442 protein-coding genes, 7 tRNA genes, 1 other RNA gene, 18 pseudogenes and 1 riboswitch (2 of these 469 cut by a window edge) are annotated in these 447,130 nt (G+C 67.5%); of the genes and pseudogenes, 242 read left to right on the top strand and 226 right to left on the bottom strand.

The features are described 5' to 3' along the window. Positions 1-850: the 5' portion of a GNAT family N-acetyltransferase gene (locus tag F1D05_RS21190; RefSeq protein ID WP_185441893.1), read on the bottom strand. The gene continues 164 nt to the left of window position 1, outside the view; 850 of the gene's 1,014 nt are visible here — the first part of the coding sequence; the start codon lies at positions 848-850; the stop codon falls past the left edge of the window. A 58-nt stretch (positions 851-908) separates the two neighbouring features. On the opposite strand from F1D05_RS21190, the gene F1D05_RS21195 reads away from it, so the two are divergent. Beyond that, positions 909-1,784: a proline dehydrogenase family protein gene (locus F1D05_RS21195; RefSeq protein ID WP_185441894.1), complete on the top strand. Its 876-nt coding sequence runs from the start codon at positions 909-911 to the stop codon at positions 1,782-1,784. Between the two features lie 90 nt (positions 1,785-1,874). Here F1D05_RS21195 and F1D05_RS21200 read toward each other — a convergent pair whose 3' ends face one another. Next, entirely contained in the window at positions 1,875-3,326 is a 1,452-nt protein-coding gene (locus F1D05_RS21200; RefSeq protein WP_185441895.1) for an MDR family MFS transporter, read from the bottom strand. A 106-nt stretch (positions 3,327-3,432) separates the two neighbouring features. On the opposite strand from F1D05_RS21200, the gene F1D05_RS21205 reads away from it, so the two are divergent. Further along, positions 3,433-5,757, top strand: coding sequence for an NACHT domain-containing protein (locus F1D05_RS21205; RefSeq protein WP_246485827.1), 2,325 nt, complete (start codon positions 3,433-3,435; stop codon positions 5,755-5,757). Positions 5,758-5,884: 127 nt separating this feature from the next. Here F1D05_RS21205 and F1D05_RS21210 read toward each other — a convergent pair whose 3' ends face one another. The 9 genes and pseudogenes from F1D05_RS21210 to F1D05_RS21245 all read right to left on the bottom strand — a co-directional run bounded on the left by F1D05_RS21210 (position 5,885) and on the right by F1D05_RS21245 (position 16,728). After that, complete coding sequence (locus tag F1D05_RS21210) at positions 5,885-6,490, bottom strand: TetR family transcriptional regulator (protein ID WP_185441896.1); 606 nt, start codon at positions 6,488-6,490, stop codon at positions 5,885-5,887. Between the two features lie 12 nt (positions 6,491-6,502). Then, entirely contained in the window at positions 6,503-8,068 is a 1,566-nt protein-coding gene (locus tag F1D05_RS21215) for an AMP-binding protein (RefSeq protein ID WP_185441897.1), read from the bottom strand. A gap of 45 nt (positions 8,069-8,113) precedes the next feature. Further along, entirely contained in the window at positions 8,114-9,271 is a 1,158-nt protein-coding gene (locus F1D05_RS21220) for an acyl-CoA dehydrogenase family protein (RefSeq protein ID WP_185441898.1), read from the bottom strand. Continuing rightward, complete coding sequence (locus F1D05_RS21225) at positions 9,268-11,316, bottom strand: biotin carboxylase N-terminal domain-containing protein (RefSeq protein WP_428995035.1); 2,049 nt, start codon at positions 11,314-11,316, stop codon at positions 9,268-9,270. Before F1D05_RS21225 ends, F1D05_RS21220 begins: the two co-directional genes overlap by 4 nt. An 80-nt stretch (positions 11,317-11,396) precedes the next feature. Continuing rightward, entirely contained in the window at positions 11,397-13,028 is a 1,632-nt protein-coding gene (locus F1D05_RS21230) for an acyl-CoA carboxylase subunit beta (protein ID WP_185441900.1), read from the bottom strand. Then, positions 13,025-14,212, bottom strand: coding sequence for an acyl-CoA dehydrogenase family protein (locus tag F1D05_RS21235; protein ID WP_281388700.1), 1,188 nt, complete (start codon positions 14,210-14,212; stop codon positions 13,025-13,027). Before F1D05_RS21235 ends, F1D05_RS21230 begins: the two co-directional genes overlap by 4 nt. After that, entirely contained in the window at positions 14,209-15,720 is a 1,512-nt protein-coding gene (locus F1D05_RS21240; protein ID WP_246485829.1) for an acyclic terpene utilization AtuA family protein, read from the bottom strand. The genes F1D05_RS21235 and F1D05_RS21240 overlap by 4 nt, the downstream gene beginning before the upstream one ends. Beyond that, positions 15,713-15,943, bottom strand: a pseudogene (locus F1D05_RS42600) (acyclic terpene utilization AtuA family protein); the annotation flags it as partial. The pseudogene F1D05_RS42600 and the gene F1D05_RS21240, both read right to left, overlap by 8 nt. Beyond that, complete coding sequence (locus tag F1D05_RS21245; protein WP_185441902.1) at positions 15,940-16,728, bottom strand: TIGR03084 family metal-binding protein; 789 nt, start codon at positions 16,726-16,728, stop codon at positions 15,940-15,942. The pseudogene F1D05_RS42600 and the gene F1D05_RS21245, both read right to left, overlap by 4 nt. Before the next feature lie 94 nt (positions 16,729-16,822). Here F1D05_RS21245 and F1D05_RS21250 point away from each other — a divergent pair, with 94 nt between their 5' ends. Together F1D05_RS21250 and F1D05_RS40575 are read left to right on the top strand one after the other, a co-directional pair. After that, positions 16,823-17,140, top strand: a complete 318-nt coding sequence (locus F1D05_RS21250) for a hypothetical protein (protein WP_185441903.1) — start codon at positions 16,823-16,825, stop codon at positions 17,138-17,140. A 54-nt stretch (positions 17,141-17,194) separates the two neighbouring features. Further along, the gene (locus F1D05_RS40575) at positions 17,195-17,938 is read left to right on the top strand and encodes a hypothetical protein (protein WP_246486968.1); all 744 of its coding nucleotides are present in this window, start codon (positions 17,195-17,197) and stop codon (positions 17,936-17,938) included. Positions 17,939-18,440: 502 nt separating this feature from the next. Here the strand turns inward: F1D05_RS40575 and F1D05_RS21260 are convergent. From F1D05_RS21260 to F1D05_RS21270, 3 genes are all read right to left on the bottom strand, one after another. Further along, positions 18,441-18,881 carry an SRPBCC family protein gene (locus F1D05_RS21260; protein ID WP_185441904.1) on the bottom strand — a complete coding sequence of 147 codons (441 nt, stop codon included), beginning with the start codon at positions 18,879-18,881 and terminating at the stop codon, positions 18,441-18,443. Between the two features lie 72 nt (positions 18,882-18,953). Beyond that, the gene (locus F1D05_RS21265) at positions 18,954-20,378 is read right to left on the bottom strand and encodes an NAD(P)/FAD-dependent oxidoreductase (RefSeq protein WP_185441905.1); all 1,425 of its coding nucleotides are present in this window, start codon (positions 20,376-20,378) and stop codon (positions 18,954-18,956) included. A 12-nt stretch (positions 20,379-20,390) separates the two neighbouring features. Next, on the bottom strand, positions 20,391-20,873 hold the full coding sequence (locus F1D05_RS21270) for an Lrp/AsnC family transcriptional regulator (RefSeq protein WP_206685784.1): 483 nt from the start codon (positions 20,871-20,873) through the stop codon (positions 20,391-20,393). A gap of 142 nt (positions 20,874-21,015) precedes the next feature. Here F1D05_RS21270 and F1D05_RS21275 point away from each other — a divergent pair, with 142 nt between their 5' ends. The 5 genes from F1D05_RS21275 to F1D05_RS21295 are packed head-to-tail and all read left to right on the top strand — an operon-like array spanning position 21,016 to position 26,420. After that, positions 21,016-22,212, top strand: a complete 1,197-nt coding sequence (locus tag F1D05_RS21275) for a polyamine ABC transporter substrate-binding protein (RefSeq protein WP_185441906.1) — start codon at positions 21,016-21,018, stop codon at positions 22,210-22,212. A gap of 3 nt (positions 22,213-22,215) precedes the next feature. Beyond that, entirely contained in the window at positions 22,216-23,340 is a 1,125-nt protein-coding gene (locus F1D05_RS21280; protein WP_185441907.1) for an ABC transporter ATP-binding protein, read from the top strand. After that, entirely contained in the window at positions 23,340-24,245 is a 906-nt protein-coding gene (locus F1D05_RS21285) for an ABC transporter permease (protein ID WP_185441908.1), read from the top strand. The genes F1D05_RS21280 and F1D05_RS21285 overlap by 1 nt, the downstream gene beginning before the upstream one ends. Further along, complete coding sequence (locus F1D05_RS21290) at positions 24,242-25,051, top strand: ABC transporter permease (RefSeq protein ID WP_185441909.1); 810 nt, start codon at positions 24,242-24,244, stop codon at positions 25,049-25,051. The genes F1D05_RS21285 and F1D05_RS21290 overlap by 4 nt, the downstream gene beginning before the upstream one ends. Beyond that, entirely contained in the window at positions 25,041-26,420 is a 1,380-nt protein-coding gene (locus F1D05_RS21295; protein ID WP_185441910.1) for an NAD(P)/FAD-dependent oxidoreductase, read from the top strand. The genes F1D05_RS21290 and F1D05_RS21295 overlap by 11 nt, the downstream gene beginning before the upstream one ends. Positions 26,421-26,482: 62 nt before the next feature. Here the strand turns inward: F1D05_RS21295 and F1D05_RS21300 are convergent, their stop codons facing one another. After that, entirely contained in the window at positions 26,483-27,865 is a 1,383-nt protein-coding gene (locus tag F1D05_RS21300; protein ID WP_185441911.1) for an aspartate aminotransferase family protein, read from the bottom strand. Positions 27,866-28,070: 205 nt separating this feature from the next. On the opposite strand from F1D05_RS21300, the gene F1D05_RS21305 reads away from it, so the two are divergent. Further along, positions 28,071-29,504: a gamma-aminobutyraldehyde dehydrogenase gene (locus tag F1D05_RS21305; protein ID WP_185441912.1), complete on the top strand. Its 1,434-nt coding sequence runs from the start codon at positions 28,071-28,073 to the stop codon at positions 29,502-29,504. A 355-nt stretch (positions 29,505-29,859) separates the two neighbouring features. On the opposite strand, the gene F1D05_RS21310 is transcribed toward F1D05_RS21305, so the two are convergent. Beyond that, positions 29,860-30,594 (bottom strand): LLM class flavin-dependent oxidoreductase, encoded by a 735-nt coding sequence (locus tag F1D05_RS21310; RefSeq protein ID WP_185441913.1) that lies wholly within the window; start codon positions 30,592-30,594, stop codon positions 29,860-29,862. Positions 30,595-30,847: 253 nt separating this feature from the next. Here F1D05_RS21310 and F1D05_RS21315 point away from each other — a divergent pair, with 253 nt between their 5' ends. Together F1D05_RS21315 and F1D05_RS40580 are read left to right on the top strand one after the other, a co-directional pair. Then, entirely contained in the window at positions 30,848-31,537 is a 690-nt protein-coding gene (locus F1D05_RS21315) for a sigma factor (RefSeq protein WP_246485830.1), read from the top strand. Beyond that, entirely contained in the window at positions 31,492-31,812 is a 321-nt protein-coding gene (locus F1D05_RS40580; protein WP_246485831.1) for a hypothetical protein, read from the top strand. The genes F1D05_RS21315 and F1D05_RS40580 overlap by 46 nt, the downstream gene beginning before the upstream one ends. A gap of 6 nt (positions 31,813-31,818) precedes the next feature. On the opposite strand, the gene F1D05_RS21320 is transcribed toward F1D05_RS40580, so the two are convergent. The 3 genes from F1D05_RS21320 to F1D05_RS40590 are packed head-to-tail and all read right to left on the bottom strand — an operon-like array spanning position 31,819 to position 34,809. Then, positions 31,819-33,882, bottom strand: coding sequence for a YhgE/Pip domain-containing protein (locus F1D05_RS21320; RefSeq protein ID WP_185441914.1), 2,064 nt, complete (start codon positions 33,880-33,882; stop codon positions 31,819-31,821). Beyond that, the gene (locus tag F1D05_RS40585; protein ID WP_246485832.1) at positions 33,879-34,634 is read right to left on the bottom strand and encodes a hypothetical protein; all 756 of its coding nucleotides are present in this window, start codon (positions 34,632-34,634) and stop codon (positions 33,879-33,881) included. Before F1D05_RS40585 ends, F1D05_RS21320 begins: the two co-directional genes overlap by 4 nt. Before the next feature lies 1 nt (position 34,635). Continuing rightward, a complete protein-coding gene (locus F1D05_RS40590; RefSeq protein ID WP_246485833.1) occupies positions 34,636-34,809 on the bottom strand; it encodes a hypothetical protein in 174 nt (57 codons plus the stop codon). A 67-nt stretch (positions 34,810-34,876) separates the two neighbouring features. Here F1D05_RS40590 and F1D05_RS21330 point away from each other — a divergent pair, with 67 nt between their 5' ends. Together F1D05_RS21330 and F1D05_RS21335 are read left to right on the top strand one after the other, a co-directional pair. Then, the gene (locus F1D05_RS21330) at positions 34,877-35,485 is read left to right on the top strand and encodes a TetR/AcrR family transcriptional regulator (RefSeq protein WP_185441915.1); all 609 of its coding nucleotides are present in this window, start codon (positions 34,877-34,879) and stop codon (positions 35,483-35,485) included. A gap of 220 nt (positions 35,486-35,705) precedes the next feature. Then, complete coding sequence (locus tag F1D05_RS21335; protein ID WP_185441916.1) at positions 35,706-36,026, top strand: hypothetical protein; 321 nt, start codon at positions 35,706-35,708, stop codon at positions 36,024-36,026. Position 36,027: 1 nt separating this feature from the next. On the opposite strand, the gene F1D05_RS21340 is transcribed toward F1D05_RS21335, so the two are convergent. Continuing rightward, positions 36,028-37,590 carry a molybdopterin-dependent oxidoreductase gene (locus F1D05_RS21340; RefSeq protein WP_185441917.1) on the bottom strand — a complete coding sequence of 521 codons (1,563 nt, stop codon included), beginning with the start codon at positions 37,588-37,590 and terminating at the stop codon, positions 36,028-36,030. 77 nt (positions 37,591-37,667) lie between these two features. Next, the gene (locus F1D05_RS21345; protein WP_246485834.1) at positions 37,668-38,216 is read right to left on the bottom strand and encodes a MarR family winged helix-turn-helix transcriptional regulator; all 549 of its coding nucleotides are present in this window, start codon (positions 38,214-38,216) and stop codon (positions 37,668-37,670) included. A gap of 185 nt (positions 38,217-38,401) precedes the next feature. Here F1D05_RS21345 and F1D05_RS21350 point away from each other — a divergent pair, with 185 nt between their 5' ends. The 3 genes from F1D05_RS21350 (at position 38,402) to F1D05_RS21360 (ending at position 41,503) form a co-directional block, all read left to right on the top strand. Beyond that, complete coding sequence (locus F1D05_RS21350; protein ID WP_185441918.1) at positions 38,402-39,328, top strand: hypothetical protein; 927 nt, start codon at positions 38,402-38,404, stop codon at positions 39,326-39,328. Beyond that, positions 39,328-40,617, top strand: coding sequence for a hypothetical protein (locus tag F1D05_RS21355; RefSeq protein WP_185441919.1), 1,290 nt, complete (start codon positions 39,328-39,330; stop codon positions 40,615-40,617). Before F1D05_RS21350 ends, F1D05_RS21355 begins: the two co-directional genes overlap by 1 nt. Positions 40,618-40,696: 79 nt before the next feature. Then, entirely contained in the window at positions 40,697-41,503 is an 807-nt protein-coding gene (locus tag F1D05_RS21360; protein WP_185441920.1) for a metallophosphoesterase family protein, read from the top strand. Between the two features lie 265 nt (positions 41,504-41,768). Here the strand turns inward: F1D05_RS21360 and F1D05_RS21365 are convergent, their stop codons facing one another. Continuing rightward, complete coding sequence (locus F1D05_RS21365; protein WP_185441921.1) at positions 41,769-42,413, bottom strand: GNAT family N-acetyltransferase; 645 nt, start codon at positions 42,411-42,413, stop codon at positions 41,769-41,771. A gap of 78 nt (positions 42,414-42,491) precedes the next feature. On the opposite strand from F1D05_RS21365, the gene F1D05_RS21370 reads away from it, so the two are divergent. Beyond that, positions 42,492-43,418, top strand: coding sequence for a hydroxymethylglutaryl-CoA lyase (locus F1D05_RS21370; protein WP_185441922.1), 927 nt, complete (start codon positions 42,492-42,494; stop codon positions 43,416-43,418). A gap of 111 nt (positions 43,419-43,529) precedes the next feature. Here the strand turns inward: F1D05_RS21370 and F1D05_RS21375 are convergent, their stop codons facing one another. The 5 genes from F1D05_RS21375 to F1D05_RS21395 all read right to left on the bottom strand — a co-directional run bounded on the left by F1D05_RS21375 (position 43,530) and on the right by F1D05_RS21395 (position 47,829). Continuing rightward, positions 43,530-44,366, bottom strand: coding sequence for a helix-turn-helix transcriptional regulator (locus tag F1D05_RS21375; protein ID WP_206685785.1), 837 nt, complete (start codon positions 44,364-44,366; stop codon positions 43,530-43,532). 31 nt (positions 44,367-44,397) lie between these two features. Then, positions 44,398-44,799, bottom strand: coding sequence for a VOC family protein (locus F1D05_RS21380; RefSeq protein WP_246485835.1), 402 nt, complete (start codon positions 44,797-44,799; stop codon positions 44,398-44,400). Beyond that, on the bottom strand, positions 44,796-45,491 hold the full coding sequence (locus F1D05_RS21385; RefSeq protein WP_185441923.1) for an EcsC family protein: 696 nt from the start codon (positions 45,489-45,491) through the stop codon (positions 44,796-44,798). Before F1D05_RS21385 ends, F1D05_RS21380 begins: the two co-directional genes overlap by 4 nt. A gap of 117 nt (positions 45,492-45,608) precedes the next feature. After that, entirely contained in the window at positions 45,609-46,811 is a 1,203-nt protein-coding gene (locus F1D05_RS21390) for a GDSL-type esterase/lipase family protein (RefSeq protein ID WP_185441924.1), read from the bottom strand. A 46-nt stretch (positions 46,812-46,857) separates the two neighbouring features. Continuing rightward, entirely contained in the window at positions 46,858-47,829 is a 972-nt protein-coding gene (locus tag F1D05_RS21395) for a class I SAM-dependent methyltransferase (RefSeq protein WP_219732956.1), read from the bottom strand. Positions 47,830-47,924: 95 nt separating this feature from the next. Here F1D05_RS21395 and aat point away from each other — a divergent pair, with 95 nt between their 5' ends. Further along, a complete protein-coding gene (gene aat / locus F1D05_RS21400) occupies positions 47,925-48,590 on the top strand; it encodes a leucyl/phenylalanyl-tRNA--protein transferase (RefSeq protein ID WP_185441925.1) in 666 nt (221 codons plus the stop codon). A gap of 9 nt (positions 48,591-48,599) precedes the next feature. Here the strand turns inward: aat and F1D05_RS21405 are convergent, their stop codons facing one another. Beyond that, entirely contained in the window at positions 48,600-49,301 is a 702-nt protein-coding gene (locus F1D05_RS21405; protein WP_185441926.1) for a TetR/AcrR family transcriptional regulator, read from the bottom strand. A gap of 123 nt (positions 49,302-49,424) precedes the next feature. On the opposite strand from F1D05_RS21405, the gene F1D05_RS21410 reads away from it, so the two are divergent. Further along, the gene (locus F1D05_RS21410) at positions 49,425-49,886 is read left to right on the top strand and encodes a nitroreductase family deazaflavin-dependent oxidoreductase (RefSeq protein ID WP_185441927.1); all 462 of its coding nucleotides are present in this window, start codon (positions 49,425-49,427) and stop codon (positions 49,884-49,886) included. A gap of 1 nt (position 49,887) precedes the next feature. On the opposite strand, the gene F1D05_RS21415 is transcribed toward F1D05_RS21410, so the two are convergent. The 3 genes from F1D05_RS21415 to F1D05_RS21425 form a co-directional block, all read right to left on the bottom strand. Continuing rightward, on the bottom strand, positions 49,888-50,958 hold the full coding sequence (locus tag F1D05_RS21415; RefSeq protein WP_185441928.1) for a PDDEXK nuclease domain-containing protein: 1,071 nt from the start codon (positions 50,956-50,958) through the stop codon (positions 49,888-49,890). 81 nt (positions 50,959-51,039) lie between these two features. After that, positions 51,040-52,827, bottom strand: coding sequence for an ABC transporter ATP-binding protein (locus tag F1D05_RS21420; protein WP_185441929.1), 1,788 nt, complete (start codon positions 52,825-52,827; stop codon positions 51,040-51,042). Further along, positions 52,814-54,607, bottom strand: coding sequence for an ABC transporter ATP-binding protein (locus F1D05_RS21425; protein ID WP_185441930.1), 1,794 nt, complete (start codon positions 54,605-54,607; stop codon positions 52,814-52,816). The genes F1D05_RS21420 and F1D05_RS21425 overlap by 14 nt, the downstream gene beginning before the upstream one ends. A gap of 92 nt (positions 54,608-54,699) precedes the next feature. Between F1D05_RS21425 and F1D05_RS21430 the strand changes: the two genes are divergently transcribed. The 5 genes from F1D05_RS21430 to F1D05_RS21450 all read left to right on the top strand — a co-directional run bounded on the left by F1D05_RS21430 (position 54,700) and on the right by F1D05_RS21450 (position 59,126). Then, positions 54,700-55,779 (top strand): adenosine deaminase, encoded by a 1,080-nt coding sequence (locus F1D05_RS21430; protein WP_185441931.1) that lies wholly within the window; start codon positions 54,700-54,702, stop codon positions 55,777-55,779. Between the two features lie 42 nt (positions 55,780-55,821). Beyond that, complete coding sequence (locus F1D05_RS21435; protein WP_185441932.1) at positions 55,822-56,379, top strand: GNAT family N-acetyltransferase; 558 nt, start codon at positions 55,822-55,824, stop codon at positions 56,377-56,379. A 67-nt stretch (positions 56,380-56,446) separates the two neighbouring features. After that, positions 56,447-57,142 carry a PadR family transcriptional regulator gene (locus tag F1D05_RS21440; protein WP_185441933.1) on the top strand — a complete coding sequence of 232 codons (696 nt, stop codon included), beginning with the start codon at positions 56,447-56,449 and terminating at the stop codon, positions 57,140-57,142. A gap of 155 nt (positions 57,143-57,297) precedes the next feature. Beyond that, positions 57,298-58,305: an ATP-binding cassette domain-containing protein gene (locus F1D05_RS21445; RefSeq protein ID WP_185441934.1), complete on the top strand. Its 1,008-nt coding sequence runs from the start codon at positions 57,298-57,300 to the stop codon at positions 58,303-58,305. Next, on the top strand, positions 58,305-59,126 hold the full coding sequence (locus F1D05_RS21450; RefSeq protein WP_185441935.1) for an ABC transporter permease: 822 nt from the start codon (positions 58,305-58,307) through the stop codon (positions 59,124-59,126). The genes F1D05_RS21445 and F1D05_RS21450 overlap by 1 nt, the downstream gene beginning before the upstream one ends. Positions 59,127-59,167: 41 nt before the next feature. On the opposite strand, the gene F1D05_RS21455 is transcribed toward F1D05_RS21450, so the two are convergent. Further along, positions 59,168-60,121, bottom strand: a complete 954-nt coding sequence (locus F1D05_RS21455) for a GlxA family transcriptional regulator (protein WP_185441936.1) — start codon at positions 60,119-60,121, stop codon at positions 59,168-59,170. Between the two features lie 83 nt (positions 60,122-60,204). On the opposite strand from F1D05_RS21455, the gene F1D05_RS21460 reads away from it, so the two are divergent. Next, positions 60,205-60,480 (top strand): hypothetical protein, encoded by a 276-nt coding sequence (locus tag F1D05_RS21460; RefSeq protein ID WP_185441937.1) that lies wholly within the window; start codon positions 60,205-60,207, stop codon positions 60,478-60,480. On the opposite strand, the gene F1D05_RS21465 is transcribed toward F1D05_RS21460, so the two are convergent. Both F1D05_RS21465 and F1D05_RS21470 read right to left on the bottom strand, forming a co-directional pair. Continuing rightward, positions 60,481-61,032 carry a hypothetical protein gene (locus tag F1D05_RS21465; protein WP_185441938.1) on the bottom strand — a complete coding sequence of 184 codons (552 nt, stop codon included), beginning with the start codon at positions 61,030-61,032 and terminating at the stop codon, positions 60,481-60,483. Beyond that, positions 61,029-61,586 carry a hypothetical protein gene (locus F1D05_RS21470; RefSeq protein ID WP_185441939.1) on the bottom strand — a complete coding sequence of 186 codons (558 nt, stop codon included), beginning with the start codon at positions 61,584-61,586 and terminating at the stop codon, positions 61,029-61,031. The genes F1D05_RS21465 and F1D05_RS21470 overlap by 4 nt, the downstream gene beginning before the upstream one ends. 143 nt (positions 61,587-61,729) lie before the next feature. On the opposite strand from F1D05_RS21470, the gene F1D05_RS21475 reads away from it, so the two are divergent. From F1D05_RS21475 to F1D05_RS21490, 4 genes are all read left to right on the top strand, one after another. Further along, entirely contained in the window at positions 61,730-62,260 is a 531-nt protein-coding gene (locus F1D05_RS21475; RefSeq protein WP_185441940.1) for an RNA polymerase sigma factor, read from the top strand. Further along, positions 62,257-62,877, top strand: a complete 621-nt coding sequence (locus F1D05_RS21480) for a hypothetical protein (RefSeq protein ID WP_185441941.1) — start codon at positions 62,257-62,259, stop codon at positions 62,875-62,877. Before F1D05_RS21475 ends, F1D05_RS21480 begins: the two co-directional genes overlap by 4 nt. 140 nt (positions 62,878-63,017) lie before the next feature. Beyond that, on the top strand, positions 63,018-63,560 hold the full coding sequence (locus tag F1D05_RS21485) for a hypothetical protein (RefSeq protein ID WP_206685787.1): 543 nt from the start codon (positions 63,018-63,020) through the stop codon (positions 63,558-63,560). Positions 63,561-63,653: 93 nt separating this feature from the next. Then, positions 63,654-64,481 carry a class I SAM-dependent methyltransferase gene (locus tag F1D05_RS21490; protein ID WP_185441942.1) on the top strand — a complete coding sequence of 276 codons (828 nt, stop codon included), beginning with the start codon at positions 63,654-63,656 and terminating at the stop codon, positions 64,479-64,481. 111 nt (positions 64,482-64,592) lie between these two features. On the opposite strand, the gene F1D05_RS21495 is transcribed toward F1D05_RS21490, so the two are convergent. After that, on the bottom strand, positions 64,593-64,736 hold the full coding sequence (locus tag F1D05_RS21495; RefSeq protein ID WP_185441943.1) for a hypothetical protein: 144 nt from the start codon (positions 64,734-64,736) through the stop codon (positions 64,593-64,595). Positions 64,737-64,863: 127 nt separating this feature from the next. On the opposite strand from F1D05_RS21495, the gene F1D05_RS21500 reads away from it, so the two are divergent. Further along, positions 64,864-65,721 carry a DNA-formamidopyrimidine glycosylase family protein gene (locus F1D05_RS21500; protein WP_185441944.1) on the top strand — a complete coding sequence of 286 codons (858 nt, stop codon included), beginning with the start codon at positions 64,864-64,866 and terminating at the stop codon, positions 65,719-65,721. 64 nt (positions 65,722-65,785) lie between these two features. Here the strand turns inward: F1D05_RS21500 and F1D05_RS21505 are convergent, their stop codons facing one another. After that, on the bottom strand, positions 65,786-66,766 hold the full coding sequence (locus F1D05_RS21505; RefSeq protein WP_185441945.1) for a trypsin-like serine peptidase: 981 nt from the start codon (positions 66,764-66,766) through the stop codon (positions 65,786-65,788). 146 nt (positions 66,767-66,912) lie between these two features. Continuing rightward, positions 66,913-67,536, bottom strand: a complete 624-nt coding sequence (locus tag F1D05_RS21510) for a TetR/AcrR family transcriptional regulator (protein WP_185441946.1) — start codon at positions 67,534-67,536, stop codon at positions 66,913-66,915. A 102-nt stretch (positions 67,537-67,638) separates the two neighbouring features. Between F1D05_RS21510 and F1D05_RS21515 the strand changes: the two genes are divergently transcribed. The 4 genes from F1D05_RS21515 to F1D05_RS21530 all read left to right on the top strand — a co-directional run bounded on the left by F1D05_RS21515 (position 67,639) and on the right by F1D05_RS21530 (position 74,083). Continuing rightward, complete coding sequence (locus F1D05_RS21515) at positions 67,639-69,111, top strand: MFS transporter (protein WP_185441947.1); 1,473 nt, start codon at positions 67,639-67,641, stop codon at positions 69,109-69,111. Between the two features lie 51 nt (positions 69,112-69,162). Continuing rightward, positions 69,163-69,486, top strand: coding sequence for a rhodanese-like domain-containing protein (locus F1D05_RS21520; RefSeq protein WP_185441948.1), 324 nt, complete (start codon positions 69,163-69,165; stop codon positions 69,484-69,486). Between the two features lie 205 nt (positions 69,487-69,691). Further along, positions 69,692-73,135, top strand: coding sequence for a phosphodiester glycosidase family protein (locus F1D05_RS21525; RefSeq protein ID WP_246485836.1), 3,444 nt, complete (start codon positions 69,692-69,694; stop codon positions 73,133-73,135). Positions 73,136-73,171: 36 nt separating this feature from the next. Beyond that, on the top strand, positions 73,172-74,083 hold the full coding sequence (locus F1D05_RS21530) for a S66 peptidase family protein (protein ID WP_246485837.1): 912 nt from the start codon (positions 73,172-73,174) through the stop codon (positions 74,081-74,083). Here the strand turns inward: F1D05_RS21530 and F1D05_RS21535 are convergent. The 3 genes from F1D05_RS21535 to F1D05_RS21545 form a co-directional block, all read right to left on the bottom strand. Next, complete coding sequence (locus tag F1D05_RS21535; RefSeq protein WP_185441950.1) at positions 74,080-75,879, bottom strand: S9 family peptidase; 1,800 nt, start codon at positions 75,877-75,879, stop codon at positions 74,080-74,082. The genes F1D05_RS21530 and F1D05_RS21535 overlap by 4 nt on opposite strands. 61 nt (positions 75,880-75,940) lie before the next feature. After that, on the bottom strand, positions 75,941-77,719 hold the full coding sequence (locus F1D05_RS21540; protein WP_185441951.1) for an ABC transporter ATP-binding protein: 1,779 nt from the start codon (positions 77,717-77,719) through the stop codon (positions 75,941-75,943). Continuing rightward, a complete protein-coding gene (locus F1D05_RS21545) occupies positions 77,716-79,479 on the bottom strand; it encodes an ABC transporter transmembrane domain-containing protein (protein ID WP_185441952.1) in 1,764 nt (587 codons plus the stop codon). The genes F1D05_RS21540 and F1D05_RS21545 overlap by 4 nt, the downstream gene beginning before the upstream one ends. Positions 79,480-80,066: 587 nt before the next feature. Between F1D05_RS21545 and F1D05_RS21550 the strand changes: the two genes are divergently transcribed. Continuing rightward, the gene (locus tag F1D05_RS21550; protein ID WP_185441953.1) at positions 80,067-81,044 is read left to right on the top strand and encodes an ArsR/SmtB family transcription factor; all 978 of its coding nucleotides are present in this window, start codon (positions 80,067-80,069) and stop codon (positions 81,042-81,044) included. Between the two features lie 40 nt (positions 81,045-81,084). Here F1D05_RS21550 and F1D05_RS40595 read toward each other — a convergent pair whose 3' ends face one another. Then, the gene (locus tag F1D05_RS40595) at positions 81,085-81,222 is read right to left on the bottom strand and encodes a hypothetical protein (RefSeq protein WP_246485838.1); all 138 of its coding nucleotides are present in this window, start codon (positions 81,220-81,222) and stop codon (positions 81,085-81,087) included. Next, complete coding sequence (locus tag F1D05_RS21555; RefSeq protein ID WP_246485839.1) at positions 81,203-82,114, bottom strand: GTP pyrophosphokinase; 912 nt, start codon at positions 82,112-82,114, stop codon at positions 81,203-81,205. The genes F1D05_RS40595 and F1D05_RS21555 overlap by 20 nt, the downstream gene beginning before the upstream one ends. 244 nt (positions 82,115-82,358) lie before the next feature. Here F1D05_RS21555 and F1D05_RS21560 point away from each other — a divergent pair, with 244 nt between their 5' ends. Then, a complete protein-coding gene (locus F1D05_RS21560; RefSeq protein ID WP_185441954.1) occupies positions 82,359-83,552 on the top strand; it encodes an ATP-binding protein in 1,194 nt (397 codons plus the stop codon). A gap of 224 nt (positions 83,553-83,776) precedes the next feature. Here F1D05_RS21560 and F1D05_RS21565 read toward each other — a convergent pair whose 3' ends face one another. Together F1D05_RS21565 and F1D05_RS21570 are read right to left on the bottom strand one after the other, a co-directional pair. Then, positions 83,777-83,929 carry a hypothetical protein gene (locus F1D05_RS21565; RefSeq protein ID WP_185441955.1) on the bottom strand — a complete coding sequence of 51 codons (153 nt, stop codon included), beginning with the start codon at positions 83,927-83,929 and terminating at the stop codon, positions 83,777-83,779. Between the two features lie 181 nt (positions 83,930-84,110). Continuing rightward, positions 84,111-84,458, bottom strand: a complete 348-nt coding sequence (locus tag F1D05_RS21570) for a hypothetical protein (protein ID WP_185441956.1) — start codon at positions 84,456-84,458, stop codon at positions 84,111-84,113. A gap of 52 nt (positions 84,459-84,510) precedes the next feature. Here F1D05_RS21570 and F1D05_RS21575 point away from each other — a divergent pair, with 52 nt between their 5' ends. After that, complete coding sequence (locus F1D05_RS21575; protein WP_185441957.1) at positions 84,511-85,755, top strand: IS256 family transposase; 1,245 nt, start codon at positions 84,511-84,513, stop codon at positions 85,753-85,755. 235 nt (positions 85,756-85,990) lie between these two features. Here F1D05_RS21575 and F1D05_RS43065 read toward each other — a convergent pair. After that, positions 85,991-86,185 (bottom strand): annotated as a pseudogene (locus F1D05_RS43065) (DarT ssDNA thymidine ADP-ribosyltransferase family protein); the annotation flags it as partial. Positions 86,186-86,631: 446 nt separating this feature from the next. On the opposite strand from F1D05_RS43065, the gene F1D05_RS21585 reads away from it, so the two are divergent. The 5 genes from F1D05_RS21585 (at position 86,632) to F1D05_RS21605 (ending at position 91,193) form a co-directional block, all read left to right on the top strand. After that, a complete protein-coding gene (locus F1D05_RS21585; protein WP_185441959.1) occupies positions 86,632-87,483 on the top strand; it encodes a DUF3152 domain-containing protein in 852 nt (283 codons plus the stop codon). A gap of 59 nt (positions 87,484-87,542) precedes the next feature. Next, a complete protein-coding gene (locus F1D05_RS21590) occupies positions 87,543-88,343 on the top strand; it encodes a hypothetical protein (protein ID WP_185441960.1) in 801 nt (266 codons plus the stop codon). Next, on the top strand, positions 88,340-88,996 hold the full coding sequence (locus F1D05_RS21595; protein WP_185441961.1) for an alpha/beta fold hydrolase: 657 nt from the start codon (positions 88,340-88,342) through the stop codon (positions 88,994-88,996). Before F1D05_RS21590 ends, F1D05_RS21595 begins: the two co-directional genes overlap by 4 nt. A 21-nt stretch (positions 88,997-89,017) precedes the next feature. Then, positions 89,018-89,133, top strand: a riboswitch (TPP riboswitch). Then, the gene (locus F1D05_RS21600; RefSeq protein WP_185441962.1) at positions 89,126-90,475 is read left to right on the top strand and encodes a purine-cytosine permease family protein; all 1,350 of its coding nucleotides are present in this window, start codon (positions 89,126-89,128) and stop codon (positions 90,473-90,475) included. Its footprint overlaps the riboswitch before it by 8 nt. 37 nt (positions 90,476-90,512) lie before the next feature. Then, positions 90,513-91,193 carry a class I SAM-dependent methyltransferase gene (locus F1D05_RS21605; protein ID WP_185441963.1) on the top strand — a complete coding sequence of 227 codons (681 nt, stop codon included), beginning with the start codon at positions 90,513-90,515 and terminating at the stop codon, positions 91,191-91,193. Between the two features lie 80 nt (positions 91,194-91,273). Here the strand turns inward: F1D05_RS21605 and F1D05_RS21610 are convergent, their stop codons facing one another. Then, positions 91,274-91,729 carry a hypothetical protein gene (locus F1D05_RS21610; RefSeq protein ID WP_185441964.1) on the bottom strand — a complete coding sequence of 152 codons (456 nt, stop codon included), beginning with the start codon at positions 91,727-91,729 and terminating at the stop codon, positions 91,274-91,276. Positions 91,730-91,971: 242 nt separating this feature from the next. Here F1D05_RS21610 and F1D05_RS21615 point away from each other — a divergent pair, with 242 nt between their 5' ends. Continuing rightward, a complete protein-coding gene (locus tag F1D05_RS21615; RefSeq protein ID WP_185441965.1) occupies positions 91,972-92,265 on the top strand; it encodes a hypothetical protein in 294 nt (97 codons plus the stop codon). A 132-nt stretch (positions 92,266-92,397) separates the two neighbouring features. Here F1D05_RS21615 and F1D05_RS21620 read toward each other — a convergent pair whose 3' ends face one another. Beyond that, positions 92,398-92,967, bottom strand: a complete 570-nt coding sequence (locus tag F1D05_RS21620; protein WP_185441966.1) for a methylated-DNA--[protein]-cysteine S-methyltransferase — start codon at positions 92,965-92,967, stop codon at positions 92,398-92,400. Continuing rightward, positions 92,960-93,454 carry an RNA polymerase sigma factor gene (locus tag F1D05_RS21625; protein ID WP_185441967.1) on the bottom strand — a complete coding sequence of 165 codons (495 nt, stop codon included), beginning with the start codon at positions 93,452-93,454 and terminating at the stop codon, positions 92,960-92,962. The genes F1D05_RS21620 and F1D05_RS21625 overlap by 8 nt, the downstream gene beginning before the upstream one ends. 221 nt (positions 93,455-93,675) lie before the next feature. On the opposite strand from F1D05_RS21625, the gene F1D05_RS21630 reads away from it, so the two are divergent. Beyond that, complete coding sequence (locus F1D05_RS21630; protein WP_246485840.1) at positions 93,676-94,164, top strand: hypothetical protein; 489 nt, start codon at positions 93,676-93,678, stop codon at positions 94,162-94,164. On the opposite strand, the gene F1D05_RS21635 is transcribed toward F1D05_RS21630, so the two are convergent. After that, positions 94,110-95,087, bottom strand: a complete 978-nt coding sequence (locus tag F1D05_RS21635) for a zinc-binding alcohol dehydrogenase family protein (RefSeq protein ID WP_206685788.1) — start codon at positions 95,085-95,087, stop codon at positions 94,110-94,112. The two genes, F1D05_RS21630 and F1D05_RS21635, sit on opposite strands and share 55 nt — an antisense overlap. A gap of 149 nt (positions 95,088-95,236) precedes the next feature. Here F1D05_RS21635 and F1D05_RS21640 point away from each other — a divergent pair, with 149 nt between their 5' ends. The 3 genes from F1D05_RS21640 to F1D05_RS21650 all read left to right on the top strand — a co-directional run bounded on the left by F1D05_RS21640 (position 95,237) and on the right by F1D05_RS21650 (position 97,785). Continuing rightward, the gene (locus F1D05_RS21640) at positions 95,237-96,106 is read left to right on the top strand and encodes a glycerophosphodiester phosphodiesterase (protein WP_246485841.1); all 870 of its coding nucleotides are present in this window, start codon (positions 95,237-95,239) and stop codon (positions 96,104-96,106) included. Positions 96,107-96,331: 225 nt separating this feature from the next. After that, the gene (locus tag F1D05_RS21645) at positions 96,332-96,748 is read left to right on the top strand and encodes an ATP-binding protein (RefSeq protein ID WP_185441968.1); all 417 of its coding nucleotides are present in this window, start codon (positions 96,332-96,334) and stop codon (positions 96,746-96,748) included. Between the two features lie 68 nt (positions 96,749-96,816). Continuing rightward, entirely contained in the window at positions 96,817-97,785 is a 969-nt protein-coding gene (locus F1D05_RS21650) for a DUF5926 family protein (protein ID WP_185441969.1), read from the top strand. A gap of 222 nt (positions 97,786-98,007) precedes the next feature. On the opposite strand, the gene F1D05_RS21655 is transcribed toward F1D05_RS21650, so the two are convergent. Continuing rightward, positions 98,008-99,207, bottom strand: coding sequence for an arginine deiminase (locus F1D05_RS21655; protein WP_185441970.1), 1,200 nt, complete (start codon positions 99,205-99,207; stop codon positions 98,008-98,010). A 233-nt stretch (positions 99,208-99,440) separates the two neighbouring features. Here F1D05_RS21655 and F1D05_RS21660 point away from each other — a divergent pair, with 233 nt between their 5' ends. The 4 genes from F1D05_RS21660 (at position 99,441) to F1D05_RS21675 (ending at position 102,828) form a co-directional block, all read left to right on the top strand. Next, positions 99,441-100,040, top strand: coding sequence for a dihydrofolate reductase family protein (locus F1D05_RS21660; protein ID WP_185441971.1), 600 nt, complete (start codon positions 99,441-99,443; stop codon positions 100,038-100,040). A gap of 145 nt (positions 100,041-100,185) precedes the next feature. Then, the gene (locus tag F1D05_RS21665; RefSeq protein WP_185441972.1) at positions 100,186-100,944 is read left to right on the top strand and encodes a glycosyltransferase; all 759 of its coding nucleotides are present in this window, start codon (positions 100,186-100,188) and stop codon (positions 100,942-100,944) included. Then, positions 100,941-102,500, top strand: a complete 1,560-nt coding sequence (locus F1D05_RS21670; protein ID WP_185441973.1) for a DUF2029 domain-containing protein — start codon at positions 100,941-100,943, stop codon at positions 102,498-102,500. The genes F1D05_RS21665 and F1D05_RS21670 overlap by 4 nt, the downstream gene beginning before the upstream one ends. 10 nt (positions 102,501-102,510) lie before the next feature. After that, positions 102,511-102,828 (top strand): cupin domain-containing protein, encoded by a 318-nt coding sequence (locus F1D05_RS21675; RefSeq protein ID WP_185441974.1) that lies wholly within the window; start codon positions 102,511-102,513, stop codon positions 102,826-102,828. A gap of 14 nt (positions 102,829-102,842) precedes the next feature. Here F1D05_RS21675 and larC read toward each other — a convergent pair whose 3' ends face one another. Then, the gene (larC, locus tag F1D05_RS21680) at positions 102,843-104,114 is read right to left on the bottom strand and encodes a nickel pincer cofactor biosynthesis protein LarC (protein WP_185441975.1); all 1,272 of its coding nucleotides are present in this window, start codon (positions 104,112-104,114) and stop codon (positions 102,843-102,845) included. Beyond that, positions 104,111-104,827, bottom strand: coding sequence for a nickel pincer cofactor biosynthesis protein LarB (gene larB / locus F1D05_RS21685; protein WP_185441976.1), 717 nt, complete (start codon positions 104,825-104,827; stop codon positions 104,111-104,113). The genes larC and larB overlap by 4 nt, the downstream gene beginning before the upstream one ends. Positions 104,828-104,925: 98 nt before the next feature. Here larB and F1D05_RS21690 point away from each other — a divergent pair, with 98 nt between their 5' ends. Next, positions 104,926-105,468 carry a DUF4446 family protein gene (locus F1D05_RS21690; protein ID WP_246485842.1) on the top strand — a complete coding sequence of 181 codons (543 nt, stop codon included), beginning with the start codon at positions 104,926-104,928 and terminating at the stop codon, positions 105,466-105,468. Here the strand turns inward: F1D05_RS21690 and F1D05_RS21695 are convergent. Then, the gene (locus F1D05_RS21695; protein ID WP_246485843.1) at positions 105,436-106,986 is read right to left on the bottom strand and encodes a diacylglycerol kinase family protein; all 1,551 of its coding nucleotides are present in this window, start codon (positions 106,984-106,986) and stop codon (positions 105,436-105,438) included. The two genes, F1D05_RS21690 and F1D05_RS21695, sit on opposite strands and share 33 nt — an antisense overlap. 165 nt (positions 106,987-107,151) lie before the next feature. Between F1D05_RS21695 and serS the strand changes: the two genes are divergently transcribed. After that, positions 107,152-108,426 carry a serine--tRNA ligase gene (gene serS, locus F1D05_RS21700; protein WP_185441978.1) on the top strand — a complete coding sequence of 425 codons (1,275 nt, stop codon included), beginning with the start codon at positions 107,152-107,154 and terminating at the stop codon, positions 108,424-108,426. Next, a complete protein-coding gene (locus F1D05_RS21705) occupies positions 108,423-109,223 on the top strand; it encodes an HAD family hydrolase (protein WP_185441979.1) in 801 nt (266 codons plus the stop codon). The genes serS and F1D05_RS21705 overlap by 4 nt, the downstream gene beginning before the upstream one ends. A gap of 125 nt (positions 109,224-109,348) precedes the next feature. Here F1D05_RS21705 and F1D05_RS21710 read toward each other — a convergent pair whose 3' ends face one another. Beyond that, a complete protein-coding gene (locus tag F1D05_RS21710; protein WP_185441980.1) occupies positions 109,349-109,903 on the bottom strand; it encodes a WhiB family transcriptional regulator in 555 nt (184 codons plus the stop codon). A gap of 557 nt (positions 109,904-110,460) precedes the next feature. On the opposite strand from F1D05_RS21710, the gene F1D05_RS21715 reads away from it, so the two are divergent. Beyond that, positions 110,461-111,273: an HAD family hydrolase gene (locus F1D05_RS21715; RefSeq protein WP_246485844.1), complete on the top strand. Its 813-nt coding sequence runs from the start codon at positions 110,461-110,463 to the stop codon at positions 111,271-111,273. Between the two features lie 57 nt (positions 111,274-111,330). On the opposite strand, the gene F1D05_RS21720 is transcribed toward F1D05_RS21715, so the two are convergent. Both F1D05_RS21720 and F1D05_RS21725 read right to left on the bottom strand, forming a co-directional pair. Beyond that, positions 111,331-111,939 (bottom strand): bacterial proteasome activator family protein, encoded by a 609-nt coding sequence (locus F1D05_RS21720; RefSeq protein ID WP_185441981.1) that lies wholly within the window; start codon positions 111,937-111,939, stop codon positions 111,331-111,333. A gap of 38 nt (positions 111,940-111,977) precedes the next feature. Continuing rightward, positions 111,978-112,505 carry a CGNR zinc finger domain-containing protein gene (locus tag F1D05_RS21725; protein WP_185441982.1) on the bottom strand — a complete coding sequence of 176 codons (528 nt, stop codon included), beginning with the start codon at positions 112,503-112,505 and terminating at the stop codon, positions 111,978-111,980. A gap of 25 nt (positions 112,506-112,530) precedes the next feature. Between F1D05_RS21725 and F1D05_RS21730 the strand changes: the two genes are divergently transcribed. Continuing rightward, positions 112,531-112,710, top strand: coding sequence for a hypothetical protein (locus F1D05_RS21730; RefSeq protein ID WP_206685789.1), 180 nt, complete (start codon positions 112,531-112,533; stop codon positions 112,708-112,710). Between the two features lie 30 nt (positions 112,711-112,740). Here the strand turns inward: F1D05_RS21730 and F1D05_RS21735 are convergent, their stop codons facing one another. Genes F1D05_RS21735 through F1D05_RS21750 form a run of 4 tightly spaced genes read right to left on the bottom strand, consistent with a single transcriptional unit; the run spans position 112,741 to position 117,334 of the window. Further along, positions 112,741-115,410 carry an FtsX-like permease family protein gene (locus tag F1D05_RS21735; RefSeq protein WP_185441984.1) on the bottom strand — a complete coding sequence of 890 codons (2,670 nt, stop codon included), beginning with the start codon at positions 115,408-115,410 and terminating at the stop codon, positions 112,741-112,743. After that, the gene (locus tag F1D05_RS21740) at positions 115,410-116,129 is read right to left on the bottom strand and encodes an ABC transporter ATP-binding protein (RefSeq protein WP_185441985.1); all 720 of its coding nucleotides are present in this window, start codon (positions 116,127-116,129) and stop codon (positions 115,410-115,412) included. Before F1D05_RS21740 ends, F1D05_RS21735 begins: the two co-directional genes overlap by 1 nt. Next, positions 116,126-116,707, bottom strand: a complete 582-nt coding sequence (locus F1D05_RS21745) for a PadR family transcriptional regulator (protein ID WP_185441986.1) — start codon at positions 116,705-116,707, stop codon at positions 116,126-116,128. The genes F1D05_RS21740 and F1D05_RS21745 overlap by 4 nt, the downstream gene beginning before the upstream one ends. Before the next feature lie 54 nt (positions 116,708-116,761). Further along, the gene (locus F1D05_RS21750; protein WP_185441987.1) at positions 116,762-117,334 is read right to left on the bottom strand and encodes a TetR/AcrR family transcriptional regulator; all 573 of its coding nucleotides are present in this window, start codon (positions 117,332-117,334) and stop codon (positions 116,762-116,764) included. Between the two features lie 73 nt (positions 117,335-117,407). Between F1D05_RS21750 and F1D05_RS21755 the strand changes: the two genes are divergently transcribed. Beyond that, a complete protein-coding gene (locus F1D05_RS21755; protein WP_185441988.1) occupies positions 117,408-117,824 on the top strand; it encodes a VOC family protein in 417 nt (138 codons plus the stop codon). A 28-nt stretch (positions 117,825-117,852) separates the two neighbouring features. Here the strand turns inward: F1D05_RS21755 and F1D05_RS21760 are convergent, their stop codons facing one another. The 3 genes from F1D05_RS21760 to F1D05_RS21770 form a co-directional block, all read right to left on the bottom strand. Continuing rightward, positions 117,853-118,830, bottom strand: coding sequence for an NAD(P)H-quinone oxidoreductase (locus tag F1D05_RS21760; protein WP_185441989.1), 978 nt, complete (start codon positions 118,828-118,830; stop codon positions 117,853-117,855). Positions 118,831-118,946: 116 nt separating this feature from the next. Next, the gene (gene mobA, locus F1D05_RS21765; RefSeq protein WP_343066499.1) at positions 118,947-119,516 is read right to left on the bottom strand and encodes a molybdenum cofactor guanylyltransferase; all 570 of its coding nucleotides are present in this window, start codon (positions 119,514-119,516) and stop codon (positions 118,947-118,949) included. Between the two features lie 248 nt (positions 119,517-119,764). Further along, the gene (locus F1D05_RS21770; RefSeq protein WP_185441990.1) at positions 119,765-120,136 is read right to left on the bottom strand and encodes a MerR family transcriptional regulator; all 372 of its coding nucleotides are present in this window, start codon (positions 120,134-120,136) and stop codon (positions 119,765-119,767) included. 47 nt (positions 120,137-120,183) lie between these two features. Here F1D05_RS21770 and F1D05_RS42055 point away from each other — a divergent pair. The 6 genes and pseudogenes from F1D05_RS42055 to F1D05_RS21795 form a co-directional block, all read left to right on the top strand. After that, a pseudogene (locus tag F1D05_RS42055) lies at positions 120,184-120,705 on the top strand (nitrilase-related carbon-nitrogen hydrolase); the annotation flags it as partial. Then, positions 120,689-120,994: a nitrilase-related carbon-nitrogen hydrolase gene (locus tag F1D05_RS42060; RefSeq protein ID WP_281388703.1), complete on the top strand. Its 306-nt coding sequence runs from the start codon at positions 120,689-120,691 to the stop codon at positions 120,992-120,994. The pseudogene F1D05_RS42055 and the gene F1D05_RS42060, both read left to right, overlap by 17 nt. 129 nt (positions 120,995-121,123) lie before the next feature. Further along, complete coding sequence (gene cobC, locus F1D05_RS21780) at positions 121,124-122,152, top strand: Rv2231c family pyridoxal phosphate-dependent protein CobC (RefSeq protein WP_185441991.1); 1,029 nt, start codon at positions 121,124-121,126, stop codon at positions 122,150-122,152. A 105-nt stretch (positions 122,153-122,257) separates the two neighbouring features. Further along, a complete protein-coding gene (locus F1D05_RS21785) occupies positions 122,258-122,794 on the top strand; it encodes a BatC protein (RefSeq protein WP_185441992.1) in 537 nt (178 codons plus the stop codon). Next, positions 122,791-124,059, top strand: a complete 1,269-nt coding sequence (locus tag F1D05_RS21790; protein ID WP_246485845.1) for a cupin domain-containing protein — start codon at positions 122,791-122,793, stop codon at positions 124,057-124,059. Before F1D05_RS21785 ends, F1D05_RS21790 begins: the two co-directional genes overlap by 4 nt. A 15-nt stretch (positions 124,060-124,074) precedes the next feature. Next, positions 124,075-124,980 (top strand): sucrase ferredoxin, encoded by a 906-nt coding sequence (locus F1D05_RS21795; protein ID WP_185441993.1) that lies wholly within the window; start codon positions 124,075-124,077, stop codon positions 124,978-124,980. Here F1D05_RS21795 and F1D05_RS21800 read toward each other — a convergent pair. From F1D05_RS21800 to F1D05_RS21815, 5 genes and pseudogenes are all read right to left on the bottom strand, one after another. After that, positions 124,966-125,247, bottom strand: a complete 282-nt coding sequence (locus F1D05_RS21800) for a gamma carbonic anhydrase family protein (protein WP_246485846.1) — start codon at positions 125,245-125,247, stop codon at positions 124,966-124,968. The two genes, F1D05_RS21795 and F1D05_RS21800, sit on opposite strands and share 15 nt — an antisense overlap. A 322-nt stretch (positions 125,248-125,569) precedes the next feature. After that, the gene (locus tag F1D05_RS21805) at positions 125,570-126,817 is read right to left on the bottom strand and encodes an MFS transporter (RefSeq protein WP_246485847.1); all 1,248 of its coding nucleotides are present in this window, start codon (positions 126,815-126,817) and stop codon (positions 125,570-125,572) included. Between the two features lie 14 nt (positions 126,818-126,831). Beyond that, a complete protein-coding gene (locus tag F1D05_RS42065; protein ID WP_206685790.1) occupies positions 126,832-127,437 on the bottom strand; it encodes an MFS transporter in 606 nt (201 codons plus the stop codon). A gap of 121 nt (positions 127,438-127,558) precedes the next feature. Further along, a pseudogene (locus F1D05_RS43070) lies at positions 127,559-128,062 on the bottom strand (MFS transporter); the annotation flags it as partial. Positions 128,063-128,309: 247 nt separating this feature from the next. After that, positions 128,310-129,230, bottom strand: a complete 921-nt coding sequence (locus F1D05_RS21815; RefSeq protein WP_185441994.1) for an AEC family transporter — start codon at positions 129,228-129,230, stop codon at positions 128,310-128,312. Positions 129,231-129,411: 181 nt separating this feature from the next. On the opposite strand from F1D05_RS21815, the gene F1D05_RS21820 reads away from it, so the two are divergent. Continuing rightward, a tRNA-Ser gene (locus F1D05_RS21820) sits at positions 129,412-129,503 on the top strand. Between the two features lie 133 nt (positions 129,504-129,636). On the opposite strand, the gene F1D05_RS21825 is transcribed toward F1D05_RS21820, so the two are convergent. The 4 genes from F1D05_RS21825 to argG form a co-directional block, all read right to left on the bottom strand. Then, positions 129,637-130,047 carry a VOC family protein gene (locus F1D05_RS21825; RefSeq protein WP_185441995.1) on the bottom strand — a complete coding sequence of 137 codons (411 nt, stop codon included), beginning with the start codon at positions 130,045-130,047 and terminating at the stop codon, positions 129,637-129,639. Positions 130,048-130,052: 5 nt separating this feature from the next. Next, positions 130,053-130,481, bottom strand: a complete 429-nt coding sequence (locus F1D05_RS21830) for a helix-turn-helix transcriptional regulator (RefSeq protein WP_246485848.1) — start codon at positions 130,479-130,481, stop codon at positions 130,053-130,055. A gap of 26 nt (positions 130,482-130,507) precedes the next feature. Then, on the bottom strand, positions 130,508-130,717 hold the full coding sequence (locus tag F1D05_RS21835) for an HTH domain-containing protein (protein WP_185441996.1): 210 nt from the start codon (positions 130,715-130,717) through the stop codon (positions 130,508-130,510). A gap of 63 nt (positions 130,718-130,780) precedes the next feature. Continuing rightward, on the bottom strand, positions 130,781-132,220 hold the full coding sequence (gene argG, locus F1D05_RS21840) for an argininosuccinate synthase (protein ID WP_185441997.1): 1,440 nt from the start codon (positions 132,218-132,220) through the stop codon (positions 130,781-130,783). A 116-nt stretch (positions 132,221-132,336) separates the two neighbouring features. Between argG and F1D05_RS21845 the strand changes: the two genes are divergently transcribed. Beyond that, on the top strand, positions 132,337-132,888 hold the full coding sequence (locus F1D05_RS21845) for a dihydrofolate reductase family protein (protein WP_185441998.1): 552 nt from the start codon (positions 132,337-132,339) through the stop codon (positions 132,886-132,888). A gap of 173 nt (positions 132,889-133,061) precedes the next feature. Here the strand turns inward: F1D05_RS21845 and trpD are convergent, their stop codons facing one another. After that, a complete protein-coding gene (gene trpD, locus F1D05_RS21850) occupies positions 133,062-134,117 on the bottom strand; it encodes an anthranilate phosphoribosyltransferase (RefSeq protein ID WP_185441999.1) in 1,056 nt (351 codons plus the stop codon). A 135-nt stretch (positions 134,118-134,252) separates the two neighbouring features. Further along, complete coding sequence (locus F1D05_RS21855; RefSeq protein WP_185442000.1) at positions 134,253-135,017, bottom strand: glycoside hydrolase family 16 protein; 765 nt, start codon at positions 135,015-135,017, stop codon at positions 134,253-134,255. Positions 135,018-135,109: 92 nt separating this feature from the next. Between F1D05_RS21855 and sigJ the strand changes: the two genes are divergently transcribed. Further along, the gene (gene sigJ, locus F1D05_RS21860; RefSeq protein ID WP_185442001.1) at positions 135,110-135,982 is read left to right on the top strand and encodes an RNA polymerase sigma factor SigJ; all 873 of its coding nucleotides are present in this window, start codon (positions 135,110-135,112) and stop codon (positions 135,980-135,982) included. Positions 135,983-135,984: 2 nt separating this feature from the next. On the opposite strand, the gene F1D05_RS21865 is transcribed toward sigJ, so the two are convergent. After that, entirely contained in the window at positions 135,985-136,767 is a 783-nt protein-coding gene (locus F1D05_RS21865) for a phosphotransferase (protein WP_185442002.1), read from the bottom strand. A 114-nt stretch (positions 136,768-136,881) separates the two neighbouring features. Here F1D05_RS21865 and F1D05_RS21870 point away from each other — a divergent pair, with 114 nt between their 5' ends. Next, the gene (locus F1D05_RS21870) at positions 136,882-138,195 is read left to right on the top strand and encodes an FAD-binding oxidoreductase (protein WP_185442003.1); all 1,314 of its coding nucleotides are present in this window, start codon (positions 136,882-136,884) and stop codon (positions 138,193-138,195) included. Positions 138,196-138,218: 23 nt separating this feature from the next. Here the strand turns inward: F1D05_RS21870 and F1D05_RS40605 are convergent, their stop codons facing one another. Together F1D05_RS40605 and F1D05_RS43075 are read right to left on the bottom strand one after the other, a co-directional pair. After that, positions 138,219-138,431 carry a hypothetical protein gene (locus F1D05_RS40605; RefSeq protein ID WP_246485849.1) on the bottom strand — a complete coding sequence of 71 codons (213 nt, stop codon included), beginning with the start codon at positions 138,429-138,431 and terminating at the stop codon, positions 138,219-138,221. Between the two features lie 271 nt (positions 138,432-138,702). After that, positions 138,703-138,879, bottom strand: a pseudogene (locus F1D05_RS43075) (SH3 domain-containing protein); the annotation flags it as partial. Between F1D05_RS43075 and F1D05_RS40610 the strand changes: the two are divergent. The 3 genes from F1D05_RS40610 to F1D05_RS21885 all read left to right on the top strand — a co-directional run bounded on the left by F1D05_RS40610 (position 138,797) and on the right by F1D05_RS21885 (position 140,104). Further along, positions 138,797-139,123, top strand: coding sequence for a hypothetical protein (locus F1D05_RS40610; RefSeq protein ID WP_246485850.1), 327 nt, complete (start codon positions 138,797-138,799; stop codon positions 139,121-139,123). The pseudogene F1D05_RS43075 and the gene F1D05_RS40610 sit on opposite strands and share 83 nt — an antisense overlap. Positions 139,124-139,524: 401 nt before the next feature. Continuing rightward, positions 139,525-139,680, top strand: coding sequence for a DUF6131 family protein (locus F1D05_RS21880; protein WP_185442004.1), 156 nt, complete (start codon positions 139,525-139,527; stop codon positions 139,678-139,680). An 88-nt stretch (positions 139,681-139,768) separates the two neighbouring features. Continuing rightward, complete coding sequence (locus F1D05_RS21885; RefSeq protein WP_185442005.1) at positions 139,769-140,104, top strand: YciI family protein; 336 nt, start codon at positions 139,769-139,771, stop codon at positions 140,102-140,104. Positions 140,105-140,119: 15 nt separating this feature from the next. Here F1D05_RS21885 and F1D05_RS21890 read toward each other — a convergent pair whose 3' ends face one another. Then, complete coding sequence (locus F1D05_RS21890; protein WP_185442006.1) at positions 140,120-141,517, bottom strand: MFS transporter; 1,398 nt, start codon at positions 141,515-141,517, stop codon at positions 140,120-140,122. Positions 141,518-141,680: 163 nt separating this feature from the next. Here F1D05_RS21890 and F1D05_RS21895 point away from each other — a divergent pair, with 163 nt between their 5' ends. From F1D05_RS21895 to F1D05_RS21915, 5 genes are all read left to right on the top strand, one after another. Continuing rightward, positions 141,681-142,049 carry a YciI family protein gene (locus tag F1D05_RS21895; RefSeq protein ID WP_246485851.1) on the top strand — a complete coding sequence of 123 codons (369 nt, stop codon included), beginning with the start codon at positions 141,681-141,683 and terminating at the stop codon, positions 142,047-142,049. Then, positions 142,046-143,281, top strand: coding sequence for an RNA polymerase sigma factor (locus tag F1D05_RS21900; protein WP_185442008.1), 1,236 nt, complete (start codon positions 142,046-142,048; stop codon positions 143,279-143,281). Before F1D05_RS21895 ends, F1D05_RS21900 begins: the two co-directional genes overlap by 4 nt. Positions 143,282-143,330: 49 nt before the next feature. After that, positions 143,331-144,044 carry a hypothetical protein gene (locus F1D05_RS21905; RefSeq protein WP_185442009.1) on the top strand — a complete coding sequence of 238 codons (714 nt, stop codon included), beginning with the start codon at positions 143,331-143,333 and terminating at the stop codon, positions 144,042-144,044. A gap of 130 nt (positions 144,045-144,174) precedes the next feature. After that, entirely contained in the window at positions 144,175-144,753 is a 579-nt protein-coding gene (locus tag F1D05_RS21910; RefSeq protein ID WP_185442010.1) for a hypothetical protein, read from the top strand. Between the two features lie 22 nt (positions 144,754-144,775). Further along, on the top strand, positions 144,776-145,801 hold the full coding sequence (locus F1D05_RS21915; protein WP_185442012.1) for a hypothetical protein: 1,026 nt from the start codon (positions 144,776-144,778) through the stop codon (positions 145,799-145,801). Positions 145,802-145,822: 21 nt separating this feature from the next. On the opposite strand, the gene F1D05_RS21920 is transcribed toward F1D05_RS21915, so the two are convergent. Genes F1D05_RS21920 through F1D05_RS21930 form a run of 3 tightly spaced genes read right to left on the bottom strand, consistent with a single transcriptional unit; the run spans position 145,823 to position 148,463 of the window. Continuing rightward, on the bottom strand, positions 145,823-146,365 hold the full coding sequence (locus F1D05_RS21920; RefSeq protein WP_185442014.1) for a DUF4240 domain-containing protein: 543 nt from the start codon (positions 146,363-146,365) through the stop codon (positions 145,823-145,825). 50 nt (positions 146,366-146,415) lie between these two features. After that, positions 146,416-147,363 carry an aldo/keto reductase gene (locus F1D05_RS21925; RefSeq protein WP_185442016.1) on the bottom strand — a complete coding sequence of 316 codons (948 nt, stop codon included), beginning with the start codon at positions 147,361-147,363 and terminating at the stop codon, positions 146,416-146,418. A gap of 41 nt (positions 147,364-147,404) precedes the next feature. Beyond that, positions 147,405-148,463 carry a LacI family DNA-binding transcriptional regulator gene (locus F1D05_RS21930; protein WP_185442018.1) on the bottom strand — a complete coding sequence of 353 codons (1,059 nt, stop codon included), beginning with the start codon at positions 148,461-148,463 and terminating at the stop codon, positions 147,405-147,407. Between the two features lie 198 nt (positions 148,464-148,661). Here F1D05_RS21930 and F1D05_RS40615 point away from each other — a divergent pair. The 12 genes and pseudogenes from F1D05_RS40615 to F1D05_RS21985 all read left to right on the top strand — a co-directional run. Then, positions 148,662-148,979, top strand: a pseudogene (locus F1D05_RS40615) (ATP-binding cassette domain-containing protein); the annotation flags it as partial. Positions 148,980-149,031: 52 nt separating this feature from the next. After that, the gene (locus F1D05_RS21935) at positions 149,032-150,141 is read left to right on the top strand and encodes a sugar ABC transporter ATP-binding protein (protein WP_246485852.1); all 1,110 of its coding nucleotides are present in this window, start codon (positions 149,032-149,034) and stop codon (positions 150,139-150,141) included. Further along, a complete protein-coding gene (locus tag F1D05_RS21940; RefSeq protein ID WP_185442020.1) occupies positions 150,138-151,166 on the top strand; it encodes an ABC transporter permease in 1,029 nt (342 codons plus the stop codon). Before F1D05_RS21935 ends, F1D05_RS21940 begins: the two co-directional genes overlap by 4 nt. Continuing rightward, a complete protein-coding gene (locus F1D05_RS21945; protein WP_185442022.1) occupies positions 151,156-152,133 on the top strand; it encodes an ABC transporter permease in 978 nt (325 codons plus the stop codon). The genes F1D05_RS21940 and F1D05_RS21945 overlap by 11 nt, the downstream gene beginning before the upstream one ends. Before the next feature lie 27 nt (positions 152,134-152,160). Next, a complete protein-coding gene (gene rhaS / locus F1D05_RS21950; protein ID WP_185442023.1) occupies positions 152,161-153,249 on the top strand; it encodes a rhamnose ABC transporter substrate-binding protein in 1,089 nt (362 codons plus the stop codon). Positions 153,250-153,260: 11 nt separating this feature from the next. Beyond that, positions 153,261-153,596 carry an L-rhamnose mutarotase gene (locus F1D05_RS21955; RefSeq protein WP_185442025.1) on the top strand — a complete coding sequence of 112 codons (336 nt, stop codon included), beginning with the start codon at positions 153,261-153,263 and terminating at the stop codon, positions 153,594-153,596. A 2-nt stretch (positions 153,597-153,598) separates the two neighbouring features. After that, positions 153,599-154,756 (top strand): L-rhamnose isomerase, encoded by a 1,158-nt coding sequence (gene rhaI, locus F1D05_RS21960; protein ID WP_185442027.1) that lies wholly within the window; start codon positions 153,599-153,601, stop codon positions 154,754-154,756. Positions 154,757-154,760: 4 nt separating this feature from the next. Continuing rightward, entirely contained in the window at positions 154,761-156,794 is a 2,034-nt protein-coding gene (locus F1D05_RS21965) for a bifunctional aldolase/short-chain dehydrogenase (RefSeq protein ID WP_185442029.1), read from the top strand. A gap of 12 nt (positions 156,795-156,806) precedes the next feature. Beyond that, positions 156,807-158,249, top strand: a complete 1,443-nt coding sequence (locus F1D05_RS21970; RefSeq protein ID WP_185442031.1) for an L-fucose/L-arabinose isomerase family protein — start codon at positions 156,807-156,809, stop codon at positions 158,247-158,249. Further along, a complete protein-coding gene (locus F1D05_RS21975; protein ID WP_185442033.1) occupies positions 158,246-159,691 on the top strand; it encodes a rhamnulokinase in 1,446 nt (481 codons plus the stop codon). The genes F1D05_RS21970 and F1D05_RS21975 overlap by 4 nt, the downstream gene beginning before the upstream one ends. Then, positions 159,688-159,918, top strand: a complete 231-nt coding sequence (locus F1D05_RS21980; protein ID WP_185442035.1) for a LuxR C-terminal-related transcriptional regulator — start codon at positions 159,688-159,690, stop codon at positions 159,916-159,918. The genes F1D05_RS21975 and F1D05_RS21980 overlap by 4 nt, the downstream gene beginning before the upstream one ends. Before the next feature lie 64 nt (positions 159,919-159,982). After that, a complete protein-coding gene (locus F1D05_RS21985) occupies positions 159,983-164,029 on the top strand; it encodes a family 78 glycoside hydrolase catalytic domain (protein ID WP_206685791.1) in 4,047 nt (1,348 codons plus the stop codon). Here F1D05_RS21985 and ilvA read toward each other — a convergent pair. After that, positions 163,992-165,287: a threonine ammonia-lyase IlvA gene (ilvA, locus tag F1D05_RS21990; protein ID WP_185442036.1), complete on the bottom strand. Its 1,296-nt coding sequence runs from the start codon at positions 165,285-165,287 to the stop codon at positions 163,992-163,994. The two genes, F1D05_RS21985 and ilvA, sit on opposite strands and share 38 nt — an antisense overlap. A 229-nt stretch (positions 165,288-165,516) precedes the next feature. Between ilvA and F1D05_RS21995 the strand changes: the two genes are divergently transcribed. Continuing rightward, positions 165,517-166,380: an HIRAN domain-containing protein gene (locus F1D05_RS21995; protein ID WP_185442038.1), complete on the top strand. Its 864-nt coding sequence runs from the start codon at positions 165,517-165,519 to the stop codon at positions 166,378-166,380. A 56-nt stretch (positions 166,381-166,436) separates the two neighbouring features. On the opposite strand, the gene F1D05_RS22000 is transcribed toward F1D05_RS21995, so the two are convergent. The 4 genes from F1D05_RS22000 to F1D05_RS22015 are packed head-to-tail and all read right to left on the bottom strand — an operon-like array spanning position 166,437 to position 170,240. Continuing rightward, positions 166,437-167,183, bottom strand: coding sequence for an MBL fold metallo-hydrolase (locus F1D05_RS22000; RefSeq protein ID WP_185449306.1), 747 nt, complete (start codon positions 167,181-167,183; stop codon positions 166,437-166,439). After that, positions 167,180-168,139, bottom strand: coding sequence for an acetylxylan esterase (locus tag F1D05_RS22005; RefSeq protein WP_185442040.1), 960 nt, complete (start codon positions 168,137-168,139; stop codon positions 167,180-167,182). The genes F1D05_RS22000 and F1D05_RS22005 overlap by 4 nt, the downstream gene beginning before the upstream one ends. 40 nt (positions 168,140-168,179) lie before the next feature. Then, complete coding sequence (locus F1D05_RS22010) at positions 168,180-168,638, bottom strand: hypothetical protein (protein WP_185442042.1); 459 nt, start codon at positions 168,636-168,638, stop codon at positions 168,180-168,182. 48 nt (positions 168,639-168,686) lie between these two features. Then, the gene (locus F1D05_RS22015) at positions 168,687-170,240 is read right to left on the bottom strand and encodes an LCP family protein (protein WP_185442044.1); all 1,554 of its coding nucleotides are present in this window, start codon (positions 170,238-170,240) and stop codon (positions 168,687-168,689) included. Positions 170,241-170,469: 229 nt separating this feature from the next. Here F1D05_RS22015 and F1D05_RS22020 point away from each other — a divergent pair. Then, positions 170,470-170,559 (top strand) — tRNA-Ser (locus tag F1D05_RS22020). A gap of 161 nt (positions 170,560-170,720) precedes the next feature. On the opposite strand, the gene F1D05_RS22025 is transcribed toward F1D05_RS22020, so the two are convergent. From F1D05_RS22025 to F1D05_RS40620, 3 genes are all read right to left on the bottom strand, one after another. Beyond that, positions 170,721-171,617 (bottom strand): LLM class flavin-dependent oxidoreductase, encoded by an 897-nt coding sequence (locus F1D05_RS22025; protein WP_185442046.1) that lies wholly within the window; start codon positions 171,615-171,617, stop codon positions 170,721-170,723. After that, complete coding sequence (locus F1D05_RS22030; protein WP_185442048.1) at positions 171,614-172,033, bottom strand: PPOX class F420-dependent oxidoreductase; 420 nt, start codon at positions 172,031-172,033, stop codon at positions 171,614-171,616. Before F1D05_RS22030 ends, F1D05_RS22025 begins: the two co-directional genes overlap by 4 nt. 72 nt (positions 172,034-172,105) lie before the next feature. Further along, positions 172,106-174,709, bottom strand: coding sequence for a beta-L-arabinofuranosidase domain-containing protein (locus F1D05_RS40620; RefSeq protein WP_246485854.1), 2,604 nt, complete (start codon positions 174,707-174,709; stop codon positions 172,106-172,108). A gap of 192 nt (positions 174,710-174,901) precedes the next feature. Between F1D05_RS40620 and F1D05_RS22040 the strand changes: the two genes are divergently transcribed. After that, positions 174,902-175,912, top strand: coding sequence for a LacI family DNA-binding transcriptional regulator (locus F1D05_RS22040; protein WP_185442050.1), 1,011 nt, complete (start codon positions 174,902-174,904; stop codon positions 175,910-175,912). A gap of 145 nt (positions 175,913-176,057) precedes the next feature. On the opposite strand, the gene F1D05_RS22045 is transcribed toward F1D05_RS22040, so the two are convergent. Continuing rightward, positions 176,058-177,557, bottom strand: coding sequence for a phosphoenolpyruvate carboxykinase (GTP) (locus F1D05_RS22045; RefSeq protein ID WP_246485855.1), 1,500 nt, complete (start codon positions 177,555-177,557; stop codon positions 176,058-176,060). Positions 177,558-177,618: 61 nt separating this feature from the next. Then, positions 177,619-177,933: pseudogene (locus F1D05_RS43080) on the bottom strand (phosphoenolpyruvate carboxykinase (GTP)); the annotation flags it as partial. 338 nt (positions 177,934-178,271) lie between these two features. Here F1D05_RS43080 and F1D05_RS22050 point away from each other — a divergent pair. After that, positions 178,272-178,643, top strand: coding sequence for a hypothetical protein (locus F1D05_RS22050; RefSeq protein WP_185442052.1), 372 nt, complete (start codon positions 178,272-178,274; stop codon positions 178,641-178,643). A gap of 199 nt (positions 178,644-178,842) precedes the next feature. Here the strand turns inward: F1D05_RS22050 and F1D05_RS22055 are convergent, their stop codons facing one another. The 4 genes from F1D05_RS22055 to F1D05_RS22070 form a co-directional block, all read right to left on the bottom strand. Beyond that, positions 178,843-179,067 (bottom strand): hypothetical protein, encoded by a 225-nt coding sequence (locus tag F1D05_RS22055; protein WP_185442054.1) that lies wholly within the window; start codon positions 179,065-179,067, stop codon positions 178,843-178,845. Between the two features lie 47 nt (positions 179,068-179,114). Next, entirely contained in the window at positions 179,115-179,648 is a 534-nt protein-coding gene (locus F1D05_RS22060) for a YciI family protein (protein WP_185442055.1), read from the bottom strand. A 136-nt stretch (positions 179,649-179,784) separates the two neighbouring features. Continuing rightward, on the bottom strand, positions 179,785-180,336 hold the full coding sequence (locus F1D05_RS22065) for an AAA family ATPase (RefSeq protein ID WP_185442057.1): 552 nt from the start codon (positions 180,334-180,336) through the stop codon (positions 179,785-179,787). Between the two features lie 10 nt (positions 180,337-180,346). Continuing rightward, positions 180,347-180,655, bottom strand: a complete 309-nt coding sequence (locus F1D05_RS22070; RefSeq protein WP_206685792.1) for a putative quinol monooxygenase — start codon at positions 180,653-180,655, stop codon at positions 180,347-180,349. A gap of 147 nt (positions 180,656-180,802) precedes the next feature. On the opposite strand from F1D05_RS22070, the gene F1D05_RS22075 reads away from it, so the two are divergent. From F1D05_RS22075 to F1D05_RS22090, 4 genes are all read left to right on the top strand, one after another. Beyond that, complete coding sequence (locus tag F1D05_RS22075) at positions 180,803-181,333, top strand: GNAT family N-acetyltransferase (protein WP_185442061.1); 531 nt, start codon at positions 180,803-180,805, stop codon at positions 181,331-181,333. 346 nt (positions 181,334-181,679) lie between these two features. Beyond that, positions 181,680-182,012: a hypothetical protein gene (locus tag F1D05_RS22080; protein WP_185442063.1), complete on the top strand. Its 333-nt coding sequence runs from the start codon at positions 181,680-181,682 to the stop codon at positions 182,010-182,012. 316 nt (positions 182,013-182,328) lie between these two features. Beyond that, the gene (locus F1D05_RS40630) at positions 182,329-182,499 is read left to right on the top strand and encodes a YciI family protein (RefSeq protein WP_246485856.1); all 171 of its coding nucleotides are present in this window, start codon (positions 182,329-182,331) and stop codon (positions 182,497-182,499) included. A 251-nt stretch (positions 182,500-182,750) separates the two neighbouring features. Next, positions 182,751-183,002, top strand: a complete 252-nt coding sequence (locus tag F1D05_RS22090) for a helix-turn-helix domain-containing protein (RefSeq protein ID WP_185442065.1) — start codon at positions 182,751-182,753, stop codon at positions 183,000-183,002. 151 nt (positions 183,003-183,153) lie between these two features. On the opposite strand, the gene F1D05_RS40635 is transcribed toward F1D05_RS22090, so the two are convergent. Next, the gene (locus F1D05_RS40635; RefSeq protein ID WP_246485857.1) at positions 183,154-183,930 is read right to left on the bottom strand and encodes a GNAT family N-acetyltransferase; all 777 of its coding nucleotides are present in this window, start codon (positions 183,928-183,930) and stop codon (positions 183,154-183,156) included. A gap of 639 nt (positions 183,931-184,569) precedes the next feature. Between F1D05_RS40635 and F1D05_RS22100 the strand changes: the two genes are divergently transcribed. Continuing rightward, positions 184,570-185,709: a hypothetical protein gene (locus F1D05_RS22100; RefSeq protein ID WP_185442067.1), complete on the top strand. Its 1,140-nt coding sequence runs from the start codon at positions 184,570-184,572 to the stop codon at positions 185,707-185,709. Between the two features lie 414 nt (positions 185,710-186,123). Here F1D05_RS22100 and F1D05_RS22105 read toward each other — a convergent pair whose 3' ends face one another. Then, the gene (locus F1D05_RS22105) at positions 186,124-187,398 is read right to left on the bottom strand and encodes a GTP pyrophosphokinase (RefSeq protein WP_185442068.1); all 1,275 of its coding nucleotides are present in this window, start codon (positions 187,396-187,398) and stop codon (positions 186,124-186,126) included. A 425-nt stretch (positions 187,399-187,823) separates the two neighbouring features. Beyond that, positions 187,824-187,946: a hypothetical protein gene (locus F1D05_RS42075; RefSeq protein ID WP_281388709.1), complete on the bottom strand. Its 123-nt coding sequence runs from the start codon at positions 187,944-187,946 to the stop codon at positions 187,824-187,826. 474 nt (positions 187,947-188,420) lie between these two features. Between F1D05_RS42075 and F1D05_RS22110 the strand changes: the two genes are divergently transcribed. Together F1D05_RS22110 and folK are read left to right on the top strand one after the other, a co-directional pair. Beyond that, the gene (locus F1D05_RS22110) at positions 188,421-189,671 is read left to right on the top strand and encodes a helix-turn-helix domain-containing protein (protein ID WP_185442070.1); all 1,251 of its coding nucleotides are present in this window, start codon (positions 188,421-188,423) and stop codon (positions 189,669-189,671) included. Continuing rightward, positions 189,668-190,198, top strand: coding sequence for a 2-amino-4-hydroxy-6-hydroxymethyldihydropteridine diphosphokinase (gene folK / locus F1D05_RS22115; protein WP_185442072.1), 531 nt, complete (start codon positions 189,668-189,670; stop codon positions 190,196-190,198). Before F1D05_RS22110 ends, folK begins: the two co-directional genes overlap by 4 nt. 201 nt (positions 190,199-190,399) lie before the next feature. On the opposite strand, the gene F1D05_RS22120 is transcribed toward folK, so the two are convergent. The 3 genes from F1D05_RS22120 to F1D05_RS43085 all read right to left on the bottom strand — a co-directional run bounded on the left by F1D05_RS22120 (position 190,400) and on the right by F1D05_RS43085 (position 192,077). Further along, entirely contained in the window at positions 190,400-191,053 is a 654-nt protein-coding gene (locus F1D05_RS22120; RefSeq protein ID WP_185442074.1) for a hypothetical protein, read from the bottom strand. Between the two features lie 142 nt (positions 191,054-191,195). Then, positions 191,196-191,747, bottom strand: a complete 552-nt coding sequence (locus F1D05_RS22125; RefSeq protein ID WP_185442076.1) for a hypothetical protein — start codon at positions 191,745-191,747, stop codon at positions 191,196-191,198. A 9-nt stretch (positions 191,748-191,756) separates the two neighbouring features. Further along, positions 191,757-192,077, bottom strand: a complete 321-nt coding sequence (locus F1D05_RS43085; RefSeq protein WP_185442078.1) for a NucA/NucB deoxyribonuclease domain-containing protein — start codon at positions 192,075-192,077, stop codon at positions 191,757-191,759. 50 nt (positions 192,078-192,127) lie between these two features. Here F1D05_RS43085 and F1D05_RS22135 point away from each other — a divergent pair. The 4 genes and pseudogenes from F1D05_RS22135 (at position 192,128) to F1D05_RS22150 (ending at position 195,371) form a co-directional block, all read left to right on the top strand. Beyond that, positions 192,128-193,767, top strand: a pseudogene (locus tag F1D05_RS22135) (replication initiator). Positions 193,768-193,784: 17 nt separating this feature from the next. Further along, positions 193,785-193,970 carry a helix-turn-helix domain-containing protein gene (locus F1D05_RS22140; protein ID WP_185442080.1) on the top strand — a complete coding sequence of 62 codons (186 nt, stop codon included), beginning with the start codon at positions 193,785-193,787 and terminating at the stop codon, positions 193,968-193,970. After that, positions 193,970-194,797 carry an N-terminal phage integrase SAM-like domain-containing protein gene (locus tag F1D05_RS22145; RefSeq protein ID WP_185442081.1) on the top strand — a complete coding sequence of 276 codons (828 nt, stop codon included), beginning with the start codon at positions 193,970-193,972 and terminating at the stop codon, positions 194,795-194,797. Before F1D05_RS22140 ends, F1D05_RS22145 begins: the two co-directional genes overlap by 1 nt. A gap of 25 nt (positions 194,798-194,822) precedes the next feature. Beyond that, complete coding sequence (locus F1D05_RS22150) at positions 194,823-195,371, top strand: site-specific integrase (protein ID WP_185449859.1); 549 nt, start codon at positions 194,823-194,825, stop codon at positions 195,369-195,371. Between the two features lie 118 nt (positions 195,372-195,489). Here F1D05_RS22150 and F1D05_RS22155 read toward each other — a convergent pair. Next, positions 195,490-195,562 (bottom strand) — tRNA-Arg (locus tag F1D05_RS22155). Positions 195,563-195,764: 202 nt separating this feature from the next. Here F1D05_RS22155 and F1D05_RS22160 point away from each other — a divergent pair. Next, entirely contained in the window at positions 195,765-196,319 is a 555-nt protein-coding gene (locus tag F1D05_RS22160) for a hypothetical protein (RefSeq protein ID WP_185442083.1), read from the top strand. Between the two features lie 385 nt (positions 196,320-196,704). Here the strand turns inward: F1D05_RS22160 and F1D05_RS22165 are convergent, their stop codons facing one another. Next, entirely contained in the window at positions 196,705-197,163 is a 459-nt protein-coding gene (locus F1D05_RS22165; RefSeq protein ID WP_185442085.1) for a cupin domain-containing protein, read from the bottom strand. 136 nt (positions 197,164-197,299) lie between these two features. Between F1D05_RS22165 and F1D05_RS22170 the strand changes: the two genes are divergently transcribed. Together F1D05_RS22170 and F1D05_RS22175 are read left to right on the top strand one after the other, a co-directional pair. Beyond that, positions 197,300-197,884, top strand: coding sequence for a hypothetical protein (locus tag F1D05_RS22170; RefSeq protein ID WP_246485858.1), 585 nt, complete (start codon positions 197,300-197,302; stop codon positions 197,882-197,884). Continuing rightward, positions 197,881-199,104, top strand: a complete 1,224-nt coding sequence (locus F1D05_RS22175; RefSeq protein WP_185442088.1) for a hypothetical protein — start codon at positions 197,881-197,883, stop codon at positions 199,102-199,104. The genes F1D05_RS22170 and F1D05_RS22175 overlap by 4 nt, the downstream gene beginning before the upstream one ends. A 15-nt stretch (positions 199,105-199,119) precedes the next feature. Here the strand turns inward: F1D05_RS22175 and F1D05_RS42080 are convergent, their stop codons facing one another. Beyond that, positions 199,120-199,251: a hypothetical protein gene (locus F1D05_RS42080; RefSeq protein ID WP_281388712.1), complete on the bottom strand. Its 132-nt coding sequence runs from the start codon at positions 199,249-199,251 to the stop codon at positions 199,120-199,122. 82 nt (positions 199,252-199,333) lie between these two features. Here F1D05_RS42080 and fgd point away from each other — a divergent pair, with 82 nt between their 5' ends. After that, positions 199,334-200,338, top strand: coding sequence for a glucose-6-phosphate dehydrogenase (coenzyme-F420) (gene fgd, locus F1D05_RS22180; RefSeq protein WP_185442090.1), 1,005 nt, complete (start codon positions 199,334-199,336; stop codon positions 200,336-200,338). Positions 200,339-200,504: 166 nt separating this feature from the next. Here fgd and F1D05_RS22185 read toward each other — a convergent pair whose 3' ends face one another. Further along, the gene (locus F1D05_RS22185) at positions 200,505-201,032 is read right to left on the bottom strand and encodes a methylated-DNA--[protein]-cysteine S-methyltransferase (RefSeq protein WP_246485859.1); all 528 of its coding nucleotides are present in this window, start codon (positions 201,030-201,032) and stop codon (positions 200,505-200,507) included. Between the two features lie 61 nt (positions 201,033-201,093). Between F1D05_RS22185 and F1D05_RS22190 the strand changes: the two genes are divergently transcribed. Then, positions 201,094-201,648 carry an MOSC domain-containing protein gene (locus F1D05_RS22190; protein ID WP_185442092.1) on the top strand — a complete coding sequence of 185 codons (555 nt, stop codon included), beginning with the start codon at positions 201,094-201,096 and terminating at the stop codon, positions 201,646-201,648. Here the strand turns inward: F1D05_RS22190 and F1D05_RS40640 are convergent. Beyond that, entirely contained in the window at positions 201,645-202,346 is a 702-nt protein-coding gene (locus tag F1D05_RS40640) for a GNAT family N-acetyltransferase (RefSeq protein WP_246485860.1), read from the bottom strand. The two genes, F1D05_RS22190 and F1D05_RS40640, sit on opposite strands and share 4 nt — an antisense overlap. A gap of 134 nt (positions 202,347-202,480) precedes the next feature. Here F1D05_RS40640 and F1D05_RS22200 point away from each other — a divergent pair, with 134 nt between their 5' ends. Continuing rightward, positions 202,481-203,248 carry an SDR family NAD(P)-dependent oxidoreductase gene (locus tag F1D05_RS22200; protein WP_185442093.1) on the top strand — a complete coding sequence of 256 codons (768 nt, stop codon included), beginning with the start codon at positions 202,481-202,483 and terminating at the stop codon, positions 203,246-203,248. Positions 203,249-203,266: 18 nt separating this feature from the next. Here the strand turns inward: F1D05_RS22200 and F1D05_RS22205 are convergent, their stop codons facing one another. The 4 genes from F1D05_RS22205 to F1D05_RS22220 form a co-directional block, all read right to left on the bottom strand. Next, complete coding sequence (locus F1D05_RS22205) at positions 203,267-203,872, bottom strand: hypothetical protein (RefSeq protein WP_185442095.1); 606 nt, start codon at positions 203,870-203,872, stop codon at positions 203,267-203,269. A 678-nt stretch (positions 203,873-204,550) separates the two neighbouring features. After that, entirely contained in the window at positions 204,551-204,784 is a 234-nt protein-coding gene (locus F1D05_RS22210) for a DUF664 domain-containing protein (protein WP_281388987.1), read from the bottom strand. 66 nt (positions 204,785-204,850) lie between these two features. Then, positions 204,851-205,456, bottom strand: a complete 606-nt coding sequence (locus F1D05_RS22215) for an FMN reductase (protein WP_185442096.1) — start codon at positions 205,454-205,456, stop codon at positions 204,851-204,853. Continuing rightward, positions 205,456-206,586 carry an LLM class flavin-dependent oxidoreductase gene (locus F1D05_RS22220; RefSeq protein ID WP_185442098.1) on the bottom strand — a complete coding sequence of 377 codons (1,131 nt, stop codon included), beginning with the start codon at positions 206,584-206,586 and terminating at the stop codon, positions 205,456-205,458. The genes F1D05_RS22215 and F1D05_RS22220 overlap by 1 nt, the downstream gene beginning before the upstream one ends. Positions 206,587-207,115: 529 nt before the next feature. On the opposite strand from F1D05_RS22220, the gene F1D05_RS22225 reads away from it, so the two are divergent. Then, entirely contained in the window at positions 207,116-207,406 is a 291-nt protein-coding gene (locus F1D05_RS22225; RefSeq protein WP_185442100.1) for a hypothetical protein, read from the top strand. 4 nt (positions 207,407-207,410) lie between these two features. Here F1D05_RS22225 and F1D05_RS22230 read toward each other — a convergent pair whose 3' ends face one another. Beyond that, positions 207,411-208,286: an aldo/keto reductase gene (locus tag F1D05_RS22230; protein WP_185442102.1), complete on the bottom strand. Its 876-nt coding sequence runs from the start codon at positions 208,284-208,286 to the stop codon at positions 207,411-207,413. Positions 208,287-208,397: 111 nt separating this feature from the next. Between F1D05_RS22230 and F1D05_RS22235 the strand changes: the two genes are divergently transcribed. Then, the gene (locus tag F1D05_RS22235; protein WP_185442103.1) at positions 208,398-209,099 is read left to right on the top strand and encodes a helix-turn-helix transcriptional regulator; all 702 of its coding nucleotides are present in this window, start codon (positions 208,398-208,400) and stop codon (positions 209,097-209,099) included. On the opposite strand, the gene F1D05_RS22240 is transcribed toward F1D05_RS22235, so the two are convergent. Further along, positions 209,077-209,469, bottom strand: coding sequence for a VOC family protein (locus F1D05_RS22240; RefSeq protein ID WP_185442105.1), 393 nt, complete (start codon positions 209,467-209,469; stop codon positions 209,077-209,079). The two genes, F1D05_RS22235 and F1D05_RS22240, sit on opposite strands and share 23 nt — an antisense overlap. A gap of 114 nt (positions 209,470-209,583) precedes the next feature. Here F1D05_RS22240 and F1D05_RS22245 point away from each other — a divergent pair, with 114 nt between their 5' ends. From F1D05_RS22245 to F1D05_RS22255, 3 genes are all read left to right on the top strand, one after another. Beyond that, positions 209,584-210,066, top strand: a complete 483-nt coding sequence (locus F1D05_RS22245) for a GNAT family N-acetyltransferase (RefSeq protein WP_185442107.1) — start codon at positions 209,584-209,586, stop codon at positions 210,064-210,066. An 81-nt stretch (positions 210,067-210,147) separates the two neighbouring features. Further along, the gene (locus F1D05_RS22250; RefSeq protein WP_185442109.1) at positions 210,148-210,651 is read left to right on the top strand and encodes a hypothetical protein; all 504 of its coding nucleotides are present in this window, start codon (positions 210,148-210,150) and stop codon (positions 210,649-210,651) included. Between the two features lie 110 nt (positions 210,652-210,761). Next, positions 210,762-211,193 carry a hypothetical protein gene (locus F1D05_RS22255; RefSeq protein WP_185442111.1) on the top strand — a complete coding sequence of 144 codons (432 nt, stop codon included), beginning with the start codon at positions 210,762-210,764 and terminating at the stop codon, positions 211,191-211,193. Here the strand turns inward: F1D05_RS22255 and F1D05_RS22260 are convergent. From F1D05_RS22260 to F1D05_RS43090, 6 genes and pseudogenes are all read right to left on the bottom strand, one after another. Further along, positions 211,190-212,638: a diguanylate cyclase domain-containing protein gene (locus tag F1D05_RS22260; RefSeq protein ID WP_246485861.1), complete on the bottom strand. Its 1,449-nt coding sequence runs from the start codon at positions 212,636-212,638 to the stop codon at positions 211,190-211,192. The genes F1D05_RS22255 and F1D05_RS22260 overlap by 4 nt on opposite strands. Before the next feature lie 181 nt (positions 212,639-212,819). Beyond that, complete coding sequence (locus F1D05_RS22265; RefSeq protein ID WP_246485862.1) at positions 212,820-213,614, bottom strand: sugar phosphate isomerase/epimerase family protein; 795 nt, start codon at positions 213,612-213,614, stop codon at positions 212,820-212,822. Between the two features lie 36 nt (positions 213,615-213,650). Then, positions 213,651-214,466, bottom strand: a complete 816-nt coding sequence (locus F1D05_RS22270) for a sugar phosphate isomerase/epimerase family protein (protein ID WP_185442113.1) — start codon at positions 214,464-214,466, stop codon at positions 213,651-213,653. After that, positions 214,463-215,707 (bottom strand): dihydrodipicolinate synthase family protein, encoded by a 1,245-nt coding sequence (locus F1D05_RS22275; RefSeq protein WP_185442115.1) that lies wholly within the window; start codon positions 215,705-215,707, stop codon positions 214,463-214,465. Before F1D05_RS22275 ends, F1D05_RS22270 begins: the two co-directional genes overlap by 4 nt. Beyond that, positions 215,704-216,108, bottom strand: a pseudogene (locus F1D05_RS40645) (Gfo/Idh/MocA family protein); the annotation flags it as partial. The pseudogene F1D05_RS40645 and the gene F1D05_RS22275, both read right to left, overlap by 4 nt. 91 nt (positions 216,109-216,199) lie before the next feature. Next, positions 216,200-216,841: pseudogene (locus F1D05_RS43090) on the bottom strand (Gfo/Idh/MocA family protein); the annotation flags it as partial. A gap of 264 nt (positions 216,842-217,105) precedes the next feature. Here F1D05_RS43090 and F1D05_RS22285 point away from each other — a divergent pair. Together F1D05_RS22285 and F1D05_RS42085 are read left to right on the top strand one after the other, a co-directional pair. After that, positions 217,106-218,662, top strand: coding sequence for a threonine/serine ThrE exporter family protein (locus tag F1D05_RS22285; RefSeq protein WP_246485863.1), 1,557 nt, complete (start codon positions 217,106-217,108; stop codon positions 218,660-218,662). 153 nt (positions 218,663-218,815) lie between these two features. Beyond that, the gene (locus F1D05_RS42085; RefSeq protein WP_281388716.1) at positions 218,816-218,950 is read left to right on the top strand and encodes a hypothetical protein; all 135 of its coding nucleotides are present in this window, start codon (positions 218,816-218,818) and stop codon (positions 218,948-218,950) included. A gap of 115 nt (positions 218,951-219,065) precedes the next feature. Here F1D05_RS42085 and F1D05_RS22295 read toward each other — a convergent pair whose 3' ends face one another. Then, a complete protein-coding gene (locus F1D05_RS22295) occupies positions 219,066-220,307 on the bottom strand; it encodes a glycosyltransferase (protein WP_185442119.1) in 1,242 nt (413 codons plus the stop codon). Between the two features lie 233 nt (positions 220,308-220,540). On the opposite strand from F1D05_RS22295, the gene F1D05_RS22300 reads away from it, so the two are divergent. Next, the gene (locus tag F1D05_RS22300; RefSeq protein WP_246485864.1) at positions 220,541-221,344 is read left to right on the top strand and encodes an LLM class flavin-dependent oxidoreductase; all 804 of its coding nucleotides are present in this window, start codon (positions 220,541-220,543) and stop codon (positions 221,342-221,344) included. A 224-nt stretch (positions 221,345-221,568) separates the two neighbouring features. Here the strand turns inward: F1D05_RS22300 and F1D05_RS43095 are convergent. Beyond that, positions 221,569-222,213, bottom strand: a pseudogene (locus F1D05_RS43095) (phosphotransferase family protein); the annotation flags it as partial. Positions 222,214-222,375: 162 nt separating this feature from the next. Between F1D05_RS43095 and F1D05_RS22310 the strand changes: the two are divergent. The 6 genes from F1D05_RS22310 to F1D05_RS22335 all read left to right on the top strand — a co-directional run bounded on the left by F1D05_RS22310 (position 222,376) and on the right by F1D05_RS22335 (position 229,549). Continuing rightward, the gene (locus tag F1D05_RS22310) at positions 222,376-222,945 is read left to right on the top strand and encodes a hypothetical protein (RefSeq protein ID WP_185442123.1); all 570 of its coding nucleotides are present in this window, start codon (positions 222,376-222,378) and stop codon (positions 222,943-222,945) included. After that, a complete protein-coding gene (locus tag F1D05_RS22315; RefSeq protein ID WP_246485866.1) occupies positions 222,836-223,930 on the top strand; it encodes an HNH endonuclease signature motif containing protein in 1,095 nt (364 codons plus the stop codon). Before F1D05_RS22310 ends, F1D05_RS22315 begins: the two co-directional genes overlap by 110 nt. An 85-nt stretch (positions 223,931-224,015) precedes the next feature. Next, positions 224,016-225,572, top strand: a complete 1,557-nt coding sequence (gene istA, locus F1D05_RS22320; RefSeq protein WP_185442125.1) for an IS21 family transposase — start codon at positions 224,016-224,018, stop codon at positions 225,570-225,572. Further along, positions 225,569-226,396 carry an IS21-like element helper ATPase IstB gene (gene istB / locus F1D05_RS22325; RefSeq protein ID WP_185442126.1) on the top strand — a complete coding sequence of 276 codons (828 nt, stop codon included), beginning with the start codon at positions 225,569-225,571 and terminating at the stop codon, positions 226,394-226,396. Before istA ends, istB begins: the two co-directional genes overlap by 4 nt. Positions 226,397-228,025: 1,629 nt before the next feature. Then, positions 228,026-228,433: a cyclic nucleotide-binding domain-containing protein gene (locus F1D05_RS22330; protein ID WP_185442128.1), complete on the top strand. Its 408-nt coding sequence runs from the start codon at positions 228,026-228,028 to the stop codon at positions 228,431-228,433. A 51-nt stretch (positions 228,434-228,484) separates the two neighbouring features. Next, the gene (locus F1D05_RS22335) at positions 228,485-229,549 is read left to right on the top strand and encodes an adenylate/guanylate cyclase domain-containing protein (RefSeq protein ID WP_246485867.1); all 1,065 of its coding nucleotides are present in this window, start codon (positions 228,485-228,487) and stop codon (positions 229,547-229,549) included. On the opposite strand, the gene F1D05_RS22340 is transcribed toward F1D05_RS22335, so the two are convergent. Next, positions 229,546-230,310, bottom strand: a complete 765-nt coding sequence (locus tag F1D05_RS22340; RefSeq protein WP_185442129.1) for a helix-turn-helix domain-containing protein — start codon at positions 230,308-230,310, stop codon at positions 229,546-229,548. The genes F1D05_RS22335 and F1D05_RS22340 overlap by 4 nt on opposite strands. A gap of 88 nt (positions 230,311-230,398) precedes the next feature. On the opposite strand from F1D05_RS22340, the gene F1D05_RS22345 reads away from it, so the two are divergent. Further along, positions 230,399-230,797, top strand: a complete 399-nt coding sequence (locus F1D05_RS22345) for a nuclear transport factor 2 family protein (protein WP_185442131.1) — start codon at positions 230,399-230,401, stop codon at positions 230,795-230,797. Here the strand turns inward: F1D05_RS22345 and F1D05_RS22350 are convergent. After that, the gene (locus F1D05_RS22350) at positions 230,786-231,229 is read right to left on the bottom strand and encodes a MarR family winged helix-turn-helix transcriptional regulator (protein ID WP_246485868.1); all 444 of its coding nucleotides are present in this window, start codon (positions 231,227-231,229) and stop codon (positions 230,786-230,788) included. The two genes, F1D05_RS22345 and F1D05_RS22350, sit on opposite strands and share 12 nt — an antisense overlap. A gap of 53 nt (positions 231,230-231,282) precedes the next feature. Between F1D05_RS22350 and F1D05_RS22355 the strand changes: the two genes are divergently transcribed. Then, on the top strand, positions 231,283-232,308 hold the full coding sequence (locus tag F1D05_RS22355) for a bifunctional NAD(P)H-dependent oxidoreductase/GNAT family N-acetyltransferase (RefSeq protein ID WP_185442133.1): 1,026 nt from the start codon (positions 231,283-231,285) through the stop codon (positions 232,306-232,308). Between the two features lie 9 nt (positions 232,309-232,317). Then, the gene (locus F1D05_RS22360) at positions 232,318-233,037 is read left to right on the top strand and encodes a GNAT family N-acetyltransferase (RefSeq protein ID WP_246485869.1); all 720 of its coding nucleotides are present in this window, start codon (positions 232,318-232,320) and stop codon (positions 233,035-233,037) included. Between the two features lie 12 nt (positions 233,038-233,049). On the opposite strand, the gene F1D05_RS22365 is transcribed toward F1D05_RS22360, so the two are convergent. Both F1D05_RS22365 and F1D05_RS22370 read right to left on the bottom strand, forming a co-directional pair. Continuing rightward, positions 233,050-234,303, bottom strand: coding sequence for a DUF1700 domain-containing protein (locus tag F1D05_RS22365; protein WP_185442135.1), 1,254 nt, complete (start codon positions 234,301-234,303; stop codon positions 233,050-233,052). After that, entirely contained in the window at positions 234,300-234,626 is a 327-nt protein-coding gene (locus F1D05_RS22370) for a PadR family transcriptional regulator (protein WP_185442137.1), read from the bottom strand. The genes F1D05_RS22365 and F1D05_RS22370 overlap by 4 nt, the downstream gene beginning before the upstream one ends. Positions 234,627-234,813: 187 nt before the next feature. On the opposite strand from F1D05_RS22370, the gene F1D05_RS39010 reads away from it, so the two are divergent. After that, a complete protein-coding gene (locus tag F1D05_RS39010; RefSeq protein WP_206685796.1) occupies positions 234,814-234,960 on the top strand; it encodes a hypothetical protein in 147 nt (48 codons plus the stop codon). A 25-nt stretch (positions 234,961-234,985) separates the two neighbouring features. Further along, positions 234,986-235,735, top strand: coding sequence for a helix-turn-helix domain-containing protein (locus tag F1D05_RS22375; protein ID WP_206685797.1), 750 nt, complete (start codon positions 234,986-234,988; stop codon positions 235,733-235,735). 1 nt (position 235,736) lies between these two features. Here the strand turns inward: F1D05_RS22375 and F1D05_RS43100 are convergent, their stop codons facing one another. From F1D05_RS43100 to F1D05_RS22395, 4 genes and pseudogenes are all read right to left on the bottom strand, one after another. Beyond that, positions 235,737-236,054 carry a glycoside hydrolase family 95-like protein gene (locus F1D05_RS43100; protein WP_428995036.1) on the bottom strand — a complete coding sequence of 106 codons (318 nt, stop codon included), beginning with the start codon at positions 236,052-236,054 and terminating at the stop codon, positions 235,737-235,739. After that, positions 235,999-237,039 (bottom strand): annotated as a pseudogene (locus tag F1D05_RS43105) (glycosyl hydrolase family 95 catalytic domain-containing protein); the annotation flags it as partial. The pseudogene F1D05_RS43105 and the gene F1D05_RS43100, both read right to left, overlap by 56 nt. Positions 237,040-237,044: 5 nt before the next feature. Next, positions 237,045-238,031, bottom strand: a complete 987-nt coding sequence (locus F1D05_RS22390) for a glycoside hydrolase family 95 protein (RefSeq protein ID WP_185442143.1) — start codon at positions 238,029-238,031, stop codon at positions 237,045-237,047. Positions 238,032-238,103: 72 nt separating this feature from the next. Beyond that, positions 238,104-239,081: an ArsR/SmtB family transcription factor gene (locus F1D05_RS22395; protein WP_185442145.1), complete on the bottom strand. Its 978-nt coding sequence runs from the start codon at positions 239,079-239,081 to the stop codon at positions 238,104-238,106. Between the two features lie 73 nt (positions 239,082-239,154). On the opposite strand from F1D05_RS22395, the gene F1D05_RS22400 reads away from it, so the two are divergent. Next, positions 239,155-240,432 (top strand): MFS transporter, encoded by a 1,278-nt coding sequence (locus tag F1D05_RS22400; protein WP_185442146.1) that lies wholly within the window; start codon positions 239,155-239,157, stop codon positions 240,430-240,432. Here F1D05_RS22400 and F1D05_RS22405 read toward each other — a convergent pair. Then, positions 240,386-242,332 (bottom strand): Xaa-Pro dipeptidyl-peptidase, encoded by a 1,947-nt coding sequence (locus F1D05_RS22405; RefSeq protein ID WP_185442148.1) that lies wholly within the window; start codon positions 242,330-242,332, stop codon positions 240,386-240,388. The genes F1D05_RS22400 and F1D05_RS22405 overlap by 47 nt on opposite strands. 148 nt (positions 242,333-242,480) lie before the next feature. Here F1D05_RS22405 and F1D05_RS22410 point away from each other — a divergent pair, with 148 nt between their 5' ends. The 4 genes from F1D05_RS22410 to F1D05_RS22425 all read left to right on the top strand — a co-directional run bounded on the left by F1D05_RS22410 (position 242,481) and on the right by F1D05_RS22425 (position 245,705). Next, positions 242,481-243,494, top strand: coding sequence for a LacI family DNA-binding transcriptional regulator (locus F1D05_RS22410; RefSeq protein ID WP_185442150.1), 1,014 nt, complete (start codon positions 242,481-242,483; stop codon positions 243,492-243,494). A 15-nt stretch (positions 243,495-243,509) separates the two neighbouring features. Then, positions 243,510-244,424, top strand: coding sequence for a 1,4-dihydroxy-2-naphthoyl-CoA synthase (locus tag F1D05_RS22415; protein ID WP_185442151.1), 915 nt, complete (start codon positions 243,510-243,512; stop codon positions 244,422-244,424). Continuing rightward, positions 244,318-244,665: a hypothetical protein gene (locus F1D05_RS42090; protein ID WP_185442153.1), complete on the top strand. Its 348-nt coding sequence runs from the start codon at positions 244,318-244,320 to the stop codon at positions 244,663-244,665. Before F1D05_RS22415 ends, F1D05_RS42090 begins: the two co-directional genes overlap by 107 nt. 62 nt (positions 244,666-244,727) lie before the next feature. Next, complete coding sequence (locus F1D05_RS22425) at positions 244,728-245,705, top strand: teichoic acid biosynthesis protein C (protein WP_185442155.1); 978 nt, start codon at positions 244,728-244,730, stop codon at positions 245,703-245,705. A 57-nt stretch (positions 245,706-245,762) separates the two neighbouring features. Here F1D05_RS22425 and upp read toward each other — a convergent pair whose 3' ends face one another. Next, on the bottom strand, positions 245,763-246,404 hold the full coding sequence (gene upp / locus F1D05_RS22430; protein ID WP_185442157.1) for a uracil phosphoribosyltransferase: 642 nt from the start codon (positions 246,402-246,404) through the stop codon (positions 245,763-245,765). 146 nt (positions 246,405-246,550) lie between these two features. On the opposite strand from upp, the gene F1D05_RS22435 reads away from it, so the two are divergent. From F1D05_RS22435 to F1D05_RS22455, 5 genes are all read left to right on the top strand, one after another. Then, complete coding sequence (locus tag F1D05_RS22435) at positions 246,551-246,721, top strand: hypothetical protein (protein ID WP_185442159.1); 171 nt, start codon at positions 246,551-246,553, stop codon at positions 246,719-246,721. A gap of 145 nt (positions 246,722-246,866) precedes the next feature. After that, positions 246,867-247,367: a tRNA adenosine deaminase-associated protein gene (locus F1D05_RS22440; protein WP_343066502.1), complete on the top strand. Its 501-nt coding sequence runs from the start codon at positions 246,867-246,869 to the stop codon at positions 247,365-247,367. Between the two features lie 31 nt (positions 247,368-247,398). Then, complete coding sequence (locus tag F1D05_RS22445) at positions 247,399-247,827, top strand: nucleoside deaminase (RefSeq protein ID WP_185449314.1); 429 nt, start codon at positions 247,399-247,401, stop codon at positions 247,825-247,827. Positions 247,828-247,840: 13 nt separating this feature from the next. Next, positions 247,841-247,931: transfer RNA gene (locus tag F1D05_RS22450), tRNA-Ser, on the top strand. Positions 247,932-248,100: 169 nt separating this feature from the next. Continuing rightward, the gene (locus F1D05_RS22455; protein ID WP_185442161.1) at positions 248,101-249,609 is read left to right on the top strand and encodes a potassium/proton antiporter; all 1,509 of its coding nucleotides are present in this window, start codon (positions 248,101-248,103) and stop codon (positions 249,607-249,609) included. A gap of 15 nt (positions 249,610-249,624) precedes the next feature. Here F1D05_RS22455 and F1D05_RS22460 read toward each other — a convergent pair whose 3' ends face one another. Both F1D05_RS22460 and F1D05_RS22465 read right to left on the bottom strand, forming a co-directional pair. Then, complete coding sequence (locus F1D05_RS22460) at positions 249,625-250,185, bottom strand: LytR C-terminal domain-containing protein (RefSeq protein ID WP_185442163.1); 561 nt, start codon at positions 250,183-250,185, stop codon at positions 249,625-249,627. A gap of 24 nt (positions 250,186-250,209) precedes the next feature. Continuing rightward, on the bottom strand, positions 250,210-250,503 hold the full coding sequence (locus tag F1D05_RS22465; protein WP_132288237.1) for a type II toxin-antitoxin system VapB family antitoxin: 294 nt from the start codon (positions 250,501-250,503) through the stop codon (positions 250,210-250,212). A 133-nt stretch (positions 250,504-250,636) separates the two neighbouring features. On the opposite strand from F1D05_RS22465, the gene F1D05_RS22470 reads away from it, so the two are divergent. From F1D05_RS22470 to F1D05_RS22495, 6 genes are all read left to right on the top strand, one after another. Further along, on the top strand, positions 250,637-251,341 hold the full coding sequence (locus F1D05_RS22470; RefSeq protein WP_185442165.1) for a L,D-transpeptidase family protein: 705 nt from the start codon (positions 250,637-250,639) through the stop codon (positions 251,339-251,341). Between the two features lie 76 nt (positions 251,342-251,417). After that, the gene (locus F1D05_RS22475; protein ID WP_185442166.1) at positions 251,418-252,959 is read left to right on the top strand and encodes a helicase HerA-like domain-containing protein; all 1,542 of its coding nucleotides are present in this window, start codon (positions 251,418-251,420) and stop codon (positions 252,957-252,959) included. Positions 252,960-253,137: 178 nt separating this feature from the next. Then, positions 253,138-254,460: a GGDEF domain-containing protein gene (locus F1D05_RS22480; protein WP_185442168.1), complete on the top strand. Its 1,323-nt coding sequence runs from the start codon at positions 253,138-253,140 to the stop codon at positions 254,458-254,460. 82 nt (positions 254,461-254,542) lie between these two features. Beyond that, positions 254,543-255,076, top strand: a complete 534-nt coding sequence (locus F1D05_RS22485) for a SigE family RNA polymerase sigma factor (protein ID WP_185442170.1) — start codon at positions 254,543-254,545, stop codon at positions 255,074-255,076. A gap of 165 nt (positions 255,077-255,241) precedes the next feature. Then, a complete protein-coding gene (locus tag F1D05_RS22490; protein ID WP_185442172.1) occupies positions 255,242-255,820 on the top strand; it encodes a hypothetical protein in 579 nt (192 codons plus the stop codon). A 154-nt stretch (positions 255,821-255,974) separates the two neighbouring features. After that, positions 255,975-256,658, top strand: coding sequence for a hypothetical protein (locus F1D05_RS22495; RefSeq protein WP_185442174.1), 684 nt, complete (start codon positions 255,975-255,977; stop codon positions 256,656-256,658). Between the two features lie 55 nt (positions 256,659-256,713). Here F1D05_RS22495 and F1D05_RS22500 read toward each other — a convergent pair whose 3' ends face one another. Then, entirely contained in the window at positions 256,714-257,928 is a 1,215-nt protein-coding gene (locus F1D05_RS22500) for a hypothetical protein (protein WP_185442175.1), read from the bottom strand. A 187-nt stretch (positions 257,929-258,115) separates the two neighbouring features. On the opposite strand from F1D05_RS22500, the gene F1D05_RS22505 reads away from it, so the two are divergent. Then, positions 258,116-258,634 (top strand): SigE family RNA polymerase sigma factor, encoded by a 519-nt coding sequence (locus F1D05_RS22505; RefSeq protein WP_185442177.1) that lies wholly within the window; start codon positions 258,116-258,118, stop codon positions 258,632-258,634. Further along, on the top strand, positions 258,631-259,650 hold the full coding sequence (locus F1D05_RS22510; protein WP_185442179.1) for a hypothetical protein: 1,020 nt from the start codon (positions 258,631-258,633) through the stop codon (positions 259,648-259,650). Before F1D05_RS22505 ends, F1D05_RS22510 begins: the two co-directional genes overlap by 4 nt. Positions 259,651-259,660: 10 nt before the next feature. Here F1D05_RS22510 and F1D05_RS22515 read toward each other — a convergent pair whose 3' ends face one another. Then, complete coding sequence (locus F1D05_RS22515) at positions 259,661-260,173, bottom strand: DinB family protein (RefSeq protein WP_185442181.1); 513 nt, start codon at positions 260,171-260,173, stop codon at positions 259,661-259,663. Next, entirely contained in the window at positions 260,173-260,967 is a 795-nt protein-coding gene (locus F1D05_RS22520; protein ID WP_185442183.1) for a helix-turn-helix domain-containing protein, read from the bottom strand. The genes F1D05_RS22515 and F1D05_RS22520 overlap by 1 nt, the downstream gene beginning before the upstream one ends. Before the next feature lie 117 nt (positions 260,968-261,084). Between F1D05_RS22520 and F1D05_RS22525 the strand changes: the two genes are divergently transcribed. The 3 genes from F1D05_RS22525 to F1D05_RS22535 all read left to right on the top strand — a co-directional run bounded on the left by F1D05_RS22525 (position 261,085) and on the right by F1D05_RS22535 (position 263,943). After that, the gene (locus F1D05_RS22525) at positions 261,085-261,450 is read left to right on the top strand and encodes a nuclear transport factor 2 family protein (protein ID WP_185442185.1); all 366 of its coding nucleotides are present in this window, start codon (positions 261,085-261,087) and stop codon (positions 261,448-261,450) included. A gap of 146 nt (positions 261,451-261,596) precedes the next feature. Then, positions 261,597-263,048: an alpha/beta hydrolase gene (locus tag F1D05_RS22530; RefSeq protein WP_185442186.1), complete on the top strand. Its 1,452-nt coding sequence runs from the start codon at positions 261,597-261,599 to the stop codon at positions 263,046-263,048. Between the two features lie 112 nt (positions 263,049-263,160). After that, positions 263,161-263,943: a methyltransferase domain-containing protein gene (locus F1D05_RS22535; RefSeq protein ID WP_185442188.1), complete on the top strand. Its 783-nt coding sequence runs from the start codon at positions 263,161-263,163 to the stop codon at positions 263,941-263,943. On the opposite strand, the gene F1D05_RS39015 is transcribed toward F1D05_RS22535, so the two are convergent. Then, the gene (locus F1D05_RS39015; RefSeq protein WP_206685798.1) at positions 263,932-264,426 is read right to left on the bottom strand and encodes a TetR/AcrR family transcriptional regulator; all 495 of its coding nucleotides are present in this window, start codon (positions 264,424-264,426) and stop codon (positions 263,932-263,934) included. The two genes, F1D05_RS22535 and F1D05_RS39015, sit on opposite strands and share 12 nt — an antisense overlap. Between F1D05_RS39015 and F1D05_RS22540 the strand changes: the two genes are divergently transcribed. After that, on the top strand, positions 264,370-265,014 hold the full coding sequence (locus F1D05_RS22540; RefSeq protein ID WP_206685799.1) for an SDR family oxidoreductase: 645 nt from the start codon (positions 264,370-264,372) through the stop codon (positions 265,012-265,014). The genes F1D05_RS39015 and F1D05_RS22540 overlap by 57 nt on opposite strands. A gap of 481 nt (positions 265,015-265,495) precedes the next feature. Beyond that, a complete protein-coding gene (locus tag F1D05_RS22545) occupies positions 265,496-266,266 on the top strand; it encodes a hypothetical protein (protein ID WP_185442189.1) in 771 nt (256 codons plus the stop codon). 159 nt (positions 266,267-266,425) lie between these two features. On the opposite strand, the gene F1D05_RS22550 is transcribed toward F1D05_RS22545, so the two are convergent. The 3 genes from F1D05_RS22550 to F1D05_RS22560 form a co-directional block, all read right to left on the bottom strand. After that, entirely contained in the window at positions 266,426-266,740 is a 315-nt protein-coding gene (locus F1D05_RS22550; protein ID WP_185442190.1) for a hypothetical protein, read from the bottom strand. Continuing rightward, on the bottom strand, positions 266,737-266,937 hold the full coding sequence (locus F1D05_RS22555; protein ID WP_185442191.1) for a hypothetical protein: 201 nt from the start codon (positions 266,935-266,937) through the stop codon (positions 266,737-266,739). The genes F1D05_RS22550 and F1D05_RS22555 overlap by 4 nt, the downstream gene beginning before the upstream one ends. 317 nt (positions 266,938-267,254) lie before the next feature. Further along, a complete protein-coding gene (locus F1D05_RS22560) occupies positions 267,255-268,460 on the bottom strand; it encodes an MFS transporter (protein WP_185442192.1) in 1,206 nt (401 codons plus the stop codon). Between the two features lie 66 nt (positions 268,461-268,526). Between F1D05_RS22560 and F1D05_RS22565 the strand changes: the two genes are divergently transcribed. Continuing rightward, entirely contained in the window at positions 268,527-268,949 is a 423-nt protein-coding gene (locus F1D05_RS22565) for a helix-turn-helix domain-containing protein (protein ID WP_185442193.1), read from the top strand. A gap of 36 nt (positions 268,950-268,985) precedes the next feature. After that, positions 268,986-269,762, top strand: a complete 777-nt coding sequence (locus tag F1D05_RS22570) for a GNAT family N-acetyltransferase (protein WP_185442194.1) — start codon at positions 268,986-268,988, stop codon at positions 269,760-269,762. A gap of 228 nt (positions 269,763-269,990) precedes the next feature. Here the strand turns inward: F1D05_RS22570 and F1D05_RS22575 are convergent, their stop codons facing one another. The 3 genes from F1D05_RS22575 to F1D05_RS22585 form a co-directional block, all read right to left on the bottom strand. After that, the gene (locus F1D05_RS22575) at positions 269,991-272,459 is read right to left on the bottom strand and encodes a Tex family protein (protein ID WP_185442195.1); all 2,469 of its coding nucleotides are present in this window, start codon (positions 272,457-272,459) and stop codon (positions 269,991-269,993) included. Positions 272,460-272,644: 185 nt separating this feature from the next. Further along, positions 272,645-274,132 (bottom strand): DHA2 family efflux MFS transporter permease subunit, encoded by a 1,488-nt coding sequence (locus tag F1D05_RS22580; protein WP_185442196.1) that lies wholly within the window; start codon positions 274,130-274,132, stop codon positions 272,645-272,647. Positions 274,133-274,189: 57 nt separating this feature from the next. After that, positions 274,190-274,825, bottom strand: coding sequence for a YesL family protein (locus F1D05_RS22585; protein WP_246485871.1), 636 nt, complete (start codon positions 274,823-274,825; stop codon positions 274,190-274,192). Between the two features lie 96 nt (positions 274,826-274,921). Between F1D05_RS22585 and F1D05_RS22590 the strand changes: the two genes are divergently transcribed. The 4 genes from F1D05_RS22590 (at position 274,922) to F1D05_RS22605 (ending at position 279,323) form a co-directional block, all read left to right on the top strand. Further along, positions 274,922-276,007, top strand: coding sequence for a LacI family DNA-binding transcriptional regulator (locus F1D05_RS22590; RefSeq protein ID WP_185442198.1), 1,086 nt, complete (start codon positions 274,922-274,924; stop codon positions 276,005-276,007). Positions 276,008-276,209: 202 nt separating this feature from the next. Continuing rightward, positions 276,210-277,487 carry an extracellular solute-binding protein gene (locus F1D05_RS22595; RefSeq protein ID WP_246485872.1) on the top strand — a complete coding sequence of 426 codons (1,278 nt, stop codon included), beginning with the start codon at positions 276,210-276,212 and terminating at the stop codon, positions 277,485-277,487. Then, positions 277,484-278,425 (top strand): carbohydrate ABC transporter permease, encoded by a 942-nt coding sequence (locus tag F1D05_RS22600; protein WP_185442200.1) that lies wholly within the window; start codon positions 277,484-277,486, stop codon positions 278,423-278,425. Before F1D05_RS22595 ends, F1D05_RS22600 begins: the two co-directional genes overlap by 4 nt. Beyond that, positions 278,418-279,323: a carbohydrate ABC transporter permease gene (locus tag F1D05_RS22605; RefSeq protein WP_185442202.1), complete on the top strand. Its 906-nt coding sequence runs from the start codon at positions 278,418-278,420 to the stop codon at positions 279,321-279,323. Before F1D05_RS22600 ends, F1D05_RS22605 begins: the two co-directional genes overlap by 8 nt. 291 nt (positions 279,324-279,614) lie before the next feature. On the opposite strand, the gene F1D05_RS22610 is transcribed toward F1D05_RS22605, so the two are convergent. Further along, entirely contained in the window at positions 279,615-279,800 is a 186-nt protein-coding gene (locus tag F1D05_RS22610; protein WP_185442204.1) for a hypothetical protein, read from the bottom strand. A gap of 97 nt (positions 279,801-279,897) precedes the next feature. Here F1D05_RS22610 and F1D05_RS22615 point away from each other — a divergent pair, with 97 nt between their 5' ends. The 3 genes from F1D05_RS22615 (at position 279,898) to F1D05_RS22625 (ending at position 283,080) form a co-directional block, all read left to right on the top strand. Further along, entirely contained in the window at positions 279,898-281,373 is a 1,476-nt protein-coding gene (locus F1D05_RS22615; protein ID WP_185442206.1) for an ATP-binding protein, read from the top strand. A 257-nt stretch (positions 281,374-281,630) separates the two neighbouring features. Further along, a complete protein-coding gene (locus F1D05_RS22620; protein WP_246485873.1) occupies positions 281,631-282,392 on the top strand; it encodes a nitroreductase/quinone reductase family protein in 762 nt (253 codons plus the stop codon). A gap of 157 nt (positions 282,393-282,549) precedes the next feature. After that, positions 282,550-283,080, top strand: a complete 531-nt coding sequence (locus F1D05_RS22625; protein WP_185442208.1) for a hypothetical protein — start codon at positions 282,550-282,552, stop codon at positions 283,078-283,080. Positions 283,081-283,135: 55 nt separating this feature from the next. Here F1D05_RS22625 and F1D05_RS22630 read toward each other — a convergent pair whose 3' ends face one another. From F1D05_RS22630 to F1D05_RS22645, 4 genes are all read right to left on the bottom strand, one after another. Then, on the bottom strand, positions 283,136-283,321 hold the full coding sequence (locus F1D05_RS22630; RefSeq protein WP_185442210.1) for a hypothetical protein: 186 nt from the start codon (positions 283,319-283,321) through the stop codon (positions 283,136-283,138). A 9-nt stretch (positions 283,322-283,330) separates the two neighbouring features. Next, positions 283,331-283,732, bottom strand: coding sequence for a DUF6069 family protein (locus F1D05_RS22635; RefSeq protein WP_185442212.1), 402 nt, complete (start codon positions 283,730-283,732; stop codon positions 283,331-283,333). A gap of 135 nt (positions 283,733-283,867) precedes the next feature. Beyond that, positions 283,868-286,033, bottom strand: a complete 2,166-nt coding sequence (helR, locus tag F1D05_RS22640; protein ID WP_185442213.1) for an RNA polymerase recycling motor ATPase HelR — start codon at positions 286,031-286,033, stop codon at positions 283,868-283,870. Between the two features lies 1 nt (position 286,034). Continuing rightward, positions 286,035-287,231, bottom strand: a complete 1,197-nt coding sequence (locus F1D05_RS22645) for a glycosyltransferase (RefSeq protein ID WP_185442215.1) — start codon at positions 287,229-287,231, stop codon at positions 286,035-286,037. A 204-nt stretch (positions 287,232-287,435) separates the two neighbouring features. Here F1D05_RS22645 and F1D05_RS22650 point away from each other — a divergent pair, with 204 nt between their 5' ends. Together F1D05_RS22650 and F1D05_RS22655 are read left to right on the top strand one after the other, a co-directional pair. Further along, on the top strand, positions 287,436-288,353 hold the full coding sequence (locus F1D05_RS22650; RefSeq protein WP_185442217.1) for an aminoglycoside phosphotransferase family protein: 918 nt from the start codon (positions 287,436-287,438) through the stop codon (positions 288,351-288,353). Positions 288,354-288,753: 400 nt separating this feature from the next. Continuing rightward, a complete protein-coding gene (locus tag F1D05_RS22655) occupies positions 288,754-289,311 on the top strand; it encodes a dihydrofolate reductase family protein (protein WP_185442219.1) in 558 nt (185 codons plus the stop codon). A gap of 536 nt (positions 289,312-289,847) precedes the next feature. On the opposite strand, the gene F1D05_RS22660 is transcribed toward F1D05_RS22655, so the two are convergent. After that, the gene (locus F1D05_RS22660) at positions 289,848-291,239 is read right to left on the bottom strand and encodes an MFS transporter (protein ID WP_185442221.1); all 1,392 of its coding nucleotides are present in this window, start codon (positions 291,237-291,239) and stop codon (positions 289,848-289,850) included. 77 nt (positions 291,240-291,316) lie between these two features. Between F1D05_RS22660 and F1D05_RS22665 the strand changes: the two genes are divergently transcribed. Both F1D05_RS22665 and F1D05_RS22670 read left to right on the top strand, forming a co-directional pair. After that, positions 291,317-291,748, top strand: a complete 432-nt coding sequence (locus F1D05_RS22665) for a winged helix-turn-helix transcriptional regulator (RefSeq protein ID WP_185442223.1) — start codon at positions 291,317-291,319, stop codon at positions 291,746-291,748. A gap of 422 nt (positions 291,749-292,170) precedes the next feature. Then, positions 292,171-292,305 carry an ArsR family transcriptional regulator gene (locus F1D05_RS22670; RefSeq protein WP_246486888.1) on the top strand — a complete coding sequence of 45 codons (135 nt, stop codon included), beginning with the start codon at positions 292,171-292,173 and terminating at the stop codon, positions 292,303-292,305. Positions 292,306-292,500: 195 nt separating this feature from the next. Here the strand turns inward: F1D05_RS22670 and F1D05_RS22675 are convergent, their stop codons facing one another. Next, complete coding sequence (locus tag F1D05_RS22675; RefSeq protein ID WP_206685800.1) at positions 292,501-293,172, bottom strand: DUF402 domain-containing protein; 672 nt, start codon at positions 293,170-293,172, stop codon at positions 292,501-292,503. Positions 293,173-293,423: 251 nt separating this feature from the next. Next, positions 293,424-293,485: transfer RNA gene (locus tag F1D05_RS22680), tRNA-OTHER, on the bottom strand. Positions 293,486-293,871: 386 nt separating this feature from the next. Here F1D05_RS22680 and F1D05_RS22685 point away from each other — a divergent pair. The 3 genes and pseudogenes from F1D05_RS22685 to F1D05_RS22695 all read left to right on the top strand — a co-directional run bounded on the left by F1D05_RS22685 (position 293,872) and on the right by F1D05_RS22695 (position 296,583). Continuing rightward, positions 293,872-294,958 (top strand): annotated as a pseudogene (locus F1D05_RS22685) (IS630 family transposase). Between the two features lie 209 nt (positions 294,959-295,167). Further along, positions 295,168-295,785 (top strand): hypothetical protein, encoded by a 618-nt coding sequence (locus F1D05_RS22690; RefSeq protein ID WP_185442225.1) that lies wholly within the window; start codon positions 295,168-295,170, stop codon positions 295,783-295,785. Positions 295,786-296,127: 342 nt separating this feature from the next. Further along, complete coding sequence (locus F1D05_RS22695; RefSeq protein WP_185442227.1) at positions 296,128-296,583, top strand: hypothetical protein; 456 nt, start codon at positions 296,128-296,130, stop codon at positions 296,581-296,583. 1,139 nt (positions 296,584-297,722) lie between these two features. Here F1D05_RS22695 and F1D05_RS22700 read toward each other — a convergent pair. Both F1D05_RS22700 and F1D05_RS22705 read right to left on the bottom strand, forming a co-directional pair. Further along, complete coding sequence (locus F1D05_RS22700) at positions 297,723-298,409, bottom strand: hypothetical protein (RefSeq protein WP_185442228.1); 687 nt, start codon at positions 298,407-298,409, stop codon at positions 297,723-297,725. Between the two features lie 137 nt (positions 298,410-298,546). Beyond that, on the bottom strand, positions 298,547-298,705 hold the full coding sequence (locus F1D05_RS22705) for a hypothetical protein (protein ID WP_185442230.1): 159 nt from the start codon (positions 298,703-298,705) through the stop codon (positions 298,547-298,549). An 81-nt stretch (positions 298,706-298,786) separates the two neighbouring features. Here F1D05_RS22705 and F1D05_RS43110 point away from each other — a divergent pair, with 81 nt between their 5' ends. Together F1D05_RS43110 and F1D05_RS39020 are read left to right on the top strand one after the other, a co-directional pair. Continuing rightward, complete coding sequence (locus tag F1D05_RS43110) at positions 298,787-299,593, top strand: helix-turn-helix domain-containing protein (RefSeq protein WP_428995037.1); 807 nt, start codon at positions 298,787-298,789, stop codon at positions 299,591-299,593. Continuing rightward, positions 299,478-299,966 (top strand): hypothetical protein, encoded by a 489-nt coding sequence (locus F1D05_RS39020; protein WP_206686460.1) that lies wholly within the window; start codon positions 299,478-299,480, stop codon positions 299,964-299,966. The genes F1D05_RS43110 and F1D05_RS39020 overlap by 116 nt, the downstream gene beginning before the upstream one ends. Positions 299,967-300,053: 87 nt before the next feature. Here the strand turns inward: F1D05_RS39020 and F1D05_RS22715 are convergent, their stop codons facing one another. The 3 genes from F1D05_RS22715 to F1D05_RS22725 are packed head-to-tail and all read right to left on the bottom strand — an operon-like array spanning position 300,054 to position 302,052. Then, a complete protein-coding gene (locus F1D05_RS22715; protein WP_185442232.1) occupies positions 300,054-300,788 on the bottom strand; it encodes a DUF5677 domain-containing protein in 735 nt (244 codons plus the stop codon). Between the two features lie 41 nt (positions 300,789-300,829). Continuing rightward, complete coding sequence (locus F1D05_RS22720) at positions 300,830-301,321, bottom strand: GNAT family N-acetyltransferase (RefSeq protein WP_185442234.1); 492 nt, start codon at positions 301,319-301,321, stop codon at positions 300,830-300,832. Then, positions 301,321-302,052, bottom strand: coding sequence for a GntR family transcriptional regulator (locus F1D05_RS22725; RefSeq protein WP_185442236.1), 732 nt, complete (start codon positions 302,050-302,052; stop codon positions 301,321-301,323). The genes F1D05_RS22720 and F1D05_RS22725 overlap by 1 nt, the downstream gene beginning before the upstream one ends. Before the next feature lie 189 nt (positions 302,053-302,241). Between F1D05_RS22725 and F1D05_RS22730 the strand changes: the two genes are divergently transcribed. From F1D05_RS22730 to F1D05_RS22770, 9 genes are all read left to right on the top strand, one after another. Further along, positions 302,242-302,493, top strand: a complete 252-nt coding sequence (locus tag F1D05_RS22730; RefSeq protein WP_185442237.1) for a DUF6284 family protein — start codon at positions 302,242-302,244, stop codon at positions 302,491-302,493. Then, on the top strand, positions 302,493-303,344 hold the full coding sequence (locus F1D05_RS22735; RefSeq protein WP_185442239.1) for an ABC transporter permease: 852 nt from the start codon (positions 302,493-302,495) through the stop codon (positions 303,342-303,344). The genes F1D05_RS22730 and F1D05_RS22735 overlap by 1 nt, the downstream gene beginning before the upstream one ends. 2 nt (positions 303,345-303,346) lie before the next feature. Continuing rightward, entirely contained in the window at positions 303,347-303,604 is a 258-nt protein-coding gene (locus F1D05_RS22740; protein ID WP_185442241.1) for a hypothetical protein, read from the top strand. Between the two features lie 2 nt (positions 303,605-303,606). Next, the gene (locus F1D05_RS22745; protein ID WP_185442243.1) at positions 303,607-305,805 is read left to right on the top strand and encodes a cell division protein FtsK; all 2,199 of its coding nucleotides are present in this window, start codon (positions 303,607-303,609) and stop codon (positions 305,803-305,805) included. Between the two features lie 196 nt (positions 305,806-306,001). Beyond that, positions 306,002-306,334: a hypothetical protein gene (locus F1D05_RS22750; RefSeq protein ID WP_185442245.1), complete on the top strand. Its 333-nt coding sequence runs from the start codon at positions 306,002-306,004 to the stop codon at positions 306,332-306,334. Positions 306,335-306,386: 52 nt separating this feature from the next. Beyond that, the gene (locus F1D05_RS22755; RefSeq protein WP_185442247.1) at positions 306,387-307,265 is read left to right on the top strand and encodes a bifunctional DNA primase/polymerase; all 879 of its coding nucleotides are present in this window, start codon (positions 306,387-306,389) and stop codon (positions 307,263-307,265) included. Further along, positions 307,262-308,578, top strand: coding sequence for a DUF3631 domain-containing protein (locus F1D05_RS22760; RefSeq protein ID WP_185442249.1), 1,317 nt, complete (start codon positions 307,262-307,264; stop codon positions 308,576-308,578). Before F1D05_RS22755 ends, F1D05_RS22760 begins: the two co-directional genes overlap by 4 nt. A gap of 53 nt (positions 308,579-308,631) precedes the next feature. Continuing rightward, positions 308,632-308,859, top strand: a complete 228-nt coding sequence (locus F1D05_RS22765) for a helix-turn-helix domain-containing protein (RefSeq protein WP_185442251.1) — start codon at positions 308,632-308,634, stop codon at positions 308,857-308,859. Positions 308,860-308,869: 10 nt separating this feature from the next. Then, positions 308,870-310,198: a tyrosine-type recombinase/integrase gene (locus F1D05_RS22770; RefSeq protein ID WP_185442252.1), complete on the top strand. Its 1,329-nt coding sequence runs from the start codon at positions 308,870-308,872 to the stop codon at positions 310,196-310,198. Positions 310,199-310,343: 145 nt separating this feature from the next. Here the strand turns inward: F1D05_RS22770 and F1D05_RS22775 are convergent. After that, positions 310,344-310,431 (bottom strand) — tRNA-Ser (locus tag F1D05_RS22775). Between the two features lie 394 nt (positions 310,432-310,825). Between F1D05_RS22775 and F1D05_RS22780 the strand changes: the two are divergent. Together F1D05_RS22780 and F1D05_RS22785 are read left to right on the top strand one after the other, a co-directional pair. Beyond that, a pseudogene (locus F1D05_RS22780) lies at positions 310,826-311,423 on the top strand (CatB-related O-acetyltransferase). 125 nt (positions 311,424-311,548) lie between these two features. Continuing rightward, positions 311,549-312,400 (top strand): GNAT family N-acetyltransferase, encoded by an 852-nt coding sequence (locus tag F1D05_RS22785; protein WP_246486889.1) that lies wholly within the window; start codon positions 311,549-311,551, stop codon positions 312,398-312,400. A gap of 141 nt (positions 312,401-312,541) precedes the next feature. Here the strand turns inward: F1D05_RS22785 and F1D05_RS22790 are convergent, their stop codons facing one another. Then, positions 312,542-313,363, bottom strand: coding sequence for a TIGR03620 family F420-dependent LLM class oxidoreductase (locus F1D05_RS22790; RefSeq protein ID WP_185442256.1), 822 nt, complete (start codon positions 313,361-313,363; stop codon positions 312,542-312,544). A gap of 272 nt (positions 313,364-313,635) precedes the next feature. On the opposite strand from F1D05_RS22790, the gene ffs reads away from it, so the two are divergent. Together ffs and nadE are read left to right on the top strand one after the other, a co-directional pair. Further along, positions 313,636-313,732: signal recognition particle sRNA small type (ffs, locus tag F1D05_RS22795), an RNA gene on the top strand. Between the two features lie 189 nt (positions 313,733-313,921). After that, a complete protein-coding gene (gene nadE, locus F1D05_RS22800; RefSeq protein ID WP_185442258.1) occupies positions 313,922-314,737 on the top strand; it encodes an ammonia-dependent NAD(+) synthetase in 816 nt (271 codons plus the stop codon). Positions 314,738-314,750: 13 nt separating this feature from the next. On the opposite strand, the pseudogene F1D05_RS43115 reads toward nadE, so the two are convergent. From F1D05_RS43115 to F1D05_RS43120, 3 genes and pseudogenes are all read right to left on the bottom strand, one after another. Further along, positions 314,751-315,328, bottom strand: a pseudogene (locus F1D05_RS43115) (chloramphenicol phosphotransferase CPT family protein). A 67-nt stretch (positions 315,329-315,395) separates the two neighbouring features. Continuing rightward, a complete protein-coding gene (locus tag F1D05_RS22810; RefSeq protein ID WP_219732958.1) occupies positions 315,396-316,004 on the bottom strand; it encodes an alpha/beta hydrolase in 609 nt (202 codons plus the stop codon). Between the two features lie 22 nt (positions 316,005-316,026). Beyond that, positions 316,027-316,266 (bottom strand): annotated as a pseudogene (locus F1D05_RS43120) (alpha/beta fold hydrolase); the annotation flags it as partial. A 55-nt stretch (positions 316,267-316,321) separates the two neighbouring features. On the opposite strand from F1D05_RS43120, the gene F1D05_RS22815 reads away from it, so the two are divergent. Continuing rightward, positions 316,322-317,494, top strand: a complete 1,173-nt coding sequence (locus F1D05_RS22815; protein ID WP_185442262.1) for an acyl-CoA dehydrogenase family protein — start codon at positions 316,322-316,324, stop codon at positions 317,492-317,494. A gap of 113 nt (positions 317,495-317,607) precedes the next feature. Here the strand turns inward: F1D05_RS22815 and F1D05_RS22820 are convergent, their stop codons facing one another. Together F1D05_RS22820 and F1D05_RS22825 are read right to left on the bottom strand one after the other, a co-directional pair. Then, positions 317,608-318,006: an SRPBCC family protein gene (locus tag F1D05_RS22820; protein WP_185442264.1), complete on the bottom strand. Its 399-nt coding sequence runs from the start codon at positions 318,004-318,006 to the stop codon at positions 317,608-317,610. Positions 318,007-318,008: 2 nt separating this feature from the next. Continuing rightward, the gene (locus tag F1D05_RS22825) at positions 318,009-318,476 is read right to left on the bottom strand and encodes a MarR family winged helix-turn-helix transcriptional regulator (RefSeq protein WP_185442266.1); all 468 of its coding nucleotides are present in this window, start codon (positions 318,474-318,476) and stop codon (positions 318,009-318,011) included. Positions 318,477-318,750: 274 nt separating this feature from the next. Here F1D05_RS22825 and F1D05_RS22830 point away from each other — a divergent pair, with 274 nt between their 5' ends. From F1D05_RS22830 to F1D05_RS22860, 7 genes and pseudogenes are all read left to right on the top strand, one after another. Next, positions 318,751-320,376 (top strand): long-chain fatty acid--CoA ligase, encoded by a 1,626-nt coding sequence (locus F1D05_RS22830; RefSeq protein WP_185442268.1) that lies wholly within the window; start codon positions 318,751-318,753, stop codon positions 320,374-320,376. A gap of 38 nt (positions 320,377-320,414) precedes the next feature. Further along, the gene (gene rfbA / locus F1D05_RS22835; protein ID WP_185442270.1) at positions 320,415-321,293 is read left to right on the top strand and encodes a glucose-1-phosphate thymidylyltransferase RfbA; all 879 of its coding nucleotides are present in this window, start codon (positions 320,415-320,417) and stop codon (positions 321,291-321,293) included. Positions 321,294-321,379: 86 nt separating this feature from the next. Next, a pseudogene (locus F1D05_RS39025) lies at positions 321,380-322,882 on the top strand (DNA polymerase III subunit gamma and tau); the annotation flags it as partial. Between the two features lie 2,839 nt (positions 322,883-325,721). Continuing rightward, positions 325,722-326,108 carry a YbaB/EbfC family nucleoid-associated protein gene (locus tag F1D05_RS22845; RefSeq protein WP_185449323.1) on the top strand — a complete coding sequence of 129 codons (387 nt, stop codon included), beginning with the start codon at positions 325,722-325,724 and terminating at the stop codon, positions 326,106-326,108. A 1-nt stretch (position 326,109) separates the two neighbouring features. Next, positions 326,110-326,709 (top strand): recombination mediator RecR, encoded by a 600-nt coding sequence (gene recR / locus F1D05_RS22850; protein ID WP_185442274.1) that lies wholly within the window; start codon positions 326,110-326,112, stop codon positions 326,707-326,709. Continuing rightward, complete coding sequence (locus F1D05_RS22855) at positions 326,702-327,346, top strand: DUF5063 domain-containing protein (RefSeq protein ID WP_185442276.1); 645 nt, start codon at positions 326,702-326,704, stop codon at positions 327,344-327,346. The genes recR and F1D05_RS22855 overlap by 8 nt, the downstream gene beginning before the upstream one ends. 20 nt (positions 327,347-327,366) lie before the next feature. After that, entirely contained in the window at positions 327,367-328,023 is a 657-nt protein-coding gene (locus F1D05_RS22860) for a hypothetical protein (protein WP_185442278.1), read from the top strand. Between the two features lie 149 nt (positions 328,024-328,172). Here F1D05_RS22860 and add read toward each other — a convergent pair whose 3' ends face one another. Both add and dinB read right to left on the bottom strand, forming a co-directional pair. Further along, positions 328,173-329,171, bottom strand: coding sequence for an adenosine deaminase (add, locus tag F1D05_RS22865; RefSeq protein ID WP_185442279.1), 999 nt, complete (start codon positions 329,169-329,171; stop codon positions 328,173-328,175). A 57-nt stretch (positions 329,172-329,228) separates the two neighbouring features. Next, the gene (gene dinB, locus F1D05_RS22870) at positions 329,229-330,431 is read right to left on the bottom strand and encodes a DNA polymerase IV (protein WP_185442281.1); all 1,203 of its coding nucleotides are present in this window, start codon (positions 330,429-330,431) and stop codon (positions 329,229-329,231) included. A gap of 102 nt (positions 330,432-330,533) precedes the next feature. Between dinB and F1D05_RS22875 the strand changes: the two genes are divergently transcribed. After that, positions 330,534-331,745 carry an MFS transporter gene (locus F1D05_RS22875; RefSeq protein ID WP_246485876.1) on the top strand — a complete coding sequence of 404 codons (1,212 nt, stop codon included), beginning with the start codon at positions 330,534-330,536 and terminating at the stop codon, positions 331,743-331,745. Between the two features lie 24 nt (positions 331,746-331,769). Here the strand turns inward: F1D05_RS22875 and F1D05_RS22880 are convergent, their stop codons facing one another. After that, on the bottom strand, positions 331,770-332,312 hold the full coding sequence (locus F1D05_RS22880; RefSeq protein ID WP_185442285.1) for a dihydrofolate reductase family protein: 543 nt from the start codon (positions 332,310-332,312) through the stop codon (positions 331,770-331,772). Positions 332,313-332,390: 78 nt separating this feature from the next. Next, the gene (locus F1D05_RS22885) at positions 332,391-332,714 is read right to left on the bottom strand and encodes an ArsR/SmtB family transcription factor (protein WP_185442287.1); all 324 of its coding nucleotides are present in this window, start codon (positions 332,712-332,714) and stop codon (positions 332,391-332,393) included. 258 nt (positions 332,715-332,972) lie between these two features. Here F1D05_RS22885 and F1D05_RS22890 point away from each other — a divergent pair, with 258 nt between their 5' ends. Together F1D05_RS22890 and F1D05_RS22895 are read left to right on the top strand one after the other, a co-directional pair. Beyond that, positions 332,973-334,241, top strand: a complete 1,269-nt coding sequence (locus F1D05_RS22890) for an aspartate kinase (RefSeq protein ID WP_185442289.1) — start codon at positions 332,973-332,975, stop codon at positions 334,239-334,241. A 5-nt stretch (positions 334,242-334,246) separates the two neighbouring features. Further along, the gene (locus F1D05_RS22895; RefSeq protein ID WP_246485877.1) at positions 334,247-335,341 is read left to right on the top strand and encodes an aspartate-semialdehyde dehydrogenase; all 1,095 of its coding nucleotides are present in this window, start codon (positions 334,247-334,249) and stop codon (positions 335,339-335,341) included. A 95-nt stretch (positions 335,342-335,436) separates the two neighbouring features. Here the strand turns inward: F1D05_RS22895 and F1D05_RS22900 are convergent, their stop codons facing one another. Then, on the bottom strand, positions 335,437-336,429 hold the full coding sequence (locus F1D05_RS22900; RefSeq protein ID WP_185442292.1) for a helix-turn-helix domain-containing protein: 993 nt from the start codon (positions 336,427-336,429) through the stop codon (positions 335,437-335,439). Positions 336,430-336,827: 398 nt separating this feature from the next. Here F1D05_RS22900 and F1D05_RS22905 point away from each other — a divergent pair, with 398 nt between their 5' ends. After that, the gene (locus tag F1D05_RS22905; protein ID WP_219732959.1) at positions 336,828-338,021 is read left to right on the top strand and encodes a trypsin-like serine protease; all 1,194 of its coding nucleotides are present in this window, start codon (positions 336,828-336,830) and stop codon (positions 338,019-338,021) included. Between the two features lie 563 nt (positions 338,022-338,584). Here the strand turns inward: F1D05_RS22905 and F1D05_RS22910 are convergent. The 3 genes from F1D05_RS22910 to F1D05_RS22920 all read right to left on the bottom strand — a co-directional run bounded on the left by F1D05_RS22910 (position 338,585) and on the right by F1D05_RS22920 (position 340,981). Further along, positions 338,585-338,809, bottom strand: coding sequence for an AAC(3) family N-acetyltransferase (locus F1D05_RS22910; protein WP_185442294.1), 225 nt, complete (start codon positions 338,807-338,809; stop codon positions 338,585-338,587). Between the two features lie 92 nt (positions 338,810-338,901). After that, positions 338,902-340,416 carry a nitrilase-related carbon-nitrogen hydrolase gene (locus F1D05_RS22915; protein WP_185442296.1) on the bottom strand — a complete coding sequence of 505 codons (1,515 nt, stop codon included), beginning with the start codon at positions 340,414-340,416 and terminating at the stop codon, positions 338,902-338,904. Further along, positions 340,400-340,981, bottom strand: coding sequence for a TetR/AcrR family transcriptional regulator (locus tag F1D05_RS22920; RefSeq protein WP_185442298.1), 582 nt, complete (start codon positions 340,979-340,981; stop codon positions 340,400-340,402). Before F1D05_RS22920 ends, F1D05_RS22915 begins: the two co-directional genes overlap by 17 nt. Positions 340,982-341,212: 231 nt before the next feature. On the opposite strand from F1D05_RS22920, the gene F1D05_RS22925 reads away from it, so the two are divergent. Next, positions 341,213-341,842 carry a LysE family translocator gene (locus F1D05_RS22925; protein ID WP_185442300.1) on the top strand — a complete coding sequence of 210 codons (630 nt, stop codon included), beginning with the start codon at positions 341,213-341,215 and terminating at the stop codon, positions 341,840-341,842. A 4-nt stretch (positions 341,843-341,846) separates the two neighbouring features. Here the strand turns inward: F1D05_RS22925 and F1D05_RS22930 are convergent, their stop codons facing one another. Both F1D05_RS22930 and F1D05_RS22935 read right to left on the bottom strand, forming a co-directional pair. Beyond that, positions 341,847-342,722 (bottom strand): NAD(+)/NADH kinase, encoded by an 876-nt coding sequence (locus F1D05_RS22930; protein WP_185442302.1) that lies wholly within the window; start codon positions 342,720-342,722, stop codon positions 341,847-341,849. Further along, on the bottom strand, positions 342,719-343,711 hold the full coding sequence (locus tag F1D05_RS22935; RefSeq protein ID WP_185442304.1) for an SPFH domain-containing protein: 993 nt from the start codon (positions 343,709-343,711) through the stop codon (positions 342,719-342,721). The genes F1D05_RS22930 and F1D05_RS22935 overlap by 4 nt, the downstream gene beginning before the upstream one ends. Before the next feature lie 82 nt (positions 343,712-343,793). Between F1D05_RS22935 and F1D05_RS22940 the strand changes: the two genes are divergently transcribed. After that, entirely contained in the window at positions 343,794-344,477 is a 684-nt protein-coding gene (locus tag F1D05_RS22940; protein ID WP_185442306.1) for an NUDIX hydrolase, read from the top strand. 57 nt (positions 344,478-344,534) lie between these two features. On the opposite strand, the gene F1D05_RS22945 is transcribed toward F1D05_RS22940, so the two are convergent. From F1D05_RS22945 to F1D05_RS22975, 7 genes are all read right to left on the bottom strand, one after another. Next, complete coding sequence (locus F1D05_RS22945; RefSeq protein ID WP_246485878.1) at positions 344,535-345,437, bottom strand: carbohydrate kinase family protein; 903 nt, start codon at positions 345,435-345,437, stop codon at positions 344,535-344,537. A gap of 155 nt (positions 345,438-345,592) precedes the next feature. Continuing rightward, positions 345,593-346,222, bottom strand: coding sequence for a CoA transferase subunit B (locus F1D05_RS22950; RefSeq protein ID WP_185442308.1), 630 nt, complete (start codon positions 346,220-346,222; stop codon positions 345,593-345,595). 1 nt (position 346,223) lies between these two features. Next, a complete protein-coding gene (locus F1D05_RS22955; RefSeq protein ID WP_185449329.1) occupies positions 346,224-347,012 on the bottom strand; it encodes a CoA transferase subunit A in 789 nt (262 codons plus the stop codon). 154 nt (positions 347,013-347,166) lie between these two features. Further along, positions 347,167-347,868, bottom strand: coding sequence for a carbohydrate-binding family 9-like protein (locus tag F1D05_RS22960; protein WP_185442310.1), 702 nt, complete (start codon positions 347,866-347,868; stop codon positions 347,167-347,169). Beyond that, positions 347,861-348,364: a hypothetical protein gene (locus tag F1D05_RS22965; RefSeq protein ID WP_185442311.1), complete on the bottom strand. Its 504-nt coding sequence runs from the start codon at positions 348,362-348,364 to the stop codon at positions 347,861-347,863. The genes F1D05_RS22960 and F1D05_RS22965 overlap by 8 nt, the downstream gene beginning before the upstream one ends. 108 nt (positions 348,365-348,472) lie before the next feature. Beyond that, positions 348,473-348,546: transfer RNA gene (locus F1D05_RS22970), tRNA-Pro, on the bottom strand. 24 nt (positions 348,547-348,570) lie between these two features. Beyond that, positions 348,571-349,515, bottom strand: a complete 945-nt coding sequence (locus tag F1D05_RS22975; protein WP_185442313.1) for a metallophosphoesterase — start codon at positions 349,513-349,515, stop codon at positions 348,571-348,573. Positions 349,516-349,541: 26 nt separating this feature from the next. Between F1D05_RS22975 and F1D05_RS22980 the strand changes: the two genes are divergently transcribed. After that, positions 349,542-350,009, top strand: a complete 468-nt coding sequence (locus tag F1D05_RS22980) for a GatB/YqeY domain-containing protein (protein ID WP_185442315.1) — start codon at positions 349,542-349,544, stop codon at positions 350,007-350,009. A 60-nt stretch (positions 350,010-350,069) separates the two neighbouring features. Here F1D05_RS22980 and F1D05_RS22985 read toward each other — a convergent pair whose 3' ends face one another. The 7 genes from F1D05_RS22985 to F1D05_RS23015 all read right to left on the bottom strand — a co-directional run bounded on the left by F1D05_RS22985 (position 350,070) and on the right by F1D05_RS23015 (position 359,452). Then, complete coding sequence (locus F1D05_RS22985; protein WP_185442317.1) at positions 350,070-352,457, bottom strand: penicillin-binding protein; 2,388 nt, start codon at positions 352,455-352,457, stop codon at positions 350,070-350,072. Between the two features lie 216 nt (positions 352,458-352,673). Continuing rightward, positions 352,674-355,025 carry an endopeptidase La gene (gene lon / locus F1D05_RS22990; RefSeq protein WP_185442318.1) on the bottom strand — a complete coding sequence of 784 codons (2,352 nt, stop codon included), beginning with the start codon at positions 355,023-355,025 and terminating at the stop codon, positions 352,674-352,676. A gap of 509 nt (positions 355,026-355,534) precedes the next feature. Beyond that, positions 355,535-356,503 (bottom strand): type IV toxin-antitoxin system AbiEi family antitoxin domain-containing protein, encoded by a 969-nt coding sequence (locus F1D05_RS22995; RefSeq protein WP_185442320.1) that lies wholly within the window; start codon positions 356,501-356,503, stop codon positions 355,535-355,537. A gap of 643 nt (positions 356,504-357,146) precedes the next feature. Further along, on the bottom strand, positions 357,147-357,929 hold the full coding sequence (locus F1D05_RS23000) for an MBL fold metallo-hydrolase (RefSeq protein ID WP_185442322.1): 783 nt from the start codon (positions 357,927-357,929) through the stop codon (positions 357,147-357,149). Further along, positions 357,926-358,756 carry an NUDIX hydrolase gene (locus tag F1D05_RS23005; protein WP_185442324.1) on the bottom strand — a complete coding sequence of 277 codons (831 nt, stop codon included), beginning with the start codon at positions 358,754-358,756 and terminating at the stop codon, positions 357,926-357,928. The genes F1D05_RS23000 and F1D05_RS23005 overlap by 4 nt, the downstream gene beginning before the upstream one ends. A gap of 76 nt (positions 358,757-358,832) precedes the next feature. Beyond that, complete coding sequence (locus F1D05_RS23010) at positions 358,833-359,294, bottom strand: RidA family protein (RefSeq protein WP_185442326.1); 462 nt, start codon at positions 359,292-359,294, stop codon at positions 358,833-358,835. Next, complete coding sequence (locus tag F1D05_RS23015) at positions 359,291-359,452, bottom strand: DUF4177 domain-containing protein (protein WP_185442327.1); 162 nt, start codon at positions 359,450-359,452, stop codon at positions 359,291-359,293. The genes F1D05_RS23010 and F1D05_RS23015 overlap by 4 nt, the downstream gene beginning before the upstream one ends. An 82-nt stretch (positions 359,453-359,534) precedes the next feature. Between F1D05_RS23015 and F1D05_RS23020 the strand changes: the two genes are divergently transcribed. Together F1D05_RS23020 and F1D05_RS23025 are read left to right on the top strand one after the other, a co-directional pair. Beyond that, positions 359,535-360,485: an ArsA-related P-loop ATPase gene (locus tag F1D05_RS23020; RefSeq protein WP_185442329.1), complete on the top strand. Its 951-nt coding sequence runs from the start codon at positions 359,535-359,537 to the stop codon at positions 360,483-360,485. A gap of 22 nt (positions 360,486-360,507) precedes the next feature. Further along, on the top strand, positions 360,508-361,629 hold the full coding sequence (locus F1D05_RS23025) for an ArsA family ATPase (protein ID WP_185442331.1): 1,122 nt from the start codon (positions 360,508-360,510) through the stop codon (positions 361,627-361,629). A 25-nt stretch (positions 361,630-361,654) separates the two neighbouring features. Here F1D05_RS23025 and F1D05_RS23030 read toward each other — a convergent pair whose 3' ends face one another. The 4 genes from F1D05_RS23030 to F1D05_RS23045 form a co-directional block, all read right to left on the bottom strand. Then, the gene (locus F1D05_RS23030; RefSeq protein WP_185442333.1) at positions 361,655-362,332 is read right to left on the bottom strand and encodes a Crp/Fnr family transcriptional regulator; all 678 of its coding nucleotides are present in this window, start codon (positions 362,330-362,332) and stop codon (positions 361,655-361,657) included. A gap of 217 nt (positions 362,333-362,549) precedes the next feature. After that, positions 362,550-363,020 carry a pyridoxamine 5'-phosphate oxidase family protein gene (locus F1D05_RS23035; protein ID WP_185442335.1) on the bottom strand — a complete coding sequence of 157 codons (471 nt, stop codon included), beginning with the start codon at positions 363,018-363,020 and terminating at the stop codon, positions 362,550-362,552. Further along, the gene (locus tag F1D05_RS23040; protein WP_185442337.1) at positions 363,017-364,366 is read right to left on the bottom strand and encodes a carotenoid oxygenase family protein; all 1,350 of its coding nucleotides are present in this window, start codon (positions 364,364-364,366) and stop codon (positions 363,017-363,019) included. The genes F1D05_RS23035 and F1D05_RS23040 overlap by 4 nt, the downstream gene beginning before the upstream one ends. Before the next feature lie 19 nt (positions 364,367-364,385). Continuing rightward, a complete protein-coding gene (locus tag F1D05_RS23045) occupies positions 364,386-364,940 on the bottom strand; it encodes a hypothetical protein (RefSeq protein ID WP_185442338.1) in 555 nt (184 codons plus the stop codon). Between the two features lie 103 nt (positions 364,941-365,043). On the opposite strand from F1D05_RS23045, the gene F1D05_RS23050 reads away from it, so the two are divergent. Continuing rightward, entirely contained in the window at positions 365,044-365,559 is a 516-nt protein-coding gene (locus F1D05_RS23050; protein ID WP_185442340.1) for a PadR family transcriptional regulator, read from the top strand. A gap of 13 nt (positions 365,560-365,572) precedes the next feature. On the opposite strand, the gene F1D05_RS23055 is transcribed toward F1D05_RS23050, so the two are convergent. Genes F1D05_RS23055 through F1D05_RS23065 form a run of 3 tightly spaced genes read right to left on the bottom strand, consistent with a single transcriptional unit; the run spans position 365,573 to position 368,300 of the window. After that, positions 365,573-366,016, bottom strand: a complete 444-nt coding sequence (locus F1D05_RS23055) for a hypothetical protein (RefSeq protein ID WP_185442342.1) — start codon at positions 366,014-366,016, stop codon at positions 365,573-365,575. A 28-nt stretch (positions 366,017-366,044) separates the two neighbouring features. Then, positions 366,045-366,881, bottom strand: a complete 837-nt coding sequence (locus tag F1D05_RS23060) for an NAD(P)H-binding protein (RefSeq protein WP_185442344.1) — start codon at positions 366,879-366,881, stop codon at positions 366,045-366,047. 15 nt (positions 366,882-366,896) lie between these two features. After that, positions 366,897-368,300, bottom strand: coding sequence for an MFS transporter (locus tag F1D05_RS23065; RefSeq protein ID WP_185442346.1), 1,404 nt, complete (start codon positions 368,298-368,300; stop codon positions 366,897-366,899). Positions 368,301-368,612: 312 nt separating this feature from the next. Between F1D05_RS23065 and F1D05_RS23070 the strand changes: the two genes are divergently transcribed. The 8 genes from F1D05_RS23070 to F1D05_RS23105 all read left to right on the top strand — a co-directional run bounded on the left by F1D05_RS23070 (position 368,613) and on the right by F1D05_RS23105 (position 375,789). Continuing rightward, positions 368,613-369,218: a response regulator gene (locus F1D05_RS23070; RefSeq protein WP_185442348.1), complete on the top strand. Its 606-nt coding sequence runs from the start codon at positions 368,613-368,615 to the stop codon at positions 369,216-369,218. Between the two features lie 233 nt (positions 369,219-369,451). Next, positions 369,452-371,101: a sensor histidine kinase gene (locus F1D05_RS23075; RefSeq protein ID WP_185442350.1), complete on the top strand. Its 1,650-nt coding sequence runs from the start codon at positions 369,452-369,454 to the stop codon at positions 371,099-371,101. Positions 371,102-371,111: 10 nt separating this feature from the next. Next, positions 371,112-371,891, top strand: a complete 780-nt coding sequence (nth, locus tag F1D05_RS23080; RefSeq protein ID WP_246485879.1) for an endonuclease III — start codon at positions 371,112-371,114, stop codon at positions 371,889-371,891. Then, positions 371,888-372,505, top strand: coding sequence for a TlpA family protein disulfide reductase (locus F1D05_RS23085; protein WP_246485880.1), 618 nt, complete (start codon positions 371,888-371,890; stop codon positions 372,503-372,505). Before nth ends, F1D05_RS23085 begins: the two co-directional genes overlap by 4 nt. Further along, positions 372,502-373,284 carry an NUDIX hydrolase gene (locus F1D05_RS23090; RefSeq protein WP_185442351.1) on the top strand — a complete coding sequence of 261 codons (783 nt, stop codon included), beginning with the start codon at positions 372,502-372,504 and terminating at the stop codon, positions 373,282-373,284. The genes F1D05_RS23085 and F1D05_RS23090 overlap by 4 nt, the downstream gene beginning before the upstream one ends. After that, positions 373,281-374,453: a MarP family serine protease gene (locus tag F1D05_RS23095; protein WP_185442353.1), complete on the top strand. Its 1,173-nt coding sequence runs from the start codon at positions 373,281-373,283 to the stop codon at positions 374,451-374,453. Before F1D05_RS23090 ends, F1D05_RS23095 begins: the two co-directional genes overlap by 4 nt. A gap of 96 nt (positions 374,454-374,549) precedes the next feature. Beyond that, positions 374,550-375,059, top strand: a complete 510-nt coding sequence (locus tag F1D05_RS23100) for a SigE family RNA polymerase sigma factor (RefSeq protein WP_185442355.1) — start codon at positions 374,550-374,552, stop codon at positions 375,057-375,059. Position 375,060: 1 nt separating this feature from the next. Continuing rightward, positions 375,061-375,789: a hypothetical protein gene (locus F1D05_RS23105; protein ID WP_185442357.1), complete on the top strand. Its 729-nt coding sequence runs from the start codon at positions 375,061-375,063 to the stop codon at positions 375,787-375,789. Here F1D05_RS23105 and F1D05_RS23110 read toward each other — a convergent pair. From F1D05_RS23110 to nhaA, 4 genes are all read right to left on the bottom strand, one after another. After that, the gene (locus tag F1D05_RS23110; protein ID WP_185442359.1) at positions 375,786-376,355 is read right to left on the bottom strand and encodes a YbhB/YbcL family Raf kinase inhibitor-like protein; all 570 of its coding nucleotides are present in this window, start codon (positions 376,353-376,355) and stop codon (positions 375,786-375,788) included. The genes F1D05_RS23105 and F1D05_RS23110 overlap by 4 nt on opposite strands. A gap of 35 nt (positions 376,356-376,390) precedes the next feature. Then, positions 376,391-377,185: an alpha/beta fold hydrolase gene (locus F1D05_RS23115; RefSeq protein ID WP_246485881.1), complete on the bottom strand. Its 795-nt coding sequence runs from the start codon at positions 377,183-377,185 to the stop codon at positions 376,391-376,393. 113 nt (positions 377,186-377,298) lie between these two features. Continuing rightward, positions 377,299-377,697: a phage holin family protein gene (locus F1D05_RS23120; RefSeq protein ID WP_246485882.1), complete on the bottom strand. Its 399-nt coding sequence runs from the start codon at positions 377,695-377,697 to the stop codon at positions 377,299-377,301. 57 nt (positions 377,698-377,754) lie between these two features. Further along, positions 377,755-378,960 carry a Na+/H+ antiporter NhaA gene (gene nhaA, locus F1D05_RS23125; protein ID WP_185442362.1) on the bottom strand — a complete coding sequence of 402 codons (1,206 nt, stop codon included), beginning with the start codon at positions 378,958-378,960 and terminating at the stop codon, positions 377,755-377,757. Positions 378,961-379,248: 288 nt separating this feature from the next. Between nhaA and F1D05_RS23130 the strand changes: the two genes are divergently transcribed. Then, on the top strand, positions 379,249-380,007 hold the full coding sequence (locus F1D05_RS23130; RefSeq protein WP_185442364.1) for a GntR family transcriptional regulator: 759 nt from the start codon (positions 379,249-379,251) through the stop codon (positions 380,005-380,007). A 46-nt stretch (positions 380,008-380,053) separates the two neighbouring features. On the opposite strand, the gene F1D05_RS23135 is transcribed toward F1D05_RS23130, so the two are convergent. Beyond that, entirely contained in the window at positions 380,054-380,494 is a 441-nt protein-coding gene (locus tag F1D05_RS23135; RefSeq protein WP_185442365.1) for a hypothetical protein, read from the bottom strand. A gap of 143 nt (positions 380,495-380,637) precedes the next feature. On the opposite strand from F1D05_RS23135, the gene F1D05_RS23140 reads away from it, so the two are divergent. The 3 genes from F1D05_RS23140 to acs all read left to right on the top strand — a co-directional run bounded on the left by F1D05_RS23140 (position 380,638) and on the right by acs (position 385,067). Beyond that, the gene (locus F1D05_RS23140) at positions 380,638-382,056 is read left to right on the top strand and encodes a hypothetical protein (protein WP_246485883.1); all 1,419 of its coding nucleotides are present in this window, start codon (positions 380,638-380,640) and stop codon (positions 382,054-382,056) included. A 10-nt stretch (positions 382,057-382,066) separates the two neighbouring features. Beyond that, entirely contained in the window at positions 382,067-383,032 is a 966-nt protein-coding gene (locus F1D05_RS23145; protein ID WP_185442366.1) for a hypothetical protein, read from the top strand. A 100-nt stretch (positions 383,033-383,132) separates the two neighbouring features. Next, positions 383,133-385,067, top strand: a complete 1,935-nt coding sequence (gene acs / locus F1D05_RS23150; protein ID WP_185449340.1) for an acetate--CoA ligase — start codon at positions 383,133-383,135, stop codon at positions 385,065-385,067. A 301-nt stretch (positions 385,068-385,368) separates the two neighbouring features. On the opposite strand, the gene F1D05_RS39030 is transcribed toward acs, so the two are convergent. The 3 genes from F1D05_RS39030 to F1D05_RS23160 all read right to left on the bottom strand — a co-directional run bounded on the left by F1D05_RS39030 (position 385,369) and on the right by F1D05_RS23160 (position 386,574). Next, positions 385,369-385,623 (bottom strand): hypothetical protein, encoded by a 255-nt coding sequence (locus tag F1D05_RS39030; RefSeq protein WP_206685802.1) that lies wholly within the window; start codon positions 385,621-385,623, stop codon positions 385,369-385,371. Further along, complete coding sequence (locus tag F1D05_RS42095; protein WP_206685803.1) at positions 385,620-386,048, bottom strand: Fic family protein; 429 nt, start codon at positions 386,046-386,048, stop codon at positions 385,620-385,622. Before F1D05_RS42095 ends, F1D05_RS39030 begins: the two co-directional genes overlap by 4 nt. Positions 386,049-386,205: 157 nt before the next feature. Continuing rightward, complete coding sequence (locus tag F1D05_RS23160; RefSeq protein ID WP_185442368.1) at positions 386,206-386,574, bottom strand: winged helix-turn-helix transcriptional regulator; 369 nt, start codon at positions 386,572-386,574, stop codon at positions 386,206-386,208. Positions 386,575-386,654: 80 nt separating this feature from the next. Between F1D05_RS23160 and F1D05_RS23165 the strand changes: the two genes are divergently transcribed. Next, positions 386,655-387,275, top strand: coding sequence for an NAD(P)-dependent oxidoreductase (locus F1D05_RS23165; RefSeq protein ID WP_185442370.1), 621 nt, complete (start codon positions 386,655-386,657; stop codon positions 387,273-387,275). Between the two features lie 3 nt (positions 387,276-387,278). On the opposite strand, the gene F1D05_RS23170 is transcribed toward F1D05_RS23165, so the two are convergent. Beyond that, positions 387,279-388,268 (bottom strand): superoxide dismutase, encoded by a 990-nt coding sequence (locus tag F1D05_RS23170; protein WP_185442372.1) that lies wholly within the window; start codon positions 388,266-388,268, stop codon positions 387,279-387,281. 115 nt (positions 388,269-388,383) lie between these two features. Here F1D05_RS23170 and F1D05_RS23175 point away from each other — a divergent pair, with 115 nt between their 5' ends. Both F1D05_RS23175 and F1D05_RS23180 read left to right on the top strand, forming a co-directional pair. Continuing rightward, positions 388,384-389,370, top strand: coding sequence for a winged helix-turn-helix domain-containing protein (locus tag F1D05_RS23175; protein WP_185442374.1), 987 nt, complete (start codon positions 388,384-388,386; stop codon positions 389,368-389,370). 436 nt (positions 389,371-389,806) lie between these two features. Further along, a complete protein-coding gene (locus F1D05_RS23180; protein ID WP_185442376.1) occupies positions 389,807-390,880 on the top strand; it encodes an AI-2E family transporter in 1,074 nt (357 codons plus the stop codon). A gap of 206 nt (positions 390,881-391,086) precedes the next feature. Here the strand turns inward: F1D05_RS23180 and F1D05_RS23185 are convergent, their stop codons facing one another. The 3 genes from F1D05_RS23185 to F1D05_RS23195 form a co-directional block, all read right to left on the bottom strand. Then, entirely contained in the window at positions 391,087-391,422 is a 336-nt protein-coding gene (locus F1D05_RS23185; protein ID WP_185442378.1) for a hypothetical protein, read from the bottom strand. 225 nt (positions 391,423-391,647) lie between these two features. Further along, positions 391,648-395,127: a discoidin domain-containing protein gene (locus F1D05_RS23190; RefSeq protein ID WP_185449342.1), complete on the bottom strand. Its 3,480-nt coding sequence runs from the start codon at positions 395,125-395,127 to the stop codon at positions 391,648-391,650. A gap of 359 nt (positions 395,128-395,486) precedes the next feature. Then, positions 395,487-395,924 carry a pyridoxamine 5-phosphate oxidase gene (locus F1D05_RS23195; protein WP_185442380.1) on the bottom strand — a complete coding sequence of 146 codons (438 nt, stop codon included), beginning with the start codon at positions 395,922-395,924 and terminating at the stop codon, positions 395,487-395,489. Positions 395,925-396,004: 80 nt separating this feature from the next. Here F1D05_RS23195 and F1D05_RS23200 point away from each other — a divergent pair, with 80 nt between their 5' ends. Then, positions 396,005-396,661 carry a winged helix-turn-helix transcriptional regulator gene (locus tag F1D05_RS23200; protein WP_185442381.1) on the top strand — a complete coding sequence of 219 codons (657 nt, stop codon included), beginning with the start codon at positions 396,005-396,007 and terminating at the stop codon, positions 396,659-396,661. Between the two features lie 191 nt (positions 396,662-396,852). Here the strand turns inward: F1D05_RS23200 and F1D05_RS23205 are convergent, their stop codons facing one another. The 10 genes from F1D05_RS23205 to F1D05_RS23250 all read right to left on the bottom strand — a co-directional run bounded on the left by F1D05_RS23205 (position 396,853) and on the right by F1D05_RS23250 (position 405,781). Next, positions 396,853-398,508: a solute symporter family protein gene (locus F1D05_RS23205; protein WP_185442383.1), complete on the bottom strand. Its 1,656-nt coding sequence runs from the start codon at positions 398,506-398,508 to the stop codon at positions 396,853-396,855. After that, positions 398,505-398,849 (bottom strand): DUF485 domain-containing protein, encoded by a 345-nt coding sequence (locus F1D05_RS23210; protein ID WP_343066507.1) that lies wholly within the window; start codon positions 398,847-398,849, stop codon positions 398,505-398,507. Before F1D05_RS23210 ends, F1D05_RS23205 begins: the two co-directional genes overlap by 4 nt. A gap of 108 nt (positions 398,850-398,957) precedes the next feature. Then, complete coding sequence (locus tag F1D05_RS23215) at positions 398,958-399,767, bottom strand: class I SAM-dependent methyltransferase (RefSeq protein ID WP_185442385.1); 810 nt, start codon at positions 399,765-399,767, stop codon at positions 398,958-398,960. Positions 399,768-399,805: 38 nt separating this feature from the next. After that, positions 399,806-400,543 (bottom strand): cytidylyltransferase domain-containing protein, encoded by a 738-nt coding sequence (locus F1D05_RS23220; RefSeq protein ID WP_185442387.1) that lies wholly within the window; start codon positions 400,541-400,543, stop codon positions 399,806-399,808. Continuing rightward, positions 400,540-401,376 carry a hypothetical protein gene (locus tag F1D05_RS23225; protein ID WP_185442389.1) on the bottom strand — a complete coding sequence of 279 codons (837 nt, stop codon included), beginning with the start codon at positions 401,374-401,376 and terminating at the stop codon, positions 400,540-400,542. Before F1D05_RS23225 ends, F1D05_RS23220 begins: the two co-directional genes overlap by 4 nt. Further along, positions 401,376-402,842 (bottom strand): hypothetical protein, encoded by a 1,467-nt coding sequence (locus F1D05_RS23230; RefSeq protein WP_246485884.1) that lies wholly within the window; start codon positions 402,840-402,842, stop codon positions 401,376-401,378. Before F1D05_RS23230 ends, F1D05_RS23225 begins: the two co-directional genes overlap by 1 nt. Positions 402,843-402,879: 37 nt before the next feature. Continuing rightward, a complete protein-coding gene (pseC, locus tag F1D05_RS23235) occupies positions 402,880-404,004 on the bottom strand; it encodes a UDP-4-amino-4,6-dideoxy-N-acetyl-beta-L-altrosamine transaminase (protein WP_185442391.1) in 1,125 nt (374 codons plus the stop codon). A 5-nt stretch (positions 404,005-404,009) separates the two neighbouring features. Next, the gene (pseB, locus tag F1D05_RS23240; protein WP_185442392.1) at positions 404,010-404,993 is read right to left on the bottom strand and encodes a UDP-N-acetylglucosamine 4,6-dehydratase (inverting); all 984 of its coding nucleotides are present in this window, start codon (positions 404,991-404,993) and stop codon (positions 404,010-404,012) included. Positions 404,994-405,120: 127 nt separating this feature from the next. Further along, positions 405,121-405,561: a type II toxin-antitoxin system VapC family toxin gene (locus tag F1D05_RS23245; RefSeq protein WP_185442394.1), complete on the bottom strand. Its 441-nt coding sequence runs from the start codon at positions 405,559-405,561 to the stop codon at positions 405,121-405,123. Beyond that, a complete protein-coding gene (locus tag F1D05_RS23250; protein ID WP_185442396.1) occupies positions 405,551-405,781 on the bottom strand; it encodes an AbrB/MazE/SpoVT family DNA-binding domain-containing protein in 231 nt (76 codons plus the stop codon). The genes F1D05_RS23245 and F1D05_RS23250 overlap by 11 nt, the downstream gene beginning before the upstream one ends. Positions 405,782-405,850: 69 nt before the next feature. Here F1D05_RS23250 and F1D05_RS23255 point away from each other — a divergent pair, with 69 nt between their 5' ends. Beyond that, positions 405,851-406,879 (top strand): PseG/SpsG family protein, encoded by a 1,029-nt coding sequence (locus tag F1D05_RS23255; protein WP_185442397.1) that lies wholly within the window; start codon positions 405,851-405,853, stop codon positions 406,877-406,879. On the opposite strand, the gene F1D05_RS23260 is transcribed toward F1D05_RS23255, so the two are convergent. Continuing rightward, positions 406,864-409,134: a hypothetical protein gene (locus F1D05_RS23260; RefSeq protein WP_246485885.1), complete on the bottom strand. Its 2,271-nt coding sequence runs from the start codon at positions 409,132-409,134 to the stop codon at positions 406,864-406,866. The genes F1D05_RS23255 and F1D05_RS23260 overlap by 16 nt on opposite strands. A gap of 135 nt (positions 409,135-409,269) precedes the next feature. On the opposite strand from F1D05_RS23260, the gene F1D05_RS23265 reads away from it, so the two are divergent. The 4 genes from F1D05_RS23265 to F1D05_RS23280 all read left to right on the top strand — a co-directional run bounded on the left by F1D05_RS23265 (position 409,270) and on the right by F1D05_RS23280 (position 415,566). Beyond that, positions 409,270-411,588, top strand: coding sequence for a hypothetical protein (locus tag F1D05_RS23265; protein WP_246485886.1), 2,319 nt, complete (start codon positions 409,270-409,272; stop codon positions 411,586-411,588). Between the two features lie 485 nt (positions 411,589-412,073). Then, a complete protein-coding gene (locus F1D05_RS23270; protein ID WP_206685804.1) occupies positions 412,074-413,348 on the top strand; it encodes a hypothetical protein in 1,275 nt (424 codons plus the stop codon). Then, positions 413,345-414,586, top strand: coding sequence for a hypothetical protein (locus F1D05_RS23275; protein ID WP_185442399.1), 1,242 nt, complete (start codon positions 413,345-413,347; stop codon positions 414,584-414,586). Before F1D05_RS23270 ends, F1D05_RS23275 begins: the two co-directional genes overlap by 4 nt. Before the next feature lie 92 nt (positions 414,587-414,678). Beyond that, positions 414,679-415,566: a hypothetical protein gene (locus F1D05_RS23280; RefSeq protein ID WP_185442401.1), complete on the top strand. Its 888-nt coding sequence runs from the start codon at positions 414,679-414,681 to the stop codon at positions 415,564-415,566. A gap of 3 nt (positions 415,567-415,569) precedes the next feature. Here the strand turns inward: F1D05_RS23280 and F1D05_RS23285 are convergent, their stop codons facing one another. Beyond that, the gene (locus F1D05_RS23285; RefSeq protein ID WP_185442403.1) at positions 415,570-417,834 is read right to left on the bottom strand and encodes a hypothetical protein; all 2,265 of its coding nucleotides are present in this window, start codon (positions 417,832-417,834) and stop codon (positions 415,570-415,572) included. A gap of 27 nt (positions 417,835-417,861) precedes the next feature. Further along, the gene (locus F1D05_RS23290; RefSeq protein WP_246485887.1) at positions 417,862-420,219 is read right to left on the bottom strand and encodes a hypothetical protein; all 2,358 of its coding nucleotides are present in this window, start codon (positions 420,217-420,219) and stop codon (positions 417,862-417,864) included. A gap of 66 nt (positions 420,220-420,285) precedes the next feature. On the opposite strand from F1D05_RS23290, the gene F1D05_RS42100 reads away from it, so the two are divergent. The 5 genes and pseudogenes from F1D05_RS42100 to F1D05_RS43125 all read left to right on the top strand — a co-directional run. Beyond that, complete coding sequence (locus tag F1D05_RS42100; protein ID WP_281388724.1) at positions 420,286-420,558, top strand: glycosyltransferase; 273 nt, start codon at positions 420,286-420,288, stop codon at positions 420,556-420,558. Next, positions 420,488-421,294, top strand: a complete 807-nt coding sequence (locus tag F1D05_RS23295; RefSeq protein WP_281388725.1) for a glycosyltransferase — start codon at positions 420,488-420,490, stop codon at positions 421,292-421,294. The genes F1D05_RS42100 and F1D05_RS23295 overlap by 71 nt, the downstream gene beginning before the upstream one ends. Positions 421,295-421,305: 11 nt before the next feature. Beyond that, the gene (gene rffA, locus F1D05_RS40680) at positions 421,306-423,243 is read left to right on the top strand and encodes a dTDP-4-amino-4,6-dideoxygalactose transaminase (RefSeq protein WP_246485888.1); all 1,938 of its coding nucleotides are present in this window, start codon (positions 421,306-421,308) and stop codon (positions 423,241-423,243) included. A 35-nt stretch (positions 423,244-423,278) separates the two neighbouring features. Beyond that, complete coding sequence (locus tag F1D05_RS23310; RefSeq protein WP_185442407.1) at positions 423,279-423,422, top strand: hypothetical protein; 144 nt, start codon at positions 423,279-423,281, stop codon at positions 423,420-423,422. Positions 423,423-423,442: 20 nt separating this feature from the next. Continuing rightward, a pseudogene (locus tag F1D05_RS43125) lies at positions 423,443-423,868 on the top strand (glycosyltransferase family 2 protein); the annotation flags it as partial. A 164-nt stretch (positions 423,869-424,032) separates the two neighbouring features. Here the strand turns inward: F1D05_RS43125 and F1D05_RS40690 are convergent. Then, a complete protein-coding gene (locus F1D05_RS40690; RefSeq protein ID WP_246485890.1) occupies positions 424,033-424,197 on the bottom strand; it encodes a hypothetical protein in 165 nt (54 codons plus the stop codon). Positions 424,198-424,349: 152 nt separating this feature from the next. On the opposite strand from F1D05_RS40690, the gene F1D05_RS40695 reads away from it, so the two are divergent. The 6 genes from F1D05_RS40695 (at position 424,350) to F1D05_RS23335 (ending at position 429,744) form a co-directional block, all read left to right on the top strand. Next, entirely contained in the window at positions 424,350-425,747 is a 1,398-nt protein-coding gene (locus F1D05_RS40695) for a hypothetical protein (RefSeq protein WP_246485891.1), read from the top strand. Further along, the gene (locus F1D05_RS40700; RefSeq protein ID WP_246485892.1) at positions 425,747-426,577 is read left to right on the top strand and encodes a hypothetical protein; all 831 of its coding nucleotides are present in this window, start codon (positions 425,747-425,749) and stop codon (positions 426,575-426,577) included. Before F1D05_RS40695 ends, F1D05_RS40700 begins: the two co-directional genes overlap by 1 nt. Next, positions 426,570-428,345 (top strand): hypothetical protein, encoded by a 1,776-nt coding sequence (locus F1D05_RS23320; protein WP_185442411.1) that lies wholly within the window; start codon positions 426,570-426,572, stop codon positions 428,343-428,345. The genes F1D05_RS40700 and F1D05_RS23320 overlap by 8 nt, the downstream gene beginning before the upstream one ends. Positions 428,346-428,393: 48 nt before the next feature. Beyond that, complete coding sequence (locus F1D05_RS23325) at positions 428,394-428,732, top strand: hypothetical protein (RefSeq protein WP_185442413.1); 339 nt, start codon at positions 428,394-428,396, stop codon at positions 428,730-428,732. Positions 428,733-428,891: 159 nt separating this feature from the next. Then, positions 428,892-429,473, top strand: a complete 582-nt coding sequence (locus F1D05_RS23330) for a hypothetical protein (RefSeq protein WP_185442415.1) — start codon at positions 428,892-428,894, stop codon at positions 429,471-429,473. A gap of 55 nt (positions 429,474-429,528) precedes the next feature. Then, positions 429,529-429,744 (top strand): hypothetical protein, encoded by a 216-nt coding sequence (locus F1D05_RS23335; protein ID WP_185442417.1) that lies wholly within the window; start codon positions 429,529-429,531, stop codon positions 429,742-429,744. A 144-nt stretch (positions 429,745-429,888) separates the two neighbouring features. Here F1D05_RS23335 and F1D05_RS23340 read toward each other — a convergent pair whose 3' ends face one another. After that, positions 429,889-430,833, bottom strand: a complete 945-nt coding sequence (locus F1D05_RS23340; RefSeq protein ID WP_246485893.1) for a glycosyltransferase family 2 protein — start codon at positions 430,831-430,833, stop codon at positions 429,889-429,891. A gap of 126 nt (positions 430,834-430,959) precedes the next feature. On the opposite strand from F1D05_RS23340, the gene F1D05_RS23345 reads away from it, so the two are divergent. After that, complete coding sequence (locus F1D05_RS23345; protein ID WP_185442418.1) at positions 430,960-431,373, top strand: GtrA family protein; 414 nt, start codon at positions 430,960-430,962, stop codon at positions 431,371-431,373. Positions 431,374-431,509: 136 nt separating this feature from the next. Further along, on the top strand, positions 431,510-432,109 hold the full coding sequence (locus tag F1D05_RS23350; RefSeq protein ID WP_185442420.1) for a hypothetical protein: 600 nt from the start codon (positions 431,510-431,512) through the stop codon (positions 432,107-432,109). A 430-nt stretch (positions 432,110-432,539) separates the two neighbouring features. On the opposite strand, the gene pseI is transcribed toward F1D05_RS23350, so the two are convergent. Together pseI and F1D05_RS23360 are read right to left on the bottom strand one after the other, a co-directional pair. Beyond that, positions 432,540-433,598: a pseudaminic acid synthase gene (gene pseI, locus F1D05_RS23355; RefSeq protein ID WP_185442422.1), complete on the bottom strand. Its 1,059-nt coding sequence runs from the start codon at positions 433,596-433,598 to the stop codon at positions 432,540-432,542. A gap of 5 nt (positions 433,599-433,603) precedes the next feature. Continuing rightward, positions 433,604-434,224: a GNAT family N-acetyltransferase gene (locus F1D05_RS23360; RefSeq protein WP_246485894.1), complete on the bottom strand. Its 621-nt coding sequence runs from the start codon at positions 434,222-434,224 to the stop codon at positions 433,604-433,606. A 91-nt stretch (positions 434,225-434,315) separates the two neighbouring features. On the opposite strand from F1D05_RS23360, the gene F1D05_RS23365 reads away from it, so the two are divergent. After that, positions 434,316-435,896 carry a glycoside hydrolase family 10 protein gene (locus tag F1D05_RS23365; RefSeq protein WP_185442424.1) on the top strand — a complete coding sequence of 527 codons (1,581 nt, stop codon included), beginning with the start codon at positions 434,316-434,318 and terminating at the stop codon, positions 435,894-435,896. Here F1D05_RS23365 and F1D05_RS23370 read toward each other — a convergent pair. After that, the gene (locus F1D05_RS23370) at positions 435,893-437,221 is read right to left on the bottom strand and encodes a hypothetical protein (RefSeq protein ID WP_246485895.1); all 1,329 of its coding nucleotides are present in this window, start codon (positions 437,219-437,221) and stop codon (positions 435,893-435,895) included. The genes F1D05_RS23365 and F1D05_RS23370 overlap by 4 nt on opposite strands. Positions 437,222-437,323: 102 nt before the next feature. After that, positions 437,324-439,630 carry a hypothetical protein gene (locus tag F1D05_RS23375; RefSeq protein ID WP_185442426.1) on the bottom strand — a complete coding sequence of 769 codons (2,307 nt, stop codon included), beginning with the start codon at positions 439,628-439,630 and terminating at the stop codon, positions 437,324-437,326. A 188-nt stretch (positions 439,631-439,818) separates the two neighbouring features. On the opposite strand from F1D05_RS23375, the gene F1D05_RS23380 reads away from it, so the two are divergent. The 4 genes from F1D05_RS23380 to F1D05_RS23395 are packed head-to-tail and all read left to right on the top strand — an operon-like array spanning position 439,819 to position 442,441. Next, positions 439,819-440,070, top strand: a complete 252-nt coding sequence (locus F1D05_RS23380; RefSeq protein WP_185442428.1) for an acyl carrier protein — start codon at positions 439,819-439,821, stop codon at positions 440,068-440,070. Next, a complete protein-coding gene (locus F1D05_RS23385; RefSeq protein WP_185442430.1) occupies positions 440,067-441,323 on the top strand; it encodes an AMP-binding protein in 1,257 nt (418 codons plus the stop codon). The genes F1D05_RS23380 and F1D05_RS23385 overlap by 4 nt, the downstream gene beginning before the upstream one ends. Beyond that, positions 441,316-442,065, top strand: a complete 750-nt coding sequence (locus F1D05_RS23390; RefSeq protein ID WP_185442432.1) for an SDR family NAD(P)-dependent oxidoreductase — start codon at positions 441,316-441,318, stop codon at positions 442,063-442,065. The genes F1D05_RS23385 and F1D05_RS23390 overlap by 8 nt, the downstream gene beginning before the upstream one ends. After that, complete coding sequence (locus tag F1D05_RS23395) at positions 442,046-442,441, top strand: hypothetical protein (protein WP_185442434.1); 396 nt, start codon at positions 442,046-442,048, stop codon at positions 442,439-442,441. Before F1D05_RS23390 ends, F1D05_RS23395 begins: the two co-directional genes overlap by 20 nt. Here F1D05_RS23395 and F1D05_RS23400 read toward each other — a convergent pair. Together F1D05_RS23400 and F1D05_RS23405 are read right to left on the bottom strand one after the other, a co-directional pair. Continuing rightward, positions 442,428-443,822 carry an FAD-binding oxidoreductase gene (locus F1D05_RS23400; RefSeq protein ID WP_185442436.1) on the bottom strand — a complete coding sequence of 465 codons (1,395 nt, stop codon included), beginning with the start codon at positions 443,820-443,822 and terminating at the stop codon, positions 442,428-442,430. The genes F1D05_RS23395 and F1D05_RS23400 overlap by 14 nt on opposite strands. Before the next feature lie 188 nt (positions 443,823-444,010). Beyond that, positions 444,011-444,508, bottom strand: coding sequence for an SRPBCC family protein (locus tag F1D05_RS23405; protein ID WP_185442438.1), 498 nt, complete (start codon positions 444,506-444,508; stop codon positions 444,011-444,013). A 91-nt stretch (positions 444,509-444,599) separates the two neighbouring features. Here F1D05_RS23405 and F1D05_RS23410 point away from each other — a divergent pair, with 91 nt between their 5' ends. The 3 genes from F1D05_RS23410 to F1D05_RS23420 form a co-directional block, all read left to right on the top strand. Then, positions 444,600-445,235 carry a TetR/AcrR family transcriptional regulator gene (locus tag F1D05_RS23410; RefSeq protein WP_206685805.1) on the top strand — a complete coding sequence of 212 codons (636 nt, stop codon included), beginning with the start codon at positions 444,600-444,602 and terminating at the stop codon, positions 445,233-445,235. A gap of 87 nt (positions 445,236-445,322) precedes the next feature. Next, positions 445,323-446,750 carry an MFS transporter gene (locus F1D05_RS23415; RefSeq protein ID WP_185442442.1) on the top strand — a complete coding sequence of 476 codons (1,428 nt, stop codon included), beginning with the start codon at positions 445,323-445,325 and terminating at the stop codon, positions 446,748-446,750. Then, positions 446,747-447,130: the start of a sigma-70 family RNA polymerase sigma factor gene (locus tag F1D05_RS23420; RefSeq protein WP_185442444.1), read on the top strand. 570 nt of this gene lie beyond the right edge of the window; only the first 384 of its 954 coding nucleotides appear in the window; its start codon is at positions 446,747-446,749; its stop codon lies off the right edge, out of view. The genes F1D05_RS23415 and F1D05_RS23420 overlap by 4 nt, the downstream gene beginning before the upstream one ends.

The raw sequence follows: 447,130 nt of genomic DNA on the forward strand, positions 1-447,130 counted from the left end.
GTGCGGCCAGCGCTCCGAAGGCGAAGTCCAGCCCGGCCCGGCCGATCTCGGCCGCGAGGCCCTGACCGCGGAACTCGGTCCGCAGGGCCCAGCCGAGTTCGAGCCGCTCGGCCGCCCAGGCGCCGCCGTCGTCCAGCACCTCCGCGATCTGGCGGACCCACTCGTGGTCCGGGTCCAGCCGATCCATCCCGCCCCGGCCGACCAGCGCCCCGCTCGCCCGGTCATAGGCCATCCACTTGCTCACGCCGTTGCTCTCCCAGCGCGCCTGGAACGCGGCAGCCCGGCGTACGGCTTCCGCTGTGGACCACGTCCCGGCGTACCACTCTGCTACCCACGGATCCCCGTGCAGCCGCTCCAGGTCCGCTACATGTCCGGTCAGGACCGGTGTCGGTCCGCTGATCGGCTCAAGCCGCAACCGCGCGGTGAACCTGATCCGGTTCGCGAGCGCCACGATGTCCCGCAGCCGCCGATCACCGTCGGTCCGGTTCACCATCAACAGGTCCAGGTCGTCCGGCCCCACCCAGGCACTCGCGTCGTGCTTGCCGTCCTCGAGCCGCGGTTGCCGCAGATCCCCATCGATGGTGACCAGGTAATCGACCTCCCGGCGTACGCGGCCCTCGTACTCCCACTCCCAGTCGGCAACCGTGGCGTCGATCGAGCGCACCCGCCACCCGGTCTCTTCCTCGACCTCCCGGGCCAGCGCCTGCTCCGGACTCTCGCCGGCTTCGAGGTGCCCACCGACGATGTCCCAAATCCCCGGCAACAACCGCCGCTGCGCCGTACGCCGCTGCACGTACACCCGCTGCCGCTCGTCACGAATCAAAGCCCCGACACAATCCACCGCGCGCATACGAAGCACGCTAGTGCTCCCTATGGGCCAAGAACCCGGCGGCTGGCAGACTGCGAGCATGCGTTTAGACCGGGCGGTGCTCTTCAAGCTGGCGACCAACGAACGGCTCGAGCAAGTGGTGAAGGGCCTGCCGGGTGGCGAGGAGAACGCCTGGCGGGCAGCCTCGCGGTATGTCGCCGGCCGGACCCGGGACGAAGCTCTCACCGTTGCCGATGAGCAGTTGGCTCTCGGTCACGGCATCAGCGTCGACCTGTTCGGTGAGCTGTCCGAGGATTCGGCAGACGCGGACCGCGTGGTCGACGAGTACCTGGAGCTGGCCGAACTCCTTCCGGCTCCGCCCGCCGACGTCTGGTTGTCCCTCGACCTCTCGCACCTCGCCGTGGATGTCGATCCCCAAGGTGCGGCCGACCGAGTCGCCAGGATCGCCGAAGCACTACCGTCGGGCCGACGGCTCCAGATCGGTGCGGAGGACACAGCAAGGACCGACAAGATCCAGCAATGCGTTCTGGACGTAGCGAGCCGCGGACTCAGCGACCGCATCGGCGCGACCGTGCAGGCCAACCTCCTGCGCTCTCCCGACGACATCGACGCCTTGGTAGCGGCCGGAGTGCAAGTACGGCTGGTCAAGGGCGCGTACGTCGAGCCGACCGGCGCACACCCGTACGGCGAACCGACGGACATCGCGTACCTCCAGTTGGCGCACCGCCTTGCGGCCAGTGGCGCCAACTGGTCGATGGCAACGCACGACGGCCGCCTGCGGGAAGCGATCCAGCTCGGCGTCGGCACAGTCCCGGTGGAGCACCTCTTGGGCATCCGCCCCGAAGTACTGGCTCAACTGCGCGACAGGGACATCCCCACTCGCGTCTACATCCCGTACGGCCCCGCCTGGTTCCGCTACTGGCTCCGCCGCGTCGCAGAGTCCCGCGGCGCCTAGGGCGTGTTTCCAACCCCTGTGCGTACTGCGCGGCACTCGGCACGGCACCTCGGCACCTGCTCGCGACTGCACAGGGTTTGGAGACACGCCCTAGTCGCGAGGCTGCTCGGCGACCCTGTTCGGCATGAACATCACGGCGAAGACGAGCAGTACCGCGGCCGCGGCAGCGCCGTAGTACACGTCGTGGATCGCAGGGGCGAGCACGTTGCTGGGGAGCTTCTCCAGGTCGCCGTGTTCGGAGCCGAGTCGACGTGCGACCACACCGTTCGCGACTGCACCGAACACAGCGACACCAACAGCGCTGCCGACCGACCGCGCGAACATGTTGGCCCCCGTCACCACACCGCGGCTCTTCCAGTTGACCGATGACTGTGCAGCGACCACTGAAGGCGAGGCGGTGAAGCCCAGTCCGACACCGATCACGAAGCAGGCCAATGCGAGGTAGAGCACGGAGCTACCGGAATTCACCGTGAGCAGCAGAGCTGCGCCGATCACCACGATCACCGCACCGAACATCATCGTGGTCCGGTACCCGAGCCGCAGATAGATCCGCCCCGCGAGCGACGCCGCGATCGGCCAGCCGAGCGTCATCGCCGCCAGCGCGAACCCGGCCACCAGCGCCGAGGTCCCGAGCACTCCCTGTGCGAACAGCGGCACGTACGTCGACAGCCCGATCATCAGTACGCCGACCAGCAGCGCGGCCGCGTTCGCCGAGTTCAGCACGCGTTGACCCAGCACCCACAACGGCAGCACCGGCTCCGGAGCGCGCCGCTCGACGAAGACGAAGGCGGTCAGCAGCAGTACGGCGATGGCCAGGATCGCGATGCTCGTGGCGGAATCCCACGACCACATCACACCGCCTTCGAGCAGACCTAGCAGCAACAGCGAGCCACCGACCGCGAGCAGGATCGTGCCCGCGTAGTCGATCTGGTGCCGCGTCTTGGCCGCGACCTTCTCCTCGAACCGGCGCAGCAGCACCCAGGCGGCCGCGAGCCCGAGCGGGATGTTCACGAAGAAGATCCAGCGCCAGGAGATGTAGTCGGAGAAGACGCCGCCCAGGGTCGGCCCCACGAACGAGGCGATGCCCCAGACGCTGGCGATGTACCCCTGCACCTTGGCCCGCTCGGCGACGCTGTAGATGTCGCCGACGATCGTCATCCCGATCGGCTGGATCGCGCCGGCGCCGAGGCCCTGGATCAGCCGGAAGGCGATCAGAGCCGGCATGCTCCAGGCGAAACCGCAGAGCACCGAGCCGAGCACGAACAACGCGACGCCGAACAGCATGATCGGTTTGCGGCCGCGCTGGTCGGCGAGCTTGCCGTAGACCGGGACCGAGACAGCCTGGGCCAGCAGATAGATCGAGAACAGCCACGGGAACTGACTGAAGCCGCCGAGGTCCTCGACCACCGACGGCACCGCCGTCGCCAGGATGGTCGCGTCGATCGCCACCAGCCCGATGCTCAGCATCACGGCGAGCAGGATCGGCCCACGCTCCGACCGCAACCCCACGCCGCTGGAGTCGACCCGCTCAGTAGATGTCATGACCTAAAGCAACCTACGTGACTGGACAACGATTCCCGAAGGCAGGACCGGCAGGTGAAACGCGGACAGGAGCACGGGCGAACCGCTGGCTCGATACGCTCCGTGGGTGAGGATCCACGGGCTGCTGAGGGCCATCGTGATTGTCCTGACCATTTCGCTCACCCTGGTCCTGCTGCCGATCGCGATCAACGTTGCCACCGGCGGTACCGTGCCCGTCATCCTCGAGCGGTACGTCGGGTGGGCGTGGCCGGCCATCGGCCTGTTGTGGGTGATCGCGATCGTCACCGGCCTGGTGGAGGTCCGGAGTCGCCGTACGGGCGCGCAGTGGGCGCGGTCCGCCGACCAGCCCAGGAATCGCCCGAACGCGTTGGACCGTGTGGAGCGGTACCTCGATGGCCGGTTCGCCGGCTCGCTGGCCTCCCGGACCAGGCTCGCTCTCGACCTGGACGAGCGGGTGGGTGCGGGGCTCCACCCGTACGACCTGCTGGTGCGGCCCCTCGGTGGCATCGATTCCCAGGTCAGGGAGGGCGGCGAGATCGGGACGGTGTTCGACGAGCTGCAGGATTCGATGCTGATCCTCGGAGCTCCCGGCGCCGGCAAGACCACGCTCCTGCTGGATCTCGCCCGCTCGCTGGTCGCGCACGCTCGCAACGATCGGGAGCGACCGATCCCCGTGCTGGTCGATCTGGCCGGCTGGGCCGGGTCGGGTGCGTCTCAAGCAGGGCGGCCGGAGGATGACGATCCAGCTGACAGCACCCAGCTCGCCGTGTTCGTCCACTGGTTACTCGGCGAACTGACCAGCAGGTACCAGATTCCGGCCCCCGTCGGCAGGGTCTGGCTCCGCAACGGGCAGCTGGCCTTGCTGCTGGACGGCTTGGACGAGGTTGCGATCGGCCACCGTGATCGGCTGGCTCCGGTGCTTGAGGAGCTCCGTCGGCGCTACATGATCACGCAGCTGGCAGTCACCTGCCGGACCCAGGACTACGAACGGTTGCCGCAACAGCTCAGGCTGTACGGCACTGTCGGCATTCGGCCGTTGAGCCGCCGGCGGGTGCTGGACTACTTCGCAGCCGTCGGGCCGGAACTCGCCGGCGCCCGGGCCGCGATCGAGCAGGACGAGGACCTGTGGGGTCTGGTCGACTCACCGCTGATGCTCAACGTGATGGCCCTCGCCTACCAGGGCCGCGACGCCCGCGACATCGTCGCGGGCGACGTCGCGGACCACCGGCGCGAACTGTTCGACACCTATGTCTCCGAGGTGCTGGCGCGGCGTCGCCCGGCCACCGGGCGGTACAGCTCACGAACCACCATGCGGTCGCTCTGGTGCCTGGCCCGGTGGACCCGGATGGGCGAGGGCGACCGGATCGCGCTGCCACGCCGGCTTCCTCCCGGCGGCTGGTACGGGATGTCGCTGCCCGAGGTCAGCCAGTTGGGCCACATGATCTGCCTGCCGGCTCTGCTCGCGGGATTCGTCGGCGGAGTCACGCTGGCCGTGGCTGCGCTGTTCGGCGTACCGGCTGGTTTCGGGTTCGGCCTGATCGGGCTGATTCTCGTCCATCTGCCGCCGCGGACCTGGCGGGTGTTCCGGCGCCGGCCGGAGCAGCCGCGGGCGCTGATCGCGGCGCTGGTGATCAGCCTCGGCGCCATCGTGGGGCTCGTCTTCGGCCTGGCAGCGGTCGGGACCGTGACGTTGCTGCCGACCTGGCTGGGACTCGGCCTCTTGGCGGTCGGCGCCGGCGTGGCCTATCTGAAGGAGCTCGCGGAAATGACGCGGCCGACGCAGAGATGGCGACGCCGGCTACTCGGCCTGCGACTCGTGGTGGTCGGCCTGGTCGGTGCACTGGCGGCCTCCCGGGCACCGTCACCGGACTCGTTCGTCCAGGCGTGCGTGCTCGGTCTGATCGGTGTCGAGGGCGTCCGGTTGATCAAGCGTCTCCCGATGGACCAACTGGAGCGTCGCGACAGCAGCCGCGAGTACGTCGACGGTCCGCGGTTCCGCTGGCGGATGGACCCATGGGTCGGCGCCACCGCGCTGGGTTCGTTGCTAATAGCAACTGTTCTTGGGGCGAGTGCCGGTGTGACCGGACCTGAGCAGCTGCTCGGCCTGTTGCTCGGAGTGATGGCTGGCCAAGGCTGGGATTCCCGGGGTCACCGGATTGCCGAAACCGTCTCGCGTCTGCTGCACGGTCTGATGCTGCGATGGACGAGCTACCTGCCCTGGCGCCGCCGCGCCTTTCTCCAGTACGCCGCCGATCGGCATGTGCTGGCCCGGACCGGGCAAGGTCGCCGGTTCGAGGGTGAGCAGTACGCCTTCATCCACCTCCTGGTGCGCGACCACCTGGCCGAGTGCGACCCGGACACCCTGGCAGCCAAGGTGGACCGGCGAAAAGCAGCCCGCGGATCCCGCGCCGGGCTAACGCGCAGCCACTGACCGGCAGGTGAAACGCTGACGAGCAGCTCGCACCGGCCGCGGCGAGTACGCCTTCATCCACCTACTGGTCCGCGACCACCTAGCCGACTGTGACCCAGATGCCCTTGCAGCAAAGGTCGATGAGCGACTAGCGAAGCGCTAGCGCCTGATCGAGGATGCGCGCCCACTGCCGTACTACGCCCTGTCGGCGAGCCGAGTCGTCAGTAAGCAGGTCGGCGAGCCCCAGCCCCCGGGACATGTCCAGCACCCCCTGCACCGTCTCGCGGACACCCGGAGTGCGCTCACTGACCTCCAGTACGTCTAGTAGCGCGCGGTGAGCCTGCCGCCCGACATTGGCCTCCAACCGCACGATCTGCTGCCGCAACGGCTCCTCAGTAGAAGCAGCGACCCACAGGTGCAACGCAGCACGGAACAGCGGCCCTGTGTAGACGTCCGCGAGCATCCCGACGATCGCCTCGGTCCGCCCCTCGCCGCTGGGCAGGCCAGAAGCCTGTTCACGGATCTCGGCCAACCGCACCTCGGACATGTACTCCACTGCAGCCGCGAACAGGTCAGCGCGCGTCGGGAAGTGATGCTGTGCCGCCCCACGGGACACCCCCGCCCGGGCGGCCACCACCGCGACCGTCGTAGCCGAGTAGCCCACTTCGGCCAGCGACTCCAGCGCAGCCGCCAGCAACTTCTGCCGGGTCGCCCGGCTTCTGTCCTGCTGCGGCTCGCGAAGCGCCTCGCTCACAGCGAATCGCCTTCACTCACGTGCTGCCTCCCGTGCTCGCAGCTCGCGCCGCAGGATCTTGCCCGAAGCAGCCTTCGGGACGGCGTCGATGAACTCGACCTGCCGGACCTTCTTGTACGGCGCGACGCGCTCGGCGACGTACTCCATCACGTCCTCGGCGCTCAGCGCGACGCCCGGCATCGGCACCACGAACGCCTTCGGGATCTCGTTGCCATCGGCCTGTACTCCGATCACCGCGGCATCCGCGATCCGGTCGTCGGTCAACAGCACCGCCTCGAGCTCGGCCGGCGGCACCTGGTACCCGTGGTACTTGATCAGCTCCTTCACCCGGTCCACGACGTACAGGAATCCCCGCTCGTCGACCCGGCCGATGTCGCCGGTGTGCAGCCAGCCCTCGGGGTCGACCGTCGCGTCGGTCTCCGCCGGCCGGCCGAGATATCCCTTCATCACCTGCGGTCCGCGGATCCAGATCTCGCCCGGATCGCCCTCGCCGACATCCTCGCCATCCGCACCGACCAGCCGCATCTCGGTCGACGGGAACAGCTTGCCCACGGCACCTGCCGGTGGATCCAGCTCGTCCTGCGGTACGGCGTGTGTCCCCGGCGACAGCTCGGTCATCCCGTAGCACTGCATGACGGCGTGCAGCCCGAGCCGCTTCGCGCAGGCATCGGCGAGCTCTCCATCGAGCGGTGCTGCAGCAGACGTCACGTACTTCAGAGTCGACAGGTCGACCCCGTCGACGGCCGGGTGCTTGGCCAGCGCGAGCACCACCGGCGGCGCCACGAACGCCCGGGTGATCCTCTGCTCGGCCAGCGTGGTGAGGAACTGCTGCAGGTCGAACTTCGGCAGCACCACCACGGTCGCGCCCATCCGGAGCGGCAGGTTCATCAGGACGGCCTGACCGTAGATGTGGAAGAACGGCAGGATCGCGATGATCCGCTCGTTCTCGTCCATGGTGAAGGTCGACTCGGCCTGCAGCAGGTTCGTCGCGATGTTGCGGTGCGTCAGCATCACGCCCTTGGCGATGCCGGTCGTCCCGCTCGAGTACGGCAGTACGGCGACGTCCTCGGCCGGGTCGATCTCGACCACCGGCTCAGGTCCGGTCGAAGCCAGCAGCTCGGTCACCGACCGGAACCCCTCGGCCTGGTCGCAGACGAAGATCTCCTCGACGCTGGTCCCGTCCACGGCCGCGGTCGCGATCGGCAGGAAGAGCGAGATCGTCACCAGCAGTCTCGCCTTGGAGTCGAGCAACTGCTTCTTCAGCTCGTCCGCGGTGTAGAGCGCGTTGACCGTCGTCACGGTGGCGCCGGCCCGCATCGCGCCGTAGAACACGGCCGGATAGAGGATCGTGTTCGGGCTGTGCAGCGCGATCACGTCGCCGTGCTTGATCCCCAGCTCGGCGAGCCCGGCCGCGATCCGGCGGGTCATCTGGTCGAGCTGCGCGTAGCTGAGCTCCTTGCCGGTGACGCCGTCGACCAACGCCGTCCGGTCGCCGTACTCCTGCGCCCGGCCGAGGACGGCGTCGTAAAGCGGCAGGTCAAGGTTCTCGACCGGCGGGAACTGGCTCTGGATGACCATGGCGGCGGTCCTTTCAGATAGCGGGAGGCACGACTCTGACCTGACTCAGTACGACTTGGGTAGACCCAATGAATGCTGGGCGACGAAGTTGAGGATCATCTCCCGGCTGACCGGTGCGATCCGGGACGCGCGGGCCGCCGCGACCAGCGAGGCGACGCCGTACTCGACCGTCATCCCGTTGCCGCCGAGCGACTGGACTGCCTGGTCCGTGGCGCGTACGGCGGCCTCGCCGGCGGCGTACTTGGCCATGTTCGCGGCCTCACCCGCGCCGAGGTCGTCGCCCGCGTCGTACAGGGCGGCCGCCTTCTGCATCATCAACCGGGCCAGCTCGACCTCGATCTTGATCTGTGCCAGCGGATGGGCGATGCCCTGGTGGGCGCCGATCGGGGTCTTCCACACCTGGCGTTCCTTGACGTAGGCAACGGCCTTGTCCAGCGCGTGCCGGGCGATCCCGAGCGCGAACGCCGACGCCATGATCCGCTCCGGGTTGAGACCCGCGAACAGCTGCATCAGCGCCGCGTCCTCGGAGCCGACGAGCGCTTCGGCGGGGAGTTGCACGTCGTCGAGAAACAGCGAGAACTGCTTGTCCGGGCTGATCAGGTCCATCTCGATCTTGCTGAACTCGACCCCGGCCGCGTCGATCGGCACGATGAACAACGCGGGCTTGAGCTTGCCGGTCTTCGCGTCCTCGGTCCGCCCGACCACCAGCACGGCCTGCGCGACGTCGAGCCCGGAGATGTACACCTTCCGGCCCGACAGCGACCAGCCGTCCGGCGTACGGCGGGCTGTCGTGGTGATGTTGTGCGAGTTCGATCCCGCGTCCGGCTCGGTGATCGCGAATGCCATCGTGGTCGAGCCGTCCGCGAGTCCCGGCAGCCAGCGCTGCTTCTGCTCGCCGGTGCCGAAGCGGGTGATGACCGTGCCGCAGATCGACGGTGAGACGACCATCATCAGCAGCGGGCAGCCGGCCGCGCCGAGCTCCTCCAGCACGATCGACAGGTCGCCCATCCCGCCGCCTCCGCCGCCGTACTCCTCGGGCAGGTTGACGCCGAGGTAGCCGAGCTTGCCCGCTTCCTCCCACAGCTCGGTGGTCTGGCCGCCGGATCGGGCCCGCTCGGTGAACCAGGCGTAGCCATATTTCCGGCCGAGCTCGCGCACCGCCGCCCGCAGCGCGCGGCGTTCCTCACTCTCGACGAAGCTCATGCGTTCTCCTCCACTTGTCCTACGGCCTCTTGTACTGCGGGCTCCACCTGTACGACTGCAAGGACGACCCCGACCTCGACCTGTTGCCCGGCGGCGACGGCGAGCTCGGTCAGAATTCCGTCGGCCGGTGCGGAGATGGTGTGTTCCATCTTCATCGCCTCCAGCCAGAGCAGCGGCTGCCCCTGCTTCACCTGGTCGCCGACCGAGACCCCGACCCGGATCACCGTGCCCGGCATCGGCGCGAGCAGCGACCCGGCCGCGACCTGCTGCGACGGATCCGGGAACCGGTCGACCGGCGTCAATGCCACCGACCCCGAAGCCGAATCCACGCAAACCAGCCCGTCGTACGCCGCCACCGCGAACCGCCGCCGCACGCCGCCGACCTCCAGCACCACCTGATCCGGCGAGGCCTCGACCAGCGTCACATCGCCGTCGGCAAGCAGCCCGTCCCGGGTCAGCCGATACGACACCTCGTACGTCGAGTCACCCGCCGCGAACGTCTTCCGCTGCGGCTGCGACGCCAGATTCCGCCACCCACTAGGCAGCCGCCCCTGCACCTTCGCAGTAGTCCGCCTATGAGCCGCATCCGCCAGCGCCGCCGCGAGCGCCGCCAACTCCTCCGTCGACTTGTCCGCCAACGGCTCCGCCAGCACCTCGAGCCCATGCCGCTCGAAGAACGCCGTATCGGTCTCCCCATCCAAAAACGCCCGATGCCGCAAAACCCGAACCAGCAGATCCCGATTGGTCCGCACCCCATGAATCTCAGCGCGCCCCAACTCGGCCGCGAGCCGAGCCGCGGCGACCTCCCGCGTCGCCCCCCAGACGATCACCTTGGCGAGCATCGCGTCGTAGTACGGCGAAACCTCCGACCCGCTCTCCACCCCCGAGTCGACTCGAACCCACGGCGCGCTCTCTTGCGTCCGAAGAAGCGGAGGGACGTCATCACCACTTCTTCGGACGTAAGCGCGGTGCACGGGGGAGGCGAAGGAGGTGGTGGGGGTGGGGAAATGGAAGCGGTGGAGGGTGCCGGTTTGGGGTTGCCAGTTGTTGGCGGGGTCTTCGGCGTAGAGCCGGACCTCGATTGAATGCCCAACAGCAGCAGGCGGTTCGGCGGGAAGCTCGTGCCCGCGCGCGATCTCGAACTGCAGTTGCACCAGGTCCAGTCCAGTCACCGACTCCGTGACCGGGTGCTCGACCTGGAGGCGCGTGTTCATCTCCAGGAAGTAGAACCGTCCGCTGTCGTCAGCGAGGAACTCCACCGTCCCCGCCCCGAGATACCTGATCGCGGCAGCCGCCTTGCGCGCCGCCTCGAACAACTCGTCCCGCATCCACGGCAGCCGCTCGACCAACGGCGACGGCGCCTCTTCGACCACCTTCTGATGCCGCCGCTGGATCGAGCACTCCCGCTCACCGACAGCCCAGATCGTCCCGTGCTGATCAGCCAGCACCTGAACCTCGATGTGCCGCCCGGTCGCGAGATACGGCTCGCAGAAAACGGTCCCATCCCCAAAAGCCGACAACGCCTCCGCCGACGCCGCCTCGATCTCGCCGGCCAGCTCTTCCAGGTAGTGAACGACCCGCATCCCCCGCCCACCACCGCCCGCGGACGCCTTCACCAGCACGGGAAGCTCGGCCTCAGTCACCTCATCAGGCACCAACTGCGACAACACCGGTACGCCGGCCGCCGCCATCAGCTTCTTCGATTCGATCTTCGACCCCATCGTTTCGATCGCCTCGGCCGGCGGCCCGATCCACGCCAGCCCAGCCGCCTCGACCGCCCGCGCGAACGCCGCATTCTCGGACAGAAACCCATAGCCCGGATGGACCGCATCGGCCCCAGCCTTCAACGCCGCCTCGATCACCAACTCGCCGCGCAGATAGGTGTCACCAGGCGCAGTACCAGGCAGATGCACCGCCACGTCCGCCTCCGCGACGTACGGCGCCAACGCATCAGCCGTCGAATGCACCGCCACACACGACATCCCAAGGGATCGCGCGGTCCGGAAGACCCGCCGCGCGATCTCGCCCCGATTCGCCACCAGCACCGACGTGATCGGCGGTGCGCTGACAAGCTTCAGGACGGAGGTGTAGGCCCCCTGGTCGACACTCTCGGAAGACAACGCCATCACATCCGGAAGACGCCGAAGTTGGCGCCGTCGAAGTCGGTGCCCTTGACCGGGGCCGAGTGGATCGCGGACAAGGACAGACCGAGCACGGTCCGGGTGTCGCGCGGGTCGATCACGCCGTCGTCGTACAGGCGTCCGGACAGGAACATCGGCAGCGACTCCGCCTCGATCTGGCCCTCCACATAGGCGCGCATCTTGGCGTCGCCGTCCTCGTCGTACGGAAGGTTCTTCGCGGCGGTCGCGGCGCGAGCCACGATCGACAGCACCCCGGCCAACTGCTGCGGACCCATCACGGCAGACTTCGCCGACGGCCATGCGAACAGGAACCGCGGATCGAAGGCCCGCCCGCACATCCCGTAGTGCCCGGCCCCGTACGAGGCGCCCATCAGCACCGAGACGTGCGGGACGCGAGAGTTCGACACCGCGTTGATCATCTGCGCGCCGTGCTTGATGATCCCGCCCTGCTCGTACTCCTGCCCGACCATGTAGCCGGTCGTGTTGTGCAGGAAGATCAACGGCACCGCGGCCCGGTTCGCGAGCTGGATGAACTGCGCGGCCTTCTGCGCCTCTTCGCTGAACAGCACCCCGCGCGCGTTCGCCAGGATGCCGACCGGATACCCGTGGATCGACGCCCATCCGGTCGCCAGCGACGATCCGTACAGCGGCTTGAACTCGTCGAACACCGACCCGTCCACCACCCGGGCGATCACGTCTCGCGGATCGAACGGAATCTTCAGGTCCCCCGGCACGATCCCGAGCAACTCGTCGGCGTCGTACAAAGGCTCTTCGTACTGCGCGGCAGCCGGCGGGCCGAGCTTCTTCCAGTTCAGCCGCGACACGATCTGCCGGCCGAGCCGGATCGCGTCCCGTTCGTCGACGGCGAAGTAGTCCGCGAGCCCCGACGTACGGGCGTGCATCGCTGCCCCGCCGAGGGATTCGTCGTCCGCGTCCTCGCCGGTCGCCATCTTCACCAGCGGCGGCCCGGCCAGGAACACCTTCGCGCCGCCGTCGACCATCACCACGTAGTCGCTCATGCCGGGGATGTAGGCGCCGCCCGCGGTCGAGTTGCCGAACACCAGCGCGATCGTCGGGATCCCCTCGGCCGACAGCCGGGTGAGGTTCCGGAACATCGCGCCGCCGGGGATGAAGATCTCCTTCTGGGTAGGCAGATCCGCGCCGCCCGACTCGACCAGACTGATCACCGGCAGCCGGTTGGCGCGCGCGATCTCGTCGGACCGTAACGCCTTCCGGAACGTCCACGGGTTGCTCGCGCCACCCTTGACGGTCGGGTCGTTCGCCGTGATCAGGCACTCGACGCCTTCCACCACGCCGATCCCGGTGACCAGGCTCGCGCCGACGGTGAAGTCCGAACCCCAACCGGCCAGCGGCGACAGCTCCAGGAACGCAGTGTCAGGATCGAGCAGCAACTCGATCCGCTCCCGCGCGAGCAACTTCCCCCGCTTGTGGTGCCGCTCGACGTACTTCTCCCCACCACCCGCCAGCGCCTTCGCATGCTCGGCGTCCAACGCGGCCAGCTTCGCCAGCATCTCCTGCCGATTCTCCTGAGCCCTTGCGTCCGAAGAGGTGGAGGTCCCGCCCCTCGCTGCTTCGGACGTAACGGAGTTTGTCATGCGGTGAGCCCCAGTCGTTTGGCTGCAAGGGAGGTGAGGATCTCGGTGGTGCCGCCGCCGATGGCGAGGATCTTCTGGTCGCGGTACTGGCGTTCCACCTCGGCCTCGCGCATGTACCCGAGCCCGCCGTGCAACTGCAGCGCCTGGTCGCACACCCACGCGCCGGCCTCGACCGCCGTGTTCTTCGCGAAGCACACCTCCGCGATCACGTCGTCGCCCTGCTCATGGCGCCTGACCACTTCGTGCACATAGACCCGGGCGACGTCGATCCGCCGCGTCATCTCGGTCAGCGTGTGCTGCACGGTCTGCCGCGAGATCAACGGCCGCCCGAACGTCTCCCGCGCCCTGCACCACTCCACCGTGAGATCCAGCGCCCGCTGCGCACCGGCATACGCCTGTACTGCGAGGGTGAGCCGTTCTGCCACGAAGTTCTGCGCAAGTTGGATGAAGCCCGTCCCCGGTCCGCCGACCAGATTCGCGAGCGGAACCCGTACGTCGGTGAACGAGAGTTCGGCCGTGTCCGAACAGAGCCAGCCCATCTTCTCCAGCTTGCGCGACACCTCGAATCCGGGCGTATCGCGCTCGATCACCAGCAGCGAGATCCCGTGCGCGCCGGGGCCGTCCGTCCGGACCGCGGTGGTGACGAAGTCCGCGCGTACCCCGGAGGTGATGAAGGTCTTGGCCCCGTTGACGACGAAGTGATCGCCGTCGCGACGGGCCGTAGTACGGAGTGAGGCGACGTCGGACCCACCATCGGGTTCGGTGATCGCCAGCGAGCCGATCAGTGCGCCCTCCAGCGTCGGTCGCACCCAGCGGTCGATCTGGTCCTGGTTGCCTGCAGCAACGATATGTGGAAGCGCGATCCCACAGGTCAGCAATGACGCAACCAATCCGCCCGATCCGCCTGCGTAGTGGATCTCCTCGACCACCGCTACCGCGTTCGCTAACGTCCCGCCGCTCCCGCCCACCTCCGTGGGGAACGCGACGCCGAGCAGTCCGAGGTCGCCCGCCTTCTTGTGCAGCTCGCGCGGCAGCTCGCCATCGCGCTCCCACTGGTCGAGCCCTGGCAGCACCTCGCCCACCATGAACCGCCGTACGGTCGCTCGCAGCGCCTTCTCCTCGTCGCTTGCGTCCGAATACCTGTGGGGCAGGCCCCTCGCCTCTTCGGACGCAACCTCGCTCACAGCAGGACTTCCGGTACGTCGAGGTAGCGCGAACGCAGCCATTCGCCGACGGCCTTGGCCTGCGGGTCGAACCGCGCCTGCGAGGCCACCCCTTCGCCCAGCAACCTCTCGACCACGAAGTTCAGCGCCCACAGATTCGGCAGCACGTGCCTGGTGACCCGGAACGCGGCGGTCTCCGGCAGCAGCTCCTGGAACTTCTCGACCGTCAACGTGTGCGCGAACCACCGCCACGCCGTCTCGTTCCGCACCCAGACCCCGACATTCGCGTCCCCGCCCTTGTCCCCACTCCGCGCGCCGGCGATCCGCCCCAGCGGGACTTCGCGCGTCAGCGACCGAGCCGGTCGACCGGCCGCGACGAGCTGCGGCAACGGCATCGGCAGCGGTGCCCCTTCCGCGGGCTCCAGCGCCAAGGTCTCGGCCGACGGCGCGATCGCCTTACGCGTGCCGTCCGGAAGGACAACGACATGCTCGACCTCGCCGGCATCGACGAACCCAGCCGTGAACACGCCGTACGGCGATGCGTCCTCCGGCGGCGCGGTGACGTGGAAGCCCGGGTAGCTTGCCAGCGCCAGCTCAACGGCCGCACCGGAGAACGAGCGGCCGACCACCTTCTGATCAGGGTCCTTGACCGTGCACCGCAACAGCACACTCGCCAGCTCTTCGCTCTCGGCGTTCGCCTGTTCGGTCCACGCGACCGACCACTTCAGCTCGGCCGGCTTCCGTCGCAGCCCGCGTTCGAGCTGCCGCTGAACCAATTCCGCCTTCGCCTCCAGATCAAGCCCGGTCAGTACGAAGTTCACTTCGTTCCGGAACCCGCCGATCGTGTTCAGCGACACCTTGTACTTCGGGGGAGGTGGCTCGCCTTCGACACCGGTGATCCGGACCCGGTCGGGCCCGTCGGCGCTGAGCTGGATCGAATCCATCCGCGCGGTGACATCCGGTCCGGCGTACCGGGCCCCGGTGATCTCGTAGAGCAGTTGCGCCTTGACGGTGTCGATCGTGACGGCGCCACCGGTGCCGTCGTGCTTGGTGATCACGCTGCTGCCGTCCGCGAAGATCTCCGCGATCGGGAAACCCGGCCGGCCGAAGTCGCGGATCTCGTGGAAGAACGCGTAGTTGCCGCCGGTCGCCTGACAGCCGCACTCGATCACGTGACCGGCGACGACCGCGCCCGCGAGTTCGTCGTACTGGTCCCGCCGCCAGCCGTGATCGGCGGCGGCCGGGCCGACGATCACCGAGGCATCGGTGACCCGGCCGGTGACGACGACATCGGCGCCCGCGTCCAGTGCCTCGGCGATGCCCCAGGCGCCGAGGTAGGCGTTGGCGGTGAGGGGCCGGCCGAGGCCGAGCCGCTTCGCGCGGGGCAGCAGGTCGTCGCCTTCGACGTACGCGATCTTGGGGTGCAGGCCGAGCTTGTCCGCCAGCTCCTGGATCGCGGTGGCGAGCCCGGGCCGGGTTGAGGCCGCCGGCGTTGCTGACGATCCGCACGCCCCGGTCGAGGGCTTCACCGAGCCCGGTCTCGAGCTGCCTGAGGAAGGTCTTCGCGTAGCCGAGCGAGGGGTCCTTCAGTCGGTCCCGGCCGAGGATGAGCATGGTCAGCTCGGCCAGATAGTCACCGGTGAGATAGTCCAGCTCGCCACCCGTCAGCATCTCCTCGAACGCGCTGAACCGGTCACCGTAGAACCCCGACGCATTTCCGATCCGTACGCTGACCGCTTCTTCGGATGTCATGCGAACTGACCTCGTTCGCGGCCCTTGCCCGGCATTCCGGCGAACGCCTGGATGATGCCGAGCCACTCGTCCGCCGCGGCGCCGACAGCCTGTACGTCGAGGTCGTCGCGATGCCGCCGCTGCGTCGCCAGCAGGCAGAAGTCCAGCGCCGCTCCACTCACCCGCTGCTCAGCGTCCTCCGGTCCCCAGCTCCAGCGGTCACCGTCAGGACCGCGAAGTTCCACGTGGAACTCTTCCGGCGGCGGCGGCCGGTCGTTCAGCAGGTAGGCGAAGTTCCTGGTCCGCACCGCCAGATGGGCGACGTGCTTCAGCCGGCTGGTCGGCTGCCGCTGGACGCCGAGCGCGTCCGCCACGTCCTGCCCGTGCGCCCACGTCTCCATCAACCGCGCGGTCGCCATCGAGGTCGGGCTCATCGGCGGCCCGAACCACAGCACCTTCTCGCCGGCCGGCACGGCTCGCAGCGCGGCGGGCAGCTCGCCGCGGGTCTCCCGCCAGTACGCCAGCAGCTCGCCCGGCGGCAGGGTGGCGAGCTCGGTCGCCCCGTCCTCGACGAACCCGGCCGGATTGGCCATCGCCTTCTGCGACTCGGCCTCGAACTCGGCGGGGTCGGTCGCGGCCAGCCGCGACGCCTCGTCGGTCCAGGCGAGATGCGCGATCTGATGGGCGATCGTCCAGCCCTCGGCCGGCGTCGGCGTCGCCCAGTCGTCGGCTCGCAGGCCGCCGACCAGCAGGTCCAGCTCGGCGTTCTCGGCACTCAGATCAGCAAGTACATCGTCCAGTTGCACCCGGGACTCCCTTGCGCGGCGGATCGTCAGCCGAGCGTCCCACTCCAGGCAAAAAGAATCAAGCCTGCTTGTTTTTTTCCTCCGCCTATCTTCGGTGCTGGTCCGCCGGCACGGCAGCGGCACCTACACGGCCCGCCCGAAGGTGGCCAAGTGGCTCGGGATGATGGGCTTCACCGAGGACATCCGCCGGCGCGGCATGCAGCCGGGCAGCAAGATGCTGGAGTTCCGCCGGCAGAAGGCCCGAGCCCGAGCCGACTCCAAGGCCTTTAGCGCTCGCCGGGTGAGGTATAGATCTGGGCCACTCGCCTTCGCTCGGGCCCAGCCGGTGACCGGGGCGGGCCCTGCTCTTCCAGCGCTACATCGTCAGCGGTCTGACGGCGGGTTCGGCGGAGGGCTGAAGGTGCCTGTGTAGCTGACCGATCACGGTGATTAGAAAAGCGGGCCTTAGGCCACTATTTTCAGTTTCGTGGATCTCAGCCGGCCGATCAGCACTGCAATTCCTTCGCTCGACGGGCCTGTCCTGCAGGTCCTGGCGGCTGCGGACCGGGAACTGTCGGGCCGCCAGATCCACAGCCTCGCCGGTTCGGGCAGTGTCGCCGGGGTCCGCCTCGTCCTGCAACGACTGGCCACGACCGGCCTGGTCCACGTCCACGAGTCCGGCAACTCCCTGCTCTACACCCTGAACCGCAAACACCTGGCAGCCCAGGCCGTCGAGATGCTCGCCGACCTACGCACCACCTTCGCCGCCAACCTCGCCGCCGAGTTCGCGACCTGGACGATCGCCCCCATCCACGCCAGCCTCTTCGGCCCCATCGCCCGCGCGGACTCCCCGATCGCCCGCGCCGACGGCACTACCACCCGCACGGACGACGCCACCACCCGCGCCGACGCCACCACCCGCGCCGACGCCACCACCCGCGCCGACGCCACCACCCGCGCCGAGGGCGACCTGGACAGCGAGGTCGACCTCCTCCTGGTCCGCCCCGACGAAGTTGCCCCCGACAACCTTCTTTGGGTCGAACAAACCACCCGCCTGCTCGAGCAGATCGTCGCCCAGACCGGCAACCCCGCCAACCTCTACGACCTGACCCACACCGAACTCACCACAGCCACCCCCACCCCCACCACCTGGCCAGACCCAGCCATTCCCCTCACAGGTCCGCCGCTGGCCGCGTTGCTCCAACCTCTCACCCTGGCAGAAACCAGCTGAGCCACTGCCGACTTGCTTGTACTACGTACCCCCGCACGCCAACGCGTTCCGCACCTCCGCACCTCCACCCCCTCGGCCCAACTCGCTCGCCCCCACGCCCCCCGGGCAGGGACACCCTCCATGACGGTTCACCCCCTGCTGTTGGGGTTAGCCCACTGGCACAACAGTGGGCTAACCCCAACAGCAGGGGGAAAGCACACCGACGGGGTCCGAAGACCGCCTTCGTCGAGTTGGCTAAGGGCGTCTGGCTGTAAAGCGCCTTACTGATCGGTCGGTGGGCGTCTGAGTCGGGTCGGCTGTTCGCCGGGTAGCGCGAAAATAGCTCGTCAGCGGCCGAAGAACGCGCCGGCGGCGGGCCAACCGGCTCTGTGCATGAGGTCAGCGGATCGGCGCGCGGAAGTACTCAAGTCGCGCACAAGGAGCTCGCCAACCGGGCCCCGAATCCGGTCGCTGTGGTGAGAAGCGGTCTGGTTCAGCCGCAAGGGCTCTCAGCGCAAGCTGACTACTGTGGTTCGAGTAAGGATTTGAGGCGGAGCAGGTCCTTTTGATTGGCTCGGCGCATCGCGGCTGCCATCAAGGGGGCGGCGATGCCGGCGAAGCCGGATGGTTCGCCGCGGTTTCTTAGGGTCATCCGGGTTGACTGCTCAGTCTCGGCGGTCCATTGGTAGCTGGTCTCCATCGGGAATGGACCTTGAGCGGTGCGCATCACCAACTGACTCAGTGGGACCAGGTTGGTGACTTCGTAGGTGTAGGCGAGGCGTCGGCCGAGGAAATGGGCGACGAAGTCCAGGCGGGAGCCGAGCGCGACGGGTGGTGGGGTTTGCCAGTGGACCGACTCGATGTTGGAGTACCACTGCGGTGCGTTGGACGGATCGCCGGCGTACTCCGCGACGACAGCCAGGGGCCGGGCGATCACTATTTCGGTGCGTACGTCGACGGCCATTCTCTGAGGCTAGTCCCAGCTCAGGAGAGTTTGGCGGCCAGTTCGGTCAGGACCGCTCTCACGCCGGCGGTCTCAACCACCTAGCAGCGGTGCCATCAATCGAGCGATGCGACTCTCCCGCTTGGTCAGCCTTTCCTCGGCGTCGGCAAACGTCATCGCCCGCAGACCGGCGTTGATTCCCAACCAGCGAAGGGGTTCCGGCTCCCACTGCCGGGACTGATGGCCGACCCACGGCAGCCGAGTGAGGTCGGTATCGCGCCGCAGGATCAGATCCGTGAGTGTGCGCCCGGCCAGGTTCGTGGTCGAAACGCCGTCGCCGACATAGCCGCCCGCCCACGCGAGGCCGGTCGCACGATCCAGCCCGACCGACGCACACCAGTCCCGCGGTACGCCGAGAGGCCCGCCCCACGCGTGCGTGAACTCCACGTCGCCGAGCCCGTCGAACAAATCCCGCAGCGTCGCCCGTAGTGCCGCGAACACCCGCGGCTCCTCGTCGTACGAAGGCCGGATCCGCGACCGGAAATGGTACGGCGCACCGCGTCCTCCGAAGGCGAGCCGCCCGTCGGCCGTCCGCTGGCCGTAGATCACCAGATGCCGATGATCGCTGAACGTCGGCCGCCCAGCCAGCCCGATGCGGTCCCAGGTCGCGTCGTCCAACGGCTCGGTCGCCACCATCAGCGAGTACACCGGCGCCACCGTCCGCGCCTGCCCGGCCAACCGAGGCGTGAATCCTTCGGTCGCCCGGACGACCACATCAGCCCGCACCACGCCGTACTGCGTGATCGCGCGTCCGGGCTCGATCGCGGTCACCGGCGTGCCTTCGTGAATCACCGCACCCAATCGCTCGACTGCTGAAGCGAGACCGCGAACCAGTCGCCCTGGATGGAGCACGGCACAGTGTGGCGTGAATGTTGCCCCGAGCACCTTTGTCGCGTGGACCTGTGCGGCGACCTCATCCGGTTCGAGGAAGCGCAGGTCGCCCGGACCCCACTCGTGCGCCTCGGCCACTTCGGCGCGAGCCCGGGCCAGCTGGACCGGTGTTCGCGCGAGCACGATCGTGCCGCCCTTGTGGTAATCGCAGTCGATGTGTTCGGCGGCGCTCGCCAACCCGACCTCGTTGACGCTCGCCTGCATCGCCCAGTGCATCGCCTGAGCAGCCTCGCGGCTCGACCCAGGCAGCGACGCGAGACGCCGGGAGGAGACCGGGAACAGCGCCGAACACCAGCCGCCGTTCCGTCCGGACGCTCCGAACCCAGCCGTCTCCGCCTCCAGCACGACCACCCGCAACGCCGGATCGGCCTTCAGCAGGTAGTACGCCGTCCAGAGTCCGGTGAAGCCGGCGCCGACGATCGCGACATCGGCCTCCCGGTCCCCCGGCAACGCGGGACGGACCGGTACCGCTGGAACAGAATCGCCGGCGGCAAGGATCGAAGCATCACCGGCAGCCCAGAGCGGGACACCGGTATCGGATTGTCGCCGGCTCAGCGAACGCCCCATGAGCGGTTCATCTCAGCGCACACCCCATGAATAGGTCTGTTTCACCAGCTTGAGGTACACGAACGTCTCGGTCACCTTGACCCCGTCGATCTGCCGGATCCGGTCCGACAGCACCCGGAGCAGGTGTTCGTCGCTCTCGCAGAGCACCTCGGCGAGCAGGTCGAACGAGCCGGCCGTGATCACGACGTACTCGATCTCCTCCATCGCGGCGAGCTTGTCGGCGATCGGTTCGAGCGAGCCCTCGGCCTTGATCCCGATCATCGCCTGCCGGGCGAAGCCGAGTTCGAGCGGATCGGTGACCGCGACCACCTGCATCACGCCGGCGTCGGTGAGCCGCTGGACGCGCTGGCGGACGGCGGCCTCGGACAGCCCGACGGCTTTGCCGATCGCGGCGTACGACTTGCGTCCGTCCACCTGGAGTTCGCGGATGATCGCCTTGGCGGTGTCGTCGAGCAGGCCCTGGGCCTTCTCCGGGGTCGGGTTGCGTCCGGTCACTTGGCTGATCCTGTCAGCGGGACCGGGGGTAGGCAAGTCAGGATTCCGGATTCCGTCGCGAAATAGCTATTCACCTACGGAATCCCTTGTCTTGGGTCAACTGTTTTGACAGTATCGCCCGCGAAGCCAAGTAGGAGGCCCGATGCGCACGAGCCCTCAGACCGTCGTCAGACGCCGGACCCTCCTTCGCGGCCTGGGGCTGTCCGCGCTCGGGCTGAGCGCCGGCGGGACGTTGGCCGGCTGCGGGATCCCCGCCGCCAAGCAGTCCGCCGACAGTTGCGTCAGTACGGACAAGTCGCCCGGCGAGAAGACGCTGATCTTCTCCAACTGGCCCAGCTATATGGACGAGTCCGACGAGAAGGTGAACGGGCAGACCGTCCTGCCGACGCTGGCGGAGTTCGAGAAGAAGAGCGGCGTCCAGGTCACCTACACGCCGGACATCAACGACAACGCCGAGTTCTACGCGAAGATCCGCGACCAGCTCGGCGCCTGTCAGCCGTGCGGCCGGGACCTCATCGTGCTGACCGACTGGATGGCCGCCCGGACCGTCGGACTGGGCTGGATCCAGAAGCTCGACCACACCAAGATCCCGAACGTCGACCAGCACCTGATCAAGCAGCTCAAGGCTCCGGGCTGGGACCCGAACCGCGACTACAGCGTGCCCTGGCAGACCGGCCTGACCGGCATCGCCTACAACGCGAAGTTCACCAAGGGGGTCGGCAGCTTCGCCGATCTGCTCAGCCGGCCGGATCTGAAGGGCAAGGTGACGATGCTCTCGGAGATGCCGGACACGATGTCGTTCATGCTCAAGCTGACCGGCGCCGACCCGTCGAAGTTCAACGACGCCGAGTGGAGCAAGGCGCTGGAGAAGATGCAGGACTACGTCGGCACGGGGCACATCCGGCGCTTCACCGGCAACGACTACGTGCAGGACCTGAACGCCGGCAACATCGTCGCCTGCGAAGCCTGGTCCGGCGACGTCCTGGCGCTGCAGGCGGACAACCCGGACATCAAGTTCGTCGTTCCCGAGGAAGGTCTGGGGATCTGGTCGGACAACATGCTGGTGCCGAACAAAGCGACCCACAAGGGAAACGCCGAGGCGCTGATGAACTACTACTACGACCCGGAGGTGGCCGCGACGCTGGCGGCCTGGGTGAACTACATCTGTCCGGTCGAGGGCGCGAAAGAAGCGATGGAGAAGATCGACCCCGAGCTGGTCGACAGCCCGCTGATCTTCCCGGACGCCGCGACGCTGGAGAAGGCCTCGGCGTTCATGGCCCTGGACACGGCCAAGGCGAAGCTCTACGAAACCGACTTCAACCTCGCGATCGGCGGCTGACCAATGGCATCCAGCGATCTTGTGCTGACCGGACTGGGCAAGCAGTTCGGCACCTTCCACGCCGTTCGCGACCTGGACCTGACCGTGCCGGAGGGTGCGTTCTTCGCGTTGCTCGGACCGTCCGGTTGCGGCAAGACCACCACCTTGCGAATGGTCGCGGGGCTGGAGGAACCGACCCGCGGCACGGTCAGCCTGGGTGAGCAGGACATCACCCGGCTCCGTCCGTACAAGCGGCCGGTCAACACGGTCTTCCAGAACTACGCGCTCTTCCCGCATCTCGACATCTTCGAGAATGTCGCCTTCGGCCTCCGCCGCCGCAAGGTCAAAGAGGTCAAGCAGAAGGTCGAGGAGATACTCGAGCTGGTCGAGCTGGGTGCCTTCGGCAAGCGTCGGCCGCCGCAGCTGTCCGGCGGCCAGCAGCAACGGGTCGCGTTGGCCAGGGCGTTGATCAACCGGCCGCAGGTGCTGCTCCTCGACGAGCCGCTGGGTGCGCTCGACCTCAAGCTCCGCCGGCAGATGCAGATCGAGCTGAAGCGGATCCAGACCGAGGTCGGGATCACCTTCGTGCACGTCACGCACGACCAGGAAGAGGCCATGACGATGGCCGACACGATCGCGGTGATGAACGGCGGTGTGATCGAGCAGCTCGGCACCCCGACCGAGCTGTACGACCTGCCGGCCACCACCTTCGTGGCGAACTTCCTCGGCCAGTCCAACCTGGTCCGGGCCGCCATCATCGGCAAGGCCGACGAGCAACTGGTGGTCGACGTCCACGGCAGCAAGGTGACCGTCCCGATCCCGCGCTGCCGGGTCACCGAGGGCGAGGTCTGGATGGGCGTCAGACCCGAGAAGGTCTTCCTGGCCCGGGCCGGCGAGGAGCAGAACGGCGGCAACGTACTCCGGGGCGCCACCGTCACCGACGTGAGCTACATCGGCGTGAGTACGCAGTACCTGGCCCGCCTTCCCTGGGGGCAGGAGCTCACGGTCTTCGAGCAGAACACCGGCGCCCGCGACGCACTCACCGTCGGCGATCCCGTCGACCTGCACTGGCAACCGGCCCATACGTTCGTGCTGGACGCCGCCCAGGATGCACTGGCGGGTGTCGAAGACATCGCGGTCGACGCCTGATGAGCGCGCTCGGCCACCTGAGTACGCCGGCAACCGTCGAGCCGGCACCGCCTCCCGAGGGCAGTGAGCGCCGGCGTACGGCGTACCTGCTGCTGCTTCCCGGCGGTCTCTGGCTGATCCTGTTCTTCGTCGTGCCACTCGTGTCGCTGATCGCGGCCAGCCTGTACGACCCGAACGGTTCGATCGAGTCCGGCTTCTCGATGACCTGGAGCTTCCACAACTACGTGGATGCGCTCGCTGACTATGCCCGGCCGTTTGGGCGATCGCTCTGGTACTCGCTACTCACCACTGCGTTCTGCCTGCTGCTCGGGTTCCCGCTCGCGTACGCGATCGCGTTCAAGGCCGGTCGCTGGAAGAACCTGATGCTCGCGCTGGTGATCGCGCCGTTCTTCACCAGCTTCCTGATCCGCACGCTGTCGTGGAAGCTGCTGCTCAGCGACAACGGCTTCGTGGTGGACGCTCTGAAGGCAGTGCACATCCTCGGCTCGGACGGGCGACTGCTCGCGACCACCGCCGCTGTCGTCACCGGCCTGACATACAACTTCCTGCCCTTCATGGTGCTGCCGCTCTACGCCAGCCTGGAGAAGATCGACCACCGGCTGATCGAGGCGGGTGGCGACCTGTATGCCAGTGCGTTCACCACGTTCCGCACGGTGACGTTCCCGCTGGCGATGCCGGGTGTCGTGGCCGGGACCCTGCTGACCTTCATCCCCGCGGCCGGTGACTACATCAACGCCCAGCTGCTCGGTACGCCGAAGCAGCGGATGATCGGCAACGACATCCAGCGGCTGTTCGCGGCCGGGGCCTATCCGACCGCTGCCGCGCTCTCGGTGACGCTGATGGCCGCGATCACCGTGCTGGTGTTGTTCTACGTCCGCCGGGCCGGAACGGAGGACCTGGTATGACGAACATCGGTCGCTGGATCGGGCGGCACCTGATCCTCTTCATCGGGCTGCTGGTCCTGCTCTACCTGTTCGCGCCGATCTTCGTCGTGATCCTGATGTCGTTCAACGCGCCGAAGAGCAAGCTGTCGTACCAGTTCGACGGCTTCACGCTGCACAACTGGACGCATCCCTGTCAGCCGTTCGGACTCTGCGACGCGGTCAGTACCAGTCTGCGGATCGGCCTGGTCGCTACCGTGATCGCGACCGCGCTCGGCACGCTGATGGCCTTCGCGATGGTCCGGCACCGCTTCCGCGGCCGGGCCGCGACGAACCTGTTCATCTTCCTGCCGATGGCCTCGCCCGAGATCGTGCTCGGCTCGTCCTTGCTGGCGCTGTTCGTCTCCGGCGGCCTGGGTGGTCAGCTCGGCTTCTGGACGATCCTGATCGCGCACGTGATGTTCTGCCTGTCGTTCGTGGTCGTCACCGTGAAGGCCAGGCTGTCCGGGATGGACACCCGGCTGGAACAGGCGGCGATGGATCTCTATGCGACCGAGTGGCAGACGTTCTGGCGGATCACCTTCCCGCTGGTCTTCCCCGGCATCCTGGCCGCCGCGCTGCTGAGCTTCTCGCTGTCCTTCGACGACTTCATCATCACCAACCTGAACGCCGGCCGGACGGTGACGTTCCCGATGTTCGTCTGGGGATCCGCCCAGCGCGACATCCCGCCGCAGATCAACGTCGTCGGTACGGCGATGTTCCTGCTGGCACTGGTTCTCGTCCTCGGCGGTGAGCTGGCTCGTCGTCGCAGGGCGTCCCGTGCACACTGACCAAGCCTTTGCCGACGCCAAGCGGGCGGTGTTCTGGCTCGACGGAGGTGCGCCGGATCCGTGCGAGCCGCTCGGCGGGAACGAGAAGGCCGACCTGGCTGTGGTCGGTGGCGGCTACACGGGACTGTGGACCGCGCTCCGGGCCAAGGAGCGCTATCCCGACCTGGACGTGGTCGTCCTCGAGGCGGGTGCCTGCGGCAACGCGGCGAGTGGACGCAACGGCGGCTTCTGCTCGGCCAGCCTGACCCACGGGTACGGCAACGGCCTGGCCCGCTGGCCGGACGAGATCGACACCCTCGAACGACTGGGGATGGCCAATCTGGAGGCGATCGGCGACACCATCGCGCAGTACGGGATCGACTGCAACTGGGAGCGAACCGGCGAGCTCACCGTCGCGACCGCGCCGCATCACCTCGACGAGCTGGCCGAGGAAGTCGCAGTACGGCGGGCTGCCGGTGAGAAGGTCGCGTTGCTCGACCAAGCCGAAGTACGGGCCGAGGTCGCGTCGCCGACGTACCTGGGTGCGTTGGCAGAACCAACCCGTACTGCGCTGGTCGAGCCGGCCCGATTGGTCTGGGGTCTCCGCCAGGCGTGCCTCGACCTCGGCGTACGGATCTACGAGAACACTCCGGTGACGGGGCTCCAGCGAGGATTGTTGCTAACAGCAACTGGTGAGGTGCGGGCTGATCGGATCGCCCTTGCCTCTAACGCTTTCCCGTCCCTGCTGCGAAGGCTGAGGCCGTTCACCGTCCCGGTCTACGACCTCGTTCTGATGACCGAGCCGCTGTCCGCGGAGCAGTTGGCCGCGATCGGCTGGCAGCACCGCCAAGGCATCGGTGACGCGTCGAACCTCTTCCACTACTACCGATTGACCAGGGACAACCGGATCCTCTGGGGTGGCTACGAACCGCTCTACTCGTTCGGCAGCAAGATCCACGAGTCCCTGGAGCAGCGCGATGCCATCCACGGCATGCTCGCGCGGCATTTCTTCACCACGTTCCCTCAGCTGGAAGGCCTGCGCTTCACCCACCGCTGGGGCGGCGTGATCGACACCAGCACGCGCTTCTGCGCCTTCTTCGGTACTGCGTCCAGCGGTCGCGTCGCCTATGCGCTCGGCTACACCGGCCTCGGTGTAGCCGCGACCCGCTTCGGCGCCGACGTGATGCTCGACCTCCTGTACGACGAGGACTCCGACCGCCGCCGGCTCCAGATGGTCCGCGACCGCCCGATCCCGTTCCCACCCGAGCCGATCCGGTACGCCGGCATCCGCCTCACCAAATGGTCGATGGCCCGCGCAGACGCTCACGCTGGCCATCGCAACCTCTGGCTCCGAACCCTCGACCGCCTCGGCCTGGGCTTCGACTTCTGACCGCTGACGTCCGAAGAAGCGGAGGGACGTGTACTCCAGTTCTTCGGACGTAAGGAAAGCGGTTAGAGCTTGGTTTCCGCTTCGATCAGGACCGAGCGGAGGATCTGCTCGATCTCGTCGAAGTGGGACTGGTCGCAGATCAGCGGCGGGGACAGCTGGATGACCGGGTCGCCACGGTCGTCGGCCCGGCAGTACAGGCCCGCGTCGAACAGCGCCTTGGAGAGGAAGCCGCGCAGCAGCCGCTCGGACTCCTCGTCGTTGAAGGTCTCCTTGGTCGCCTTGTCCTTGACCAGTTCGATCCCGTAGAAGTACCCGTCGCCACGGACGTCGCCGACCAGCGGTAGGTCGAGCAGCTTCTCCAGCGTCGCACGGAACTCCCCCTCCGTGTCCCGTACGTGCTGGTTGATGCCCTCACGCTCGAAGATGTCGAGATTCGTGAGTGCGACGGCCGCGGCGACGGGGTGACCCCCGAAGGTGTAGCCGTGGGCGAACGAGGTGTTGCCCTGCAGGAACGGCTCCATCAGCCGATCCGTGGCGATCATCGCGCCCAGCGGTGCGTAGCCGGAGGTGAGTCCCTTCGCGCAGGTGATCATGTCCGGCTGGTAGCCGTACCGCTCGGCGCCGAACATGTGTCCGAGTCGCCCGAAGGCGCAGATCACCTCGTCGGAGACGAGCAGTACGTCGTACTCGTCGCAGATCTCGCGGACGCGCTCGAAGTACCCGGGTGGCGGTGGGAAGCAGCCGCCCGCGTTCTGGACCGGCTCGAGGAAGACCGCGGCGACGGTGTCGGCACCCTCGTTCTCGATCGCGACGGCGATCTGGTCGGCGGCCCATCGGCCGAACGCCTTCGGGTCGTCGCCGTAGATGGGTGCGCGGTAGATGTTCGTGTTCGGCACCCGGAAGGTCGACGGCACCAGCGGCTCGAACGGCGCCTTCAGCTCGGGCAGCCCGGTGATGGAGAGTGCGCCGTGGGTGGTGCCGTGGTACGCGATCGCGCGGCTGACCACCTTGTGTTTGGTGGGTTTGCCGGTCAGCTTGAAGTACTGCTTGGCCAGCTTCCAGGCGGTCTCGACCGCCTCGCCGCCGCCGCTGGTGAAGAAGACCCGGTTGAGGTCGCCCGGCGCGTAGTTCGCGACCCGCTCGGCGAGTTCGATCGCCTTCGGGTGCGCGTAGGACCACAACGGCATGAAGGCGAGCTCCGAGGCCTGCTTGGCCGCCGCCTCCGCGAGCTCGGTCCGGCCGTGCCCGAGCTGGCTCACGAACAGGCCGGCCAGACCGTCCAGGTACCGCTTGCCGCCGGCGTCCCAGATGTACGCACCGTCGCCCCGGACGATCACCGGGATGTCGGCGGTCTGGTAGGCCCCCATCCGGGTGAAATGCATCCAGAGGTGTTTACGGGCGGACTCCTGCAGACGGGCTAGGTCAGCGGCGTCGGAGGGCATCATCGGTTCCTCTTCGTTGGCTTGGCCGTTGGTCGCCATCCTCTCCCGGGTTCTGCTGGTTGACAAGTGATTTCGCACTCAGAAGCCCATCTGCCTACGGATGTCGGCCGTTGAAACGCCGCACACCTATCGATTCCGTCGTCATCGAGGCTAGGCTCGACCAGGTCGAGGCACCGAACAGACAGGCACCGAACAGACAGGGACCGTCATGGCTGACCAGCAGACCTTCGCGAACCTCGTGGACGGCAGGACCGTCGGCGCACTGAGTGGCGCTGGCTACGACGTGGTGAACCCGGCGACCGGTGAGGTCTACGCGCGGGCCGCGCTGTCCGGGCCGGAGGACATCGATCAGGCGATGACCGCCGCCGCTCGCGCGTTCGAGTCGTGGCGGGACACCACTCCGGCCGAGCGGCAGCGGATGCTGCTGAAGATCGCCGATGCGCTGGAGACCAGGTCGGAGGAGTTCACCAAGGTCGAGAGCGACAACACCGGCAAGCCGCTGGCTCTCACCGCTTCCGAGGAACTGCCGCCGTGTGTGGACCAGTTGCGGTTCTTCGCCGGCGCCGCCCGGTTGCTGGAAGGACGGTCGGCGGGTGAGTACATGGCCGGGCATACGTCCTTCGTACGGCGTGAGCCGATCGGCGTGGTCGGCCAGGTGACGCCCTGGAACTACCCGTTGATGATGGCCATCTGGAAGATCGCGCCGGCCCTTGCCGCCGGCAACACGGTGGTGTTGAAGCCGAGCGACACCACCCCGGCCTCGACCGTGCTGCTGGCCGAGCTGTGCAACGAGTTCCTCCCACCCGGCGTACTGAATGTGGTCTGCGGTGATCGGGACACCGGCCGGGCGCTGGTCGACCACGACATCCCGCAACTGGTCGCGATCACCGGATCGGTACGAGCCGGGATGGAGGTCGCGAGCGCGGCAGCGCGGAAGCTGAAGCGGACCCACCTCGAGTTGGGCGGCAAGGCTCCGGTGGTGGTGTTCGACGACGCCGACCTGGAGGCCGCGGCCGAGGCGATCGCGGGCGCGGGGTACTTCAACGCCGGCCAGGACTGCACAGCCGCGACGCGGGTGCTGGCGGGACCGCGGATCCACGACGACTTCGTCGCCGCGCTGACCGAGCAGGCGAAGAACACCAAGACGGGCAGTCCGGACGAGGATGTCGCGTACGGCGCTTTGAACAACGCCGATCAGCTCCGCCGGGTCGGTGGCTTCATCGACCGCCTACCGGATCACGCCGCCCTGCAGACCGGCGGCTCGGCTGTCGGCGACCGTGGCTACTTCTACTCGCCGACCGTCGTGTCCGGCCTGCTGCAGACCGACGAGGCGATCCAGGACGAGATCTTCGGCCCGGTGATCACCGTGCAGCGCTTCTCCGACGAGGACGAGGCCCTCCGCTGGGCCAACGGCGTCGAGTACGGCCTGGCGTCCTCGGTCTTCACCCGCGACCATGGCCGCGCGATGCGAATGGCCCGCCGCCTCGACTTCGGCTGCGTCTGGATCAACACTCACATCCCGATCGTCGCCGAAATGCCCCACGGCGGCTTCAAGAACTCCGGCCACGGCAAGGACCTCTCCATGTACGGCATGGAGGACTACACCCGGATCAAACACGTTATGTCGAACATCGACGTCTAGCCCACCGGCGGTCGATCCCACGCGGCTCCTGCGTCGCCGCTCCCCGCCCGGGTTCACCGCTTCTGCGTCGCGGCTCGGCGAGGGCAGCGGTCGGCGTCACCTGGTCGGCGGGTGGGTGGACCTGTTCCGCGTGGCTGGCACCCGCCGCCCCCGGGTTCCCCAGCACGGCGTCTTCGTGAACCAGTTGAGCGTTCCGTCGCCTGAGAACGCTCAGCGGATGCACATAGGGCGGCAACCGACGCCGGCGCTTCGCACCCGGCACCCCGGCACCCAGCACGTCCAATGACGCCCGTACGCCGGGCGGCAGCCCGTTGCGGCCGGCGCGGACCACCTCGGCTGGATCGCGGGAAGTGGTCTACCGATAGTTGTCGAGCTTCGCCGCGATCTCGTCGAAGACGCCTCTCTCGTGCTCCTTGGGCGCGTAGACCACCAGTTCGTCGAAGCCGGCGGCGCGGTATCGCTCGACCAGCCGGGCGAACCCGTCGACGGACTCCCACGGACTGATCGCGCCGTACGCGAGCAGGATCCGCCGGATCTCGCGGCCGCCGAGGCCCTCGCCCAGGACCCGCAGCCGCTCCACCGACGCCTCGTAGAAGTCGGCCTCGGTCGCGGCACCCGGGAAGGTCACCCAGCCGTCGCCGTGCGCGGCCACCACGGCGAGAGCGCGCGGCGCGTTCGCGGCGATGATCAGCGGCACCCGGTCCTGCACCGGTCCGGGCGTCATCGAGGCCTGCGAGTACGGGTAGTACGGCCCGTCGTGATCAGTCACGTCGCCGGCCAACAGCCGCTCGACCACGGAGACGAACTCGGTCAGCCGCTCGGTCCGCTCCCGCGCCGTCCACACCGGCACCCCGGCCATCCCGTGATCGGTCGGCCAGACCCCGGACCCGATGCCGAAATCGAACCGGCCGCCGGCGACGTGATCCATCGTCAGCGCCTGCTTCGCGAGCACGGTCGGCTGCCGGAACACCAGGTTCGCGATCAGCAGCCCGACCCGGATCCGGGTGGTCGTCGCCGCCCAGGGCCGTGACGATGGTCGGCCCGTCGAGCACGGGGACCGACGGATCCCGCGGATTGCGCAGGTTGTCACCTGTCCAGAGTCCGTCGAACCCGGCTGCCTCCGCGATCCCCGCCCACTCCGCCGCATCGGCCCACCCGGCCGGATTCACTTTCAGCCCGAATCGCATAAGGCCAAGCGTGCCACACGAGACGGTGCTCACCCTCGAAGTTGCCTCTTCATGCAACCCCCTGAGTGGTCTACTCGGTTTGCTTTGCGCGCCGCAATCGGCCCACCACAGTTGGGTTGTCGCAGCAGACCGCAGAGGGCGAGGTTCGACGTACCGATGACTGCACAGGTGTCCACCCGAGCCGTCGGCTCCAGGCTGTTGCTGACCACCGCGAGCGAGCTGCGCCGACCTCCGTACGATGGAACGGTGACCAGCGATCTCGATGAGGCGGCCGCGGGTTTCGCCGGCGTACGGCCGCGATTGTTCGGGATCGCCTACCGGATGCTCGGCAGCTCGGCGGAGGCCGAGGACATCGTGCAGGACGCCTGGCTCCGCTGGCAGGCCTACGACCGGTCCAAGGTGATCGAGCCGGCCGCCTTCCTCGCCACCACGACCACCCGACTCGCGATCAACGCGGCTCAGTCGGCCCGGGTCCGGCGCGAGTCGTACATCGGGCCGTGGCTGCCCGAGCCGATCGACACCGCCAACGACCCGGCCCTCGGCGCCGAACGTGACGACGCGCTCGAACTCGCACAGCTGCACCTGCTGGAGAAGCTTTCCCCGACCCAGCGAGCCGCCTACGTCCTGCGCGAGGCGTTCGACTACCCGTACGACGAGATCGCGGAGACCTCCAACTGTCGGAGGCGAATGTCCGTCAACTGGTCAGCCGCAGCCACAAACGGCTGGCGACCGAACGCCGCGATCCGGTCGGCAAAGGCCAGCACCGACGCCTGCTCCAGGCCTTCCTCGCAGCCGCCCGGATGGGCGACCTCCCCGCGCTGGAGGAGATGCTCGCCGAGGACGTAGTGAGCTACGCCGACGGTGGCGGCGTAGCCCGGGCCAGCAAGATCCCGGTCGCCGGTCGGACCCGCGTCGCGGCGTACATCAAGGCTTTCGCACCGCGCTTCTGGATCGACAGCACCATCACTGTGGTCGAGGCCAACGGCCGTCCCGCGGCGCTGATCGCGCGGGACGGCGTCGTCTACGCCATGCTCAACATCGCCGCCTCCGAAGAGGGCATCGACCGCCTGCTGTGGGTCATGCACCCCAGCAAACTCGCGAGGATCTCGACCCTGCTCTGACGCCGATCAGAGGACGAGTTCGGGCTGGAGTTTCTTGGCGGGCCAGATGCGTTGCTTGCGGGCTGCCAGGGAAGAGGCGGTGATGCCGGCGAGTAGCCAGGCGGCCAGGACCAGGAGGTCGCGGCCGAGGCTGTCGCCCGGGCCGCCGTACATCAGGTGCCGGACGCCGTCGATCGCGTAGCTCATCGGGAGGGCGTGGTGGAAGAAGTAGAGCGGGTGCGGGATCGTCTGCCAGGGGAAGGTGCCGCCCGCGCTGACGAGCTGGATCACCATCAGGACCAGGCCGAGGAACTTGCCGACGGCACCGAACCAGGCGGACAGCGCGTGCAGGATCGCCACGAAGGTGAGCGAGGTCAGCATCAGGAATCCGACCGTCAGCCACGGGTGGGCGGTGTCGATCCCGAGTCCGAAGATGACCGCGGTGAAGACGAGTGCGGCCTGGATCGCGCCGAAGATCGCCGGCGGCAACCAACCGCCGAGTGCGACCCGCAGCGGTGACTGGAGCGCGGCGAGGGCTCGCGGCGACAGCGGGCGGACCAGCAGGAACAGCACGTACGCGCCGATCCAGCAGGACAGGCTGAGGAAGAACGGAGCCAGTCCGGCGCCGTAGCTGTCGGCCGTTGCCTGCGAGGTGTTGTGCAGACCGACCGGTGCGCCCAGCGTCTCGGCGACGGCCTTCCGTGCCTCCGGCGACGGGTCAGGAATCTGCTTGGCGCCGTTGGTGAGCGCGGTGTTGAGCTCGGTCGCGCCGCTCTTCAGCTTGCCGATTCCGGTGCTGAGGGTGGTGACGCCGGTCAGCAGTTGCGTCTGTCCCGCGACGGCCTGCTGCTCACCAGTGGCGAGCTGCGTGGCGCCGGTCTGGAGAGTGCCAAGACCGGTCTTGAGCTGGGTCGCGCCGGTGTTGAGTTTGGTCGCACCGGTGGCGGCGCTGCTGATGCCCGAGGTCAGCGCGGGCGTCGCGTTGGCCAGGGTCGCCGCGCCGTTCGAGACCTGCCGGGCCCCGGTCGCCAGCTGGTTGAGCTGCTTCGAGGTGGACTGGATCTTCGTGTTCGCGGTCACCACCGGGCCGCGCAGCTTGGCCGTCTCCTGGAGGACCTGGTTGACCTGGGCCTGGGTGAAGCCGCGTGCTTTGAGCCGCTGGGCCAACGCGGCGTCCAGGCTGGACAGGTCCGTCACCAGCGTGCCGGAGGCGGTCGCCACCTGCTGCCCGATCGTCGCGATCTTCTCGTTGCCATCAGCAACCTTGTCCGCGCCGGTGGCCAGATCCCTGGTCTGCTTGGGCAGCTTGGCGGTCTTCGTCTTCAAGGTGCCCAGCCCGGTGCTCAGCTGGCCGGCCCCGGTGGCGAGGTCGGTGGCGCCCTTCGAGGCCTGGCCGATCCCGGTGGAGAGCTTGGTCGCGCCGGTGGAGAGCTGCTGTTGCGCAGTATTGAGCTGAGTCGCGCCGGTCTTGAGCTGCGTGACTCCGGTGTTGGCCGAGGTCAGTCCGCTCTGCAGTTGCCCGGCCCCGGTCGCCGCCTTGCTGATCTGGCCGTGGATCGTGCTGAACCCGGCCAGCAGCTTGCTCGCCGCGGTCTCGCTCACCTGCGAAGCGACCGTCTTGGTGACCTGGGCGACGACCTGGTTGGCGATGGTGTGCGCGAGGTAGTTGTTCGCGTCGTTCGTGTAGAGCTCGAGGGTCGCCTGCCGTGGCTGGAACTCGGCGCTCGACGCGAGATCCGCCGAGAACGCCTTCGGCAGTACCAGGGCGAACTCGTACTTCCCCTCGGCAACCCCCTTGGTCGCCTCCGCACGGTCGACCCGGTGCCAGTCGAAGCTCTTGGACTTCACCAGCTCGTCGGCGACCTGCGGACCGACCGACAGCTTCTCGCCGGTGGACAGGGTCGTGCCCTCGTCCTCCAGCACGACCGCCGTCGGGACCTTGTCGAGCCGCCCGTACGGATCGTGGTTCGCGTAGAGGTACAACCCGCCGTACAGCATCGGCACGCACAACAGCGCCACCACCGCGAGCTTCGGCAACCGGCCGGCGGTCAACCGCCGCAACTCACTCAAAGCCATCCGGATGGCGGTCATGCCTCAGCCTTCTTCTCGTCACTCTGACCCGCGGTCTTCTTCTCATCAACCGGCCCGGTCTTCTTCGCCTCAGCCGGCACGACGGTCTCCGGCTTCTCGATCGGTTCGGCTTTCTTCGCCTCAGCTGGCACGTCGGGTTTCGGCTTCTCGATCGGTTCGGGTTTCTTCGCCTCGGCCGGTACTGCGGGCGCCGGCTTCTCCTTCACCAGCACGTCTGGCCTCGTCTCCGCGATCGGGTCGACCTTCGTCTCCTCGATCGGCTTGACGGGCTCCACCGGTGCGGCGGATGCGACCTTGACCGGCTCGGGCGGATCCACCGAGCCCAGCTGGGCGGCCGGCACCCCGAGCAACCTCGCCGAAGCGTCCGCGCAGGTGATGATCACCCCGTATCCCCGCGAGGCCAGGTCGCGCCCCACGCCGTACCACTCGTGCGGATCCCCACCCAGCCGGTCCGGCATCGTCAGGATCACGATCTTGACCTCGGGTCGCGCCACTGTCAGCTCCGCGAGCAGCTTGGTGCGTACCGCGATCGGGAGATGCTCGAACCGCTTGTCGGCGTACTCGTGCCAGCCGTGCGCCTGCAGCCACGCCTGCACCGCCTTACTGCCGGCCTTCCGTCCCGCGATCGCCAGCTCCTCGCCGACGACCGACTTCACCGGCAGCGCGTCGTCGGGCTCGGTGATCCCGGGGGCGTCGACGACGGCAACGCGCCGGCGCAGTACGCCGCCGTCGGTCTGACCGTCGAGCTTCACGTCACCGCCGTCGGGCCGGAGCCGGCCCGGACAGGCTGAGCGAGGCCGCGACGTGACCGGGCCCGGGGTATCCGGCGAGCAGCACCAGTTCGTGATCCCCGACGCTGACCGATGTGGCGTTCAGCATCGGCGCGTGCGGACCTCGCACGCTGATCGCATGAGCCTTGAGTTCCATCGTGGACTACTCCGATCCGGCATTCAATACGGTTGTGTATCCAATACAGAACTGTATCCTACGACCTATGGAAACGCCCAAGCGCCGCCGCTCCGCCACCCGGGCCCGCCTGCTCGAAGGCGCGCTCGACGTCTTCGCCGAGCGTGGCTTCAACGGCGCCTCGGTCGAGGACATCTGTGATCGCGCCGGCTTCACCCGAGGCGCCTTCTACTCGAACTTCGCGTCCAAGGACGAGCTAGTGCTCGCCCTCTTCCAGGCGACCACAGACAGGTTGCTGGAGCAGATTGCCGCGCTGCTCCCGGACCTTGCGAATCAACCAGGAACGCTGCTCGACGCAGTACTGGGCCTGCTTGATGACGCCGCACCTGACCAGCGGCAGTGGCACTTGATCTCGACAGAGTTCACCCTGCACGCCCTGCGCAACCCTGAGGCTGCCACGGCCCTGAATCACCAGCGGCGGATGTTCAGAGAGCGGTTGACCGACCTGGTCGAGCAGATCATCACCGCGGGCGACCTGCGCCTCAGCGTCCCGCCAGAGCAGTTCGTACGACTTGTCATCGCCCTGCACGAGGGCGCCCGCTCCCAGAGCCTGCTGGAACCCACAGAGGTCGCCGCCGGGTCCCTCGAGCACACCTTTTTGCCGATGGTGCTCGCGGCGGTCTCCCGCTCTGAGTGACATGACAAGGTCGGCACCGTAGGGTGCCAGTGAGCCGTGCCGCTCAGGTGTGACTCCGTCAGGGGCGCAGCAGTGTGAGCAGGGACGGATGGTCGGGGAAGATCGGCTCTTTGCTGTCGATCGAGATAGACGAGAGCAGCGACGCGGGCATCGTGATCGTCCGCATGGTCGGCGTGCTGTCCATTCCCGCCGTGCCACGCCTCCGGGACGCCCTGCTGAAGTGTGTGGCCGGATCCTGGGGACCTGCCGGGATTGGGATTGCGGGATCGACGAACCCGCTGCGATCACCGTCGCCGACGAACTGGTCGCCCACGCGATCAGCCGATCCACGCAAGATCTCCACCTGAGACTGGAACTCAGGCGAGGGCTGCTGACCATCGCCGTCACCTATGCGCCGACGGTTCCGGACGCACCGCTCGATCAGATCCGCCGACGGATCGTCAGCGAGGTCGCGGATGTCTGGGGCGCCTCGGCCACCGCACGCGGTGACCAGCTGATCTGGGCCGTACTACGGGTCGCCGCGCCGTCGTCCGGGTGGTGAGTCAGCCGACCTTGATGTCGACGCTGTGCAGGCCGGTCGAGCCGTCCGGAGCGGGCGGCGCCTGGCTCTCGATCTGAGGATTGCCCTTGTCGTCGAAGGCGCGCACCTGCAGCACATGATGTCCGCGCGGCGCGTCCCAGGTCCAATGCCACTGCCGCCAGGTGTCGATCGACGCATCGGCGGCCAGCGTCGCCTCCTGCCAGGTGCCGCCGTCGACGCGGACCTCCACCTTCGAGACCCCGACGTGCTGGTCCCAGGCGACCCCGGCGACCGTGATCTGACCCGTCGATGCCTTCGATCGCGGGACGTCGATCCGCGAGGACAGCTTGATCGGTCCCCGTTCGGACCAGCCGCGGGGCGTCCAGTACGCCTCGAACTGGTCGAACCGGGTCACCTCGATCTCCGCGAGCCACTTGGTCGCCGACACGTACCCGTACAGACCCGGTACGACGATGCGCACCGGGAACCCGTGCTCCAGTGGCAGCGGCTTCCCGTTCATCGCGAACGCCAGCATCGACTCGCGGTCGTCCAGCAGCGTGCTCAACGGCGTACCGGCGGTGAAGCCGTCCTTGGAGGTCGACTGGATCGCATCCGCGTCGGGGGATACGCCGGCCTCGGTGAGCAGGTCCTTCAGCAGTACGCCCGACCAGAGCGCGTTGCCGATCAGGTCGCCACCGACCTCGTTGCTGACACAGGTGAGCGTGACCCATTTGTGCACCACGGTGCGCTTCAGCAGGGCGGCGAAGTCCAGATTGATCTCGCGGTCGACCATGCCGTGGATCCGCAGCTTCCAGTCCGCCGGCATGATCAGCGGCACTGACAACGCCGTGTCGATCCGGTAGAAGTCCTCGTTCGGAGTGGCCCACGGCGGAGCGCCTGGAACCTGTACTCCGGTCGGCGGGTCGAGGCTGGGCGGCACCGGGATCTGGAGCGACTCCCGGGCATCCGTGACGGCAGACCGGTGCCCGCCGATAACGTTGCCCAAGGCACCTACTGCGACCGAGCCGAGCGCGACTCCGGCGGACAACTGGAGGAAGCCGCGCCGGGTGACGCCGTCATCGGGGTGGTGCAGCAATCCGGCCAGGCGCTGGGAGAACAACCGCAGTACGAGCAAGGCGACGACGCCGGCGACGAAGGACGGGACGAATCCGGTCTGGCCGGCGTCCGGCCGGGTCTGGGCCGCGATGACGGCCAGTCCCGCGAGGACCACCACGACGGCTGCGCCCGCCACGTACCGCAGTACGGCCAGGACTCCGCCGAGAGCGGCGAAGGCGAGCAGGACGATCAGGATGCCGGTCTTCAGCGCGAGCTTGTCATTCGTCCCGAACAGGGAGATCGCGAGATCCTTCAGCCACGGCGGGGTCCGGTCGATGAACGCGGAGCCGATCGCCACGACGGGCGTCTGGCCGGTACCGAGGAGCGCTGCCGCCACAGCTCCGGCGGCGAGGCCTGCCAGCGCGGCGAGGATGCCGCCGATCGCGGCCCGGACGAGCGTTCCGCGGCGGGGCCGGGGGCGCGGTGCAGCCGGCAGCCGAGGCTGTACCGGAGCTTGAGGATGGTTCACTACTCAACGATTGCTCGGTGGGGCGTCCGGCGCCAGCCGGGCGCCCCATCCGTTAGAAGCGGGTAATGCGATCGGGGTCAGATCCGGTTGGGGATCGGAGGCAGGGTGGGCCGGCCGTTCGGCCAGCGACGGGCATTGTCACGGACCCGGCGGAGCTTGCCGAGGACGAGCTCGCGCTCGTCCGCCAGCTGCGACATCCACAGGCTGTCGATCTCCAGGAGGTGGTCGGGCAGCGCTTCACGCAGCCGTCGCTTGCCCTCCTCCGTGAGAACCGCGAACGACCCACGGGCGTCGTCGGGACAGGGCTCCCGACGCACCAGGCCGAGGTTCTCGGCACGGTCGACCAGCCGGGTGATGCCGCCGGTGGTGACGGTCAACTCCCGGGCGAGTGAGGTGAGACGCTGTCTCTCGCCGTGGCTGCGGGCAAGCCGCAGCAACAGTTCGAACATTGCCATTTGCAGACCACTGCGCTTCAGGGAATGGCGCATCAGGTGATCGAGTTCGGCCGCTGCTTCGCGCAGCAGGCCGTACGCGGTGATCACGTCGCTTTCCCAGGGTTCGGCGGCGTGAGTGGGTTCTGCATCGGCGAGCGCTAGGGGCGAGCAAAGCGGAGGCGCGATGGTCATGGGCGGACTCTATTAGCTGACCCGGTCACTTCGCTACACGGGGTGACCCATCGGCTACAGGTCGGGACACGATCGATGGGGAACTGAGCGTGACAATCGGCTGTGGATAACTTCCGCGGCGGTCCGCCGATCTTTGCGAGGCTGGTCTTCGACAGGTAGTCGGCCAGGCCAGATCGGGGATCGTGATGAAGGCGAACGAGGAAAACTCACCCTACGGACGAGGCTTCATCGCCGCCTGCATCGTGATCGGCGCAGTCCTCCTCTGCGGCGGCCTCCTCCTGATCACCGGCCCTGGTTCCACCAACGCTGGAGCCAGCACCGCGGCCGCGGGCGGCCCCGGTTCCGCGAGATCGGGCGACTCCCGTACTGCGAACGCAGCCGACCCGGATGCCTCCGGCCAGGGCGGAGCCAACTCGTGCGCCGCGGCCGAGGGCGGGCAGCCCTCGTCTGGTGACCCGGGGTCCACCCCTCGGGGGCGGCGCGATCCCGCCACCAGCGATCCCGCCCCCTGCGGCACCTCCTCTGGCGGCGCTGCTGTTCCTGCCTCGGGGGATCCAAAGGTCGGGAGTGTTGGGAAGGGGTGTGGGGCGCCTGCTGGGGAGCAGGTGATCCCGGCAGAAGCGCCTGCGGTTGACGGCTGGGAGGTCAGTCGCCGGGTGGTGGTCCCGCGCTCCTCGGCGTACGGACCGGCGAAGCAGGACTCCGACGGCTTCCGGCGCTGTTTCGCGCACTCGCCGACCGGCGCCGTCTACGCGGCGTACAGCGCCGTCGCCGCGATGGCCGACCAGGCCAAAGCCCTGACAACCGTCAGCAAACTGATGCTGCCCGGCCTCAACACCGACGCCCTGCTCGCGGACCTGCGGAAGGAGCAGGCGGACGAGGACTCGAACCCGACCCAGATCGCCGGCTTCCGCGTCCTCGATGCCACCGCGGACCGAGCCACGGTGCTGCTCGCGATGCCCGTCGAGACCGCATACGTCAGCGCGAACTTCACCCTGGTCTGGCGCGACGGCGACTGGCGAGTGGTGCCGCCCACTCCCGGTGGGTCCGTCGGCGCGCCGTACGCGCAGCAGCGTGACCTCTCCGGCTTCGTCGCCTGGAGCGGTGTCTGATGTGCAGCAAGCTCGATGTCGCCTGTCAGGTCCGCGAGAGTTTTCAGTCGGCCGGGACCAACGTCGCGACGAACATGGTGAACGACCTCGCCGACAAGGTCGGTGAGGCGGCCAGTGCCGGGCTCCAGGCCATCGCCACGTTCTGGATGAAGATCGACAACCCTGTGCTCGCGACCCAGAGCGGCGAACACGGCGAGACCTGGACCGACAGCGGTCCGGTCGCCTACCTGCATCAGTATTCGACGGCCGTCGCTGTCAGCGTGTTCACGTTCGCGGTGCTGATCGCCGGCATACGGACCGCTTGGGAGCAGCGCGCCGAACCGCTCCGAGAGTTGCTCAAGGCAACAATGTTGCTGGTGATCGTCGCCGGCGCCGGGACCGCGACGATCCAGTTGCTGTCCGCCGGCTCCGATTCGTTGGCGCTGGACATCGTCCAGAAGGCGACGCCCGGCGGCAAGGACTTCCACAGCGCGCTCGGAGGTCTCGTCCTGCAGGGTGGGGCGCAGGGCGCCGGAGTCGGCGGGATGCCGCTGATCGTGGCGATGTTCTTCGGCGTCGCGGTGTTCATCGCATCGGTGGTCCAGGTGATCCTGCTCCTGATCCGGTCGGCGATGCTCGTGCTCCTCGCCGGCACGTTCCCGATCGCCGCCGCCGCGACGAACACCGAAGCCGGCAAGGCCTGGTTCAAGAAGTTTTGTGCCTGGGCGCTGGCCTTCGTCGCCTACAAACCAGCGGCCGCCCTGATCTACGCGGCTGCGATGAAGATGAACGAAGCCGGCATGACAAACAAGTCCGGCAACGGCCTGGTCGAGGCGCTGACCGGCCTGATGATGATGCTCCTGGCAGTCTTCGCCCTACCCGCACTCCTACGCTTCGCCGTACCCATCACCGCCGCGGTAGCAGGCGGCAGCGCCGGCATGGGCAGCACCGTTGCCGACCCCGGCAACCTGGCCACCGGCGCCATCAACCTAGGCCGCTCAGGCGGCCGCCCCGGCGGCGCCTCAGGCGGCGGAGGTGGTGGCGGAGGCGGTGGAGGCGGCAGCGCCACGGGTGCGATCGGCGTAGGCGCCAGCGCAGGCCTAGCCGCCGCCGGAGCCGCAGTCGGCGGCGCCAAGAAGGCCGGCGGCGGCCTTGCCGGAGCCGCCTCCCACTCAGCAGGCGAACCCGGCGGCGGCACCCCCACCCCCACCAACAGCCGCCCCTCCACCAGCGCCCGCAGCAGCAACCGCTCATCCAACAACTCCTCCACCAAAACCCCACCCCCCACCGGCCCCACCGGCAGCGGATAACGCGCCAGGCCCACCCCGCCGAACGCCTCCTCCAACCACCACCCCTGCGGCTGAACTGGGGACAGTTGATGATGGGGGGATGGGTTTGGAGCGGATTGCGTTGATCTCGGATGTTCATGGGAACTTGTCGGCGTTGGAGGCGGTGCTGGCTGATATCGAAGCGCGCGGAATCACCAGGATCTTCAACCTCGGCGACTACGTCGGGAAGGGACCCCGTGGTCGCGCGGTGGTGGACCGATGCCGGGAGTTGTGCGAGGTGAACATCCTCGGCAACTGGGACGACTTCCTCCCGGATCCGGACCGCGAGATCGACAACGAAAGCCTGCGCTGGTGGAAGAACGAACTCCGCGAGGACCAGTGGAAGTGGCTGCGGGACCTTCCGTTCAGCCACGACTTCATCCTCAGTGGTCGCAGGATCCGTTTGTTCCACGCCTCCGCGACGACGGTGCACCGCAGAGTCCGGTTCGACCATGACGAGCAGGAGTTCCTCGGCATGTTCGAGAACACCCCAGCCACCGGCGACGGCCCCCTCCCCACCGTCGTCGGGTACGGCGACACCCACGACCCGTTCTACGAGGTCGACCTGGACCGGCGAACCCTCTTCAACACCGGCAGCGTCGGCAACAGCATGAGCGACCCCACCCCGGTCTACGTGATCCTCGAAGGAATCCCCGACACCCTCGACGAGGCCCCCTTCTCGATCCAGTTCGTCCGCGTCCCGTACGACGCAGCCGCCGAACTAGAGCTCGCCCGAACCCTCGCCATGCCCCAACTGGCCGGCTACGAATCCGAAATCATCCACGGCATCTACCGAGGCGACCACTACGCCGACACCCCACCCACCTACCACCGCGCTACAACCAAACCCACCGAGGTCAGCAGCTGAGGAGAGCCCGGGAGCCGGCGGCGAGGCACGGGGACCTGGGGTCGGACCACCCACCGGCCGCGGCGAACACCGCACCAACCGCTACGGCGGGCCAAGCCTGCTGATGTCAGCAGTCGAGGAGAGCTTCGGAGCCAACGGGCGTGTAGTCGGCGGCGCGGAAGACGCGGAGTGAGGCCGCCGAGGTCTGCGGTAAGGAGGGCGTCGGAGCCGACGAGGGTGCACTCGGACCGGGGAAGGCGCGAAGGGATTGCCAAGCCCGCCGGGGTCAGTGGGTGAGGAGGGCTTCGGAGCCTACCGGGGTGTAGCCGGAGGCGAGGAAGGTTCGTAGGGAGGCGGCGTTGCCGGGGCTTACCTGGGCCCAGATGTGCGCATCAGCGGGAATGAGGGCGCGTGCGGCGCGAGCGAGACGACGGCCGTGACCCTTGCCGCGGGAGCCGTCGGGCACCTCCAGCGCGCATTCGAGCCGCCCGGCCAGACCGTTCCCGATCACCACCAACCCGCCGTACGGGTCGGCATAAGCCCGTACGCCGTCGCGATACCGCCGGGCCCGCTGGATCCGCGGATGCGTGTGGTCGGTGAACTCGGTCAATCCGTCGACCGCGATCGCACGCTCGGCAGGATCGGCCAGTGCCGGCGCAAGCAACATCGCGTCGATCGCGTTCACCCGTCGTCCCGTCAGCTGCTCCAGCGCGAACAGGAACGGTGGGTTGAGCGGAGCCGACAAATCTCCAGCCGGAATTCGTGCCGCGACCCAATCCGGATCCACGTCCGCGGCGACCACGATGTGTGCCGTGAAGGCGACCACACCCGATTCCCGCTCGGACGGTGCCGGAACCACCTCGACCTCGAGATCGGGGGCCGGGAACACTCCACCCTCGATCCCGCGCAGAATGTCAGCCAGAGTTGTCATCACCCGCCATTGTGGAGGAGACCCCTCCGGGCGGAGACGAGCACCTGCTCACCAAGCGGGTCGAGACGGAGGCTGAAGGTGCGGAAACCGCAGCAGGTTCGGGCCGAGGGACTGCCCGACCGGGTGACGATCTACGAGGTCGGGCCCCGGGACGGACTGCAGAACGAGTCGGCGATCGTGGATGTCGCGGTGAAAGCCGAGTTCATCCGCCGGCTGGTCGAGGCCGGGCTGACCACCGTCGAGACCACCAGCTTCGTCCACCCCAAGTGGGTTCCCCAGCTCGCCGACGCGGCCGAACTGCTCGAGCAGCTCGACCTGCCCAGCGCAGTACGGGCTCCTGTCCTGGTCCCGAACGAACGCGGCCTCGACCGTGCGCTTGCCGCTGGCGTCGAGGAGATCGCGATCTTCGCCAGCGCCACCGAGACCTTCGCGGCGAAGAACCTGAACTCCACCCTGGACGACCAGTTCGCGATGTTCACCCCCACGATCGAGCGCGCGCTCGCGGCCGGCCTGAGCATCCGTGGCTACGTCTCGATGTGTTACGGCGACCCGTGGGAGGGCGATGTACCGATCGACCAGGTCGTGAAGGTCGGCGCACGCCTGGTCGAGCTCGGCTGCCACGAACTCTCGCTCGGCGACACGATCGGCGTCGCCACCCCCGGCCAGGTGATCAGCCTGATCGAGTCGCTCGGCAAGGCAGGCGTCGGAGTCGACAAGCTCGCCGTCCATTTCCACGACACCTACGGCCAGGCGCTCGCCAACACCCTGACCGCACTACGCGAGGGCGTCACCACGGTCGACAGCTCGGCCGGCGGCCTTGGCGGCTGCCCGTACGCCGAAAGCGCGACCGGCAACCTCGCGACGGAAGACCTGGTCTGGCAACTCGACGGCCTCGGCATCGAAACCGGCGTCGACCTGGAAAGGCTCGTCACCACCAGCACCTGGATGGCCACCCAACTAGGCAAACCCTCCGCCAGCCGAGTGGTCCAAGCCCTCGCCGGCTGACAAGCTCGCATCGAGAAAGCTGGCCGAGCCTCGCATCGAGCAGGTTGGTTGACCCTCGCATCGAGCAGGATTCGGCCCCCTGTCCCCGCGGATCCGGAGCACCGAGGTCGCTCAGGCCTCGGCAGGCTCCAGCGATCGGCGGGTTAGGGGGAGGCGTTCGCGGGTGAGGGCGTCGGTGGGGGTTTCTACGAACATCACCAGGTCGGGGTGGGCTGGGACGGATAGTTCGGTGACGGTGAGGTGTAGCTCGCCTGCGGTTGGGTGGACGACGTGGCGTGGGCGTGGGGTGCAGTCGGTGACCTCGTGCCGCGCCCAGAGTTCGGCGAACTCCGGGCTCAGCTTGCGCAACCGGGCGAGGTCTTCCTCCCAGTCGGCGTCGCCGATGTGTTCCCCGTACGCCGTACGGAGACGCGCGACCAGGTAGGGAACCTCGTCTTCGTAGTTCAGCAACTGTTGCCGGGCGAGCGGCTCGGTGACGATGCACCAGAGCAGGTTCTTGTGCACGCAGGGCAGCGTGTGCCAGTCGTGGAAGAGGTCGCTGAACGCGTCGTTCGACTTCACGATGTCGAAGCGGGTGTTCGTGATCACCGCCGGCAGCGGATCCAGCGCGGTCAGGATCTCGGTCAGCACCGGCTCACTCGCGCAGACGCCGGACCTCGGCCGCAGCGGGGTCGCCTCGGCCAGCCGATACAGATGCGCCCGCTCGGGATCGGTCAGCCGCAACGTCCCTGCGACGGCGTCGAGCACCTGGCCGCTCACGTTGATCGGGCGGCCCTGCTCGAGCCACGTGTACCAAGTCACGCCGACCCCGGCCAGCTGGGCAAGCTCCTCGCGCCGAAGCCCCGGCGTACGGCGTCGTCCCCCAGGCGGCAGGCCGACCTCCTCAGGGGTCACCTGCGCCCGGCGGGCCTTGAGGAAATCCCCCAGCTCGGCGCGATGGGTGCTCACCAGAGCATCCTGACACCCGGCTCCGACAATTTCAGCGGGATTCCGGCGGCCCGGCCGGCGTACCCCACGTCGACAGGCAGAACGGATGACCAGCCGGATCGACCAGCACCCGGAACACCGACGGATGCGGCTGTACTGCGGACTTCGTCGCGCCCGCCGCGATCGCTTCGGCCTCGGCGGAATCCAAGTCGGCCGTCTTGAAGTCGAGGTGACATTGCTGCGGCACCCGCGGATCCGGCCACGTGGTCGCCCGATAGTTGAGGTCGCGCTGGAATCCCAGACTGAACCCGTCACACCGGACTTCCACGAAGTTCTCGGTCGACACCATGATCGTCCCGCCGCCGAGCCGCTGGTAGAACTCGGCCAGCACCTGCGGGTCCGGGCAATCCAGCGTCGGTCCCCAAAACGGCGCGATCACCCGATCCGCGCTCACTGCTCGATGGACCGGGGGGCCCGCCGGACCAGACTCTTGTCGGCGTACTGACCGATCCGGTACGTCGACCAGCCGTCGACTCCGGCTCCGACGGCGCCCCCGAGCAACGGCACCCGCCGGGTCACCGTGATCGCCATCCGCTTGCCGCCGATCCGCGCGATCAGCTCGCCGACGACCTCACCTGCCACCTGCCGGTCCAGCTCGGGGTCGAACACCGGTGCGGTCGCGATCGCCAGCGGCGACGTCACCAGGCTCGCCTTCTTCAGCCGGTCGGTGACGCCGTCCTCGCCGAGCAGACAGGTGATCACCGCGGTCCGTACGCGTGGATCGTCGAGGTCGTAGCCGCGCAGATGGGCGATCGCAGCCACCATCCGGGCCTGCACGATCGCGAGCCCGGTCAGGTTCGCGGGCAGGGCGACAGGCAGCGTGATCAACCCGCCGATGCTGGTCACGAACCCCTGCACGCCGGCCAGCCGGATGTGCTGCTCGATCACGGTGTCGACGGCGAGTTCGGGGTCGTCGCTGTTCTTCGAGAGATGTTTCGCGGCGACCTTCTCCGCGCCGGGGAACCGCTGGTACCCGTCGATGGCGACTTCCAGCACCTGACGAAGGATGCCGGCGGCGGCCTGTGGGGCGAACCGCTGGGCAGCGGGCGCGAGACTGCTGGCGACGAACCTGGCTACTCCGGCCACAGTGCTCCTTCGGAACTCGGGACGCCTTTCCCCGGGTTCCGAGGCTGGGCGCATCCTCAACTCTACGTGCCGCTTCCGAACCCGCCACTCGGGAGAAACCCTGGCCGGTCCCCCGTACTACGGGCGCTTGTCGGTGAACGGACCGTCGGGCGCGAAGGCGTGGGCAGCGAAGTGTTCGCCGATGCGGCGGTGGGCCGCGGTGTCCGGGTGCAGTTCGTCGGGCAGCGGCAGCTCGGCATAGTCCGCCTCGCCGTACAGGTCGAGGCCGTCGAGGTAGTACAGGTTGGGACCCTCGGCTGCCCGGGACGCCGTGATGCGGGCGAGTTCGCGCCGGATCACGCTGAGCGTCAGCTTCCCGGCAGCGACCTCCGCAGGATCACCGGTGGCCTGGAACAGCATCTTGCCGGTGCTGAAGTCCGGGGCTGCCGGACCGGGAGTGTCCTCGTGGATCCGGCAGTAGACCGACGAGATGACGAGTAGCGGCGTGGTCGGGTGGCCCTCGCGGATCGTGTCGAGGAAGCCGTGCACCGCCGGGCCGAAGGCACGCAGCCTCATCAGGTCGGTGTTGACCAGATTGATGCCGAGCTTGACGCTGATCAGGTCCGCCGGAGTGTCCCGCATCGTCCGCGCGGTGAACGAGTCCAGGAGCGCACTGCCGCCGAAGCCCAGGTTGATCAGCTCCACCTCGCCGAGCGCTGCAGCCAGTACCGGCCAGGTCGCGCTGGGACTGCCGGCGTTCGATCCGTGGCTGATCGAACTCCCGTGATGCAGCCACACTCTCCGGCCGCGATCCGGCAGGGCTTCGACCGCTGCGTCGGTTCGCAGGGCGACGAGCTCGGTGGTTTCCGTGTGCGGCAACCAGATTTCGACGTCCTTGGCGTCAGCGGAAAGCCCTTCGAATCGGAGCGTGCCGGCAGGTCCGCGGGTGAGTTCGGAAGACCCGGTGGACCAGTCGTGAGTCAGGACGTTGCCACCGGTCACACTCGCCTGCGCGGTGAGAACGCCGTCGACAACCAGGTCGTACACGCCGTCAGGAACCGGCGGGGCACCCAAATACGCCATCTTGGTCGGGAGCACGTCCAGCTCGATGGCCGTAGCCCGAGTACGGAAGGCCAGCCGTACGCCGGCGGGCTTGGACTCCGACATGGCCAGCTGTCCGTCGGTGTTCTGAGCACGAGCCTGGGCAAGCAGCCGATGCGGTTGTACGCCGTACTCGGTCGGCTCCAGTTCGAGCGCGCCCCGCACGATTTCCGCGGTGAGCCGCGTACTGATCCAATCCGTCGACGGGCGGTCCGGTATGTCGTTGGGCTCCGAGTTCATGCCTGCAAGCCTGCAAGCCAGACCACCTAACCGCAAACGTATTCCGCTACTCACCGCAATCGTTTTCCGCAGCGACAAGCCGAGTCACGGTCGGGAAAGCCGGACTCGGGTGCAATGGGTCACATACGGCATCGTGAGTTGCTTGCGGGCCGCGCAGGTCGAGGTGCGACTCGAGCAACTCGGCGACCTGGTTCAGCAACTCGGTTCGTTCACTGGGCGGCAAGGTGATGACGTAGCTGCGGGAGGCCACCAGGTCGAGCACGTCGGCTCGGGTCAGTTGGTGTTCCCAGCGAACCTCCAGCCGTTCCAGTTGCTCGAACGGCGCTCCGATCTCGGGCTGGGTGTCCATCACCTGCGGTCCGTGCTGATGCAGGATGCGATCAAGCTCGGCCACCCACGGCACGCTCAGATCGCGGTCGTTCCAGACCAGGCCCAACGTCCCGCCTGGAACCAGCACCCGAGCGGCCTCCCGCAGCGCCGCCGACGCGTCGAACCAATGCCAAGCCTGAGCCACCACGACCGCATCGAGGCTGTGATCCGCGACCGGGATCTTCTCGGCGGAACCGTCCATCACAGTGGCGGTCGGCACAGCGGCGAGTAGCTCGTCCCGCATCTCCGCAAGCGGTTCGACCGCGGTCAGCTCGAACCCGCGGTCGGCCAGCAGCCGGGTCAGCTTCCCGGTCCCCGCACCCAGATCCAGGACTCTGCGGGCATCGGCCGGTACCAGCCAATCGACTGCTGAAGCCGGATAGGGCGGTCTCCCTCGCTGGTACGCGGCCGCCGCGTCGCCGAACGACGTGGCCTGTGCCTGTTGCGACCATCTCCGGCTGGCGCCCTGCCGGGTCATGCCGCAGGCCAGTCCGATCTCTTCCCAGCTCGCCAGCCGCTGCGATCGCAGCTGGCTGATGAGTTCGGCCCGCTCCGCTTCCAGCGCGGTCAGCACTGTGGTCACCCGGGTCAGGCCGTCCAGCCCGCCGGCACCGACGACGTCGGCCACGATCCGTCTCGTTGGTTTCACGTCCGCAGCATATGTTGCCTACGGCGATCATGCGCAACATTTGTTGCGCGGAGCCCGGGCAGCTTCGCCGCCAGGGGGTGCGTCAGGATGGTGCGGTGCCGATCGAACCTCCTGCGTCTGTCTGGGACTTCCCGCCGGTCGGGGTTGCCGGGGCCGGCGACGTCGTCGCGGCCGGGGCGGATCTTGAGCCGGGGACAGTGCTCGCGGCGTACAAGCGAGGGCTTTTCCCGATGCCGGACAGCCATGGACCGCTGCTCTGGTGGTCGCCGGTGGATCGTGGCGTGATCGAGGTCGACGGGTACAAGCCGTCGCGGTCGTTGCGCCGGGCCCGGGAGAAGTTCGAGATCCGGGTGAACACCGCGTTCGACCAGGTGATCCGGGCCTGCGCGGATCCGACCCGGCCCGGGTCGTGGATCGACGCGGACATCATCGCGGCGTACACGCGGCTGCATCAGATGGGCTGGGTGCACTCGGTCGAGGCCTGGGACGGCGACGAGTTGGCGGGTGGCCTGTACGGCGTGGCGGTCGGTGGGCTCTTTGCCGGCGAGTCGATGTTCCACCACAAGACAGACGGCTCGAAGGCGGCTGTTGCCGGGCTGATCGAGCTACTCGACGACAAGTACGCGTCCGAGCGGGTGCTCGACATCCAGTGGGTGACCAGCCATCTCGCCACCCTCGGCGCGATCGCGCTTCCCCGCGAGCAGTACATCTACCGCCTGGAACGCGCCCTCGCCTGCCCGCTTCCCGCCGCCTTCAGCTGACTGCCGCCTTCAGTTGACAGCAGGCTCGCGCAGACCGACGAAGTCGGCCATCTGTTCCACCGTGTCCGCGAAGAACGCGTCGGCCGGATCCATCGTCCCGACCAATTGGCCGTACAACTCGAAGCTGATCATCCCGAACAGCTGAGTCCACGCGACCATCGTCCGCGTCAGCACCTTCACAGGCACGCCGGGAGCCAGTTCCTCGAGTGTCTTGACCTGCTCAGCCAGTACGCCGGAACACTCGCGTGCTTCGCCCGGGTCGAGAACGCCTTCGCCGTCGGCCTTGGCCAGCAGCCCTAGCAACATGATCGCAACCCGGCTGGCAGGCTGGATCGTGGTCTGCGGTGCCTGATAGCCCGCGATCGGCGAGCCGTAGATCAAGGTGTACTCGTGCTGGTGGCTCTTGGCCCAGTCCCGTACTGCGTGGCAGACCGCGATCCAAGCGGCGCGCGGATCCTGCCCGCTGGCGCCAACCTTCTCCGCCTCGACGCCGAGCGCGTCGTACGCGTCGATGATCAGCGCGGTCAGCAGGTCGTCGCGGCTCGGGAAGTACCGGTAGAGCGCGGACGACACCATGCCGAGTTCGCGGGAGACCGCTCGCAGGGACAGTCGCTCGGCGCCCTCCGCGGCGAGTTGGCGGCGGGCGGCGTCCTTGATCTCCTGGGTCAACTCGGCCCGGGCTCGGTCCCGAGCGGTGCGTCCGGCGTTCATGCCGGTCAGTCTGCCACGAGCACTGGACTAAATCGAGAGCACTGCACTTGACAGCGCGTCGGCCAGCCTGTTCACTGGTCACAACAGAGAGCACCGCTCTCGAAGACCTAGGGAGCAAGCGCCATGCAGGAGTACAACGACAAGCGAGTGTTGACCTCGGGCCGGCGCAGCATGCTGGCCTTCAACAAGGTGGTCGCCGGCCTGACCAACCTGGGCATCAGCTTGATGGGCAGCCGGGTGCTGGCGGTCCGCGGCCGCAAGTCCGGCGAGTGGCGCAGCAACCCGGTCAACCTACTCACCGTCGACGGTCAGCCCTACCTGGTCGCTCCGCGCGGTCACGTCCAGTGGGTCCGCAACCTCCGCGCCAGCGGCGAAGGCACGCTCCGCGTCGGTCGCAAGGTCGAGACCTTCCGGGCCGAGGAGGTCGCCGACGCGGACAAGCCCGACGTACTCCGCCTCTACCTGAAGAAGTGGGCCTGGGAAGTAGGCGCCTTCTTCGGCGACGACGTCCGCGCCGACTCCAGCACCGAACGCCTCCTCCACATAGCCCCCGGCGTCCCCGTCTTCAAGATCCACACCGCTTGACTCACAGCTCCTCTGGTCCACCAGCGAGTTCGGCCTCCAACTCAGCCACGCTGGGGAGAACCGAGGCAACCTCGTCGGGCAGGGACTCGCTAGCGGCAGTGATCCACTCAGACACTCCGATCGGCGTCCGGTAACCCCGCAACGCGTACTCGGCGACGACGTTGTTCTTGGATCGGCAAAGCAACAGTCCGACGGTCGGCTTGTCATCCTCGGTGGCGAGGATGTCGTCCACCACGGCCGTATAGAGATTCAACTGACCGAGGAAGGCAGGATCGAAACGGACGGCCTTCAACTCGATCACCACGTAGCACCGAAGTTTCAGGTGGTAGAAGAGCAGATCGCAGTAGAACTCGTCACCGCCCAGGTCGAGTCTGACCTGTCGCCCGACGAAGGCGAAGCCCTGGCCGAGTTCGAGCAAGAACTTCCCGATGTGGTCGATCAGTCCTTGTTCCAGTTCTCGCTCGCGCAGCTTCTCCGCGGTGCCGACGAAGTCGAACAGGTACGGATCACGGGTCGCCTGCTGGGCGAGGTCGGACCGCTCGTCGGTGATCGCACTCGCGAAGTTGGTAACCGCCTTACCGGCCCGTCGATGGAATCCGGTCTCGATCTGCACGGCCAGCACATCCCGGCTCCACCCATGTTCCAGCGTCGCCCGCGCATACCAGAGCCGCAGGTCTGGGCTGTCCAGCTTCTCCATCAGGGCCACGTGATGGCGCCAGGGCAATTGTGCAACGCTGCGCTGCACAATTGCCGGATCCGGCCAGGCGAGCGCGAACGAGCGCATGTACTTGAGGTTGCGGGGCGAGTAGCCCTTGGTGCCCGGAAAGCGTTCCTTGAGATCGGCCGACAAGCGGTCGATGACTTTGCTGCCCCATCCTTCCTGGTCCTGGCGGTCGAGGATCTCCCTGCCGACGGACCAGTACGAACCAAGCATCTCGGCGTTGGCGGCGGAGACGGCCCGGCGATGGCCGGAGGAAACGTGAGAGGCGACCGAGTCCAGCAGGTCGGGACACCAGCTGGGCATCGAGGTCTTGGACGGTGGGGTCGCAAAGCGCGGGGAAGTGTCGTTCATGCAGATAGCCTCGCCGGGCCAACGCGTCCGACACGAAGGGCATTGCGGGGAAGCTGAGGGCAGATCAAAAGGCCGTCTGGGTCAGCGGTAGGCGGTGGCCTGGGTTTGGTATAGGTCGGCGTAGTGGCCGTTGAGGGTCATTAGGTGGGTGTGGGTGCCGGTTTCGGTTAGGTGGGCGCCGTCGAGGACGATGATCAGGTCTGCCATCCGGACTGTGGAGAAGCGGTGGGAGACGAGGACGGTGATTCGGCCGTCGGTGCTGGTGCGGGCGGCTTCTGCGTAGCGTTCGAAGAGGGCGTGTTCGGTTTCGGCGTCCAGGGCTGCTGTTGGTTCGTCGAGGATCAGTAGTAGAGGCTTGTCGCGCATGAAGCCGCGGGCCAGGGCCAGTTTTTGCCATTGGCCGAAGCTGAGTTCTGCGCCGTCGGGCCAGGTTGAGCCGAGTTGGGTGTTCAGGCCGTCTTCGAGGCGCTCTATTACGTCGTCGGCTCCGGCCCGCCCCACGGCGGTGGTTACGGCGGTTGGGTCGTCCAGGCGGGGGAGGTCGCCTAGGCCGACGCTGTGCCGGGCCTGAAACTCGAAGCGGAAGAAGTCCTGGAAGGCGCCGGCGATCCGGTCTCGCCAAGCGTCCGCGGGCATCCGGTTCAACGGCTGGCCGTCGAGCAGGATGCGGCCGCTCGTCGGCTCGTACAGCTTTGCGATCAGCTTCACCAGGGTCGATTTCCCGGCGCCGTTCTCGCCGACGATCGCGATCACCTTCCCGGCCGGCAGGTGCAAGGAGATGTTGTCCAAGGCAACCTTCTCGGCGCCGGCGTAGCTGAACGAAACTCCCTCCAGCCGAATCCCGTCGGTGAGCCGCTCAGGCACCGGCAGATCGGCACCAACGTCGAACGAGGCCGCGTAGTTCTCCAACCAGACCAGGCGTCTCGATCCGTCCAGCCAGATCCCGCGCAGGAAGCCGATCTCGCCGACGGTCGCCCCGATGTACGACGAGAGCCGGGCGCCGGCCGCGAGGATCAGCAGCACGTTCCCCACCGACGCGTGGAGTCCGGACGCGACGAACAGCACAGCCCCCACGTACGCCGCTCCGAAGATGGCCCAGGCGGCCGCGTGCCAACCGGCGCTGGTCCACCGGACTTGCGCGATCGGCCCGAACCAGCGCTCCCACTCGCCGCGCCGATCCGTCACCAGCGAAGGACCGATCCCAAGCACCCGGACGTCCTTGCCCGGCGCCGGTGTGGTCGCCGTCCGGAAGAGATGATCCGAAAGCCGTTGGTGGGAAGCGTTCTGCTCCTCGGTCTCCCGTTCGACACCCGGCCGCCAACTGGAGCTGACCACGGTCGGCACCGCGAAGAGCACCAGCAAAGCAAGCACCGGGTGGATCGACATCAGCAGGCCGACAGTCACCGCGAGCCGCAGGATCCAGCCGCAGGTCGAGAAGAGCGACATGTACATGTGGTCGAGCACGAACACCTGCTTGCGCAGTACGGACAGGCGGTCCAGGTAGTCGCGGCGTTCGTGGTGCTCGACAGTGGCGACGGTCGCCTGCAAGCGGGCGACATGGGCCTCCAGCATGATGGTGACGCGATCCCGGAACCGCCGCGAGATCCGCGTCGACAACGTGCGCAGGAACCAGGTCGCGGTGACCGACAACGCCATCCCGGCGGCTGCCACGAACACGGCTGACCGGTCGCCGCGCAGTACGCCGTCAGCCAGGACCTTCAGCCACAGCGCGAGCAGTGCGTCGGGCAGGGCGGCCAGTAGCGTCATCGCGAAGGCGAAGACGAGCAGACCCGGCTCGTGCTGGTAGCCGAGCTTGCACAGCCGCCACATCGCCGGCAGTGCCTTCGGCAGGTCGTCAGAGCGTGTCATAGCTCATCCCCTCCTCATCGACCTCGACCGAGAAACGCTGCGCCTGCAGTTCGAACATCGTCCGATACCGCCCGCCGAGAGCCATCAATTCGTCGTGGCTGCCGAGTTCGATCACCCGCCCGTGCTCCAGGACGCAGATCCGGTCGACATGCCGGACGGTCGAGAACCGGTGCGAGATGAGGATCGTGGTGACACCCCGCGTCGCCGTCAGGATCCGTTCGAAGATGGCCGCCTCGCCTCGAACATCGAGCTGGGCCGTCGGTTCGTCCAGCAACACCAGGCCTGCCCCTTGCCGTACTGCGCACAGCGCCCGCGCCAGCGCGACTCGTTGCCACTGGCCGCCGGACAAGTCCGTGCCGCCCTCGTACCCCGTGGCCAACCGCGTATCAAGATCGGCCAAGTCCCCTGCGCCCGCATCCGCGAGCGCGGCGAGAATATCGGCCTCCGGAGCACCGGCGGGCGCCACGTTGTCCCGCAAGGAGAGCTCGAGACGAAGGAAGTCCTGGAAAACCGCGGCAACCCGCGTGCGCCAGCCGTCCACTTCCAGATCCCGGAGGTCCACCCCGTCGATCTCGATCGAGCCGGTGCCGGGGTCGTACAGCCGGCACAACAGCTTGGCGAGCGTGGTCTTACCCGCCCCGTTCTGCCCGACGACCGCAAGCGACGAACCAGCCGGAATCTCCAACTCCAACCCGTCGAACACCGGCCGCGCGGATCGCGGATAGCTGAAGCTCAGATCCCTGATCTTGATTTCGACCGGACCCCGGGCACTAGCGCCAGAGCCTGGACGCAAAGCTCCTGCCGGAGCCATCGCGGGTTTCAGTTTCTGTACTGCGACCACCGGCGCCGCGGCTCCGTCCAGTACCCAGTTCAACCCGCCGAAGGCGATCGAGCTGACCCCGATCGCCACCTGGGCGAAGACCACCAACCGATCCAGCCCCAGGCTGCCACCGACAGCGGCCGAGCCGAGCGCCCAGAAGACCAGGCCGTTCGCCACGACCACGATCAGCAGACTCCAGATCATCGGCCGCTCCCGCAACCGCGTCGCCGTGTACTGCAGCTCGAACAACCGCCGCCGTCGCTCCGTGAACCGCTCCACAGCCCAGCCCGCGAGCCCGAACAACCTCAGCTCCTTTGCCGCACCCGGCTCGACTGCCAGCTGATACGCATAGTCCGCATGCCGTTGCGCGGAACGGACTTCCGACGTGTTCCGATCCCGCCAGACCCCGCTCTCCCGCAACAACCAATGCGTCGCGCTCCACGCGACCACCAGCACCAACGGCGCCCACCAGTTGAAGCCGAACAACACCACCGTGGCGGCGATCCCGCCGACCATCTCGACCAGGCTGCTGGCCGTGAAGTCCACATTCATGTACATCGGCGGCCCGGTCTGCCCGCGGTCGAACTCGCGCGCGACCGTGAGGTCCTCCATCAACTCCGGATCCTCGAGATGCCCGATCCCCGGCGGCTCCACGCACGCCCGGGCGAGCTCGTCGTTGAGCCAAGCGGCGACCCGGCTGCCCAGATTCGCGCTCACGGCTTGATGGACGGGCGTGAGCACCTGCAGCAGCACGAACGTCGTACCCATCAAGGTCAGCGGAGCGGTCAGCCCGTGGTGGTGCTGGACGGCGCCGACCAGCCAGCCCATGGCGATCGCGAATACCGCCGGCAACGCGCCCCGCACCAGCAGGAGCAGCCACCAGACAGCGGCCAGCACGGGGTCCGCCTTCGGCAGTACGGCGAAGAACTGCCACTCAGGACGACTGCGCAACTGGGCCACCTACCCACCATGGCACCACCCACCCCCAGAAAACTTGAACGTTTGCCGGATCGGGATCCACCGCCCGGAGTACGGGCTGGCAGGATGGCGTCATGATCTCGGCTGGGCAGTTGGCGGATGCGCCGAAGGTGTTGTTGCACGACCACCTGGACGGTGGCCTGCGGCCGGCGACGATCGTGGAGCTGGCCGCTGACATCGGCCACCGGCTGCCACGCACGGACGCCGGTGAGCTGGGGCAGTGGTTCGTCGAGTCGGCGGACTCCGGCTCGCTGGAGCGCTACCTGGAGACGTTCGACCACACCGTCGCGGTGATGCAGAACGCCGAGGCGATCACCCGGGTCGCGAGCGAGTGCGTGCAGGACCTGGCCGCGGACGGCGTCGTGTACGCCGAGATCCGCTACGCGCCCGAGCAGCACCTGACAGCCGGGTTGTCGCTCGAGCAGGTGGTGGATGCGGTCCGCGCCGGGTTCGAGCACGGCATGGCCGCCGCCGAGCGCCCGATCGTGGCGCGTCAGTTGCTCACCGCGATGCGGCACCAGGCGCGCTCGATGGAGATCGCGCAGCTCTCGGTCGCCTACCGTGACGCCGGGGTGGTCGGCTTCGACATCGCCGGCGCCGAGGCGGGCTACCCGCCCACCCGGCACCTCGACGCGTTCGAGTACCTGCAGCGCGAGAACGCCCACTTCACCATCCACGCCGGCGAGGCGTTCGGCCTGCCGTCGATCTGGCAGGCGATCCAGTGGTGCGGCGCGGACCGGCTCGGTCACGGCGTACGCATCATCGACGACATCTCGTACGACGGATCGGCCGGCCTCGACGGGAAGGTCGAGCTCGGCCGGCTGGCGGCGTACGTGCGGGACCGGCGGATCCCGCTGGAGATGTGCCCGAGCTCCAACCTGCAGACCGGCGCGGCCGACTCGATCGCGCAGCACCCGATCGGGCTGCTGGCCAAGCTGAAGTTCCGCGTCACGGTGAACACGGACAACCGGCTGATGAGCGGTACGTCGATGAGCCGCGAGCTGGCCCTGCTCGCCGAGGCGTTCGACTACGGCCTGGCCGACTTCCGCTGGTTCGCGATCAACGCGATGAAGTCCGCCTTCGTCCCGTTCGACGAGCGGCTCGCGATCATCGACGGCATCATCAAGCCCTGGTACGCCGAGGCGCTCGCCTAATCCGTTGGACGGCCCGGCCCCGCGCACCGCAGAGTCGACCGTATGACCCCACATCGCCTCCGCTTCGCGGAGCTGTCTGCGAAAACCATGTCCGCCCTGCTCGCGGACGACCTGGACGCCGCGCGCACCGAATCCGGCGTCGAGCTCGGCGAGTTGTTCGTCGACGACCGGGCGAAATGGTTGTGGAACTACCGGCTCAAGCAACTCGAGACGCAGCCGGAGGCGGCGGGCTGGATCGCCCGGGCCGTCCTCGCCGAGTCGGCCGAAGCTGAATCGGCCGAAGCTGCGCCGGCCGGCGCTGGGCCCGGTGAGGTGGTGGTCGGCTATGCCGGCTATCACGGGCCGCCCGATGCCGACGGGATGGTCGAGGTCGGCTACACCGTTGATCCGCAGTACCGCCGGCAGGGCTTCGCGAAGGCGATCCTGGCCGCGCTGATCGAGCGGGCTGCCACCGAGCCCGCAGTACGGGTGGTTCGCGCCACGATCAGCCCGGACAACGCGGCCTCGCTCGCCACCATCGCCTCGTTCGGGTTCACCCAGAAGGGCGATCAGTGGGACGAGGAAGACGGCCTGGAGCTGATCTTCGAGCGCCCTGCCTGACTACTTGACATCGGGTATACGAATCCTAATACTCGATTTCGAGTAATCGAGATCGAGGAGGTCGATCATGCCCAGGCGCAAGGTGGCGAACCCGCTCGCGTTCGCGGTGCTCGGCAGCCTCGGCGAGCGCTCGATGCACCCGTACGAGATCGCCACGATGCTCAAGGCCCGCGGTAAAGAGGGCAGCATCAAGCTGAACTACGGCTCCCTGTACTCCGTGGTCGCAGCCCTGGAGAAGGCCGGCTTCATCGAGGCGGTCGAGACCCTGCGCGAGGGCAACCGTCCCGAGCGCACGGTCTACGCGATCACCGAGGCGGGCCGGAGCGAGTTCACGGACTGGCTGACCGAGCTGCTCGGGACGCCGGAGAAGGAATTCAGCCAGCTGGAAGCCGGCCTGGCCTACTTGCCGGCCTTCTCGCCGGACCGGGTCGTCGAGCTGCTGGAGCAGCGGGTCGTGGCGTTGGAGGAGCAGATTGCTCAGGCGGTCGCCGCGCACGAGTTCATGCAGGCCAGGAAGTTTCCCCGGATCTTCTGGGTGGAGTCGGAGTTCCGGCTGGCCCTGCTCACCGCCGAGCGGGACTACGCCCAGCGGCTGGCCGGCGAGATCCGGGTCGACGGCCTGGAAGGGAGCGCCTTCTGGCGCAAGACCCACGAACTCGTCGCCGAGTTGGGGATCACGCCCGTCGAGGTGCTGAAGAACCCGGTCAAGTACTTCGGGGAAGACCTGCCTTGGATGAAGGAGGTCCCGCCGGAAGGTATGTAGGACGGCCCTCGACCGAGGCGCGGCAACGCCGAGGTCAAGGGCCGCAGTTCCTCGAGTCGATCCCGCAAGCGAGACCTGGCACCCAAGGCGCAACCATCAGGATAGCCAGCTCGCCCGGATCGGCTCCTCAGCACTCACCTTGAGGAGTTCGAACCATGGCGGCTACCCATGCCCTGGAAGCAACAGAGTTGGTGAAGACCTATCCCGCCGGGCGCAAGAAGCCGCCGCTGCGGGCGCTCGACGGACTCACCTTCGCAGTCCCGGAAGGCGTGGTCCTCGGGCTGCTCGGCCCGAACGGGGCCGGCAAGTCCACCACCGTCAAGATCCTGACCACCTTGTCCCGGGCCGACTCCGGTACCGCGCGAGTGGCCGGCTACGACGTGGCCAAGCAGCAGGACGCCGTCCGCCGGGCGATCGGCTACGTACCGCAGAAGTCCAGCTCGGACCCGATGGCGACCGGGGTGGAGAACCTCGTCCTGAGCGGGCGGATCTTCGGGCTCTCCCGGCAGGACGCCGTACGCCGGGCCGCGGAGCTGCTCGAACGCTTCGACCTCACCGAGTCGGCCGATCGGCAGGTCCGCACGTACTCGGGCGGTATGCAACGGAAGCTGGATGTCGCGCTCGGTCTGGTACACCGGCCGCGGGTGCTCTTCCTCGACGAGCCGACCACCGGTCTGGACCCGGAAGCACGGGCGGATCTGTGGAACGAGGTCGGCCGGCTGGCCGGTACTGAGGGTCTCACCGTCCTGTTGACCACCCACTATCTCGAGGAGGCCGACCGGCTGGCCGGTCAGCTCGCGATCGTCGACCGGGGCAAGGTCGTGGCCGAAGGTAGCCCCGAGGCGCTGAAGGCCGAGCTGCGCGGCGACTCGGTGCACGTGGAGCTGGTCGATCCCGATGCCGATGGCACCGTCCAGCGGCTGCTGTCGGGATTGCCGGGCCTCGGCGAGATCGTTGTCGAAGGCAACACGTTGCGGGCAAGGGTGGATCGTGGCGCGACGGCGGTCCCCGCAGTACTGGGAGCCCTTGAGGAGAAGGCGATTCCGGTCTCCGCGGTGACTGTGTCGCGGCCGTCGCTGGACGACGTCTATCTGCGATACACCGGTCGATCGTTCAAGTCGGCCGAGAAGAACGCCGGCAACGAAGAGGGGAGGGCTGCCTGATGACGACCATCACCGCAGCTCGTACGGCGCCGGCTCAGGTCGGTCGAGGTGGTTTCCTCAGTCACACCGGATTCATCACCGGGCGATGGCTGCGGGCGCAGTACCGGTCGCCCGCGCTGATCGTCTTCACCTTGGTGCAACCGGCGATCTGGTTGCTGCTGTTCGGCCAGCTGTTCAAGGGGGTCGTGGCGCTGCCCGGGTTCAGCGACTCGTCTTACATCGCGTTCCTGACGCCCGGCATCGTGATGATGACCGCGCTGATGACGAGCGGCTGGAACGGCACCACCTTCATCGCCGACATGGAGCGCGGGGTGATGGACCGGATGCTCGCCTCACCGGTCCGGCGGGGCGCGCTGATGGCGGGTCAGCTGATCAGCAACGGCACCACCACGATCCTGCAGACCATCCTGGTGTTCGCGATCGGCTTCGCCGCGGGTGCCCGGTACGACGGGGGCGTGGTCGGCTACCTGGTCACCATCGTGGTGTCGATGCTGGTCGGTACGGCGTTCGGGTCGCTCTCGAACGCGGTAGCGCTGCTGACCCGGCAACAGGAGGCGCTGATCGGGATCTCGCAGTTCATCTCGCTGCCGCTGACGTTCCTGTCATCGATCATGCTGGACCCGAAACTCGCCCCGCACTGGGTCGGGGTGGCAGCCCGCTTCAACCCGGTCGACTGGGCCGCGATCGCTGCCCGCCAAGCTCTTTCCGCCAACCCGGACTGGTCCTCAGCAGGCCGTCACAGCGCCTACCTACTCGCCTTCACCCTCATCGTCGCCTACCTCTCCACCCGAGCCTTCCGCACCTACCAACGCTCCGTCTGACCTCGTACTGCGCCCTCCCGCTTCCGTGGGAGGACGCAGTACTAGCTCGCGGTCTGGAAGGTTCGGCGGTAGTCCTGGGGTGGGACGCCTACTACCCGGCGGAAGTGGTGGCGGAGTAGGGCGGCGGTGCCGAAGCCGGCTTCGGTGGCGATCTGTTCGATGCCGAGTTTCGTCTGCTCCAGCAGGGTTCTGGCGTGCAGGACGCGTTGGGTGGTGACCCACTTGAGCGGGGTCGTGCCGGTCTCGGCGACGAAGCGGCGGGCGAAGGTCCGGTCCGACATCCGGGCCCGGCGGGCGAGCTCGGGGACGGTGTGCTCGATGGTCAGGTGGTCCACCATCCAGTCGAGCACCGGCTGCAGGCTCTCGCCGGACGACTCGGGCACCGGCACCTCGACGTACTGGCGTTGACCGCCGTCGCGCTGCGGCGGGACGACCATCCGACGAGCGATCCGGGTGGCGACCGCGCTACCGAGCTCGCGGCGGACGAGGTGCAGGCAGGCGTCGATACCGGCTGCTGTCCCGGCGCTGGTGATGATGTCGCCGTCGTCGACGAACAGCACGTCCGCGTCCAGCTTCGCGAGGGGGTACTGCTCGCGGAAGAGCTTCGCGTACCGCCAGTGGGTCGCGCAGTTGCGGCCGTCCAGCAGGCCGGCCCGGGCGAGCACGAAGGCGCCGGAGCAGACGGTCAGCAGGATCGCGCCGCGCTCGTGCGCCCGGCGGAGCGCGTCGAGGATGCGCTCGTCGTACTCGTCCCGCCACGTGGTCGCCGGCAGTGCCACCAGATCGGCGTCCTCCAGCTCCTCCAGCCCGTACGGCGCCATCACGGCGGAGTGGCTGCTTGTCTGCAGAAGCTCACCCGGCCGGGTCGAGCACACCTTGAAGTCGAACGCGGGCACACCGTCGTCGGTCCGGTTGATCCCGAACACCTCCGAGAGCACGCCGAACTCGAACAGCGCGACGTCCTCCATCAGGACGACGGCGATCTTTTGCAGCATGCGAGCCAGTATGGCAGGAATTAGTGGAGGACTGTCAATAGTGCCAATTGTGGCTGGATCTAGTTGGTAGCAGAATTACTGCCATGACCGGAATCATCGTCCTCGCAGTACTCGCGCTGGCCGTCATCGCGGCTCTGGAAAGCAGCAACAGGCGTAACTCCACCGGGTTCGAGCACGGCCCGGCCGGATCCTGGGTTGCCGGAGACCGCGACGAGGCCAGGTCCAAGCTCGACCTGCTCGCCCTCGGCGGGATGGCCGAACCCTTCTCCCACAAGCCGGCCGGCACTCGCGCCTCCGTCGTGAGCATCCGCCGCGCCCGCCTCTTCACCCACCAGCACCACGGCCGCCACGCAGCCTGATCAGGCCGACGCCAGGGACGGTAGAGCCTTCGGGTTCTGCCGTCCCTTCGGCTTTGGCCGGTAGAACTCTGCGGAGCCCGCCGCGAGCGCGAGCGAGAGCAGCAGGAACCCGCCGTACATCCGCCACCGCTCAACGGGGTCCTCCCCGTTGACGAGCACCAGGCTGAGCTCGGCTGCCACGATGCCGAGGGCTCCGAGCAGACGAGCCCAGGCCGGCCGCCGGTAGAGCAGTCCGCCGAGCAGGAGGGCCGGCAGGAACACGATCCCCGGCCCGGCGAGGACGACCAGCCAGACCAGGCCGAGTAGCCGCCACCAGCGAGACCGGCCGGCCTGGCGTACGCCGTACAGAACGCCGAACGCGAGTCCACCGATCGCGGTGGCACCGACGATGAAGCCGGTACCACTCCAACTGAACTCCGGACTGCTGGAGATCAGCCGCATCCACACCCGGGCCGCGACACCCCAGCACAATCCCAGGAGCAGCCCGGACGATGCCGCCCGCGGAATGGTCGCGACCAGACGAGACGGCGGCCCCACGAAATCGTGCGTCACCACGACACCGGTAGGCAGGCGAGGCGGAGGCCGGCGACACCGTTCGGATCGGTCGGCTCCTGGTGGATCACGATTGCCCGGTTACCTGGCAGTGCGATGAACGGCACCTTGGTGATCGCGAAACCCGTCCCGGCCCGCGTGACCGTGAAGTCCAGCCAGATCTCCGTGTCCGGTCCGATCCGCGGCGGGACACGACCGGCGACCGTGTCGGAGTTGTAGTGCGGTCCGGCGGCCGCGCCGTCCCCAGCGACACACGGGCCGACGTGCAGATGTGCGCCGAAGGAACGGCCGGCCATGGACCGGTCGATGCCGTTCACCTGCAGCCAGACCAGGCTGCGACCGTCGTACTGCACCATCAGGAGCGCCGCCCGGGCACGGTCGAAGGCTCCGGCGGCAGCGGGCTGCAGGTCGCGGAGACCGCCATGGGCCAGCACTACGCGGGCCTTCGAGGTGCTCGCAGCCGTCTCCGGCGCGGCTGAGGCGGAGATCGGTACGGCGATCGCGGCGGTCATCGCGGCCGCCATCATCACGGCGGTGCGCTTCGTTGCTGTCATGACTCCCCCATTCGGGTCCATGCTGGGAGCAGGGATCACTGCAACAGACGGGTCGTGGTCGCCGGCCGGGTGACACGGCGACGAAGATTTTCGCGCTGTCACCCGTTCAGTCGTTTCGCTCGTCCGTTCAGGTGATGGGGGCTATGGGTACGGCCGCGGAGTTGCCTGCCGCCGGTGTCCGGGTGGATGCCGACGCGCTGGTCGTCGCGTTGTTCCAGGCCGAGGGAGCGCGGCTGGTTCAGCTGGCCCGGTGGTTCGTCGACGACCGGACGGCGGCCGAGGACCTGGTCCAGGAGGCGTTCCTGCGGCTGGCCCGCAACCAGCACCGGATCAACGACCCGGACCGGGCGGCCGCCTATCTGCGCTCGATCGTGGTCAACCTCGCCCGCGACCACAACCGGCGCGGCTTGGTGTCGCTGCGGCACCGGCCACCGGCCGTGGTGGACGACCGGTCGGCCGAGGACCACGCCGCCGTCGACGAGAGCCGCCGCGAGGTGATCGAGGCGCTCCGGCAACTACCCCGCCGGCAGCGCGACTGCCTGGTACTGCGCTACTACCTCGAGCTGTCCGTCGGTGCGATCGCGGAAACGCTGGGTCTGTCGCCGAACTCGGTGAAGACCCATCTGCAGCGCGGAATGCGCGCCTTGAAAGCCGAGCTGGAGGAACTGGGATGACCAGTCAGGCACGACCGGACGACCCGAGCGCGATCGAGCGCCGGCTGACCGCCGCGCTCGGACCGGGTGAGTCCCGGCCGGCTTCGGCAGATCTGTTCGACCGGGTCCTCGGCAGCATCGCCGACGACCAGGTCCGCCGCCGCCGGATCCGCCTCGGGCTGCTGCTCGGCGGTACCTCGATTGTGTTGCTGACGGCAATTACCTGGCTGGTGACCCCCAAGAAGAACGGACAGCTGCTGATGGACTGGTGGATCCTGGAGTTGTTCACGACGGCCTTGCTGATCGGTCTGGCGCTCTGGCTCGGCCCGTTCATCAAACGCTTCGGCCGGGCGTACGCCGCCGACGTGTTCCAAGACAACCCGCAGACCGGGAAGAGCTACATCGTCCTGACGGACATCGTGTACTACCTGATCTTCGCGGCCTACATCCTGTTCACGGTCAACTTCGAGCCGCGGGAGAGCTGGGGACCGAAAGTGCTGGCGGCCCAGGTCAGTTTCGAGGCGGCCCGGATCGGCGGCATCCTGCTCGTCATCGGGGTGCTGCACGGGCTGAACATCGTCTTGATGCCGATCCTCGGCCGGCTGTTCTCCCTCAACCGCAAGCTCTCCGGCAAGTAGCAACACCGCCTGCGCGGAGGGGTAGAACCCCAAGCGCGGGCGGTTCCTCAGCGATGTGGGGCGATTCGATCTAGCTGTCTGAGCCAGCTCCAAACCATACCGTATGGTATGTTTCCGGTGATCTCGGGAGGTGTTCGGTGGTGGGTATTCCCTGGGTGTGGCGGACGACGGCTGAAGAAGTCGCCGCGGAGTACGCCTGTGACCGGTTCGTGGACGGGCCCTCGGTGGGCTTCTTCCGGGCCGCCGATTCCGCCGCGAAGCCGGAGATGGTCTTCCGATGGTTCTGCCAGTTGCGGATCGCGCCGTACAGCTACGACCTCTTGGACCACTGGGGAAAGCCGAGTCCGCGCACGCTCTCTCCAGGGCTGGACGAGCTGGAGTCGGGGCAGCGGTTCATGACGATCTTCCGGCTGGTGGACTTCACCCCTGGCCGGCAGCTCACGCTGCAGATCGACCGACCCGCGGCCCGGCGGCTGTTCGGCAATCTCGCTGTCAGCTATACGGTCAGCCCGGCGGGCACCGGTTCCCGGCTGGTGGTCAAGCTCGCCGTACCGGCAGGAGGCAATGCGGTAGGGCGTTATCTGCTGGCCTGGGGTGACCTTCTGATGATGCGGAAACAGACGGTCAAACTGGCCGGCCTGGCAGCACAGGCTGAACTCGACGACTGCCCTTCGGGGTCGTAGCGCTTGCCTGATGGCGACGGCGGGGCGCCATGACATCCCGTAGTACCAGGAAAACCAGGCGCGTGGTCGGCGGTGGTGTGCCACAGTCGGCGGGTGGATGACTACCGCGTGGTGAATCGGGCGAGCTGGGACGAGCGGGTGCCGGCGCATGCCGCGTCGGCGGGCTACAAGTTGGCCGAGTTCGAACGCGATCCGAAGTTCCTCAGCGATGTGGTGCGGTTCGATTTACCGCTGCTCGGGGACATCTCCGGCCTGCGCGGAGTTCACCTGCAGTGCCACATCGGGACCGACACGGTGTCGCTGGCCCGGCTGGGCGCGCGGATGAGCGGGCTGGATTTCTCCGGTCCTGCGGTCGCCCAGGCACAGTCGTTCTCGGATCAGTTGGGCGCGGGAGTCGACTTCCATCAGGCGGACGTATACGACGCCGTCGAGGTGCTCGGCGCCGCGCAGTACGACCTCGTCTACACCGGCATCGGGGCGCTCTGCTGGATTCCGAGCATCGAGCGCTGGGCCGAAACCGTGGCCGGGTTGCTGAAACCGGGCGGGCGGCTGTTCATCCGCGAAGGGCATCCGATGCTCTGGGCGCTGGATGGGGATCGGGTGGCCGGCGAGGTGACCCTCGACTACCCGTACTTCGAGACCGAGGAACCGCTGGTCTGGGACGAGGGCGGGACCTACGTCGAGACCGAGGCGGAGTTCTCGAACAACCTGACCCACGAGTGGAACCACGGGCTGGGCGAGATCGTGACGGCACTGTTGAACGCCGGCCTGGACCTCACCGGTCTCGCCGAACACGACAGCGCGCCCTGGACCGCGCTGCCCGGCCACATGACCGAAGACCCCGAAACCGGCGAGTGGCGGCTCACGGAGAAGCCATTCCGCCTGCCCGCCACCTACACGTTGCAGGCGGTCCGCCGGTAGCCCGTACGCCAGCCGCTCCTGCCGCACGTCGCCAGCGAGGCGCGCCCTTCACCGGGGCGCGCCTCAGCTCGGCGGGCCGATCTGGCTCTCGCCGGGTGAGGTAGCCAGCTCCTAGTGAGCGCTACGCCGCTGCTGGACCTTCTGGAACATCTCCTTGGCCTTGCGCTGGTTCTCCGGCTTGCTCAGCTCACGCTGGGCGACCTGCAGCAACTTCGCCACCACAGCACCCTTGACCAATGTCTTCACGAAACCCATCAGGTCCCTCCTTCTCTCTTCCTAAGACGGTAGCGGTCCCCGCAACCGTCCCGTATGGGTGATCCACCCGAGCGACCCCCGGAAATTGACCCGGGAATCTGTCCACGGTGTGGGGCACACTTGGGGAGTGCCCGAGTTGCCGGAAGTCGAATCGCTGGTGGAGTTCCTGCGGGAACGTGCCGTCGAGCGGGCGATCGTGCGTGCCGACATCACCGCGATCAGCGCCCTGAAGACCTACGACCCGCCGATCTCGTCGCTGGCGGGCCTGCTGATCGACGACGTGCAGCGGCACGGGAAGTTCCTGGACATCTCCGCGCAGGGCATCCACCTCGTCATCCACCTCGCCCGAGCCGGCTGGTTGCGCTGGCGGGAAGAGCAGTCGACGGCGCTGATCCGGCCGGGCAAGGGCCCGATCGCGCTCCGGGTGACCCTCGACGACGGCTCCGGTTTCGACCTGACCGAGGCCGGGACGCAGAAGAAGCTCGCGGTGTACGTCGTCCGCGACCCGGCGGAGGTGCCGGGGATCTCGCGCCTCGGGCCGGATCCGTTCACGCTGACCGCCGAGGAGTTCGGCGCGATCCTGAAACGCGAGGGCCGGGTCCAGCTGAAGGGCGTCCTGCGGAACCAGTCCGTCATTGCCGGGATCGGCAACGCGTACTCCGACGAGATCCTGCACGTGGCGAAGATGAGCCCGTTCAAGCCGGCCTCGAACCTGAGCGACGACGAGCAGAAGATCCTGTACGACGCGATGCGGGAGACGCTGACCGATGCGGTCGAGCGCTCCAAGGGGCTCGCGGCGCAGGACCTCAAGTCCGAGAAGAAGAGCGGGCTGCGGGTGCACGGCCGTAAGGGCCAGAAGTGCCCGGTCTGCGGCGACATCGTCCGCGAGGTCAGCTTCGCCGACTCGTCCCTGCAGTACTGCGCGACCTGTCAGACGGGCGGCAAACCGCTGGCCGATCGCCGCCTGTCCAAGCTGCTGAAGTAGCCCGAAGTACGCAGTACGGGGAAGTGGCCGGGGCAGCTCATACCTGCCCCGGCCGGCGCCGATCTCAGGTCATCTGGTCGAACATCGTCTTCACGTCGGGAGTGTTCGGCGTCGACAGCAGGTACGCCGGTCCGCTGGTCGTCCGGCGGGACGTGACCGCGAAGACATAGCCGAGGTTCGCGTCGATCCGGTCCTTCAGCCACGGTCCGCCGCTGGCGCCACCGTTCATGTTGGAGCTCATCGCCGCATCGGTCGAGCCGTACGAGAACGTGTTGCCGTCCTGGTAGTACGGCACCTCGCCGTTGAACGGCGCCTCGGCCGGCCAGCCCCAGATCCGGGTGTTCGCCTGGTCGCGGGTGTTGCCCCAGACCAGACCGTTGCCGCCGACCGCGTCGATCAGGTTGGCGCCGTTGCGCTGGCCGAAGGTGACGAACGCCTGGTCGTGGCTGAAGTCGCTGCTGCTCATCCAGGAGTCGAACGTCCGTGCGGTGGACCAGTTCCACAGCCCGGCTCCGGACGCGCCGTTGTAGTAGCTGGGCGCGAACACGATGTTGCTGTGCCAGTTGCCACCTTGACCGCTGTGGACGCAATGGCCGGCCGTGATGATCAGGTTCTTGTAGTTGTTGGCGATCGTCGCCGCCGAGCACACGTAGTTGAGCCCGTTGTCGCTGAAGAACAGCTTGCCCGCGGTGCTCGGCACGCCGTCGTTCAACACCTGGTGCCCAAGCGGCGCAACGGGACGGGAGGCGATGCCCGACGTGCTGTTGCCGTCGGGCGCCTTGTTCGCAGGAGGTTTCGCGTCACCCGGCAGATCGGCCGGGATGGCACTCCGCATCTTCTCGGCTGTCCAGTAGCCGGTTGCGTCCAGCGCGCCCGCGGGCGCGGACTTCGGCAATGCAGGCGCTCGTACTCCGGTCGTGGCAGCAGCCTGTACTTCGGGCGCAGGTGCTGCGGGTGCGGCGACGGCCGCGGACAGTGGGGCGGCGGTCAGCAGGACGGCCGCGACGGCGAGCCGCAGCATCCTGGGCATGGCTGACTTATTCATGATGGTGACTCCTCATTCGGGGCGGAACAGAGTCGTCACAGTGCGGCCGTGTCACTCCAGCCGCACGAGTGATCACGCACAGTAGAGGACAAATGACAACAAAATACAACCCGTCGGCGAAACTTGCTTACCTCAGAAGATGAGGGTCAGTCGGCGACGCGGGTCTGCCAGCGGTCCAGTTCGGTGAGGATGTTCTCGATCTGCGGGTACAGCGCGGCGACGATCTCGGTCGGGGTCTGGCCGTCGTGGGTGCGGCTGCCCGACTCGCTGATGATGATCCGGAACACGCCGGCCAGGGCGAGGCCGTCGAGGCGGGCGAGCTCCGGTGCGATCGAACTCGTGTCGCCGATGGATGCGGCCAGTGCGGCGGCCAGGCGGTCGGTCGTCTCCAGTGCCAGCCGGTTGACGGCCGGGCTGATGGCGGCCAGATAGCCGAGGTTGCCGCGGGCGGTCTCCGAAGGCCTTCCGTCGATCTCCGACACCGTCAGCAGGACGAAGTCGCGGATGGCGGCGGCAGGACTCGTCCCGTCCGGCCGGGATCGGATCAGTTCGCTCAGCCGGTCCTGGATCTGCTGCTCGCGGTCGGTGACCAGCTGTTCCTTGGTCGGGAAGTAGTTGTAGAGCGTCTGCTCCGCCACCTCGGCCGCGCGCGCGATCTCGCTGACCGCCACTTTCTCGTAGCCCCGCTCGGCGAAGAGCCGGGCCGCGGTCTCGGCGATGTGCCGCCGGGTGCGTGCCTTCTTGAGCTCGCGAAGTCCGGTCTCAGCCATGCCCGAAGGCTATCAAGCTACAAATTTAGAGTCGACCCAAGAAAATGGTGTACGCTCTAAAAATAGATCCAGCTACATCGCCTGCTCGAGAAGGGAGCGAACATGAGCCACAACCACGAGGTGACCGCGCCTCCCCAATCCCTGCCGGAGGCCTGGATCGCCCTGGCCGGCCTCTCCGCGGTCTTCCTGTTCGAGATGCTGGACAACTCGATCCTGAACGTCGCGCTGCCCACGATCGGGCGCGACCTGCATGCTTCGACGGTCGCGCTGCAGTGGGTGACCGGCGCGTATGTGGTCCTGTTCGGCGGATTGATGCTGCTGTTCGGCGCGATCGCCGACCGGTTCGGCCGCCGCCGGATCATGCTCATCGGCCTGGTGCTGCTGGGTGTCGCGAGTCTTGCGACAGCCTTCGTCACCTCTGCCGGGCAGCTGATCGCCGTACGAGGCGTGATGGGCGTCGCGGCGGCGATGACCACTCCTGGCTCGATCGCGCTCGCCTTCCGGCTGTTCGACACGGACAAGCTCCAGGTCAAGGCGATCACGCTCATCTCGACCGTTGGTCTGGTCGGCCTCGCTGTCGGACCGACAATGGGTGGTTTCGTGCTCGCGTTCGCTCCGTGGCAGGTGCTGCTGCTGGTGAACGTGCCGATCGCCGTGCTCGCCTTTGTTGGTGTGCGAGCAGGCATCGCCGCCGACGATCCGGCTGAGCTGCACCACGACCCGGTGGATGTCCTCGGTGCACTGCTGAGCACGGCGACGATCGTGCTCGCGCTCCTCTCACCGACGCTGTTCGTCAACGAAGGCTCCGGTTCGTGGGCGCCGTGGACGGTGACAGTCGCAGCTGTCGTGGCCGGGATCGCCTTCGTCGTACGGTCCCGCACGGCGCAGTACCCACTGCTCGACCTGAAGCTCATTGCCCGCCCGTTGGTGTCGAGCGCCCTTGCCTACAAGGCCGCAGCCGGCCTGGCGGTCGCCGGCCTCGGCTACATGGTGACCCTGCAGCTGCAGCTCGACTGCGGCTGGACGCCCGTGCAGGCTTCCCTCGGCATGCTGCCGCAGGTCGTGGTCCTGGTCGCGGGCGGCAGGCTCGTCGGTCCGTTCGTGGAGTGGGTCGGTGCCGATCGGGCCGCCTGGAGCAGCTCAGCGGGTGTCGTGTCCGGCCTTGCCGTCTTCGGCCTCTTCAGCCGCTTCGGATACGTCTGGGTCGCCATCTCTCTCGTGCTCGTGGCTGCCGGGATGCGGGTCATCGGCACTGTCGCCGGATTCAACGTGCTCCGCGGTCTGCCGAAGAACCGGACCACGATCGGCGCGGCGCTGCTCGACACCGCCACTCAGGTCACCCCCGGCGTCGGTCTGGCCGTGACCGGCACCATCCTCGCGGCGCTCTTCACCGGCGACATCGCCAGCTCGAACTGGACCACGCAGCAGACCTCGCAGTTCGAAGAGGCGGTCACCATCGCCGGCCTCACGCTGACGGTCGTCTCCGGACTACTCGTCGGCTGGGCGATCCTGCGCGCGCGGGGCGTCGCCGACGACGCGTCGAGCGAGCCCGCTGCCGATGCTCTCGAGGTGTAGTCGTGTGGACCGTGTGTGGTGACCGGCGGGGGAGGCTGCGATGATCAGGGCATGTTCCAGAATCCGCAGATTCCCGCCGTGGGCGTGGCCGACCTTGACGACGAGTTGCTGGCCGAGGCGTTCGTGCTCGATGTGCGGGAGCCGGACGAGTGGGACCGCGGCCACATCACCGGCGCGACGCATATCCCGCTCGGCCAGCTGCAGGAGCGGGTCGGCGAGGTGCCGCTCGACCAGAAGGTGGTCTGCGTCTGCGCCGTCGGTGGCCGATCCTCGATGGCGACCCAGTTCCTCGCCTCCCAGGGCCGGGACGCGATGAACTTCGACGGCGGGATGCAGGCCTGGGAGGCCGCCGGCCGCCCGGTCGCCGTCAGCTGACCACCCTTTACGTCCGAACGGCTGAGGGGTCTGACCCTCGCCTCTTCGGACGCAAGCAAGATGCAAGATAGATAGAAACCTTCCGGTGGACGGCTGAAGACGTTACTTTGTCACCGGTCGGTCGATCGGCGTACACCTGCGCCTCACCTGTCGGTAGGGCTCTCGGCGTCGGATGGCCGCGTCCGTCCATGCCGAGGAGGCCGCTTTGTCATCGTTCCGCTCAACCCCACCGACAAGGCGACGGCGTACGGCGGTCAGCGTGCTGGCGGGCGGTCTGCTCGCCACCACCGTCTTCACCCCGGCGCTCGCTCACCCGGCACCGGATCCGGGCCTGGCCCCGGTCGAGGCGCTCCAGCACTCGTCGGCCGCGTCGGACATCGCCGACATCGCGATCGCTCCGGTCGGCGAAGGCCTCGTCACGAGTCGCCAGGACAGCCCGGTCGCGCCCGGCGTGAACCACACCGCGTTCGAACGACTCGACGCGCGCGGCTGGCTGCGAGGTGACTTCCTGGTCGCGGATCTCGACAAACACGGTGTGACCGTGGACTACGTCAACACCGGCAAGGTCTCCGGTGGTCAGCCGGTCAGCCAGCAACTGGCTCGCAAGGGCGCGATCGCCGGCGTCAACGGCGACTTCTTCGACATCAACGACACCACCGCCCCGCTCGGGGTGGGCATCGACAACGGCCGGCTGATCAACGCGCCCGCCGCCGGGCACAACGACACCGCGGTGATCGGCAAGGACGGTCTCGGCCGGATCGCGCAAGTGTTCCTGCAGGGCACCGCGACCGACGACGACGCCACCAAGCTCGATCTCAGCAACCTCAACTCGCCGACCGTCGGCGCGAACGGCATCGGCCTCTACACCCCCGAGTGGGGCGACGCTCCCCGCACCCGCACGGTTGACGGACTGCCGACGGTCCGCGAGGTCGTCGTGCGCGACGGCGTCGTCGTCTCCTCGAACACCACCCCCGGTACTACGCCGCTCGCCGCCACCGAGCTTGCCCTGATCGGCCGCGAGACCGGCGCCACCGCGCTGGCCGCCTTCGAGATCGGCGACAAGGTCGAGGTCCAGTACGGCCCTCGCGCCGACGCGGCCGAGATCGCGACGGGGATCAGCGGCAACGTCCAGCTCGCTCGCGACGGCAAGGTGCTCGACGATGTGCCGGATGCCGATCTGGCCCCGCGCACCGCGGTCGGGTTCACCGACAACGGCCGCCGGATGGTGCTGCTGACCGTTGACGGCCGGGCGACCGGATCGCGCGGTCTGTCGCTCAAGGAGATGGGTCAGCTGATGATCGGCCTCGGCGCCGACGACGTACTCAACCTGGACGGCGGCGGCTCCTCCACGATGCTGGCCCGCTCGCCCGGCAAGCAGGCACCCGAGGTGGTCAACGACCCGTCCGACGGCGGCGAACGCCTCGTCCCGAACGGCCTGGGACTCCTTCCAGGCAAGGGATCCGGCCAACTCAAGGGCTTCCAGGTCGAGGCCGCTGGTACCGCGGCGGAGCGGCCCGACATCGACGTCTCCAAGAGTTCCCGCGTGCTGACCGGCCTCAGCCGGGTCCTCACCGCACGCGGTCACGATGAAACCTACGCGCCGGCCAGCGGTACGCCGCACTGGTCGGTCGGGAGCAATGCGCGCGTCACTAGCCAAGGCGTGGTCACCGGCCGACGTGCCGGCGACGTCATCGTCACGGCGGAGAAAGGCCAAGCCCGAGGTCGCTTCCCGATGACGGTCCTCGGTACGCCGATCCGCCTGGCGCCTTCGACCCGCCAGGTGTCGTTGCCAGACGCAACTTCTAAAGGATTCTTCACCGTCAATGGTTTCGACGCGGACGGCTTCTCCACCTGGGTGGAGCCGCGCGACGTCCAGCTGACCTACGATCCGGCGCTGATCAAGCTAGTTGCTAGCGGCAATGGCTTCGAGGTGACCGCGGTCGGCACCGATGCGGTCTCCACAGTCGTCACGGCGAAGGTGGGCGCGCTGACCACCCAGCTCAGTGTCACCGCCGGCCTGAGCAGCCAGGTGGTGGACGAGGTCGACGATCCCGCCAAGTGGCAGGCGAACGCAGTACCGGTCGGTGCCGCGACGGCTTCCAGGTCGGTTGCCGAGGGCCACGATGGCGGCCAGGCGATCGCGCTGGATTACTCATTGACGGGCAGCACGGCCACGCGCGCGGCGTACCTCTCCCAGACGCCGCAGCAGACATTGCCCGGGCAGCCGCAGAAGCTCGGTGCCTGGGTGTACGGCGATGGCAAGGGCTCCTGGTTGCGAGCCAACGCGTACGACGGCGCCGGCGGTTCGGCGCAGACGCTGAACCTCGCGGCGACGGTGGACTGGACCGGCTGGAAGTACGTCGAGGCGGCCATCCCGCCCGGGCTGACGATGCCGCTGAGGTTCTGGCGCATCTACGTGGTGGAGACCGTGCCGACCCGGCAGTACTCCGGCCGCATCATCATCGACGACCTGACGGTCCGGGGCGCTCCGCCGGTGACCGTGACGCCGCCGGCCAAGGTGATCGACCCGATGGTGGTCACGGACGGTCTCATCTCCAGCGGACGTTGGAGGTTCGCGGTGATGTCGGACGCGCAGTTCACCGCGGACGCCCCCGAGTCGGACTACGTGAAGCAGGCCCGCCGGACGATCCGCGAGGCGCTCGCGCAGAACCCGGATTTCCTGGTGATCAACGGCGACTTCGTCGACCGCGGCTTCGCGAACGACATCGCGCTGGCCAAGAAGATCATCGACGAAGAGGTCGCCGGCAAGGTGCCGGTGCACTACGTACCGGGCAACCACGAGAGCTACGGCCCCGGTGACCTGTCCGAGTGGACCAAGGTGTTCGGCGCCCCGACCAGCACTTTCGACCACAAGGGCACCCGCTTCGTACTGCGGGACTCCTCGCTCGGATCGCTCCGGGCCGGTGGGTTCGACCAGATCCTCGACCTGCGCAAGCAGTTGGACGACGCGGCCACGAACCCGGCGATCCACAACGTCGTGGTGATGGCGCACCACCCGATCGACGATCCGTCACCGACGCAGAACTCCCAGCTCGGAGATCGCAAGGAGGCCGAACTGCTGGTGCGCTGGCTGGCCGGCTTCCGCGCCTCGACCGGCAAGGGCGCGGCGTACATGGCAGCGCATGCCGGGACCTTCGCGGCGACCCGGACCGACGGCGTACTGCTTCCGCTGACCGGCAACTCCGGCAAGAGTCCGGCGGCCGCGCCCGACGCGGGTGGGTTCACCGGCTGGGCGCTCGTCGGGATCGACCCGGCGGCCCGACCGGCCGACAAGGCGCAGCGGAACTGGTCGGCGCCGGAGCGTGCGTGGTTCCAGGTCGAACTCCGGCCGCATGTGGACTCGCTCGAACTGGCGGCTCCGGCATCCCTCCGCCGAGGCCAGACGGCGCCGGCGGCAGCGACCGTAGTACAGGAAGACCGGCGCGTACCCGTGTCCTTCCCGGTCTCGGCCGACTGGTCAGGCTCGGCCTTCCTGCACATCGGCCCGGCCAAGACCGCTCCGTTCTGGGCCGTTGCCTCCTTCGACCCGGCGACCGGCCAGCTCACCGCACTCCGGCCCGGCACGGCTCAACTGAGCGTCACCGTCAACGGCGTCAGCAAGACCAGCACGGTAAAGATCGACTGGTAGGTGCGGCGGGCCGACGGGCGGGATACCGTCGGCCCGGTGACTGAGGTGAGGAGACCGGCGCGGTTGGTGGCCGGGGATCGTGTGGCAGTGGTTGCTCCGGCCGGTCCGCTGAAGGTCGAGCGGCTGGAGATCGGGACGAAGTACCTGCGGGACTGGGGTCTCGAGGTCGAGGTGATGCCCTCTGCCCTCGGGCGGCACGACAAGTTGCCGTACCTGGCGTCGGAGGACACGGCTCGCGCCGCGGACTTCCGGACGGCGTGGCTGGAGGCGGACTTCAAGGCGGTCTTCTGCGGCCGCGGCGGGTACGGCGTACAGCGCACGCTCGAGCACCTCGACGTCGAGGAGCTGGCCGGGATCGACAAGATCCTCGTCGGCTTCAGCGACATCACCGCCTTGCACGAGGTGCTGAACGCTCGCGGCCTGGTCACGATCCACGGACCGATGGCGGCCGCCGTCGAGCAGCTCGGCTCCGAGCACGGCCACGATCGCCTGCGTGATCTTTTGTTCACGCCCGAGTCGGTGACCGACCTGCTCGCTCCTGTCGGCGCCCGGACAGTCGTCCCCGGTACTGCGGAAGGCCGCCTCCTCGGGGGCAACCTGGCTCTCCTGGCCGCCAGTCTCGGTACGCCGACCTTCGCCAAGCCGGCCGGGATCGTCGTCCTGGAGGATGTCGGTGAGGATGCCTACCGGATCGACCGGCTGCTCACCCAGTTGCTCAGATCCGGCTGGTTCGACGAGGTCAGCGGCCTGGTGATCGGCGACTTCACCGAAGCCGACGACAAGGATCTGGTCGCCGAGGTGATCCAGGAACGACTGGTTCCCCTCGGCGTACCGATGATCGACGGCGCCGCCATCGGCCACGCCGAGGTCAACCTGGCCATCCCGCTCGGCCTCCCGGTCCGGCTGGAAGGCACCAGCCTGATCCCGCTGCTACCCGCGCTGAGCTAGCTGTTCGGCGAGGCCAGCTGTTCAGCAAGGAAGGCGAACGCCTGCGGGTAGGCGTCGAGGCGGTTCTTGAGTTTGGCGAGGCCGTGCCCCTCGTCGGCGTAGACGAGCAGCTGGCAGGGGATGTCCCGTTTGGCCAGCGCCTCGGCGATCTGCTCGGCTTCGGAGAGCGGGACGCGGGGGTCGTTGGCGCCGTGGATGACCAGCAGCGGCGCCTCGATGTCGTCGGCCCGGTTGAGCGGGCTCGCCTCCTCCAGGAACTCGCTGTCCTCGGTCAGCGAGCCGTACTCGCGCTCGCGCACCGCGCGCCGGTAGTCCGACGTGTTCGCCAGGAACGTGGTCAACGAGGCCATTCCGACGATGTCGACTCCTGCTGCCCACAGCGAAGGCTGGAAGGCGAGTCCGGCGAGCACCATGTACCCGCCGTACGAGCCACCCCAGAGCGCGACCCGGTCCTGGTCGACACCGACGCTCGGCAGCCACGCGTGGATCGCGGCGAGATCCTTCACCGAGTCGAGCCGCAGCGCCTTGTCGTCGAGCGAGTACCAGCGCTTGCCGTACGCCGCGGAGCCGCGCACGTTCGGCACCACGACGGTGTGCCCCGCCGCGGCCAAGGCGGTGACGATCGGGTTCCACGTTCGCAGGGCCGCCGCCTCGGGACCGCCGTGAATCACAATCACGGCCGAACCGTCGCCGCCATCGGCCGGCCGGTAGACGAAGGCGGGCACCTGCTCGCCGTCGAACGAGGTGATCCGATGGCTCTCCGGATGAGCCGGACCGGCCGGAAGAGCCGGCATATCGGGCACCTCGACGACGAACAGCTCACCGGTCTCGCGGGAGTAGCGGATCACCGACGGCGGTTGGATCGGCGAACTGTAGTTGATCAGCGCGTAGCTGCCGTCGGCCGACCAGAGCGGGTCCGGTGACACATGCGATCGAGCTGCCGCGCCACCTGTCGGTAGACCGAGCGGCACGGGTGAACCCTCGCCGGTGAGCTTGTGCAGAGCGACCGAGATTTCACCGTCGTCGGTGGTGCCGACCAGGAGATGCTCGCCGTCCGGGCAGACCCAACCGGCCAGGTCGTGGGCGTCGTCGGCCAGCAGGTCGCTCCAGGTGCCCTGGGCGACGTCGTACTTCCGCAATGCCAAGCGGTCCCGGCCCGCATCGCTCGAAACGATGAAGGCGGAGGAGTCCGGCAGCCAGGAGACGCTGTCCTGGTAGTTCGCGGCGTCGGCGGCGGTGAGCTCCGTGACGGTCTTGGTGGTCGCGTCGACGAGCAGCAGTTGGTACGAGTTGCCTGGACCGTTCGCGACCAGGATGGTGACCCAGAGGTCGTCCGGTGACGCGGTGACCGTCGCCAGGTAGCTGGAACTCTCGTACAGCACCGTGTCCGCACCGGTCTCCAGGTCCCGCGCGACCAGGTCGAAGTCGGTGCCGTTGCGGCGGTTCGTCGAGAACAGCACCCGGGTCGCATTGGCGTCGATCAGCCAGTGCAGGTACGCCGGGTCGTGAACCAGCTCGACAGGCTCCGGCAGACCGTCGGCCCCGAGATCGAGCAGCGACAACTGGCCCAGCTCGTTGCCGCCGCTGTCATGCTCGATCACGACCCGCCGGCTGCCCGGGATGTACCGCGCGCGGCGGACCGTGCTGGCCAATTCGGTCAGCGTCCGCCAGTTCCCGTCCGGCGCGATCTCGTGCAACTGCCGGATGCCGCTCCCGTCGTACCCGACCAGGAGACGGCCCTCGCCGTCAACGTCGAAGGCCAATACGGTCGGCAGCGAAAGCAACGTTGTCAGCACAGCTGATCCTCACACGCGCCGGGTTCGCGCCGCCCCGGCCGGGCGGCGCGAACCCGCACCCTCAGCGGTCTCCGTGCCAGGAGTGCCAGAGGGCGGCGTACGGGCCTTCGGCGTCGACCAGTTCGTCGTGACCGCCCAGCTCGACGATGCGGCCGTCCTCGACCACGGCGATCACGTCGGCGTCGTGGGCGGTGTGCAACCGGTGCGCGATCGCGACCACGGTCCGGCCTTCCAGTACGCCGGCCAGCGACCGCTCCAGATGCCGGGCGGCCCGCGGGTCCATCAACGAGGTTGCCTCGTCGAGGACCAGCGTGTGCGGGTCGGCCAGCACCAACCTGGCCAGTGCGACCTGCTGGGCCTGGGCCGGCGTGAGCGAGACCCCGCCCGAACCGACCTCGGTGTCGAGACCGTGCTCGAACCCGGCCACCCACGCATGCGCGTCCACCGATCGCAATGCGGTCCACAGCTCCGCGTCACTCGCGGCCGGCCGAGCCAGTCGCAGGTTGTCGCGGACACTGCCGACGAACACGTGGTGCTCCTGGTTGACCAGCGCGACGTGACTGCGGACCTGCTCGGCCGACATTCGGTCCAGGGCCGCACCACCCAAGGTGATGTCGCCCATTCGCGGCGAGTAGATCCCCGCCAGCAACCGGCCGAGGGTGGATTTCCCTGCACCAGAAGGGCCTACCAGTGCGACCCGTGCGCCCGGCTGCACCGTCAAGGTGACGCCGTGCAGCACGTCCCGGCCTTCGAGGTAGCCGAAGCGCACCTCGTCGGCCAGCACGGTCCGCCCGTCCGGCTCCTTGTCGTCGCCTGCCGCGGCCGCCTCGACCTCACGGACGCCGACCAGCCGGGCCAGCGAGACCTGGGCCACCTGCAACTCGTCGTACCAGCGGATCATCATGTTGACCGGCTCGATCAGCATCTGGATGTAGAGCGCACCCGTGGTCAGCGCGCCGACGGTGATCCAGCCCTCGATCGCCAGCCCGCCGCCGATCATCAGGACCGCGGCCAGTGCGACCGTGTGGGTCATGTTGATGATCGGGAAGAGGATCATCCGCAGGTACAGCGTGTACCGCTCCCAGGCGACCCACTGGCCGATCCGGGTGTCGCCGAGCTTGATCCGGCGGTAACCGAGCCGGTGCGACTCGACGGTCCGGCCGGCGTCCACCGTCTCCGCCAGTGCCGACGCGACCGCGGCGTAGCCCGCCGCTTCCGACCTGTACGCCTTTGGCGCGCGGCGGAAGTACCAGCGACCCCCGATGATCAGGATCGGTGCTGCGATGACCACGGCGACTGCCAGCTCCGGCGCGGTCACGATCAGCGCGCCGATCAGCAGCCCGGCCCAGATCACCGCGATGGTCAGCTGCGGAACCGCGTCGCGCATGGCGTGCGAGAGACGGTCCACGTCTGTGGTGATCCGGGACAGCAGGTCGCCGGTGCCGGCCCGCTCCAGTACGCCGGGCGGCAGGGCGACAGCTCGGACCAGGAAGTCCTCTCGCAGGTCGGCCAGCATCTCCTCGCCCAGCACCGCACCGCGAAGCCGGGTGAGCCGGACGAACACCGTCTGCACGGCAAGCGCGCAGACGAAGCCGAGCACGACGTACGGAAGGTCTACGTCCGTCCTGCCGAGAGACAACTTCTCCACCACGTTACCGAGCAGCCATGGACCGACCATGCCACTCAGCGCCGCCACCGCGTTGACCACTGTCAGCCAGCCGAACGCACGGCGATGCCGGCGGAACAGGGTCTTCAGATAGGCCCGCACCGTCGCAGTACCGGCTACCGGCAGGCGTGCAGCTTCCTGCGGTGCTGCCGGGTCGTACTCAGGGCGTTTCACGCCGACTCCTCGAGGGTTGGCTCGTCTTCACGGGTGACCACTGCGCGGTACTGGCTGTGGCTGTTCACCAGTTCGTGGTGGGTGCCGATGGCCTCGACCCGGCCGTCCGGCACGAACACGACCTGCTCCGCGCGGTCCAGCATCAGCGGGCTGGACGTGAACACCACGGTGGTCCGGCCGGCTCGCAAGAGGCGCAGACCGTCAGCGATCCGTGCCTCGGTGTGTGCGTCCACCGCGCTGGTCGGCTCGTCCAGCACCAGCAGGGCCGGGTCGACGAACAGTGAGCGGGCAAGAGCTACGCGCTGACGCTGCCCACCGGACAGTGACCTGCCGCGCTCGGTTAGCAGCGCCTGCGTGGCATCCGTGCCGCCTTCCGGCAGCGTCTGACGCAGTACGTCAAGGATGTCCTCGCACTGAGCCGCGTCGAGAGCAGCCTCTACCGTCACGTCCCCGCTGGACGGTACGTCGAACAGGTCGCGGACGGTCCCGGACAGGAGCACCGGGTCCTTGTCCTGCACGAGCACGGCGGTCCGTGCTGAGTCCAGTGGCAGCTCGTCGAGCGCTACGCCACCGAGCAGCACAGAAGCCTGCCCTGGCTCGGCGTCCGGGCTGTGACCGCCGAGGCGATCCGCAAGCCGCCCGCTGGCGTCTGGGTTGCCACAGACCACAGCAGTGAAGCTCCCAGCCGTCACGGACAGACCAGTGACCGGGTCGAACAGATCACCCGTCGGCACCTGGGCGGCAGCGGTCTCCGCCTGGCCGTCGGTGCGCTGCAACGACAGCACGCGCGCGGCACGACGTGCGGACACCTTCGAGAAGATGAACGCGCTCGCCGTCTCCTCGAACGTCTGCAGCGGGACCAGCATGAAGGTGATGAAACCGTACGTCGTGACGAGCTCGCCGACGCTGATCCGCCCTTCCGTCACGAAGTTGATGCCGAACCAGACGATCACCACCAGGAACAGGCCGAACAACAGCACCTGGAGCGCAGCGATCAGCGACCACATGCGGGCCGACCGGACCGCGCTCGACCGGTACTCCTGCGAGGCCTCGCGATAGCGGTCCAGGAAGAGCTGCTCGCCGCCGATGCCGCGCAGTACGCGCAGACCGGCGACCGTGTCGGCGGCGAGCTCGGTGGCCCGGCCGCCCTTGGCGCGCTGCTGATCGGCCCGTCGCTCGGCCGGACCCATCAGCGGCACGATCGAGAAGGCCAGTACCGGGACGGCGATGGCGACGATCAGGCCGAGCTTGGGCTCGTAGAAGAGCAGGCCGATCACCACGGCGAAACAGGTCAGCAGGGCTGCGATGAACCGGCCGAGCACCTCGACGAACCAGCCGATCTTCTCGACATCACCGCTACTCACGGCAACGACCTCACCAGCCGCGATCCGCCGGGTCAGCATCGAGCCGAGCTCGGCGGCCTTGCGGGAGATCAGCTGCTGGATGCGCGACGCCGTACTGATCCAGTTGGTCACCACGGCGCGGTGGAAGAAGGAGTCGGCGCCGGCTTTGGCCGCGCCCATCCCGAGCAACAGCAGGCCGGCCAGCAGCAGCCGGGACCAGGACTTGTCGATCACGGCCTGGACAGCGATGCCGACCGCGACCGGGGCGGCGGCGATGCCACCGAAGTACAGCAGGCCCCAGCCGACCGCGACGACTTGTCCGCGCAGTTGCTGGTGCTCGAGCCAGAGAATGAGTCGGAGGCCGGACCGGGTATCTGGCACACCCGGGTCGGCGAAGGGAATGAGGCGCAGCGACATGACGTCCCAAAGGAGGCATAGAATAGAAGGTTTTGAAGGGAATACAGGAGGGGTTTCGGAGCACCTGACCAGGCGTATGCATCCAGCGTAGGCGGCCTGGTGAGGGGCCCGTCAAACCCTTTTCGGCCGTCCGGATTCTGGGCCGGTTGGAGAGTCTTCAACGTTTGAACTGGATCGGGGAGTGCAGGCTGAGCGGGTGGGCGAGCTGACTCGGCAGCGGCGGCTGCTCGTGCTCAGGATCTGCCCTCCGCGTCGCCATCGTCGGCACAGTCCTCACCGCCCGCCTCACCGGCTCCTTCGAAACCGGCTTCGTCCCTGCCGCCCGCCTCAGCTGGTACACCATCGCCACCTGCGGAGCCCTGGTCCTCACCCTAGGCCTCATCACCACCACCCCCTGGGCCCGCGCCACCGCCACCAAAGTAGCCACCGAGTTCTCCTGACCAACTGCTCAATACTTTCGGTCGAAGAACGGGAGGTGTTGACAGGGTGTGTTTGGGCGGCTTCGATCTGAATCGAAAGACGTGTGGCTGACCCGGCGCCCGGGCACGATCAGGGACTGATGCCGACACGCCCAGACTGGGGACGAGATGCTGCGGATCATCTTCACCGAGCGCGACCTGAACCGGGTTCGCCTCGCCGGCACGCCTGATCCGCTCTGGGAGATCACCAACAGCCTGCACCGCCTGCAGACCCGCCGCGGCCGTTGGGCCTACGCGCGCTGGTACCGCTCGACCCAGGAAGCACTGACCGACCAGATCCTCCAGCGCATGGTCAACGACCTGCTGCTCCCCCTCTTCCCGCGCACGGCGTATTTCCCCGACTTCCTCACCCCAGCCGCGGCCCTGGAAGGTCTCGACGCCGGCATCGAGGCGATCCACGCCACTCCCGAAGCACGCGTCACCCGCGAATTCAAAACCCTCGCGCTCGTGCACAGAGCCCCCACCTGGGGAAAGCGCCTCGCAGCCGGCGAGATGCGAACAGAACTCGGCACCGCTCTCCGCACCTACCACCAGAAGGTGATCGAGCCGCATCACGACAGCATCGAGGCAGCAGTCGAGGACGACAGAGTCCTGCGATCGCGAGCATTGATGCGCGGCGGCGTCGACCAGCTACTCAAGAGCTTCTGGCCGCTGATGCGCTGGCAATACCCAGTACTCGAAGTGCAGTACCCGTACGACAGGACCCTCCACCTCAGCGGCCGCGGTCTGCTGCTCTCACCGTCGTACTTCGCCTGGCACTACCCGGTTGCACTAGCCGACGACGAGCTATCACCGATGCTCAGCTATCCCCTACTCCACAAGGCCGACAGCGATGACCCCGAACAACACCGCCCGTCAACAGCGGCACTACTCGGTACTACGAGGGCGGCGGTCCTGCAGGCGACCAGCGAAGGGCTGACGACCGGCGAGGTAGCAAAGCGCGTCGGGATCGGTGCACCGACCGCCAGCCACCACCTGACCGTACTGCGCGACAGCGGGCTGATCGCGAGCCAGCGACACCAGAAAACGGTGCTGCACGTCCTCACCCCACTCGGCGCAGCCTTGCTCCGGCAGAACTCACGCTGACCGAGCACCCGCAGTACAGGCAGAGCCGCAGTACGGGCAGTCAGCCTTCGAGCAGCCCGGCGCGGACCAGGGCTTTCAACCGCCCGCGGAGGATCTTCTGCCGGCGCTCCTCCTCCGGGAAGAGATCCACGTACTCCGACCCCTTCGCTGCCAGCAGGTCATCGTCCAGCCTCCGCACAGTCCCCGCCGGGAACCGATGCGTCATCGCCGCCTGCACCGCCGCACTGTCGGTCCCGCGGAGCAACTCGGTCAGCTGCTCCTCCGTCGTCACCCCGAGGCTGGCCAGGATCCCCAGGATCCACGCGTAATGGTTCGTCTTCGCGTGCGGCGCATCCGGATACCGCCTGGTCAAATACGTCGTCAGCGTCGGCGTCGTCAGATCCATCGGCGCCGCGTCGGGCTCGGCGGCGGCCAGTTCGCGGTACAGCTTGTCGATCTCGGCGAACTCGTTGTCCGCGAGCTCCATCAACGCGGCCCGCGAGCAGGAACCGCCGATCGAACTCGGGCTTGCGATCCGGCGGGATGTCCAGCTTGTACCGGATGTCGTGCTCGAACTCGGCCCACGCGTGCTGGACCGCCGTCCGGACCTGGATCTCCATCGTCAGGTTCTTCAGTACGGCGTACTCCGGCAGCTCCCGCCGATGCGCGTTGAGCCTGACCAGGTAGTGCTTGCTCGCATACCCGAACGCGCCCTGAGCCCGGGTGTGCGCGCCCATGTCGGTGTGCTCGACGATCTCGAACTCGGACTCGATCACCTCGCAGACCCGGTCGACGGCCTCGACCAGGAAGGTGATGATCCGGGCCGCGACCAGGTCGGTGATCTGGTCCAGCGGATCGTCGTACTTCGGTTTGGTGGGATCGTCCGGATGCGGTTTCGACGCCTTCAGCAGGAACGACTCGGGGTCCTTCGCCCGGGCGGTCGCGGAGAGGTAGTTGATGCCCTCTTCCTCGCCGATCAGCTCGTTGATCAGCGCTTCCAGCTTGCGCGCGCCCCCGACGTACTGCTGATACGTCCGCTCGTACTGCGCAGCGGCTCGCACGGTCCACTCCCGCACCTCAAGCCCGCCCATGCGCAGACCTTAGTGCGCCGATCGGCCCGCACGCCGCACGTCCCCCCGGATTCCGCTGCAAGACTTCGTCAAATGCCCCACTTCTCCGACTGGTCCGGCTACGCCGCTAAGGCTTGATATCGGCGTCTAGTGAAGTCTAGTGAAAATGCTAGATAGCCATGATCTTTGACAGAGAAGCGACACGCTCTGCGGGTGACTAGCGAAATCTAAGGAAAACGCTAGACGCGCTCATAGAGTGGAATGCATGGATCCGATCCGGAATCCCTATGCGCCCGGCGCCGGTCAGCGACCTCCTGAGCTGGCCGGTCGCGACACCGAGGTACGGCAGTTCGAGGTGGTGCTCGAACGCGTCGCCGCCGGCCGGCCAGAGCGAAGTCTGGTGCTGTCCGGACTGCGCGGCGTCGGCAAGACCGTGCTGCTGAACACCTTGCGCAGCCAGGCGATCAAACGCGCCTGGGGCACCGGCAAGATCGAGGCCCGCCCCGACCAGAGCATCCGGCTGCCGATCGCGCAGGCGATGCACACGGCGATGCGGGAGCTAGGGCACAGACACCGAGACGACGACCGGGTCGACCAGTTCAGCGCAGTACTGAAGGCCTTCGCGCTGCGGACCGCCCAGAACGACCGCAAGGGCATCCGCTGGCACCCGCCGGTCGACGTCGCGGCCGCGAAGGGCCGGGCCGACTCGGGCGACCTCGAGATGGACCTGATCGAGCTCTTCACCGACGCCGCGGACCTCGCCGGCGACCTCTCCGTCGGGGTCGGGCTGTTCATCGACGAGATGCAGGACATCAGTGCCGACGACCTGTCCGCGCTGTGCGCCGCCTGCCACGAGATCTCCCAGCAGAGCGCGCCGCTCGTCGTCGTCGGCGCCGGGCTGCCGCACCTCCCCGCAGTACTGTCCGCCAGCAAGTCGTACTCCGAGCGTCTCTTCCGCTACATCCGCGTCGACCGCCTCGCCCGCGAAGCCTGCGACCGGGCGCTGATGGTCCCGGCCGAGAGCGAGGACGTCCGGTACGACGAGGAGGCGCTGGACGAGCTCTATGCGCAGACCGACGGCTACCCGTACTTCGTCCAGGCCTTCGCCCACGCCACCTGGGACCACGCGCCGGCCAGCCCCATCACCATCAAGGACGTCGCCGTCGCCGCCCCCGAAGCATCCCGCGAACTCACCGTCGGCTTCTTCGGCTCCCGCTACGAACGCGCCACCCCCGCCGAACGCGAATACATGCGAGCCATGGCCGAACTAGGCATCGGCTTCGACGACGGGGCAGTCCCCACCGCCGAAGTCGCCACCACCCTCAGCCGCAAACCCCAATCTCTCTCCCCCGCCCGGGACGGCCTGATCAAAAAAGGCCTGGTCTTCTCCGCCGAACGCGGCACCGTAGCCTTCACCGTCCCCCACTTCGGCAAATTCCTCCGAACCCGCACAGCCTGACTCCCGTACTATGCGGGAAGAGCACCCACGCACCTCCTGCGTCGGCGCTCCACCCACCCGAGGTCGCCGCTCCTCCGTCGCGGCTCAACAACCACATCCGTGGGGCGCATCCGGCTACCACCGGTGGTGACCGGCATCAGCGTCCGTGGCCAAAGTCGGTCAGATGACCCATCCCCAGGCGGACCCCCTCAGACGTCAGGCCCCGAGTCCCAGGCAGCGGAGATCTAGCGAGCTGCTACGAGGCCGCGGTCGCGGAGGCTCTGCCAGGCCCGCTCCACATGCGGCGGAGTAAACAGACTCGACTTGCGGTCGCTCCAGCTGCGGACCGCGGCGTGGGCGACGGCGGAATCCTCGCGGGCGGCATCGTCATGTGACATCACCCAATGCACTGACGCCAGGAGTTCAAGACCGTACGCACTTTCGAACCCGGCGATCTCCTCCATCACCGAAGCGATGCGTGCCGCGGTATCCGGGTGGTCAGTGATGTAGTCCTCGACCTTCCGGATCGCCTCCGGCAGTATTTCGATGGGGGCGGCGTCGGCGACTCGCGCAGACCCGTCACCCGAACCCGGTGATGTAGTGCCCTTCCATCGCGGACAGCGCCCGGCGCAGAGTGTCGGCATACGGACCGTAGAGGTGAGGCTTGAACTCCATCTTCAGATCCTCGCCACTCAGTTGGGGAAAGTAGGCGAGCTTCTGTACTTCGATCAGCGTTGGCGGACCGAAGGTGAACTGGACGTACGCATGGATCAGAGCCAGCATCGCCGATCTGGTCGAGTTGAGCGGAGGTGGCGTCTCTCTGTTGAGCATTGACTTGGCCTCAGGTGCACCGGCCGGAGTGGCGTCCAGCAGAGTGGTGTACGGCAGGCCCGATAGGGCGTGGCGTAGACGTGTGAAAGCGGTCATCGCGTGATCCTTTGGAAGACCTCTCACAGTGCTTCTGAAGGAGAACTACGCGATGACCGCGAACACCAGTATCGACCCTGCCGAGTTCCTGCAAGATCACCTGGCGGCCGCGTCGCCGGATCTGTTGCGTGACATGTTGACCACGTTCATTCAGGCGCTCATGTCGGCGGAGGCCGACGCGGTCTGCGGCGCCCCGTACGGCGTGGCGAGCCCGGACCGGACCAACTCGCGCAACGGGTACCGGCACCGTGATTTCGACACCCGCGCCGGCACCGTGGACGTGGCGATCCCCAAGCTCCGCTCCGGCTCCTACTTCCCCGACTGGCTGCTGGAACGGCGCCGCCGCGCCGAACGGGCCCTGACTACGGTGGTGGCGACCTGTTACCTGCTGGGGGTGTCCACGCGCCGGATGGAGAAGCTGGTCGAGACCCTCGGCATCACCCGGCTCTCGAAGTCGCAGGTCTCGGTGATGGCCGCCGAGCTCGACGAGCAGGTCCACCAGTTCCGGACCCGCCCACTGGATGCCGGCCCATACACGTTCGTCGCTGCGGACGCGCTGGTGCTGAAGGTCCGCGAAGGTGGCCGGGTCGTCAACGTCCACGCGCTGGTCGCGACCGGCGTGAACGGTGACGGACACCGTGAAATCCTTGGCCTGCAAGTGACTTCGGCCGAAGACGGCGCCGGCTGGCTAGGGTTCCTGCGGGACCTGACCGCGCGCGGCCTGACCGGGGTCAAGCTCGTCACCAGCGACGCACACAGTGGACTCACCGCGGCGATCGGCGCCACCTTGCCGGGCGCTTCGTGGCAGCGCTGCAGAACCCACTACGCCGCCAACCTCATGTCCGTGACCCCGAAGGCCAGCTGGCCGTGGGTGAAGACCCTGCTGCACTCGGTCTACGACCAACCCGACAAAGACGCGGTACACGAACAGTTCGACCGGGTCCTGGACGCGCTGGCCGACAAGCTGCCCGCGGTCGTCGACCACCTCGAGCAAGCCCGCGCCGACGTGCTCGCGTTCACCGCGTTCCCGAAGGAGATCTGGCGACAAATCTGGTCCAACAACCCCCAAGAACGGCTGAACCGTGAGATCCGCCGCCGCACCGACGTGGTCGGCATCTTCCCAGCCCGAGACGCCCTGATCCGCTTGGTCGGCGCCGTGCTGGCCGAGCAGCACGACGACTGGATCGAGGGCCGCCGCTACCTCGGCCTCGACGTCCTCGCCAAGTCCCGAATGACCCTCACCGAGACCACCGAGGAGGCCACCACCGACACCGAAATCGCGGCGCTCAGCGCCTAACCATCCCAAGGATCACGCGACACAACCGCTACACCATCCAAATGGACTTGACCCCGGCCGGCGGAAAGATCCGAATGTCAACCTGCTCGGCGACAGGCGTCAAGCGGCTGTGAATCAACGGTTCGCTCGATACGATCCGGGTGCTCAGGCACTGGCACACATGGTTCCACTGTCATCACCTTCCAGTCGACCATCTCGGTCAGCCGGTTGTCATCTGTCGAGTGTTCGGCATGGCTCAGTACAGCGTTACGGTCAGTCGCCAACCAGGGAAGTCCCGCATCTTGGATCCGCTGTGTGTGGTCGCCAGATAGATCAGGCGCTCGCATCCATCCTGATAGGACGGGACCTTGCCCTTATGGATGTTGTGCATCATGGGGCTGCGCGGTGCGTAGTAGAACGGCACGTAGTCGGCGACTGTCCCGCCGGCCCCGGACGCACAGGTGTTTCAGCTCGTCGCTGTTTGATCGGCTGCTGACCAACCTCGATCCGCATGAGACCTGCCTGCTGTGCCAGCGTGTCGCACAGGAGGCCTTCGGAGAGGATTTGTGGCGAGGTGTTCCATGCGAGTGAAGTGGTAGACCTTGGTCGGGAACGGTCTGCTCACTCCATCTCCAAGTGACCGCTCACGGATGCTGTTCCTGCCGCGAGTCTGAGGGTAGTGCTGTCATCGTCGATCACCATACTGCTCGGCCAGGCTGACCGGGTTCAACCCGGCACCTCGGGAATTAGGTCGACCAGCGGCCGACGCGAAGTCGCGCCTCGGCGGATCGGTTCCCCTGCTCGCCTGGCCGATTCAGGCCTCGTTGGTCGTGCGAAAGGATGATGTTGGGGCGCTGGGCTTTGGGTAACGGTTCGGAGTCGATAGGGTCATCGGTGATGGCCACCAGGCGGAGGACGCAGCGTCAAGGGACGGGTGCGCGTGGTGGGCGGCATACCCGGAAGCAGTCGCACAAGACGCAGTGGTTTTCGGTGACCGCGTTGGCGATGCTCGGGGTGGTGATGGTGCTGCACCCGGAGGCTGGGCGGCAGCAGAATCTGGCTTCACAGTTCGGCGCCGGCGACCAGCGGGTAATCGCGAGCGACGAGCCCAGCGACCAACCGACCGTGGCGCCGACGCCGGTGCCGACGGCAACGTTCACGATGCCGTTGCGGCCGGCACCGACCTTGACCAGGCCGCCGAAGGGTTCGAAGCCGAACGTCACCGTGTCGAGTGGCCGGCTGGCCGTCGTGGCCGGGTTCAGCAAGGCCAACGGCGTCCGGGACAAGCTCACGTACCGGGTCGAGATCGAGGAAGGGCTCTCGTTCAACGGGGCGGTGGTCGCGGCCGCGATCCACAAGACGTTGACGGATCCGCGCGGCTGGCAGGCGATTCATCCGGTCAGCTTCGAGCGGACCGACCGGGCCGACGCCGACCTGCGGATCATCCTCGCGACGCCGACCCTGACGGACAAGCTCTGCCTACCGCTCGACACCGGCGGCGAGGTCTCCTGCCGGGTGGACAACAGGGTGGTGCTGAACGCCAAGCGCTGGATGTACGCCGTACCGGCCTATGCCGCGCAGATCGACCTGTACCGCAGCTACCTGGTCAACCACGAGGTCGGCCACGCTCTGGGTCACGGTCACTCCACCTGCGCCAAGCCGAACACGCCGGCGCCGGTGATGATGCAGCAGACGAAGGGCCTGGCCGGCTGTCTCCCCAACGCCTGGCCGACGATCAAGGCGACCTGACGCCCCTGCCGTGAGAGCCTGAGGTCAGCACGTACCAGGGCCGAGCCGAGGGAGCAGCGATGTCGTCACCCCAGTTCCCCACCTACGGGCGCGGTGACGACCCGGACGAGCCCGAGTCGAAGCACTACGCCGAGCCCGCCCCGTACGGCAGTGACAGCCCCTACGGCAGCAGCAACCCGCACGCCGCCCCGTACGGCCAGCAACACCCTGGCGAGCAATACCCGCAGCAGTACCAGCCACCCGGCTACGTCCAGCCACCCGGCTACCGCCCCGGCAGCCCGTATGGCCCACCTGTGCACCCACAGGCCCACGAGATCCCCTCCTACGGCCGGGACCAGCGCCCCGCAGCGCCGCGGGACCCTCGCGCGGCTCGGGTAGTCATGCTCGCCATCGTGATCGCGGCCGTCTACGGCCTCCTGGTCATCTCGGTGCAGCGCGTGTCGATCCGCGAGATCGCCCAGCTCCCCGGCTCGCCCCTGAACCACCCGCTGCGCACAGACGTCATCGACACCATCGGCCAGCTCCTGATCATCTTGGTAGGCGCTGCCGCGCTCGGCATGTGGCTGCGCGACCTGCTGAACCGCAGGAAGGCCGGTCGCGAGCTGGAGCCGGTTGAGCTGATCGGTCTAGGCCTGGTCGCCGTCTCGCTGATTCCGCTGCTGGTGTGGTTCGTGATGGTGCTGTCGACCGGCATGGGTTCCATCGACGACTCCCTGGACCGCCTACCCACGGCGTACGGCTGGGGCGGCACTGGGCTGCTGATCCTGGCTGTCGGCTTCGGACTCGGGTACCGCGAACTGCGGCCACCAGTAGCGAACCCAGTCGTGCAAGCAGCCCCAGACCGCCCGCCCTGGGAATGAGCACGTCGGTAGTCCTGGTGCCGGGGCTAGGACTCGGACCGGAGTCCTACGCGCCCACACTGGAGTACCTCGACATGCAGTACGACGTGGTCACGCTGCCCGGGTTCGGCGAACGCGCGGCTCGGGGTGCTGATCTACGGACAGCCGCGCAGGCCGAGCGCCTCGCAGTACGGATCAAAGAGGCCCCGGTAGTCCTAGTAGCTCACTCCGCGAGCTGCCAGATCGCAGTCACCGCAGCTGTAGCGCACCCAGGCCTCGCCAAGGCACTAGTGCTAGTAGGGCCGAGTGGCGATATCACCGCATCGAGCTGGTCGGCGCTGGCCAGCCGTTGGGTACGCAGCGTGGTCTGGGAGTCCCCGCGGCTGGTCCCGACGCTCACCCGCCAGTACTTCCGAACCGGTTTCCCCTCGATGGCGCGGGCGATGGAGGCGGCCCGGCACTACGACCTGGCCGCAGTCTTGCCGACTTTGAGTACGCCGACCGTCGTCGTCCGGTCCAAGCACGACCGCATCGCGCCGCCGCGGTGGGCCCAGCAGGTCGCCGACAAGTCGTACGGTGAGGCCTGGACCTTGCCAAGTGGGTCACACATGCCGGTGCTCACCAACGGGCGGGAGTTGGCGGCGCTCATCCACAGGTGTATACAAAGCGACTGACGCGTTATCGTTGACGCAGTAACAAACTTCCGCGGGAGCTCGCACCGTATTGCGGGCTGAGAGGGCGACAAGCAGGGTCGCCGACCGCATGAACCTGACCGGGTAATGCCGGCGTAGGGAGCAGGTCAGATGACCACAACTGCTGTGCGTGATGATGCCCAGGGCAGCACCGAGGCACCACTCGTCCTCACCACCGACGCCCCGCGCACGCTGGGCTTCCTCGACCAGTTCACCCTCTGGGGCAACTTCGGGATCTCGCTGTTCGGCCCGGTGACGGGTGCCCTCGTCGCGGCGTACACGGGCTCGCTGGTCAAAGGCCTGATCGCAGTCGTCGTCGGCTGCGGGATAGGCGCCTTGGTGCTCGGTGGTGCGGCCGTGTTCGGCTCGCAGACCGGTGCCCCGGCGATGGTCTCGTTGCGAGGGCTCTTCGGACGCCGTGGCTCGGTGGCGCCGACGGTGCTCAACATCGCGCAGAACGTCGGCTGGGCCACGATGGAGATCATCGTCATCTCGCAGGCCGCGGTGGCGGTGACGAGCGAGCGTTGGCGGTGGCTGTTCGTACTCCTGGCCGGAGCGATCGCCACGGTGATGGCTGTGCGGCCGCTCGGGAGCGTGAAGCTGCTCCGCAAGTTCATGGTCTGGCTCGTACTGATCGCGTCGATCTACCTGTTCATCGCGGTGCTCAGCAAGCCGGTGCACTCGCTCCCGCAGAACGAGGTGTTCGGCTTCTGGCCGGCCGTCGACCTCGCCGCGGCCGGCGTCGTCTCGTTCGCGCCGCTCGCCGCCGACTACACGCGTCACTCCCGTACGAACAAGGCGGCCTTCGGCGGCTCCGCCCTCGGATACGGGCTCGCGGCAATCGTGTACTACGGGCTGGGCGTGCTCGCCGTCGCAACCCTGCAGACCAACAGCACCGACGTGATCACCGCACTCGTTACGTTGCCGGCCGGCGCGATCGCGTTGTTCGTCCTGCTGGTGGACGAGGTCGACGAGGCGTACGCGAACGTCTACTCCACCACGATGGCCGCGCACAACCTGATCGGTCACATCGATCGCCGCTGGATCTCCGTCGTCATCGGCGTACTGGCGACGGGGCTCGCGCTGTTGGTTGATCTGGGCAACTACACCCAGTTCCTGTACCTGATCGGCTCCGTCTTCATCCCCTTGTTCGCGGTCGCGATCGCCGACTTCTTCGTGGTCAGCAAGATGCAGTGGGACGTCTCCGACACAGCCCGATTCCGCTGGCAGCCCACGCTCGCCTGGGTTTTCGGCTTCGTCGCCTACCAGTTGGTCAACCCCGGCACGGTCGACGGCTGGTCGCCGTTCTGGCTCGACCTGCAGAGCCGGATCTTCAACGGGCACGCGGTTCCGGGCTGGCTCGGGGCGACGTACACGTCCATCGTCGTGTCGATGCTGGCCGCGATCGCCTTCGGCCGGCTGGGCCGTCAGGGGTCGGTCGGGTCTCGATCTGGCACCTGATACTGACAGTAGCCAGCGGGCCCGGGATACTTGCGCAATGCTGAACTCTGCACTGCGCAGCCGGGCCGAGTACGAAGAACTCGGGGTCGAGGGGCTCGCCAGTCGCACCACGCCCGAGGCTGACGCCGCCGTCGTCAAGACCGTCGAGGAACTCCTCGAGGGCCGCGAATCCGTCCTGGACCTCTGCTGCGGCCACGGCCGGATCAGCCTGCCGCTCCGCCGGGCGGGCAAGGTCGTCCGCGCCCTCGACATCTCGCCGAACCTGATCGAGGCCGGTCAGGCGAAGGCCGCCGAGGAGGAGCTGTCGATCGACTGGGCGATCGGCTCGATGACCGACCTGCCGTACAAGTCGGACTCCTTCGACGCGGTGATCTGCCTGTGGACCGCGTTCCACGAGCTCTTCGCCGAGGACGAGCAGATGTCCACGCTCTGGGAGATCTCGCGCGTACTCCGGCCGGGCGGGCTCGCGATCATCGAAGGCCCGATCTGGGGACCGGCGACCGCGTCCGAGATCGCGAACGGGATCCGCCAGGGCCCCGAGCACCGGATCGTCACCACCGAGCACTTCGACACCAGCAGCGTCCACTTCATCCACGACGAAGCCAGCTACGCCCGCCTCTGCACCGCCGCCGGCATCGAGAACTTCAAGGTCTACAAACGCGAATGGGGCGGCCGCCGCCGCCTCATCCTGGAAATCCACCAACCTTCCACCGACTAACCGGTACGACGTGCCCCCACGCACGCATCGGCGCCAGAGTTGCACCTCGTGCGTGGGGCTCCTGCGGGCTGCCTCGTTTCCTAGCGCCCGCGGCGGTCGCGACGCCGACGGCACTTGCCTACGGGACTAGTTCGGCGCCGGTTGGGCTGAGGGTGTGGCGTACTGCGGGGCCTACTCGGTAGGTGCCGCATCCACGCGGACAGTTGGCCTCGCCCGACCAGCCGCGACAACTCGGTCGCCAGCCGAGCCGTAGGTGTCTGAACAATCGCCGCCAGCCCCTGCTCGAATCCGTCCGCACTCTCCGACGGAGTCAGGAAGTCCGGCGAGTACCCGTCGGGCGGCGCCAGGTCGAGCAACCGGCGATCGCCCGCCGGCAGTTGCCTCCGGACATGCCTGCGCCACCGCCCGAACAACAGTTGATCGTCGTCGCTCTGCAGCAGATGCAGGCTGAGTAGTACTTCCCACAACGGATCGGGCTCAGGCGCCACGATGGTGCGTGCGAGATCGTCGCAGGTGAAATGAATCCTCAGGCTCATCCGTCCACCCCCAAGATCATGTTCGGATCGCCGCTTCCACGGTAAGCAGCGAACCCACCTGCCCACGTTGCGGTCCGGTCTCAGATCCTTGATGTGAATATCTGTGCAATTTCGCCGTCAATGCCTTTCGGCAACACCCGAAAGGCGGCCAGGACATTTCGGGGATTTGTGAAAGGTCTGGTCGGCGACCGCGGGATACGGCCAGCTTGGAGGCATTCAGCACTCGAATCACGGAGGTCAGAATGAACGTCCGCAAGCTTGTCTGCACCGCTCTCACCGGTTCCGTCCTGCTGGTCAGCGGCCTGGCCGCGACGACAGTCCAGGCGGCTGCCGCACCTGCTCCGACGACACCGGCGGCGGCACCCGCGACCGTCTCCGACAACTGGGAGTTCGTCGGGTACTACTACTGGGAATCCGACTGCCACACGGCCGGTCAGGGCATGGTCACCCGGCATGAGGTCTCGAAGTACCGCTGCGACGACGGCAGCTGGGTCCCCGGCGACGACTACGAACTCGAAGTCGTCTGGAATCGTTGACAACTCAGTAATCGCCCGGCCAAGCCGACGGTTGGGCATTACAGCCAAGAAGAGGCAGGCCCCCACTCCACACTGGGGGCCTGCCTCTTCGATGGAATCAGTGTAAATGAATGAGTGGGACCGATGGAAAACTTAACTTTTCGATTCAAGATTCAGCAGGAAACGTTTCGCGTCCAGGCCGCCCGCGTATCCGGTCAGGTTTCCGCTCGCGCCGATCACCCGGTGGCAGGGCAGTACGACGCAGAGCGGGTTCGCGCCCAGCGCCGTACCGACCGCCCGGGCCGCCTTCGGCTTGTGGATCTCGCCCGCCAGCCGCCCGTACGTCGTAGTACGGCCGTAGCTGGTGTGGAGCGGCAGGTCGGTCAGGACGAGTCGCTGGAAGGGGGTGGCGAGAGTCAGATCCACTTCGAGGTCGAACGAGTGCCGCCGGCCGTCCAGGTATTCGTCCAGCTGGCGGCGTACGTCGTCCAGGGCGCCCGGCTGCCGTAGTACGCGAGGGGAGATCGCCCGGGCCAGCCGGGTCGTCATGGTTTCCTCGTCGCCGAAGGAGCTGGCCACGATCCGGCCCTCGGCGATGGCCAGCAGGAGCGTGCCGATCGGGGTGTCGTGCAAGGCGTAGGAGACATCGGCGGCGGGTAGCACCGGTGGTCGCGCGCCGGCGGGGATGGCGAGGCGGCCGAGCCGGCTCTCGAGGTCAGTCATGGTGTACTCCGAGTTTGGTGCGCAAGGTCGCGAGCGCATCGCTGACGAGTCGGCGGGATGCGGCGGGCGTGGTTTCCAGAGCGGCGGCCACGCCATGGTGGTCCAGGTCGCCGACGTACTTCAGCGTGACAGCTAGCCGTTGCCGTTCGGGCAGGTTGTTCACGGCCTGCCAGAGGTCGGGGTCGGGCCACTCCGCGGCGTCCGGTCCGGCGACGGCGATCGGCGGGGCGTCGTCGAGAGGTGTCTGTGGTTTGCGGGCGCGATGGACGTCCGTGGCGCAGCGGGCGGTGATGGTGAGCAGCCAGCTGCGCAGGTTCTTGGCCGAGGTGAGACCCGGGTACGCCGCGAACGCCTTCTCCCAGGCGCGCTGAGCCACGTCATCACCATCGACCGGCCCAGCCAGCGCCCGGGCAAGCCGGATCACGTCCCGCCAGTGCTCATCGACAAGCACCTGGAACGGCGGCAGCCTGACCTGCTCCAAAACCATCACGCCAGTACAACGCACCACCCCCCAACCCTGTGAGCCCGCCACCCGTACTACGTCGCTCGGGTCGTCCCAGCGGGCGGCAATTTCGGACAGCTGTTCCGGATGGCGAGATTGTCTAGTTATTCAGTCGACTTAGATGAGACAGTTGCTGACATGACGACGACTTCGGCCCGGACCTCAGGCGGCACTGTGCTGCCGGTGCTCTGGCCAAGACGCTGAAGTTGAAGCCGGCGGACCTGCCGCTCGACCGGCAGCTACCGGCCGACCTGCCGGACGAGGACGAGATCGAAGGGGCGAAGAGCCGCTACACGTTGATCGTCACGCTCGCCCGCCGGGAGAAGCTGACCGTCCGCGAGCTGATCGGCCGGCTCGGCGGCGGTCGTGGACACCGCACCTTCAGCGGTACGCCGGAGCAGGTGGCCGACGCGATCCAGGACTGGTTCGACGCGGGGGCCGCCGACGGGTTCAACATCATGCCCGCGGTACTGCCGTCCGGGCTGGAGGCGTTCGCCGACCAGGTGGTCCCGATCCTCCAGCAGCGCGGGCTGTTCCGCACGGAGTACACCGGCACGACATTGCGCGACCACTACGGCGTCGTTGCAAGAGGCAACGGCCTGAGAAATCTCTCTCTGCACAGGGACTTCGCCGGGGCTGATCAGTTGACCCGGACGACGAGCTTGCCGACCGCGCGGCCGTCCTCCATCACCTGATGAGCCTCGGCGATCTCCTCCATCGCGAAGACGCGATCCACCCGGATCGGCAGCCGGCCGTCCGCGACCAGGTCGACGTACCGCTGGAACGCCGCCGCCGGTAGGTCGCTGCTCTCCCCGCTGTACGCCGTCAGCCGGACGCCGTTCGGCAGGTAGTCCATCGGGTAGAAGTCGGGGATCGTCCACGCGTCGCTCAACATCCCGGTGAAGCACACCGTGCCGTGCACCGCGGTCGCCTTCAAGGTGTCGGGCAGCACGTTGGTGCCGACGAGCTCGAGTGCCGCGTTGACGCCGTCCGGAAACAGCTTCCGCACGCTTTCCGCGAGGTTTCCGTCATCGAGCAGCGGGTGGTCGACGCCCAGCTCCCGGAGCAGCTCCAGTCGCTCCGGGTTCCGCGTTGTCGACAGCACGGTCAGCCCGTGATCCTTCGCGAGAACGGCCGCCGCGACGCCGACCGACGAAGTGCCGCCACGGACCAAAAACGTTTGCCCCGGCTGGATGTCGAGCCCTGTGTACAGCGACCCGTGGGCCGTCTGCAGCATCTCCGGCAGCGCCCCGAGCGTGGCCCAGTCCAGCTTCGTCTCGACCGGGATCACCGAGCTCGCCGGGACCACGGTGTACTCCGCGTAGCCGCCGTCGTACTGCCGGCCCATCCCGCCCATCATCGCGACCACCTGCTGCCCGGGCGTGAACTCCCCGCCCGGCGCCAGATCCACCGTCCCCGCGGCCTCGATCCCCGGAATGACCGGGAACCTCGCCCCGGTCGCCAGCCCGGCCCGCAGGTGGTACTCGGACCGGTTCAGCCCGAACGCCTCCACCTTGATCCGGACCCAGCCCGGCTCCGGCTCGGGCACCGCCACCCGCGAAACCCGCAACTCCCCGGCCGCCACCGGCCCGTCCAGCACCACCGCCCGCATCTGCATGCGTCCATCCTCGCCCAGCGGGCTCCGAACCCACCGCGACGGCACCCTGGCGACGCCTCGGAGGCCCCGGCGCACGGGATGTAATCGGTTTCCGGCCAAATAGCGTGGCTGGGTGAAACGTTGACCAGCGGCATGCCAGAGTTCTCCTCATGGGGAAACGCCCAGCAGTCGTGGCCCATCGTGGCGCGAGCGAAGTCAGTCCCGAACACACCCTGGCGGCGTACCGCCGGGCGGTCGAGGCGGGGGCGGACGGTCTCGAGTGCGATATCCGGCTGACCGCCGACGGCCACCTGGTCTGCGTTCACGACCGGCGGATCGAGCGGACCTCCAACGGCCGCGGTGTGCTCTCCACGATGCGTCTCGACGAGCTCGACAGTTTCGACTGGGGCTCGTGGAAGAACCCGTGGGCCGAGCTGGACGAGGAGGCCGAACTGCCTGATCCGGACATGACGAAGGTGCTCACGCTGGAGAAGCTGCTGGCGACCGTTCGCGACGCCGGCCGGCCGCTCGAACTGGCGATCGAGACCAAGCACCCGACCCGGTACGCGGGCCTGGTGGAGCGCCGGCTGATCGAGATGCTGGACCGCTTCGGCTGGGCGCACCCGAAGGTCGGGTCGGAGTCGCCGGTCCGGGTGATGAGCTTCTCCTGGCTGTCGCTGCGCCGGATGCGGGTGCTCGCGCCGGGGCTGCGGACGGTGTTGCTGATGGACCGGGTGCCGCTGCGGTTCCGGGACGGCTCGCTGCCGACCGGCGTCTCGTACGCGGGCCCGAGTCTGGAGATCGTCACCGCGCACCCGGAGTACGTCGATCGCGCCCACAAGCACGGCCACCAGGTCTATGTCTGGACGGTGAACAGCGAGGAGGACGTCCGGCACTGCCGCGACATCGGTGTCGACGCCCTGATCAGCGATCGCCCCGAGCTGGCGCTGCGGACCCTCGCGGAGGATCCGGCGTTCGCCCCGGCCCGCCAACTGGACCACCGCAAGACCCTCAAGGACCGGCTCCGGCCCCGCCGGTAGCCGGTTGCGGAGAGTTCCGGAACGCCGGGAGGTGGCTGTCCGGTTGCGTGACCGGATGAATGCGCGCGGTTATTTGCACGTTCAATTCAGGGGCTTATATCTCGGTTTCTCTACTAAACGTGTGATCTTCAGCGCCGCTATGTAACGGAATACCAAAGGGTGTTTTCGGAGGCTGGATCGCGGGCAGAACTGCAAGTGCTGTTCCTTTGACTGAGGAGACCCTGCTTGTCCTCTGCGACCTTGCCCGCCGACGTGAGTGTTGTGGACGTCGTACTGCCGCACGAAGTGTCCGCGGTAGCAGATGCCCGCCGCCGTCTGGCCGGCTATCTGAAGCGGTACCGGGTCACCGGAAATGCCTGCGACGACGCGCAATTGGTGCTGTCGGAGTTGCTGTCGAACGCGATCCGGTACGCGCCGGCGCTGCCGGCCGGCGAAGTCCGTGCCACCTGGTGGATCGACAAGGCCGGAATTCACCTCGAGGTGACCGACGGCTGCGGCGACACCGAGCCGCGCCGGGTCAGCGACCCGCACCCCGAATCGATCGGCGGCCGTGGTCTGGCGATCGTCGACGTCCTCACCTCCGAATGGGGTGTCCGGACGGCGAAGTCGCGGCGGACCGTTTATGCCGTCGTCCCCGGCTGACCGGACTCCCGCCGGCCCGATCCGGCGCTGACTAACTCCCCGTTGCGAGATCCTGCAAGACTGCGGGCATGGGAAAGAAGTCGCGCAACCGCGCCAAGAACACCACGACCGTCACGCTGGACCCGGCCGACCTGGTCGATGTCGGCCCCCGCGAGCCTTGTCCGTGCGGCTCCGGCAAGCGGTTCAAGCAGTGCCACGGCCGTGAGCAGGCCCAGGCCGCGGACAGCTTCGTGGTCCGGCCGTTCGAGGGCCTACCGGCCGAGTGCGACCTGATCGCGTTCCGCGAGATCGTCCCGGCCGGGACCGTGGAGGTGACGCTGGCCGGCGAACACAAGGGCAAGACCGTCAACCTGGTCACGTTGCTGCCGATGGCGATGCCGGGCCTGGTTCGCGACGACGAGACGATCTGGATCGGCCTGCAGACGCACGCCTCGTCCGGTGACCCGAGCCGCGACCTCGGCCACGCGATCACCGCTGCCCTGCGGACCGAGCCCGGCAACCCGATCCAGCTGGGCGACCTGCTCAAGGACGGCCCGCGCCTGCAGGACCTGATCGACACCTCGAAGCCGATCCAGGTGAAGGTGCACGAGGGCTTCGACTACTGGGTCGGCGAGAACGTCGAGGACCCGACCGGCGAAGTTGCCGCCGGACTGGAGCGGGCCAACGCGGCTGCTTCGCCGACGGTGCGGCTGGAGTCCGTCGAAGCGGCGTACTGGACGCAGATCGGCGACCGTCGGTACCTGCGCTGGGTGCTGCCGCACTCGGAGGACACCCTGCTCGACGCACTGGCCCGGCTGCACGCCGCCGGCTCGTCGACGCTGGTCGACGGGAGCCGTCTGATCGGGTCCTTCCGTGCCCTTGGCGTGCTGGCCCCGGTCTGGGAGCTGCCGGCCGATGCCGAGGCCGCGGACCTGGAGAAGCCGGTCGCGGAGTTCGCGGCCGCGCTGGACGAGGCGCTGGCGACGGAAGCCCCGCTCACCATCGAGGAGCGGGCTGCCCGCGCCGGGCTGGCGAGCCGGCAGCTGACGATCCGTTAGGACATGACAGAGGGGCCCTCGCTGTGCGCGAGGGCCCCTCTGTTTACGTGGACGGCCCAAGTCCTGCTGACGGGGGAGCAACAGGGCCTGGGCCTAGGCATGAAGAGTACTCATAACCCGCCCCGACGACAACCCCCGATTTCACTCCGCGTGTCGTCGGGCTCACGAAGGCCTGGGATCGATGCCAGGCCCACCCTCCCGGAGCCGGCCCCGGGAGTCCGCTCAGAGGCTGGTCAGCGGGTCACGCAGTACCGGGCAGGACATGCAGCGCGGTCCGCCGCGGCCGGAGCCGAGCTCCGATCCGGAGATGCGGATGACCTCGATGCCGGACTCCTCCAGCCGGGCGTTGGTCTCCACCGTGCGCTCGTAGGCGATGCAGACCCGCGGCGCCAGCGCGAGGGTGTTGTTGCCGTCGTCCCACTGTTCGCGCTCGGCGGTGACCGGGTCGAGGCCGGTGTCGATCCGCCGCAGGGTGTCGATCCCGAGGGCCTTCGCCGCGGCGACCAGGAACGGCTCCGACTCGGCGACGTGCAACTCCTCGCCGTCGGTGGTGACGGCCAGGGCCCGCATCTCCTCGGCCATGTTCGGATACATCAGCACGGCGTCGACGTCGACCATCGTGCAGACGGTGTCCAGGTGCATGGTCGCGCGCTGCTGCGCGATCGGTACGGCGAGGACCGTGTGCGCGAGGCCCTTCGCGAACACCCGTCGGGCCAGTCGCTCGACACCGGCAGGCGTCGTACGCTCGCCGACACCGACAGCCAGTACGCCGGGGCCGAGTGCGAGGACGTCACCGCCTTCGACGTGCTCGAGGGTGTGGTCGTAAACCTTGTCCGCACCGGCGAACCGAGGGTGGTACTTGTAGATCAGCTCGGTCAGCTGCGTCTCCCGGACCCGGGCCGGCATCGCGAGGGACGTGACCGCGACCGAGCTGGAGATCCAGACGCTCGAGTCCCGGGTGAAGAGCAGGTTCGGCAGCGGGTCGATCAGGAAGTCCTCGTCGGCGAGCAACGAGGTGACCAGGCCGCCGGCCCGGACCTCGTCGTTGCGTACGCCGGCCATCAGCGCTTCGGCCAGCGCGGCCGGGTCGAGCGCGGCCAGCCCGTTGCGCAGGTACTCGCGCAGCGTGTCGCCGAGCCGGAGGTCCTCGATGGCGCCGTCGACCGCGGCCGCGCGGGCGCCCGGATCGTTGAGCGCCTCGGTCAGCAGGCCGCCGAGGTAGAGCACCTCGACATCGCGCTCGCGGAGCGCCTGGGCGAACGCGTCGTGCTCGTCCTGCGCCCGGCCGACCCACGGGATGCCGTCGAAGAGCAGCTTGTCGTTGTTGCGCGGAGTCAGCCGCCGCAGCTCGTTGCCGGGCCGGTGCAGCATCACGGTCCGCAGCGGCCCGACCTCGCTGTCGATGCCATACGCCTCAGTCATGCCCCTGCCCTCTCGTCCGTCGCCGTCGTCTCACCCAAGCTACGGCAGCCCTGCCGCCAGCGCCCGATCCACGCGCAAATCTGTCTGATTGTCCGACAATTTTCGCCAAACACCAATTCGTCGGCCAGGGGATGGGGGATATCGGCCAGGTGGCTGATGTTCTGGGCTGCGAGCGGCGACAGGATTGTGGTCAAGAGGACGCCGCGAAGGTGGCCCGAACCGGAGGAACCGAAATGACGCAGCACACCCGCACGGTGACCGGCAACATCACGCTCTCGCTCGACGGCCGGATCAACGGCGCCGGCGGCGACTACGACATGAGCTGGATCGTGCCGCACGCCATCACCGAAGGGGCCCGCGACCACATGACGCGGGTGACCAGCGCCGCCACCACCGCCCTGATCGGCCGGAAGAACTTCGAGGGCTTCGGCGGCTACTGGCCGGGCGTCGCCGACGACGAGAACGCCGCCCCGCAGGACCGGGCCTTCTCGAAGTGGCTGAACTCGGTCGAGAAGGTCGTCTTCTCGACCACCCTGACCGAATCCCCGTGGCAGAACTCGCGGTTCGTCAACGCGGACCCCGCCGCCGTGGTGAAGCAGCTCCGCGACGAGCCGGGCGGCGACATCGTCGTCCTGTCCAGCAGCAGCGTCATCCGGGCACTGCTCGCCGCCGACGAACTCGACCGCCTCTCGATCACCCTCGCCCCTGAGCTCGTCGGTGGCGGCGCCCACCTCTTCGACGACGGCATCCCAGCCACCTCCTGGAAGCTGACCGCCTCCACCCCCACCGACTCCGGCGCCCTGATCCTCCTGTACGACCGCACCCGCGCCTGACCCCTTCCCGGCTCTTCTTCTCCCTCGCCGCCCGCTACCCGCGGCCGAGCGACCGCACCCGCTGGTCGTTCGAAAGAACGAGATATCCACAGACGGGTGGTGCTGAGGGCGGGGATCGGCCGGGGAACAACTAGGCTGCGGTGCTGTGTCCGGTACTGATCTGCCTCCCGTCGAGCCCGTCCAGGGTGCTGTCGCCTGTGTGGTCCCGGCGAAGGACGAGGTTGAGCGGATCGCCGCGACAGTGGCAGCAGTGCAGAAGATCGCCGGTGTGGACCTGGTCGTCGTGGTTGACGACGGGTCCACCGACGGCACCTCGGCGGCCGCCGAGCAGGCCGGAGCGGTCGTCGTACGGCACGAGCAGAACCGCGGGAAGGCAGCGGCGATGGAGACGGGGGCGGCGGCCGTGGCGGAACGGGACGGCGCCCAGCCGCGGCACCTCCTGTTCCTGGACGCCGATCTGACCGACTCCGCGACCGGCGCCGAGCCGCTGATCGAGCCGGTCGTGGCCGGTCGCGTGGACATGACGATCGGGACGTTGCCGGCCCAGGTCCGCGCCGACGGCAGCAAGGCCGGCGGGCACGGATTCGTCGTCAAGCTGGCCCGGTCGGGGATCGAGCAAGCCACCGGCTGGGCGCCTGAGCAGCCGTTGTCCGGCCAGCGCTGCCTGACCCGGACCGCCTTCGAGGCGGCGCTCCCGCTGGCGCGCGGCTTCGGCGTCGAGACCGCGCTGAGCATCGACCTCGGCCGGAAGGGCTTCCGCATCATCGAGGTGCCGATCGAAGTACGGCATCGCGCCACCGGCACCGATCTGCGCGGCCAGCTGCATCGAGGCCGTCAGTTCCTGCACGTACGCCGCGCGCTCGCCGCGCGGAGCGCCCTCCCTTCGCGGAAGCCGCCCCAATGAGCACCGAGCCAGTCGTCGCGGACCAGGCCAAAGGGCTGAAGGACGGCCGCCGCGCGATCGCGCTGTACCTGGCCTCGACGGCCCTGATCGTCGCCGCCGGCCTGCTCGGCCCGTCCGTCGTGGTGCTGACTCTGACCAACCGGCACCCCTGGCTCCCGTCGTACTGGTTCAACACCAAGGCGAACGACTGGCTCGCCTCGGTGCTGATCTATGTCGCGATCCTGCTCGGTGGGTTGGGCGTGTACCTCGCGACCCGCGCGCTCAAGAACGGCTGGGCACCGAGAGTCGACCGATTGGTTGCCCTAGGCATCGGTACGACGGCGGCCATCAGCCTGGTCCCGCCGATGGCCTCGGGCGACGTGCTGATCTACGCGGCGTACGGGCGGATCATGTCGCTCGGCGGCAACCCGTACACGACCGCCCCGGCCGACACCATCCGGCTCGGCTACGACCCGGTGATCGCGGCGACCGAGCGGCCCTGGCAGGGCGCGAAGAGCGTGTACGGACCGATCGCGACCTGGATCCAGTGGTTCGCCTCCTGGGTCGGTGGCGACTCGATGCAGCTGACCGTCTGGATGCTGCAACTGTCGGTCGCGATCAGCATCGTCGTCACCGGCTTGCTGCTGCTCAAGCTGGTCGGGCCGAATCTGCCCAACCGCCGCCGGGTGGTGCTGCTCGGGATGGCGAACCCGCTGATCCTGTGGGCCGTGCTGGCCGGTGCGCACAACGACGCGATCGCGGTCATGTTCGCGGTCTTCGCGCTGGTGCTGTTCCGCCGGCATGTGTTCGCGGCCGGGATCATGCTCGGCGTCGCAGGCTGCACCAAGCTGTCGATCGGCCTGGTCGGTGTGGCGATGCTCTGGTCGCTGCGCGCGGATCGTCGCCGGGCGATCTTCTTCTGCCTCGGTGGCGCCGTCTCGATGGGCGGCCTCTACTCGATCGTCGGGCTGCAGGCGTTCCAGCAGGCCAGGTCGCAGACGTCGTTCATCTCGACCGGTACGCCGCACAAGGTGATCCTGAGTCTCTTCGACCTGTTCCTCCCCGGCGCCCTGGTCCGCACGCTGCTCGCGATCGCGTCCTGGGCCGGGCTGATCCTGGTCGCGATCCTGCTGTCCCAGGTCTTCCCGAAGTCGCTGGTGCCGCAGACGCATCCGGAGGACCGGACGCCGGACGCCATCCGCTACACCGCGATCTACGCGATCGCCTGGCTGGTGACCGCGATGTACTCGCTGCCCTGGTACGACCTGATCGCCTGGATCGCGCTGGCGGCGGTGGCGTCGTCGAAGGTCGACAAGCTGATGGTGATCCGGACGACGATGCTCGCGATCGCCTATGTGCCGGGCCGGGATCCCAATGCCCGCCAGGTGGCGGCGTCGCTGTCCGACTCGCTGGAGTGGTTCAGCGCCCGGCTGCGGGACACGATCTGCCCGGCGATCGAGCTCGGCGTACTGATCGGCCTGATCATCTGGGCGCGCCGCGGCGGTGCCCGCTGGTGGCCGTACGACTGGCCGAAGCGCAAGGCGAAAGCTGTTACGGAAAAGGCGTCCGCCCACTAACATCGGCCAGATGCAGAAGCTGTCAGGGGCGGGCGTCTTTCAGAAGGCGGAACCGAATCACTTCGCGGAACACCTGCGGACCGAATCGCTGTCGGTGGGCACGTATTCGCTGCTCGCGGGAGCGGTCGACGACCAGGCTCCACACCACGAGGACGAGATCTACGTCGTCACCAGCGGCCAGGCGACGATCGTGACGCCGGGCGGGTCCGAGCAGGTCGGTCCCGGTGATGTGCTGTTCGTCGCCGCCGAGGAAGAACATCGCTTCGTCGACATCACCGAGGACCTGGCCCTGCTCGTCTTCTTCGCGCCGCCGTACTCCGGCCGCTAGCTCCGGCCGGTGAGCTAGCTCCAGAGGTCGTGGCCGGCCGCGATCGCCTTGGCCAGGATGTTCTTCACGGGTCGCTTCAGCACGGCCGCGGCCGCCGCCACATCGTCGTACTCCGGTTGCACGTTGACCACCTGGCCGCCGTACCGGGCGATCTTGACGTGGATCCGCTGGCCGTCCACGTCGACACTGGCGAACTCCCGATCGGCCGCGTGCTTGCGGATGTCGAACTCGCGCAGCCCGATCGCCGACGTCTCGGACAGGATCACCGCCCGGACGATCTCGGCCTTCGGGCGGCTCACCAGCACGGACAGCGTGTGCGCCGGCCGGCCCTTCTTCATCAGGATCGGGGTCAGCCACGCGTCCGCCGCGCCGGCCTCCATCAACCGCGCCAGCACCTGCGGCCAGATCCGCGGGTCGAGGTCGTCGACGTTCGTCTCGTAGACGAGCTCGGTGGTCGGCTGCTCGGTCGACTCGCCGATCACCACCCGGACGATGTTCGGCACCTCGATCGGGTCCCGCCCGCCGGCGCCGACGCCGGTCTGCTGGATCCGCATCGGCGGCATCAGCCCGAACTCGTCGGCCAGCGAAGCCAGCAACGCGGCACCCGTCGGCGTGGTCATCTCGTACGGCGCGGTGCCGCCGATCACCGGAGCGTCCGCCTCGGAGAGCAGATGCAGTACCGCGGGGCCCGGCACCGGAATACCGCCGTGCTGCCCACGCACCTGGCCACCGCCACCCAGCGAGATGGTCGAAACCACGATCCGGTCGAGCTCCAGCGCGACCGACGCCGCGGCGACCCCGACGATGTCGGCGATCGCATCCAGCGCTCCGACCTCGTGGAAATGCACCGCGTCCGGCTCGACGCCGTGCGCCGACGCCTCAGCCCTGGCCAACCGCGCGAACGTGTCCAACGCCCGATCCCGCACAGCCACGGCGAGTCCGGCCGCCTCGATCAGCCCCCGAACCTGAGCCCAGGTCCGCGTCGGCCCACCAGCAGCCTCATCGTGCCCGTGTCCGTGACCGGCGTCATCAGCATGTCCATGGCCGTGCCCGACGTCGTTCGTGACCGCCGGGCCCTCCGGGTGCAGCTCGCCGTTCACTCGCACCGACGCTTTGGTGGCGGCGATCTGGTGGCGGCTGGTCTGCTCGACCGTCACCGACAACGACGCGTCCACCGCACGAACTGCCGCGTTCACCAGCTCGCGATCTGCGCCCGCGCTCAGGAACGCGCCGAGCAGCATGTCGCCCGAGGCTCCGGCCGAGCAGTCGATCCAGGCGACCCTCATTGCGTCTTCACCTCCGTCGGCGCAGCGCGGCGCGCGACGCGAGCCGCGAACACCCCGGCCCCGAACCCGTTGTCGATGTTCACCACGGTCACGCCCGGCGCGCACGAGTTCAGCATCCCCAGCAATGCGGCCACTCCACCGAACGAGGCGCCGTACCCGACAGACGTCGGTACTGCGACCAGCGGCACTCCCACGAGTCCGCCGACCACACTCGGCAGCGCGCCTTCCATCCCGGCCACCACGATCAGGCAGTCCGCCGCGGCCAGCCGCTCGCGGACGCTCAGCACCCGGTGCAGCCCGGAGACGCCGACGTCGGTGATCAGATCCACGGCGGCGCCGAACACGCCTACCGTCGTCGCGGCTTCCGCCGCCACCGGAGCGTCCGACGTACCGGCTGCCACCACAGCGACCGTGCCGCGGAGAGCCGGCGCCGAGCCGAGCACCGCAGTACGGCCGACTGGATCCACCACAGCCTCGGGCAGTGCGGCGGAGACGGCTTCCTGGGCCTCGGTGCTCAGCCGGGTGGCGAGCACGGCATGGCCGGGGTGGGTCTCGTGCAGGGTGCGCAGCAGTTCCACGACCTGCGTGGGCGTCTTGCCGGCGCCGTAAACCACCTCGGCGTCGCCAGTACGCTCCAGCCGATCGGTGTCGAGCCGGGCGTAGCCGAGATCGTGCACGCCTGGTTGCGGACCTGGGTCAGGCAAATGAGTCACGCCGCGAATCTACGTGGCCCAGCAGGAAATCGCCGATTCGGTCCTGTCATCCGTACGCACCGCACCCGGTTGACCACGCAGCCATTAGGCTGCCATCCGTGTCTTCGACGTTAGCCGGCGCTTTCGGGATCGCCGCCCTGTTCGTGGCGGCCCTTGCCCTCGTGTTCGCCATCCAGGCGCTCCGGGCACAGTCCGGTGCTCCCAAGAACACCCAGAAGCTGCCCGCGACCCCGGCCCAGGCCCAGGCAGCGCGGGCGCAGGCCCAGGCACTGCAGACCGAGCCCGAGCCCGAGCCGGAGCCGCAGAAGCCCGGCACGGTGAAGTCCGAGCTGCGGAGACTCAGCAAGGAGCTGGAGGACGCCCGCAACGAGCTGCGGGAGACGCTGCAGCACCTCGCCGTGGTCCGGTACGACGCGTACGGCGACATGGGTGGCCGGCTGTCCTGGTCGATGGCGCTGCTGGACGACAACGGAGACGGCGTCGTCCTGACGTCCATCAACAGCCGCAACGACGCCCGCTCGTACGCCAAGGAGGTCTCCGGGTTCGAGAGCGATTCGAAGCTCTCGCCGGAGGAGGAAGAGGCGATCGAGACGCTCCGCAAGGAGGCGTCACCGGCGCTTGGGGACCCGGACCACCAGTGAGCCCGGCTCGACCTCGGCCGTGAGCCACCGGCCCATCCCGATCCCGTCACCGTCGAGCTGACGCTGGACGTCGGCCGCGGCGTTGATCTCGACCTTCCGCCCGGTGAAGCGTTCGAGGTACATCTCGGTCCGCTTGGTCCGGGTCATCACCCGCCAGAACACCAGCGGCCACTGGGTCACCCGCCGAGGCGCGATCACCACCACGTCGATCAGGCCGTCGTCCGGCCGGGCGTCGGGCAGCAGCGGGATGTTCGCCTGCAGCATGCCGACGTTGCCGATCACGACGGTCCGGACCCGGCGCTCGACCGGCTCGTCGTCGTCCAGCCGGATCCGGACCTGGACGGACGGATGGTTGATGTTCCTGGCCGCCGAGACCAGGTACGCCGTCCAGCCGATCTGCGCCTTCAGGTGGGGCGGCGCCTCCGAGATGATCGCGGCGTCCAGCCCGAGGCCGGCCATCACCGCGAACCGGTCGGTGTCCAGGCCGTCGCCGTGCACCTTGACCAGGTCGATCCGCCGGTCCCGGCCGTCCAGGATCCGCTCCAGCGCGTCGTCCAGGTCGAGCGGGATGTGCAGGTTCCTGGCGAGCAGGTTGCCGGTGCCGGCCGGGATCACCCCGACCGGGATGCCGGTGTTGGACAGCGCCGCGCAGACCACCCGGACCGTGCCGTCGCCGCCGGCCACCAGGACCAGGTCCGGCTCGTGCTCGATCGCGCGCTTGGCCATCGCGTTCCCGGCGTCGTCGATCCGGGTCTCCAGCCAGAGCGGGTCGTCGTACCCGCGGACGGCCAGCGCCCGGGTGATCTTCCGCCGGAACGCGACCCCGTCCCCGACCTTGATCGGGTTGACGATCACCGCCGCCCGTAGCGGGGACGAGTCGCCGGCCGTGATGGTCCGGCGCCGGCGGCGGCGCAGTCCGGGGCGAAGACCGAAGCCGATGGAGGTGGCGGTCAGGATGGCCAGGCCGAGCGCCCAGCCGCCGAGCACGTCCGAGACGTACTGAACGTCCAGCACGACCCGGTCCACCGAGACGATCCAGACGACGGCGATGGTCGGCAGGGTGACCAGCAGGCGGAACCGCCGCCGCCAGCCGCGTACGGACGGCAGCACCACACCGAGTGCGCCGGCGAGCACGAAGGCGGCGGTGGCATGGCCGGATACGTAGGACCAGCCGTCAGCCTCGACGAGCATCTCGACCGGTCGTGGCCGGTGGAAGATGTGCTTGACGGCCTGGGCCAGGCCGAGTTCGGCGCCTGCCGTCACCACCAGCCAGACGGCCAGCAGACGGGCCCGGCGATGCCACAGGTAAGCCGCCACCACCACGATGATCCCGCGCGCGGTCCACGGCACCGTGACCGCCGAGACCACCTCCCAGAACCGGACGACGTTCTGGTGCGTGGCCCCGTACTCCGCGACCTCGGTCGCGACGGACAGGTCCCACCGGCGCAGCGGCGGCCAGGTGTTGAAGACGAGCAGGGTGATCACCGTGAACGGCAACGCACCCAGAACGACCGTCACCGCACGGCCGAGATTACTGGGTGGATGATGATTCATCGCCCGCTCGATTCCCCCTCGAAGTACCGGCGCAGATCGCCTAGTCGGTGTCCCCGCCCGGGGCGGGACACAAGCTCATCATCCCGAATAGACTTCGCCGCCGCAGACACGCCCCGATACCCTCTGGGTGTGATCGATGCCAAATTGCTCCGTGAGAATCCCGATGTCGTCCGTGCGGCCCTGACCAAACGCGGCGAGAGTACCGGCCTGGTCGACCAGGTTCTGGCGGCCGACGGTGATCGTCGATCGTCCATCGCGGCGTTCGAATCGTTGCGGGCCGAGCAGAAGGGGCTCGGCAAGCAGGTCGCCCAGGCCAAGGGCGACGAGCGGACCGCGCTGCTGGAGCGGACCAAGGCGCTGTCGGCCGAGGTGAAGGTGACCGAGGCCGCGGCGAACGAGGCCGAGGCCCGGTTCGACGAGTTCTCCCGCGCACTGCCGAACCTGGTCTCCGACGAGGCTCCGGTCGGCGGCGAGAAGGACTTCGTCGTGCTCGAGGAGATCGGCAAGCCGCGCGACTTCGAGGCCGAGGGCTTCGAGCCGCGCGACCACCTCGAGCTGGGCGAGCTGCTCGGCGCGATCGACATGGAGCGCGGCGCGAAGGTGTCCGGCGCCCGGTTCTACTTCCTCAAGGGCGTCGGCGCGCTGCTCCAGCTCGGCATGCTCCAGCTGGCGATCGCCCAGGCGGTGGAGAACGGCTTCACCCCGATGATCACGCCCAGCCTGGTCAAGCCCGAGGTGATGGGCGGCACCGGCTACCTGAACGCCCACGACGACGTCTACCGGCTGGAGGAGCCCGAGCTCTACCTGGTCGGCACGTCGGAGGTCCCGCTGGCCGGGTACCACATGGACGAGATCATCGACCTGTCCAACGGCCCGGTCCGGTACGCCGGCTGGTCGTCCTGCTACCGCCGCGAGGCCGGTTCGCACGGCAAGGACACCCGCGGGATCATCCGCGTCCACCAGTTCGACAAGGTCGAGATGTTCTCCTACTGCAGCCTGGAAGACGCCGCCGCGGAGCACCAGCGGCTGCTCGGCTGGGAGAAGGAGATGCTGGACAAGATGGAACTGGCCTACCGGGTGATCGACACCGCGACCGGCGATCTGGGTGGTTCGGCGTACCGGAAGTTCGACTGCGAGGCGTGGGTGCCGACCCAGGGCGCGTACCGCGAGCTCACCTCCACCTCGAACTGCACCGACTACCAGGCCCGCCGGCTGAACATCAGGCACCGCGATGCCGACGGCAAGTCCCAGTCGGTCGCGACGCTGAACGGCACGCTGGCCACCACCCGCTGGCTGGTCGCGATCCTCGAGACGCACCAGCAGGCGGACGGCTCGGTCCGGGTGCCGGCCGCGCTGCGACCGTACGTCGGTGGCCGCGAGGTCCTCGAACCGGTTGCCAGATGACCAACGGCTGGCGGCCCAAGGCCGTTGCCCTCGACATCGACGGAACGCTGATCGACCACGACGAGCGGATCTCGGAGGCCGTGATCGACGCCGTCCGCCGGGCGGCCGGCCAGGTGCCGATCATCCTGGCCACCGGCCGGGCCTACCAGACCACCCAGCCGGTGGCCGAGCTGCTCGGCCTGCCGGACGGATTCGTTGTCGCCAGCAACGGTGCGCGAACCGTCCGGTTTCCGTCCGGCGACGTGGTCGACGAGCGCACCTTCGATCCGTCGACCGTGATCGCCTCGGTGCGTGAGCACGCGCCGAACGCCCGGATGGCCGTCGAAGAGCACGGCCACGGCCGGCACGGCTACCGGGTGACCCAGCCGTTTCCGGACGGCGACCTCGGGACCGGTGCGGCGATCCGGGTGGTCACCGACGCCGAGCTGGCGCCGGAGCCGGTGACCAGGTTGATCATCCGCGACCCGGACGCGTCGGAGGCGGACTTCGTCCAGCTGGCCGGGCGACTCGGCCTGCACGGGGTCAGCTACTTCGTCGGCTGGACGGCCTGGCTCGACATCGCGCCCGAAGGCGTGGACAAGAGCACCGGCCTGAAGGTGGCGCTGGCGCAGCTCGACCTGGAACCGGCCGACCTGCTGGCGATCGGCGACGGCCGCAACGACATCGAGATGCTCGTCTACGCAGGGCTCGGCATCTCGATGGGCTCGGCGCCCGACGAGGTGAAGGTGGCCGCCGACGAGGTGACCAAGTCGGTCCAGGACGACGGCGTCGCGGCTGTGCTCAACCGCTGGTTCTGACGCGAACTATCGCACCGGGTGCCGGATCGCGCCAGCTATTCGATCCTGGTGCAATTGTTCCCCGGACAGGCCTTCGCTGCTGATAGTCCGCTGGCGGGCCGAGTATCAGTGACCGTCTTCAGGAATCAGGCGACGCGGGTGGTGCCTGGTCGCGGCGCCCGGCAGGGCTGGTCCACCACGGCGTCGAACGCGTCCAGGACGGCGCTGACCTCCGGGCGGCGACGCGGGGCCTTGCTGGCGGGGCTCTGGCCGCGCCGGGCCCTGCGCAGGTGGCGCTTCACCGTCGACAGCGAGCATCCGAGCCGCATGGCCAGGGACTCCAGGCTGTCGTTCGGGTACTGCGTCCGCAGCCGCAGGACTTCTTCGTGGCTGACCGGGCGACGCGTACCGCGGGCGCCGGCCAACTGGTCGAAGTCGTCGGTCTGGACCTCGACGTTCAGCAGGTTACGCATCGACCTGCGCTGTGCCGCCGTGGTTCCGGCGACGAATCCGCTGACATCGTGCTCGGCAACGGCGCTGAACAGGCAGTCGGTGAACAACGGGCAGGACGCGCAGAGCGTCTTGGCCTCACGGACCAGCTGGTCGTAGCGCTCCCTGGTACGCCGGGTCGCGGACGCGGGCGGCGGCTCTTCCATCAAGCGGTGCTGGAAAATGTCTGTCCGGGCACTGCAGCCGGTCATGGCCCCTTCCATGATGGAAGATGTGTCGACAGCCGCTCGGGAGACGCTGCTCCCTTGCCCCGCTATCGTGGCGCTGTTGACAGTCATCGTGGCTCCCCAAGTTCCAGGACTCATATGAACGAACGATGAATCACGCCCGAACAAACCGAGTCCACTAGCTGATGGACCGACCGTCTGTTGCCGACCCACCCTGTCGTCCGGCGCGAGACGCACCGATCCATTACTGTTGACGTCGCTGATGTGGATTTGGTTGCACCAAATTCAGTATCAGTTCCGCGACGCTGTTCGCCGGGATGGGACTGCGCCAGATCTTGCGATCCAGAACAGGCGTACGACGCGGGTGAATCGCCCCCGGTTCCCCACTGGCCCCCGCATGAAATCACGCGCAAACGCTGCTGTGCATGGGAACTAGCTGCCTTTGCAGCATCCTGCCGTAACGGTCTGGTGACGATGTTCAACAGTCAACCAGATTGCAGGGAAAACGATGTCCAAATGGTTGCGCCAGGTGGTCCGGTAGGAGTATTGGAGCACCCTGGAGGACCAGTTACGGTGGTCTGGTGTCAGAGCAGAGAACGGACCGCCCACCGCGTCTGATCGCGACCGATCTTGACGGAACCTTGGTACGCGACGACCGTTCGGTCTCGCCGCGGACCAAGGCCGCGGTCCTCGCGGCGCAGGAAGCCGGCAGTGTTTTCGTGATGGTCACCGCGCGGCCACCTCGTTGGCTGGACGAACTGGCCGACCTGGTCGGCGCGCACGGTGTCGCGATCGTTGCCAACGGCGCCATTCTCTACGACGTCGTTCAGCGCAAGGCGATCCGGACCCGGATGATCGATCCGGCCGTCGCGTTGTCGGTGGCGCGGGCGATCCGGGCCGAGATTCCGGACGTGGAGTTCGCGATCGAGCGATCGAACCGTTACGGACAGGAACCGAAGTACCTGAACCGCTGGCCGATGCCGGCCGACACCCTGGTCGCCGAGTTGGACGAACTGCTCGCCGAACCGGCCGCGAAACTGCTGGTCCGCCATCCCAGCTGGCACTCCGACGACCTGCTGGCCCGGATCCATCCACTGGTCGGGCAGCGCGTCGCGGCCAGCCACAGTGGCGGCCACAGCCTGGTGGAGATCGCTGCGAGCGGAGTCTCGAAGGCGACCATGCTGGCCGATTTCGCTGCGGAGCAAGGGATTTCGGCCGCCGAGACGATCGCGTTCGGGGACTCGCTCAACGATCTGCCGATGCTCGCCTGGGCCGGTACGTCATACGGCGTGGCGAACGCGCACCCCGAAGTACTGGCAATGATCGACGTCGTCTGCCCGGCAAACAACGAGGACGGTGTCGCCACCGTCCTCGAAGAGCTCTTCGCGCTCTGAAAGCGCTACAACTGCTGTTGTTTTACAAGGGTTCTGACCGCTACAGCTGGCTCGGGTTCACAGGTACATCCCGCCGCTGCCGGGGCCGTCGGTGTTGCCGGCCTGCGGGGAACCGGGGAACTGGCCCTCTTCCGGCGGCAGTTGCTGGCCACCTGGCAGTGCGCGGCGCATCGACTCGAGCTGCTGCCGGGCCGCCATCTGCTGGGCGAACAGAGCGGTCTGGATGCCGTGGAACAGTCCTTCGAGCCAGCCGACCAGCTGGGCCTGCGCGATCCGCAGTTCGGCCTCGGTCGGCGTGCTGTCGTCGGTGAAGTCGAGGCTGAGCCGTTCCAGCTCTTCGACCAGCTCCGGCGCCAGGCCGCTTTCCAGCTCCTTGATGGAGGCCTCGTGGATCGTTTTCAGCTGCTGCCGGCTGGCCTCGTCGAGCGGCGCGGACTTCACCTCTTCGAGCAGCTGGCGGACCATGTTCGCCACCCGCATCACCTTGGCCGGCTGCTCGACGAGCTCCGTCACCGAGCGTGGCTCCTCGTCGTGCTCATGGTCGTCCTCGGCGCGCGGCGGCCCCTCGACGGCCATGCCGTCCGGACCGACGATCAGGATCTTGCCGTCCTCGGTCTGGGCGCCGGCCATCGGCATCCCCTGGCCCTCGCTGCTGCTCTCGCTCATTCAGCCATCCTAGATCCCTGGTGCTAGCGCATCGGGGGCTAGTGCCTGGAGCGGTGCCTGCGGACGGCGTCGCGGTTGGCGCAGGCGGGGCTGCAGTAGCGCTGGCGGCCACCGCGGGACAGGTCGGCGTACACGTTGTCGCAGCCGTCCGTGCTGCAGCGGCCCAGTCGCGTGATTCCACGGCCGGCCAGGTGCAGGGCTGTGCCGGTGCTGATCAGCGTCGCGACCAGGCGCCCGACCGGAACGTTGTCGGGGCGGTAGTGCATGTGCCACCCATCGCCGGCGTGGTTCGTCAGCCGCGGATGCTCGGTGTACTTCGCCAGCATCTCGTTGGCCAGCTTCACCCGGGTCACCTCATCCGGCGCATCGACTACAGCCAGCCACTCGTCGAGTGCTACCCGTACTGCGGCCAGGTCGGCCTGGGTCACCTCCCGGTTGCGGACCAGGCGGCTTTCGACGCCGCTCTCCTCGCATCGCTCGGCCAGCTCGGCCGGAGTAGCGGCCGGGTTCGTCACCAGGTTGACGGCCAGTAGGACCGCGTCGGCGCCGTAAGGGTTGAGATGCACAATGGCATTACATCACGATGGTGCCATGAGTACCAGAGAAGCCACTCCAGCAGCAGGCCACCGGCACCGGTGGAGCGTCGAATCCGCACATCAGGTCAGTGAGGGCCTGCTCGTCTACCAGCGCTGCGAGTGCGGCCGGCGACGAGTCGCCAGTACGCCGGCGTACCCGGTCGCCTACCCGGGCCTCGCCGCAGTCGATGCCTGAGGGGGCAATCGTGGCGAGGCCGGGAAGGCTCTAGTCGATCCGGCTGACCATGGGCAGCCGAGAGCGGGTCAACAGCCAGGCGAGCAGGCCCGCGGCCAACGGGATCACGACCACGATGCCACCCAGCTCCCGCCACGGGATCGCGAAGTACGGCGAACCGAAGGCGACCCGGGCCGTGTAGCCGTACAGGGCACCGACGAACACCCCGAGCACGCATCCGAGTTGGCCGATCAACCAGGCCTGGGCAGCGGCGAGGCTGCGCCGCTGGCGTGGTTTGGCTCCCACCGCCGCCAGCGTCGCGAGGTCGGCCCGGCCCTCCGCGGCCGACAGCGAGACGGCGATCGCGACACCGAGCAAGGTCACCACACCGGCGGCGGACAACAGGATGACGAGCGCCAGGTCGGCCGGACTCTCGTAGCCCTTCTCGATCTTCAGGGCGTCCTCGGAACCGAGGAAGTTCGCCGCGGTCTCGAGTTCGGTCTTGGTCGGTTCGCGGGTGAGTGCGAGATGTGTCTGCTGGACGGTGATCGTGCCGAGCGTCTTGGCTGTCTGCGTCGCGACCAGGGCCTGCCGCTCGAAGGCTGCGAGTTCGTGGGACGGCTTCAGCTTGCTGACGAGGATCTGTCGTTCCTTGCCGGACGCTGTCCCGGCCCAGGTGCCCAGCCGCGCTTTGTCGCCTTCGAAACCGGGCGTCTGGACGATGATCTTGCCGGCCCGAAGTTCAGCGGCCATCTCGGTGCCGTTGCCACCGAGACTCGCGATGAAGTCCGGATCGACCGCCAGCAAGGGCGCGGCCGCCATGTGAGCGCCCAGCGGGAACGCCACCAAGGGATCCGTGTAGACGAACTGGCCCTGCCGCTCGGAGTGGGCTCCCGGCGGGTTCACCGGACCGAGCCGGCTGATGCTCTTGGTCGGCAAGGCGCCGGCCACGTTCCGCTCCAGCGCGGCGGTCCAGATCACGGTTCCGGTGTTGCCCGTGCTCGTGTTGTCGCCGTTGTACCTGACGATCGCGTCGCCGTCCCGCCCTGTCGGCACATAGTCCTTGGCCGACGCCGCGAAGGAGTTGGCCAACGCGAAGGCCATCGCCGCGGTCCCCGCGACCGACATCATGATCGCGGCTGCGGCCGGACCGGTCCGGTGCCGGTGCCGTGCGGCGTCGCGGAGGGCGAGCCGTCCGCTCAGCGGGAGCGCTTTGCCGATGGTGGCGGCCCGCGCGATCAGATTCGGCAGCACCCAGACCAGGCCGGCGATCACGCAGGTGATGCCGAGCAGGATCAGCGCGATCGGCTGCTCCGGGGTGATCCCGCCCTGGTAGACGTTGGGATCGGCGGCCGCGTCCTTCTTGTGATGTGCATAGATGGCTGCCATCCAGCTGGTGCCGAGAACGACGGCGACGACGCCGCCCGCGACCAGGAGCAGCGCGGGCCGCCGCAGCTTGGTGGCCCTCCCGGACGTCGCGAATCGCCCGGCCAACGCAGCCATCGGCGGCTGCTTCGCGGCCGTATGCGCCGGTACCACGGCCGCCAGCAACCCCGCGATGGCGCCGATCGCTCCGATCAGCAAGAGCCGGCCGACCGGGAACTGAATCTCGGTGATCAACCGGCCGGTCAGCGATTCCCACAACGGCTTTCCGGCCACCAGCGCGACCGCTGCCACCGCGATGCCGCCGCCGGCGCCGACCAGACCGATGACGATCCCCTGCGCGAGCACGATGCGGCGGATGTCGGCCGGAGTGCCGCCCGTCGCCGCGACGAGGCCGAGCGTCCGGGTCTGGCGCCGGGCGCCGACCGCGAACGCCGTACCGGCGAGCAGGACGATCTCGAGTACGCCGAAGCCGATCACCAGCATCATCACGGCGATCCCGCTGCCGGCGTACGAGTTTTCGAAGCCGGCCGGCGGGTCGACGATGACGGCCCGAGGCGTGAGTACGACCCCTTGGCCGGCCAGTTTTTCCTGCAGGGCTTGCAGCTCCGCGGTGGCGGGAAGGTCCGCCAGATACCCTCGCTCGGCGTCCGCGCCCTGGCTGGCCAAGGGCGAAGTGGGCGGTGCCCAGATCGACCTGGCCTTGGTCGCGGCCGGGGTCTTGGCGATGCCGACCACCTGGTAGCTGGGCCCGTCCTGGGCCGAGATCTCGGCGCCCGGCTTGAGTTTTCCGCCGGTCAGCAGGCCGAGATGTTTGGCGAGTGCCGGGCTGAGGGCAACCTCATTCGTTGCTGATGGCAATCGTCCCTGGTCCAGCAAATAGGTGCCGGTCGACAGGCCGGCGGTCCCGTCCACCAGGTCGACCGGGTAGGAGGCAGCGGCCGAGCCGGTGGTCCTGATCGTCGTCGTGGAGATCGTGCTGGTCCGGGCGGCCAGTTTCGTTCCGGCGGGAAGGAGCTGCGACAGGTCGACCTTGCCAGGATCGCGTTGCACGTCCTTGCTGGGATCCTGGCTGTACTTGTAGCCGCCGTTCTCGACCTGCTGGTAGTCGACCGTGACGGTCTGGTGGACGGTCACGACAACCTGCGCATCCGCCTTGCCGATCAACTCGGTCGCCCGCGCTTCTCCGGTCGGGGACATGCTGAGCGCCAACATGCCGAGCCAGCTCGCGGCCATTACCGGCAGGCCGATCAGCGCCGCGATCAACGCGGTGCGGCCGGGCGAGCGAAGCGCGGTACGGCGTGCTATCCGGAGGGCCGGTCCCCAGTTGTGTCCCATCAGCGGGCTTCCAGCAGGACGTCGGCCTCGGGCAGCGGGCCGGCCTGGCCTACCAGGACACCATCGCGCAGGTAGACGACGCGGTCCGCCCAGGCGGCGTGCCGGGCGTCGTGGGTGACGAGGACGCCGCCGATGCCGTGCTGGTCGCAGCGGTCGCGGAGCAGTTGGAGGACTGCCTCGCCGGTGTCGGAGTCGAGTGCTCCGGTCGGCTCGTCGGCGAGGAGGAGCCGCCGTTCGCCGACGATCGCGCGGGCGATCGCGACCCGCTGCCGCTGCCCACCGGACATGTCGTCGGGAAACCTGTCGGCCAGCTCAGGGATGGCCACCTCCAGCAGGGCAGCTTCGGCGTACTTGCGCGCGGTACGGGCACGGGCACCGTCCAGTTCTAGCGGAAGTGCGACGTTCTCGGCCGCGGTGAGTGCGGGGATCAGGTTGAAGTCCTGGAAGACGTAGCCGATCCGGCGGCGGCGCAGGGCGGCGACGGAGTTCCGGCTGAGCGTCGTGATGTCGTTGCCGTCGATCAGGATCTCGCCGCTGGTCGGCTGGTCGAGTCCGCCCGCGCAGGTGAGCAGGGTCGACTTGCCGGATCCGGAGGGCCCCATCACCGCGACCAGCTCGCCGGTGGCGACGGCCAGATCGACGCCGCGGAGCGCGTACACGGCTTGGTCGCCCGTGCCGTGCTGCCGGGTCAGCTTGCGGATATCCAGAATGCTGTTCATCGTCGGACCCCCGGGTCGGTGTTCTGCGGCTTGCTCACGGACGCTTTTTGAGGCTGTGTTTTCTGATGGCGCGAGAGCATCGCCTCGCAGTGGTCGAGCCAGCGGATCTCGGCCTCGGCGGCGAAGATCATCGACTCCAGGACGAGGCGCCAGGAGATGTCGCCGTCGCTGCTCTGGCGCTTCAGCCGGGTCATCTCCTGCAGCGCCTGCATCGTCGAGCCGCGTTGCCGCTGCACCACCGCGGTCACGTTCACCCCCGGTACTGCGAGCGCGAGGGCCAGCTTGATCGCCAGCTCGTCCCGCGGCCGCGACTCGCGCGTCACCGGGGTCTCGAACCAGTTGATCAGCTCGGCCCGGCCGGCATCGGTGATCTCGTACATCGATCGGCCGTCGCCGTCCCCCTCGCCGTGAGCGGCCGCGACGAATCCGTCCCGCTCCAGCCGGGTCAGGGTGGTGTAGACCTGCCCGATGTTCAGCGGCCAGGTGGAACCGGTGGCGGCTTCGAACTCCCCGCGCAGTTGGTACCCGTACTTGGGCTCTGTCCGCAGCAGGGCCAGCAGCCCGTGTTTGATCGACATAGATACTGAGTATGCATACTCAGTATCTGCTGGTCAATGGTGCGTTGTGTGTGCCTACTCGGATCGGACCAGGCGGCGGACGATCTTGGCGGTGATGGCGTCGATGTCGTACGGGCGGCCGGTGCCTGGGGTGAGTTGGTCCAGGACGAGGCCGTCGAGCGCGAAATGGAGCAGCCGGACCTCTTCGGCGCCGCCCGGCAGGCCGGCTTGGACGTGGAACGAGACGTCGGTGTCGAAGCCCTGCCGGAGGGTGCGCGCCAGGATCTCGTGCAGGCCTGGGTTGCGGGCGGCTTCGAGGCGGAGATCGAACAGGGCGAGTGAGAGCTCGGGGCGGCCGAGGAGTCGCTCGACGATGTAGCGCACGTAGTCGACGACCAGGTCGATCGACGGCTCGCGTTCGGCGAGTGGTGCAAGTACTGCGTCGTCGGGGGCGAGGCGTTCGAAGATTCGCTCGCCGAGGGCGCCGAGCAGGGCGTCGCGGGTGCGGAAGTAGTTCGACGCCGTACCCGCGGGCAGGCCGGCCGCAGCATCGACCGCGCGATGGGTCAGGCCGCGGGCGCCGGACTCGGCCAGTACGGCGAGGCCGGCGTCGGCCAGCTGGGTGCGGCGTTCCGGGTTCCTGGGCACGTTGACAACTGTAGCAGCTATGTACTACAACTGTCGTGGTCAACAACGACAGTTGTAGTAGTCAGGAGAACGTATGCAACCCGCCGCCTTCGGCGCCACCGTGGTCACCTCCAAGCCCGCTGAGGTCGCCGCGTTCTATCAGCAACACTTCGAGCTGCAGATCACGATCGACCTGGGCTGGTTCATCTGCGTCCGCCGGGGCGACGCGAGCTGGGAGCTCGCGATCACCGAACGCGGCCACGAGTCGGTGCCGGCCGCGGTGTCCGCAGCGAAGGACAGCACGAACGTCTTCGGCTTCATCGTCGAGGACGCCGACAAGGTCGCCCAGGCGCTGACCGAGGCAGGCGTACCGCTGGAGGGCGAGGTCGTCACCGAGGTCTGGGGCCAGCGCCACTTCCACGTCCGCGACCCCGAAGGCACCTGGATCGACGTCATCCAACTGGTCGCCCCTGATCCCGACTGGCTGGCGGCCAATCTGCCCGCCTCCTGAAAGACCGGGGCCCGCAGTACGGGGGTCTTCAGAGGGTGAGGAGGACCTTGCCGATCTGGGTGGATTGTTCGAGGGTCTCGTGGGCCTGGGCGACGGCGTCCAGGGGGAAGGTGCGGTGGACGATCGGGCGGACCTTCTTCGCGGCGACCAGCGGCCACACGTGGCCGACCACCTCGGCGAGGATGCGGCCCTTGTCCTCGACCGACCGGACCCGTAGCCCGGCCCCGGTGATGGAGCCGCGCCGGCTCATCAACCGGCCGAGGTCGATCTCGCCGCGGGTGCCGCCCTGCATGCCGATCACGACCAGGCGGCCGTCGTAGGCGAGCGTCTTCACGTTGTCCGACAGGTACTTCGCGCCCATGATGTCGAGGATGACGTCGGCGCCGGCCTTGTTCGTCGCCTCGTTCACCACCGACGCCCACTCGGCGTCCTTGTAGTTGATCGCGACGTCGGCACCGAGCCGCGTACAGAAATCCATCTTGTCCGTACTTCCGACCGTGCAAATCACCCGGGCACCATGCGCGACACCCAACTGGATCGCCATCGTGCCGATCCCCGACGCGCCGCCGTGGACGAGCAGCGTCTCGCCTTCCTTCAGGTGCGCCGTCATGAAGATGTTCGACCACACCGTCGCCACCACCTCGGGCAGCGCCGCCGCACTCACGAGGTCGATACCTTCCGGCACGGGCATCACCTGCGGAGCCGGTACTACAACCTTCTCGGCATATCCACCACCCGCGAGCAACGCGCAGCACTCGTCACCGATCGACCAGTCCTCGACCGCGGAGCCGACCGCGGAGATCGTGCCGGACACCTCGAGCCCGATCGTCCCGGGCGCACCGGGCGGCGGCGGGTAGTTCCCTTGCCGCTGCAGCAGATCGGCCCGGTTGACCCCGGCCGCAACCACGTCGATGACAACCTCGTCCACCGCCGGCGTCGGATCCGGGATCTCGCCGACCCGCAGCACCTCGACCCCACCGGCCCCATCACACACGACAGCTCGCATGACCCCCACCGTACCGGCCCCTTGCGCACCTCACCGCCCCAAGCGAGCGGCTACTCCACTGATCACGCCCCTCCTGAGGTCGCGTGTTTCAGGGCGTGTCCGGTGGGTGAGTGTTCTCAGGGCCTCGCCGGTGGGGTGAGGTCGGCCCAGGTGTCGGCGTCGTCGGCGGTGGAGGTCGGCTCGCTCCAGCTCAGGTCGAGCCCGGCGAACAACCGTCGTACCGACTGGTTGCGCGGATCACCGAGCGCTTCGACCGCGGCGCTCAACGCAGTACGCCGGTACGCGGCCGCGAGCCACTGCTCTCGCCCACCGCTGTCCCGCAGCCCGTACCCGTCATGCTCGCCCACTCCCGCGACCAGACTCGCCACCGCTGCCTCCGTCAACCACGGCAGATCACACGAAACCACCACAACCACAGCCGCTTCGCCATTCCCCAGCCCCGCGGCGATCCCCGCAACAGGCCCACCAGCAGGCGGTTCCTCAACCGCCCAGTCAACCTCCCGGCAAACCTCCCGCCCAGGACCCACCACCACCGTCGAGCTCGCCAGATTAGTTGCCCTCAGCACCCGATCCAGCAGCGTGACTCCATCCACCCGCACCAACGCCTTGTCCACACCCCCGAACCGCGCAGACGCACCCCCCGCCAACACCACCACATCGAACTCCACCCCCACAGTCTCCCCCACCAACCCCCGCGCGCTGCGGTTTGGTGCGGGTGTCAGTCCGTTGGCATCAAGGCTGTTCGTCGGGCGGTCATCTGTTGGAGGTCTTCAGCGGAGAGGGCTTCGGTTGCCTTGCGGCGGCTTTCGGTGGCGGCTTCGAGCTCCGCCGGGGTCATCGCCTCCCCGCAGTGCCCGGCGGCGTTCGTTCAAGTCGTCGAATTCTTCTCGCGTCAGTGCACGCGTCATCGCGGTCATCCCTTCGATCAGTTCGATCAACTTCTCCGTCGACGGTTCCGTCGCCTGGTCGAGGCCGTCGAGAACACCGAGCAACGTCCGCCGCAGCCGGTTCGCCGTCGCGAGTTGCTCGTCCACTTGTTCCAGCTGCCGCCGGACGAGCTCCCGCGGGTCGCCGAGTTCGCCGTCCAGCACCTGACCGATCTCGGCAGCGTCAGCCCGAATCCGCGCAGCGCGACGACCCGATGCAACCGGCGTACGTCGGCGCCGGAGTACAGGCGATGCCCCGCACCACTGCACCGTATTGGCTGCAGCAGCCCGATCGCGTCGTAGTGATGCAGCGACCGCATGCTGACCCCGGTCGCCTTGGCCAGCTCGCCGATCCGCCAGGTCCTGTCGTCGGTGTTCATGCTTGACGCTAGGACCTGACATCGCGTCAGGTTCAAGTACTGCGCGGATGCGGCACCATGGAGAGGTGAAGATCGCCGTGATCCAGACCGCCAGTACGCAGGACAAGGCCGCGAACCGCGACCTCCTGATCCAGCTCGTCGCCGACGCCGCGCGGGACGAACCTGACCTGGTCGTCCTGCCCGAGGCGATGATGGCGGACTTCGCCGCGGACGGCGGATCGGTCGGGCCGTTGGCCGAACCGCTGGACGGCGAGTTCGTCAGCGCGCTCCGGAAGAGCGCGGCCGAACACGGTACGGCGATCGTCGCGGGCATGTTCGAGCGCAGTTGTGACGAAGCGCGGCCGTACAACACGCTTCTCGCGGTCGGCGCCGATGGCGAACTGCTCGGCGCTTATCGCAAGATCCACCTGTACGACGCGTTCGGATACCGCGAATCGGACCAGTTGACCCCGGGCGACGTCGCGCCGGTGGTGGTCCGGATCGCGGGTCACAAGGTCGGCCTGATGACTTGCTACGACCTACGTTTTCCGGAGTTGTCGAGGGCGCTGGTCGATGCGGGCGCCGAGATCCTCGCAGTACCGGCGGCCTGGGTGCGCGGTCCGCTCAAGGAGCACCACTGGACCACCCTGCTCACGGCCCCGCGCGATCGAGAACACCTGTTACGTCGCCGCGGCCGCCCAGAACGGCAAGAAGTACTCCGGTCTGAGCCAGGTGATCGACCCACAGGGCATCGCGATCGCCGCGGTCGGCGAGGCCGATGGACACGCCGTCGCCGAGATCTCCGCCGACCGCCTCGCCAAGATCCGCACCCAGAACCCCTCCCTCCAAAACCGCCGCTACACGGTCACCCCCCGCTGACCCCACCTCACGCCACCCATCAGCACCCCGGCCCGATCCGACCTCGTCGATCGCGGCCCCCGGACCCACCAACGCCCCGCCGGTACTCGGTCGCACGGAGTGTGGTGGGCGGGTTAGCCTCCTGGGGTGATGGATCGCCTGGATGGGTTCGACCTGGAGCACCACGGTGATCTCGAGGTCGGGGGTGGGCTGGTCGACCTCGCGGTGAATGTGAGGGCCGGTACGCCGCCGCCCTGGTTGCTCGACGAGATCAGCGCCGGCCTGACCGACCTCGCGTCGTACCCGCGTCAGGACGCGGCCCTCGCCGCGATCGCCGCCCGCCACGGCTGCGCGCCCGAGCAGATCCTGCTGACCGCCGGCGCCGCCGAAGCGTTCGTCCTGATCGCCCGCGCCTTCCGCCCGAAGCACCCGGTCGTCGTGCATCCCCAGTTCACCGAGCCGGAGGCGGCGCTCAGATCGGCCGGTCACCTGGTCGACCGGGTCGTACTGCGCCCCGAGGACGGTTTCGTGTTCGACCCTGGCGCGGTTCCGGCGGACGCCGACCTGGTGGTGATCGGCAATCCCACCAACCCGACCTCCGTCCTGCACCCCGCCGACGACCTCCGCGAACTCGCGCGCCCCGACCGGATCCTCGTCGTCGACGAAGCCTTCATGGACGCCGTACCGGGTGAGCCCGAGTCGCTGGTCGGAGCGTCGATTCCGGGTCTGGTGGTGATCCGCAGCCTGACGAAGACCTGGGGGCTGGCCGGGCTCCGGATCGGCTACGTCATCGCCGCTGCCGGGTTGATCGAGCAGCTCGCCGCAGTACAGCCGCACTGGCCGGTGTCCACTCCTGCTCTGGCTGCGGCAATTGCTTGCAGCAACGAACGCGCAATGGCCGAATCGGCTCAGGCCGCGCTCGATCTGGACCGCCAGCGAGCTCACCTGCTGGCTGGTCTCGGCGCCGACGTTCGCACGTACGGCGTACCGCGGGGGCCGTTCGTGCTCGTTCGGGTGGAGGGGGCGGCGGCGATCCGGGAAGCGTTGCGGGAGCAGGGTTATGCGGTCCGGCGAGGGGACACGTTTCCGGGGCTCGGGCCGGATTGGCTGCGGATCGCAGTACGGCCCGAGACGGTCACGGACGGGTTCCTGAAGGTGTGGCGGGACGTGCTCGGCTGATCGCTGCTCAAACGAGTGGTTGCTGTAACTCCCGAGAGGGTTTAGCCCGGGTCTACTTTGCGCACAGGGGGTAGACCGAAAGCACATCTCGAAGGGAGCAGCATCATGGGCCTCGAAGGCGATGACATCACCACCTCGTCCGGCGACGGTGAAGGCTTGGCCGACGGCGGCGCGACACCTGGTGCGCACGACGGCGGTGCCGATGGCGGCTCTGACGGCGGAGCGGACTACGGCAACCCGGGTTCGGGCAACGAAGGACCTGCCGACGGCGGGGCAGCGGCCGGTGCCACCGATGGTGGAGCTGATGGCGGCGCGGAGGGCCCCGCGGACGGCGGTGCTTCGTCTGGCACGAGCGATGGCGGTGCCGACGGTGGTGCGGAAGGTCCCGCGGACGGTGGCGCCTCGTCCGGTGTGAGCGACGGCGGCGCGGATGGCGGTGCCGACAGTGGTGCCGGCAGCGACGGCAATGCCGGTTCTGAAGGACCTGCGGACGGCGGTGCATCGTCCGGGACGAGCGATGGCGGCGCTGACGGTGGTGCCGGTGGCGGTGGCGGCGAGGGACCTGCTGACGGCGGCGCCGATCCCAGTGCGACCGATGGTGGAGCCGACGGCGGTGCGACCGGGAGCTCCGGAAGTTGGTGACGCTCCAGCCGGAGGCCGGGCAGCTATCGGACGGGCAGCTGCCGTCGGAGCGGTGCCCGGCTCTCCGGCGTTGCGTGACGGGCGACCTCGAACAGTTCGCCAGCAGCTACTGGGGGAGCCAAGCTCTGCTTTCGCCTGCGCCGGATCTTCCGCCCGGCGGCTTCGCTGATCTGTTCAGCCTGGCCACGGCCGATGAGCTGCTGTCGAGCCGAGGACTCCGTACACCGTTCCTGCGGATCGCCAAAGACGGCACGGTTGTCGGCGACAGCCAGTTCACCGGGGCTGCTGGAGTCGGTGCGGAGATCGGCGACCAGATCCGCGACGACAAGGTCGCTGCGCTCTTCGCCGGTGGGCACACTGTGGTTCTGCAAGCGCTGCACCGGACTTGGCCGCCGCTGGTCGACTTCGCGACGCAACTGTCGGTCGAGGCCGGCCACCCTGTGCAGATCAACGCGTACATCACACCGCCGGAGTCGCAGGGCTTCTCGGCGCACTACGACGTACATGACGTCTTCGTACTGCAAGTAGCCGGCGAGAAGCACTGGACCGTCCACGCTCCGGTCCATGTGGACCCGCTGCGCAACCAGCCGTGGACGGACCATTCCGCAGCAGTTGCAGCCGCCGCGCGCGATCAGGAACCAGTAGTAGATGCAGTACTGCGCCCTGGCGACGCCCTGTATGTACCGCGCGGATTCCTGCACTCGGCCAAAGCCCTTGGCGGAGTGAGTGCGCACCTGACGGTCGGAATGCACACGCTGACGCGGTACCTCCTCGTGCAGGAGCTGGCCGCGCTCGCCGCGAACCAGGTCGACCTGCGGACTGCCTTGCCGCTCGGGTTCGACCCGGGTGATCCGGCTCAGGTCGCACAGCAGTTGGATAAGGTGGTGCCACTGCTGGCCGAGCAGATCCGATCAACCTCCGCCGAAGATCTCGCAGTACGCCTGCGTCGCCGTACGTGGTCCGGCAACCGTCCGGCGCCACTAGGCCCGCTCGCCCACGCGGCAGCCATTTCTTCGCTTGCTATCGGTACTACGATTCGCCTGCGCGCGGGTCTGCGGTATCGGCTGGTGCCAGGCGATCCCGTGCTCTTGCAGCTCTCCGATCGCACCATCTCGTTGCCTGCAGCAACCAATGAGGCGGTGGCGAGGATCTGCTCGGGCGACGAGGTTCGGGTCGGTGACCTGCCGGGGTTGGATGAGGCCGACCAGTTGGTCGTCGTTCGACGGTTGATGACCGAGGCAGTCGTTGTCGCGAGCGCGCACTGAGTACCGTGGGATGCCGTGACTGAGTCGAGGTACCAGCCGGACACCGGCTGCGCGGCGACGGCTGAACAACGCGGCGACCTCCTGATGGCCACGGCCCCACCCGCCGAACGCTGGCTCCTGATCGAAAGCCGCCTCCCCTGGCCCCGCGACGCCCTCAGCGTCCTCGGGGCGTCGGGTGGTGGGTTGGGGGTGGAGGTTGCGCGGTTGTGTCGGGAGGCGCGGGTACGGCCGGTGCTGATCCGGCGGTACGGGCGGATCGATCGGACTGTTCCCCGGCGCTGGGCGATGGTCGACAGCCGTCCAGGGCAGGAGTCGGTCCGCTGGGGTGAATTGTCGACGGATGAGCAACTGCTCGACGTGTTGTCCGGCCAAATCGAGGGTGAGCCGAGCACCGAACCGATCTACCTCGTCTGCACCCACGGGCGCCATGACGCCTGCTGTGCCGTCCGCGGACGTCCGGTAGCCGCAGCCCTCGCCGCGGCCTATCCAGACCGGACCTGGGAGTGCAGCCATGTCGGTGGAGATCGCTTCGCCGCGAACATCGTGCTCCTGCCGCACAGCCTCTTCTACGGCCACGTGCAGCAGTCGCAGGCGGTCGACTTGGCCAAGCAGTACGACGAAGGCGTTGTCGTCCCCGAGTACTACCGCGGCTCAGGCGCTGTCTCTGCTCCGGTCCAGGCCGCGCAGCACTTCGCCAGAACTGTCGGCCATTCCCAGGCCGTCGCGGCTCTGCGTCCGATCAACGTCCGGCAATCAGCCCCCACCCGTTGGCAGGTCACTCTCGCTGGTCCTGACAGCCGTCCCTTCCTGGTTGAGGTAGCCGCTCACACCGTCACCATCGACGCCCGGATGACCTGCGCTGCCCAACCGCCAGGCCACATCCGCCAGTACACCTTGGAATCACCGCTACCCCGTGCCTGACGTAGCGCCGTTCACGTGTGCGTGTGGACCGACCAGTACCGCGTCGCCGATGAGTGCTGGATGATCGGCCCGGCCGCGCACCAGGGCGTTCTCCATCACCACACTGTTCTCTCCGAGGTGGACCTCGCCGTTCTCCGCGGTCAGTACGGCGCCGTGCAACACCCTGCTGCCTTCGCCGAGCACAACTGCTCCGCAGAGCACTGCCGACGGCGCCACATAGGCGGAGTCCGGCACGACCGGTCGCCGGCCGCGATGTTCGTAAAGCATCGGCACTTCCTCTCGTCCCGCGTCACCTCGACCTTCCTGGTAGTCAGTTCTACAGTCGCCAAACGGTTCCCACAGCCCGGGCCCTCACTGCCCGGGCGGCCATCGTCCGCATCGGCCGTCCACATCTTGGTGGGAGGTTCGGCCGGGAGGACGAAGGTATGGGGTGGGAAGCGATGGATCCGCGAGCTACGAAATGGACATTAGAACATCTGTTCGAGCGATGCAAGAATCTCTGACAAGTCAGTCTGTCGCGTCTCGGCAGCCCGCTGGAAGGACGATCGAGACACCCTGCGGAGACGAAGTACCCCCGACTCGGACGGTACTAGTCGCGACGGACAGCCGCGTCGGGGAGAACCCGCTCGAGCGCGACGATCGTGCCCACCGCGACCAGCGCCAGGACCGAGATCGCCAGCCACGGGAATTCACGCCGTACCTCGAACAACTGGGCGAAGAACCCGGGCGCCAGCACGCTCGCGAAGGTGAAGGAGTACTGCCAGTACGACAGGTACTTCCCATGACCCACCTTCGGCGCAACGGCGGCTGCCAGTGCATTGCCCGTCGCCGCATGCAGCACATCAGCGCCGGCAAACACCACAGTCGCCAACACCAGACCAGGCACCACCAGCCCAGCCGGGAGGTGGAGCAGCCCAGCCATCAGGACTCCCCAGACTGCCCACAACAGTCCAGCCAGTACCAGCACGTGCGTCTTCCGCCGCTTCTCGGTGTGCCGTACCACCAGCGTCTGCCCAGTCGCCAGCACCACAGAGATCGCAGCAAGCAGGACGCCGACCATCCACTTCGGGGCCGGCAGAGCTTCGCTGACGTAGACCGGTAGTCCGACTCCCATCACCATCGTGCAAAGCGCGAGGATGGTGTTCGCCCCGATCAGTACCAGGAACGCCTTGTCCTTGCGGAGTAAGGGGGCGGCGCCACCCGCGTCCGCGGCCGCAGTACGGGAGTGTGCGACGTGCAGCCGCAGTAGTAGGACTCCGGCGATGAAGAAGGTGACAGCGTTCGCCGCCATCGCGATCAGGAACGGCCGGTCGCCGTGGAAGCTTAGCAGCACGCCTGCCGCGAGCGCGCCTAGCCCGAAGCCCGCCGCTTGCATCATCCCGCCGAACCCGAACCACCTGTCCTGGTCACCCGGATCGGAGACATCCGTCAGCAGGCTGAAGATCGCCGACCAGAACACCCGCTGCCCGATCGTTGTGACCAGCGCGCAGAGGAAGAGCAGCCACAGTGAACGGCCGAAGAAGAAGCCGACGAAGGCGAGCCCTTGCGCGAACTGCGCGCCGATCACCAGGTTGCGCGGCCCGACCCGGTCGATCACCACGCCCACCGCCGCGGGTGCGGCGATCGAGAAGAGGGTCGCGACGGTCAACAGCACACCGGCCTTACCGAGCGGGATGTCCGCGACCCGCACGAAGTACAGGAGCAGCAGGGGTCCGGCGCAGCCGCCGCCGAAGGAATCGATCATCAGTGCGGCGAGGAGAGGGAACCGGCCGCGGATGTTCGGCAGGCCGAGGGCCGTGGCTGTGGGCATCAGGCCGAAGACACTAGCAACCACCATCCGGCGGCCCAACCCTATTTAGTGTCTGCTCGCACGGACACGTGCCGTAGCGGCCGCCACGCCACTGCGGTCATCACGACCATCGCTACGAACGCGACCAGGAACGGCGCGACCAGACCGAACCGCTGTGCCAGTACTGCGCCCATCAGCGCTCCCAGCGCGGCACCTCCCACCGACGCGAGCAGGTAGACGCTGTTGACCCTCCCCATCAGCGCTTCGGGCGTGGCGAGCTGCCGCGCGGTGGTCGACACGATGCCCCAGACAACAGCGTGTACGCCGAACACGGCCATCGTCGTACCGGCCACCCAGGGGTTCCGGGTGAGCGCGAGGATCAGATGCACTGCCGTCTCGATCACCAGGCCGGCGCGGAGCAGGGTGAGGCTGCCGATCCGCGGTTCGAGCAGGTGGTACACCGGCATCCCGGCGAGAGCTCCGATCGCACCGGCCGAGATCAGCAGCCCGTACTGCGTATCGGTGAGGCCGAGGCGCTCGCGGGCGTACAGGACCCAGGTCGCGAAGGCGGCGCAGAAGGTGATGTTCATGACCAGGATCGCCCAGGCGAGGGTGCGTACGCCGGAGTGGTTCCAGAGCCAGTGAACCCCTTCCCGGACCTCGGTCAACAGCGGAGTACGGACTGTCGGGACGACTGGCGGCCGACTGGTGACTCGGGAGATCAACGCGGGCCGCCGCGGCGAACGTGATCGCATCCAGGATGAACGGCACGCCATTGCCGAGGGCGAAGAGAAGTGCGCCGATCGGTGGGCCGCCGAGCTGGTGGAAGAGCGGGCCGGTCGCATAGAGCCGGGCGTTTGCTTTACCGAGTTGCGTTTTCGGCACCGTGGTGAAGAGCAGTGCGCCGGCTGCGTTGTCCGCGAGGGTTTCCGCAGTACCGAGCAGGAACAACGTCAGATAGATGGCCCACAACGGCGAATGGTTCAACAGGACGGCGAGTCCGAGCGTGCCGATCACGACGGCGCGAAAGGTGTCGGCGGCAACGATCATCAACCGGCGGTCGAGCCGGTCCACCAGGGCGCCGCTGAACAAGGCGAACAGGAGCCAGGGGAGTTGCTGGACGAAGGCGGCAGCGCCGACCGCGGCCGGTTCGTCGGTGATCGAGGCAACGAGAAGCGGCCCGGCGGCGAGCATCGCACCGTCACCGAGGTTGGAGATGGCCGAGGCGGGCCAGATCTTGCGGAAGTCCGGCCCGAGTTCGGCGGGCAGGACTTTGGACAGAAGAGATCGCATCGGAACTCCACGAGGGCATGACGAAGGACAGGACGGGCGACGTCGCTCGACGCCGCCGGACCGCCCGGTCGATGCCTGTCGTCAGCTGCTGCTGATCAGCGGCCAGACCGGGTGGTGTGGGCCGTGCCCTTCGATGACCTGGACATTGCTTTCACCTCCCGTCTTCGTTAGCAGGCGGGTGATCCGCCTCTGGTCAGAGCCTAGCGGTCCGTCGCGCTGTCGCTTGAGCCATTTTCGCCGCGGGGGATCAGGCGATCAGGGCGGTGACGAGGAGCACGACGGGCACGCTGGCGATGGTGCTGACGAAGATCGCGTCGCGGGCCAGGAGCGCCCCGCGGTTGTAGCGGGAGGCGATGACGAACACGTTCTGCGCCGTCGGCAGCGCGGACAGGACAGTGACGGCGAGTAGTGCGGGAGTGTCGAGGCCGATGATGAAGCGGCCGATCAGGTAGGCCGACATGGGCTGCACCACCATCTTCAGACCCACCACCAGACCGAGCTGCCCAGCGCTGACGCCGCGGCCTGGCAGCGGCCCCAGCCGCAGCGATACGCCGTACGCGAGCAGCATGGACGGCACCGCCATCCCCGCCACCAGCTCCAGCGGGTCGTTCAGTACTTGCGGGAGCCTTACGCCGGACACAGCGAGCGCGAGGCCGAGTGCAGAGCCGACAGTGATGGGGTTCTTGAACGGCCGTGCCAGCACCGCGCCGACCGACAAGCGAGTGGGGCTCACTGCGGCGTCCAGCAGGGTCAGTACGAGCGGCTGCAGGAGCAGGAGTTGCAGTAGGAGCAGCGGAGCGACCAGTGCCGCGTCGCCGAGCACGTACGCCGCGATCGGGAGCCCCAGGTTGCCTGCGTTCGCGTACGCCGCACACTGCGCCGCTACTGTCGTGGTCGCGAGGTCCTGCTTGCGTACTACGGATACGGTGACGATCACCGCCACCGACACCGCCACTGCGCCGGCCAGCGCGACCACGTTCCCGGAGAACACCGCCCCCAGGTCGCTGGACTCGAGCACAGTCAGCAACAGCGCGGGACTAGCCACGAAGAAGGCCAGCGTCGAGAGCGTTTTCTGCCCGGCCTCGTCGATGATCCCGAGGTGCGCGAGCAGGATTCCCAACCCGATCAGCAGGCCGATCGTCGCGAACCCGACGAAGACACCCTGCACCCCCACACACTATGTGCTGACCAACTCGCCCCACCCGCCGGTCCACACCTCGAAACCACCGCAACCGAGTGCGCCGGTCTTGAAAACCGGTACGACGGGCCACCACTATCGCGGCTACTCACCCCGAAAGCGCTATCCTCGACCCTCGGCAGCCGATGTCGTTCTACCGACCCGGCCGCCTGGAGGGTTCGCATAGTGGCCGAGTGCGCTGGTCTTGAAAACCGGTATTGCGGGTGACCGTAATCGTGGGTTCGAATCCCACACCCTCCGCCAGTCCACCTTCGGCACGCCTGGCACCGGCGAGTTCGTAGTGCGGGACGGGAAGGAAGCCACCGTCTGATACCGGCCGGCTCCTGACCAAGCAGTCGGTCAGGAGCTGCCGGTGGACCTCACGCGAAGTCGGGCTTCAGCTGACTTGCTGGATTCGGAGGAGGTTGCCGGCGGGGTCGCGGACGGCGCAGTCGCGGACGCCGTACGGCTGGTCGGTGGGTTCCTGGACGATCTCGACATCGCTGGCCTGGACCTTCTCGAAGGTGCCTTCGAGGTCCTTGGTGGCCAGCAGCATCCCGCCGTACGTGCCCTTGGCCATCATCTCGGTGATGACGCGGCGCTCGTCGTCGGTGATGCCGGGGTCGGCGGCCGGTGGGTGCAGGACGATGGAGGTGCCGGGCTGGCCGACGGGTCCGACCGTGAGCCAGCGCATCCCGTTGTAGCCGACGTCGTTGCGGAGTTCGAAGCCGAGGACGTCGCGATAGAAGGCCAGGGCAGCGTCCGGGTCGTCGTGAGGCAGGAAACTCGCGTGAATGGTGATGTCCATGGCTGTCACGATAGGTGCGCCTCGGGGACCGGCGCTTCTCGATTCCTGATCGGTCTGGTCACCTGTTTCGAGAAGTAAGTCGGCATCCCTTCCGTCGCGGTCCCTACCTCGCGCCGGTAGACGCTCGGCGAGATGCCGACCAGCTCGGTGAATCGGGTGCTGAACGTGCCGAGCGACTGGCATCCGACCGCGAAGCAGACGTCGGTGACGCTGAGGTCACCGCGCCGCAGCAGCGCCATCGCGCGCTCGATCCGGCGGGTCATCAGATAGGCGTACACCGATTCGCCGTACGCGAGCCTGAATTCGCGGCTGAGGTGTCCCGCGGACATGTTGACGCCACGGGCAAGTGCTTCGACGTCCAGCGGCTGCGCGTGCTCCCGGTCGATCCGGTCGCGGACGCGGCGCAGGAGCGCGAGGTCCCGAAGGCTGGTCACCTTTGAAATCGTGCCATGCCGGACCCCTAACAGGCCATCATCTTCTGGATCGCCTGCCGGCTGACGCCCAGTTCGCGGGCGATATCGGACTGGGAAACGCCCTGGTCGAGCAGACTCTGCATCAGATCCCGCCGCTCGACCGCGAACTGCCGGGCCAGCCTGGTGTGATGAATCGCCTGCGCCCGAGCCTCTTTGATCCGCACGACGGTCGCCTCATGCGCGGAAAGATCAGCCATACCTCACACGATGACAACCAGGGGTTGTCAATGTCAACCCCTGGTTGTCAAACCCGTAGGTGTTCAGTCGGTGCCGAATTCCATGGCGGCGCGGTCGAGGAGTTCGTCGTCGGCGTCTACCTCGCCGCGGGAGGCGATCGCGTCGGCGCCACCTTCGGGCATCTCGCCGATCAGGTTGGTGTCGCCGGTGCCGAGGAGCTCAGCGTGGGCGGATCCGATCATGCCCAGCCCGACGTACTGCTCGAGCTTGGCGCGCGAGTCGGCGATGTCCAGGTTCCGCATCGTGAGCTGGCCGATCCGGTCCAGCGGTCCGAAGGCGGAGTCCTCGGTGCGCTCCATCGACAGCTTGTCCGGGTGGTAGCTGAAGGCCGGCCCCGTGGTGTCGAGGATCGAGTAGTCCTCGCCGCGCCGCAGCCGCAGCGTCACCTCGCCGGTGATGGCCGCCCCGACCCACCGCTGCAGCGACTCCCGGAGCATCAGCGACTGCGGGTCGAGCCAGCGCCCCTCGTACATCAACCGCCCGAGCCGCCGGCCGTCGTTGTGGTACGCCGCGACGGTGTCCTCGTTGTGGATCGCGTTCACCAGCCGCTCGTACGCCGAGTGCAGCAGCGCCATCCCGGGCGCCTCATAGATGCCGCGGCTCTTCGCCTCGATGATCCGGTTCTCGATCTGGTCGGACATCCCCAGCCCGTGCCGGCCGCCGATCGCGTTGGCCTCCAGCACCAGGTCGACGGCGTTGGCGAACTCCTTGCCGTTGATCGTCACCGGCCGGCCCCGCTCGAAGCCGATCGTGACGTCCTCGGTCGGGATCTCCACCGACGGGTCCCAGAATTTCACGCCCATGATCGGCTCGACCGTCTCGACGCCGGTGCTGAGCTGCTCCAGCGTCTTCGCCTCGTGGGTCGCGCCCCAGATGTTGGCGTCGGTCGAGTAGGCCTTCTCGGCGCTGTCGCGGTACGGCAGATCGTGGGCGAGCAGCCACTCGCTCATCTCCTGCCGGCCACCGAGTTCGCCGACGAAGGCCGCGTCGAGCCACGGCTTGTAGATCCGCAGGTTCGGGTTGGTCAGCAGCCCGTACCGGTAGAACCGCTCGATGTCATTGCCCTTGAAGGTCGAGCCGTCGCCCCAGATCTGGACGTTGTCCTCGAGCATCGCCCGGACCAGTAGGGTGCCGGTCACGGCGCGGCCCAGCGGGGTGGTGTTGAAATACGCCCGGCCGCCCGAGCGGATGTGGAACGCGCCGCAGGTCAGCGCGGCGAGACCCTCCTCGACCAGCGCCGCCCGGCAGTCGACCAGCCGCGAGATCTCCGCGCCGTACGCCTTGGCGCGACCGGGGACCGACGCGATGTCGGGTTCGTCGTACTGGCCGATGTCGGCGGTGTATGTGCACGGCACAGCGCCCTTGTCGCGCATCCACGCGACCGCTACCGACGTGTCGAGCCCTCCGGAGAAGGCGATGCCGACCCGCTCGCCGACGGGCAGGGATGCGATGACCTTAGACATAGGGATAAGTATGCACTCCACTGCATGATCATGCAACTCACTCACCGATGTCGAGCGCGATGGGCTGGTTCCGACGTCGCAGGGGTAAGGAAGACAGTGAGCAATGGAGGTGGATCGTGCGGGATCTGGTGGTGACGCAGAACATCACGGTGGACGGCGTGATCGAGGCGACCGAGGGGTGGTTCGGTCCTGCCGACGGAGATATGTCGGATCAGTTGGCGGCGGTGAAGGAGCAACGCGAGGCGGCGGACGCGTTCCTGGTCGGGCGGCGCACCTTCGAGGACCTCCGCGGCTACTGGCCGAGCCAGACCGACGACGAGACCGGCATCTCGGCGTACCTCGACGCTGTCGCGAAGTACGTCGTCTCCAGCACGATGCAAGATCCCCAGTGGAAGAACAGCACCGTACTGCGGGATCTCGGTGCCGTCTCCGCGTTGAAGGACCAGCCGGGCAAGGACATCGTCACCACCGGAAGCATCGACCTGGTCCACCAACTCATCGGGGCCGGCCTGGTCGACGAGTTCCGCCTCTTCGTCTACCCGGTGGTCCTGGGTCGCGGCCGACGTCTCTTCCCCGACGACGTGGCCTTGCCGAGGCTCCGCTTGGTCGAGACCAGAGCCTTCAGCTCCGGCGTGACGCTGACTCGCTATCGCACCGATACTCCTTGAATTGGTTTGAAGGCTCTTATCTCTGGCGGCTTCGGCAAAGCGTTGGGAACCAGCTAGTCCTGGTGCCGGGTGCTCTGGTCGTCGTTGTGGACAGCGATGAGCGAGTGCTCTTCCAGCGACGTCAGGACTCGCGACCGGTGTGTTCCAGGCTCGCTAGCCGGCACGGCGACGACTCAGAGCTGGCTGGACGCCGTGATCCAGCGGCGCAGGGTGTTGGCTGCCTGACCTGTGTCGATGGCTTCGGAGCAGCGCGTGTAGTGGGAGGCGAGTTGTTCGGTCAGAGGCGCTGCGCTGAGGGTGGCTGTGGTTAGGGCTGCGGCGGCGTTGAGGAGTACTGCGTCGCGGACGGGGCCTCGTACGCCCGCGAGTAGGCGGTGGAGGATCGCCTCGTTGGTGAAGGGGTCGCCGCCGCGGAGTTGGGATGGGTGCGACAAGGCGAGGCCGAGGTCGCGGGGGTCGAACGTCCTCGGCGTACAGGTGCCTCCGTGGACGATCCAGACTTGAGAATCTCCTGTGGTGGTGAGCTTGTCGAGGCCGTCGTCGCCTCGGACGACCAAGGCCGAGGTTCCTCGGGCGGCGAGGGCTGAGGCGATGACGGGTTGGATGCGCGGGTCGGCCACTCCGACTAGTTGATGCCGCGGTTGGGCTGGGTTGAGCAGTGGGCCGAGGACATTGAAAACAGTCGGCACTGCGAGGTCGCGGCGTACTGCGGCCACGTGGCGCAGAGCCGGGTTGAAGCGTGGGGCGAACAGGTAGGTGATCCCCGCCTCGGCTGCGATCGCGGCGGCACGATCGCCGGGTAGGTCGAGGGGGATGCCTAGGTGCTCGACCAGGTCGGCCGATCCTCCTGTGCTGGACGACGCGGCGCGGCCGCCGTGCTTGACGACTGTGGTCCCGGTCGAGGCGACGACGATCGCGGCCATGGTCGAGAGGTTGACCGCGCCGGTCCCGTCGCCGCCCGTGCCGACGATGTCGACGAACGTTCCCGGGATCGTGACCGGGGACGCGTGCGAGCGCAGTGCGTCGGCTAGTCCACCGAGTTCGGTGGCGGTTTCGCCCTTGGCTCTGAGGGCGATCAGGAATCCGGAGACCTGGGCGGACGTCGCCGTACCGCGGACCAGGTCGTCCATCGCCCAGGTCGCATCCGCCGCGGTGAGATCCCGGCCGGCGAGCAGTGTGGTGATGAGTCCGGACCAGGTGCGTTCCGTCGTACGGAGAATCGTTGCCATCGGCAATCCTCGGGAGTGTGGGTCGCCCCGACGAGGAATGACAACGGCTGCCTCATCGAGGCAGCCGGTTGGGTTCGAGCAAGAGCAGGGGCCGCCTAGTCGACGGGCCACCAACTGCTCAGACGCGTGATCACCTCAGGAAGATAACACTCTCGAGGATCGGCCGCGGATGTGGTCGATGATGAACTCCGGGGTGTGGTCCGCGGGGCCTGGCCAGTCGGGGAAGTCGAAGACGGCGAGCATGAGCTGCATCGGGTACGCCGGTGGGCTCGGGCAGGTGCGGACCAGGGCGCCGTCGACGAAGAACTCGGCGCGATCGGGCGACCATCGCACGGAATACGAATGGAACTCCTCGATGTCGATCGGCAGCCGGACGGCCTCGAAGTCCTCCGGCACGGACGGGTCGCGGAAACTGTGCAGGCCCATTCCGACCGCCGCGGAAACTTGCTGGATCGAGTTTCCGAAGATTTCCATCACGCAGATTTCCGCGCAGCGCTCGGGCTGATCCTCCAGCCCTACCAGCCAGAGGGCGACCATCGATCGGGACGAGACGACGGCCCGGGCGCGGAGTTCGATCTCGCCGTACTGCGGGGTCCAGCCCCAGAATGGCTCCTGCTCCTCGCGGACGACCACGCCCTCGCGGTACGGCTGCTGGCCGATCGTGCTCCCGACCGGACCTGAGAAGCTGCCCGACTGGATGCCGGAAACGCGCAGCGCCGGCGTGTGATCGTCGGCACACCACAGACCCTGATCAGGCGGGATGCTCAGCCGCAGACAGGAGTCTTCCAGTTCGTAGGTTGCCGCCGTTTCCGCACGGGAACTCCACTGGGGCAGGTAATACGGTGACCAGACGCCAAGGTCGAGCGAGGGTCCGTCGAAGTCGTCCTCGAAGTCCGGCATGGCTAAATCATCAGCGTCTCGGCCGCTGGTGTCACATCATGGGGGTTCGCGCCGTCAAGGTGTTGACGGAGTAAGACGGGAGATCGTGACCAGTGGAGCTAGCCGACCAACTCGCTGACCAGTTCGAGGCGAACCGTACTCAGTTACGCGCTGTCGCGTACCGGATGCTTGGCTCGCTCAGTGAGGCCGAGGACGCTGTACAAGAGGCCTGGTTCCGGTTGAACAGGTCCGAGGTGAGTGAGGTGGCGAACCTCGGCGGTTGGCTGACGACCGTCGTGTCGCGGGTGTGTCTGGACATGCTGCGCTCCCGCAAGTCGCGGCGGGAGGATTCCCTCGAGGTCCATGTCCCGGATCCGATCGTGACGAAGCTGGATCCGGAGGAGGACGCTGTCCAGATCGACGCGATCGGGCTGGCGATGCTCGTCGTGCTCGACACCCTCGCGCCGGCTGAGCGGCTGGCGTTCGTGCTGCACGACATGTTCGGCGTGAGCTTCGACGAGATCGCGGAGATTGTCGATAAATCGCCTGCCGCCACCCGCCAGTTGGCCAGCCGGGCACGCCGCCGGGTTCAGGGCGCGCCGACTAGCGATCGCGACCCGGGGCGGCACCGCGAGGTCGTCGATGCCTTCATCGCCGCCTCGCGCAGTGGAGACTTCGAGGCGCTGCTCGCGCTCCTGGATCCGGACGTTCTTCTTCGCGCAGACGCCGGTACTACGGATAAGACTGTCACCGGCCCCGCTCGTACCAAGCTGGTCCGCGGCGCCCTCGCGGTCGTCGAACAGGCGCTCACCTTCACGAAGATGGCGCCCTACATACAGGTCGCCCTGGTCAACGGCACCCCAGGCATCATCACCGTCGTCAACGGGCGGCTGATGGGCGTCATGCACCTGACGATCAGGGCCGGCAAGATCACCCAGCTGGACATCCTCGCCGACCACGCCCGCCTCGCCGCCCTCACCGCCTGACCTCAGTGGGCGAGGGTGGTGAGGACCCGCTTTGCCTGCTCGGTGTCGGTCCCGGGTGGGTTGCGGAGGAAGGACGGTCCGCCGGGCCGGAGGAGGGTCAGCCAGAAGATCGACCAGAGCTTGCGAGCGGTCAGCAGCCGCTGCGGGTCGACCTCGAACCGCGTCAGGAAGGCGGTCCAGTCGGTCTGCCGGGCCGAAAGGTGCTCGGCCAGGTTCGCCAACTCGACCGCCACGTCGCTCACCCCGGAATCCTCGAAGTCGACGATCCGGACCCGCTTGCCGTCCCACAGATAGTTCGCCAGATTCGGATCCCCGTGCCCGATCACGGCCGGCGCCGGTTCGAGCAGCCGATCGAGCTCGGAGCCGGCCAACCAGGAGACCGCCGCGAAATGGGCCTCCGCCACGGTGTGTTCGGCGGGGTGAGCGTTCTCGCCGATGGCTTCTTCAGCGAATGCGGCCGCCGCGCCTCGGACACGCTCGATGAAGGCGGGAAGCTGACTTCGCAGTACGCCGTCCGTCGGCAGCGACCAAAGGGTCCGCAGCGCTTCCTCCAGCCCGTCGAGTTCGGGCTGGCTCAAGACGCCGGCCAGCGGGCGCCCGGGCACGAGTGACATCGACAGCGAAGGTCCGGCAACAAGCTCCAGCGGTGTCGGCACCAAGTCGGCGTCGAGGGCCGAGATCGCCCGAAGCGCGGCCCACTCCCGAAGGTGCTCGTCGCGGTCGGTCGCCACATAGGTCTTAATGACGACCGAGCCCTCAATGCTCACCCCATGCGTCTGCGTCATCGCTGGACTGTAGTCCGCGTGAGTTCCACCGAAAAAGTTCTGCGCAGAGTGTCAATAAGAGGCGGAGCTCTTCGACGTCTAGGTGAGAGGCAGCGACGGCGAAGGGGTTGTGGGATGAGCGTGCAGGCGATTGTCGAGCGGGTGGCCGGGACCGACGAGGTTGTGGCGGGGCTGCTCGGAAGCGGGTTCAACGGGGCTGTGCACCGGCCAGGCGACGCGGAGTACGACGTACTGCGGCGATCGGTCGTGGCCTCGTTCGAATCGCGGCCGTTGGTGGTTGCCGAGGCGAACGGGCGGACCGACGTACAGGCGGCGGTTCGGACGGCTCGGGAGTACGGGCTGCCGCTCGCAGTACAGGCGACAGGGCATGGGACCAAGGTCCCGGCTGACGGCGGCATTCTGCTTCGGACTTCGGCGATGGCGTCGCTCCTGATCGACAGCGAGCGGATGATCGCCAAGGTCGGCCCGGGGACGCGATGGGGTGCCGTGATCGACGCGGCCGCGCAGTTCGGTCTGGCGCCGCTGGCGGGATCTTCGCGCGACGTGGGCGTCACCGGGTACACGCTCGGTGGTGGGGTTGGTTGGCTGGCCCGCAAGTACGGGTTCGCGGCCGACAGCGTCGTACGGGCTGAGGTCGTGACCGCCGACGGCCGGGCCGTCACCGCGAGCGCGGATGAGCACCCCGATCTGTTCTGGGCGATCCGCGGCGGCAGCGGCAACTTCGGGATCGTCACGTCGCTCGAGTTCCGGCTGTACCCGGTCCGCCAGGTCCGCGCCGGCATCGTGTACTTCGGCTTCGACCGCGCGGCCGAGCTCCTCCGCTACTACCGCGACTGGTCCGCCACGATCCCCAACGAGCTGAGCACGGCCGTCGTCCTCACCCGCGTCCCCGACTCGGCCGACTTCCCGGCGGACGTCCGAGGCCGACGTGCGATCGCGATCAAGGCCCTGTACGCCGGGGAGGCGGATCTGGCGGAGCACATCCTCAAGCCACTCTTCGAGGTGGCCGGGCCCCGGCTCGCGGGAGGTCTCCGGACGATGCCGTTCGGCGAATCCGCGATGGGCGGTACGCCGGCCCGCTACCTGGACCTCGTCGACACCCTCCCGGACGACCTGATCGACAGCCTCGCCGACCTCCCCGACGCGACCGTCGAGATCCGTCACTGGGGCGGCGCGATGGCGCACCCCGGCCCCGACGCCGGCCCGGTCGGCCACCGCGACGCGACGTACTCACTGATCATCGACCAGGAGCTGCCCCACCTGACCGACGTACTCCGAACCACCGGCCGCACCTTCGTGAACTTCCTGGCCGACCCGACCCACACGCAAACGGCCTACACCCCAGCCGACTACAACCGCCTACGCACCATCAAGCGCACCTACGACCCCACCAACTTCTTCCACCTGAACCACAACATCCGCCCCTGACAGCCGCGACGGGGAGCGGCGGATCAGGCGGTGCCTTCGTTGCCGTACACGGTGACGTGGACGTGGTCGTAGTGGTTCGCGGTGGTGCCACCGCGGTCCTCCATCGCGCGCCAGCCTTCGCTGCCGCGCTGGACCGTCCAGATGTGCTGCTCCCAGATGAGCTGGCTGACGCCCATCTCCTTGCGGTGAGCCTTCAGCCAGTCCGCGATCTCCTGGCCCTTGGAACCGCTGACCATGATGTCCAGCGCGTGACCGGAGGAGTGTTCGCTGCCGCTGTCGCCGCTGCGCAGGCCGCCCGCCGTACTCGGTGACCGAGGGGAACAGGTTGCAGATCGCCCGGTGGACCCGGATCGCGTCCGCGGTGAGGCCGTCCTCGACCGCGGAACCCGACTTGCAGGCCGCCGCGGAGGCGGTGCCGCCGACTTCCGTGACCGGCTTGGTCGCGGCCAGGTACTGCGACTTGACCCAGCGGGCCGCGCCGTCGCGGACGATCTGTGCCCAGATGCCCTGGACCTGACCGGTGACGGAGACCTTGCTGCCCTTGGGGAGGACCGTGAGGAGCGTCTGCCCGGGTGCGGACCAGACGTTCAGGTCCGTGGTGGTGAACTTACTGCCGGTGACCTTCGGCGGCGCGACCGGTGCGTTCTCGGAGGCGCGGGTCTTGGTCGACCCCGGCTTCGGGATCGGAGCCTGCTTCTTCAGGTGCTTCGCGACCGGCGTGGTGGGTGCCTGGGTCGGGAGGTTGAGCGGCGGCCGGAGTGCGTCCCGGCTGATCTGTGCGTCGCGCGCCAACTGCAGGGGAGAGCTGGCGATCGGCACATTCGTCGAGGGGGCCTGGTCGGGGAAGGCAACTGCCGACCCGGTGGCCAACAAGGCCACTGCCGCGCCGGGTATCGCAACCTTCACGATGCCAGGGCGGACTACCTGACGGCGCGGTTGACGGTGCCGCGCCTGTCTATGCCGTCCTTCAGCCACTGGACCACCCAATCTGCCGAGATCAAAACGTTATCGACCGGAGGAGTCAAGCACAGATCCCGGCGGGTCTCACAACTGACGGGCAGTTTTAACGGATTACGTACATGCCGCACGCTCGACGGCGGCGATTCGAGCTGGTTATCGGACTGTGATCCGCCTTGCGGCGGCCCAGAACCGGATCTGTTGGACTGCCCGTATGACGGCCTGCGGGCCGAGATCGATACGCCGTACTGCGGGCTGTAGTCGGCCCGCTACACCCGTACTGCGGGTCTCTGATTCAGGTCGTTTCAAGGTGGGCACCAGAGTGTTGTGCCGCCCATTTCCGCCCGGGCGGCCTGCCTAGAAGGAGGCTCCATGCTTATTCTCGGACTGATCCTGCTTTTGCTGGGATTCCTGCTTGGTGTGCAGATCTTGTGGATACTGGGCATCATCCTGCTGGTGGTCGGCGCAGTGTTGTTCCTGCTCGGCTCCACCGGCCGCCAGGTCGGTGGTAGACGCCACTGGTTCTGATCGTCTGAGTTCGCTCGGCAGAGCGGACAGTACCCCGCGGGCATCACGCTCGCGGGGTACTGCCGGCCGTGCTGGCTACGATGCGACCGTGAACTATCTCGTGCTGATCTACGGGCAGGACTGGACGCCGGAGCAGGCCTCGCAGGGTGTCCTGGACCTGACGGTGGTGAAGGACGAGCTGGCCGCGAGTGGTGAGCTGGTCAGCTATGCGCCGCTGGACCTGCCGACCGAAGGCAAGGTGGTCCAGATCCGCAATGGTGTCCAGGTGGTCACCGACGGGCCTTTCGGTGAAGCCAAGGAGCAGCTGGCCGGCTATTTCATGATCGATGTCGCCGCCGACGACCGCGCACAGCAGGTCGCCGGGCGGGTTTCGGCCATCGTCGGCGACCGGGTCGAACTCCGCGGCGCCGCCTTTCCCGGTTGACCACGACCCGGCTGACTAGGACGCGACGACCTCGAGCTGCTTGGCGGATCGGGTGACCAGCAGACTCGTACCGATCAAACCGACCGCCACAAAGGCCCAGCAGGCCGCAAAAGCGACCCGATAACCACTCGTCATCGCGACGGGCGTCGATCCGGTCGTGTTAGCGACGGCGACTGCGGAGAGTACGGCGATGCCCAATGCGCCGCCGATCTGGAAGGACGCGTTCTGCAATCCTGACGCGACTCCCGCGTCCTCCCCGGCGACATCACTCAATGCGGCGATCGCCCCGGCCACACAACCGGCGCCAAGGCCCGCTCCAAAGATGGTCAGTCCCCAGAACGCGACTTCGAAGTACCCGGAATCCACTGTCACGCGGCTCATCACCGTCGCGCCGATTCCCGACAGCAGGAGCGATCCAAGGGCCACGCGGCGCAGACCGATCCTGGTCACCAGGTTCTGCCCCACGACCGATCCGATGACCGCCATCGCGGCCAATACGGCGGACATCAGCCCGTACTTGATGGCCGAGGCCCCGAGCGCCAACTGCTCGTACTGCGTGTAGATGAAGTTCAGCCCGAACGCCCCCAGCCCGAAGGCGATCGTGATCAGGTTGCCGCCGACCAGCGCACGCGACCGGAAGATCCGTAGCGGCAACAGGGGAGCAGGCGACCGCTTCTCCACCAGGACGAACACAGCGAACAGCGCAGCCGACAAGACCGCCAGCAAGGTGGTCCGCCCTGCCGACGAGTCGGGCGCCTGGATCACGGCGTACACAAGGACGATCAGCCCAGCAGTAACCGTCACTGCACCGGCCACGTCGAACCCACGCCGACCAGGCCCGCGGCTGTCCTTCAGTACGAGCGGAGTCAGTACTGCGACCAGTAGGCACACCGGCACGTTGATGAAGAAGATCCACTGCCAGCCGAGCCCATCCGTCACAGGCCCGCCGACCAGCGACCCCGCAGTACCGCCTACACCGCTGACAGCGCCCCAGATGCCGAGTGCCTTGTTCCGCTCGGCTCCTGCAGGGAAGGTGTTCATCACGATGGACAGCGCACTAGGAGCCAGTACTGCGGCCGCGATCCCCTGCAGACCTCTGGAGAAGACCAGCGCGTCGCCGCTCCAAGCGAAGCCGCACAGTAGCGAGGACCCGGCGAACATCAGTACGCCTGCCAGGAACACCCGCCGTCGGCCGAGCAGATCCGAGATGCGGCCGCCCAGCAGCAGCAATCCGCCGAACATCAGCGCGTAGCCGCTCGGCACCCACTGCACCCCGCCGGCGGAGAAGGTGAGGTCGCGCTCGATCGAGGGCACCGCGACCAGCACGATCGACGCGTCCAGGATGATCATGAACGCGGCCAGACAGAGCAGGGCGAGTGCGAACCAGCGCTTCGGATCGGGCGTGTTCGACATGGTGCGGGTCCTCCAGTACTACGAGCGCCCGGGCTGGGCGCCTCTTGGCAGGGACGTCGGGCCCGGCGACGCCAACTCGACACTTTTGTCGAGAACGGCCACCCGGGCTTCGACGTACCGGGTGGAGAGGGGCTCGCACCGGACCCTCGTGACCGTCAGGATGGTGACCGTGAAATACATGCTGCTGATCTACAGCAACGCGGAGAGCTGGGCAGGCCTGTCGGCGGAGCAGCGCGAAGGCCTGAGCAGGTCGCACCTGGAGCTGAGCCGCGAGCTGACCGAGCAGGGTCTGCTGGTCAGCGCGGCCGGGCTGGCCGACCCGATCACCACCCGGACCGTGTCCGTCCGCGACGAGGGCCTGACCACCACCGACGGACCGTACGCCGAGGCCAAGGAGCACCTGGCCGGGTTCTATCTGGTCGAGTGCGAGACCATCGACGAGGCGATCGGCTATGCGGCCCGGATGCCGGACGCGCGGTACGTCGCGGTCGAAGTACGGCCGGTGATGGATACGTCGGGGCTGGAGATGTGAGCGACTTCGAACCGCTGCTGCGGGAACAGACCCCGCAGGTCCTGAGTGCGCTGGTCCGGCACTACGGGCACTTCGACCTGGCCGAGGAGGCCGTGCAGGAAGCCCTCCTCGCGGCGGCCCAGCAGTGGCCGGAAGAGGGCGTGCCGGACAACCCCAAGGGCTGGCTGATCCGGGTCGGCTCGCGCCGGCTGATGGACCTGCTGCGCAGCGACACCGCCCGGCGCCGCCGCGAGGAGAACGCGGCGAGCCTTGCCGCGCCGGAAGAATTCGTTGCCTCAGGCCCTGAAATCGACGACCTGGGCGGCCGGGACGACACGCTCACCTTGTTGTTCCTGTGTTGCCATCCCGCCTTGTCGGCGGCCTCCCAGATCGCGCTGACGCTGCGGGCCGTCGGTGGTCTGACGACTGCGCAGATCGCGGCCGCGTTCCTGGTGCCGGAGACGACGATGGCGCAACGGATCAGCCGGGCCAAGCGGAGTATCAAGCAGGCCGGCAGCTCGTTCGAGTTGCCGCCCGAGGCCGAGCGCGACGCCCGGATGGGCGCAGTACTGCATGTGCTTTATCTGATCTTCAACGAGGGTTACACGGCCTCGTCCGGTACTGATCTGCACAGCGCGGAGCTGACGGGTGAGGCGATTCGGCTGGTCCGTGGCGTCCGTCGGTTGCTGCCCGACGACGGTGAGGTCGCCGGTCTGCTCGCGCTGATGCTGCTGACCGACGCCCGCCGCCCGGCCCGGACCGACGCCGACGGCGGGTTGATCCCGCTCGCCGACCAGGACCGCTCGGTGTGGAACAAGGAGGCGATCGTCGAAGGCGAGGCGCTGGTCACGGACGCGTTGTCCCGGACCAGGCTCGGGCCGTACCAGGTCCAGGCGGCGATCGCGGCCGTCCACGACACCGCCAAGCGGGCCGAGGACACGGACTGGGCGCAGATCGTCGCGCTCTACCAGGTGCTCGAGCAGATCTCCGACAACCCGATGGTCACCCTCAACCACGCGGTCGCGGTGGCGATGGCCAGCGGCCCGAAGGAAGGCCTTGCCCTCCTCGAACCGCTCGAGGCCGACGGCCGGTTGGCTGACCACCACCGGTTGGAAGCCGTTCGCGCCCACTTGCTGGAGATGTCCGGCGACCTCGTCGGCGCCCGGGAGAGCTACCTCCTCGCGGCCCGCCGGACCACCAGCGTGCCGGAACGCGACTATCTCCAGTCCAAGGCCGATCGCCTCGATCCCTGATCCACGGACCCGGGTCGCGCGGGCTTCGGCGATGTGTCAGGTTTGAGGGGTGGATCTCACCAAGGCCGCCGTCCTGCGGGAGCTGCTGACCGGTACCGAGCTGGCCGGCCGGACGACCTCGTTCGCGCATTCGCTGCGCAGATTCACCACCCGCGTCGGTGGGCTCCTCCTGTTCGGACCGCCTGAGGACGAGCCGTGGCACCTCACCGCCCACCTGGACGACGAACTCCACCGCGCCGGCGTCGAGAACGTCCGGCCGTCGCTGGTCCGCTGGGCGCCGCCACCGGACGCGCCGCCGCACCTGGCGATCGGCCTCGACCGCCTCCGCGACTCTGGCCGCGGCGAATCCCTGCTGGTGATCTCCGAGCAGACTCCGCCCGACCAGTTGCTCCAGCGCATCGGCGACGTACGCCGCCGTGGGACGACCATCTTCAGCATCGACAACGGCAGCAAAGATCTGGCCGACCTCAGCCATGAGTCGCTCGTCCCCGAGTTGCTGATCCCCGCCACCTTCGGCACCGGCTGGGTCAGCCGCCCGATCGGCCTGCCGGACGACGCGGAGCCGGTGGATCATGACGAGCCGGACCACGGGCGGCACGCAGTACCGGAGGACACCCTGACCGCACTGCGCGACGCCGTCGCCGGTTTCGAGATGACCCAGCACCTGGTCAGCCTCGCCGTCGCCGACGACGACATCACCCAGTCCGCCTGGCGCCGCCGCCTCCGCACCTTCATCGAACGCCTCGGCGGCGAACCAGCCTGACCTGGCGCCTCGTCAGCAGCGTTGGGGGGCAGTGCTGAGGCGGCTGGGTGAGGAGTTTCCCCTTGTAGCGTTGGGAAATCGGCGAGCAACGATCTGGCACTGTCTGCTCACTTACTGTAATATCGAATGCATGTTCGAATCCAATCTGGAGGAGCTCGACGCCAGGGCGACACTTGCCTCGGCGGCGCACCTCCATGAGCAGCGCAAGCGGATCGACGTCGCGCTGATCGAGCATGCCCTGCACTTCGCCGACCTTCATCCCGACCCCGCGACCATCCCCGGCCACCCGTCACCAGCACCGGGTGGGGAGCGTGGCAAGGTCTACGGCGGCCACGGCTGCCCGGGAGTCGCGGAGTTCGCACCCGCTGAATTCGGGGCAGTGACCGGCCGCGGGAAGGTCGCCGCCGCGCACTACATCGGTCAGTCACTGGCGTTGCGGCACCGGCTTCCCGCTACCTGGGAACAGGTCCGCAACGGTCACGCCACCGAATGGAAAGCCCGCCAGGTCGCCACCGCCTGCCTGGGCCTGACCGAAGACGCCGCGGCGATCGTGGACCAGCGGGTCGCGCCCATCCTGGACACATTGACGCCTTTGCGGGTGGAACGCATCGTCCGGGCCGCGAAATGGCAGGCCGACCCTGAAGCGGCCCGCGCCGAAGCCGAGGAGAAGGCGTGCGCACGCGGAGTGTGGCCCGGCCCGCACCGATGACCACGGCACCACCACCTTGTTCGTGCGTGCCGCCACCGGTGACGTGATCCGCCTCAACGCCACCATCACCCAGATCGCCGACGCCCTCGTTGCGCTCGGCGACATCGACCCGCTCGACCAGCGCCGCGCCAAGGCCATCGGCATCATCGCCGACCCCGCTTTGGCCCACCACCTCCTCGAAGTAGCCCAGCACCTGGCCACCTCCGCGGCCGTCCGCAACTCCACCCCCGCGGCGGCGACCCCCGGAACGCCGAACGACCCGATAAACAAGCCAGAACGAGACCCTCGTCCCGAGCCGGTGTTCGCGGCTTGGGATTGCGAGGCCGAGGCGGAGGCCGATCGGGACACACCACATCCGAGTACCGCGGGGCATCCACTCGATGGCGGGACGCTCCGCGGCACCGTCACGCCTATCCCGATCCGGTTGCCCGAGGCCGAGTTGGCGCCCGGCCCTTCGGCAGAGGAAGCCGCGCGACGAGAGCTTGTCCGGAAGGTAGCGGCGATCAAGGACGCCGCTGACCGTGAAGGGATCAGCTCCAACTGCAGCCGTCGCCGGCCCGCTCGGACCGTGTTGTACGTGCACGTCACCGACCAGACCCTGCTCCGTGACTATGGATTCGCGCGTGTGGAGGGGTTCGGACCCGCACTCGTCAGGCGACTCAGCGAACTCCTCGGCCACGACCGGGTCGTGATTCGGCCGGTGATCGATCTCAACGACGACACCGTCAGCGTCGACGCCTACGAGATCCCGGACCCGATCCGCGAACGCATCAAGCTCGAATACCCCATCGAGCAGTTCCCGTACGGGACCGCCAAGACCGGTATCAACACCGATCTCGACCACATCGAGCCGTACGTCAAGGACGGACCACCAGGCCAAACCTCAACCAAGAACCTAGCCCCGCTAGGGAGACTCAGCCACCGAATCAAGACCCACGGCGGCTGGAACGTCGCGCGCCTAGACAGCGACACCATCGAGTGGATCACCCGCTACGGATTCAAGCTCCACGTCACTCACCGCGGCACACATCTGGTCCACAACGACTGACCCATCGGCGTACCGGAGTCGTCAGTCGGTGAGGAAGAGGGCGGCGAGGAGCGGGAAGCGGGTTCTCAGTTCGCCGGTGTCGTCGAAGTCGAAGTTCTGGCCGGCCGGTACGGCGGGGACCTCGATGTCGGCCGCCTCCCAGTACCCGGTCTCGCTGCCGGTCGCCGACTCGTAGGCGCCGACGGCGACGCCGAGCATCCCCTCGCCGTCGAAACCCTCGAACTCCTCGCCGAGATCCTCGTCGACCACGTCGGCCAGCGAGTCCGGGTCGGCGAGCGCCGCCTCCCAGACCTCCTGCCCCTGCGCGACAAGCCAGCCGCGGAAGTGGTCGAACCCGTCGTCCGAGGCGCCCCCGTTGATCAGGTACGCCGCGCCCCACAGATCCCACCGGTACGCCAGAGCCTGCAGGCGCTCGAACTCCGCACCGAACCCGACGATCTCGTCGGCCGGCAACTTTCCGAGCGCGTCACCCAACGCGTCGGCGACTCCGTCGGGATCCGCGACCGTGTCGTCGACCTCCGCGCGCGCCGCCTCCACCAACTCCCAGAACCTTTGACCGTCCACCCCCAAATCGTGGCACGACACCAGCCCCGACAGGAACCGTTCCCGCCGAATTACCAGGCCTGGTCGAGGAGGTTGCGGGTTTCGGTGGGGAGGGTCAGGCGGGCGCCGGTGAGGGCGGTGGTGAGGTAGGCGGGGGTGGACATGCCGACGATGGGGATGACGGAGGGGGTGTCGCCGATGAGCCAGGCGAGGACTATTTCGCTGCGGGTGACGCCTAGGTCGGCGGCGGCTTTGGCGAGGGCTTCCAGGCGGCGCGTCGTACCGGGGTGGTCGAAGGCGGCGTGGATCGGGCGGTCGTCGCGTTCGTAGCCGCCGGACATCAGCGGGCTGTAGGCGAACAGGTCCTGCTCCGGATTGCGGTCGGCGTAGTCGAGGACCTCGTCGGTGATCCAGCCGAACCGGTGGTCGTGCGCCTGGTCGCGGACGAACGGCCGCGGCTGCAGGTAGGAGTACCGCAGTTGCAGTGCGGTCGGTCCCATCACGCCTTGCTCGAGCGCCAGTCCGCGAGCCCGTTCCACCCGCCAGAGTGCGTAGTTCGAGAGTCCGATGCGCCCGATCGTACCGGCCTCGGCGTGCTTGCCGAAGGCGGCGACGGTCTCGTCCAGTGGGGTTTCCAGGTCGTCGCGATGCGCCCAGTAGAGATCGATGTGGTCGGTCTGAAGGCGACGCAGCGAGGTCTCCACAGCAGCGTCGATCGCCTTGCGGGAAAGGCCTTCCGCGTGCTCGGGGAAGCTGCCCGGCCACAATGGTTCGCAGCCGACCTTGGTGGCGAGCTTGACCCGGTCCCGTACTCCGGGCCGCTGCGCGAACCAGCGACCGAGCAGTTCCTCGCTCTGTCCGCCGTGGCCGCTCGGGTCCTGCCAGAAGGCGTAGCAGTTTGCTGTGTCGATCCAGGTTCCACCGGCATCGACGAACGCGTCGAGCAGGGCGAAAGAGGTCTTCTCGTCGATCCGGGTGCCGAATTCCATCGCGCCGAGGGCGATCCGTAAATCAGTCATGGCCCCCACCCTCTGACCTGGAGCGCGCTCCAGGTCAAGCCCTAGCCGTTTCCGCGGGTCGAGGTACGGACCACGAGCTCGGGAGTGAAGGTGACCCGCTGGTGCTCATGGTCGGGATTGCTGGACTCGTCGAGCAATAGCTCCGCCGCAGTACGGCCGAGTAGCTGGCGGGGCTGCCGCACCGAGGTCAACGGCACCGCCGCGGCCGCGGCGAACTCGATGTCGTCGTACCCCACGATCGCCAGATCGTCCGGCACCCGCAGCCCGAGGCTCACGCATTGCTGCAGCAGACCCAACGCCAGCAGGTCGTTCGCGCAGAAGGCGGCAGTCGGGCGACGCGCGGCCGGCAATCCAGCAAGGCGTTGCCCAGCACCTCGACCTTCGGCAACCGTCAGTGCACCGGTCACCAGGTCGACCAGATCCTCGGCCGGCCGGCCGGCCCGCTTCATCGCGCGCCGGGCACCTTCGCGACGGTCGGTGACCTGGCCGATGTTGTTCGGCCCGCCGACGAAGGCGATCCGCTCGTGCCCGAGCTCCAGCAGGTGACTCAGTGCGACCTCGCCACCGAACACGTCGTCGACCGCGACCGAGCAGTGCGCGCCGTCGTCGATCGACCGGTCGACCACGACCACCGGCGTACCGCGGGCCGGCAGCTTGCTGAGCCGGGCCGAATCAGGATCGACCGGAGTGATCAGAACGCCCTGGACCCGCTGCTGCTCGAGCAGATCAAGATAGTCGGCCTCGCGGTCGGCATCCTCGTTGCTGTTGCAGAGGAAGACCGAGAGTCCGGCCGCGCGGGCTGCCTCCTCGACGCCGCGTGCGACGTCGGTGAAGAACGGGTTGCCCGCGTCGAGCATCAGGTAGGCGAGGATGCGGCTGCTCCCGGCCCGGAGTTGCCGGGCCGACTCGTTGCGCACGAATCCGAGCGTGGCCATCGCCGTCTCGACCTTGGCGCGAGTGGTGGGGCTGACCATCTCAGGCCGGTTCAGCACGTTCGAGACGGTGCCGAGCGAGACTCCGGCGGCGGCCGCGACCTCCTTGACCCCGGCGGCGGTGGGGCGCGTCGGCCGGGCCCGGTCCGCTGTGCCGCTCGGTGCCATCCGACCTCCCCGGTTTGAAACGTGACAGCTGCCGAAGCTTACCCCGCTTCCGATCGATTCCCGCCGAGGTTGTCCACAGAACCAGCCCAGACTCTTGACGTCCGGCCGCGCCCTCGCTTACTTTCATGCAATCTTCTTGAAACCTTTCATTAACGCGGGACGGAGGCGACCATGAGCGAAGCGACACCGGTGCTGCGGATGCGCGAGGTGTCCAAGTCGTTCGGCGCGGTCGCGGCCGTCCAGAACGTGTCCTTCGACCTGTACGGCGGGGAGGCGCACGCCCTGGTCGGCGAGAACGGCGCGGGCAAGTCAACCCTGGTGAAGATGCTGGCCGGCGTGCATCGCCCCGACTCCGGCACGATCGAGCTGGACGGCAGCCCTGTCGAGCTGGCCGGCCCGGCCGACGCGAAGGCGGCCGGGATCGCGGTGATCTACCAGGAACCGACCCTGTTCCCCGACCTGTCCGTCGCGGAGAACATCGCGATGGGCCGCGCGCCACTGGGTCGTTTCAAAACAGTCGACCGTACTGCGATGCTTCGCCAAGCCGAGCAGCTCTTCAAGAGGCTCGGTGTCTCGATCGACCCGGGCCCGCCCGGCGCGCGGTCTGTCCATCGCCGATCAGCAACTGGTCGAAATCGCGAAGGCGCTCTCGGCTCAGGCCCGCGTGGTCGTGATGGACGAGCCGACCGCGGCGCTGACCGGCGTCGAAGTGGAGCGCCTCTTCGCAGTGGCGCGATCGCTCCGCGACGACGGCGCCGCCCTGGTCTTCATCTCGCACCGCTTCGAGGAGATCACCGCGTTGTGCGAGCGGGTCACCATCATGCGCGACGGCAAGCACGTCTCGACCGACCTGCTCACCGACGTCAGCGTGGACGAGATGGTCCGCCGGATGGTCGGCCGCGACCTCGGAGCGCTGTTCCCCAAGCAGCAGGTCGAACCGGGTGCGGTCGTGCTCAGCGTCGACGGCCTGAGTCGCGATCCGGTCTTCGCCGACATCTCCTTCGAAGTACGGGCCGGTGAGATCGTCGCGCTCGCGGGGCTGGTCGGCTCCGGCCGGTCCGAGGTGGTCCAGTCGATCTTCGGGGTCGATCCCCGCGACGCCGGCACGGTCAAGGTGCTCGGCAAGACACTCAAGGCCGGCTCTCCGAGAGCAGCGATGGCCGCGGGCGTCGCGCTGGTACCCGAAGATCGCCGCCAGCAAGGTCTGCTGATGGAACTCTCGATCGAGCGGAACGTGACCCTGCCACGCTCGCGAGCCCTGTCCCAGTTGGGATTCCTCACTGGCTCCAGCGAGCGCCGCTCCGCACTGGAATGGACCAAGAGACTGAAGACCAAGTACGGAAAGCTCAGCGACGAGGTCGGCACGCTGTCCGGCGGTAACCAGCAGAAGGTCGTGCTGGCGAAGTGGTTGTCGATGGCACCGAAATTGCTGATCGTCGACGAACCGACCCGGGGCATCGATGTCGGCACCAAGGCCGAGGTGCACCGGCTGATGTCCAGCCTCGCCGCGGAAGGAGTCGCCGTACTGATGGTGTCGTCGGAGCTGCCCGAGGTGCTCGGGATGGCCGATCGCGTCCTGGTGATGCGTGAAGGCCGCCTCGTCACCGAGCTGGATCGCGACCGGGCGACCGAGGAGTCGGTCATGTTCGCCGCCATGGGTCAGGAGGTCTCGCTGTGACGGCCGTCGAATTGCCGGCGGGCGCGACCGCGCGGACGTCCTCGCTCGATCTCGTCCTCCGGGCGCGCGAGCTGGGTATCGTCCTCGCCCTCGCCGTCCTGGTCGCGGTGACCACGCTGTCGAACCACCGCTTCCTGTCCGGCCAGAGCATCCGGGACATCCTGCTCGGCACCGCGATCCTGGCCGTACTGGCGGTCGGCCAGGCCGTGGTGGTGATCACCCGCAACATCGATCTGTCGGTCGGCTCGGTCCTCGGGCTCAGCGCGTTCACCGTCGGCACCCTGCTCCGTGATCACCCAGGTCTGCCAGTCGTTGGGGCCTTGCTGATCGGAGCCGCTGTCGGAGGCGTCTGCGGCGCGGTCAACGGAGTCCTCGTCCGCTACGGCAACGTCCCCGCTCTGGTGGTCACCCTCGGCACCTTGTACGTCGTTCGCGGCATCACCTACTTCTGGGCCGGCGGCCAGCAGATCAACGCGGACGAACTCCCGTCCGGGTTCCTCGACTTCGGCAACGCGACCCTGCTCGGAATCCCTTACCTGGTGCTGATCGCGGTGCTGGTGCTGGCCGTGACAGGCGTCGTACTGCGGAGCTACCGCGTCGGCCGCGAGCTCTACGCGATGGGCTCGAGTCCGCAAGCGGCACGGCTGGCCGGGATCGCGGTCGGGCGGCGTACGATCGGCGCCTTTGCCGTGAGTGGCGCGTTGGCCGGCCTGGCCGGGGTGCTGTTCGCAGCAAGGTTCGGCACGATCGACGCGGCCGCCGGTACGGGGTACGAGCTGAACGTCGTCGCTGCCGTAGTCGTCGGCGGAGTGGCTGTCTTCGGTGGTAGTGGTTCGGTCTGGGGTGCGGCCCTGGGAGCGTTGCTGCTGACAACCATCGGCAGCTCCCTCGCGGTCCTGGAGATCAACCAGTTCTGGCAGCAGGCGATCGTCGGCGGCCTGATCCTGCTGGCGATCGGCGCGGACCGCCTGGTCGCCGCCCGGGTCGCCGCCTCACTAAAGAAGCGGGGCTCCCATGTTCACTAAGTTCGCGAACTGGAACGTCGCCATCATCGGCGTCACCATCGCCGTACTGATCATCGCCGCGGCCACCGTGGACAACTTCGGTACCGCGCAGAACTTCGGCTTCCTGATCCTCGACCTGCTGCCGATCGCGCTCGTCGCCCTGCCGATGACGCTGGTGATCGTGACCGGCGAGATCGACCTCTCGGTCGCGAGCACTCTCGGCCTGTCCAGCGCGGTGATGGGCTATCTGTGGAACCAGAACCAGCCGATCGAGACGATCATCCCGCTCTGCCTCCTGCTCGGGGCGGTGCTGGGCGCGGTCAACGGCTTCTTCGTCACCGTGCTCGGTCTACCCTCGCTGGCCGTCACCATCGGCACGCTGGCGCTCTACCGCGGCCTGGCCTTCGTAGTACTGGGGGATGGCGCGGTCGCGGACTTCCCCGCGCAGTACACGGATTGGGTCACCGGCAACATCGGCGGTACGTCGATCCCGAATGTGCTGATCGTGATCGTCATCCTCGCTGCCGTGTTCGGCGTGATCCTGCATGCCACTCCGGTCGGCCGGGCCGTGTTCGCGGTCGGCGCGAGCGAGCAGGCCGCCCGGTTTGCGGGCGTCCGGCCGGGGCGACTGAAGTTCTGGCTGTACGTCGTCAGCGGTGTCGTCGCCGGACTCGCCGGTCTGCTCTGGACGCTGCGGTACTCCAGCGCCCGTGCCGACAACGGAGCCGGCCTGGAACTCGCGGTCGTCGCGGCCGTCCTGCTCGGCGGCGTCTCCATCTTCGGCGGCAAGGGCGCCCTGCCCGGAGTCATCGCGGGCGTCCTCCTGCTGGCCTCGCTACAGAACGCACTCCGTCTCTCCGATGTCTCCAACGAGGCGCTCAACGTCGTCACCGGCGTCCTGCTCATCGTCTCCGTCCTCGCACCGAATCTCGCAACTGCCGTCCGCAGCTCCCTGCAGCGGCGGCGCCACCGTCCCGAACCCCTGTAAGGCCACCTGTCCAGAAAGGACAAAGTCATGACCTTCCGTATCTCCCGCCGCATGGCGGTACCACTCTCGACGGTGGCCGTCGTGTCCCTCGCGCTGACCGCGTGCGGTGGCGGCACCACCAAGTCCAGCAGCTCCGGCGACACCTCCGGCGCGGCTGCGACGACGGCGGCCAAGGCCGACCCGAACGCGCCGCTGAAGGAAGGCCTCAAGATCGCCTACCTGCCCAAGCAGCTGAACAACCCGTACACCGATGTCGAGGTGGGCGGTGGCAAGGTCGCGGTCGGCGAGATCAAGGGCGACTACAAGCTGGTCGGCCCGAACGACGCCAGCGCGTCATCGCAGGTCAGCTACATCAACACGCTGATCCAGCAGCAGCAGGACGTGATCGTGGTCGCGGCCAACGACCCGAACGCGGTCTGCCCGTCGCTGAACCAGGCCCGCAAGGCCGGGATCAAGGTTGTCTCGTTCGACTCCGACGCCTCCAAGGACTGCCGCGACGCCTTCATCAACCAGGCGACCACGCAGGGCATCGGCGAGAGCCTGGTGAAGATGGCCAGTGAGCTGGCCGGTGGCGCCGGTGAGATCGCAGTGCTGTCCGCGACCCCCAACGCGACCAACCAGAACTCGTGGATCGAGGTGATGAAGACCGAGCTGGCCAAGCCGGAGAACGCCAAGCTCAAGCTGGTCAAGGTTGCCTACGGCAATGATGACGACCAGAAGTCGTTCACCGAGGCGCAGGGTCTGCTGCAGTCCTACCCGAAGCTCAAGGTGATCGTGTCGCCGACGACGGTCGGCATCGCCGCCGCCTCGCGGTACGTGAGCGCCTCGTCGTACAAGGGCAAGGTCGCGATCACCGGACTCGGCCTGCCGAACCAGATGCGCCAGTACGTCAAGGACGGCACGGTGAAGAAGTTCGCGCTCTGGAACCCGGCCGACATCGGCTACCTCGCGGCGTACGCCGGCGCGGCCCTGAAGTCGGGCCAGATCACCGGTGCCGAGGGGGAGAAGTTCAAGGCCGGCAAGCTCGGCGAGTACACCGTCGGCGCGGCCGGCGAGATCGTACTCGGCCCCCCGACCGAGTTCACCGCCGCGAACATCGACAAGTTCGACTTCTGACGAGGCACCCCTTGAATCGCTACTGCTTCTGCCTCCAGGTCCGGCCGGACAGACGGGACGAGTACGTCGACCGGCACCGCGACGTCTGGCCCGAGATGCAGGCCGCGCTGCGGGAGTCCGGGTGGCACAACTACTCGCTCTTCCTGCGCGACGACGGCCTGCTGATCGGGTACGTCGAGGCCGGCGACCTGGAGGCCGCGCAGAAGGCGATGGCGGCGACCGAGGTGAACACCCGGTGGCAGGCCGAGATGAGCGAGTTCTTCACCGGGACAGACGGCAGGGCTCCGGACGAGTCGTTCCTGCTGGTGCCCGAGATCTTCCACCTGACCCCGAGTTCCGAGGACTGAATATGACCAGCGTGACTGATGCCCTTAGCCGTCAGGAGATCGAGCTGCCCTCCTGGGCGTTCGGGAACTCGGGCACCCGGTTCAAGGTGTTCAGCCAGCCGGGCGTGCCGCGTTCACCGGAAGAGAAGATCGCCGACGCGGCGGTGGTGCACAAGTACACCGGAGTCGCGCCGAGCGTCGCCCTGCACATCCCCTGGGACCAGGTCGACGACTACGCGAAGCTGACGGCGTACGCGAAGGAGCAGGGGGTCCGGCTGGGGGCGATCAACAGCAACGTCTTCCAGGACGACGACTACAAGCTGGGCAGCGTCACCAACCCGGACCCGCGGATCCGCCGTAAGGCCACCGACCACCTGCTGGCCTGCGTCGACATCATGGACGCCACCGGTTCGCAGGACCTGAAGCTGTGGTTCTCGGACGGGACGAACTATCCCGGCCAGGACGACCTCTGGGATCGCCAGGACCGGCTCTCCGCGGCGCTGCACGAGGTGTACGACCGGCTGGGCGACCACCAGCGGATGCTGCTCGAGTACAAGCTGTTCGAGCCGGCCTTCTACGCGACCGACGTGCCCGACTGGGGTACGTCGTACGCGCACTGCCTGGAACTGGGGCCAAAGGCAACTGTCTGCATCGACACCGGGCACCACGCGCCGGGGACGAACATCGAGTTCATCGTCGCGTTCCTGCTCCGGGCCGGGAAGCTCGGCGCGTTCGACTTCAACAGCCGGTTCTACGCCGACGACGATCTGATGGTCGGGGCGGCCGACCCGTTCCAGCTGTTCCGGATCATGAACGAGATCGTCCGCGGTGACGCACTCGACCCGGACCGCGGGATCGCCTTCATGCTCGACCAGTGCCACAACATCGAGGCGAAGATCCCGGCCATCATCCGCTCGGTGATGAACGTCCAGGAGGCGACTGCGAAGGCGCTGCTGGTCAACCGCGACGTACTCCGCAAGGCTCAGCAGGAAGGCGACGTGCTGGCCGCGAACGCCGCGCTGATGGACGCCTACAACACCGACGTACGACCGCTGCTCGCCGATCTCCGGACCTCCCAGGGGCTGGACCCTGACCCGGTGGCCGCCTACAACCGCAGCGGCTACTTCGAGCAGATCACCAAGGACCGAGCCGACGGCCAGCAGGCCGGATGGGGAGCATAGAAACGTGAGTGACACCGCGGCCGAACTCGTTGCGCGTAGCAACAGACTGGGTGCCGACCCGCGCAACACCAACTACGCCGGTGGCAACACGTCCGCCAAGGGCACCGCGACCGACCCGGTCACGCAGCAGCCGGTGGAGCTGGTCTGGGTGAAGGGCTCCGGCGGCGACCTCGGCACGCTCACGACGACGGGTCTCGCAGTACTGCGGCAAGACCGTCTGAACGCACTCGTTGACGTCTATCCAGGTGTCGACCGTGAGGACGAGATGGTCGCGGCGTTCGACTACTGCTTGCACGGCAAGGGCGGTGCCGCGCCGTCGATCGACACCGCGATGCACGGCCTGGTCGACGCGCCGCACGTGGATCATCTGCACCCGGACTCGGGCATCGCGCTCGCGACGGCGGCCGACGGCGAGAAGCTGACGGCCGAGTGCTTCGGCGATCGCGTCGTCTGGGTTCCCTGGCGCCGGCCGGGCTTCCAGCTCGGTCTGGACATCGCGAAGGTGAAGAAGGACAACCCGCAGGCGATCGGCGTCATCCTCGGCGGCCACGGCATCACGGCCTGGGGGAGTACGTCGGAAGAGTGCGAGGCCAACTCGCTCGAGATCATCCGGACGGCCGAGCTCTTCCTGGCGCAGAACGGAAAACCTGAGCCGTTCGGCTCCGTAGTACCGGGGTTCGAAGCACTGCCGGCCGCGGAACGTCGTGCCAGGGCAGCCGAGTTGGCGCCGGTGATCCGTGGGCTGGCGTCGACCGACAACCCGCAGATCGGCCACTTCAACGACTCCGAGCCCGTCTTGGAGTTCACCGCTCGCGAGCGGCTCGCTGAGCTGGCTGCTCTCGGCACCTCCTGCCCCGACCACTTCCTCCGGACCAAGGTCCGCCCGCTCGTCCTGGACCTGCCGCCGTCTGCTTCGATCGAGGAAGCGACCACCAGGCTCAGGGAGCTCCACCTGCAGTACCGCGAGGACTACGCGGCGTACTACGACCGGCACGCGCTGCCGGACAGCCCGCCGATGCGTGGCGCGGATCCGGCGATCGTGCTGGTGCCTGGCGTCGGCATGTTCAGCTTCGGCAAGGACAAGCAGACTGCCCGCGTCGCTGGTGAGTTCTACGTCAACGCGATCAACGTGATGCGCGGCGCCGAGGCAGTCTCGACGTACGCGCCGATCGACGAGAGCGAGAAGTTCCGGATCGAGTACTGGGCTCTGGAAGAGGCCAAGCTGCAGCGGATGCCGAAGCCGAAGCCGCTCGCCACCCGGATCGCGTTCGTCACCGGTGGCGGTTCGGGCATCGGCAAGGCGATCGCGCAGCGGCTCGCGGCCGAGGGGGCCTGTGTCGTGGTCGCGGATCTCGATGCGGCAGCGGCCGACGCGGTCGCCAAGGAGATCGGCGGCCTGGATCGCGCGATCGCCGTAGGCGCCGATGTGTCCGACGGGGCAGCGGTCGAGGAAGCGATGCGGACCGCGGTACTGGCGTTCGGCGGGGTCGATCTGGTGGTGAACAACGCCGGCCTCTCGATCTCCAAGCCGTTGCTGGAGACCACCGAGAAGGACTGGGACCTGCAGCACGACGTGATGGCGAAGGGTTCCTTCCTGGTGTCGCGTGCCGCCGCGAAGATCCTGATCGACCAGGGCATCGGCGGCGACATCGTCTACATCTCCAGCAAGAACGCGGTCTTCGCCGGTCCGAACAACGTCGCGTACGGCGCGGCCAAGGCCGACCAGGCCCACCAGGTGCGACTGCTTGCCGCGGAACTCGGTGAGTACGGCGTACGGGTGAACGGGGTGAATCCCGACGGGGTCGTTCGGGGATCCGGAATCTTCGCCAAGGGCTGGGGCGCTCAGCGCGCCGCGGTGTACGGCGTACCGGAGTCCGAGCTCGGGGCCTTCTACGCCAAGCGGACGCTACTCAAGCGAGAGGTTCTGCCGGAGCACGTCGCGGCGGCCGTCTTCGCCCTGGCTGCTGGGGACCTCTCCCTGACCACCGGCCTCCACGTGCCCGTCGACGCCGGTGTAGCCGCCGCCTTCCTGCGCTGAAAGGAACCCATCATGTGGAGCACTGACCCTCTAGCGCGGGTCGAGCCGCGGAAGACGCGGATCGGCCTGGTTGCCGGCGGCCTCGGCGCCTACTGGCCGCAGTTCCCCGACCTACTGCCGCAACTGCAGGCATCGGCGCGGAGGGTGTCGGAGCGGTTCGCGGACCTCGACTGCGAGGTCATCGACGTCGGCTTCATCTCCGACGCCCAGGAAGGCGCTGCCGCGGCCGAGAAGCTGCGGTTGGCGGACTGCGACCTGATCGTCGGCTTCCTCACCACCTACATGACCGCGTCGATGCTCTTCCCGGTCGCCCAGCGCAGCGGCGCGCCTGTGCTGCTGCTCAACCTGCAACCGACCGAGTCGATGGATCACGCGTCCTTCGATACCGGCGCCTGGCTCGCGTACTGCGGTGCCTGCCCGCTGCCCGAGATGGCGAACGCCTTCGAACGTTGCGGCATCGACTTCCGCTCCGTCTCCGGGTACGTCGAGGACGAGCGCGCCTGGGACCGGATCGGTCGCTGGATCCGGGCCGCCGGCGTCCGGGCCGCGCTCCGGCATGGTCGGCACGGCCTGCTCGGGCATCTCTACCCCGGCATGATGGACGTGATCACCGACCCGACCCTGGTCTCCGCGCAGCTCGGCGGACACGTCGAGATCCTCGAGATCGATGACCTGCGGGTCCGGGTCGAGCAGGTCACCGAGGCCGAGACGGCAGCGCGGATGAAGGTCGCCCGGGAGATCTTCACCCTGGACGACTCCGTGATCGAGGACGACTTCCGCTGGGGCGCCACCGTCTCGGTCGCGCTGGACCGGCTGGTCGAGGACTTCCAGCTCGACACGCTCGCCTACTACCACCGCGGCCTGGCCGGCGAGACCCACGAACGCGTGGCGGCCGGGATGATCCTCGGCGCGTCGTTGCTGACGGCTCGCGGCATACCAGCGGCGGGGGAGTACGAGCTGCGGACCTCGCTGGCGATGCTCGTGATGGACAGGCTCGGTGGCGGCGGATCCTTCACCGAACTGCAGGCGCTGAACTTCCGCGACAACGTGGTCGAGATGGGTCACGACGGTCCGGCGCACCTCGCGATCAGTTCGGCCAAACCGCTGCTGCGCGGGCTCGGGGTCTACCACGGCAAACGCGGCTGGGGCGTCTCCGTCGAGTTCGATGTCAAACACGGTCCCGTCACCATCCTCGGCCTCGGTCAGCTCCGGGACGGCACGTTCCGGCTGATCGCCTCCGAAGGAACCGTCGTGCCCGGCCCGCTGCTCCAGATCGGCAACACCACCTCGCGCGTCGACTTCGGCTGCGACCCGGGCGAGTGGACCGACGCGTGGTCCGCCTCCGGCGTGGCCCACCACTGGGCGCTCGGTACCGGTCACCAGACCAAGAACCTCGCCGCCGTCGCCGACCTCCTGCACCTGGACCTCAAGATCGTCGGCCCGGAGCTCCGATGACGCGGCTCCGAGTCGCGGCGGTCGACCTAGGCGCGTCCAGTGGACGCGTGATGGTTGGCGAGGTGGGCCCGGGCGAACTCGAGCTGACCGAGGTGCACCGCTTCTGGAACGGTCCGGTGAAGATCGCCGGCACCTTGCACTGGGACATCCTGCATCTGTACCGCGAAGTTCTCGTTGGGCTCAGCAAAGCCGGCGGTCCTTTGGATGGGATCGGGATCGACTCCTGGGCAGTGGACTACGGCCTACTCGATGCCGATGGCAAGCTCCTGGGCAACCCGGTGCACTACCGCGACGACCGAACCAACGGGGTGCTGGAACGCCTTCTGCAGAAGGTTTCCGCAGACGATCTGTACGCCGTGACCGGGCTGCAGCAGCTGCCCTTCAACACGATCTACCAACTCGCAGCCGAACAGCGCCTCGACCAGGCCGAGACCCTGCTGATGATCCCGGACCTGCTCGGCTACTGGCTGACCGGCATCGGCGGCGCGGAGGCGACCAACGCCTCGACGACGCAGCTGTACGACGTACGCGAGCGTGGCTGGAGCGAAGGGCTTGCGGAGCGAGTCGGGGTGCCGCACACCTTGCTGCCACCGATTCGTCAACCAGGTCAGGTGATCGGGCCGCTGCTTGCCGACGTTGCTGAGGAGACCGGGCTTGATCCGGCGACGCCGGTGATCGCCGTGGGATCGCACGACACCGCGTCCTCGGTGGTGGCCGTGCCGGCGGTCGACGAACGGTTCGCCTACATCTCCTCCGGGACCTGGTCGCTGGTCGGCCTGGAGCTGGACGAGCCCGTCCTGACGCCCGAGGCCCAGCAGGCGAACTTCACCAACGAAGGTGGGGTCGACGGCCGGATCCGGTTCCTCCGGAACGTGATGGGCCTGTGGATCCTGCAGGAGTGCCTGCGCGAATGGGGCACCGACGAGCTGGCGCCGGTGCTCGCCGAAGCGGCCCAGGCGCCGGCGTTCGCAGTACTGATCGATCCGGACGATCCGTCGTTCCTTGCCCCAGGCAACATGGTGCGGAGGATCGCCGAGTACTGCGAGCGCTCTGGCCAGGAAGCGCCCGCATCGCGAGGAGTGCTGGTGCGCTGCGTGCTGGAGAGTCTCGCGCTGGCCTATCGCCGGACGCTGCGGCTCGCGCAGGAGATCGCCGACCGCGACGTCGAGGTCGTACAGGTGATCGGCGGCGGATCGCAGAACGAGTTGCTCTGCCAGTTGACCGCCGACGCGTGCGGTCTGCCCGTGCTGGCCGGCCCGGTCGAGGCGTCCGCGCTGGGAAACGTGCTGGTCCAGGCGCGGGCCCTCGGTGCGCCGCTGCCCGACCTGACCGCGATGCGCGCGCTGGTCCGCGCGACCCATGAGTTGCGGAGCTATCAGCCGCAATGCAAACCGGCCGACTGGGACGCCGCCGAGTCCCGGGTGTTCGGAGGTTCAAGATGACCGTCCTGCAGCACGAATCCCGCCCACGCGTGCACCGGGAGATCAGCCACAACGACCTGCAGTTGCTCCGGCTGCTGGCGACAGGTCTGCCGGTCGACTCGGTCGCACGCCGTCTCGACCTGTCCGAGCGCACCGTCCGCCGCCGTACCAGGGCCGCCTGCGACCGCCTCGGCTTCGGTACGGCAGTAGAAGCCATCGTCTGGGCCGCCCGCCGCGGCCTGCTGTGACCCGCACCACCCCGCACCACTTGCTCCCCTGCAGAACCCGTCCAGCTGTGAGGAGTCCGCCCCGATGTCTTTCCGCTCCCGTCTGACCTGCCTGTTGGCAGCAGCTCTCCTGCTCGCACCCTTGGTGCCTGCCACCGCCGCTCCACCCCGGTTGGCCTGTCCGCAGGTGTCGAACCTGAAGACGAACAGCCTCACCCATCCGCTCGGAGTCGCCGCCGCGGCACCGCGACTCAGCTGGCAACTCGACGGCACCCGCCGCGGCACGACCCAGACCCGGTACGAGGTCCACGTCGCGTCCACCGCGGCGAAGACCGGTAAGCCCGATATCTGGAACAGCGGCGTCGTCCAGTCGGACCGCTCGGTCGACATCGCATACGGCGGACCTGCGCTCACGCCGTACAAGGCCTACTTCTGGACCGTCCGGGTCTGGGACAACGCCGGTACTGCGTCCGAGTGGGCGCCCGTTGCAAGCTTCGAGACCGGCGCGCTGCAGCCGTCGGACTGGCGTGGCGACTGGATCGGCGCGGACAGTCAGCCCGGTCCGGAGTGGACCGACTACACCGTCGACACCGACCTGACGCTGACGAAGGACGCCCTTGGGGTCTTCTTCCGATCGCGCGGCGGCGCGGCGTACATGTGGCAGCTCAATCAGATGACCGATGATCGTCCACTGCTGAGGCCGCACGTCCGGAACACCACCGGCGGGTACGCCGTACTGGCCGAGATCCCGCTGGCCGTCAACCTCAAGCAGCAGCACCACCTGCGGATCACCGTGGCCGGGCAGACCATCACCACCTGGATCGACGGCACCCAGGTCGATCAGCGGCAGCAGTCCGACCAGAACGGTCCCGGCCTGATCGGGTTCCGGACCAATGGCGTCGAGGAAGGCATCGTCCGCAACCTCAAGGTCACCAACGCGGCCGGTCAGGTCCTGGTCGACACCGCGTTCCCGGCCGGCGACCAGACCTTCCCTGACGGAACGGTCCTTCCTGGCGGTGGGCTGCAGCTCAAGGGAAACACCGATCTGATGCTGCCCGGTAAGGCGATCCCGGTCTTCCGCAAGAGCATCTCGTTGCCGAAGCAGGTCCGCAGCGCCCGGATGTACGGCGCGGCGCAGGGGATCTACGAGCTGAGCCTGAACGGCAAGAAGGTCGGCAACTCCGAACTCGCTCCTGGCTGGACGGACTACGCGCATCGGATCCAGACCCAGGCGTACGACGTGACCGCGCTGCTCAAGTCGGGTGCGAACACGCTCGGCGCAGAGGTCGCGAACGGCTGGTTCGCGGGCAATGTGGCGATGTTCGGGCCGAACAAGTACGGCAGCCGGACCGCGTTCAGCGCGCAGCTCCGGGTGACCTACACCGACGGCACCACGAGGGTGTTCGCCACCGACTCCAGTTGGCAGACCGCGCCTGGCGCAGTACAGGCGGCTGATCTCCTCAATGGTGAGAGCTACGACGCACGCCGTACGCCGTCGTCCTGGTCGCCCGTGCAACTGCGCCCGAGCGCGACCGACAAGCTGATTCCGCAGACCGATCAGCCGGTGCGAGTGACCCAGGAACTGAAGGCCAAGGCGATCGCGTCACCGACGCCTGGTGTCTACCTCTACGATCTCGGCCAGAACATGGTCGGTGTCTCCCGGCTCACCCTGACCGGTACGCCTGGCCAAGCGGTCAAGATCCGGTACGGCGAGGTGCTGAACCCCGACGGCACCCTCTACACCGACAACCTCCGCTCGGCGAAGGCCACTGACCGCTACACGTTCGCGACGAGCGGACCCGAGACCTATCGGCCGCGTTTCACCTTCCACGGCTTCCGCTACATCGAGCTGAGCGGTCTCGCCACCGCACCGCCCGAGTCGGCGGTAGTAGGAGTGGTGATGGGCACGGACGGCGCCCAGACCAGCACCTTCAACACCAACTCGGCGCTGGTGAACAAACTGCACAGCAACATCGTCTGGGGGCAGCGCGGCAACTTCCTCTCGATCCCGACCGACACCCCGGCGCGGGACGAGCGGATGGGCTGGACCGGCGACATCAACGTGTTCGCGCGGACGGCCGTCTACAACCTGGACTCGCAGGCGTTCCTGACCAAATGGTTGCAGGATCTCCGCGACTCCCAGAACGCGGCCGGCGCCTATGCGAGCGTCGCACCGACCGTGCCGAACTCGTTCGACGGCGGTCTCGGCAACGCCGGCTGGGCCGACGCCGGGGTGAACGTGCCCTGGACGCTGTGGCAGGCGTACGGCGACACCTCGGTGATCCGCCAGCACTACGACTCGATGCGCCGCTACGTCGACTACCTCGCCGCCAGCTCGACCGGATTCATCCGTGGTGGCGGCGACTACGGCGACTGGCTCAACCTCGACGACCCGACACCCGGCGACCTGATCGGTACGTCGTTCGTCGCCAAGGGGGCCCGCCAGCTCAGCCAGATGGCGGCCGTGATCGGCAACACGGCCGACGCCGCGAAGTACCAGAAGCTGTACGACGATGTCCGGAACGCCTTCGTGGACAGGTTCGTCGCGGCCGACGGCAAGGTCGGTTCGGACAGCCAGACCGGCTACATCCTTGCCTTCACCAACGACCTGATCCCGGCCGATCGAACCGCGGCAGCCGGCCAGTACTTCGCGAACGCCATCCTGCGGCGCGACACCCACCTGTCGACCGGCTTCCTCGGGGTCGACGGACTGCTCCCGGTACTGACCAAGATCGGTCGCTCCGACCTGGCCTACCAGTTGCTGCAGAACACGTCCTACCCGTCGTGGGGCTACGAGATCGGCAAGGGCGCCACCACGGTCTGGGAGCGCTGGAACTCGATCAACCCCGACGGCACCTTCAACGATGTCGGGATGAACTCCTTCAACCACTACGCCTACGGCGCGGTCGGTGAGTGGATGTACCGGACGCTCGGCGGTGTCTCCGCGGCCGAACCGGGCTATCACAAGTCGCTGATCGCACCGGTGCCCGGCAACGGGATCACGACTTCCGACTTCGGTCTGCAGACGCCGTACGGGCGGGTGGCCAGCAAGTGGAAGCAGGACGCGGACGAGGGGCTCACGCTCGAGGTGACCGTGCCGGGCAACACCACCGCCACCGTGCGGATCCCGACGCTGAACCCCAACCTGATCACCGAGAGCGGACGTCCGCTCGGGCAGGCCGACCACGTCAGCGGGGTCGTCGACGAAGGTGCCACGGTCGCCATGACCGTTGCCTCCGGCACCTACAAGTTCGTGGTCTCGCCGCCGCCGATCGGACTCAGCTCGGCCGCGGCGACACCCGCCTCGGGTGAGCCCGGGACCACGACGACGGTGGCGGCCGTGGTCAAGAACCGCTCGACAGCTCCGATCACCGGTCGGCTCGAGGTCGGTACTCCGGCCGGCTGGGCGGCCCCGGCGCCCTCGGAATCGGTCACCCTGGCCGCGGGCGCGGAGCGGATCATCAGCGTGCCGGTCGTCACCCCGCTCGCCGGGAACGCGGCGCCGGTGGACCTGACCGCCAGGTTCGTCGATCCACGCGGTGAGGTGGCCTCGGCGCGGGTGCCGTTCACCGTGACCCAGTCGCTGACCCCGGCGAACGCGATCGACTACGTGGATCTCGGCGAAGCCACCTCGGAGTCGGCGCACGCGCTGACGGCCGCGCCCTCGTCGGCCACCAGCGTCGAGGCGGGGCCGGAGCAGACGGTACGCCGGGATGAATGTGCCCGGGGCATGGTTCGAGTTCACCGTCGGCATCCAGGCCGGACAGCCGTTCGCCCTCCGGCTGGTCGAGACCTACGACCATGCCCAGGTGAAGGACTACGAGATCCTGGTCAACGGCACGGTCGTCCACCACCGGGTGATCAACAAGTCAGACGGTGGGCTGGCGACGTACCAGTTCGTGGTCGACGACCCCGCGCTGCTGACCGGATCGACAGTGCGCGTACGGATCCAGCACAACGCGACCGCGTCGGGCTACGACCCCTCCCTCGCCGACGCCTGGTCCCTCCCCCTGACCTGACCCCTCCTCCCTCCTCCAAGCTCGTTGCGTCCGAACAACCGTGGGTCAGGCCCCTCGGTTGTTCGGACGCAAGCGTCAGATCAGGTAGCGGAACTCGGGGGAGTCGGGGTTGACGCGTTCGATGGTGAGCGGGGCCGCGTCCATCCGGGCGAGCAGACCGGGCAGGTCGGTGCGGCGGCCGATCTCCAGCCCGACCAGGGCGACTCCGGTCTCGCGGTTGTTGCGCTTCACGTACTCGAACAGGGTGATGTCGTCGTCGATTCCGAGGACACCGTCGAGGAACGACCGCAGGGCGCCCGGCTCCTGCGGGAAGGTGACCAGGAAGTAGTGCTTCAGGCCCTCGTGGACCAGCGATCGCTCGAGGATCTCGCCGTACCGGCTGACGTCGTTGTTGCCACCCGACAGCAGGCAGACCACGGTCTCGCCCGGCTTCACCTCGACGCCATGACCCAATGCCGCCGCTGACAAGGCGCCCGCGGGCTCGGCGATCAGGCCGTCGGTCTGGTACAGCTCCAGCATCTCCGAGCACACGAGCCCCTCGGGGACCGACATCATCTCCACGCCGGCCGTGGACACCAGCGGCAACGTCGAGTCGCCGACCCGCCGTACGGCGGCGCCGTCCACGAAGCTGTCCAGGTGCGGCAGGGTGACCGGCTCGCCCGCGGCCAACGCCGCAGCCATGCTCGCTGCCCCCGCAGGCTCAACACCGACCACCCGTACGCCGGGGTGCCGCGCGGCGAGCCAGGTGGCCACGCCGGCCACGAGGCCGCCGCCGCCGACCGGAACCACCAGTACGTCGGGCGCGCGGCCTAGTTGGCCGACCAACTCGACGGCGACGGTGCCCTGTCCGGCGACGGTTCGCGGGTCGTCGAAGGCGGGGACCAGCGTCGCCCCCGTCCTGGTCGCCTCGGCGAGCGCTGCCGCGGCCGCGTCGTCATAGGTGTCGCCGGTCACGACCACCTGGATTTGATCGCCGCCGAGAGCGGCTATCCGATCGCGTTTCTGGCGCGGCGTAGTACGGGGAACGTAGACCCGGCCTTGAACATCAAGCGTGTGACAGGAATACGCGAGTCCTTGGCCGTGATTGCCCGCACTGGCACAGACGACGCCGGCCTTTTTGGAAACCTCGTCCAGTTGAGCAATCAGGTTGTAAGCGCCGCGCAGTTTGTACGAGCGGCCGATCTGCAGGTCTTCGCGTTTCAGCCAGACCTCCGCGCCGATTCGCTCCGACAGCCGGTGGTTGCGCTGCAAGGGGGTCCGGATCGCGACCCCGTCGAGACGCTTGACCGCGGCCTCGATCGCGGCCGCGTCGACGGTCGATCGAGCCGCTGTTTCAGCCCCCGAATGTGCGGCTGCATTACTGCCCTGCATGCGCTTCCTTCCCGTGCATCTGCACGATTCTTTCATTTCGCTCACTGCACAAGACGCCCTAGGTCCAAACTACGGACCGCCGGACACCGTTGCGCAACAAGGTCATTTTTCATGCGTGAAACAGGTCGTTACTGGGCAGTCTAGTTTTCATACGCTCACTCGGTGTAACGCCCAGGGTCCTGGACGGGATGAGCCGAGTAAACCGGTCAACGGGGACTGGAGGGCAGCTATGGAATCGATTCCGTTCAGTCTGTGGGGAGACGCGCTGTGGTGTGGTCAGGAAGTCGTCCGGGAGGCTCCGCACGAGCAGGCGATCCGAAGCCTGTTTCCTGATCCCATTCCGGCTCGTGGCGCAGATCTGGACACGGACGCGGATCTCGTCCCGGAGCCGCACAACCGTTTCGACCCGCGCTCGATCGCGGTGCGGGTGCAAGGCAAGACCGTCGGCTATCTGCCAAGGGAGGATGCGCACAGATATCACCCTGTTCTGTCGGAACTGGTGGGTCAGGGTCTGCAACCACAGGTGCCGTGCCACCTGTGGGTCAGTGAGTGGGAGCCGGCCGACTGGGAGGGCAAGACCGACGGCACCGAGTTCCACGCCAGTGTCGCGGTCGCGCTCGGTCAGCCGCACATGCTGGTCCCGGTGAACCTGCCACCGCCGGGGAGCTACCAGCTGCTGCCGATGGGCAGCGGGATCGTCGTACCGGGCAGTGAGGTGCATCCGGACGTGCTGGCGCCGTTGTTCCGGCCGGAAGGCGAGTGCTGGGCGTACGCCACGATGCACGCCATCGAGGAAGAGGACGCCTTCGCCGACCGGAACAGGATGGTGGTGGAGATCAGGCTGGACGACGAACCCGTCGGCCGGCTCAGTCCCCGCCTCAGCGCCGAATTCCTGCCGGCCATCCACTACCTGGCCGACATGCGGGCCGAGACGGCCGCCCGGGTCATCGTTCGCGGCGACGGAGGAGCATCGGAGGTGATCTTGTACGCGGCCCGGAGTCACGACCTGCCGGCTACCTGGCCGGATGGTCTGACCCGATCCCCAGTCGCTTCTCCAGCGTGGCACTACTGGGCCGGTAAAGAGGCCAACTGAGTTCACGGGGCGGACGCGCAGTACTCACCAACCAGGTGGTGGCGGGTAATGCAGGTCTACCAAGGACTCAAGGTCTCTCCGACCGTCGCACACACTGTGGGGCCGCCGAACATCTCGGCGGCCCGCGCAGTAGCCCCTTCCGGGCTCAACGCCGGTCCGACATGGGTGACGACCAGACGCTTCACTCCTGCACGCCTGGCCAGCGACCCGGCATCTTCTGGAGTGTGGTGGACCGTGCTGGGCGCGTCCACATCCGCCTCGCACAGCAGTAGGTCCACGTCCGCTGCCAGCTCGTCCAGCGCAGTACAGGGCGTGCAGTCGCCCGAGTAGGCCAGGCTGGCGCCCTCTGCCTGGGCTCGGAGCCCGTAGGCCTCGATGCCGTGCTCTACCAGCCTGCTGGTGAGCGTGAGGCCCCGTAGCTGCAGCTTGTGGCCGTCTGATAGCGACTGGAGGTCTAGTACGTCGCTGACGAAGTCGGCGTCCGGCTGCTCGAAGAAGCCGGCCAGGCGAGTTGCAAGGGCTGCCGGTGCATAGACGGGGAGCGGCACGGCCCGCGATGGCAGGTGGCCGTAGCTGAGGGCGTAGTACGCATTCAGCAGGTCGCCGATGTGGTCCAGGTGCAAGTGGGACAACCAGACCGCGTCCAGTCGATCCAACGAGGTGTGCCGTAGTAACTCGGCCAGCGAACCCGGCCCTGCGTCCACCCAGACCCGTGCGCCACCGCCCTGCAGGAGATAACCCGAGCAGGGGCGGTCCGGTAGCGGGTAGGGGGCCGCAGTACCGAGGATCGTCAGGCTGGTCAGAGCTTGGCGCCGATCTGCTGGTAGATCTCGTCCATCGCGCCCGGCAGGTCGTCGTGGCCGAAGTCGGGGTACAAGCGGACCTCCTTGGCGGAGGTGATCTTGTTGTACGCCGCGTACTGGGTGGACGGCGGACAGGTCTCGTCCTCCAGGCCGACGTACAGCGTGACCTCCGCCTGGATCCGCGGCGCCAGGTGCTGTAGGTCGATGTACCCGAGGGTGGTGAAGACCTCCTCCTCGCGGAGGTGGCGCGGATCGCGCTTGCGGAACCAGGTGGTGATCTCGTTGTACGGATCCTTGTCGAGGTTCAGATCCCAGGCCCGCCGGTAGTCGGTCAGGAACGGGTAGACGCTCGCGGCGTACTTGATCTCCGGGGTCAGCGCGGCCGCGACCAGGCTCAGTCCGCCGCCCTGGCTCCAGCCGGTGGTGGCGACGCGCGCCGGGTCCACCTCGGGCAGTGCGCGGATGATGTCGGCCAGCCGCCGGGTGTCGAGGAAGACGTGCCGGTAGAGCAGCCCCTCCGGCCCGTCGTCGAGGCCCTCGACCAGGTGGTTGCGCAGCGAGAAGCTGTTCGGCTGCTGCGAGGTGGTCCGGAACGCGACCTGCTCGCGGACGTCCAGCGCCGCGATGGTGAATCCGCGCGCGGCGTACGGGAGCAGGTCGACCCACTTCGGCTGCTCACCGCCGTACCCGTGGAACATCAGCACGGCCGGGCCGGTCGGGTTCTGCGGGCGGATCACCTTGGCGTGCACGCGGTAACCGCCGGTGCCGTTGAAGTACAGGTGCTCGGCCCGCGCGAACGGCAGCGGGAAGTCCGTCGCCGGCTCGAACGCGGTCTCCGGATCGATCCCGCCCAGCTCGGCCAGGCCCTTCTCCCAGTACTGGTCGAAATCGTCCGGCCGGGGGTTCGTCCCCTGGTAGGCGATCAGTTCCTCGTACGACAGTTCGAACGAAAGCACAGCCGGACTCCCAAAGATCAAGCGATCGAATCGTTGCTGCCTATTCTGGGCGATCAGCCTCGTCGGGGGCAGTGCCGTCCCAGATTGTGTAACCGTTGGCCTTGTTCAGCCGGTCCCGCAGGTCGGCTTCGAGCTTGTCCGCCTTACCCGGCGCCAGCCAGCGGAGCGGGACCAGGATCGTCCCGTCCTGCTGCTTGGTCCGCAGCGCGATGGACGGGCCCTGGGTGGTCTCCATCCGCCCGACCTCGGTGATCTGGTCCCAGCCGGTCTTCAGGCCCCGGACAGCGACGTCGTCGGTGCCGAGCTTCACCAGGATCGGAGGGAAGGCGAGGATCCACAGGCCGGCCAGGACGACGAGGCCGCCCAGGGTGGCGAACACCGCCACCACGACGGACGGCAGCCCGATCGCCCAGACGATCGCGGCCACGCCGAAGATGATCAGACCCGCGGCCAGGACCCCGACAAACCGCCCGGGCCGCATCCGGTACGTCGTACGCATCCGGTAAGGATCTCAGCGACCCTTCGTCATCCCTTGGCCGGGTGACTGTTATCCCTTGGCCGGGTGGTAGGCGCAGGCGTCCTTCAGGTCCTCGGTGCCGCCGGCCGGGGTCTTCGCCGGGGTCGTCTTGGTGCTGCCCGGCTTCTTCGTGGTGGTGCTGGACGGGGTCGAGGCGACCGGCTTGGTCTTCGTCTCGAGCGCGTTCTTGACGATCTCGCGCATCGCCTCGTAGTCCGGGTTCTTCCCGCTCGGGAAGTTCTTGTCCTTGTCCAGGTCCACGTTGGAGACGTTGGCGCCCTTGACCTTCCTACCGAGGTCGATGAACGCCGGCAGGATCTCCTGCGGGATGTCGGTCCGGAGCAGCTTCTTGCTAGCCGAGGCGAGCTGCTGGTACTTCGTCACCAGGTTGGCCGGGTTCGCGCTGTTCACGATCGCGTGGATCGTGCACCGCTGGCGCTCCTGCCGGGACGGATCGCTCAGACCGTACCGGCCGCGGGCGAACCAGAGGCCGTCGTGGCCGTTCAGGTGCTGGTTCGGGCCGGGCTGCAGGTAGCGACTGGGGAGAGTGTCGTCGGCCGAGCCGGGGCCGCGGTAGTCGCCGCCGATCGGCACCTTGTAGTTGATGTTGACGGTGATCCCGCCGAGCGCCTCGATGAGCTGCTCGAAGCCCTGCAGGTTGACCTGCATGTAGTAGTCGAGCTTGAGGCCCATCGCCTCGCCGACCGACACCTTGAGTACGTCCGCGCCCTCGTTGTCCGACGGACCGAGCGCACCCGGGTGGGCCAGCGGGAGGTTCCGGTACATCGCGTCGAGGTAGAACTCAGGCTGCTCGACGTTGCCGAGGCTCGGGTCCCAGAAGCCCTCCGGGTAGAACTTGTGCAGCGGCGAGTCCTCGGGGAACGGCATCCGCATGAAGTTCCGGCTCAGCGAGATCAGCTTCGTGTCGCCGGTCTTGGTGTCGATGCTGGCGACCATCACCGTGTCGGTCCGGGTGCCCTCGCGGCCGGCGCCGTCGTCCGCGCCGAGCAGCAGGATGTTCAGCCGGGGAGTGTTCGCCCAGGGGTCCTTCTTGTTGACCTTCGGCCGGGTCGCGCTCTTGGAGTCGCCCTCGGACTGGAACACGTTGCCGACCAGGTCGCGCTGCGCCATCACGGTCTGCGCGGCGACGGTGGTCGGGACGGCGATGCCGAAGCAGAGCAGCCCGACGAACGCGGAGCCGGCCAGTCGGCCGACCGCACTCACGCTGACCGGGCGGAGCAGCTTGTGGGACGAGACGACGACGCAGATCCAGCAGAAGCCGAGCAGTACGACGACGGCGGTCGCGATCAGCAACCGGCTCGGGTCGACGGCGAGCTCGACGACGGAGTCACGGTGTGTCAGGCCGATGAACGCCGCGAGGCCGAGCAGGCCCAGGCTGAGCGTGATGATGAACGCGCCCAGCTTGGTGCGGCCGCCCATCACGAAGCCGGAGCCCGGGATGAGCGCGCTGATCAGGGTCAGCCCGATGGCCTTCGAGGCAGAACGGGCCCGGTGCGCCTTCTGACGTGATCGGCTGCCTCTTGGCGCGGACCTACGTCCAGCTGCGCGAGTACTCCGCGACATGGCTCCGTTCCCTGATCGACGACGTGGCGGCGGTTCCGGACCGATGATGAACCGGCCCTCGGTACTTCAGACGCCGACACGGCCTCCTTGGTTGACCTCGACCCCCGTCGATTCGGCCAGATTACAGGGCACCAGGGCGACACTCCCAGCGAGTCCGGTACCCGCTTTGCCGCTGAGCCACTTGTCCGGATAGTGTTGGCCGTCGTCGTGTCCCGCAAGGACCGTCGGAGGAGGCGTCGCCTAGTCCGGTTTATGGCGCCCGCCTGCTAAGCGGGTTGAGGGTAATCCCCTCTCGCGAGTTCAAATCTCGCCGCCTCCGCACAAGACGAAGGGCCCCAAGTCGCCGCAGGCGCGCTTGGGGCCCTTCGTCATGTGCGGAGAAAGGCGAGCATTTCGGGAGGCGTAAGCCGGTTCTCGCCGCCTCCGCACGAAAAGGCCCCCAAGCCCGCCCTAGGCGAGCCTGGGGGCCTTCTTGCTTTGTTACCCCACCAACCGCGCGGCCTCCGCCAACCGCTCGACAGACCGAGGTGTGACCGGCTCCACAGCGACGATCAGGTGATCGACGCCCAACCCCCGGTAATCCCTCAACGCCGCCGCCAGTTCTTCGACAGTCCCCTCCACCGCCCCCGGACTCGGCTCATCGATCGCCGGCTGCTCGGGATCCCGCACCGCGATCCCGACCGTCCGCGCCACCGCCCCGTCCGGCCGGTCGCTAGCATCGGTCGCCGCCTTCAACTCACCCAACCGCTCCTTGACCCGCTCATCCACCACCCCGAACCACGCCGTGTTCCAGGCATCAGCCCACTGCGCCGTCAGCTCCAGCATCCTCGGCCGTCGAGCCGCCACCAGGATCGGGATCTCCCTGACCGGCGCAGGCACCAGCTCCGCATCCCGCACCTGGTGATACTTCCCATCGAACGTCACGTTCTCTTTCCTGAGCAGCCGCGCCAAAATCTCCAGCCACTCGGCGAACCGCCCGACCCGGTGATCCGTCGGCAATCCGAACGCCTCGTACTCCGGGTCGTGCCACCCCGCGCCGACACCGAGGATCAACCGCCCGCTCGACACCAGATCAAGCGTCGCCGCCATCTTCGCGGTCAGCCCCGGATCCCGGAACGACCCGCAAAGCACCATCGTCCCGAGCTCGATCCGATCCGTCACCGCGGCCACAGCAGTCAGCAGAGTCCACGCCTCATGCATCCCGTACGTCCGCTCGTCCCCACCACCCGGCCGGTACAGGAAGTGATCCGCCAGCCAGACCGAGTCCAGCCCGTTCGTCTCCACAGCCTGCGCAATCGCGCGAACCTCCGCCCAGCTCGGTACTCCGCCGTCCGGTCCTTCGTTGTCGCCGACCGGAAGCATCACGCCGATCTTCATGCCTTCACCCACGGTCCGACGCCGGAAACCTTGTCCACCGTGATGTGCGTGACGTACCCAGCCGGTACGTCGTCACCCGGCAGAAAATCCGCATCGGGTCCTATATAGGTCTTGGCCAGCTCGCGCAGAATCTGCACCGCCCCACCCTCGGTGATCCGCGCGGTACCGGTGATCACCAGGTACTCGACCAGCCCCATCTCGTTCATCCGGTCCGTCTCGAGCGAAAGCACCACCCGCGCGTCCCGCCGGATGTTCTTCACCTTCCGATGCTCCGGGATATGCGCGGCGATGATCTCGTCACCGTCCACCCCGACCCAGACCACCGACACCTGCGGACTGCCGTCCGGGTTGATCGTGACCAGATGCCCCAGCGCATCCGACTCCAGTACCTCGCGCGCACTCTCCGGTATCACCATGCTCGCCAACCTAGCCCGCCCCACCCCAGCCTCAGGCGGACCTGAGGCCGGGCGGGCGGAGGTTCGGCCGAGTCAGCTGAAGGCGAGGCTCAGGATTCCGCCTGAGAAGGTTGGCCGGAGTACGGCCTCGACCCGGAACCGCTGTGCCCGCACCGGCGCGAACCGAACGCCATTGAAGGCATCACGCAATACGCCGTACTGCGTGGGCTGGTCGACCGGGCGCCAGGTGTTTCCGTCGAGCCACAGAACCCGCCACGACGCGGGAACCCTGCACTGCCCGGTCCCGGTGTCATCGAACCAGTACGCCGAAGCCTGCGAGATCTCCCGGCTCTCGCGCAGGTCGTACTCGATCCACTCCGTCGAGCCGCGCCGATCCCACCAGGTGAAGCGCGGGATCGACTGGTCGGCAGACGAGGACGGAACGCGTCCGTCGTCCGCGGCTTCCAGCGAATCCCCGTCGTTCACATGCGACGCGGTGATCCGCCTCCGGCGACGCCATTGGATGCCGTTGGCATCGACTGTCGGGAACGAACTGATCCGCAACCGAGCCGCCCCCATCGGAATCAGCGTGATGTCCTCCATCGGCTGAACCGACCGCGCCGGACTGCCCTGCAACAGCCCGACCACACCCTCGCTATCAGCCTCCCACTCCGGAATCCGCCGTCCCCGCGCCTTCAACTCCAGCGGCACCCCCTCCCGAGTAAACGGATCAGCCCCCGCCGCCACCCGCCGCCGAACAACCTCGAACCCTCCGCGCCCGCCACCACCTCCGTCCGCAGCGCCACCCCCATCACCCGCGCTCGGCGCGGCGACATCCGCGCCACTCACTCCCGACCCGGTCGCGCCGTGAGCAGCGGTTGCCACCAAGCCGTAGTTCCAAGGGGAAGCCGGGTAGACGGCGAGTTCGGGCCACTCGGTGGTGCCGCCGATGGTTTCGTAGCGCTCGTCGATCGCCAGTGAGTAGGTCAGCGGCCCGCGGTCCACCGAAATCGTTTTCTGATTTTCCGTCCAGACGCGAGTAGTGACCCGCATCGGCAGCACCAGCTTCACCCGATCGCCCGAGCGCCAGGTGCGATCGAGCTTGACCCACCCGCCTTGGGCGGCAGCGGGCACCCGGGCAGAGTTCACCGACACGGAGAACTCCGTCGCCCAGCCAGGAATCCGCAGGTACAACGGAAAACGTGTGCTGTGCGCCGCCTGCACTGTGAAGCTGATCGTCTCGTCGAACGGGTACTCCGTGTCCTGCACGACAGTGACCTCGGTCCCGACTCCCGAACCGACCCGCGCGGTCACCTTGCTCGCGGCGTACATCGAAGCCGCCAACCCGTTGTCGGTCGTCGCCAGCCACAGTTCCTGCGCGTAGTACGGCCAACCCATGCCGTAGTTGTGCGGACAGCACCGGTACTGATGGACGCCGTACTTGTAAGCCTGCATGGCGAAACCGTTCTGGAACTGCCCGTGCTTCACCGTCTCGTCCAGCTGGATGCTGTTGGCGCAGGTGATGTAGTGCATGACCTGCTGACGCGGGTCGTACGACGCAGGCAACGAGTTGAATGCGAGTTCCTCGCACCGGTCGATCCAGTCCGTGTCGCCAGTGAAGCGGGTCAGCATCTCGAACGTGTGCATCAGCTCGACGATCCCGCACGTCTCGAAACCTTGGCGTGGATCACCGAACCCCGGCCGGGAGTTCTCGTCCCCGGCGAATCCACCGCCCGGGAACTGCCCGTACTGGCCCATGATCGTCGCGTAGTTCCGGTACGTCGCCGCGCTGTACTTCTCGTCGCCGGCCAGAAGTCCGTACTGCAAGGGTTCACGGAACCCCTGCGCCAGGTTCACGTTGTGCCAGTTCGGAATGCCGTTGGTGTAGTCGGCCGAACCGGCGTGCATCTTGCGGACCAGGTCGAGCAGCCAGGCATCACCGGTGCGGTTGTACAGCCAGTACGCGCTGTCGATGTTGTCGCCCCAGCGGAACGCGCCCCAGGACCGGTTGAACACCTCCGGCGGCTGCGTGTTCTGGAACTGCAGATAGCGCGTCATGAACGGGATCACCCGCTCGTCGCCGGAGTACTCGTACCAGGACCTGAACGCTGCCAGCAAAGGCATGCCCGGCCAGAAGTCGGGTCCGTTCTCCAGCGAGGTGCGCAACCGTTCTGGGCCGAACCAGCCGTCGGCAGCCTGGGTGTCGATGATGCCGTGGATCCATCGCTTCGTCTTGGCGAGTACGGCGGCGTCGCCGGTGACGTACCCGAGATCACCGAGGCCTCGCAGCCAGTACGGGAGTTCTTCCCAGGCGTCCTTGGCCGGGTCGACCCAGCCGTTCGTCGTGTAGACGAGGAAATCGGAGACCTCGTCGTACCGGCCGCAGAGGCCGTTGACCTGCAGATCGAGTTGCTGCGCCAACCAGCCACGCGGCTCGATCGCTCCCGGTGGCAGCTTCTGGAACGGCACCGGCTGCAGCGGCGTGCGGTTGGGGACGTAGTACCCGCCTCGGGTCGCGGGCGGCATCGAAGCGCTCACCGCCCCGGGCTGAGTGGCGGCGGCGGGCTGAGCGCCCCCAGTTGGTTCGGCGGCTTCGGCCGGGGTCGCGGTCATACCGACCGCCAGGCCGCCGGCGGCGGCGAGAGTGGCACCGAGAAAGTCACGACGGGGCATCCCTTCGACAGGGGAATCAGGCATGGCAGGTCCTCTTTCGCGTGATGTAAATGGGCGGGCATCACACAGGGGACGGAAAAACCGCAAACGTTTTCCGTGCTGACAACGTAAGACCGTGCCGAGTCTTCGTCAAGACCAGATCCTCGTTCCGTAAGGGGAATCCGGCTGATCCTGCTACAGTCGTCGGCACGTTCCCGGACAGCGGAAGGAAACATGATGGTGGAGAGGAAGCCGGTGCTGAAGCAACAGCCGGCACGCATCCTCGATGTCGCCGCGCTGGCCGGGGTCTCTGTCGGGACAGCCTCGAAAGCACTGAACGACACGGGTCAGCTGAGCCCCGCCACGCGTGAGCGCGTACGCCGGGCCGCGGACCAACTCGGCTTCACACCAGATACCCGCGGGCGGGCCTTGCAGTCAGGTCGGACCTTCACCGTCGCGCTGCTCACCACCGACAGTTCGGGCCGGTTCAGCAACCCGATCATGCGTGGCGTCGAGGATGTGCTCAGCGCCGGTGAGTTGGCGACCATCCTGTGTGACACCCGGGACGACCCACTGCGCGAGCAGCACTATCTGCGCTCGCTGGCCGCGCGAAGAGTCGACGGGATCGTCGTCACCGGCCGGCGCACCGAGCCACGGACTCCGATCGACGTCTCCCTGCCAGTTGTCTACGCGCTGGCCGCGTCGACAGATCGGGCCGATACCTCGGTGATCGTCGACGAGCAGCAAGGTGCGGCTTCCGTCGTCGAGCACTTGCGGGGTCTCGGCCGCACTCGGATCGCGCACGTGACCGGGCCCGACAACCACCGCTCCGCGGCCGAACGCGCGAGCGGGGTCGTCGATCACGCCGGGACGATCTTCGCCGGCGAGGTCCTCTTCGGTGACTGGAGCGAGCAGTGGGGACGGCAGGCCACGGATCTGTTGCTGCGCAGGCATCCGGAGCTTGACGCGATCACCTGTGGAAGCGACCAGATCGCCCGCGGGGCCTGCGATCGCCTTCGCGAACTCGGCCGGGCTGTTCCGGAAGACATCGCCGTGACGGGCTACGACAACTGGCCGGTGATGGCACTCGCGAGCCGGCCGCCGCTCACGTCGGTCGACCTGCAGTTGGAGGAGTTGGGTCGCCACAGCGCACAACTGCTCCTCGAGGCGATCGCCGGCACTCGCCGGCACGGCATCCTCGAACTCCCCACCCGGCTGGTCCCGCGAGAGTCGACCCTCGGCCTCTGACACCGCTTGCGTCCGAAGGGGCGAGGGGCAGGACCCTCACTCGTTCGGACGCAAGCGGTTGTTGGGGACAGCGGAACGCCCCGGTCCGAAGACCGGGGCGCTGCACCGAGAAACCAGCGACTCGTAGTACGAACGGGTCGTAGTACTAGCCGAGGCGGGCCTTGAGTGCGTCGAGTTCGAGCTTGAGCGCCGCCGGGACCTTGTCGCCGAGCTTGGCGAACCACTCCTCGATCAGCGGGATCTCGGCCTTCCACTCCTCGGCGTCGACGTGCAGCGCCGTCTGCAGCGCCTCGACTGTCAGGTCCAGCCCGCTCACGTCGAGCGCGTCGACCGTCGGCACGTGCCCGATCGGCGTCTCGACCGCGGCGGCCTGGCCCTCCAGCCGGTCGATGACCCACTTGAGCACGCGGCCGTTCTCGCTGAAGCCCGGCCAGACGAACTTGCCGTCGGCGTCCTTGCGGAACCAGTTCACGTAGAAGATCTTCGGCAGCTTGGACGCGTCGTTGTCCTTGCCGACCGTGATCCAGTGGTTCAGGTAGTCACCGGCGTTGTAGCCGATGAACGGCAGCATCGCCATCGGGTCGCGGCGAACCACACCGACCTGGCCGACCGCGGCCGCGGTGGTCTCGGACGACAGGGTCGCGCCCATGAAGACACCGTGGTCCCAGTCGCGCGCCTCGGTGACCAGCGGGACCGTGGTGGCCCGGCGACCGCCGAAGAGGATCGCTGAGATCGGTACGCCGTTGGGGTCCTCGTACTCGTCGGCGATGATCGGGCACTGCTTGATCGGAGTACAGAATCGGCTGTTCGGGTGCGAGGAGACTTCGCCGGACTCCGGCGTCCACTCGCGGCCCTTCCAGTCGGTCAGGTGGTTCGGCGGGGTCTGCGAGTAGCCCTCCCACCAGACGTCACCGTCATCGGTCAGCGCGACGTTGGTGAAGAGCGAGTTGCCCTTCTCGATCGTGCGCATCGCGTTCGGGTTGGTCTTCCAGCCGGTACCTGGGGCGACGCCGAACAGCCCGAACTCGGGGTTCACGGCGTACAGGCGACCGTCCTCGCCGAAGCGCATCCAGGCGATGTCGTCGCCCAGCGTCTCGACCTCCCAGCCCTCCAGGGTCGGGTCGAGCATCGCCAGGTTGGTCTTGCCGCAGGCGCTCGGGAACGCGGCCGCGATGTAGTGGACCTTCTTCTCCGGCGAGATCAGCTTCAGGATGAGCATGTGCTCGGCCAGCCAGCCCTCGTCGCGCGCCATCGCCGAGGCGATCCGCAGCGAGTAGCACTTCTTGCCCAGCAGCGAGTTGCCGCCGTAGCCCGAGCCGTACGACCAGATCGTCCGCTCCTCGGGGAACTGGACGATGTACTTCTCGTCGTTGCACGGCCACGGCACGTCTTTCTGGCCGGGAGCCAGCGGTGCGCCGACCGAGTGCAGACACGGTACGAACTTCGAGTCGGTGCCCATCTTGGCCAGTACTTCGGCGCCGCTGCGGGCCATGATCCGCATCGAGGCGACGACGTACGCCGAGTCGGTGATCTCGACGCCGAACATCGGCTTCTCGGCGGTCGACGGGCCCATGCAGAACGGCACGACGTACAGAGTCCGGCCGCGCATGCTGCCGCGGTACAGCTCCGTCATCAGCGCCTTCATCTCGGGCCGGCGCCATCCAGTTGTTGGTCGGGCCGGAGTCGGCCTCGTCGACCGAACAGATGAAGGTGCGCTGCTCGACCCGGGCGACGTCGGACGGGTCGGTGCGGGCCCAGAACGAGTTCGGCTTCAACTCGTCGTTGAGTCGGACGACGGTGCCGGCGGCGATCAGTTCGGTGGTGAGCTTCGCGTACTCGGCCTCGGAGCCGTCGACCCAGTGGATCCGGTCGGGCTGGGTGAGTTCGGCAACCTCGGCAACCCAGGCCAGCAGGCCCGCGTGCTCAGTCGGGGCGTGGCTCAGGTCGAAGGTCGGTGGGGTGACCGGGCTCTCGACACCGAGGGCAGTCTCGGTATGGGCAGGGCTGGCGGTTGTCGTCATCGGCGGCTCATTCCCTCTCGCGATCGGGCCGACGGCGGCTGGCCCCTCGCCGTTGAGGAGGTACGACGTCGGCCGCCGGGGTCTCCGGCGGTTCGATTCAGCTGGCTTGACGGTGCGTTTCTCGCAGACCAGTGTGCCCAGTGGGCATATACCAGTGTGCAAGTGGTACTAACCGTACGCGACTGGAAGTGGTGTTGAGAACCGCTCGCGAGTGAGGCCCGTCACAAATTTCCGCCGACAATCGCTTTCCGCACGAAAAACACCGGTACGCACTGTGATCGGCCAGGTCCTCCGGGCGTTTCGCCGGTCTTGGCCGCCGCGTCGCCTACCGTGACGACATGGCGAAAGGCAGCAAGGTCGACTCGTTCCTGACCCTGGTCGTCGGCGGTGGTGCCGGCTTCGGGCTCCTGGTGCTGACGTCGAAGTCGTGGAAGGCGTGCGGAGTCCACCTCAACGGGGTCGGCAACGGTCCTACCCTGTTCTTCGTCGGCATCCCGGTGGCGTTCGTGGTGAACCTGGTCCTGTTCAACACCGTCTACCGCTTCTCCCGCAAAGGCCAAGGCTTCTTCACCGCCCTCCTGGCCGCGATGATCGCCATCGCCATCGCCGACCTGGCCCTCTACTCCTGGGCCGGCACCCCCAACTTCACCCCCGCCCCCATCTGCCCCGCCAACGTCCCCCCGTGGTGGCCGACGGGCATCCCCACCTAGTACTACGTACGCCCGCTTCGCGGCTCCTGCGTCGCCGGCTCGACCCACCCCAGGACGCTGCTCCTTCGTCGTGGCTCAAGGGAAAGCGGAGTGGTTCGCGGATCCGCCGAGGTGTGCTGGACGGGTTGGCCAGCCCCGCTCGACCCGGTCGCCGAGTCTCGGCTCTTGCTTGTGGCTAGGTGGGCACTGGACCAGTGCGTCAGATGACGGAGGTGTCCCGGATCCGGGCGGCTGTGGCTCGTTCTTGCCTACTCAGGGAACCCGGGTCGACTCGTCTGATCAGGGACCGGTGGTGGCCGACCGGGCAGCGTTGGTAGCGCACTGGGCCTAGGCGGATGGCCTTGAACGAGCCGAGTGCCATCCACTTGGTGGTGAACAGGTGTCCTGCCGAACACCGCACGATGCTGTCGAAACGCGAGCTCATCGGTCCCACACTCCTCGGTGGTCCTGGGAAAGGGCCCACCATCGAAGTTACCGCCTGCCGCCGAAGGTCCAAGGGAAGACTTCTGTACTGCGTTCGCCGGGCGGCAGCAGGTTCGCGGCGGACTCGAGGTCTGGGGCTTCGACCGTGGCGGCGTGGCCGAGTCGCGTTCGGCCGTCGAGGGTGAGCAGTTCGCCGTACACGATCAGGTGTTTCGACGGGACTGGTGCGGGCTCGCCGGTAGTGATGACGAGGAATCGGTCGTTGCCCTCGACCCCATCGGTGAAGTCCCACATCTTGCGGCCGAGGAGATTGTCGAAGCGGCACAGCAGTACGGACTCGAAGGCGCCGGCGAGGTAGTACGGCTCCTCGTAGGCGAACGCGTGAGCGGCCTCGGCATCCGGGAGGTCGACGATGTGCAGACTGCCCGTCGACTCGGCGTCGTCGCCTTGTCCGGTCAATGTCGGCCCGCGCGCGACCATCCCCTCGGCGTACTGGTCCATGAACGCCCAGTGCTCTTCAGCCAGCCTCTGCTTGAGCGCGCCGGCGCCGGGGACATCGCGGCCATAAACGAAGTACTCCACAACCGCCAACCTATGTGAACGCGGTGCCGGCGCGCACCGAGTTTCACCACTGCCTGAGAATCTGCGCGGTTTCGCGGCTGAGCAGCCGGAGGGAACGGAAGCGGGCGTGGCCGTCGACGAGCTTCAAAGTGTCCATCTAGTTCTCGATGGGGTGGGCGGTGGTGCCGCCGGTGGTCCAGGTGAGGTCGCGGATGACGCGGGTGACGGTATCGTCGAGGGTGCTGGAGATGTCGATGACTTGCTCGCCTGGTACGCCGAGGAGGTCGCAAGGGTTGTACCAGTCGCGCATCTGCTCGGCGTTGACGACCTTCGCCAGGGGACGGGTGGAGTGGCGCCGGATCGTCTCGTCGAACGGCAGTTGGAAGTAGTACACACCGGTGATGCCGGCGTGGTCGGCGATCAGTTGCCGCACCATCTCGCCGTAGTGCGGGGTGTAGAAGATGCCTTCCAGTACGACGTGATAGCCGGCATCGAGCGCGTACCGCGCTGTTTGGTCGATCAGGCCGATGTTCGGAACGCCTGGCCGGTCGTGTTCGCGGAGCAGGATCCGGCGCAGATAGTCCTGCTCGATCCAGGCGACACCGCGGCCGACCCGCTGCCGGATCTCCTGTGCGGTGGTCGATTTCCCGGATCCAGAGTTGCCTCGTAGTACGGCAAGCCGCGTCGTCGCATCCCCAGTTTTCGGCACCCGGGCGAGCTTAGTCGCCGGCGCTCGACGCGACGCTGTCGCCGAAGGGAATGACCATCGTCCAGCCCTCGACCAGCGTGTCGAGGATTTGGCCGAACTTCTGGACCGCCTCGTTCTGGATATGCGTCTCGAAGGCTTCGCGGTCGGTGTACGCCTCGTAGCCGTAGACGACGTCTGGTTCGGCTTCGACCTCCCACGCGTCGATCCGCAGCGTGCCGGGCTCACTCTCCTTGGCGATCCGGGCGCTCCACCGCACGATCTCCAGGAACTCGTCCCGCTTGCCCGGCTTCACGACGAACCTGGCCAATCCTCCGTACATCATCCCTCCCGATCCTCGTACCCGTGTTCTGCCTCGGAAACTACAGGACCACAGGGCGATCGCCGAGGCCGTTGCCCAAGGCATCGGAATTCGAGGTTCGGCTCAGGTCCCGCTTCCGGTGGTCTGATCGTCGATTAGTCTGCGCGGATGGCTGACCTGGGATCCGTCGCTTGGCCGCCTGCTCCGATCAGGACCGAGCGGCTCGTACTCCGTGAACCCGAGGTCCGCGATCGTACGGCGGTCATCGAGCTGTTCACCTCGGTTGAGGTCGGGATCTACATCGGTGGACCTCGATCGCGTGACGTACTCGAGGCCGGAGTGTCAGAGGTGCCCAGGCGGCGCCCTGGCCTCTTCGTTGTCGATCTCGACGGCGCGATGATCGGCACGGTCACGCTCGACCGGCACGATCCAGAACGCCCTGAGGCCGAGCTCGGCTACCTGTTCCTGCCGAAGGCGTGGGGATACGGGTACGCCGCCGAGGCGTGCGCGGCGACGCTCGACTGGTTCGCCGGCGCGCTTCCCAACGAGTCGGTCGTACTCCGCACCCAGACGGCCAACGCCCCCTCGATGCGCCTCGCGGCGAAGCTGGGCTTCACCGAGGTAGAGCGGTACGAGGACTACGGCACCGAGCAATGGCTCGGCAGGTGGTCCTCACCCGCTGAACTCGCCGGCCGATGACGAGTTTGCTCCCCTGACAAGGTCGGCCAGAAGTCCGCGGACCCGCTCGGGGAACCAATTGCGGTGTCGATCCGCAGGGTAGGCCTCTTCGGGCGCCCGCTCCGTGTAGAAGCTCTGGCAGAAGTCGTCGCCACAGCCGCACGTCTCAACGATGCGCAGCCCGTCCACTTGACTGGCCAATCCGGCCTGATTGTCGCGGGCGAGCGCATCTTTGAGCTGGCCGGCAAGTATCGGCCACCGATCTACGAGCCTAGGCGCATCCGCTTCCAAACGGGGAGGCTACGACCAGCAACCCGTGTGGACCACCACACCTGCCCCGATCGCTTGCGATGGCATCCTGGTGGGCGTGGAGCGGGTTGTGGTCTTTGGCTGTGCGGGCAGCGGCAAATCAACCCTGTCCAGGGAGTTGGCCACTTGCACCGGGTTGCCTCTGATCGAGCGCGATGCACTCGGCGTACTCGGGCCGCGTGACTATCGAGAAGCTCTCGGCGAGCTGGCCCATCAGCAGCTCTGGATCCTGGACGGCGCTCCGTACTACGAAGACGATCTCATCTACGGAGCGGCCGACACCGTGATCCTTCTCGACTACCCGAAGCTGCTGGTGATGTGGCGGGTGCTGCGGCGAACGCTCCTCATTGAATTGTCCCGCCGCTGGCTGGGCCAACTCCGCCGCTCCTGAACTCGGCTGCGCCACGCGGCGGAGATCCCGTGGAAAACTCTTGGCGTCGGTTGTCGAATCAGCCGGATGCCGTTCGTAGCGTAGGTGGAGGCGGACGTAGGGTCCGCTCGACCCGAAGGAGCAGCCATGCCCGAGTACCTCATCTACTTCAACCAGCAGTGGGTGGGTGACCACACCGAGGAGTGGTTCCGCGGGCGCGGGCCACTTGCCATGGCGGTCGTGAACGAGATGAAGGCCGCCGGCGTCTACGTCTTCGCCGGCGGCCCTGGAGGAAGACGACGGCCCGATCTACAACGCCGACCCCACCAGCGGCGACATGGTGATCACCGACGGCCCGTACGTCGAGTCCAAGGAGTTCCTGGGCGGCTTCGCCCTGGTAGACGTCCCCGACGACGACACCGCCAAAGTCTGGGCGGCCAAGATCGCGGACGCATGCGGCTGGCCCCACGAAATCCGCCGCTTCAAACCACAACCCAAAACCAACTAACTCCACCGCTCGACTCCCTCTTCGGAGAGCAGAAAGAGGAGTGACATTGAGGTACGGAGGGGTGGCCGACCAATCGGCCGCCCTTCTGTCACGTCCCGGAAAACACAAAAGCCCAGATCATCCACCTGAATGACTTGGGCCTAGTGCAGCGCGCTCGGAGGTGTTGTGGCTCAACACATCCCGGACGGGTGTCTCACGACATACCGGACTGATGTCTCAAGACATCGGCGACACTTCGTGGACAGTCGGGCATGTCGAAAGCGCGTCTGGTGATTACCGCGGTCGTGGTGGAGAAGCGGTCTGTGGCCGAGGTGGTCGCCCAGTACGGCGTGTCCAGGTCGTGGCTGTTCGAGCTGCTGGCCCGCTACCGCGTTGAGGGCGAGGCGGCGTTCGAACCACGATCACGCCGGCCGAAGGCCTCACCACGAGCCACCGCCCCGGCGACGGTGGAACTGGTTGTTGCTGCTGCGTCGGCAGATGCGCGACACTCGTCTGCCAGGTGATCTGCGACAGCCGAAAGGCACGGATCGCGGCGTGAGCGGACGTTCAGTTGACGGCCGCGTGTCCGTGCGTCTTTCGTGAACCGGGCATCGAAGCCGACAAGCAGGCCGGGCCATGCATGCTGTCTGCTGGCGATCGGGTCGGAGAAGCCGACTAGCTGTCCCTCGTAGCCAGTTCGTGGAAGTACGTGACGCGCTTGCCCAATGCGTCGGCGTACGCGATCTCGCGGCGGGTGGCCACCCCGATGTAGCCACCGGGGTTCACGATTCGCACCTCATCTGCGAGGTCGATCCGGCGGAGGTGCAGCTCTCCCAACGCGCGGACGAGCAAAGGGTCCAGCACAGACGCCTCGGTGGCCTCCGGAGCCAGGACGATCGCCAGATCGAGCGTCAAGCGCGTGCGCTCGGTCGCAAACTCCCTGCTGAAGCGCAGGGAACCGCACAGACAAACGATCTTCGGGCGAGCAACCGGCACGTTGGACATAGACACCTTCAAGATCCAAAGGTCCCCCAGCATTCCATGCCGCCGATGATGCCTGGCCAGCCAACCTCTGTGAAGGCTAGCTTTCCGCTCATCGGCAGATCCGTGCGTTGCTCCGACACGTGGAGAGATTTCTAGCCTGTCGCACATCAGTTGGCGGGCGGTGGCCTTCCGCTGGAACAGGGCACCCGATGGGTAGTAGCTCAGGTCGAGGGTCCGGACGTGCTGGAATCCGCGCTGCTCGTAGTAGCGATGGAGGCCGACGTTGCCGGTCCACACGTCAATCCGGACCCAGTTGTTGCCGAGATCACCGGCTCGCTTGCAAGCCCACTCGATGACGTCGGTGCCGAGTCCGGAGTACTTGCGCCGGACGATCAGGCGGTGCAGGTACATGGCGGCTCGCGTTGCTCCTCGGGCGTCCAGAGCTTGGCCACGCGGACCGTCCGTCACGCTCCGGGTCTACGCCCATGTGATCTATCGCTGAGGTGTTCGCCGCTGCGGCCCGACCAGGTCTACGAGGACCTGGGCGAGGACGAAGACGGCCCGGAGGCGTCAGGGTTGGTGCCGTATTAGCAGCAGCGTTAGCAAGTTCGCTCCGGAAACGCGAAAACCCCGGGTCATCCACCTGGCTGACCTGGGGTTTTGCTGGCGCGCTCGGAGGGATTCGAACCCCCAACCTTCTGATCCGTAGGAGCCTGCGCCGACAGCTCTCCAGCAGCATTGGTGCTCAGCGCGTGGGCTGTGGATTGCGTTCGCAAGCTCCCTGTGAGCGGCCGTTGGGGTACGACTGGGGTACAGGCCCGCCAGCTTCAAATTCATGCCGCCGTCTCGCCTTCCAGTGCTGAAATCTTGACCCTCAGATGCCATCTGCCTCAGCGCTCGGTCGCATGACACCGCAGAGCGAGCCATTCCCGGCGGGGGGATCAGGGACCGTGGAGCGCGCCGGAGGTTGCTGAGTGCTCCTCGCGAGCGGTGACCGCTCAAAGAACTACCAGATCGGTATGCACTCGCCCTTCACAATCCGGTCACTCTCAGTAGACTCATAGCGGGCCTGGGGGGCCAGAGCGCGCATCTAATTGTGGGGGAATAATGTCTGAAATTGAAGTTGCCCAAGATGATTCCAAGCTTGGCGCGGGACTTACATGCTTCGTGATTAGTCCTATCGGTAGCAAATTCCTCCCTCTCGGAACAGAGTCGAGAACGACCTACGAAAATTCGGTCGTCATGTGGGAACAAGTTTTCGAGGCGGCTTGCAATCAGTTTGGCCTCACACCGACACGCTCCGACAAGATTGCAGAGCCCGGAGAGATAACCGAGCAGATTTTCAAGCTGCTTCGAGACGCTGACATAGTTATTGCGGATGTTACGGGCGGGAATCCCAATGTGATGTACGAATTGGGGGTTCGGCACACCAGAGACAAAGTGACAGTCCAGCTCGGCGAGCATGGGCGCCTTCCCTTCGACATCAACACGATCCGAACGATTCAGTTCCAACGCACAGAGGCTGGCCTCATTGAGGCCAGAAACAACCTCATTGACACTCTGAGAGACGGCCTAGCCGGCAACTATTCGCCTGTAACTGCGACGCGTGTATGGAACAAGCTCGCGCCCGAGCCGGGAGAACCTGCATCGTATGGTCCGGAATCTGCCGCGTTGGACCCAAACTCCTCAGAGGTTGAGCCGGATGTCCCTGGGTTCATTGATGTGCTGGCCGAGGGCGAAGAGGGGACGACGGATATCGGCGTGCGCCTGGACGCGGCCGCGAAACTCATTGAGATCATTGGCGAAGTTGTCTCTAGTGCAGCAGCTGATCTGAACGCGCCAGATCAACAAGCCAAGGGGTTTGCACATCGGCTTCAGGTCGCTCGCAAGCTCGCACAGGATCTCGATCAGCCGGCGTCTGACCTAGAGATTGAAATCAATGGGTTCGCAACGAGCATTAACTCAGTCGATGCCGCCACCCAGTACATACTCGGCGTTCTCGCCGAGGACCCCGAGCAGCTTGAAGGCTCCCGCGAATATCTCACAGCTATCACGGGCCTAGCGGATGTGGCAGAGGGAACGACGGCGGCGGTAACAGAAATGATGCACAACTCGCGGGATCTTCAGAAAGTAGCCAAGGATCTCAAGCAGGTCGGTAACAAGATTTCTGGTGCCCTTAGTCAGTACCTCCGCGGTGTCGCAATTATCGTCAGCTGGAGAGCGAAGGTTCAGGAGCTGCCTAGCTGACCGCTCGAACGCCACATCTGCCCCGTCCCCCTGATAGCTGCCACCCCAGGGCAGGGCGTCGTGGGTCAAGAGTCGGCTTGCCGATCCCGCAGGGACGTGAAGCGCTCTTGATGCGCGGCGGTCTGACCGGACAATCGAGCGGCCAGGGGGACGAGGCCAAACCGCCGGCCAGTACTTGGCGCACGGAGATGAGCCGGACCGGCAGCCGCGGAAGACCGCTTGAGAATCCGGTACGCCGTTTGGCCTGTCGGCGGGGGTGAGGGCGTCGGCCCGCAGGTCGTAAGCCCGGCTCCCGCCGCTTGCGGCGCGCCTTGATTCTTAAGAGGTCAACTCGGCAGCCGCCATCTGGACTCTGCTTGATGACACACCACAGCCAGACGCTTCTCTGGTCATAGAGCCGCGCATTCGGAACCACTAGTGGATCTGGAACTCATTGATGAGTTGCCGGAGGAAGTTTACCGCCCAGGTGAGTCGACCCATGGGTACGTCGAGGGCAGTGCCGTGATTGTCTTGGGGACCATGCACCAACCGGTTTCGCATGTCCTGGAGCATGCGCAGGTTTCTGAACGTCTCGTCGTCAATCACGTCGTGCTCTAGGGCTGCCTTCACGGTGCTTGCGAGTGGCCTTCGACGCTCGCTGGGAACGCGGACAGCCAGCGCCTGCTCAAACTCAGCCCAGGTCCGGATGAACTGCTCGAAGGCGACGGCGTGCTCATTGCTCTCGTAGAACGTTTCGGGCTGATTCCTACCGGACGGGTGACGCGCTGCTGACGTGGCGCGGCGATAGGCCTCGTATTTGTCTAAATCTCCGGAGAGCATGAGGTCACTTAGCTGTTCCGCCACAGGCCGTTGTTCGAAGTCGTTATCGAGCTGTTCAAGATATGGCGCGATGGCCTTTGCTCGGGCAAGGTCCTGTTCCGAAAGAAACTCAAAGAGGATATCGACTCGGCCAAGCGCTGCGTCGGTGAGGTGGTGCCCGATGATTGAGCGTTGACTGCGAAGAAACTCGGCGAGCTCAAAATGGTCACGGAATGGAGTCTCCGCCTCTGCAACACGTCGGTCACCAGCAAGTTGCAGTTGCTCAAGGGCGATCTCTCCAGCGAGGACCAAGCCGTTGAGTTGATCTAAAAGTGCATACTCAGCGGACGAGAGTTCGCCATCCAGCGGCTTGTACACGAGGTCGTGCTCTACCTCGGACCAAGCATGCATGAGGACGGAGGCCACCTGTATCTCGATGAGAGCAGTGCTATAACGAATCTCTTGCTCAGGCAGCACCCCTTCGGGAATCCGGACACGAAAGTGACGTGCGGCATACCCTGAGAAACGATCTTCCTCACGGCGAGGAGGCGAATCTCGCGGAAATTTCTTCTCCCCCTCCACGTTGAATAGGGATCGGATCAGTTGTTCAGCCTCTTCCGTCTGTCCCGGGAAGTACAGCGCTACTCGTACGCCTGCGAGGTCGACAACATCCTTGGTAATTTCCTCGACAGTCCTGTAGTGCTTCTTTTTGTTGCGCTGGCGAACTTTTTCTGCCAACCGGTCTACCGACTTCGCCCTGCTAGTCGCGATCGCGCGAAGACCTGAACTGTTCATACCGGCCTCTAGCATCAACCGGGCTCTTTGCGCGGCGCCCTCCCAGTAGTCAAACTGGCGTTCATAAGCGGCAAGATATTCCTCAATGACGCTCATCTGACTCCTACATCCGGCGCGGCCTCAGCGTTCAGTGGAGTCTAGAAGGAATCAGGGCAACGATGCCCCTCGCCGCACCAACTCGTTGCGATATGAGCGCAGTCAAGGCTTCGGCGGAACGACCCGACTTCTCGCGTTCTGGATCCACGACACCAAGTCACCAGGCTGACCACCACATGTCATGTCTACACGGATCCCACCACGCCAACGGGCAACGTGTTTGAAAGGTCGCGACCCCCGGCCGGCGAGAAGACCGACCGAGGGTCGCTGGCGGGGCAGGTCCCCAGCCCGTGAGGTGGTGGGCTGTTGAGGAGTGGGACCTCCTCCCGCCGGAGAACGGCTCACTCGGGGTCCGAAGCCGTGAGCCGTTCAGTTGGAAGACAGAGCGAGCGCGGGCGCAGGGACCGGCACGCTCGCTCCGTCGATCAGGGGGCGGGGTTCATGAAGAGCACCTTCCCGCCGATGTGGTGCTCTAGGTGGGCCTTCATCACGACCGGATTGCCCAGTGCAGCTAGGTGGACCACGCTCGGCACGATCACTGTCTTCACGCCGTCTCTCCAGACGTTCTGGACCATCTCCCCGAATGCGGGCCGGCGCCGTCTCCGGCTCCTCTACGAAGGTCATGAGGAGGATGAAGCCGCGGGCGGTGGCGAACTCTGCGATGTCACTTTTCAGCCTGGGTAGCGCGGAGTCCGTGGGGAGCGTCTGCGCGCTGACATAGGCGACCGCGAGCGGCTTCGGGAAGGCGTCGATCATCAGTCGTCCCGGTAGTTGCGGGCGATGTCGCGGACCATGCACACCGCCAGTACGGCGGTGATGCAGATGACTGCCCACATCTCAGGGATCACGCGGTCTCGCTCCGTCGGTTGGCGATTTGGAGCTGGATGAACCAGCACCTGTAGCGTTGCGCGACGGTGACCGAGAGAGAACAGTTGCCACGTTGCGTGACTGTTGAGCGACACTGTCAACGGTCGAACACAGCACGTAGCCTTGACTTGCGGGACGGTGAGGAGACGGCATGGGTGACGGTTCGTTCGCGGCGGTACTGCGCGTTGCGGCTGTCGCGCGGCATGTCGCTTCGGGAACTTGGTCGTCAGATCACCTACGACTACAGCCACCTGTCGCGGATCGAGAGCGGCAAGTCCGTCCCGAGCGCGGGCGTGGCCGAGAAGGTAGATGACCTTTTCGGCGCTGAGGGATACCTGACTCGGCTGGCGTCCGCGGAGCGCGCTGCCCTGGAGCTGCACTCGCGGAACTCGGAGGAACGTGACGACGTGGACAGAAGAAGCTTCCTAGGCGCCGCCACCGGCGTAGCTGCATCCGCCGGCCTGGACGGACTCGAAAACGTCAGGCGCGTCCTGGCGGACGGCCACATGCGAGGACCCGAAGAATGGGAATCCATCGTCCGCGACTACGGCCACCTCTACCACGTTGCCGCTCCCTCGGTCATGCTGCCTGCGATCTCCGCAGACCTCGCACTGCTGGGCAAGCAAATCAACGTGCCGTGCGACGCGAACGCTCAGCGCCAGCTGTCTCGGACGGCTGCACATCTATGCGCCTTGATGGCTCAGGTCCTCGCGAACTCCGGCGACCTGGTGGCGGCTCCTCGCTGGTGGAGAACTGCCCGCCAGACCGCCGACGCATCCGGCTCGAAACAGGTTCAGGTGTGGGTACGCGGGCGTGATGCAATGCGCGCACTCTACGAACGGCGATCCCTTCCGGATGCCCTCAGGTCAGCACGTGAGGCTGTGCAGATCTCCTTGCCAGGAACGGTTGAGCGCGCCTGCGCACTTGCTGCGTACGCCGAGGTGGCCGGCCGACTTCACTTGCAGCCTCAGGCTGTCTCCGCCCTACATCAACTCGCAGATGTCCAAGCTGCCCTACCTCGCGACGTAGTCCGCGAAGAGGCCTCCCAGTTCGGCTGGCCGGAGTCGCGGACGACCTTCACTGAGCTGTACGTCTATACATTCCTGGGCGATGCCAAGAACGCTCTTCGCGTTGCTGACGCTGCACTTGCCGGACTGCCCCCAGAGCTAACCCGCCGGCGCGGCCAAGTTGAGTTGCAACGCGCCACCGCGATAGTCCAAGACGGCTCCGTAGACGAGGGCGTGCAGCATGCCTTCAGTGTTCTAGCGGGGCTCCCGAAAGAGCAGCGGATCAATGTGGTGACCGACCTAGCCTGGGACACGTACAGGGCGGTTCCCGCGGTCGATCAGATCAAGCCTGCGGCTCGCGAGTTTCGCCAGTTCCTACAGATGGAGACGACGGCATGACCCGTGCAGTACTCGCCTTGGGGTCGAACCTGGGAGACCAGGAAGCCAACTTACGCAAGGCGCTCGACGGGCTTGCCGAGCACCTGGTGAAGGTGTCCGGGAGTTACTGGACGCCGCCATGGGGAGATCCCGACCAACCTGAGTACCTGAACGCCGTGGTCCTGGTAGACGGCGACGAGATCTCTGCGGATGGCTGGCTCGAGCTAGCACATGAACTCGAGGAGGCCGGCGGACGAGTCCGGGACCCCGAACGTCAATTCGGCCCGCGGACTCTCGACGTTGACGTAATCGCGGTCTGGGATGGCAACGAACAGATTGTCCAGAACAATCCAGACTTGACCCTGCCGCACGCCCGAGCGCACTTACGCGCCTTCGTCCTAGTGCCCCTTTCAGAGATCGCGCCGGATGTCGTTCTGGCGGGTCACGGATCGATCGCTGAGTTGCTAAAGACCGAGGCGGTTTCCGCGGATGTTCCCACCGTTAGATCAGGCGGCTCACTCGAAGGCCCCACGCTCACTGACCAATGATCGCAGACTGATCCTTTGCCTATACGTCGCGCTGGACTTGGAGGCAGGCACGGTGGTCCAGCTCAGCCCAAGTAGGCTAGCTGGATCTGCGCCGTGCCTCCAAGTCCACCGCAGTGCATTTCGGGTGATATTGACGTTCACGAGACCCTCAGTCAGCGAATTAGCTACCTCGCCACTTGCAGAGCCAGCGTCAAATCCTGATTAGTTGGTCTCGGTTGGGCTGATGAAGCCAAATATGTATTGCTGGTCGTAAATTACAGCACGGTATTGGCGTTTCCCCGGCCAACTGTAGTTGTAGCGGAACTGGCCTTGCGAATCTGTCGTGAAACTCTTCAACACAGTCCAGGTCGTCCCGCCGACAGGTCGATATTGGAATGATCCCGCTGCGCCACCCCAGGGGATGTAGTCATTGGGGGTAATGGCGTATCGAATGCCGTGAACCCAAAGCCCGATCGTGCCACTCGATGGCGGGTACGTGACCAGATCCACGAATGAGTCCATGCGTACATCGGTTTTCGGAGTGTTCTGAGCAAGAGAAACACTTGTCAGTCGAGGCTGAGTCGCACTGGCATGGCCAGGAGTCGGGGTTGCGGCAGCGTTGCTCGCCTTCTGCAGGGTTGCGTCGCCAGATCCTAATGCTCCAACGGGCTGCCATGTCCAGATGGCCAAAGGCGCGCCATTAAATATGTGGAGAGTTTCGGCGTGACCGAAGCGGAAGAAGGTTTTGTATGCAAGAACGCCGTCGGGTCGCCTTGCTTCCCATCGTGCTTCGGTCACCCCGGCCGTTAGGCAGTCGCTACCGGCAGGCATCGGAATCCCGACGTATGGTGAATGAATAGCGATCTTCGTCGGCATGGTAAGGGTGCACGTATTCGCAACAACAGTGCTGGTTGACGTGTCAGAAGTACTGCCTTGGCTTCCCAGGTGGACTACATATGCACTTCCGATCGCTAGTGAAAGAAGTGGTATGAGTAGCTTGGGCCGCAGTCTCAGGATCTTAGTTACCAAGGTCGTCTGCCTCTTCTTCGAGATTGATCCATGACATTGATTGCTCGTTGAGTTGGATACGATAATCTGGACTGTTGCCGCGTAGTCCATCAATCGTCGCTTGCAGCAGTCCTTCAAGCGAAGGCGGAAAAGTATAGAAATCGTAGAGAGCAGGTGGCGCATCAAAGAAGATCTTGTAGAGTTCATTGGTGCCATCACCGGGCGCAGCTAGGTAACAGCCGCCTGGATCAACCGCAAACGGTATGAGTGGGAGAGGCCCCAACAGATTCGACATTTCTCGCCATTGCTCGTAGCGTTCGATCGCAATTTCGACCGGGAGCGGATACCACTCGGCGATGAAGGAGAAGCGGTGAAGACCTCGAACTTCAGTCCCGTCATGAATGGCGTACATCTCCCGCAAGTTCGCCGGAAGTGGCGCATCGACGCTTCTGCTCCAGCGGTCGAGGTCGTTGAGTGACGCACCGTGCCGCAGGCTCGATAGTACGTCTGGCCTCGTCGCCAACTCAGCCTCGGCTTGGCTCCAGAAGATATCAGCTCTCATGGCCTGATCCTATTCGCCGTAGGCGACCACATAGAAGGGGTCATCTTCGAGAATCCGATCGTCCACATACCAATTGCCTCGTTGGGCACCTTCGGACGAGTTCTGGCTCGCGTCAACTGCCTCGACCGAGTAGTCGTTCTCGGGTTCATTGAAGCTTCCCTGGTACGTTGATGCGAAAGGATACTCGTCGCATGACTCGTCAGAAGGAATTGGCTTAATCCATTTCCGACATTGATATGTGGCGCGGTCGCGCTGAGCGTTGGTCAACTGGCTATCTGTCGTTCGGTTCAATAAGTTTGGGATGATCTTGTTAGCACCGACGTGGATCAAGCCATGAGCGGGGTTCTCGACGGGCCCTCAGCCACCTGGGGGCTAGCGGCATGAGCCTCACCACACCGAAGAGCAGCCTTGACCGGTTCCCGTTGGACGTCGTCCGGGACCTGGCCGTGAGTAACGGCGTGTGCGTGCGCCCGATCCTCAACAGGGTGTTCGACACCGAGACCGGCACCGACCGAGTAGTCGGGGTGTCGTGTGGTTCCACGCTGGTCAGCAAGTGCCCTCCCTGCGCCGACGCGAACCGGCGCCTCCGCATGCAGCAATGCCGCGACGGCTGGCACCGCGACGCCGAACGCGAAAACCTCAACGACGACCAGGCCGAAGACGGGCCCACCGAAGACGACGAGGACGGCGAAGACCAGACCCGGCGTACCCGCTCCACCCGGCGCAGGCAAGACGCGGCCGACCTGCCCAAGGTCACGATGGACAACCGCACCATCGGATCAGCGTTCACCGCTCCCAACGGCAAGACCTACCGGCCGTCGATGGTCATCACCCTGACTCTCGGCTCGTATGGCGCAACCCACCGCCTCCCGCACCGCGTACCGGGAAAGGGCCTGGCCCCGTGCGACTGCGGGGTCTTTCACGGCCAAGCTCCCCGTTCCTCTCCACTCCGGTCGACCCTCAGACATACGACTACCGCCGAGCTGCGCTCGACGCGCTGCACTTCCCGAAGCTGGTCGACCGGTTCATGCAGAACCTACGGCGATGCGCCGGCTACAAGGCCCAGTACTTCGCAGTGGTCGAGCCACAGAAGCGACTCGCGCCGCACCTGCACGCCGCAGTACGTGGCACCGTCGCCCGCGATGTTGTCCGCCAGGTCGCCAAAGCCACCTATCACCAGGTCTGGTGGCCGAGCCACAGAAGACCCGTCTACGGCTCCAACCTGGACGCGGGCCTCCCAATCTGGGACGAACTGTCCGAAGCCTTCGTAGACGCCACGACGGGCGCCGTACTTCCGAGCTGGGACGCCGCACTCGATGACCTCGGTGCCGATCCCGCCGTCAAGCCCGCGCACGTCGTCCGCTTTGGCTCGCAGGTCGACTACCAAGGGATCGTCGCGGACTCAGAGGCCAAGGTAGGCAAGGCCATCGGCTACCTGACCAAGTACCTCGGCAAGTCCATCGGAGAGACCTACGGCGCCGACTCAGCCGACATTCACCCGGCCCAGCTCGCGCACCTCAACAGACTTCACGCTCACGTACAGGTCTTGCCCTGCTCGCCGGCCTGCGCCAACTGGGTCCTTTACGGGATCTCGCCGAAGGACGCCTCGGCGAGCACGACTCCCGGCCGGTGCCAGTCCAAGGCGCACGACCGGGCACACCTCGGCCTTGGCGGTCGTCGTGTCCTGGTCTCTCGGCAGTGGACCGGCAAGACCCTGACCGAGCATCGCGCCGACCGGGCCGAGGTGGTCCGCCAGACCCTCGCCGCTGCCGGGGTCGAGATGGATGACCAAAACGAACTCTCCACCCACAACGACGACGCCGAAAGTCCGCGGTTCATCTGGCAACCGATCCGACCCGGCGACGAAGACGTACCCACGCACAAAGAAGTCATGGCGCACGCCATCACGAGGCGCATCCGCTGGCGCACGCAGTACGAGGACGCCAAACAACGAGCCAGACCACCGAATGAAACCCGTTCGGCAACTGATGACGACAGATCCGCCGCAACAGCGGCCTAGCTGGCGAGGAGCCAACCATGCAAGACGATTCGCGTTTGCTGAAGGTCGAAGAAGCGGCGGAAGTCCTGAACGTGTCCCGCTGGACCGTCTACCGATTGATCAAAGAGAAGGACTTGACCAGTGTGAAGGTCCGCAACGGCCGGCGGGTGCCGGTCGAATCCATCCGCGCGTATATCGCCGGTCTCATTGAGGACGCCGCCTGATGACCACGGTTGCATTCCTCGCCCCGGACGAGCCCGAAGAACCTCGCAAGCCCAAGACGAAGCCCAAGGCCACGAAGGCCGCGACGCCCAAGACCCAGAAGGGTAAGCGCAACGTCAACGGCGAGGGCAACATTCGCGAGCGCTCAAACGGTCTGTATGAGGGTCGGGCCTACGTCATCACCACGGATGGCCGCGAGGTGCGTAAGAGCGTCTACGGCAAGTCGTGGGATGAGGTCCATCAGAAGCTGACCAAAATGCAGGCTGACACCATGTCGGGCAAGCGCGTGGCGTCCAGCTCGCAGACCGTGGCCGAGTACCTGGATTACTGGCTGGAGGAGCACGCACGGCATCGGGTCCGCGATACGACGTTCGTTAGCTACAAGTGGCTCATTACGAAGTACCTCGTACCGCTGTTCGGCAAGAAGAAGCTCACCACCCTTCGGCCGAACGACGTACGACGCGGCCTGTTCCAGCTTCAACAGGTCTGCCAGTGCTGTGCCCAGGGCAAGGACAAGGCTCGGGAGGAGCGCGCCGAGGTCGAGCGGGAGAAGCGGGCAGGGCCGGCCACCCCGGAAGAACGCCAAGGTCATCAACGGCGCAAAGTGCTGCGCTCTGGTCCCGCAGGTCTGCTGTCGGTCGACGGTCTCGGACGGAACTGTCAGATATCTGCACCGTCTGCTCAGGGCGGCTCTCCAAGACGCCGTATCCGAAGACGAGATCCGGACGGAGAACATCGCCAAGAAGCTCCGGCTCAACCACAAGTACCGGCCGAAGTTCAAAGCGTGGAGCCGCGCCGAGGCAACCAAGTTCCTGGAGGCCATCCGTGAAGACCGGCTCTACGCCCTGTACGCCGTGGCGCTGTCGCTCGGCCTCCGTCGCGGTGAAGCCCTCGGCCTGCGCTGGTCGGACGTCGACCTGGACAACGGACTGATCCGGGTCAACCAGGCTCTCCACCGGGTCGACGGCGCGCTCAAGCTCGGGGACGTCAAGACGGACGGGAGTACCCGCCTGATCGCCGTACCGAAACCGCTCGTATCCGCGCTGCGGGTTCACCGGGCCACTCAGGCTCAAGAGCGGACGAACGCGGGCAAGTCATGGCAGGACGGCGGCTTTGTGTTCTCGACCATGATCGGAACCCCGATCGAGCCGCGGAACATGAACCGCCACTTTGACCGGCTCTGCGAGAAGTCCGGCGTACGGCGTATCCGGTTCCACGATCTCCGCCACTCGTGCGCCTCGCTGCTCTACAGCCAGGGCGTGCCGCTGGAGAACATCCAAGACGTGCTCGGGCACAGCTCCCCGACCGTCACCAAGGTCATCTATGTCGACGTGGCCGAGGACGTCACGCGGGACGCCGTCGACAAGCTCGACTTCCTGTTCGGGGAGCAGAAGGAAGAGTGACGTTGGGGTACGCGTGGGGGTACGGAAGGGTGGCCGAGCAGTCGGGCCGCCCTTCTGCCATGTCCCGGGAAACACAAAAGCCCAGGTCATCCACCTGAATGACTTGGGCTAAGTGCGGCGCGCTCGGAGGGATTCGAACCCCCAACCTTCTGATCCGTAGTCAGATGCTCTATCCGTTGAGCTACGAGCGCCGGACAACGTCGAAAACGATACACGGCTGGACGGAGTTGGTGGTAATCGGGGGCTGGAGGGGTAGGTGAGGCGCCTGGGTGGGTGGGGGGCTGCGTGGTGAGGGGCCGCGGGTGGCGGGTGGCGGCTAGGGGCGGGGTGGCGTGCGGCGCGTCTTGGGGGAGTTGGGGGTGGGGGCGGGTGAGGGGGCAATAGCATCCGGGGATGGGACTTGAGGATTTGCTGGGTGGGCGGGATCTGGGGGATGTGAAGAAGGCGGTCGGGTTCGTGATGGAGAACTCGGACGACTTCGAGAAGGTGCTGAAGCTGGTTCGGGGGTTGCCGGACGATGCGCTGGGGTTCATCGGGCGGTTGCCGGATCTGATGAAGGCGCTCGGGTCGGGGCTGGCGGAGGCGGGTGAGCAGGCGGCTAAGGCGGCTAACGCGCTGGTCGGGGATGACGGCGAGGGTGGTGCGCGGCGGGCATTGAGCGGGAGCGCCGACACCATGAACGCGGCCAAGGACAAGCTGAAGGATGCCGCGGGGATGCTGGCGGGGCTCGCGGGTGATCTGGACAAGATCCCGGGGATCGGGAACGCGGCGGCCAAGCGGCTGAACGACGGGAGCGGGCAGATCGGCGGCGTCGCGACCGAGATCGAGAGCCTGGCGAGCAATCTGAGTGACCTGTCCGGGATTCTCTCGAGCGTCGGCGAAGCCCTCTCCGGCCTCGGTGAGAAGCTCACCGAATCCGGCGGCTCGGTCAAAACCCTGATGAGCTGACCTCGTCAGCTCGCCGAGCGGGTGAGCTCGGGTACGCCAGGCGGGTGGCCTTCCAGAGCACCTCGAAGGGCTGAGTCCGCGCAGGCGGACGGCTCGCCAGCGGACCGTACGCCGGGTGCCGGCCACCAGCTCATCACGACCGCACAGCCCGCAGTGGGTGCATACCGGAGTACCGGCTGCGCAAGGTGGAACCAATCGCCTGGCCTGCTGAAGGCGGCTGCGGTGAGCCCGGCGGCCCCGTCCGCAGTAGCTCGCCGAAGTGGGTCGACCCGGGGCCGCCGAGCGGGCTGGGCTCGGGTGCGCCGAGCAGGCTTGGGCTCTCCGGAGTCTGCACTTCCGTAGTACAGGGGTCTCGTGGTTCAGGGCGCCCCGCACTGCGGGTGGGCTACGGCCAGGGGGTGGTTTGTTGTTTGGCGCGGAGTTCGTTCAGTAGGGCTGGGGTGATGGGGGTGCCGGCGGCTGCTTCGGTGGCTATTTCTCGGAAGTAGTTTTCGTAGCCGGCGGGGGTGAAGATCGTGGTGAGGGTCGCTGGGGCTGTGGTGGCGTTGCGGTAGCCGTGGGGGCGGCCTCGGGGGACTGAGACTGAGCCGCCGGCGGACATGGTGAGTACGCCGTCGGCGGTGTCGAAGGTGACTTCGCCGGAGGTGACGAGGAAGTACTCCTCGTGGGCGTGGTGGATGTGCGGCGCGGCGCCGAGGGCTCCGGGGGCGAGGATCGACTCCACGACCGAGAGCGCGCCGCCGGTCTGGTCGCCGGAGATGCGGACGGTGAAGACGCCGAACGGCAGGTCCAGTACTTCGCCGTCGCCGGGCGCGCCGGGGACGATATCGGGGAAGGCGGTCACCCGGGCAGCATAAACAGGCGCGCCGGATCTCGAAGGGCAAGTCGCCGGAACCGGATCCTGGTTGTTCTCGTCCAAGCCCGCGTGCTGGGGATGCCGAGTGGGCAGGTAGGACCTTCGGATGGCTAAGGTTCCGACCGTGGCTAGTCGACTGGTGCGGAGAACTGCGATCGCCGCCGGGATCGCGTTGGTCGCCGGGCTCGGCCTCGGGTTCGCGGCGGGGAAGCCGGTCGACCCGACGGACATCCTCCCGGCGCGACAGTTGCCCGCGGATCTGTGCGCCCGCCTCGGCGACGTCTCGAGTCTGTTGCCCAAGGCATCCAATGGCGCCGCGCCCAAGCTGGTGAAGACCGGCAGTACGGCGATCCGCTGCTCGGTCAAGGCGGACGAGGCGGCGCAGACGACCTACAGTTCGGCGACGCTCGAGGTCCTCATCACGCCGTACGGCGGGAAGGACGCGGGTGCCGGGAATCCGCCGCTGAAGCCCGACCAGGTCGCCCGCCAGACGTTCGACCGGCGCGCGATGAAGCCCGACCCGGACCGGAGTACGGCGAAGCTGGAGACGCGCAGCGGCGCCGGCGGTGAGAGTTGGACCGCAACAGTGGTGGAGGTGCATGCCGACGTGATCGTCCAGGTCGACTACACCGCCCAGCCGATCGCGCAAGCCGCCGCCAAGTCCGCTGCCCTGGTGATCGCGGACCGGGCGATCTGGGAGTCGCAGTGAACAACCCGCCGCAGATCCAGGGGTACCAGTTCGACCAGCGGTTGCTGGTGCATCCACTCGCGGAGATCTGGCGCGGCCGTTCCTTCACCGGGATGGAGGTCGTCGCGCTGGTCCTCAGTACTGCGGGCGCGGCCGACCCGCAGGTCCGCGAGCGGCTCGGGAACTCCAGCCGTAGCGCAGCACTGTCGCCAGGGCGGCAGGAGACCCCGCTGTGGGCGGCGAACCTCAACAGCGACCATCCGTACGCGATCACTCAGCTGATCCCGGGACAGTCCGGCGCGGAACGCCTGCTCGACCCGCTGGACGGCCTGCTCGGCAACGACGAGCAGTCGCTGGACGCGGTCCGCAGCCAGCTCTCCCAGTACGGCGGCACACCACCCGAGCAGACCCACACGGCTCCAGAGCTCCCGTCGTACGGAGCACAAGATGCGGAACAACCCGCGGCCGAGCGCTCCGTAGTACAGGACACTGCGGCAGCGGTGCAGCCGGTCGGCAAGGTCGAGCTGGCTCGGGAGTACAGCCGCAAGCTCGGTTCCTGGGTCTATGTGGTCGTCGTGCTAATTGTGCTGATCGCGTTCACCATCACGTACTCCGTCGGTGCCGCCGTCGGCAGCGCGGTCAAGAAAGAGGCGGCCGCGCCGATCTCCGATCCGGTGAAGCCCGCGGCACTTCCCACTTCGGTGCTGCTCCCAGGGGTCAGCAAGGTCACCACAGCCGCCTACATACGCACAGGCGGCCCTGGTTTGGTCGGCCAGACCTACCCAAGCGGCACTGACGTCCAGGTGATCAAGAACCTCGACCTACCCTTCGCGTTCGGCTGGCCTCGGCCGCCGTCGGTACGGGAGTTGGGCGAGTCGAGTACGACACTCTACCGGCAGGTGCAGACCGTTGGATCGGTCGTCAATCCCACCAAGTCTTCTTCCGCCCTGATCGCGAAGATCGCGGTCCGGCAGTGCCGGGATCTGGCCGGTTGTCTGGGGGTCCGGACCGCGTTCGACGAGGACTGGACGAAGGCGTTCAGGGCGCCGGCGCCGCGAACCGCCAAGGACGCGCGCACCTGGTACTCGGTGTCGAACACCGACCCGTACACGCTGGTGATGACGCGGGCGTACAGCGACGCCGGCCGTTGGTGGCTGGTCGGCGTGGCAGTCAGCGCAGTTCCGGAAGAGGTGCCGTCGGCGCAGGGGGTCTTCAACGACATCTGGCGCCAGACCAACTGAGCGGTCGAGCGACAACTACGAGTCCTCGTCGAGTTGCCTGCGTTCCTTGCGTTCGGCCCGCAGTACGTCGGACACCCGCTCGTGGTCGGCGTCGGAGGCCCGCAGCTCATGGAGCCAAGGGTAGGCAGGAACAGGTCTTCCGGACACCGTCGTAGTGTTCGAGGAGAGCGCAAGGAACATCGACGGGTCCGGCCGGGTTGGTCCGAAGAACGACTAGTTGGGAGCACAGGTGAGCATTCGCATCGGGTACAAGGCGTCGGCGGAGCAGTTCGGGCCGCGGGATCTCGTCGAGTACGCGGTCCGGGCCGAGGAGCTCGGACTCGACAGCGTGACGGTGTCGGACCACTTCCTGCCCTGGCGGCACAACGGCGGGCACGCGCCGTTCGCGCTGGCGTGGATGGCGGCGGTCGGCGAGCGCACCGAGCGGGTGCTGATCGGTACTTCGGTGCTGACGCCCACGTTCCGCTACAACCCCGCCGTGATCGCGCAGGCGTTCGCCACGATGGGCGTGCTGTACCCGGGCCGGGTGATGCTCGGAGTCGGCAGCGGCGAGGCGCTGAACGAGATCGCGGTCTCCGGCCGCGAGTGGCCCGAGTTCAAGGAGCGGTTCGCCCGGCTCCGTGAAGCTGTCGACCTGATCCGCGACCTGTGGACCAAGGAGGGCGTCAGCTCCGACGGCCCGTACTACAAGACCGTCGACGCCTCGATCTACGACCGCCCCGAAACCCCTGTCCAGGTGTATGTCGCCGCAGGCGGTCCGCTGGTCGCGAAGTACGCCGGACGCGTCGGCGACGGGTTCATCGCGACGTCGGGCAAGGGCATGGACCTCTACACCGAGAAGCTGATCCCTGCCGTGAAGGAGGGCGCGGAGAAGGCCGGCCGCGCGTTCGAGGACGTGGACAGGATGCTCGAGGTGAAGCTCTCGTACGACCGGGATCCGGCGCTCGCGCTGGAGAACACCCGGTTCTGGGCGCCGTTGTCGCTCACGCCCGAGCAGAAGCACAGCGTCGACAGCGCGACCGAGATGGAACGCCTCGCCGACGAGCTCCCGATCGAGCAGGTCGCCAAGCGCTGGATCGTCGCCTCGGATCCCGAGGAGGTGCTGGCACAGCTCCAGCCGTACCTCGATGCCGGCTTCAACCACTTGGTCGTCCACGGCCCCGGTCACGACCAGGAGCGGTTCCTCACCCAGTTCACCTCGGACGTCGTACCGCTGCTCCGTAAGCTTGGATAGTTTCCTGAATAAATATGTAATGTATTGCAATAAATGCAGAGGCGTTCCTAAGGTCTGAGAGTGACGACTGCCGCTCTGATGTACCGCGCCCGGCCGGTCGCGGATGTGGTGGACTTCGACGGCTGGGTGGCCCGCCACTGTGGCGGGCGGCCCGCAGTACGGGATGTCAGAACAGACGCTCGGCCTTGAGCACTGCCGGCTCCTCGAGGTCGAGGAGGAACTGCTTGCGCTTGAGACCACCGGCGTACCCGGTGAGCTTGCCGTCCTTCCCGACGACGCGGTGACACGGCACGACGATCGACAGCGGGTTGTGGCCGACTGCCTGGCCGACGCGCTGGGCGAGTGCCTTGTCACCTAGCCGCTCCGCGAGTTCGCCGTACGTCGTGGTCTCGCCGAACGGGATCTCGTCGAGCATCGCCCACACCCGCTGCTGGAAATCGTCCCCGTGCAGCGCCAGCGGCAGGTCGAATCCGTCGCGCTCGCCGGCCAGGTATTGCACCAGCTGGCGAGCGGCCTCGGCGAGCAGCAGGTCGTCGGACAGCTCGACCTCCGCGCCGAGGGCAGCCTGTGCCGGCTTCACCCAGTGATGCGGGAAGTAGATCCCGGTCAGTGTGCCGTCCGACGCCACCAACGTGAGGTCACCCAGTTGCGTGGCCGCGATCGCGTGCCGGTTGTACATCTCGAACTCCTTCATCAGAACTGTGCTCTCCCGGATAGAACGCGGCGGAGGCGGGTTGTGTGAGTAGGCTCGAACGGTGGGCGTCCAGGAAGTACCGGTCGAGATCGTGGCGTTGGTCGTCTCGTCGGTGCACGCGTACGAGGGGCGGCCGAAGGATGGGCCGAGCCCGGATCCGGAGCCGGTCGCGCGCGAGCTGGTGACTGTCCGCGCGGGACTTGGGCTGGTCGGCGATCGGTACTACAACCAGCGGGCCCACCGCCGCGCTGCCGTCACTGTGTTCGACGCGGAGGCGCTGGATGACCTGGCCGCTGAGGTCGGGTTGCTGGAGGTGCCCGATCCGCTGCTGACCCGGCGCAACATCTCGCTGCGTGGGTTCCCGATCGATGAGCTGGCATCGCGGCGGAGGCCGGATGGTAGCCGGACTGTCGGTGCGATCTTCAGTTTGGACAGCGGCTCCGGCGCGATCCGATTCCAGGCGCATCGGCCGGCCAATCCGTGTGCGTGGATGGACGTCGCGCTGGCGCCGGGAGCCTTCAAGGGGCTGCGGGGACGAGGCGGGGTCCGCTGCGAACCGCTCGACGACGGTGAACTCCGGCTTGGTCCGGCTGTGCTCACGGTGCTCAGCGGCTAGGAGCCGCTAGGAGTTGGCTCAGCCGCTGGCCTCTCGGTGGAATGCAGTTTCCCGTCGCGGCCTGATGCGGGAGGATCGCCGGGATGGATATCGAAATCGTGCGGGACGACGACCCGCGGATCGCTTCGCTGGAGGCGGCCGGATATCGGGTAGTGGGCGAATCCTGGGCCGCGCGATTGCGGAACCCGGATCGCGAGCTGCTTGCTTCCGCAGTACTGCGTGCCTCGACCGCCGGCCTGGTCGTGCGCGAGCTCGATCCGTCGTACGCCGAAGCGTTGTTCGCACTGGAGTCGGCGAACGAGAAGGCCGCAGGAGGCCGGGTTGTTCAGCCGGTGACCCAGTTCGAGGCGGTAGAGACCGGCGTCGTGGTGGGCCCAGTCGACGAGGGCTCTCAACGCGTCCCGCGCGACGCCCTGGCTGCGGACGTCGGCGATGGTCCAGTACCAGGTCCAGCCGACCTGGTGCCGGTCGATGTTCGTCACCGCCACACACCCGACCGGGTGATCGTCGGCATCCGCGACGGCGTACACGTGCCCGTTGTCGAGGTCGGCGACCCGGCCGATCCAGTCGACCGCGGTCGCCCGGTCCCGGATCCCGCCCTGGGTCGCCATCTCCGGATCCTGGTGCGCCGTCGTCAACCGCAAGGCGTCAGCCACTCGCCACCGGCGGAGTTCCAGCGTCGACACGTCATACCCCATTCACCGAATCTACCGCCGCATCCCGTGCCGAAAACCCGCCTCCGGCGCGGCTCCACCGCCGAACCGAGGCCCCGCGTACGGCGTACGGCGTGCTTCTCCGGGCCTGCCCGCGACGGCTGCGGCAGGATGAGGGCATGGGTTTTCTCGACTTCACGGATCAGGTTGTTCTCGTCACTGGGGCGAGTAGTGGGATCGGTGCGGCGGCCGCGGTCGGGTTCGCCGAGGCGGGCGCGGTTGTCGCCTTGCATTACCACCACAACTCCGATGGCGCTCAGCACACACTCAACGCAGTCGGTACTGCGGGGGGCCGTGCCTCCGTTCACCAGGCTGACCTCGCAGCGCCGGAATCCGCGGCAGCGCTGGTCGACGAGGTGCTGGCGAAGTACGGGCGGATCGACGTACTGGTGAACAACGCCGGCGATCTGGTCAAGCGGTCGCCCGTCGTCGACGTACCGGATGAAGAGTTCCACCGGATCATGGACGTCAACCTGACCTCGGTGTTCGCGATGTCGCGGCGGATCGTGCCGGTGTTCCGCGGCCAGGGCGGCGGCGTGATCGTCAACGTCACCTCGATCGCGGGCAGGCACGGCGGCGGCGGCGGATCGGTCGTCTACGCGACCAGCAAGGGTGCCGTCAGCACCTTCACGCGCGGCCTCGCGAAGGAACTCGCCCCGGACGGCATCCGGGTGAACGCGATCTCGCCAGGCGTCATCAGCACCCCGTTCCACGACCGCCACACGGGCGAGCAGCAAATGACCGGCATGCTCACCACCATCCCGATGGGCCGCGCCGGCACCCCCCACGAATGCGTTGGCACCATCCTCTATCTAGCCTCCGACCGCATGAGCAGCTACGTCACCGGCCAGATAGTCGAAGTAAACGGCGGCCAACTAATGCCGTAGGCCCTCGGCCGGGCTTGGTCAGGGTGATGCGGCTGGGGTTCGGCAGGCGGTGTCCAGGGCGTCCGGCGACTTGTGGTGGCAGTCGGCGCAGGGATCGCCTGGCGGTACGCCGTACACGCCGCCTGGATGTTGTCGCCAGTCATGGGCGCAGTCGGGGCAGTTGCCGTAGAACCAGAACTGTCCCCAGGTCCGCTTCCGCCAGCGCCGGGTATGCCGGACCAGGATCCCGACGCCCACCAGGAGAGTGACGAGCCCGGCCGCACCCCACCCGATCTGCTCGCTCCGATCCGGCGGTACGCCGTTTTCGCGAGCGAGCAGATCCCTTCCGTCCACCCGGTACTGAACCCGGATCCGCCCACCCTTCTCCGGCTTCGGGTAGTCGAAGAAGTCCGTGATCGTGGTTCGGGCGACTCGCCCGTCCGGCAGTGAGACGTCGACTTCGAGGTACGGACCGCCCTTGGCGAAGCGCACGACGTCGGTGATCACCGCCGGCGCGCCCGGCGCACCCTCCAGCCGGCGATTGTCGTCGTAGTCGACGTAGGCGATCCCGAGAGCCAGTACTGCGAACAGCAGGCACCCGAACGCCCAACGCCGCACCAGCACCCAGTCCACCCAGCCCTTCATGGCACTAGTGTGCGTGGTCCTTCGCCGAGGGAGGATGAGGTTGTGGAGGACGAGCCGCACGATGACGTGGATGTCAGAGTCGCGCGGTCGCTGCGGCGCCCCTGGTGATTGCTACTCGCAGCGGTGGAGGGCGACGACGACCCAAGGGACTGGCTTGGGTGACTCCTCCGGAGGCAGCGAGAGCATCCAGTTCCGCATCCGCTCAGCATCGTGGTGCTGGTCGAACAGGCCGAGCTGGTTGATCCTGGCACCGAGTTCGCGTTGAGCTGTGCCGAGGTAGTCGTGGCAGTGCCAGGAGTGGAACTGCAGTAGTTCTTCGACTCCGACGACCTCGTACCCGAGCGCGGTTTGCCGCCGGTGGCATTGGCGACCGTTGGTTGAGCAGCGAGTAGGCGAGCTCGACCGCGTCCACGCTGAGGTTTTGGTCCTCTGTCAGCTGTGCAGCATCCTGTTCGCGGAGGCCGACCGCAACCAGGTCCAGGTTGCCGGACCAGCTCGCGCGGGCATCTTCGGCTTGCTGCCTGTCTGTGTACCAGTCGCTGAATTCAGGCTCTGGGACGCGATCCTGCATGCAGCTGCTGATGGTCAGGAACGGATCTGGCAAGGAGCCGCTCTGCCAGGTGTCCCGTTTCGTCGGCGCGGTGAGCACGTAACCACCGAGGAAGATGTCGTCAGGCATCAGGAGCCGGTGGTGCCGTCTGCTAGTTCTCGGAGGGCGTCCAGGTGGCCCAGGTGACGGGCAGTTTCCTCGAGTAGGTGGGAGACGATCCAGCGGAGGGAGACCAGTTCGAGGCCGGGTGGGGCAGAGGCTTCGAGTTGGTCGAGGTCGTGGGTGGCGGTGATCTCGCGGGACCGTCGCGCGTTGCCAGTCCAGCCAGCCGGACAGCATCGTCCGTTCGCCGGCGTCGCCAGGTGGTCGTTGTCGCGGGTTCACCTGGCGATCATCCATCACGCGGGTGGCGAGGTGCACCCGGGTTGTCAGCCGTTGAGGAGGTCCTCGAAGGAGACGGGGTTGGCGTACGGGTCGATCTGTACGGCGGGGCGGGAGTTGCTGATGGCATCGACCAGCTCGGTCGCCGCGCGTTCCACCCGAGCGCGAAGGGCCACAGCGTGCGGGCCCCAGTCGGACGAGGCCGCGTACACGCCGGTAGGGACCACAACGGCTTGTAAATAAGCGAAAAGCGGCCGCAGGGCGTAGTCGAGGACGAGTGAGTGCCGCTCGGTCCCGCCGGTCGCGCCGATCAGGACGGGCTTGCTGACCAGCGCATTGTCGTCGAGCACATCGAAGAACGTCTTGAACAGCCCGCTGTACGACGCGCTGAAGGTCGGCGTGACCGCGATCAGCGCATCAGCCCCGAGGACGAACTCCTGCACCTTGCCGAGTTCCTTCGACGGGAACCCGGTGAGCAGGTTGTTGGTCAGGTCTTGCGCAAGCTCGCGGAGCTCGAAAACCTTTACCTGGTAAGGCGTTCCGCGGCCGTTCAGGTTGTCCCGGACCGCGGCGGTCAACTGGTCGGCGAGCAGCCGGGTCGACGACGGGGTCGTCAGACCGGCGCTCACCACGGCGATGGTGCGTTCCGTCATTACTTGGTCTCCTCCACGCCGACGACCGCCGGGCTGACGGTCTCCAGAGTCTGGGCGCGCTCGGCGGCTGCCTTCAGGGAAGCATGGGTCGGCGCCTCGGGAACATGGGCCGGCCGCAACGAGTCGAATTCCTTACGCAGTACCGGGATGACCTCTTCGCCGAGGATGTCCATCTGCTCCAGCACCGTCTTCAACGGCAAGCCGGCGTGGTCCGCGATGAACAACTGACGCTGGTAGTCGCCGAACTTCTCCCGGAAGGTCAACGTCCGCTCGATGATCTCCTGCGGACTCCCGACCGCCAGCGGCGTCTGCTCCATCGTGTCTTCCATCGACGGGCCGCCACCGTAGATCGGCGAGTGGTCGAAGTACGGCCTGTACTCCGCTCGCGCGTTCTGCGAGTTCTTCCGCATGAAGACTTGGCCGCCGAGTCCGACGATCGCCTGATCCGCGGCCCCGTGGCCGTAGTGCTCGAAGCGCTGGCGGTAGTAGTTGACCAGCCGGGCCGTGTGGTCGGCCGGCCAGAAGATGTTGTTGTGGAAGAACCCGTCGCCGTAGTAGGCCGCCTGCTCGGCGATCTCCGGGCTGCGGATCGAGCCGTGCCAGACGAACGGCGGTACGTCGTCGAGCGGGCGCGGCGTCGAGGTGAAGCCTTCGAGCGGCGTACGGAACTTGCCTTCCCAGCTGACCGCGTCCTCGCGCCACAACCGGCGCAGCAAGGCGTAGTTCTCGACGGCGAGTGCGATGCCGTCCCGGATGTCCTTGCCGAACCACGGGTACACCGGGCCGGTGTTGCCGCGACCCATCATCAGGTCGACCCGGCCGTCGGCCAGGTGCTGCAGCATCGCGTAGTCCTCGGCGATCTTCACCGGGTCGTTGGTGGTGATCAGCGTGGTCGAGGTGGAGAGCAGGATCTTCGAGGTCTTGGCGGCGATGAAGGCGAGCAGGGTCGTCGGGGACGACGGCACGAACGGCGGGTTGTGGTGCTCGCCGGTCGCGAACACGTCGAGGCCGACCTCCTCCGCCTTCAGGGCGACCGTCACCATCTGCTGGATCCGTTCGGCCTCGGTCAGGGTCCGGCCACTGACCGGATCCGTGGTCACGTCGCCAACGGTGAACACACCGAACTGCATCTGCACTCCTCGATCGTCAGTAATTCACTATTAAACTATCTTGCTCTCCTCAACGCCAATCCCCGGCGAGTCATTCCAGTGTCTGCGACCGCGGAGCGAGCCGGGGTCTTGCCACTAGTACCATCCAGTGAAACTATGTCCCGCCACGCGGAACCCTCAACGCCCCGAGGAGTGCCGTTCATGACTGTGTCCCGTCGTCTCCTGCTCGGCGGCGCCGCCGCGATCCCCGCGGCCGCCGCCCTCTCGACGAGTTCCGCTAGCGCTGTTCCGGCAAGCCCTGCCGGAACTGTCGCAGCCAAGACTCACGACCTCTCCGAAGAACTACTCGACCAATGGGCCGACGCCGCCGGCGCTCACCCACTCATCCCGGACATCAGCCACGCCGGGTACGGCGGGGGAGAGCGCCCGCGCCGCCCGAGGACGATCGCTCGCGTCACCGACTTCGGCGCATGTCCCGGCAGCACGGAGGACGCCGCACCAGCCTTCACCGCAGCAGTCCAGTACGCCGGTACACACGGCGGCGGCACTGTTGTCGTACCCGCTACTCAAGGGATCCGGGCGCGACCGCACGATCCTGCACTTCACCACCCCGCTGGAGCAGAGCTACCGCCCGAATCTCCAGCCGAGTCTGCAGAGCTGCTGGTCCGCCACCTTGCAGTGGCCGGTGCGGATCGAGGCAGTGCTGGGGGATCGCCTGGTGAGGTTGGCCCAGCCGCTGCGCTACGACCTGCGCCGAGTTGGCCGTCGCCGACTCCGGGACATCGGCCTGACGCTGAGTCCGCAGCCTCCGAGGAAGCCATCTCGGCTTCCTCGAAGGTAGCTGATCAGGACGCGTCGAGGGTGGCGACCTGGTCGGCGGTCAGGGTGAGGTCGACCGCGGAGTAGGAGTCGCGGATGGTCTCCGGGCGGCTGGAGCCGGGGATCGGGATGACGACCGGCGACTTGGCGAGCATCCAGGCAAGGGTGAGCTTCTGCGGGCTCACGTCGAGCTCCGACGCGAGCTGGTGGAACGCCGGGTGCTTGCTACCCAGGTCGCTCGCCTTCGAGATGCCGCCGAGCGGCGACCAGGGCAGGAAGGCGATGCCGAGCTCGTCGCAGAGCTCCAGCTCCGGCTCGCTCGACCGGAAGGCCGGCGAGAACTGGTTCTGGACCGAGACGAGCCGGCCGCCGAGGATCTCGTTCGCCTGCCGGATCTGGTCCGGGTTCGCGTTCGAGATACCGGCCTGCTGGATCTTGCCCGCGTCGAGCAGGTCGCGGATCGCGCCGACGGACTCCTCGTACGGCGTCTTCGGGTCCGGCCGGTGGAACTGGTAGAGCCCGATCGCGTCCACGCCGAGCCGCTTGAGCGAGTCCTCGGCGGCCTGCTTCAGGTGCTTGGGGGAACCGTCCAGCGTCCACGCGCCGTCGCCCGGGCGGAGGTGGCCGCCCTTCGTCGCGACGAGTACGCCGGACGTGTCACCGCCGTACGAGCTGAGCGCCTTCGCGATCAGGGTCTCGTTGTGGCCGATGTCGGAGGAGTCCAGGTGGTACGCGTCGGCGGTGTCGATCAGCGTGATGCCGGCGTCGAGGGCCGCGTGGATGGTCGCGATCGACCGGCTCTCGTCGGGCCGGCCCTCGATCGACATCGGCATCCCGCCGAGCCCGATCGCGCTGACCTGGACGTCGCCGATCTTGCGGGTGGTGGAGGTATCAGTAGCCATACTTTCAACCTCCCGCAGCCGGACTCATCTTTCCAACAGTAAAAACCACTGAGAGCCAGTAGTCCGGGTACTGAATGGCTAACTGTCGGAGCCGATGGCTAGCTTGGTGCCATGAACCGCACCGACCGTCTCTACGCCTTGGTGGAGGAGCTTCGGGCGGTCGCGCCCCGGCCGCGGAGCGCGCATCGGCTGGCTGAGCATTTCGAGGTCAGCGTGCGCACGATCGAGCGGGACATCAGCGCGCTGCAGCAGTCCGGCGTACCGATCTACGCCGAGCCCGGCCGCACGGGCGGCTACTGCCTCGACAAGGCGCGCACGCTTCCACCGGTGAACCTGACCCCGGGCGAAGCCGTCGCGATGGCGCTAGCGCTGCGCCGCCTGGACGGTACGCCGTTCCGCTCGGTCGCGGGCTCTGCGCTGCGCAAGCTCGTGGCCGCGATGCAGACCGACGACGCCACGGCGGCCCACGAGCTGGCGGGGCGGGTCCACCTCTTCGCTGATGACGAGGCACCCGCGACCGCCGTACCGCGGCTGGTGGCCGACGCACTGTCCACCCGCCGCGTCCTGCGCATCGCGTACGCCGATCGCGAGGGTGCCGTCACGGCTCGCGAGATCGAGCCGCTGGGCTACGTCGGCAAGGCCGCCCATTGGTACCTCGTCGCCTGGTGCCGGCAGCGGGATGCCTTGCGGGTCTTTCGTACGGACAGGATCACCTCGGTCTCCGTCACCGCCGAGACCCCCGCGCCACGCGCGCTGCGGCGGGAGGATCTCGACATCCCGGCGGGGAAGCTCAGTCAGCTGATGCTGGCCTGACCGGTGGCGTGAACACCGAGAAGTGATTGCCTGCCGGGTCGAGCAGGTGTGCGAACTTCACCCCGACGGGATTGACCTCCGGCGCCCGCTGGATCTGGCCGCCGGCCGCTTCGGCTTTGCGGCAGGCCGCATCGACGTCCTCAACCAGCACGGTGAAGACCGCATAACTGGGCAGTTCCCCCTTGGTCGCGAACAGCCCGCCGCGCATCCCGTCCCCATTACCGGTGCTGAAGAACTGGTACGCCGGATCAGTGCTCACCGCGTCGTCGTGCGCGACCTTCCAGCCGAACACGTCGCCGTAGAACCGCTCGGCCGTCGCCGGGTCGTCGGTGCCGATCTCGAACCAGGCAACGCTGTTGACTACAGGCATCTCATCCCTCTCTGTTTCGCGCCGGGGCTGCCCCGACCCATCCACTCTCGTGGCTGGTCGCGACAACCCCCTGTCGGTGTTTCCGCGAAGTGGGTGGCCCGGCAGGATGTTCGTATGCAGACTGACGAGCGGATTCGCCGGGCCCGGCCGGATGACGTGCCGGCGATCGTTGAGCTGGTTTACGGGCTGGCCGAGTACGAGCGGGCGCCGGACGAGTGCCGGTTGACGGCCGACCAGTTGCAGACCGCGCTGTTCGGCGAGACGCCGGCTGTGTTCTGCCATGTCGCGTCGGTCGACGGCGAGGTGGTCGGCTGCGCGCTGTGGTTCCTCAACTTCTCCACCTGGCGTGGCGTTCACGGCATCTATCTGGAAGATCTCTTCGTCAGCCCTGACCAGCGCGGTTCTGGTCTTGGCAAGGCGCTCCTCACCGCACTCGCCCAGGAATGCGTCGCCAACGGCTACGAACGCCTCGAATGGTCCGTCCTCGACTGGAACACCCCCGCCATCGACTTCTACAAGTCCCTGGGTGCCGCTCCTCAAGACGAATGGACCACCTACCGCCTGACCGACAAAGCCCTGGCAAAGCTCGGTTCCTGAGTGGTCTGGCCGGGTCGGTGGACCGGGCGGTCCCTAGACTCGCGCGGAAGTGTCCGCTCACCACAATGCTCGGGGATTCTGATGAAGAAGAAGCTTTTGGTCGCGCTCAGCGCGTTCGCACTGCCCGTCGGACTATTGTCCGTCAACGCGCTTCCGGCGGAGGCTGCCGGTGGTCCGGTCAAGTACGCGCAGGCGTGCGAGGCCCTGGGGTACAAGACGGTCGCCCAGGTGATCAGTCTCCGTAAGGACGGCTTCGGCAACAAGATCGGCGAGCTCCGGACGATGCGCAAGACCGGCGCCAGCAAGAACAAGTGGTGCACCTACCTCAAGAAGACCGACAACACGGTCGGCAACAACAACGTCGTTCGGCTGAGGGTGGAGGTGCTCACCAAGTCGTCGGGCAAGTTCACCACCAAGAGCGCGTCGCTGACCGAAACGGTGAAGTACTACTCCTCGAGCTTCACCTACACCTCGCTGGAGGGAACGGCCGGGACGAGCCACCGGACGATCCTGTACGCGTCCACCGGCATGAAGTCAGCGAGCTCGAGCACCTGGTACACCACCGCTACAACCATGGTCGGCTGACCGACTGGGCTTGCGGGCTTCTTCCTGGAAGGCGTCCGCGGTGTCGGACCCATCGGGTCGTCAGGGATGATGGCCCGGTGGATGTCCGCCCGCTACTGTTCAGTCGCATCTTGAACGCCTTTGCGTGGCTGGCAGTAACGGCCTTGGTGCTGGAACCGCTGGTGACCGGTGGCCTCCCGCGCGGAGTGGCGATCGCGGGCACTGTCGGTTGCGTGCTGATCGGGGTGCATCTGGCCGTCCGCGGCTACTGGGCGGGAGCGGTGCTGGAGCCGGAGACGCTCGTGGTCCGTGGGTTCTTCCGGACCCGCCGGATCCCGAAGGCATCGATCACCGGGATCACCGAGTTCCCGGCGGTGCGCTGGAAGCGGGCGGACGGTAAGGCGCGCTGGTCGCCGATCATCGCGTTCTGCGAAGAGGGTCAGCGAGTCCCGTCCTTCGTGCGCCGCCACAACGAGATGTCGATCCAGCGCCTGCGGGAGTGGGACCACCGGCGGCATCTGAAAGCTCGCCGGAGCCCGGCCAAGAAGCGGCAGCGGGGTTAGTTCTTCAGGCGGTGCCGGCGTTTGGCTTCGTACATGGCGTTGTCGGCGGTGCGGAGGAGTTCTTCCAGGTCGGCGGCGTAGGGGCTGACGACCGCGGTGCCGATGCTGGCGGTGACGGGGACGTCGATGCCGTCGAGGGGCCGGCTGATGGACTCGTCGATGCGGCGCATGAGCAGATCCAGTGCGTCGCCGTCGATGTCCTCGGCCAGGATCGCGAACTCGTCGCCGCCGAGGCGGGCCACCGTGTCACCATGCCTTACCTCGGTCAGTAGGCGATCCGCGATCTCCCGCAGCGCCCGGTCGCCGGCCTCGTGGCCGTACTCGTCGTTCACCTGTTTGAAGTGGTTCAGGTCGCAGAACAGCAGCACTCCACGCCGTCCGGTCTGGCGGGATCTCTGCAGGGCCGAGTTGAACCGGTGCTGCAGCAGCCGCCGGTTCGGCAGGCCGGTCAGCGGGTCGTGCGCGGCGTGGTGCTGCAGTTCGCGTTCGGCGTCCTTGCGGGCGGTCACGTCGTCGATCTGGATCAGCACGATCCGCGGCTGATCCTTGCCCTGGTCAACGATCGCCGCCGTACCGCCGAGCCAGATGTCGTTGCCGTCCGTACGCCGGAAGGTCCGCTCGAAGCGGTACGGACCGTGCCCGGCCCTGAGCAGCTCGATCTCGCGGTGGGTCTGGCCGAGGTCCTCGTCGCGCAGGTAGTCGACCAGGATCGTCCCGATCAGCTGGTTCGGCGTGTACCCGGTGATCCGGCAGAAGGCGTGGTTGACGCGCACCACCCGGCCCGCCTCCGGGCCGTCGAAGGCGATCGTGGCCATCCCGTTGCCGGCGCCTTCGAAGACCAGCCGGAAGGTGGTCTCGCTCGCCTCCAGCCGGGCCTTCTCGGCCAGCAACTGGTCGGTCAGCCGGGCTTTGTCGATCGCCAGCCCCGCCTGGGTGGCGAAGATCTCGAGCAGCTCGCGATGGATCGACCCGGGCCGGCGCTGGTCCTCGGGCAGGTCCACCGACAGCATGCCGAGCAGCTCGCCGTCCGGCGAGTTCAGTGGGGCGAACAGCGCGTCGAGCGGATGCCAGGCGTCGGGCTCCGTCGACACCGGGATCTCGGGCACCCAGCCGACGACCTCGCCCTCGGGCAGCCGCTCGTGCGGGACGAACCGGAGCGCGCCCCACTTGTCCGCGATGTCGAACTCGGCGTCGAAGATGTCGGCCGCGCTGACGGTGCCGAGCAGGGCCTGCTTCGCCTCGGGCGAGCCGGCCACCGCGATCACCTCGAACTTGCCGTCGGCGTGGCGCAGGTTCAGTACCGCGATCCCGAAGCCGAGGCCGTCCACCACTCCGTCGACCACTGCCTGCAGGGTTTCGGCCAGGCTCCGCCCGGCGCCCATCCGGGCGCTCACCTCGTAGAGACGGCGTACGGCCGTCATCCGCACAGTGGGCTCGTTCTGCACGTCTGGTCTCTCCGGCGTCACGGCATCGGCGGCCTCATGGGACCCCGCCGTGGTGGGGGCCCCTTACAGAGTGACAGATCAGGCCAGCGGGACAACGCTCTCCGACACGCCGGGGCGGATCGATGGCAGAGACCTGACGCCGCTTGATACCACATCTACAGTACTCTGAGTACGCGATCCATCACAGCCGGTACCCAATCTCGCCGGCCTCGCCCGTCAGAAGCGCATTTCGGCCAATGATCGATAGCTCGTCCGGGCGGAGACCCACGGGTCGGTCGGTGCGTCGTGCTCGACCAGCCACTGCCGTACGCCGCCTCGCTCGGCGTGGGCGAAGATCGCCGGGAAGTCGAGCCGGGCCCGCTCCGACGTCCTCGAACGAGCCGTCGGCGGCCATGTCCTTCACGTGCAGCGCGGGGAACCGGCCCGGGTACTTCGCGAAGTACTCGATCGGGTCCTTGCCGCCGTTCACAGCCCAGTACAGGTCGAATTCGAAGCCGAGCAGGTCGGGCTCGACCTCGTCGAGCAGGATGTCGAACAGCACCTGACCGTCGACCTCGTCGAAGTCGTGCCCGTGGTTGTGGAAGAGCAGCTTCAGCCCCTCCTTGCGCGCCGCCTGGCCGGCCTCGTTGAAGGCGGCGGCGGCCGTCCGGAAGCCGTCCGGTGTCCGTAGCTCGGCGGGGAGGGACGGCACGACGATCCACTCGCCGCCGAGTGTCCGGACGTCCGCCAGGGCGCCCTCCCAGTCCTCGCTCAGCCGGTTGTACCCGACGTGCTCGAGGACGATCCCGAGCCCGGTGTCATCCGCGAAGGCCCTGATCTCCCGCGCGGAGTGCCCGAACCGGCCGCTCACCCCGATCGTCCGGTAGCCGATCTCCGCGAGCCCGCGCAATGTGCCCGGGTAGTCCGCGGCGAGCGGTTCGCGCATCGTGTAGAGGTGCATGCCGATCCCGTCGGCGGGAATGGTTCGGTCGCTCACGGGGAGAGTGCTCCTTCGAGTGATCGTTCGATTGCTTCAGGCAACGTGCTCGCGGTACCTCGCCAGCGCGAGATCGAAGACTTCCTGCCCTGGCGCGTTCCACAGGTCCTGGTTGAAGATCTCGACCTCGACCGGCCCGTCGTACCCGGCCGCGTCGCACGCCTCGCGGAGCCGGCGCAGCTCGATCGAGCCGTCGCCCATCATGCCGCGGCCGAGCAGGGTGTCGGCCGGCAGCGGGACCACCCAATCGCTCACCTGGTACGAGCAGATCCGTGCACCGGCACGCTCGATCTGGCGGTAGACGTCCGCGTCCCACCACAGGTGGTAGGCGTCGATGATGACGCCTACCTGCTCGACCGGGAACTGCTCGGCCAGGTCGAGGGCACCACCGAGTGAGGAGACGACGCAGCGGTCCGAGCAGAAGATCGGGTGCAGGGCTTCGACAGCGAGCCTGACTCCGTGTTCCTGCGCGTACGGCGCAAGCTCGGCGAGGCCGTCCCGGACCATCGCCCGGGCGCCGTCGAGATCGCGCGAGCCGGCCGGGAGTCCGCCGCTGACCAGCACCAGGACGTCGGTGCCGAGCGCCGCGGCCTCGTCGATCGCCCGCCGGTTGTCCTCGATCTTGGCCTTGCGCTCCACCGCGTCCGTCGAGGTGAAGAATCCGCTTCTGCACAAGGAGGAAACCCGCAGCCCGGCATCGGCGACCAGCTTCGCCGATCGCTCGACGCCGTACTCCTGGATGGGCTCGCGCCAGAGGCCGATCCACGAGAGGTCGGCCTTGGCGCTGGCCGCGACGACTTCCTCCAGTGACCAGTACTTCGTGGTTGCCTGGTTGAGGCTGTAGCGGTTCACGCGTCGACTCCACCGACGATGAGCAGCTTGCGGAAGCGGTCCACTGCCAGCTCTGGTGACGTCAGTACGCCGGCGGCGTCGGCCAACCGGAACGTGTCCGCGAGGTGTGGCAGGGATCGTCCGGTCTGGAGTCCGCCGACCATGCCGAAGCCGGGTTGATGACCGTTCAGCCAGGCCAGGAAGGCGATTCCGGTCTTGTAGTAGTACGTCGGACCCGAGAAGATCTGCCGGGCGAGTGGGACCGTCGGCGCGAAGACCTGCTCGTACGTCGTGAGGTCGCCGTCGTCGAGTGCTTTCAACGCTGCCGCCGCTGCGGGAGCGATGGCTGCGAAGATGCCGAGCAGCGCGTCGCTGTGGTGCTCGCCGTCGCCCTGGATCAGCTCCGGGTAGTTGAAGTCGTCGCCGGTGTAGAGCCGGATGCCTTCGGGGAGACGCTTGCGCAGGGCAATCTCTTTGCTTGCGTCGAGCAACGAGACCTTGATGCCGTCGACGTGCGCCGCGTTCTCGGCGATCAGGTCGACGACGACATCGGCCGAGGTGTCGAGTGAATCGCTACCCCAGTAGCCGTCCAGCGCCGGGTCGAACATCGAACCGAGCCAGTGCAGGATCACCGGCCGCGAAGACTGGCTCAACAGCCGGTCGTACACCTTGCGGTAGTCGTCGGAAGAAGAGGCTGCCGCGCACAGCGCCCGGCTAGCCATCAGAATTGGCTGAGCCCCAACCTCCTCAGCCAACGCCAACTGCTCCTCGTAGGCCGCAATCACCGCATCCAGCGGATGCACCCCAGCACCAAGCTGGTCGGTGCCAACGCCCACCGCGATCCGCTTCTCCGCGCCGGAGGCGCGATCTGCGCCGTCCGCGCCCCGCGCGCCAGAGGCGCCCCCCGCACCGCTCCCACCGCCCGCGCCGGAGACGCGGGTTGGTGCTTCGGCCGCGGAGCGGCGGATTAGTTCCTTGGTGGCCGGCCAGTCGAGGCCCATGCCGCGTTGGGCGGTGTCCATCGCTTCGGCGACCGACAGACCCAGCGACCACAGGTGTTGCCGGAACGCCAGCGTGTGTTCCCAGTCGATCGCTGCCGGCGCGCCCGGGGAGTTGTCGCCGAGCGGGTCTGCCACGACGTGCGCCGCAGCGAAGGCGAGGCGGCTCGTGGCCGGCTCGTAGGTGCCTTGGGCAATCGGCGTACCAGTGAGCTGGTAGGTCTCCAGGCCGCCGTCGAGGGGCAGCCGCAGCGACAGGCTCATGCCTCGGACTCGATGTCGAGCGCCGGGACCTCCAGCTTGCGGCCTTCGCGCCACGACTGCAGACCGAGCTCGGCGAGCTGCACGCCCTTGGCGCCCTCGACGAAGTCCCAGGTGAAAGGAGCGTCGTCGATAACATGCCGCAGGAACATCTCCCACTGCACCTTGAAGCCGTTGTCGAAGACCTCGTTGTCCGGCACCTCGGCCCACTGGTCGCGGAACGAGTACGCCGCGGGGAGATCGGGGTTCCAGACCGGCTTCGGCGTCGCGGAGCGGTGCTGGGCGCGGCAGTTGCGCAGCCCGGCGACCGCGCTGCCCTCGGTTCCGTCGACCTGGAACTCGACCAGCTCGTCGCGGAACACGCGCGTCGTCCAGGACGAGTTGAGCTGCGCGATGATGCCGCCTTCGAGCTCGAAGACGCCGTAGGCGGCGTCCTCGGGCCGTGGCGGTGTAGGCCTGGCCTTGCTCGTCGTACCGGGTCGGGATGTGGGTCGCGCCCTGGCAGTAGACCGACTTCACCGAGCCGAAGATCTGGTCGAGCACGTACCGCCAGTGGCAGAACATGTCGACGACGATGCCGCCGCCCTCTTCCTGTTTGTAGTTCCAGGCCGGCCGCTGCGCCTCCTGCCAGTCGCCCTCGAAGACCCAGTAGCCGAACTCACCGCGGACCGAGAGGATCTTGCCGAAGAAGCCGCCGTCGACGAGCCGCTTGAGCTTGCGCAGACCGGGCAGCGAGAGCTTGTCCTGGACCACACCGTTCTTCAGCCCCGAGTCCCGGACCAGGCGGGCCAGGGCGACAGCGGCGTCCAGGCCTTCCGCGATCGGCTTCTCGCAGTAGATCGCCTTGCCGGCCTCGACGGCGGCGCGGACGCCCTTCTCCCGCAGCTGGGTCAGCTGGGAGTCGAAGTAGATCTCGACGTCGGGCTCGGCCAGTGCCTCGGAGAGGTCCGTGGTCCAGCGGGTCAGGCCGTAGGTGTCCGCGATGTTCTTCAGCTTGAGCTCGTTGCGGCCGACCAGGATCGGGTCCGGGATGATCATCGTCCCGTCGGCGGCGGGGATGCCGCCCTGCTCGCGGATCGCCACGATGGAGCGCTCCAGGTGCTGGCGCAGGCCCATCCGGCCGGTGACGCCGTTCATCACGATGCCGACGCGTCGATCGTTCACTGTGCTACCCCTCTTCGGCGCTTCATCTGCGCCGGTCGGCCGGATGCACGGCTTGGAAAGGGCTTTCCCAGGCTCGTGTGGGCAACCTTAGGTGGGTCGTCACGGGGAGTCAACCTGCAGCGGAATCCAATTGGAAAGCGGTTGCACCGGGTGCTTGGCCGGATGCGTCCGGCGGCTGCGTTTGGGTGCGGCGCACCGGCGCGCGTTAGCGTCGTCGTGACCGATGAAAGGACAACGGTGCCCGAGGCCCCCGAGCCATCCCGCGAACTCTCGACCGAGAGTCTCCAGTCACACCGCCCGCCGGGGCGGGAGCTGGATCGAACCGACGCGCCGGTTGGCGACCAGGTGAGCGCCGACGGCGCCGCGGTGCAGGCGGGCGGGGAGCCGCGGCGGTCGGATGAGACGGAAGCGCCCAGGCGTCGGCGCGACGATCGGGATCGGGATGCGCAGCGGGAGTTGTATCGGGCGCTGGATCTGGCGTTGCGGATCGGGGAGGTGGTGCTGTCGAGCGGAGCCGGTACGGCGGATGCGACGGCCACGATCCTGTCCGTGACGGCTGCCTGCGATCTGCGCGGGTGTGAGGTGGACATCACCTTCACCTCGATCGCGATCTCGTACCAGGCGGCGCCCGACGTCGCCCCGGAGACGCACATGCGCGTGGTCCGGTACCGCGGCCAGGACTTCTCCCGGCTGACCGACGTCGACCAGCTCGTACGGCGGCTCGCCCGCGGCGACGTGACCCGCGAGGACGCCAGCCGCGAACTCGCCCGGATGGTCTCGGCCGGGCCGCCGTTCCCGCGCTGGAGTTCCGTGCTCGCCTGGGGCGTGATGGCCGGCGGCGCGACCCTGTTGCTCGGTGGTGGCTGGCTGATCACCCTGGTCGCCGTCGTCACGGCAATATTGATCGAGCTCAGCAACCGGTGGTTCAACCGGCAGCGCCTGCCCGCCTTCTACCAGCAGGTGGCCGGCGCGTTCGTCGCCACCGCGGTCGCCCTGGTTCTGTACGCCGTCCACGCGCCGGTGAAACCATCGCTGGTAGTTGCCGCAGGCATCATCATGCTGCTCGCCGGGATCGCCTTGACCGGTGCCGTTCAGGACGCGATCACCGGGTACTACGTGACCGCGGCCGCCCGCAGCCTCGAGGCGATGCTGCTCACCGGCGGGATCATCGCGGGCGTCAGCCTCGGCCTCGCCCTGGGGATCCGGTTCGGTCTGCCGGTCGCGATCGAGGCGCAGACCATTCAGCTCGCCAACCTGCCGATCATGGTCGGCTCCGGCGCGCTGATGGCGGTGGCCTTCGCCTTCGCTTCGTACGCGCCGCTGCGGTCGCTGCTGCCGGTCGCGGCGGTCGGTGCGGCGGGATCGCTGGTGTTCACGCTGATGGCGCGAGCGCAGTTCGGGCCGGCCTGGTCGACCGCGGCGGCAGCGTTCGTGGTCGGACTCGGCGGGTACTCGCTCGGCCGGCGGTTCGGCGTACCGCCGCTCGTCGTGGTCGTGTCCGGTACGGTCCCGTTGCTGCCCGGATTGACCATCTACAAGGGCTTGTTCGAGGTCATGAGCAACGGCAACCTGACCGGGATCGTCAGCCTCGCCACCGCGGTCGCGATCGGCGTCGCCCTCGCGTCGGGGGTGATTCTCGGTGAGTACGTCGCCCAGCCGATCCGCCGCGAAGCCCGCCGGCTGGAAGATCGCCTGGCCGGCCCGCGACTGGTCGGTCCGCGCCGCCCGGTCCGCCGCCGTACCGGCCGGACGTCCCACCACCGCACCCGCCGAACCCGCCGCCCACCAGCCTGACCGGCCGCCCACCAGCCTGAGCCGGCCGCCCATCCGCCTGAACCGGCCGCCGGTCTGAACCGGCCCGATCCCGCCGGCTCAGGCCGGTCCGCTCCGGACTTAGTGCGGTTCGAGGCCCCGTTGCCATCGGCCAACAAACGGCTGGCTGGAATGGTGTCCGGTCTCGGGGTCGCGTACGAGTTGCCGGGTGAGCATCCGCTGATCGGGCAGCGGATGCCGACCTGGACTTCGGTACTACGAGCGTCGCGGAACTGCTTCGAGGTGGGCAGCATCTGCTGCTGGAGTTGACCGGCTGGCCGGGGGCGGCGCGGGTCGTCGTAAGGCCGGAGGGCTATGTGTTGTGGGCCGCTGACCAGCCGGATGCGAAGCTGCCGGAGCTCGCTGGTCCCCGTGGGCTCGTCGGTCAGGCTTTGACGGTTCGTTCGAAGGCGTCGGCTGCGGCGGTGACGCCTCCCTCGGAGTTGAGCTTGCCGGCGAGGTCGCGGGCGCGCTCTGCCGAGCCGTTGGTCAGCACGGGTTCGAGGGCCGCGAGTAGGGCGTCCGACGACAGGTCGGCGAAGGCGAGGGTGCTGCCGACGCCGAGTGCGGCGAGTCGGGCGCCCCAGAACGGCTGATCGGCGAAGACGCCGCAGATCACCGTGGGCAGGCCGGCTCTGATCGAGCTGCCGGTGGTCCCCGCGCCGCCATGGTGGACGGCCGCGACGCACTTTCGCAGTACCGTCTCGTGGTCGAACTCGCCGACCACCCGCACCCGCCCGCCCGGCGCAGTACTGAGATCGAGGTCGTTCCAGCCGGCACCGATGAGCGCGCGGACGCCAAGCTTGCCGCTGACCTGCTCGATCAGAGACAGGGCGGCCTGTGGATCAAGGATCGGCATGCTGCCGAAGCCGAAGTACACGGGCGGATCGCCGGCGTCGAGCCATCGGTCGAGCTCGGGATCGACGGTGCCGTTGAGCTTGGCCTGCTGCTCGTCCGAGGGAAAGAGGAATCCGGTGATGGGGCGGCGCGGACCCCATTCGGTCAGTTCCGGAACCAGATGCTGGCTGTAGATCTGCAGTTCGAGCGAGCCGGACCGTTCCAGCCGCGCGGAGGTCCCCAAGGTCGCCGGCTCCAGACCGACCTTGGCGCGCAGGGCGTTGACGAACGGTTCGAAGACCGGCCAGTTGCCCTTCTCGACCTGCTCGTAGGTCTCGAGGTTGCGCTCCGGCGAGAAGACTTCCCGTGACACCACCATGTGCGGATAGGCGCTGTTGCTCCGCATCGGGGCGTAGTGAACCGCCACGTACTGCGCGCCGGCGGCCTCGGTGATCACCGAGGCCTCCAGTTCAGTGACAGAGCCGGAGATCACCACGTCGGCGTCTGCCGTGTGCTCGATCAGCTTGGCGTGCAGCAGATCGGCGATCCGGCGTTTGTAGTCGAGCAACCAGCGCACGTACGACGCCATGTCGCCGGACGCGAGCCACTTGCGACCCTGCTCCGACTCCATGAACTCGCGAGCATTCAGCTCCAGGTCGAACGTCGTCACACCGAGCCGGTCGCCGAGCCAGCGCAGGTCGGTGTTGAGAGCGAGCTTCACGTCGTGACCGCGACCGGCCAACTCGGCCGCCAGCACCGCCATCGGCTGGGCGTCGCCCCGGGTACCCATCCCCACCATCGCAACGCGCATGCCCACCCCAGAGCTCGGTTCCCGCCGAATCCGCTGCAGAACTTCCGATGCTAGAGCCGCCCAGCCACTCACAACGCAGTACGCGGCGCGCCTTGCCTGCAAGGGCATCGGCGTCAAACGTTTGCGTGATGCCCGGCCGGCTCGCCTGGGGTGGCTCGGTTGTCGCTGGAAACTGTCGGGGGCGTGCGCTAGAACGGACTATGAGATTTGGGGTGATTCTGCCAGGGGGTAGTGCGAGCGAGCAGCTTGAGCAGGGTGTGCTGGCTGAGGAGGCTGGGTGGGATGGGGTGTTCGTCTGGGAGGCGGCCTATGGCGTTGACGCCTGGGGTTTGCTGACGGCGATCGCTGCCCGGACTTCCCGGATCAGGCTCGGGACGATGCTTACGCCGTTGCCGTGGCGCCGGCCCTGGAAGGTTGCCAGCCAGGTGGTCACGCTTGATCAGATCTCTGCTGGACGGGCGACGCTGGCAGTCGGGCTCGGCGCGATCGAGACGGATCTGCCGCGGACCGGGGAGGAGTTGGATCTGCGGACCCGGGCGGCGATGCTTGACGAGGGCATCGATTTGATCCGCGAGCTGTGGGCCGGGCGTTCGCAGTACCACGGTGTGTACTACGACTACTCGTGCCCGCGGGACGATCTGGTCGAGGTGGGGCGGCCGGTGCAGGACCGGATCCCGATCTGGGTCGTGGGCGCCTGGCCGAGACCGAAGTCGATGCGGCGAGTGCTGCGGTGCGACGGGGTGCTGCCGCAGTTCCGGTCGGGCGAGGACAGCCCTGCCGAGATGCGAGTACTGCGTACGTGGTTGAGCGAGCGCGGCGCTGCTCCAGAGCTCGACGTGATTGCTGAGGGAGAGACAGCGGCCGACGATCGCGAGGCCGCAGTACGGGAGGTTGCTCCTTGGGCCGACGCGGGCGCCACCTGGTGGCTCGAAACTCGGTGGGAGATGCCGCACCATTCGGCGGGGCGGATGCGGGACGTCCGTGAACGGATCGCTGCTGGTCCGCCGCGGGCTTGATCGGCGGCCTTGGTTAGCTGGCTTCCAGGTGTGGAAGGTCTGCTCGGATGGCGTCCATGTGTGCTGTGAACCAGTCGCCGCCGGCAGCAAGTTCCCAGTGGAGGACCATCAGAGACCAGGCCACCCGGTAGAACGTGAGTGTGCGGTCGAGTTCGGGGGGTCTGTTCGATGGCGTAGCCGTTGAGCAGGGCGGTTGTCGGCGCCGATCCGGCTCGGGAGAAGCGGCCGAGGTCGAAGAGCGGATCGCCGAAGGCTGCGTCGCCCCAGTCGATGATTCCGGTGAGTTTCCCGTCCGCTGCGTAGGGGTGACGGGGATGTAGGTCGCCGTGGAGCAGGACGGGCTCGACCGGCTGGACCTGGTCGAAAGGCTTGAGGGCCTGTAGACGTGCCGCCAGGTCGGTCGTGATGATGCCCGCGGTGATCAGCTCGTCGAGTCGGTCGAATGGTTGCCGGATCACCTCGGTCCAGGTGTCGCGGACACCTTCGTGGAGGAATCCGTGGCCGTCGCCCGCGATCGAGTGCAGGCGGCGGAGCTGTTCGCCGACGGCGGTCAGGATGGTCTCGTCAGCGGCAGAAATGGGCTGGCCGGGGATTGAGCGTTCGATCAGATAGGCGGTCGGGAGGGTCGCTGGCTGGAGTTCGGCGGTGAGGACGAGCGGCGCCGGTACGTCGACCTGGCGAGCCTGCTCGCAAGCCCAGGCCTCGGCCCGGATCATCTCTGGCGCACCTGACTTCAGATAGACCGTCTCGCCGTTCTCGGTCAGCAGCCGAAAGCATTCGTTGCCGACGAAGCCCTGAACACGCTCAACCGCAGCGATCGAGCCGGTCAGCGGTTTGGCGACCTCAACGATCAATCGAAGCTCAAGCATCAACTGCACGCTACTGCGTCTGCCTGGTTAGTGCCGGGCTATTTCCACAGCCTGATCGGTGCTGTGGACAACTTGGCCAGATCTCGTACATCGTGGAATCCCTTGTCCACAAGGGATTCGCGGGTTCGGAAACTGTCGGTGGGCGGGTCTAGTGTTAGCTGTATGGAACTCCTCTCGGACGCGCGGCCCGCGTGCATGATGAGTGGCGAGGAAGCAGTCGCCGCTCTCGACGCGCTGCATGCCGAGTCCGCGCGCCGGGAGACCTACCGCCTCGAAGTCATCGCCCGACTCGACGAGACCGGCCACACCCAAGAGATCAGCGGCCAAGGCACCACCCGGTTCATCGCGACGCGCCACCGGCTCAACCACCCCGAGGTGAAACGCGACCTCGCCCTAGCCACCGCCCTCACCAAATACCCCGCCGTCACCGCAGCCCTGCCCGACCCGCACACACCCGCCGGTGACGACCCGGCCATCCACTACACCGACGCTTCCGGTAAGACCGACGCTTCCGGCGAGACCGGTGAGACGGGTGACGAGCCGGCCATCCACTACGCCGACGCTTCCGGCGAGACCGGCGAGACCGGCGAGACCGGCGAGACCGGCGAGACTGGTGAGACCGGTGGTGACCCGGCCGGCGCCGGCGCCGCGCCAGCCCGGACCGGTCATTCAGCCGACGTCGACGCCGACGGCGACGCCGAGCCCGGCCCTGACCGGTGCCCCGGCCGATGAGCCAGCTGACGCCGAACTGCTGGCGGTGTTGCTGCATCCGGCCCAGGCCGAAGCGATCGTGTCCACACTCGAAGCAGTCCCGGCGGCCGCGATGGTGGCGGTGGAGACCTTACGGGTCGCCGAACAGCAGATGGTCGAAGCCGCCCGGCACCTGACGTCATGGGAACTGAAACGACTCGGCAAACAGGTCTGCGAGGTCCTCGACACCGACGGCCCCGAACCGGCCGAAGACGCCGCCGAACGCCGCGAAGCGCTCCACCTCACCAACGCCGACCGTGGCGTGAAATTCTCCGGCTACCTGGCCAACGCCAACGCCGAACTGTTCAAGACTCTCATCGAAGCCGCCGCGAAACCCCGCAAAGTCGACGGTGAACTCGACCCGCGGTCGCGCGACAAACGCCAGGCCGACGCCCTCACCCAGGTGCTGACCGTCGCCGCCGGTACCGGTGACCTTCCCGGCCACGGCGGCGTGAAGCCGCATGTGACCGTCACCATCGACTACACCGACCTGAAACAACAAGGCCGCGACGCGACCGGGAACCTCCAGTTCGGTGACAGCCTGTCCGCGGCAGCGGTCCGCCGCCTGGCCTGCGACGCCGCGATCATCCCGATCGTGCTCGGCTCGGACTCCGAACCCCTCGACGTGGGCCGCGAGGAACGTTTCGTCACCACAGCGATCCGACGCGCCCTGAACAAGCGCGACAAAGGGTGCGTCATCTGCGGAGCGCCACCGCGCTACTGCCACGCCCACCACGTCATCCACTGGATCGACGGCGGCCCCACCTGCCTGGAAAACCTCGCCCTGTTCTGTGGTGTCGACCACAAAGCAGTCCACGCCGGCCACTACACCGTCACCATCACCAACGGCACCGTCCACATCACCCGCCCCACCTGGGCTACCCCACCCCGCCACACCCAACCACCCCGCACCTCACCATCACCACCTGAGTGTGCCAGTCTGATTTGGCCCCACTTGGGGCGGTAGTGATGGCTTGATTTGGCTCCACCCTCGACCATCCAGTCCTCTACGTTCGTGTCGTCTGCCAAGGCGATCACGAGAGGTGGAGGGGTTGAAGGAGAGATCGAGAGTGGAGCAGTTCGAACGTATCCGACGCGAGCGTCGAGATGAAGGTTTGTCGATCCGGGCACTGGCGCAGCGCCACCAGGTCCATCGGCGCACGGTGCGTCTGGCGTTGGGTGATGCGGTGCCTCCGACGCGGAAATCTCCAGAGCGTGTGGCGCCGGTGCTGGGCCCGCATCTGGCCACGATCGGTGGCTGGCTGACCGCGGACCTGGACGCCCCGAAGAAGCAGCGGCATACCGCTCGCCGGGTCTGGCAGCGGCTGATGGAGGAAGAGGGTGTCGTGGTGGCCGAGTCCAGCGTGCGGGGGTTGGTCGCCCAGCTGAAGACCGAGATCGGTGGGGACCGGGCGCAGGTGATGGTGCCCCAGACTCATGGACCGGCCGAGGAGGCCGAGGTCGACTTCGGGGAGTTCACTGCGGTGATCGCTGGGGTGGTGATGAAGGTGTTCATGTTTTGCCTGCGGCTGTCGCATTCGGGCAAAGCGGTCCATGTTGCCTATGCCAATCAGACCCAGGAATCGTTCCTGGATGGGCATGTGCGTGCGTTCGAGGCGCTGGGTGGGGTACCGACCGGGATGATCCGTTACGACAACCTCAGGCCCGCGGTGATCCGGGTCGCGCTGGGCCGGGAACGGTTCGAGCATCCACGGTTCATCGCGATGCGCTCCCACTACGGCTATGACTCGTTCTTCTGCGCGCCAGGCTTAGAGGGTGCTCATGAGAAGGGCGGTGTCGAGGGCGAGATCGGCCGGTTCCGCCGACGGCACCTCACTCCTGTCCCGCACGTGGCATCGTTGGCCGCGCTGAACCAGGCCCTGGCCGCCGCCGATGCCCGCGACGACGCGCGCCGCATCGGTGCCCGCGCCGAGACCGTGGGAGCGGCCGCGGCCCGTGAACTGGTCTTGCTGAACCCGCTGCCGAGTGAAACCTTCGATGTCTCGGCCCCGCTGTCATGCCGGGTCGACGCCAAAGCACGGGTCTGTGTCCGCCAGTCGTACTACTCGGTCCCGGCCCGGTTCGCTGGTCGCCGGCTCGAGGTTCGTCTCGGCGCCACCGCGGTGATCGTGCTCGACGCAGGCAAGGTGATCGCTGAACATACCCGGTCGCTGCACAAGGGCAGCGAGGATCTCGTTCTGGACCACTATCTGGAAGTCCTCACCCGCAAACCCGGCGCCATGTCCGGGTCCACCGCCTTGGTCACCGCGCGAGCATCCGGGGCGTTCACGGCGGTTCATCAACGGTTCTGGGACGCCGCCCGCAAGCAACACGGCGACGGGCCCGGCACCCGCGCCCTGATCGGGGTGCTGTTGCTCCACCGCACCATGACCGCGACCGTGGTGAGTGCGGGCATCGAAGGCGCGCTGGTGCTCGGAAACTTCGATCCCGACCTGGTCGCGGTCACCGCACGCAGCGCGATGACCTCAGCCGGCGCGACCTCCCCGCCGGTCCCGGTTCCACCCACCGCGTCCCACGCTGCGACGACCCAACGGCCGACGCCATCACTGGCCGACTACGACCAACTACTCCAGAAAGAAACCGCATGAGCCCCGCCACGAAAACCGCGCCAGCCGCCACCCCGACGACCACGGTGACCGCCCTGTCTGACCCCGCCGCCGAGGCCGCGATCCACGCCGCTTGCCGACTACTCGCACTGCCCACCATCCGCGCCGAAGCCATCGCGATGGCCGAGGCCTCAGCCAAGCAACGCCTTACCCACAAGGCATTCCTGGCCGAAATCCTCACCGCGGAATGCGACGAACGCGACGCCCGCCGCCGGATCCGGCGAGTCAACGAGGCCAAGTTCCCCCGCACCAAACGCCTCACCGAGTTCGACCACACCGTGCTGCCCGACCTACCGGCACCGACGCTGGCACACCTGGCCGGCGGCGGCTGGATCGACGCCGGACAACCACTGGTCCTGCTCGGCGACTCCGGCACCGGGAAAACACACCTGCTCATCGCACTCGGCACCGCAGCAGCCGAGCAAGGACGCCGGGTCCGCTACGTGACCACCGCCGCCTTGGTCAACGAGCTCGTCGAAGCCTCAGACGACAAACAGCTGTCCCGCGTCGTGGGCCGCTACGCCCGACTCGACCTGCTCTGCCTCGACGAGATCGGCTACGTCCGCCTCGACCCACGCGGCGCGGAACTGCTCTTCCAGATCATCACCGCCCGCGAAGAACGAGCATCCATCGCCTGCGCATCCAACGCCCCATTCTCCGAATGGGGCGCCACCTTCACCGACCCCCGCCTCGCCGCCGCAGTCGTGGACAGACTCACCTTCAACGCACACATCATCCAGACCGGCACCAAGTCCTACAGACTCAACACCACCCGGCAAACCCGCAGCCGAACCGCCACCAACTAACCCAAGACAACACCACCAAAACAAGCAGGGTGGGGCCAAATCAAAGCATCACAGCGGGGCCAGATGGGGTTGTCATACTCAACCACCAGCCGACACCGCCGACACACCCCACCGCGACGCCGCGTCACGCCCCACCGAGCACACCACCAACGACCCGTTCAGGCGACAAGACCGTCCTGACCGTCCTGACCGGCCTGACCGGCCTGACCGGCCTGACCGGCTTGACCGGCCTGACCGGCCGGGACGCCCGGTCCGTGCCTTCCCCCTGGCCAACGACCCGCCACCACCAGCCACCCGACCCCCGGCCGACTACGACCCCTGGGCCCCCGAAACCCTCGACACCGGCTAACCCCGCCCCCCGGGCCGCCACCCCGGGCCCGGCACCGCAACACCCCGCCACCCCGGGCCCGGCACCGCAACACCCCGCCACCCCGGGCCCGGCACCGCAACACCCCGCCACCCCGGGCCCGGCACCGCAACACCCCGCCGCGCCCACCGGTTCGTACTGCCCGGCCCGGGTGCCGAGTTCTCGGGCTGGCCGGAGCGGCGCACGGGCGCACCAGCCGACGTCTCGTGCTGCCGAAAACCGGGGCGCCGCACCAGTACGCCGGCCGCCGTGTCGTGCTGCCTGGGTCGGTCAAGGCCAGCTCGCCAGCCGCTCACGCCGCCCGGATCGTGGTCGCGGCACCAGGACTCCGGCCGCTGCGTGGGTGCCGTCGCGGCTGCAGATCACCGTCACCCGGGACGCCCTGTGCCGCCGGGGTTGGGGTGTTGATGCCCGCGCTGCGGCAGCCGCCTCATACAGGTCATGTCACCGGATCGTGATGACCGCTAGAGGGCCGCGCACCAGAGCCGAGCGGCCACTTCGGTCGAGCGATGCGAGTGTGCCGGCTCCCGTCCTGTGCTGCCGGGACCGGGCGGCGACAGCAGTACCGCGATCGCCACCTTGTGTCGCCCAGGTCGGCCAAGCAACCTCACCACGTCCACGTCCACACCCACGCCAACGCCCGTGTCCACACCCACGCCAACGCCCGTGTCCACACCCACGCCAACGCCCGTGTCCACACCCACGCCAACGCCCGTGTCCACACCCACGCCAACGCCCGTGTCCGCGCCCATGTCCGCGCCCGCGGGGCCGCGCCGTCGCCCACGGCCGTGGCGCGGGCCGGACAGCGCGCCAGTCTCTTGGCCGCCGCCCCCGAGCCTCGCCCAGATGAGGGGCGAGGCCAACATGTCGGTTGCCCCGGCCTCGGCCAGGCTCGGCCCACTTTTCGGTCCCGGGCGAGCCCGGGATGGCGGGTGTATCTCGATGGCGGGGCGACCGTTGGGGAACGAGGTGGGTTTGTGGCGGCGGCTGGGGTCCTTGTGGTTCTCGGGGATGGTCCGCTGGTGTGAGCGGGGTGGACATCGTGGGGCTGGTGAGTAGGCAGGCGGGTTGGGGTGGGGTTGGGAGGGGCGGGTTGGGGTGGGGTTGGTGGGTTGGGAGGGGCGGGTTTGGGGTGGGTTTGGAGAGGGCTGGGGGGTGGGGGTGGGGCTTCAGTGACCTTGGGTGGGGTGTGGCGTTAGAGTTACTGACTGGAAACATCGGCTGATCGCCGGAGCATGGCCCGGCGGGCTCGGAGGATCGACGTGGCACTGGGTAGGACGTCCCCGCGGGACCTGCCGCTGTTCGCGGATCTGTCCGGACGGGAGATCAAGGACATCTTCCGCGCCGGTGAGGAGGTCTCGGTACCGGCCGGCTGGTCGCTGATTCTCGAGCAGACGCCACCGGACGCGGCGTACCTGATCATCAGCGGTACGGCGGCGGTCCGGGTCAAGGGCGAGGAGATCGCCGAGCTCGGGCCGGGCGATATCGCCGGCGAGGTCGCGGTCCGGCAGAACCGGTTGCGGACGGCAACGGTGACGGCGAAGAGCCGGTTGCAGTTGCTGCACTTCACCAGGGAGAAGTTCGACGACCTGACGAACCGGCTGCCGAACTTCCGCGACGCCATCGACGCGACGATCGCCGAGCGGCGCGGTGACAGACCCACCACCTGACCTGTCGAGTGGCGCGGTGACGGACCCCCACCTGACCTGTCGAGTGGCGCGGTGACGGACCCACCACCTGACCTGTCGAGCGGCGCGGTGACGAGCTCGCCTCCTGATCTGTCCGCGCTTCGGAGTGCTGAGGCGGAGCTGGGAGTGGAGCCGGATCTCGCCGGGATGCAGAAGGACTTCGAGCAGGCGTTGCTCGGCGGCGAGCGGAAGTTCACCCGGATCGAGGTGTCGGCGCGGGCCGGGATCTCGATCGAGCGCGCTGAGCAGATGTGGCACGCGCTCGGGTTCGCCACCGTGCCGGATGACGAGATCGCCTTCACCGACGGGGATGTGGAGGCGCTACGGCTGGTTTCGGCGCTGGAGGACGACGGGTTCATCGACCCGGCGGTCGAGTCGTCGCTGGCTCGGAAGCTCGGTCAGACGCAGTCGCGGCTGGCGTCCTGGCAGTCCGCGATGTTCCTCGAACTGCTGGCCGGCTCGAAACTCTCGGCCGATGACGCGATCGAGGTCGCCACATTATTGCTACCGGCAATGGAACGGCTGCAGACGTATGTCTGGCGCCGGCATCTGGCGGCCGCGGCCGGTCGCGCGGTGGCCGGCTCCGACGAGCTGGCCCGCGGCGTACGGGTGGTCGGGTTCGCGGACATCGTCAGCTACACGCGGTTGACGCGGCGGTTGTCCGAGGTGGAGCTGGGCCAGCTGATCGAGCGGTTCGAGGGGATGGCGGCCGATGTGGTCGCGCTGAACGGCGGCCGGGTGATCAAGTCCATCGGCGACGAGGTGCTCTTCGTGACCGATACGCCGGCTCAGGGTGCGGCGGTCGCGCTGGCATTGCAGGACAAGGTTGAGGCGGCTGGGGACATGCCCGAGCTGCGGATCGGCCTTGCGTACGGCAGCATCCTGATCCGCCTCGGCGATGTGTACGGTGAAGTGGTCAACCTCGCCTCGCGCCTGACTTCGGAGGCCAAGCCGGGCAGGGTACTCGGCGACCGGGAGCTGGCCGCCGCGCTGGACGGCCACCCGGCGTACCGGGTTCGCAAGCTCCGCCGCGTTTCCGTCCGCGGCTACCACCACCTCAGTCCCTACGCCATCCAGCGCGCAGAGGCCGGGCACTAGTCGGCCGCGGTGAAGTAGGCGGCGCTCTCGGGGTCGGCCGGGTAGTAGGACTCGATCGCGACCTCGTCCAAGGTGATGTCGAGCGGTGTGCCGAACGTGGTGATGGTCGAGAACAGTCGTAGTTCGCGGCCGTCGAGACGGATGATCATCGGGATCATGATCTCGGACTCGACCGGATGGCTCGCCTCGTCGGGGCCGGCGGCCAGCAGTTCCTCGTAGAGGGTGGTGAGCCCGGGATCGGGAGCAGCGCCGAGCTGGCGCCTGATCCTGGTCCGGAACATCGATCGTACGTCGGCGAGGTTGGCGATCAGCGGCGCGAATCCGCGCGGGTGCAGGGCCAGCCGCACCAGGTTCATCGGTGGCCGCAGGAGGTCGGGGTCGACGATTGCAAGGAACGGATCGACGGCGCGATTGGTCATCACGAGGTTCCAGCGCCGGTCGAAGACCACCGCGGGGTAGGGCTCGTGGGCGTGAATCACCCGCTGGATCGCCTCGCGGGCGGCGGCCATCGCCTCGCCGTCGAGAGCATGCTCGTCGTACCGCGGGGCGAACCCGGCCGCGACCAGCAGGCGGTTGCGATCGCGCAGCGGCACATCGAGCTGATCTGCGAGCCGCAAGATCATCGCGGCGCTCGGATTGGACTTCCCGGTCTCGATCAGGCTGACGTGCCGGGCCGAGACGTCCGCGGCGATCGAGAGGTCGAGCTGGCTGAGTTGCCGGCGGTGCCGCCAGTGCCGCAGGAGCTCTCCGATCGTCTGCACGACGTCGAGAGTACTCAGCCTGCCAGGCCGGGCGCGATGAAATCGGAGTTCATCGACAACGCGGTCCCGCTGCGGAAACACTGCGGCCATGACGATCGAGAACCTGACGACAGACAACAAAACCATCATCCAGCAGGCTTTGGCCGACCTGCTCACCTCCGGCAGCACCGAGGGCTTGGAGCCCTTGCTGAGCAAGGATTTCGTCCATCACCGGCCCGATCGGACCTCGACCAGATCAGAATGGCTCACCTCGATCCAGGCCGCGCTTGTTCCACTGGCTGATCAGCAGGTAGAGGTCTTGCACCTGCTGGCCGACGAGGACCACGTCGTGGTGCATACGCGGCGGCGGCTGCCCGATGGCGGGCCGGAGATCGTCGTCGTCGACATCCTGCGCTTTGCGGCTGGCCTGGTCGTCGAGGCCTGGGAGACCATCGAGCCGATGGCCGAAGCGGCCTCCCATCTGACCTGGTGGCAGCTAGTCCGGTAGGTCTGCGATCCGCCTGGCCACTTGCTCCAGAACGGCCAGCTCCTCCGGACTGAGATGGTCGATGAAACGCGCGCGGACAGAATCCAGATGCCCGGGAGCCGCCTGCGCAAGGAGCTTGAAACCCTGGTCGGTCAGGTGGTAGATCGAGCCGCGGGCGTCGGCCGGGTCCGGTTCGCGCTCGATCAGGCCGCGGGACTCCATCCGGGCCGCGTGGTGTGACAGCCGGCTGCGGGACCACTGCATCTTGTCCGCGAAGTCCTTCAGGCCCCAGCGCCGGCCGGGCTTCTCCGAGAGCGTGCTGAGGACCTCGTAGTCGGCGCTGGACAGCTCCAGCTGGTTCAGGTCCCGGGCAAGCCGCGAGGGCAGCACGGTCAGGAGTCGCCGGACCGCCCGCCAGGCACGGTCCTCGTCGGCATCGAGCCATTGAGTCACGACGACGATCGTACTTCTTTGACATATCAAAGAACAGCGTTACCATCGTTGACATGTCAAAGAAAATTCTCGTAGTGGTGGCGAGCACCCGGCCAGGGCGGCTTGGGCCGGCGGTGGCGGAGTGGTTCGTCCGGGCAACAGCCGGTACGGCGTCCGCTCTCGGCGTCGAGGTCGAGGTGGCGGATCTGGCCGAGGTCGGGTTGCCCTTCCTCGACGAGCCCGAGCATCCGTCGACCGGGATCTACCTGCACGAGCACACCCGCGCCTGGAGCCGGCTCGTCGACTCGGCGGACGCGCTGGTGTTCGTGACCAGCGAATACAACTTCTCGATGCCGGCGACGCTGAAGAACGCCTTCGACTATCTGAGCGCGGAGTGGGCTTGGAAGCCGTGCCTGTTCATCGGATACGGCAACACCTCGGCCGGCACTCGCGGAGTACAGATGGCTCGCAGTGTCGCGGCCACGATGCGCATGCTGACGATCGGCGGCGACATCTTCCTGCGGATCGCCGACACCTTCAGCGACGGCAAGGTGATCGAGACGGAGCGCCTGGCCGGCCGTGCCCAGGAAGCGCTGACCGAGCTCGACCATGTGGCCGACGTACTGCGTCCGCTCTACCGGGCCGAGCGGGAAATCGTTCCGGCGGTGCTGGCTGATGCGGCGGAGCTACTGGTGCTGCAGCGCTGCTGCTGGGTCGAGGAGGCGCTGGCCAACGACAGACTCGATCTGCCGGCCTTGCTGGAGTCCGAGCACGAAGTACGGAATGCGTTGCGGGACTGGACGACCTGGGTCGTGCGGCTGAACGGCCGACTCGTCGGCTCGGCGCGGGCGAAGCGCGACGGCGAGAGCTGGCTGATCGGGCGACTGATGGTCGCCCCCGATCAGCGCCACGACGGTCTGGGGCGTCGCTTGCTCGCGTACGCCGAAAGCCAAGCGCCGGCAGGTGTCACGGCCGCGAGCCTGTTCACCGGAGAGCGAAGCGAGCAAAATATCGCCTTCTACCAAAAGGCCGGCTACTCGCTCAGCTCCAGCGGGGACGAGACGCCGCCGGGTGCCGTCAGCCTTCGCAAGCCCCTCTAAGCTTGCGGAGTGCGTGAGGTCTCAACAAAAGCAGAGCTGGCCCGGATCAGCGCCGGCGACCCGATGATTGTCTGGGCCGGGCAAGGTGAACTCGGTGGACGAGTCCGAGCCTGGTACTACGGGGATGCGGTCGCCGTCGCATCGCCGCAACTGTCCCAGCATGATCGGCTGGCCGTCTTCGGTCCGATCGACGAGCTGGCGGTTCTGGTCGAGTGGGTGTTGACCGAAGTAGATCCCAGCCTGCGGACGTTCGGTGACGAGGAACTGATCCGGCAGTTGGTCGGACGGGTTCCGGACCTGAACTTCGCGGCGGCCTTCGGGTGGATGCACACGGCAACGATGCCTGCCGACGTCACCACGGCTACGTGGTTGGCGACCGACGCCGGGGTCGAGGAGTTGCTGGCAGAGGCCTCGCCCGAGTCCTACGCGTGGCCCGGGCGATCCGGCGTACAGAGGTGGGCCGGGCTGACGTCCGAGAGCGGGGAGCTGCTGAGTATCGCGGCCGATGCCTGGAGCGCGCCGGAGATCGGCTTCCTGGCCGGGGTGGCGACCAGGTCGTCGGCGCGAGGTCAGGGGTTGTCGCGGCAGGTGTGTGCGTTCGCGACGGCCGAGCTGGTCAAGCGGCACGGGCAGGTCGGGCTGATGGTCCACAGCGACAACGCAGCGGCGATCGCCGTGTACCGGAAGCTGGGCTACACCTACCGCGGGGTCGCCGCGGCACATGTGTAGCCCAGTCGCGTCCTACCTGCTTGGCGAGACCGACAGTGTGGCGCCAGGCTTCGGTGTGACCGGAGTCGTCGGCGGCTTCGAAACGGAAGTCGGTGCGCTACCAGGCGTTGCCGAGTTGCCGGGCGTCACCGAACTGCCAGGGGTGGCTGTCGGTGTCGTCGGGGTGGTGGCCGGCGCCGGCGGTGGGACGAACGGGGCCTTGGTGGTGTCCTTGCAGGTCTCGGCATCGTAGGTACCGTTCGGGTCGTCCTGTATCGCTACCAGCGGGAAGAAGTTGCTCGACTCCGACACGGCGTTGCCGTACGTCGTCGCGCAGTCCTGCTTGTCCAGGTCGATCGGCCTGCCCTGCTGGTCGTACAGCCGGACCTGCACCTGCCTGCCCTGCTCGTCGAACGGGTAGATGTTGGTGATCCCGTTGCCGTTGAAGCTCAGACCCGGCGGTGTGTAGCTGGTGGGGCTGCCGCGGTAGTTGTTGTAGTTGTTGAAGATTCCGCTCGGTCCGCCGACGAAGCTCGAGGCCAGCCACGCGGGCACGATGATGGTGGCGACGATGTTCAGCGGTACGACGTACCAGAGCCAGCGGTGGTCCTGCTGGGTGCGGCGGCCGATCCAGATCGACACGGCGGCCCCGGCCAGTGCGCCGACGACGGTGACGGCGCTCGCTCCGAAGACGGCGAAGAACGCGCCGCCGCCGACCGCGCCGCGGGCGACCCACCACACCGGCTGACCGATGGTGACCAGCTCACGGCGGACGTTCGGCGGGATCTGGTCGATCGACTCGCGGATCCAGGCGGCCGTGCTGGCGCCGCGCGGAGTGTCCAGGACGATCCGCGGGTCCTGGACACGGAGTGCCCGGACGCCCAGGTAGGCGCTCCCGAACAAGGCGGCGAGACCGACGAACCCGAAGAACGCGCTGACGCTACGCGACGTGTTGAGGATCGCGATGACCAGGAAGAACGGGCCGACGGTGGCAGCGATGAATCCCCAGCGCAGCGCTGAATTGGCTGCCCTGCCGTCGGTGGCCTTGCGCGTCGGCGGCGGATAGCCGGCCGCCGTCCGCAGCTCGTCGGCGTACTGGCGCGGGGTGCCGAGGCGGTCCTGCAATGCCGTCGCGGTCGGCTCCTCGCCGAACTCCGCGGCGACCTCGCTGAGGTGGCCGGCGACATCGTCGAGGACGTCCTCGAGCTCGCCCGGCGGCAGGTCGCTCAACTCGGCCCGGACCTGGGCCAGGTAGGTCGCGACCGCTCCGGTCAGGGTGCTGTTCACGCCGCCTCCTCTTGGAGCAGCACCGACATGGTGTCGGCGAAGTGGTTCCAGGTCTTTGTCGACTGGGCGAGCAGGTCGAGGCCGGTCTTGTTCAGCCCGTAGTACTTGCGGTGCGGGCCTTCCTCGCTGGGTTGCACGTACGACGTCAGCGCGCCGGCCGCGAACAACCGGCGCAGCGTGCCGTAGACCGAGGCGTCGGCGACATCCTCGAGCCCGGCCGCGCGCAACCGGCGCAGTACGTCGTACCCATAGCCGTCGGTCTCCCGGAGCACGGCCAGTACGGCGAGGTCCAGGACGCCCTTGAGCAGCTGGCTGGTGTCCATCGCCATCACCCCTCGAAGTTCGATCGGTGCACCGCGAGGTCAGGACCCCTCAGACCGGACCTCGCGGTGCTCTGCCGAGCACACTACTACACATCACGGAGTACTCCGCAATCCTGTTTGACCCGACGCGGAGGGAGTCAGCGAAATCGATCAAGTCCGGGGGTGGATTCGCGGGCACAGTAGAGACATGAACTCAACGGATGTGTTCGCCGGCTTCGTCGCCGCGGTCGTCGACAGCCTCGACGAGCCGGAGACGACCGGCTGCGATCTGGCCCGGCAGGTGCACCTTTCGCGCTCGCAGTTCGATCGCGTGGTCGCGGGCCGTCGCCGGTGAGTCGCCGTCGGCGTTCCGGCGGCGGGTGCTGCTCGAGCGAGCGGCGTACCGGCTGCTCGCGGAGACCTCCGGCGTACTCCACCTCGCGATCGACGCGGGGTACGGGTCGCACGAGGCCTTCACGAGGGCGTTCGCCAGGGCGTACGGGATGCCGCCGCGGGAGTGGCGGCGGGAGCCGTCGCGGCGGTTCTTCCTGGCAGCACCGAGTGGGGTTCATTTTCAGCCACCGGCAGGCCTGCGCCTGCCCGCAACGAAAGAGGCGAGAGGGATGGATGTACTGGTCCGGATGGTCGAGCACCACGTGTGGCTCACCGGAGAAATGATCGAACGCGGTTCTCAGCTGCCCGCTGAAGAGCTGGACAAGCCGATCGAGTTGTCGGTGGAGGGCATCGACGACGACGTGTCGATCCGGTACCTGCTGGATCGCCTGGTCTGGCAGGAGGAGATGTGGCTGGCCTCGGTCGAGGACCGGCCGTTCCAGGTGCCGGAATGTGGCAAGCAGGTGATCACCCCGATCGCCGAGCTGCGGACCAGGCACGCCGAAGCCGGCTCGCGGTTCGTCGCCCTGGTCACCCGGCTGAACGAGGAGGGCCGCTTCGACGAGAGCTTCGTCGACACGACCTGCGAACCGCCGCGGGTCTTCACGTACGGCGGGATGGTCGCGCATGTGCTCACGTTCGCCGCGCACCGTCGTTCGCTGCTGGTCGGTGCGTTCCACACGGCGGGGATCACCGACCTCGGCTTCGGTGACCCCATGCACTTCGTTGCCGGCTAGCTCACTCGGTGCTGAGGTGGATGGTTGCTCCTGGCCCCAAATCCACCTTGATGCCCTCATCGCCCAGCCGGATCTGAAGGGCGTTTGAGGCGGCGCTCGAAGACGTGATGGTGGCGCTGCCGAGGCGGCCGGTCTGCCAGCTGACGTCGACGGTGTAGCCGCCGCGGGCTCGGAGACCCTGGACCGAGCCGTCGGCCCACGAGGTGGGGAGGGCCGGGAGAAGATTCGATCTCGGTGGTCGTGGATTGGACCAGGAGCTCGGCGAGGGCCGCAGTACCGGCGGAGTTACCGTCGAAGGAATAGATGTTGTGTTCGGCACCGGCGATGCCGCCGGCGGAGTACGACATCAGGTTGTGCTCACTGGCATCGCCGATCAGGCCGCGAAGGTGGTGCAGCGCGCGATCGCCTTGCGGCGGGCGGGCGTAGTACGCCATCAGGTTCGCCTCGACCCACTCGGTCTGCTCCCAGCCGTCGGCGCTCTGGCGGCGTTCGATGACGACCTCGGCGGCACGGGCGAGGTCCGGGGTGTCCCGCGGGGTGATCTGGCGTTCGGGGTAGACCGCGATCAGGTGGCTGGTGTGGCGGTGGCTTGGCGCGGCCTCGTCGAAGTCGGCGAGCCATTCCTGGAGTTGGCCGTGCTTGCCGATCATGAACGGCGGCAGCTTCGCCCGGGCTGCCGACAGTTCGTGGCGAAGGTCCTCGTCGATATCGAGCAGTTCGGAAGCCTCGACGCAGATGCGGAACAGGGCTTCGACCAGTACCCGGTCGGTGGTGTTGCCCATCGAGATGGAGCATTCATCACCGGCCGGGGACAGGTACCAGTTCTCCGGTGAGTCCGACTCGGTCAGGTACGAAAGGAAGAACTGCGCAGCCTCTTTCAGGATCGGGTAGGCCTGGTCGGCGAGGAAACCGAGGTCCCGGTTGTACTCGAAGTGCTCCCACAGTTGCAGGGAGATCCAGATCCCGCTCGTCACATGAAGTCCCCAGCCGAGTCCCCAGCCAGGAGCCGACTAGCCCCACGCGTTGGTGACAGTGTGCGAGACCCAACCCGGCGCGCCGTACAGCTCGGCAGCGGTTCTCCTGCCGCTCTCGCGCAGGCCCTCGATCAGGCGGAACAAGGGCTGCTGGCATTCGCCGCGGCCGGTGATCTCGGCGGCCCAGTAGTTCTGCTGGGTGTTGATGTCCAGGTGGAAGTCGTTCGTCCAGGGTCCGCCGGACGCACGCCCGTCGTTCCAAAGTCCCTGCAGGGCAAGGGGAAGCGGCGATTCTCGCGTGATCCGGCGATCGTCAGATACCGGCCGCACTGGAACTACAGCGCGACCAACTCGGGATCCTCGCTACCCTTGGCGAAGAGTGCCCGCCGGTCCGCAGTGGGCAACGCCCGTACTGCGTCGTCGCTGCGACCCAGGTCGAGCGGGACCCGCCGTACGAGCGGGGTGTAGTCGGCAAGATGGGCCTGCCTGAGCTGGTCGAATCCCGCCTCGGTGGCGTGGTCCAGCACTCGGCTGGAGTAGGCGGCGGCGTCGTCACCGAGCCAGTCAGTGCCTACGGCAACGATTACGGTGGCGGTGATCGCGCCCTTCACCAGCAGGTGATCGGCTGCCTTCGAGACGGTGCCGTCGGTGATCACCCACGCGCAGATCTCGTACGCCGAACCGGCCTCGCCGTTGGAATGCAGCTCCTCGTAGGCGTGGCCGCGGAGTACGACTGTGTCGTCCACGGTGGAGATCTCGGCCGTGATCGCGCCGTCGGCGAAGGAGACCTTGAAGTCGCTCGGCGAACTGGTGGTCGACCGAACGACGATCACCTGGTCCGCGTGCGACGCGAAAACCTCACGATCAAAGGCGATCCCGCCTCGCACGAAGCTTGTCCGCACGATCACGTCGGCAAGGTCCAGCGACCGCTCGTACCCGGTCGTCTCGCCATCGCCTGCGAAGGAGAGGAGCAACTCCGGCAGTGAGACGTTGGTGCCGAACGACGATGGTCGGCCGAGGAGGTGTTCACCGGCGAGGGCCTGCGCTTCGGCGTACCGGGCTCTCGAGAGGAGTTCGCGGATCCGGGGCAGATTCTGCAATCCGGTCGGGCTGACGTCGGTGGTCGCCGCGGCGCCGGACCAGGCGGTCGACTCGGAGAGCCGGATGCGCTCGACGGAGTCCCCGGAGTGCACCATCCCGCCGAGCCGCCCGGTGCCGATCGGCAGGGCCTCGAACCATCGAGTCGCCGGTTCGGAGTACCACAACCGCCCGCGCTCGCCGGTGCTCTCCGGCGCAACTCCAACAACCTCGTGCCTCAACATCCGTGCGCACTCCTCCGCAGGGGAATTACTTAACAGCAGCAATTATGCTGCGAAAGCTGCCGGAGCGGCAGGTCAGAGGCCGGCCAGGCTGTGGCCGAGGTCGGTGCGCAGGTAGAGCACCTGCTTGCCCTGGCGGTTCCTGGTCAGCAGCCCGGCCTCGTGCAGCACCTTCAGATGGGCTGAGATCCCACCCGGCGCCAGGTCCAGCCGGGCGGCGAGCTGGCTGGTCGTCTGCGGGGCGTCGAGGAGCATCAGCATCCGGGCCCGGGTTTCGCCGAGCAGCCGGACCAGCGGTTCCGCGGTCGGGGCGACGGATCGTTCCCAGAGCGTGCCGATCGCGCGGGCCGGGTAGTACATCGAGACCGGCGACTCGGGCCGGACGGTGAACGCGGGCAGCCTGTCCAGGAAGATGCTCGGCGCGATCGGCATCCCGTCGCCGCGCAGATCGAGCTCGAGCTCGCGGCCCCATTCCATCTCCAGCCGTCCCTGCTGCCAGCGCAGACTCGGGTGCAGCTCCGCGAACATCCGCCCCGGCCCGTAGTCGGCGAGGGTCCGGGTGCGGTAGGCGATATCGGCCTCGAGCAGCGTCCGCATCTTCGGCCAGACGGCCGCGATCGTCAGCTGCCACCAGGCCTCCAGCGCTTCGACGATGCCTGGGAGAAACCGCTCGGGGTCCGCGTGGATCTGCCGGCCCAGGTCTGTCAGCGGGCTCTGCTGATGAGTCACTTCCAGATCGGCCCGCACGGTGTCGGCAGGCGTCGCGGCCAGCACCGACAGCTCGGCTCGCAGGGTGGTCAACGGGGTTTGCGGAGGCGGGGTCAGGAAGTCCGGGAGCCAGGCGCCGGGCCGGATCAGAGCGGCGAGCAACGTCCGGTGCGACCGGAACTCCGCGGACTTGTCGGCTCGGGTCGCGGTCTTGATCCAGGGCAGGTGGATGGCGTGCCGGGCCGGGTCGTGCACGGCCCAGCGGCTCGTCACCGTCTCCCAGACAGGCGAGATGGCGAACCTGGTGGCCGCCAGGTCGTCCGGGCCGAACCGCGTGATCAGCACGGTCCAACTCTAGAACGATTCACCCCAGCCTAAATCGTTCGCGCCGGGTTCACCGCCCGGCTTTCATCGATCCATGACCGCCGACAGTCCACCAGGACGCTTCAGCCGCCTGTTGCCACCGCCCGGCCTGGCCCGCCGGCTCTGCCTGCAATCGGCCTTGTACGCCGTCGGATCAGGCGTCTTCCTCTCCGGCAATGCCGTCTTCTTCACCCAGATCGTCGGCCTGTCCGCGGCGCAGGTGGGAGTCGGGATCTCGATCGCCGGCGTCGTGGCGTTCATCGCCTCGGTCCCGGTCGGCTCGCTGGCCGACCGCCTCGGACCGTTGCGGACCTGGCTATTGGCCGCGCTGGCCGAAGGCTGCGTCTACCTGGCGTACCCGTGGGCTCGCGGTCTGGCGGCCTTCCTCGCGATCGTGGTCGTGCTGGCCCTGGTGGAATCCGCCGGCAATTCAGGCCGCGGCGCCTACACGCTGGACGTGCTCGAACGCGGTACGAGGGTCAAGGTGCTCGCCTACGTCCGGTCCGCGCTCAACATCGGATTCACCGTCGGCGCCTTGCTGGGTGGACTCGCACTCGCGACAGGCAGCCGACGGGCGATCATGGCCGTTCCGCTGGCCGCCGGAGTGATGATGCTGGTCAACGGCCTCCTGATCTCCCGGCTGCCCGAACCGGAACAGCACGAGCAGACCGGCCCACGTCCTTCCAGGCTCGCAGCTCTGCGGGACCGTCCCTTCCTGGCGATGTCCGTCTTCAACGGTCTGGTCGGCTCGCACGGTGTCCTGTTGACGGTCGTGTTCCCGCTCTGGCTGGTCGAACGCACCAATGCTCCACATGTCTTGCTGGCTTGGCTTTTCGCCCTCAACACGGTGCTGGCCGTGGCTCTGCAGGTGTGGGCTGCCCGCGGCGCCGAAACGGTGGCGGGTGCCGTTCGCGCTTGCCGAATCGCTGCCGTCTTTATGGCGGTCGGCTGTGTGGCGGTCATGTTCACGGCCGGTACCACGCGGTTGGTGACGATCCTGCTTCTCGTCGTCGCCTATTCGGGCATCACCTTCGGCGAGCTCTTCCAGTCGGGCGGCAGTTGGGGCTTGGTCAGCGAGCTCTCGCCCGCCGGACAGCGCGCGCAGTACCAGGGGGCGTTCCGGCTCGGCAATCAGCTCCAGTCGATGCTCGGGCCTGCGGCCTTCACCGCGCTCGCCGTCGCCTGGAACCCGATCGGCTGGCTGCTGATCGCCGTACTGATCGTCCTGGCAGCGCTCGCACTAGGGCCGGCCGCGATGGCCACGGCCCGCGTACGGAGTACCGAGCTCAGCGCAGCGGGTCGTGCAGATCGGGGCGCTCGGTCGGGGTCGTGATCTTGACCTCGATCGGCTCGACCTTGGTCGGCGCGGCTACCCGGCCGGCGGTGACCGGGAGGTTGAGCTTGCTGCTGGCCAGGTCGATGTCGATGCTGGCGCCGGTGTCGTTCGGGGTGGTCCACTCGGTGTCGCTCAAGGTCACCGCGAGGCCGAGGACGCGGCCCTTCGGGATCACCTCGTCCTGCGCCCGCAGCGGCACCGTGATGGTGGTCCAGCGGCCCGGGGTGAGCGGCTTGGGGTGGCTCAGCGAACTGCTGTGCGCGGCGTCGATCCAGCCCCGGCTGACGATGCCGAAGTCGCTCGCCTCGGTCTCCTTCTCGACCGTCTTGTAGCAGGCGTCGTCGAACTCGGAGTCCTCACCGGCACAGGTCTCGTCGTCGGTCGTCCGGATGCCCGCGTACCGCTCGGCCTCGCCGTACTCGATCAACCGGGCGGTCACCGGGGTGGTCTCGGAGTCCGACCGGATCCGCAGCGTCACCGTCGGCGTACCGCTGACCCGGATCGAGGCCGGCAGCGGCGCGGACAGGAACATCTGCCGTCCGGCGATCACATCCGTGGGCATTGCCACGATGGTGTCCTCGGTCAGCGCCGGGTCGTCGGTCACCGTGACAGTTCCCTTGCCTGCGGCCCCTAGTTTGCCGTCGGCCAGCGGCACCGGGACGGTCTTGGTGACGGCCGGCCAGGTCGGGTACTGACGCCAGACGTCCGGGGCGGCCTCGACGGTCGCCATCGGCTCGCGCATCACGTTGTTCTGCAGGCCTTGCAGCCAGTAGTCGAACCACTTGTGCAGCTCGTCCACCCACTCGGTCCGGCGGAAGTCGAACGGGTCGACGTGGGCCTCCAGGCCGAGCCAGATCTTCCGCGGCACCTTGTTCTGGGCCAGCGCCGCCCACCACTGCGCGAAGTGGTTGGTCTGCACGTTGTAGTCGCTCAGGCCGTGCGTCATGAACACGGACGCCTTCACCTTGCGGGCGTCCTTGACGTAATCACGGTCGGCCCAGAAGGCGGTGTAGTTGCCGGTCTCGTCGTCGTCCTGCTCGCCGAGATCCGCACGGACCGCGTCACAGGCCGGGGTGTCGTGACCGACGTAGCCGCCGAGCCAGGGCATGTAGTCGACCGAGTACGGCACGCCGCCGGAGCGGGAGTAGTCGTACCACGACGAGATCGCCGAGATCGGCACGATCGTCTTCAGACCCCGTACGCCGGTCGCCGCGACGCCGTTCGCGAGCGTGCCGTCGTACGACTTGCCGATCATCCCCACGGCGCCGGTGGTCCAGTCGGCCGTGACGGGAGCGCCGTCGAGCGTCTCCGCGGTGTTTCGCCCGTTCAGCCAGTCGATCACCGCGACCACGGAAGCGATCTCGTCCTTGCCGCCGACATCACCGCAGCCGTCGGAACGGCTCGTACCGACAATGTCCACGCCGACCACCGCATAGCCGCGCGGGACGAAGTAGTTGTCGTAGTACAGCGGCATCTTCTGGATGACGCCGTTCTCGTCGTAGGTCTTCTTCTCGCCCTCGTTCCCGCGTCCACAGCAGGAGTAGTACGGCGAGGCGTCCATGATGACCGGGATCTTCACGCCGGCGGCCTGGGTCTCGCGCGGCCGGACGATGTCGACGGCGATCTTGTCGGTCTGCCCGTCGGAGTCGGTGTCCAGGTGGGTGTCCACGTCGACGGACTCGCGGATCGCGTTCTCGTAGTCGTAGACCGGCTGGGTGCTGTGCGTCCGCGCGTCGACGTGCGCCGGCAGCCCGGTGACGCTCGGCGCGGCGACCTGCGGAGTCGGGGCGCCCGGTCCGTCGGGCATCCTGGCTGCCGACGCGGTACCGGCAAAAGCCCCCAGGCAGAGCACAGTGGACGAGACCAGGATCGTGACCCTGGCGTGGACGGTCGTCATGGCTCGGAAGGCTAGTCATTCCAGGCTCGCAAAGCCAGGTCCTGGCGACTTTGGCAGACACTTCTCAGCTACGAAGGGTGATGATGGCCTCGTGTCCGATAGTGTGACCGCCACCCAGGGGGAGAGCGGTACGGAAGGTGGGTAACCAGTGAATCTGCGAGCACCGGTGACATTGCTGGATGTGGCACAGCGTGCGGGAGTGTCGGTGGCGACAGCTTCCCGCGTGCTGAACGGCGGGGACCGTGTACCGCGCCCGGAGCTGCAGGAACGCGTCCGGGACGCCGCTACCGCGCTCGGCTACACGCCGAACGCGCAGGCCCAGGCGCTGGCGAAGTCGTCCACCAACGTGGTCGGCATCCTCGTCCACGACATCGAGGACCCTTACTTCGCGGCCATCGCGAACGGCGTGATGCGAGCGGCGGACGAACGCGGCCTGCTGGTGATGATGGCCAGCACGTTCCGTGACGCCGACCGTGAGATTGCTTACCTGTCTTCGCTGCGAGCGCAACGGGCCAGGGCCGCGGTGATGATCGGCAGCCGCCGGACCGACGCCGAAGGACTGGCCCGGACAGCGACCGAGATCGAGAATTTCCTCGGCTCCGGCGCCGGGCTGGCGCTGGTCAGCCAGGCCGGGATGCCCGCGCACACGATCGAGCCGGACAACCGGGCCGGAGCGGCCGAACTGGCCTGCTCGCTGGTCGGGCTCGGGCTGCGGAAGTTCGCCGTACTGGCCGGGCCGGAGGCCCTGGCGACGGCGGTCGACCGGCGGGACGGGTTCATCGCCGGCCTCGCCGAGTCCGGGATCGAGCCGGTCGCAGTACAGGCCGGGGAGTTCACCCGGGACGGTGGACATGCGGCTGCCGGTGAGTTGCTCGACCAGAAGGCCGAGCTCGACTGCCTGTTCGCGGTCAACGACGTGATGGCGGTCGGTGCGATGTCTGCGCTGCGGGCCCGTGGCGTCGACGTACCGGGGGAGCTGGCGGTCGCCGGTTTCGACGACATCGCCACGCTGCGGGATGTCTGGCCGGGGCTGACGACGGTGCGGTTGCCGCTGGAGCAGATGGGGCGCCGGGCCCTGGAGCTGGCCGTCGAAGGTGGCGACCCGGCCACGGAGACGTTCCGGGCCGAAGTCGTCCTGCGGGAGAGCACCGCGCGGCACTGAAATAGGCTCGCACCTGTGACCGAGCCCGAGCAGATCTCCGAGTTGTTCGATCCGTCGGCCTGGAAGCAGGTGGACGGCTTCGAGCTGACCGACATCACCTACCACCGGGCGGTGGACGCCGGAGTGGTGCGGATCGCCTTCAACCGGCCCGAGGTACGCAACGCCTTCCGGCCGCGGACTGTCGATGAGCTGTACCGGGTGCTCGACCACGCGCGGATGTCCAGCGACGTCGGCTGCGTGCTGCTCACCGGCAACGGGCCGTCGCCGCGTGATGGCGGCTGGGCGTTCTGCTCCGGTGGCGATCAGCGGATCCGTGGCAAGGACGGGTACAAGTACGCCGAGGGGACCACGGCCGACACGATCGATCCGGCGAAGGCCGGCCGGTTGCACATCCTCGAGGTGCAGCGGCTGATCCGCTTCATGTCGAAGGTCGTCATCTGTGTCGTCCCGGGATGGGCCGCGGGTGGCGGGCACAGCCTGCACGTGGTGGCCGACCTGACCTTGGCCTCGGCCGAGCACGCGCGGTTCAAGCAGACCGACGCTGACGTGGCCTCGTTCGACGGCGGCTTCGGATCGGCGTACCTGGCGCGGCAGGTCGGGCAGAAGTTCGCCCGCGAGATCTTCTTCCTGGGCGAGGAGTACTCCGCCGAGGACGCCTACCGGATGGGCATGGTGAACCGGGTCGTGCCGCACGCCGAGTTGGAGGCGGTCGCGCTCGACTGGGGCAAGAAGATCTGCGCGAAGTCGCCGACGGCCCAGCGGATGCTCAAGTACGCCTTCAACCTGATCGACGACGGGCTGGTCGGCCAGCAGATCTTCGCCGGTGAGGCGACGAGGCTCGCCTACGCGACCGACGAGGCCGCCGAAGGACGCGACTCGTTCCTGGAGAAGCGGCCCGCCGACTGGTCGCCGTACCCGTACGCGTTCTAGGCAGGCCTTTAGGGCTTGTGCCAGACCTGGTTGGCAGCGCCGAGCTGGTCGAGATCTTCGAGTACCACGCCCGCGAGCAGGCGAGGGCTTCGGCAACGGCCGGTCCGCGCGGCAGATCTTCCAGCAGATGACCGAACGGCAGGCCCATCGCCTGGCCGGGATCACCGCCCCCACGCCGGACCAGCTGGTCAGCCTGGAGGCGGCTGATATCCCGATGGATTTAACAGCTGTTCGTGAGTAGTTCTCGGAAATAAGTCTTCGAACTACTGACAGTTCACGGTTAATCTCTTACGGTCACTGGTCATGGACAACATTTCCCGCCGTGGGCTGCTCACCGGAGCCGGCGCGATCCTCGCCGCCGGCTCGCTCGGAGCCCCCACTGCCGTCGCCCGCCCTGTCCGTACCGATGCGCTCACTCCGACCAAGCGGTTCAAGATGAGCGCGACCACCAACGAGTTCTTCCGCTCCAAGCCGTTGTGGGGCCCGACCGTGATGCAGTCGTTCGCGTTCGACACCCCGAACAACCGGCTGTTCACCGGGCAACTGCGGTCCGGCACCGTCGAGAACAGCGGTGACCTGACCCTGAGCCAGCTCAGCTTCTCCGGCACCGTGCTCGGGCACATGTACCTGACCGGCTTCGGGCACGCCGTCTCGATCGGCGCCGAGGCGGTCGGCGGTACGACGTACATCTGGACCGAGACCGACGCCGACACCACGAACGGGCGGGGCCGGCAGATCGCCCGCTTCCCGTGGCAGAACGGCGCCACCCTGACGAAGGATTCGGCCTCGCTGAAGAAGTGGAAGCCGGTGTCGAACGGCAGCGTCTTCACGCCCGCCGTCGACCAGCGCTACGGCCGGCTCGGCGTGCGCTACTCGTTGTCGGACGGCATGCACATCAACGTCTACTCGCTGGCAGCCGCGCGGGCGGGTGACTTCTCGACCGTGCTCGAGTCCTTCAAGCAGCCCGCGCTGACCGCCGGGGTCGACTTCCAGGGCTGGACTCTCTACGGCTCGTACGCCTATTTCTGGGAAGGCGAGGCCTACCCCGGTGCACCGGACGAGACCAAGGCGAACTCGAAGCTGTGGTGCTACGACATCAACGCCGGAAAGATCGTCGACTCGTTCCTCACCCTGGCCGGCAAGAGCCTGACCTATCGCGAGGCCGAGGGAATGGCGGTCTACGGCTCCACCGACGCGACCGCCCGCCTGTACTTCGGCTTCGCCTCCGGCGTCACCGGCGACCGCCGCGCCAACCTCTTCTACCGCAACGACCTCGTCTGATCCCTTACGTCCGAAGAAGTGGAGCAGACGTCCCTCCACTTCTTCGGACGTAAGCGGCTACTGGGCTACGCCGTAGAGGCGGTCGCCGGCGTCGCCGAGGCCGGGGACGATGTAGCCCTTCTCGTTCAGGTGCGAGTCCATGCCGGCGATGACCAGGTTGACCGGGATGGGCAGGTCGGCCAGCTCGGCCTCGATCCGCGCGACGCCCTCAGGCGCCGCGAGCAGGCAGATCGCGGTGATGTGGTCGGCACCGCGATCGACCAGGAACCGGATCGCCGCCGCCAGCGTGCCGCCGGTCGCGAGCATCGGGTCGAGCACGTAGCACTGGCGGCCGGACAGGTCCTCGGGCAGCCGTTCGGCGTACGTCGAGGCGGCCAGCGTCTCCTCGTTCCGGATCATCCCGAGGAAGCCCACCTCGGCCGTCGGCAGCAGCCGCGACATCCCCTCGAGCATCCCGAGACCGGCCCGCAGGATCGGTACGACGAGCGGCTTCGGCGACGTCAGCCGGATCCCCTCCGCCGACGCGACCGGCGTGGTGACGGTGATCGGGCCGGTCCGGACGTCCCGGGTCGCCTCGTACGCGAGCAGCGTGACGAGTTCCTCGGTCAGCCGCCGGAAGGTCGGCGAATCCGTCCGCTCGTCCCGCAGCGTGGTGAGCTTGTGGGCGACGAGCGGATGGTCCACGACGAGGATCTGCATGTGCCGAACGCTACCGTCGGCGATTCGTTCCGTGAAAGCCGCGGCCCTTTTAGGATTGCAGTGCAGCCCGGAACAGGGCAGTCGATTTAGGCCGGTCGGCTCCCGCCCCGGGGCGCCTTTCCCGAACCGACGAGGATGGTGCCGCCGTGCCCGAGAACACCGGGAAGTCACCCGAACAACTCGACCGCCTCCGCCGCCGCGCCGCCTTCCTCCGCGAACTCGAAGAGGCCCGCGCCCTCCGCGCCCGGATCTTCCCCCGCCGAGCCAAGGTCCGCTACCTCCGCGCGGCCATGCGCCGAGCCACCTACCACCACTGAGTGGCCGGAACCCGGCGTACGGAGAGTGAGTGGTGGTGCCCGAGAGCTACGGTGAAGTCACCGTGGGTCAATCGGAGCGGCACCGATACCTCGTCGAGACCGTGGACACTCCCCACCGGCTGCGGGAGTCTGCGACCATGAATCCGTGTCTGATCCCACGGCTGGGCCGATGACCACCACCGAACTCGACTTCGCGGTCGCCGCATACGCAGAGGACGGGGTCTGGACGGTCACTCCGCTGGTACTGCGCGGGGAGCCGGATCTGTCCGAGCTGGTCTCGGCGCTGCGGCGCTATCCCGGTGAGTCGGGGGTGATCGGGATGATCTCGATCGACGAGGACTTCTTCATCGTGCTCCGCGTGATCGGCGGCCGGGCCCGGCTGCTGATGTCGGACGTGACGGCGGCGACCGAATGGCCGCTGGCCAAGCAGGTGCTGGACGAGCTCGACATCCCGCTCGCCGATGACGACGAGGAGCAGGTCCCGGCCGGCGATCTCGGCATCATCGCGGACCTCGGGATGAGCGCGATGGACCTCGGTGCGCTGATCGACGACGTCGACCTGTACCCGGAGGAGATGCTCGAGGAGATCGCCGACGCACTCGGCTTCGGCAACCAGTTCCACGAGGCGATCGAAGCCATTGGCTAGCCCGCTGGTGAACAAGCGCTGGGCCGAGCTGATGGGCCTGGCGCTGGCGGAAGCCGAGTTGGCCGGCTCCGACGTGCCGATCGGGGCGGTGGTGGTGGACGCCGACGGCCAGGTGATCGGCCGCGGCCACAACGAGCGCGAGGAGACCGGTGACCCGACCGCGCACGCCGAGGTACTGGCGATCCGCGAGGCGGCCCGGCACGTCGGCGAATGGCGGCTGACCGGCTGCACACTGATCGTCACGCTGGAGCCCTGCACGATGTGCGCGGGGGCGATCGTGCTCGCCCGGCTGGACCGGCTGGTGTTCGCCGCGTACGACGAGAAGGCCGGCGCGGTGGGGTCGCTGTGGGACGTCGTACGGGACCGCAGACTGAACCACAGACCCGAGGTCGTGAGCGGCGTGATGGCCGACGAGGCGGGCGCGAGGCTACGCGATTTCTTCACAGGCCATAGGTCTTGATAGCCTCTGCGGCGGTGGCGTGTCCGAGCGGCCGAAGGAGCGCGCCTCGAAAGCGCGTGAAGGGTACCCCCCTTCCGAGGGTTCAAATCCCTCCGCCACCGCCAACCACCCCCGGGTGGCAGAAACACCGAGGACCCTGATGCCGTGTGACGCGTCAGGGTCCTCGCTTTTCCAAAACGCCACGCCTTTCCCTCAGCTTTTTGCTTCGTGCCGTGATTCGTTGCCGGAGGCACGGCTCCACTAAGCTGCAGTCCCCGACCCGAGAGGGCCGCTGTGGACGTCACGGAACTTGACCGCATCCTGCTCGCCGGCGCCGCGGTGCTGCTGGTGGCGATCGTCGCCGTGCGGCTGTCCGGGCGGTTGGGTCTTCCGTCGCTGCTGATCTACCTCGGCATGGGCGTGCTGCTCGGGGAATCCGGCCTCGGCGTCCAGTTCGAGGACGCGCGGCTCGCGCACGCGCTCGGGTTCGCCGCGCTGGTGATCATCCTCACCGAGGGCGGCCTGACCACCCGGTGGAACGAGGTCCGCCCGGTGATGCCGCTAGGCGTAGTACTGGCGACCGTCGGCGTAGCAGTCAGCGTCAGCGTGGTCGCCTGCGTCGCCCACTACGTGCTCGGCCTGGACTGGCAGATCTCCGTCCTGCTTGGCGCCGTCACGTCGCCCACCGACGCCGCAGCGGTCTTCTCCGTACTGCGCCGCGTCCCGATCCGCCCGCGTCTTCGTGGCGCACTGGAAGCCGAGTCCGGCCTCAACGACGCCCCGACCGTGCTCCTGGTGACGCTGGTGAGCACCGGCGGCGTCGGTGAGAAGGGTCTCTGGCACTTCACCGGCCTGGTCGTCTACGAGCTCGTCGTGGGCGCCCTGTTCGGCCTACTCGTCGGCTGGCTCGCGGTGATTCTCCTCCGCCGCGTGGCCCTCAGCTCAGCCGGTCTGTATCCACTCGCGATCGTCTCCCTGGCCTTCATCTCGTACGCCGGGGGCAGCGTGCTCCTGCACGTCTCCGGGTTCGCGGCCGTCTACGTGACCAGCCTGGTCATCGGGAAGGCCGATCTGCCGCACCGGATCGCGACTCGGTCCTTCGTCGACGGGTTCGCCTGGCTCGCCCAGATCGGGCTCTTCGTCATGCTCGGGCTGCTCGCCTCGCCGAGCCGGATCCGGCTGAACGACGTACTGGTGGCGCTCGTGATCGGGATCGCGGTGACGGTGGTCGGCCGGTTCGCGGCGGTGACGATCTCGGCGACGCCGTTCCGGATCCCCTGGAGCGAGCAGACGTTCATCGCCTGGGCGGGCCTTCGTGGTGCGGTCCCGATCGTCCTGGCGACGATCCCGTTGGCCGAGCAGGTCCCGCAGGCGGACAGGGTGTTCGACGTCGTGTTCGTACTCGTCCTGCTCTTCACGCTGTTGCAGGGCCCGTCGCTACCTTGGCTGGCCAAGCGGCTGAAAGTCCTCGACGACAACGCCGCACACGAGGTCGACATCGACGTCGCACCGCTGGAATCCCTCGGCGCGGACATGCTCCAGGTCCAAATCCCGAGCGAGTCGCGCCTGGCCGGTGTAGAGATCGGTGAACTCAGATTGCCGGCGGGCGTCTCGGTCTCCCTGGTCATCCGCGGCCAGCAGGCATTCGTCCCCGAGCGCCGCACCGTACTCCGAGCAGGTGACGCCGTCCTCGTAGTCGCCCCAAGCCCACTCCGCGAACAAACAGTCCGCCGGCTCCGCGCAGTCAGCCGAGCCGGCCGCCTAGCCGGCTGGTTCGGCGAACGAGGCCGCGAACAAACCTGATCCCCCGGCGAGCTGCTAGTTCGGGTTTTCGCCGGAGGGGATGGACTGGCTGGGGCGGATCGAGGGGAGGCAGACCATGCTGTCCGTCGGGACCGCGATGGAGGCGACGCCGCGGTTGTTCAGGCGGGTGTACTTGACGCCTACGACGAGGTCGACGGTGTGGTCGCCGCGGTCGTCGCCGACCTTCTCCGGCACCTGGCTCAGCTGGCCGAGGACCAGTCGCAGCTCGGGTGAGTCCGCTGCCGCGCCGCGGACGGCGACGACGTCGATCTTGTCGCCCTTCGGCTCGTTCGCGACCTTGTGAACGTTGAAGCCGCGCTTGCGGAGCTCCTCGGCGGCCCGCTGTGCCGTTCCGGACCTGGCGCCGCCGTTGTAGACGTTGACCACGACCTGCTTCGGCACCAGCCGGTTGTTCGGCAGTTTCTGCTCGACACAGTTCTGCTCGGCGCTGCTGTTCGTCAGCGAGTTCCAGCCCCACCAGACGCCGCCGATCAGCACGGCCAGCAGGATCACCATCGTGATCGGCGTCCGCCAGTGGATCGGGTGTGGCCGTGGCTGCGGCCGCAGAGCGCTCATCTTTCAGTCCCCCGACTCATTCAGCTACTCCACGACCAGGACCCGGGCGTGCAGGACCAGGCGCTGCTGCAGAGCGGCACGAAGCGCGCGGTGCAGACCGTCCTCCAGATACATCTCGCCCTTGAACTCGACCACGTGCGCGAACAGATCGCCGTAGAAGGTCGAGTCCTCGTCGAGCAGCGCGTTCAGGTCGAGAGTGCCCTTGGTGGTGACGAGCTGGTCCAGCCGCACCTGCCTCGGAGGCAGCACAGACCAGTCCTTCGGCTTGTACCCATGGTCCGGGTACGGCCGCTCCTCCCCGACGCGCTTGAAGATCACCCACCGAAGTCTAGCCACAGAAGAGGTCTCGCGAGTCGTCGGGAATGTCACCGGGAAACTCGCCGGTTCGACTCAACCTTTCGGGGCGCTCAGACGTCCAATGGGGTTAAGTGCTGAAACAGGGGGTGCTGTGATGAAGACACTGAGCAGGCTGGGCGTGGGGGCGGCCGCACTGGTGGTCGCGATCGCCGGTGCGACGATCCCGGCGAGCGCGCTGACCGTCGCGCAGAACAAGGCGGCCCAGACCCGTCTGAACAACCTCGGCTGTACGTCAGGCCCGGTCGACGGCAAGGTCGGCGCGATGACCCAGGCCGCGACCACCAGGTTCCAGTCGGCCAGCAAGCTGACGCAGAACGGCTCACTCGCCGGTACGACGTACTCGCGGCTGATGGCCACGTCGGCGAAGCGCTGCGATGTCCGGGCGGTGCCGGCCGGGACCGGCGGCGGTCGCCGGATCGTCCTCAGCCAGTCGCAGAACTGGCTCTGGCTGATCGATGCCCAGGGCAAAGTCGTGCGCCAGGGCGGCGTCATCGACAACCCGGCCTACCTCGACCCGGGGACGTACACGTCCGGGTCGAAATGCGGCCGGGCCGGCCGGATCAAGCGGAACACCGACGGCGGCAGCCTCTACCTGAACAACTTCGTCCGGTTCGCGTCCTGCGGGATCGGCTTCCACCAGATCCCGACGTACAAGTCGAACGGGGCCCAGATCCACGCCGACTGGCTGCTCGGGACCAACTCGCGCGCCTCGCACGGCTGCATCCGGGTCTCCAAGTCGATGTCGGACACCATCTGGTCCTTCACGACCGGTGCGACCAAGGTCGTCGTGATTCGCTGACCCCGAAAGTCACGCAACCGCATTAGCATGCCGAGCGCAGGGAAAGAAGTTTCCGTTCGCTCGTGAAAGGCATGACATGGCCGAGACACCCGACGTCGTGGGGACCGTCAAGCAGGGGTACGCGTTCGAGGGGCCGGCCATCGAGCTGGGCGCGCTGCTGGTGGACGGCGAGCCGAAGCCTGACGCGGCCGTCCGGATCCCGCTGTCGATGGTGAACCGGCACGGCCTGGTCGCCGGCGCCACCGGTACCGGTAAGACGAAGACGCTGCAGCTGATGGCCGAGCAGCTCTCGGCGGCCGGGGTGGCGGTGTTCGCCGCGGACATCAAGGGCGACCTGTCCGGCGTCTCGCAGCCCGGTCAGGAGAACGAGAAGCTGCTGGCCCGGACCAAGACGATCGGCCAGGAGTGGACCGCGACCGGCTTCCCGACCGAGTTCTACGCGCTCGGCGGCCAGGGCACCGGTATCCCGGTCCGCGCCACCATCACCTCGTTCGGTCCGGTACTGCTGTCGAAGGTGCTCGGACTGAACGACGTCCAGGAGTCCTCGCTCGGGCTGATCTTCCACTACGCCGACTCGCAGGGCCTGACGCTGCTCGACCTGAAGGACCTGCGCGCGGTCATCACGCACCTGACCAGCGACGAGGGCAAGGGTGATCTGAAGGACCTCGGCGGGTTGTCGGCCGCGACGGCCGGGGTGATCCTGCGCTCGCTGATCGGGTTCGCCGACCAGGGTGCCGAGGCGTTCTTCGGTGAGCCGGAGTTCGACACCGCCGACCTGATGCAGGCTCGCGACGGCAAGGGCGTCATCTCGCTGCTCGAGCTGCCGAACCTGCAGGACCGGCCGGCGCTGTTCTCCACCTTCCTGATGTGGCTGCTCGCGGACCTGTTCCACGACCTGCCCGAGGTCGGCGACGTGGACAAGCCGAAGCTGGTGTTCTTCTTCGACGAGGCGCACCTGCTGTTCGCGGACGCGTCGAAGGCGTTCCTGAGCTCGATCGCGCAGACCGTCCGGCTGATCCGGTCGAAGGGCGTCGGCGTCTTCTTCGTCACGCAGACCCCGAAGGACGTGCCCGACGACGTACTGGCGCAGCTCGGTTCGCGGGTCCAGCACCAGCTCCGGGCGCACACGCCGAACGACGCGAAGGCGTTGAAGGCGACGGTCTCGACCTTCCCGACCTCGTCGTACGACCTGGCCGAGGTGCTCACCCAGCTGGGGATCGGCGAGGCGATCGTGACGGTGATGAACGAGAAGGGCGCGCCGACGCCGGTCGCCTGGACCCGGCTCCGCGCGCCGCAGTCGCTGATGGCGCCGGCGACGGCCGAGCAGCTGACCGCCGCGGTGCAGGGGTCGCAGTTCAACGCGAAGTACTCGCAGCTGATCGACCGCGAGTCGGCGTACGAGAAGCTGGCGGCGGCCGTGCAAGCAGGTGCGGCGCAGGCCGAGGCCGAGAAGCAGGACCAGCCCGCCCCGGAGCCGAAGGCGGCCCCGCGCCCGCAGAAGCACGAGAAGTCCATGGTCGAACAGGTCGTCGGCTCCTCGGCCTTCAAGCAGTTCGCCCGTACGGCGGGCCGCGAGATCGTCCGAGGCCTCTTCGGCGCCGCCCGCCGCAAACGCTGACCGACCCGTACTACTTCGCGCGCCGCGGCCGGCAAGGCCGCGGCGCGGCCCTCGGTGATCGATGATCGTTGATCAAACGACTGAATTCTCAACGAACTGACTTCGTTTCCAACTCGTCATCGCCACCGCGCCGTCGCGGATTGGGACCGACCCCTTACAGGTCGTACCGTGGGAACTGATGGTTGCGCAGAGTAGGCGGGCGTTGCGGAAATGGGCGCTGTGGACCCTGACGGTCCCGGCGTTCTGTGTCGTGGTGCTCGTCGACCTGGGCGCACTCGGGTACGGTGCGAAGGCCTTCGCCGACCTGCCCTCCTGGCGCGGCCTCGACATCGTTTTCACGCTGACCGTTTCGGCGCTGATCTCGGTCGAGGGAGCGCGCCGGGTGGAGAGCCGGCGCCGCCGCGGTGGGGCTCTGCACAAGGACCTCGCCTCGGCCTGGATGATCGCGGCCGCGTTCGTGCTGCATCCCGCGCTCGCGATCCTGGTCGCGGTGCTGCTGCGGATCTGGTGGCGGATCCGGGCCGGCAAGTGCATCCCGTATCGCTGGGCTTTCTCCACCGCGGTGCACGTGCTCGCGGTCGGCGCGGCGCATGCGGTGTTCGTGAACGCGCGGGCCCTGACCGGCGACAACTCGCTCGGCCTCGTCGCCTCGATGGTGGCGGGAGCCGCGGCGTACGTGGTGACCGACATGCTGCTCTGCGGTCTGGCGATCTCGCTGATCGTGCCGGGCAGCAACCGTCGCGACACCGTCGGGGACAAGGACGACTGGTGCGTCGACGCGACCGCCGCCACGCTCGGCTGCCTGCTTGCCGCGGCCACCATGGTCAGCCCCTGGTTCGCCTTCATCGCCATCCCGATCACGCTGACGGCCCAGCGGGCCCTGCTGCTCGGCCAGCTCGAGACCGAGGCCCAGACCGACCCGAAGACGAACCTCGGCCGGGTCGACTGGTGGCGACGCCGGACCGAGGAGATGCTGCGGAGCGCGCGGACCCAGCGCGAGCCGATGGCGGTGCTGCTGATCGACATCGACCACTTCAAGCAGGTCAACGACCAGCTCGGTCACCTCGTCGGTGACGAGGCGCTGCGCGCGGTCGCGACGATCCTGCGCAGCGCGATCCGGACCAAGGACGTGATCGGCCGGTTCGGTGGCGAGGAGTTCGTGATCGCCCTGCCGGACGCCGACGTGGCCGACGCGACCGTCACCGCCGACCGGCTGCGGACCGCCGTCGCGGGGAGTCCGCTGGCCGCGATGTGCGCCGGCGTCCTGGACGATCCGGACCTGGACCCGGACACACTGCACCTGACCGTCTCGGTCGGGGTCGCGGTCTACCCGGCCGACGGCGTGACTGTCGACGACCTGCTGCAACGCGCTGACAAGGCCATGTACGCCGCCAAGGCCGCCGGGCGCGACCGGGTCCGGCTGGCCGGCGACCTGGTCAGCTCGGATCTACCCCGGTCGCTGTCCGTGAACCTACAGTCGACCCCTCTGCAGCACCGCTGAGGACAAATTCTCAGCGCGAACAGAACCTTCGCTGCCGGGTCCGCGTCCTTCAGTAGAGGAGCGGGTAGCAGACGGAGGATGAATGCGGCAGTCGTTGGGGCGAGACGAGGACTTCAGCGCGTTTGTCGTCGCCAGGTCCGGGCGTTTGGTGCACCTGGCCCGGATGCTCTGTGGCGACGCCGGTCTCGCGGAGGATCTGGTGCAGACCGCCCTGGAGAAGGCATACCTTCGGTGGGACCGGATCGAGATGGGCGACCCGTTCGGCTACGTCCGGCAGGCCGTCGTCAACCAGCATCTGTCCTGGCTCCGGCGGCGGCTCTGGCGCGAGCAGCCCAGCGGCGGCGCGGCCGAGCTCGACCTGGACTTCAACCGGTCCGTCGCCGATCCGGCCGACGGGGTCGAACGCAGGCTGGTTCTGCATGCCGCGCTCGGCACGCTGACCCGGCGGGAACGGACCGTGATCGTCCTGCGATACGTCGAAGACCTCACCGAGGTCCAGACCGCGGTAGTTCTCGGGGTCGCGGTCGGCACGATCAAGAGCGCACACTCCCGGGCCATGCAGAAGCTGCGGGTGGTCCCAGAGTTGAGCACGTACTACGTAGGAGGGAAGACATGAACGACAACGACCTCCGGGACTTGTTGCAGGCCGACGCGGCCCGAGCCGGCCTCGCTGGACCCGTCCCGGGTGATCGCCGCCGCGCACCGGCGCCGTACCAGGGGAGTGCTCACCGCCGGGATGGCCTCGCTGGCGGTCGCGGTAATGGTTGGTGGGAGCGTCTCTATGATGGCGGGCCTGGGCGGCCGGGAGCCGTTCTCGCCACCCGTCGCCGGTACGCCGACCGTGCCGCCGGTCCTGCACGGCTCGCATTTCGTGTTCCAGAACGGGCCGCAGGCCGTCGGTACGTTGGCGGCGAACGGTTCGGTCGAGGTCGGCGCGGGTCTGACTTTCCAGACCAGGGGCACGCAGTGGGCGTTGGTGAACCATCTGCCTGGTGAAGCGACGTCGTTCGGCTGGCGGGCGACCGTGGGGAACGACAACATCGGCGACGGCACCAAGCCTGGGATCCAGAGCACGGCGTCGCGCGGGACCATCGTGGTCAGCTCGGTGTTCAGTAGCAAGAAGGTCGCGACGGTGGTCTACACCAGCGGCACGAAGGCCTGGTATGCCAAGGTCGAACGGCTCGGCGGCATCCCCGGCTGGGTCGGGTCCAATGCGGTGCTGAACGGCGCGATGACCACGAAGACCGTGACGCGGACGCCCGGCCTGACCGGGAACGACGTCGCGGTCTTCGTCTACGACGCGGCGGGCAAGCTGCTCACGCAGTTCCCGGACAACGCCGAGAACCCGCTGCCGAAGTAATAGCGTGCATTGAGCCAGTCCTTCGTACGCGCTGGCGTTCACGCGCAACCACACGTTCGTGGCACGGATCCGCTGGCGAAGTGAAGAACCCTTCCCGTTGGTACGGCGTCCTTGGAGATGTAGAACCAAGTCGATCCTTGTGGAGGGCAACGAAATGAAGCAGTCGAGAACGTCGGGCCGCGCGGTCCGGTTGACGGTGACCGGAGTCGCGGTCGCCGCGGCAGCCGGCCTCGCAATCACCGGAGTGGCGGTCGCCGGTACCGACAAGCCGGCCGATGCGGGACTTCCGGCAGCGGTCGGCGTACCGGAGGCCGCCGCGGCACCAAAAGCTGCGGCTATGAGCAAGTTCGTGTTCCAGAACGGGCCGCAGGCCGTCGGTACGTTGGCGGCGAACGGTTCGGTCGAGGTCGGCGCGGGTCTGACTTTCCAGACCAGGGGCACGCAGTGGGCGTTGGTGAACCATCTGCCTGGTGAAGCGACGTCGTTCGGCTGGCGGGCGACCGTGGGGAACGACAACATCGGCGACGGCACCAAGCCTGGGATCCAGAGCACGGCGTCGCGCGGGACCATCGTGGTCAGCTCGGTGTTCAGTAGCAAGAAGGTCGCGACGGTGGTCTACACCAGCGGCACGAAGGCCTGGTATGCCAAGGTCGAACGGCTCGGCGGCATCCCCGGCTGGGTCGGGTCCAATGCGGTGCTGAACGGCGCGATGACCACGAAGACCGTGACGCGGACGCCCGGCCTGACCGGGAACGACGTCGCGGTCTTCGTCTACGACGCCGCGGGCAAGCTGCTGGTGAAGTTCCCGGACAACGCGGAGAACCCGCTCAAGAAGTAGCCGCCCGCTTTGCGTCCGAAGTACTGGCGGCCAGTACTTCGGACGCAGGCGGTCGTCAGCAGGCGCCGAAGGAGCCGGCGTTGATCCAGGCCTTCGAGACGTACATGCCGGCGTTCACGCGCAGCCATACGTTGGTGGTGCCCTGCGAGCCGGCCACGCTCTGGCCGGTGGTCTGGCACTCGACGGTCACCTGCGCGGACTTGCCGGCCATCCCGACTACGGCGCCGCTCGAACTCGAGGTGCTGCGGAGGTTGAGGTAGCCGGACGAGATCGAGACCGTCCCGCGACCACCGGTGCCGGTCCACAGATAGGTCGCATCCACGAAGCCGTTGTCGCCGAGTGCCAGCGCGTCCCAGAACACGCCGTCGGCCAGGTCGATACCGGCCGGGTTGGCGACGGTCCGGCCGAACTGGTCCTTACCGCCGTTGTAGCCACTCTGGTACGCCGCCTGCGCCTCCGGCTTGCCCTGCGGCAGGTCCTTCCACATCTCCCGGGTCGCGCTGGGGTTCCAGTAGTCGTCCTTGGTGTTCCACGGACCGACGTCCCAGACCGGCTCGAACGCACACCGGCTGCCGCTGGTGGTGCAGACCTTGACGGTGTAGGTGCCGGAGCCGTTGCTGGCCAGTCCTCGCCGCGACGGCAGAGCGACGAAGTGGTCGCGGCTGGCGATCACGTGCCCGTTGGCCGTAGTACCGCCGACCAGGCCTTCCCTGGTGGCGTAGACGCGCGATTTCAGCGCCGCGGCCTGGAGGGTCATCTTGCCGGCCTCGACCGTGTTGGTGGGCTGGACGCTGACGTTGCTCACCCAGGGCTTGGCGCCCTTCGGCGGGGCCAGCACGATGATCCTGAGCTGGACCTGGTCACTGGCGGCAGGCAACGCGGTCGGCGTACCCGAGGCAGCCGGAGTCCATTCGGACCACTGGTTCTTGACGAGAGCTCGTACGTCGACTTCGGCGGTCGAGCTGTCCGGAGTACCGGCCTGGTAGCCGACGACGACGGCCGACGTGGCGGCGCCGAAGTGGACCGGAGCCAGGTTGGCGATGCCGGAGCGCTGCCGGATTTCGACGGACCCCATCGTGGCCGCGCCGTCGCCGAGGATGATCCGGCTGCCGTCGACCGTGACGTTGGTGGAGCCTTCGACCGGCTGGGCGACGACGCTGACGGGGGACGACCCGGCGGCGAAGCCGGGGCTGATCGAGGCGGCCAACGGGATGGCGGCGAGGGCGGCCGCGAGACAGAGTGCGGCCTTCGGTTTACGGGTGATAGGCATGGGCGGAACCTCCGGGGCGGTGAAGGGACTGCTACCGGGCGCAACGCCCGGCCCACCTAATGTGACAAACATTCGGTAGGTCTGTATAGCTCGTGAATAAATTTCTTCCAACTAGTTCGTGCACAGACAGAACCGAAGTGGTGACCCAGCGGGTTTGGACCGGTGTGACAGAGGCAGAGGAGAACCGATGACCCGGACCGCGGACGCCGACTTCGAGCGATTCGTGCAGGCCCAGTCGACCCCGTTGCTCCGCTTCGCGGAGATGCTCTGCGGCGACCGGCACACGGCCGAGGATCTCGTCCAGCAGGCGCTGATGCGGTCCTATCCGAAATGGCATCGGCTGGACGGTGATCCACTCCGGTTCGTACGCCGGGTGCTGGTGAACCGGTTCCTCTCGCAGGCTCGCCGGCGCTGGTCCAACGAAGTACCGAGTGACCCGGTCGAGAACGACTGGGACCAGCGGTCCGTCGCGGACTTCGCCGGTGAGGTGCAGACCCGGGAGGCCGTGCTGTCCGCACTGGCCGGCCTGACCGTCCGGGAACGGGCAGTGGTCGCACTGCGGTACTCGCAGGATCTCTCCGAGGCAGAGACCGCCGAGTTGCTCGGCATGGCCACCGGGACGGTGAAGAGCACCGCGTCCCGGGCCCTGGCCAAGCTGCGTCTGGCACCCGACTTGATCGAAACCACTGTTGGAGGAAACGCATGAGTGACGACTCCCGGGTGCGGAGCGCCCTCGAATACGACCTGGATCCCTACCAGCCGGACCCGGCCGACCTGATGCGGCGCGGCCGCCGGCTGGCCTGGCTCCGCCGAGGACTGGCCGCGGCAGGCGTGACTGCTCTCGCCGGCACTGTCGCAACGGTGTCCGCCGCGGTCGGCGGACCTGTCGACGTACGGAACCTGCTCGCGGGTGGCAGCAAGCCGCCGGTCGAGCTGCCGGGCAAGGTCGACACGACCTGCCTGCCGTCGGTGAAGGCGCCGGACAAGGTCAAGGTGGACGCGAGCGTCAAGGTCACCGTGACCGTGCCGCACCCGAGCAAGCCGACGCTGCCGACCGGTAAGCCGTCGCTGCCGCCCAAGCCGCACCTGCCGGGCAAGCCCACGCTGCCGACCTCGACGCCGTCGCTGCCGGGCAAGCCCACGCTGCCGCCGGTCCCGACGACGAAGCCGACCGGTACGCCGTCGCTGCCGGGGAAGCCGCACCTCCCGACCATGCCGACCGGTACGCCGTCGCTGCCCAGCACGCCGCACCTGCCCGGCAAGCCCACGCTGCCGCCGGTCCCGACGACGAAGCCGTCACTGCCGCACCTGCCCAGCACTCCTGGCAAGCCTGGCAAGCCGACCCTGCCGCCGGTGCCGACCACTAGGCCGTCGCTCCCGGGGAAGCCGTCACTGCCGCCGGTCCCGACCGCCACGCCGTCACTGCCCGAACTGCCGCCGTGCGTGAGCGACGAGCTGCCGCAGGTCCCGACCGGTACACCGACCCTGCCTGGCAAGCCGACGCTGCCGCCGGTGCCGACCACTAAGCCGTCACTGCCTGGTAAGCCGACCCTGCCCGGTAAGCCGACGCTGCCGACCGCGGTGCCGTCGCTGCCTGGCAAGCACGGTGTGCCGCAGCTTCCGACCGTCCCGCCGACCGGCAAGCCCACGTGGCCGACCACCACGCCGAGCCTGCCCAACCTGCCCACGCAGCCGCCCACCGCGCTGCCTTCACACCGGTAGAACCCCTCCTCTATTCGCCGGTGCCGCCGTCGGCCAGCTCGCGGGCAATGTCGAGCTGGCCGACGTGCCGGGCATATTCCTGCAGGACATGAAACAGAACCCAGTTCAGCGTCGGTGCCTTCTCTTCGGCGCTGAACCTTCCGCCGGCGGCGGCGTGCTCGGCCAGGTCGTCAGCAGCCTCGACAACCTGGCGGGACCGTTCGCCGCCGGCCCGCAGTTGCGTCAGCAAGCTGTCGGGAGTGTCGTCATCCTCCAGTCGCCAAGGTTCGTCCTCGACGCCGCCGGAATCGCCCCAAGGTCGCTCGAACGGCTCGGCCGCGAATCCCCAGCGGATCCATCGCCGTTCGATGTGGACAAGGTGTTTCACCAGTTCCAGCGGTGACCAGCCCGACGGCAGCCGGCTGGCCCGTAGGTCGGTCTCGCTCAGCCCGGCCAGCTTGCGTTCGACGGTCTGCCGGTAGAAATCCAGCCAGGCCAGGTGCAGCTCGCGGGTGTCGCCGAGCTGGTTGTCCGGGAGCTCCATCAGAACTCCCGGAGGAGTTCGGCGGTGGCGTCGTCGGCCGGGAAGAACTGCTCGATCATCAATTCCGACACGGTGACGTCGACCGGCGTACCGAAGGTCGCGATCGTGCTCAGTAGCGACAATTCGTGCTCTCCGTGCCGTACTTTCATCGGTATGACGACCTCGGCCGGTCCTGGCTGATCCGCTCGCGTTTCGGCGTCGGAGTACCCGAGCAGTTCGTCGTACAGGTCCTGGAGCTCGGGGTCCGCGGTACTGATGATCTGGCGTTGCAAGCTGGTCAGCACGTTGGCGCGGATCTCGGCGAGGTTGGTGATGCGTCGCGCGAGGCCGTCGGGGTGCAGTGTCAGCCGGAGTACGTTGATAGGTGCCGTGAGCAACTCCGGCGCGACACCCTCGGTGAACAGGGCGATTCCGGCGTTCGCCTCGACGAGGTTCCACCAGCGATCCACCACCATCGCCGGGTACGGCTCGTGGGCCTTCAGCAGCCGACGCAGCGCCGACCGGACCGCGAGCATGGCCGGCGAGTGCAGCGAGGTCTCGGTGTAGATCGGGGCGAACCCGCCGGCCAGCAGCAACTGGTTGCGATCCCGCAGCGGTACGTCGAGATGCTCGGCGAGACGCAGCACCATCTCGCGGCTCGGCTTCGACCGGCCGGTCTCGACGAAACTCACGTGCCGGGTCGACACCTCCACCTGGTTGGCCAGCTCGAGCTGGCTGAGCCGGCGGCGCTCGCGCCAGCCGCGGAGCAGTTCGCCGACCGGGCGCTGGAAGGTGTCCTCGACTGTCGCGGTCATACCCCAGACCGTAACCGCCGAGGTGATCACCGCCATTACCTCCGACGTCATCGACCGGATCCGGGGTCCGGCGGCAGAGTTCTGGTCATCAACCGAACGGATCCCCAAGGAGTCACCATGACCAGCACCGCCGCCCTCGCCGAGCAGTACTTCGCAATGTGGAACGAGGACGACACCGACGTCCGGGCCGGCATCGTCGCGAACCTGTGGGTGGACGAGGCGATGTACGTCGACCCGAGCTTCGACGTCACCGGCCACGACGACCTGACCAAGATGGTCGAGACGGCCCACCAGATGTTCCCCGGCTACCGCTTCACGCAGACCGGCACCATCGACGAGCACCACAACCGCCTCCGCTGGACCTGGGAACTCGCCCAGCCCGGCCACCCCGCGGTCGCCGGCGGCACCGACCTCGTCACCATCGCCCCCAACGGCAAGATCCTGGAAGTCGTCGGCTTCCACGACTTCGCCCCCTCCCACTGAACCACCAACACCACAAGGCCCTCTGCGCCGACAGTCCCCCGACTGCCGGCGCATTGCCACGCCCAGCGGCGTACGACCTGGGGATGATGGCGGGCCCTTCCAAAGGGTGATGAGGGGGTGGGGGTGATGGTGAATAGGTTCGGGGTATGAGAATTTCGGTGGTGGGGCGGGGCAGGCGAGTGGTGGGGATGGTGGTTGCCGGGGTGCTGGCGGTGGGGGTGGTGCCGGCGGGAGCAGCGGCGGCGACCGAGGGGTTGCAGTGGGGTAAGTGTGCGGAGGAGTCGCAGGCGGAGTGTGCGAAGTTGACCGTGCCGCTGGACTGGTTGAAGCCGAGTGGAGTGAAGACCGAGTTGCTGGTGGCTCGGCTGCCCGCGAAGGATCAGGCGCACAGGCTTGGAGTACTGGCGTTCAATCCGGGCGGACCGGGTGGGCCGGGTGCGACCGCGATGGCGACGGGGGCTGTTGGCGAGGTGTTCTCGCAGCTTCGGGAGAAGTTCGACTTCGTCAGCTGGGATCCGCGCGGCACCGGTCAGTCGAGTGACCTGGACTGTGGGCCGGTACTGCGCCCCGGCGTACCGGTGTTTCCCAAGTCGAAGGCCGAGTACGACGCGATGGTGAAATCGAGTCGCGCTACCGGCGAGCATTGCCTGAAGCAGCACGGCGACCTGATGCGCAATCTCGACACCAGGACCGCGGCCCGCGACCTGGACGCGTTCCGGGCAGCGCTCGGGGTCGACAAGCTCAACTACTACGGGCCCTCGTACGGATCCTTCGTCGGGACCGTCTACGCCCAGCTCTTCCCGCACCGGATCAACCGGATGGTGATCGACGGGATCCTGGACCACGCCGCGGGCTCGACCGGGTTCATGCTCACCGAGGCGCGCCAGATGGAGTACGGCTTCAACAAGTTCGCCGCCTGGTGCAAGACAGCACCGGATTGCGCGCTGCATGGGCGTGACGTGGGCAAGGTGTACGACGCGGTGGTCCGCAAGGCGGACAGGAAGCCGCTGCCCGGCGACTCGACCACGACGATCAACGGCGACGCGATCCGGATGTCGCTGCCCGTCTTCCTCCCCGCCGTCGGCGACTACGTCACCCCGTGGACAGCGCTCGCAAAGGCGTTGGTGGACGCGGAGAAGGGCGACGGCTCCGGCTTCGTCGGCAACAGCTATGTGGGAGATCCCGGTACGACTTACGCCGCGGTCTCGTGCATGGACTTCCCGCCGGAGTTCACCTCGTACGCCGACGCGAAGGCGCGGCTCGCTCTCGCCAAGGCAGTCGCGCCCCACGTCGGCGCGGCGGTGGAGGGCTGGGCGATCTCCGCGGCCTGCGCCGGCTGGCCGATTCCGCCGAGCAACCCGTGGCAGCCGACCCCCGTCAAGGACGCGCCGCCGATCCTGATCGCCGGCAACACCCACGACCCGTCGACCCCGCTGGAATCGGCGCGCGGGTTGCAGCGGCAGCTTCGCGGTAGCCAACTGATGATCACAGACGTCTACGGTCACACTTCGTGGTTCAACTCTGACTGCGCGCGAACAGAAATCACGAAGTACCTGGAAACCGGCGTGATGCCGCTGAAACACCTGATCTGCCACTAGCGCCAGGATCGGCCGTCAATGGCAGTTCGTTGCGATTGGTGGCCATCTGGTCTCCCGTTTTCGGTATCGGGCGGACCATGATGTGCAGCATGGGCGGATGGGAAGACCGGGGATGAGCAATCTGCAGTTCGACCCGGAGGTTTCACGGCAGATCGAATCGGTCTATACGACGCCGGATGTGATCGAGCAGCGCCGGGTGGTGCGAATAGCGCTGGCCTTGCGACCGGGCGACCGGGTGCTCGATGTCGGCGTCGGCCCCGGGCTGCTGGCGGCCGAGATGGCCGCCGAGGTCGGCGCGGACGGACGGGTCTGTGGGATCGACATCAGCGACAGCATGCTGGCGATCGCCGGGTCCAGGGCGTCGGTGCCGGGCGGGCCGAAGATCGAGCTCGAACTCGGTTCCGCCGGCCGGCTCCCGCACGGTGCCGAGACCTTCGACGTGGTCGTCTCCACGCAGGTCCTCGAGTACGTCGACGACGTGGCCGGGGCGCTCAACGAGATCCGCCGGGTACTACGGCCTGCCGGGCGCGTCGTCGTACTGGACACGGACTGGGACTCGATCGTCTGGCACTCCCGCGATGTCCAGCGCATGGGCCGGGTGCTGACGGCGTTCGAGGAACACCTCGAGAATCCGCATCTGCCCCGCACCCTCGGCGACTCGCTGGACAAGGCCGGTTTCACCGTCACCCACCGCGAGGTGGTCCCGATGCTGAACGCGCGCTTCGATCCCCGCACCTACAGCGCCGGGCTGATCGACATCGTGGCCGGCTTCGTTCCCGGCCGGGCCAAGGTCACCGAGCCGGAGGCACAGGCGTGGGCGGACGATCTCCGCAGCCTCGGAGACTCCTACTTCTTCAGCCTCAACCGCTTCCTCTTCGTCGCCTCAGCCCTTTAGCAACCGGCTGACGGTCGCCGAGCCGATCTCACCCAGTGCCTCGGGTGTCATCTCGGTCTTCATCAGGAACTGCAGGCCCTGCTGGATCGCGAGCAGTAACCGGCCGAGCTCCCGCCGATTCGTGTCCTCGGGCAGATCTCCTTCGGCCACCGCCCGCGCCACCGCGTTCGTGAAGCAGTCCTCCACCGCCTGGTACGTCGCTCGCGCGCAGCCGGTGACCTCGGGATCCCGCGCTGCCAGTTCGGTGGAACTGTTCGCCAGGAAGCAGCCGCGGGTCATCGGCACCGGCCCGTCCTGGCCATCAGCCGGCTCGGGGATGAAGAACCCACGCAGTACGTCGATCGCCCGTTCGCCCCTGGCGACCGCGTCGCAGACACCGTCGGCCGTGTCGTGCGCATAGCTGCCCAGCACCTTGAGGAAGAGTTGGTGCTTGTCACCGAACGCGCCGTACAGGCTGCCCTTCCCCAGTCCGGTCGCCTTCATCAGGTCGTCCATCGAGGTCGCCGCGTACCCACGACGCTGGAGTACTTCGGCGGCAAGCTCGACATCTTGGTGAACAACGCCGCGGCCGATCAGGCCTACCCGCAGGGCGCGACCTCGATCCCGGACGAGGCGTGGCTGGCTTCTTTGAACATCAACTATCTGAGTGCCGTCCGGGTGACCGATCGGTTCCTACCGGCCCTGATCGAGGCCAAGGGCGCGATCGTGAACCTCTCGTCGACCGTCACCCTGGACAACGTTCCGGCGCTCGCCCACTACGCGGGGGCGAAGGCCGCGCTGGAGAAGTACAGCCAGACCCTCGCCGCCGAGCTGGCTCCGCAGGGCGTCCGGCTCAATGTGGTGATTCCGGGCAACGTGACGACGCCGGGCGCGGACAAGATCCGGCAGGATCTCGCCGACGCGGCCGGTATCCCGGTCGAGGCGATCACCGACGGTACGCCGCTCGGCCGCAAGGGCATCCCGACCGATATCGCGGAGGCGGTCGGCTTCCTCGCCTCCGGCCAGGCGGAGTGGATCACCGGTACGACGTTGCTGGTGGAGGGCGGGGCATCGGTCGGCCTGGTCGCCTGACACACGCTCTCACCCGGCCTGCTGTCGCGTTTCGTCAAGCAGGCGGTCGATGTGGGCCCTCCGACCCAGGGGCGGGCGTACCGTGGGATACGCCCGCCACCGTCGGTCGTCCTCCCGCCCCTCAGTGGGAGAACTCGCGGCTCGGTGAGCACCACCCATGCCCGAATGGGGCCGACTGAACCGCGGGACACGTAAAGAAGTACCCCATCGGCGTGGCCGTGAACCAACCCGGGGCCGAAAACTTGACGTTCCTCAAACCTTCGGCCGGTCGACCGGCCGTGGACGGGTGGGCCCACTGGCACCTACTCTGAAAAACGGTTCCGTGGCCGGGGGAGGCTGTGGGCGCTTCAAAGGGGGAGGGGAACATCGATGACGGACGTCTTCGCAGCAGTCCACGAAGATGAGCTGACCGAGGAAGACCTGGACGTTCTGGAGGCGCTCGGCGCCGCCGAGGACGCGGACCGGATCCTTGGAGAAATAGATGCCTGAGGCAAGGGTTATCTGGCGGGGCAAGCAGCTGAACCAGCGGACCGTGGCGATGATCCAGGCCGCGGAACGGCTGGCGAAGTTCCAGTTCACGATCATCCAGGGGTCCTACAACAAGGGTGGCGTAGCAGCCTCGGCCGGCACCCACGACGGTGGCGGTGCGGTCGATGTCGACTGCGACGACCTCAATCCGGCCCAGCGGAAGGCCGTCGTACTGGCGTTGCGTCAGGTCGGGTTCGCGGCCTGGCTGCGGACGCCGGCGCAGGCGGGCTGGCCGTACCACGTGCACGGCATCGCGCAGGGCGACAAGGATCTGTCTCGCGGCGGGGCCAACCAGGTCGCGGAGTACAGGCGCTGCCGCAACGGACTCGCGAACCGCGGCAAGGACGACGGCCCGCCCGGGTACTACGGGATGACGTGGGAGCTGTTCCTGCACTACCACCCGAACCCGGCGCCCGGAGTACAGCAGCCACCGGTGCCGAACACCACGATCTCGATGGGTGCGATGGAGTACGCACGGACGCACGACTCGATGAACGGCGTCTGGGGCGCGGATCGGGCCCAGGTGCTCGCGTGGGCGGCGCATCCGAAGATCGCTGCGATCAGCAAGGCCGAGACGCGACCGCCGGCCGGGGTGCCGTGGCATCTGCACTTCCAGCAGATGACCAAGAAGATCCAGGTCAAGTTCAAGCTGCCGGCGACGGGCGTCTTCAACGCCGCGACCGCGGCGATCATGAAGCGCTACGGCTACACGATCATCGCCTGAGCCTTCTTCGGTCGCAGGGCACGTGACAAGGCCCCACCGGTAGCAGCCGGTGGGGCCTTATTGATCCACTACCACCCGGCATTCCGGTGCAGCTGTGGAGGTGGAGAGCGGAACCGACGCCGATACAGGGGTCAAGACGTCAGCTCCGCTTGTCTGGGGTTATCTCGGGTCGACCGCCCACACGTGGGCCTGGTGGAACTCGAGCTGCTGCCGCATCCCGCCCGGTGCTCCGACCGCGCCGAGGTGCTGAAGAGTCGGTACTACGACCGCCCGTACGTCCGTCCGCTTCGCCTCGTCCAGCAGCGCGTGGAACGCGGCGGACTCGGCGGCGTCCCGCTCGGTGTAGACCGTGCCGAGGGTGTACCCCTCGATGCTGGCGAACAGCGCCAGCGAGTCGGTCGCCGCGGCCAGTTCCTCCGCGCAGCTCAACGCGTCGGCTCTTACGTAGCCGAGCAACGTCGGGCGGGTGGTCATCGCGACATTTCCGGGGCGGACATCGCCGTCACCAGAACCGGCTCACTGGTCACTCGCAGCGACGCGAACCGGCGGCGCATGGCTTCTTCGTACTGCGCGGCCTGATCTGCGGCGGTGGTGTGATCCGCGATCGGGTGGGCGCCGAACCAGACCCGCACGCGGCGGTGCGGTGCGGTGGTCTCGAACGACTCGGTCATCTTCGGTCCTTCGTCTGCGGGGGCGGTCTCCTTAAGAGAAGAAGACCGCAAAAAGGCGGGCCGGGGAATGAACGGGCAAGGACCTTTACAGAGGCCTTACGCCACCGCCGGAGATCGCGGGGCTGCGGGTCTGGTGACAACGGTGAAACCCCTGGTCAGAGCGGTTGGGACCGGTTTCGGGCCGGATTCGGATTTGGCCCTGTCAAGAATGTTCGCAGGGATTTACCAATAACGATTCGAACACCGCGGTTGTTCGATGGAGGTGGAATTGTCGGACGTCCTGGTAACCCTTGGCGGCCGGCTGACCACAGAGCGATTCATCGTGTCGCCCGGGTCAGCGCGGCGGGGTGCGCCGGGACGGCCAGCAGGGTGACCGGGGCGGCCAGCAGGGCCGAGACGGCGAGGAGATTCAGGGTCGCCGGGAGGTCGGTGAGCTTGATCAGGGCAGGGGCGATCAGGGCACCCAAAATGACTGAGAGTGAATCCATCGCATAGAAGAGCGCGCCGATCCGGGCCAGCATCCCGGTCGGGGTGACGCGCTGGACGGTGGTCTCGGCGGTGATCAGAAGGACGCTGCCCGGGATCCCGATCAGCGTGCCGGCGACCACGGCCCAGCTCAGGTCGGGTGCGTTGACCAGGGCGACGTACGCGGCCGCGGTGGCGATCTGGGTGGCGACCAGGAGGTTGCGGACGCTCAGCCAGGTCTGGGCTTTCGTACTGATCGCGGCGCCGAGGAGGAAACCTGCTCCGAGGCCGGAGATCAGGTAGCCGATGCCGTATCCGGGCGCGTGCAGGCGTTCGACGGTCAGGGGCACGAGGAGAGCGGTGATTCCGGCGTTGGCGGTAAGGAAGATTCCGTTGCCGACCAGGATCCCGCGCAGGATCTTGCTCCGGCGGAGGTATTTCAGGCCGTGCAGGGCGCCTCGCGCCTCTTGCTGTTCGGTGGGTCTCGGTGCCCGGCGCCGGCTCACTGCCGCGATGATTGCCGCAGACAACAAATAGCTGATGATGTCGACGGCCAGCACGAACCGGATGCCTGGGCCCGCCAGCAGTACGGCGCCGAGCGGTGGCGCGACGAGGCGGATGACGCTGCCCGAGAATGCGGTCAGGGAGTTGGCGGCGGCGAGGTCTTCGCCGGTGCCGACGACGGTTGGCGTCAGTGCGCGAGCGGCGGGACGGAAGACTGTCGTGGCGACGTTCTCGGCGAGGACGGCGACATAGATGATCCACACCCGGTCGGCGCTGTCCGCGAACAGGATCGACGCCACCGCCATCGCGCCGGCGAGATCGGCCAGCCACATCGCGCGGGACAGATTCCACCGATCCAGCAATGCGCCTGCCCAGGGTCCGATCACCAACGCGGGAAGGGATTCCAGCGCCAGCGTCAGTCCGGTCGCCGCTGCCGATCCGGTCAAGGCGAACACCTGCACCGGAATCGCCACCACCAGCAGCCATGACCCGATTCCCGAGATCGCATTGCTGGTCCAGAGCAGTCTGAAGTCGTGGTTCCGGAGGATTCTCACTTGCCGGAAAGTATCTCCTGAGAACACTGATTGGCAATAGTGTTTTGTGAGGATAGAGTGTTCCGGGTGGACGAACTCGAGCTGGGCAGCGCACTCCGAGCCCGCCGCAAGGCAACCGACCGCACGATCGCCTCAGTCGCCGTCGACGCCGGCCTCTCGGTCCCCTACATCGCCAACCTCGAGAACGGCCGCGGCAACCCAACGTTGGCCGCCCTGACCCGCCTCTCCGCTGCGCTAGGCGCCACCCTCACCGTCTCCCTCGGCGACACCCCCGCCCCGCCTCACGACGAGGCGGTCGCCTCTCTGGTGGACAACTCAGACCGCGCCACGCGAGTGATCCGCCAACTAGCCGTCTCCCGGGGCACCACCCGCCGCGCAGTACGAGAGCACCTGATCACCGCCCTCGAAGCACTCTCTCCCCTACTCCCCAACACCCCAACGACCGCCGACCTCCACCGCCTACTGGACCTAACCCTCCTCGCGGACTAACCCACCAGTTGGGGGAGTGCGGGCTAGGGTCGTGGGGTGGAGATCGGGGCGCGGATCGCATCCGCTCAGTTGCAAGGGTTGATTCGGTCGCGGCGGCAGATCGTGGCCGGGCCGCTGGTGGGGTTGTTGAGCGACAGCGACTTGTGGTTCTTGTCGACTGTGGTGGCAGCTGAGCCGGGGACGGCGTTCGACCCGGAGGAAGTGCCGTGGGCGATCGACACGATCCGGAAGGCGTTCGCGGCTGAGGGGCGTTGGGTCAGTGCGGAGTTGATCGAGGAAGCCAACCCGGGGCTGGCCGACGCGCTCGCCGCCAACGGGATGACGATCGTGTCCCGTCCGCCGCTGTTGGTGGTCGAGCCCGCCGGCTTGGTCCTGCCCGAGTTCCCCGAGGGCGTGACAGCCTCGGTCGTCACCTCTGCCGAGGAGCGGTCGCAGGTGGACGCGATCGCTGCCGATGCGTACGAGCTGGACCTCGGCGAGAATCCGTTCCAGCCCGACCCGGCCAACGGCGCGAGTGTGCTGATCCGGCTGGACGGCGTAGCGGTGGCTACGGCTGTCTGGACCGCGGTGGCCGATGGCGTCACCGAGGTCGCCGGAGTCGGCACACTCCACTCGCACCGACGGCGTGGGTTCGGCGCGATCGCCACGGCGTACGCGACCCAGCAGGCATTCGAGCTCGGCGGCGCGACCCTCGCGTGGCTGACTCCCGGCGACGATGGCGCGGACCGGATCTATCGGCGACTCGGCTACGCGCCGAAGGCGACCGCAGTACACCTCGGCGATCCAGGCGGTCATCTGGCGGACCTGCGGTAACGCCTCGCACCTGAACGACGGCAATCACTTCCGAGCACGTGTGCGGCGCTGTGGTGCCGCTCGTACTCGTACCTCTTGGCCCGCAGCACCACAAACCCGCCGGACAGCATGAGCTGTACCTGACCACCCTCCAACTGTGGGCGTGTTAGGTGAGGGGTCGGGAGTTGGGTGGACGTGTGGCAGCGGCCGGCGCCTTCGGGGAAGGGCCGGCCGTTGGAGGAGTGTGGTTTAGCGGACGGTGAAGCCTGCCTTGCGGAAGGCGTCGGCCAGAGAGCCTTCGTCCATGGGGGTTTCGGGTTGGGGGGTGCCTTGGGTGCCGCGACCACTGCCGCCCTGACCACCTCGGCCGCCGCCGGGGCCCCGACCGCCGCCGGAACCACCCGGTCCGCGTCCGCCGCCTCCGCCGCCTGGGCCGCGACCCTGGCCACCGCCCTGTCCGCCGCGACCTTGACCGCCTTGACCGCCCTGGCCGCGGTTGTCGTTGCGCGCGCCGCCTCGGCCACCGCCCGAGGTGGGGGCGCCGATCTCGTCGTCGAGGCGGAGGGTGAGGGAGATGCGCTGGCGGGGGATGTCCACCTCGAGCACCATGACCTTGACGATGTCGCCGGACTTGACCACCTCGCGCGGGTCCTTGACGTAGTCCTTCGACAGCGCCGAGACGTGGGCCAGCCCGTCCTGGTGGACGCCGATGTCGATGAACGCGCCGAAGGCGGCGACGTTGGTCACCTGGCCTTCGAGCCGCATCCCCGGCTTCAGGTCGCCGATCTTCTCGACGCCCTCCGCGAAGGTGGCCGTCTTGAAGGCGGGTCGCGGGTCGCGTCCCGGCTTCTCCAGCTCGGCCAGGATGTCCGACACCGTCGGCAACCCGAAGGTGTCGTCGACGAACTGCGCCGGCTTCAGCGTCTTCAGCGCTGCCGAACCGATCAGCGCCTTGAGCTCCTGCCCGGTCGCGTCGAGGATCCGCCGGACCACCGGATACGCCTCCGGGTGCACGCTGGAGGAGTCGAGCGGGTCGTCGCCACCAGGAATCCGGAGGAACCCGGCCGCCTGCTCGAACGCTTTCGGCCCGAGCCGCGGCACCTTCTTCAGCGAGGTCCGCGACTTGAACGGCCCGTTCTGATCACGGTGCTGGACGATGTTGTCGGCGAGCACGGAGGTGATCCCGGAGACGCGCGTGAGCAGCGGCGCGGAGGCCGTATTGAGGTCGACGCCGACCGCGTTCACACAGTCCTCGACCACGGCGTCGAGTGAGCGGGACAGCGAGTTCTCCGGCAGGTCGTGCTGGTACTGCCCGACACCGATCGACTTCGGGTCGATCTTCACCAACTCGGCCAGCGGATCCTGCAACCGCCGCGCGATCGAGACCGCGCCCCGCAGCGTCACGTCCATCCCCGGCAACTCCTGCGAGGCGAAGGCCGAAGCGGAGTACACCGAAGCGCCCGCCTCCGACACGACAGCCTTCGTCAACTTCAGTTCGGGGTGCTTGGCGATCAGCTCGGCCGCCAGCTTGTCCGTCTCCCGCGACGCCGTGCCGTTGCCGATAGCAATCAAATCGACCTTGTGCGCGGCGGCCAGTGCGGCCAGCTGGGTGATCGACTTGTCCCACTGGTTCTGCGGGACGTGGGGGTAGATCACGCCGGTCGCGGTGACCTTGCCGGTGGCGTCGACGACGGCCACCTTGACGCCGGTCCGGAAGCCCGGGTCGAGGCCCATCGTCGCGCGTGTCCCGGCCGGTGCTGCGAGCAGCAGGTCGCGCAGGTTCGACGCGAAGACGCGGACCGCTTCGTCCTCGGCGGCCTGCCGCAGCCGCATCCGCAGGTCGATCCCGAGGTGCACCAGGATCTTGGTCTTCCAGGCCCAGCGAACCGTCTCGACCAGCCACTGGTCGGCCGGGCGCCCCTTGTTCTGCACGCCGAACTTGCGCGCGATCGAGGCCTCGTACTCCGTCGGTCCCTCGGCCGCCTCGACACCAGCGGGCTCGGACTCGACGGTGATGGTGAGCACGTCCTCCTTCTCGCCGCGGAACAGCGCCAGGATCCGGTGCGACGGCATCTTGGCGAACGGCTCGTCGAAGTCGAAGTAGTCGGAGAACTTCGCCCCGTCGGTCTCCTTGCCCTCGCGCACCGCCGAAGCCAGCCGGCCGCGGCTCCAGAGTCGCTCGCGCAGCTCGCCGATCAGGTCGGCGTCCTCACCGAACCGCTCGACCAGGATCGACCGGGCACCGTCCAGCGCGGCCTGTGGATCGGGGACCGTGTCGTTCACGAAGACGCTCGCGGCGGCCAGTGGCGGCACCGTCGGGTCGGACAGCAGTCCGTCCGCCAGTGGCTCCAGCCCGGCCTCGCGGGCGATCATCGCTTTGGTCCGGCGCTTCGGCTTGAACGGCAGGTAGATGTCCTCCAGCCGCGACTTGGTCTCCGCGGCGAGGATCGACGCCTTCAGCGCGTCGTCCAGCTTGCCCTGGCTCTCGATCGACTCGAGGACGGTCTGCCGGCGTTCCTCCAGCTCGCGCAGGTAGCGCAGGCGTTCCTCGAGGGTACGCAGTTGCTCGTCGTCGAGCTCGCCGGTGACCTCCTTGCGGTACCGCGCGATGAACGGGACCGTCGAGCCCTCGTCCAGCAGCCCGACGGCCGCCCGGACCTGGTGCGCTCCCACTGCCAGCTCTTCGGCGATCTTCTGCTCGATCGACTGCAAAACCACTGTGCCGCATCCCCTCTACGTTCAATGTCAGACGAGAATTCTGCCGCCCCTGCCGGAGCCCCCCGTCATGACCCTCATCCTTCCCTATCCGCCCGACACTTCTCGACCACCGCCACCACCCTGTGGACAAACCAGTACTGCGGGCTCCCGCGCCGAGGGGAACCCGCAGTACGTAGTACGGAAGGTCAGGCGGCGGCCAGTTCCTCGGCCTCGTCCGCCGTGACGACCTCGGCCGAGCGAGCCGGCCGCATCAGCGTGCAGGCGATCACCACAGCCGCGGCCACGATGACCCCGGCGATCGCGAAGGAAAGGTGGAACCCGCCGGTCAGCGCCTCGAGCGCGGGCTTGCCGGCCGCGGCCAGGCTCTCCGTACGAGTAGCCGACAGCGTCGCCAGCACGGCCAGCCCAAGCGCGGCGCCGACCTCACCCATCGTCCCCATCAATCCGCCGGCCAGCCCGGCGTCCTCGGGCTTCACATCCGCCATCGACAGCCCCATCAGCGCCGGGAAGCAGATACCGCCACCCAGTCCCAGCAGCGTCAGCACCGGCAGTACGTGGATGAAGTAGTTGCCGTTCACGGGCGCCTGGGTGAACAGAGCCAGCCCGACGACGATCAGCACCAGCCCGGCGATCATCGGACGACGCGGGCCGAACCGCATCACCAGCTTCTCCGAGTAGCGGACCGACAGCAGACCCATCAGGACCGTGGTCGGCAGGAAGGCCAGCCCGATCTCCAGCGCGTCGTACCCGAGCACCCGCTGCAGGTAGAGCGAGCCGAGGAAGAAGATGCCGAACATGCCCGACGCGGACAGCGCCTGGATCAGGTTCGCACCGGTCAGGTTGCGGGACCTGAAGATTCGCAGCGGGACGAGCGGGTTCGCCGCGGTCGCCTCACGGACGACGAAGCAGACCAGCAGCGTGAGGGTCAGCAGGCTCAGCGCGATCGTGCGGGGAGCGGTCCAGCCCAACTCGGCCGCGGGCTTGACGATGGTGAAGACGCCGACCATCAGCGCGGCGGTGATCAGGACAGCGCCCGGTACGTCGGTGCCGCGGCCCATTCCGAGGCCCTTGTCCTTCTCGATCAACTTCACGGCCAGCGCGACGGTGACGATGCCGATCGGCAGGTTCACGAAGAAGATCCAGTGCCAGTTGATCGCCTGGGTCAGGACGCCGCCGGCGAGCAGGCCGATCGAGCCACCGGCGGAGGCGACGAAGGCGTAGAAGCCGATCGCCTTGGCCTGCTCGCGCGGTTCTGGGAAGAGGGTGACGATCATGCCGAGGATCACCGCGGAGGTCAGCGCGCCGCCGACACCCTGGATGAAGCGGGCCGCGACCAGCACCTCCTGCGACTCGGCCAGTCCGCAGAGCGCCGAGGCGGCGGTGAAGACGACCAGGCCGCCGACGAAGATGTTCCGCCGGCCGAGCAGGTCGCCGAGGCGGCCGGCCAGCAGGAGCAGCCCGCCGAACGCGATCAGGTAGGCGTTCACCACCCAGGCGAGGCTGGAGCTGGTGAAGCCGAGGTCGTCCTGGATGGCCGGCAGGGCCACGTTCACCACCGTCACGTCGAGCACGATCATCAACATGCCGGCGCAGAGCACATAGAGAGCCAACCAGCGTGAGCGGCCGCCCAACGCGGCCGGCGTCGTCGCCTGGGATTCGGTCGTCGCGTACATCGTGGTTCTCCTTCTGGTCCGAGTGGGCCTTTCACCCATACGTCGGACGAGAAGGGCTCAGATTGACACGTTGCCCGAATCTTTTTTGCCACGGGTGTTCGTGGTCCGGGAGATCCAGTACGCGAGCAGCGCCGGAACCAGGCCGGAACCGATCACGAACAGCGTCGGCAGCCGCGACAACAGGGCGAACCAGGTGAACAGGGCGATCACGCCGCCCGCGACGCCCATCGACCGGCGCAGCAGGAACAAGTTGGCCGCGCGGAACAGGCTCTTCGGCGTACTGTCCTCCGGCGCCTCAGGCAGTACGGCGAGCGCGCTCAGGTAGAGCCCGATGATCATTCCGGTCAGCGGGATCAGGATCGCCAGCGCCACGATCCGCATCGGGCCGTTGGTCGAGGCCCAGAAGAGCAGCCCGAAAGCGAGCGCGACGCTGCCGGCGTACAGGGCGAGCCCGACCAGCCAGAAGCGGCCGAAGGCCCACTTGAACTGCCGCCAGAACCGCCGCATCAGGGCCGGATGTTCCTGGCCGATCGCCTCCGGCAGCACCCGTTGCAGCGCGAACGCGGCCGGGTACAGCGTGACGATGCCGACGCTGCAGACCAGGAACACCAGTTGCAGCATCAGCAGGTCGCCGATCAGCGACAGCTTGGACAGCACGGCGTTGGTCCGGCCCACTCCTCCTGCGTCACTCACACAAGTTCCTTCGGCTCGGCCAGCACGTCACAACCACATGATCGTATGATCACAAACAATCACACCCGGACAACAGACAACAGCTCAGGGGACCGCATGCTTGCACCGGAACGTCACGAGCTGATTCTGCGGAGCCTGCGCCGGCACGGCCGGCTCCGGGTGGCCGAACTGGCCGCCGAGCTCGGCGTCTCCGCGATCACAGTACGCCGGGATCTCGCCGAGCTGGACCAGGCCGGACTGCTCCGCCGGGTGCACGGCGGCGCGGTGGGCACCAGCCAGATCGGCGCGAGCCAGAGCGACCAGCTCACCATCGGCATCGTCGTGCCGAACGCCACCTTCTACTACACCGACGTGATCCGCGGCGCCGAGGCGATGGCCGAGCGGTACGGCGCGCGGCTGGTGCTTGGCGTTTCCGGGTACGACGTGGCGGTCGAAGCGGAGCGACTCGAGAAAGTGCTCGGCATCGGCGTCGACGGGCTGCTGCTCAGCACCGCACTGGGCGACGGCCAGGCCGGCGAACTCGGCTGGTGGCTGGACGACATCGACGTACCGGTGGTCCTGATGGAGCGCGCGTTCGGATTTCCGCATGTTGAGCGCGAGTACGACCATGTCCGCACGGATCACGCGTACGGCGCCATGCTGGCCCTGCGGCACCTGGTCTCGCTCGGCCATCGCCGGATCGGGGTCAACCTGAACGCCACCGTCACGGCGTACTGGCTGCGGCAGGGGATCGCGGAGGCGGCGGCGAGCTTGGGCGTGGACCTGTTCGACTCGTCGGTTTCGCTGGCCGCGGCCGGCGAAAACCCGATCCCGTCCGCCCAGCTGGACGCGTTCCTGGCCGAGTGCGAGTCGTTCGGCGCGCGCGCGGTGCTGGTGCATTCCGACGAGCCCGCCGCGCGGTTGGTCGAGCGGGCGATGGAACGCGGACTGCGGATCCCCGACGACCTGGCGGTGATCGCCTACAACGATGAAACCGCCGCGATGGCAGTAGTCCCCCTGACCGCCGTCTGCCCGCCGAAGCTGCTGCTCGGCGAAACCGCCTGCGAACTGCTCATCCGCAAGCTCCGCGCCGCTCCCGGTCGGCCGACGGCCACCCAGCACCTCAGTCTGCTCCCGCAGCTCCGCGTCCGGTCCTCCTGCGGCGCCCTGGTGGCGGGTGCGGCAGGCCTTCACGCCGGGTAAATCGCGGTCGTCGCCCGATCTGCTCCGCGAATTGCCGGTTTCGGCATGGAACTCTGATCGGACGACCTCCATCGATGATCGATTTTGATCATTCGAGCGCCGGGTATTGACGGGGAAAGCCCTTTCCAATACTTTCGCTGCACTCGGTGGTCCGGTCGCGTGATCGGCCGCCGACCGTGCTCGGCAGCGAAGGAGCTTCCCTGTGAGACGTGGCGCCAAGAGTGGACTGGTGGTGCTGGCCGCGGTACTCGGCCTGGCCGCGAGCAGTTGTGGCAACGGGGTGATCGACAAGTCCTCGGACGGCGTACCGCCGGCCGAGGCGACCGGCACCTTGCGGGTGCTGCTCCCGTCCTTTCCGCCCAGTACGAAGGGCCGGACGGCGTTCGACAAGGTCGTCGAGGACTTCAGGAAGACCTACCCGAAGATGAAGGTCGAGCCGGACTTCGCGACCTACAACACGTTGAACGAGAAGATGTCCACCTCGATCGCGGCCGGCATCCCGTACGACGTGATGGTCGCCGGCGTCGGCTGGATCCAGCCGTTCGCGTCCAAGCGGATCTTCGCCGACCTCGCGCCGTACGGCGTGACGCCGGAGGTGATCGAGGAGAAGAGCATCGGCGCGCTGGTGCCGGCCGCGACGTACGAGGGGAAGCTCTACGCCTACCCGCTGGTCGCGGACGCCCGGGCCGCCGCGCTCCGGATCAGCGCCTTCAAGGAGGCCGGCCTCGACCCGGACAAGCCGCCGGCCAACCTGGAAGAGCTGAAGGCCGCCGCGGAGAAGCTGACCGTGCGGAACTCGAAGGGGACCATCACCCGGTCCGGCTTCGACATGGCGGCGCCGACCAGCTTCCGGCAGACCTACACGACGCTGCTCGCCTCCACCGGCACCCAGCTGTACGTCGACGGCCAGCCGAACTACAGCAACGAGAAGGGCCTCGAAACCCTGAACCTGCTGAAGTCGCTGATCAACAAGGTCCAGCCCTACGGTCAGCAGAACGCCGCGCAGCAACCCCTCGTGCTCACTGGTGAGGCCGCGATGGGCATCGTCGGCGGTGCGGTCGATTGTTCCGACAAGGGCATCGGCAAGAAGAACTGCGACGACCTGAAGTTCTTCCGCTTCAACAGCGGCAAGGAGGTCGAGTTCGTCGGCGGCGACCTGGCCTCGATCGGCTCTCGCAGCCGGCACAAGGAGGCGGCCTGGTCCTTCATCCAGTCGCTCACCAAGCCGAGCTCGCTGGACGCGATCGCCAAGCTGAACAAGAAGCTCCCCGCCTACAAGGACGCGGCGAACTCACCGCAGGCGCAGTCGAACCCGCTGAGCAAGTTCGTCGCCGAAGGCCTGCCGCTGGCCATCTACGAAGGCGGTTCGGCCAACTGGCTGGAGATGCGCGCCAACTTCGACTCCCAGCTCACCCAGGCGGTCCTCGGTCAGAAGGATCCCGCCAAGGTGCTGGCCAACCTGGCAGGACAGTCCCGATGAGCGCAACCCTCGAACGCCCCGCGCCGGCCGTCGCCCCGCGCCGGACCGCTCCGGCCAAGGACAGCCGCAAGCTGATCCGCGGCCAGGTCCGGGCCGGCTGGCTGTTGCTCTCGCCCGCGCTGCTGCACTCCGGGATCTTCATCGTGATCCCGGTGGTGGCGGCGATCGTGCTCAGCTTCACCGACTACAGCTTCGGCGACTCGTGGTCCTGGGTCGGCTTCGGCAACTACGTCGACCTCTTCAAGGACCAGGACTTCCGGGCCGCCCTGGTCAACACGATCCTGTACGCCGCCGTGGTGATCCCGGTCTCGATGGCGGTCTCGCTCGCGGTCGCCACCGGCCTGAACCAGAAGATCAAGGCGATCGGGTTCTTCCGGACTGCCTTCTACCTGCCGACGGTGACCGCGACGGTCGCGGTGGCCACCATCTGGCTGTGGATCTACAACCCTGGTTCGGGGCTGGCGAACGGATTCCTCAGCCTGTTCGGGTTCGCCCCCGGCCGGTGGCTGTCCGACCCGAACACGGCGCTGCCGTCGCTGATGCTGGTCGGTATCTGGCAGGGCCTCGGCACCAAGATCATCATCTACCTGGCCGCCTTGCAGGGGGTTTCCCGCGACCTGCTCGAATCGGCCTCGCTGGATGGTGCGAACCGGTGGCAAAAGTTCGTCAACGTCACCTGGCCCGCTCTCGGGCCGGTCCAGTTCTTCGTCCTGGTCACCTCGATCGTCGGCACCTTCCAGGTCTTCGACCTGGTCTACGTGATGACGAAGGGCGGCCCCGGTACCGAGACCACGGTGCTGGTGCTGGACATCTATCAGAACGCGTTCCAGGCCCTGCGACTCGGTTTCGCGTCCGCCGAGACGGTGATCATGATGCTGTTGATCGCGATCTTCATCGGGCTGGGACGCCTGCTCCAGAAGGCGGATGTCAATGACTAGCGCAACTGTTACCGGGCCGATCGTGGGTTCGAAGGGCGCGGGTCTGCGGCCCGGCCGGATCCTGCTGTACGTCGTACTGGGTATCGGCGCGCTGCTGATGATCACACCGTTCCTGTGGATGGTGCTGACCGCGTTCAAGAGCGACCTGGAGATCGCCAAGTTCTCCTGGCTGCCGGGCGAACTGCGCTGGCACAACTTCGTCGAGGCGATGCGGACGGCGCCGTTCCTGCGCTACTTCCGCAACAGCCTGTTCATCGCCGTCGGCGAGACCGCGTTCACGCTGGCCGTCTGTACGACGGCCGGCTATGCGCTGGCGAAGCTGCCGATCAAGGGATCGAAGGCGCTGCTGAGCTACTTCATCCTGCTGCTGCTCGTGCCGTTCCAGATCATCCTGGTGCCGCTGTTCCTGATCGTGAAGTCGATCCCGCTGTTCGGCGGCAACAACATCCTCGGCCAGGGCGGGATCGGCTGGCTGAACTCGTGGTGGGGCCTCATCATCCCGCTCGGCGCGGCACCGCTGTTCACGTTCCTGGCAAGGCAGTTCTACGTGTCGGTGCCGAACGAGCTGGCCCAGGCCGCGCGGGTGGACGGGCTCGGTGAGTTCGGGATCTTCTGGCGGATCATGACGCCATTGGTGAAGCCGGCCCTGATCACCATCTGCGTCTTCCAGATCGAGGCGGCCTGGAACGGATTCCTCTGGCCGCTGATGATCACCACCACCGACGCGATGCGGCCGCTGCAACTGGGGCTGGCGATTTTCGCGCAGAACCCGGCCGAGGTGCAATGGCCTTATCTGATGGCCGGTACGGCGCTGGCGACACTGCCGATGATCGTGATGTTCGTCTTCGCCCAGAAGCGCTTCGTCGAAGGAATGGCGAACGTCGGCATCAAGGGCTGATCGGCTTCGCGGCTCAGCCGCGGTCGGCCCCCGCTGCAGGTGCTCACCCCGCCCCGGGTGAGCACCTGCTGGGGCCCCCTCCACAATCACCGGTGGTCCCGAAGAAACACCGGAGCGCCCACTAAGCCCCCCGGCTTGGTCGCTCAACCTTTTATCGTCACAACCTCAAGACCGTTACACGTTCTCCTATTTTTTCTCTATTTCCCCACATTTTTCCTGCGCCGTCAGCTTCTCGCCACCCATTTGCTACCCCCCGAACCCACCTTCTGACAATCCGTGACAATTTCCGGATCAAGCCAGGTGGGTGTGAGTGATGTGGGCGATCAAATCGGTGGGGCTGTTGCCGCGGAGGTTGAGGATGTCGAGGGCGTGGGTGGCGCGGAGGGTGGCTAGGTCATGCAGGTTTGTCCAGAGGGCCAGTGCGCTCGGGCGTCGGTGCTTTCGGGGAGGTCGATCGCGAAGCGAGACGCTGTCCATGTACACATCGTCTGCCCGCGAGCGAGTCTCGACTTCGAAATCCAGCTTCTTAGGACTATACTTCTTAGAAGTGTAGTCCTAAGGATTGGACCTTCTGATGGCCGCAGTCCAAAAGCCGGCGCAAGTCTTCGGCCGAGCTGCCGAGTGGGACGGGCTCGTGTCTTTTGCGACCCGGCCAACGCCGCAGGCCATGCTAGGCGTCGTCAGTGGTCGGCGACGGATGGGCAAGACCTATCTGCTCCGTGCGTTGACCGAGCAAGTGAATGGCTTGTACTTCGGGGCGACCGCCGCCACGGCAGCCGAATCGCTGCGGCAGTTCGGTGCCGCACTGGCCGCCCATTCCGGTTCCCCTTCGCCGTTCTCTTTCGCGAACTGGGACGACGCGATCGCCTATCTGTTCTCGCTGGGGACTGCCGACCGCGCAGCTGGGCCGCTTTTGGTCGTGATCGACGAATTCCCGTATCTGTCGAAGACCACACCTGAGATTCCATCGCTGATCCAGCGAGAGATCGACCGTTATCAGGTCGAGCACAATTCGATGCGGCTGATGTTGTGCGGCTCCGCAATGTCGGTCATGGGCGGCCTATTGACCAGTACCGCGCCGCTACGCGGTCGTGCACAACTCGAGTTGGTGGTGCGGCCCTTCGGCTATCGCGAGGCGGCCGAGTTCTGGGGGGTTGCGAAAGACCCTGCGTTGGCCGCGCGGCTGCACGCGGTACTGGGTGGAACTCCTGCATACCGTCGCCAGTTCCTCGCAGATGACACGCCAGCCGGTCTCGAGGATTTCGATCCTTGGCTGACCCGTACGGTGCTCTCTCCGCTGAGCCCACTTTTCCGCGAGGCGCGTTACCTGCTGGCGGAGGAGACCGATATCAGGGACACCGCGATGTACCACTCGGTCCTGGCCGCCGTTGCGGAAGGCAACGCCACACGGGGCGGTATCGCGAACTACATCGGCCGCAAATCGGTCGATATCTCGCACCCCCTGACGGTTCTCGAGGACAGTCACCTGCTGGAGCGGGGAGAGGATCTGTTCAGGTCGGGACGAGCGCGGTACCGGATCTCCGAGCCGCTGATCAACTTCTACGAGGCGGTGATGCGCCCGGCTTGGGCGCTGCTCGAGAGTGGCCAGGCGACGCAGGTGTGGTCACAATCGGCAGACCGCTTCGCATCCCAAGTAGCAGGTCCCCACTTCGAGGGCCTCTGCCGCGAGTACATGCTCACCTCGGGTCAGTTCCTGATCGGGAGACCTATCGGCCAGGTTGGACGTGGTGTGGTCACCGATCCCGCCGCTCGCCGCCAGATCGAGATCGACGTCGCGGTCACGGAATCTCGAAGTCCGGGCGCGAAGGCCGGCCTGGCTCTTCTAGGCGAAGCGAAGTGGGGCACTGTGATGGACCTCCACCACCTGAACCGTTTGAGCCACGCCCGAGAACTCCTCATCGGGCGCGGAGCCGCCACCCCCGCCACCCTCCTCGCTTGCTTCAGTGCGAAGGGATTCGCCGCGGAGCTCCAAGCCGAGGCTGCGCGCTCCGATGTCGTGCTCGTTTCCCTCGCCGATCTCTACCGCTGATCCCGCCGCGGAATTCTCTGGGTTTGAACCGCGTGTGTTCTAAGATGCCCTTATGACTGCCGGGTCGGCCTTGCGCCGTGAGTTCGTTTGGTTCCCGGCTGCGCGCTGAGCGCCGGTTGGGCCGCTAGGGGCCCACCCCTTCTTCTTACCCTGAACGCCTTTTGGGCGTTTCTTCATGCTGCCCTGAACTCTGCCCGCCTTCCATCGCGGGTACTTCGTCATGCCTTTTGCAGAACACCTCGACCAGAAAGTAGCGAATGCCGACCACCTTTACCGAACAGCTCATCACCGAATTCCGCGCCAATGCAGGTCAGGTCAGTGGCCCCTTCGAGGGTGCTCGCCTGCTCCTGCTCACCACCACCGGCGCCCGCTCCGGTAAGCCGCACACGACCGTCCTCGGCTACTACCCCGACACGGCGCCGCGCGTCTTCGTCGTGGGGTCTGCCGGGGGCGGTCCCAAGCACCCGGACTGGTACCACAACGCCCTCGCCAACCCGCGTGTCACAGTCGAGACGGGTCTGTTCACCTACGAAGCCGACGCCGTCGTACTCCGCGGTGCCGAGCGCGACGAGATCTTCGAGCGTTTCGTCGAGGCGGACCCGGGCTGGGGCGAGTACCAGTCGAAGACGACCCGAACCATCCCGGTCGTCGCCCTGCAGCAGCTCTTCACCGGCCCACCCGGCAGCGGCGGCTCGTTCGCCGACACGCTCCGGTTGATCCACACCATCTTCCGCCGCGAACTCGCCCTGATCCGCAAGGAGTTCGCAGCCTCCGGACCATCACTCGGCGCCCAGCTCCGGATCAACTGCCTGACCCTCTGCCAGGGCCTCCACAACCACCACGCCGGCGAATCCACCGCCCTGTTCCCGTCCCTCCTCAAGACCTACCCCGAACTGGCACCCACCATCAAGCAACTAGACGCCGACCACGCCAGGATCGCCGACCTCCTCGCCGACCTCCAAGCCCTCATCACCACGACCACCGCGCCGGCCGACGCCCTCGCCATCTCGACCACCTGATCGACGACCTAACCGCCCACCTGGACCACGAGGAAGCCCAACTCCTCCCCCTCCTCTAACAAATTGCCGCCTCAGCGGGGCGAGGAGATATCGGCAAGCTTTTGCAGATACTGGCAATGTTGCTTGGTCTGAGACCTGCTCCATCTAGGGTCGTTGAGTGAGCGATGAATCGTGGGGGGACCTCAGGGCGCGCTGTGTGGTGCCGTTCTATCAGCACATGATGGGCATCAATGCGCTGGAAGCGGCTCCGTCGGTTCTGGCCGAGGTTGCTGCGCTGGTCGACACCGTGGAGCCCGATCAGGTCGTCTACTTGCTCAGGTCCGGGTGGCGAGAGCAGGTGATCGGCGCCTGGCTTTCGTTGGCACACCCGTACGACGAATCGGTGCTCGCCGCGGTCAGGCACGCCCTCGAAACCAGCAACGGCAGCCTCACCGCGCCTTGTCTCCTTGCCGTCTTGGTTGCCTCGGACGCACCCACCGCTATCTCGCTGATCCAGGGCTACTACGAAGCCGACGTCGCCCGCAGCTGGGGCTCTGCCGGCCTGGCCCAGGCTGCCGCGGCGACCCTTCCTGATTCGCCGCTACCCGCCCCGGCAGCCGACGACACCGAAACCTTCATGGCGCTGTCGATGATCGCGAACTGCCTGAAACCGGCCACGGACCAGACCGCGGCCAACAGCGACTCGTAGTACGGCAGGGGTGGTGGTGCCAGCCGGCCGGGTTGCCGCCGTCAATGCGGCGATATCAGCCGCGTTGGTCGTCACCGGGAACAGGAACGTGGACGATCACGGCGACCCACCAGACGACCACGAGAATCTCGGACCACGGCCGGGCAACCGCCACCGGGACTGACACCAGTACGACGGAGACGAGCGCGGAGAAGACGGCGAGTCTGCGCCGACCCAGCAGCCAATAGCCGATCCCGGGCAAGCGCTCGGGTCAGGAGCGCAGACGGCGCGCGACGGCGGGAATCACGATCGCGGCGGCGACGACGTGGGCGAACATCAGCAGCGCCTTCGTGGCCGGGGCGGTGTCCGACAGCAGATCGGGAACGAAGCTGAGGAAGGTCAGGGCGATCGTCGTACGGACGAATGCGCGCCGCGGGCTGCGCGCCTTGCGAGCCAGTACCGCGGCCGGCGCCAGCCCGACCAAGGAGAAGAGCGCGGTCAAGGTGGCGAACCCGGCGACCGGAATCGGCTCGCCGGCCTTGTCGAGGCTGATTCCGGCGGCGTGGCCGACAGCGGCGACGACGGACGTGGCGACGGTCGCGATCGCTGCTGCGGCGAAACCGGTCTTGGCCAGGGAGCCGCTGCGCGGGGTGGCGGTACGAGTCATGGTCATCGGGCTGCTCCTGACAACCTCCGATGTGTCTGCGGACCGGCTCCTTGCCGGCCTCTCATCAATACGTCGAACGGAACCGACGCATCTCGACACGTCCGTCAAAACTCTTTCGTACCCCGCGCAGCGGCCCCGACGTCAGGCGCTGGTGAGGATGACGAGCCGCTGGGTCGCTCTGGTCATCGCGACGTAGCGATCGACCGCTCCCTCGATGCCGTCGCCGAACGAATCCGGGTCGATGAGGACGACCAGGTCGAACTCGAGCCCCTTCGACAGTTCCGGCGTCAGCGAGCGCACGCGGGACGTAGTACGGAAGGTGTCCTCTCCGCCGGCGCTGATGACACAGGCGATCCCGTCCGCGTTCTCGGCGAGCCAGGTCTTGAGAATCGAGTCGAGGTCTCCGGCGGATCCGTGCAGGACCGGGACACCGCTGCTGCGGATGGAGGTCGGCACGTTGGCCTCCGGGAGCGCGGCGCGGATGACAGGCTCGGCTTCGGCCATCACCTCTTCGGGCGTCCGGTAGTTGATGCTCAGCGAGGCCAGGTTGACCCGGTCGAGCCCGGCCCGCTCGAGCCGTTCCTGCCACGACTCGGTGAATCCGTGCCTGGCCTGGGCGCGGTCACCGACGATGGTGAAGCTCCGGGACGGGCAGCGGAGCAGCAACATCTGCCATTCCGCGTCGGTCAGTTCCTGCGCCTCGTCCACGACGATGTGCGCGAATGGTCCGGCCAGCAGATCCGGGTCGGCGGTGGGCAGCCCGCTCACGTCGATGAGGCTGTCCTGGATGTCGCGCCCGCGCAGCATCGGCACCCAGCCTTCGTTGTCGTCGTCGGCCTGGATGATGTTGTCGATCACATCGGCCATCCGCTCGCGTTCGACCGCGGCCGCAGCCTTCTGCCGGCGTTTCCGCCGGGAGGCTTCCGGGTCGCCGAGTCGCTGCCGCGCCGCGTCCAGAAGCGGGAGGTCGGACGTCGTCCAGGCCTGAACGTCCTTGCGCTGCAGCAACTTGACCTCATCGGGGCTCAGCCAAGGAGCGCACATCCGCAGGTAGGCGGGCACCGACCAGAGGTCCCCGACGAGATCGGTCGGCTCGATCAGCGGCCAGGCTTTGCTGAAGGCATCGATCAGATCTTCGTTCTGCTCAAGGGATTTGCGCACCAGGTCGATCGAGAGGTCCTCGTCCTCGTACGCCTCCTCGTGCTTGTCCAGCAGGATCGTGAGCAACTCCTCCCAGACCTGGTCGCGCGCCTCGTTGTGCGGAGTACTCGGGTCTGCCGATCCGAACGCTTCGGACCAATCGGCCGCACTGAGCCAGATGTCGGACCAGTGCGTCTCGACCGTCATCGGCTTGGTGGGCGGCTCTTCGTACAGCTTCACCGCTGGTTCGATCGCCTTCACCATGTCCGCGGTGGCCTTCAGACGGGCGATTTCCGGGTCTCGTTCGTCGGATGCCGTGGCGCCCTCCGGGAGGAGGTCCCGCAGGGTGCAGGTCTGCACACCTTCCTCGCCGAGGCTGGGCAGGACATCGCCGACGTACGCCAGGTAGGGCTGGTGCGGGCCGATGAACAGTACGCCGCCGTGCCGGTGGCCGAGCCGCGGATCGGAGTACAGGAGGTACGCCGTACGGTGCAGCGCGACGACCGTCTTCCCCGTACCAGGGCCGCCGTCGACGACGAGCGCGCCACGGGAACTCGCCCGGATGATGGCGTCCTGGTCGGCCTGGATGGTGCCGAGGACGTCGCGCATCCGGGGCGAGCGGTTGCTGCCCAGGCTGGCGATGAAGGCGGACTGGTCGTCGAGCGACGCGGCGTGTCCTTCGAGGCCGTCGTCGGTGAAGATCTCGTCCCAGTAGTCGCTGATCCGGCCGCGGGTCCAGCGGTACCGGCGTCGGCTGACCAGGCCCATCGGGTTGGCATGGGTCGCGCCGAAGAACGGCTCGGCCGCGGAGGAGCGCCAGTCGATCAGGAGTAGGCGGCCGCTGCTGTCGGTGAGGCCGAGGCGCCCGACGTACAGGGTCTCGTTGTTCTCCGCGTCGACCATGTGCCCGAGGCAGAGGTCGAGCCCGAAGCGTCGCAGGGATCGCAACCTGGTGGTCAGCCGGTGGATCTCCAGGTCGCGATCCAAGGCCGCCTGGCCTTCACCACCAGGGGCTTTGCGGGTTTCGTCGAGACGGTCGGACAGCTCGGCGATGGTCTGCTCGAGGCTCTCCGCGATCGCCGCGAAGTGCGACTCGTCGCCGGCGATCAGGGTCGGGTCGGCCTTGGCGGCCAGGTTCTCGGGGAGGTCGAACGCACTGGTGGTCATCTCAGTGGCTCCCTTCAAGCAGCAGCTTCGCGGCAACCGCTGCGCCGTCTGTTCGGATCTCGTTCTTCAAAGAGGCGGCCCGTACTGCGGTGTCGGGGGCCAGCGCGGCCTCGAGCGCGGCCGACAGCGACTCGACGGTCGGAATCGCGCCGTCGTGCGCCACACCGATTCCGAGCTCGGCCACTCGACCGGCCCAGTAGGGCTGGTCCGCCAGTTGCGGCACAACCACCTGAGGCCTGCCGGCCCGGGTCGCTGTCGTCGTCGTACCAGCGCCGCCGTGGTGCACGATGGCGGCCACTCGCCCGAACAGTTTCTGCTGGTTGACCTCGTCCACGGCGATGCAGTCGTCCTGGTCGTCGACCAGGGCCAGATCGGCCCAGCCGCTCTTGAGGATCGCGCGCCGGCCCTGAGCGCGGATCGCCGCGATGGCGACCTGGGCCGCGTCCGTCTGGCGCACGGGCATGCTGCCGAAGCCGACGTAGACCGGCGGCTCACCGGCTTTGAGGAAGGCCTCCAGGTCGTCCTGGAGCGGGCGGTCGTCGGGCAGGATCCACGCGCCGGTCTGTACGACGTCTAGCTCCGTGGGGTCCAAGGTGGGATCCGTCGCAAGCCACGGCCGGTTGCCGATGACGTAGTTGCGGACGTCGTCCACCGGCGGCAGACCGATCGTTTCCCTGTTGGTGTCGAGCACCTGCCGGAACAGCTCATTGTTGCTCTGGGCATCCAGCTTCCGCAGCTCCTGGTTGTTCGTCACCTCCGGCGGGAACGGCCTGCCTTGATAGGCCAGTGGCGGGTGGTTCGGCGCCGGCAGGGTCAGCTGCTGGAACGTCACCGAGACGGACCGGATTCCGAGCTTCTCGGCCACGGACAGCGCGCCCGCGGCGGCCGGCATCATGCCGGTCACGACCATCGCGTCACAGCCCTTGGCCGCCTCCGGGATCACCTCTAGCTGGCCGGCGATCAGGTACGCGGCCCGCTGGGACATGGTCGACGACGGCGGAGCGGCCTTCGTCCAGGCCCGCGCTGACGGCCCTACCGGCACCAGCTCTACGCCGACGGCGGCCAACCGGCGTACGAAGTCGTCATCCGGCGGCGCGCACACGGCCACCTCCGCCCCGGCTTTCCGCAACTCCACCGCCAGCCCCGCCAGCGGCTCGACGTCTCCCCTTGACCCGTACGTCGACAACAAAACACGCACTCTGCGACTCCCCAGTGTCCGGCAGATTTCAGCTACAGCCGATGATTGTGCGCCCGGAACGGGGCCTTGCGGCAAGTCCCCCTGTGCGTTATAACTTAGACATGGCAGGGAGAGCTTTCTCCTTGCCTTTTCGTTTGGGTGCACCCGGCAACCAACTCACGTCGGTCGCGATTTCTGGCCGCGCCCGGCGCGTAGGGTGCGCGAATGGTCGGCATACCAGAGGCGTTTGCGCGGAGCACGGTCGAGCGTGAAGGTGAGTCCGGCGCGGCCTGGCTCGCTGAGCTGCCGGGGATCGTCGACGAATTGCTCGAGCGCTGGGGCTGCGTGCAGGACGGCTCGGTGATGCACGGGGGTGTCGGGGTCATCGTGCCGGTAGGCCGCGGCGCGCTGAAGGTGTCCTTCCCGCATCCTGGCAACGTTCATGAACCGGACGCCTTCGCCGCGTGGAACGGGCGTGGAGCGGTCCGGCTGTACGAGCGCGACGACTCGCAGTACGCGATGCTGCTGGAGCGGGCCGAGGCGTCGACGCTGGCCGGGGTCGAGGATCACGATGAGGTCGCGACGGTCGCGGGCCGTATCAGCCGCCGACTGGCGATACCCGCTCCGCCCGACCTGCCCCGGTTGCGGGACGAGTCCGAGGCCTGGGAGGACCAGTTGCTCCGCGATGCCGCCGAGCTGGACCACCAACTTCCGCAGTACGTCGTGGACGCAGCCCTCGCGACCATCCGCGAACTAGGTCCGACCCAGCCGGACACCCTGATCCACGGCGACTTCCACGCAAGAAACATCCTGCGCGCCAGCCGCGAGCCGTGGCTGGCCGTCGACCCGAAGGGGTACGCGGGAGACCCGGCCTACGACGGCGGCACCCTCCTCAGGGTCCGCGCACTGAGCTTCTTCGAATCGGACGACCTGGCCAAAGGCGTACACCGCTTCCTGGACGCCTTCACCGAAGCAGCCGAACTTGACCGTGACCGCACCCAACGCTGGTCCCAACTCCACGCCGTCCAAGCCGCCTTCTGGGGCCGCCGCCACGGCTTCCGCATCGCCCGCACCGGCCCCCACCTGGACCCCCTCGTCAACTACGCAGACCACCTGTCAACGCTCCTAACCGGTGAGGCATAGGGCTGTGTATCAGCCGGCACGTTCTACGTACGCTCGCCCCGAGCACCTCACGCTCAGCCGTGACACCTTCTCCAACGACCTACCAGGCAGCCTGCGCAGCGCAGGAGTCGACCTGGCGACCTCACAAAACCAGTCGGGACCTCGGCCCCGCGACTTCCGTGGCCGGCCCGCACGCCAGGTCTGCGTCTTGCGGGGCAGCCAGCCAGGGGAACCTGGCTCGCACCAGCGTGCGAGCCGATGCCCGGCTCACACCAGCGGCTCACACGGCGGCCCAGACGCCCTGACCTGCGCAAACCTCGACCCGGCGTGCTGCTCACACGCGGAACCGGAAGGAGCCCGACGCGCAGGCGCGCGCCCGCGCGTGGGCCGCGACGCCGTAGTGGCGTTAGAGTCGCTGGCCATGGGACTCCTCACCTTCAGCCTCAACCTCACCCTGGACGGTTGCGTCGACCACCAGGAGGGGATCGCCGACGACGAGACGCACGCCTTCTTCACCCGTCTCATGGACGAGGGCGGGGCAATGCTGTGGGGTCGCGTCACCTACGAGATGATGGAGAGCTACTGGCCGGCCGTCGCCCGCGGCGACGAGGAGGCGCCGCCGGCCCTGCGCGAGTGGGCGGTCAAGCTGGAGGCCAAACCCAAGTACGTGGTGTCGTCGACGCGCACGGACTTCCCGTGGACCAACAGCCACCACATCGCCGGCGATCTGCGCGAGGGCGTGCAGAAGCTCAAGGACGCGACCCCGGCCGGTGTCCTCCTCGGAAGCGGCAAGCTCGCGACCGAGCTCGACCGGCTGGACCTGATCGACGAGTACAAGCTGCTCGTCCATCCCAGGATCGCCGGCCACGGCCCGACGCTGTACCAGGGCGGGCTGCCCGGCACGCGCCAGCTCGAGCTGCTCTCGGCGGAGCCGCTCCGCAACGGCGCGGTGGCCATGCACTACCGCCGCGCGCGCTGAATCACAGGAGCCATCGCCTGATCGGGCCAATTGAGATTACCTACGGAACCGGCCCAGTCGCTGATGCGACTGGGCCGGTTTACGATTTGTGCTCTGTGAGGTGATGAACCACGCTCTGACCTGCGGAAACGTGGTTCTCTGTGCCTCTGGAAAGCTGGCGGAGGATACGAGATTCGAACTCGTGAGGGGTTGCCCCCAACACGCTTTCCAATTCCTTCGACCTGTGTTCGGCAAGGTTCAGGGGATGGCTTTACGGCTGCCCGGCGCGTCGGCGAAGCGGTGGTGAACTGTCCCGAACGCCTGCGAATGAGCCACAAATGAGACGGTGGTGGGCGGGATGTGCGCGGTACCAAGCACGACAGGAACGCGATCATGATCTACGGCTGTAGTACTAATGCGGCACGAGTGACTGATGTTTGAACTAGCAGTTCCATGTCTGCTGGATCGTGCCAGTACGCATCGTCATCCGGCGGGGCATACAGCATCGCTCCCGATATGAATTTCAGGCACAGATGGCCGAGTCGGATTAGCGCGCCCTACAGCGGGTCCGGATGCTGGCGCAACCTCAACAATCCGGGCGATGCGATCAGCAGGCCGAGGCCGGCAGCCACGAGCGGAACGAGCAACGCGGATCTGAAGCCCTCCACTGTCAGTTCGTCCGCCGTGGCGAGAACGGCGGCGACCACGGCGAGTCCCAGCGCCGAACCGAACTGGAACGAAGTCGTCAGTACTCCGCCCGCCAATCCCTGCTCCTGTTCGGGAATCCCGTCGGTAGCGGCAATGGTCAGCGGCCCATAGGCAAGCGAGAACGCCAGCCCCAGCAGGATGAACGACGGGAGCATCGCCGGGTAGCTCCATTGTGCGCTGAGCGGCAGGAAGGCTGCATAGCCCAATGCGGCGAAGGTGAATCCACCGAAGATCACCCGGCCGTTGCCGAAGCGATTCACCAGCCAGGGCGTCAACGTCGGGGCGAGGACGGAGTCGATCCCGATCACCGTCAGCGCGAGTCCGGTCTGGAGTTCTGTCCAGGACCGCAACTCCTGCAGATAGAGCACCGCGATGAACTGGAAGCCGACGAAGGAGCCGACCAGGAGTACCGCGCCGAGGTTGGCCCGGACCAGAGAACCGTTGCGCAGAATGCCCAGCCGGATCAACGGCGCCGCCACCCGTCGCTCGATCCCGATGAACGCGGCCAGTAGCGGCAAGCCGGCGATTGCCGTGATCGCCGTCTGCGTCACTGGTACGTCGGGCGCGCGGACCAGCGTGGTCACCAGCAGGAGCATCGCCGCGGTCAAGCTGACCGCGCCGCCGAGATCGAAGCCGCTCTCCTGCTTGCCCGGGGCAACTTCCCGGGGGAGGAGGGTGAGCGCGCCGGCCAGGATCAGTGCGGCCAGCACGACCGGCGCGAAGAAGACCCAGCGCCAGTCGATCGCCGTGAGCAGCCCACCAGCCACCATGCCGAGCGAGAAGCCGGCGGCCCCAGTACCGGCGTACACGAGCAGGGCTTTGTTGCGTTGTGGTCCTTCGGGATAGGTGGTGGTGATGATCGACAGGCCGGCCGGGGTCATGAAAGCGGCGGCGATACCGGTGACGAAGCGGGCCAGGATCAGTACCCAGCCTTCGGTCGCGAAGCCGCCGAGGCCGGAGAAGGCAAGGAAGATGATCAGCCAGGTGATGAACATCCGGCGCCGGCCGAGCAGGTCCGCGGCCCGGCCGCCGAGCAGGACGAACCTGCCGTAGCTGAGCACGTAGGCGCTGACGACCCACTGCAGTTCGCTGGTGGACAGGCCGAGTTCGGCCCGGATGGAGGGCAGCGCGACGCCCATCATCGAGACGTCGATGCCCTCCAGAAAGATCGCGCCGCAGAGGACGAAGAGAACAGCCCAGGCCCGGCCGGTCAGCCGGTTCTGAGTGGTGGTTGATGACACGGAATTGCTCCGGTTCCTCGAAGTGGGGGTCGGTTACCTCTTGTAACTGATCTCATCCTCAGGAACCATCGGGGATTATGGAAGAAGGCACTTCAAAGGAACCGAGTCACTCCTGCTGCACCGAGGATGCATTCCAGTGGGACACCCGCGAGGACTGCGAGGTCCGGCAGATCCTGGATCGGATCGGCGACAAGTGGTCCCTGCTGGTGATCGCCTTGCTCGACAACCGCAAGCTGCGCTTCACCGAGTTGAAGAAAACGATCGACGGCATCAGCCAGCGCATGCTCACCGTGACGCTCCGCCAACTGGAACGCGACGGCCTGGTGCGCCGTACGGTCTACCCGGTCGTCCCGCCACGCGTCGACTATGAGCTCACCCCGCTGGGCGTCACGCTCCACGCCACCATTCAGTCCCTGGTCACCTGGACCGAGACTCACCAGCAGGAAGTAGCCGCCGCCCGCGCGAACTACGACACCCGCGCAGCCCTCACGGAGACTTCAGCCGGCTGAGCTTCGCCAGCTGAGGCAGTACTGCTAACAGCGTCACGAGCGCAGCCAGTCCTGCGAAGAGTGCGACTCGACCGCGAATGGGACGAGCAGAGCCGTCACCCCTACTCTGCCGGCGCTGCGGGCAGTAGCCCGGCTGGTGCCCACAGCAACCATCGCGACCCGGCTCGTACCGGTGCGTCGCCTCGGGCGAGGATGCCTCCCGCGTCCCGACGGGCAGGGTGCCCAGGCCCTGGGCACCGTGCGTACCTCGTCATCGGCCGAGACCAGCCTCCCCCTGCGTGCTCTCCGGATCCCATCCCGACATTCCATCAATTCAAGTTGATCCATTCATCCGAGTTGATGCGTAGTTGGTGATCGTGAACGTTCCACACACAGGTCCGGACGACCCGCCGCCGACGTTCCTGCGGTTGGCGGAGCATGACGTGCGATGGCGGCTGCTGAGAGAACTGTCACGCAGCGACGGCCGCGTTCGTGAGTTGACCCTTCTGCTCGGTCAGCCGCAAAGCCTGGTGTCCTACCACCTCAACAAACTGCAAGCCGACCGATCCATGTATTGAATCGCACCACTTGATGGCGGTAAGGGGTGCGCTTCGATACACAGACGTGCTGAGACTGCTGGCGGGTCCCTTGTGTCTGCACTGGGGACATCTGGGACAGGCCCGATCTACTATGTCTCAGACATCCGCGCTGGTCAGAGGCATGTCTGTGACATTGGGACACCTGGGACAGCGCGACTCCAGGACAGGTGCCGACTAAGTAGGCGGGAGGTCCCAGCCCGTCGGTAGCTCCGGCAGCGACCAGGTGGGATCGGGGACGAAGTCGCAGTAGGTCCCGTCGAAGGGGAATCTGCCTTCCTCGGCCAGTGCGATGACACTCCGCCCCTCAGCGCGGGCGGCAACTGCCTGTGCGGCGGTCCAGTAGCCCGGGGCGTCGGTGAAAGCCGCGAAGTCGTCTTCGTCCTTCCAGCACCAAGTCCGGTCGGGATCGACGACGACGTCGAGGCCCATATCGGCGACATCTATGCCGCAGCGCTGACCGTCGCTCCAGCGCGGTCCGCGAATCTCCAGGTTGACGTACCAGCCGGTGAAACGCTTCGCATGGAAGAACCACCACAACGAGTGCGCGGCACCGGCCGGATTCCAGATCAGCACGCTGTTGTCCTTCCACTCGCCTGCTACAAGCGGACGTGCCACGACGACGTCGATCGGCTCCTCGCGTGTCGCCTGTCCTTGATCATCAGCGCGGCACCCGAATCCCGAGCCCACCGGTAGCCACAACAGCAGGCCGTACTCGTCATCGCGTACGACTCGTGTGGCTTGTACCCACGTAACGGCGAGACCGCGGCGCGACCGTCGCAGTACGACGTCGCCGTGGTTGTAGTGACCGACTCCACTGTTCTTGCGGGCCCACGCGTCAGTGATCACTCGATCGATCCTGCCAGGGTGAATGGATTGGACATTCGGCCGCCCGCTGCGGTTCCACGACCGGGCCGGCGTGCTGGATCCGTGGCCAGTCGTGCGGGGTTTCGAGCTTGAAGCGCCGCTTGAGATCGAGACCCTGACGAAAAAGGTGGGCCGGTCGCATCGCGACCGGCCCACCTTGTGTTCGTCCCCTGTAAGTGACCACATCATGCGCTGACCAGCGGAAACACCGATCGGGTGGCCACTCAGCAGAGTGGCGGAGGATACGAGATTCGAACTCGTGAGGGGTTGCCCCCAACACGCTTTCCAATCCCCCGATTCGGCATTCGGTGAGGTTCTGCAACGGCCGCCTGAGCGTGGATGAGGGGGCCCAGAATCTCTCTGAACCGCTCTGAACGTAGGCGGATGAGACTAGCTTTGAGACTGGCCCTCCTGGTCCCGAAGTGGTGCCCACGATGGGCAGCGCGGCGACAGCGAAGTGCGTGCAGTTGCGAGCGATTCGAGGCAAGATCTACGTCTATGGAAGAAGAAGGCATTAAGGCTGCGCGCGAACTATTCCAAGGGCGGTTGGCCGGGGCTATCAGCGAACTTGCAGCGTTCGCGCCGTCAAACGATGAGATGGATGCGCGCCCTGGCCATCGTAGGCTGCTAGTGGGGCGTGTCATTAATTAGGTAACGGTTGGTGGTGGGTCAGAATGGGGTATGGCGAACCGTCCTGCTGCCGCGTTGGTGCTTCGTGAGGGTGATCGGGAGCGGTTGGTGTCGTTGACGCGGTCGACGACGGTTCGTGCTGGGTTGGCGTTGCGGGCGCGGGTGGTGTTGCTGGCTGCGGGTGGGGTATCGAATACGGCGATCGCGGAGCAGGTGGGGTTGTCTCGTCCGAAGGTGATCGGGTGGCGGCAGCGCTACGTGCGCAGCGGGATCAAGGGTCTGGATGATGCCGAACGGGTGGGCCGGCCGCGCGAGATCGATCACGCGATGATCGTGGCCGAGACGTTGAAGCCGCCGCCGAAGCGGCTGGGGGTGACGCACTGGTCGTCTCGGCTGCTGGCCGTGCGGCTCAAGGTCGGCAACGCGACGGTCGCGCGGGCGTGGCGTGACTATGGGGTGCAGCCGTGGCGCAGTGAGACGTTCAAGTTCTCCACCGATCCGGAGTTGGTCGCCAAGGTCACTGATGTGGTCGGGCTGTATCTGGCGCCACCGGACAACGCGATCGTGTTGTGTGTCGACGAAAAGTCGCAGATCCAGGCTTTGGACCGGACTCAGAAGATGCTGCCGATGCAGCCTGGTTTTCCCGAGCGCCGCACCCATGACTACGTCCGGCACGGCACCAGCACGTTGTTCGCGGCACTGGAGATCGCCACCGGCACGGTGACCGCGGGCCTGCAAACCCAGGCACCGCCACCAGGAGTTCCTTGCGTTCCTCAAGCAGATCGACCGCGCCTACCCCGACGACGGCACCGGTCAGGAACTGCACCTGGTGATGGACAACTACGCCACACACAAACGGGCCGAGGTCCGTGACTGGCTGGCCGCGCACTCCCGGTTCAAGGTCCACTTCACCCCGACCTCCGGGTCATGGCTCAACCTGGTCGAGGTCTGGTTCGGCATCATCGAACGACAAGCCATCCACCGCGGGACCTTCACCTCGGTCAAAGACCTCAACACAAAGATCCGAGCCTTCATCACCGGCTGGAACGACCGCTGCCACCCCTTCGTCTGGACCAAGACCCCAGACCAGATCCTCAAGAAAGCCAACCGTCACCGAACTTCAGAAACGCTCCACTAGATGCACTACAGAGGCTCAACGGAGCCTTTGACCTGCGTACCGAAGCGGGGGAATCGCTCTTCAGCGTCTTCGATCAGGGGGTTGTGTACGCCTTCTTGGAATCGGCGCGAGCTATCCCAAATTCGGAAGAGTGGCCCATAGATGCAGCTTATGACTTGGCGGTCCAGGTTGACGAGTATCTATCAGAGCATCTAGTTAACTTGTTACCCTTGGCTGACCGACGCGGCTGGGATAAAACTGACCTGAACAGCCTCTACTCTGCCGCAAAATCCTCCATGAATGGAACTCGCCTAGAGCAAGAAATCGTTGCATCGAGGACGAAGGTAAATCTAATTGTTGAAGATGTTCAACAGGCGGCGGGCGTCGTGGCCGATGGTGAGTTGGCGTCAGCTTTCAATGATTATCAGAAAACTGAGATCAAATCTGCAAACTATTTCCGAGGAGCAGCGATTGGGCTGCTTGTTGCAGTCATGGCGTTCTCCATTTATAGTGCAACCAAATTGCCTCCGAGTCTCGGTTCTTCGTTAGCCCACCTCGGTATAGCGGTATCCGGACTCGCAGCATTTGCCTATCTTGCCCGGGAGTCGGCGCAGCATCGGAACGCAGGACGGTGGGCCGCGATCATGTCGGTTCAACTAAAAACCCTCAGTGCATATTCAGCAGACATGACTGTCGCTGAGCGAGAGGAGTTGCGGGGAGTCTTCGGCAGACGGGTCTTCTCTGAGCTTCCGTCATCATCTAAGGAACCCCAGCAAGGACTGACAGACATTGCTCCGACGCTCCAGGCGCTGATTGACGTCATCAAGTCCGTTCGCGGTGGAGGCTGAAGCGGCTTGTGACCCCCGGAAAGAGTCAAGGAGTAGGCAAAGAGGTGCGGGCTGACACCTGGGTCTGTGGCGTGCAAAAACAGCACTGCGGCCGCTCGGTGGGTCGTCATACCGCCGTCCGACGGTATCCGAGAGTGCCTGCGGAGCTCTTCGACTGGCTGAGGTGAACCTCAGTTAACGGGCCTGCACTGGGACGGATGAGACCCACTTTGAGACCCCTGTCTGCGCCTCTAGCCTTCGATCGGGTCGAGGCGGATCCGCCTACGCTCTAGCCTTAGCCGATGAGCATCGCCGTCGATCTGGTGAAAGAGGCTGGCCCCTACGTGCTAGGGCCTGGCTGGCATGTACGCGACCTATCGCAGCGGTTCGCGACAAGACCGCAATTCTCGGCACAACGCCCGAGTAGAAACGCTCTACCTGGAAATGCTCAATGCCTACAATTTCCAACTGCGCGCGTACTACAGCTATCTGACTAGTGGAGAAGTGCGCGCAATCGAGGGAATCAGCCCAGCGGGACTTGCCGATCGGGTCGAACTCTTCGCGCATCCGCAAGTTCAGACTGCGTGGAACAGTGCGCTCGACCGGTTAGGTGAGCGCGCAGATGCCGCGAGTGACATGCCTGAAGCCAATGAAAGTCTCCATCGCTCCGACCTTTGGCTCATCTATAAAGAGTGCCTTGAGTCGCTCACAATGGAGATGCGAACAGATCTTGGGATTCCCCAGCATAGAGCTCGCCGCCAACGTCTAAAACGTCAGGCTCGGCGGGAGGAGTGGAAGATCCTTCACAAATGGAGTTGATAGCTACACGTCAGCGGGATCCGAGAAATGCTTGCTGTGCCTGACGACCGGGTCAGGCGGACCCCAGCGAACGGGCCTGTACTGGGATGGATGAGATCCTCGCTCGCGTCGCAGCACTTGCTTGAGTCAAGAGACTCAACACGCTGTTCAATCCCCCAATTCGGAATTCAGGGAGGTTTTGCAAAGGTCGCGGGAGCGTGGATGACAGGACTCGCAACCTCGCTGAACGTCCTCAAACGTGGGCGGATGAGACCAACTTTGAGACTGCGCTCGGCCGGTTCCTGGCTGCCGTCAGGGGTCGCCTAGGGTGTTTGTGACATGTGCTGGTATCGCGCTAGGGCTGTCCTCACGAGCGCATGACTCAGTTTTGTCATGCGTGTCACGACATCCTCATTCCCAGTAATCTGCAGCTCGGCGATCCCCGCGCCGGCATCTTTTAGGCCGCGCAGTTCATACCCGTGCATGACAGTCCAGTGCCTGCCGTGTGCAAGGGCCTGAAGAGAGATGCCACAGCCTCAGCCCGTCCGCGCCGACGGCACCCACGGCGGTGCACGCTCCCCCGATGACTGCAGTAGCGCTCAGGTTTGCAGCTACCTTGCTCTTATCAATCCCAAGGCCGACCGCGAGATCGCGAATCTCTTCACAGCGCTGCAATGCGGTCTTTCCTTTGGGTCCGGGATTCGACGGTTTGATGGTCTCGTATCCGACCCGGTCCCGCATGTCGCGGTGGTGGGCTCTGAGTGCGCGGTACAAGCGCTCTTGCTGGTTGCTGGGATGGGTCAGCCAAAGGGCCAATCCAGCTTCTTCTAGAGCTGCACGGAGCAGAGTGATCGGCGCTGCGGCGTGAAGGGCCTGAGCCTTCATAATCAACTGGCGAAACGCGTCAAGGTGGTCTATAGCGCCACTGATGCCAGCCAAAATTAGGTGGGAACCTGGGTACACGCCCAGTAACTTATTGTCACTACCCAACGCTGATCGTGGCGTAGGTTGCCCGAGTGATCGTTGCTCCGCCGCATTCATCCAACTTTCGATATCGGAAAATAGTGGGATGAGATGATCAAAGTTGGCGGATCCTCCACTTGGCATGATGCGATCTTGGCTAACTGGCGCAAGTATCGCAACCCCGTTTGCGATGAGACCTAAGACGCGGACGGTCGGCCGAGTTCGTAGGACATCTGCTTCGCGGTTGGTCCGCACACCCCCTGTACCCAGGCGCGGTGGTAGAGATTGCGCCAGGTCCGGGCGGCCTCTCGGCTTTCTCCGTACATCTCGCTTCTTGCCTCTTCGTATTCAGATTGAGTACCTCCGATCTTTGCGAGGATTGCAGGATTGTGGGCAAGTATTTTCTGTTGAGTAACCTCCCAAAGGTCCGCGGGTGAGTCCTCAATTTGAGGCGAGTCGGCAAGATGGTCGAGGTTGTAGAAACGTCCGCTTTTCGCGTATCTGGTTAGCGTTTGCATGAGGCCATTGATCAATGGGTTGGTTTCTGTCTCAGTTAAGCAGTCTTCAATAATCCCTGGAGAGGTGGCCAGGCTGAGTCTCTCGCGAAATAGGCCACGACAGCGATCATCCAGTCTTGCGATGTCATGTCCGTAGTCGTTTACCATCTCAGACTTTGATGGCCACGTCTGGTGGGTTTCCGTGTGGATGAATCCCGCCGTCAATTTCAGCAATTTCTCCGCGCCTATCGACCAGACTGTGAGTAGGGGTTCCAGACTCCTTGCGGCGAATTCGAAGTCTCCCAGAACGGTATCTGCGTGGTTCAGCAGTGACATTGCAGCGGATATTTCTCTGACTTGAAAAGACCACTTTGGTGCATTGTTCATGCGCCAAAGATAGGGGCTCCTGGGCGTCGGTGTCACTGGCTGGTGGTCCCAGCACCTTCAGGCCAGGTGCATCCGCTCGAGGAGTGGAAGGCGAGACGCACGCGGTTCTCAGGGCTTCACACGCGCGCCTCGCCGGTCTAGTCGTCCAGCCACTCCGCGCCATCGGCCGTCCGGTGAAATCCCTTGTGCTCCCCGAGGACGCACGGCCTGCTGGTGACGGGGTGGAGGCCATCGCAAAGGTCGGTCCTGGTCCACTCCACCCCGTCTAGTTCGCGCCCCGCACGTGTCCCGTTCATGCGTTCAGTTTGGCAAACACGCAGCGTGAGATCACCAGTTCCCGCGTATCCCTCGTGCTCAGGATGCAGGGATACAAACCCATGAGGGACACTTGCAAGGTGACCTTCGGACACCGGCTGAGGGAGTACCGGCAACACCGAGGTTGGTCCCTGGCCGATCTCTCCAAAGCCACGCATTACCACCGGTCGTATCTCTCGAATCTGGAGAATGGCCGCAAGCTCCCGAACGAGGATCTAGCCCGCGTCTGCGACGAGGTACTACGCGCCAAGGGCGAGCTGATCTCGGCCGCCCGAGGTGACACGGTCTCCAAGCTCGACCAGACCCCGTGGCAAACCGCGGAGCTCCTCCAGCGCATACAGGCCAGCGACACAACAGCGGGAACTCTGGAGAGCTTGCACTCAACCGTCGAAGAGCTGTGTTGCCAGTACAACCACCGCGACGCCCTTGAGTTGCGCCAAGAGGCGCATAGCTGGCTTCAACACGTGGCAGGTCTCCTACGTCGCCCTGTCGGCCTGAAAGCGCACGCGGAGCTCCTGGTGGCTGGTGGATGGCTTGCCCTGCTGGCTGGATGCGTCGAGTACGACCTAGGGATGCGCACGGCCGCCGAGTCCACTCGGACCGCAGCCATGCAACTTGGCCTAGAGGCCGGCCACCCAGAGATCGCCGGGTGGGGCCACGAAATGACCGCCTGGTTCGCTCTCACCCAAGGCCGCTTCCGCCAGGCCGTCGACGCCGCCCAGAAGGGCCAGGGCCGTCGCGCAGCACAGCAGCGTGCATGTCCAGCTCATCGCCCAGGAAGCGAAGGCCAAAGCGCGTCTCGGAGAGACCGGCCTGCACCCATTGCTAGAGAGCGGCAAAGAGGTTCTCGAACACCTGCCATACCCTGACCGGCCGGACAACCATTTCAAGGTCGATCCTGCGAAGTGGGACTACTACGCGATGGACGTCCACCGCATCGCCGGAGACGACGAGCTGGCCACCCAGTACGCCCGCACCGTCATCAACGACAACATCACCCCAGACGGCCACGAACTAAGCCCAATGCGAGTCTCCGAATGCCGCATCACCCTCGGCATCGTCGCAGGCCGTGAAGGTGACCTAGAGCAAGCCGTGGGCCTCGGCATATCTGGCCTCAAGGACGGACGCCAAAGCAAAGTCCATCTTCAGATGATCGCCGGGGAGTTGGATCAGGAGCTTCGCCGACGCTTCCCCAGCGAAGGTCTCGTCACAGAGTTTGAAGAGGCTCTACGTGGGATCTAAATCTGCGCACGTATCGAATCGCACCCCATGAGCCTAGCGAGGGTTCGGATTCGATACACAGCACGGCACAGCAGAGCAGAGCAGAGATCAGAGGACAAGCTTCCCGACTCCGAGTAGTGGCTTCGTCTCCAGTTCGCGCGAATTTTCATCGATCAATTGCTGCATTGGTTGCGCTCGGGTCATGCAGTTGAAAGCCGAGTTGGTCCAAAGGAGGCTAATCGCGATGGTGCCTGCAAGCTGATTGAACTGTGTCGGGTCTGTGGAGGGCTCAACTCGGAAGGCTAGGCCGGGCGGGTCTAAGACCTCTGCGATCCATCTTTCGATGAGAGGTATACCCGAATGTGATCCACTGCTAAGCGATCTGTAGATTATGTATAGCGATGAGTCGCCGTCATTTACTGCCTCGCAGACATCTCTAATGTTCTTGGGAGCAACTTTCTCGTACTCGGTGACATCGATATGCTCGGCTTCGAGCAGGTGCTTGAAGGACTGCGAGACTCGGAGGGTCTTGGTGAGCCTCTCTCGGTGGAGTTCGTTGTCTGTTAAAAGGGAGGAGTGTGCCGTGGGGTTCATTACTAGCCATTGACAGTGCATTGCGCATTCAAAGATCAGTCGAGTCAGAGGTGTCGCAGAAGCGAAGCGCTTTCGCTTGGTCAAGTCGATTGCGTCGATCGCTAGATCGTTGGCATGCGCGGCTAAGTCGTATGCGGCAACATAGCGCTGTGGGGCAACGTCTACCTCGCCGGTTAGGCTCTGCTGTTCCTGTATCGCCTTGAATGCCTCCATTTGGCCATCGGCAATTTTGAGTAGATCCGGGATCATAGTTTTCCTTTCCTGTCTGATATCACACGCACACTGCGCGACTAGCGAGTCCTTCGTTGGAACAGTGCGCCACTCATGCGGCCAGCAATATTGCAGGTCCGAACGTGTTCGAAGCTGTGTGCGATGTAGTAGTCATGCAATCTGGTATTGGTGCTCCAACAGTTCAGGCGGACCCAGTCCTTACGGTCGCGGGCTGCGATATCTACGACTGCTTCGAGCAGAGCTGAGCCGTAACCGTGGCCGTGTTCTACGACGAAGAAGCGGCTGATGTAGGTCTGAGGCTCTGCGAGTTCTTCGGGTGTCCAGAAGTCGGCTTCTGGGTCGATGATCGCCATCATCGCCACTACGCGGCCGTCGACCTCCCAGCCGACGAAAGGGAAGTTGTCAAAGTCGTCGTCGATGTTGGCGTGGACCTGAGCCATGTCGAGGCCGCCTCGGTATTGGTCGGTGCCTTTGGTTGCGAGCCATTCGCCTGCCTCGTCGCGGACCTGGTGGACGAGCTGGCGGTGCGATTCGTCCAGAGTGATCAACATCAGTCGTCCGGGTTCAGGTCGTAGGAGACTTCTACGCGGTCGGCTGCCATGCGGGAGACCATGTAGCGCACGGGACGCCCTTCGGCGTCGTAGCCGATTCGGCTGTGGATCAGGAGTGGGGTGCCCGGGGCCATCATGAGGCGCTGCGCTTCGTCGGCGCTGGGCATGCGGGCTGTGAGGAGATCGTGCCAGCGAGCCTGCTTGTGGCCGGTGGCGGCGAGTAGGCCGCCCTGGACTCCGAGGTCACTGGGATTCCAGAACAGCTCGTTTCCGTCTGTGACGAACGGCGGGAAGTAGGAGTCGCTGAGCTGGTGGGGTTCGTCGTTAACCCAGCGGAGGCGGTTTCGCGCCTGGATCGCCGTACCTACAGGGATCTTGAGCGCTTCGGCGACATCGGCCGGCGCCTGGATACTGAGGATCTGCAAGTCGTTTTTGGGGATCCCGCCTTGGGCCCTGATGGTGTTGGACCAAGCGTCCCCGTCGTTGTTGTGGGCCTTCTCCCACTCGGTCATCTTCCATTCCCAGCGATGAATTTTGCGGACTTGCCGAGTCCGGCCTTGGCTACTGGTGATGAGCCCTTCCGCCTCCAGCGCGGACAGCGCGGCACGAACCGTGTTCCGGCTCGCGCCGTAGCGCTCCACCAACTCGGCCTCGCTGGGCAGGGCTGAGCCCGGCTCACCGAGTGAGTCGCGGATCAGGCGCGCAACCCGCTCTTGCAACGTCTCTGGCATCCCAATTCCTCTCGTCTGCTTGACAAGCTTATCCAGCTTGTTCCAACATGTCACTCACGTAACTTGTTCCAACAAGCCACATAAGCAGACCAAGGCCGATAGGACCCGACGTAGCGACGCCCCGGCGGTTGCACCCACCGAGGCGTCAGGGGTCGCACCCATCCGTTTCACCAGAGGAGCACGCAACCCATGAACATCATCGCCCTTCAGGCCATCGCCAGCGAAGGACCAAGTGCTGCCGACCTGGCCGAGATCGAGCAGGAATGGCCGCTCATTGCGGCCGAGCTGGACTTGCTGGACGCCCAGATCGCGTACATCAACGCGGGTCGGGCCCCGTCCGTTCTGGACCGGCGCAGGGTGCGCCGGGCTGAGCGTCGCGTCTTGGACGTCAAGCACCAGTTGGCGACCACCGAGGACATCAATGGAGACGAGGTCGCGTGATGAGCACTCCGCTTCGTACGACGTATCCGGTGCCGGTTGAGGATCTGATCCCGGCCGCCCGCAAGCTCGCTGCCGAGCTGGGCACCGTGCCGTCACAGAACCGAATCAAGAGCGAGTTCAGGATCGGCGCTGACAAGGCCCGTGTCATCCTCACCGCACTCACTGAGCCCACCTCGGCGGCCACTGAGCCTCACCTGCACGCGGTGCCGGACCAGTCTGACCCTGAGTCCAGTGTTGGTGACGACGAGATGCCCCCCGCGCCAGGGGAGGAGGCATCTCCGCAGGTCGCAGCACCCGTAGAACCGGGAATCGTTGCCGGAACCGCTGAGTCTGAGGGTGTTCCCGCGGCTGTCCCCGAGGACGCTAGCCCGGTCCGTTCCTGGCCGGTTCTGTTGCTCGCCTTGCCTGCGTTCGTCGCGGTCTGGTCCGGCTGGGTCGGGCTGGGCACGCTCACCGGTTTCGGGGTGATCCACCCGCTGCCCGGGATCGCGGACGGTTTCACGATCAACTCCGCCATCACGTTGCCAATCGGGGTTGAGACCTATGCCGCGTTCGCGCTGCGGATCTGGCTGTCCGGCCGTGTCCCGGCATCAGCTCGCCGGTTCGCGAAGTGGTCCGCACTGGCCGCCCTGGTCCTCGGTGCGCTCGGTCAGGTCGCCTACCACCTGCTAGAGGCAGCCGGGGTCACCCGAGCGCCGTGGCAGATCACCACCGTCGTCGCCTGCCTGCCCGTCGCCGTGCTCGGCATGGGTGCCGCCCTTGCCCACCTGGTCCACGCCGGACCGCAACCAGTCCGCCAGTCGAGCTGGTTCCGCCCGCTTCGCGCCCGCCTGATGAACGGAGCCAACTGACCATGACCGCCCTCAGCATCTCCGCGCCGGTCCCTACGTTCAGCCTCTGCGAAATCGCCAACCTGATCGGCGCGCTCACATCAATACAGCCCGCCGTCCTGGCCGCAATGCCGGAGTGGACCACGCACTATCGCGAGGCCGTCACCAAGGCCCTGGAACTGGTCTCGGTCAGCAGCCTGGACGAAGTCAACCTGACCTACATCTACGTCAACGAGTTCCGAGTGAGTACGCAGACCGCTTGCAACTGTGAGGGGCACTAGCCATGACTGAGCTTCCGAACAACGTCCCTGAGCCGATCGACTTGGACGCGCGCCGTGCTCGCCGTGACGAGGCCCCGAAGGATCCGGCTGAGATTGCCGGCAAAACGGTCCCTCTGTCTGCGGGCGAGGTCGAGCGGATGGATACCGCGTACGAAGTCGCCCTGGACGACGACACTGACACGTCGCCTGGCGCGAGCAAGGTGCTCGTGCCGGTCGACCAGCCGGGCACGCCGGTTGCTGTCGCGCCGGGGGAGCGGCTGCCGATCATCCCGGTTCACCTGCGCCCCCAGAACCTGCCCGCCACCGCACGGCGTGCACTGGCCCGGTCCACCCACGTCGCCGCGTATCACGGTGTCCGCTCGCCCTGGTACGGAGTCAAGCTGTCCTGGTTCGCCGGACGTGGCCTGTTTCGCCTTGTAGGCAAGCAGATCGCCTGGTGGTGGGTCCCCAACTCCGTCGCGCTGGAACAGGCAGCGGCCGATGACCGGGAGCTGAAGGAGTGGGAGAAGATCCACCGCCAACTCAAGGCAACCCGTCTATGGCGTGGCTGCGTTCTGACGGCCCAGAACCTCGGGCTAATGATCAGTGCACCGATCGCCTGGAACGCCGCTCCCGCAGGGCTTCTAGCCGCAGCCGGGGCGGGTGTGGTCGCTGCACTGGCGCACTACGGCCGCCCGGCCGGTCAGACCTTGGTCGGCACAGCGGTTGTCGCGCCGAGGTTCCGGAAGCTGAACTCTGACATCGTGCTGCGCGCCTACTACGCGGCCGGACTCGGCAAGCCGGACAAGACCGATCAGGAGATCCGGTTCGGTTCGCAGATGTCCAGGGATGCCCGCAACACCGGGTCTCAGGTGCTGGTGGATCTCCCGTACGGCAAGGGCTGGTCCGACGTCCAAGGCTCCCGCGAGAAGATCGCGTCCGGCCTGGATGTGCACATGAACCAGGTGTTCTTGTCCCCGGACAAGTCCAGCTCGCGCCGCCACACTCTGTTCGTTGCCGACAGCGACCCGCTCGCCGTCCCGGTCGGCCGTACGGACATGCTGGACTGCAAGCCGCGCTCGATTTGGCGTCCGGCGAAGTTCGGCAAGGACGAGCGCGACGCGCCGGTGTCGCTGTTGCTGATGTGGATCTCGCTGCTAGTCGGTGCGCAGCCGCGCAAGGGCAAGACGTTCGCCGCACGACTCATCGCGCTACATGCCGCGCTGGACCCGTATGTGAAGCTGATCGTGGTCGACGGCAAGAACTCCCCGGACTGGCTGAAGTTCAAGCTGGTTGCCCACCGCATCGTCTTCGGCACCCACCCCAGCCCGAACGACCCGGACCCGATCGCCAACCTGATGGCCATCCTGGACGAAGTCCTCGCACACATCGACCGCGTCAACACCCAGCTCGCCGCGCTGCCGGTCAGCGTGTGTCCGGAAGGCAAGCTCACCGAAGAACTCGCGAGGGATGCGCGGTACCCGGATCTGCGGGTGCTGGTGATGGTGATGGAGGAGTTCCAGGTCTACTTCGAGACCGAGGACCAGGAGGTCAACAAACAGATCGCCGCCAAGCTCTCCCGCATCCAAGCCGTCGGGCCATCGGCCGGTGTGGTGATCGTGTCGTGCTCGCAGAAGCCCTCGGGTGTCGGTGCGGGTGATGTGGCCCGTTTGTTCAACCGGTACAGGGATAACCACGCGGTCCGGTTCGCGCTGAAGTGCGGCAACCGCGTTGTCTCCGAAGCCGTCCTCGGTGGTGACGCGTACGCCGAAGGGTTCGACGCCGCGACCCTCCCGGTCGGCGACGAGTACCGAGGCGTCGGCTACCTGTACGGCGCAGCGGATGCGACACCGACCGTGCGGACGTTCCTAGCCGACCACAGCGACGCCGAGAAGATCCTCACCGCCGCCCGAGCCCACCGTGAACGAATGGGCCTGCTAACCGGGATGGCGGCCGGGGAAGAAGTCGAGCGGTCCACCAGGGATGTGCTGGCCGACATCCTCACCGTTCTCGGTGCCGACACGGCCGCGCACTGGGAGGCGATCGCCGGACGGCTCTCGGAGCAGATGCCCGAGCAGTACGACGGCACCACAGCCGAAGCGATCAGCGCTCAGGCAAGGGCGCTGCGGGTCCCGAGCGTCAACATCAAACGCGACGGCGCGACCCGCAAGGGTGCCCGCGCCGACGACATCCGGCAAGCGATCGGCCGCCGCGACACCTGAACCGCGGCTGCACAGAGAGTTACCAACTCGATAGGGGTTGCGGGGCGGTCTAGGTAGCGGCCGGACCGCTACCGGTAGCGGCTGCGCTACCCGTCCCGCTACCCCGAAACCCGAACCTGACCAGGCCGTTCATTCCCGCGTAGCGGGTAGCGGCTACGGCTCCTCACGCCCAAAAACAGCCTTTCGGAGGCATCCCATGCCCATCGTCGCCGCTACCACCCTCCTGACGGGCGCTACCCACGGTAGCGGGCTCACCGCCAGTGTTCACACCCTCGCTCAGGCCGCCACTGTGGCGCTCATTGTCACCGTGAGCATCGCCTTCTACCTCCTCACCTGCCTTGTCTGGCCGTTCGGGAAGTGCCGTCGCTGCAAGGGCGCGGGCAAGTTCAAGTCCCCGCTCGGCAAGGCCTACCGCCACTGCGGCAAGTGCCATGGCTCCGGGCTTCGGATCCGGATCGGGCGTCACGTCATCAACCACATCCGCGCCACCAGGGGCGCTGGAACCAACTCCACCAGCAAGAGCAAGTGACCACCGCTCACCGTCTGACCGTTGCCTGAAATCCCTCGAGGGAGATCCACCGATGAACGACTTCCTGACTGCTGCACTCGCCGCTGCCGAGCGGGGCTGGCCGGTGTTCATGCTCGGCCGTTCTAAGCGCCCGGTAGCCAACTGCGACGCCTGCCGTACCGCGACCGATCACGACCCGGCGACCTGCGGACACCTGACCTGCCACGGCTTCTACGCCGCGACCACCGACCCGGCCCGCCTCACCGCGATCGTCGCCGCTGTCCCGCGCGGACAACTCGCCGTCCGAACCGGCGCAGTCTCCGGGCTCCTGGTGGTCGACGTCGACCCCGCGCACGGCGGCATGACCAGCCTGACCCAACTCGTGTCTGAAGGACTCCTCCCGCGAACCTTGCGGGTCATCACCGGCTCCGGGGGACAGCACCTCTACTACCGCCACCCCGGCCACCCGGTGCCCTCACGACCGATGCCCGGCCGTCGAGGGATCGACATCAAAGCCGACGGCGGATATGTCGTCCTTCCGCCGTCGATCCACCACCGCACCGGCCTGCCTTACCGGTGGGCAACGACCACCGGACCTGGAACGGCAGAGATGCCCCCCGCTCTCGTTACAGCGTGCCTGCCTCCTATGCCGGCCGATTCCTCCACCCCGCCGACCGCCCCAGCCACGACACAACCGGGCGGGGGCATCTCCCACCCCGACATGCTCCTCGACAGCCTCCTAGACGCCATCCGCCAAGCACCCCAAGGCAAGCGACGCACAACCCTCTACGGCGCTGCGAGAGGTGCTGCGCGGATGGTCGCGGCCGGAGCCATCGACCGCGCCGCCGCACTCGCTGCCCTCACCTACGCAGGACACCAAGCAGCCCAGACCGACCGAGACATCAGAGCTGCCATCGCTGGCGGTTTCCGCGACGAAGGGATTGCCGCATGACGAACGACAACCACGACCAGGGCGACGCTATCGATGGTGCGGAACTGCTGGACGATGTCGCCGCGACCATCACCCGGTACGTGATCCTGCCCAACACGTCAGCGCTGATCGCCGTCGTGCTGTGGGTTGCGGCCACCCACGCCGTACCGGCCTGGAACTGTGCGCCCCGGTTGGTAATCCGGGCACCTGAACGGCGCTGTGGAAAGTCGCGGCTGTTGGACATGGTCGAGGGCATGTCACACCGGCCGTTGATGACCGTCAACGCCTCGCCGTCTGCGGTTTACCGATCCATCGGTGTCGCGCCATCCGATCCGCCGACCCTGCTGATCGATGAGGCCGACACGATCTTCGGGCCGAAGGCAGGCGACAACGAAGATCTTCGCGGCCTGCTCAATGCCGGTCACCAGCGAGGTCGTCCGGCCTTGCGCTATGACGCCGGTTCGCGATCAGTGGAGAAGATCGCCACGTTCGCCATGGCCGCACTCGCTGGAATCGGTGCGATGCCGGACACGATCGAGGATCGGGCAGCTGTGATTCGGATGCGTCGTCGTGGGCCGTTTGAGAAGGTCGCGCCGTACCGCGTCGGCCGCGACGGTCCCGAGCTGGACGAGCTGCGGCAACGCCTCAACCAGTGGCTCACCGGCCACGTAAAGGCGCTGCGGAATGCGACCCCGGACATGCCGCTAGAAGACCGTGCCGCCGACACCTGGGAGCCGATGATTGCCATTGCCGACCTGGCAGGCGGTCAGTGGCCACGGGCTGCCCGCAAAGCCGCTCTAGCGCTCACCAGCGACCGCGACGCAGGTGATGAGGCATCGATCCCGACCCGGCTGCTTGCCGACTGCCGGACAGCTTTTCAGGACGCCGACGCACTGCCGACTCAGATCCTCTTGGATCGCCTGCGCAGCGATCCTGAAGGGCCATGGGCCTCAATGGGCGCGGCCGGACTAACCGCGATGCGGATGGGCAACCTGCTGCGCGACTTCGAAATCCGCAGCGTCACGACCCGATTCCCCACCGGGCAAGCCAAGGGGTACCACCGCAACGATTTCGCCGACGCGTGGAGCCGCTACTGCCCCGAGCCGAAGCCAGCCGTTGAGGAAGCCGTACCAGCCGTACCAGCCTCAACATCGCAGGTCAGCCCCGAGGAGGCTTCCGCTTCTGGTACGGCTCAAGCCGTACCAGCGAACCAAGCCTCCTTGACCCTGACCTGCGAAAACGAGGCTGGTACGGCTGGTACGCCTTGGGGACCCAGGCCTGTGCCGCCACTCGCCGAAGACGGCGAAAGCCAGCCAGCGCGCGAGACCGCATGAGTAGCCATCGCATCGACAGCTTGCCCACACGGACCGAAGGAGATCACGTCCCGATGAGCATCAACGAAGGTTCGAAGGTTGCCACTGGGCCTCTGCTACTGACGGTGGAGGAGGCCGCGCGGTTGCTCGGCATCGGACGGACAACCGCCTTTGCGCTGGTGAAGTCCGGCGAACTCGAATCGATCCCGCTCGGACGACTCCGGCGCATTCCCGCCGAGTGCATCACCGACTACATCAACCGGCTTCGGACGCTTGCCCGCGTCAACAACCAGGCTGCCTGAAGGGAGCGACATGGACAACCAGGACAAGCGGTCGAAGAATCCGGACGGCCGGTCGTCGATCTACAAAGGCACTGACGGCTACTGGCATGGTCGGGTCACGATGGGCGTCAAGGATGACGGCAAGGCAGACCGACGGCACATCATGCGGAAAGACAAGGACGAAGTCGCCGACCGAGTCTCGGAGCTGGAGAAGGAGCGAGACAAAGGAAGGGTCCGCCCGGCCGGTAAGAAGAAATGGACCGTGGCGGATTGGCTGACTCACTGGCTGACAATCGCCCGGCCGAATCTGCGGGATGGCTCGTACGACGCCTATGAGGTCGCGGTGCGGGTGCATCTCATCCCAGGGCTTGGCGCGCACAAGCTGAACAAGTTGGAGCCTGAGCACCTGGAGCGCTTCTACACGAAGATGCAGAACAACGGCGCGAGTGCCGGTACCGCTCACCAGGCACACAGGACCATTCGGACGGCGCTGGGAGAGGCCGAGAGGCGTGGTGCCTTGACTGTCCCGAATCCTGCGGAGAAGGCCATTCCGCCGCGCCTCGACCTGGAGGAAGAAGAAGAGATCGATCCCTACTCGGTGGTTGAGATCAGAGCGATCTTGGATGAGGCGAACAAGCGTCGGAACAGTGCCCGTTGGGCAATTGCGCTGTCGCTCGGATTGAGACAAGGGGAGGCGCTGGGGCTCAAGTGGACGGACATCGATCTGAAGTCCGGAGTCCTGAAGGTGCGCCGCAGCCTGAACCGTCCGAAGTACAAGCACGGGTGCGACGGCGAGCCCTGCGGGCGGAAGCCGGGGTTCTGCCCGAAGAAGCAGAAAGCGCGGCCGGACACAGCGCCGACGAAGTCGCGCGCCGGGCGTCGGACGATCGGTTTGCCGCCAGAGCTGACGGCGATCCTGCAAGAACACTGGAAGATTCAGGCCGCTGAAAGGGTGCTCGCTCGTCAGCTCTGGAAAGACGAGGGGTGGGTTTTCGCTAAGCGGACGGGGGAGGTGCTCAGCCCGAACATGGATTACCGGGAGTGGAAAGACATCCTGGCGACCGCAGGAGTTCGGGAGGGGCGGCTACACGATGCCCGGCACACCGCAGCGACGGTTCTGTTGCTGCTCGGTGTGCCCGAGCGGGCGGTGATGGATCTGATGGGCTGGTCCTCGTCGTCGATGGTGAAGCGGTACCAGCACATCACTCAGCAGATCCGTATGGACATCGCTGTGAGGGTCGGTGGCTTGCTGTGGGAGGCGGCCCCCAAGGCCAAGAAGAGGAAGAAGTCCAAGAAGGGTAAGAAGGACAAGCCGGGGCGGCCGGACGAGGGGCCTACGGCCGCTCAATTGTCCGCCTGAGCTGGCCTGTTGAGACTGCCGTTGAGACTAAGACGGGAAACGGCCCGGTCGCTGATGCGACCGGGCCGTTCCTGTGCTGTCCCCTGCGAGTGACCGGATGTCGCTCTGACCAGCGGAAACACCGGTCAATCGGCCGCTCGGAGAGTGGCGGAGGATACGAGATTCGAACTCGTGAGGGGTTGCCCCCAACACGCTTTCCAAGCGTGCGCCCTAGGCCACTAGGCGAATCCTCCAAGGCGAGAGAATACGCGAGGGTGGGGCTGGAGCTGAAATCGGGGTGTGGGGTGGATCGCCAGGCCGTCAATCGAGGCCGACGGGAGCCTCGAGCGACGGCTGTGCGGTGGCGTGACAGTGGGCATGAACGGGCTAGGAGCGCGGGGGCACCGAGAGGGGAGGCGCGGCGTGGCCGGTGTTCAGGTTGGTGGTGGGTCGGGCGGGGGTGGGTGCCAGTGGTGGAGGGGTTGCGGCGAGCGGGGCTGCGCTCGGGCGAGGCGAGGGTGTGACGGGCGCGGTGGTGCTGCGGCGGGCGGGATGGGTGCAGCAGAGAAATGGTGTGGAGGGCGTGGGGCGGGGGTTTTAGGGTCGGGGGATGGATGAGATTGGGCCTGATGCTGGGGTGGTGGGCCGGTGGTGGGGGTTGAGCGGGTGGTGTTGTTGAAGCCGCTCGTGAGGTCGCCGTTGGTGGAGGTGGGGGAGTTCACGTACTACGACGATCCGGTGGATCCGGAGGCGTTCGAGACGAAGAATGTGCTCTATCACTACGGGGCCGGAGCGGTTGGTGACCGGGCGGTACTGCGCGTTGGGGGAGGGGACCACGTTCGTGATGAACGGGGCCAATCACCGGATGGACGGGCCGTCGACGTTTCCGTTTCCGATCATGGGTGGGGGCTGGGCGAAGCACTTCGATCTGATTACTGGGTTGCCTGGGCGCGGGGACACCGTGGTGGGGAATGACGTGTGGTTCGGGTATGGCGCGACGGTGATGCCGGGGGTGCGGATCGGGGACGGGGCGATCGTGGCGGCGCGGTCGGTGGTGGTGGACGACGTACCGGCGTACGGGATTGTGGGTGGGAATCCGGCCAAGTTGATCCGGAAGCGGTTCGGCGAGGAGGAGATCGCTCGGTTGCTGGCGGTTGCGTGGTGGGACTGGCCGGTGGAGAAGGTCACGGCGAATGTGCGCGCGATCATGGCCGGCAGCCTCGACGAATTGGAGGCGGCCGAATGAAGTTGGCCGAGATGTCCGTCGGTGACGTGGATGCTGTGCAGGAATTGATCGAGTCCGATCCGGGGTATACCGAGCGGATCACCGGGTATCCGCCGGGGTCTGCGGATGCGCGGAGTTTGTTGGTGATGCGGCCGGAGAGTGTCGCCGAGGACGCCAAGGTCGTGCTGGGGGTTTGGGACGGGGATCAGCTGGTCGCGGTGGTGGATCTGCTGAGGGGTTATCCGAACGGGCATACCGGATTCATCGGATTGCTTCAGGTGCATGGCGGCCGTCAAGGCAAGAGGATCGGCCACGCGGCGTACGAGCTGGTGGAGAAATATGTCGCCGGGAATTGGCGGGAGATTCGGGTACTTCGGCTGGCCGTCGTTGATACGAATGCGGAGCGGGCTGCGGGGTTTTGGGCGCGTCAAGGGTTCGAGGCGACGGGCGAGGCCAAGCCGTATCGGTATGACAAGGTCGAATCTGTCGCGCGGCTGTATGAGAAGCGGCTGCTCTGGGGGCATCCGGAGCTTGTGGTGAAGGGTTCCGGAATCGAGGGGCACGGCCTATTCGCGGCTGGGTCGATCGCCAAAGGCTCGGTGGTTTCGCAGTTGGCTGGGCGCAGGGTGACGACTGCGGAGTTGACAGAATTGTTGAAGAATCCGCCGGTCGACACGATCACGGTCGATGACGATGAGCATGTGGTGTTGCCCGCCGAGCCGCGGCCTGTGATTGCCTATGGCAACCACAGTTGTGATCCGAACCTCTGGTGGGCCGACGCGGTGACGCTCGAGGCGCGTCGCGACATCGCGGTGGGCGAAGAGGTGACGAGCGACTACGGGACCAGCACGGGGGTTCCGTACGAGCTGGAGTGCGGGTGTGGGTCGTCACTGTGTCGTGGTGTGGTCACCGGTGACGACTGGAGGCGGCCGGAGTTGCAGGAGCGCTATGGCGACCACTGGATCCCAGCGCTGCTCAAGCGCCAGCAGCACAGCTAGTACGGCAGCGCAGCCGTACTAGGGCGCCAACACCACGGTGGCTAGAGCTAGCGCCCGGAGCCGAGGCGACGGCCCTCGCGGTACGGGCGCCGGATCATGCCTGCGGCGTACCGCTGGAGCTAGTGCGATGTAGTACGGCCCTTAGAGGGCGAGGAGAGTTGGGGCGAGGGTTTGCCATTCGGCTATCGGCTGGGGGCCCGTGACGCCGGTGATGACGTTGATGGCTACGTGGTCGACGCCGGCTGCGTGGTGCTCCTGCAGTTTGGCGGCGATCGCGTCTGGCGCACCCCAGGCGGCCAGTGTGTCCACCATCGCGTCCGGTAAGTCGGCAAGGTCACTGTCGCTGAACCCCTGGCGTTTCAGCGACGCCGCATAGCTGGGGATCGTGGTGAAGAAGCTGATCGTGTTGCGGGCAATCGAGCGCGCCCGGGCGGGGTCTGTCTCCAGTACGACGAGGTGGTTGACCGCGAGGAGCTTGTCGGGCCCCAGGAGCTGCCGCGCTTCGGCTGCGTACGACGGTGTGATCAGGAACGGGTAGACGCCTTCGCTGCGGTCGCGGGCGAGTTCCAGCATGCGGGGGCCGAGTGCGGCGAGTAGGCGCCGCTCTGTCGGTACTGCGGTCAGCTGGTCGAGGTACGCGTTCAGGGTGGCAAGCGGCTTCGGGCCGTGGGCGCCGCCGAGCCCTACGGTGAAGCGGCCGGGGTCGGATGCTTCCAGTTGCTCGTATGTCGCCGCGACGTCGTCGGCGGTATAGGTATCCACCGCGAGGATCCCGCTGATGAACTGGATCGAGTTGGTGGCGCCGACCAGGTCGACGATCGTCTGCAGACCGGGGAGCGGGCCACCCGAGAGCCAGATGGCGGGATACCCGAGGTCTTCGGCGGCCGCTGCCGCTGCGAGGGACTCTGGCGAGCTGTTGAGGCCGGTAGCGATCCCGATCGGGCCGAGCGCGAGATTGGTCACGTCGCCAGCCTAGGAACCCGAGCCAAAGTGGTCGGTGGGGTGAGGGAAGGCGGGCTGGACGCCAGGGTGGTCGGTTGTGGGGTGGGGAAGGCGTGGTGTTCGGTGGGGTGAGGAAGGTGTGGTGGACGTCAAGGTGGTCGGCGGAGTGAAGGAGGGCGCGGTGGAGGTCAAGGTGGTCGGTGGGGGAAAGACGCGGTGGGGGATCTGTTGTATCGAGATGCAGTGCGGAGAGGTCGATTCCCGGTCGGGGGGATGGATCCCGTACACTCTTGGCTGGTTCCCCGCGTGGCGGTATCTCGCCCAACTCCCCCAGGGCCGGAAGGCAGCAAGGGTAAGTGAGCTCTTCCGGGTGCGCGGGGAATCCTTATGTCCGGACCCTGTCGCTCTGACCGGAACTCCGCACTACCCGCCGCTCCTGGCCGGCCCGAAGTTCGCCGCCGCCGTCCCACCTTTCCGCCTCGAGGCGACCGCGGATCCCGCGAGCCAGACCGGCCTCGCCCGGGCCTCCGGCCGGCGAAATATGCTGGCGCCGAACAGTCGCGTCGACGAGGGAGCCTGATGAGCGAGGACCGCCGGTATCTGCAGGAGCTGATCATCGACGAGCTCGGGGTGACCCCGTCTTTCGACGTCGATGTGGAGATCGAGCGCCGCCTCAACTTCCTGGCCGACCGGCTCAGGGTCTCCGGCGCCTCGACGTACGTGCTGGGGATCAGCGGCGGCGTCGATTCCAGTACTGCGGGTCGCCTCTGCCAGCTCGCGGTCGAGCGGGTCCGCGCGGCCGGCGGGAACGCGAGCTTCGTCGCGATGCGGCTGCCGTACGGCGTACAGGCTGATGAGGTGGATGCTCAGCGGGCACTCGAGTTCATCCAGCCGGACGAGACGCTCACGGTCGACGTGAAGCCGGCGACGGACGCAATGGTTGACTCGGTCAAGCATTCTGATCTCGGTGCGCGGGCCGACTTCCACACCGGGAACATCAAGGCGCGGCAGCGGATGATCGCCCAGTACGTCGTCGCCGGTGCGCGCGGCGGGCTCGTGGTCGGGACGGATCACGCGGCCGAGGCGGTGATGGGGTTCTTCACGAAGTACGGCGATGGTGCGTGCGATCTGACACCGCTGTCGGGGCTGACCAAGCGGCGCGTTCGGGCGGTCGGTGAGCGGCTCGGCGCGTCCGCCCAGATCACCGGCAAGGTGCCGACCGCTGACCTGGAGACGAACAACCCGGGCCTGCCCGACGAGCAGGCCCTCGGCGTCACCTACGACCAGATCGACGACTTCCTCGAAGGCCACCAGATCGACGACAAGGCCGCCGAGATCATCATCGCCACCCACCGCCGCACCACCCACAAACGAGCAGTTCCGTACGCCGTCTGATCCCGTACGCCGGTTAGCTGATTCGGGCGGCGATGGTGTCGGCGCAGGTCAGTGCGTCTGTGGTGGTGGTGTCGACCTCGAAGTCGTAGGTGACTCCCTTGTGGACGATCTCCGCCTGCAGGGCAGCCATGCCGGCCGTTCGGTCGCCTCGGGCGAGTTCGCGGGCGGCTGCGGTTTCGGGGTCGCAGCGCACGCCCACCCACAGCACGTCGAGGCCGTCCAGTTGTGCGCGAGTGCGCTGCTGGGACTCGGCGCCGCCGAGGAATACGTCGTCGAAGATGATCCGGGCGCCCGCGCGGGCCATGCGGCGATGCCGGTCATCCAGGCGGCCTCGAGCTCGCGGAAGCCCGCGCCCACCTCGACCTCACCACGCTCACCGAACGCGATGCCGGAGCCGACCTCCGATCCGTCACCGGAGTCGACAGCCGAGTCGGTGCCGGGGTCGGACAGCAAGGTTGGGGGTAGCGCGTCGACGAGGTCGTCGACGCCCAGGCTGAGCCACGGCTGCGGCAGGATCGCCTGCAGAGCTCGGCTGATCCCCGTCTTGCCGGAGCTGGAGCCGCCGTTCAGCACGATTACCTGGGTTGCCACTGGTAAGAGCCCTCCGCCATTGATCCGTTGCCGAATTGTCCCAACCAACCGCGCCGCCCGCAGGTGATTAATCAACGATGAAGGACGTCACGAGTTCGGCGTACTCCGCCGGACGCTCCGCGTGGACGAAATGGCCCGCCCCCTCGTAGTACTGGTAGACGCCCCCAGCGACGGTGGACCGGAAAAGCGCGATCTCCTCCGGGCTGGTGACCGGGTCGAATCCGCCCTTGATCAGCAGCGCCGGCTGCGTCAGCCGCTCCAAGTAGGGCAACAGCGACTCGGAGAATCCCGGCGTCTTGGTGATCTCCGTCGCGAAGCGCCCGGCCCGGCTCTGGATCTCGTCCGGCAGGCTGTCCGCAGGCAGCACCAGGTCGCGCGACGCGGGGCCGAGGTACATCTCCATCCGGCGGTCGCCGAGCCGGTGCAGAATGCCGGTTCGCTGCTCCCACATCTCGGCCGTCGCCGGCCCCTCGTACGCCAGCAGCTCGTCCACCCCGTCGTCCAGCCCGAGCTCCCGCAGCAGCGGAAGTCCGCCCAGGACCAGCGTCTTGGTGGCCAGAACCATGTCCCACGGCGGATTCTCGAAGATCACCTTGCTGACGGTCTCGGGATGCGTCGCGGCATACCGGAGCGCCAGCCGGGCCGCCGTACGAGTGACCCAGGATCGACCACTCACTGATGCCGAGCGCGGAGCGAAGGGCCTCCAAGTCCTCGATCAGTGAGTCCTCGGTGACCGGTCCGTCGAGCGGATCCGAGTGCTGGACCCCGCGCTGGTCCAGCCCGATCAGGTCGAGCTGAGCAGACAACCGATCGCCCTGGAAGGACATGAAGTCGTACGAACCGGAGCCCGGGCCGCCGTGGAGATAGAGCAACGGCGGCGCACCAGCGGCGCCGCGACGATCGACGTACAGGCGGGTCCCGCGAATCTCCATCAACATGTACCGAAGAGTAAATCGGCCTAGGGTGACTGGACACCAAACATTTGGAGCGCTGATGGTCGACTTCTCGCTCAGTGAGGAACAGCAGGCGATCCGGGAGACGACGCGCGAGTTCGTCCGCCGGGAACTGATGCCACTGGAGAACGAAGTACTGCGGCGGGAACGCGAAGGCCTTCCGGGCGTCGAGCCGGAGCAGATCCGGGACCTGCGATTGAAGGCGAAGTCGTTCGGGTTCTGGGGTCTGAGTACGCCGGAGGAGTACGGCGGGATGGATCTGTCGGCCGTCGACCAGGCGCTGATCACGAGCGAGCTCGGCCGGACTTTCGTACCGTTCTCGTTCGGAGGCGAGGCCGACAACATCCTCTTCGAGAGCAACGAGGAGCAGCGCAAGGAGTACCTGCTCCCGACCATCTCCGGCGAGCGCAAGTCCTGCTTCGCGATCACGGAACCGGGCGCCGGCTCGGACACCCGCGCCATCCGTACGACGGCCCGCCGCGACGGCGACGACTGGGTGATCCGCGGCGAGAAGACCTTCATCACCGGCGGGAACGAGGCCGATTTCGCGATCGTCATCGCGGTCACCGACGCCGACAAGGGCTCGAAGGGCGGCTTCACCGCGTTCCTGGTCGATCGGGATCGCGGCTGGACCTCGGACCCGATCGTCACGATGGGCCAGGCAGTTCCCGCGACGCTGAACTTCGACGACGTACGGGTGCCCGGCGACCATGTGCTCGGCGAGATCGGCCAGGGCTACGAGCTGGCGATGCGATGGATCATGAAGGGCCGGTTCATCATCCCGGCGCGCGGGATCGGCGCCTGTGAACGCCTGCTGCAGTTGGCGATCGAGCATGCGACGACGCGGCGTACCTTCGGCAACGCGATCGGCGACAACCAGGCGATCCAGTGGATGATCGCGGACTCCGAGGTCGAACTGGAAGCGGCTCGCTGGCTCGTCCTGTACGCCGCGTGGACGGTGGATCAGGGTCGGCATCCCCAGCACGACAGTGCGATCGCCAAGCTCTACGGCACCAACACCGTGAACCGGGTGGCGGACCGGGTGCTGCAGATCCATGGCGGCATGGGCTACACCAAGGAGTTGCCGATCGAGCGCTGGTTCCGTGAGGTCAGGCTCTGGCGCATCTTCGAGGGCACCGACGAGATGCAGCGGTTGATCATCTCCCGCGACCTGCTCCGCGGTTACCGGAAGCCGGGCGCTCACTTCAGCTGATGTACTGCGGACCGCCGGCACTCACCATCCGAGCCCCGGCCCCACTTCTGTCGGTCGGAGGTCGACAGAGGTCAGGCCGAACGGGCGGTTGGTGAGTGCCGGCGGTCCGGGTCTCAGGCGGCTCGGCTGAGTTGCGCGATCCTGTTGGCCAACCGGTCCAGCCGTACTGCGGCGATGCCTCGGTAGGCGGGACGCAGTACGGCGGACAGCGGGCCGGAGTGCTCGAAGGAATGCGTGACCGAGTTGCCCGGGCCGAGGATCCAGCTGCCCGTCTCGTGGAAGCCCGGGACCTGCCAGCTCACGTCGATCCGGTCGGTCTCGATCGCTGTGTACTCGAGATGCCCGGTCAACCCCGGCCGGACCCGGAGTACGTAGCGCACCCCGACGGTCGCATCGGCCGGACCGTCGACGGAGAGGAATGCCTCGTTCCACTCCGGCAGCGAGAGTGCGTCCAGCAACGCGTGACGGATCGCGGCCGGGTCGGCGGGGATGTGCGAAACGGCTTGTTCCATGGCTACTTCTCCTGTTCGGTAGCGCGCCGGCGAGCCAGTGCTTCGCCGGCGGGAAAGCCCCCGGCGACAGCTCGCAGCGTGTGGAGGGTCGCGTCGGCGCGTTGGCCGGCGACGAGTCGGTCGATCGTCTTGTGCAGGACCTCTTCGGCAGCCACGATGCGGCGGCACAGCGCCCTGCCCTGCTTGGTGAGGCTCAGGGCGAGGTAGCGGCGGTCGTCCTTGTCGATGTCGCGGTGGATCAGCCCCTGCGCGACCAGGCGGTCCACGAGGCGGCTGGGACTGTTGCCGGTCTCGCACACCAGCAGTCCGCCGAGGGCGTTCAGCGTGAGCGGGCCGTGGTCGCGGAGGACGCGCAGCACTTCGCCTTGTGACGGGGTGATCCCGAGCGGCTTGAGCTCGGCGGCGAGCAGGCGGTTGCCCTCGCGCTGGATCGCCAGCACCAAGTACCGCAGCTCTTCCGCGACCTTCATGGCAGATAGATTACACGACACGTATGTCGTGTCAACTATTGCTGAACCAGCAGAGATCGGTTCGGGACGAGGTCTTCTTCGGGGCGCTGAGGACCGGGATGACCGTGCGCCGGTACGGGTACGCTTGCCGGCCCGAGGTCGAGCAGTTGGCTGCGAAAGTCTCCGGAAAGTGGCGAGATGAGGCAACGACTGCCGGTCGGGTTCAGGGTGAGTGCAGACACGGTGCAGTACGAGGTCATGGCCAACATGACACCGGTGCTGGCATTGTGGCTGCATGAAGGGTCTGATGCAGGACTTCCAGCTGTCCCTTGACACCATCTTCCGTCGCGCCGAGCAGTACTACTCGGACAAGACGGTCTACACGGGCGGGCCGGCGCCCACCCTGACGACGTACGGCGAGTGGGCGGAGCGGACCAGACGCCTGGGCGGGGTGCTCGACACGCTGGGTGTCAGCTCGGACGGACGGGTCGGCACGTTCGCCTGGAACTCCGGCCGCCACCTCGAGCTGTACTTCGCGGCGCCGTGCACCGGGCGGGTCCTGCACACCCTGAACATCAGGCTCTTCCCCGACCAGGTCGTCTACATCGCGAACCACGCCGAGGACGAGGTGGTGTTCGTCGACCGCTCGCTGCTCGGGTTGTTCCTGCCGCTGCTCGACCGGCTCCCGCTGGTCCGGTATGTCGTGGTGATGGACGACCTGCCGGCCGGGGCTCCCGGGGTGGAGATCCCTGTGGACGACCGGTTCCACGACTACGAGGAACTCCTGGCGGCCGCCTCGCCGGTCGAATTCCACGTCCAGGACGAGAACCAGGCCGCGGCCATGTGCTACACGAGCGGTACGACGGGGAATCCGAAGGGCGTCGTCTACTCCCACCGATCCACCTGGCTGCATTCGATCGGCGTGCTCACCAACGCGGCGATCGGGCTGGCCGAGACCGACACGGTGATGCCGGTGGTGCCGATGTTCCATGCGAACGCCTGGGGACTGGCCCATGCGGCGCCGATGGCCGGCGCGAGCCTGGTGTTCCCTGGTCCGGACATGTCTCCCAAGGGCATTCTCAAGCTGCTGCAGGAGCGCGAAGTCACGCTGACCGCGGGTGTGCCGACCATCTGGCAGGGGCTGCTCCCGCTGCTGGACGGAGTCGACCTGCCGAAGCTGCGGCGAATCCCGTGCGGAGGTTCCGCGGTGCCGAAGGCGCTGTCCGAGGCGTTCCGGGCGAAGCTGGGCATTCCGATCCTGCAGGCGTGGGGCATGACCGAGACGAGCCCGGTCGCCACGGCATCGCACGTCCCCGCTCGGTACGCCGATATCCCGGAGGACGAGCAAGCCGACCTTCGGGCACGGCAGGGCCTTCCGCTGCCTGGCGTGGAGGTCCGGATCGTCGAGCCTGGTTCGATCACACCGCTGCCCTGGAACGACGAGGCCACCGGCGAGCTGCAGGTGCGCGGACCGTGGATCGCCGCCGAGTACTACCGGCCCGATGACGGTGCCGAGCTGAACACCGAGGACGGCTGGATGAAGACCGGCGACGTGGCCGCGATCGACCAGTTCGGGTCCGTCCGGCTGGTCGACCGGACGAAGGATCTGGTCAAGTCCGGCGGCGAATGGATCAGCTCGGTGGAGTTGGAGAACCTGCTGATGGGTCACCCCGCTATCAAGGAGGCGGCCGTCATCGGCGTACCGCATCCCAAGTGGGACGAGCGGCCGCTGGCGTGCGTAGTGCTGGAGGAAGGGTCGACGGTCACCGGCGAGGAGATCCTGGCCTACCTCGAGCCGCTCGTCGCGAAGTGGTGGCTGCCAGATGCGGTCGAGTTCATCGAGGAGGTGCCGAAGACTTCGGTGGGCAAGTTCTCGAAAAAGGACCTTCGAACGCGGTTCGCGGACTACCACCTGGGCTGATGTGGCCTGGACACCGATCATCGGTAGGGTGCGGTCACATGCGAGGCATCATCCTGGCCGGCGGTTCCGGCACGCGACTGCATCCACTCACCATGGCTGCCAGCAAGCAGTTGCTGCCGGTGTACGACAAGCCGATGATCTACTACCCGCTGTCCACGTTGATGCTGGCGAACATCCGCGAGGTGCTCGTCATCACCACCCCGGACGACGCCGCTCAGTTCCAGCGGCTGCTCGGCGACGGGTCGCAGTTCGGGATGGACATCACGTACGCCGTGCAGCCGAGCCCGGACGGACTCGCCCAGGCCTTCCTGATCGGTGAGTCCTTCATCGGCTCCGAGCCGGTCGCGCTGGCACTCGGCGACAACATCTTCTACGGCCCGGGTCTCGGGATCCGGCTGCAGACGTTCAACGAGGTCGACGGCGGGGTCGTGTTCGCCTACCGCGTGGCCGATCCGAGCGCGTACGGTGTGGTCGAGTTCGATGCGGAAGGGCGCGCGCTCAGCATCGAGGAGAAGCCCGCCGAGCCGAAGAGCAACTACGCCGTACCGGGGCTGTACTTCTACTCCAGCGACGTGATCGAGATCGCCAAGGAGATCAAGCCTTCCGCCCGGGGTGAGTTGGAGATCTCGTCGATCAACGACGCCTATCTGCAGGCGAACAGGCTCCAGGTCGAGGTGCTGCCGCGCGGTACGGCGTGGCTGGACACGGGCACGTTCGACTCGTTGATGTCGGCCGGCGAGTTCGTCCGCGCGGTCGAAGTACGGCAGGGCCAGAAGATCAGCTGCCCGGAGGAAATCGCCTGGCGCCGCGGCTTCATCGACGACGCCGGCCTGCAGGAACGCGCCGACTCGCTGGCCAAGTCCGGCTACGGCAACTATCTCCGCGGCCTGCTCGAAGAAGCCGGCAAACTCTCCTAGCCTGAACCACCGCGCGTCCGGCCCCGCCCCACCTCTTTTCGGATGTAACTGTTCCGGTGGCTGGTGGTAGCAGGCCTGGGCGGGTTTTGTCCGCGGGCGGCGCTAGGGTTGCGGTCGTGGAAGCACCCCTTGCGTTGTACCGCCGATATCGCCCGGAGACGTTCTCCGAGGTGATCGGGCAGGACCATGTCACCGTTCCGCTGCGGAACGCGCTGAGCAACAACCGGGTGAACCACGCCTACCTGTTCTCCGGCCCGCGCGGCTGTGGCAAGACCACCAGCGCCCGGATCCTGGCCCGCGCGATCAACTGCGAGAAGGGCCCGATCGCCGAGCCGTGCGGGGTCTGCAAGTCCTGCACGGACCTGGCCCGCGGCGGCCCCGGCAGCCTCGACGTGATCGAGATCGACGCCGCCTCGCACGGTGGTGTCGACGACGCGCGCGACCTGCGCGAGCGGGCGTTCTTCGCGCCGGTCGAGAGCCGCTACAAGATCTACATCATCGACGAGGCGCACATGGTGACCACGCAGGGCTTCAACGCTCTGCTGAAGCTGGTCGAGGAGCCACCGCCGCACCTCAAGTTCATCTTCGCCACCACCGAGCCGGACAAGGTGATCGGGACGATCCGGTCCCGGACCCACCACTACCCGTTCCGCTTGGTCCCGCCGAAGGCACTGGCCGAGTACATGTCGACCCTGTGCACCGCCGAGGGCGTCACGATCGAGCCGGCCGCGCTGCCGCTGGTGGTGCGCGCCGGTGCCGGGTCCGTGCGTGACTCGCTGAGCGTGCTCGACCAGCTGATCGGTGGTGCCGACGCGGAGGGTGTCACCTATCGGCTGGCGGTCCAACTGCTCGGGTTCACCCCGGATTCGCTGCTGGACGCCTGCGTGGATGGGTTCGCGGCGCATGACAGCAGGGCCGTTTTCGAGACCGTCGAGAAGGTGATCGAAACCGGCCAGGATCCGAAGCGCTTCGCCGAGGACCTGCTCCGCCGGCTGCGTGACCTGGTAGTTCTGTCAGCGGTACCGAACGCGGTGGCCTCCGGCCTGATCGAAGCAGCCGAGGACCAGGGCGAGCGCCTGCAGACCCAGGCTGCCGGCATAGGCCCAGCGGAGCTGACGCGCGCTGCCGACATCGTCGCGGCCGGATTGCTGGAGATGCGTGGCGCCACGGCACCACGACTCCAACTCGAACTGATCTGCGCCAAGGTCCTGCTCCCAGGCGCCGACGACTCCACCAACGGCATCCAGGCCCGTCTGGACCGAATGGAACGCCGCCTCACCATCGGAGTCCCAGCCGGTACTGCGAGCGCCCCCGCGCAGATGGCCCAGGCCGCCCCCGCGCCTGCGGCTCCCGCCCACGCCACCGGACCCGCAGCTCCGCAGGGCGGTCAGGCGAACCCGGCACCGCAAAACGCGCCGGGCGGTCAGGCAGCTGGCGCCGCGCACGGGACAGCCGACGGTCAGAACGCGCCCAACAGTCAAACTGCCCCCGGCGGCCAATCCGCGCCGGGCGGTCAATCCGCGCCCGGTAGTCAGATGTCGGGTGGTCAGGCTGGGCCTGGTGAACAGACGTTGGGTCAGGCTGGGCCTGGTGGTCAGACGTTGGGTGGTCAGATTGCGCCCGGTAGTCAGACGTCGGGTGGTCAGACTGGGCTCGGTGGACAGGCTGCGCCTGGCGGTCAGGTGCCGGGTGGGCAGTCAGCAGCCGGGCAGGGGGCTTCCGGCTCCGGCGATTCGGGTGCGACGCTGGCTTCGCCGGCTGGTGTTTCGGCTGGCTCGACTCGTGACGGTTCCACCGCGGGTGGCTCCGCTGGTGCAGGCGGATCAGTTGGCTCCGGCGTGTCTGGTGCCGGCGGACCTGGTGCTGGCGGATCTGGTGCTGGCGGGTCGGCTGGGGCGGATGGTGGTCGGTCGGGTGCTTGGCCGGACGAGTCAGCGGCTGCTCAGCAGGCCACGGGTCATTCCGCCGCGGCAGCCTCGACCATTCCTGCTGCGCCGGCAGCTTCGTCTGTTCCGGCGCCTCCCGCGCCTAGTGCTCAGGCTCCCGCAGCCGCGGCGCCTGCTGCCGTGCCTGCATCCTCCGGCTCGGTCGGCCTTGCTGATGTCCGGCGGTTGTGGCCGGAGATTCTCGAAGCGGTGAAGAGCAAGCGCCGTTTCGCCTGGATCATGCTCAGCCAGAACGCCCAGGTCATCGCGATCGACGAACAGATCCTGACTCTGGGTCTGGTCAACGCCGGCGCCCGGGAGAGCTTCGCCCGCTCCGGCAGCGACGAGATCCTCCGGCAGGCGATGATCGACACCATCGGCCTCACCCGCCGGGTAGAAGCTGTCGTCGACCCGTCCGCCGACCCCGGCGCAGGCTCCTCAGCCTCCCCGCCCGGCCCGCCGAGCGCGCCGTCGTCCTCCTGGGATTCCCCACCAGCCTCCAGCGGCCAGTACCAGCAGCCCCGCACCACCCCAACCGGCGGCGGCTACACAGCACCCGGCCACGACGCTCAGTCCTCCGCCCCGGCCGACCAATCGTCGGCCACCCCCCAGAACCACGCTTCCGGCGGATCCCATCCCGGGGGCCCCGCAGACCAGCAGAACCCCGCCTTCGCCGCAGACCAGAACGGTGCCCCAGACACATCCAGCAACGCCCCAGGCACATCCCCAAGTAACGCCCCCGGTTCATCCCAGAGCAACCCCGCGGGCACGTCGCAGAGCAGCCCCTCGGGCATGCAGAGCAGCGCCCCGGGCACGCAGAGCAACGGCCCAGGCATGGAGAACAACTCCCCGGGCGCATCTCAGGGCAATGGTGCCGGTGGCTCCGGAGGCGCGTTCGGTGTGTCCGCGGACAACGCTCTCGGTGCCTCCGGGCAACCGCAGCACAACGCGGGCGGATCTCCTCAGAACAACTCAGCCAGCGGATCTGCTCAGGACAACTCACCCGGCGGATCTGCTGGGGACAACTCATCCGGCGGATCTGCTGGGGACAACTCATCCGGCGGAGCTGCTCGGGACAACTCACCCGGCGGGCTCCAGAATCACTCGTCCGCTGACCAGCGTCCGTCCGCAGACCTCGCGAACCAATCAGTTGCCGCCGCGTCCGACCAGCACTCCGACGCCCCGCGCGCCGGAGTCGCAGTACAGGACAGACCTGTAGGCGTTCCCGATGTACCGGCTGCTCCCCAAGCCGGCCAGCAGGCGGGCGGACCGCCTGCGCCATCCGCAACCCCCGACCGCCCGGCTGCGGGTCGCGAACAAACCGCCAGCAAGCGCCGGGCCGCCGAAGCAGCCGTAGCCGCGGAACAGGCCAGCCGCGCCGCGCTCGCCCCGGTCAACGAAGCCCCGCTGACCCCCGAGGAAGAAGCCGAAGCGATCGGCGAGGACGACGTCGTCCTCGAAGAGGACTCCCGCAGCCACACCGACCTCCTCCGCGACACCCTCGGCGCCCAGATAATCACCGAAGAAACCAACTAACCCCCACCAGCACCTCGAAGGGCATGCCGGACCGGCGCTGAGGTACTAGGAGGGGTGCAGGGCAGCGCCGGGCACTCATCACCCAGCGGTCCGCGGCTGCCTAACGGGTGCGTCCGGCGCCCATGCGCTGGGAGCGCGGCGCTCCGAGCACCCGCCACCCGATGGCCCGTGCTGTCTCGCGGCGTGGCCGACCGGCGCTGAGGTGCTGGGAGCGGGCGGCGCTCCCGAGCGCCCGCCACCCGATGGCCCGTGCTGTCTCGCGGCGTGGCCGACCGGCGCTGAGGTGCTGGGAGCGGGCGGCGCTCCCGAGCGCCCGCCACCCGATGGCCCGTGCTGCTTCGCGGCGTGGTCGACCGGCGCTGAGGTGCTGGGAGGGCGCCGGCAACTTCTGCGCCCATCGCCCCGTTGCCGCGCAGCACCGGTCGAGGCGGTCACCTCGCCCAGGCACCCGCGGCCGGACGCGGGCGTACCGGGCCGCCCGCGGGCCAGCGGCCAGCGGCCCGCGGCTGTCTGACGGTAGTACCTCCCGGCGCGCGGTTGGGTGCGGAGGGCGCGTCCGACGGCCGGCCGGCCGGCCGCCGCTGGCGTGGCGTGGCGTGGCGTGGCGGTGGCGGTGGCGTGGCGTGGCTTGGCTTGGGGTGGGGTGGGGAGTTGGGGATAAGTGGTGTGGGTCTGGGGTGGCGGGAGCGCGGGGGTCGGGACGGTGTGTGGGGGGTCATCCACAGATGGTGGGGTGGGTTGTGGAGGGGTGGTCAGGGTGGGGCAGGCTCGGCGTGTGGGGATGTCCACAGGCTGTGGATAAAGGTGTCCACAAGGTGTGGAGAAGGCTTGGGAGACTTATCGGTTTCCGGCGGTATGGTGGCTCGCGGTGGGGATGTCCGGGGGACCGGATAGGCTCGGGTCAACCGAAAGCAGGGAGATCGCGGTGTTTGACGGTGGCGGGGCGGAGGGTGGCGGGGGCTTCGACATGTCCGAGCTGCTCGCGCAGGCGCAGGCGATGCAGAGCCAGCTGATGGAAGCTCAGGCCAACCTGGAGAACCAGGAGGTCGAGGGCACCGCCGGTGGCGGCCTGGTGACCGCGCTGGTTTCCGGCACCGGTGAGCTGCTCAGCCTGACGATCAAGCCGCAGGCGGTCGACAAGGACGACACCGAGACGCTGGCCGACCTCATCGTCGCCGCGGTCCGGGACGCTTCGGAGAACGCCAAGGAGGTCGCGGCCCGGGCAATGGGCCCGCTGGCCGGCGGTCTCGGCGGCGGCGGACTGCCCGGTCTGGGCGGCGGTCCGACCTCCGGTGGCAGCAGCGGCCCGCTGGGGTTCACCCGACCGGGCGAGCCCGGTCAGAACTCAGGCTGACGTGTACGAAGGGGCCGTCCAGGACCTGATCGACGAGCTCGGCCGGCTCCCCGGGGTCGGTCCGAAGTCCGCGCAACGCATCGCCTTTCATCTGCTGTCCGCCGACGAGACCGACGTACGCCGGCTCGCGCACGTGCTGGTGCAGGTGAAGGAGAAGGTCAAGTTCTGTGAGATCTGCGGCAACGTCTCGGAGGAGACGCTGTGCCGGATCTGCCGCGACCCGCGTCGCGACCTCGCCTTGATCTGCGTGGTCGAGGAAGCCAAGGACGTCGTGGCGGTCGAGCGGACCCGCGAGTTCCGCGGCCGCTATCACGTCCTCGGCGGCGCGATCTCGCCGATCGAGGGGATCGGTCCGGACGAGTTGCGGATCAGGGAACTGATGCAGCGGCTCGCCAGCGGTGAGGTGACCGAGATCATCCTGGCCACCGATCCGAACTTGGAAGGTGAGGCGACAGCCACCTACCTGAGCCGGTTGCTCAGGCCCATGGGGTTGCGCGTCACCCGTTTGGCTAGTGGACTTCCAGTAGGCGGTGACCTCGAGTACGCCGACGAGGTCACACTCGGACGGGCGTTTGAAGGGCGACGATCGATCGATGACTGATTCAACCGATATTGCGGAACGTGCATTGACCACCGATTCCGAAGACCTGACCGAGTTCGCGGAACAGATCGCGGACCAGGTCCAGAGCTTCCTGATCTCGGTGCGCGACATCGCCGCGCAGCCCGATGAGGACGGCGTCGACGAGGGTCTGGCATCGCTGCCGTACCTGCTGCTCGAGGTGAGCCAGTTGCTGCTCGCGGGCGGCCGATTGGGCGCGTTCGAGGACTTCGTGCCGGAGGAGCGCTTCGAGAGCGACGCTGGTCCGGATCCGGATCTGGACGCGATGCGCGACCGGCTGGCGATCCTGTTCGAGGGCCTCGACGAGTACGCCGAGGTCTTCGACCCGTACGCCGCGCCGCCGGAGATCACCGTCAACCGGCTCTCCGACGACCTCACCGCGATCGCCACGGACCTGGTCCACGGCCTCGCCCACTACGAAGAAGGCCGCGTCATCGAGGCACTCTGGTGGTGGCAGTTCTCCTACGTCTCCACCTGGGGCGCGGCGGCGAGCGCGGTATTGCGCGCCATCCAGTCCCTGATCGCGCACGACCGCCTCGAGCCGGCCCACGACGCAGAGACCGAGGCCACGGACCGCGAGCTGGTAGAGGTAGCCGAAGAAGCAGTCCAGCGCCGCTGACGAGCAGAGTGAACGGGCTGGTGTCTGTTCATGAGGTGGTCCGGCAACTACCGGACATCAGTACGGTTCGGCGGGTGAGCCGGGCGTTGGCTGTGCTGGATCTGGTGTTGTGTGCGGAGCCGGAGAGCCGGTACTACGTGTTCGATGCACGCTGGTCGGACACGGAGGAAGCGGCTCTGATGGACAACGGGTCGGGGGACGCGTATTCCATCGTGTTCTCGCCCGCCGGGGTCTACGCGCGCGGGTTCAGTCATGAGTCGCCGATGTCGCCGTACGGCAACGAGTTCGGGCATACCTGGCCGGGGCTGTTCGACGGGTTGCCGGCGGAGTTCGAAGAGACGATGGACGAGCCGGCCTTTGCCGACGAGGACGGGCGGCGGCTCGTGACGACGTGCTTCTGGCGGCGTACCGAGGACGCGGAATGGTCCTGCGGGCCGGTCGAGAACGTGATCGACGACGGGGCAGGCAAGTTGTTCGAGCTTCTCACGGACCCGCGTCCCGAGGCTTACCTGACCTTCGCCGAGGACCACTACGAACGAGCCCTCGATCTCGAGGCAGTCCGCCACGTCTACGCCCTCATGCCGCTGAGCGAATACGTCGTCACCTCACTGAACCGCGAACGCCAACTCGGCGACCTCACCGAGGAGATCGCCGAGATCGGCTATCCGAGGTCCTGAAGCGTCAGGCCTGCCGGCGTTGGGGGATCACAGGAGGATCGAGCGGACTCCGATCCAGCCGATCCACAAGGTACGACGGCAATCGCAAAGACAAATGACCGATTGGCTGTCAACAAGCGTCAGGACGCCAGCGGAAACCCGCTCGATAGTCACCCGCGCGGCTGGAGCCAGCTCTCTACACCGGCAAGGCCGGTCGCGATCAACTCGGCGGGCGCGTCACTGGTCTCGAGCGAGGTCCGCGCGATGTCGGCCAACTGCTCGTCCGACAGCCCCATCTCGGTCCGCGCCCGCGAGTACTCGTCGTACAGGCCGACGCCGAACATCAACGGATCGTCGGAGCCGAGCGAGCACCGGACACCGGCGGCCAGCAAGGCCGGCAGCGGGTGCTCGGCCAGCGACGGCACGATGCCGAGCAACAGGTTCGAGGTCGGGCAGACGTCGAGTGAGACCCCGCGAGCGGCCAGAAACTCCAGTACTGCGGGGTCCTCGGCGGCGCGGACGCCATGCGCGATCCGGGTGGCGCCGAGGTCCTCCGCGGCGGAGCGGACGTCGTCCGGACCGGAGAGTTCACCGGCATGGGGAGCCGCCGTCAGGCCGGCCTCGCGGGCAATCGCGAACGCCTTGGCATAGGCGGCGGCCGGCGCGACGGTGTCGTTCCCGGTCATCCCGAGGGCGTGCACGCCGCGGCCCGCATAGCGCGCCGCGTACCGCGCAAGGTCCTCAGCCGCTTCCGGCGTGCCGTGCCGGGAAGCCGCCATCGTCAGCCCGAAGCCCACCCCGTACTCCGAACCAGCGGCGAACCCCTCGGACAGCACGAGCTCCATCACCTCGTCGGGTTCGCCGAGCGGACTGAAGACATGCGGATTGAAATGCCCTTGGACCCAGACACCTCCATCAGCGGCAACGTCCGCGACGATCTCCCGCACCATCCGACGCATGTTCTCCGGTCGCGCGGTACACAGGTCGAAGGCGGCCTGAAAGAGCCGTTGGAACTCGGTGAAGCTCCCGAAAACGCGGGGATCCGGAGTCTCGATCCCTTCGGCGACGGCCAGCTCCGCCATCGTCGTCTGCCGCATCGCTCCGAGTAGATGGATATGCAGTTCGGCCTTCGGCAACAGCCGAAGATCCCGGTCCCCAGTATGCCTCATCAAGTCACTCTAGTCGACCCTCCGGAAACGCCAAACTCTTTATCCACAAGGGAAAATTCAGTCCGGAAGCATCGGGACAGTCAGCCCCTGATCGCGGCCGAGAAGGGTCCCGCGAGTGACGGCGTTGGAGCCGAATCTGTCCCGGAGTTGGTCCAATGCGCTGTCCAACTCGTCGTTGGCTGCCTTGTCGTACGGGAGCGCCAGTTGCAAGGTCGCCTCGTTCTCCAGGTTGCCGACCGAGATGCCGACCATCGTGATGCCCTGCTTCTCGATCATCGGCCGGGCCGCCGCCATCAACGATCGCGCGGTGATCAGGATCGCCCGTGTCTGACCGGTTGCCTGCGGCAATGTATGTGACCGGGTGGCCCGGCTGAAGTCGTCGAACCGCAACCGCAGGGTGACCGTCCGGCCGGCTCGTTCCGCCGACCGCATCCGCCGGGTGACCCGATCCACCAATCCGGCCAGCACGGCGTCCAGTGTCTCCGCGGACTTGGGCGACCTCCCGAGTGCACGCTGGGAGCCGATCGACCGACGCCGCTTGCCGACCTCGATCGGGCGCGGATCGCGGTTGTGAGCCAGCGCGTGCAGATGCCGCCCCGATGCCCGGCCGAGCATCGCGATCAACGCCGCCTCCGGCAGGATCGCCACATCCCCGACGGTGGTCAGCCCGCGGTTGCGCAGCTTCTCCGCGGTCACCTCGCCGACGCCCCAAAGCCGCTCGACCGCCAACGGATGCAGGAATTCCAGCTCCCCGTCCGGTGGCACCACCAGCAACCCGTCCGGCTTCGCGACCCCGCTGGCCACCTTCGCCAGGAACTTCGTCCGGGCCACGCCGACCGTGATCGGCAGGCCGACGCGAGCCAGCACCTCGGCCCGCAGCCGCCGCGCGATGTCGATCGGTGGGCCGGCGATCTTGCGCAGCCCGCCGACATCGAGGAACGCCTCGTCGATCGACAAGCCCTCGACCAGTGGCGTGGTGTCCTCGAACACCTTGAAGACCGCCTTGCTGGCTTCGGAGTACGCCGACATTCGTGGCTGGACGATGATCGCGCCCGGGCAACGGCGGAGCGCCTGGCCGCCGTTCATCGCAGTACGGACGCCGTAGGCCTTCGCTTCGTAGCTGCAGGCGAGCACGACGCCGGCACCGACGATCACCGGGCGGCCGCGCAGGCGCGGGTCGTCGCGCTGCTCGACCGACGCGTAGAACGCGTCCAGATCGGCATGCAGGATCTCCGCCTCCAAACCTGATGACACGAACATATGTTCGCATAATCATCACCGAATCCACTAGTGATCGCGGCCGGGCCGACTAGGGAGAAATGCTGAGGCGAACTGTCGGTGCGACAGGACAGAATGCAAGTTATGGACCTGTCGAGCTATCGCCTGCTGTGGAAGAACCGGCCGGTCATGACCCTGATGGGAGCGGCCCTGCTGGCGCGACTCCCGGTGATGGCGGCGCTGGTCCCGGTGTCCTTCCTGGCCAAGGACGCCGCCGGCAACTTCGGCTGGGCCGGTGTCGTCGCCGGTGCCTATTCAGTCGGTATGGCGATAGGCGGGCCCATCTGGTCCAGGCTTGCCGACCGGCGAGGCGGCCGGTGGGTCGTCATCGGCACCGGAGTCGCCTGGGGTGTGGGGATGGCAGTGCTCGCCCTGCTGCCGAGCGACTGGTACAGGTTGATGCCGGTCATCACAGCGCTCACCGGGATCGTCGTAGCGCCTGTCACCGCGACCTGTCGAGCTGCGTGGCCGCGACTGGTCCAGGGGACTCAGTTGCGCACGGTGTACGCGCTGGACGCGACTGCGCAGGAGGTGGTCTTCTCTGTCGGCCCGATGCTGGGCGCTCTTGCCGTCAGCTTCGCCAACCCGCGCGCCGGCGTGCTGGCTGCTGCCGTGCTGGCCGGTGGATCGATCTGGTGGTTCGGGTTGCGGCAGCCGCCGGCACTCGCACATGACGAGTCCGCGGGTGCTCGGCTGACCGCGCCACAGTTGCTCTGGCATCGGCACAGGTTGCCGCTGATCCTCTCCTTCGGCTTGTGCGTGACCGCATTCGCATCAGTCTCGCTGGGCATCGTGGCCTTCGCTGACGACCACGGCAACAGATTGATCGCAGGTGTACTCGAGACCGTCTGGGCGATCGGCAGTCTGCTCGGCGGGCTGGTGATGGGTGCACTCCCCGGCAAGCGCGACTCGTACGTCTGGCGCCGGGCTCTGCTGGTCTCGCTCGGGATGCTGTGTTGCGTCTTCGCTACCCGGTCGACGGTGTCGCTCGCTATCGGCCTGCTGCTGGCCGGCTGCGTGCTGGCGCCGACAGTCGGTGCCATGTACGAGCGCCTCGGTGCGCTGACTCCCGACTCGGTCCGGACCGAGGTCTTCGGCTGGATGACGAGTATCGGGATGGTCGGCGGTGCGGTCGGCTCCTCGGTCGCGGGCCAGGTGGTCGAGTCGCTCGGCGTCGAGTACGTCTGGGTTCTCGCCGCCGTCCTGACCTTCCTGGCGGCGGCCACCATGTTCCGGATCCCGCCCCACCACCCCGCCTCGGAGGAGCTGATCCCCGAGGCGGCGGTGGCGATCTGAGCGGTTCAGGTTTGACCTGAACGTTCAGGCCGGGCGGTAGACGGTGTGCAGTACGCCGGTGGTGAACGTGGTGCTCGAGACCAATTCGAGCGGCTGGGTCTCGCCCTCGTCGAACAACCGCTGGCCGTGCCCGACGGCGATCGGGTGAACGAGCAGGTGCAGCTCGTCCAGCACCTTCGCCCGAAGCAGTGAGCGCACCAAGGTGACGCTGCCGACCGTGTTGATGTCACGGCCCGGCTGGCTCTTCATCTCAGTCAGAGTCTCGAGCGGATCGCCCGTCAGCAGCGTCGAGTTCTGCCACTCGTCGACGCTGTCCAGCGTGCTGGACACGACCAGCTTCTGGGTGTCGTTCATCTGGGCGGCCATCTCTTCGTCGGGGCCGACGTTCGGCCAGTAGCCGGCGAACATCTGGTACGTGTTGCGGCCCAGCAGCATCGTGTCCGCGGCCTCGGACAGCGAGCCGACGACGGCGCCCATCTCGTCGTTGAAGTACGGGAAGTGCCAGGTCTCGGGTGCTTCGACGACTCCGTCGAGCGAGATGAACAGCCCGGCGACGATCTTCCTCATTGTGATCTCCTCATCGGTGTCGGCTGGTTTGCCTTCACCGCTGCGTCGATCGGGTGCTCAGCAGATCGACATTTGAGGTCAAAAGTTTTTTCGGCCGCGGCGGAGTTCCGTGTCGAGGGCGTCCAGGCGGTTCGTCCAGAACTTGCGATAGCGGTCCAGCCAGGCGTCGATCTCCTGCAACGGGCCCGGGTCGACCGCGTAGAGGCGGCGGGTGCCGTCGACGGTCACGGTGGCGAAGCCGTTGTCGCGCAGTACCCGAAGATGCTGCGAAACGGCGGGCTGGCTGATCCCGAACTCGGCGCCGATCGTGCTCGCGATGCTGCCGGCCGGGAGCTCCCCGTCGGCGAGCAGATCCAGGATCCGGCGCCGGACCGGATCACCGAGAATGTCGAAGGCGTGCATGGTCTCACTATTTCAGTCACCGCTTATATAAGCAAGTGGTCTGTCTGCCGGAAGGTCTCCGGCCCGATTCGGGCCCGGCCGGGATATGTCCAGGTGGGCCGATGAGTGGCCGGACGGATCGACCAGGTGGTGGTCGGGCCTGAGACTTCCGGGCGTTCACGGCTAGAATGAGCCCGAACGACTACGTCTTGTGCAGCGCGGCACGACGTACCGCAACCAGTGGTGCTGCTGGGGATTCAAGCTATGAGGAGCTGCTCTGTGGGACGCGTCGTGCACAAGTACGGCGGTTCTTCGGTCGCTGACGCCGATTGCATCAAGCGCGTGGCCCAACGGATCGTCGCGACGAAGAAGGCCGGGAACGACGTGGTGGTGGTCATCTCCGCCATGGGGGACACCACCGACGAACTGATGGACCTGGCCAAACAGGTCTCTCCGCTGCCACCGCCGCGTGAGCTGGACATGCTGCTCACCTCGGGTGAGCGGATCTCCGCCGCGCTGCTGGCGATGGCGATCGCGAACCTCGGCTACGAGGCGCGTTCGTTCACCGGTTCGCAGGCCGGGGTGATCACCACCGCGGCGCACGGGAACGCGCGCATCATCGACATCACGCCGGGCCGGATCGAGGACGCGCTGGCCGAGGGCCATGTCGCGATCGTGGCCGGCTTCCAGGGGGTCGCGCAGGACACCAAGGACATCACCACGATGGGCCGTGGCGCGTCCGACACCACGGCGGTCGCTCTGGCCGCCGCGCTCGAGGCGGACTACTGCGAGATCTACACCGATGTGGACGGCATCTTCACCGCGGACCCGCGGATCGTGCCGGCCGCGAAGCAGATCCCGAGGATCTCCTACGAGGAGATGCTCGAGATGGCTGCCTGCGGTGCGAAAGTCCTGCACCTGCGTTGCGTCGAGTACGCGCGGCGCTACAACGTCCCCGTCCATGTGCGCTCCTCCTTCTCGCAGAAGGAAGGCACCTGGGTCGTCGATGCGAAGGATATTCAGAACATGGAACAGGCGATCATCTCCGGCGTGGCCCACGATCGTGGCGAGGCCAAGATCACCGTTGTCGGCGTCCCAGACAAGCCGGGCTACGCGGCCCGCATCTTCGAGACGGTCGCCGGCGCCGAGACCAACATCGACATGATCGTGCAGAACGTCTCCGCGGTCGCCACCAACCAGACCGACATCTCCTTCACCCTGCCGCGCTCCGACGGCTCCCGGGCGATGTCCGCGCTCGCCCGGATGAAGGACGAGGTCGGCTACGAGCAGTTGCTGTACGACGACCAGATCGGCAAGGTGTCGGTGATCGGCGTCGGGATGCGTTCGCACCCGGGCGTCTCGGCGAAGTTTTTCTCCGCCCTGGCCGACGCCGGCGTGAACATCGAGATGATCTCGACCTCGGAGATCCGGATCTCGGTGGTTGTGGACGAGAACCTGGTGGACGCCGCCGTGACCGCGGCGCACACCGCATTCGACCTGGACGACGAGCACACCCAAGCTGTCGTCTACGGAGGAACAGGACGGTGACACCTGTGAGCGCAACGCTTGATCGGACCGAGGACCGCACGGGACTCCCAACGCTGGCGGTGGTCGGCGCTACCGGAGCCGTCGGGACGGTGATGCTCACCCTGCTCTCCACCCGGGAGAACGTCTGGGGTGAGATCCGTCTGATCGCGTCGGAGCGCTCGGCCGGTAAACGGCTGAAGGTGCGCGGCGAAGAGGTCGAGGTGGTCGCCATCAGCGCGGAGGCCTTCGACGGCGTCGACGTGGCGATGTTCGACGTACCGGACGAGGTGTCCCTGCACTGGGCGCCGATCGCGGCGTCCAAGGGCGCTGTCGTGGTGGACAACTCCGGTGCGTTCCGGATGGACCCGGAGGTGCCGCTGGTGGTGCCCGAGGTGAACGCCGAGGCGGCTCGCAACCGGCCCAAGGGGATCATCTCCAACCCGAACTGCACGACGCTGTCGATGATCGTCGCGATGGGCGCGCTGCACCACCGCTACGAGCTCGAGCAGCTCATCGTCGCGTCGTACCAGGCGGCCTCGGGTGCCGGGCAAGAAGGTATCGACGCGCTCTACGACCAGCTGATGAAGGTGGCCGGCAATCGCGAGCTGGGGACGACACCTGGCGACGTACGCCGGGTGATCGGCAACGCGCTCGGCCCGTTCCCGGCGCCGCTGGCGATGAATGTCGTGCCGTGGGCGGGTTCGCTCAAGGAGGACGGCTGGTCGTCGGAGGAGCTGAAGGTCCGCAACGAGTCCCGCAAGATCCTGAACCTGCCGAATCTGAAGGTGTCCGCGACCTGCGTCCGGGTGCCGGTGATCACGACGCACTCGTTGTCGGTGCACGCCCGGTTCGGCCGCGAGGTCGGTGTGGAGGAGGCTCGCGAAGTACTGCGGGACGCTCCCGGCGTACTCGTCTTCGACAATCCGGCCGAGGCGGAGTTCCCGACGCCGGCGGATGTCGTCGGCACCGACCCCACCTGGGTCGGCCGGATCCGTAAGTCGCTGGACGACCCGCAGGCGCTGGAGCTCTTCGTCTGCGGCGACAACCTGCGCAAGGGGGCCGCTCTGAACACGGCCCAGATCGCCGAGGTCGTCGCGAAGGAATTCACCGCCGCGAAGTAGGCCGGGCGGGTTCTCGGGAGTTCGGACAAGAAAGCGGGACCTCGGACAGAAAATAACCTGTCCGAAGTCCCGCTTTAATGTCTGAGGTTCTTTGTTTACAACCAGTTCTCGCGGGCTGCGTGGAGTGCCAGCTGGAATCGCGTACTCGCGCCGGTGCGATTCATCAGGCGTTCCAGATAGCGGAAGAAAGTACGGCGGCTGATCCCCAGCGTGCGGGCGATCGTGTCGTCTGCTGCGCCTGTCGCCAGGAGGGCCAGTAGCCGGCGTTCGATCGGTTCCAGCCGGTCGTCCTCGGCGCCGACGGACGCGTGCAGGGGCAGCGCGTTTCGCCAGCAGAGCTCGAACATGCCGATCAATGCGGTCAGCAGGCTGCTCGGCCGGATGATCAGCAGGGACCGGTTCACATCGGTGTCGCGCACCGACATCGACACGAACGCGATCGAGCCGTCGATGATGGTCAGCTTGGCCGGTACGTCGGGAAGTACTCGCGCCTGCTCACCGGCTTCCACGCAGGGCAGGATGTTCTCGGTCAGATATCCCGGCACCTCGACGGACTCCGGCGAGTAGACCACTCGGTACGCGACGGCCCGGTTGAGCTGCTCGATCTCCATCTGGTTCGGACCCGCGCCGAGGTAGTACGGCGGGGAGTCGATGGCCAGGATCTCGCGTTGCGCGCTGCCTTTGATCTGGTTGATCCGCTCGACGATCGCCGTCCCGCTGACCACCTCGATCAGGTGCGTGGTGGACTCGTTGTGCACGGTCCGGCGGAACTCGTCGTACGCGTTCAGGACCTCGATCCGGGCCTGCTTCAGCTCGGACTCGCGGCGCAGGGTGAGCGCCTCCAGGCCGGCATCGGGAGGCACCGGCAAGAATCTCGAGTGGTCTGTTCCGGACCGCCGGGCCAGACCTGCATGGACCAGTCCGCCCAGGGTGCTCTCGATCCCGGCGGCCTGATCGGGCACGGCCTGATCCAGTTCGGTGACCGAGGACGGCCCGGCGCGCAGCAGATGCTGATAGACCCGGATCTCGTCGGTGCTGAGGCCGAGCACCTGTAAGTGTTCGGCACGCTCCGTGTCGGTCGAGCTCATCGCTCTCCCCTCCTTACCCGCTGCGGTCACTGGCGGCTACCGCCAGTCCAGGGTAAGACGGGCTGCAAGACCTTTTGGGCACTGTCCGTATCCCGGCGGCTGCACCGAGCGATAGTTGTTGTTCTGTCAGCATTCTTGTGCCGTGTCACCATCTGGCCACCGCTTCTGCGCAGTTGTGAGCGAGAATTGAAGTCCAGCAGCCCGGCGACGGACCACCTGAGCGCCGCCGGGCTGCTGTTCCAATTCTGGCGTGAGTTGCCTTTTCCGTCAGCGAACCCCGTTTCGGTTGGGTCTCAATCCCGGCGCATCGGTGCCCTCGCACTCCCGTGCCATCACCGGCTGTGCTGGAGGGTGTACAAACTGTGCAACTCCATCGTGAGGCGATGAGGAGACACCCGATGCGCAAAAGTCCGCCCCGACTTCTGACTACTGCCAACAAGGCCGCCCTCTTGGGTGCGATGACCGCCGCCCTGGTCATCGTGCCGGCCCACTCGGCGAGTGCCCGGACCACCACCGCCCAAGGTGATCCGAGCCCCCGAGTCGTCGGTGGAACCCGCGCGGCGCTAGGTGAGTTTCCGTGGATGGTGAGGCTGTCCATGGGATGTGGTGGTGCGATGTACACCAATCAGCTAGTGCTGACCGCCGCGCACTGCGTGGGTTCCACCGGCAACAACACTTCCATCACCGCCACGGTGGGAGTGGTCGACCTGCAGGACTCGGCAGCTGTCAAGCGGACGTCGACGTACGTGTACCGCTCGACGACGTACGGCACCAGTACTGGTGGCGACTGGGCGCTGATCAAGTTGGCCAGCCCGATCACCGGAGTGGCGACGCTGCCGGCCGCCAGCACCACGGCGTACGACACTGGCACGTTCACTGTGGCCGGCTGGGGTGCTGCTAGCGAAGGTGGTGCGCAGCAGCGCTACCTGCTGAAGGCGCAGGTGCCGTTCGTCGACGACGTGTCGTGTCGCGATGCTGGGCCGTACTACAGCGGCCTGATCTTCTCGGCCGAGCTCTGTGCCGGGCAACTGGCCACTGGTGGAGTCGATACCTGCCAAGGTGACTCCGGCGGGCCGATGTTCCGGCGGGACTCTGCGAACGCCTGGATCCAGGTCGGTATCGTCAGCCACGGTGATGGGTGTGCGCGGCCTAGTGCGCCTGGTGTCTACACGCAGGTGAGCACGTTCGCCGCGACGATTGCTGCGGCCGCCGCCAGCATTGGCGGAGGCGGGCCTGATCCGGGTGGGTGCGGGCCGTTCACCAACGCGAACAACGTGAACATCCCGGACCATGGCGCAGCGGTGACCAGCACGGTGACGGCGTCGGCTTGCACGGGTAACGCGTCGTCGACCACGAAGGTGGCGGTCGACATCAAGCACACCTATCGCGGTGACCTGGTGATCGACCTGGTCGCGCCCGACGGATCGTCGTACCGGCTGAAGAGTGCCAGCAACGACTCGGCCGACAACATCAACACGACGTACACGGTCAACGCGTCGAGCGAGGTCCGCAACGGCGCCTGGAAGCTCAAGGTCCAGGACCTGTACGACGCGGACACCGGCTACATCGACTCGTGGTCCCTGACCCTCTGACCAATCCCCTCGGTCGACGTCCCCCATCGCGACCAACAAAGCCCTGACCGCCCAAGAGCGCGGTCAGGGCTTTGTGTACTGCGAGGAAGAACACCCGCGCGCGGTTCGGCCTATCGGTGAAGGCGAGTTGGGCCGGCGCGTTCTCGGCGGCGTTAGCATTCTTGGGTGGTTGGGGAGGCTGCGCTTGTGTTGCTGGGAGTGGCCAGGCGCTTGGTGCGTGCGAGCTTTGGTGAGCGGGCGGGCGGGCCGCGGGTGCTGGCGAGTGGTGCATGGTCTCAGGCGTTTGAGTTGAGCGTTGATGGTGCAGACGTGGTGCTGCGCATCGGTCGGCACGGTGGGGACTTTGCCAAGGATGGGGTTGTTGCGCGGCTTGCTGGTTCGCAGTTGCCTGTTCCGGCGGTGCTGGCGGCGGGGGTTTTTGAGGGGTGGCATTATGCGATCTCTGGTCGTGCGCGGGGGATTGGGCTGGATGACTTGCAAGCTGCTGACGTGGCCTTGGTGTCGCCGAGTTTGCTGGGTGCGGTTGACGAGATCGGCCGGATCGACCTGGCTGGTACCAGTGGTTATGGCATTTGGAGTCCGGACGGGCGAGCGCCGTACGGGTCCTGGGCGGAAGCGTTGTTGACTATCGGTGCCGAGACGGCTCGTGTGCCTGGCGGTGCGGGGATGCCGGTGAGGTCCCAGGTGCCGGAGATCATCATCACCGTCCCGCAGGTTCGGGTCAGGGCGCGGCAGACGGCTTCAGTGCCGCCCTCGACCAGCCCGAACGGCCGCAAGGACGAATGCACGAGGACCGGCGCTCCAGAGCCCAGTCCGAGTCGCCAGGCCGTCGGTGATCTCAGCTTCGGTGACAGCTCGATCGTCAGTCATGGCACCGCGATCAGATCACTCGTGGAGCTGACGAGTCCACCGCATTTCGGCGCAGTAGAGACCGCGAGCGTACGGCGCCGGCGAGGCCGGTCGCGGTGAGGAGGATGCAGAGGTAGGCGAACCAGTCGCCCCAGCGTGTGTACGGCGTCCGCGCGATCCCCGGTGTCAGTTCGCCGAGCATCGTGACGGAGTCATTGGACGGAGCCGACAGTTCGCTGGTGATGCGGCCGTGTTGGTCGGTGAGGGTCAGGCGGCCTTTGCTGCCGTTGCGGGCGATGGGGATGCCATTCTCGATGCCACGCAGGAGCGCCATCCGGCTGTGGAGCCAGCCGTCGTTGTCGAAGTCGAGCGCGGGGACGAGTAGCAGGTCGACGCCAGCCTTGCCGTACTGGCGGGACAGGGGTGGGAAGTCCAGGTCCTTGCAGATCAGCACGCCCCAACGCTCGCCGGCCGAACCGTCCATCAGACCGAGGTGATCGCCGACGGCGTACGGCTCCAGGCCAGGGATCAAGTGATGTTTGTCGTACTCCGTGGGTGCGCCACCGTCGGGCCGAAACACGATCGCGCGGTTGTAGTCGTTGCCCTGGTCCGCGAAAACAGTCAGGCCGACGGCGATCTCGACGTTGTTGCTGGTAGCAAGTTTCTGGAAAGAGTCCGACAAGCCGGCTAGAGCTGAGGCCTGGACGTCGATGATCTTCTCGGGCAGCAGCACTATTTCGGCGCCTTGCCGGGCTGCTTCGACGATCGCGCGAGAGTAGTTCGCCAGGATCGCGGGGCCGCCGGGTGTGGTCCAGTTCGAATCGTCCTCGGTGTTGGCCGAGACCACGGCGATCCGGACAGGTTGGTGCGCCGTCGGCGTGTCGCTCAGTCGCCAGGCGCCGTAGCCGAAGATGCCCAAGGCTACGACAGTGAAGACTGCCGAGAGTTGAAGTACCATGCGGCGCCGAACGCCCGGAGCGAGGAGGGCCGCCAGCACGGCGGCGGGAAGCATTAGCAGGAAGGAGATTCCCCAGGGCCCGGTCAGTGAGACGACCTGGATGACCGGGCGGACTTCGGCCTGCGTGTACGCAAGGCTGGTGAAGGCGCCGTGGGGTGAGACCGTGGCGATCAGGAAGTCGCAGGCGGCCCAGCAAGCCGGTGCTGCCAACGCGGCAAGGATGAATCGGCGGCGGATCACCAAAGCGCGGAACAGCAGGGCCGTCAGGGTGAAGACGCCGGCGAGTAGGAGCAGGAAGCTGAGCGCGGGCGGCGGTAGCTCGAGGTCTTTGAGGAGATAGTGCCACAGGTTCGCCAGACCGAGGGTCCAGCCGGCGAAGGCCGTCACGGCCGCCGATCGCGCGCTGATCCGCCCAGCTAGCAGGAAGACAGGCAGCGGCGCGAGCCAGGTCAGTGCGGGGATGGTGGCCAGCCCGGACCCGAAGTACAGGGCCGTGCCGGTGAGCAAGATCGCGAGTACGGCGTACCAGCGACGGCGCCCGTGGTGTGGGTCTCCCGGTCGGGTGAGGTGGTCAGCGGCGGAGTTCATCGATCATCCTTTCGCCCAGGCTCAGGCACAGGGCGCGGAAATCGTTTGCGGTCATTCCGATCCGGTCGCCGTGGTAGAGCTGGATCAGGCCGTGCAGGAAGGCGGCGATCATCAGGCTGGACTCCCAGATGTCGTCGTCGCGGAAGAGTTGCTGCTCGACGCCGGCCGCGATGGCGTCGGCGAGGAGGGTGAAGGTCGGCGACCTGCGCGCCTTGAAATCGGCCGGGAACCGCCGGGCCTGGTCGCGCCTCTCGGTGAACATATAGGCATAGAGCCGGGGCTGCGCCAGCGCGAAATCGACGTGGTCGACGAGCATTTCCTTGAGCCGCACATCAGCCGCCGTACTGCGCTCCTCCGCGGCCCAGCGCGTCATCAACTCGGCGAACGCCGCGTCGGCAACCTCGTGCAGCAAGGCGTCCCGGTCCGGGAAGTACTGGTAGATCGCCATCGGCGTGATCCCGACCGCGGCGGCGACCCGGCGCATGCTGACACCGTCGGCGCCCTTTTCCGTGAGCAGCCAGCTCGCGGCCGCGATAATCCGGTCCTTCGTCGTCACATCGGTCATACAGATCATTTAAGGGCAAATGCCTATACGGCGTATAGGGGAATGTCCCTGACTCACCCCTGAACGACGAGGACCCCCGATCCGGCCTTCGCGGCCGCTCCCGCAGGGGTGTAGCCGGGAACGCGGTTGTCCAGCCAGCTCCCAAAGACCTGCCGGGGGTGCCGGCCTGCCTGGGCAGGTTCCGGGGGAAATCGGCGGGCGCGACTCCGGGGGGCGTGACAGCATGGGGGGATGGTTGACGGGCATCTGCTGGTGGCGTTCGTGGTGACGACCGCGGTGGCGATGATCGTGCCGGGGCCGGACATGCTCTTCGTACTGGGCTGCGGTATCCGCGGCGGACCCCGTGCCGGTCTGCTCGCGACTTGCGGTGTGGCTACCAGCGAGACGATCCACGTGGCCCTTGCCGCCGCAGGGTTGACCGCGCTCTTCGTCGCCGTGCCGACGGCGTTCACTGTCGTACGGATTGTCGGTGCGGCCTACCTGATCTACCTGGGTGTCCAGGCGATCCGCGGCCGCGGCAAGTTCGATGTCGCGGAGGACGCCGGCCAGGTGGGCATCCAGGGCCGGCAGGCCTATGTCCGAGGCTGCATGACCAACCTGCTCAACCCGAAGATGGTCACCTTCACCATCGCGTTGCTCCCGCAGTTCATCAACCCGGCGCTCGGCCACGTCTGGGTCCAGTTCGCGATCCTCGGCGCGATCCTGGTCGCCTTCGAGTTCCTGGTCGACGGAACAGTCGGCGTACTGGCCGGCCGGATCGGCTCGGTCCTCCGTCGGCGCCGCGCGGTACGGCGTGGGCTCGACGTGACAGCCGGCGGAATCTTCATCGGCCTTGGCGTACGCCTCGCCGTCGATCAGTAGTCACTCAACGCACGAGTCGCAAGTGGATGTCCGCGACGGTGATGTCCACCCGCTGGCCCCAGCCGATCGACAAGGTGTCGGATTCGATGCCGTCGCCGAAGACGACGAGGTCCGATTCGGCGGTCAGCATCAAATGGTCCGAGGAGGCCAAGAGGCCTTCTGTGCAATCGGTTCCGGTCGCTGGTGAGGGCCACGCCTCGCGGACGAACCAGCAGAGGGCAGGGTCGGTTGCTGCTGGCAAGGACAAGGAGGAGCGGCGTTCCTGCCAGGCTGAGCGGCACCACCCCGTTGACCCCGTGCCGGTGCCGACCAGCAGACCCGAGGAGGATTGGCGTTCCTCCAGGCCCTCCGGTGAAGCGAGCCGGTAGCGCGCCGACTGGTGCGTCCGGTGCCCCACGTAGACCTCGTTCAATGCCAGCAACTTCTGCCCGTCATCGGTGCTGGCGACAACCATCGTGCGTTCCTCGACGGAGAACCCGTGCAGCAGCTCGAGGACGGCGCCAGGCTCGTGCGGAACCAGTACGCCGGGGTTGCGGCCCGGCTCCGGGTTGACTCCGATCACCGGCTGCCCATCCAGGTACTTCGCCACATTGGCGACCAGCCCGTCCTGGCCGACCGCGATCACCAGATCCTCCGGACCGAACACGAACCGGTCCAGATCGTTGCGCTCGGCAACTGCTCGCCGCCAGTCCAGCGGGATCGCGGCCGACACGGTCGCCAGCGCCTCCTGCTGGGCCTGGTGCCGGGCGTCCAGCTCGGCGAGGTCACGGCCGCGCGAAGTCAGGAAGAAGCCGGCCTGCTGGCGGGTGCCGTGCCGGGCGACCAGCTCGGTGAGTTCGGTCGCCCGGTGCACCACCACCGCCCGGGGTGGCAGGCTCATTCCTGGCTCGCCAGCTTCGCGAGCAGCGGGGTGATCAGATCCGGCGTCAGGTTCAGCGTGCCGATCTCCGGCAACGCGCCCTGCTTGATCGCGAGAGCCAGGATCGTGCCCTGGCTCAGATCGGCGTACGCCTCGAGCAGCGCCTTCTCCGCGGCAGCCTCAGCCGCACCCAGTACTCGCTTCGCGTCGGCGTCCGCCTCGGCCAACTGTCGCCGCCGACTGGCCGCTGCCTCGGTCTCGATCCGCCCGGCCGCGGCCACCTCGGTGGCCCGCTGCCGCTCGTTCTGGCCCTTCTGGGTGACGAGTTGCTCCTCGCGCCGGGCCAGCTCGATCTGGTTCTGCAGCTCGTTCTCCGCGATCGACCGCTCCCGCTCGACGGCCATCGCGCGCCGCTCGTACGTCGCCTTGTCGGCCGCCTGCTGAACCATCTCCCGGGTCGGCGTCTGCAGAGCCCGCTCCACATCACTCTCAGCCCGTACTGCGACCACGCGGACGTCTTCCACGCCGATCCCAATTCCGGTCAGCCGCTGGTCCTCGCGCAAGCCGGTGCTCACCGCGAGCCGTAGCGATGCCATCCCTTCCGACAGCGCCTGGGTCAGTGTCATCCGGGCGAGCAGATCAAGCGCGGTCTGCTGAGCCAACTCGGTCAGCAGGCCGCCGAGCTGCTCCAGCGGGGTAGCCCGCCAGAAGCCGGTGTCCGGGTCGATCCCGAAGTCGAGCCGGGTCGAGGCCAGCGCCGGGTCGATCACCCGGTAGGTGACGGTGGCCTGCACGACCACGTCCTGGAAGTCGACCGTCCGGCCGTGGAACAGCAGCGGCTGCTCGCGGTCGTCGACCGGGATCTCGCTCAGCGACGAGTTCAGGGCCCGGAACCAGAACGCCTGGCCGGCGCCGTCGTGTGCGACCTTCCCGTTGCGCAGGTGCCGCACGTGGGTGGTCGGGTTGGCTCGCAGGTGGTTGATGAACCGGAACCGGGTGATGTCTGCCATAACTCTGTCTCCTCGTTTGTCGTCACTTTGACGATAAGGCGCTGATGGCTTTTCGTCAAGGTGACGATTAGAGTTGCCCGTCATGGACTTCGAACCGCTGGGCGTCGCCGCCGATCTGGTCATCCTGACCGTTCGCGAGGGCTCTCTGGAGGTGCTGCTGATCCGCCGCGGGATCGAGCCGCACAAGGGACGCTGGGCGCTACCGGGTGGGTTCGTCCGGCCGAAGGAGGATCTGGAGGCGGCGGCCAGGCGTGAACTCGCCGAGGAGACCGGGCTGGTCTCCGACCGGATCCACCTGGAACAAGTAGCGACGTACGGGGAACCAGGTCGTGATCCCCGTGGCCGGGTGGTGAGCGTGGCTTACCTGGCCCTGGTCCCGGATCTGCCGGCCCCGGTCGCCGGGACCGACGCCGCCTCGGCGAGCTGGGCGCCTGCGGACGAAGTACTGGCTGATCCGGAGCGGCTCGCGTTCGACCATCACCGGATCCTGGCCGACGGGGTGGAGCGCGCGCGGGCGAAGCTGGAGTACTCGCCGCTGGCGACCGCGTTCTGTGCGGGCGAGTTCACCATCGCGGAGCTGCGCGGGATCTACGAGGCGGTCTGGGGTACGCCGCTCGACCCGCGCAACTTCCATCGCAAGGTCACCAAGACCGACGGCTTCGTCGTACCGCTAGGTGCCACCACCACCCGCGACGGCGGCCGTCCGGCTCAACTGTTCCAGCGCGGCCCGGCCACCAACCTCCACCCGCCGCTCACTCGCGGTTGAGCGGCGATCGGTCGCCCGCGACGGGTGTAGTACACGGGGCGTCAGGCGCGGCAGCGGTCAGTCGGTGGACAGCTCCTTGAGGATCAGGGTCATCAGCTGTTCGGCGGTGATCAGGTCGGTGTGGGTTCCGGGGGAGCCGCAGGCCCAGGCGCCGGCGATGGAACCTGCCTGGGCCGCCTCCCGCCAGCTCCGGCCGTCGAGCCAGGTCGCGAGGAAGGCGGCGACGTAGGCATCGCCCGCGCCGTTGCTGTCGACCACAGACCGATCGGGGAGCTCGATCGGCGGGATGTGGACCGGCTTCTCGGCGGCGACGTGCAGGTAGCTGCCGTCGGCACCGGCCATGGCGACCACCGCCTGCGCCCGCCCGTGCGCGAAGATCCAGCCGATCGCGTCGTCGGGCAACACCCCGGCCGAGACGAACACCACGTCAGCGGCCGTCGCGAAGTCCCGGTGGAAGTCGTCCACCCCGTCCCAGTCGTGCAGATCGGTGGAAACCGAGCAGTCGGCCGTCGCGAGATCGGGCAACGCCTGCCGTGCGAAGTCCATGATCGACACGTGCACGTGCCGGGTCCGGGCCACGTCCGGCCGCCAGAGATCCGGGTGCACCTTGAGTCCGTCGTACTGCGGCTGGCGGGCGTCGTAGAGGGAGAGCCTCCGGCCGTCGGGCGAGACCAGGTTCACGGAGCGCCGGGTGCCGCCCGGGGTGAGCACCGCGGTGAACGGGATGCCGAGCTTCTCGTATGTCCAGCGGATCCGGTCGCCCTCGGCGTCCTCACCGATCAGGTCCGCGATCCCGGCATCCATGCCCAGCCGGTGGCAGCCCATGACGACGCCGTGCCCGGTATGCCCGACGTATGACTCGATCGGTTCGACCCTGATCGTCTCGCGGACCGGCAACGGCAGTTCCGGCACCCGCACGATCGTGTCGATGCCCACCCCGCCGATCACGAATACATCCACGCTTACCACCTGTTCCCTACTCGGCCGCCTCACTTCCCCACAGTCAACCCCCCGCCACAAGTCCACATCCACCTTCGGGTGACGACTTGACCAAGCACTGAGGTGACACGGCGGCCAGATCCGACTGTGTCACCGGCCGGCCGTCGGAGAATGGGTCACTGCTTGATCGGGGCGCCGGTCTTCTCCTGGAGCTCTTCGAAGGTGACGCCGTCGGCGAGTTCTACCAGCTGGAGGCCGTCGTCGGTGATGTCGAGGACGGCCAGGTCGGTGATGATCCGGTTCACGACGCCGAGGCCGGTGTACGGCAGGTCGCACTCCTCGAGGATCTTGTGCGAACCGTCCTTGGCGACGTGCTCCATCAGCACGATCACCTTCTTGGCGCCGTGGACGAGGTCCATCGCGCCGCCCATCCCCTTCACCATCTTGCCCGGGATCATCCAGTTCGACAGGTCGCCCTTGGCCGACACCTGCATCGCGCCCAGGATCGCCGCGTCGATCGCACCGCCGCGGATCATCCCGAACGACAGGGACGAGTCGAAGAACGACGCCCCCGGCAGCGTGGTGACGGTCTCCTTGCCGGCGTTGATCAGGTCCGGGTCCTCGTCGCCCTCGACCGGGTACGGGCCGACGCCGAGGATGCCGTTCTCGCTCTGCAGGACGACGGTGACGCCCTCGGGGATGTAGTTCGGGACCATCGTCGGCAGGCCGATGCCGAGGTTCACGTACGAGCCGTCCTCCAGCTCCGACGCGGCCCGGGCGGCCATCTGCTCACGGGTGAGTGGCATCTCAGGCCTCCAGCTTCTCGCGCGCGGCCTCGTACGCCTCGCGGGGTTGCACGGTGCGCTTCTCGATCCGCTTCTCGATGTCCTTGCCAACAGCAACAACCCGCTGGACGTAGACGCCGGGCAGGTGGATCTCGTCCGGGTTCAGCTCACCAGGCTGGACCAGCTCCTCCACCTGCGCGATCGTCACCCGGCCGGCCATCGCGGCCAGCGGGTTGAAGTTGCGCGCGCTCCGGTCGAACACCAGGTTCCCGTGGGTGTCGCCCTTCAGTGCGTGCACCAGGCCGAAGTCGGTGGTGATGGACTCCTCCAGCACGTACGTCGTGCCGTTGATCTCCCGCGTCTCCTTCGGCTCCGAAGCCTTCGCCACCGAGCCGTCCGCGTTGTACTTCTGCGGCAGCCCGCCCTCGGCCACCTGGGTGCCGACGCCGGCGAGCGTGAAGAACGCGGCGATCCCGCAACCACCCGCGCGCAGCTTCTCGGCCAGCGTGCCCTGCGGGGTCAGCTCCACCTCCAGCTCACCGGACAGGAACTGCCGGGCGAACTCCTTGTTCTCCCCGACGTACGACGACGTCATCTTCGCGATCCGCTTGTCAGCGAGCAGGATGCCGAGCCCCCAGTCGTCGACACCGCAATTGTTCGACACGACGCTGAGCCCGCTCACCCCCTTCGCGTGCAGCGCGCTGATCAGGTCCATCGGATTACCGCACAGCCCGAAGCCGCCGACCGCGAGGCTCGCGCCGTCGCCGATGTCGTCGACCGCGGCCTGCGGCGACTCGTACGTCTTGTCCATCAGGCTGCTCCATTGCAGGTTGAGTGTCCGCTCGACTCTAACCAGCACCCGCACATCCGGCGAGACTTACCCGCTGTGGCCAGAACCACAGCCCCCGTACTACGTGAAGTGCACCCGCGTCGCGCCGCGACGCAGGAGGCGCGGTGCGGGCGTGTCAGAACTCCAGGACGCCCCACTGGCTGGGTTTGTGCATGTTGACGGCGTACTGCGGGGACCAGACCCAGAAGTCCTGGTCGTCTCCCTTGCGGTACTCGTTGTCGACGATCTCGTGGTTCCACTCGATGCGCATCAGGTTCATTCGCCACTCGTCGCCTGCGGCCGGTCGGGGCTTGCCCTGGTTGAACTGGGCCAGCTCTGACCAGGGCAGCGCCAGTTCGACCGACCAGCCGGTGTCGCTGTCGGTCGGGTCGTTGAGGGTGCCGTCGATGTGTACTGCGGTGCGCAGGCCGGGGAGGTTGGTCGGGCTCACCGCGACGCCGCCCTCGTCGTACGGCTTGGTGAGGGTGAGTTCCCAGAGTGTGCTGAGCGGGTTGATCTCGAGCTCGTAGTAGTTCTCCCCGTCGCCGTCCGGGTCGAGGAACAGTTCGAAGTTGTTCTCCTCGAACAGGTAGGTGTTCCGCTCGGTCATCGTCGACCAGACGTGCGGCTCCTCGAGCTGGCCGCCGACGTACAGGAAGTCGTCGTCGTACATCAGCTTGGCCCGGGTCCGGAACCGCGGCGAAGGGCTGTCGCCGCCGCGGATGTCGACGAAGTCGCTGGTCCAGGGCGCGTTGTCCCAGGCCGGGTCGGTCAGCGTGCCGTCGAGCTTCGGCGCCGCGGTGGTGCGCAGGCATTTGTAGCGGGGGAGTTCAGGCATCGGCTCGCTCCAACCGTCCGGCGATCAGGTGTGCGACAAGGAAGGTGACGGCGGACAGCACCGGTACGACGAGCAGGCTCCACGTCGAGGACAGGTGGTCCGTCAGGAAGGCGAGCACGACCAGGAGCATGAACATCACCCCGAGGAACGCGACCAGTCGCGGATGCGGCATCGCGAGCCTGGTCAGCGCCAGCGCGGCCAGCACGATCGTGACGACCACGGTCACGATCAGCAGCGGGAACCCCATCGCGCCACAGTTCGGCGTATCGCGGACCCGGTTGCAGCCCTGCTCGCTCAGCCAGATGCAGGCGATCGTGACGAACCCGGCGAGCAGCCCCACCACGGCCAGGATCAGCAGCGGTGGCAACGGAGGCGCGTCGAACCGGCCCGGGTCGGCCTCTTCTTCGGCCTCCGCGTCCGCCTCTTCGAGCCTGTCCTCCAAGTCGGCGGGCATCCCGCGCCCGGCCTCATCAGCTTCGCCCGCGTCGTCACCCATGCCCGCAGGCTACCGACATCCGCGCCCGTCGTGCTGTCAGCCGTCGTCGGCAGGAGGGCTGGAAAAAGAAAGTGAGGGTGGTGACCTTGCGGCCACCACCCTCATCTGTCGGGCTGACAGGATTTGAACCTGCGACCTCGTCGTCCCGAACGACGCGCGCTACCAAGCTGCGCCACAGCCCGAAGTCGGCGTTAGCTTACATGCGCCTAGCCCTGGGACGAAATCGGGTTAATCCGTGGCACCAGGGTGAGCAGTGTGGCCTCCGGACGGCAGGCGAATCGCACCGGCGCGTACGGCGAAGTGCCGAGTCCGGCGGACACGTGCAGCGCCGCCTGGCGGCCGTTGTGGCCCCAGCTGGTCAGGCCCTTGACCCGGGAGGTGTCCAGGTCGCAGTTCGTCACCAGAGCGCCGTAGAGCGGCACTGCGAGCTGCCCGCCATGGGTGTGACCGGCGAGGACGAGCGGATACCCGTCGCCGACGAAACCGTTCAGGACCCGCTGGTACGGCGCGTGGGTGACCCCGATGGAAAGGTCCGCGGCGGCGTCGATCTCGCCCGCGACCTCGGCGTACCGGTCCCGCTTGATGTGCGGGTCGTCGGTGCCGGCGAAGTCCAGCCGCAGGCCGTTCACCTTGAGGGAGGTCTTCGCGTTGTTCAGGTCGGCCCAGCCGGCGTCGGTGAAGGCCCTGCGCATCTCCTCGAACGGGAGGTCCGGGCCGTGCGGCTTGTGCCGGCGTTTCTGGGCCGGGAGCAAGTAGTTGACCGGGTTCTTGAAATGCGGCTTCCAGTAGTCGTTGGAGCCGAAGACGAAGACGCCGGGCAGGTCGAGCAGGGCACCGTGCGCGCGGAGCAGCGGGAGCACCGAGTCGGGGCTGGAGAGGTTGTCACCGGTATTGACGACCAGGTCCGGCTCCAGCTTGGCGAGCTCGTTGACCCAGCGGATCTTGCGCTCCTGGCTGGGCATCAGGTGCAGATCGGACAGGTGCAGCACCTTCACCGGATCCGCCCCAGGCGGCAGCACCGGCACCGTGAACCGGCGCAGGGTGTACCAGCGCACCTCGATCCCCGCCGCGTACGCGACGCAGGCCGCGCCTACGCCTGCGACGACGGCCGTGGTCTTCAAGGTCGTGGCGGCAAGCCCGGTGAAACTCATTTCACCAGCCTGCCACAATCGTGGGCATGTCCAACTCCGAGATGAAGCAGCGCCTGCACGACGACATGACCGCCGCCCTGAAGGCGCGCGACGAGATCCGCAAGTCGACCCTGCGGATGGCGCTCACGGCCGTGACCATGGCGGAGGTGGCCGGAAAGGCCACTCGTGAACTGTCCGACGCCGAGGTCGTCGACGTACTGGGCGCCGAAGCGAAGAAGCGCCGCGAGTCCGTCACCGCGTACCGCGAGGCGGGCCGCGCCGAACTGGCGGACAAGGAGCAGGCCGAGGCGGACATCCTGGCCGAGTACCTCCCCGAGCAGTTGACGGCCGGCGAGATCGCCGCCCTGGTCACCGAGACCATCGCCGAGACCGGCGCCGCCGAGCTCGGCCCTCGCGGCATCGGCAAGGTGATGGGCGCCCTCCAGCCCAAGGTCAAGGGCAAGGCCGACGGCGGCGCCGTCTCCGCCGAGGTAAAGCGCCAACTCGCGGGCTGATCCAACGCTGAGTAACGCCAGAAGGGCCTCGTCCAGTGCTGGACGAGGCCCTTCTGAGGTCTAGTGCTGGCCGCAGTTGGGGTATTTGGGGTTCCACGGCGGGCAGTTGGGGATTTTCGGGGGTTTGCCCGGGCCGCCGGGTGTGGTCGGCGTGCCCGGCGGCTGCTGGCCATTGGTGCCGTCAGAGATGTAGAGGGTGATCTTCGAGCCCTCGGGGGCTCCCTCGCTCTGGCGGGGGCTGGTGTAGGCCACCGTGCCGGCCTGCTCGCCGGACTGCACCGTGCCGGGCGCCACCTCGACCTGGAAGCCGGCCTGCTGCAGCTTGTTGGTCGCGTCCTGGGGGGACAACCCGGTGACGGAGGGAAGGTCCTTCACATCGCCGCGGATGGTCTTGTCGTCAGGCTGGGTGAAGTGGGTGGTGGGGAGGCCCTTGAGTGCGGCCTTCAGGGCGGTTTCCCAGACCGGTCCGGCCGTGCCCGAACCGGAGACGTCATGTCCGAGTTCGTGGCCGTCGTGGGTCTGACCGATCAGGTTCCGCGCCGATGGGTGCACGTCCGCCACGACGGACGCGGCGGCGAGCCTGCTGGAGTAGCCGGAGAACCAGACGGCCTTGTTGTCGTTGATCGTTCCGGTCTTACCGGCCAGATCGCTGGGGCCGAAGTTCAGCCTGCCGCCGGTGCCGCCCGGCTGCATCACCTTGTTCAGCACGTAGGTCGTGGCGTCGGCCACCTTCTCTTCAATCACCTGCTTGCAGTTCGGACCGAAGTTGCCCACCGGCTTGCCGGCGGCGTTCGCCACGCCCGTGACGATGACCGGGGTGCAGTACTTACCGTGCGCGGCGAAGGTCGCGTAGGCGTTGGACAGCATCAACGGGGTGACCAGGCCGACGCCCAGTGTCATGGAGACCACCTGCTCCAGCGGCTCACCCGTCTGGCCGTTCCTCATGCCCAGTGCGGTGGCCACCTTGCTCACCTGGCAGAGCCCGACCTGCTGCGACAGTTGCAGGAAGTAGGTGTTGGTCGAGGCACGGGCGGCCTCGATCATGGTCATGTCGCCGCCGGCCTTGGTCGAGTTCTTCGGCGTGTAGTCGTCGCCTGCCTGGGTGAAACCGTCGCAGGTACTGAACCTCGCGCTCCGCAGGTCGAGCGTCGGCGGCGAGTTGATGTGGAAGTTGAGCGGGAAGCCCTTCTGGATCGCGGCGGCGATGGTGAACGCCTTCATCGTCGACCCGTTCTGGAATCCGCCGTACCCACCGGCGTACGACTTCTCGGTGTTGTAGTTGTAGGCCGTCTGGTTCTTGCCGCCGCCGTACGGGCGGTTCTGTGCCATCGCCTTGACCACACCGGTGCCCGGCTCGACGATCGTGACCGCTGAGACGGCCTGGTCGGTCGGCTTGCTGTGCTCGTCGATGGACTTCTGGGCGGCGGCCTGGATCCTCGGGTCGAGCCCGGTCTTGATGGTCAGGCCCGCGGTCTTGATGTTGTGCTCGGAGTCCTTTTTGGTCTTGCCGAACAGTTTGCTGTCGACCAGCTTGGCCATCACGTACTCGCAGTAGAACGGGTAGTTGCCGGTGGCGCAGCCGTTCGGGTCCTTGCGGACCTTCTTCGGGTCGATCACCGGGGTGCGGATCGCGTCGGCCGCCTGCTTGGCGGTGACCACGTTGAGCTCCTTCATCCGGTTGATCACGACGTCGCGACGGTCCTTGGAGCGCTTGACGTAGTTCGTCGGGTCGTAGCCGGACGGGTTCTTCACCAGGCCGGCCAGCATCGCGGCCTGGCCCAGGGTGAGCTGGGCGGCGTGCACGGAGAAGTAGTGCAGTGATGCTGCCTCGATGCCGTACGCGCCGTCGCCGAAGTTGGCCAGGTTCAGGTACTTCTCCAGGATCTCGTCCTTGGAGTACTGCTTCTCGACCGCCACCGCGTAACGCAGCTCGGCGATCTTGCGCTGGTAGGTCTCGGCCGTGGCCGCCTTCACCTCTTCGGGCGTCCGCGCCTTCTCGATCAGGCTGAGCTTCACGAACTGCTGGGTGATGCTCGAACCACCCTGGGAGACGCCGCCGTCGCTCTGGTTGCGGACCAGCGCGCGCAAGGTCCCCTTCGCGTCCAGAGCCCCGTGCTGGTAGAACCGGTCGTCCTCGATCGAGACGATCGCCTTGCGCATGATCGGGGCGACCTGGGCCAGCTTCACCGGCACCCGGTTCTGCTCGAACAGCGTCGCGATCAGGGAGCCGTCGGCGGCGACCATCTTGCTCTTCACCGCGAGCGGGTCGGTCTTCAGCTCGATCGGCAGGTCCTGCAGGGTCTCCGCGGTCTTCTCGGTACCGAAGCCGGCCAGTCCCGCGAACGGGATCGCCAGACCGGCGGCGAGTGCGCCGGAGAGCACACTCACTCCGAGGAACAGGACCACTGATTGGACGACGCCACGGTCGCTCTTCTCCCTTGCGCGCATGCGCAAAAGACTACGTGATGGGAGAGCCACGCCGAATTCGGCAACGTGATCTACCTCACGTCAACCGGAGTACGGTTTCAGGCGTCAGGAGCACTCAAATCCATCCGTACGACGGCCTGCCGGCGCCCGCAGTCGGCCGAATTTCATCCGAAAGAACGACGGCCGGCCGGGCCCCCGATCAAGGGAGACCCGGCCGGCCGCAGTACGGGAGGAGAATCAGGCGGCGAACTGTCGCGCGTCGACCTGAGCCGGTTCCAGCGCCAGCTCCAGCACCTCGCGAACGTCGCTCACGGGGTGCACCGTCAGCTCCGCCAGCACCGACTCCGGCACGTCCTCGAGATCAGGCTCGTTCCGCTTCGGGATCAGGATCGTGGTGAGCCCGGCCCGGTGTGCCGCGAGCAGCTTCTGCTTCACGCCACCGATCGGCAGCACCCGCCCGGTCAGCGACACCTCGCCGGTCATCGCGACCTCGGAGCGGACCGGCCGTCCCGACAGCAGCGACGCGAGCGCCGTCGTCATCGTGACACCTGCCGACGGACCGTCCTTCGGGACAGCACCGGCCGGAACGTGGATGTGGGTGTTCCGTTCGGCCAGATCGCCGACCGGCAACTCGAGTTCCGCACCGTGCGACCGCAGGTAGGACAGCGCGATCTGTGCCGACTCCTTCATCACGTCGCCGAGCTGACCCGTCAACGTGACTCCGGTCGGACCGGTCTCCTTGTCCGCCAGTGATGCCTCGATGAAGAGCACGTCACCACCGGCACCCGTCACCGCCAGTCCGGTCGCCACACCCGGCAGCGCAGTGCGCTCCGCCGAATCCGGCGTGAACTTCGGCGATCCCAGGTAGCCCTTCAGCTCCGTGGCACTGATGGCCAGCGACCCCAGGTCTTCGCCCAGAGCGAGCTTGGCGGTCACCTTCCGCAGTACGCGGGCGATGGACCGCTCAAGCTGCCGTACGCCGGCCTCCCGGGTGTACTCACCCGCGAGCAACCGCAGTGCGGAGTCGTCGATGCTCACCTCTTCGGTCGACAGCCCGGCCCGGTCCAGCTGACGCGGGAGCAGGTGGTCGCGAGCGATAGTGACCTTCTCGTCCTCGGTGTACCCGTCGAGCTGCACCAGTTCCATCCGGTCCAGCAGCGGCGCGGGGATCGAGTCGAGCACATTCGCCGTAGCCAGGAAGACCACGTCGGACAGGTCCAGCTCGACCTCCAGGTAGTGGTCCCGGAAGGTGTGGTTCTGCGCCGGGTCGAGCACCTCCAGCAGGGCGGCCGTCGGGTCACCCCGGTAGTCCGCGCCCACCTTGTCAATCTCGTCCAGCAACACGACCGGGTTCATCGAACCGGCTTCTGTGATCGCCCTGACGATCCGCCCGGGCAGCGCCCCGACGTACGTCCGGCGGTGACCACGGATCTCGGCCTCGTCCCGGACGCCACCAAGGGCGACCCGGACGAACTTCCGGCCCATCGCACGCGCGACGGACTCGCCCAGCGAGGTCTTACCCACACCAGGAGGACCGACCAGCGCCAGTACTGCGCCGCTGCGGCGTCCACCAACTACCCCGAGCCCGCGGTCCGCCCTGCGGCGCCGTACGGCCAGGTACTCGGTGATGCGCTCCTTCACGTCGTCCAGACCGGCGTGGTCGGCGTCCAGGATGGCTCGTGCCTCACGGAGGTCGTAGCCGTCCTCGGTCCGCTCGTTCCACGGCAGCTCCAGGACGGTGTCCAGCCACGTCCGGATCCAGCCGACCTCGGGGGACTGCTCCGCCGTACGCTCCAGCTTGTCGACCTCGGTGAGCGCGGCCTTGCGGACGTGCTCGGGCAGGTCGGCAGCCTCGACGCGGGCGCGGTAGTCCTCCTCCTCGGAGGCGGTGGTCCCGTCCAGCTCGGCCAGTTCCTTGCGGACGGCCGCGAGCTGCTGGCGAAGCAGGAACTCGCGCTGCTGCTTCTCCATCCCCTCCTGGACGTCCTTGTTGATCGCGTCGGAGACCTCGAGCTCGGCGAGGTGGTCCTTCACCCAGCCGATCAGCTTGGCGAGGCGCTCGGACACGTCCGGCGTCTCCAGCAGCCAGCTCTTCTGCTCGTTCGTCAGGTACGACGCGTAGCCGGCCAGGTCGGACAGCTCCGCCGGGTCGTTCACGCCCTTGACGGAGTCGATCACCTGCCACGCGCCGCGGCGCTGGAGGACGGTGGTCACCAAGGTCTTGTAGTCGCGGGCGAGCTCGCCCGACTTGTCGTCTGTCGTCTCGTCCAGAACGGTCGCGCCGACCCACAGCGCGGCCCCGGGACCGGTGGTCCCCGCGCCGATCAGGACCCGGCTGACACCCCTGATGACGGCTGCCTGGGCACCGCCCGGCAACCGGCCGATCTGCTCGATCTCGCCGAGCGTTCCGGCCTTGGCATATTTCCCGTCCAGCCGCGGGACCAGCAGGATCTGGTCCTGACCGGAGGCCTGCGCGGCATCGATCGCGGCGCGTGCCTCGGTGTCGGCGAGCCGCACGGGCACGACCATTCCAGGCAGGACCACGACGTCGTCGAGCGGCAGAACAGGAAGATTCAACGTCTCAGTCACGCTGTCACACCCTCTATCGGAAGATTGAGTCTGACAGGCTCAACCAGCGTCCCCACCTGGTCATTCCCGGGCGACCATGGCGTTCGCTGAGGGTGAACTCCCACCCCCACCGGGGTTGGCCCACTCCCGCCGGGGTTGGCCCACTCCCACGGGGGTTGGCCCACTCCCACGGGGGTTGGCCCAGTCTCACTGGGGTTGGCCAGTCTCACTGGGGTTGGCCCAGTCTCACTGGGGTTGGCCCAGTCTCACTGGGGTTGGCCCAGTCTCACTGGGGTTGGCCCAGTCTCACTGGGGTTGACCCCCTCCCACCGGGGTTGCCCCCCTCCCACCGGGGTTGGCCCAGTCTCACTGGGGTTGGCCCACTGGTGTGGGGGTTGGCCCCTTGGCAGAACAGTGGGCTAACCCCCAGAACAGTGGGCTAACCCCCAGAACAGTGGGCTAACCCCCAGAACAGTGGGCTAACCCCCAGAACAGTGGGCTAACCCCAGAACAGTGGGCCAACCCCCAGTTCAGTGGCTGAGCACCTTCTTTGCGGAACTGGACCGAGCGAAAGCTTCCCGGATTCGCCGGATGAGCAACTCAGGATGCTGGAGGTCGTCCCAGGTCACGCGGATGACCAGCACACCGAGTGCGCGTAACCGATCTTCCCGCGCCTTCTCCCGGACAACGCTCGCGAGAGTGTCACCCCGGTACTTGATCAGCCCGTCGAACTCGACAACGACGTCGTATTCCCTGAAGAAGAAGTCGACCCGAGCCGCGACATCGGGACCCGTGCCGAACCTCGTTTGCAACTCGGGGGTCGGTAGACCGTGGTTGTCCATCAGAACCCTGAGGCGGGATTCGCCGACTGACTCGGACAGCCCGTCCGCAAATTCGACGACGGCCGATGCTCTACCCGTCCCCGGCCAGCCCAGCACTCGATCCAGCGTCGTGTGCAGGTCAGCCTTGGTGACCAGGGAGCGGTGCAGCGCGTCATCACAAAGAGCCACCGCCGCCTCGTACGGGGCGAAGCAAGCTGTTTCGACGATTGCCCGGGCGATCGCGGTGACAGCGACACCTCCGACTTCTGTTACATCACCACGGAAGAGTTCGCCGACGTGATGCCTGGTTCCTCCCAGCAGCCGGCCGCGGCTCTTGTCCCGCCGCGTGACGTGGACATGGCCCAGGTCGAGTCCCCAGCCGGTCAGTCCGTGCAGAATCGCCGCCGACTGGTGGCTGATCACTACACCGCTTCCTGCGAGGGCCCGCGAGGTGGCGTGTACGGCCAACTTGTGCGCGATCACGGACCGTTCCCACGGCGGTTTGTCGGCCCATTCCGGCTTCGCGGCGTAGAAGCCGCGACGTACGGCCGTCCAGCGCCCGGCGCGCAGCCGCTCACGGATCTGGCTTGGTGTGTATCCGGATTGCAGGGCGTCCTCGCGGGAGAACGTGCCCCCGCACCGGCTGGCAAGTTGGCGAAGTTTTGGGTTCACAGTCATCAACATGCAGCTCAACCCCGCCCCCGCCGCGCCCGATTCCGCGCCCTGTGGACAACTCTCGCTGTGCTTCCCCACTCCTGTGGGGGTTAGCCCACCGTTAGACCAGTGGGCTAACCCCCACAGGACGAGCGGACCCCCATACAGATGGGTTATGCACACCGCAGGGCAGGGCAGGGCAGGGCAGGGCAGGGCAGGCGAGGCGGGGCGAGGCGAGGCGGGCGGGGTGGGGCAGGGCGAGGCGAGGCGGGCGGGATGGGGCAGGGCAGGCGAGGCGGACGGGATGGGGCAGGGCAGGCGAGGCGAGGCGGGCGGGGCGGGGCAGGGCAGGGCAGGGCAGGCAGGGCAGGCGGGGCAGGCGAGGCGGGCGGGGCGGGGCAGGGCAGGAAAGGCGGGGCAGGCGGGGCAGGCGAGGCGGGCGGGGGCGGGGCAGGGCAGGGCAGGCGGGGCAGGCAGGGAAGGTGGGGCGGGCGGGGCGGGTGGGGCGCAGTCGGGAGTGGGGGCGCGCCTGACCATGGCGTCCGGCGGACGATGGAGCGCGCAGGTGGTCGTGGTCCGGGTTTGGGGTGGGCTGCCGGTGGTTCCGGGCCGGAGCTCAGCTTCGACGTCGTTTCGTGCACCGCGTAGGTGGGATGAGCGGAGACAGCTACCTGGTCAGGTAGGCGAGCTGGGCCCGGACCGAGCGTTCGGCGGCGGGCCAGAGGATCGGGTCCACCTCGGCGTAGACGTGGGCGACGATCGCTTCCGGGGTGGTGTGGCCGGCGGCGACCGCGGCGCGGACCTGGTCGAGGCGTTCGCGGCGGTGTTCGAGGTAGAAGGTCAGGACGGCGCCCGGGTCGTCGATCACCGGACCGTGGCCGGGGAGCAGACGTTCGACGCCGGCCGGTGAGTTCGCGAACGCACGAAGGCTTTCCAGCGACTCCAGATAGGGGCCTAAGGCACCATCCGGATGGGCGACCACCGAAGTACCGCGGCCGAGCACGGTGTCGCCGGTCAGCAGGGAGCCGTCGTCCGGCAGCCAGAAGCAGACCGAGTCCAGCGTGTGGCCCGGCGTCGGCAGTACCTCGATGCGCAGCCCGTCGGCCGCGATCACATCCCCTTCGGCCAGGCCGTGGGCGTGGTCGGTCGGGATCCGGAAGGTCGGATCGACCGAGCGAACCGGGCAGTTCGCCTGCGAAGCGAACCAGGCCGCGCCTTCGGCATGATCGAAATGCCCATGCGTCAGCAGCACAGTCTCGACAGTGCACGGCGCAACAGCATCCAGTACTGCCCGCAGGTGGTCCTCAAGCATCGGTCCGGGATCGACCACCACGACCCGCGAAGCGTCAGGCGCCCGGAGGATCCAGGTGTTCGTACCCTCCAGCGTCATCGGCCCCGGGTTGGCGGCGAGTACGCGGGTCGCGTACGGCGTGACTACCTCGGCTGTCATGTCGTCTCCAGGTACACCAGGTCGCCCTCGACCCGGATCGTCGGCTCGATCGTCGGGATCTCGCGATGAGCCGAAGCCGCCAGGGCGTCCGCGACCGTGTCGTACGAGCTGAGGTCGCTGCAACACAAATACGTCGGCGGCAGCATCAGCATCTCGCCCGCTTCGACAGCCCGTACTGCGTCGGCCGGCCGCAGCCAGGCGACCTGGTCCGACTCGCTCGTCACGTCGCGAGTGACCTGGCCGGCCGGGAGCGCGGCGACGAAGAAGGCGGTGTCGTAGCGCCTCGGCTCGAATTCAGGGGTGATCCAGTGCGTCCAAGCGCCGAGGAGATCGGCCCGCAGTACGAGCCCTCGTCTGTGCAGGAAGTCGGCGAATCCGAGTTCGCGCGACTCCAGCGCGACCCGGTCGGCCTCCCAGTCGTCGCCGGTGGTGTCCTCGACGACGGATTCGGTGGACGTGCCGGCGAGCAGGACGCCGGATTCCTCGAAGGTCTCCCGTACTGCGGCAGCCACGTACGCCGCAGCCGTATCGGCCGAGCAACCGAGCCGCTCGCCGAACGACGCCGGGGAAGGTCCGGACCAGGAATCGGCGATGCTCGAGTCGGTCGGATCGACGCGACCGCCCGGGAACACGGTCATCCCGGCGGCGAAGGCCATCGACTGCTGCCGCCGGAGCAGGTACACCTCGGGTCCGGTCGCGGTGTCACGGAGCAGAATCACCGTGGACGCCGGCCGCGGCTCGACCGGCGTACGGCCCTCGCGGGTATAACCGAGCGCCTCGGCCGCCATCCGGCCGGAGAGCAGTTGCGATTTCAGGTCCCGGACCATTGCGCCTCCAGCTTGCGGGTCGCCAGCACCCTGCCTGGTCCACGCGGTCCAGGCAGGGGTGGCATCGGTCCGTCGGTCAGCTGACCTCGACGATCAGTTCGACCTCGACCGGGGCGTCCAGCGGCAGGACCGGTACGCCGACGGCGCTGCGGGCGTGCTGGCCGGCTTCGCCGAAGACCTGGCCGAGCAGCTCGGAGGCGCCGTTGGCGACCTGCGGCTGGCCGGTGAAGTCCGGGGTGGAGGCGACGAAGGCGACGACCTTGACGATCCGGGTGATGTTGGCCAGGTCGCCGATCTCCGACTTGATCGCGGCCAGGGCGTTCAGCGCGCACTGCTGGGCGCACTCGACCGCCACGGCGGCATCGACGGAATCGCCGTTCTTGCCCGTGGCGATCAGGGCGCCCTCGCGCAGCGGCAGCTGGCCGGAGGTGTAGACCAGGTTTCCGGTGCGCACCACAGGCACGTACGCGGCGACCGGCTTGGCCACCTCGGGCAGCTTCAGGCCGAGCTCGGCCAGCTTCTCTTCGGGGTGACTCATGACTCGGTGATCTCCCGCTTGAAGTAGGCGACCAGGTTCTCCGGGTTCATGCCCGGAACGACCTGGACCAGCTCCCAGCCGTCCTGGCCGAAGTTGTCCAGGATCTCCTTGGTCGAGTGGACCAGCAGCGGCGCGGTGAAGTACTCGAACTTCTTCATAGGACGGACTCTAACGGGCACTGTGCTGATACCTTCCCCGCCCCACCACCCCGGTCTGGGGCCCAGGTCCTACGCTGGGCTCATGGCGAGGCTGCATGTGGTGACCGGCAAGGGCGGCACCGGTAAGACGACTGTGGCCGCCGCCATGGCGCTCGCGCTGGCCGACCAGGGCAAGCGGGTCCTGCTGGTCGAGGTCGAGGGCAGGCAGGGGCTCGCGCAGCTCTTCGACGTACCGCCACTCCCGTACGTCGAACGCCGGATCGCGGTCGGACCGGCCGGCGGCGAGGTGTTCGCGCTCGCGGTCGACGCCGAGGCGGCGCTGCTGGAGTACCTCGACATGTACTACCACCTGGGTCGCGCCGGGAAGGCACTCGACAAGATCGGCGCCGTCGACTTCGTCACCACGATCGCCCCCGGCCTCCGGGACGTACTGCTGACCGGGAAGGTCTACGAGGCCACCCGGCGGAAGGCGCACGGCCGGCTCGCGTACGACGCGGTGGTGCTGGACGCCCCGCCGACCGGCCGGATCGGGCGGTTCCTGAACGTGAACCACGAGGTCGCCGGGCTGGCGAAGGTCGGCCCGATCCGTAACCAGGCGGACGCGATCATGGGCATGCTCCGCTCCGACGTCACGCAGGTGCACCTGGTCACCCTGCTCGAAGAGATGCCGGTCCAGGAGACGCTCGATGCGGTGGAGCAGCTGGAGGCGCTCGATCTGCGGATCGGCTCGATCGTGGTGAACATGGTCCGGCGCAGCCCGCTCGACGACGAGACGCTTGCCCTTGCGGTGAAGGAGAAACTCCCCGTCGCCGAGCTGACGAAGGGCTTGCGGGCGGCGGGAATCACCGCCGCCAAGGGGATGCTGACGACGCTCGCCGCGGAAGCACACGACCACGCCGTACGGGTCGGGCTGGAGCGCGAGAACCGTGACCGGATCGATGCCCTGGGCAAGAAAGTGACCGAGCTGGCGTTGCTCCCGGACGGAATCGACCACGGTGCCCTGTTCGACCTCGCCGAGGAGCTGCGGTCATGAGTACGCCGTACGAGGTTCGCCCGTGAGCACGCTGGATCTTGACGCGTTGATCGATGATCCGGAGACGCGGATCATCGTGACGTGTGGTTCGGGTGGGGTCGGCAAGACCACCACCGCTGCCGCGTTGGGATTGCGGGCCGCCGAGCGTGGCCGGAAGGTTGTCGTACTCACCATCGACCCGGCCCGGCGGCTGGCGCAGTCGCTGGGGCTGACCGAACTCGACAACACGCCGCGAGCCGTCGCCGAGGTGGACCCGGCCAACGGCGGTCGGCTGGACGCGATGATGCTGGACATGAAGCGCACCTTCGACGAGGTCGTGCTCGCCCACGCCACTCCCGAGAAGGCCGAGCAGATCCTCGCGAATCCCTTCTATGTGGCGCTTTCCTCGTCCTTCGCCGGGACCCAGGAGTACATGGCGATGGAGAAGCTCGGCCAGTTGCACAAGCAGGCCGAGCGGACCGGCGAGTGGGATCTGATCGTCGTGGACACCCCACCATCACGGTCCGCGCTGGACTTCCTCGATGCACCCGAACGCCTCGCGGCGCTGCTGGAGGGGCGCTTTCTCCGGCTGCTGCTGGCGCCTGCTCGCGGGCCGCTCAGGCTGATGTCTGCCGGTGTGAACCTGGCGATGTCGGTGATGAACAAGGTGCTCGGCGCGCAGGTGCTGACCGACGTACAGACGTTCGCGGCGGCCTTCGACACACTGTTCGGCGGGTTCCGGGAGCGGGCCGAGAAGACGGTGGCACTGCTGCGGCAGCCGCACACCGCGTTCCTGGTGGTGGCGGCGCCGCAGAACGATGCGCTGCGGGAGGCGTCGTACTTCACCGAGCGACTGCGCGCCGAGAAGATGCCGCTGGCCGGCGTAGTACTGAACCGGGTAACCACAACGCACGTGCCGGACCTGTCGGCCGAGCGGTCCTTGGCGGCGGCCGAGAAGCTCGAAGAGTCCGGCAAGTCGGAGTTGACCGCCGCCGTACTGCGGTTGCACGCTGACAGGATGCAGCAGGTCGTCAGCGACCGGAAGCGGGCCGACCGGTTCCATCGCGGCCACCGGTCGATCCCGACCATCGACGTACCGGCGCTGCCCGACGATGTCCACGACCTCGCCGGACTCCGCACCATCGGCGACCTGCTGACCGCCTAGCTGCTCAGTTCCTAGCCGTTCGGACCTAGCGGGCTCGGCGTTGGAGGCGGTCCACGTCCAGGAGGACCACCGAGCGCGGTTCGAGGCGGACCCAGCCTCGGGAGGCGAAGTCGGCGAGGGCCTTGTTGACGGTCTCGCGGGAGGCGCCTACCAGTTGGGCGAGCTCCTCCTGGGTGAGGTCGTGGTGGACGTGGACGCCGTCGTCGGCGGTCCGGCCGAAGCGGCTGGCCAGATCCAGGAGTGCCTTGGCGACGCGGCCCGGCACGTCGGAGAAGACCAGGTCGGCGACCACGTCGGAGACCTTGCGGAGCCGGGACGCGAGCTGGAGCAGCAGGCCGCGGGCTACTGCGGGGCGGCCGTCCAGCCAGCGGAGCAGCTCGTCGTGGGTCAGCGACATCATCGCGGCGTCGGTGACGGCCGTGACGGTCGCGGAGCGCGGGCCCGGGTCGAACAGGGACAGCTCGCCGAACATCTGGCCGGGGCCGAGGACGGCGATCAGGTTCTCCCGGCCGTCCGCGGAGGTCCGGCCGAGCTTGACCTTGCCTTCCGTCATGACGTACAGCCGGTCACCGGAGTCGCCTTCGTGGAACAGCACCTGGCCGCGGCGCAGCCGGCTCTCGGTCATCGACGAGGCCAGCGCTTCGGCTGCGTCGTCGTCGAGCTGACTGAACAGCGGTGCCTGTCGGAGCACTGCGGCGTCCACGAATGGGCCTCCTCGGACCTTTGATCACGTACGTTCGGACAAGCTGCGAGCCCGCCCGGCGCCGGGTCGTTTACACCCGGTCGCCCCAAAACCGTAGCCCCTCGGGTAGGAGAACCGCCACGTAGGCCTGTCGGGACGCGCCGAACGGCACCGCGGCGCCCGCTCCGGAGCGCCGCTGCTGTGCCGTTCCAGGGCCGTTACTGTGCCGTTGCCAAGGTCAACCGGTGACGTCCAGGGCGGTGCCGTAGAGGCGGCTCACCTTCAGTCTGATGACCAGTCTCCGCTCGGCGACCAGCTGCTTGAAGAGCGCTTCGTTGCCTTCGACCCCAGGCATCATGCTCAGCAACTCGACACCGGTGGCATCGCCAGGCGTCGTGGTCACCGCCGAGATCTCGGCCTCGCCCTCGGCCACCGCGAAGGACCAGTGGTCCGCCGCCGAAACGTGGAGCGCGGCCCGGGGGTCGTTGCGCAACTGCTTGACCTTGACCCGGTCGGCCGTGGTGGAGAACCGGACGATCCGGGCCTCGGGATCCCAGTTGTAGAGCATCGTGGTCAGGTGCGGGTGACCGCTGCGCTTGTTCGTGGCCAGTACGCCGAACTGTTGCTCGCCGAGCAGAGCGGAAAGGGCGTCGTCGGTCAGAACGCGCGGCGGCGGCCCGCCCTGGTTGTCAGTTGCATCGTCAGTCATGAGGGAACCTCCTGATCGGCAAGCCAGTTGCCGTGGAAGCCGAAGGGGACGCGGGTGGGTAGGTGAATGGTCGCCACCGGTGGGGCAGTCAGGTCGGCGGCATCGAGGATGACCAGGTCGCTGGTATCGGTGGCGGCGTCATAAACGTAGGTCATCAGCCAGCCGTCGCCGCCCGGGTGTCCGTCGGCAGCAGCGAAGGCCGCCTCGCCGGGAGTACGGCCGGGCCCGAACTCGTACGAGCTGACCGCCCCGTCGCGCAGGTCGTACCGGATCAGCGTGCCGCCGGCTGCCCCACCGGCAGGGGTCTTGGTGATGGTGGCGTGGCCGTACCGGGAGTCCAGGCCGGCGAGCCGATCGTCGATCCGGGGGAACTCGGCCGGCCGGTCGTGGAGTTGCTCTTCGCGGACGGTGCCGGCGGTCAGGTCGACGGTCCAGCGCCAAAGCGTCGCCTGGTTGACGTCCGTACTGTCCTTGCGCCAGAACTCCGGGTAGCGCATGACGTGCAGGACGAGCTGGTCGTGGCCGTCCGGGCCGGTCCGGTCGTGGGCGTTGAGGGTGTGGAAGACGTAGCAGGGGTCGATCCCGAACCAGCGGACCTCGCCGTACGGGTCGTCGCGGCGGAGTACGCCGAGCCGCGCGCCGTACGAATCGTCCCAGGCGAAGGGCATCCGGCCGGATCTGGCCGTGGGCAGGTCGAAGACGACGGGCAGGTCCATGAAGACGACGTGGCCGGCGGTCAGGTTGAAGTCGTGCTGCATCGTGGCGGCTGGGACATCGATCGGGCGGCTGAGGACCAGATCCCCGGCCGCGTCGGCGCGGTGATAGGTCAGGTACGGCGCTCCCATCACGCTGTAGCCGAAGAAGTGCAGCTCACCGCTGGTCGGGCAGGTCTTCGGGTGGGCGGTCATCGCGGTGCGGAGTCGGCCGTCGAAGTCGTAGGAGCCCACCGTGTCCAGCTCACGGGTGAGCTCGTACGGGTAGGACGACTCGACCAGGGCCAGCGTGCGGCCCGCGTGCCGGATGACGTGGGTATTGGCGGAGCCGGCCGTGAGGTCCAGGTTCCCGCCGGTGTCGTTGACCTTGGCGCCGTCGGTGAAGGTCGACGTACGGACCCAGCGGTTGCGGTAGGAGACCGCCCGGCCCGCTTCCAGCCGGACGCCGTGCACCATGCCGTCACCGAAGAACCAGTGGCCGCTGGCCGCGTCGTGCGGGTTGGGGCCGTTGCGCAGGTACCAGCCGGTCAGCTCGGGCGGGATCTGGCCGGTCACCGGCAGGTCGTAGGCGGTGAGTTCCTTGTCGACGGGAGCGTAGTTGCCGGCCAGGTGCGGAGCGGGTGCGGTCTGCATGAGATCTCCTCGGAAAGCTTCAGCGGCTCTGGAGCTCGGCGGCCTTGGCCTGGATATGGGCGACATAGCGGAGGGTGAAGACCATCGGTACGACGAAGCCGGCGATCTGAACGAGCGTCCGGGCGGTCGAGTCGCCATCGGCGAGGAGGGCGAGAACGGCCGCGGTCACGGCGAAGCAGGCGGTCCAGACGGCGGTGATGATCACGTTGGTCCGGACGAACAGGGGCTGGTTCCAGATCTCGCGAGGCGTTGTCTGCTTGGCGATGCCGAGGGTGAACGGCTTGCGCAGCGCCAGCGACACCCCGGCGATGACGGCGAGGGTGGCCGACGACAGTGCCGGCGTGTAGGGATGTAGCGCGCTGTGCGGGCTGGTGAAGGCCACGACGGTGATGACGGCGAAGAAGACGGCCGAGCCGAGCTCGATGATCTGTGCGTCGAGTGTGCGGCCGGCACGAGTCTGCTGGGCGATCAACCCGAGGGAGAGGACCAGGGCGATCAACGCAGCCCAGTTCCAGTGCGCCGAGGGGATGACCGCGTAGACGATCCAGGGGGCGAAGGTCCGCAGGTACGACATGGAGGGCTCCTAGGTGACGGTCGATCGGAGATTCCGGTTCTGACATGTCAAAAGTAGAACGTCCGGTCTAGACATGTCAACTATGGAAGGTAGGATGAACCGCATGAGCCTGCGACATGCCCTGCTCGGGCTGCTGGTCGAACACCCCGCCAGTGGCTACGACCTGCTGAAGACCTTCGGGACCTCCCTGGCCAACGTCTGGCCCGCTACCCAGAGCCAGATCTACGGTGAGCTCACCAAGCTCGCCGACAGCGAGCTGATCGTGGTCTCGGAGCAGGGTCCGCGCGGCCGGAAGGAGTACACGCTGACCGATACCGGTCTGGCCGAGCTCCGCCGCTGGCTGATCGAGACCGAGCCGCAGCGCACTCGCAGTGACGTGCTGCTCCGGGTGTTCTTCCTCGGCGTACTCACTCCGCAACAGGCGCGCGACTACCTCGACAACCAGGCCGCCCACGCGACCAAGTTGCACGAGGAGCTCAAGTCCCTCGACGGGAGCATCGAGTGGGACGACGAAGACCTGTCGATCTACGGCCGCATCGCCCTGGAGTACGGCCAGCGCTTCAGCGCGATGCAGCGGGACTGGGCCGAGTGGGCGCTTACCCAGGTCAAGGACAAGTAAGCGCCCAGCCGGCTCAGAGCGGCAGGAGTTCCGATCCCCAGTTGTAGACGCGAGAGGCGGAATCGGTGCTACCGAGGTAATTGGTGGCGGTCACGCTGGCCTCGTTCTTCGCCGAACCTCTGACCCAGGTGGTTTCTTCGTACTTCGCGACCTCACGGCTGAACTTCCCGATCACCTGGATGCAGGTGGTCCAGATGTAGGTGTCGGCCCTGAGGTAGATGGTGCGCGATCCCCATTCGTCGATCCGGTCGACGAAGATCCGCCAGGAGTAGTTGCCTGAGGCAAGATAAATGCTGCGCTGGATGCAGTACTGCGGAGAGCCCACCGCCGCGTCGTAGGCCAGGTACCGGTTCTCGGAGAGGTAAGCACTGCCGGCGGCGAACGCCGGGGTGGCTGCGAAGCCGGCTGTTGTCGCCGCGAGCACGATGGTGGCCAGAAGCTTTCTGGGGAAGCGCATATCGGTCCTGTCGATCGTCGGTTTCGGGTCAGTGCTTGAACTCGGTGGCGTGGTCCTGGGCCCAGTCGGCGAAGGTCCGGGCTGGATGCCCGGTGAGTTCTTCGACGGTGCTGGTCAGCGCGACGGGCTTTCCGTCGTTGGACTTCCACCAGTCGAGGAGAGAGTCGGCATAGAGCTCTGGGATGTATTCGGCCATCTCCTTCTTCCATTCGTCGGGCGTGACGCGGTTGATGGTGATGGTCTGGTCCGTCGCGGCGGCGAGTTGCTCGAGCTGCTCGGCGAACGTCAGCGACTCGGGCCCGCTCAGGGTGTATTCCTGCTGCTGGAAGCGCGGCTCGGTGAGTACTGCGAAGGCGACCTCGGCAATGTCCTTCTCGTGGATGGGGTCGTTGTAGGAGCCCGGGAACGGCAGGCTCACCGGACGGCCGGACTTGATCGGCCACGCCCAGGCACTGGCGTTGCCCGCGAACGAGCCCGGGCGCAGGATCGTCGTACTGATCGACGAGTCCCGTACTGCGTGCTCCACGTCCAGGTGCGATTTCGCGAGGTGATCCCGCTCGGCGTCGGGACTGAGCACGGCCGCGCTCGACAGCACGACGATGTGCTGTACTCCGGCAGCCACTGCCGCGTCGACGAACTCGGTGATGTGCGCGGATTCGGCGTACAGGAAGACCGAACTGATGCCTGACAGTGCGTCCGGGAAGGTGGCCGGGTCGGTCAGGTCCAGTTTGATCGATGGGATGCCCTGCGGCAGTTCGAGCTTGCCGGGCTCGGTCGAGCCGACGCGCAGGTCGAGACCGTGCGCGGCCAGCAAGGCGGTCAGCTGGGTGGCGACCGCGCCGCGGCCGCCGGAGATGAGGATCACTTGGTGCTCCTTGGATCAGTGGTGTTGAGCGGGGGCTTTGCGGGGCAGGAGCCAGACGGCGCAGCAGCTCAGTAGGGTGACGCCGGCGACGACCGCGAGGCTGGTGGTGACGGCGTGGGCCTGGCCTGCCGCGAGGGTCTTGAAGTAGACGGTCGTCACGGCCGCGGCGCCGATCGCGTTGGCGAGCTGCTGGACGGCGGCGAGTGAACCGCTTCCGCTGCCCGCTTCGTCCGGATCGGTGTCGCCCATGGTGACGTCGTAGATCGTGCCGAAGCAGGTGCCCATGCCGAGTCCGATCACGAAGATCGCGGGGATGAGCGCTCCGGGTCCGACCGCGGTACCGGTCGTGTGGATCACGGCGTACAGCCAGCCGGTGCCGGTCAGGGTGATCAGCAGGCCGAGGAAGACGAGGTTGCGGCCGAGCTTCGCGATCAGCTGGTAGCTGGAGATCGAGGCGATCACGATGCCGGCGGCGATCGGAGCCATCCCGACGGCCGCGGTCCGGAGCGGGGTGTAGCCGAGGCCGTTCTGGAGGAAGAGCGAGAGGACGTACAGGAGGCCGGCGACCGCGGCGAAGAAGGCGATGCCGAGGACCAGGCCGGAGGTGAAACCCCGGTTCTTCAGCAGCGAGGGCTTGATCAGCGGGTTGGCGGCCGTGGTCTGGCGCCGGGCGAAGAGTCCGGCGAAGACGGCTCCGCCGGCGAGGAAGAGGATCGGGCCGACGGTCCAGCCGGTGCTGGAGCCTTCGATCAGGCCGTACAGCAGCCCGAACATCGCGACGCCGAGCAGGCCGGAGCCGAGGCCGTCGACGGAAACCGTTCGGTCGCCGTCGTCCCGGGGCAGTAGCCGGAAGGCCGCGACCGTGGCGCCGCCACCGAGCAGGATGTTGATCAGGAACATCGAGCGCCAGCCGAGGCCGAACAGATCGGCGTCGATCAGGAACCCGGCGAGGATCGGGCCGCCGACCGCGGACAGGCCGAGGGTGGGGCCGAACGCGCTGAAGGCCTTGCCGATCTCCTCCCGCGGGAAGACCGAGCCGAGGATGCCGAAGCCCTGCGGGATCAGGACCGCGCCGAAGGCACCCTGGACCAGCCGGGCGACGATGATCGAGGCCGGGTCGAAGGCGAGGCCGCAGGCGACCGAGGCCAGGGTGAAACCGGCGATGCCGATCAGGAAGAGCCGGCGGCGGCCGAACCGGTCACCGAGCCTGCCGCCGACGACCAGCAGGACGCCGAGTGCCAGGGCGTAGCTGGTGCCGAGCCATTGGACGAGCGAGTCGCCGCCGTGCAGCGACCGGGTGATGGTCGGCGCGGCGATGTTGGTGATGGTCGAGTCGAGCAGGTCGACGATGTCGGCGGCGAGGATCACAGCCAGGATCGCCCAGCGCCGGGTGGCAACCGGGGCATCGAGCACGGTCATCGGCGGGACTCCTTCCGAACAGCGGGCATGACGAACAGCGGGCATGGCGAACAGCGGGCATGGCGAAGAGCGGGCATGGCGAAGAGCGGGCATGGCGAAGAGCGGGCATGGCGAAGAGCGTCAGGACGGACAGCGGTCCTGACGAGAAGTGGTGCGGGTGCCTACGAACGGGCGGCGATCCCCTGAGGAGAGTCTGTGGTCCGAGTGGACTTAGCGACAGATACGTGATCACCTTCTGCTCTGTGAATATCTCATGCCTGCCTCACGGGCTGAGGGGACCTGACCTGAGCGGCTGTCACTGAGGGGGGCGTCGTGATCCGGGTGCTGCTGGCCGACGACATGAAGCTCTTCCGGGCCGCCCTCAAGCACCTGCTCGAACGGCAGCCGGACTTCGAGGTGGTGGCCGAGGTCTTCTGCGGGGACCAGATCGTGCCGGTCGCGCTCGAGCGTCGCCCGGACGTCGCCGTGATCGACATCGAGATGCCCGGCCAGGACGGCCTGACCGCCGCCGCTCAGCTGCGCGAGCGGCTGCCCAGTTGCCGGACGCTGATCCTGACCGCGTTCGGCAGCCCCGCGAACCTGCGCAGGGCACTGGGCTCGGAGGCCGGCGGGTTCCTCAGCAAGGACGTCTCGCCGGAGGCCCTCGCGGAGGCGATCAGGCAGGTCGCGGCCGGCATCCGGGTGGTGGATCCGAACGTCGCCGCCGCGGCGCTCACGCTGCCGCCCAATCCGCTGACCCCCCGGGAGATCGAGGTCCTGCGGCTGTCCGCCAACGGTTCGCCGGCCAAGCAGATCGCGGTGGAGCTGTTCATCTCCACCGCCACGGTCCGCAACTACCTCAGCTCTATCGTCGCCAAACTCAACGCCCGCACCCAGGTGGACGCCGTCCGCATCGCCACCGACGCGGGCTGGATCTGATCGACGACTTCGAGGGCTCGCGGGCGGAGCGCCAAGCCTCCTGGATCCTCATCGGTCTGCTGGGCTACTCCTTCTACCGCAGGATCCTTGAGCTTCCTGGCACCATCGACGGGCCGCTCGACCGGATCGCGATCCTCAACCTCGCGGCGGTCGCTCCCGCCGTCTTCCTCCTGCAGCTGATCCACTCCCACCCACGATTCACGGAGTTCCGTCGCAAGTACGGCCGCTGGAGCGTGGCCGTCCAGCTGGCGATCGCCCTGTCCGCCGCACTGCTGCTGAACTCCACCCAGTTCTTCTCCGTGGGGCTGATCGGGTACGGCGCGGCTTCGGCCTGGCTGATCCTGCGACGGCCATGGTCGTGGCTGGTCTACGCGCTGTCGGCCGTGAGCATCCCGGCCATCTGCCTCTACTACCGGCAGTCGACGCTGGACACCTTCTGGTGGATCAACAACCTGCTCATCACCAGCACCGGCTTCATCGGCATCTCGCTGCTCGTCGAGTCGATCGCCGGGCTGCATCGCGCCCGGGCCGAGCTGGTGCGGATGACCATCGCCTCGGAAGGCCAACAGCTCAGGGAGGACCTCCGCGCAGAGCTCAAAACCCGCCTTGCCAGCCTGTCGGAGCGGGCCGACGAAGCCGGCCGGCTCCTGGCGACCGCGCCGGCGGCTGCCCGGGACCAGCTGTCGGTGATCGTTCTCAGCGCCCGGGCGGCACTTGCCGACGCTCGCAGGATCGCGGGTGACTACCGGCAGCGGTCCTGGCCCGAGGCGGAAGCCCGAACGAAACCGAGGACCGCGAACCTGCTCGTGATCGTCCATTCGACGCTGGCCACCGGGTACGACGTGGTCTACGCGATCGTGCACCGGCCGGCACCGCTCGTCGTGGTCGTCGCGCTCGCGGCGGGCACGGTCAGCCTCACCCTCATCATTCGGCACCTGCTGCCGCCCGCGAACGGAGTCCGTCCCCGGGGGTGGCGAGCGACCCTGGCGGTCCAGGCGGTGCTCGCCTTCGCACCGCTCCCGCTCACCGGGATCGCCTGGATCGGCATGCCGATGATGCTGGCCGCCACGATGATCGTCCTGATGCCGGTCCGGATCGCCTTCCCGGCCATGCTGCTGATCGCGGTCGCCGACTGTGCCTTCGTCCTGAGTACCGGCAGTTCCTTGCTGCTGGCCAGCTACTACCTCGCGGCGATCACCGGGTTCGCCTTGTCCGCTTTCTGTCTGGCCGATCTCGCGAGGGTGGCCTTGCGGCTCCGCACAGCGCGCGCGGAGCTGGCCTGGATGGCGCGGACCCAGGAACGCGTCCGGCTGTCGAAGGACGTGCACGACCTCGTCAGCTCCGGCCTCTCCGCCCTGGTGATGAAGGCCGAGCTGGCCCGGGTCCTGATCGGCACGGACGGTCCTGGGGCCGGCCGTGAGCTCGAAGACGTCGCCGCGCTCGCCGTGCGCTCCGCCCGCCTGATCGACGAGTTCCATCTCCCGGGCGCCGGTCTCTCCTTCGCCGAGGAGGTCGCGTCGGCCCGATCGATCCTCGGCTCGGCCGGGATCACCGGGCCCGTGGACGCCGTCCCCGACCGGCTTCCCGCCACCCTCGACACCGTGCTGGCCATAGTGGTTCGGGAAGCGATCGCGAATGTGCTGAGGCACAGCGAAGCGCGGCACTGCTCGCTCAGGATCGAGTCCGGCCGCGATCTCCTTCAGCTCACAGTGGCAAACGACGGGTTGACCAGCGCGGCTGGTGGCGGCACGGGGATCGGCAACCTCAGAGCACGGGTCGAGGCGGTGGGTGGCAGTCTCAGCACGGAACGCTCGGCCGACGCGTTCCGGCTTGCCGTGGTGCTGCCTTGGTTACGTGACGGGGCTGTCGGCGGCCGGACGTAGGCTGGCCTGCATGTCCACCCAGTCTGCCGCGGTCCCTACCTCTCTCGGCGCAGCTCCAGCGGTGCCTCTCAAACTGCCCCGGAAGGCGCCGGTGTTCGCCGGGGAAACGCACAGCCAGCTGGTCCGGCGGGCGCGGAAGATGCACAAGGTGCTCACCGAGACGTATCCGGACGCGCACTGCGAGCTGGACTTCACGACGCCGCTGGAGTTGCTGGTGGCCACCATTCTGTCGGCCCAGACCACCGATGTGATGGTCAACAAGGTGACGCCGACGCTGTTCGCGAAGTACCCCGATGCCAAGGCGTTCGCGGAGGCCGACCGGGAGGAGATGGAGGCGATCCTCAAGCCGACGGGCTTCTTCCGGGCCAAGACCAACAGCGTGATGAAGCTCGGCCAGCTGCTGGTCGACGAGTACGACGGCGTGGTCCCCGACAAGCTGGAGGAGCTCGTCAAGCTACCCGGTACCGGCCGCAAGACGGCGAACGTCGTCCTGGGCAACGCCTTCGGGGTGCCCGGCATCACCGTCGACACGCACTTCGGGCGGCTGGTCCGCCGGTTCGGCTGGACCGAGGAGACCGACCCGGTCAAGGTCGAGCACCTCATCGGCGAGCTGTTCGGAAAGAAGGACTGGACGATGCTGTCGCACCGGCTGATCTTCCACGGCCGGCGCCGCTGCCACGCCAAGAAGCCCGCCTGCGGCGCCTGCCCGATCGCCCAGTGGTGTCCCTCGTTCGGCGACGGCCCCACCGACCCGGATCTCGCCGCAAAGCTGGTCAAGGTCCCGGCGTGACGCAGCGCCGCCTCCGACCGCCCGTACGCCGGTACGCCGTGCTCGCGGTCGTCGTCCTCGCCCTGCTCGCGGGCTGCGGAGATCAAAAGGCGGCCGCCCCGGGGGCAACAGGCGGCAACACCGGGGGCAGCAAGGTTGCGGGCGCGGACAAACTGGTGGCATGTCCGAGTACGAAGTCCAGGCCGCCGGTGACCAATGGTCTGCCTGACATCAGCCTGCCGTGTCTGGGTAACGGCCCGGACACCCGGCTCGCGGATCTCCGCGGCCCGCTGGTGATCAACGTCTGGGCGCAGTGGTGCCCACCCTGCCGCCAGGAGTCGCCGTACCTGGCCGACCTGCAGAAGAAGGCCGGTGCCAAGGTCAAGCTGATCGGCATCGACTACGACGATCCGCGCGCCGACGAGGCGGTCAAGTTCGCGGTCGAGCAGAAGCTGGACTATCCGCACCTGGTCGACCAGGACAAGCAGGCCCGGGTCCCGTTCAAGATCGGCGGACCGCCGTTGACCGCGTTCGTGGACAAGGACGGCGCCCTGGTTCATATCCACTACGGCGCGTTCAGTTCCCAGCAGGAGCTGGATCAACTGGTCAAGGACAAGCTGGGAGTGACCTGGTGAAGACCAGTACGACGTACGACGTGTCGCTGCCCGGCTGGTTGCAGACCTTGGCGACAGCCTCGAAACAGGTCGATCCCCTCGAGTTGTCCCGCTTCCTCCCGCCGGACGACCCGAGCGTGCGGCCGTCCGCAGTACTGATCTTGCTTGCTGATGGCAATGAAGAAGGTGCTGGCGGCAATGGTCCGGACGTGTTGCTGACCGAGCGCGCCTGGACGCTGCGATCCCATGCCGGCCAGATGTCCTTTCCGGGCGGCCGCGTCGACGAGGTCGACGGCACCGGCGTCGAGGGCCTGGTCCGGACCGCGTTGCGGGAGGCGGAGGAGGAGACCGGGCTGGACCCGTCCGGCGTGGACGTGTTCGCCGTCTGGCCCGCGCTCTGGGTTCCGGTGAGCAACTTCGGGGTGTCGCCCGTGCTCGGCTTCTGGCGCGAGCCGTCGCCGGTCGCGGTGGTCGATCCGGCCGAGGTCGCGTCGGTGCACCGGGTCTCGCTCGAGGCGCTGGCCGACCCGGCGAACAGGATCAGCTGCCTGCATCCGTCCGGATTCACCGGCCCGGCGTTCACTGTCGATGACCTCTACATCTGGGGTTTCACGGCCGGCCTGCTCGACAAAATGCTCGCACTCGGCGGGTGGGCGCGGGACTGGGACCCGGCCAACGTCGTACCGTTGCCCGACCGGCTGGTCGAGTTGGCCTGGCGGAGTGCGGGGCAGCGGTCGGAGGACGTGCGACGGCTGACGGCCATCGAGCACGACCTGGGGCATCCGGAGGGTATGGAGTGAGCGGTCTCGACTACGCGCTGCTGGTGGTGACCCTGCTGGTGGCGATCTCGGGGTACGTCGAGGGGTTCGTCCTCGGGGCCTGCGCCACGCTCGGGTTGCTGGCCGGTGCCGCCATCGGCGTGTACGGGGTGCCGCGGGTGCTGGACAATTTCTCGCCCAGCGTCGAGGTGTCGTTCGCCGCCCTGGTGCTGGTGGTGCTGTTCGCCTCGATCGGGCGGACCGTCGGCGCGATCCTCGGCTCCAGGCTGCGGAACAAGATCTCCTGGAAGCCGGTCAAGGCCGTCGACGCGCTCGGTGGCGCCATCCTCGCCGCGGTCTCGGTGCTGATCGTGGCCTGGGTGCTCGGTGTGGCGGTGAGCGGTGCCCGGATCCCCAGCGTGACGTCCGCCGTCCGGGGTTCGGAGGTGCTGGCGAAGGTCGACGAGGCGCTGCCGGAGAGTGCCGACAAGGCTTTGCAGGCGTTCAACGACGTCGTCAATACCGATCTCTTCCCACGCTTCCTCGATCCGTTCGTCCCCGAGCGGATCCGCGACACCCAGCCGCCCGACGCGGCGATCGCCCGGCAACCCGCGGTGCGGGATTCCTACAGCCGGATCGCCAAGGTCACCGGGGTCGCGAACTGCTCCCGCGGGCTCGAAGGGTCCGGGTTCGTCTACGGACCGCAGCGGGTGATGACCAACGCGCACGTGGTGGCCGGCGTCAGCAATCCCAAGGTGGAGGTGAACGGCAAGTCGTACGAGGCGACCGTGGTGCTGTTCGACTCGAGTGTCGACATCGCCGTGCTGTTCGTCCCGCATCTGAACATCAAGCCGCTGGTCTTCGACGAGAGCGGCAAGGCCGACGCCACCGCCGTCGTGCTCGGCTACCCGGAGAACGGCCCGTTCGATTCCGAGCCGGCCCGGATCCGCTCCGAGGAGCGGCTCCGCGGCCCGGACATCTACGGCGACAAGACCGTCACCCGGCGAGCCTTCTCGATCTGGGCCTCGGTCCGCCCGGGCAACTCCGGCGGCCCGCTGCTGTCACCCAGAGGCACTGTGTACGGCGTGGTCTTCGCCGCCTCGGTCGAGGACAACCGCACCGGTTACGTCCTCACCGCCGGGCAGGTCGCCGCCGACGCGGCCGCCGGTCTCAAGGCGACCCAGCAGGTCTCCACCCGCAGCTGCACCTGATCCCGAGCGCCCCCGGGTAGACCCTCCAATGCCTCGCCGACTGGGCCACCAGAAGTTCGATGCAGCAGATCGAGGGACCCGCGGCGTTGAGAAAGTATGACGGTGACGACGGGGGAAGCGGTGTCGTTCGACGAAGCGGTCAGGGCGAACGAACGCCGGCTGCTGCGGTTGGCGCTGATGCTCTCCGGTGGCGTGCACAGCGCCGAGGATCTGGTCCAGACGGTGCTGGCGCGAGCGCATCGCCGCTGGGACCGGATCGGCGTTCTCGAACATCCCGAGGCGTATCTGCGCACGATGGTGGTGAACGAGTTCCTCAGCTGGCGACGGCTGCTGAGGAACCGTGAGCAACCGCTGGCCGAGTTACCCGAGCAGCCGGCGGGGGAGGACTTCAGCCTCCGCCAGGCGCAGCGGGATGCCGCCTGGCGGTTGCTGGCCAGGTTGCCCCGCCAGCAACGCGCAGTTTTGGTGTTGCGGTTCTACGAGGATCTTCCGGACGACGAGATCGCCGCCGTACTGGGGTGTACGGCGAGCACCGTCCGGTCCAATGCCGCGCGCGGCCTGGCGAGCCTTCGGGCCGGCCTGCCGACGCAAGACGAGGAGCACTGAGATGAAGGACGAAGATCTCGGCCTGCTGTTGCGGGAAACCTTTGCAGAAAAGGAAGAACTGATCGATAACTTGCCCGAGGCAACTATAATCGCGCGGCGCCGGACCGGGCCGATCCTGCTCGCGGCGGCTTCGGTGCTGGTGATCCTCGGCGGCATCCTGTACGCCGTCCAGTGGACCGGTCACGACACGCCGATCGGTCAGGCGACCACAACAGGGCCGGCGGCAACCACCGCGCCTGGCTCGATACCGACGATGACTCCGCCCCCTGGATCAACTGCGACAGATGGGCAGCCGGTGCCGGAGAGGTCGATGATCTGGGCGGCGGCGATCGCCGAGATCCTCAAGATCGAGCGGCCGGCCGCGGGCTGGCCGGGGATCCGGGTCCTGGACGCGCCGAACGGGGGCGCGGGCGGCAACGGAATCACCTACGAGCTCGCCACGCCGTTCACCGCGGCGGAGCGGGCGGGGATCGAGAAGGCGCTGGCCGCGGTCGCGCCGGTGCACTGGGTGCGGAGCCGGCCGACAGGTGGCGCGAACGTCTGCGACCAGCCGGCGGCCAAGGAGCCCTACGTGACGGTCGGCCCGATCGTGCCTACGCAGGGGCATGTCGAGGTCGGGATCAACGTGTGGCGGGGCTGCCTCGACGCCCGGTGGATGACCTATCGCCTGGACCAGAAGGCCGGCACCTGGACAGTCATGGGCACTATCGGCCCGGTGGCAGTCTCCTAGGAGCGCTTGTAGGTGGCGACGAAACCGCTGGTGGAGATCACCAGCGGTTCCGCCGCGTCCAGCACCTTGCGGGCCGCCGCACCGTTCGGCAGGTCGATCGGCTTGGACAGCGCGAGCAACGTGAAGCGGTAGTGATGAGTCTGACCGGCAGGCGGGCAGGGCCCGTTGTACGTCGCTTCGCCCAGGTCGCTGAGGGCCTCGCGGGCTTCTGCCAGCTTGGTGTGCTCCTGCAATCCAGCAGCCGTGGCCGGGATCTTCCACTGCACCCAGTGGATCAGCGGATCGCTCTGCGGACTGATCTTGTCGTCGTCGACCATCGACAGCACCAGCTCAGCGGTCCCAGCCGGGACGTGCCGGAAGACCAGCGGCGGTGAGTAGTCTCCCGAGCTGTCGCAGGTCATCCGGGCATCGAAGCTTCCGTCAGAGTGAAAGCCGTCACCGGGTACAACGGCGAACTGCCCGGTGTCCGCGGCGGTCGGTGGGTGGCCGCTGTCCGGCTTCGGGTCGCTCGAGCATCCAGCCAGGCCGAGCAGGAGAACCACGACAGCAATCGCTTTGCGAGTCACTCCCCAAAACTAGCCGCGCACGGCCTGAACTGCGCTTACGGCTCGGGGACACCGAGCCAGTCGAGCAGCAACCGGTTGAAGAGCTCCGGGCGCTCCTCATGCGGGAAATGCCCAGCTGTGGTCAGTACTTCGTGGCGCAGCGGCCCGGTGATCAATCCGGCCGGGGTACGCGTGCTGGCCGAGGCAACTGCACCGTCCTGAGCTCCGTGCACCTGCAGAACCGGTACTTCGATTGGCGTACGCATCTGCGCGGAGTGCCGGCGTCCGTCGGAGCGCAGGCGCGACCGGGCGAACCACCGGTGGTACTCGAGCGCGCAGTGTGGCGCCGGCCAGACCTGCAGCGCCGCCCGGTAGCGCCGGGACGCTTCAGCGTCGGGGAAGGCGCCGCCCGGAGCGGACCAGGCTCGGAGCAACTGCTCGATGTGGATGCCGCCATGCGCGAGCAGCCGCCGCTCCGGCAGGATCGGGAGCTGGAACCACCCCGCTCTGGCGATGGCTCGCGGCCGGCCCGACCGCATCAGCATCAGTGGGTGCGGCGCCGACACTGCCGCGAGTGCTCGTACCTGCCGCGGCGCGAGTACGGCTGTGGACCAGGCGATGAACCCGCCCCAGCCGTGCCCGACCAGAACCGCGTCGGTGGCCCCTAGCGACCTGATGACGCCAGAGACGTCCGCGGCGGCCGTGACAGGGTCGTAGCCGCGTGGGGTCTTGTCGCTGGCGCCGTACCCGCGCAGGTCCATCGCGACAGCGCGGTAGCCGGCCGCGGCGACAGCAGGCAGCTGGTGACGCCAGGCCCACCAGAACTCGGGGAAGCCGTGCAGGAAGAGCACCAGGGGATCGTCAGCGGCGCCGCACTCGGCGACGTGAAACCTGGCGCCGTTGGCCGCGACCAGCGAATGCGACCAGGGTCCGTCGACCAGCAGATCCGAGACGCCGGCCGGACTCAGTCTCCCTTACCGATCGACTTGAGTGCCTCGACCGACTCCTTCGAGCTGTCGATCGTGCGCTGCGGCGCCTTCACCTTCTTCATCAGCCGGAGACCGGCGAACACCAGGCCTGCCCCGATCAACAGGTAGACGACAGCAACGATCAGGAAGGACAGCGCCGGGTGCAGCCCGAGTGCGCTCACGCCGTACGCCGCGGCGATGGACAGCAGGATGATCGCGAGCAGGGCCAGGAAGGCGGCAGCGCCGAACATGCCGGCACCCGTGCCGGCGGCGACGGCGGTCTTCTTCAGCTCGGTCTTGGCCAGCTCCAGCTCGCTGCGGACCAGGCTGGAAAGATCCCGGCTGGCATTGGCGACGAGCTGCCCGACCGTGGGCTCATCCTCGTTCTGCCCCATCGACATGGCACTCCTTCCAAGGGGGTCCGTGCCCCGACCCTAGCTGGTACCCCCGGCTCAATCCTCGGCGTACGCGCGGTTGCGACGGAACAACAGCGCGGTCGCGAGCAACGCGGCCAGCAGCGACGCGATCAGTACGGCCGCCTTCGCCCGCTCGATCTGCGCGACGTCGTCGCCGAAGGCGAGCTGCGCGATCAGCAGGGAGACCGTGAATCCGATCCCGGCGAGCACCGAGACGGCACCCACGTCGCGCCAGGCGAGGTCGGAGTTCAGCTCCGCGCGGGTGAGCCGGGCCGTCAGCCACGACCCGCCGAACACCCCGAGGACCTTCCCGGCCAGCAACCCCGCGACCACCCCGATCGCGACCGGGTCGGTGAGCGTCGTCCGGATCGCGCTGCCGCTCAGCGTGACCCCGGCCGCGAACAGTGCGAAGACCGGTACTGCGATGCCGGCGGACCACGGGCGCAGCCGGTGCTCCACCCGCTCGGCCGGCGACTTCTTCTCGTCCGGGTCGGGCAGGACCCGCGTCACCAGGCCGAGTGCGACCCCGGCGATCGTGGCGTGGATGCCTGACTCGTGCATGAACCACCAGGCGCCGAGAGCGATCGGGAGATACGCGATCGGCGTACGGACCCGGAGCCGCTGGAGCAGATAGAAGGCCGCGATCAGGGCCAGCGCGGCCAGCAGCGCCAGCAGGTTGAGACCGTGCGAGAAGAAGATTGCGATCACCAGGATGGCGCCGAAGTCGTCCACGACGGCGAGGGTGAGCAAGAAGGCCCGCAGAGCGCTCGGCAATGACGAACCGACGATCGCGAGCACGGCCAGGGCGAAGGCGATATCCGTTGCCGTCGGCACCGCCCAGCCCTGTGGCTTGCCGTCGGCAACAGCCAGGTTGATCGCGGCATAGATCAGGGCGGGCACCGCCATCCCGCAGAGGGCCGCGATGACCGGGACGACCGCCTCGCTGAGCCGGGACAGGGTGCCGACCACGAGCTCACGCTTCAGCTCCACGCCGGCTAAGTAGAAGAACAGCGTCAGCGCGCCGTCGGTGGCCCAGCCCTCGACCGTGAGCGGGCCGAGTTGCGCGTCACGGAGGTGGTGGTACGTGTCCTGCCAGGGGGAGTTCGCCCAGACCAGCGCGATCACGGCAGCGCCGACCAGCACCAGCCCGCCGGTGGTCTCGGCCCGCAGCGTGTCGGCGAGGAAGGCTCGCTCGGATCCGAGGATGCGCGGAAAGACTCGTCGTTTCTGTAGCAGCCGCACAGGCGGCTCCCTTCGCTCGGGCAGGTCGGAACCAGTGCCGACCAGACTTCCCGGCTCACCAGGCCGCGCGCACGATCGGCCTCGATCACGATTCTAACGGGCGCGCCGTCGGCCCGGTCGCATTGCCGGGGCGGGTCCGCGTGGAGGAGAATGATCACTGGCCGTGCTGGGGAGCTGGACAGTAGTGTCGGGCGGAACGGTTGAGTTGTTGGACAGTTACGAACCCGACGTCCGCAGACGATCCCCGGCAACCGGTTTGCCGGGCAGATTCCCAGGGATACTGACCTCATGGCCCGCCCAAGGAACAACCCCGGTGACCTCGCCGAACTCCCCACGGAGCTACGAGCGGACCGGCCGAAGGGTGGCCAGATCCGCGAGATCCTGCAGACCCTCACCCGCAGTCTGGCCGCCGGAACCGTGCTGCCCTCCGAGCGGGTGCTGGCCGAGCGCTTCGGCGTCGCCCGGATGACAGTGCGGCAGGAAGTGGACCGGGTTGTTGCCGAAGGCCTCGCGGCCCGGCGCCCCGGCGGCGGCACCTTCGTCGCGGAGCCACGGCCGGCCCGGATGCTCACCTCGTCGTTCAGCCAGGACATGCGGGCCCGCGGCATCACGCCCGGCGCCAAGGTGCTGGAGCACCTCGTCGGCACCGCCGACGAGGACCTGGCCCGCGAGCTGGAGCAGCCGGTCGGATCGCCGGTCCTGCACCTGATCCGGCTGCGCACCGCCGACGGCGAACCGATGGCGGTCGAGCGGACCAACCTGTCGCTGCGGCGCTACCCGGGCCTGGACGAGCTCGACCTGAGCGAGGTCTCGCTGTACGACTCGCTCTCGGAGCGCTGGGGAGTCACCCTCGGGATGGTGTCGGCCTCGATCGTGGCCGCCCCACCGGACCAGGCCGACTCCGAGCTGCTCGGTATCGAGCCGACCGTGCCGTGCCTGATCATCACCTCGGCGCCGCGGACCGCGTCCGGCGAGGTGATCGAGTACGGCCGCTCGGTCTACCGCTCGGACCGCTACGACATCACGGTCGCCTACCGCGCCACCTGATCCCGCTGGCCCCGGTCGTGATCAAGTATCAGAAGTGGGCCAATCCTCAGAGCTGCGCGGCTGCGATGCCCAGGGCGAAGGCGGTGGCGGTGAGGACGAGCATCGTGCCGGCCAGGAGGTAGAGCTGGCGTTGGAGGGCGGGGCGTTCGGCGGCTGTGGCGAAGACGCGGCGGGGCCAGTGGCGCCAGGAGACGTACCAGAAGATGGTGGTCGCGGCGAGCAGCAGAACGGCCTTGGTCAGGTGGATCCACCAATGGTCATTGTCGAGCAGGAGCAGGACGACGCCCGTCAGAGCGATCACGCCGATCAGCGCGAGCACCTTGTATCGGTTGCCTGAGGCAATCACTGCGGTCAGCGCCTCGCGGCTGTCCTCGTCGGGGCCGAAGAACTTCTTCAGCTTCGGCTGGACGACGAAGAGCGAGTAGGTCATCCCGCCGATCCAGGCCGCTGCCAGCCCCGCATGCAGGATCACCACCAGGACGGTCATGACGTGCAGCCTAGTGGCGCGGGTGTCAATCGGATGTCCGGAACTGGTCGCCGGGTATTCACTACGTTCTGCTCGAAAGGCATTGCTCTCTGTCAGTGCGTCGGCTGTTCTGGTGGGCGTCGTGACCAGACAAGAGAGGGAGCATGATGATTCCTGATCAATCGCCGTTCCATGGTGCGCGAGCCGTCAAGGGGGTGGGCCGGCGGGCGGTACTCCGGGGCGCCGTCATCGGGGCGCTCGCGGCGGCGCCGGTGCCGTTCGCCCGTCGGCTGACCAACGGATCCGAGCAGGCCGCGGCCACGGCCTCCGCTGCGGCGCAAACCGAGGCGAGCGGGTCTTGTGCCACCCTGCCGTTGGTGGGTGGAGCCGAGTTTCCGATCGGGTTGTTCTGGCCACCGCATCCCTTCGCGACCACGGTCGAGCGGTACGCCCAGATGCGGGAGGCCGGCTTCACTTTCCTGATCACGGGCAACTATGTCGACGACTCGGCGATCCTCAACCAGTCGCTGGCGATCGCCGACCAGGTCGGCCTGAAGGTGCTGGTCTCGAGCGACCCCGACGTACAGAACTTCTCGCAGCGGTTCACGATCAGCGACGACCGGTCGGTGCCGATGTCGATCACCACCGCGGACGCGCGGAAGTTGGCCACCGATGCGTTGAATCGGTATCGCGGCTTCGGTTCGTTCGCCGGCTTCAGCCTCGGTGACGAGCCGCCGGCGGGGCGGTTCCCCACGCTGGCGAAGGCGTTCGCCGTCGCGCGCGAGGTGGCGCCGGACTACACGCCGTACTCGAACCTCGTGCCTGGCAGCGGTTCGGGGTACCAGGCCTTCGTCCGTCAGTTCGTCGACACGGTGCACCCGCCGATGCTGTCGTTCGACCGGTATCCGCTGCTGGCGTCCGGCGAGGACGCGCAGTACTTCGCCAACTGGGCGATCATCCGCTCCGAAGGGCTGCGGGCGAACATCCCGACCTGGACCTTCGTGCAGAGCGTCGAGTTCAACGGCCACCGGTTCCCGACTGCCGCCGAGTTGCTCTGGCAGATCAACACGAGCCTCGCCTACGGCTGCAAGGGCATCCAATACTTCACTTATTGGCAGCCCGATCCGGCTCGCGGCGAAGGTTTCGGCCGCGCTCTGACCACGCTCGACGGAACACTCACCCCGCTCTACACAGCCGCCAAGACCATCAACACCACCTGGCTGAGTCAGGTCGGCGTCGAGCTCAAGCCGCTCGTCTCCGAGTTGGCCGTCCACGCCAACGAGACGCCACCGGCAGGTGCGACCGGATTCACTCCCGACACCTACCTCAGCGGTACGTCGGGAAGCGCGGCGGTGCTCGGCCGATTCCGGCCCACGGATGCCGCCAAGACCCGCTGGCTGCTGGTCGCCAACCGTCAGCACACCACCGGCGCGAGTACGACGGTGACGTTGAATCAGGCAACGGTCACGAAGGTCTCGGTCTTCGACCCGGCGACCCGCGCGTACACGGCGCAACCGGACCGGACCAAGATCGTCGCCACCTTGGCGCCCGGGGCCGCGGCCCTCTACCGGCTCGACGCATAAGGGGGACGAGATGCGAACCCAGCTCTTCAGCCAGGTGATCACAGCGGGTGTGGCGGCAGCGGTCGCCGCCGCCGTCATCGCAGTACCGAATGTTTTCTCCGCCAAGCCTGCCAAGGTGACGGCGCCGACCGCCATCTGCACCTACAACTGGTATCTGTCGAACAGCCGGACGTCGGGAACGGCGACCATCCCGGCCTTTGCCTACGGCAACACCCCGATGGTGCCGCTGGCCGGGAACTGGGACGGTGCCGGCGGCGACACCCCGGCGGCGTACAGCCCGGACCAGCGGAAGTTCTTCCTGACCAACTCGTTCGCGGGCGGTGTCGGCCAGCTCACCATTGCCTTCGGCAACGTCGGGGACCGCCCGATCATCGGCGACTGGAACGGTGACGGCACCGACGAGGTCGGCGTCTACACCCCGTCGACCGGCACCTTCACGAAGCGGGCCGCGGACGGCACTACGACGAGCGTGGCCTTCGGCGCGGCGTACCAGATCCCGCTCACCGGGGACTGGAACGGCGACGGGATCGACGATGTCGGCGTCTACCGCGCCGCCGCCGCCACCTTCGACCTCCGGCTGGCCGACGGCACCACCCGCTCGATCCACTACGGCGACGCGTACTGGAAGCCGATGATCGGCGACTGGAACGGCGACGGCCCGCGACGAACCCGGGCTCTACAACCCCGCCAACGCCACCTTCTACTTCCGGGTCAGCGGCATCGAAACCACCGAAACCACCGAATCCGTCCGGTACGGCGACGGCGGCGACCTCCCGCTGGTCGGCGACTGGGACGGCAACCGCACCAGCTCCCAGGGGGTCATCAAGTACTGAGGACCGCGGCGCCTCGCAGTACGGCGGGGCGCCGCGGCCACAGTGTGACGCCGTTCACGAACTCGGCCGTTCAGCGCAGAACGGGGCCGGCTGAGCGCCTTCTGGGTGACGCACCAGTACCACGGCTGGTCCGGCATTGGTAGAAAGGGGTTCGTGCGCTTCCGGCGTACGGACAGCTTTCAGCGAGGAGTCCGCGACGTGACCAGTTCCGAGTCCCCCCAGTCCGATGCCCTGTCGAACCTGATGCACGAGGAGCGCCGCTTCGAGCCGCCGGCCGAACTGGCCGCGAACGCGAACGTCAAGGCGGACGCGTACGAGGCGGCCGAGGCGGACTTCGAGGGGTTCTGGGCCGAGCAGGCCAAGCGGCTGACCTGGGCGGTCGAGCCGACCGAGACGCTCGACTGGAGCAACCCGCCGTTCGCCAAGTGGTACGCCGACGGCAAGCTCAACGCGGCGTACAACTGTGTCGACCGGCACGTGGAGAACGGCCTTGGCGACAAGGTCGCCTACTACTTCGAGGGTGAGCCCGGCGACACCCGGGAGATCACCTACGCCCAGCTCAAGGACGAGGTCAGCAAGGCGGCCAACGCGCTGCTCGAGCTGAACGTCCAGGCCGGCGACATCGTGGCCATCTACATGCCGATGATCCCCGAGACCGTGGTCGCGATGCTCGCCTGCGCCCGGATCGGTGCCCCGCACACGGTCATCTTCGGCGGCTTCTCCGCCGACGCGCTGAAGGGCCGGATCCTCGACTGCGACGCGCGCGTGGTGATCACCTCCGACGGCGGTTACCGCCGGGGCGCCCCGGCGGCGCTGAAGCCCGCGGTGGACGCCGCGCTGGTGGACTGCCCCGATGTGCGCAATGTGCTCGTGGTGAAGCGCACCGGCCAGGAGACCGCCATGGTCGAGAACCGCGACCTGTGGTGGGACGACTTCGTCGGCAAGCAGTCGGCCGAGCACACGCCCGAGGCGTTCGACGCCGAGCACCCGCTGTACGTGATGTACACGTCCGGCAGCACGGGCAAGCCGAAGGGCATCCTGCACACGACCGGCGGCTACCTGGTGGGTACGGCGTACACGCAGTGGGCTGTCTTCGACCTCAAGCCGGACACCGACGTCTACTGGACCGCGGCCGACATTGGCTGGGTCACCGGCCACAGCTACATCGTGTACGGCGCGCTCGCCAACGCGACCACGTCGATCCTTTACGAAGGCACTCCGGACACCCCGCACCAGGGGCGCTGGTGGGAGATCATCCAGAAGTACAAGGTCTCCATCCTGTACTGCGCGCCGACGGCGATCCGGACCTTCATGAAGTGGGGCAAGGAGATCCCGGAGAAGTTCGACCTCTCCACCCTGCGCGTGATCGGGTCGGTGGGCGAGCCGATCAACCCCGAGGCCTACATCTGGTACCGGGAGAACATCGGCGGCAACAACGCGCCGGTGGTCGACACCTGGTGGCAGACCGAGACCGGGATGCACATGATCTCCCCGCTGCCCGGCGTCACCGCGGGCAAGCCGGGCGCCGCGATGCGCGGCATCCCGGGCGTGAGTGTCGACGTGGTCGACGACGCCGGCAAGCCGGTGCCGAACGGCTCGGGTGGTTACCTGATCATCGACAAGCCGTGGCCGGCCATGCTGCGGACGCTGTGGGGCGACGACGAGCGGTTCAAGGACACGTACTGGTCGCGCTGGCCGGGCGTGTACTTCGCGGGGGACGGCGCCAAGAAGGACGAGGACGGCGACATCTGGCTGCTCGGCCGGGTGGACGACGTGATGAACGTGTCCGGCCACCGGTTGTCCACCACCGAGATCGAGTCGGCGCTGGTCTCGCACCCGAAGGTCGCCGAGGCGGCCGTCGTCGGCGCCTCGGACCCGACCACGGGTCAGGCGATCGCGGCCTTCGTGATCCTGCGCTCCGAAGCCGGTGACGGCGGCCCGGACGTGGTCCAGGAGCTCCGCAACCACGTCGCCAAGGAGATCGGCCCGATCGCCAAGCCGCGCCAGATCATGGTCGTCGCGGAACTCCCCAAGACCCGCTCCGGCAAGATCATGCGCCGCCTCCTCCGCGACGTAGCCGAGAACCGCGAGGTAGGCGACGTCACCACCCTCGCCGACTCCACCGTCATGGACCTCATCAAAACCAACCTCGACGCCGGCAAATCCGACGAGGACTGACAACCCGTACTACGAACGCCCGTCCCGGTCCCCGGGGACGGGCGTTCGCCTTTTCCGGGAACCGATTCACGCCGCCGCGCATCGGAGGTTCGTTGTCGGTTGAGGAGGAGTTGGGATGTATCAGCAGGGCGAGATGGTCGCGGAACAGCAGGAGCCTAAGCGGCGGATTTCGCGTGCGGCGCGACGCCGCGTTCACGCCCGTGAGCGTCGCGTACGTCGTACGAGAAGCCAGTTCCTCCCGCAGCCCAGGTGGTGAGCCCGGCCGCGCTCTGAGGGGGAGAGCGCGGTCTAGGTGCTGAGATCAGCCTCGGCGACCAGTTCGGGCAGCGAACTCGTCCAGAGCTGACAGCACCTCCGGGGCCTGCCACAACCTGTTGCGTTTCTTGTCGCTGAACTCCTTGACTACTCCCGCCGACGCAAGTTGCAGGAGAGCACGGCCGGCGTTCGCGGAGGTGACTTCCAGCTCCCGTTCGACCAGCGCGGTGTCCACGACCGGTTGGCGGAGCAGCAGATCCATGATTCGCCAGACCACGGCGTCCCGGCGAGCCGCGATCACGTCGGACCAACGAAGTACCCATCGGTGTCGGTCAGTAGCCCGGCCGAGACTGGAATCGTGACGTTGCGAGTGAGTCCCCTGTGTCGCAAGATCGCGTGGATCAGTGCCCGCCCGGTCCGTCCGTTGCCGTCAGGGAAGGGATGGATGGTCTCGAACTGGGCATGGATCAGTGCCGCGTGCACCAGTGCAGGGATGTCGTCACGCCGGGCAAATTCCATCAGATCTGCCATCGCTGCGGCGACTCGGTCCTGGTGGGGCGGCACGAAGGCGGCTTGATGTGGGCCGTAGTCGTTGCCACCGATCCATACCTGCTGATCCCGCCAGCGCCCGACGATCTCAGGCTGGTGGTCGATCATCAAGGCCGAGTGCATCGTGAGGATTGCCTTCTCGTCGATGCGGTCGGCGAGCTCGATGGCGGCCTTCATGGCATGCACATTAGAGACGATCTCGGCCGCGTTCCGCCGCTCATCGCTCCCCAGTTCCGCCAGCGCGATCGCCCGCGCACTATCGGATAGCTCGATATCCGATGCTAGATGCGGTGCTTAGCATTGGATCTTTGACTATCCAATGCTAAGAGAAGGGCTAGTTGCGGATGCTGGCGTCCTCGCGGGCGTCCAGGAGTTCGGTCCAGTGGGTGGCTGTCCATTCGCAGGCGGCTTGCATGGGGGCGAGGAAGCTTTGGCCGAGGGGGGTCAGGGCGTAGTCGACCCGGCGTACCGGGGTGGTGCGCTCGGTGCGGTGGATCAGGCCGTCGCGTTCGAGTAGGCGTAGCGACTGGGTCAGGACTTTCGGGGTGACGCGGTGCAGGGGGATGCGTAGTTCGGAGAAGCGGCGGGGGCCGTCCTCGAGGCAGCGGATGACCAAGCCGGCCCACTTGTCGTTGCCGAAGCGGATCGGGTTCAGGGTGGATGGGCAGATCTCGTCGAACATATCCGCGCGCAACGGCTCCATCTGACCAGGTTAGCCAGTATCCGATCGGTAACCAGCCTTCCGTCTACGGTCGGCGCGTTACCCCGATCAAGGAGGTCTGGATGAGCAAGGTGCTGGTCTTCGGTGCAGGTGGCAGGGCCGGTCGTGCGGCCGTCGCGGAGGCGAGGGCGCGCGGCCATGAGGTGACCGCGGTGGTCCGCGATCCCAGCCGGTACGCCGACCTGCCGGGCCTGGTCGTCGGCGACGTGACTTCGGCCGAGGACGTGGAACGACTGAGCAAGGGGCAGGACGCGGTCGTCGCGGCCGTGTACGACGGAGCCAGTGCCGATCCGGCCGCCTTCTTCACCGCGACCGCCGAGTCGCTGGTCGACGGATTGACGAAGGCCGGCGTACCACGGCTGGTCTGGATCGGCCTCGCCTCGATCCTGCCGACCGAATCCGGAGCGCTGCTGATGGACACTCCTTCCTACCCACAGGAGTACCGCGCCTTCTACCTGGCGCACGCGGCGGCTGCGGAGGTCTTCGAGGCGTCGTCGCTCGACTGGCTGTCGATCGCCCCGGCCGGCGACTTCAACCACCCCGACCCCACCCGCACCGGCGGCTACCGGGTCATCCCCGCCGACGCGACCAACCTGATCTCGTACGCCGACGTCGCGATCGCGCTGCTCGACGAGATCGACAAGCCCCGTCATCACCGCACCAAGCTCGGCGTCGGCAGCTGACTCCTACCAGCCGACCGAACACAGATTCTTGCTGCGGGCAACATCCTGTTCCGGCATGACATTGCGTAGGTCCGGAACGACAGAGACCGTGTACGGCGGGGTGCCGGGCGCTACGTCGAGCTGACTGTTGACCCAGAGCAGGCGGCCGCCGTCCTTCGCCAGGGTGGTGGGCGTCGAGTTCGCGGCGCCCGGGCTGGAATCGGCGAGGATGCGGGCCTCGGTCCAGTCGCGGTTGAGCCAGGCAAGACGGGTGACGTACTTGCCGCCGCCCGCGTTGTAGACGGCGTACAGGCGGCTGCCCTCCAGCAGGTAGCCGTCGCCGGAGAGGATGCCGTTCGCGCCGGTGATCGCGAGGGTGCTGACCTGCTTCGAGAGCAGGTCGATCCGGTAGGTCACGTCCTGCCCTTGCTCGCCGACCAGGAGGGTTCGGCCGTCGGTGACGATGCCGTTGAGGAAGTACGGCGTCGGCTGGATCTTGTCGCGGGTCAGCCAGGGTTCGAGGTTGCCCAGGCCGCGAGCGGTGAGAGGTGCTCGCCAGATCTGGTTGTGGGCCGAGTCGGTGACGTAGACGGCGTCGGTGGTGATCGCGAAGTCGTTCAGGAACGAGCCTTCCTGGGCCTTTCGCGCGGCGAGGAGACGGCCGCGGACGTCGTACAGGTAGAGCGTCGACGTGCTCGCGCCGGCGATGAGTACCCGGCCCCAGCGGTCGACGTGGATCCCGGTCGCGGAGGTGCGACCGTCGCTGCCGGCGGGGAGCCAGGGACGGAGGTTCGGCTGGCGGGTCGAGCCGCGGTAGACGGCGCCGGTGCCGACGCTGGTGACGTACATGGTCCCGTCGCAGGTGACGGCGATGCCTTCGGGAGTGTCGCCGGGGGTGGTGGAGACGACGTACGTGCTCGGGTGGCTCGGGTGGTTCGCCAGGGCAGTCGCGGGCTGTACTGCGACAGCGATCGCGGCGGTCAGAGCGGCGGTGGCGATGCGTCTGGGCCTCATGAGTTCAGGGTCCGGGGCGCGGTTGTCCGGGCTCGACCGGTTTCGGCCAGGGCCGAAGTGGGATCGCGTTTCCGTGGGCCTGTCGGTGCGGGCCCGGGGCAGGGACAATCGGCGGGTGATCCTGATCGAGTTCACGCCTGACGACCTCACCCGGGTGGTGTTCCCGCCGGAACCAGAGCCGCTCTGGGAGACGGCGCTGGCCGCGCGGGCCCTCGGCGACCGGGCCATTCCGCCGGTGGCGCGGCGGTGGCGGCGCCAGGCCGTGCCGCTGATCCGGCCGTCGATGCGGCCGCTGTTCAAGCTGATCGCGCCGGCGGGTCAGTTCCCGGACTTCCTCACGCCCGAGGTTCCGTCGCCGGGTCTGGATGCGGCCATCGAGGTACTGATGGACGCGCCGGTCGACCTGATCCAGGACGAGCTCGGTCCTTGGCTTGCGGCTGAAACCGATCAGTTCATGCAGGGACTTCTGGCCGGCAAGGCGGGATCACGCCGCGCGCTCGGCAACGCCGTACGGGTCTTTCATCAGGAGGTCCTCGGTCCGGTGGCCGCCGAACTGGAACGCCAGTACGCCGCCGACCTCGCGATCCGGGCCCGCTCCCTGCTGCACGGTGGCATCGAGCGGATGCTTGCGGGGCTACACCCAGACATCATCTGGACGAGCCCGAATCTGATCGCGTGCGCGCTCGACAGCAAGCGCCACTACGAGGCGCACCTGAACGGCCGCGGTCTCATGCTCTACCCGTCATCCCTCACCGCCGAGTGCCTGGTCCTCGACATGCCCGGCCGCCGCCCGGTCCTCGTCTACCCCTGTGCCGAACTCCCGCTCCCCGACACCGACGACACCGCGGACGCCCTCGCCGACCTACTCGGCCGCACCAGAGCTTCCGTACTCCGTGCGCTCACCGCCTCAGCAAGCACCACCCAACTAGCCCGCCGCACCGGCATCTCCCTCGCCTCCGCCAGCGAACACGCCCGCGCCCTCCGCAACGCCGGCCTGATCACCACCCACCGCACAGCCGGCACCGCCCACCACTCCCTAACCCCCACCGCCCACCACCTCCTAACCACCCCAACCCCCCACCTGGCCCGTCTACCCAGGTAACCCGGGCACGCAGGGGCAGATCGATCCGCCCCTGGAAACGAGCGACAGCTCGCTGATCCGGCCGGTCGAGCCGAGACGGCGCATCTCCCGTGCAGCGCGCCGCCGCGTACACGCCCGCGTACGCCGTAGGAGAAGCCAACATCTTCCGCTGCCTGCAAAGTGGTGACTAGTCGGCCACCTGAATTCATCCCCGGTGTCAATCTGCCAGGTGTTGAGGCAGGGTACTGGGTGGATCGAGGTTGATCCGGATGGCTGGGGCACGGTGCCCACACCACTGCGCTCCTGGGAGGTTCCGATGACGATTCGGCCCGATGACCCACGCGACCCGCACGCCACAAGTCAGGCCAAGACGGTGGCCTCACCGTCCGGAGATGCTCACCCTGCGGTTCCCGTGTCACAGCCACTATCGCAGTCTTGTTCCGGCAGCGAGCGGGTCGTGACAATCCGCGCGCGCACGCTGCTCGCGGGGCTGGGAATCCTACTCGGCGTAGGTGCCGCACTCTGGCTGGTCCTTCGCGCCGAGAAGGGACTCACGATCATCGCGATCGCCCTGTTCTTGGCGCTCGCGCTCAATCCGGCCGTCGAGTTCTTTCAGCGCCACGGGCTTCGCCGAGGGTTCGCGGTCGCTACGGTCTATGTTCTCGCGGTGATGATCTTTGCGCTGCTGGCCTTGGTGTTCATCCCGCCGTTGGTCACGCAGATGACGCACTTCGTCAGCGCGGTGCCCGGACTCGTCGACGAGTTGACCAGGGGGCGCGGACCGCTGGGTTTCCTCGAGCGCAAATACCACGTGGTCGAAGAGGTACAGAAGGCAGCGTCGAAGCAGGGTGCCAGCGGGGTGACCGGTGCTGCTGCACCAGTGCTCGGGATCGCCAAGGGCGTAGCCACCACGATCAGCGGGATGCTCATCATCGCCTTCTTGACGCTTTTCATGTTGTTCGAGGGCCCGGAATGGCGCCGCCGTATCACCGGTCTGATCCCAGAGCCTCACCGAGCGCGCTCCGAGCGCATCGGAGCAGGCGTCTACAAGTCGGTGAGCGGGTTCGTGACCGGTAATCTTCTGGCGAGCTTTCTCGCCGGAGTCGTTGCGACCGTCATCCTGCTGATCGTCGGAGTGCCCTACGCCTTGGCCCTGGGACTGTTTACGGCGATCATCGAGTTCATCCCGTACGTCGGGCCGGTCGTGGTGACCGTGCTGCTCGGCTTGGTCGCACTCACCGTAGGCCCCGTGTCGGCCCTGGTGGTCTTCGTTCTCATGGTCGTCTATCACTTGGTCGAGGGTCACACATTACGTCCGCTGATCTATGGGCACGCGTTGAAGCTCTCTCCCCTCGCGGTATTGATCGCGATCATCCTCGGCGCCGAGGTCGCCGGGATCCTCGGAGTGCTGGTGGCTATCCCCATCGCCGGTTCAGTCCAGGTCATTGTCAGCGAGGTACTTGACCGACGGAACCGCGGCCGGTCCTCGGGTCCGGACGCCAAATCGGGGACCGCGCCCGTCACGAGCTGATGCGCCAGACCGCGAGCCTCCACCCCAACCCCCACCTGGTCCGGCTACCCAGGTAACCCGGGCATGTAGGGGCAGATCGAACTGCCCCTCGAAACGAGCGACAGTTCGCCGATCCGGCCGGTACAGTTGGTGATGCCTGGGACAAGAGTCCTTCGGAAGTGAACCCGGCAGCTCACCGGACGGTGGACGAGCCGGGTCTTGCGCATTCAGACCTCCTTCAGTTGGCAAAATGCCGCAACCGCCTGCCGCCAATGGCCCCCGCGCATCCAACTCCACGCGATCGCATCTGGGACCCACAGCAACGGGTCTGCCTTGGGCGCGAGCAGATCAAAGCGGAAAGTGTCGAAGCAGCCGGACCGTTCGCGTGCCTCGTGCAGCGCTCGTCGATCGTGCGAGAGGCTCGCCTCGTCTCGCTCGACTACGAGTCGTTCGGCAACAGGCGCCGTGTCGCGCACGATGGCTTGCAGACAAAGCTTCCGATCGCTCAGCGTTGATTGATCTCGTCGGTAGAGGTCGACAACCGGCTGGAAGCCTCTGATCACGTCGATGATCTGCTTCCGCCGAGCAGACCGCGGGCTTTGGTTTCGTCGACGAAGACGTGGATTGGCATTGCGTGGATCCCCCAGGCGGACGGACTGCAAAAGTCGACCGTTGCATGGGGGAGGCCTTGTTTTGTTGGGGATTTGACGGGAAGGCCGGGGCAGATCAGGAACGGCGGTCGCGGGAGGGGTCGGACCTCCGGCGGCCGCCGTTCTTTTAGGGGGTTGTCAGTTGCGGGTGATGGTGAAGGTGGTGGTGGTGTTGCGGATGTCGGTGGCGTTGTTGGTGAGGGTCAGGTTGTTGAAGGTGACGCTGCCTACGGCGGGGCCCTGGCCTGGTTCGGGGAGTTCGTTGGCCCAGATGCCGAAGCCGGACTTGGCGTCGAAGGCGTCGCCGCTCTTGCGGGCTCCCGAGATGGTGACGTTGGTCAGGATCGTGTCGGCGATCGGGAACTGCGGTTGGGAGCCGACGTAACTGGTCTGGAACATGATCCCGGAGTACGTCGGATCGACGATGTCCACGTCGCTGAGCCGGATGCCCTGGAAGATCTTCGAGGCCGAGAAGATCCAGATCCCCGGGAACGTCTGGCTACCCCAGAAGTGCCCGCCGGATCGCACCACCGAGATGTTCTGGAACAGCGTCGGCGGAGTGGCGCCGAAGCCGTTCATCTGGATGCCGAAGTCGAGCGAGCTGATCGTGATCCCCGAGTACGTCAGCATGTCCGCGACGTACAGGTTGCGGAAGATGTTGTTGGTGCCGCCGTAGACCGCGAAGCCGGCCGCCCGCCAGGTCAGCGTCGCCGAGAGGTTCTCGAAGACGTTGTCCCGTACTTCGCCGCCACCGTTGTCGACGGCGTTGAAGAGAGCGAACGAGTCGTCACCCGTCGACCGGGCGTCGTTGTTGCTCACGGTGTTGCCCGCCGACCCGTTCGTCATGTTGATGCCGTCGGCGAACGTGTCGCGGATCCGCGAGTTCTTGATCGTGGAGTTGTCGGTGTTCGCACCCCAGTACATGCAGATCATGTGCTCGACCCAGACGTTGTCGATCGTCATGTTCGAGGTGCCCGCGAAGTTGAACACCTTGCCCGGACCGTCGATCCGCGAGGTGTAGTTGCCGAAGTACGAGAACCCGCTGAACGTCGAACCGTTGGCGGTCGACTGGGAGTCGATCCCGACATCGGTGTTGTCCTGCGTCGTCGGCGCGTGGAACTTGGTGTACCAGGGCCCGGCCCCGACTACTACCTTGATCGGCTTGCCGTAGACGTTGAACTTGCCCGATGTCTGGTAGTCACCGGCCGGCAGGTAGACACCCGTCAGCGTGGTGTCCTGGCGGACCTTGTCGAGCGCGTTCTGCACGTCCTGCTGGGAGAATCCGGCCGGTACCGCGTAGCCGGCGCCCGGGTTGGCGATCGGCGCGACCTGCTCGGTGTCGACGAAGTCGATCGAGTAGTTGGTCGAGTTCGCCGGGTCCTTCTGCAGCTTGATCTTCGTGCCGGCCGGGAAGCTCGAGTCGAGCATGATGCTCGCCTCGTCGTAGATGTGGCGTGGTCCCGCGCCGGGTGAGTTGCCCGGGCCCGCCTCCGCGCCGTACAGCCAGCTGTACTTCGAGGTGAGCGGCAGCGCCTTGTGGAAGGTGCCGTTGACGTAGACGTTGATGGTGGAGTCGATCCCGCCACCGCCGGACGAGTCCGGGATGGAGAAGCGGGTGACGAGCGTGTTGGTGCTCGCCCGGGTGGTGAACTCGACGAACGAACCGTTCGAGTTCAGCGTGACCGCCTTCCGGCCGGAGGCCTCACCGGCAAGGTCGCCGATGGTCCGGTTCGGGCCGATCACGGTCGCGCCGCCGCCGACGGAGGCGTCCTCGGCTTCGAGGTGGTCGTACGGCATGTTCGCGCCGCGACCCACGAACAACGGCTTCTCGCTGGTGTTGTTCGTGCGCTTCACCGGCAACTCGTTCGCGTCGTCGGCGAGGACCACACGGACGGAGTACCGGCCGTTGGCGGCAGGCCAGGTGCCGAGGCTGACCGCCGGAGCGGTGTCGCCGGCAGCGATCGCACCGGAGTACGAGCCGGTCAGAGTCCGTACTACGGTGCTTCCGCTCAGCAGCGTGAGCGTGATTCCGTGCGCACCGGCCGCCGAGGCGATGCTGCCCTGGTTCTTGATGGCGACGGAGAACGTCACGGTGTTGCCGGCCGCCGGGTTGCCCGGGGTCCAGCTGACCGAGGAGGCGATCAGGTCCGAGCTCGCGACCGGGGTGACCACGAGCGGCGTACCGCTGGTGCCGGTGTTGTTGGAATCGTTCTGCTCGACGACCGAGTTCGCTTCGTCGACCTTCGCGCTGACCGGATAGCTGCCCGCGTCACGGGATCCGATCGACGCTGTGACGGTGGTGGAGGCGCCGGCGGCCAGGGTCGGGACGGCTGCGGTGCCGACCTTGGTGGTGCCGAGGTAGAAGTTCACGTCGGACGCCGGCGAGGCCGCAGTACCGGTGTTGTTCACCGTGGCTCGGAGCGTGATGGTGTCGGTCTCGACCGGCGAGGCCGGGGTCCAGGAGACGCCCGAGACGGTCAGGTCCGGGTTCGGGGCGGGTACGCCCATCACCTGGAGTTCGGCCACCTGGCCGGCCGGTGCGCCAGTATTGGCGGTGAAGTTCAGCCGTACGTCGGCCACTCGCGCGCTGACCGGGATCGTGACGGTGTTCCCGCTGGAGGGGCTGAAGGTGTACGACGCGCTGGAGACCAGGTTGGTGAAGCCGGTCGCGCTCTGCTCGCGGCCGAGCACCTGGAACGTCTGGGTGCGGTTGCCCCAGGACGAATCGGGGTTCAGCCGGATCACGATCGAGCTGAGGTCCGCGTTGGCGCCGAGCTGGGTGGTCAGCGTGGCCGGGTTGGCGTTGCCCTCCCAGTAGGTCTGCACATTGTCGTCGTTCGCGTTGGTCGCTACGAAGGTGAAGACCGAGCCGGACGCGGTGATCGGCTTGCCGAGCGCGAGGTTGGTGCCGGGGCCGCCGCTGCCGGGCCGGGTGACCGTGTTGCTGTTCGGCGATTGGTTGCCGACAGCATCTTTTGCCCGGACGAAGTAACCGACCGGGGTACTGGCCGGCTGGGTGTCGGTGTAGGTGAGCACGTTGCCGGCGACGGTGGTGCGGAGCGCGCCGTTGGCGTACACCTCGTACCCGGTGACGCCGACGTTGTCCGTCGCGGCGGTCCAGCTGAGCCGGATCTGGCCGGCGGCGGGCTCGGTGAAGGCCAGGCTGCCCGGGGCGGTAGGAGCCTGGGTGTCACCGGTCGCCGGGCCGTAGACCTCGAGCTCGGACAGCTGACCTGCGGGCCAGCCGGTGTTGGCGGTGATCAGGATCCGGATGTACCTCGTGGTGGAGGCGCCGTAGTCGATGGTCGCGGTGTTGTTCGGGGTGTTGAACGCGCGCGACGCGGAGGCGGACAAGTCGTTGAAGTTCTGTCCGTCGGTGCTGCCCTGGACCGCCAGGGTCTGGTTGCGCGAATCCCAGCCCGAGGTCGGCAGCTTCAGCACGACCTGGTTGGTGCTCACCGCGGAGCCGAGGTCGACCTGGACCCACTGCGGGAAGGCGTTGTTGGCGCTCTCCCAGTAGGTGGACCGGTTGCCGTCGACGACGTTGGCGGCGCCGTAGTTCTGGGTGCTGCTGCTCGAACCGGTGGCCTTGCCGGCCGCCAGGTTGGGGCCGGCCAGAGCCGCGGGCCGAGGCGGTGGTTCCGGGCAAGCCGGCCGCGGAGATCATCGGGCCGGCTGACAGCGCCAGACTGCCGGCGAGTAGCGCGGCCAACAGCCGCCACTTCTGGGGTTTGGTTCTCATGGCATCCGGGGCCTCTCCTGATGGGCGGGGTGGTGAGGGCGCAACGAACTACAGCTGCCAAGGAATTGCACGAATACTCCGAAAGTTGCTTAGAGTTTGTCAAGTTCTTGCGCAGCGCTGGCTCATTGTTACGGCAGTGCTACGGAAGCGTCAACGGTTCGCCGCCAAAGTGGCCGCCGGGGGCATGCGAAAGGCCCGGCGCTCGTGCGCCGGGCCCTGGTTCGAACAGGCCGGGTCAGCGAGAGGTGTCTGAGGTGAGCCAGCGAGTTGGGCGGAAGGTGAAGAGGGTGACGATGTTCTCCGGGTCGCCGAGCTCGGTCTGGACGTAGCCCTGGGCGTGCTCCTCGGGCATGTACCGGCGGGCGATCGTGAGCATCTGCTCGGTCGTGGGCTTGCCGACCTCGACCAGCTCCGCCTCGACGGTCACGTACGCCGGGGGCATCTGCTCTCGTTGCACTACGAGCGTCACCACGCCGGCCGCCTTGATCAGCTCGATCCGCTTCGGCGCCCGGCGCTGCGTGCCGGTGAACATCGTGATCTCGCCACCTGGCTCGTAGGCGTAGAACGTCGGCACGCTCGTCGGCGGCCGCCCTGGCCCGCCGGCCACGCTCAGGATGCCCACGTGGGTGTCGGCCAGGAACTCTTCGCGTTGTTGCTCGGTCATCTTCGCCATGCACTAAGCTTCATAAAAACAAGTAAGATCTGTCAAGTGGAGTAGAATGAAGTGTCTGTCGAGGAGGAAAGACCGCAAATATGACGACGAAGACCTACGGCCAGTACTGCGGGGTCGCCCGCGCACTCGAACTCGTCGGGGAACGCTGGGCGCTGCTGATCATCCGCGACCTGCTCGTCGGCCCGAAGCGCTACACCGACCTGCGGGCCGGCCTGCCGAAGATCCCCACCAACGTGCTCGCCACCCGCCTGAAGGAACTCGAGCGGGCCGGCATCGTCGTACGCCGGATCCAGCCGCGCCCGTCCGGCGCGATCGTCTACGAGCTGACGGAGTACGGCGCCGACCTCGACGAGGTCGTGCTCGCGATGGGCCGCTGGGGCGCCCGCTCGCTCGGTGAGCTGCGACCCGACGAGATCATCACCCCCGACATCCTGGTGATGGCGTTGCGCTCGACCTTCCAGCCCGGCAACCGGAAGGCGAAGTACGAGCTGCGCTTCGGTGAGATCGTGGTGCACGCAGTGGTCGACGGCGATTCGCTCGAGGTGGCCCCCGGACCGTTACCGAAGGCAGATCTCGTAGTCGAGGCCTTCGCGCCGCTGAGCCCACTACTGTCCGGCGAACTGGACGCCAAGCAGGCGCTGGCCAACGGGATCGTCCGCACCGACGGCTCCATCGCCGCCCTCACCCGCTTCGCCACCCACTTCCACATCGCCCCCCACCCCGCCCCCGAACGCTGACGTCCGAAGAAGTGGAGGAGACGTCCCCCCCGCTTCTTCGGACGTAAGCCACTGACAACCGCAACGTCCGAAGAGCCGAGGGGCAGGACCCTCACCTCTTCGGACGTAAGCACCCGGGTCCACCGGATGACGGGCAACGTCCGAAGAGCCGAGGGTCCCACCCCTCACCTCTTCGGACGTTAGCGACTGCGTCAGTGCTTGGGGGCACCCTCTGCGCCGGCGCCGGTGAGTGCGCGGACGGAGAGTTCGTTGTACCGGTTCTCGCTGGACTTGTCCCGGCCGACGTAGGTACCGATCACGCCGAGGATGAAGCCGAGCGGGATCGAGACGATGCCCGGGTTCGACAGCGGGAACCAGGCGAAGTCCGAACCGGTGATCATCGACGTCGGCTTGCCCGACACGACCGGCGAGAAGACCACCAGCACGACGGCGGAGATCAGTCCGCCGTAGATGCTCCAGACCGCGCCGGAGGTGTTGAACTTCTTCCAGAACAGGTTGAACAGCAACGCCGGCAGGTTCGCCGACGCCGCCACCGCGAAGGCCAGCGCGACCAGGAACGCGATGTTCAGCTTCTGCGCCGGGATCGCCAGCCCGATCGCGACCGCGCCGATCCCGATCGCCGCGAACCGGGCCACCCGGATCTCGTTCTTCTCGGTGACCTTGCCTTTGGCCGAATCCTCTGAGCGCAGCACATTCACATAGAGGTCGTGGGCGAACGACGACGCCGAGGTCAGTGTCAGTCCGGCGACCACCGCGAGGATGGTGGCAAAGGCAACGGCCGCGATCAGTGCGAGCAGGATCGCACCTCCGAGCGAGTCCGCTCCACCACCGACCACTTCGGCCAGCAGTACGGAGGCCGTGTTGCCCTTCGAGGCCGCTACCGCGCTGCCCTTGCCGGTGTCCAGCAATGCGGCAGCGCCGAAGCCGAGCGCCAGCGTCATCAGGTAGAAGGTGCCGATCAGCCCGATCGCCCACTGCACCGAACGCCGCGCGGAGCGGGAATCCGGCACGGTGTAGAAGCGAATCAAGATGTGCGGCAGACCCGCAGTACCGAGGACCAGGGCAAGACCCAGAGACAGGAAGTCGATCTGGCCGGTCAGGTCCTTGCCGTAGAGCAGACCCGGTTGCAGGAACGCCTCGCCCTTACCGGACTTGGCAGCCGCGGCACCGAGCAGCTCGGACGGGTTGAAGTGGAACTTCAGCAGCACCAGGAAGGTGATCACCAGCGTGCCGGTCATCAGCAGGACCGCCTTGACGATCTGCACCCAGGTGGTGCCCCGCATGCCGCCGATCGTCACGTAGACGATCATCAGCGCGCCGACCAGGATGATGACGCCGGCTTTCAGTCCTTCGCTCTTGACACCGAGCAGCAGGCCGACGAGCGATCCCGCACCGACCATCTGGGCCAGCAGGTAGAAGATCGAGACGACGATCGTCGAGCTCGCCGCGGCGGTCCGGACCGGCCGCTGCTTCATCCGGAAGGCCAGCTGGTCGGCCATCGTGAACCGGCCGGAGTTCCGCAGCAGTTCGGCGACCAGCAGCAGCGCCACCAGCCAGGCGACCAGGAAGCCGATCGAGTAGAGGAAGCCGTCGTATCCGTAAAGCGCGATCTGACCGGAGATGCCGAGGAAGGACGCCGCCGACATGTAGTCGCCGGCCACCGCAAGACCGTTCTGCGCGCCGCTGAACGAGCGGCCACCGGCGTAGTAGTCCGCCGTGGTCTTGTTCTGCCGGGACGCCCACCAGGTGATGTACAGCGTCACGGCGACGACCGCGGTGAACAGCGAGATCGTCAGCACCTGGTTGCCGGGCTCGGCGTCGGCGAGGGGGAGTATCAGTGCGTTCATCGACGGCGCTCCCTCTTGTACTTGGCGTTCAGTCCGGCTGCCAGCGGGTCGAGCTTGCGGTTCGCGAACCGGCCGTAGACGGCGGCGATCACGAAGGTCGAGACGAACTGCAGCAGGCCGAAGATCAGCGCCACATTGATGTGCCCGACCACCCGGTGACTCATGAAGCCACGAGCCCAGTTGTTGCAGGCCACGTATGCCAGGTACCAGGCCATGAACGCGATCGTCCACGGCACGACGAAGTTCTTGTACCGGCGTTTCAGCTCGGTGAAGTCACTCGCCTCGTGCACCGCTTCATAGGCCCGAGCCTGTCGCTCGTGGCCCGCTTCCTCTTCCACCATCTGCACCCCTCCACTGGGAACGCGATCGGGGTCACGTTAGCGGTTGGTTGCGCGTTTGTGACCGAATGCGACGGCAACATTTCGGCCGCAAAAAATTGACAGCCCGGCTCAGAGTGGCGGAGCGACCGGGGCGTCGAGGGTGCGCTGGTAGTTGGCGAGGTCGCTCGGGCGGGTCCGGTAGCAGCTGGTCAGGTACGGCATCCGGAGCGGTTCGGGCGGCCGGGCGGTGCTCTCGTAGATGGCGTCGACCTGCTCCAGGACGGAGTCGCGCCGCGATTCGGTCAGTACCGACACCCGCGAATGCGACTGGGCCAATTGCCGCAGGCCCGTTCGGTCCAGGTCGTGCCAGTGCCGGAACCGGCCCGTCTCCACCATCGCGAACAGGTCCGACTGGAGCAGGATCGGCATCGGGTCGAACTGGTCCCCGCCGGCCAGACGGTCCTCACCAACGAAGGCGTCACCGACCATCGCCTTGTGCATCCGGCGGACCCACGGGACGACCGTGTCGTAGTTGTTCCAGAGCAGACCGAGTACGCCGTGCGGTCGCAGTACGCGGGCGATCTCGGGCAGCGCCCGGGCGTGCTCGAACCAGTGGAAGGCCTGGCCGACGATCACCGCGTCCACCGAGGCGTGCGCCAGCGGGATGGACTCGGCGGCACCGACCATCGTGTCCACGCCGGGGATCCGGCGGCAGACCGACAGCATCTCCTCGGACGGATCGACCGCCACCACGTCGTGCCCGAGCGCGGCGGCGACCGCGGCCAGTTTGCCGGTCCCCGCCCCGAGATCGAGGATCTGGAGCCGGCCGGGGCCGAGGATCCAGGTCAGCGCCTCGGCAGGAAACGTCGGCCGGCCCGCGTCGTACGCGGCCGCGACGGCACCGAACGAGTGCGCGCGAGTTGGATCATCGCCTGTCATCACGCTAAATCATGCCGTAGGCACGCCCCGCAGCGTCGTTACTCGCCGAGCTTCTTCTGTTCGATGTGCTCGTTGAGCGCGTGCAGCTCGGGATGCTTGTCCATGATCGCGACCAGATCGGCCACATTCAGCTCCGCGCCGCCGAAGTCCTCGATCAGCGTGGCGAGCAGTTTGCGGTCGTCCTCGGTGTCCAGCGTCAGCCGGTACTGCGAACCGCTCTCGGTCCACGGTATGTTCACCAGCCGCATGTCGCCGGTGCGGTTCTGGTGCAGGTACGACGTGACGTGCTCGCGGTCGGCCGGCAGTGTCGCCTCGGCGTCGGCCTTGAGCAGCCGCGCGCCGGAGAAGATCTCGTAGTCCATGCCGCGGGGGTAGGTCCGCTCCAGGCAGTTCGAGACGTACACGTTCTCGGCGTTGCCGGCCGCCTCGGTCCGGTACCTGTCGACGCCGGCGGCGACGACCTCCGGGTCGATCAGCGGGCAGTCCGACGTGACCCGGACGACGCCGTCCAGCTCGTGCTCGCGGATCGCGCCCGCGAACCGGCTGAGCACGTCCAGCTCGCTGCCCCGGAACACCGGTACGTCGTACTTGCCGGCGAGCGCGACGATCGGCTCATCGGCCTCGTTCGTGGTGGTCGCCACGATCACCGGCAGCCCGGTCGCCTGCAGGTGGTCCAGGTGGTGCTCGAGATAGCTGCGACCGCCTGCGGTCAGCAGCACCTTGGCGGGCAGTCGCGTGCTGGTGGCCCGGGCCTGGGTGATGATGCCGATCTTCATGAGGCAACCTTTGCACTATTCCAGCGGAACATCTCGCGGATCTCTTCCGGCCGGGCGACATGGTCGACGCCGAGTTCGACGTCGGTGAAGGCTCTGGCCTGGTCGAGCGGGACGTAGGCCTGGTTCAGCTCGGGCCACAGCCGCTTGATCCGGGCCTGGCCACCGAAGGACGGGTGCTCGTTCTCCAGCAGCATCGGGTCGCCGTAGACGCCCGGCTGGAGACCGATCGACGCGCCGTACAGGACCGCGGAGCTGAGCCGGTTGGAGGCGACCCGGGTGTGCTTGCGGATCTCCTTGAGCTGCTTGAGCAGGAAGTCCTCGTCGGTCTTGCGCCAGTGCAGACCGCGGTACCCGTGCGTGATGACCCGGAAGCCGGCGTCTTCGTAGACCTGCCGGATGGCCGGGTTCTCGAACTCGTTCCAGTACAGGCAGACCGTGATCGGGCCGGTCTCGTGCTCGTTGATCGAGGCAACGATCCGGCCGTGGTCGCCGAGCACGTTCTGGCCTTCCCAGCCGTGGAACGGGTAGAAGATGGTGCCGGCGGCATCGGTCGCGGGCTTCGCGAGCCCGGGGTAGAGCTCCAGCAGGTACAGCCAGGCCGCGCCGATCACGTCGTAGTTGCGCAAGCCCATCGACCAGCCGCGCCGGCGGACGGTGTCCGACCAGACGAACTTCGGCATCCCGTCGACGAAGGCGGTGTTGTAGGCGAAGCCGTCCAGGATGTTCCAGCCGTGCTGGAGGTAGCCCCAGATGCGCGGAGCCTCGCCGCCACCGAGCCCGGCGTACCGGGCCATGATGTGCGCGTGGCCGTAGAAGTGGTTGGCGTGGTGCATCAGCGACCCGTCGTCCGGCGAACGCGCTTCACCACGACACGGGCCGGATTCAGCACCGCCTGGCCGATCCGGTACGGCCGCGACCGGCGGATCCCGTCCAGCTGGCTCTCGAACCAGGACGCCTGCGCGCTCGCGTCGGCCAGCTCCTCGGACAGCCGCACGATCGTGGCCAGCTGCTCGGCGTACCCGGTCGGCGTGACAGGCTCGTTGCCATCAGCAACGGATGCCCAAAGCTCTTCGGTGACAGTGATTCCGGCCATCGCGGCCAGCCGCGCGGTCAGATCGCGGGCGTCGCCGCCGCTCGCCCACGGCTGTCTCGAAGCCGCTTCCAGCGACCGCCGGACGAACCGCGCCAACTGCCCGACCACCAAAGCGTCACCGCTACCGGCGATGCCTTCGCTGCCGCCGAACACCTTGTACGCCGTACCGTCGGCCAGAACGTTGTCCGGCGAAGCAACCGCTGCCGCGTCGGCATCGAGCGACCGCAACCAGGTGACATAGCCAGGCACCGTACGCCGGAGCGCCGCGTGGTCGTCGATCTTCAGCGCGGCCAGGAGCGTCTCTTCCAGCAGCACGCCAGGACCCTGAGGAACCTCACCCAGCACAGTGGGGAGGTCAGTGCCAACAGCGAAATACCAGCCAGGAGCCAGCTCAGCGCCGAGCCCCGCAGCGAAAGCGTCCTGAACCACGCGGTACGGGTCCATCAGCGTCAGATCGGGGTACCGCTCTGCGACCGCCCGAGCCGCCACGACGCCCGCCAGCGAGTCGCTTGCGTCAACCAGAGCGACCTTGGCATCCACCAACGACGGATACACCGCGTACGCCGTGGCTGCGTCGCCGAGAGCGGCCTGGACAGCTTTCAGACCGGCAGGAGCCTCGACGCTGCCCCGGATGTCCCGCGGCCAGGCCTCGTCGGACGGAACGGTGGCAGTCACGCCAGGCAGCACCAGGCGCTCGACACCGAAGGGGTTCGCCGCAGCGACGAGCAGGCGCCCTTCCGGAGCCAGCCGTGTCTTCAAGGCCGCGAGGGCATCGGCCCAGGTCAGCACGATGGTGTCGGGCCCGACCAGTCGCGGCAGCCCGTCGAGGGCCACCACCACGTCGTACGAGGACTCACCGTGCTCGGGACCGAAGTGGTCCAGGGATCCACAGAAGACCCGCAGCGGGTGTCCCTCGAGCTGGTCGGCGATCTCCTCGGCATCCGGCGCGGACCGGACCAGGACGTCGACCGAGGTCACCCGGCCGGCGATCAGGGCCAGCACCTCGAGCGAGTGCGGTCCGGCGGCCAGGACCTTGTCGTCCGGTCGCAGAACCGCGTCCAGCAACGCGGACGGAACCTGCCCGCCAGTGGCGGGCTCGCCGTCCTCGGGGTGCAGATCGGACCAGTTGAGCATCTCCCCGGCGATCATCACCGACCGCGCCAGCGGCTCGCCGCCGGTGTCTTCCGAGGACCGATCAGGTGTCACAGTGGTCAATTCTCTGACTTTCCACAGATGTGAAGTTTTAGGAAACCAGCTTCGTCAGCGTCTCGATGACGCGGTCGACGTCGCTGTCGGTCAGGTCCGGGAACATCGGCAGCGAGATCTCCTCGCTGTAGAACTGCTCCGCGTTCGGGCACAGGCCGCGCTGGTAGCCCGCGTTGGCGAAGACCGGGTGCCAGTAGACCGGGATGTAGTTCACCTGGACGCCGATGCCGGCCGCCCGCAGGTTATCGAAAACTTCGCGACGGCGGCCGCCGAGCACGCGCACCGGGTAGAGGTGCCAGGCCGGGTCGACATCGTCGCGCTGCGCCGGCGTACGGAGTCCGTCGACGCTGGCGAAGGCCTCGTTGTAGCGCGCGGTGATCTCGGTGCGGCGCTTCTTGAAGTCGGCCAGCCGCTTCAGCTGGGACAGCCCGAGCGCGCTGGCCAGATCGGTCAGCCGGTAGTTCAGGCCGTGCTCGTGCACCTCCTGGTGCCACGGGCCCTCGCCGGTGATCTCGAATCGGTCCGGGTCGCGGACCAGTCCGATGAAGTGGAACTCGTGCGCCTTCTGCCCGACTGCCGGGTCCTTGGCGACAACCGCGCCGCCCTCGCCGGTGGTGAGGTTCTTGGTCGGGAAGAACGACAGCGTGGTCACGTCGGCCAGGTCGCCGACCGGACGGCCGCGGTAGAAGCCGCCGACCGAGTGCGCCGCGTCGTCCAGCGTCTTGGCGCCTACCCGGTCCGCGATCGGCTGCAGCGCGTCGTAGTCGGCGGGGTGGCCGGCGTAGTCGACCGCCGCGATCACCTTCGTGCGATCCGTGACGACCGCCTCGACGGCGGCCGGGTCGATCAGCGCGGTGTCGTCCTCGACGTCGGCGAAGACGATCTTGGCGCCGAGGATCGCGGCGCAGGACGCGGTGGCGACGAACGTCATCGGCGTGGTGACGACCTCGTCACCGGGGCCGACGCCGAGCCCGGCGTACGCCATGTGCAGCGCCGCGGTGCCCGACGTACAGGAAACCGCGCGGTGTCCACCGGTCAGCTCGGAGATCGCGTTCTCGAACGCGGTCACGGCCGGGCCGGTGGTCAGCCAGTCACCGCGCAGGATCGCGGTGACCGCTTCGATGTCTTCTTCGGAGATCGACTGACGTCCGTAGGGCAGCATCTGGATCAGACGTCACTCTCGAGAATCTTGGTGATTTCCTCGATGGAGTACCACTGGTCGTTGTTGTCCGAGGTGTAGTGGAAACCGTCGGCCACCGGTACGCCGTTCGACGGCGGCGTGTAGCCCCAGGTCGCCAGGTCCGGCTGCAGCACGTAGCGGTCGCCGATCGCCAGCGCGCGGCGGCCTTCCTCCGGGCTGATCATCTCTTCGTGCAGCTTCTCGCCCGGGCGAAGACCCATGTCGTGCATCTTGGCGCCCGGCGCGATCGCCTGGGCCAGGTCGGTGATCTTCATCGACGGGATCCGCGGCACGTACAGCTCGCCGCCCATCATCTGCTCGAACGAGTCGATCACGAACTGGACCGCCTCGGGCAGCGTGATCAGGAACCGGGTGCAGCGCAGGTCGGTGATCGGCAGCGACTGGCCGGCCTCGTGCAGGGCGCGGAACTTCGGGATGATCGAGCCGCGCGAGCCCATCACGTTGCCGTAGCGGACCACGGAGAACCGGGTGTCGTACGCCGCGGCGTAGTGGTTGCCGGTGATGAACAGCTTGTCGGCGGTCAGCTTCGTCGCGCCGTACAGGTTGATCGGGCTGGAGGCCTTGTCGGTGGACAGCGCCACGACCTTCTTCACGCCCGAGTCGATGCAGGCCTCGATCACGTTCTGCGAGCCGACGATGTTCGTCTGGACGAACTCCCACGGGTTGTACTCCGCGGTGTCGACCTGCTTGAGCGCGGCGGCGTGCACCACGTAGTCGACCTTGTGCATCGCGCGGTTCAGCCGCTGCCGGTCGCGGATGTCGCCGATGAAGAAGCGCAGCCGGGGGTCGTCGCCGAACAGCTGGCGGACCTCCCACTGCTTCAGCTCGTCGCGGCTGAAGATGATGATCCGGCGCGGGTCCAGGTTGTCCAGTGCGTAGCGGATGAACGCCTTGCCGAAGGAGCCGGTGCCTCCGGTGACGAGGATGTCGGAGCCGGTGAGGATGGACACGTCGAGTAGGACCCTTCTGAGGGGACAGTTCCGGACAGCGCACGGAGCGCAACTCCGTACGATAGCGGGCCACTCCACGGAACCCTCAATCCCCGGACCCGTTCGGCGGCCTGCCCTGGGGTAGACGTCAGTTCGGCGTCACTAGTTCGAGCCCCGGAAAATACGTCCGGAACCGGCTTGCATCCCGGGTGATCACGCGGTAATGAGCTACGGCGGCGTGAGCGCCGATGTAAAAGTCCGGCAGCGGCGCGGCCTTGGTGCCGCCCCGTTTCCGATAGGCGATGAAGGCTTTCGCGGCCAGGAACCCCGCTGCGTACGGCAGCGGTTCCCGGCGGAAGATCGCAGGCGGAAGCGCTGCATCTACCTGTTCCACCTGCGCGTAACCAGCCGACACCTCCGCGTAGATCAGCGGATTGATCACCAGTTCGCCTTCGGTTTCCGCCTTGGCGATGGCTCCGGCGGACCAATCGCCCCACGTCGGATCGCCGGTCAGGACATCCAGCAAGGCGCAACTGTCGATCAGGGTCACGACCGGATCGACGAGCCCCAATCGGCGCTCACTCGCCACGCAGCAGTTCCATCAGTTCGTCGGTGCTCATCGTGGTGGTCGCGCTGCCACGGGCTTCGCGAGCCCACCGCTGTGCGCGATGTTCGCTGTGTTCGAGGCGGACGATGTTCAGTGCGCCGTCCTTTCCCTCGACGACCTCGAGTTCGTCGCCTTCGTGCAGGTGGTGCTTGTGCCGAAGCTCGGCGGGGATCGTCACTTGACCCTTGCTGTTCAACTTCACGATTCCTCCAACCTACTACTACTGACACGTGCTACAACGAGGTTAGTGCAAGTTGGTTACGGTCGGGGTGTGACTTTGCGGATTGGTGTCAGGTGTGACGTCGGGCCCCAGCGGGGGATCGGGCATGTGATGCGGAGCCTGGCGCTGGCCGAGGAGTTGAAGGGCCGCGGCGCGGAGATCGTGTTCGTCTGCGACAGCCACACGGTGCCGTGGGCCAACGACCAGATCCTGGCGCGGGACATCCCGGTCGAACCGGCCGTCTGGACGCCGGACGAGCACCTCGAGCTGTTCGCGCGGCTCGGGCTGGACGCGGTGGTGTTCGACTCCTACGACCTCGACGCCGAGGTGTTCACCGCGGTCCGCGCGGCCGGTGTCCCCACCCTGGCGATTGTCGACGGGGACCTTCGGGGTGCCGAGGCGGATGTGTTCGTCGACCAGAACCTGGGCTCCGAGCTCGATGATCCGGAGCTCCCCGCCGGTGCGACCAGGCTGGCCGGGCTGGACTACGTACTGCTGCGCGACGAGGTGCTCTCGTTGCGCCCCTCGGAGCCGCCCGCACCGCGACCGGACGGCGTACCGAAGGTGTTCGCGTTCTTCGGTGGCACTGACGCCTTCGGCGCCGGCCCGTACGTCGTGGCCGCGCTCGCCGCGACCGGCGTCCCCTTCGAGGCGACCGTCGTCGCGCCGGGCGAAGACCTGGCCGAAGCGATCGCAGCGGTCGAGCTGGGCGCCGGTCAGTACGTCGAGGTGATCGGCCCGACCTCACAACTCGCCAAGGCCGTGGTGGCATCCGACCTCGCCGTCAGTGCCTCCGGTACGTCGACCTGGGAGCTCCTCTGCCTGGGCGCCACTGCCGGCCTCGTCTGCGTCGTCGACAACCAGGTGATGGGCTACGAACGAGCCATCGCCACCGGCGCCGCAGTCGGAGTAGGCGTCCTCTCAGACCTCAAGCTCGACCCGACCCCAGCCGCCGCCGTACTGCGAAAGCTCCTCACCGACCCGTCCGAGCGAGCCCGCGTCGCAGCTGCCGGCTGGAAACTCGTCGACGGCCAAGGCCGCACCCGGGTGGCCGACGCGCTCTTTCACCTGATCTCGTAGATCGTCGCGTCCAACGTCGCCTGGCGGAGACGGACGTACTGCTTCAGGGCCGGCGATATCTGACCGGCGCGGTTGTCGGCGTACAACCAGCGCACGCCGTACCGGCGCAACCTCTCGATCAGGGCCGGCGAGGGCGCGGTGAAGACCGCGTTGTTGGTCTCCAGCAGGTCGCGGTTCCAGAACGGCACCAGGGACGGGTTGACGCCGGTCGTGGCGTAGATCCGGTTCGCGTGGTTGGTGTAGGCCCAGCCCTCGACCAGGAGCTGGCGCTCGGACAGGGCCGCGATCCAGAAGTGGCGGCTGTCGCAGACATCGCCGCGCTGGGCGATGCAGTGCGCGTTGGTCGCGACCAGATCGTCGGTCCGGCTGTTCTCCTTCAGCCAGCGAGCAGCGTCCGCCTCGGCCCGGGTCGGACCGTGGCCGATGCCTCGCGGTCCGTACATCACCAGGTCGGCCTGCTTCGACACCAGACCGGCCAGTGGCAGATAGGTCGCGCCGATCATGCACGCCGCGACCAGTGCGGCCAGGAAGACGGTCGCCGGACTGCCGTTGCGGCGGCCGAGCCGCCAACCGGCCGCCGTCACCAGGCCGGTGGCGACGAGGCCCGCGATCATCCAGAGGACGGGCCCTTTCACGCCGTGGAGGTCTGCGGATCCCAGCCTGGTCAGGCCGCAAGCGACCAGACCGAGGACTGCCGCCACCGCGACCAGGACGCCGCCACGGTGATCCCCGAGGCGATCGACCAGCCGGGCCAGACCGAGGCAGGAGAGGACGGCCAGGACCGGGAACGCGGTTCGGTAGAAATAGAGCTGGCTGATGCCCGGCTGGGTGGTCAGCAGGGTCGCCGCGAGACCGGCGATCGCGAAGCCCGCCAGGAAGATCGTGCCTTGATCCCGCCAGTACCGCCGGAGGAAGAGCACGCCGACCACGGCCAGTCCCCAGGTCAGCAGGATCGTCGCAGCGCTCAGGAGCTCCGCCGGACGATCCAGTCCACTGCCGTGCCGGAGCGACGCGTACGGCTGCAGTTGCACGAACAGCTGACCCAGCTTGAACTTCAAGCCGGATGTCTGGCCGCCGTAGACCGCGATCAGGGCACCGATGAAGATCACCAGCATGGTCAGGCCGCCCGCCATGGCGGCCCGGGTGGTCCGCCGGGTCAGTGCGGTGGCGAAGTAGACGAGCCCGAACCCGCAGACCGCCATCGGCAGGATCGTCGCCTTGCTTCCGGACGCGGCCAGCGCGACCAGGATCAGCAGTACCCAGCGGGTCTTCGGTGGCTGGTGCCGGAGCAGGTCGACGGCCAGGATCACGAGCAGCAGCGCGAGCATCATGCCGAGGTTCTGGGTCGGGCTCCCGTAGGCGCTCGACACCAGCGAGATGCCACCCAGCGACACGTCGTGCAGCGGCTGGAGCGTGCCTCCGATCCCGGCGACGACCACGGCCAACGGCCCGGCCCACGTCACAGCGGGGTGCGGGCCGTCCTCGATGCCCTTGGCCGGCGGCGTCAGGAACCGCTGGGTCAGGACGAAGACCAGTGCGCAACCGGCCAGCACGAGCGGCACCCAGGCCAGCGCGAAGATCAGCTGGGTCACGTCGATGCCGGTCGCCCACGAGGTCGCGGCGGTGAACTGGTGGAAGAACGTGTGGTACTTCATCGGTTCGCCGGACACCCACAGCGGCACGATCGGTACGTCGAACTTCGCGCTGACCGCCAGCGCCTGATGGAACGCCAGGTCCGGAAAGTCCGTGGCCGGATTCGTGTAAGCGGGAGTGATCCGGCCGGGTCCGATCAGGTAGAGCACGGTCAGCACCAGCGAGCAGGCGCCGGACAGCAGCCAGGCGGTCAGGGGAGCGAGCGGGGCCTCTACCCGTCGCCAGACCCGGGCCCGGACATCGGAGTCCATCACGCCGACGACCAGGACGACCGGGACCCAGGCCCATGACCAGCGCTGCAGACCGATCGACGCGCTGGCCAGATAGACGATCAGCTGGACCGAGACGCCGACCGCGAATCCGGCGGCGCAGTCCTCGACCAGGTTTCGCCGGTAGGCGCCGACCAGACGCCACAGCACCAGGCCGGGCAGCGCGACCCCGACCAGCGTGAAGGCGGTGAACCTCAGCACGTCGAACGCGGACGCGTGCGCAGCCAGCATCAAGACGATCGTCAGCACCAGCAACGGCAGTACGGCGATCTTCCCGGCTCTCGTCCCGCTGCCGCTCGGCCTCGGCCCTCGCCGTCTTGCCCTCGAGTGCATGCGCGCAACCTTAATGGTGTTCCGACCTCGTTTCGTACTCGTAACGTCACCAACTGTGGTCGGTGCGGCTCCTATACCCAGGCCCGGGGCGCCATGCTCAAATAGGGCGGTGCACCCGCAGTGGAACTATCAGGCGTGATCGCCATCGAGGCGGGCGAAGCACCTGTCGCAGCGACTCCCGACCTGCCCGGCCCGGCGAAACTGCTCCGGCTCGCGCCGTGGCTGCTGCCGGTCGTGACTGCCCTCGGCGGCCTGCTGGCGATCGATGTGCCGGTAGTGGCACTGGTGAAATACAGCGGCTATTTCGGCTGCTGTGTGGTCCTGCCGGGCGTCCTGCTGATGCGGGCCTTGTGGCGTAGTACCGGGAACTGGCCCGAGGACGTCGGTCTTGGGGCCGCCGTCGGTATCGCCTACCAACTTGCCGGCTGGGCGCTGTTCACCTGGCTCGGATGGCAGCAGGTCCTGGTCGTCTGGCCGGTCCTGGTTCTGCTGGGTTTCGCGCTGGTGCCGAGGCTGCGGCAGTACTGGCGGCTTTCCGAGCCCCAGCCGCTGCCGATGGCCTGGTCCTGGGGCCTGGCGATCTGCCTGACACTGCTCGCACTGGCTACTACGCAAGGTGTGATGGCGGATCACGCGCCACCGCCGCACGGCATCGCGTACTACCCCGATGGGCTCTACCACCTGTCGATGGTGAACGAACTGCTTCGCAGTGTGCCGCCACAGCTGCCCCAGGTGGCGGGAGAGCCGCTGAAGTACCACTGGTTCCCCAATGCCGACATGGCCGGTGCCGTCGACATCACCAGGGTCTCGCCGATCCAGGTGATGTACCGGTTGTGGCTGATCCCGGTGATGTTCGCCGGGTTGCTGGCCGGCGCTGCGTTGGCCCGCCAGGTCAGCCGGGTCTGGTGGACCGGAGTACTGGCCGGCCTGGCTTTCGTAGTACCGCAGTTGGGCTACTTCGCCCCTGCCTGGCCGCAGGTCGACCTGGTCGGACCGGTGGGCCTGCTGACTCCCTCGCAGACCTTGGCGACCCTGGTGATTGCCGCTGCGGCGTACTTCATCATCGCCGCGCTCTATCGCGGTGGCGGCCGCGGTGTCTGGGTGCTCGCGGTGGCGGTTGCGGTCGTCGGTGGTGGATCGAAGCCGACGGTCCTGCCCATCCTGCTTGGGGGAGTGGGGTTGTCGGCGTTGTTCCTGCTGTTGAAGGATCGACGCATCCCGTGGCGGTCCGTCGGGATCGGTGGCCTGATCGCCGCGATCGCCGTCTGGACGATGCTCACCGTGGCCGGCAGCACCGCGGGCTCCGGTATCCAGCTCTTCGCGATCGCGAAGTTCCAGCCCGGCTATCGCTTGGCCACCGGTGACGGTTCGCTGGCCGGTACCGGCGGCCTGATTCTCCCGTCCCTGACCGGGGACCGCCTCGCGGTGGCAGGGGCTTTGCTGACGCTCGCCGCGTTCGCCATCGCGCACGCAGGTCTGCTGGCCGGCCTCGGGCTGAGCCGGAGCAAGGTGCGGCACGACCCTGTTGCCTGGTGGCTGGTCGGCGCACTCACCGCTTCGTGGCTCGGGCTGAGCGTGGTGGATCATCCGTCCGCGAGTGAGTACTACTTCCTCCGCTCCGGTCTGCCGTTCGCGGCCGCGGCCCTCGGTTGGCTGATCGCAGCCGGCGTACGAGGCCGTAGCCGGCGCACGATCCAATGGCTCGGCCTGGCCGGTCTTGCGATCGGTACTGCGATCGGGGTGTGGGCGGGGCTGCTCAGAGCCTCCGGTACCGGCTCACGGCTCGCGCAGGTCGGGTTTCTGGCCCGCCCGGTGCTGGTGGTCGCCGGACTCGCCGCACTGGTGCTGGTGGGATGGCTGCTGGTGCGCCGCCGGAAGGGACTTGCCGGACTGGGAACGGCCTTCGCGATGCTCGCCGTGATCGGCCTGCCGATCGGCACCGTCGCAACGGACGCCTGGTCGGTGCTCGACGCCCGCGGCTCGGGGCACTACGGATCGGTTTCCTGGCGGGTCTATCCCGACGAGATGGCGGCCGCTCAGTGGCTGACGAAGAACTCGGCGCCGGATGACGTCGTCGTCTCCAACACCTACTGCCGGCCGCCGGGCGCGCTGCTCCCCGGTTGCGATGCGCGGCTCTACATCGTGAGTGGCATCGCCGGCCGGCGCACCCTGATGGAGGGCTGGGCCTATACCCAGCAAGGGATGGCGGAGAACGGTGTGAACGGGGTGAAGTACTTCTTCCAGCCTTCGCCGTGGCCGGATCGGGTCCAGCTCACCGAGCAGGTGATGACCGCCCCGACAGCGCAACTGCTCGATCGGTTGCGATCGCAGTACGGCGTGCGCTGGATCTACGCGGACCTTCGGGACGGGCCGGTCTCGGCGACGCTGGGTGTCCTCGCCGTCCTGCGGCACCAGGATTCCCGGGTGAAGATCTACGAGCTCACCGGGCCCTGAGAAAGCTGCCTGAACAGGCAACGTGGCACATATAACACAAACAGGGGTTGACTGCTATAACTCTCTGGTGACATCGACCGTTCCGAAACGCACGATGGACTCGCGCGAGTTCCCGCTTTTCCTGACGGCGGCCTCCGAGTTCTGGCAGCGGAACGTGCTCCCCGGCGGCGAGCGGGTGATCCTGGTCGAGGCGATGAGCCAGGACCTGCGGGTGACGCTGCGGAACCTCACCGTCGCGAATGCCCTGCGCCGGTTCATCCCGGCCAGGCTCGTCGTCTTCACCGGCGCCGACGACGACTGGAACGACATCCTCTGGACCTATTTCGAGGCCGACGCGCTGACGGCCATCTCCCAGGCGTACGGCGCTGTCGACGTGATCGACATCCACGACCTGGTCGACGGCCGGATCGGCAGTTCCGGGCCGGTCGACCTGCACGTTGCCGGGAAGACCTTGCCGGTGGCCGGATCGGGAATCGACCCGGCCCGTGCTGGAGGAGATCGTCCGGGCGACGGTCTGCCGGGTACTCAAACTTCCGCGGGTGACCGACGAGGTCCGCGCGAGTGCGAAGTACGCCCAGGTCCAGCAGCGCAGCGCGGAGTTCTCGAACATCTACGACGCTCTCTTCGCCGGCCTCGACCCGGTCGCGCTGGTGACCAGTCATGTCGACTACAACCTGTGGGGGCTGGCGGTCGAGTCGGCTGCCCGGTTCAACGTGCCCACCATCCACGTCCAGAGCACCGGCAGCCTGAAGGCGTACGCGGTCTTCCCGGAGACCCGGCGGGGTGCGCCGACCTTCCGGGCCGAGCTCACCCATCAGATCGCCGAGTACTTCGAGCGGTACGTCTGGCCGAACCGCGACCGGCTGCGGGCCAGTGCCGAGTTGACCGCCTGGCGGCTGAAAGGCAACTGGGGCAAGCCGTCGTGGTGGCGTGGCGGCTCGATCTCGGCGATCGAACTGCAGAGCCTCGGCGACCGGATGTCGGTGCGCGAGCACGCGATGGCCAGGTACGGCTTCGATCCGGACAAGCCGGTGATCGCGGTCTACAACCACGCCGTGTCCGACGCCCTCAACACCAATGTCGAGTCCTTCGAAGATCTCGGCGCCTGGTACGAGGCGACGGCGGACTACGCGGCCAAGCACGACGACGTCAACTGGCTGTTCATCGATCACCCGAGTCAGGACATGTACGACTCGACCGGTTTCTTCGGCAGCCTGAAGGAGAAGCACGCCAGTTCGCCGATGGTCTTCCTGCCCAGTCTCGAGATGAGCAAGAACGTGATGTGGAGCCTGATCGATCTCGGCGTCACGGTCCGCGGCAGCATCAGCACCGAGTTGCCGGCGTTCGGGATCGCGGCGATCCAGGCCGGCTGGTCGGAGTGGAGCCACTGCGGGTTCACCATCCTGGCCAAGGACGCCGACGACTACTGGGCCCGGCTGGACGAATCGATCGACAGCCTGCTGGCCGGGCGGCCGCTGCTGACCGAGGAGCAGATCGAGCGGGCCCGGCTCTGGGCGTGGTTCTACCGCAGCGGTTCGGACGTCTCGACGCCACTGGTGCAGCACTGGGAGATGGGCCGGCTGGAGCACCTGCTGGTCGCCGTCAAGGTGGCGATGCAGCACATCGAGGCGGATGCCGACCCGGCCTTCACCGCCGTCCGCAGGATGTGGACCCGCAAGGATCCGTTCCTGACCCGGACCGACCTGACCTTGCCCCCCGAGGAGTTCGCCTTGGCGCTGGGTGGGGTGAGCGAGCTGTGACCAGAGTCTTCGCCACGCCACACTTCAGGACGGCGTTCGACCAGGTGATCGAGCCGCTGGTGTTGCCCGGCTCGGTGAGCTCGGGGCGGCCCGGTGACCTCAGCATGATCGACTGCATGTCCCGTGGTGTCGCCGTGATCGGCCGCTTCGTCGCCTCGCCTGCCATGCTCGGCATCAAGGTCCGGCCGACCGGCCGACCCGTCCGGGTAACCGCACACTTCAGTTTCGACAGTATGGCGCTCGAGTGGTGGCGGGAACGCGTCCCGGCAGGGACCCCGTTCTCTGGTGCCGATCTGCCGCGGCTGCTGCTGGTCCGTTCGCAGGGCAAGAACCGCGGCGCCCTGCTGCTGAACCGCCAGGCACCGGTCTCCGGGGCTGCCGCGGGAGTCGTCAGCTTCGACCTCCAGCCGGCGGAGTTGACCGCGGAAGGGCTGTTCGTCCTCGAGGTGGTCAGCGTCGACAACGACAGGCCATCCTGGGCGCCGGCCGCGGCCGCCGGTTCGATCGGCGTTCTGCTGAAGGAGATCGAGTTCACCGAGGTGGACGGCGATCGCGAGCTCGGCCTGGTCTCGACCGGCAACCTGCTGGTAGATCCGGACAGCGGCACACTTCCGATCCGGGCGGGGTACTTCGTGGCCAATCCGGCCGACGAGGGCGGGCCACGACACTGGACCGCCCGGGCAACACTGATCGAGCCTCCGCCCCTGCGGATCACGATCGTGCCGGTACCGGAACCAGAGCCGGTCATCCCGCCGGTGCAGCAGCGGCCGGGCGCCGCCCGGATGCTGAAGCGAAGGCTCAAGCGTGCGTCCCGCTGGGTCATCCCGGTGGCCGCTGTGCCGGCGGCCAGGCGGACAGGTAAGCGTGCGACTGCCCTGAAGCGCCGGGTCGTGCGAGCTGCCAAGGGCCGGCCTGCCGCGCCGCCGCCCCCACCTCCGCCGCCGCCCCCACCTCCGCCGATCCCGGTCGGACCGCCACCGAACCCGCTCGCCGACGCGATGGCGGCCCTGGTCAGCCAGAACGCCGTCCAGGTGGAGCTGGTTGGTGTCGGGCCCGGCACGGTCCCCGGCGTACAGGTGCTGGCGCAGGCGGACGCGGAGATCGAGATCGTCACCGACGGCCCGCTGACGGGTCCGACGCTGATCCGGTTGTCGGTCGACCCGTCGGGCCTGCGCGAGGTGCTGGGCATGATCGGCGCGAAGGTCCGCTGGGATCTCGTCGTCCGGGCCGAGTCCTGACGGTCGTCGGGTACCGGCCGCGGCTCAGCGGCAACGGCGACGAGAACGGTGAGCTGCTCCGCCGCCTGCTGACCGAGTTCGAACCCGGGCGCGTGGTGCTACCGGCCGGGTCCTACCCGATCACCGCAGGCCTCGTGCTCACCGACAACTGGTCCCTGTCCGGCTCCGGTACGACGTTGTGGCGTCCGGAGGCCGAGGCATCGCCACTGATCGCGGTGCTCGGATCGGGCGTCACCGTCACGGACCTGACCCTCGAACTCCCCGACGCCTCACCCGGCCCGCACGACGGCGCGGAATGGACCGCCATCACGATCGGCCGCTACTTCTACGCCGAACAACCGGAGTGGATCGAACAGATCGTCGTACGCCGGGTGGTGATCCGGCGCGCCGGACGCTGCGCGGCGAACAACATCACCCTGATCGGCGCCGTCCGGGAGGTGCTGCTCTCGGACATCACCGTGCACGGCGGCGGCACAGCCTTCATCGCGCACTGGGGTGCGGTCGGCGCCGGAGTCAGCGACATCACCGGCCACTCGCTGCACCCGCATCACTTCCAGGTCGACGGTCTGCGGGTGTGCGACGCGTTCGAGGCCTTCTGCCTCAGCTCGGTGTACGACGTCGAAGTACGGGACGTGCGGTGCGAGCGGGTGGAGATCGGATTCCGGTTGCTGCCCGGGGACAACACCGACCGGTACCGCGATCCGGGTGCCGAAATGGGCATCAACCAAGGCCTGTCGATCCACGGGTGCGACATCGGCTGGTGCGGCGACCTGTACGCGATCCGGGTCGCGGGCTGGGGCCGGAGCGAGGTCGACGGTGCCGTCACCACCCGCGCGTTCGTCGACCTCGACCTTCGTGACGTGACGATCCGGCCGTTGCCGGTAGTGGTCGCGCGCCAACCGCCCCGGCCGGGACGGCGGCCGATCGTGGTCGAGGATGCCGGCTCGGTCGACCTCGCCGGCGTCCGTGTGCTGCCCTGAAGCTCAGCGCAGCTGCCAGACCTGCACGTCGGCACGCTCGTACAGCGAAGTGGCGATCAGCTTCATCCGCTTCTCGTCGACAGCGCCGAAACGCTTGTCCACAAAGAGAAAACCAACCCCGTACTTCTGCTTCAGCACGTCTGCGGTAGCCGGGGAGGGATCGGTGAAGACGGCGTCGTTCTCAGCCTTCAACTGAGCATCCCAGAACGGGGCGGCCCAGTACCGGCCGGCTTTGGCCTCCTCGCTGTCCGCGGCGTTCGAGCGGACGGTGTAGCCCCAGCCTTCCAACAGCACCCGGCGCTCCGACCAGCCCGCCAGCCAGAACGCGCGGCTGTCGCAGAGTGCCCGGCCGGGGATCCGGCAGTGCGCGTTCGTGGCCACCAGGTCGTCGGGAGCCGAGTGTGAACGGAGGAGGCGAGCAGCCTCCCTGCCGTCCGGCGGCAGGTAGGACGGGCCTGCGGCCAGGGAAACGTGGTCGAGGCCGTTCACGTCGACGGCCTGCCAGAACCGGGCCAGCATCCTGTACGTGGGCAGCGTTCCCATGCCGATCACCAGTACGAAGGCAGCGGCCGCAGCCGACAAGCGGGTGCCGGACTTCTTCGCCACCAAGGACAGCAGGAGACCAACTACGGCAGCGGCGGCGAGTCCGACCAGCAACGGACCAGCGGCGTACCAGAGGGCCTGCCAGTTGTTGCCGGCGACGGGCCTCGTGGTGTTGGCCCGGGAGATGGCCAAGGCGATCGGCCCGCCGAGTGCGGCCGCGACGACGAGCAGCAACCCGATCTTCCAGTCCGTACGCCGGACCAGCAGCGCCAGTCCCCAGACGGCCATCGGGATCATCAGGGCGATCGCGGCCCGGGTGAAGTACCGCTCGGAACCACCGAGCTGGACGAGGACCAGCGTCGCGCCCATGCCGCCGATCGCGATGCCGCTCAGCGCCGCGACGCCGGGGTGTGTGACAAGCCTGCGGCCGAAGGCGAACAGCGCGGCGGCCAGCAGCAGGTACCCGGACAGATCCAGGAGCGACAGGGTGAAGGTGGAGACAGGGCCCCAGGCGTTGCCCCCGACGGCGGAGAAACCGTAGGGCAGGCGCTGCGCGTTCACCTGCACGAACGGCTTGATCGTCGTTCCCTGGGTGGCGCCGCCGAAGATCACGAACTGGGCGAACAGGAAGGCGCCGATGACGATGCCCAGGCTGATCAGGCTCGGCAGGTGGAACCGCCGGCGGAACACCAGCCAACTGGCGCACGCCATGCAGCAAGCCGCGGCCAGCAACGGAATCATGGTGGCTTTGGCGGCCATCACACCGGCGACCGACAGCGTGAAGAGGATCCAGACCGTCGGGCGTGGCAGCCGGCGATGCCGGACGATCCCGACCAGCAGGGCGACGGCGGGAATCACCATCATCTGGCCGAACGACTGCGAAGGGCTGGCCCACCACGCCTGCCCCAGCAACGGAGCGGAGCTTCCGCGCTGCCAGCCGACCAGGGTCACGCCCGACGTGCAGACGAGCACCGCGGCTGCAACCGGCCCGGTCCAGCGGCGGCGGGCCCAGCTCTGCGCCAGTCCGGCGATGCCGAGCGTGGCGGCGACCAGCATCGTCACCGGGATGATCCGCCGGACCAGGACCTCGATCTCCACCCCGGTTGCCCAACTGGTCGCGGCGATGTGCGCGTGGCTGTACCAGTGGTACTGCAGCGGGACACCGTGCACGTACGGCGTGGTGAAGGGCACGTGGTGCTTGAGTTCTGCCGCCAACGCGATGTGGAACGGCATGTCGACGTACGGGTAGTCGGAGCCGAAGCCCGCCAGCGGTTCGGTCCGATAGGTGCCGATGGCAAGCATCAGGATGCCGAGCATGATGCTGACCGCGATCAGCCAGGCGCCCCCGACGCCGCCCGACGGACTGCCGTGCCACCAGCGCCGCAGCCGTGGATCGATCGCGAAGGCGACCAGGATCACGATCGGCGCGACCGTCACCACTTGGGGGAACCCGGCCCAGCGTCCAGGTAGATATACCAGCAGTTGCAGCGCGCAGCCGACGGCGAAGCCCGCACCGGCATCGAGGTAGAACACGTCGGTGCGGCCGCGCAGACTACGCCAGATCAGCATGCCGGGCAGGCCGACGCCGAACAGGAGGTACGCCGTCAGCGCGGCCAGGTCGGCGTTGTCGACCTCGTAGTGGTGCAGCGCGATCCAGGCGAAAGCCAACGTCGCCGCCGGAGCAGCCCATCGGAGCAGCCATTTCAGCGGGCCTGGAGATGCCATGTCGCGCAGTGTCACGGGAAGGAAGTATTACGGAAGTTCGTAGATCAACGCGTCAGAAGACCTGAAGCGCAGGCGGGCCAGCGTGTCGAGCTTGGCCGAGACGACGGTCTGAGTGGGGTCGGCGTACAGCCAGCGGACGCCGTACTCGACCTTCAGCAGGCGCAGGTTGTCCCTGGTCGGCGTGGTGAAGGCGCGGTCGTTGTCCTCGAGCTTCTGCTCGTCCCAGAACGGCAGGCCGTTCGGGCTCATCCCGGTCGAGGCGACCAGTTCGTTGATGGTGTTCGTGTAGCCCCAGCCCTCGACCAGGACGTGCCGCTCGCTCAGGGCGGCGATCCAGAAGTGCCGGGAGTCGCAACCGGTGGTGTTCTTCAACGTGCAGTGCGCGTTGGTCGCGATCAGCTCGCCGGGCGCCGTGTGGTCCTTCAGCCACAGGGCGGCCCCTGTCTGCGTAGTCGAAGGGCCGAGCTTGTAGTCGTCGGACAGCGGAGCCAGGTCGGTCCGGTGGTAATTGGCCATCGCCTGCACCGGCAGGAGGAGCCCGGCGCCCATCCCGGCGAGCACGAAGGACGCCAGGGCGACTCTGGTCGGCCGCCCTCGACGCCTGGCCAGCTTCCACACCGTCGTCACCAGCGCGGCCAGCACGATCAGGAGGCCGACCGTCCAGCTCCAGGGAGCGATCAGACCGGTCAGCTGACCGTCGGGCTTCAGGAACGGGGTGCCTGCGCCCGGCTGAGCCTTCACGATCGCCCGGGCCAGGGCGGTCGCCCCGGCCCCGCCGAGCAGCGAGGCGGACACGACCAGCCCCGATCGCCGGTCGGCGAACCAGAACACCAGCATCCAGGCGCCGGCTGCGGCGAGTGCGGCGATGATCGGTACCGCGGTCCGGTGGAAGTAGAGCTGGCTGGTGCCCGGCTGGTCGGTCAGCACCAGGCCGCCGAAGCCCGCGATCGAGATGCCGACGAGGAAGATCATCCCCGGATCGCGGAACCAGCGGGCCGCCGTACCGAGGAGCACGAGCAGTCCGGCGGAGCCGAGCAGGAGGCCGAGGCACATGGTGATCCCGCTGATCCACATCGCACCGTGGTCGAAACCGCCACCCTCGACCGGTTTGGCGACCAGCGGGTAGATGCCCACCTTGGCGAAGGTGATCCAGGGCCGGACGGCGAGACCGGACGACTTGTTGCCGAACACCACCACGATGGCCGCCAGGAAGATCCCGCCGAGCACCGCCGCGATCAGCAGCGCGCCCTTGGCGAAGCGGCCGTAGAGGAGCCGGATGAACACCACCAGCCCGAGCCCGCAGATGATCAGCGGCAGCACGGTCGCCTTGGAGCCGGACGCGGCCGCAGCGATCACCACGAAGAGAATCCAGGTGCCGGGCCCGCTTCGGCCGCGCAGCAGGTCGACCCCGATGAGCGCCAGCAACGTGATCAGGGCGCCGCCGAGATTCTGGGTCGGGCTGCCCCAGTCATAGCTGATCAGGCTCTCGGTCGGTAGCCGGACCGCTGGGTAGACGTCCACGGTGCCGGCGATGGAGGCCACGGCGATGGCGAGAGGACCGGCCCAGCGCGAGCCCGGTGCGACCCGGTCGGTCAACGCGTAGATCAGGGCGCAGCCGGCGAGCATCAGTGGGATCCAGCCGATGTTGTAGACCAGCTCGGTCAGATTCACGCCGGTCGCCCAGGACGTCGCCGCGGTGAACTGGTGCCAGAAGTAGTGGTAGTCCATCCGCTCGCCGTTGACGTACGGCGCTTGCAGCGGCACGTCGTACTTCGCGCTGGCGGCCAGTGCCTGGTGGAACGCCATGTCAGGCGCGTTCGAGCGGGCATCGGTGTACGGCGCGGGGGTGAGATTCCGGTAGCGCCCGATCGCGTACAGAGGCGCCGCACAGGCGATGGCGACCAGCCAGGCGGTCAACGGCGAGACCGGCCGCTCGACCCGGCTCAGGCAGCGTCGGCGCCAGGTCGGCACGACGGCCACCACGATCAGCACAGGAGCGGCCCAGAGCCAGGCCCATTGCTGACCACCAAGCGGGGCGACTGCCAGGTAAACCAGGATCAGCAGGGACACGCCGACCAGCGATCCGGCCGCGAAATCCTCGATCAGGTTGTGCCGGAACGGGCTGGCCAGCCGCCAGAGCAGCGTGCCGGGCAGCGTGATCCCGAAGACCCAGAACCGCAGCAGGGCGACGATGTTGTCGCCCGTCGAGTGCCCGGCCATCAGCCAGATCACCAACCAGGCAAGGGCGATTCCGCCCGCCACCTTCACCGCGGCGGCCCCGATGGCTCGCCAGGGAAGCAAGGAGACGAGGGACGGCATCGGACGGGGAGTCTCACGCTCCGGAGCTTCAGGGCTACTGGAGGTGACCCCCGTCGTCGTCGGCACGCCCAGAGCGTAGCGGGGTCGCGGGGGACCCAAGCCGGGTAACCTCGCCGGGGGAGGGCTTACTCGATGCAGACCACTCGGCCGGTGTTGTCCGTCGTCGTACCGATGTACGACGAGGAAGAGGTGCTGCCGATCTTCTTCGAGCGGATGCGCCCACTACTGGACGGTCTCGGCATCAGCTACGAACTGGTCGTGGTCGACGACGGCAGCCGTGACGCCACCGCGGCCCCTGCTCGCCGAGGCGGCCACCAGTTGGCCCCAGCTCCGGTTGATCCGGCTGCTGCGCAACAGCGGGCACCAGGCTGCCCTGTCGGCCGGATTCCAGCTGGCTCGCGGTGAATATCTGGTCACCATCGACGCCGACCTGCAGGACCCGCCCGAGGTGATCGCCGACCTGCTCGCCACTGCCCGGGACGACGACGTCGATGTCGTGTACGGCGTGCGCTCCGACCGCTCGAGTGACAGCTGGGCGAAGCGGACCACCGCACGGCTCTACTACCGGCTGATGTGCCGCCTGGTCGGCAGGGATCTGCCCTTCGACGCGGGCGACTTCCGGCTGGTCTCCCGGCGGGTGGTCGACGCGGTGAACCAGTTGCCCGAGGACGGCCGGGTCTTCCGGCTGGTGATCCCGTGGCTGGGCTTCCCGAGTGCCGAGGTGAAGTACGTCCGGGCCGAGCGGGCTGCCGGGAGTACGAAGTACACGGTGTCCAAGATGTTCCGGCTGGCGTTCGACAGCCTGACCGCCTTCTCGGCGGCGCCGCTGCGGCTGGCGACCTGGCTCGGGCTGCTCGGCGGTCTGCTGTCGGTCGGGGTCGTGGTCGTGGCGCTGGTGATCAAGCTGACCGGCCGGAGCATCCCCGGCTGGACCTCCACGGTGCTGGCTGTCGGCACGATCGGTGCGCTCCAGTTGCTCTGCCTAGGCCTGCTGGGGGAGTACGTGGCCCGGCTGTTCCAGGCGAGCCAGCAGCGGCCGCAGTTCATGATCGGTTACGACAGTCTCGAGGACCCCGGCCACCACTCGTACGCCGAGGCTGTGGAGGAAACTGTTTCGGATCAAGGGCCCGACCAACGGTAGGCTCCTACCTCATGCCAGACCTGTCTCCGATCCCCTTCGTCAAGGCCTATGCGGCGGGCGACGAACTCGCCTACGTCAACCAGTCCTTCTCCTCGCCCGCGGTCGTCGGGGACGGTCCGTTCACCGCCCGCGCCTCCGAGCTGATCACGAAGCTGACCGGTGGCGTCGGGAGCCTGCTGACCCCGTCCTGCACGCACGCGCTGGAGATGACCGCGCTGCTGCTCGACCTGGCGGCCGGCGACGAGGTGATCATGCCGTCGTTCACCTTCGTCTCGACGGCCAACGCCTACGCGCTGCGCGGCGCCGTACCGGTGTTCGTGGACGTCCGCCCGGACACGCTGAACCTGGACGAGACGCAGATCGAGGCCGCGATCACCGACAGGACCAAGGCGATCGTCGTGGTCCACTACGCTGGCATCGCGGTCGAGATGGACACCGTGCTGGCGATCGCCGACAAGCACGGCCTGGCCGTGATCGAGGACAACGCGCACGGCCTCGGCGGTTCGTACAAGGGCCGCCCGCTCGGCTCCCTCGGGCAGATGGCGACGCAGTCCTTCCACGGCACCAAGAACGTGCACTGCGGCGAGGGTGGCGCGCTGATCCTGAACGACGCCGACCTGCTGCACCGGGCCGAGGTGATCCGGGAGAAGGGCACCAACCGGAGCCAGTTCTTCCGCGGTCAGGTCGACAAGTACCGCTGGGTCGACATCGGCTCCAGCTACCTGCTGGCCGACCCGCTGGCCGCCTTCCTGACCGCCCAGCTCGAGCTGTTCGACGAGATCCAGGCGCCGCGGCTGGCGATCTGGGAGCGGTACCACGCGAAGCTCGCCGACTGGGCCGAGGCGAACGGCATCACCCGTCCGACGGTCCCCGCGGGCTGCGTGCACCCGGCTCACATGTACTGGGTGCTGATGCCGTCCCACGAGCACCAGCTCGGGCTGATCGCGTACCTGCGCGAGCGCAACATCACCGCGACCTTCCACTACGTGTCGCTGCACTCGGCCCCGGCCCGGCGAGAAGTACGGCCGGGTCGGTCCGGGCGGCTGCGACGTCACCGACGACATCAGCAACCGGCTGGTCCGGCTGCCGCTGTTCAGCCAGCTCACCGAGGCCGAACAGGACCGCGTGATCGACGGTCTGCTCTCGTACCCGCTCTGATGGGCTGGTACGACGCGCTGGAGGCCGGCGAGCTGATCAGCGCCCCGTCGGCGTACGAATCGAAGCGGTTCGGTGTCTCGGTCGACCGGGTCACCGTGTCGGCCTCGGCCGGGACGCAGCTGGCCGAGGTGCTCACCGCGGTGGACAAGTCGGCGGCCGACGTCGTCGTACTGCGCTATCCGGCTCGCGAGGCGCACTGGTTCGCCGCGCTGGCCAACGGCCCACGGACGGCCTTGCTGGCCGACAGTCTCGTCTACTGGTCGCTCCCGGTCGGCAAGGGCCGTCGCCCGGCTCCGCTGGCGGGGTTCAACGCCGGCCTGGAGCGGACGATCGACGACGACCTGGTGGACGACCTGGTCGGCGACATCTTCGGCGACTACGGCAACCACTACTGCGCGAACCCGTTGTTCGACCGGGCTCTCGCACTGGCCGGCTACCAGGAGTGGGCCCGGCGCAGCATCGCCGACGAGGGCGCCGTCGTACTGCGGGGTCCGGACCGCCGGGTGCTCGGCCTGGCGACCGTCGACCAGGAGCAGTCCTGGACCGAGATCGAGCTGGCCGGCGTAGTACCGGCTGAGCAGGGCCGGGGACGCTACGGGCACCTGCTCGCGGCGGTCGAGGACGCGAGTACGTCGCGGCGGCTGGTGATCTCGACACAGGGCCACAACACCGGTGTTCAGCGGGCCTGGGCCAGGTACGGTTTCGAGCCCGTTCACACTCTGTTGACAGTCCATCTCGTAACGCCAGGATTGCTGCCGGGTGAACAGGAACAGGCCGGTCGCGAAGGGTGACGCGGGCGTCGGGAGAGGGCACGCCCGGTGCTAACATGAGCGCGAGATCTTTGGTCGCCGCCCGGCCTCTGGTTGCTCCGGCGCGAGCGTGCCGCGGCAGCATCGGGTCCGGCGTGATGCCGACCGGGATGTCGTTGCTGACCGACCTGCCGAACGAGCCGAGGAGAACGCCGTTGTGACGCCGCGGCTGAGTGTCGTTGTGCCTTTCTACAACGTCCGCGACTACATCGGGGAGTGTCTCGATTCGATCGCCCGGCAGACGTGGACCGACTTCGAGGCGATCCTGGTCGACGACGGATCCCCGGACGACAGTGCCACCATCGCCAAGGAGTTCTGCGCCCGCGACCCGCGGTTCCGGATCGTCGAGCAGCAGAACCAGGGCCTCGGCCCGGCCCGCAACACCGGGGTCCGGCACGCCGACGGTGAATACATCACCTTCGTCGACAGCGACGACCTGGTCACCCGGCACGGCTTCGAGAAGCTGATCCGGACCCTGGACGCGACCGGCTCGTCGTTCGCCGGCGGCAACGCCCGGCGGTTCAACAACAGCTCCGGCGTCCGGCCGTCCTGGATCCACCGGCTGCCGTTCGCCAAGGACCGGCTGGCCACCCACGTGATCGAGACCCCGGACCTGATCCTGGACCGGATGGTCTGGAACAAGGTCTACCGGCGGTCGTTCTGGGACGAGTACGGCTACGAGTTCCCCGCGATCCGCTACGAGGACTACCCGGTGACGCTGAAGGCGCACCTGGACGCCGTCACCGTCGACGCGCTGGCGGTCCCGGTCTACTACTGGCGCGAGCGCGAGTCCGGCGAGTCGATCACCCAGCAGAAGTTCCAGTTCGGCAACCTCGAGGACCGGGTCCGGTCGGCCGAGCTGGTGATGGACCTGATCGAGAACGCGATCGGCGACGTCCGGCCGCGGGTACACGCGCACTTCACCCAGATCGACATGCTGACGCTGATGATGGCGTTCGGCGCGGCGCCGCCGGAGGAAGAGCAGAACCTGATCAAGCTGGCCCGCCGGCTGCTGGACCGGCTGGATCAGAAGGTGCTGGACCGCGCCCACAGCTACGACCAGCTGCAGCACTCGGCACTGCGGGCCGGTGACGTCGACCTGCTCCGCCGGCTGGCCACCTTCCGCAACGACGGCGGCCCTGCGTGGTGGCGCGCGGGCACTCGCACGTCCCCGCCGCTCCTGGCAGTTCGAGCACAACTACCCCGGCCTGCACGACCAGAACAGCTCGGTGCCGCGGGAGCTCTACCGGTTGCCGATGAAGGACCTGACGCTGGCGACCAGCGTGACCGCCGTGGCCTGGCAGGACGGCGAGCTGTCCGTGAAGGGCACCGCGGAGATCCGGCACCTGGAGACGAAGACCTCCTCGAGCTTGCGGATCGCGCTCGTCATCGCCGGCGCCGAGACCCCGCTGGCCGTCCGCCGGTACGACGCGACCGACACGCACGGCGACCCGGCGCTGGTCGGGTTCGAGGTCCGCCTCGACAAGGCGCTGCTGGCCAAGCTCAAGGGCACCGCCGCACCGGCGCACTTCGTCGTCCGGATGCGCTCGGGCCGGTTGCGCCGGCACGGCAAGTTGCGCGGCCAGCGTCCCGGCAGCCCCGGCTGGCCGCCGGGCGCCTGGATCAGCGACAGCAGCTGGATCCAGCCCGGTCCCGGCGCGGACGGTGCGTTCGTACTGCGCCGGATGGTGGATCCGAGCCGGCTCACCTCGGTGGAGCAGACGGCCGACGCGCTCGTGCTGCACGGCCGTGTTCCGGCCGACCTGACGGACCCGAAGCTGCGGGTGACCCGTCCGCTGGCGGGCCAGGACCAGATCCTCCCGCTGACGCTGTCCGGGGACGGCCGCGACTTCTCGGTCCGGATCCCGATCCGGCCGATCATCGAGGACACCAACCCCGACGACCCGTTCACCCAGCGGACCACCTGGGCGTTCCGGCTGATCGGAGCCGACGGCGACGAGCGGCTGCTGCTCTGGACCGCTCCGGAGCATGCCGCCAGCCATGCCGAGCAGGACCGCCTGGTGACGTTGACCCGGTCCACCGGTGGCTATGTGAACCTGCAGGAGTCGCCCTTCCGGCTGAACGCCCACCAAGCCAAAGCGGTTGCCGGGAGCAACGGACAGGAACTCCGGATCACCGGTGTCGTGACCGATGGCGAAGAGGCTTACTCGTTCTGCTGGCGGCGTTACCTGGACGACAACGACGACCACGAGGACATCGAATGCCGCCGGACGGTGGCCGACGGCGCCTGGACGGCCTCGATCGGGCTGACCGAGCTGATCCCGGCCGACGTCACCGTCAGCTCGACCGACCCGCTGGCCAGCCTGGCCGACTGGATCCTGTTCGCGGTCGCCGCGGACGGTTCCTCGCACGCGGTCCAGTGCGAGGCGTTCCTGTCCAGCCGGTTGCCGCTCGAGCTCGAGCAGGACGGCCACATCGCCGCGTTGCGCCCGCACGCCGGCACTCTCCACGTCGAGGTCCGCTGATGCATCACCACAACCACTACTACGGCCAGGCGCACATCCTCGCCCGGTACGCCGGTCTGGACGACGAGTACCCGCCCCGCCTGCGTGGCTACCTGCAGCACGGCTGGAACATCGCCGATGGCTGGAACCCGGTGCACGAGTTCTACGACGGCGCCTGGCGGTTCACCTGGAGCGACGGCCCGCGCCGTCGCGGCCACGCGCTGGGCCGGCGGAACTACCACAGCATCGGCGCTCCGTTCCTCTACCTGCAGCAGCTGGAGCCGACGTTGGGCGCAGTGCCGGAGGAGGAGCGGGAGGGGACCCTCTGGTTCCTCTTCCATGGCTGGGAAGGCGGCAAGATCCAAGGCGATCACCAGCGCCTGATCGACGAGATCCGCGAGACCGAGCCCGGCCCGGTCACCTTCAGCCTGTACTACACCGAGTACGACCGGCCGGAGGTGCGCAAGTCGTACGAGGACGCCGGTTTCCGGGTGGTCTCCTTCGGCCGGCGCGGCTTCTCCTACGAGGGCACGGATCCGCGCTTCCTGTACAAGCAGCTGACCGAGCTCCGCAAGCACAAGCGGGTGGCCGCGAACCGGCTGTCCACCGCGATCTTCTACGGTATCGCCGCCGGCTGCGAGCCCGCCGTCTACGGCGATCCGATGGAGATGGCCGGCGAGAACCCCCTGTTCGGCGGGCAGAACCGGATCGCCAGGCTGTGGCCTGAGCTGCTCGGCAAGGACATCGACCTGGCCGCCGCCCGCGCGACCACCGACCTGGAGCTCGGCGTCCCGTGGATGATGCCGGCCGAGGAACTGCGCATGTTGTTCGATTGGAGAGAGCGTGTCTGACAACCAGCTGGCCGTCGATGTGGTCCGCGGCGAGATGCAGCCGTGGAGCGACTACAGCGGCAAGCGGGGCGCCGTCCAGGGACCGGTGCTGCGCGCACTCCTGGCCGATGTACTGCCCGACGGGGCACGCACGCTGATCCTCGGACCGCATGGCGCGGATCTGATCGAGGCGGTCGTCGCCAAGGCATCCGAGACGACTCTGCTGGTCCGGTCCGTCTCTGACGCCACCGAGCTCACGGAACAGTTCGCGGACAAACTGCAGGTCGTCGCCGGAGCCCTGGACGGGCTCGCGGGCGCCGATCGGCCACCCTTCGATGTGGTCGTCGCCGCCGACGGCCTGGACCGGGTGCTCGGCTACGACAGCGACGACCTGAACTGGGCGCAGCGGCTCGATGCACTGGCTGCAGTGGCCGCTCCCGGCGCTGTCGTGGTGCTTGGCCTGGAGAACGAGTTCTCCTTGACCAACTTGCTCGACCGGCGGCCCGCGGACGAGCGGCACGCCGACGACGAGTGGCGCCCGCTGCACGACGACCCGACGCGCCCGGTCTCCACCGAGCAGTTGAAGGCTGAGCTGGCACGGGTCGGCTTCGAGAACGCTTCTGCTTACGCGGCCTTCTCGGTCGAGGAGGCTCCGTTCGCGTTGGTGACGGCTGAGGTTGCTGCCGCCGCGCGCCCGGGGCAGCTGCCCGCACGGCTCGCGGTTGAGGCGTTGGAGGCGGCGGCTGTCGCAGTACCGCTGCTGGCTCCGATCGCCGAGGGCGCGGAGTCCGCTGCGCGCGCTGGTCTGCTCGGCGCGACGCCTAGCGGCTGGATCGCTGTAGCCGGGGCTGCTGTTGGTCACGGCGTCTACGCGAAGACGCCCGGACACACCGCAGTACTGACTGCGGACGCTGCCGAGGCCGGCTGGACCGTTGCTGTTGATGCTGCTCCTGCTGAGGCTTCGGGGCTGCTGCAGTTCGACGCTGCCGCTGTGCCTGCTTCGGTGCCGGGTGGCGTCACTGCCGAGACCCTGTTGTTCCGTCTTGCTGCTGCCGAGGACGTCCCGGGCTTCCGGGACTTCGCCGCACGGCTGGGGGACTGGGCCCGCTCGCAGACCGGTTCGCGGACGCTGGTGCGCTGGGACGACGTGGTCGTCGACGGCGACAGCTTCGCCTTCGGGGTCTCAGGCTGGCAGACCGTTGCCGAGGAGAGCGACAAGGATCTGCTGTCGGCGGCGTGGGCGCGGTTCCACGACCGGCTGATCGGGGCCCACCGCCGGCACCCGTGGCCGCCGTGGATGATCGGCGACGACCTCGTCTCCGCCTTGGTCGCGATGTCCGGCATCGAGGCGCCGGCGCCCGTCGCGGCCACCGCCGCGGACACCCCATCGGCCGCGGTCGCTTATGTTGCCCGCGGCAAGGAGCTGGCCGCCGCGCTGGCCGGCGTACTGGGGATCCCGTCGGATGCCTCCCAGACGCCGGACGTCCGGACCGCGCTGGCCGAGGCAGAGCGGGCGAAGAAGGAGTCGGTCGAGCTGGCCGGTCAGATCTTCGGCCTGGAACGGACTCTCGGCTTCCGGGACAAGGCGCTGAAGACCCGCGAGACCCGGATCCGCGAGATGCGGACCCAGGTCACCAAGGCCAACGCCGAACGCACCCGGCTGCGCAACTCGAAGGCGTACTCCGCGGTCAAGCTGATCCGCAAGGCGGCGATGATCCGCAACCCGCGCAAGTTCGCCGGCAAGGTCAAGCGCAAGGTCAACCGCCAGCTCCGCAACAAGCTCGGCTGACTCGGTAGGCGAAGCCGGCGTCAGCGGCGGGCGATCAGGAGTTGGTGCGTGTCGGGCCACTCGATCGGGCCGCCGGTGGCGCTGGTGATGGTGGCGACCGGGGCGATCCGATTGGTGATCACCCAGTCGTTGCGCCACGGCTTCGAGGCGGGGTCGATGGTGAAGCCGGCCCTGCTTGGCGACGTCGGACCAGCCCTCGAAGTCGAGTCCGCAGAACTGCTCGTGGGTCTCGCTGAGCCAGTTGTCGACGTAGTCCTTGCGGGTCAGGAAGTCCATCGCGTCCGCGAGCCGCAGGACGAGCTTGCCGTCGCGTTCGGCGTACGCGAAGGGCACCTTCGCGTTCTGCCGGAAGTCGTGCGCGAACTGGAAGAACCGTGCCCTGGTTGAGAGTTTGGCGATGTACTCCGCCGGATCCTGAAGCGTCTCCAGTTCGGTGACCGCGTCCGGGTTGGTCCCGTCGCTGTCATCGAGAGCCAGTACTACGGGGCGCTCGGGCTCGGCCGGTCCGCAGACGTCGGAGTTCACCCAGACGCCGCCAGGGGCCGTATGGGCGTAGAGGGCGTCGGCGAAGCGCTGGACCGTGGCGGGACGCGAGCCGTCGGCGTACGACCAGATCTCGTGAGTCAGCGCGAGCGTCAGCGTGGTGTCGATCGACCTCGGTGGGAAGACCGCCGAGCCGAGCATGTTGCGCTGGTAGAAGTAGACGTTCGGGTTGTGGAAGAGGCCCTGCTCCTTCTTGTGCACGCATTCGGCGTACAGGTGCCGGGCGACCTCGACGCCGATCAGGTCGGACTCGTGGAAGCGCGGATCCGCGTCGACGAGTTGCAGGGTGGCGCCGGTCGCGCAGCCGATGTCGAGGATCCGGCCGGGGCGGACGAAGTCCTTGATCTGCAGCCATTTGCGGTCCGCCGCGGTCTCGAACGCGTCGGCGTAGGTCTTGTAGTCGCGGGTGGTGGTGAGTCCGCCGTCGTCGCCGACCACCGGGTCGTTCACGCAGCGCCGGATCTGCGCATCCAGGGCATACCGGTCGAAAACGTCAACAGTGCCCGGGTGTGCGAGCTCACGCCACTCGTCGTTGCCATCGGCAATCATGAGCAGGACGTCCCACGGCCGTGGCTTCCCGGGTAGCTCGACGCCGATCACCTGGTAGCCGAGTTGCTCGTACAGCTTGGCGACTTCGGCGGTGGAGCACGCGACCACGGTATCGGCGGGGTCGAGCTGGACCTGGTCGTCGGTGCCGGCCTCGATCGCCTTGATCGTGACGTCGGCGAAGTCGTCGGTCGGTGGGGTGTCGACGACCCCGAACACCAGCGACCGGATCCCGGTCTGCAGGCTGAACCGCTCGATCGCGGCCTCGCGCCGGTCGTACGGAACCGGATTCCGCTTGGTGGTGTGGTGATTCGCCGACGTCACAGCCCAGATCACCGTGCGGTCGGCGGCATGTTCGGCAAGAAAGGCGGCCTGGAACCGGGTGAGGACGTGGTGCCGCCCGGGGAACAGCAGATACTGCGGCATTCAGTCCTTCTCGCTGGTGACGTCGGCCTCACTGGTGATGTCGGGGTGGGCGTCGACATCCGTGCGCTCGCGGATCACGTACGTCGGCCGGCCCATCGAGCCCGAGTGCAGGCGCCCGACGTACTCGCCGAGGACGCCGAGCGCGAGCATCTGAGCGCCCGAGAACAGCGCCACCATCGAGGCGATCGTTGTGAAACCGGCCACAGTCGTCGCGCCCGCGGCGTATTTGTAGATGATCACGCCGAACAGGCCCGACCCCGAACACAGCGCAGATGAAACCGAGGTAGCCGACCAGCCGCAGCGGCTCGGTGGAGTAGCCGGTGATCAGCGTCAGCGCATGCTTCACCAGCATCCAGGTGGTGTAGTTCGACTTGCCCTCGGCGCGATCTTCCATCCGCACCGTGGTCTGCGCGACCCGCGTGGTGGACCAGGACAGTGCCACGTCGACCGACGCGTGCGGCCCGTCCAGCCCGTCGAAACCGTCCCGCAGGAAGGTCCGGAAAGCCCGGAACGCGCTGATGGACTTGGCGCCCTTCACCGACAGCGTGGACGACATCGCCCCCTTGACCAGGCGGGAAGCGAAGCTACGGAGGACTCCGTGCTCCTCCTCGACCGGCACGCCGTAGACCAGGTCGATGTCGTCGGTGAGCGCCTTGAGCAGGACCGGGACCTGGTCGGCCGGGTGCTGCAGATCGTCGTCCATCGTGACGACCACCTCGTACCGCGCGTTCCGTACGCCGGCGATCAGCGCGTTGTGCTGGCCGTAGTTGCGGGCCAGCCGCATCGCCCTGGTCGCGGGGTATTTGTTGGCCAGTTCGCTCGCCACCTGCCAGGTGTCGTCCGGGCTGCCGTCGACCACCAGCACGATCTCGTACCCCGACGTGACCTCAGGTAAGACCTGGGTCAGATTCTCGACGAGGCGCGGCAGGGTGCCTGCCGACCGGTAACATGGCACGACGACGGAGACGAACACTGCTGGCCCTTCTGCTGGTGACACAGGCGCGGGGGATGCGGAGATGGCGGTTCCGCCGCTGCGATTATTCCACTGAATAGAAGAGGTTCTGTCATTTCTGTCGCTCAGCTCGGTCCCAAGCCCTCCGTGAGCACCGTTTCGAAGGTTGCCGGGGACCACCGGGTTCGCTACCTGATCGTCGGTGCCGGCACGAACGTCCTGTACTTCGGCCTGTTCTGGCTCGGCTGGCACTTCCTGCAGGACTCGGTCCCGTACCTGGCGGTCACCGCGGCGGCGAACTTCACCACCGCGCTGATCGTCTACCCGCTGTACCGCGACTTCGTCTTCGCCTCCACCTCGGCAGGCTGGATCCGCGGTTTCGCCAAGTTCTATACGGTCTACCTGTTCGGCCTGGGCTGCTCCCTGCTCGGCATGCCGTTGCTGATCGAGGTTCTCGGCCTCCCGGTCCTGCTCGCCCAGGCCCTCCTGATCGCGGCCATCCCGGTAGCCTCCTACCTCCTGCACCACTTCTGGACCTTCCGCGATAACTCTCACAGCTAGAAGATGCGCAAACCCGCCTACAAGTTGACGGCGCTGGCATTCTTTCTCGCACTGACCGCCTGCAGCAGTACGCAGGCAACTCCTGGACCGCCGCCGACCCCGCCGGCCCGCCTCGACACCCAGCGCGCCCCAGAGTGTGACACTGCTGAAGATCAACTTCGCGAACACGACTGAGCAGTTGCGCGACGCGCTGCCGGCGAAGTACGGCAACGAAGTGTTCGATCGCCGGACCAACAAAGAAGCCTTCGGTTGGTCCCCGCGCGACGATCCTTTCGAGGGGCACAAGGTCGACCCGGAGTCCTGCCGGGAGATCCTGCGAACCGGCGGTCGTAAGGTCGACACCTTCGCAGAGTTTCCCTATCTGCCCTACGCGGTCGCCGACCCGAAAACCAATGCCTTTCCGGTGCAGGTGGAGCTGACCTCACTGCCGGTGCCGTACTCGGACAAGTACATGGATCTCCTCTTCCAGGCCGCGCCGCAATGCGCCACCATGCGCACCGACGACCGCGACCCAGCCTCGATCGTCGAACGCCCCGTGCCCGGCCTAGGATCCCGCTCCCGCTACATCCTCAGGACCTACCTGAGCCACGGCAAAAAGATCCAAGAAGGCGTCGTCCTGTTCCGCACCCAGACCTACCTGGCAGACATCCGCCTCTACACCCCGCACTTCACCGAACAAAAGCTCCTCGCCTTCGCCAAAGCCCTCGAAACAACGCTTGACCGGCAGCTGCCCTGACGCATCCCCTACGACTCGCGGCTGCCCTTTGCGCCACTACCGTCATTCTCACCGCCTGCGACGCTCCCTCGAACTCGGCAGCGGATTCGCCGTCCACTCCCGCGCCGCCCTCCGCGCCTTCCAGCGCGTCCTCAGTACCTATCGCCCACCGGTACGACGTTTTCCAGCTGGCGGAAGCGCTTCCCACTAGCTACCGCGGTCATGATCTGAACCCACAGACCCCTATCCGCGAGCGGGTAAGGCGTGGGCGGAGCGGTTTCTGATCTTCAGGACGCCTCGCTACGTGGCGGAGATCGTCTTGTACAGCTCGTCCGACTCAGAGGCGGACTTCCTCGCCTTTGCGCGGCGGGTGCGGGATCTGGCTGCTGCGAAGCTCAAATGAAGCAGGCCCGGCGGTTGATCGCCGGGCCTGCTGCAAATGCCGGCTGACTCAGAGGACGTCCCAGGTGAGTGGGGTGCCGGCTACCGCGTCTACTCGGAATTCGCGGCCTTCTACCGAGGTGAAGGCGTCGGGGGCGAGGCCGCCGGCGGGGCGGACGGAGCGGACGTTGTCGGCGGCTACCTTCTCGCCGGCCTTGACGTCGCGGGTGATGTAGAGCGAGCGGCGGAAGCGCAGGACGTTCTGCTCGGCCTCCTTCGGGCCGACGATCGGCCGGCCCAGTGCCTGCTGCGCGACCTTGGTGCCCTCGACCAGCAGCTTGACCTCGGCCGGCTCCAGCGAGAACGCGGAGTCGACGCCGCCGTCGGCGCGGGACAGCGTGACGTGCTTCTCGATCACCGTCGCGCCGAGTGCCACGGCCGCGATCGAGGCGCCGATGCCCATGGTGTGGTCCGACAGACCGATCTGTACGCCGAGAGCGTCCCGCAGTACGGGGATCGAGCGCAGGTTCGACTGGTCGGCCGGGGCCGGGTAGCTCGCGGTACAGGACAGCACGATGATCTGCTCGTTACCCGTGGACCGGGCCGCGCGGACCGCCGCGTCGATGTCCATCAGCGTCGCCGAACCGGTGGAGATGATGATCGGCTTGCCGGTCTCGGCCATCCCGCGGACCAGCGGCAGGTCGCCGATCTCGTTCGAGGCGACCTTGTACGCCGGCACGTTCAGCTTCTCCAGGAAGTCGATCGCGGTCGGGTCGAACGGCGACGAGAACGCCAGCATGCCGAGCGAGTTGGCCAGCTCGAACAGCGGCTCGTGCCACTCCCACGGCGTGTGCGCCTCCTGGTACAGGTCGTACAGCCGGGCGCCGCCCCACAGCTCGTGCTCGGACGGCAGCCGGAAGGCCGGCAGGTCGACGTCCAGCGTGATCGTGTCGGCCGTGTAGGTCTGCAGCTTCAGCGCCTGTACGCCGGTCTCGGCCATAGCGCGAACGATGTCTTTGGCCCGCTCGATGTCGCCGTTGTGGTTGCCGGACATCTCCGCGATGATGAACGGCTGGTGGTCCGGACCGACGGGGACGTCGCCGAAGTTGATCGTCTTGCTGGCACTCATCTGAGTCAGTTTCCCTTCGGCTTGCGCCGGTTGTCTTTGTGCAGGCTGATCGGCAGCACGGTGATCTCGCGACCTTCGGTGGACCGGGTCTCCGGCGCGCCCTCGACGAACCGGAACCGCCGGTTCATCTGCCGGACGACGGCGTTGTGCTCGAGCACCTCACCGTGCAGTTCGGCCAGGCCGAGCTCGTCGAACGCGTAGCCGGTCGCGTCCTTCATGACCTCGATCCACGCGGGCAGTGTCTCGCCCCGCTCGGCCAGGCCAACGGTATCCAGGAAGAACCCCCAGGCGCCGGTCCGGGGCTCGGCGTCGAGCTCCAGATCGAAGAAGTTCACCACGCCAGCGGTGACGCCCTCGCGTTCGTAGATCAGCACCCGCCGGGTCGGATCCACCCTGGTCTTCGCCCACCAGCCGGCGTGCTCGTCGGCCGAGATCTCGTGGGAGTTGATGCTGACCTCGCGGTTCGGCTCCTGGTTGCGCAGGATCCGGATGATGTCGACGTCGCCGTCGGTGGCCGTACGCAGCACTTTCCGCCCTCTCGATCCCTGGTTGATCCGGTCCCCACGGTACTGGCTGGCCGCTGCCGCCAGCCATTCGGTGGCCAGACCGCTACGGCATGAGGTCATCACCGAATCGAATCGTCACCAGCCCTTCTGCGACCGGCCCGGCCTGTGTAACTATCTTTCGACTTCATCTATGGACTGGTCGGAGAGTGACATGGGTGTCTTGCGGATAGTCGGCGTACTCGGCGCGACAGTTGGCCTGGTCTTCGGGGCCCTGCCGGCAACAGCCCGTACTACGGGCGCCAGGCCGGCAGAGTCCGGGGCGAGCTGCGCGGCCGACCCCAGTACGCCGCTGCGGCAGTTCCGTGCCAGCTGGGTGGCCTCGGTGGTCAACATCGACTGGCCGTCCAGGACCGGTCTCACCGCGGCCCAGCAGCAGGCCGAGTTGCTCGGCTGGTTCGACGATGCCGTCCGCCAGCACCACAACGCCGTAGTACTGCAGGTGCGTCCGACAGCGGACGCGTTCTGGCCTTCCAAGGTGGAGCCCTGGTCGCGGTACCTGACGGGCGTACAGGGTGGGAACCCCGGATACGACCCACTCGCCTTCGCGGTGGCCGAGGCGCACAAGCGGAACCTCGAGCTGCACGCGTGGTTCAACCCGTACCGCGTGTCGATGGGCACGGATCTCAACGCGCTGTCCCCGGAGCACCCGGCCCGACAGCACCCGGAGTGGGTTCTGGCGTACGGCGGCAAGCTCTACTACAACCCGGGAATCCCGGCGGTCCGCAAGCTGGTCGAGGACGCGATCATGGACGCGGTGTCGCGCTACGACATCGATGGTGTCCACTTCGACGACTACTTCTACCCGTACCCGGTGGCAGGTCAGGTCTTCGATGACGCGGCCACCTACGCGCAGTACGGGGGCGGGATCCCCACGCTGGCCGAGTGGCGGCGGAACAACATCAACCTGCTGATCCAGGAGCTGCAGCACCGGATCAAGGCGGCCAAGCCGTGGGTGAAGTTCGGTATCTCCCCGTTCGCGGTCTGGCGGAACAAGGCGACCGACCCGCTCGGTTCCGACACCACCGCAGGGGTTCAGACGTACGACGACCTCGCGGCGGACACCCGGCGGTGGGTCCGCGAGGAGTGGATCGACTACATCGTGCCGCAGGTCTACTGGGCGGGTGGCTTCGCTCCCGCCGACTACAACAAGATCGTGCCCTGGTGGGCGGAGCAGGTCCGCGGCACCGACGTGCACCTCTACATCGGCCAGGCCACCTACAAGGTCGGTACGTCGACGCAGTCGCCCGACTGGGCCGACCCGGCCGAGCTGAGTGACCACTTGGCCTTCAACGCAACGGTTCCTGAGGTCAAGGGCGACATCTACTTCTCCGCCAAGGACGTCCGGGCCGACCGGCTCGGAGCCACCAGTCTGCTGAACGCCACCTGGTACACCCGGCCCGCACTGGTCCCGGCCATGTCGCACCTCGACTCCCGGCCGCCGCTCCCGGTGCACTCCGTCAAGGCCGCCACCACCGCGACCGGCGTACGCCTGCAGTGGCGCGCGACCTCAGCCGACACCACGTCGTACGCGATCTACCGCCGCGACCTCACCGGCGGCGACTGGTGCCCCGACAACGATGCCCGCAACCTGCTGGCCACCCAGCGCACCACCGCGGCCACCCAGGAGACCTACACGGACGCCACCGCACTCCCAGGCCACCACTACCTCTACTCGATCACAGCCCTGGACCGCACCTGGAACCAGAGCATCCCGATCCCGGCAGTTGGCTAGGGGCGTGGGGTAGGGATGACTGGGGGTGTGGCGAGTTCGTAAACGTGGACGGTGCCGGAGGTGCGACGTGGGGTGGCTAGGTGGTTGAGGGCGGCCGGGACGGGGTTTACTCGTTCGTCGAACAGCAGCCAGCGGACGCCGTACTTCGTGCGCAGCGTCTCCAGGACCGCCTTGGTCGGGGCGGTGAAGGCCAGATCGTTGAGCTGTAGCTTCTCCTGGTCCCAGAAAGCATTCCGGACGAAGAAGACCTGCGCGAGGCTGAACTGCCACATCAGTGCCGTGGCGGCCACGGCGATGAAGACGTAGTTCAGCCCGTAGAACAGCACGGACAGCAGGCCGAGGATCGTGATCCGCCAGTCGAACCGCCGCCGGATCGCCGAGTAGAGCCAGCCGAAGGCCAGCCCGGCGCCGTACACGGGCAGTGCGGTGGCCTTGCTCGCCGACAGTACGGCGATCAGGACGGCAGCCACCACGAGCAGTCCCGCGACGTGACCCATCGACTGGTCCCCGGATCGCCGCAGGATCAGCGCGGTGACGCCGATCAGCGGTAGCAGCAGGACTGTCGAGAAGGCCTGGGTGGCGCTGATCAGCTCGCCCATCGACAGCGGACTGTCGTGGTAGAGCGTGTTGGTCTCTGCCCACGGCCAGGGCGCGAGATCACCGGCCAGCACGGTGAGGCCGGCGCCGATCGGAGCGGCGACCGCCCGGCCGGCGAGTACGACGGCGACCGCGGCCGCGCCCAGGGCGGTCATCAGGATCATCGAGAACGGCACGAACCGGTGAGTCAGGACGTCGAGCTCGATCCCGGTGATCCAGTGCGCCGCGGCCGTGTGGTTGTACGCCATCCAGTGGTACTGGAGCGGCTCGCCCGCGACGTACGGGATCTGTGGCGGGAAGTGATGGGTCAGCTCCGCGCCGAGGCTCAGCTGGAACGGCGAATCCGAGTTCGGCCGGTTCGCCGCCGGACCGTCCAGCGCGATCAAGTGCGAACCGACCCGCAGATACCAGGCCGAGGCCACCCCGACCGACACCATCAGGCCGGCCATCGCCCACCAGGGAAACGGCTTGCGAGTCGACGCCCTGGCTGGGAAGGCGACTACCAGCCCGAGCGCGAAGGCCGTGAGCAGCAAGGGCAGCAGGGGTACGTCGAGCCATCGGCCGACCGGGTAGACCAGCACCTCCAGCGCGAGGCCGAGGCCGGCTCCGAGGATGGCGTCGACGGCGAACCAGGCGGTGCCGCCGGTGAGACGCCGCCAGAACACCGTCCCTGGGAAGGCGACGACGGCGACGAAGTACGCGAGATAGCTCGCGGCAATCATGGACATTCCGGGCCCCCACCTGTAGTGCACCCCCGACGGCTGCACTACTAGGAACGAGGCCCGCGGGACCGGAAAAGTTGCGGAACGGCCCGGTTCAATAGATCTTTCTCAGCCCGGGGTGGTGCTCGGTGTCCCGGACGGGCTAGGTGTGCTTGCTGGTGGCAACGGGTAGAGCTGGTAGACCCGGACCGTGCCGGACTGGAACCGCAGTTGGGCGAGGAGGCTGAGCTCGGCCGGGATGGGGTTGATGCGCTCGTCGGCGAAGAGCCAGCGGACGCCGTACTTCGTGCGCAAGGTCTCCACGTTCTCCCGGGTCGGGGCGGTGAAGACCGCGTCGTTGGCCCGAAGCTTCTCCTGGTCCCAGAAGGGGCTGTAGAGCGCGTCGTTGGAGTTGTAGGCGTGGTTGTTGGCCTTGGCCGTGTACGCCCAGCCTTCGACCAGCACGCGTCGCTCTGCATAGCCAGGAATCCAGAAGGAGGCGCTGTGACACCTTTCGGCGTCCTTCACGCTCAGCCCACCTGTCTCAGCCGTGGCAGGTGGCCGATGGCAGTGGATGTTGGTGGCGATCAGATCGTCCGGCCCCGACTGCCGCCGGATGAAACGCGCCGCCTCGATCCCACCCGGGGCAATGGACTCGTACGTCGAACCGCCAGGCGTCGCGAACTTCTGCAGGCTCACGATGGTCGGCGACACTGTCAGGCCGAGCAGGGCCGCTACCGCGATCGCTGCCCACCTACGGCGTGAGCCCCGGAAGATCAGGCCCAGTACGACGATGCCCACGGCAACCACTATCAGCGCGACGACCAGTGGCTCGGCGAAGATCCGGTCGAGGCAACTGGTGTCGCGACAGTCCCTGATCAGGCCGTGCGACCGGGACCGGCCGTAGTAGATCGCCGCGACTCCGAGCGCGAGGGCGGGCGCCACCGCGAAGTACACGCGGCGATCCAGCGACGACAGTCCCCAGGTCGCGATCAGAACCCCGTAAATGAAGGCGCTCCGGGCGAAGAAGACCTGGGACTGGCTGAAGTGGTACAGGATCGAGGCGGCCACGATGGCCAGTACGAACCCGAAGACCAGCAACACCGCCATCGGGTCACGGGGAACGCGGGGGCGGATCAACAGCGCGCCCACGACCGGCATCAGCCAGCCGATGATGACGGCGGCCGACACGATCACCAGCACCGAGGGACCGGGCCGGACGTCGGGGGCGATCCCGGTGTACATCCCTTGCAGCATCGACCGGAAGGTCCCGGCCGGCTTGATCACCATCCCCTGGCTGTCGGCGCTCAGGATCACCAGGAAGTTGAAGCCGTAGCCGACGACGACCAGTACTGCGAGGACGAGCGCGCGCAGGTTGAGCCGACGCGCTCGCACGGACAGGTAGATCCACGCGGCGGGCAGCCCAGCGGCGTACACGGGTAGTGCGGTCGCCTTGGAGATCGACAGAACCGCGATGAGAACAGCCGCGACCAGGAAGAGCCCGGCCAGCCGCCCCCAGGACTGCCTGGGCTTTCGGTGCAAGATCAGGGCGGTGACCGCGATCAGCGGCAGCATCAGCACCGTCGAGAACGCCTGGGTCGGGCTGATCATCTGGCCCAGTGAGAGCGGTCCGTCGTTGTAGAGCGTGTTCGTCGTCGTCCAGGGCCACGGCGACAGGTCACCGGCCATCACCGTCAGCGCGGCCGCGATCGGTGCGGCGACAGCCCGCCCGGTCAGCACCATGCCGACCGCGGCGGCCGCCATCGCCGTCAGCAGCATGAAGGCGAACGGGACCACCCGCTGGGTCAGTACGTCGAGCTCGATCCCGGTGATCCAGTGCGCGGACGCGAGGTGGTTGTAGACCATCCAGTGGTACGCGAGCGGCTCGCCCGCCACGTAGGGGACCTGCGGCGGGAAGTGGTGGGTCAGCTCGGCCGCCAGCGACAGCTGGAACGGCGAGTCCGAGTTCGGCTTGAGTGCGGCCGGGCCGTCGAGCGCGATCAGCCTGGAACCGACCCGGATGAACCAGGCCGACACCACCCCGACCGACACCATCACCCCGGTGATCGCCCACCACGGGGTCGGCCGGTCGGTTTCCTCGCGTCGCGGCAGCGCCAGCACCATCCCGAGAGCCAGGGCGGGCAGGACCAAGGCGAGCATAGGTATGTCGAGCCAGCGGCCGAGCGGGTAAACGAGGGCTTCGCAGGCCAGGCCGAACGTAGTACCGAGCACTGCGTCGGCCGCGAACCAGCCGGAGCCGCCGGTGAGCCGCCGCCACAACAGCGTGCCCGGAACGGCGATCACGATCAGCAGGTAGGCGAGGTAAGCAGCCGGGATCCAGGCGCCCTGCGCCCGCAGCCCGATGAACCAGCCCAGCGGCAGCACCGGCACGCTCAGCAGGGCCACGACCACCGCGGCTCGCCCGCCCTTGTTCATCCCAGGTCCCCTCGTTCGCGTCCTTACCCATCCAGAGGACCGTTGGTGGCAGAAAGTTCCCGTCCAACTCAACGCGATGATAGGTCGACCGGTTGACCTGCTTACCGCGAGCACCGAACGTGACCTGGACCACTGCCGGCCTGCCGCGAGGTCGGCCGCAGGCGCGGTAGCCGCTAGGCTCTGGACCCATGAGTGAGTTGACGCGCGCCCAGATCCGGGACCTGATGGGCGAGGTGATGAAGGCGCAGGGTAAGACGCTGCCGAGTGAGGACAGTGCCGACCTGCGTGAGATCGGCTTCCGTTCGCTGGACTTCTCCGAGCTCGCCCTGCGGGTCGAGGACGAGATCGGCGACGAGCTGAACTTCGACGCCCCCGGCCTGCGGCAGATCGCCAAGGTCGGTGACGTCCTCGACTTCATCGAGCAGCTTCAGTCGGCGTGACCGCCCAGCGGCGTACGACCGCCTTGATCGGTGACGACAACCGCGTCGTCGTCGGTGGCAAGACGCTGACCTGGCGGACCCTGCACAAGCTGCCGCAGCTGCCGTCGCCGGCAGCCGTCCTGGTGGACAACGGCGCCGATGCGCTGGCGGCCGTCCGGCACCACGCCGTGCACGGCACCGAGCTGCTGGTCGCCACCTCGTCGCGGGTCGACCTCGCGATGCGCGAGGAGCTCGGCGAGTCCGGCTTCGCGGTGGTGATCGCGAAGGGCGACGAGAACTCCGTCACCCCGGCGAAACTCAAGCGGGTGGAGGAATCCGGCCGCGTCTGGCTGCTCACCTCCGGCTCGACCGGCCGGCCCAAGCGGATCGGCCACACGCTCGAGTCGCTGACCACCGTCCGCGGCCAGCAGCAGCCCCGCACCTGGCTGGTCCCGTACTCCCCGGGCACCTATGCCTGGTGGCAGGTCATCACGATCTCGCTCACCCAGGCCGAACAGGGCCTGGTCGTGATCGAACCGTCCGAGCTGGAGACCTGGCCGGCCATCGCGGCCGAGCACGGCGTCACGGCAGCCTCCGGTACGCCGACGTTCTGGCGCCAGACGATCTACCGCGACACCGAGGCGCTGGCCAACGTCCCGCTGGAGCAGATCACCCTCGGTGGCGAGCCGGTCGACCAGGCGATCCTGGACCGGCTGCACGAGATCTTCCCCGACGCCCGGATCTCCTGGATCTACGCCTCCTCCGAAGTCGGCGCCTCGATCGTCGTCCACGACGGCAAGGCGGGCTTCCCGAAGGCCTGGCTGGACCGCGATCCCGACCCCGAGTCGGAGCGGCCGATCCTGCACGTCGAGAACGACGAGCTCATCATCAGCTCACCGCACCACGGCGCCGGCCTCGAAGGCGCGCACCGGACCGGTGACCGGGTCGAGTTCGTCGACGACCGGGTGCTGATCACCGGCCGCCTGGACACCGACGAGATCAACGTCGGCGGTTCCAAGGTGTCCGCCGGCCTGGTCCGCAACGTGCTGATGGGCCACCCGGCCGTGGCGTGGGCCCGCGTGTTCGCCCGCAAGGCCCCGCTGGTCGGCCGGATGGTCGCCGCCGAGGTGGTGGTCGATCCGAGCATCGGGCCGATCACCGACGCCGACCTGGTGCAGTGGTGCACGAACAGGCTGCCGGACTACGGCGTACCGCGCCGGATCCGGTTCCTGGACGAGATTCCCCAGAAGGAGACCCTGAAAAGCGATGTCTGACAGCCCAACTCTGGTACCGCCCTCGACGGTGGTACTTGTCTCCGGTGGATCCAAGGGTCTCGGCCTGGCCTTCGTCACCGATCTGATCGACGCCGGCGTGAAGGTGGCCGCGTTCGCCCGGACGGTGACGCCCGAGCTGACCCAGCTGGCCGAGAAGTACCCCGACCAGGTGCACATCGGCTCCGTCGACGTCACCGACGAGAAGGCCAGCCAGGCGTTCGTCAAGGAGGTCGAGGCCAAGCTCGGCCCGATCGACGGCCTGATCAACAACGCCGCGGTCGGCCAGGACTCGCTCCACGTGCACACCTCGGCCGAGCAGATCGCCAACATCATCCACACGAACCTGACCGCGCCGCTGGTGCTGACCCGGTTCGTGCTGCGCCGGATGATGGCCAAGGGCCTCAAGGGCCGGATCGTCAACGTCACCTCGATCTGCGCCCAGCGCGGTTACCCCGGCTTGGTCGCGTACTCCGCGACCAAGGGGGGGATGGACTCCGCGACCCGCTCGATGGCCCGCGAACTCGGCGGCCGCGTGCTGGTCAACTCGGTCGCGCCGGGCTTCTTCGCCTCGGACATGTCCGCGGTCCTCGGCCAGACCCAGCTCGACCAGATCGTCCGCCGCACCCCGACCGGACACCTGACCGAGCCGGAAGAGGTCGTCCCGGTGGTCCGGATGCTGCTGCTGGACAACACCAACATCAACGGCCAGGTCCTCGTCATCGATGGCGCTGCCTCCATCTGACCTGCTCGCTTCGGCCTCGGAGCACCTGCGGGTCGGCTCCGTGGCCGAGATGGCGGACGCCGTCACCCGGTCGCACCTGCCCGACTTCCGCTGCGTCGGCTGGTACGCCGTACCGCCGGCCGGCTGGTCGGTGGTGATCGACGCCGAGTACGCCGAGCAGGTGGTCCCGGCGCCGCTGGCTCGCCGGTTCGGTGTCGACGAGTTCTGGCAGCGCTGGACCCGGGCCGAGTGCCTCTGCAAGCTCGCCGACGTCCCGATGCTCGCGTGGTGGCCCGAGCACGGTCTCGACGTACCGGCAGATTTCACCGGGCGATGGCGGACCCTCGAGCTGGGTCCGCTCATCGTCACGGTGGCGCTGGCCCCTACGCGGGCTTGATGTTCGCGTTCCGGTGGAACACGTTGTCCGGGTCGTAGGTCGCCTTGATCGCCGCGAGCCGGTCGTACTTCGCGCCGTACGACGCGCGGACCCGATCGTCCACGCCGTCGTCGCTGATCGCGTTGACGTAGCTCCCGATGCCCCGGCTGTACGGCTGGAGTGCCGTCCAGCACGACCGGACCCAGGCCCGGTCGTGCTCGAGCAGTTCCGGTGTCGGGCAGACCGCGACGATGAAGAGCGCGTACCCCGGTGAGCGGCTGCCGCTGAACGCGGTCGCGTCCTCCTCGACCTCCGAGAACGCCCCGTCCAGGCGGTAGAACAACATCACCGACAGCGGCGACTGCTTGCGCGGCAGCTGATCGGTGATCACCTTGATCACGTCGTCGGTCAGGTCGTCGAGGTAGGTGCCCTTGTCGTACGCGTGCTGCCCCCACGCGTTCGCCTCGTCGAGCAGCTGCTGCAGCGCGACGTACGGCATCGGGGTGGCGAACTCGAACAGCGGCGGCAGCGCGGCCCGGATCTCGTCCAGCACCTGCTCGTGCTCCTCAGGCTCCCCGAACCCCGTCACGATCAGGGCGTACCCGGGCTTGAAGTGGTGCTCCTCGGGGACGAACGGCGCCGGCGGCGCGTTCAGCCCCGCGATCACGATGTTCACCTCGCGGGGGAGGTTCGCGACCACCTCGCGGGCCATCCGGAGCATCTCCGGACCCTGGTCCAGCTCCCAGAACAGCAGGCCGAACCGGACCAGCGGGTCGACCTCGTGCAGCTGGAACTCGAACTCGGTCACGACGCCGAAGTTGCCGCCGCCACCACGCAGCGCCCAGTGCAGGTCAGGGTTCTCGTCCTCGGCGGCGCGCAGGATCCGGCCGTCGGCCGTGACGACCTGGGCCGAGACGAGGTTGTCGATGCTGAGCCCGAACTTGCGGGTCAGCCAGCCCATGCCGCCGCCGAGCGTGAGCCCCCCGACGCCGGTGTGGCTGACCATGCCCGCGGGCACCGCGAGTCCGGACTGCTGGGCCGCGGCGTCGAGATCGCCGAGCAGGGCGCCGCCGCCGACCCGGGCCCGCTTCGCCACCGGGTCGATGGTGACCTGGTTGAGCCGGCTCAGGTCGATCACCAGGCCGTCCTCGACGGTGCAGGCGCCGCCGGGGCTGTGCGCACCGCCCCGGACCGCGATCTCCAGGCCGTTCTCGCGCGCGAAGCCGACGGCACGGCTGACATCGTCGACGCTCCGCGCCTGGACGATCACCGCCGGGCGCTGGTCGACCGCCGCGTTCCACACCTTGCGCACGTCGTCGTAGCCGGGATCGGCCGGGCCGAGCACCGGCCCGCCGATCGTGGTTCTCAGGTCTCCGATGCCGCTGTCGGCAAGTTGGGTCATGAGTGGTCCTCCCCCTGGTTGGTCCAGCACTTTCACCGTAGATCTGCTCCGACCACAGCGATAGCTTCCTTGAGGAGATAGTTGCTCCGTCCCCTTAAACCAGCCTTAAGACACCCTTAGATGCTAACTCTGTGTGACGTAACCGCCGACCTGTGTGGCGTTTACGAGCACGCCCGCGGCTCGGGGTACTAGGCTTCGGAGGCCTGCTTCAGGGTGGCCAGCGACTCGACGAGGACTGCGTCCAGCTTCTTGTTGTTGAAGATGAGGCCGAAGAGGGGGCCCGCCATGGATTCTTCGACGGTGACGCGGGTGGAGTCGTCGTCGGTGGACTCCAGGACGAAACGGTGGACGACCTTGGCGCCGAAGGCGGCGCCGGTCCAGGCGATCTCGCGGGGGGCTTCGAGGACGGCGAAGCGGGCCTTCATCTTGGCGCCGCTCTTGACCCGGGTGAAGCGGCCGTCAACGGTGACGCCCTGGTCGAGCTGGATGTCCTTCACGCCGGGCTCGAGGTTGGTGTCCCAGCGCGCGACGTCGGTCAGTTTCTGCCAGACCAGGTCGATCGGCGCGGCGATGACGGCCTCGCGGCGGCCCTGGATCGCGGCCCGGTCGTCGATCCGGCCCTTCTTCGCGTACTCCTCGTGCAGGACAGCCAGCGACGGACCGGTGTAGAAAAGCGAATTGGGCATCTGACATCCTTCGTTAATGCAACTTTGTGTTGCAATTGCGCTGGATCATGCCAGCCCCGGCCGACGGATGCAATCACGTTGGAGGTCACCAGTGAGCCAGTCGGTGCGACCCGGTGCCACACCACCCGGTGCCAAACCACCCGGTACTGCGCGGCCAGGTGGGCGGACGGCGCAGAACCGGGCTGCGGTGGTCGGGGCCACCTTGTCCGAGCTCGCCGAGCACGGGTACGAACGGACGACCGTGGAGTCCGTCGCGATCAGAGCCGGCGTTCACAAGACCACCGTCTACCGTCGTTGGCGAACCAAGGAACGGCTCGTCACCGAGGCCCTCGAAGCGACCGCCGAAGTACAGATCGGGGTCCCCGACACCGGCGATCTGGCACTCGACCTGCAAACGCTGGCCCGCGGTGTGCGGTCCGTCCTGATGAGCACGGTCGGATCCGCCGCCGTCCGCGCCCTGGTCTCCGGTGCCCAGTCCTCCCCGGAAGTCGCGCGGGTACTGCGAACCTTCTGGGCCGGCCGCCTGACCAAGGTCATCCCCGTGGTGGAGCGCGCCGTGGCCGACGGCCGACTTCCTCAGGGCACCGACGCGATCGAGTTGATGAAGTACCTCGCGGCCCCGCTCTTCCACCGGATTCTGGTGACCGGCGAGCCGGTGACCGAGGCCGATGCCGACCGCGCGGCGACCGTAGTACTGGTTGCCGGCCGGGCCGGGGTGTTCGTTTGACCGCGCTGGAGACCGGAGTAGGTCGCAGCGATGATTCCGGTTCCTCGCGGTTGTCAGTACCAGTGACTGCGAGTTTCTGGAGGAGCTGTGAGCAAGGAACGAACCACGGTCGAACAGCGCTGGGTGCTGGCGCTGACCTCGATCGGCTCGGTGATGGTCGCCCTCGACGTCTTGGTGGTGGCAGCGGCGCTGACCACGATCCGGCAAGACCTGGGCGCGTCGATGGAACAACTGGAATGGACGGTGAACGCCTACAGCCTGAGCTTCGCCATGTTGCTGATGACGGCCGCCGCGATAGGCGACAGACTCGGCCGCCGCCGAACCTTCGCCGCCGGCCTCGCCCTGTTCACGGTCGCCTCGATCGGCTGTGCACTGGCAACGTCGGTGCCGTCACTGATCGCCGCCCGCACACTCCAGGGCGCCGGCGCTGCCATGGTGATGCCACTGGCGATGGGACTACTCGGTGCGGCCTTCCCGGCCGAACGTCGTGGCTGGGCGATCGGCGTCTTCAGCGGCATCACTGGCCTCGCGGTGCTGGGCGGCCCGATGATCGGTGGCGCTGTCACTCAGGGCCTTGCCTGGCAGTGGATCTTCTGGATCAACGTGCCGGTGGGTGTGCTGGCCATTCCCCTTGTACTGCGACGGATCCCGGAGAGCAGAGGTCCCGTACGACGGCTGGACCCGCGGGGCGCCACCCTGATCACGTTGGCGGTGCTCGGCCTCGTCTGGGGAGTGGTCCGTGGTGCGGTAGCAGGCTGGACGAGTCCGGAAGTAGTGGGCTCCTTCGTGCTCGGAGCCCTGCTCCTGTTGGGATTCCTGGCCTGGGAGAAGCGGGCAGCAGAACCGATGGTGCCGCTCAGCTTCTTCAGGGTCCGGGCCTTCTCCGCAGGGAACACAGCCGGCTTCTTCCTCTCTGCGGCCCTGTTCAGCGCGGTGTTCTTCGTTGCCCAGTTCATGCAGGCCGTGCTCGGCTCAGGACCGCTCAAAGCCGGCCTGCAGTTACTGCCGTGGACTGCCACGCTCTTCGTCGTCGCGCCGATCGCGGGCCGGCTGGTGGACCGTATCGGCGAGCGACCGATCGTGGTGGTCGGCCTGGTCCTGAATGCGATCGGGATGGCGTGGATAGGGCTGGTCGCGGATCCGGGCGTGCACTACATCTCGTTGGTGCCACCGATGATCGTTGCGGGCTGTGGAATCTCGATGGCGATGCCGGCCACACAGAGCGCCAGTATCGGCTCACTGCCTCGCGAAGCGGTGGGCATCGCTTCGGGGATCTACGGCATGACACGGCAACTCGGCGGTGCGGTCGGAGTCGCAATATTGGCCGCGGTGTTCGCCACCAATGGCGGCTATGGATCGCCAGCCTCCTTCAGCGCCGGTTTCACCCGGGCGTTGGTGGTGTGCGGCGTACTGTCGTTGGCTGGGGCCCTTGCTGGGCTAGGGATCGCCGTCCGGCGTACGGAGCCTTCGGCTGGCCCGGCTGTGGCGATGCGCTCGGTTGAGGAGGTGGGATGAACCTGGAGGAGGAGTTCGCGCAGTACCGGGGTGAGCTGGTCGCGCACTGCTACCGGATGCTCGGGTCGCTGCACGATGCCGAGGACTCCGTGCAGGAGACCTACCTGCGGGCCTGGCGTGGCTTCGCGGAGTTCGAGGGGCGTTCGTCCGTCAAGACCTGGCTCTATCGGATCGCTACCCGCGTCTGCCTGAACGCCTTGCAGCACAGCAGTCGCCGGATGGTGCCGTCTGCCCTTGGAGCTCCCGGTGCGGACCCGAACGACCTGGCAGCTCAAGCACTTGAGGTCAGCTGGCTGGAGCCGTTCCCGGACCTGCTGCTGAATGCGGACCCGGCTGCGGTGGTCGGGACTCGGCAGAGCCTTCGACTGGCGATGGTGGCC

Origin of the sequence: Kribbella qitaiheensis, from assembly GCF_014217565.1 — a bacterium.
Classification (GTDB): Bacteria; Actinomycetota; Actinomycetes; order Propionibacteriales; family Kribbellaceae; genus Kribbella; species Kribbella qitaiheensis_A.

What these genes read in the sequence shown, in the direction of transcription:
- F1D05_RS21195 (WP_185441894.1), top strand. Translation starts at nt 909, where the DNA reads ATGCGTTTAGACCGGGCGGTGCTCTTCAAGCTGGCGACCAACGAACGG.
- F1D05_RS21200 (WP_185441895.1), bottom strand. Translation starts at nt 3,326, where the DNA reads ATGACATCTACTGAGCGGGTCGACTCCAGCGGCGTGGGGTTGCGGTCG.
- F1D05_RS21215 (WP_185441897.1), bottom strand. Translation starts at nt 8,068, where the DNA reads ATGGTCATCCAGAGCCAGTTCCCGCCGGTCGAGAACCTTGACCTGCCG.
- F1D05_RS21220 (WP_185441898.1), bottom strand. Translation starts at nt 9,271, where the DNA reads ATGAGCTTCGTCGAGAGTGAGGAACGCCGCGCGCTGCGGGCGGCGGTG.
- F1D05_RS21230 (WP_185441900.1), bottom strand. Translation starts at nt 13,028, where the DNA reads ATGACAAACTCCGTTACGTCCGAAGCAGCGAGGGGCGGGACCTCCACC.
- F1D05_RS21260 (WP_185441904.1), bottom strand. Translation starts at nt 18,881, where the DNA reads ATGGCCGTCGACGTACGCACCGAAATAGTGATCGCCCGGCCCCTGGCT.
- F1D05_RS21265 (WP_185441905.1), bottom strand. Translation starts at nt 20,378, where the DNA reads ATGGGGCGTTCGCTGAGCCGGCGACAATCCGATACCGGTGTCCCGCTC.
- F1D05_RS21275 (WP_185441906.1), top strand. Translation starts at nt 21,016, where the DNA reads ATGCGCACGAGCCCTCAGACCGTCGTCAGACGCCGGACCCTCCTTCGC.
- F1D05_RS21280 (WP_185441907.1), top strand. Translation starts at nt 22,216, where the DNA reads ATGGCATCCAGCGATCTTGTGCTGACCGGACTGGGCAAGCAGTTCGGC.
- F1D05_RS21285 (WP_185441908.1), top strand. Translation starts at nt 23,340, where the DNA reads ATGAGCGCGCTCGGCCACCTGAGTACGCCGGCAACCGTCGAGCCGGCA.
- F1D05_RS21290 (WP_185441909.1), top strand. Translation starts at nt 24,242, where the DNA reads ATGACGAACATCGGTCGCTGGATCGGGCGGCACCTGATCCTCTTCATC.
- F1D05_RS21300 (WP_185441911.1), bottom strand. Translation starts at nt 27,865, where the DNA reads ATGATGCCCTCCGACGCCGCTGACCTAGCCCGTCTGCAGGAGTCCGCC.
- F1D05_RS21305 (WP_185441912.1), top strand. Translation starts at nt 28,071, where the DNA reads ATGGCTGACCAGCAGACCTTCGCGAACCTCGTGGACGGCAGGACCGTC.
- F1D05_RS21315 (WP_246485830.1), top strand. Translation starts at nt 30,848, where the DNA reads ATGACTGCACAGGTGTCCACCCGAGCCGTCGGCTCCAGGCTGTTGCTG.
- F1D05_RS40580 (WP_246485831.1), top strand. Translation starts at nt 31,492, where the DNA reads ATGGGCGACCTCCCCGCGCTGGAGGAGATGCTCGCCGAGGACGTAGTG.
- F1D05_RS21320 (WP_185441914.1), bottom strand. Translation starts at nt 33,882, where the DNA reads ATGACCGCCATCCGGATGGCTTTGAGTGAGTTGCGGCGGTTGACCGCC.
- F1D05_RS40590 (WP_246485833.1), bottom strand. Translation starts at nt 34,809, where the DNA reads ATGGAACTCAAGGCTCATGCGATCAGCGTGCGAGGTCCGCACGCGCCG.
- F1D05_RS21330 (WP_185441915.1), top strand. Translation starts at nt 34,877, where the DNA reads ATGGAAACGCCCAAGCGCCGCCGCTCCGCCACCCGGGCCCGCCTGCTC.
- F1D05_RS21345 (WP_246485834.1), bottom strand. Translation starts at nt 38,216, where the DNA reads ATGACCATCGCGCCTCCGCTTTGCTCGCCCCTAGCGCTCGCCGATGCA.
- F1D05_RS21350 (WP_185441918.1), top strand. Translation starts at nt 38,402, where the DNA reads ATGAAGGCGAACGAGGAAAACTCACCCTACGGACGAGGCTTCATCGCC.
- F1D05_RS21355 (WP_185441919.1), top strand. Translation starts at nt 39,328, where the DNA reads ATGTGCAGCAAGCTCGATGTCGCCTGTCAGGTCCGCGAGAGTTTTCAG.
- F1D05_RS21360 (WP_185441920.1), top strand. Translation starts at nt 40,697, where the DNA reads ATGGGTTTGGAGCGGATTGCGTTGATCTCGGATGTTCATGGGAACTTG.
- F1D05_RS21365 (WP_185441921.1), bottom strand. Translation starts at nt 42,413, where the DNA reads ATGACAACTCTGGCTGACATTCTGCGCGGGATCGAGGGTGGAGTGTTC.
- F1D05_RS21390 (WP_185441924.1), bottom strand. Translation starts at nt 46,811, where the DNA reads ATGAACTCGGAGCCCAACGACATACCGGACCGCCCGTCGACGGATTGG.
- F1D05_RS21405 (WP_185441926.1), bottom strand. Translation starts at nt 49,301, where the DNA reads ATGAACGCCGGACGCACCGCTCGGGACCGAGCCCGGGCCGAGTTGACC.
- F1D05_RS21410 (WP_185441927.1), top strand. Translation starts at nt 49,425, where the DNA reads ATGCAGGAGTACAACGACAAGCGAGTGTTGACCTCGGGCCGGCGCAGC.
- F1D05_RS21415 (WP_185441928.1), bottom strand. Translation starts at nt 50,958, where the DNA reads ATGAACGACACTTCCCCGCGCTTTGCGACCCCACCGTCCAAGACCTCG.
- F1D05_RS21420 (WP_185441929.1), bottom strand. Translation starts at nt 52,827, where the DNA reads ATGACACGCTCTGACGACCTGCCGAAGGCACTGCCGGCGATGTGGCGG.
- F1D05_RS21430 (WP_185441931.1), top strand. Translation starts at nt 54,700, where the DNA reads ATGATCTCGGCTGGGCAGTTGGCGGATGCGCCGAAGGTGTTGTTGCAC.
- F1D05_RS21435 (WP_185441932.1), top strand. Translation starts at nt 55,822, where the DNA reads ATGACCCCACATCGCCTCCGCTTCGCGGAGCTGTCTGCGAAAACCATG.
- F1D05_RS21440 (WP_185441933.1), top strand. Translation starts at nt 56,447, where the DNA reads ATGCCCAGGCGCAAGGTGGCGAACCCGCTCGCGTTCGCGGTGCTCGGC.
- F1D05_RS21445 (WP_185441934.1), top strand. Translation starts at nt 57,298, where the DNA reads ATGGCGGCTACCCATGCCCTGGAAGCAACAGAGTTGGTGAAGACCTAT.
- F1D05_RS21450 (WP_185441935.1), top strand. Translation starts at nt 58,305, where the DNA reads ATGACGACCATCACCGCAGCTCGTACGGCGCCGGCTCAGGTCGGTCGA.
- F1D05_RS21455 (WP_185441936.1), bottom strand. Translation starts at nt 60,121, where the DNA reads ATGCTGCAAAAGATCGCCGTCGTCCTGATGGAGGACGTCGCGCTGTTC.
- F1D05_RS21460 (WP_185441937.1), top strand. Translation starts at nt 60,205, where the DNA reads ATGACCGGAATCATCGTCCTCGCAGTACTCGCGCTGGCCGTCATCGCG.
- F1D05_RS21470 (WP_185441939.1), bottom strand. Translation starts at nt 61,586, where the DNA reads ATGACAGCAACGAAGCGCACCGCCGTGATGATGGCGGCCGCGATGACC.
- F1D05_RS21475 (WP_185441940.1), top strand. Translation starts at nt 61,730, where the DNA reads ATGGGTACGGCCGCGGAGTTGCCTGCCGCCGGTGTCCGGGTGGATGCC.
- F1D05_RS21480 (WP_185441941.1), top strand. Translation starts at nt 62,257, where the DNA reads ATGACCAGTCAGGCACGACCGGACGACCCGAGCGCGATCGAGCGCCGG.
- F1D05_RS21495 (WP_185441943.1), bottom strand. Translation starts at nt 64,736, where the DNA reads ATGGGTTTCGTGAAGACATTGGTCAAGGGTGCTGTGGTGGCGAAGTTG.
- F1D05_RS21505 (WP_185441945.1), bottom strand. Translation starts at nt 66,766, where the DNA reads ATGAATAAGTCAGCCATGCCCAGGATGCTGCGGCTCGCCGTCGCGGCC.
- F1D05_RS21510 (WP_185441946.1), bottom strand. Translation starts at nt 67,536, where the DNA reads ATGGCTGAGACCGGACTTCGCGAGCTCAAGAAGGCACGCACCCGGCGG.
- F1D05_RS21515 (WP_185441947.1), top strand. Translation starts at nt 67,639, where the DNA reads ATGAGCCACAACCACGAGGTGACCGCGCCTCCCCAATCCCTGCCGGAG.
- F1D05_RS21520 (WP_185441948.1), top strand. Translation starts at nt 69,163, where the DNA reads ATGTTCCAGAATCCGCAGATTCCCGCCGTGGGCGTGGCCGACCTTGAC.
- F1D05_RS21545 (WP_185441952.1), bottom strand. Translation starts at nt 79,479, where the DNA reads ATGTCGCTGCGCCTCATTCCCTTCGCCGACCCGGGTGTGCCAGATACC.
- F1D05_RS21550 (WP_185441953.1), top strand. Translation starts at nt 80,067, where the DNA reads ATGCTGCGGATCATCTTCACCGAGCGCGACCTGAACCGGGTTCGCCTC.
- F1D05_RS21555 (WP_246485839.1), bottom strand. Translation starts at nt 82,114, where the DNA reads ATGGGCGGGCTTGAGGTGCGGGAGTGGACCGTGCGAGCCGCTGCGCAG.
- F1D05_RS21560 (WP_185441954.1), top strand. Translation starts at nt 82,359, where the DNA reads ATGGATCCGATCCGGAATCCCTATGCGCCCGGCGCCGGTCAGCGACCT.
- F1D05_RS21565 (WP_185441955.1), bottom strand. Translation starts at nt 83,929, where the DNA reads ATGTCACATGACGATGCCGCCCGCGAGGATTCCGCCGTCGCCCACGCC.
- F1D05_RS21570 (WP_185441956.1), bottom strand. Translation starts at nt 84,458, where the DNA reads ATGACCGCTTTCACACGTCTACGCCACGCCCTATCGGGCCTGCCGTAC.
- F1D05_RS21575 (WP_185441957.1), top strand. Translation starts at nt 84,511, where the DNA reads ATGACCGCGAACACCAGTATCGACCCTGCCGAGTTCCTGCAAGATCAC.
- F1D05_RS21585 (WP_185441959.1), top strand. Translation starts at nt 86,632, where the DNA reads ATGGCCACCAGGCGGAGGACGCAGCGTCAAGGGACGGGTGCGCGTGGT.
- F1D05_RS21590 (WP_185441960.1), top strand. Translation starts at nt 87,543, where the DNA reads ATGTCGTCACCCCAGTTCCCCACCTACGGGCGCGGTGACGACCCGGAC.
- F1D05_RS21595 (WP_185441961.1), top strand. Translation starts at nt 88,340, where the DNA reads ATGAGCACGTCGGTAGTCCTGGTGCCGGGGCTAGGACTCGGACCGGAG.
- F1D05_RS21600 (WP_185441962.1), top strand. Translation starts at nt 89,126, where the DNA reads ATGACCACAACTGCTGTGCGTGATGATGCCCAGGGCAGCACCGAGGCA.
- F1D05_RS21605 (WP_185441963.1), top strand. Translation starts at nt 90,513, where the DNA reads ATGCTGAACTCTGCACTGCGCAGCCGGGCCGAGTACGAAGAACTCGGG.
- F1D05_RS21610 (WP_185441964.1), bottom strand. Translation starts at nt 91,729, where the DNA reads ATGAGCCTGAGGATTCATTTCACCTGCGACGATCTCGCACGCACCATC.
- F1D05_RS21615 (WP_185441965.1), top strand. Translation starts at nt 91,972, where the DNA reads ATGAACGTCCGCAAGCTTGTCTGCACCGCTCTCACCGGTTCCGTCCTG.
- F1D05_RS21620 (WP_185441966.1), bottom strand. Translation starts at nt 92,967, where the DNA reads ATGACTGACCTCGAGAGCCGGCTCGGCCGCCTCGCCATCCCCGCCGGC.
- F1D05_RS21625 (WP_185441967.1), bottom strand. Translation starts at nt 93,454, where the DNA reads ATGGTTTTGGAGCAGGTCAGGCTGCCGCCGTTCCAGGTGCTTGTCGAT.
- F1D05_RS21635 (WP_206685788.1), bottom strand. Translation starts at nt 95,087, where the DNA reads ATGCAGATGCGGGCGGTGGTGCTGGACGGGCCGGTGGCGGCCGGGGAG.
- F1D05_RS21640 (WP_246485841.1), top strand. Translation starts at nt 95,237, where the DNA reads ATGGGGAAACGCCCAGCAGTCGTGGCCCATCGTGGCGCGAGCGAAGTC.
- F1D05_RS21650 (WP_185441969.1), top strand. Translation starts at nt 96,817, where the DNA reads ATGGGAAAGAAGTCGCGCAACCGCGCCAAGAACACCACGACCGTCACG.
- F1D05_RS21655 (WP_185441970.1), bottom strand. Translation starts at nt 99,207, where the DNA reads ATGACTGAGGCGTATGGCATCGACAGCGAGGTCGGGCCGCTGCGGACC.
- F1D05_RS21660 (WP_185441971.1), top strand. Translation starts at nt 99,441, where the DNA reads ATGACGCAGCACACCCGCACGGTGACCGGCAACATCACGCTCTCGCTC.
- F1D05_RS21670 (WP_185441973.1), top strand. Translation starts at nt 100,941, where the DNA reads ATGAGCACCGAGCCAGTCGTCGCGGACCAGGCCAAAGGGCTGAAGGAC.
- F1D05_RS21675 (WP_185441974.1), top strand. Translation starts at nt 102,511, where the DNA reads ATGCAGAAGCTGTCAGGGGCGGGCGTCTTTCAGAAGGCGGAACCGAAT.
- larC (WP_185441975.1), bottom strand. Translation starts at nt 104,114, where the DNA reads ATGAGGGTCGCCTGGATCGACTGCTCGGCCGGAGCCTCGGGCGACATG.
- F1D05_RS21705 (WP_185441979.1), top strand. Translation starts at nt 108,423, where the DNA reads ATGACCAACGGCTGGCGGCCCAAGGCCGTTGCCCTCGACATCGACGGA.
- F1D05_RS21710 (WP_185441980.1), bottom strand. Translation starts at nt 109,903, where the DNA reads ATGACCGGCTGCAGTGCCCGGACAGACATTTTCCAGCACCGCTTGATG.
- F1D05_RS21720 (WP_185441981.1), bottom strand. Translation starts at nt 111,939, where the DNA reads ATGAGCGAGAGCAGCAGCGAGGGCCAGGGGATGCCGATGGCCGGCGCC.
- F1D05_RS21730 (WP_206685789.1), top strand. Translation starts at nt 112,531, where the DNA reads ATGAGTACCAGAGAAGCCACTCCAGCAGCAGGCCACCGGCACCGGTGG.
- F1D05_RS21735 (WP_185441984.1), bottom strand. Translation starts at nt 115,410, where the DNA reads ATGGGACACAACTGGGGACCGGCCCTCCGGATAGCACGCCGTACCGCG.
- F1D05_RS21740 (WP_185441985.1), bottom strand. Translation starts at nt 116,129, where the DNA reads ATGAACAGCATTCTGGATATCCGCAAGCTGACCCGGCAGCACGGCACG.
- F1D05_RS21745 (WP_185441986.1), bottom strand. Translation starts at nt 116,707, where the DNA reads ATGTCGATCAAACACGGGCTGCTGGCCCTGCTGCGGACAGAGCCCAAG.
- F1D05_RS21755 (WP_185441988.1), top strand. Translation starts at nt 117,408, where the DNA reads ATGCAACCCGCCGCCTTCGGCGCCACCGTGGTCACCTCCAAGCCCGCT.
- F1D05_RS21760 (WP_185441989.1), bottom strand. Translation starts at nt 118,830, where the DNA reads ATGCGAGCTGTCGTGTGTGATGGGGCCGGTGGGGTCGAGGTGCTGCGG.
- F1D05_RS21770 (WP_185441990.1), bottom strand. Translation starts at nt 120,136, where the DNA reads ATGAACACCGACGACAGGACCTGGCGGATCGGCGAGCTGGCCAAGGCG.
- F1D05_RS42060 (WP_281388703.1), top strand. Translation starts at nt 120,689, where the DNA reads ATGCGGGCGCCGAGATCCTCGCAGTACCGGCGGCCTGGGTGCGCGGTC.
- cobC (WP_185441991.1), top strand. Translation starts at nt 121,124, where the DNA reads ATGGATCGCCTGGATGGGTTCGACCTGGAGCACCACGGTGATCTCGAG.
- F1D05_RS21785 (WP_185441992.1), top strand. Translation starts at nt 122,258, where the DNA reads ATGGGCCTCGAAGGCGATGACATCACCACCTCGTCCGGCGACGGTGAA.
- F1D05_RS21800 (WP_246485846.1), bottom strand. Translation starts at nt 125,247, where the DNA reads ATGCTTTACGAACATCGCGGCCGGCGACCGGTCGTGCCGGACTCCGCC.
- F1D05_RS21805 (WP_246485847.1), bottom strand. Translation starts at nt 126,817, where the DNA reads ATGGTGGTTGCTAGTGTCTTCGGCCTGATGCCCACAGCCACGGCCCTC.
- F1D05_RS21825 (WP_185441995.1), bottom strand. Translation starts at nt 130,047, where the DNA reads ATGGACATCACCATTCACGCGAGTTTCCTGCCTCACGACGACCCGGAC.
- F1D05_RS21835 (WP_185441996.1), bottom strand. Translation starts at nt 130,717, where the DNA reads ATGGCTGATCTTTCCGCGCATGAGGCGACCGTCGTGCGGATCAAAGAG.
- argG (WP_185441997.1), bottom strand. Translation starts at nt 132,220, where the DNA reads ATGTCTAAGGTCATCGCATCCCTGCCCGTCGGCGAGCGGGTCGGCATC.
- trpD (WP_185441999.1), bottom strand. Translation starts at nt 134,117, where the DNA reads ATGGCAACGATTCTCCGTACGACGGAACGCACCTGGTCCGGACTCATC.
- F1D05_RS21855 (WP_185442000.1), bottom strand. Translation starts at nt 135,017, where the DNA reads ATGCCGGACTTCGAGGACGACTTCGACGGACCCTCGCTCGACCTTGGC.
- F1D05_RS21865 (WP_185442002.1), bottom strand. Translation starts at nt 136,767, where the DNA reads ATGACGCAGACGCATGGGGTGAGCATTGAGGGCTCGGTCGTCATTAAG.
- F1D05_RS21870 (WP_185442003.1), top strand. Translation starts at nt 136,882, where the DNA reads ATGAGCGTGCAGGCGATTGTCGAGCGGGTGGCCGGGACCGACGAGGTT.
- F1D05_RS40605 (WP_246485849.1), bottom strand. Translation starts at nt 138,431, where the DNA reads ATGGTCAGCGGTTCCAAGGGCCAGGAGATCGCGGACTGGCTGAAGGCT.
- F1D05_RS21880 (WP_185442004.1), top strand. Translation starts at nt 139,525, where the DNA reads ATGCTTATTCTCGGACTGATCCTGCTTTTGCTGGGATTCCTGCTTGGT.
- F1D05_RS21890 (WP_185442006.1), bottom strand. Translation starts at nt 141,517, where the DNA reads ATGTCGAACACGCCCGATCCGAAGCGCTGGTTCGCACTCGCCCTGCTC.
- F1D05_RS21910 (WP_185442010.1), top strand. Translation starts at nt 144,175, where the DNA reads ATGTTCGAATCCAATCTGGAGGAGCTCGACGCCAGGGCGACACTTGCC.
- F1D05_RS21925 (WP_185442016.1), bottom strand. Translation starts at nt 147,363, where the DNA reads ATGACTGATTTACGGATCGCCCTCGGCGCGATGGAATTCGGCACCCGG.
- F1D05_RS21930 (WP_185442018.1), bottom strand. Translation starts at nt 148,463, where the DNA reads ATGGCACCGAGCGGCACAGCGGACCGGGCCCGGCCGACGCGCCCCACC.
- F1D05_RS21945 (WP_185442022.1), top strand. Translation starts at nt 151,156, where the DNA reads ATGTTCACTAAGTTCGCGAACTGGAACGTCGCCATCATCGGCGTCACC.
- rhaS (WP_185442023.1), top strand. Translation starts at nt 152,161, where the DNA reads ATGACCTTCCGTATCTCCCGCCGCATGGCGGTACCACTCTCGACGGTG.
- rhaI (WP_185442027.1), top strand. Translation starts at nt 153,599, where the DNA reads ATGACCAGCGTGACTGATGCCCTTAGCCGTCAGGAGATCGAGCTGCCC.
- F1D05_RS21970 (WP_185442031.1), top strand. Translation starts at nt 156,807, where the DNA reads ATGTGGAGCACTGACCCTCTAGCGCGGGTCGAGCCGCGGAAGACGCGG.
- F1D05_RS21975 (WP_185442033.1), top strand. Translation starts at nt 158,246, where the DNA reads ATGACGCGGCTCCGAGTCGCGGCGGTCGACCTAGGCGCGTCCAGTGGA.
- F1D05_RS21980 (WP_185442035.1), top strand. Translation starts at nt 159,688, where the DNA reads ATGACCGTCCTGCAGCACGAATCCCGCCCACGCGTGCACCGGGAGATC.
- F1D05_RS21985 (WP_206685791.1), top strand. Translation starts at nt 159,983, where the DNA reads ATGTCTTTCCGCTCCCGTCTGACCTGCCTGTTGGCAGCAGCTCTCCTG.
- ilvA (WP_185442036.1), bottom strand. Translation starts at nt 165,287, where the DNA reads ATGCAGGGCAGTAATGCAGCCGCACATTCGGGGGCTGAAACAGCGGCT.
- F1D05_RS21995 (WP_185442038.1), top strand. Translation starts at nt 165,517, where the DNA reads ATGGAATCGATTCCGTTCAGTCTGTGGGGAGACGCGCTGTGGTGTGGT.
- F1D05_RS22010 (WP_185442042.1), bottom strand. Translation starts at nt 168,638, where the DNA reads ATGCGTACGACGTACCGGATGCGGCCCGGGCGGTTTGTCGGGGTCCTG.
- F1D05_RS22015 (WP_185442044.1), bottom strand. Translation starts at nt 170,240, where the DNA reads ATGTCGCGGAGTACTCGCGCAGCTGGACGTAGGTCCGCGCCAAGAGGC.
- F1D05_RS22025 (WP_185442046.1), bottom strand. Translation starts at nt 171,617, where the DNA reads ATGAAGATCGGCGTGATGCTTCCGGTCGGCGACAACGAAGGACCGGAC.
- F1D05_RS22030 (WP_185442048.1), bottom strand. Translation starts at nt 172,033, where the DNA reads ATGGTGATACCGGAGAGTGCGCGCGAGGTACTGGAGTCGGATGCGCTG.
- F1D05_RS40620 (WP_246485854.1), bottom strand. Translation starts at nt 174,709, where the DNA reads ATGCCTGATTCCCCTGTCGAAGGGATGCCCCGTCGTGACTTTCTCGGT.
- F1D05_RS22040 (WP_185442050.1), top strand. Translation starts at nt 174,902, where the DNA reads ATGGTGGAGAGGAAGCCGGTGCTGAAGCAACAGCCGGCACGCATCCTC.
- F1D05_RS22045 (WP_246485855.1), bottom strand. Translation starts at nt 177,557, where the DNA reads ATGAAGGCGCTGATGACGGAGCTGTACCGCGGCAGCATGCGCGGCCGG.
- F1D05_RS22050 (WP_185442052.1), top strand. Translation starts at nt 178,272, where the DNA reads ATGGCGAAAGGCAGCAAGGTCGACTCGTTCCTGACCCTGGTCGTCGGC.
- F1D05_RS22055 (WP_185442054.1), bottom strand. Translation starts at nt 179,067, where the DNA reads ATGAGCTCGCGTTTCGACAGCATCGTGCGGTGTTCGGCAGGACACCTG.
- F1D05_RS22070 (WP_206685792.1), bottom strand. Translation starts at nt 180,655, where the DNA reads ATGTACGGAGGATTGGCCAGGTTCGTCGTGAAGCCGGGCAAGCGGGAC.
- F1D05_RS22075 (WP_185442061.1), top strand. Translation starts at nt 180,803, where the DNA reads ATGGCTGACCTGGGATCCGTCGCTTGGCCGCCTGCTCCGATCAGGACC.
- F1D05_RS40630 (WP_246485856.1), top strand. Translation starts at nt 182,329, where the DNA reads ATGGTGATCACCGACGGCCCGTACGTCGAGTCCAAGGAGTTCCTGGGC.
- F1D05_RS22090 (WP_185442065.1), top strand. Translation starts at nt 182,751, where the DNA reads ATGTCGAAAGCGCGTCTGGTGATTACCGCGGTCGTGGTGGAGAAGCGG.
- F1D05_RS22100 (WP_185442067.1), top strand. Translation starts at nt 184,570, where the DNA reads ATGTCTGAAATTGAAGTTGCCCAAGATGATTCCAAGCTTGGCGCGGGA.
- F1D05_RS22105 (WP_185442068.1), bottom strand. Translation starts at nt 187,398, where the DNA reads ATGAGCGTCATTGAGGAATATCTTGCCGCTTATGAACGCCAGTTTGAC.
- folK (WP_185442072.1), top strand. Translation starts at nt 189,668, where the DNA reads ATGACCCGTGCAGTACTCGCCTTGGGGTCGAACCTGGGAGACCAGGAA.
- F1D05_RS22120 (WP_185442074.1), bottom strand. Translation starts at nt 191,053, where the DNA reads ATGCCGACGAAGATCGCTATTCATTCACCATACGTCGGGATTCCGATG.
- F1D05_RS22125 (WP_185442076.1), bottom strand. Translation starts at nt 191,747, where the DNA reads ATGAGAGCTGATATCTTCTGGAGCCAAGCCGAGGCTGAGTTGGCGACG.
- F1D05_RS22140 (WP_185442080.1), top strand. Translation starts at nt 193,785, where the DNA reads ATGCAAGACGATTCGCGTTTGCTGAAGGTCGAAGAAGCGGCGGAAGTC.
- F1D05_RS22145 (WP_185442081.1), top strand. Translation starts at nt 193,970, where the DNA reads ATGACCACGGTTGCATTCCTCGCCCCGGACGAGCCCGAAGAACCTCGC.
- F1D05_RS22160 (WP_185442083.1), top strand. Translation starts at nt 195,765, where the DNA reads ATGGGACTTGAGGATTTGCTGGGTGGGCGGGATCTGGGGGATGTGAAG.
- F1D05_RS22185 (WP_246485859.1), bottom strand. Translation starts at nt 201,032, where the DNA reads ATGAAGGAGTTCGAGATGTACAACCGGCACGCGATCGCGGCCACGCAA.
- F1D05_RS40640 (WP_246485860.1), bottom strand. Translation starts at nt 202,346, where the DNA reads ATGGGGTATGACGTGTCGACGCTGGAACTCCGCCGGTGGCGAGTGGCT.
- F1D05_RS22200 (WP_185442093.1), top strand. Translation starts at nt 202,481, where the DNA reads ATGGGTTTTCTCGACTTCACGGATCAGGTTGTTCTCGTCACTGGGGCG.
- F1D05_RS22205 (WP_185442095.1), bottom strand. Translation starts at nt 203,872, where the DNA reads ATGAAGGGCTGGGTGGACTGGGTGCTGGTGCGGCGTTGGGCGTTCGGG.
- F1D05_RS22215 (WP_185442096.1), bottom strand. Translation starts at nt 205,456, where the DNA reads ATGACGGAACGCACCATCGCCGTGGTGAGCGCCGGTCTGACGACCCCG.
- F1D05_RS22220 (WP_185442098.1), bottom strand. Translation starts at nt 206,586, where the DNA reads ATGCAGTTCGGTGTGTTCACCGTTGGCGACGTGACCACGGATCCGGTC.
- F1D05_RS22230 (WP_185442102.1), bottom strand. Translation starts at nt 208,286, where the DNA reads ATGGCTACTGATACCTCCACCACCCGCAAGATCGGCGACGTCCAGGTC.
- F1D05_RS22235 (WP_185442103.1), top strand. Translation starts at nt 208,398, where the DNA reads ATGAACCGCACCGACCGTCTCTACGCCTTGGTGGAGGAGCTTCGGGCG.
- F1D05_RS22240 (WP_185442105.1), bottom strand. Translation starts at nt 209,469, where the DNA reads ATGCCTGTAGTCAACAGCGTTGCCTGGTTCGAGATCGGCACCGACGAC.
- F1D05_RS22245 (WP_185442107.1), top strand. Translation starts at nt 209,584, where the DNA reads ATGCAGACTGACGAGCGGATTCGCCGGGCCCGGCCGGATGACGTGCCG.
- F1D05_RS22250 (WP_185442109.1), top strand. Translation starts at nt 210,148, where the DNA reads ATGAAGAAGAAGCTTTTGGTCGCGCTCAGCGCGTTCGCACTGCCCGTC.
- F1D05_RS22275 (WP_185442115.1), bottom strand. Translation starts at nt 215,707, where the DNA reads ATGAGCCTGTCGCTGCGGCTGCCCCTCGACGGCGGCCTGGAGACCTAC.
- F1D05_RS22295 (WP_185442119.1), bottom strand. Translation starts at nt 220,307, where the DNA reads ATGGGTACCCGGGGCGACGCCCAGCCGATGGCGGTGCTGGCGGCCGAG.
- F1D05_RS22310 (WP_185442123.1), top strand. Translation starts at nt 222,376, where the DNA reads ATGGAACTCCTCTCGGACGCGCGGCCCGCGTGCATGATGAGTGGCGAG.
- istB (WP_185442126.1), top strand. Translation starts at nt 225,569, where the DNA reads ATGAGCCCCGCCACGAAAACCGCGCCAGCCGCCACCCCGACGACCACG.
- F1D05_RS22345 (WP_185442131.1), top strand. Translation starts at nt 230,399, where the DNA reads ATGACGATCGAGAACCTGACGACAGACAACAAAACCATCATCCAGCAG.
- F1D05_RS22355 (WP_185442133.1), top strand. Translation starts at nt 231,283, where the DNA reads ATGTCAAAGAAAATTCTCGTAGTGGTGGCGAGCACCCGGCCAGGGCGG.
- F1D05_RS22370 (WP_185442137.1), bottom strand. Translation starts at nt 234,626, where the DNA reads ATGGACACCAGCCAGCTGCTCAAGGGCGTCCTGGACCTCGCCGTACTG.
- F1D05_RS39010 (WP_206685796.1), top strand. Translation starts at nt 234,814, where the DNA reads ATGAACTCAACGGATGTGTTCGCCGGCTTCGTCGCCGCGGTCGTCGAC.
- F1D05_RS22390 (WP_185442143.1), bottom strand. Translation starts at nt 238,031, where the DNA reads ATGTTGAGGCACGAGGTTGTTGGAGTTGCGCCGGAGAGCACCGGCGAG.
- F1D05_RS22400 (WP_185442146.1), top strand. Translation starts at nt 239,155, where the DNA reads ATGACCGCCGACAGTCCACCAGGACGCTTCAGCCGCCTGTTGCCACCG.
- F1D05_RS22405 (WP_185442148.1), bottom strand. Translation starts at nt 242,332, where the DNA reads ATGACGACCGTCCACGCCAGGGTCACGATCCTGGTCTCGTCCACTGTG.
- F1D05_RS22425 (WP_185442155.1), top strand. Translation starts at nt 244,728, where the DNA reads ATGGACAACATTTCCCGCCGTGGGCTGCTCACCGGAGCCGGCGCGATC.
- upp (WP_185442157.1), bottom strand. Translation starts at nt 246,404, where the DNA reads ATGCAGATCCTCGTCGTGGACCATCCGCTCGTCGCCCACAAGCTCACC.
- F1D05_RS22445 (WP_185449314.1), top strand. Translation starts at nt 247,399, where the DNA reads ATGGGCCTGGCGCTGGCGGAAGCCGAGTTGGCCGGCTCCGACGTGCCG.
- F1D05_RS22460 (WP_185442163.1), bottom strand. Translation starts at nt 250,185, where the DNA reads ATGAGCGCTCTGCGGCCGCAGCCACGGCCACACCCGATCCACTGGCGG.
- F1D05_RS22470 (WP_185442165.1), top strand. Translation starts at nt 250,637, where the DNA reads ATGAAGACACTGAGCAGGCTGGGCGTGGGGGCGGCCGCACTGGTGGTC.
- F1D05_RS22475 (WP_185442166.1), top strand. Translation starts at nt 251,418, where the DNA reads ATGGCCGAGACACCCGACGTCGTGGGGACCGTCAAGCAGGGGTACGCG.
- F1D05_RS22480 (WP_185442168.1), top strand. Translation starts at nt 253,138, where the DNA reads ATGGTTGCGCAGAGTAGGCGGGCGTTGCGGAAATGGGCGCTGTGGACC.
- F1D05_RS22485 (WP_185442170.1), top strand. Translation starts at nt 254,543, where the DNA reads ATGCGGCAGTCGTTGGGGCGAGACGAGGACTTCAGCGCGTTTGTCGTC.
- F1D05_RS22490 (WP_185442172.1), top strand. Translation starts at nt 255,242, where the DNA reads ATGATGGCGGGCCTGGGCGGCCGGGAGCCGTTCTCGCCACCCGTCGCC.
- F1D05_RS22495 (WP_185442174.1), top strand. Translation starts at nt 255,975, where the DNA reads ATGAAGCAGTCGAGAACGTCGGGCCGCGCGGTCCGGTTGACGGTGACC.
- F1D05_RS22500 (WP_185442175.1), bottom strand. Translation starts at nt 257,928, where the DNA reads ATGCCTATCACCCGTAAACCGAAGGCCGCACTCTGTCTCGCGGCCGCC.
- F1D05_RS22505 (WP_185442177.1), top strand. Translation starts at nt 258,116, where the DNA reads ATGACCCGGACCGCGGACGCCGACTTCGAGCGATTCGTGCAGGCCCAG.
- F1D05_RS22510 (WP_185442179.1), top strand. Translation starts at nt 258,631, where the DNA reads ATGAGTGACGACTCCCGGGTGCGGAGCGCCCTCGAATACGACCTGGAT.
- F1D05_RS22515 (WP_185442181.1), bottom strand. Translation starts at nt 260,173, where the DNA reads ATGGAGCTCCCGGACAACCAGCTCGGCGACACCCGCGAGCTGCACCTG.
- F1D05_RS22520 (WP_185442183.1), bottom strand. Translation starts at nt 260,967, where the DNA reads ATGACCGCGACAGTCGAGGACACCTTCCAGCGCCCGGTCGGCGAACTG.
- F1D05_RS22525 (WP_185442185.1), top strand. Translation starts at nt 261,085, where the DNA reads ATGACCAGCACCGCCGCCCTCGCCGAGCAGTACTTCGCAATGTGGAAC.
- F1D05_RS22530 (WP_185442186.1), top strand. Translation starts at nt 261,597, where the DNA reads ATGAGAATTTCGGTGGTGGGGCGGGGCAGGCGAGTGGTGGGGATGGTG.
- F1D05_RS22535 (WP_185442188.1), top strand. Translation starts at nt 263,161, where the DNA reads ATGAGCAATCTGCAGTTCGACCCGGAGGTTTCACGGCAGATCGAATCG.
- F1D05_RS39015 (WP_206685798.1), bottom strand. Translation starts at nt 264,426, where the DNA reads ATGAAGGCGACCGGACTGGGGAAGGGCAGCCTGTACGGCGCGTTCGGT.
- F1D05_RS22545 (WP_185442189.1), top strand. Translation starts at nt 265,496, where the DNA reads ATGCCTGAGGCAAGGGTTATCTGGCGGGGCAAGCAGCTGAACCAGCGG.
- F1D05_RS22550 (WP_185442190.1), bottom strand. Translation starts at nt 266,740, where the DNA reads ATGACCACCCGCCCGACGTTGCTCGGCTACGTAAGAGCCGACGCGTTG.
- F1D05_RS22555 (WP_185442191.1), bottom strand. Translation starts at nt 266,937, where the DNA reads ATGACCGAGTCGTTCGAGACCACCGCACCGCACCGCCGCGTGCGGGTC.
- F1D05_RS22580 (WP_185442196.1), bottom strand. Translation starts at nt 274,132, where the DNA reads ATGTACGCGACGACCGAATCCCAGGCGACGACGCCGGCCGCGTTGGGC.
- F1D05_RS22590 (WP_185442198.1), top strand. Translation starts at nt 274,922, where the DNA reads ATGCTTGCACCGGAACGTCACGAGCTGATTCTGCGGAGCCTGCGCCGG.
- F1D05_RS22600 (WP_185442200.1), top strand. Translation starts at nt 277,484, where the DNA reads ATGAGCGCAACCCTCGAACGCCCCGCGCCGGCCGTCGCCCCGCGCCGG.
- F1D05_RS22605 (WP_185442202.1), top strand. Translation starts at nt 278,418, where the DNA reads ATGACTAGCGCAACTGTTACCGGGCCGATCGTGGGTTCGAAGGGCGCG.
- F1D05_RS22610 (WP_185442204.1), bottom strand. Translation starts at nt 279,800, where the DNA reads ATGGACAGCGTCTCGCTTCGCGATCGACCTCCCCGAAAGCACCGACGC.
- F1D05_RS22615 (WP_185442206.1), top strand. Translation starts at nt 279,898, where the DNA reads ATGGCCGCAGTCCAAAAGCCGGCGCAAGTCTTCGGCCGAGCTGCCGAG.
- F1D05_RS22620 (WP_246485873.1), top strand. Translation starts at nt 281,631, where the DNA reads ATGCCGACCACCTTTACCGAACAGCTCATCACCGAATTCCGCGCCAAT.
- F1D05_RS22635 (WP_185442212.1), bottom strand. Translation starts at nt 283,732, where the DNA reads ATGACCATGACTCGTACCGCCACCCCGCGCAGCGGCTCCCTGGCCAAG.
- helR (WP_185442213.1), bottom strand. Translation starts at nt 286,033, where the DNA reads ATGACCACCAGTGCGTTCGACCTCCCCGAGAACCTGGCCGCCAAGGCC.
- F1D05_RS22650 (WP_185442217.1), top strand. Translation starts at nt 287,436, where the DNA reads ATGGTCGGCATACCAGAGGCGTTTGCGCGGAGCACGGTCGAGCGTGAA.
- F1D05_RS22655 (WP_185442219.1), top strand. Translation starts at nt 288,754, where the DNA reads ATGGGACTCCTCACCTTCAGCCTCAACCTCACCCTGGACGGTTGCGTC.
- F1D05_RS22665 (WP_185442223.1), top strand. Translation starts at nt 291,317, where the DNA reads ATGGAAGAAGGCACTTCAAAGGAACCGAGTCACTCCTGCTGCACCGAG.
- F1D05_RS22695 (WP_185442227.1), top strand. Translation starts at nt 296,128, where the DNA reads ATGTACGCGACCTATCGCAGCGGTTCGCGACAAGACCGCAATTCTCGG.
- F1D05_RS22700 (WP_185442228.1), bottom strand. Translation starts at nt 298,409, where the DNA reads ATGAACAATGCACCAAAGTGGTCTTTTCAAGTCAGAGAAATATCCGCT.
- F1D05_RS22705 (WP_185442230.1), bottom strand. Translation starts at nt 298,705, where the DNA reads ATGAACGGGACACGTGCGGGGCGCGAACTAGACGGGGTGGAGTGGACC.
- F1D05_RS43110 (WP_428995037.1), top strand. Translation starts at nt 298,787, where the DNA reads ATGAGGGACACTTGCAAGGTGACCTTCGGACACCGGCTGAGGGAGTAC.
- F1D05_RS22715 (WP_185442232.1), bottom strand. Translation starts at nt 300,788, where the DNA reads ATGATCCCGGATCTACTCAAAATTGCCGATGGCCAAATGGAGGCATTC.
- F1D05_RS22720 (WP_185442234.1), bottom strand. Translation starts at nt 301,321, where the DNA reads ATGTTGATCACTCTGGACGAATCGCACCGCCAGCTCGTCCACCAGGTC.
- F1D05_RS22725 (WP_185442236.1), bottom strand. Translation starts at nt 302,052, where the DNA reads ATGCCAGAGACGTTGCAAGAGCGGGTTGCGCGCCTGATCCGCGACTCA.
- F1D05_RS22730 (WP_185442237.1), top strand. Translation starts at nt 302,242, where the DNA reads ATGAACATCATCGCCCTTCAGGCCATCGCCAGCGAAGGACCAAGTGCT.
- F1D05_RS22735 (WP_185442239.1), top strand. Translation starts at nt 302,493, where the DNA reads ATGAGCACTCCGCTTCGTACGACGTATCCGGTGCCGGTTGAGGATCTG.
- F1D05_RS22740 (WP_185442241.1), top strand. Translation starts at nt 303,347, where the DNA reads ATGACCGCCCTCAGCATCTCCGCGCCGGTCCCTACGTTCAGCCTCTGC.
- F1D05_RS22745 (WP_185442243.1), top strand. Translation starts at nt 303,607, where the DNA reads ATGACTGAGCTTCCGAACAACGTCCCTGAGCCGATCGACTTGGACGCG.
- F1D05_RS22750 (WP_185442245.1), top strand. Translation starts at nt 306,002, where the DNA reads ATGCCCATCGTCGCCGCTACCACCCTCCTGACGGGCGCTACCCACGGT.
- F1D05_RS22755 (WP_185442247.1), top strand. Translation starts at nt 306,387, where the DNA reads ATGAACGACTTCCTGACTGCTGCACTCGCCGCTGCCGAGCGGGGCTGG.
- F1D05_RS22760 (WP_185442249.1), top strand. Translation starts at nt 307,262, where the DNA reads ATGACGAACGACAACCACGACCAGGGCGACGCTATCGATGGTGCGGAA.
- F1D05_RS22765 (WP_185442251.1), top strand. Translation starts at nt 308,632, where the DNA reads ATGAGCATCAACGAAGGTTCGAAGGTTGCCACTGGGCCTCTGCTACTG.
- F1D05_RS22770 (WP_185442252.1), top strand. Translation starts at nt 308,870, where the DNA reads ATGGACAACCAGGACAAGCGGTCGAAGAATCCGGACGGCCGGTCGTCG.
- F1D05_RS22785 (WP_246486889.1), top strand. Translation starts at nt 311,549, where the DNA reads ATGCGGCCGGAGAGTGTCGCCGAGGACGCCAAGGTCGTGCTGGGGGTT.
- nadE (WP_185442258.1), top strand. Translation starts at nt 313,922, where the DNA reads ATGAGCGAGGACCGCCGGTATCTGCAGGAGCTGATCATCGACGAGCTC.
- F1D05_RS22815 (WP_185442262.1), top strand. Translation starts at nt 316,322, where the DNA reads ATGGTCGACTTCTCGCTCAGTGAGGAACAGCAGGCGATCCGGGAGACG.
- F1D05_RS22820 (WP_185442264.1), bottom strand. Translation starts at nt 318,006, where the DNA reads ATGGAACAAGCCGTTTCGCACATCCCCGCCGACCCGGCCGCGATCCGT.
- F1D05_RS22825 (WP_185442266.1), bottom strand. Translation starts at nt 318,476, where the DNA reads ATGAAGGTCGCGGAAGAGCTGCGGTACTTGGTGCTGGCGATCCAGCGC.
- F1D05_RS22830 (WP_185442268.1), top strand. Translation starts at nt 318,751, where the DNA reads ATGAAGGGTCTGATGCAGGACTTCCAGCTGTCCCTTGACACCATCTTC.
- rfbA (WP_185442270.1), top strand. Translation starts at nt 320,415, where the DNA reads ATGCGAGGCATCATCCTGGCCGGCGGTTCCGGCACGCGACTGCATCCA.
- F1D05_RS22845 (WP_185449323.1), top strand. Translation starts at nt 325,722, where the DNA reads ATGTCCGAGCTGCTCGCGCAGGCGCAGGCGATGCAGAGCCAGCTGATG.
- F1D05_RS22855 (WP_185442276.1), top strand. Translation starts at nt 326,702, where the DNA reads ATGACTGATTCAACCGATATTGCGGAACGTGCATTGACCACCGATTCC.
- add (WP_185442279.1), bottom strand. Translation starts at nt 329,171, where the DNA reads ATGAGGCATACTGGGGACCGGGATCTTCGGCTGTTGCCGAAGGCCGAA.
- dinB (WP_185442281.1), bottom strand. Translation starts at nt 330,431, where the DNA reads ATGTTCGTGTCATCAGGTTTGGAGGCGGAGATCCTGCATGCCGATCTG.
- F1D05_RS22875 (WP_246485876.1), top strand. Translation starts at nt 330,534, where the DNA reads ATGGACCTGTCGAGCTATCGCCTGCTGTGGAAGAACCGGCCGGTCATG.
- F1D05_RS22880 (WP_185442285.1), bottom strand. Translation starts at nt 332,312, where the DNA reads ATGAGGAAGATCGTCGCCGGGCTGTTCATCTCGCTCGACGGAGTCGTC.
- F1D05_RS22885 (WP_185442287.1), bottom strand. Translation starts at nt 332,714, where the DNA reads ATGCACGCCTTCGACATTCTCGGTGATCCGGTCCGGCGCCGGATCCTG.
- F1D05_RS22900 (WP_185442292.1), bottom strand. Translation starts at nt 336,429, where the DNA reads ATGAGCTCGACCGACACGGAGCGTGCCGAACACTTACAGGTGCTCGGC.
- F1D05_RS22905 (WP_219732959.1), top strand. Translation starts at nt 336,828, where the DNA reads ATGCGCAAAAGTCCGCCCCGACTTCTGACTACTGCCAACAAGGCCGCC.
- F1D05_RS22915 (WP_185442296.1), bottom strand. Translation starts at nt 340,416, where the DNA reads ATGAACTCCGCCGCTGACCACCTCACCCGACCGGGAGACCCACACCAC.
- F1D05_RS22920 (WP_185442298.1), bottom strand. Translation starts at nt 340,981, where the DNA reads ATGACCGATGTGACGACGAAGGACCGGATTATCGCGGCCGCGAGCTGG.
- F1D05_RS22925 (WP_185442300.1), top strand. Translation starts at nt 341,213, where the DNA reads ATGGTTGACGGGCATCTGCTGGTGGCGTTCGTGGTGACGACCGCGGTG.
- F1D05_RS22930 (WP_185442302.1), bottom strand. Translation starts at nt 342,722, where the DNA reads ATGAGCCTGCCACCCCGGGCGGTGGTGGTGCACCGGGCGACCGAACTC.
- F1D05_RS22935 (WP_185442304.1), bottom strand. Translation starts at nt 343,711, where the DNA reads ATGGCAGACATCACCCGGTTCCGGTTCATCAACCACCTGCGAGCCAAC.
- F1D05_RS22940 (WP_185442306.1), top strand. Translation starts at nt 343,794, where the DNA reads ATGGACTTCGAACCGCTGGGCGTCGCCGCCGATCTGGTCATCCTGACC.
- F1D05_RS22950 (WP_185442308.1), bottom strand. Translation starts at nt 346,222, where the DNA reads ATGCCACTCACCCGTGAGCAGATGGCCGCCCGGGCCGCGTCGGAGCTG.
- F1D05_RS22955 (WP_185449329.1), bottom strand. Translation starts at nt 347,012, where the DNA reads ATGGACAAGACGTACGAGTCGCCGCAGGCCGCGGTCGACGACATCGGC.
- F1D05_RS22960 (WP_185442310.1), bottom strand. Translation starts at nt 347,868, where the DNA reads ATGCCTGAACTCCCCCGCTACAAATGCCTGCGCACCACCGCGGCGCCG.
- F1D05_RS22965 (WP_185442311.1), bottom strand. Translation starts at nt 348,364, where the DNA reads ATGGGTGACGACGCGGGCGAAGCTGATGAGGCCGGGCGCGGGATGCCC.
- F1D05_RS22975 (WP_185442313.1), bottom strand. Translation starts at nt 349,515, where the DNA reads ATGAGTTTCACCGGGCTTGCCGCCACGACCTTGAAGACCACGGCCGTC.
- F1D05_RS22980 (WP_185442315.1), top strand. Translation starts at nt 349,542, where the DNA reads ATGTCCAACTCCGAGATGAAGCAGCGCCTGCACGACGACATGACCGCC.
- F1D05_RS22985 (WP_185442317.1), bottom strand. Translation starts at nt 352,457, where the DNA reads ATGCGCGCAAGGGAGAAGAGCGACCGTGGCGTCGTCCAATCAGTGGTC.
- F1D05_RS22995 (WP_185442320.1), bottom strand. Translation starts at nt 356,503, where the DNA reads ATGACTGTGAACCCAAAACTTCGCCAACTTGCCAGCCGGTGCGGGGGC.
- F1D05_RS23000 (WP_185442322.1), bottom strand. Translation starts at nt 357,929, where the DNA reads ATGACAGCCGAGGTAGTCACGCCGTACGCGACCCGCGTACTCGCCGCC.
- F1D05_RS23005 (WP_185442324.1), bottom strand. Translation starts at nt 358,756, where the DNA reads ATGGTCCGGGACCTGAAATCGCAACTGCTCTCCGGCCGGATGGCGGCC.
- F1D05_RS23010 (WP_185442326.1), bottom strand. Translation starts at nt 359,294, where the DNA reads ATGAGTCACCCCGAAGAGAAGCTGGCCGAGCTCGGCCTGAAGCTGCCC.
- F1D05_RS23015 (WP_185442327.1), bottom strand. Translation starts at nt 359,452, where the DNA reads ATGAAGAAGTTCGAGTACTTCACCGCGCCGCTGCTGGTCCACTCGACC.
- F1D05_RS23020 (WP_185442329.1), top strand. Translation starts at nt 359,535, where the DNA reads ATGGCGAGGCTGCATGTGGTGACCGGCAAGGGCGGCACCGGTAAGACG.
- F1D05_RS23035 (WP_185442335.1), bottom strand. Translation starts at nt 363,020, where the DNA reads ATGACTGACGATGCAACTGACAACCAGGGCGGGCCGCCGCCGCGCGTT.
- F1D05_RS23040 (WP_185442337.1), bottom strand. Translation starts at nt 364,366, where the DNA reads ATGCAGACCGCACCCGCTCCGCACCTGGCCGGCAACTACGCTCCCGTC.
- F1D05_RS23045 (WP_185442338.1), bottom strand. Translation starts at nt 364,940, where the DNA reads ATGTCGTACCTGCGGACCTTCGCCCCCTGGATCGTCTACGCGGTCATC.
- F1D05_RS23050 (WP_185442340.1), top strand. Translation starts at nt 365,044, where the DNA reads ATGAGCCTGCGACATGCCCTGCTCGGGCTGCTGGTCGAACACCCCGCC.
- F1D05_RS23055 (WP_185442342.1), bottom strand. Translation starts at nt 366,016, where the DNA reads ATGCGCTTCCCCAGAAAGCTTCTGGCCACCATCGTGCTCGCGGCGACA.
- F1D05_RS23065 (WP_185442346.1), bottom strand. Translation starts at nt 368,300, where the DNA reads ATGACCGTGCTCGATGCCCCGGTTGCCACCCGGCGCTGGGCGATCCTG.
- nth (WP_246485879.1), top strand. Translation starts at nt 371,112, where the DNA reads ATGTCCACCCAGTCTGCCGCGGTCCCTACCTCTCTCGGCGCAGCTCCA.
- F1D05_RS23100 (WP_185442355.1), top strand. Translation starts at nt 374,550, where the DNA reads ATGACGGTGACGACGGGGGAAGCGGTGTCGTTCGACGAAGCGGTCAGG.
- F1D05_RS23105 (WP_185442357.1), top strand. Translation starts at nt 375,061, where the DNA reads ATGAAGGACGAAGATCTCGGCCTGCTGTTGCGGGAAACCTTTGCAGAA.
- F1D05_RS23120 (WP_246485882.1), bottom strand. Translation starts at nt 377,697, where the DNA reads ATGGGGCAGAACGAGGATGAGCCCACGGTCGGGCAGCTCGTCGCCAAT.
- F1D05_RS23130 (WP_185442364.1), top strand. Translation starts at nt 379,249, where the DNA reads ATGGCCCGCCCAAGGAACAACCCCGGTGACCTCGCCGAACTCCCCACG.
- F1D05_RS23135 (WP_185442365.1), bottom strand. Translation starts at nt 380,494, where the DNA reads ATGACCGTCCTGGTGGTGATCCTGCATGCGGGGCTGGCAGCGGCCTGG.
- F1D05_RS23140 (WP_246485883.1), top strand. Translation starts at nt 380,638, where the DNA reads ATGATGATTCCTGATCAATCGCCGTTCCATGGTGCGCGAGCCGTCAAG.
- F1D05_RS23145 (WP_185442366.1), top strand. Translation starts at nt 382,067, where the DNA reads ATGCGAACCCAGCTCTTCAGCCAGGTGATCACAGCGGGTGTGGCGGCA.
- acs (WP_185449340.1), top strand. Translation starts at nt 383,133, where the DNA reads ATGCACGAGGAGCGCCGCTTCGAGCCGCCGGCCGAACTGGCCGCGAAC.
- F1D05_RS42095 (WP_206685803.1), bottom strand. Translation starts at nt 386,048, where the DNA reads ATGAAGGCCGCCATCGAGCTCGCCGACCGCATCGACGAGAAGGCAATC.
- F1D05_RS23160 (WP_185442368.1), bottom strand. Translation starts at nt 386,574, where the DNA reads ATGGAGCCGTTGCGCGCGGATATGTTCGACGAGATCTGCCCATCCACC.
- F1D05_RS23165 (WP_185442370.1), top strand. Translation starts at nt 386,655, where the DNA reads ATGAGCAAGGTGCTGGTCTTCGGTGCAGGTGGCAGGGCCGGTCGTGCG.
- F1D05_RS23170 (WP_185442372.1), bottom strand. Translation starts at nt 388,268, where the DNA reads ATGAGGCCCAGACGCATCGCCACCGCCGCTCTGACCGCCGCGATCGCT.
- F1D05_RS23195 (WP_185442380.1), bottom strand. Translation starts at nt 395,924, where the DNA reads ATGGCGAAGATGACCGAGCAACAACGCGAAGAGTTCCTGGCCGACACC.
- F1D05_RS23200 (WP_185442381.1), top strand. Translation starts at nt 396,005, where the DNA reads ATGACGACGAAGACCTACGGCCAGTACTGCGGGGTCGCCCGCGCACTC.
- F1D05_RS23205 (WP_185442383.1), bottom strand. Translation starts at nt 398,508, where the DNA reads ATGAACGCACTGATACTCCCCCTCGCCGACGCCGAGCCCGGCAACCAG.
- F1D05_RS23210 (WP_343066507.1), bottom strand. Translation starts at nt 398,849, where the DNA reads ATGGTGGAAGAGGAAGCGGGCCACGAGCGACAGGCTCGGGCCTATGAA.
- F1D05_RS23215 (WP_185442385.1), bottom strand. Translation starts at nt 399,767, where the DNA reads ATGACAGGCGATGATCCAACTCGCGCGCACTCGTTCGGTGCCGTCGCG.
- F1D05_RS23220 (WP_185442387.1), bottom strand. Translation starts at nt 400,543, where the DNA reads ATGAAGATCGGCATCATCACCCAGGCCCGGGCCACCAGCACGCGACTG.
- F1D05_RS23225 (WP_185442389.1), bottom strand. Translation starts at nt 401,376, where the DNA reads ATGCACCACGCCAACCACTTCTACGGCCACGCGCACATCATGGCCCGG.
- pseC (WP_185442391.1), bottom strand. Translation starts at nt 404,004, where the DNA reads ATGCTGCCCTACGGACGTCAGTCGATCTCCGAAGAAGACATCGAAGCG.
- F1D05_RS23260 (WP_246485885.1), bottom strand. Translation starts at nt 409,134, where the DNA reads ATGCACTCGAGGGCAAGACGGCGAGGGCCGAGGCCGAGCGGCAGCGGG.
- F1D05_RS23285 (WP_185442403.1), bottom strand. Translation starts at nt 417,834, where the DNA reads ATGGCATCTCCAGGCCCGCTGAAATGGCTGCTCCGATGGGCTGCTCCG.
- F1D05_RS42100 (WP_281388724.1), top strand. Translation starts at nt 420,286, where the DNA reads ATGCAGACCACTCGGCCGGTGTTGTCCGTCGTCGTACCGATGTACGAC.
- rffA (WP_246485888.1), top strand. Translation starts at nt 421,306, where the DNA reads ATGCCAGACCTGTCTCCGATCCCCTTCGTCAAGGCCTATGCGGCGGGC.
- F1D05_RS23310 (WP_185442407.1), top strand. Translation starts at nt 423,279, where the DNA reads ATGAGCGCGAGATCTTTGGTCGCCGCCCGGCCTCTGGTTGCTCCGGCG.
- F1D05_RS40690 (WP_246485890.1), bottom strand. Translation starts at nt 424,197, where the DNA reads ATGTCGATCTGGGTGAAGTGCGCGTGTACCCGCGGCCGGACGTCGCCG.
- F1D05_RS40700 (WP_246485892.1), top strand. Translation starts at nt 425,747, where the DNA reads ATGCATCACCACAACCACTACTACGGCCAGGCGCACATCCTCGCCCGG.
- F1D05_RS23330 (WP_185442415.1), top strand. Translation starts at nt 428,892, where the DNA reads ATGGGCGTAGAGGGCGTCGGCGAAGCGCTGGACCGTGGCGGGACGCGA.
- pseI (WP_185442422.1), bottom strand. Translation starts at nt 433,598, where the DNA reads ATGAGTGCCAGCAAGACGATCAACTTCGGCGACGTCCCCGTCGGTCCG.
- F1D05_RS23360 (WP_246485894.1), bottom strand. Translation starts at nt 434,224, where the DNA reads ATGACCTCATGCCGTAGCGGTCTGGCCACCGAATGGCTGGCGGCAGCG.
- F1D05_RS23365 (WP_185442424.1), top strand. Translation starts at nt 434,316, where the DNA reads ATGGGTGTCTTGCGGATAGTCGGCGTACTCGGCGCGACAGTTGGCCTG.
- F1D05_RS23370 (WP_246485895.1), bottom strand. Translation starts at nt 437,221, where the DNA reads ATGTCCATGATTGCCGCGAGCTATCTCGCGTACTTCGTCGCCGTCGTC.
- F1D05_RS23375 (WP_185442426.1), bottom strand. Translation starts at nt 439,630, where the DNA reads ATGAACAAGGGCGGGCGAGCCGCGGTGGTCGTGGCCCTGCTGAGCGTG.
- F1D05_RS23380 (WP_185442428.1), top strand. Translation starts at nt 439,819, where the DNA reads ATGAGTGAGTTGACGCGCGCCCAGATCCGGGACCTGATGGGCGAGGTG.
- F1D05_RS23390 (WP_185442432.1), top strand. Translation starts at nt 441,316, where the DNA reads ATGTCTGACAGCCCAACTCTGGTACCGCCCTCGACGGTGGTACTTGTC.
- F1D05_RS23395 (WP_185442434.1), top strand. Translation starts at nt 442,046, where the DNA reads ATGGCGCTGCCTCCATCTGACCTGCTCGCTTCGGCCTCGGAGCACCTG.
- F1D05_RS23400 (WP_185442436.1), bottom strand. Translation starts at nt 443,822, where the DNA reads ATGACCCAACTTGCCGACAGCGGCATCGGAGACCTGAGAACCACGATC.
- F1D05_RS23405 (WP_185442438.1), bottom strand. Translation starts at nt 444,508, where the DNA reads ATGCCCAATTCGCTTTTCTACACCGGTCCGTCGCTGGCTGTCCTGCAC.